This is a genomic window from Novosphingobium sp. JCM 18896 (assembly GCF_025938095.1).
In the GTDB taxonomy this organism is placed as follows: domain Bacteria; phylum Pseudomonadota; class Alphaproteobacteria; order Sphingomonadales; family Sphingomonadaceae; genus Novosphingobium.
Genome location: NZ_JAPCZF010000003.1, coordinates 57,672 through 504,168 on the forward strand (window position 1 = coordinate 57,672; position 446,497 = coordinate 504,168).

Here is a 446,497-nt window from a genome sequence, read left to right on the forward strand (position 1 = left end):
GCGCGCTGGCGGTCGCCACGGGCGCGATCGGCGGCGGCACGATCGCCGCCTTCGTGCTGACCGGCGGCCTCGTTGCCGGTGCCTTCGGTTCGCTGAGCGAGGTCTACGGCGATCTGCTGCGCGGCGCCGGTGCCGCCAGCCGCCTCAACGAGCTGCTCAACGAGAAGCCGACGATCGCACCGCCGGCCAAGCCGACGATCCTGCCCGAACCGCGCGGCCAGCTCGCCTTCGAGCGCGTCACCTTTCGCTATCCCTCGCGTCCCGAATTCGCGGCGCTGGTCGATTTCAGCCTCGCGGTCGAGCCGGGCGAGACCGTGGCGATCGTCGGTCCCTCGGGTGCGGGCAAGTCGACGATCTTCCAGCTGGCCGAGCGCTTCTACGATCCGCACCAGGGCACGGTGAAGCTCGACGGCGTGCCGCTGGTCTCGGCCGATCCCGCCGAGGTGCGCCGGCGCATGGCGCTGGTGCCGCAGGAAGGCGTGCTCTTCGCCGCCTCGGCGCGCGACAACCTGCGCTACGGCAAGTGGGACGCCAGCGACGAGGCGATCTGGGATGCCGCACGCGCGGCCAATGCCGAGACCTTCCTGCGCGAATTGCCCGAAGGCCTCGACACCTTCCTGGGTGAGGACGGCGCACGCCTCTCGGGCGGTCAGCGCCAGCGCATCGCCATTGCCCGCGCGCTGCTGCGCGACGCGCCGATCCTGCTGCTCGACGAGGCCACCTCGGCGCTCGACGCCGAGAGCGAGCGGCTGGTCCAGGACGCGCTCGACCGGCTGATGGCCAGCCGCACCACCCTGGTGATCGCGCATCGCCTGTCGACCGTGCGCCAGGCCGACCGCATCGTCGTCATGGACAAGGGCCGGATCGTCGAGCAGGGCACGCACGAGGAACTGAGCGGTGCGGGCGGGCTTTATGCCCGGTTGGCCTCGCTGCAATTCGACGAACGACAGTTTTCGTCCGTCGAATGACCTCCTTGCCTTGGGCAAGGCAGTCTAGGTAGCCTGGCTTCCGCACCTTACCGGGAGTCCCCATGCCCTTGATCCGCCGCGCCGTCCTGGCCGTTACCGCCGTTTCCACCCTGGCGCTCTCCGCGCCGCTCTTTGCCGAGACGCCCGCGAAGCCCGCCGCGGCCCAGCCTGCCAAGGAGGACTGGGGCAAGTTCGGCGTCCAGACCCAGTGGATCGACCCCGCCGCCAAGCCCGGCGACGACTTCAACCGCTACGTCAACGGCAAGTGGGACGACGTCACCGCGATGCCCGCCGACAAGACGCGGATCGGCGCCTTCATCACCCTGCGCGACCTGTCCGAGGACCGGCTGCACGCGATCCTCAACCAGCTGACCGCGAGCAAGCCCGCGCGGGGCACGGCCGAAGCGCGCGTCGCCGATGCCTACAAGGCCTTCATGGACACGGCCGCGATCAACAAGGCGGGGCTCGCGCCGGCGCGGCCGATGCTCGATCGCATCGCTGCGGCCAAGACCACCGACGATCTGATGACGCTGTTCGCGACGCCGGGGGTTCAATCGCCGATCGGCGCGGGTGTCGATGCCGACGAGAAGCAGAGCGACATCTACGCGCTCTACCTCGGCCAGAGCGGCCTGGGCCTGCCCGACCGTGACTATTACCTGGCCGACACCCCCAAGTTCCGCGACATTCGCGCCAAGTACCTCGATTTCCTGACCCTGATGCTCGGCAAGGCCGGCTATGCCAACGCGCGCGTGGCCGCGCAGTCGGTGTTCGATCTCGAGACCGCGATGGCGCGTGAGAACTGGGATCGCGCGCTCCAGCGCAACCGCGACCTGACCTACAACAAGCTGACCGTGGCCGAGCTCGACGCGATGGCGCCGGGCCTCGTGCGCAAGTTCCTGACTGATGCCGGCGCGGGCGCGGCGACCGAGGTGATCGTGCCGCAGATGCCGCCGACGGCCGCGGAACTGGCCACGGCCAAGATCTCGCCCGAGGATCAGAAGACCAAGCTCGGCGGCGGCGTGCCGGCGACGCTCAAGCTGATCACCGCGACGCCGATCGATACTTGGAAGGCCTATCTGACCGCGCACTTCCTCAGCGACCACGCGGCCTATCTGCCCAAGGACATCGACGACGCGCAGTTCGCCTTCTTCGGCACCGTGCTCGGCGGCCAGCCCGTGCAGCGCGCGCGCTGGCGCCGCGGCATCAGCGCGGTCGAAGGCCAGATCGGCGAACTGCTCGGCAAGGTCTACGCCGAGCGCTATTTCCCGCCCGCGAACAAGGCGGCGATGGACGATCTCGTCGCCAACCTGCGCAAGGCGATGGCGCTCAACCTCGCCGATCTCAAGTGGATGGGCCCCGAGACGCGCAAGGAGGCCGAGGCCAAGCTCGACGCCTTCACCCCGAAGATCGGCGCGCCGGCCAGCTACAAGACCTACGACGGCCTGGTGATCGACGCGACCAAGCCGCTGGCCAACCGCCTCGCCGCGGCGAAGTGGGACACCGATTTCCGCATGGCGCGGCTCGGCAAGCCGGTCGATCGCGCCGAGTGGTTCATGTTCCCGCAGACGGTGAACGCCTATTACAACCCGACCTTCAACGAGATCGTCTTCCCCGCGGCGATCCTGCAGCCGCCGTTCTTCGCGCTCTCGGCCGACCCGGCGGTCAACTATGGCGGCATCGGCGCGGTTATCGGCCACGAGATGGGCCACGGCTTCGACGACCAGGGCGCCAAGTCCGACGGCACCGGCAACCTGCGTGACTGGTGGACGCCGCAGGACAAGGCCGCCTTCGAGGCGCTGACGAGCAAGCTGGTCGGCCAGTACAACGCCTTCTGCCCGTTCGACGGGACCAAGCCCGGCAGCGAGAAGGCCTGCATCAACGGCCAGCTGACTCTCGGCGAGAACATCGGCGATCTCGGCGGGCTCAGCCTCGCCTATCGCGCCTACAAGCTCTCGCTGAACGGCAAGGAAGCGCCGGTGATCGATGGCTTCACCGGCGACCAGCGCTTCTTCCTCGGCTGGGCACAGGTCTGGCGCGGCAAGACGCGCGAACAGCAGGCGCGCCAGTTCCTCGTCACCGATCCGCACTCGCCCGGCGAGTACCGGATCAACGGCATCGTCCGCAATTTCGACGAATGGTACAAGGCGTTCGACGTCAAGCCGGGCGAGAAGCTCTATCTCCCGCCCGAGCAGCGCGTGCGCATCTGGTAAAGGTCTCGGCGCCGTCCCAGGCATGCCTCGGGACGGCGCTACATTAACGCAATGAAACTTGACTTGGTCGCGCGGTCCTTCATCACCGCACGCGCATGGACCTGACCCTCACCGCGATCCTCCTCGGCATTGTCGAGGGCCTCACCGAATTCATCCCCGTCTCCTCGACCGGGCATCTCATTCTCGCTTCCGAGATCTTCGGATACGATGCGGACACCTGGAAGGTGTTCAACGTCGTCATCCAGCTCGGCGCCATCCTGGCGGTGCTCGTGCAGTACTGGCGGACCTTCTGGGCGGTGGGCACGGGCCTGCTGCGCTGGCAGCCGATGAGCGTCGCCTTCGTGCGCAACCTGCTCGTCGCCTTCATCCCCTCGGCCGTGCTCGGGCTCGCGCTCAAGGACTACATCGACGTGCTGCTCGGCAGTCCGGTCGTGGTCGGCTGGGCGCTGATCCTGGGCGGCATCGCGATCCTCGGCATCGAGCGCTGGGCCAAGCCCGGTGGTCCGACCGGCGTCGCGCAATTGCCCGTGGGCCAGGCGCTAGGCGTCGGCCTGCTCCAGTGCATTTCTATGATCCCCGGCGTCAGCCGTTCGGGCGCGACGATCATGGGCGCGCTGGCCATGGGCATCGAGCGCCGCACCGCCGCCGAATTCAGCTTCTTCCTGGCCGTGCCGACGATGATGGGCGCGACCACGCTCGAGCTGTGGGACAATCGCCATGCGCTGGCCGGCGGGCTCGGCCCGGTCGGCTGGAACGAGATCGCGATCGGCTTCGTCGTCTCGTTCGTGGTCGCGCTGGTGGTGATCAAGGCCTTCGTTGCCTTCGTCAGCCGCTCGGGCTTCTCGCCATTCGCCTGGTACCGCATCGCGGCGGGCATTCTCGCGGTGGTCCTGCTCAGCCGATAAGGAGAGGGTTCATGGGCAAGCTCAAGAAGAAGAAATACCTCGAGCTGCTCGAACCCCTGCAGGAAGAACTGGTTGCCATGGCGCGCTGGGCCGAGGCGACCGGTGCGCGCGTGGTCGTGCTGTTCGAAGGTCGCGACACCGCGGGCAAGGGCGGGGCGATCAACGCCATCGCCAGCCATCTCAACTCGCGCCAGTGCAGGGTCGTCGCGCTGAGCAAGCCCAGCGATGCCGAGAAGGGGCAGTGGTATTTCCAGCGCTATATCGCGCACCTGCCCACCGCGGGCGAGATCGTGCTGTTCGACCGTTCCTGGTACAACCGCGCGGGGGTCGAGAAGGTCATGGGCTTCGCCACGGTGGAGCAGGTCGAGGGCTTCCTCGATCAGGCCCCCAAGTTCGAGAAGCTGCTCGTCCAGGACGGCGTGCTGCTGTTCAAGTATTGGCTGACCTGCGACCAGGCCGAGCAGGAGGAGCGCCTGCGCGAGCGCGCCGAGGATCCGCTCAAGCGCTGGAAGCTCTCGCCGATCGACCTCGTCGCGCGCGAGAAATACGACGATTACACCAAGGCGCGCGAGGCGATGCTGAAGGCGACGCACACCAAGCAGGCGCCGTGGACCTTGGTCGATTTCAACGACCAGCATCATGGCCGGCTGACCGTGATCCGCGATTTTCTCGATCGCCTGCCCGACAAGAAGGTCGACGCGCCCGACGTCGAATTCAAGCCGCTCGGCGGCAAGCCGGGCGAGGAGCGCTTCGACAAGCTCGAGCCGATCAAGCCCTATCCGATCGATTGATCGCTCGGGCGCACAGGGGCCTCTCGTCAGCCCGATGGGTCGCAGTTATGGTACCGGAGAGGCCGATTTCCCAGGGAGAGAGATATGCGCAAATTCACCGCCGAGCAGCTGCACGCGGCTTTCGAGCTCCAGCAGATGCTCTACGATTTCGCCTATGAGCTCGACCACGGTTCGGAGAAGGTCGGCCGTTACTATGCCGAGGATGGTGCCTTCCGCACGGGCGGCATCAACGTTGAGGGACGCACGGCGATCCAGGGCTTCTACGACACGCGCAACGAGAACGTGAAGAAGTACCAGAAGGACGGCCAGCGCACGGGCCGTCACATCTTCACCAATGTCCGCGTGGTGTTCGACGAGGCCGATGCCGACAAGGCGACGCTGTTCTTCACCAACATGAATTTCGCGGGTGAAGGCCCGGCGCCGGTTCAAGGCCTCGGCAGCCCCTCGGCGATTGCCGACGGCCTGATGGAGTGCCGCCGCCAGGCCGACGGCCACTGGCTGTTCACCCTGTTCGCGCCCAAGCAGGCGCTGATCGGCGAGGACGACTTCATGAAGCTGATGCTGGCGCTCAACGCCAAGAAGTAGGCGTCAGGCCGGGGCCCGATAGCCGAGGCTGCGCGAGATCGTCGCAGCCTCGTCGCGGACCAGCCGCTTGAGCTCGTCGAGCCGGTCCTGCAGCCGCAGGCTCGGCGCGGCGACGATCAGCGCGCCGAGCACGCCGCCCGCGGCGTCGCGGATCGCCGCGGCGGTGCCGGTGACGCCTTCGGAGGCCTGGTCGATCGTCTGCGCGACGCCGGCCCCGCGCGCGGTGGCGATCGCGTCGACGAGCGCGCGCTTGCCGGTCAGGGTCTCGGCGGTGAAGGCCTCGGGCTTCACGCGATCGAGATAGCGGCGCAGGGCGTCCTCGGATCCCGCGGCGAGCAGCGCGCGGCCGCCGGCGGTCGAGTAGAGCGGGCGACGATCACCGACGGGCACGATGAAGCGCACGGTCTTCTGGCTCTCGATCACGTCGACATAGGTCAAGGTCTCGCCGTCCTCGTCGCCGACGCCGAACAGCACGGTCTCGCCGCAGCGCTCGGCCAGCCGGCGCATGCCTTCGCGCACGAGGTCCGAACTCTGCAGCCGGCGCCGCGCTTCGAGCAGCGCGCTCGACAGGCCGAAGGCGCCGGGGCCGAGCTGCCAGGCGCCCTCTGCGGCCATGACGAAGCCCTCTTCGGCCAGCCCGCGCAGCAGCGCCGCGAGGCTCGACTTGGGCGCGCCGAGGGTGCGCGCGAGATCGGCCAGGCTCATCGGCCCTGGGCTCGTGCAGAGCGCCTCAAGAATGCGGATGACGCGCGTCACCGACTGCGGCGACTGCGACCCGCGCTCATCGGTCGGCGTGCGTGTTCCCGGCGTGACCCCCATCGCGTCGGTAGAGCGGAGCGGGGCGGGGAATGCAAGCGCGCGGCTTGCTCTCAGGCGAAAGCGGGCAGCACGTCCTGTGCGAAGTCCCTGGCGTAGTGCAGGAAGCGTTCGGGCGGCAGGCCGGCGGGCATGGCCATCATGAAGTGCTCGAGCGGCATCCGCGCCTGCATCTTCTTGAACATGGCGATCGCCGCTTCGGGCGTCAGGATCTGCAGATCGCCGCTGGCCTTGTATTCCTCAAGCGTCTTGACCTTCATGCCGTGCATGCCCAGCGCCTGGTCCTCGGCGTTCCATTCGCTGTAGCTGTTGTTGACGTGAAGGAAGTGCGGCGCGAGTTCGGCCATCGCCGCCTCGGGATCGCGCGCGACGACGACGGTCAGGCCGGTGACGCGGATTCGCGCCGAAGCCGGGTCCTTGCCCTGTTCGCGCAGCTTCTCGACGTACATGTCGCAGACGTCGGGGCTGCCGACATAGCCCTGGGCATAGCGCGCGACGCGTTCGAGCGCCTTTTCCGCGAAGCCGCCCAGGTAGAGCGGGATGCCGCCGCGCGACACGGGCGGACGCACTTGCGCACCCTCGATCTGGAAATGCTTGCCGGCGAAGTCGACGGTCTCGCCGGCCCACAGCCGGGTGACGATCTCGAGGAATTCGTCGAAGCGGGCGCCGCGCTTGGTGAAGTCCACGCCCATCGCGTCGGTCTCGCGCTTGCGGTAGCCGATGGCGAGGCCGAGATCGAGCCGGCCGTTCGAGAGGATGTCCACCAGCGCCGCATCCTCGGCGAAGCGGACCGGGTTGTAGAGCGGCGCGAGCGCAATGCCGGTGCCGATCCGCATGGTCTTGGTGCGCGCGGCCACCGCAGCGAGCGCGACCAGCGGCGAAGGCAGATAGCCGTCCTCGGCCAGGTGATGCTCGGGCAGCCAGGCGCCCTGAAAGCCGAGCGCTTCGGTCTCGGCGATGACGTCGAGCGTCTCGGCGTAAAGCTGCTCCCACGGACGGCGCCATTGCGGCGGATTCCGGAAATCGTAGAGATAGCCGAAGGTCAGTTTGGACATGGACGCTCTCCCGCCTGCTGAACAGGTGTTCTACAGGCGCGGTATGGGAAGAGCGGTGGGCTTGTCAAATCCTCCCCGACACGGGGAGGATGAGCTTACGAAGCGTCCATCGAATAGCCGGCGGCGCGGACCGTGCGGATCGGGTCGGCCTCGCCGTCGCGGTTGATCGCCTTGCGCAGGCGGCGGATGTGGACGTCGACCGTACGCTCGTCGATGTCAGAATCCATGCCCCAGACGCCGTCGAGGATCTGCTGGCGCGAGAGCACGCGGTTCGGGCGCTCCATGAAGTAGCGCAGCAGCTTGAACTCGGTGGGGCCCAGGTGCAGCGCCTCGCCCTTGCGGCGCACGCGGTGCGAGGCGAAGTCGAGCTCGAGGTCGCCGAACACCAGCACGTCGCCGGCCAGCGAGGGGCGGCTGCGGCGCAGCAGCGCCTCGACACGGGCCATCAGCTCGCGCGGGCTGAACGGCTTGGTGACGTAGTCGTCGGCGCCGGTCTTGAAACCGCGGATGCGGTCCTCTTCCTCGCCACGCGCGGTGAGCATCAGGATCGGCACGCGGGCGGTGGCCTTGTCCTTGCGGAGCTGGCGGCAGACCTCGATGCCGGGGACCTGCTCGATCATCCAGTCGAGGATGATCGCGTCGGGCGCCTGTTCGCGCACCATCAGCAGGGCTTCCTCGCCGTCGCCGGTCGAGCGGACCTCGTAGCCTTCGGCGCCGAGGTTCCAGGTGAGCAGTTCGCAGAGCGCGAGATCGTCTTCGACGACCAGGATCGACGGCTTCATTTACATCACCCCGCTCGTGTCGCGCGGACCATCCTTCTCGGAGAAGTACTGGCCGGTCGCGGCGAAATAGACCATCTCGGCGACGTTGGTAGCGTGGTCGCCGATGCGCTCGAGATTGCGCGCCACGAACAGCAGCTGCGCGGCGCTGGAGATCGTTGCCGGGTTCTCCATCATGTGCGTGACGAGGTTGCGGAACAGGCTGTTGTAGAAATTGTCCAGCTTCTCGTCGCGGTTGATCACCTCGATCGCCAGCAGGCTGTCGCGCGCGCCATAGGCGTTGAGCACGTCGCGGACCATGCCCTGCGCGATCTCGGCCATGGCGGGGACCAGGGTCAGCGGACCGATCTTGGCGCGGCCTTCCATGTGGCCGACGCGCTTGGCGATGTTCTTGGCATAGTCGCCGATGCGCTCGATCACGCCCGAGATCTTGAGCGCGGCAATGACGTCGCGCAGGTCGTCGGCCATCGGTGCGCGCAACGCGATGACGCGGACGGCGAGCCGATCGACCTCGGCCTCGAGCGCGTCGATCCGCGCGTCGGCGGCGACGATCTGCTTGGCCTTGTCCTCGTCGTGCCGGGCGAGCGCGTCGACCGCGTCGCGGATCGCGACTTCGGCGAGGCCGCCCATTTCGGCGATGAGGCCGCGGAGCTGGCTGATCTCGCTGTCGAATGCCTTGACGGTATGTTCTGCCATTGTGCTTTCCCCGTCAGCCGTAGCGGCCGGTGATGTAGTCCTTGGTGCGCTCCTCGCGCGGATTGGTGAAGATCGCGTCGGTATCGCCGTATTCGACCATCGAACCCAGGTGGAAGAAGGCCGTGCGCTGCGAGACGCGCGCAGCCTGCTGCATCGAGTGGGTGACGATGACGATCGCGTAACGCTCCTTGAGCTCGTCGATCAGTTCCTCGATGCGCGCCGTGGCGATCGGGTCGAGCGCCGAGCAGGGCTCGTCCATCAGGATCACTTCGGGGCTGACCGCGATGGCGCGGGCGATGCACAGGCGCTGCTGCTGGCCGCCCGACAGCGCGGTGCCGGCGTCGTTCAGGCGGTCCTTGACCTCGTCCCACAGGCCGGCGCGGCGCAGCGCCTTCTCGATGATCTCGTCCATCTCGCTCTTGCCCGCGGCCAGGCCGTGGATCCGCGCGCCGTAGGCGACGTTCTCGTAGATCGATTTGGGGAAGGGGTTGGGCTTCTGGAACACCATGCCGACGCGGGCGCGCAACTGAACCACGTCCATGCGGCCGTCGTAGATGTCCTCGCCGTCGAGCTTGATCGCGCCTTCGACGCGGCACGAGGCGATCGTGTCGTTCATGCGGTTGAGCGTGCGCAGGAAGGTCGACTTGCCGCAGCCCGACGGGCCGATGAAAGCGGTGACGATGCCTTCGTTGATGTCGATCGACACGTTGTCGATCGCCTTCTTGGCGCCGTAGAAGACGTCGACGTTGCGCGCGGAGATTTTCGGGGTCGTTTCCATGTCTACCAGCGGGTCTCGAACTTGTTGCGCAGATAAATGGCGAGGCCATTCATCGCCAAGAGGAAGATCAGCAGCACGATGATAGCTGCCGAGGTGTTCTGGACGAAACCGGGGTCGATTTCGTCAGACCACAGAAAGATTTGCATCGGCAGCACGCTCGACGGATCGGTGATCCCGCCCGGCGGGGTCGAGACGAAGGCGCGCATGCCGATCATCAGCAGCGGCGCGGTTTCGCCCAGGGCGCGGGCCATGCCGATGATCGTACCGGTGAGGATGCCGGGCAGGGCCAGGGGCAGGACGTGGTGGAACACGGTCTGCACCGGGCTGGCGCCGACGGCGAGCGCGGCGTCGCGGATCGAGGGCGGCACCGCCTTGATCGCGTTGCGGCCCGAGATGACGATGACCGGCATGGTCATCAGCGCCAGGGTCATGCCGCCGACCAGCGGCGACGAGCGCGGCAGATGCGCGAGGTTGATGAACACCGCGAGGCCGAGCAGGCCGAAGATGATCGAGGGCACGGCGGCGAGGTTGTTGATCGAGACCTCGACCCATTCGGTCCAGCGGTTCTTCGGTGCGAACTCTTCGAGGTAGATCGCGGCGAGCACGCCCATCGGGAACGACAGCGCCAGGGTCACCAGCATGGTCAGCAGCGAACCCTTGACCGCGCTCCACACGCCGGCCGTCGTCGCGTCGGTCGAATCCGATCCGAGGATGAAATCGATGCTGAGCCCGCCGAGCCCGTTCTTCGCCATGGTGAAGAGCAGGATCGCGAGGAACAGCAGCGAGACGATGATCGAGCCGAGCCCCAGCGCGCGGAAGCGGCGCTCGGCGGCGTGGCGCTTGGCCAGGCGGCGCTGCGCCGCGGCGGATTGCCAGTTGTCAGTCATAGGCTTCACGGAACCGCTTCACGACGCGCAGCGCGACGATGTTGAGGATGAGCGTGATGACGAACAGCACCAGGCCGAGCGCGAAGGCCGACAGCGTCTTGGGGCTGTTGAACTCCTGGTCGCCGGTCAGCAGCTGGACGATCTGGTAGGTCACCGTGGTCATCGAATCGAACGGATCGGCCGACAGCCGAGCCGAGGCGCCGGCGGCCATGACCACGATCATCGTCTCGCCGATCGCGCGGCTGACCGCTAGCATGACGCCGGCGACGATGCCGGGCAGGGCGGCGGGCAGCAGCACCTTCTTGATCGTCTCGCTCTCGGTCGCGCCCATCGCGAGGCTGCCGTCGCGCATCGCCTGCGGTACGGCGGCCATGGAGTCGTCGGCCATCGACGAGACGAAGGGGATGATCATCACGCCCATGACCAGGCCCGCGGCGAGCGCGCTCTCGGTCGAGGGATTGTCCTTGCCCAGCATCTCGGCGAAGTCGCGGACCATCGGCGCCACGGTCAGCGCGGCGAAGTAGCCGTAGACCACGGTGGGAATGCCGGCGAGGATCTCGAGGATCGGCTTGAGCACCTTGCGCGCCGTCGGCGTCGCATATTGCGTCAGGTAGATCGCGCTCATCAGGCCGAGCGGGATGGCAACGATCATGGCGATGATCGCGCCGATGTAGATCGTGCCCCAGAACAGCGGCACCGCGCCGAAGTCCGCGCCGTCGGCGGCATCCTTGGGCGCCCAGTGCAGGCCGGTGAGGAAGTCGATCGGCGAGATCTGGCTGAAGAACAGGCCGGTCTCGTAGAGCAGCGAGACGACGATGCCGATCGTCGTCAGGATCGCGACAAGCGAGGCCAGCAGCAGCAGGAACATCACCGTGCGCTCGGTCCGCGTGCGCGCCGGGAAGCCCGCGCGAACGCGGGTGAAGGCATAGGCGCCGCCGGCGAAGGCGAGCACCAGCGCGAGCAGGCCGCCGATCATCGCATAGCGGAACTGGAGATCGCGCAGCGGCTCGGCGAATTCGGTGGCCAGCGGATTGAACGCCGACGCGTTGGGATCGCGCGCCAGGTTCCAGGCCTCGGACAGCACGGCGGCGCGGTCCATGTCGATCGTCGGCAGCTTGGCCGCGATCGGCTGGGCCAGGATCGCCGATTCGACGAGGCCGGGCATGATCGCCTGCCAGACCAGCCAGGCGATCAGCGCCGGGACGATCAGCCACAGCGCGACGTACCAGCCGTGATAGCCGGGCATCGAATGCAGCGAGCCGCGACCGGTGTAGAGCAACCGGGCCTTGGACCGCGCGGCGAACCAGCCGACGAGGCCCAAGGCGAGGATCGCCGCGAGGACGATGTTCGAGGTCATGGTAAGGGGCTATCCGGCCTTTACTTGAGGCTCGCCGGGTCCAGCAGGGTCATCTTGGCCGCGATGTCGGCGCTCTTGGCGCGGACGTCTTCGGGAGCGATGACCATGCCCTTGGCTTTCAGGTAGCCGTCGGGACCCCAGGACTTGGCCCATTCCGCGACATAGGCGGCGAGGCGGCCCTGGGTGGCGTTGAGGTGCTGCTTCTTGACGTAGATGAACAGCGGACGCGCACCGGGGTAGGTGAAGTCCGAGATCGTCGCATAGGTCGGCTCGATGCCCGACATGGTCACGCCCTTGAGCTTATCCATGTTCTCTTCGAGGAACGAGAAGCCGAACACGCCGATGGCCTTCGGGTTCTGCGCGATCTTCTGGACGATCAGGTTGTCGTTCTCGCCCGAGTCGACATAGGCGCCGTCGTCGCGGATCTCGGTGCAGACCTTCTTGTGCTGGTCGGCGTTCGACTCCTTGAGCGCCTTCATCGCCGGATCGCTTTCGCAGCCCTTGGTCAGGATCAGCTCGGCCAGCGCGTCGCGCGTGCCCGAGGTCGAGGGCGGGCCGTAGACCAGGATCGGGATCGCCGGCAGCGCGGGATTGACCTCGCTCCACAGCTTCGCGGTGTTGGGCTTGCCGAACGGGTTGGCGGCGAGCGCCTTGTAGACGTCGACCGGGGTCAGCGCCATGCCGGGGCCGCCCTTGGCCTCGCCGAAGGCGATGCCGTCGAGGCCGACCTGGATCTCGACGATCTCGGTCACGCCGTTCTTCTTGCAGTCCTCGAACTCGGACTTCTTGATCCGGCGCGAGGCGTTCTCGATGTCGGGGTGGCTGGCGCCGACGCCGGCGCAGAACAGCTTCATGCCCGCGCCCGTACCGGTCGATTCGATCACCGGCGACTTGCCGCCGGCGCTGGCCTTCTCGGCGACGGCCGTGGCGAAGGGATAGACGGTCGAGGAGCCGACGGCGCGGACGAAGTCGCGCGATCCCGCGGATCCGCCACCCGAACTGCCGCAAGCGGCGAGTGCGATCGTGGAAACGGCAGCGATGGCGAGATTACGGATGATACCCATGGAAAGACCCCTTAGCCTCCGGTTATGGGGCGCTCCTATTGGCCTATGATGACAGTTCCATGACAAAACGGTGACGCGTCGAGGACCCTGCAAATAAGGCATTCGGACCGCTTTGGGACAGCTTAGCGGGGCGGGGGCGCAAAGGAAGCCCCGGCGCGGCCGTTCTTGGCGGCAGAGCGGCGTTCGGGAGGTGTCGCAGCCAGCTTCGAATCAGAAATCGATCTGCGCGCGCATGCCGAAGGCGTCGACCGAATAGTTCGGATTGCCCGCGGCGGTCACCGGAGCATCGCGCAGCCACATGTGGCCATAGTTGGCGACGAATCGGACATAGTCGATCGGCACCCAGATCAGCGAGACGCCTGCGGTCTTCTGCACGCCGCCGTTGATCCCAGCGTCGGCGAGGTCCAGCCAGTCGTAGCGGACGTTGAGCTGGAGGGCGCCCATGCCGCCCTTGCCGACGGGACGGCGCGGCTTGATCCGATCGTAGACGCCGGCCTTGTAGCCGGTCTCGTCGTCGGTCAGCAGATAGCCGACTTCGGCATAGGCGCCGCGGAAAGTGGGATCGGCCAGGCCCGGACGCAGCACCGTCACCTGATAGCCCTCGCCGGTGGCATGCAGGCGGCCGGCGATATAGGCGAGCTCGGCGCCGAACAGGCGCTCGCCGCTGGCGGTGAAGGCGCCGCTGTCGACCAGGCGGACGTCGGTCGTGCGCAGGAACGGCCGCGCGCGATAGCGGACGCCGTTGGCGGTGCGGTTGAGGTCGTGGAAATGCGCCGACAGGCCGAGGTGGAGGGTGCCGTTGCCCAGCTTGGGCATGGCCACGACGCGGCCGTCGAGGCTCCAGTTGCGATCGGTGTCGACGGCCAGCGCGGGCAGGTCGTCGGAGAAAATCCCGCCCTGGATCAGCAGCTTCTCGCTCGAATAGGTCGCGCTGAGACCGAGCCGGCGCTCGAAGCCGAAGGCCGTGGCGAAGCTCGCGCGCTCGAGCATCGAGGTGAAGTTGTCCGAGGTCATCTCCTCGAGCCCCCAGAACGGCTTCTGGTGCCCGAGCGCGAGGGTGATGTCCTTGTTCGCCTTGTAGGTCAGGTAGACGTCGGTGAGCGTGACGTCCGAATTGCCGAGGTCGGCCTCGACGCGATAGCCGAAGCCACCGGGCATCGTGCCTTCGAAGCCGAAGTAGAGCCGGCGCATCCGCGTCGCGACGCCGAGGTGTTCGGGGCCCGCGCTGATTCCGGCGGGCGCATCGATGTAGCCGGCGTCGAGCTGCATGCGGCCGCGCGGCTTGAAGCTCCAGCCGCCATCGGCCGACAGCTCGGGCGCGCCCTTCCAGGCGACCTTGATCGGCGGTGCCTTGGCGGCGGCGGTCGTGGCTGCCGTCGCCGCAGTGGTTGCGCTCGCGGCGGCCTGGGTGGCGGCGTCGGCCTTGGCATTGGCCGTGTTGAGCTGGCTCTCGAGCTGGTCGATCCGTTCGGCCATGCGCTGCATCTGCGCGCGCATCGTCGCCAGTTCCTGCTGCACCGCCGCGGTGTCGGCGGTCTGCGCCTGCGAGGGCAGGGCCCAGCCGAGCGCGACGGCGATCGCCGGGATCGAGACGGATCGGGCTTTGCTCATGATGAATCCCCAAGGCAGGCGAGGGCCAGTCGCTGCGCCAAGCCAGCCTTTAGGTCATCTTCGTAGAAACAATAAGAAACAATTCGCCGTCTGCCGTGCGTCGAGCACGTCTCGACCGGGTATCTCGTGTCTTTTCAGCGACATGACGCGGCGGAAAATGTGACTTTAATGCGTCTGAATGGTGACGGTAGTCCGATCAGGCCTTGCGCAAGGGCAGCATGATCGAGGCCGTCGTGCCCTCGCCGAGCCGCGTGGTGATGTCGAAGCGGCCGCGGTGGCGTTCGACGATGTGCTTGACGATCGACAGGCCCAAGCCCGTGCCGCCGGCCGCGCGGCTGCGGCTGGTGTCGGCGCGGTAGAAGCGCTCGGTCAGGCGCGGCAGGTGCTCGGGGGCGATGCCTTCGCCCTCGTCGCGGACCGTGACCGAGAGCCAGCCGGTATGCGTCGCTTCGAGCGTGACATGGACCGGACCGCCGGGCTTGCCGTACTTGAGCGCGTTGTCGATCAGGTTGCGGACGACCTGCGCCATCTGCCCACGATCACCGGCGATGATCGCCGACTCGCAATTGGCGCCGACCGAGACGTTGGTGCCTTCGCGGAACTCGCCCGCGACCTCGCGCGCGAGCACGGCGATGTCGACCTCGTCCGACGGGACCTCGTGCTTGACCGCCTCGATCCGCGACAGCGACATCAGGTCCTCGACCAGGTGCTGCATGCGCAGCGCCTCGTGCCGGATGATCTCGAGGAAGCGCTCGCGCGTGGCGGGATCGTTGCCGGCCTTGGGCGTGAGCAGGGTTTCGACATAGCCGATGATCGCGGCGAGCGGCGTGCGCAGCTCGTGGCTGGCATTGGCGACGAAATCGGCATGGGCGCGGGCGGTGCTGGCCTGGACCGAGAGGTCGTAGAGCGTGACGAGTCGCTCGCCGGGACCCACGACCTGGCAATCGACTTCCCAGACCGAGCCGCCGACCGAGAGCCCGTCGATCCGCGCCGAGCCGCCGGCATCGTCGAGAATGACCGAGACCGCCTCGGGATTGCGGATGGCGATGCGCACGTCCTGGCTGACGATGTGACTGCCGAGCAGCGCCTTGGCCGCGGCGTTGGCGAAGACCACTTGCCCGCGCGCGACCGCGAGCGCGGGGGTCTGGATGTGTTCGAGCAGGTGGACGCCATCGAGTGCCATGTGACGGTTCTAGGGACTTATTGTGACAACGGGAAGTTGTCGAACATGCGCCACAGTCGCGAGCGGTCGGCCAGGATCGCGCGCGCGGCGTTGTGCCCCGGCGCGCCGGTCACGCCGCCGCCCGGATGCGCGCCCGAGCCGCAGAGGTAGAGCCCCTTGATCGGCCCACGATAGTCGCCGTGGCCGAGCACGGGGCGTGCCGACCACAACTGGTCGAGGCTCATGCGGCCGTGAAAGATGTCGCCGCCGATCAGGCCGAACTTGCGTTCGAGATCGAGCGGCGAGTGGATCTGCCGCGCGATCACGCTCGCGCGGAAATTGGGCGCGTGCCGCGTGACCGTGTCGATGATGCGATCGGCCGCGGCCTCGCGTTCGTCGTCCCAGGATCTGCCGCTGCCATCAGGATTGGGGGGCAGTTCGGGGGCGAACTGCTGGCAGAACAGGCTGGCGACGTGCGCACCGGGCGGGGCCAGGCTGTCGTCGAGCGTTGAGGGGATCAGCATCTCGACGATCGGTTCGCGCGACCAGCCGTGCGCGCGGGCATCGTCCCAGGCCGCGTCCATATAGTCGAGCCCCGGGGCGATGACGATCCCGGCGGTGTGGTGATCGGCCAGAACCTTGCCCGGAAGCACGCTGAAATCGGGTAGTTCGGACAACGCGACGTTCATGCGGAATGTGCCCGAGCCGGTCTTGAAGCCGGCCATGCGCCGGCGGAAATCGGCGTCGAGATCGGCGGGGTCGATCATCCGGCGATAGAGCAGCGCAGGGCCGACATTGGCCGCGACGCGCGGGCTCATGATTTCCTCGCCGCTCTCGAGCTGCAGGCCCGCGACCTTGCCGCCGTCGACGAGCACGCGCGCCACCGGTGCCTCGACACTGATCTCGACCCCGACGTCGCGGCAGGCCGCGGCCATGGCTTGGGTGATCGCCCCCATGCCGCCGACCGCATGGCCCCAGGCGCCCTTCTTGCCGTTCACCTCGCCGAAGACGTGGTGGAGCAGGACATAGGCCGAGCCCGGCGTCGAGACCCCGGCCCAGTTGCCGACCACGGCGTCGAAGGCGAAGGCCGACTTGATGCGGTCGTCCTCGAACCAGAAGTCGAGGAATTCGCGCGCCGACTTGGTGAAGATCGCCAGCAGGTCGCGCTGTGCAGCGAGGTCGAGCTTGCCGAGCGGCCAGCCCTGCCGCGCCGCCGCAACCAGTTCGCCGAGGCCGCCGCCGGCGTTCGGCGGAATCTCCAGCGCCAGCCCGCGCAGCACGTCGGCGACCTTTTCGAGCGCCGCGTCGTAGGCCGGATAGGCCTCGGCATCGCGCGGTGAGAAGCGCGCGAATTCGGCGCGGGTGCGATCCATGCCGCCGCCGAGCTTCAGGTAGTCGTTGTCGAAAGGCAGGAAGTTCGACAGCCGCCGCTCGACGATCCGCAGGCCGCGTTCGTGCAGCTTCATGTCGGCGATGACCTTGGGCTGGAGCAGGCTGACCGTGTAGCTCGCGGTCGAATTGCGGAATCCGGGCGCGAATTCCTCGGTCACCGCGGCGCCGCCCACCACATGCCGACGTTCGAGCACGCGCACGCGCAGCCCCGCGCGGGCGAGGTAGAAGGCGCAGACGAGGCCGTTGTGTCCGCCGCCCAGGATCAGAGCATCATAGTGCTTGCTCACGCGTTGCCTCCGTGGCGACTACCTTGGCCGACCCTTGCCGTGCCATGCTGCGTGTGCGAAACAACACGCATGGGGGGCTTGCCGGGACGGTTACCAGTGCAGCGCTTACGGCAGGGGATTCAAGAGTGAGTTTCACCGCGGACCGGCTTCTTCTCTTCGGCGCTACCGGCGATCTGTCGAAGCGCATGTTGTTGCCCTCGCTCTGCGCGCTCGCCGCGGACGATCTGCTACCGCCGAGTCTGGAGATCATCGGCACCGCGCGTTCCGATCTCGACGACCAGGCCTTCCGCCAGTTCGCGCGCGAAGCGCTCGAAAAGTTCCTGCCGGCCGAACGCCGCGGCAGCGTGGGCGCCTTCCTCAACCGCCTGCACTACCAGCCGCTCGATGCGACCCAGGAGGACGGCTTTGCCGCCCTGGCCGACAAGGTCGGCAAGCCCGAGCAGGGGCTCGCGATCTTCCTGTCGACCGCGCCGAGCCTGTTCGAGCCGACGATCCACGGGCTGCAGAAGGCGGGACTGACCGGCGACACCGTGCGCATGTGCCTGGAAAAGCCGCTCGGCACCGATCTCGAAACCAGCCGGCACATCAACGATGCCGTCGCCAGCGCCTTTCCCGAGGACCGCATCTTCCGCATCGACCACTATCTGGGCAAGGAAACCGTCCAGAACCTGCTGGCGCTGCGCTTCGCCAACATCCTGTTCGAGCCGCTGTGGAACGCGGCGCATATCGATCACGTCCAGATCACCGTCGCCGAGACCGTCGGCCTCGAAGGGCGCGTCTCGTTCTACGACGATGCCGGTGCGCTGCGCGACATGGTGCAGAACCACATGCTGCAGCTGCTGTCGCTGGTGGCGATGGAGCCGCCGTCGAGCTTCGATGCCACGGCCGTGCGCGACGAGAAGGTGAAAGTGCTGCGCAGCCTGCGCCGCGTCGGGCCCGACGAGACCGTGACCGGCCAGTACCGCGCCGGCGCCATTACCGGCCAGGCCGTGCCCGGCTACGACGACGAACTCGGCAAGGATTCGGACACCGAGACCTTCGTCGCGATCAAGTCGCACATCGACAACTGGCGCTGGAAGGGCGTGCCCTTCTACCTGCGCACGGGCAAGCGACTGCCCGAGCGCGTGACCGAGATCGTCGTTCAGTTCCGTCCCGTGCCGCATTCGATCTTCGCCGGATCCAATGGCAAGAAGGGCGGCGCCAAGGCCGAACCCAACCGGCTGGTCATCGGCATCCAGCCCGAAGAGAACATCACCTTGTCGCTGATGGCCAAGGTGCCCGGGCTCGATCGCGGCGGGATCCGCCTGCGGCCGGTGCCGCTCAACATCGCCATGCAGAACGCCTTCGCCGGCAAGGAACGTCGCATCGCTTACGAGCGGCTGCTGCTCGACCTGATCGAGGGCGATCAGACCTTGTTCGTCCGCCGTGACGAGGTGGAAGCGCAGTGGGACTGGGTCGATGCGATCCGCGCGTCCTGGGAAGACCAGGGCGCGACCCCGAAGAACTATACGGCGGGCTCCTGGGGGCCATCCGCAGCGATCGCCCTCGCCGAGCGCGACGGCGTCACATGGCACGAGTAGCCAAAAGAAGCGTTGTGGGCAGAGGGTGTGCCAGGGGATGGCAAGGTCAGGAGGTACGGCCATGAGCAATCTCAACCCTGAGGTCGCCCGCGTCACCGAAAGAATCGCTGCGAAGTCGCGCGACAGCCGCGCGCGGTATCTCGATCTCATGGCGCGCGAGGGCGACAAGCACGGCAGCCGCGATTTCCTGTCCTGCTCGAACCTCGCGCACGGCTTTGCCGCGGCGCTGGAAGACAAGGATTCGATCGCGACCGGTCGCGGACCGAACATCGGCATCGTCACCGCCTATAACGACATGCTCTCGGCGCATCAGCCCTATGGCCGCTATCCCGAGCAGATGAAGCTCTATGCGCGCGAGGTCGGCGCCACGGCGCAGGTCGCGGGCGGCGTGCCGGCGATGTGCGACGGCGTGACCCAGGGCTTCGACGGCATGGAGCTGTCGCTGTTCAGCCGCGACACGATCGCCATGTCGACCGCCGTCGCCATGAGCCACGCGATGTTCGACGGCATGGCGCTGCTGGGCATCTGCGACAAGATCGTTCCCGGCCTGATGATCGGCGCGCTGCGCTTCGGCCATCTGCCCGCGGTGTTCATTCCCTCCGGGCCGATGCCATCGGGCATTTCGAACAAGGAGAAGCAGAAGACCCGCCAGCTCTATGCCGAAGGCAAGGTCGGCCGAGCCGAGCTGCTCGCCAGCGAGAGCGCCAGCTACCATTCGCCGGGCACCTGCACCTTCTACGGCACGGCCAATTCGAACCAGATGATGATGGAGCTGATGGGGCTCCACATGCCGGGCGCGGCCTTCGTGCCGCCGAACACGCCGCTGCGGCAGGCGCTGACCCGCGCCGCGGTCCACCGGCTGGCGCAGATCGGCCGCAACGGACCCGATCCGCGGCCGATGGCGCAGGTCGTCGACGAGAAGGCGATCGTCAACGCCTGCGTCGGTCTGCTGGCGACGGGCGGCTCGACCAACCATGCGATCCACCTGCCCGCAATGGCGCGCGCCGCCGGGATTCAGCTCGACTGGGAGGATCTCGACGAATTGTCCGCCGTCGTGCCGCTGATCGCGCATGTCTATCCCAACGGCGCCGCCGACGTGAACCACTTCCACGCCGCGGGCGGCATCGGCTACGTGATCGGCGAATTGCTCGGCGCCGGGCTGGCGCACGCCGACGTGCTGACCGTGGCCGAGGGCGGCATGGGCGACTATGCGCGCGAGCCCTGGCTTGAGAGCGAGGCGCTGGCCTGGCGCGATACGCCCAAGACGAGCGGCGATGCCTCGATCCTGCGCCCCGTGTCCGATCCGTTCCTCGCCGATGGTGGCATGCGCCTGGTCCAGGGCAATCTCGGCCGCGGCACCTTCAAGACCAGCGCGGTCGATCCGGCGCGTTGGACGATCGAGGCGCCGGTGCGCGTGTTCGACACGCAGGAGGGTGTGACCGAGGCCTTCAAGGCGGGCGAGCTTGATCGCGACGTAATCGTCGTCGTGCGTTTCCAGGGGCCGCGCGCCAACGGCATGCCCGAACTGCACAAGCTGACCCCGCCGCTCGGCGTGCTCCAGGATCGTGGCCACAAGGTCGCGCTGGTCACCGACGGGCGCATGTCGGGTGCTTCGGGCAAGGTGCCCGCGGCGATCCACATCACGCCCGAGGCGCTGAACGGCGGCGCCCTGGCATTGCTTCAGGACGGTGATCTCGTACGGCTGAGCGCCGAGGACGGCACGCTCGAAGTGTTGAGCGATCTCTCGGGGCGTACGCCCGCGCAGTGCCACGAGGCCACGGCCGGGATGGGGCGTGAGCTCTTCGCCGTATTCCGCCACATGGCCGGCGGGGCGGAGCAGGGCGGATCGGCGATGCTGGAGCTGGCCGGCCTGTGAGCCCTGCTGTGAAGCCTGACGTGACGCGTATTGTCGTCGGCGACATCGGCGGGACCAACGCCCGTTTCGCGCTGGCAGAGATCGCGCAGGGCCGGATCGTCTCGCTTGGCGAGCCGGTGATCCTGCCGACGAAAGACCATGCGGGGCTGCCCAGCGCCTGGCACGCCTATGGCGAGCAACTCGGTGAGCCCCTGCCGCGGCTCGCGTCGTTGGCGATCGCCGGGCCGGTGACCGGCGGTCCGGTCGATTTCAAGAATTCGGACTGGGTGGTCTACCCGGATACGCTCGAACAGGACCTCGGTCTCGATCACGTCCTGCTGCTCAATGATTTCGGTGCGATGGCCCATGCCGTGCACGCGCTGGGGGCCGAGCATTTCGTCCACGTCTGCGGCCCCGACGTGTCGCTGCCCGATCACGGCGCGATCTCGGTGCTCGGGCCGGGGACGGGGCTCGGCGTCGCCGTGCTCCAGCGCACCGCCGCCGGGCCGATCGTGCTCGAGACCGAAGGCTCGCACATCCATTTCGCGCCGCTCGACGAGACCGAGCAGCGGGTCAGCGCGGTGCTGAGCGCCAAATACGGCCGTACCTCGGTCGAGCGTGTGGTTTCGGGGCCCGGCCTCGGCGACGTGGTCCGCGCGCTGTCGCCGGGAGAGAGCCGCAACGACGCGGCGCTATGGGAAGCCGCCATCGGCCGCGAGGAAGCGGTGCTGATCGAAGCGCTCGACCTGTTCCTCGCCAGCTATGGTGCGGCCACCGGCGATCTCTCGCTCGCGCACGGCGCCATGGGCGTCGCGCTGACCGGCGGGCTGACCAACCGCCTGCTGCATCTGATTCCCGAGAGCGGCTTCCACGCGCGGTTTTGCGACAAGGCGCGGTACCGCGCGCGCATGGAAACCGTACCGATCAAACTCGTCACCCATCCGCAGCCGGGCCTGTTCGGCGCCGCGGCCGCCTTTGCCAGGGAGCACGCATCCGCATGAGCCGCATCGAAACCATCATGCTCACGGCCCCGGTCATCCCGGTTCTGGTGATCGAGGACGTCGCCCATGCCCTGCCGATCGCCCAGGCGCTGGTCGCGGGCGGGCTGCCGGTTCTCGAAGTCACCCTGCGCACCCCCGCCGCGCTCGACGCGATCCGCGAGATGAAGCAGGTCCCCGGCGCGATCGTCGGCGCGGGCACCGTGCTCAACCCCGCGCAGCTCGACGCCGCGCTCGAAGCGGGTAGCGAATTCATCGTCTCGCCGGGGCTGACCGAGCCGCTGGGCCGCGCGGCGATCGCGGCGGACGTGCCGTTCCTGCCGGGCACGGTCAATTCGGGCGATATCATGCGCGGGCTCGATCTCGGCCTCAATCGCTTCAAGTTCTTCCCAGCCGCGGCCTCGGGCGGCATTCCGACCCTGTCGGCGCTCGCCAGCGTGTTCGGCGAGGTGCGCTTCTGCCCGACCGGCGGGATCAGCTTCGCCACTGCGCGCGAATGGCTCGCGCTCGACGCGGTGCTCTGCGTCGGCGGATCGTGGGTCGTCCCCAAGGGCGCGCCCGACGTCGCCGCGATCGAGACTGCCGCACGCGCAGCGAGCGGGCTTCGTTCGACCGGGATGGGGGCATGAGCGCGGTGGCTCCCGGCGTCGCCGATCTCGACCGCCGCCTGCAGGAACTGCACGCGCGCACGGCGGAGACGCCGCTGTTCAATCCGGTGTTCCAGCTCGGGCTCGAGCTGTCGCGCCAGCTCGAAAGCGGCGAGCTCTCGCTCGATGCGGTCGAGGCGCTGGTCGCCGAGCTCGAATGCGAGGGCCTGCGCGCCCGCGCCGCGCGGCTGCATCGGCTGGTCTCGCCGCTGGAGCCCGCGGCCAACGAGCAGCGGCTGCGCGACCTGGCGGGCGAGGAGGACTTCGCCGCCTTCGCCGCGCGCTGGCAGCGCCCGCTCGCGCATGTTGTGTTCACCGCGCACCCGACGTTCCTGCTGACCAAGGCGCAGACCGAGGCGGTCGCGCAGTCGGCCTCTTCGGGCGAGATCAGCGAGCAGACCACCTGCGTCGCGCCGCACGATCGCGACCACATCACGCTCGATACCGAGCACGAGGCGGCAATGGCCGCCATGGCGCGGGCGCAGGACGCGCGCGACCGCATCGCCGGCCTGCTGTTCGACGTCGCCGCCGCGCGCTGGCCCAAGCGCTGGCGCTCGTTCCAGCCGATGCCCGTGCGGCTCGCGAGCTGGGTCGGCTACGACATGGACGGCCGCACCGACATCGGCTGGGCCACCTCGGTGCGCTATCGCCTGATCGAGAAGGCGCTGCGCCTGTCGCGCTATGCCGCGGCCCTGCGCGATGCCGCGCCGACGATCGCCGACCGGCTGGCACGCGCCGGCGCACATACCGACAAGATGGTCGAGATCTTCGGCGAGGATCTGACCGATCCCGCCGCGGTCTCGGCGGCCGCCAACCAGTTGACCGAGGATCACGCCGACCGCCTCGTCAGCCTTGCGCCGGTGATCGCCGAGCTCGAGGACGAGGCGCGCACCGCAGATGCCGACATCGCGCGCGTGCTGCTCGTCGTCGCCGCCTCGATGCGTGCCGACGGGCTCGGCATGGGCTGGATCCACTTCCGCGTGAACAGCTCGCAGCTGCAGAACGCGATCCGCCGCCGCATCGACCCCGACGGCAAGCTCGACCTCGCGAGCCAGGCGGCGCTGGTCAAGATGCGCGAGATGCTGGCTTCCGCGAAGCCGCTGCGTTCGAACTTCGCGGCGCTGGCGATCGAGAACTCGACCGCCGTGCGCCAGTTCCTGGCGATGGCGCAGATCCTCGCGCATGTGGATGCCGACGCGCCGATCCGCATGCTCGTCGCCGAGTGCGAGCAGCCGACGACGGTGCTCGCCGCGCTCTACTTCGCGCGGCTGTTCGGCATCGAGGACAAGGTCGACGTCTCGCCTTTGTTCGAGACCGAGAGCGCGCTCGAACACGGCGGGCGCTTCCTCGACGCGGTGCTAGAGGAAGAGGCCTACCGCGAATATGCGCGCAAGCGCGGCCGGGTCTCGATCCAGACGGGCTTTTCCGATGCCGGCCGCTTCGTCGGCCAGATCCCGGCAGCGCTGGCGATCGAGCGGCTGCAGGGCCGCCTGGCCGAAGCCATGGCGGCGAACGGGCTGACCGACGTCTCGGCGCTGGTGTTCAACACCCACGGCGAATCGATGGGCCGCGGCGCGCATCCCTCGGGCATCGAGGATCGCCTGGCCTGGCCGATGTCGCCCTGGGCGCGCCGGCGCTTCCTGCGCGCGGGGATCAAGCTCGAACCCGAAGTCTCGTTCCAGGGCGGCGACGGCTACCTGTTCTTCGGCTCGCCCGAGCTGGCCTTCGCGACGCTCACGCGCTTCGCCGAGCAACCGCTGTGGGAGGCCGACGTCAATGCGCCGACCGATCCGTTCTATCGTCGCACCGACCTCAGCCTCGACTTCTACCGCGCGGTGCGCCGCGTGCAGCAGGAGCATCTGGCCAGCGCGACCTATTCGCGTGCGCTGACCGCCTTCGGGCTGGGCATGCTCAACGACACCGGCAGTCGCAAGTCGCGCCGCCAGTCGGACCTTGCCGCCGACCGGACCATGAGCCTGCGCCAGATCCGCGCGATCCCGCACAACGCGATCCTCCAGCAGCTCGGCTATCCGGTCAACGTCATCGCCGGCATCGGCACGGCCGCCGAGGGCAACCGCGAGGAGATCGCCACCCTGCTGCGCGACAGCGCGCGCGGGCGCCAGCTGGTGCGACTGGTGCGCGCCTCCAACGCGCTGGCCTCGATCAAGACCGTCGCCGCCTATGGCGAGCTGTTCAACTCGGCCTATTGGGCCAGCCGGCCCTATCGCGGCAACGAGCAGCACATCGCCGATGCCTGCCTGACCTTGGGCGAGTATCTGACCAAGGACGACCGCGCCGGCGTGTTCCGTCGCTTCGCCTCGCGCCTGCGTGTGGATTCGCTGAAGCTCCACCGCCTGCTCGCGCTGGTGCCCGACGAAGCGCCGCTGGCCGATCGCGAGCACGCGCGGCGCAACCTCGGCGTGCTCCAGTCGATCCGCATCGCGCTGTTCCAGCACATGTTCCTGCGCGCGGTGATGGTGCCGCCGTTCAGCCGCGCCAACGACATCAGTCGCGAGGACGTGATCGAGATGGTCTTCACCCTGCGCATCGACGAGGCGCTGGGCCAGCTGCGCCGGGCCTTCCCGATCTCGTTCCCCAAGATCGGTGACTTCGACGTGGCCCAGCCCAGCGACTATCCCGACGAGGGCGCGACGTCCTATGCCGCGATCCACCGCGACTTCATCGACCCGCTCGCGCGGTCGCAGGAGCTGGCCCTGCGGATCACCACCGCGATCGCCGATGCCTTCGGCGCGCACGGTTAGCGGCTGTTAACGCAAGGCGTGCCATAGGGGTTTGCACAAAGCTTTGAGAGATACGCGATGCCGAGCCTGTTGAACGGACGAGTCCTGTTGGGAGCCGCATTCGTCGGCCTGGCCGCGGTGGCCGGGACGATGATGGTCGCCAACCAGGACAAGACGCCGGCCGCGCCCGTGCAGAAGGCTCCCGCAGCGCAAGTCGCGGCGGCTCCGGCCCCCGCCGCTGCAACGCCCACTCCCGCCGCCAGTGCGAGCCCGGCGGCCGACGACGGTTTCACGATCAAGCGCATCCTGCCGATCGAGGGTGCGATCAAGTACGGCGATTGGCACTGGGACGACAAGGACGTGCCGGCGGGCCCGATCGTCATCACGGTCGACCTCGACGCGCGCGTACTGTCGATCTTCAAGGGCGGCTACGAGATCGGCGCTTCGGCCGTGCTGCTCGGTACCCAGGACAAGCCCACCCCGCTCGGTGTCTTCCCGATCATGCAGAAGAAGGCGCACCACACCTCGAACCTCTACGATGCCGAGATGCCCTATATGCAGCGGCTAACCAACGACGGCGTCGCGCTGCACGCGAGCAACGTCCGCTGGGGCTATGCCAGCCACGGCTGCATCTCGATGCCGCTCGAATTCGCCAAGAAGGTGTTCGAGCAGACCAAGGTCGGCGACAAGGTCTACATCACCCGCGGCAAGCAGGTGGGCATGGGCGATTCACTGACGAGCTGAGGGTTCATCCTCCCCGGAACGGGGGGGGGGGGGACCGCACCGCGAAGCGGTGTGGTGGAGGGGGCTATCCGCCCACGACACGTTGCGTGAGGAGGAGAACCCCCTCCGTCAGCGCTCCGCGCTGCCACCTCCCCGTACCGGGGAGGATGGGTTTCGCCGCGCCGGCGCTTTCATGAAGGTCCATACCCCGCGCGCCGGCCGGACGACGAGACCGCCGATCGACGCGGTCTGACCTGCGAGCAGGCTATCGAACAGTCGCGCCACCGCGCCGCCGCGCGGTTCCTCGCCGTCGATCTGCAGCACGATCCGCGCCAGCACGCGCAGCGCGATCGCGCGCGGCGCCTGGGGGCGGTAGGTCACGCCGAGCCCTTCGGTCGAGACGCATTCGCTCCATTCGCGCCGCGCCGCCCATTCGAGCGCGGCGTCGGCATCGGCGAGATGGCCGGCGCTTGTCGCCACGGCGCTGACGTCGAGCCAGTCGGCCTGCTGCAGTGCCTTGCGCAACCGCGCGCGATCGAAGCGATCGTCGGCATTGCTCGGATCCTGCGCGGCGTCGATGCCGGCCGCGGCGACGAGCGCTTCGAGCTCCGCCTTGCGCCAGCCCAGCAGCGGCCGGAGCAGGGGGAGGGCGCTGCCCGGCACCTGACCGCGCGCGCGGGTGCCGGCAAGCCCGGCGACGCCACTCGCGCGGTTGAGCCGCAGCAGCAGTGTTTCGGCCTGGTCGTCGGCGTGATGCGCGGTCAACAGCGCGTCGAGGCCCTGTACTCCGGCCCATTCGGCCAGCGCCGCATAACGCGCCGCGCGGGCTTCGGACTGGACGTTGCCCTCTGCCACCGTGACCGCGAGTACCGCATGCGGCACGCCGAGCTCGGCACAGAGACGGGCCACCGCGGCGGCTTCGGCAGCACTTTCCGCGCGCAGGCCGTGATCGACCGTTGCAGCCGCGATAGCGCCGGGCAGGGCTGCCTTGGCGAGCAGCAGCAGCGCCAGACTGTCGGGGCCGCCCGATACCGCAATGCCGAGCTTGCCCGGCTCACGGCGCAGCGCGCCCAGGTCCTCGGCGAAACGGCTGATCAGCGCCGGATCGAGATCGGCCACCTTACTTGGTGCACTTCACCCCGTTGCGCGTGGCGTCGTACTGGCTCTTGAGCCGGCCGGCCGCCTCGGTCGCATAGGTTTCGGCGAACTCGGCGAGCGCGATGCAGGCGCGGCTCGTGTCCTTGAGCTGGCGCATGGAGTCGGCAAGCAGCAGCAGGCTGTCGGCGGCGCGCGCACCGGTCTTGTCGGACTGGAAGTTCTGCAGGAACCAGGTTGCGGCGTCGCGCGGCTTGCCGTCGTCGAGATAGGCGCGGCCGAGCAAGTTGCGCGCATAGCTGATCTTCGAATGGCGCGGATAGCGGTCGACGTACATCTTCAGCTGCTGCTGCGCCTCGGGATAGAACTTCGCTTCCCATAGGCGGAAGCCATAGGAGTATTCGTCGTCGCCGGCGTCGTTGGTAGCCGGCTTCTGGATCGCGCGCACGGCGGCGACGCGCTGGGCCGAGGCCGGGCCGGTGGCCGCGGGCGTCGTTGCCGCCGGGCGCGTCGCGGCGGGGGCCGGCGTCACTGCGGCCGCGGGCTTCGGCGTGGGAGTCACCGCTACCGCCGGGGTAGGGGTGGGCGTCACGATCGCCGTCGCCGGCACCGTCGTCGGGTCGGTGGCCGCCGCGGTGGCATCGGTCGGCGCCGGACCCAGGCGGGCTTCGATCAGCGAGACGCGGTTCGACGTCTGCTCGACCTGCGCGGTCAGCCGCTGGAGCTGTGCCTCGAGCGTTTCCATGCGCGTCAGCAGGTCGGTGACGGGCGTGCTGGTGGGGGCGTTGGGCGTTGCGGTCGTGGTCTGGCCCGAGCCGATCTCGGGCGTGAAGAACTTGCCGTCGCCGCCGGGGAACACCTGCCGCTGCAGCGCGCGGATTTCGGCTTCCATCTTGCGGATGCGCGCTTCGGCCATGGTGTCCTGCGCGAAGGCCGGCGAGACGAAGGCGACCTGCATCGAACCGAACAGCACCACTGCCAGGGCGGACATAGTCGCCGCCTTCACCGGGCGGACCCGCCCGAGCCATGTCGTCATTATCGCACCTGTTCCCGTATCCTCAGACCATCGTCATGGCCTGCCTGCGACCGACCTAACCTGGCATTAACCAAGCGGTCGCAACCTTGCTTGCCGCAGCCACGCGGCGGTGTCGAGCCTTGCCTATTGCGAAACTGGGGAAGCTTCGGCCGCCGGCGCGGCGGGGGCAGGCTCCGGCGCGACCGGCGGCAAGGTCAGCGGCGGCCGCGTCGCACGCGGCGACGGTTGCGGAGCGGGCGTCGCCCGTGCGGCCGGCGCGGTGCTAGGGCGCGCTGCCGGCGCGGTGGGCACATTGCGCTGGGTCGTGGCCGGTGCCGGTGCAGCCCGCGCGGGTGCGGCCTGTACCGGTGTAGTCTGCGCGGGAGCGGTCACGGCCTGGGCGGGCGCCGCCGGGGCTGCTGCCGGAGGCGCGACCGGGGCAGGGGCCGGCAGTCCGCGCGCGAGCAGGGCTGCGGCCGAAACGGGCACGGTGGTGACCACGCGCTTGTCCGCCAGCGGCGCGACGGGCTGCCCGCCGATCGTCACGGCCAGGGCATCGGGCCAGCCGGTGCGCAGCTTGGGCTCGGCCGCATCGGTGGGGATGGTGAAGCTCTCGCCCTGGGCCATCTGCTTCTCGAACAGCTTCTTGCCGCTGGCATCGGTGATCTTCACCCAGACGCCGGCTTCCTTGGCCGTGATCGTGACCGGGCTCTGCGCCGTCGGGCCGGCGGGGGCGGCCGGAGCCGCGGCGACGGCCTTCTTGGCGGCGGGCGGCGGCGTTTCCTTGAGCAGGTCGGGCAGCGAGACCGCGGGGAAGATGTAGCTGCCCCAGAACACGACCACTGCAGCGACCACCGCGAGTGCGGCGGCGCCGGCGACCCAGGCGAGGCGCACGCTGGGCACGCGGGCAGGATCGCCGGGCTCGAAGGTGGGCTTGGGTGCGACCTCGACCTCGTCGACCATGTCGAGTTCGACGCGCACCGCCTGCGCGATCTCACGCTCGTCGAGGCCGACCGCGCGGGCATAGGCACGCGAGAAGCCGACGGCATAGGTGCTCGAGGCAAGATCGGCGAAGCGCTCTTCCTCGATCGCGGCAAGATGGCGCTCGGCGATCTTCGTGCGCGCGGCGATATCGGCGCGGCTCAGTCGCTGTTTCTCACGCGCCAGGCGCAGCCGTGCGCCCACGCTCATGGGGAAATCGAAGGGTACCTGCGGCGTATGTAGATCCTGTTCGGCCATCCCGGTCCCGATCGGAGTTCGAAGCTTGCGCCCGTAAGACCCGCAGAGAAACGCGCTCCCGTCCGTCAAGTCAAGCCCGCGCCCTTGCGCTCGCTGCGATTGTGACACAAGCCTGTGGACCGCGCGCCCACGCCAGGCGGAAGCCTCGGCGCGATCAGTCGCAGGTGATGCCGTGCTTGCAGGTCCAGTCCTCGAGCGCCGCACGCAGGCTCGGCGGAGGCGTGGCCAGCCAGCCGTCCATCGCCGCCTTGATCGCGCCGAGATCGATCTTGCGCACGAGCTCCTTGATCGGCCCGATCGCCGCCGGGGTGATCGACAGCCGCCGGATGCCGACGCCGAGCAGCGCCAGCGCCTCGAGCTGGCGGCCGCCCATCTCGCCGCAGACGGTGAGATCGACCGCATGGCCCTCGAGCGAACCGATCGTGCGGCGGATGAAGCGCAGGATCGACGGGCTCAGCCAGTCGTAGCGCTCGGCCAGCTTGGGGTTCGAGCGATCGGCGGCGAAGAGGAACTGGGTAAGGTCGTTGGTGCCGATCGACAGGAACGACAGCTTGGGCGCGAGCACGTCGAGCTGTTCGGCGAGCGCCGGCACCTCGAGCATCGCGCCATAGCGGATCGCCTCGGGCAACTGCTTCTTGCGCGCCTTGAGGAACGAGAGCTGGCCCTCGAACACGGTCTTGGCCGCGTCGAATTCCCAGGGCTCGGAGATCATCGGGAACATGACGTTGAGCGTCCGTCCGGCCGCGGCCTCGAGCAATGCGCGCGCCTGGGCCTTGAGCAGGCCCTCGCGTTCGAGCGCGACGCGGATCGCGCGCCAGCCCATCGCCGGGTTCTCCTCGCCCTCGCCGTCGTCGTGGCGCAGGTAGGGCAGGACCTTGTCGCCGCCGATGTCGACCGTGCGGAACACCACCGGCCGGTCGCCCGCGGCCTCGAGCACTTCGCGGTAGAGCCGCGTCTGCCGCTCGCGCGCGGGCAGGGTGGCCGAGACGAGGAACTGGAACTCGGTGCGGAACAGGCCGATGCCGTCGGCGCCGGTCAGCGTCAGGTTCGGCATGTCGTCGCGCAGGCCGGCGTTCATCATCAGGGTGATGCGCTGGCCGTCCTTGCTGACCGGCTCGACGTCGCGCAGCAGGGCATAGGCGGCCTGGCGCTCGCGGCTCTTGGCGAAGCGTGCCTCGAAGGCCTCGGTCAGCGCCTGTGCCGGGCGCACCGTGCAGGTGCCCTGGTCGCCGTCGAGCAGCAGCGCGTCGCCCTCGCGCACCTGGCCGCGCAGCCCGCGGATGCGGCCGAGCACGGGAATGCCCATCGCGCGCGCGACGATGACGACGTGCGCGGTCAGCGAGCCTTCCTCGAGGATCACGCCCTTGAGCCGGCGGCGGTCGTATTCGAGCAGTTCGGCCGGGCCGAGGTTGCGCGCGATCAGGATCGCGTCGTTGCGCAGCCCCTTGCTCGCCGCCGTGCCGAGCTGGCCCGAGACGATGCGCAGCAGCCGGTTCGACAGGTCTTCCAGATCGTGCATGCGATCGGCCAGCAGCGGATCGTCGATCTGGCGCATGCGCATGCGCGTGCGCTGCTGCACGCGCTCGATCGCCGCCTCGGCGGTGAGGCCGGAATCGATCGCCTCGTTGATCCGGCGCGCCCAGCCTTCGTCGTAGGCGAACATCTTGTAGGTCTCGAGCACTTCCTCGTGCTCGCCGCCGACGCCGAATTCGGCCTGGGCGGCCATGCGGTCGATCTGCTCGCGCATCTTGTCGAAGGCGTGGAACACGCGCTGGCGCTCGGCCTCGGTGTCCTCGGCGACGACGTGCTCGATGGTGATGCGCGGCTGGTGGTAGACCGCGCAGCCAGAGGCCAGGCCCTTGACCAGAGTCAGGCCGCGCAGCAGCTCGGAGCCGGTCTGGGCGCCGGCGCTGGCATAGTCGTCCTCGTCGACGAGCTCGGCATTGGCGATGAGCTCGGACAGCACCATCGCCACGGTCTGCAGCGCCTCGATCTCGACCTCTTCGTAGCGGCGCGGCTCGACGTGCTGGACCGAGAGCACGCCGACGCAGCGCTCCTTGCGCACGATCGGCACGCCGGCGAACGAGTGGAAGCGGTCCTCGCCCGTTTCGGGGCGGTACATGAAGTCGGGGTGCGCGGCCGCCTCGGCGAGGTTCAGCGTCTCGACGTTGTCGGCGATCGTGCCGACCAGGCCTTCGCCGATCGCCATGCGCGTGACGTGCACGGCCTCTTGCGCCAGGCCGCGCGTGGCGAACAGCTCGAGCATCCCCTCGCGCAACAGATAGATCGAGCAGACCTCGCTATCGAGGCCCTCGCCGATCACCTCGACGACGGTGTTGAGCTTCGCTTGGGCGTGGCTGCGCGAGGCCATGACCTCGTGCAGGCGGTTGAGGATCGTTCTGGCGGCGGCGACGGCTGCGCTGGTCATGCGCCTCGACTAGCCCAAAGCCACGGCTTTGGAAACGCGGCACGGGACCGCGCAGCCATCATCGTGCAAAAAGTCCGTCAGATGTGCGAGAGTTCTTCCTTGATGCGGAGCTTGCGCTTCTTCAGCGACTGAATGACCGTATCGTCCGGTAGGGGGCGGCTCAATTCTGCCTGGATCTGCCGTTCCAGTCCCGCATGCTTGTGCTGCAGGGCGCTGAGATGCGATGCGTCCATTGGGTTGGGTCCTCCTATTGGGGCCCACCATCCGAGAAGCGACTCGTTCCCGAAGGGTGCGGCGCGATTGTCAGGGAACCATATTCGGCCTATCTTGCGAAGGTGGTAAATGTGACATTTCGGCGAAACGCGGCGAGTCTGCGTTAAGCGGGGATGTGGTCTTTTTCGCCGGCGGAACCGCTAGGGTCCCGGGCGGTGCTTTGGAGAATGCCCGCGTGAACGACGAAGAGCTGCGCAAGCGGCTGGAGGCGCTGAGGATCGAGCATCGCGATCTCGACGCGGCCATCGATGCCCTGGCGAGCGCCAATGCGATCGATCAGCTCCAGATCGCCCGACTCAAGAAGCGCAAGCTCCGGCTCAAGGACCAGATCGCGATCGTCGAGGACTATCTTATCCCCGACATCATCGCCTGAATCTTCACCATTTCGGACCCAATTACCCCTCGTCTCGTCGCCGTCCGCGACGAGCCGTGCAGTACCGTTGTTCCACTTTTGCACAGTCCCAATTTGAATCGCCGATCGCGATAAATCCCGGTTGCGACACGGACTCGCGCGGGCCTATTCCGGCGTGACCATGACAGAACCGGTGACCATCAATCCGCGCATCATCGATGCCCTCTACAGCGAAGCGCTGGTGCTGTCGGACGAGGTGCGCGCCGCCTTCATGCTCTCGGGCCGGATCGAGAACGCCGGCCGCGAGGAAGACCTCGCGCGGATCGCGCTGTCCTGCGAGGCTTTGCGCACGACCACGCGGATGATGCACGCCATCGCCTGGCTGCTCAACCACCGCGCCTATTTCATGGGCGAACTCAGCGAATTCCAGCTGCGCCGCCACGGCCGCCTCTCGCCCGACGCCGCCGGCGGCGAGCCCGAGCGGCTGGCGCTGCTCGATCCCGAGATCCGCGTGCTGATCGGCGCGACCGAGCGCTTCTATGCGCGGCTGATGCGGCTCGACAACGGCTGGCGCGATCACGACGCCCAGGCCCCGAGCGCGATCGCCGCGCTACGCGAGCGGATCCGGGCGGCGAGCCGTTAGGCCATCCTCCCCGGGAACGGGGAGGGGGACCGCCCGCGCAGCGGGTGGTGGAGGGGGCTCTCCTTCCGAAGCTGCGTTTCGTCGAGAACCCCCTCCGTCACGCGCTCCGCGCGCGCCACCTCCCCGTCACCGGGGAGGATAAAGCCCTCACACCTTCGCCAGCGCTTCCTGCCACAGCTCCAGCCTTGCCGCCTGCGCGCCCTCGTCCAGCGCCGGCTCGAACCGCCGCACCGTGCCGCGCATCGCCGCGGCCGCCTCGTCGAGCGAGCCGAACAGTCCCGCGCCCAGCCCCGCGAGCATGGCCGCGCCCAGCGCCGTGGTCTCGACGAAGTCGGGTCGCTCGACCGGCAGTGCGAGCATGTCGGCGAGGTCCTGCGCGATCCAGTCGTTGGCGCTCATGCCGCCGTCGATGCGCAGCGCGGTCCAGCGCGCGCCGTCCCGGGCGAAGGCCTCGGCCAGGTCGTGCGTCTGCAGCGCCATCGCCTCGAGCGCGGCGCGCACGACGTGGGCCTTGGTCGTGGCGAAGCTCGCGCCGGTGATCGCCCCGCGCGCCTCGGGCCGCCAGTGCGGCGCGCCCAATCCCGAGAGCGCGGGGACGATGACCAGCCCGCCGCTGTCGGGCACCGATCGCGCGAGCGCCTCGGTCTCCTGCGCGCTGGCGATCAGCCCCAGCGCATCGCGCAGCCACTGGATCAGCGACCCCGCGACGAAGACCGAGCCTTCGAGCGCATAGGTCCGCTGCCCTGCGACCTGGCACAGCACGGTCCCGAGCAGGCGATTGGCGGAACGCGGCACCGCGCTGCCCATATTGGCGAGCACGAAAGCGCCGGTGCCGTAGGTCGCCTTGGTTTCGCCCGGCGCCAGGCAGGCCTGGCCCAGAGTCGCCGACTGCTGATCGCCAACCATTCCGGTGAGTGGGATTTCATCACCGAACCATTCCGCCAGGGTCGTGCCGATCGCGCCGCAATTGTCGACCACTTCGGGCAGCGCCGCCAGCGGCACGCCGAACAGGTCGCAGAGCCCGGCGTCCCAGGTGCTGCCGTTTTTTGCAAGGGCCAGCGGCAGCAGGCTCGTGCGGCTGGCATTGGTCGCGTCGCTGACGTGCGCGCCGCCGGTCAACTTGAAGGCCAGCCAGGATTCGACCGTGCCCAGCGCCAGCCGCCCGGCCTCGGCGGCGGCGCGGACTTCGGGCACCTGGTCGATCAGCCAGCGCATCTTGGTCGCCGAGAAATAGGGATCGAGCAGCAGCCCGGTCGCCGCCTGGACCGTGGCCTCGTGCCCGGCCTCGCGTAGCGCCGCGCAGGTCTCGGCGGTGCGCCGATCCTGCCAGACCAGCGCGCGCGCCAGCGGCGCGCCGCTCGCGCGGTCCCAGGCGACCACGGTCTCGCGCTGGTTGGTGATGCCGAGGCAGGCGACGCGGCCGCCCCCTTGCTCGGAAATCCGGCCGAGCACCTCGCGCGCGCAGGCGAGCGTCGCGTCCCAGATCTCGCCGGCGTCGTGCTCGACCCAGCCGGGCTGCGGATAGAACTGCGTCAGCGCCCGCTGCACGAGCGCACACTGCCGGCCCGTGCGGTCGAACACCATGGCGCGGGTCGAGGTGGTGCCGGCGTCGAGCACGAGGATCAGGTCGTCGGTCTTGGTCATGAGGCCTGCTCCCGTTTCGTTGTCGCGGAGCGTTTCAGCATCCCTTGCGGTGTTAGGCCAGGCTTTCTCGCGACCAGAGGCGGAGGTGTTTGATTTACGCCAGTAGAGTGGCCCCGATTGCCGGTGATCCTCTTCGCCCCATCCCGCTTGTGCCCTACCCTTCTCACCCGTCATCCCCGCGAAGGCGGGGATCCATCGCCGGCGTTTCCTCGATCGCTGCCGTGGTGTTGGCCGCCAACTCGGGAGATGGATCCCCGCCTTCGCGGGGATGACGGGAATGGGAGGGTTGCGGGAGTTCGGTGCGGCAGAATGTAAATGGCATCGAGTAACTTCAAAATTTAACCCATATGGACAAATTTCATTTGAAATGTAGGAATGTTCTTATCATGTTCCCTGCGAGTCTGGGAGCATTAACATGCCAATTGGCCCTATTGCCGAGAACAAATCCGCAAATCGTCTTGCGTTCGATCACTACCTGCGAACGGGGCAACGATTGACCACCGCTCAGTGGCTTGAGCGCGTCGAGCGCAAGTTCAATCCCTATCACGACGAACTGGGGCGGTTCACCTCTGCTCCGGGCGTGACGGTAAGTTGGGGTGCAAGTGCTGCTGCACGCCACAGTCAGTCCTCAGAACGCTCACGGGCGGGCCGGCGTCCCATGCAGGCAGGGCCTCGGCTGCCTGCCTCGGGCAGTCCCAGCCATCAGAACGGTTCGACGCCCAGTGCGCCGGGGCGTGTCGATGCCGGGTTCGGAAGTGAGTTCGTTCGTGATCGTACGTCTCAGGCTGGCAATGCCGACACCTACTTCGAATTGAACAAGCGGCAGGCGGGTCTCAATCGCTTGCGTGAGGCGGCGGGGGCGAACCCGAGTGCGGCAGTTCGGGCCGATCTGGACGATTTTCAGGCCCGATTGGATGCCAATCGGGTATTGTTGAATCATAGGTCCAAGGTTGCCGACAAAGAGATCGTCAAGGCTTTCCGCAAGGTCAATCCGGTAATCGACGTGGGGGCCGCAACCGTCAATGTTATACAGGGCGATGCCGACCTTGATGACGCAATATCGTTAGCAAGTAACGTTCCGATTCTCGGGGCGGGCAAGTTTGTTGCCGGTGCGGTCGTAGGTGGGGTGGTGAGAGGGGCGCGGATTGCCAAGCCATTCGCCACCTCCAAAGTCACCAAGGATACCGTCCTGAAGGTTGTCGATGGGGTCGTGCAGCGGGGTGGGGCCCACCGGCATGTTAGAGGTGTAGCCGGATACGAATCGCATCATATCCCAGGAGATGCAGTGACCTCCTTGTCGCGTGGAGATGGTCCTACAATCGCCATGACCAAGGAAGATCACCGTAAAATTCTGACATCCTTGAAAACCAAGGAGGCAGATCAATTCCGTGCGGCGCAGAGAGATTTAATTGCGAAGGGTGATTTTAGAGCGGCCATGCAGATGGATATTGATCTCGTGCGAAAGGAGTTTGGCTCAAGATACGATGACGGAATTGAACAAATGCTTCAATATAGTCGAGAAAGGGGGTTGATAAAATGATATTTAAAATTTCCCCTCTGCTGGGGGTAAACGATATAAAATTCGGAATGTCGATAGATGAGGTTAGGGCGCGGTTGGCGGCCGAATTTCATACGTTCAATCGTAATTTGGGGATTGGTGGTAAGGAGGATTTTCTTCCGACCGACAGCTATCAAGATCTGGGTTTTTTCTGCCATTTCACCTCGGGAGGATTTTTGGAGGCAATGGACTTTTTCCCTCCCTCTCGACCAATGCTGGAAGGGGTGGAACTGATTGGCATGCCCGTGGAGGAAGGGACTTTGCTTCTAAAACGTTTGGATCCGGCGGTGGCGATCGACAGTGACGGAGTAACCTCTGATCGTCTTAGCCTTGGCTTCCGTGAAGATATGGAAGCAGACGAAGACGATCCCCGCGTCGGCAGCTTCTTTGTGGGACGCTTGGGGTACTATTAGCCGTCCCCAAGGTTCCACCCACCCTCGACAACCCCAGCCCATCGCCCCATATCGCACCCCATGGAATTCCCCGCCAAACCCTGGCCCGTCGGCACGGCCGAGGAACTCGAGCCGCTGGTGCGCCGCGTGCTCGCCGCCAATCCTTCGGCCTTCACCTTCACCGGCACGCAGAGCTACGTCGTCGGTAGCGGCAGCGAGGTCGCGGTGATCGATCCGGGGCCGCTCGAGGACGATCACCTCGCGGCGCTGCTCGCGGCGATCGGCACGGCCCGGCTGGTCGCGATCGTCTGCACGCATACCCACAAGGACCATTCGCCCGCCGCCGCGCCCTTGAAGGCGCTGACCGGGGCGCCGATCGTCGGCTGCGCGCCGCTGGTGCTCTCGGACGACGGCCCGCGCTCCGACGCGAGCTTCGATCCCGACTATGCGCCCGACCGCGTGCTGGCCGATGGCGAAAGCATTTCGGGCGAGGGCTGGACCCTGACCGCGGTGGCGACGCCGGGGCATACCTCGAACCACCTGTGCTTCGCGCTCGAGGAGAGCGGGGCGCTGTTCACCGGCGATCACGTCATGGGCTGGTCGACCTCGGTGGTCTCGCCCCCCGACGGCGACATGACCGCCTATATGGCGAGCCTCGCCAAGCTCCACGACCGCGCCGACAGCGTCTATTACCCGGCGCACGGCCCGGCGGTGACCAAGCCGCGCCAGCTCGTGCGCGGGATGATCGGCCATCGCCGCCAGCGCGAGAACCAGATCGTCCGCCAGATCGAGGGCGGCACGCACAAGATCGCCGAAATGGTGCCGGCGATGTACAAGGGCGTCGACCCGCGGCTCTGGCCCGCGGCCGAGCGTTCGGTGCTCGCCCATCTGATCGACCTGGAACGCCGCGGGCGAGTCGTCCGTTCTGACCAGACATGGACGATCGCCGCCTGAACCCGCCCGACACTTCCCGACCGCAGCCTGCGCGCCCACCTGCTCGGGCCGCGGCGCTGCCCTGGCTGCTCTTCGTCGTCGCACTGGCCCTCGCGGTGTGGCTGGCCTGGGGCGCCTATGGCCCCCGGCCCGCGGGCGATCCGCTGGCGACGACCTTGACCGCTTTCGAGAAGCAGAACCGGCTGACCGTGTTCTCGGCGCAGCTCTCGCCCGTGGTGTCGAACGACGACGAGCAGGTGTTCGGCCTGATCAAGTCGCGCCAGGTCGCGGTAATCCCGACGCGGGTCGACTATACGATCGACCTCTCGGCGATGAACCGCGATCGGCTGACCTGGAATCCGCAAGCGAAGCGCATGGACGTGCGGTTGCCGGGCTTGCAGATCGGCCGGCCCAACCTCGACGAGGGCCGCGCGCAATATCTGCGCGAGGGCGTGTGGATCACCCAGGGCGCGCAGGCGCGGCTGACCAAGGCCAACACCCAACTCGCCGAGCGCCAGGCCGCGGCCGAGGCGGCGAACCCCGTGCTGATGGGCCTCGCCCGCGCCGCCGCCAAGGAGGCGGTGCGGCAGAACCTGGCGATCCCGCTCCAGGTCGCGGGCTTCGGCGCGGTGACGGTCGAAGTGCGCTTCGACGGCGAGCCCGCGCCGGGCTGAAAGCCCTCCCAGTAAGCCCTTCCTCGCCGGCCCGGTCTGCGGTAATATCCGCGGCACATTTGGGGTTGGGGGACTTCATCATGGCAACGCTCGCGCCGGTAACGGCGGTCGATCAATCGTTCTGGCAGAAGATGATGATCGGCATCGCCGCGTTCATCGTCTTCGGTTTCGTGCAGTTCGCCTTGCGCGGCTTCGTTCAGCCCGCGCTGGCGCCGATCCACGTCCACCTGCACGGGCTGGTCATGCTGTGCTGGCTGGCGCTGTCGGTGACCCAGGCCACCTTGATCCAGCGCGACAACCTGGCGCTGCACCGGCGGCTCGGCTGGATCGGCGTGCTGCTGGCCGCGGCGGTGGTCGTCACCGGGTCCTATGCCGGACTCCATGCGATCACGGCCGGGCGCCAGCCGCCGTTCTTCTCGCCGCCCTACTTCCTCGCGCTGACCCAGATCGGCCTGGCCTTCTTCGCGGCGCTGATCGCCTTCGCGGTGGCGCGGCGGCGGCAGACCGAATGGCATCGCCGGCTGATGCTGGGCGCGCTGATCATGATCATGGAGCCGGCGCTGGGGCGGATCCTGCCGATGCCTTTCATCATGCCCTGGGGCGAATGGCTGGTGCTGGCGGTGCAGCTCGGCGTCTTCGCGATCGTCGTGCGCCACGATCGCAAGGTGCTCGGCCACGTCCATCAGGCAACCCTGGCGGCGATGCTGGCGGTGACCTTGTCGCACGTCGTGGTCGAGACGGTGGCGCGGATCCCGGCCTGGATCGCGCTGGCCGAGGGGATGGTCACCGTCTGACTCGTTTGCTCATTGGGGCGATTTTCTCCTTGGGAACTGGCGGCGCAGTCCCTATCTGCGCGGCAAAGATCCGAGGGATGAAAAGCTTCCGATGACCGTGCAAAACGTCAATCTGACCGGCCTGGACCTGCGCGCCGAAATCGATCGCCTGCGCGTGGAGCGCAAGGCCGTGATCCTCGCGCACTATTACCAGAAGCCCGAGATCCAGGACCTGGCGGACTTCGTCGGGGATTCGCTCGAGCTCAGCCGCAAGGCGGCGGCGACCGATGCCGAGGTGATCGCCTTCTGCGGCGTCAAGTTCATGGCCGATACCGCCAAGATCCTGAGCCCCGAGAAGATCGTTGTCCTGCCCGATCTCGACGCCGGCTGCTCCCTCGAGGATTCGTGCCCGCCCGAAAAGTTCAAGGCCTTCCGCGAGGCGCATCCCGATCACATCGCGCTGACCTACATCAACTGCTCGACCGAGGTGAAGGCGCTCAGCGATATCATCGTCACCTCGTCGAGCGCCGAGACGATCCTCTCGCAGATCCCGTCCGAGCAGAAGATCATCTTCGGCCCCGACCGGCACCTCGGCGGTTACCTCAGCCGCAAGTTCAACCGCGAAATGCTGCTGTGGCCGGGCGTCTGCATCGTCCATGAGGCTTTCAGCGAGCGCGAACTGCTCAAGCTCAAGGGCGAGCATCCCGAAGCGCCGATCGCCGCGCATCCCGAGTGCCCGCCGCACATCATCGACCATGCCGACTATGTCGGCTCGACCAGCGGCATCCTGCAATATGCCAAGACGATGGAAGGCGACACGCTGATCGTCGCGACCGAGCCGCACATCATCCATCAGATGGAAAAGGCGCTGCCGGGCAAGACCTTCATCGGCGCGCCGGGTGCCGACGGCAACTGCAACTGCAACATCTGCCCCTACATGGCGCTCAACACCATGGAGAAGCTCTACCTCGCGCTGCGCGATCTCCAGCCGCGGATCGAGATCGAGGAAGGCCTGCGCCTCGCCGCGAAGAAGAGCCTCGACGCCATGCTCGAGATGGCCAGCGGCACCCTGGGCAAGGGCGATCTCGGCGCGCGGAGCTGACATTGTTGTGAATTTGCCACAGTCTATGTTGTGGTGGCGTCAGTTAATGAGAGTCGATTGCATTAGCATCGACTGAAGGCTAGGCGGCGCTCCTGATTTCCAGGGGTTGCCTGCCATGCTTCGTTCGTCGTTCCTCGTCTCTTCCGCGCTGCTCGCGATCGTCGCTTCGCCGGCCTTCGCCGAGGATGCGCCCGACGAGACCATCATCGTCACCGCCGCGCGCACCGCGCTGCCGCTCAACGCGCTGCCGCTGACCGTCGACGTGATCGGCCGCGACGTGCTCGACCAGCAGATGACGATCGGCGGTTCGGTGACCGACGCGGTCGCGACCCTGACGCCCTCGTTCTCGCCGACGCGGCAGAAGCTTTCGGGTGCGGGCGAGACCCTGCGCGGGCGTTCGCCGCTCTATGCGATCAACGGCATCCCGCAGTCGACCCCGCTGCGCGACGGCAGCCGCGACGGCTTCACCATCGACGGCTTCTTCATCGACCGCGTCGAGCTGATCTTCGGCTCGAACGCGCTGCAGGGCATCGGCGGCACCGGCGGCATCGTCAACCAGGTGACCGTCGGCGCGCCGCAGGAAGAGGGCCTGTCGGGCCGCACCCTGCTCCAGGCGACCGCCGACAACGGCTTCACCGGCGACGGCATCGGCTACAAGGCCGGCGGCCTGCTGCAGTACAAGGCGGGTGCCTTCGACATGACCGTGGGCGCGGTCTACGAGAAGCGCGGTGTGTTCTACGACGGCCAGGATCGTCGCGTCGGGCTCAACCTGACGCAGGGCGAGACGCAGGATTCGAAGACGACGAACGTCTTCGCGCGCCTCGGCTACCAGGTCACGCCGAGCGGCCGCCTCGACCTGATCGCCAGCCGCTTCGAGATGAAGGTCGACGGCGATTTCGTGCCGCTGGCGGGCAATCGCACGACCGGCGTCCCGACCAGCGCCGTCGCGGGCACGCCGCCGGGCAAGCCGGCCGCCAATCGCACCGAAAGCGTCTCGCTGACCTATACCGACAGCGACGTCGCTGGCGGCAACCTGATGGCGCAGGTGTTCTTCAACCGCAGCCGCGATACCTTCGGCGGTGAGGTCGTCACTCAGGCGACCTTCCAGGATCCGGCGATCGCGCCGATCGGCACGCTGTTCGACCAGTCGCAGAACCGCTCGCGCAAGCTCGGCGCCAAGTTCAGCTACGAGCGTACCTTCCTCGACGCGCTGACCACGACGATCGGCTTCGACGCGCTGTTCGACAAGACCGAGCAGGCGCTGATCGCCACGGGCCGCGTCTGGGTGCCGCCCAGCGATTTCCGCAGCCTCGCGCCGTTCGGCCAGGCCAACCTCAAGCTGTTCGACGGCAAGCTGCGCCTCGCCGGCGGCGTGCGCTGGGAGAACGTCGAGATCAAGATCGACGATTTCCGCACCCTGGCTTCGACGACGGCGGTCGGCACCAATCCGGCGACCTTCGGTGGCGTGGCCGTCTCGGGCGGCAAGCCCAAGTTCAGCGATGCGCTGATCAACGGCGGCGTCATCATCGAGCCCTGGGCCGGTATCCGCGCCTATGCCTCCTATGCCGAGGGCTTCACCGTGCCGGACATCGGCCGCATTACCCGCGCGATCAACACGACCGGCATCGACATCGACAACTACCTCGACATCGAGCCGATCGTTTCGAACAACCGCGAGATCGGCGTCGAAGTGAAGCGCGGGCCGCTCGACGCTTCGGCTACCTATTTCTGGTCGTCGAGCGACAAGGGACAGCTGCTGATCCAGGGCACCGACCGCAACTTCGACGTCCAGCGCCAGCGGGTCGAGATCGAGGGCATCGAGATCAACCTGCGCACCGAGACCCCGATCGACGGCCTCAAGCTCGGCGTCGGCTATGCCCACATCAAGGGCCGCTTCGACAGCGACGCCACCCGCAACGCGCCCGACGGGATCGTCGATACCGATCTCGACGGCGTGAACATCTCGCCCGACCGCGTGAATCTCTCGGCGACCTTCAACAAGGGGCCGATCTCGGCGGTGCTGCAGTCGCAGTTCTACCTGTCGCGCACCTTCAACGCCGATGCCGGCAAGCCGCGCCCCGATCAGCGCAACAACTTCGGCGGCTACAACGTCACCGACGCGTCGATCCGCTACCAGACCGAAGGTCTCGGCGGGCTGACCTTGAGCGTGCAGAACCTGTTCGACAAATTCTACATCGACTATTCGAGCGATACGCGCCTGCCGACCGACAACCTCGCCTTCTTCGCGGGCCGCGGCCGGACCTTCACGCTGTCGTGGGACTACAGGTTCTAAGGGGGCTTTCCTGAAGACTCTCGACCTCCTCCATCGCTGGATCGGCGGGCTGCTCGGGCTGGTGCTCGCGCTGCTCGGCCTGTCGGGCGCGATCCTCGTGCACGAGGACGCCTGGATCATGCTGCCGCACGCCGGCGATGCGCGGATCGCCGATACGGCGCAGATCGCGACGACGGTCGAGCGGCTCATGGCCGATCCGGCGGCGCGTCCGCGCAGCATCAATTTCGCGAGCGACGAGTTCGGCCTGCACCGGCTGTCGTTCAAGGGCGATGCCGGCGCCTATGTCGACCAGGCGGGCAATCTGGTCACGCGCTGGTCGAGCCAGTGGGAGCGGCCCGAGCTGTGGCTGTTCGATTTCCACCACCACCTCTTCGCCGGCGACACCGGCGAGATCGTGGTCGGCCTGGCCGGGCTCGCCGGCGTGTTCTTCGCGATCAGCGGTGTGTTCCTGTGGTGGCGCACGCGCAAGACCTTCGAATTCCGCCTCTGGCCCAAGCGCATGAGCCGGCCGGCGATCGTGCGCCAGCATCGCGATCTCGGCATCCTGGTCGCGCCGCTGGTCCTGCTCGTGACCTATACCGGCGCATCGATGGTGTTCCGCCCGGTCTCGGCGCTGGCGCTCGGTCCTTCGGCTCCGGCCATGATCGCGAAAGCGGGGAAGGCGCCGAAGGTCGACAAGACCAAGCTGGCGGATAACCCCGACTGGCGGGCGATCATCCGGGCGGCGCACGCGCGGTTCCCGGACGCCCAGTTGCGCACGCTCGGCCTGCCGCGCCAGGGCAACGGCCTGATCACCCTGCGCATGAAGCAGCCCGACGAATGGCTGCCCAATGGCCGCACCATGCTCTACTTCGCCGCCGACACCGGCAAGCTTGTCGAAGCGCGCGACGCGCTGGCGCAGCCGGCCGTAGTGCGCGGCTACTACACCTTCTATCCGCTTCACGCGGCGAAGATCGGCGGGCTGTTCTATCGCCTGGTGATGACCGCCGTCGGCCTGGCGCTGGTGGTGCTCGGCAGCCTTGCGGTTTGGAGCTTCTGGTTCCGCCGCGGAACCGTGGGCCCGCGGATTTCCTAACTCTCGGCGATCGCCCGCAAGGTTGTGGTGATCAGTTCGCGCTTCTTGGGATCACGCGTGACCTCGAGCATGGCGCTGAGGCTGCCGCGCGCGGCATCGACGTTCTGGAGCTGCAGCTGGAGCCTTGCGAGTTCCCACCAGGCATCGCCGTTGTCGGGCGCGAACAGGGTCATGCGTTCGTAGAGCGCCATCGCCCGCAGCGGATCGCCGCCGCGCTCGGCGCGCGTCGCCTGGTTGAGCAGCAGGCGCACCAGGGTGGCGCGGTTCGACATCGGCGCGACGTGCTGCGGGCCCGGCTTGCCGTCGGGGCCGAGCGCGCCTTCGAGCATCGCCGCGAGACGGTCGGCGGGGACGGGCTCGCCGTCGTGGAACGGGTCGATCAGATAGGGCGTCTCGTCGCCGAGGCGCACGAGGACGTGGCCGGGGGTGTTGGTGACGAAGGCGGGCCAGCCCATGCGGCGCGCAGCAGCGACGTAGAGCAGCGCGAGGCTGACGGGCAGGCCGCGCTTGCGATCGAGCACGCGGATCAGATCGGCGTTGAGCGGCGCGTCGTAGCTGTCGGAATCGCCGGTAAAGCCGAACTCGTCGTGGAACACCTGGGCCAGCGCCTCGCCCTGTTCGGCCGGCGTATCGGCGGCGGTGAAAGCGGAGAGGCGATCGCCGATGTCGTCGAGCATCGCGTAGTAGGGTTCGAGCGCGATCCCGTCGTGATCGAGTTCGCTGAGAAGCAGGGCGGCATTGTCGAGTTCGATCTCTTCGTCGTCGAGCAGGCCGAGCGTGGCAATTTCGGATTCCATGGCCGATATATGGCCCTGCCGGGCGCGCTGCGCCAGTCCGGCTCGATTTCGCACAGTTTGATGCTGCAATAAAATTGTAACATTGAACGGATTGGGGCAACGGCGCGTTCAAGGGACTCGAAGTCCGCACGGGAAAACCGCATCCGCCAGATTGCCGCCTTGCCCTATCGCACCGAAGGATCCGCGCTCGACGCGTCGGTGCGGATTCTGCTGATCACCTCTCGCGGCACGGGGCGGTGGGTGATTCCCAAGGGCAACGTGCCCACGGGCGTCGCGCCGCATGCGGCGGCGGCGCTCGAGGCCGAGGAAGAGGCGGGCATCGCCGGATCGGTCTGCCCGATCCCGCTCGGCTCCTATCGCTATCGCAAGCGGCGCAACAACGGCGCCTCGCTGATGGTCGATGTCGACGTGTTTCCGCTCGCGGTGACCGACGAACTCGATCGTTGGAAGGAACAGGGCCAGCGCGAACGCCGCTGGTTCACATTGCCCGAGGCGGCGGAGGCGGTCGACGAGACCGACCTGCGCGATCTCATGCGCTCCTTCGCGTCATCGGAATTCAAGGCAGCGGCCAGGCGCACGGGCGTGTTCCACCTCGTCGCGCAAAAATCCAAGGTGAGTAACATGTTCGCGTGGTTCCAGCGGCTTCTGCCGAAAACCGGCAATTTTTTCGATATGTTCGAGGCGCACGGGGTGACGATCGTCGCCGCCGCCGATGCTCTGGCACGACTGTTCCAGGGCGGCGGCGCGCGCGCCGATCACATCCGCGAAATCCACGAGCGCGAGCATGACGCGGACAACATCATCCGCGAAGTGCTGCAGACCGTGCGCAAGACCTTCCTCACGCCGTTCGACCGCGGCGCGATCACCAGCCTGATCGGGGCGATGGACGACGCCGTCGACGAGATGAACGCGGCCGCCGGCGCCGTGTCGCTCTACGACTTCGCCGATTTCAGCGAAGAGATGCGCGACATGACCGCGATCATCGTCGATGCCGCGCGCGTCACCGCCGAGGCGCTGCCGCTGCTGCGCGACGTCGCGCGCAACGGCCCGCGACTGCACGAGCTGACCGAGCGCCTCGTGCGCATGGAAGGCCATGCCGACGAGATCCACGACGCCGGCCTGAAGAAGGCCTTCGCCCAGTGCGGCGAGAACGAGACCTTGAAGTTCATCGTCGTGCGCGAGATCTACAAGCATCTCGAGCGCATCGTCGACGCGCTCGAGGACGTCGCCAACGAGATCGACGGCATCGTGATCGATCACGCATGACGCACGAGTTGGCGTTCCCGCTGCTCGTCGGGCTGATCCTCGTCGCGCTGGCGTTCGATTTCCTCAACGGCCTCCACGACGCGGCGAACTCGATCGCGACCGTCGTTGCGACCAAGCTGCTGAGCCCGGTCAAGGCGGTGATCTTCGCTGCCGTGTTCAACTTCGCCGCCTATTTCCTGTCGATCATCTTTCCGGCGCTGCACAAGGTGGCCGAGACGATCGGCTCGGGGCTGATCGAGCAGCACCTGGTCACGCCCGGCGTGGTGTTCGGCGCGCTGATCGGGGCGATGTTCTGGAACGTCGTCACCTGGCTCAAGGGCATCCCCTCGTCGTCGAGCCATGCGCTGATCGGCGGGCTGATCGGTGCGGGCACGGCCCATGCCGGTATCGAGGGCATCCAGTGGTCGGGCCTCAACAAGACCCTGCTCGCGATCGTGCTGTCGCCGGTGCTCGGCATGATCCTGTCGATGTTCATCATGCTGCTGACCTCGTGGATTTTCCGCAATTCGACCTCGCGCGCGGCCGAAAGCTCGTTCCGCTTCCTCCACCTGTTCTCCTCGGCCGCCTATTCGCTGAGCCACGGGCTCAACGACGCGCAGAAGACGATGGGCATCATCACCGTGCTGCTCTACTCGACCGGCTACCTCTCGGGTAAGTTCGAGGTGCCGCACTGGGTGGCGATCTCGTGTTACGTCGCGATCGCGCTGGGCACGATGTCGGGCGGCTGGAAGATCATCGAGACGATGGGCAGCCGCATCACCAAGCTGTCGCAGCACCAGGGCTTCGCCGCTTCGACCGGCGGCTCGATCATGGTCTTCTCGGCCTCGCTGCTGGGCATTCCGGTCTCGACCACGCACACGATCACGGGCTGCGTGATCGGCGCGGGCACCGCCAAGCGCGCCTCGGCGATCCGCTGGGGTGTGGCGCAGAGCGTGGTGGTCGCCTGGGTCATCACGATCCCGGCTTCGGCTGCGGTGGGTGCGGCGTTCTACCTGCTGACGCGGGTGTTCTGATCCTCCCCGGTACGGGGAGGTGGCAGCCCGTAGGGCTGACGGAGGGGGTTATCCGGCAAGCACAGCCTTAGCCGAGAGCCCCCTCCACCACGCCGCTTCGCGTCGCGGTCCCCCTCCCCGTGCCGGGGAGGATTACCTCAAAACACCGCCTTCGCGGTCGGTTCCTGCATCATCGCCTTGCGCACCAGCGGCACCGGCGGGCCGCCGTAGCTGAGGAACTGGTCGTGGAACGCCTTCCACGACGAACGCCCGCCGTGCTTGGCGGTCCAGTCGGCGCGCAGCTTGCGAATCATCAGCTTGCCCAGGGTGTAGTTCAGATAGGCCGGGTCGTAGGTCCCGCGCGCTGCCTGCTGCTCGGCCGTGCCCGCGCCCTGGTAGCATTCCTTGCGGAACATCTCGTCCGATTGCGCCTGGGTCATCGTGCCGCTGTGCAGCCCGATCGCCGAGAGATAGCGGCAGTTGCGCAGCAGTGCGTTCGAGATCTGGCCGACGCGCGTGCCCGCCGCGCCGCCGTCGAGTCCGGCCTCGACCATCATCTCCTCGCTGTAATGCGCCCAGCCTTCGGCGAAGGCGTAGCCGACGAACAGGCGGCCGACCTGCGAGGGCGTGCGGTTCGAGTGGAGGAACTGGAGGAAGTGCCCGGGCATGACCTCGTGGACCGAAGTGAACAGCAGGTCTTTCTCGCCGGGGATGTATTCCAGCTGCTTTTCCTTCGACCAGGCCGGATCGGGCGGCGAGATGTAGTAGATCGAGGGAATGCCCTTCTCGAGCGGTCCGGCGGGATCGATGTAGGCGCTGTTCTGGCGGTTGTAGGGCGGCGATTCGCGCACCAGCGCCTGCTCGGTGCCGGGGATCGTCACGAGGTCGTGCTGGCGGACGAACTTGGTCAGGTCGGGGATCTGCCGCGTCGCCGCCGCCACCGGGCCTTCCTGGGGCTTGTCGGCGTTGAGCTTGTCGAAGCAGGCGATGATCGTCGCGCCGGGTGCGAACTGGCCGCAGGCGGTCTTGAGCGCATCCTGGTTGCGCTTGAGATCGGCGCGGCCGACGCGGGTGAGTTCGGCCAGCGGCACGTCGACACCCTCGGTCGCCTTGACCATCCGGGCGAAGCGCGCGGCGCCGAGCGCGAAGCTGCCTTCGGGCGCGGCGGGCTGGGCCTTGAGCCAGTCGGCCAGGTCCTTCATCGCCTGACCCGCGGCTTCCGACGTCTCGCGGAACCTCGCCTGCAGCGCGGGATCGGCAACGTCGGCGAAGGCCGCGCGGGCATCACCGCGATAGTAGTCGGCGAATCCGCCGAAGCCGGCGACGCCGTACTTGATGAAGCTGGCCGGCAGCGGCTTGTTGAGGTTCGCGCGGATGGCCCGCGCACCCGCGGGGATCGTTTCGAAGAAGGCGATCATCGCCTTCATCCGCGTCGGCTTGTCGGCATAGTCGCGGCTGACGTAGACGTTGGGATCGAGCCCGCCGCCGACGTAGAAGGCCGGATTGCTGTGCGGCTGGTCGGCATCGACCAGCCAGAACAGCTTGCCCTCGAAGACCTGCACCAGATAGTCGCGCTCGAAGGCTTCGGCGCCGGTCAGGCCGCTATAGGCCTTCGCGCCGGCGATCGCCCGGCGGTAGAAGTCGGCGCTGGCCTTGAGCCCGGCCTCGCTCCAGTCGGGCATCTTGCCGTCGTACTGATGCGCGCCCTGGTAGACCGCATCGGCGGGTGAGATCGCCATCCAGTCGGCGATGGTCTTCTCGACATAGGCCTTCCAGGCGAGCGAGGGCTGGGGCGTCGTCTTCGTCTGCGTGGCGGGCGTGGCCGCGAAAGCGGGGCCGGCCAGGCCCGTGGCCAGCGCCAGTCCTGCGAGGCCCGAAAGCAAGGTGCGATTCATCGTGAGATCCTTCCCGGGGAGGCGGTTTCCTGCTTACATCTGTGTCATTCCGCCCCGAAGGTCCAGCCCTCGGTCCGCGCGATTCCCGGCGTAAGTCCTTCGGGCGCCCAGAGTTCCGCGCGGGTGCCGTGGCGGCGCAGCCAGGCGGCGGTGATCAGCGCGTCGCTCTTGTGATCGTCGATCCCGCCTTCGCCGGGAACGGGCCGGCTATCGAGCGCGGCGAGCGCCTGGTTCAGTTCCGCGAAGGTGCGGATCTTCGATCGCCCGGCGCTCCGGCCCGCGGCCATCGCCGCGATCGTCGTGTAGATTTCGACGAGGACCGAGCCGCTCGCGGGCAGCGGATCGATCGGCCAGACGGGCAGGTCGCCCTGCAGCCGGTGCAGCAGTCGCATGCCCGACAGGCTGGACTTGCCGACCTGTGCGGCGCCGACGAGGTTGAAATTGCTGTAGGGCTTGCAGCCCATCGCCTGCTGCGCGAGCTCGGCTACGCGGAAGCGGCCTCTGCCGCCCCCGAACAAGTCGCCCTCGCGCCCGCCGTGGCGACGGAAATGACGGGCGATCTCGGGATGATCGACGAAGCTGGATACGGACAGATGCAGATCGTCGGCGCAAGTGCTGTCGATCAGCGCCCATAGCGCGCGGGCATCGGCGGGGCTCTCCGACCAACCGGGAAAGAAGGCGTCGCGATCGGCGAAGGCGAGCGAGATGCCGAGATCCATCCCGACGAGCGTGTCGGCAGGCATATCCTCGGTCAGCCAGGCCAGCACTTCGGGCCGCGACCAGCGATGGCCGGGGCGTACCAATTCGGGTGCAGCGTTGCCCGCGGCACAGATCGCCAGGGCTATCCCCTTGTGCCTCTCTCCGGCGGCACCCGACCAATCGATAGCCGCGAAGTGGCGGAAGCGCGCCGTCACTCCCCGCGCCGCTTGGCGCGCAGCTTGTCCCAATAGGCCATGCGCTCGATCACCTGGCGCTCGAAGCCGCGCTCGACCGGTTGGTAGAAGGCCTGCGGCGCCATCTCTTCGGGCCAGTAGTTCGCGCCCGAGAAGCCCTCTTCGGCATCGTGGTCGTAGGCATAGTCCTTGCCGTAGCCGATCTGCTTCATCAGCTTGGTCGGCGCGTTGAGGATGTTCTGCGGCGGCATCAGCGAGCCGGTTTCCTTGGCGCTGCGCCAGGCGGCCTTCTGCGCGACATAGGCTGCGTTCGATTTGGGCGCGGTCGCCAGATAGAGGCAGGCCTGCGCGATCGCGACCTCGCCCTCGGGCGATCCCAGGAACTCGTAGGCCTGCTTGGCAGCGAGGCATTGGACGAGCGCTTCGGGATCGGCGAGGCCGACGTCCTCGCTGGCGAAGCGCACCAGACGGCGCAGCACGTAGAGCGGTTCCTCGCCCGCGGTCAGCATCCGCGCCAGGTAATAGAGCGCGGCCTGCGGGTCCGATCCGCGCAAGCTCTTGTGCAGCGCGGAGATCAGGTTGTAGTGCCCCTCGCGGTCCTTGTCGTAGACCGCGACGCGGCGCTGGAGGAAGGCGCCGAGCCCCGCCGGATCGAGCGGTTCCGTGATCTTCGCGGCGTAGAGCGTCTCGGCCTGGTTGAGCAGGAAGCGTCCGTCGCCATCGGCCGACTGGATCAGCGCCTCACGCGCCTCGGGGGTGATCGGCAGCGGGCCTTCGAGTGCCTCGGCCTTGTCGAGCAGGCGGCCGAGGGCATCGGCGTCGAGCCGGCGCAGGATCAGCACCTGCGCGCGGCTGAGCAGAGCCGCGTTGAGTTCGAAGCTCGGGTTCTCGGTCGTCGCGCCGACCAGGGTCACCGTGCCCTTCTCGACGAAGGGCAGGAACCCGTCCTGCTGCGCGCGATTGAACCGGTGGATCTCGTCGACGAACAGCAAGGTGCGCTGGCCGGCCCTGGCGGCAACCTCGGCTTCGGCGAAGGCCTTCTTGAGATCGGCGACACCGGAAAAGACCGCGCTGATCGCGACGAAGCGCATACCCACCGAATCGGCGAGCAGCCGCGCGGTGGAGGTCTTGCCCGTGCCCGGCGGTCCCCAGAGGATCATCGACGACAGGCGGCCCGCCGCTACCATCCGCCCGATCGCGCCCTCGGGGCCGGTGATATGCTCCTGCCCGACCACTTCGGACAGGTCGCGCGGGCGCAGCCGATCGGCCAGCGGGGCGTCGGGAGCAGGTTCGTCGGTGCGGGGCTGGGCGGGCATGTCGCCCGCGAAGAGATCGGCCATGGGCCTATCTAGGAACAATCGCGCGGCTTTGCACCGCTCCTGTGATATGCTGCACTCCTGTGTCAAATCGTTGCTGCGTGTACGGCGCGATTGACGAAGCCGACATCCGGGAAGAGAGCCGGAGCGGCGTGGGAGAGGAAGCGAAGCGATTGGCCAGGCTGCAACCTAGGCGGCTGTCAGCATATGCGGCGCTGCTCCTGCTTGTCGTCGGCGTGATCCAGCTCGTGGGCAGCCTGCTGTTCTACCAGGCGATCGACAAGCAGACCCTGCGCGAGGACCACGCCCGCCGTATCGCCGAACTGCTGGTGGTCAGCGACCGCGTCTATCTGCGCGACGGGACCCTGGCCGCGGCGATCATGACCTCGCGGCACTTGCGGATCGCCGTGGCGGCGCGGCCGACCGTGCCGCATTCGCAGGAATCGCTGGTGCCGATCGCCCAGCAGATCGTCGCCTGGGAGCCAGGGCTCGCCAAGCGCCCGCTGCACCTGTCGCTGCTGCGCGAGCGCGGCGGCCGGCAGCATCTGGTCGGCTCGATGCAGGTGGCCGACGGCGCCTGGCTCAACTTCCAGTCGCACGACATCTCGACGATGTGGCCGATCGCATTGAGCGCCATGGTCATGACCCTGCTGACTTTTGCCGCCTGTCTCGGCGTCGGCCTGATTGCGATCCGCCTGCTGACCCAGCCGCTGCGGCGCATGTCCGAAGCGGCCGAGGCGATCGGCCAGGGGCGGCGCGTGACCATTCGCGAGAACGGCCCCGCCGACCTGCGCGATCTCGCCCATGCGATGAACGAGATGCAGGATCGTATCGCCAAGCTCATGGAGGATCAGGCCAAGTCGTTCGAGGCGATCAGCCACGACCTGCGCACGCCGCTGGCGCGACAGAAGGTCGCAGCCGGGCTGATCGCGGACGCCGAGATCCGCGAGATCGTCGAGGACAGCGCCGACGAGATGGAAGCGCTGCTCCAGTCACTCCAGCAGTTCCTGCGCGCGCAACACCTGACGGCGCAGCCCGAACTGGTCGATCTGGGCGCGGCGGTGCGCGATCTGGTCGCGCCCTATGGCGACAAGGTGCGGCTCACCGTGCCGAACCATGCGCAACTGCGCACCTATCGCGAGCCGCTGTTGCTGGCGCTGCGCGCGCTGATCGAGAACGCCAGCCGCTTTGCCGATCAGGCCGAGGTGGTGGTCGATCGCGACGGTCGCGACTGGATCATCGCGATCAGCGACGACGGCCCCGGCATTCCGCCCGATCATTTCGAGGACGTGCTGGCGCCGTTCTTCCGGCTCGATGACGCGCGCCGGCGGACCACCGCGGGCTTCGGCCTGGGCATTCCCACGGCGCACCTGCTGCTGCGCCGTTTCGGCGGAGAGCTGTCGTTCCTGTCGGGCGCCTCGGGCGGCCTCACCGTCTGCGTGAAAGTGCCGCGCGCCGACTAGGTGGTTTGCCTCAGAGGCCCGCGCGTGTATCTGCGCGGCCATGATCGCCCGCGAACTGCTCGGCACCGCACAGGTGCCCGATGGCGAAGAGCTGCAGCTCTTCCGTCACGACAAGGACTTCATGATCACGCTCAAGCGCTCGGACCTGATGTCCACGCGCATGAGCGGTTCGGAAAAGGCGCTGGCGACGATGACGGTCGAGCGGCTGGGCGGGCGCAAGTCGCCGCACCTGCTGATCGGCGGCTATGGCATGGGCTTCACCCTGCGCGCCGCGCTCGAAGTGCTCGATGCCGGCGCGCGCGCCACAGTGGCCGAGATCGTGCCCGAGATCATCGAATGGGCGCGCGGGCCGATGGCCGAACTGACCGCGGGCTGCCTCGACGATCCGCGCGTGACCTTGCTGCAGGCTGACGTCGCGCTGATCATCGACGGCGGCGATGAGGATTACGATGCGATCCTGCTCGACGTCGACAACGGCCCCGAAGGCATCACGCGCGAGGCCAACGACCGGATCTATTCCAAGCGCGGGCTCAAGGTCGCGCGGCAGGCGCTGACGCCGGGCGGCATCCTCGCGGTATGGTCCTCGCACGCCGATCCCAAATTCGCGCGGCGACTGGCCGACTCCGGCTTCGAGGTGACCGAACGGGCGGTGCGCGCGCGCGACAACGGCAAGGGCGCCAAGCACGTCATCTGGTTCGCCAAGAAGGTCTAGCTCTAGGGTTCAGCTCTCGCGTTCTGCGAGCCATTCGACCAGCGCGGCCAGGCAGTCGCGCCCGAGCAGGCGACTGCGCTCGGGGCTCCAGCCCTGGGCCGGATCGGGCAGGTCTTCGTTGTCCTTGAACGGCATTTCCAGGGTCATCGCCACGGCGCCGAAGCGGTGGGCGAGCTGGTTGGTCGACATCGCCAGGTTGGCTTTGCCCGGCGCGGTCACCGGATAGCCGCGCTTCATCTGGAAGTCGGGCGTGCGCCGCGTCAGGATCTCGCGGTAGCGATGATAGCCGGCGAGCTGGTCGTCCTTGATCGACGGGATGCCTTCGAAGCCCGCGAGGAACACCGCGGCGATCGCCTCGTCGCCGTGGACATCCATCGAGAAATCGACGCCGCTTTCGTCCATCGCCGTCAGCAGCGCGACGACCTCGGGCGAACGCTCGGCCGTGGGATTGTCCCACTCGCGGTTGAGGTTCACACCCACGGCATTGGTGCGCAGGTGGCCGCGGCGCGAGCCGTCGGGATTGGCATTGGGTACGACGTGGAGCCGGCACTTGTTGCGCAGCACGCGGCCGAACGGATCGGCGGGATCGGTCAGCGCCTCGAGCGCGCCTTCCATCCACCATTCGGCCATCGATTCGCCCGGATGCTGGCGTGCGTAGAGCCAGACCTGTGTCGGGCCTTCGCCCATCTCGAGGCAGTCGATCGGCTGGCCGTCGAGGCTGTAGCCGAGGCAGCGATAGTCGACGCCCTCGCTCGCCGCCGCGGCGGCGACGAGATCGTGGTGCCGTTCCATCGAATAGGGGGCGAAATAGGCGAACCAGCAGACGTCGCTTTCGGGCGTATGGCGGATCGTCAGCGTGCCGCCGTCGAGCCGTTCGTCCCAGCTCGTCTCGGCGCGGCCCCAGTATTGGCGATCTTCGGACACTGCGGCGCGATAGCCGGGCCAGCCCATCGGATAGGCGGCCTCGGCCAGGCCCGAGAGGCGTAGCTGCAGCTCGCGTCCCTTGCCGCCGGTCACGCGGAAGTGGAACCACTGGAAGAAATCCGAATCGCGGTCGCGCCGGATGTTCAGCACGGCCTTGGTGCCGGCTATCTGCAGGACCTCGATGTTGCCGGAATCGAACGCGCTGCTGATCTGGATGTCGGTCATTTCACCTGGATAGTTTCGCCCGAGCGCCCGGGGAAGCCCTTGAACAGCGCTTCGCTCATCTTCGCGGCGCCGAGCTGGCTGCCCGCGAGCGGCGACTTGGCGGTGACGGTGAAGGCCGCGCGGCCTTCCCACAGCGACTGACCGCTCGCGCGATCCTTGATCGTCACCGCGAGTTCGGTCTCGACCGCATCAGCGGGCGGGCCCGACAGGTCGAAGCCGATGCCCAGGCCGACGCCCGAACCGTAGCTGCCGGCCGATCCGCCGACGCCGACCGATACCGGGCCGCGGTTGCGCTCGGGGCGGTAGGTCTGGCGCTGCAGTTTCACGAGCGCGATCTGGCTGCCGCTGCCGGCCGCCTGTTCGCCATAGCCGAGCAGGGTGAGCTGGCGCCCGACCGCGGCGGCATAGGTGCGCCATTCGAGACTGTCGGCGACCATGCCCGGCGCGGGTTCGACCGCGATCGTGCCGCGCGTCAGGCCGGCCGGATTGGGCGCGACGAAGCGCGTCACTTCGACGGGGCCGACCGGCGCGACGCAGCCCGACAGGGCGAGCGTCACGAGGGCGGCGAGGCTGAGCGGCTTGATCATCACGACGTCAGATGTGCGGCCTGCGGCGCGCGAGCGCAAGAGCGTGCTCATCCGCCCAGTTTCGGCGAATCGCTGGCGCGCGGGAAGCCGTCGAACAGCGCTTCGGCGAGGCGGGCGGCGATCGCCTGCTCGCCCCATTTGTCGTCGCCCTCGCGGGTGGCGACTTCGGCGCGGCCTTCCCACAGGACGGTATTGGTTGCGCGGTCGCGGATGCGCGCTTCGAGCTTGGTCGAGACCAGCGGCGGCAGCGGCTTCGACAGGTCGACGTTGACCGCGAGGCCATAGGCCGTGCCGCGGTTGCCGACCGAGACCGCCGCCTCGCCGCTGACCGGGCTGCGCTTGGCCTCGGCAGGCTGGAGCACGGTGCGCGTGACGGTGAGTTCGGCGAGCTGGCCACCGGCCTGGCCTGCGCTCTGGCCTGTCTGGGTGGTGTCGTAACCCGCATGGACCAGCTGATCGACCACGGCGGCCTCATAGGCGGCGCGGTTGCCTTGCGGCACATAGTCCTGCCCCTGGGTGCCCGAGGCGACCGCAATCGCGCCATGGCCCAGCGCCTGGGCGGCATCGCCCTCGGCGACGAAGCGTGCGACCTGGACCCGGCCTTCGTCGCTGCGGCGGCTTTCGAGCGAGCGCGGAGTGGGGCGGGCGCTGTCCCAGCCGGGGCGATCCCAGCGAGACTGGCCCCAGCCCGGTCCGTCCCAGCCGCCGGGGCGCGCCATGGCTGTCGCCGGGGCGGCGGCAGCGGCCAGGACGGTGAGGAGGACGAATATCGATCGATCGCGCATAGAGGCTCCAACAAGCGACGTTGCCTTCCCCGTCGTCTGCGCTAGGACCGGCTCGCTTGCCAGCGCATGAACGCGCCGAAAAGCACGTCCGGGGCCGGGCTTCCGCTTGACTTCGAGCGATTCGCCCCCTAACGGCCCGGCTTCGATTTTCGGGCGGCACGCGCCCTTGGAAGAGATAGTCATGAAGATTCGCAACAGCCTCAAGTCGCTCAAGGACCGCCACCGGGACAACCGCGTGATCCGCCGTCGTGGCCGGACCTATGTGATCAACAAGACCAACCGCCGCTTCAAGGCGCGTCAGGGCTGATCCATCGATGCTGATGGCCGTCGGCCCCTTGGCCGGCGACCTCGCATAGCTCCAGCCCGCTTCCCCATTGCGCGAAGCCGGTATCGGACGCGGGATGGGGAAGCGGGCTGGTGCCGCTTCCGGACCGGGAACGCGACTCATGAGCCTATCGAGCGGACCGATCGAGGCCGTCGTCTTCGACGTCGGCAAGGTGCTGTTCCAGTGGGACCTGCGCTGCCTGTTCGAGAAGCTGATCGACGATCGGGCCGAGCTCGACTGGTTCCTCGCCAACGTCGTCACGGTCGAGTGGCACTTCGAGCATGACGCGGGCCGTCTGCTTGCCGACATGGCCGCCGAGCGCACCGCGCTGTTCCCCGACCACGGCGAACTCATCCAGGCCTATACCACCCGCTTCAACGAGAGCATTCCCGGCCCCGTGCCCGGCAGCCTCGAACTGGTCGAGGCGCTCGATGTGGCCGGCGTGCCGCTCTACGCGATCACCAATTTCGGCGATGAGTTCTGGCAGGTCTTCCGGCCGACCCAGCCGGTGTTCGACCGCTTCCGCGACGTCGTCGTCTCGGGTGTCGAGAAGCTGGTGAAGCCCGATCCGGCGATCTACGCGCTTGCCGCCAAGCGCTTCGGCCATGCGCCCGAGGCCATGCTGTTCATCGACGACAATCGCGACAACATCGAGAGCGCGCGCGCCTGCGGCTGGCAGGCGCACCATTTCCACGACGCCGAGACGCTCGCCGCCGACTTGCGTGCGCGCGGCCTGATCGCCTGATACGAAAAGGCCCCCGCGAGGCGGGGGCCTTACCAGAGCCGGGGGCTCGGGACGGGGAGGGGGAAGGGCCGTCCCGGCTTGGGGGGATCAGCTCTGGCCGTTACAGCGCGACAGATCCTCGCTCGACAGCTCGCCCGCGGGCGAGGTGAAGCGGGCGATCGGGCCGAAAGTCTTGGCGACGCGCTGGCACACCAAAATCGGCCGCGAGCCGTCGGCCGGTGCGGCGCAGCTCGCGCCCGCGCATTTCCACAGGACACCACCGACGATCGCCTGACGCGGCGCTTCGAGCGGATTGGTCAGCGCCACGACGTTGCTGCCGCCGCGTGCCGCCGCCTGGGCCGGTCCGTGGCTCGCCAGCGTGGCGACGAGCGCCAGCTTCGCCGCGACGAGGCCGGTCGCGGCCAGTGCCTTCAATTTCGTGCGCATCGGAGGTTCCCTAAACCAGTTGCGATTCGCAACCTATGATATTAGGTTTTAAGTTGCAACTAGAAATGTATTTTGCGCGGCGCATCTCGCGCGAAATCGGGTAAGGGTCTGTCTGAATGACGAAATTGCGCGAACCGTTGGAAGTCGGCGCCTGCGGGCTGCCCCTGGCTCTCGAAGTGATGGGGGAGCGCTGGTCGTTCATGATCCTGCGCGCCGCCTTCAATGGCGTCTGCCATTTCGAGGAATTCCTCGGCGTGCTGGGCATCGCCCGCAACATCCTGTCGAACCGCCTGGTCAAGCTGGTCGAGCACGAGATCATGCGCCGCGAGCCGTGCCCCGAGGATCGCCGCAAGGTCGAATACAAGCTGACCGAGAAGGGCGTGGACCTGCTGCCGGCCATGCTCGCGCTGCGCCAGTGGGGTGAGAAGCACGGGCTCGGCGTGCCGTCGAACCCGGTGCTCGTCGACAAGCGCGATCACCAGCCGATCGGCCAGATCACCATTCGCGGTCACGACGATCGCGTGCTCGGCTGGCACGAGCTCCAGTGGCAGGATCGCTCCGAACTCGGCGCGGAAGCGGCCTGCGCCGGCCCGGCCCTGAGCGAACTGCCGGGCTGGCGCCGCGACTAGGCGGGCTGGGCCATGGCCATGCCGGTCCTGACGCGGCGGCGCGTGACCACGCGCATCAGGGTATACTGGATCAGGAACAGCACGACCTTGCTCGCCAGCGAATAGGTCGACATGACCGCGGCCCAGGTCAGCGTCGGCAGTTGCAGCGCGAGCACGATGTTGAGCACGGCCGAGAAGAACATCAGTCCGGCCCAGACATAGCCGAACAGCTTCACCAGATCGGCCGAATGCTGCTGGACGATCTCGGGCAGGTAGCGGGTCATCCAGCCGGGCTTGAGCATGACCACGCCGACGATCACGTAGACCAGGCTCGGCTTGATCATCAGGAAGCGCGCATCGTGGGTGAACAGGCCGAGCGTGCCGAAGCCCAGGACCATGAACAGCCCCATCCACTGCATCGTATCGACCGGACGCTTGCGAAGGAACTGCCAAGCGATCTGGCCCACGCCGAAGGCCATGCCGAGCACGATCGCCAGGGTCACGCTGTGCGTGATCGCCAGCAAGGCCGCAAAGACCAGGGTCGCGGCGAAATCGGCGATGAGGAACGAGGCGGCAGAAAGCAGCGACTTCACGGAAGATCCTTTCGGGTGGCGCGGTCGAACAGGTCCGCGAGTTCGGTGGCATAGGCGGCCAGGTCGAGCCTGGGATCGCGCGCGAGAGCGGGGGTGACGCCGTTGATCGCCTGGATCACGGTCGTGACCATGACCGGCACCGCAAATGCGCGGAATTCTCCGGTCTTCTGGCCCCATTCCAGCACGCGGCTGAGGCCTTCGCTGCGCCCGAGTGTCACGTTCGGGTCGAAGCGCGGGGCGCCGTCGGGCTTCGGGCCGGCGTGAGTGATGTTCATCATGGCGAGGACGTTGCTCGGGCTCGTCGCGATGTAGTCGACGCTGGCAATCAGGAAGGTGCGCAGCGCTTCGGTCGCGGAGGTGCAGCGCATTACCTTGGGGCGTACCCAGGCCTCGCCGGCATCGAAAACGTGCGCGGCCACTTCGGCGATCAGATCGTCCTTGCCCGCGAAATAGTACGAGATGACGCCCGCGCTGATGCCCGCGCGCTTGGCGATCCGCGCCAGCGAAGCCTGCGCGAAGCCGAGTTCGGCGATCGTCGCGACGGCCTGATCGATGATCTGCGCACGCCGGGCCGTCTCGATGAAGCTGCGGGCGGGTTGATCGCTAGAATCAATTTTTGATTGCATGATCAAATTTTAGATCAGCAGATCAAATCTGCAAGCGAAAATGTTCGGGTGGGCCGATTGGCTTCTTGGGGACAACCTTAAACTACGAGTGGAGCGTCCAGGCGTCCCTCGTCACCCCGGACTTGATCCGGGGTCTCGCTGCCTGCGGCAAGCGATGTGCTGGCCTCCATAGCGGGACCCCGGATCAAGTCCGGGGTGACGGAAGCGTTCAGGCTTGAGCGGAAAATGGCGGTTGAATTCGTCGAGTGTCGACCCGCTGGACTCTATCGAGACTGCCTCAGGGCTCGAGTCGATCGAGCCACCAGGTGACCATCGCCCGCGTCTCGTCGTGGCCGCCGGCGATTCCCAGCGCGCCTTCGATGCCCACCGTGCTGCCGATCGCTGCGATCGCCTGGGTGACCGCGCGCGGCGAGAACACCTCCTCGCGATGCGGCGAGGCCTCGATCTGCGCGCCGACCTGATCGAGCCCGACCTGGCGGATGTGCTCGCCGAACCGGATCGTCTCGGCACGGATCGCGGCGTTGTGGTTCGCCATGGCCATGAATTCCATGTTGAGTCGCGCGTCGTGCGGGTTCGAGCAGACGTTCCAGAAGGCGTGCAGCGGCCGCGGATCCTGGAAGGCGGTTTCGATCTGCTCCTGCACACGGGCGATGTGGCGCTGGTAGGTCGCCATCAGCAGGTCGTCCATCGTCTGGAAATAGTAGTAGACGAGCTGATGCTTGAGGCCGGCGCGCTCGGCCACGCTGCGCGCGGTGAGCGCGGCATAGCCGTCCTCGCGCATCACCGCTTCGACCCCGTCCATCAGCGCCGCGCGCGAGGTGGAGTTCTCCAGTCCCATCCTGCGCGTTGCCGCCATCTCGTCTCGTTCTCCTGCCTGTCCGATCGGTGTGCCGCGATCGTGCCTAGACGCGTCTGATTGACATGGCCAGCCCCGGCGCTAAGAACTTGGTCAGCAAGGCGCGCCAAAGCGCCGGGAGAAGGATTCGCGAATGCAGGCCCTGGACGCGCTCGATCTGCCCTGGCTCGACTATACCAATCCGGCCCTGGCCGCAGATCCCTATCCCCATTTCGCTGATGCCCGCGCGCGGCATCCGTTCCTCGCGCGCACCGACATGGGCGTGGTCATCACCGAATATCAGGCGATGCGTGACCTGTTCGGGCGCGGGGAACTGCGCGCGCCCTATGCCGACGTCGTCAAGGTGCTGGGGCAGGAGAACACGCCCTGGGGCGATTTCACCGAGCGCCAGATGATCGCGCTGCCGGCGGAGACGCACCGCTTCCTGCGCGACACCTTCGCCGCCAAGTTCACCCCGCGCAACGCCAACGAGCTGCGCCCGCTGATGCGCGCCAATATCACCAAGCTGCTCGACCTCTGGGCGCCGAAGGAGGCCATCGATTTCGAGGAGTTCGCTGCGAACTTCCCGATCTCGGTGATGTTCGCGCTGGTCGGCGCACCGCAGGACGACATCGCCCAGCTGCGCGACGACCTCGAGGTGATCGGCCTCGCGCATAGCTACCAGGATGACCTGTTCCCGCGGATCCAGGCGGGGATGGTGCGGCTCGAAGCCTATGTCGAGAAGATCATTGCCGAGCGCCGCGCCCATCCGCACGCGCAACAGGAGGATCTGCTCGACCTGCTGATCAATACCAGCGACGACGGCAACGTCACGCATCAGCAACTGGCCGACCTGATCGTGTTCTTCTTCCTCGCCGGCTACGATACGTCGAAGAACGTGCTGACCTATCTGATGTACACCCTGCTCGACTATCCCGAGATCTACGAACGCTGCGGCGAGGATCACGACTATTGCCGCAAGGTGATCGAGGAAGGGTTGCGCTATTTCAATCCGAGCACGGTCGCGCGCTTCGTCGACCAGGAATTCGCCTATCGCGACGTGGTCTTCCCCAAGGACCAGATGCTGTTCTTCCCGCTCAGCGTCTCGGGCCGCGATCCCGGCTCCTACGACGAGCCCGACCGCTTCGATCCCGATCGCCCGATCGACCCGAAGAAGCGCCAGATCGCCTTCGCGCTCGGCAAGCACATGTGCCTCGGCCAATACATCGCCCGCGCGCAGCTCCAGGAAGCGCTCCACCAGATCGCCCAGCGGATGAAGCATCCCCAGCTCGCCGGCGCGGTCGGCCATCGTCCGTTCTACGGCGCCTGGGGGCTCAAGGGCCTGCCGATCACCTTCGAGGAGGGCAAGGCCAAGGTGTTCGAGAACGCCTGAGGGGCGGGGCGGCGGACGGACGCCGCGGCGGCACATTACGACATCGTAATTCGCCGCCGTTCGGCGGTACACCTCCCGTCAAGGTTGCTTGTGCTCGATCCGCGCCGGGCCTAACGCGAGGCCTGCCGCTGCGGGTGCCCACGGGGCTCGCGACTTTCGAGGCGAGGTCTTCTGTTCGAGTCATTCCGCGCCGGGGCGGCACTTTCGGATCGTCAGCGCAGGCCCAGGCGCGTGCGCCCGATGGGCGTGCTGCTCGCGCTCGCGGTCGAGGCGCTGCTCGTGCTCGTGGTGCTGTCGATCGGCTCGGCGATCTCGGGGCCGCAGGGCAAGCAGGAGGGGCTCGTTTCGGTCCGCTTCCGCGCCGCCCCCGAGCAGAAGCAGGCGCAGACCCCCGAGGAAGAGCAGCAACCGCGCAAGGAAACGATCCAGCGGCCGGCCGAGCAGGCGAGCCAGACGCCCGAGCGCGAGCAGCCCAGGCCGGTCCAGCCACAGTCGCGCCCGCAGTCGCCCGCGCCGGCGCTGATCCCGCTCTCGCCGTCGCAGATGACCGCTTCGGATATCAGCCGCGCACCGAGCCCGCCTTCGGCCCCGGCGCGCTCGCGGATGGGCCCCGTCGATACCAGCCCGCCCGCGGCCGACACGCCGCGCGTCTCGGGCTCGGGCCCCAACGGCGAGCCGCTCTATGCCGCGGCCTGGTATCGCGAGCCCTATCCCGACGAATTGAACGGCTACCTGTCGACCGCGACCGGTCCCGGCTGGGGCCTGATCGCCTGCCGCACCGCGCCCGACTACCGCGTCGAGGACTGCATCAAGGTCGACGAATATCCCAACGGCTCGAACATCGCCCGCGCCGTACTAGCCGCCGCCTGGCAATTCCGCGTGCGCCCGCCGCGCGTCGGCGGGCAGTACCGCATCGGCGAATGGGTGCGCATCCGCATCGACTACCAGATGCGGCAGAAGTGACGAAGGGGCGGTGCGGAAGACAATTTCGCACCTGCAGCATAATCGCTTGGCAAGCCTCCTTCGTTGCGGCATCGTCCGTGACATCAGGGAGTCGCAATGCAGTCAGGCAGCCGCGCGCAGTACGATGAGATGCTCGATCCGGGCGGGGCCGTGAGGCCCGCCTACGAGGGGTTTCGCAACTGGTATGATGCGCAGGACGCCACCTGGCTCAAGCGGCAGGACAGCGAGGCCGAGCGCTTCTTCCGCCGCACCGGCATCACCTTCAACGTCTATGGCGACGACGCGGCCGAAGAGCGGCTGATCCCCTTCGACATGATCCCGCGGATCATCACCGCGAACGAATGGCGCAAGCTGTCGCGCGGGATCGAGCAGCGGGTGCGCGCGCTCAACGCCTTCCTCCACGATCTCTACCACCGCCAGGAGATCGTCCGGTCGGGCCGCCTGCCCGAACGCCTGCTGCGTAACAACGACGCCTTCCTGCCGCAGATGGCGGGTTTCACCCCGCCGGGCGACGTCTACACCCACGTCGTCGGCATCGATCTGGTCCGCACCGGGCCCGACGAATTCATGGTGCTCGAGGACAATGCCCGCACGCCCTCGGGTGTGTCCTACATGCTCGAGAACCGCGAGACGATGATGGCCATGTTCCCCGAGCTGTTCAGCCGGGTGGCGGTGCGTCCGGTCTCCGACTATCCGCGCCGGCTCGCGCGCAGCCTCGCCGCCTGCGCGCCGAGCTGCGCGAGCCAGCGGCCGGTGGTCGCGGTGCTGACGCCGGGCATCTACAATTCGGCCTATTTCGAACACGCCTTCCTGGCCGACCAGATGGGTGCCGAACTGGTCGAGGGAAGCGACCTGCGCGTGGTCGACGGGCGCATCGCCATGCGCACGACCACCGGCTACCGCCCGGTCGACGTGATCTATCGCCGCGTCGACGACGAATATCTCGATCCGCTGAGCTTCAACAAGGACTCGGCGCTCGGCGTCGCCGGGATCATGGACGTTTACCGCGCGGGCAAGGTCACCATCGCCAATGCGCCGGGCACGGGCATCGCCGACGACAAGGCGATCTACTCGTTCATGCCCGAGATCGTCGAGTTCTACACGGGCGAGAAGCCGATCCTCAACAACGTGCCGACCTGGCGCTGCAGCGAGCCCGATGCGCTGGCCTATGTGCTCGACAACCTGCACGAGCTGGTGGTCAAGGAGGTCCACGGTTCGGGCGGCTATGGCATGCTGATCGGTCCGACCTCGTCGAAGGGTGAGATCGCCCGTTTCGCCAAGAAGCTGCGCGCACGGCCCGAGAACTACATCGCCCAGCCGACCCTGTCGCTGTCGACCGTGCCGATCTTTACCAAGGCCGGGCTGGCGCCGCGCCACGTCGATCTGCGGCCTTTCGTGCTGGTCTCGCCGGGCGGGATCGACATCACACCGGGGGGGCTGACCCGCGTCGCGCTCAAGAAGGGATCGCTGGTGGTCAACTCGTCGCAGGGTGGCGGGACCAAGGATAGCTGGGTGCTGGAAGACTGATGCTGGGACGGAGCGCAAACGGCATCTACTGGATGACCCGCTATCTCGAGCGGGCCGAGAACACCGCGCGCCTGCTCGAGGTGGGCTTCCGCATGGCGCTGACCCGCGGGCCGCAGGCGGCGAGCGAGGAATGGCGCTCGGTGCTCGTCACGATCGGCCAGGACAAGGCCTATCGCGAACGGTTCGACGACTACACCGGTGCCCAGGTGTTCAACTTCATCCTGCGCGGGCCTGACAATCCCGCCTCGGTCCTGTGCATGCTCGACAATGCGCGCAGCAACGCGCGCACGGTCCGCACCGGCCTTACGCGCGAGGCCTGGGAAGCGACCAACGAGGCCTGGATGCAGTTGCGCGACCTGCTCGCGCGGCCCGTGCGCGAGGGCAACCTGGGCGAGGTGATCTCGGCCATCCGCGGCCAGACCACGCAGGTGCGCGGTGCGATGGACGGCACGATGCTGCGCAACGAGGTGTTCAACTTCGCGCGGCTCGGCACCTTCATCGAACGCGCCGACAACACCGCGCGCATCCTCGACGTCAAATACTACGTGCTGCTGCCCTCGCTCTCCTGGGTGGGCTCGAGCCTCGACAACGCGCAGTGGGAGACGGTGCTGCGCTCGGTCGCGGGCGACCGCGCCTATCGCTGGCTCAACGCCGGCCGGCTCGATCCGCGCGGCATCGCCCAGTTCCTGATCCTCGACGGCCGCTTTCCGCGCAGCCTGGCCTTCGCCTACGAGAAGCTGGCGAGCAACATGGCCGGCCTCGCGCGCCAGTACGGCGGCGAGACCCAGGCGCATGCGCTGCTCCAGGCCGCGCGCGCCAAGCTGCAGCAGGCGACGATCGACCGCGTGATCGAGCGCGGCCTGCACGAGTTCATCACCGAATTCATCGCCGATACCGGCCGCATCAACCAGGCGATCGCCGCCGAATACCGTTTCATAGAGTAGAACCCGGCCCATGCGTCTCTCGATCAGCCACACCACCCGCTACGGCTTCTCGCAGCCCGTGGCTCACGGCTTGCAGCGGCTGCGGCTGACGCCCAAGTCTTCGCACGGGCAGAGCGTGATCGACTGGACGATGGACTTCGACGGGGTCCGGCTCGAAGCCGAATACGACGATCACCATCGCAACCGCACCGCGCTGGTCTCGGTCGAGCCGGGCGCGACAGCGGTCACCGTCGTCTGCAACGGCGTGGTCGACACCGCCGACAACGCGGGCATCGTCGGCGAGCATGTCGGCTACCTGCCGCTCTGGCACTTCCTCGGCCAGACCGAGCTGACCAAGCCCGGTGCGAAGCTGCGCGCGCTGGTTGCCGGGCTCGATGCCGATCCGGCGCAGCCGCTCGAACGGCTGCACGCGCTGAGCCGGGCGGTCCACGATGCCGTGGCCTATACGATCGGTGTGACCCAGGTCGACACCACCGCCGAAGAGGCGCTCGGCGCGGCGCAGGGCGTGTGCCAGGACCATACCCACATCTTCCTCGGCGCGGCGCGGTTGCTGGGCCTGCCGGCGCGCTATGTCAGCGGCTACCTGATGATGAACGATCGGATCGACCAGGAGGCCGGGCACGCCTGGGCCGAGGTCCACGTCCCTGGGCTCGGCTGGGTCGGCTTCGACGTGTCGAACGCGATCAGCCCCGACGAGCGCTATGTCCGTTTGGCCACCGGCTGTGACTATCGCGATGCCGCGCCGATCACCGGAATCAGCGTCGGCGCCGGGCAAACCGCGCTCGAAGTGCGCTTGGCCGTTGCGCAGCAGCTGATGCAGCAGTAGCGAAACCGTTCAGGGGACGTCCGAGGGGAATCGCGCGAATGACCTATTGCTGCGGTATGATGCTCGAACGCGGGCTCGTCCTGATGAGCGACACCCGCACCAATTCGGGCGTCGACAACATCTCGACCTTCCGCAAGATGCACCATTGGTCGATCCCCGGCGAACGCGTCGTCGCGATCATGACCGCGGGCAATCTCGCCACGACCCAGGCGGTGATCTCCAAGCTGGAAGAGCGCAACAAGGCTCCGGCCGAGCGGCACAACACCGTGCTCGAGGCGCCGACCATGTTCCAGGTCGCCTCGATCGTCGGCAAGCTGCTGCGCGAGACGATCCAGGAGCGCGATGCCGACAACGGCATGACCGGCTCGGGCCAGTTCACCGCCTCGATCATCGTCGCCGGCCAGATCAAGGGCATGGAGCCGCGGATCTTCCTGATCTACCCCGAAGGCAATTTCATCGAGGCGCAGCCCGACACACCGTTCTTCCAGATCGGCGAGACCAAGTACGGCCGCCCGATCATCCTGCGCGGCTACGAGCCGGACATGACCTTCGAGGACGCTGTCAAGCTGATGATGGTCAGCTTCGATTCGACGATAAAGGCAAACCTCTCGGTGGGCCTGCCGCTCGACCTGCTGGTGATCGAGAAGGACAATTTCGTGCCGCTGCACGAACGCCGCATCGAACTGGGCGATCCCTATTTCCGCGCGATCTCCTCGACCTGGGGCGAGGCGCTGCGCCGCGCCTTCGTGTCGCTGCCCAACTACAGCTTCGATCCGCCGCCCGAAGGCGAATAGGCGGGGCGGTTTCGCTTCCAACCGCGAGCCCTCCTGATCCTCCCCTGCAAGGGGAGGGGGACCGCCCGCGGAGCGGGTGGTGGAGGGGTATCCCCCTCTCCGAGACGGTTACACCCCTCCGTCATTGGCTTCGCCAATGCCACCTCCCCTTGTAGGGGAGGATGAAGGCACCGCGATCCGGTCCGGGACGATTCTAATTCGCGCCCAACACCTGCTTCTCGACCGCGTCGGAAGCCAGCACCTCGCCGATCACGCCGAGATCGACACCGGCATGGGCCGCGACCGCGCGCACGGTGGCGACGTCCTTGGCCATCAGCGCGCCGATGCGCGGCGCCACCGCCGCGACCGAGCCACCGCTGGCGACCACGGCCAGGCCACGGCTGGCACCGCTTCCGTGTTGGAGCGCGGCGAGGATCGCGGGTTCGTCGATGCCCAGCGCGCCGGCCAGGCGCACGGCCTCGACCGCGAGCCCGACCTGCGAGACGAACAGCGCATTGTTGACCAGCTTGACCTTCTGCCCGTTGCCGAGCGCGCCGACGAACAGGATCGGATCGGCATAGCTGGCGAGTGCCGGCTGCGCCGCGGCGAGCACGGCCTCGTCGCCGCCGACCCACAAGGTCAGCCGCCCCGCGGCGATGTCGTGCGGCCCGCCCGACAGCGCGGCGTCGAGGACCTGCACGCCGCGTTCGGCTGCGGCCACGCCGAGGAGCTGCGCGGTCGCGGGATCGGAGGTGGTGTGCTGGACCAGCACCGCGCCCGGCTTCATCGCCGCGATCGCGCCATCGGGGCCCAGGCAGACCTCGCGAACCTGCGCGTCGTTGAGCACCACGCAGAACACGAGGTCGGCATCGCGCACGGTCTCGGCGATGCTGGCGTGAGCGCTCAGGCCCGCGGCGGCGGCGTCCTCACGGGCTTCCGCCTGGCGCACGAGCACCGCGGCATCGTGGCCGGCCTCGCGGAGCCGGTCGAGGATCGGGCGGCCCATCCGGCCCGCACCTATCAGTCCGATCTTCATCAGACCGCGTCGATCGTGGCGAGATCGGCCAGGCGGCCGACGAAGGTCTGCTCGCCAGTATGTGTCAGCTGCATCCAGGGGCAGAGCCAGACCTTCATGCCCGCCTCGCGGACGCGCCGGCAGAAGGCATAGTCCTCGGAGACGTGCATCGCGCTGTATTGGCGGAATGCGCTCCCTTCGCTTTCGAGATAGGACACCAGTTCGTCGGCCGTGGCCTGCGGGAACAGCGCGCGATGCGCGCGCATCTCGGCGAGCAGGTTGTCGTGCTTGGTGTCGATCTCGGTTTCGAAGAAGGCGTGGATCTCGTCGGAGGCGTCGACGCTGATGCCGATCCTTTCGGGACGATAGCGCTTGAGCGGCCAGGCCTGGCGATAGCGCTCGAAGGTCGCGCGACGGATCATCATGAAGCCGGTACCGGCCTGGCTGACCTCGACCGGCCGGTCGAGCGCGAAAGGCGCGTCCTGGGCCGGGCTCACCGCCACCGGGCTGGCATAGTGGGCGAGCCTGGCGGGATCGCCATCGGCGAGCCCGCGCTTGGCGGCTTCGCGCAGGTTCTCCCAGGCGATCGTCTTGATCGGATAGGGCGCGGCGATCACGTCGAACGCCGCGCCGCCGGCACCCGTCTGCAGCGCGAGCAGGCGGATGACGTCGTTCGGATCGAAGCCGATGTCGGCATCGATGAACATCAGCACGTCGTCGCCCGAGCGCAGGAACTCGTCGGCGGTGACGTTGCGTGCCTTGGTGATCAGCGCCTCGTGGCAGGCGAAGTAGAAGCGCAGCTCGACGCCGATCTGCGTGCACAGCGCCGTCAACTGCGCGAGCGACAGCGTGAAGGCCGAACAGCAGTGCCCCGAATACATCGGCGTGCCGATGAACAGGCGCAGCCCTCTCAGGCGTTCGAGATCGACGGTGGCGGTCACTTCGGGCACTCCGCGGGTGGCGGGTGCCGCCCTCTCGATCATCCTATCGCCTTGCGATCCCTAGGCAAGTTGGCTCCAGTTTGGAGCGTCCGCCTTCGCCGATTGATCCCCGCCGCAGTCCGGCCATTCCGACGGCGCCCTGGATGCGGCGCCGGGCGCTTTCGCGCTTTCGCTGCGCGCTAGCTTGCGGCACATCCGATCCAACGAGTCTCACAAACGAGACCAGAGGAAGCCGGAAGGACTACGCCATGCAGGCGCTCGCCGATCTCGATCTCTATCACCTGCGCTGGGAGGAGCCTGCCTTCGCGGCCGAGCCGCTGCCCGAATTCGCCAAGGCGCGCGCCAAGCACCCGTGGATCGCCAAGTGCGATGCCGGTTACGTGATCTTCGAATACCAGGCGATCCGCGACCTGCTCGTCCAGGACGACAAGCTGCGGCCCTCGTTCGATGGCGTGGTCGAGGTGATGGGCGCGCAGGGCAGTCCCTGGGGGCGCTTCACCGAAGAGCAGATGATCGCCATGCCCGAGAAGGAGCACACGCTGATGCGCGGCACCTTCGCGGCCAAGTTCACGCCGCGCTATGCCAACCAGCTGCGCCCGCTGATGCGCGAGACGATGGAGCGCCTGCTCAAGGAATGGGTGCCCAAGGGCGAGATCGATTTCGAGGAGTTCGCCTCGTACTATCCGGTCGCGGTCACCACCCAGATGATCGGCGCGCCGCAGTCGGCGATTCCCGGTCTGCGCGCGTCGATGGAAGCCGTGGGCCTCGGCATGAGCATGGACCCGAAGATGCTGCCCCGGCTCGACGCGGCCGTGCTCCATCTGACCGAGTTCAGCGAGGAACTGGTCGCGCAGCGCCGCGCCAATCCCAAGCCTGCGGATGCGCCCGCGGATCTGCTCGACATGCTGATCGAGGCCAGCGACGAGGGTGGCATCTCGGCGCGTCAGCTGGTGGACCTGCTGATCTTCCTGTTCGTTGCCGGCTACGACACGTCGAAGAACGTGTTCACCTACATGATGGCGCTGATGACCGAATATCCCGAGGTCTACGAACGCTGCGCCGAGGATCACGAATATTGCCGCAAGGTGGTCGAGGAAGCGCTGCGGGTGTTCAATCCCAGCTCGACCTTCCGCTTCAGCAAGCAGGACTTCGTCTATCGCAACGTGCTGATCCCGGCGGACACGATGATCTTCTTCACGCTCAACGTCTCGGGCCGCGATCCGACCGCGTTCGAGCGGCCCGATGCCTTCGATCCCGAGCGGACGATCGACCCGACGCGGCGCCAGCTCGCTTTCGGCATGGGCCGGCACATGTGCCTGGGCCAGTATATCGCGCGTGCCCAGCTGCAGGAGGGCATCCACCTCGTCGCGCAGCACATGCGCGCGCCCAAGCTCGCGGGCGCGCCCGGCTGGCGGCCGTTCCCCGGGGTCTGGGGCATGAAGGGCCTGCCCATCGCGTTCACGCCCGCATGAGCTGGCTCGACAAGGTCCGCGCGATCGGTCCGGCGATCGACCAGGCCGCGGCCGAGGCCTCGCTGGCGACCGAGCTTTCGGCCGAAGTGGTGCGGACGATCGACGATCTCGGCGTCTTCGCGCTGATGGCGCCGCGCGACGTCGGCGGTGGCGAGGCGACGCCGGCAGAGCTCATCGACGTGATTTCCGAGCTGTCCTACTGGGACGGCTCGGCGGGCTGGTATGCCCATGCGGTGATGACCGGCGGCTCGGTCGCCGGCGCCTTCCTCGGCGACAGGGCGGTCGAGGCGATCTTCCCGAATGGCCGCTTCGTCCACGCCGCCGGCCAGGCCGCGCCGACGGGCAAGGCCGTGCGCGAGGGCGATCACTATCGCATCTCGGGCCGCTACTCGTTCGGCTCGGGCAGTCCGCACGCGCAGTTCATCGTCGGCGGCTACGTGCTGCACGAGGACGGCCTCGATGGACTTAGGCCGGTGATGTCGGACCATGGCGGCCCGGTCATGCTGATCGGTCTGGCCCCGCGCGAGACCGTGAAGTTCCTCGGCAACTGGGACGTGATCGGCCTGCGCGGCACCGGCTCCTACGATTTCGAGGTGACCGAGCAACTGCTCCACGAGGACTTCTTCCACAACACCGCGGCGCCCGTGCACCGCCGTGGCGGCGCGCTCTATCGCATGGGCTTCATGGCGTTGCCCTGCATCTCGCACGGCGCCTTCGCGATCGGCGCGACGCGGCGCGTGCTCGACGAGTGGCTGGCCTTCGCCAAAGGCAAGCCGCGCGGCAGTGGCAAGCCGATGAGCGAGAGCGAGGCCTTCCAGCGCGATTTCGCCACGGCGACCGCCGATCTTCGTGCGGCCGAAGCGTGGTTTCGTGGAACCTTCGACCGTCTCTACGACGACGCCGTCGATGGCCGGGAGATTGCGGCGGCAACGCGGCTCGAGGGGCGGCTGTCAACCAGCCACGCTTTCGTGGTCGCATCGCGGGTGGCGCAGACCGCTTTTGCGTCCTGCACGACCCATTCGGTGCGCAACGGCAGCCGCCTCCAGCGGGCGGTGCGCGACATCCAGGCCGGCAACGCCCATTTCCTCACCGCCGAACAGTCGCTGATCGATGCGGGCAGGGTGCTGGCGGACGCCGAGGGTGCGGTCCTGGTATTCTGACCGGAACGGAAAAGGCCGGGGTCTGGCCCCGACCTTCGTCATGCGGTGTTACCAGCCGCGATAGCCGTTGTTGTAGCCATAGCCATAGCCATAACCGTAGCGGTCACGATCGCGGCGCCAGTCACGATGGTCGCGCGAGGCCTCGCGGCGGGCCTGCGAAATTTCGCGGCGGCATTCGCGACGCTCGCGCTCGTATTCGCGACGGCTGTCGGCGCGACGCAGTTCGCGCTGGCATTCGCGCACCTCGCGGCGAACCTCGTTGCTGCCGCCGCGATAGCCGTAGCCATAGGGCTGGGCCGAAGCCGCCGTGGCGGCGAGCGGCGAAAGAAGCGCGGCCATCGCGGCGCCAAGAATGAGCTTACGCATTTGAGTCCTCCACATCTGTGCGGTCGTTGAGGACTTTATCGTCCGACTCGCCTGAACGGCTGCGGAGCCATTCGTTCATCCAATTGCAAAGAAAGATGAACGGAGCGCTTTGCGCGACGAGGCGTCAGCGCTTGCGGTAAATCACCGAAAGATTGTTCGCCGGCATCTCGATCACGGCCTCGAACGCGAGCCCGGCGGCTTCGGCAAGCGCGGTCACGTCGTCGAGCTCGCGCAGGCCCCAGCGCGGATCGCGGTGCTTGAGATCGGCGTCGAAGGCGGCGTTGCTCGGCGCGAGCGGATGGCCGGCGCGGCGATAGGGGCCGTAGAGATAGAGCGGCTGGCCTGCGCTCAGCAGCCGCCCAGCGCCGCGCATCAACCCCTCGGTCGCTTCCCAAGGGCTGATGTGGATCATGTTGATGCAGAGCACCGCGTCGGCGCGCGCGATCGGCCAGGCCTCGGCCGCGGCATCGAGATCCAGCGGCGACAGGACGTTCATCAGGCCGTTCGCCTCGGTCCAGGCGGCGATCGAGGCGCGCGCGTCGGGCGTGGGGTCGCTCGGCTGCCAGCGCAGGAAGGGGAAGGCGCGCGCGAAATGGATGACGTGCTCGCCGGTGCCGCTGGCCACTTCGAGCGCGATCCCCGTCTCGGGCAGGAGCGGGCGCAGCACGTCGAGAATCGGGTCGCGGTTGCGCTGGGTGGCGGGGGCGGAGCGGCGGGCGTCTTGGTCCATGGCGGGCTCCATAGGGCATTTTCACCGATGTCAGGGGTGAATCATCGCTTCGGCGTTGGCATGTCCATTGAAATCGCGGCCTCGGACTGCGACATGAACCCCATTATTCCTCATTCCGGGAGAACGGCGATGGCCGATGATGTCGACACCAAGGAAATGGCACAGAACGCCAGGAAGTACTGGTCTGCCGAGGGTTATACCGAAGGCGGCGTGATCCGCGAGGTGGACTATGCCACCCAGTCGGGCGGGCTCTTCCCCGAATTCGCTGGCATCAAGATCGTCGACTGCGACACCCACATCACCGAGGCGCCCGATCTCTTCACCAGCCGCGCCCCCGCCGCGCTGAAGGACAAGGTGCCTTACGTGAAGCTCGACGGCGACGGCGTTGAGCGCTGGTACGTCGGTGACCGCAACTTCGGTTCGATGGGCGGCAACGTCATCCGCGCCGACAAGAACAAGCTGCTTGGACGTCTGGCCTTCCCCAAGCTCGAGCAGGCGCACCCCGGCGGCCACCTCGTCAAGGATCGCCTCCAGGCGATGGACGACATGGGCATCTATGCCCAGATCGCGTTCCAGAACTCTGGCGTGACCCAGGCCGGCTCGCTGATGAGCCTCGGCGATCTCGAACTCGCGAAGACGATCGTCCAGCTCTACAACGACGCCTCGCGCGATTTCCAGGAAGAGAGCGGCCAGCGCATCTTCAACATGATCCATCTGCCCTTCTGGAATAAGAAGGAAATGGAAGCCGAGCTGCGTCGCTGCATCGACATGGGCCTCAAGGGCCTGGTCCTGCCCGACACCCCCGAGCGCGTCGGCGTGCCCAGCTTCAGCCACGACTACTGGGACGGCGTGCTCGAAATGTGCGAGTCGACCGGTACCTCGCTGAACTTCCACCTGAACTCGGCGGTCGATCCCAACACGCTGACCTGGGAAGGCTTCCAGTTCGAGCAGACGCTGTCGGTCGTCGCGACGATGTTCTCGATCGGCAATGCCGCCACGCTCGGCAACTGGATGGTCTCGGGCCGTCTCGACCAGTACCCCAAGCTCAAGATCGGCCTGATCGAGAGCGGCATGGGCTGGGTGCCCTTCGCGGTCGAAGCGCTCGAGCACCAGTTCAACGAAATGCTGCCGCGCTTCTCGAAGACCTTGCAGCGCCGTCCGTGGGAATACTTCCGCGACCAGTTCATGTGCTCGTTCTGGTTCGAGAAGGTCGGTCCCAAGCTCCTGCTCGAGACCATCGGCGTCGACAACGTCATGTTCGAAACCGACTTCCCGCACCCGACCTCGCTCTATCCGGGCGTGCAGGAGCACCTGCGCGACGTCTTCTCGGGCTACGACAAGGCGACCGCGAAGAAGGTGCTGCAGGACAACCCGGTGCGGTTCTACAACCTGCCGTTCTGATCGCCGAAGCCCCCGTCCAGGCGGGGGCGCGGCATCGCGAACACGAAAGGCCCTCTCCCGGTTCGGGGGAGGGTTTTCGTATCAGCGGCAGAAGCTGCTGCCGCTCAGTTCGACGTGGAAGTGGTTGGCGTGGGCCGCGTTGTAGCCGGGGCCCAGGGTCGTGCCGAAGCGCTTGCAGGCGCTGGCGTGGACCGTGCGCAGGAATCGGCGTTCGTCCGCCGATCCGCCGTTCCAGTCGTCGAGCACGGAAACCCGGCGGCCGTCGGCCAGGATGAAGGCGGCGACGTCGATCGCCTCGGCGCGGGCGTGGGCCGAGCGCTTGCCCGATCCCGCGACGTTGCGGCAGTTGTAGGAACCCATCGTCTCGATCCGCACGAGCGCGGAGCCGAGGATCTGCCGCGCCGCGCGGTCGGCGCCGAAGCGCGCCCAGGCGGCGAAGGTGTTGGCCAGCGGGCAGGCGACCGGACCGAGGTTCGACAGCGCGAACATGGCGCTGTCGCCCTGCAGGCTGGAAAGCCGCACGGTGTTCACGGTCGAGCAGCCGGCACCGAAATACTGATCGGGCAGCGGGGTGAAGTTGGCCCGGGTCATGCCCAGCTCCGACAGGCACTGGCGCGCGTCGGGGCGCGGCGTGAAGCTCTGCGTCGATTGCCGAACCGCCTGCCGCTTGGGCGCTGAAGCCTGCGGAATGTCCATGCAGCCGCCGAGGGCTGCGAGGAGCGGGAGAAGGAAGAGAATTCGCCGCATGACGCAGGTCAATTTCCGCCAACGTGGTTAATAAGATATTGACGTTGCGGTGAACCGTTGGCCCTGCGCGGGGTGCTGGGGACTTCGGCAGAAACCTTGGGTGCGTGACTTGACTTGCGCCCCCGTGCCTCTAAACGCGGCGCCGGGCCACGCGGTCCCAACGCCGCGCGTGCTCTCTGTGAGGAGAGTCTTAAATGACTGACGTAACGTACCCGGCGCGCAAGCCTGCGCGTCCGTTCTTTTCTTCCGGTCCCTGCGCCAAGCCGCCCGGATACGCCCCCGAAAAACTCGCCACCGAATCGCTGGGCCGCTCGCACCGCGCCAAGATCGGCAAGTCGCGCCTTCAGTACAGCATCGACCTGATGCGCGAAGTGCTGCAGCTGCCCGAGACGCACCGCATCGGCATCGTGCCCGGCTCGGACACCGGCGCCTTCGAGATGGCGATGTGGACGATGCTGGGCGCGCGCGGCGTGACCACGCTGGCCTGGGAAAGCTTCGGTGAAGGTTGGGTCACCGATGCCGCCAAGCAGCTCAAGCTCGATCCGACGGTGATCCGCGCCGACTATGGCCAGGTCCCCGATCTGAGCCAGGTCGACTTCACCACCGACGTCCTGTTCACCTGGAACGGCACGACCTCGGGCGCGCGCGTGCCGAACGCCGACTGGATCCCCGCCGACCGCGAAGGCCTGACCTTTGCCGACGCCACCTCGGCGGTCTTCGCCTACGACATCGACTGGTCGAAGATCGACGTCGCCACCTTCTCCTGGCAGAAGGTCCTGGGCGGCGAGGGCGGCCACGGCGTGCTGATCCTCGGCCCCCGTGCGGTCGAGCGTCTCGAAACCTACACCCCCGCCTGGCCGCTGCCGAAGGTGTTCCGCCTCGTGTCCAAGGGCAAGCTCGCCGAGGGCGTGTTCAAGGGCGAGACGATCAACACCCCGTCGATGCTCGCGGTCGAAGACGCGATCTTCGCGCTCGAATGGGCCAAGGGCCTCGGCGGTCTCGCCGGGCTGCAGGCGCGCTCGAACGCCAATGCCGCCGCGCTCGACAAGATCGTTGCCGAGCGTTCGTGGCTCGGCCATCTCGCCGAGGACGAAGCGACGCGCTCGAAGACTTCGGTCTGCCTCACCGTCGAAGGCGCCGATGCCGACTTCATCAAGCAGTTCGCCGGACTGCTCGAGAAGGAAGGCGCGGCCTATGACGTCGCCGGCTATCGCGACGCCCCCGCGGGCCTGCGCATCTGGTGCGGCGCCACGGTCGACACGGCCGACATCGAGGCGCTCGGCCCCTGGCTCGACTGGGCCTACGCCACGCTGAAGTCCGCCTAACTTATTCCGTCACCCCGGCCTTGAGCCGGGGTCCCACTGTCCTTTTGCCCGCAATGAAGCGGGACCCCGGATCAAGTCCGGGGTGACGACGTAGTGATTGGAATTTCAAAATGACCAAGCCCAAAGTCCTCATTTCCGACAAGATGGACCCCAATGCCGCCGCGATCTTCCGCATGCGCGGCTGCGAGGTCGACGAGATCACCGGCAAGACCCCCGAAGAGCTGAAGGCGATCATCGGCCAGTACGATGGCCTGGCGATCCGCAGCTCGACCAAGGCGACGCAGGAAATCATCGACGCCGCGACCAACCTCAAGGTCATCGGCCGCGCCGGCATCGGCGTCGACAACGTCGACATCCCGGCGGCCTCGGCCAAGGGCATCGTCGTGATGAACACGCCCTTCGGCAACTCGATCACCACCGCCGAGCACGCGATCGCGCTGATGTTCGCGCTGGCCCGCCAGCTGCCCGAGGCCGACCTGTCGACCCAGGCCGGCAAGTGGGAGAAGAACCGCTTCATGGGCGTCGAGATGACCGGCAAGACGCTGGGTCTGATCGGTGCGGGCAACATCGGCTCGATCGTTGCCGACCGCGCGCTGGGCCTGCGCATGAAGGTCGTCGCCTTCGACCCGTTCCTGTCGCCCGAGCGCGCGGTGGACATGGGCGTCGAGAAGGTCGAGCTCGACCAGCTGCTCGAGCGTGCGGACTTCATCACCTTGCACACGCCGCTGACCGACCAGACGCGCAACATCCTGTCGAAGGAAAACCTCGCCAAGACCAAGAAGGGCGTGCGCATCGTCAACTGCGCGCGTGGTGGTCTGATCGACGAGGACGCGCTGAAGGCCGCGCTCGATTCGGGCCACGTCGCCGGCGCTGCGCTCGACGTGTTCGTCACCGAGCCCGCCAAGGAGCACCCGCTGTTCGGCACGCCCAACTTCGTGGCGACGCCGCACCTCGGCGCCTCGACCAACGAGGCCCAGGTCAACGTCGCGCTGCAGGTGGCCGAGCAGATGGCCGACTACCTGGTCAACGGCGGCGTCACCAACGCGCTCAACATGCCGAGCCTGAGCGCCGAGGAAGCTCCGAAGCTCAAGCCCTACATGGCCCTGGCCGAGAAGCTGGGTTCGCTGGTCGGTCAGCTGACCACGGGTTCGATCCCGCGCATCTCGATCCACACCGAGGGTGCCGCGACCGAGCTCAACATCAAGCCGATCACCGCGGCCGTGCTCGCCGGCTTCCTGCGCGTCCAGTCGGACAGCGTGAACATGGTCAACGCGCCGTTCCTCGCCAAGGAGCGCGGCATGGAAGTGCGCGAGATCAAGACCGAGCGCGAGGGTGACTACCACACGCTGATCCGCGTCTCGGTGAAGACCGAGGCGGGCGAGCGTTCGGTCGCCGGCACGCTGTTCAGCAACAGCGAACCGCGCCTGGTCGAACTGTTCGGCATCAAGGTCGAGGCCGAGCTGGCCGGTTCGATGATGTACATCGTCAACGAGGACGCGCCGGGCTTCATCGGCCGCGTCGGTACCCTGCTGGGCGAGAACGCGATCAACATCGGCACGTTCAACCTCGGTCGCCGCGAAGCCGGCGGCGAGGCGGTGCTGCTGCTGTCGGTCGACAGCCCCGTGTCGCAGGACGTGCTCGACAAGGCTTGCTCGCTGCCGGGCGTCAAGCGCGTCAAGGCGCTGTCGTTCTGATTGGTATGTCGTCCCGGCTTTCGCCGGGGCGACGTTCCCGCTAAGGCGCGCGCACGATGGAAGACACCGACCGCGATCTGCTGCCCGAGGGGCTCGAGGACCGGCTGCCGCGCAGTGCCGCGGTGGCAGCACGCGCGACGCGCGCCGCGATCGACGTGCTCGAGAGCCATGGCTACGATCGCGTGCAGCCGCCTTCGATCGAATTCGAGAAATCGCTGGCGAGCCGCATGGAAGGCGTGCAGCCGCGCCGCATGTTCCGCTTCGTCGATCCGGCGAGCCTGCGCACCCTGGCGCTGCGGTCGGACATCACCCCGCAGGTCGGCCGCATCGCCGCGACCAGCCTGGCCGGCGCCGCGCGGCCGCTGCGGCTGTGCTATGCGGGGCAGGTCGTCACGATCAAGGGCGATGGGCTCGATCCCACGCGCGAGCGCCTGCAGCTCGGCGCCGAGCTGATCGGCAGCGACTCGGTCGCCGCCGCGGCCGAGCAGGTCGCCATCGCGATCGAGACCCTGGCGGCCGCGGGCGCGCGCGGCGTGTCGGTCGACTTCACCTTGCCCGATCTCGTCGACACCCTGGCCGAGAAGGCACTGCCGCTGCCGGCGGACCGGATCGAGGCAGTTCGCCGCGAGCTCGATGCCAAGGATGCCGGTGGCTTGGTTGCTGCCGGGGGCGAGGCCTATCTGCCGCTGCTGACCGCGATCGGTCCGTTCGACACCGCGATCGAGCGCCTCGCGGCGATCGATGCCGGCGGTGCCCTCGCCAGCCGCATCGCGGGCCTGCGCGAGATCGCCGCGCGCGTCTCGGGCCTCGCGCGGGTCACGCTCGATCCCTCCGAGCGTCACGGTTTCGAATACCAGTCGTGGTTCGGCTTCACGATCTATGCCGAGGGCGTCTCGGGCGTGCTCGGCCGTGGCGGCACCTATCGCATCCTGACCAAGCACGCGGGGCAGGACGAAGCCGCGACCGGTTTCTCGCTCTATCCCGATCCGCTGATTGACGCGCTCGCTGCGATCGAGCCGCCGCGCGACACGCTGTTCCTGCCGCTCGGCCACGACGTCGCGGCGGCGGCTCGCCTGCGGGCGATCGGCTGGCGCACCGTCGCGGCGCTGGGCGAGGGCGACGATGCCCGCGCGCTCGGCTGCACGCATCGCCTCAGCGGTAGCGAGGCCATCGCGCTCTAGGCGCGCCCATTTTCCGATCCCGCTGCTTTACCTCCCGCGTCGCATCGGCTACATCGATCTGAGAACATTGTTCTCAGACGAGCTTTGGGAGAGGCTTGATGCAAACCACGATGACCCGCGCTGAAGCGGGCGACGCCGACGTGATGGTGCGATCGTTCTGCGAGGCTTTCGCCGACGATCCCGGTCTGGCCTGGATCTGGCCCGACCGCGCGGATCGGATTTCGCGCCTGCCCTATTTCTTCGAACCGATCGTCGGCGGCACCTTGCTGCAGGGCGTGGCGCTGCGCTCGGAGGCCAGCGACGCGGTCTCGCTCTGGCGTCTGCCCGGGCGCATCCATCCCGAGCCGCACGAGATGGCGCCCTGGCACACCGCCATGGCGCGTGCCTTCAGCGCGGGTGGCGAACGCTCGCAGCTGATGGGGGCGACCTTAAAGGCGCACCAGCCGGTCGATTTCGACTGGTGGTATCTGCAATTCATCGGCGTGCGCCCTGCGGCGCAGGGTACGGGACTGGGCGGAGCGATCGTGCGCGGCGGGCTCGCGCTCGCCGAGGCGGCGGGCATGCCCGTCTACGTCGAGGTGATGAACCCCGACAATCTCGGCTACTACCGGCATGTCGGCTTCCAGGTGATCGACGAGTTCGACATCCCCGACGACGGACCGCATGTCTGGGGCATGCTCTGGGGGCAGCCATGACCGGGCGCGCGGAGATCGTCGCTGCGATCGAAGCCTATTGCCGCGCGCAGTCCGAGCAGGACGCCGCGGCCTGGGCCGGGCTCTATGCCGAGGACGTGGTCTACGAGGACCCCGTCGGCATCCGCCAGGTGCAGGGCAAGGACCAGGTCGTCGGGCCGATCTGGAACGACATCGTCCGCAACCAGGTGCGGATCTGGCTGACCGACACGGTGATCGTCTGCGGCAGCGAGGCCCTGGCGATCATGGCCTGCGAGATGGGCCCGCCCGAGCGGCGCCAGCGCCTCGCGCCGATCGTCGACCAGTTCCGCTTCGATGCCGCGGGCCGGATCGTCTCGGTGCGCGGGTTCTACAACCTGCCCGAGCGGCCGGGCGCGGTCAGCGGGCAAACACCCGCTTGAGCCAGGCGTCGACCACGGGCGTCGCGGCATAGGCGGGATCGCCGAGCCGGCGGTTGATCTCCATGTGGCCGCGAAGGCCGGTACCGGGGAAGGCCTGAACCTCGACCTCGGTCCCGGCCGTGCGCAGCGCCGTGGCGAGGCCTTGCGTCTGCCTCGTACCGTCGTCGCGTTCGACATGCAGCAGCAGGAAACGCGGCGCATTGGGCGTTCCGGCGTGGAGCGTCGGCGAGAGCCGGCGCTGGCGCTCGGCCTCGGTGCCGAAGGCCTGCTGATAGGTGGCCTGCATGAACCGGCCGGCCTCGGCCATTTGTGCGGGGACGTCGTAGGCGGCGCCGTCGATCGGGATCACGCCCGCAAGGTCGGCGAAGGAAAGGCCGGCGGCGCGCAGATAGCGCTCGTCGGTGCCGACCAGCGCGACCAGGTGCGCGCCCGCGCTGTGGCCCATCAGCACGACGCGGCGGCGATCGATGCCGAGCGCGGCGGCCTGGTCTAGCACGGCCTTCAGCGCTTGGGCGACGTCCTGCGCCTGCTGCTCGACCGTGGCCTCGGGGACGAGGCGATAGTCGATCGAGGCGAAGGCATAGCCGGCTTCGGGATAGTGCGTCGCCTTGGCGCGGCCGGTGGCGTTGTCCTTGCTGCCGCGCTGCCAGCCGCCGCCGTGGACGAAGAGCACCAGCGGCGCCGGCCCGGTAACGCCCTTCGCGCGCCACAGGTCGAGCTTCTGCTGCGGATCGCTGCCATAGGTGAGCGTGCGATCGGCCGGGACGGCGACCCCGGCGCTGGCCGCCTCGCCGCGCAGGAGTCGGTCGCGCAGGCGCTGCGCGTCGGCCGGGACGGAACTCGCCACCAGCGCCAGAAGGGCTACGGTCAGGGTCTTGTTCATGCGTTCACTCCCGCTTGCGCGCCCAATTGCACACAGGCTGCCCTAACCGGCGATGAACTGTCCGGCCTGGTGCCGGCTTTGGACCTTGACGCTGCGAACTGTCACAAGTAGGCCGCGCCCCGCATTGGGGCCAGAAGGCCCGCCTGTCCCATCCCGGCGTCGAGTCCTGTCGAAGGGCGCTTGCGGATTTTCCTGGCAGGGTGGAGGACTCTATCCATGGCTAACGTAACCGTGATCGGCGCCCAGTGGGGCGACGAGGGCAAAGGCAAGATCGTCGACTGGCTGGCCAGCCGCGCCGACGCCGTCGTCCGTTTCCAGGGCGGCCACAACGCCGGCCACACGCTCGTCGTCGGCGAGCAGGTCTACAAGCTGAGCCTGCTGCCCTCGGGCATCGTGCGCGGCACGCTGTCGATCATCGGCAACGGTGTGGTGCTCGATCCCTGGCACCTCAAGAGCGAGATCGCCAAGCTCGAAGGCCAGGGCGTCAAGATCACCCGCGAGAACTTCGCGATCGCCGACAACTGCCCGCTGATCCTGCCGATCCACGGCGAGCTCGACGTGATGCGCGAGAACGCCGCCGGCGCCGGCAAGATCGGCACGACCGGCCGCGGCATCGGCCCTGCCTATGAGGACAAGGTCGGCCGCCGCGCGATCCGCGTCTGCGACCTCGCCCACCTCGACGCGCTCGACGCGCAGCTCGATCGCCTCTGCGCGCACCACGACGCGCTGCGCGCCGGCTTCGGCCAGCCGCCGGTCGATCGCCAGGCGCTGCTCGACGCGCTGCGCGAGATCGCGCCGTCGGTGCTGCAATATGCCGAGCCGGTCTGGAGCCGCCTCAACACCGTGCGCAAGGCCGGCGCGCGCATCCTGTTCGAGGGCGCGCAGGGCGTGCTGCTCGACGTCGATCACGGCACCTATCCCTTCGTCACCAGCTCGAACACGGTCAGCGGCACCGCCGCCTCGGGCTCGGGCCTCGGCCCGTCGTCGACCGGCTTCGTGCTCGGTATCGTCAAGGCCTATACCACGCGCGTCGGCTCGGGCCCGTTCCCGACCGAGCTCGAGGACGAGACCGGCCAGCGCCTCGGCGAGCGCGGCCACGAGTTCGGCACGGTCACCGGTCGCAAGCGCCGCTGCGGCTGGTTCGACGCGGTGCTGGTGCGCCAGTCCTGCGCGATCTCGGGCGTGACCGGCATCGCCCTGACCAAGCTCGACGTGCTCGACGGCTTCGAGACGGTGAAGATCTGCACCGGCTATCGCCTCAACGGCAAGGTGCTCGACTACTTCCCGAGCCATGCGGCCGATCAGGCCAACGTCGAGCCGATCTACGAGGAAATGGAAGGCTGGCAGGGCACCACCGCCGGCGCCCGTTCCTGGGCCGATCTGCCCGCGCAGGCGATCAAGTACATCCAACGCGTGCAGGAACTGATCCAGACCCCGGTCGCGCTGGTTTCGACCAGCCCCGAGCGCGAGGACACGATCCTCGTGCGCGATCCCTTCGTGGATTGATGCGATGAAGGCGCTCCGCCTCGCTGCGATCGGTTTCAGCTTGCTGACCGGCGCGGCGGGGGCGGAGGTGCCGCTGCAACTGCCGACGATCGAGCAGGTCGTCGTGCGCAAGGCCGCGCGGGTGATCGAGCTCTATGCCGGCGGCCGGCTCGTCCACACGATCGAGGGCATCCAGCTCGGCGACGCGCCCTCGGGCCACAAGCGCTTCCAGGGCGACGAGCGCACCCCCGAGGGTCGCTATACGATCGACTACGGCAACCGGAACAGCAGCTACTACCTGTCGCTGCACATCTCCTACCCGAACGCGGCCGACGTCGCTTATGCCAGAGCCAGAGGCCGCAGCCCCGGCGGGCTCATCTTCATCCACGGCCAGCCCAACGACTGGGCGGGAGGGGGAAACGGCGCCCGCGTGCCCGGCGACTGGACCGACGGCTGCATCGCGGTCAGCGACGACGAGATCGAAGTGCTGTGGAGCGCGGTGCCCGATGGCACCGTGATCGACATCCTACCCTGACGCACAAAGTGACAAAGGTGACGAAAGTGACAGCGGCCTGAGCGAAAAACTGTCACTTTATGCGGGCCGTTGCGGCCAGCCGGCACATCCTGCCGAAAGCGCGCAGGGTAGGAAAGCGGCGTTTCCGCCAGACCCCCGTCAGAAATCGACCGCGATGCCGTTCCTGACCCAGTCGCCATAGCGGGTAGGCGCGAGACCGTCGGGATCGTCCCCGGTCTTCGGCTTCTCGGGCACGGGGGCGGGCTCGTTGGTCCAGTTCGCGGGCTTCACGAAGCCTTCGGGGCGTTTGGTCGCTCGCTCGGTCATGCGCCCCATGTGGGACGACTGGCCCCGCGATGCAATCTGCATTAGGGGCCAGCGATGGATATTCCCGGATTACCGGCGCGCGCCGCCGCGCTCCGTCTGCTCGATGCCGTCCTGCGCCGCGGCGAGACGCTCGATCAGGCGACGCACAACGCCCTGCAGAACGTGCGGGCCGATGCCGATCGCGCGCTGGCCCGTGCGATTACGGCCGAGACGCTGCGCTGGCTGACCGATATCGATGCGCTGATCGACAGCGCCACCCAGCAGGTCCTGCCCGAAGATGCCAAGCCGCGCGCCGTGCTGCGGTTGATGCTGGCGCAGTGGCTGCGGCTGGATACGCCGCCGCACGCGATCATCGCGACGGCGCTGCCCCTGCTGTCGGGCGGCCCGAAGCGGCTGGCGCACGGCGTGTTCTCGACCTTGAACAAGCGCGGTGTGCGCCTGCCCGACGCGCCGACCTTGCCGGCGCGCGTGGTCGAGCGCTGGCGCGCGCGGGCACCGGCGATCGCCGCTGCCTTGGGCGAGCCGCCGCCGCTCGACCTGACTTTGCGCGATCCTGCCGAGACCGAACAATGGGCCGAGCGTCTCGGCGGCGTGTCGCTGATGCCCGGCCATCTGCGCCTGCCGCGCGGCGAGGCGATCGAGAACCTCGACGGTTTCGCGGATGGTGCCTGGTGGGTGCAGGATCTCGCGGCCGGACTGCCTGCGCGCGTGCTCGGTGCCGGCGAGGGACGCCGCGCGCTCGATCTGTGCGCCGCACCGGGCGGGAAGACGCTCCAGCTTGCGGCGGCGGGCTGGCAGGTCACTGCGCTCGACATCAGCGCCAAGCGGCTCGAACGGCTGCGCCAGAATCTCGATCGCACGGGTCTGACCGCGGAGATCGTCGCCGCCGATGCGCTCAAGTGGGAGCCAGAGGCGAAGTTCGACGCCGTGCTGCTCGACGCGCCGTGCACCGCGACGGGCACCTGCCGCCGCCATCCCGACGTGCTCCACCGCATCGGTCCGCGTCAGATCGCCGAGATGGCCGAACTCCAGGCCGCGCTGCTTGCACGCGCCGCCGGCTGGCTCGATCCCGGCGGGCGGCTGGTCTATGCGGTCTGTTCGCTCGAACGCGAGGAAGGCGAAGAACGCGCCGCCGAGGTCACGCTGACACGAGACCCGATCGAGCTGCCCGGTTTCGCCAGCACGCCCGAAGGCTGGCTGCGCACCGATCCCGGCATGGCCGCCAATGGTTTGGCTGGCGGGGGCATGGATGGCTTCTTCGTGGGAGCTTGGCGCGCCTGATCGCCGCCCGCCATAGTCGGCCCGCACAAGACGGGAGATGCGGATGGCGAACGAACTCGATGGCAAGGTGGCGATCGTCACCGGCGGTGCGCAGGGCATCGGCCGCGGCGCGGTCGAGGTCTTCGCCGAGGAGGGCGCGCGCGTCGTCATCGCCGATCTCGATAGCGAGGCGGGCGAAGCCCTGGCGCGATCGATCGGCCAAGCCGCGCGCTTCCTGCGCACCGACGTCTCGCGCAAGGATCAGCTCGCGGCGCTGATCGATTTCGCGATCACCGAATTCGGCGACCTCGACGTGCTGTTCAACAATGCGGGCATGCCCGGCGCGTTTCACCAGCGCCTGCTCGATGACGGCTTCGACGATTTCGACGCGGTGATGAACACCAATCTCGCCAGCGTCATGCACGCGACGCGCTTCGCCGGGCTGCACATGCGGACCAAGGGCCGGGGCTCGATCATCAACACCAGCTCGATCGCGGCGCTCGAACCGAGCTATGCGATCCCGACCTATCGCGCCTCGAAGGCGGGGATCAACGTGTTCACCCGCTGCGCCGCGGTTGACCTCGGCGAATACGGCATCCGCGTCAACGCGATCGCCCCGGGCGGCATCCCGACGCGGATGAATTCGCTGCCGATCCCCGGGCTCAGCGACGAGGAGATGAAAGGCCTGATCGCGGCGATCGAACCCGCGCGCCTCGTGACCCAGCCGCTCAAGCACACCGGCGATCCGCGCGACATCGGCAACATGGCGATGTTCCTCGCCAGCGACCGCGCCGCGCACATCACCGGCCAGATCATCGCGGTAGACGGCGGCGTCACCGCGGGTGAGACGCTCAAGCAGAACGAACTGTTCGGCCAGGTCCGCGACGATTACCTGCGTTCGATCGGCAAGGGGTAGTCGGATCCTCCCTATTTGTGGCTGCGCCAGAAACGGGGAGGATCCTACACTCAGTCCGCCTTGAACTTGTCCGAGGGCGTCAGCTTGAGGTTCATCGTCGCGAGGCCGCGGATGATGAAGCTCGGCTCGTAGGACAGGTCGGCCACGCCGTTGGGGTGCTTGTCGAGATCGAGTTCGATCTTCGAGGTGTATTCGAGCAGCTTCTCGTAGATCACGCGGACCTCGACGCGGGCGAGCGGCGCGCCCGCGCAGACGTGCTTGCCGCGGCCGAAGCCGACGTGCTCGATCACCTTCTTGCGGCCGACGACGAGCTCGTTCGGGTTCTCCCAGCGCGCGGGATCGCGGTTGGCGGCCGACAGCGCGACGAGGATGCGCGTCCCGGCCGGGATCTCGACGTCACCGATCTTGGTGTCCTTGCGCGCGAGGCGGGCGGTCTGCTTGGTCGAGCCCTCGATCCGCAGCACTTCCTCGAGGAAGGCCGGGATCAGCTTGGGATCGGCGCGCAGCCGGTCCTGGAGCTCGGGCTGCTCGACCAGATACTTCATCGAATTGCCGAGCAGCTTTGCCGAGGTGTCCTGGCCCGCGCCGAACATGAACATGCCGAGCTGGACGATGTCGTAGACCTCGGGCGTGGTGCCGTCGTTGTACTTGGCGTGGGTCAGCTCGCTGAGGATGTCCTCGCGCGGGTTCGCCTTGCGATCGGCGACATAGCCGAAGAAGTACTTGCCCATGACCGCGAAGGGATGCTCCTCGCCCTCCATCGGATTGCCGCCGTCGAGGCTGCCCGGAGGCGGCGCCTTGGCGATCGCGTCCATGAAGATCTGCCGATCTTCGACCGGCACGCCGAGCAGGTCGGCGACGACCACCGTGACGAAGGGCGTGGCGATCTCACCGATCAGCTCGACCTTGCCATTGCCCACGGCCTTGCGAACCATCGCGTCCGAATAGTCCTCGATGAAGGCCTCGCTGGCCTTCAGACGCGAGGGGACGAACAGCGTGTTGATCAGCGCGCGCAGCTTGGTGTGGCGATCGTCGTCCATGTTGACGACCTGATCCCAGCCGGGGAACGCTTGGCGGTGCTCTTCGATCTGGGCGTTGATGTCGGCGCCGTGCGGCACGAAGGGCAGCGGCGCGCCGGCGCCCTGCAGCGCGATGATCGCCGAGAAGGCATCGTGGTTGCGCAGCACCTCGAGCGCTTCCTCGAAGCCGGTGACGATGTAGTAGTCCTTGCCCGGCGGCTGGTAGACCGGCCCATACTCGCGCAGCGCGTTGAAGAAGGCATAGGGATCCTTGAGGATCTCGTAGTCGGTGAAATAGTCGCGTTCGACCAAGGCCTGCATTTTCTCGGCTCCCAGGGTTTGTCCGCATTTCCGCGAAATGGCTTGCCTCGGACAGGCTCCTGCTGCTTCGAGAGCGGCATGAGCGAGCGAAACGATCCGAATCTCGATTTGTGCGCTACAGTGGCGCATAATCGTAAAGCCCCCCGCGGGTCAACCGCCAAGGATGCGCGCGCGGTGCGATCGGGCGCCGCCTTGCGCGATGCGCTGCTGCACCTGCTCGAGCGTAAGTCGTTCGATCAGATCACCGTGCGCGACATCTGCGCGGAAGCGGGTGTCCACTACGCCACCTTCTTCCGCCACCATCCGGGCAAGGAAGCGCTGCTCGATCATATCGCGGCCGAACAGATCGCCACCTCGGTCGAACTGACCTTGCCGATCAAGGACGCCGGCGACGACCGCGGTTCGCTCGCCGCCTTGTGCGCCTACGTCGCCGAGCATCGCCAGCTCTGGGCGATTCTGCTTAACGGCGGCGCGGGTACGACGATGCGCGGCGAATGGCTGCGGCACGCGCGGATGGTTTCGGAAACGCGGGATTCGGTGACGACCTGGCTGCCCAAGGAACTGGGCACGATCTGCTCGACCAGCCTGATCGTCGAGACGATCGCCTGGTGGCTGACGCAGCCGCGCGACGCCTATTCGGCCGAGCAGGTGGCGGACATCCTGCATCGCCTGATCTCGGCCTCGACTTTCGCGAAGGGCTGAAGCCGTTCGGGTATTCCATCGCGGTTCGCGCTCCGCCTGCCGACGTTAACCAATTCCGTTTAGGTCTCGGAAGGTAGGTCGGGCGCCCTTCTTCCCGTGCACAGGGGACATGCACAGGGGGATGAAGGAGCAATGGAATGCACTACAGCCCGAACATCATAGCGGCAGGCACGGAAGTTCCCGTCGGCGATCTGTTGGCGCTGATCGGTCTGCCGCCGTGCGACACCGTACGCTGGACCGCGCGCCGCAAGGCGGAAATCGTCGCTGCGGTCCAGCGTGAGCTGGTGACGGCCGAGGACGCCTGCAACTGGTACGGCCTCAGCGCCGAAGAACTCGACGAATGGTGCCGCGCCACGGAGCGCGACGGTATTGCCGGCCTGCGCGTTACCTGCTCGCAGCAGGCGCGTCGCACGGCTTCGCGGCAGGCGGTTCACGCCCATTCGTAAACGCGTGCCGGCCGCTTCGGCGGCCGGCGGTGCCGCCCTGCGCCGACATCGTCGCGCTCAGCCCAGCCCGCCTCGCGCCGGCATCTCGGGCTGCCCCTAGACCCGGCGGAGGTCCCCATGCTTGTCCAAGACGCCGCGGCGGTTCGCCGCCCGGCCCGGATATTCGTCCTCGAGGACGACATGCTCAACGCGCTGTTCATCGAGGACACGCTGCAGTTCGCCGGCCACGAGGTGGTCGGCCCGGCCAAAACGATCGCGCAGGCGCTGGCGATCCTCGATCATCGCGAGATCGACGCGGCGATCCTCGATCTCCAGATCGACGAGCATGTCTCGTTCGACGTCGGCCGCAAGCTCGACGAACTGCAGATCCCCTGGGCGATCACCACCGCCCACGCGCCGAGCTTCATCGTGCCGCAGTTCTCGCACGTCGACGTGCTGATGAAGCCGTTCCCGGTCTCCGCCCTGCTGGCCCTGACCGCGCGCCTGCTGGCCCGCGCCGAGGCGACGGGGCCCCGCTTCGCGAGGAAGCCCCGTCTCGGCCAGCCTTAGGCGCGATCAGGCCTTGACCCGATTGGCGAAGCTCTTGCGCAGCTTGAGCAGCTTCGGCGGGATCACGGCCAGGCAGTAGGGATTGCGCTGGCCTTCACCTTCCCAATACTCCTGATGATAGTCCTCGGCCGGATACCACTCGGCCGGCCCCTCGATCGTCGTCACGACCTTGCCGTCATGATCGGCATTGGCGCGCGCGATCGCCGCCTCGGCCTCGGCGCGCTGGGCGTCGTCGAGCGGGAAGATCGCCGAGCGATACTGCGTGCCGACGTCGTTGCCCTGGCGGTTGAGCTGCGTCGGATCGTGCGTGCCGAGGAACACGTCGAGGATCTCGGCATAGGAGATCGTCGCGGGATCGTAGTGGACCTTGATCGCCTCGGCATGGCCGGTCGAGCCGCTGCACACCGCCTTGTAGGTGGGGTTGGGGACGGTGCCGCCGATATAGCCGCTCTCGACCGCGCTGACCCCGATCACGTCGCGGAATACCGCTTCGGTGCACCAGAAGCACCCGCCCGCCACGATTGCCGTTTCCGTACCGTTCATCTGTCTGCCTTCATCTGTCGCTACCGCGGCAAGATAGGGAGGGCCGGGCGGCTTGTCATGGGCCGACCGCACCCTAGAATAGGCTTCGTCGCCCGACGTCAGGGCGCGGCCAAGGGAGTGAGTTCAATGCGTCGATATCTGCTCGCACTGGCTGCCACCCTGGGTTTCGCCGTCACCACCCTGCCTGCCGACGCCGCCGTCGCCGACGATACCGAGAATTGCGCGGCCTGCGAGGCGGTGCTCGATCTCGCGCTGGCCAATCCGCGCCGCGAGGGCGACCGCGCGCGCGACACCTGGCGCCACCCGCAGGAGACGCTGTCGTTCTTCCGTGTGCGCCCGGGCATGACCGTGGTCGACTACATGCCCTCGGGCGGCTGGTGGACGCGCGTGCTCGTGCCCTATCTGGGCGAGACCGGCCGCTATATCGGGCTCAACCCCGACGTCACCAATGCCAGCGAGGGCTGGAAGAGCTACGCCAACATCGCTGGGACCCTGCCCCAGAAGGCCGCGGGCTGGACCGGCGTCCCCGCCGCACGCATCGGCGCCTACAACACCGACGGCCTGCCGCCTGCGCTCAACGGCACGGTCGACCGCGTGCTGATCTTCCGCGAACTGCATAACCTCAAGAGCGAGGGCTGGCTGGCACGCGAGCTCGGCACGGCGCGCGCACTGCTCAAGCCCGACGGCCTGCTCGGCATCGAGCAGCACCGCGCCAAGGCCGACGCGCCCGACGCCTATGTCGACGGGAGCAAGGGCTACCTGCGCGAGAAGGACGTGATCGCCCTGATCGAGGCGCAGGGTTTCCAGCTCGTCGGCAAGAGCGAGATCAACGCCAACCCGCGCGATCCCGCCAATCACGAGGCCGGCGTCTGGACCTTGCCGCCCAATTACCGGCTCGGCGAAAAAGACCGTGACCGCTACGCCGCGATCGGCGAAAGCGACCGCATGACCCTCCTGTTCCGCAAGCGCCCCTGATCCCGCCATGACCGAAGTCACCGTTGCCGCGCTCCAGCTCGCGCTGGGTTCCACCGACGAAGCCGAAAACATCGCCGCAGTCTCCGCGCTGGTCGAGCAGGCGGCGGGTCGCGGCGCGCAGATCGTGCTGCCGCCCGAGCTGTTCTCGGGCCCCTATTTCTGCAAGGTCGAGGAGGAGGAGCTTTTCGCGCTGGCGCGGCCGACCGCCGAGCACCCCTCGGTGATCGCGATGCAGGCGCTCGCCCGCAAGCTCAAGATCGCCATCCCGACGAGCTTCTTCGAGCGTGACGGGCATCACTACTACAACACCCTCGCTATGATCGACGCCGAGGGCGAAATCCTGGGCACCTACCGCAAGAGCCACATTCCCGACGGCCCCGGCTACGAGGAAAAGTACTACTTCCGCCCGGGCAACGACGGCTTCAAGATCTGGAACGTTGCAGGCACGCGCATCGGCGTCGGCATCTGCTGGGACCAGTGGTACCCCGAGGCCGCGCGGGTGATGGCGCTGATGGGCGCCGAACTGCTGTTCTATCCCACGGCGATCGGCTCCGAGCCCTATGACGCCGATCTCGACACCAGCCGCATGTGGCGCCGGGCGATGCTCGGCCATGCCGTGTCGAACTGCATGCCGGTGATCGCCTCGAACCGCATCGGCATGGAAGACGGCCAGCGCTTCTACGGCCACAGCTTCATCACCGACGAATGGGGCGATTTCACCGCCGAGTTCGGCGCCGCGGAAACCGGCGTGCTGACCGCGACGATCGATCTGGCTCGTGCCGCCAAGCACCGCGCCGGCATGGGCTTCTTCCGCGACCGACGGCCCGAGCTCTACACGCGCATCAGCCAGGACGTCTGAGCCGGGTGAAGCAGCGGTACCTGATCGCGCTCGGCTCCAATCGCCGCCACCATCGGCATGGCGATCCGCGCGGCGTGCTGCGTGCGGCCTTCGCGGCGCTCGATCGCAAGGGGCTCAAGCTCAAGGCCTCGTCGCCGATCATGGCCTCGGCACCGCTCGGCCCGTCGCGCCGCCGTTATGCCAATGCCGCCGCCCTGGTGAAGACCGATCTCGCGCCCGACGCCCTGCTCGATCGGCTCAAGACGATCGAGCGCCGCTTCGGCCGGCGTCGCGGCGGGCAGGCCTGGTCGACGCGCGTGCTCGATCTCGACATCGTGCTGTGGAGTGGCGGCGCCTGGGCCTCGCCCGGCCTGACCGTGCCGCACGTATCGCTGCGCGAGCGCCGTTTCGTGCTGGCGCCGGCGGTGACGATCGCCCCCACCTGGCGCGATCCGCTGACCGGACTGACCTTGCGCCATCTGCTGGCGCGGCTCGATCGTCGGCGCCCGCGCTAACGCTGGATCGCGTAGGTCAGCGTGCCGCGCGGGTGCAGCGAGCGGTTGACGAAGGCCACCGTGCCGTCTGGTGTCTCGCTGCGCACGACGATGCGTAGCGCCGGCGCGCCGGCCTGGGCCGCGAGCCTTTCGCAGGCCTCGGACGGCATGGGCACGGCGCTGATCGACCGGGTTATGCGCGCGATCCGCGTCTCGAACAGGTCTTCGAGCAGCGGGATCACCGGGCCGACGTGGCGCTTGAGCAGGCGGCCGATCAGCGCATAGTCGGGCCGGATGAAATACTCGTTCCAGCAGGTCGCGCGCCCGTCCTCGACATTGACGCGGTAGCCTTTGACGCAGAGCCATTCCTCGTCGCCGGGCAAGCCGAGTTCGTGGGCCAGCGGCGGTGCGATCCGCGCCATGTCCATCGTCGCGATGTCGAGGCGGGTGCCGATCGTATAGTCGAAGAAATCCGCGCCGATGTCGCGCGCGAGCACTTCGGGCGCGCGCACCAAGGGGGAGGCGACGATCGGCCGGCTGCCGGGCCGCGAGGTGATCAGCCCGTCATTGCGTAGTTGGCGCAGCGCTTCGCGGATCGTGTGGCGGCTGACTTCGAAGCGCTCGCACAGCGCCTCCTCGGTCGGCAGCCGCGTGCCGACCGGATAGATCTCGCGCAGGATCGCGGTGCGCAGGGTCGAGGCGACCTGCAGGTAGAGTGGCAGCCCCGCTTCGTTCTCGCTGGCCTCGAGCGCCTCTTCGTCGCCGGCTTGCGTCATGCCTCTCCCTCGGCCGTGAGGCGCAGCCCGGCCAGATCGCCTCGTTTGCGCCACTCCTCCAGCACCTCGAAGAAGGCCAGCGGTCCGCGGCCATAGCCGGCGCCGCGGCGCGCGGCATCGACGTTCATCCGGCCTTCGCCGTTGTAGTAGCCCGGCGTGCAGCTTTCGAGGAAGTCGCGGTTGATCGTCGACAGTTCGACGATCGTGTCGACCCAGGCCTGTTCGGCTTCGGCCGTCGCCTCGATCCGCGCGGCGCCGCGGTCTCTGGCCGAGTCCATGATGTAGGCCATGTGCCGCGACAACTCGTCGAGCGAGTGGGTGAAGTTGACCGTGTGTGCCGACTGGTCGCGGTTGAATATGAACAGGTTGGGAAAGCCGTTGACGTGCATGCCGTGGAGGGTGGCGAAGCCGCGCGCCCATTTCTCCGACAGCCGCTCGCCGCCCACGCCGAGCACGTCGTAGCCCGAGCGGCGGGTATAGGCCGTGCCGATCTCGAAGCCGGTGGCGAGGACCAGGCAGTCGAGCGGATAGTGTTCGCCCGCGACCACCACGCCGGTCTCGGTGATGGCCTCGACACCGCGGCCGCCGGTGTCGATCAGCGAGACGTTGGGCCGGTTGAAGGCGGGCAGGTACTCGTCGTGGAAGCAGGGGCGCTTGCAGAACTGGCGGTACCAGGGCTTGAGCGTTTCGGCCGTGTCGCGGTCCTCGACCGAGAGGTCGACGCGCGCGCGGATCGCCTCCATCTTGACGAAGTCGGCCTCCTCGACCGCTTCGGGCGAGAGCGTGCCGTTTGTCCCCAAGGTGTTGACCCGCAGGAACTTGCTCATGACCTGGGTCCAGCCGTCCTGGATCAGGTCCTCGTCGACCTGCGCGGCCGAGGTGAGGGCGGTGAAGTTCTCCATCCGCCGCTTCTGCCAGCCCGGTTCCTGCCTGTGCCACCAGTCGGCATCGGTCGCATAGTCGTTGCGCACGTCGATCGCCGAGGGCGTGCGCTGGAACACGAACAGGCGCATGGCGCCCTGGGCGAGATGCGGGATGCACTGGACCGCGGTCGCCCCCGTGCCGATCACGCCGACCCGCTTGTCCGCCAGGCGATCGAGCCCGCCCTCTGGCCCGCCGCCGGTATAGTCGTAGTCCCAGCGCGCGGTGTGGAAGATCCGGCCTTCGAACTTCTCGATACCGGGAATGCCCGGCAGCCGCGGCTTGTGCGCGGGGCCGTTGGCCATGACCACGAACTTCGCGCGCATCCGGTCGCCGCGGTTGGTCGAGACGATCCAGCGCAGCGCCTCCTCGTCCCAGCGCAATTCGGTCACCTCGGTGTGCAGGCAGGCCTTGCGGTAGAGGTCGAAGCGCTCGGCGACGCGGTGCGAATAGTCGAGGATTTCGGGCGCGGGCGTATATTTGCGCCGCGGCATGAAGCCCATCTCTTCGAGCAGCGGCAGGTAGATGTAGCTCTCGACGTCGCAGGCCGCGCCCGGATAGCGGTTCCAGTACCAGGTGCCGCCGAAATTGCCGCCCTTCTCGATCACGCGGACGTCGCGAAAGCCCGCCTGGTACAAGCGCGCGCCCGCGAGCAGGCCGCCGAAACCGCCGCCGATCAGGATCACCTCGGTATGGTCGAACAGCGGTTCGCGCGGTGTCGGCGCGGTATAGGGATCGTCGAGGAAGGCGGCGAACTGGCCGGCCATCTCGACATATTGGTCGTTGCCGTCGGCGCGCAGGCGCTTGTCGCGTTCCTCGCGGTATTTCTCGCGCAGCGCGTCCGTATCGAGGGTGGTGTCTGGTAGCGTCGAGGCGGTCATGTGCGGAGCCCTGCACGCTTTGTGCGCAAATGCAACTGAGTCCGTACAATAGTTCTGCATTGGTCATTTTGTATGGACAATATGCCGAAGTCGGCTCACACGGAGGTCCGAAAAGCGGCGCGGTGACGCCGGCGATTTTACAGGGTGGAGGATCCGATCATGCGTAAACTGGCTCTCGTATTGGCTCTGGCTTGCTCGAGCCACGCGACGATCGCGGCGGCCCAGGCGGGTGGTGAGGCCGACAATTCGGGCGAGATCGTCGTGACCGCGCAGAAGCGCGAGGAACGCCTGCTCGAAGTGCCGATCTCGATCTCGGTGATGTCGGGCGAGGACATGGTGCAGAACGGCATCAACTCGACCGTCAACCTGTCGCAGGCGGCGCCCGGCATCGTCACGGTCAACAACGGCTTCGGCTTCCTGCCCGTCGTGCGCGGCATCCAGTCGACCGGAACCTCGCCGGGCGACGAGACCAACGTCGCGATCTATCTCGACGACATTTCCATCGGCACGCCGATCGCCGGCTTCTTCGATCTTGCCGACATCGAGCGGATCGAAGTGCTCAAGGGGCCGCAGGGCACGCTCTACGGCCGCAACGCCACGGGCGGCGCGATCAAGATCGTCACCAAGAAGCCTTCGTTCGAGACCTCGGGCTCGGTCGCGGCGGACTATGGCTTCCACTACAACGAGCTCAAGGTGACGGGCTTCGTCACCGGCGGGATCACCGACCAGCTCGCCGGCTCGCTCAGCGGTTCGTACCGGACCAGCGACGGCTTCATCAAGGGCACGGGCCCCAATGTCGGCCGCGATTTCGGCGGGGCCGACAACTACGTGCTGCGCGGCAAGCTGCTGTGGCAGCCGTCGCAGAGCTTCTCGGCCGTGCTCTCGGGCGACGTCTGGCGTCAGCAGAACAATTCGGTGTTCATCAGCCACATAAAGGACGGCATCAATCCCTACCCGAACATTCCGGGTACCGTGCCGAACCGGCCCTACGAGAACGCCGGCTCGACCGATCCGCTCGCGCGGCTGCGCGGCTTCGGCGGCAGCCTCGACATGAACTGGGACAGCGCCAGCGGGATCTCGGTCCGCTCGCTGACCGCCTATCGCCACGTCGCGGTGAACTCGCAGTCGGATACCGACCGCACGAGCATCGGCACGGGCAATGCCGTCTCGGGTTCGAACCAGATCTCGCAGTACCAGAAGAGCTTCAGCGAGGAACTGACCGTATCGAGCCCGGCGGAGGGCATGTTCACCTGGCTGGTCGGCGGCTACTACTACAACTCGAAGGCCGGCAACCCCTATTTCCGCACCTATTCTGGCGATGCCGTGCGCGGCGGCACGATCGCCGCCAACTTCACCAACCGGATGAAGAGCGAGGTCTTCGCGGGCTTCGGCGAAGTGACCTTGAACCTCGCCGAGAAGCTGCACGTCACCGGCGGCGTGCGCTACAATTCGGAGAAGAAGACCTTCCACTGGCAGAATCTGGTCAACCTCGCCGCGGCGCAGGTCGATCGCGAGCGGACCTGGAACAGCGCGACGTGGCGCGGGGTCGTGCGCTATGACCTGGGCGAGGACGCCAACGTCTATTTCTCGGCGAGCACGGGCTTCAAGAGCGGCGTCTACAACGCCTATTCGTCGCTGGGCATCCCGGTGAACCCCGAGAAGATCACCGCTTTCGAGGCGGGCGCCAAGGCGCGGCTGGCCGGCATCAATTTCGCGCTGGCCGCCTATGCCTACAAGTACAAGGACATCCAGGTCAGCTCCTACACCCAGGTCGGCAACCCGCCGACCTTGCAGCTGACCCTGAGCAACGCCGCGCGCGCCAAGATGCGCGGTCTCGAATTCACCGCCGACGGCAAGCTCGGCGGCGGCTTCTCCTTCGCGGCCGGCCTGAGCTGGGAGCCGAAGGCCGAATACGAGGCCTTCACCGCCGCGCAGGTCACCGTGCCGCTGACCGCGGCCGAACTCGCCGTCGCCGCGCCGGGCATCATCCAGAAGACCGTCGTGCCGTTCGACGCCTCGGGCAGCCGCACCGTGCGCACCCCCGAGGTCACGGGCAACCTGCGGCTGAGCTACGAGGCCGATCTCTGGGGCGGCGAGTTCAACGGCTCGGTCAACACCGCCTATACCAGCGCATTCTACTGGCAGCCGGGCAATCTCTCGCGCGAGGATCCCTACGCGATCGTCAATTTCCGTCTGTCCTGGACCAAGAACCGGGTGACCTATTCGGTCTTCGGCAACAACGTGACCGACGCCGGCTACCGCACCGATTACGTGCCCAACGCGCGCGGCGACAGCGTCAAGTTCGTTCAGCGTGAGGAGTTCGGGGTGGGCGTCAGCTACGCCTTCTGAACCGATCCGCGGCTGAAGAGCCTCTGGAACGCCGCGTGAGCGGTCGGCCCCGGTCCTGCGTGACCGGGGCCTTTCCATGTCCGCCGCATCCGCTTGAAAAGCCCGGAAACTGCCGGTTTCTCGGACGATCTCGCCGGCGCGAAAGGCGCGCCTATCGCACTGCTGAATGAAAGTTGCGTGACATTTTTATCACTAGAAACAACTCACTTCTTTGTAAGCAAAATCTGTATGGCAGATGAACATCGAGTTGGTTAGCATTTGGACCATGGGATCGGGACGAGCGAGGCCGTGCGCCTCATCGGCCGGGAACGGCGATTCGTCCCATTTGAAGGAGTCCATATTTGATGTCCCCACTCGGCAAGGCTCGCTTCCGGGCAGCCACCTGCGCGTCTCTGATCGCGCTCGTCACCTCGACCACCGCCATGGCTCAAGACGTTCCGGCATCGGATGATGCTGCGGAAGCGGAAGCCATCGTCGTCACCGGTTCGCGCATCGCGCGCCCCGATCTGGAATCGACCGTTCCGGTCGCGATCCTCAGCAACGACGCCATCCTCAAGCAGGGCAACAACAACCTCGGCGACACGCTGAACGACCTGCCGCAGCTGCGCTCCTCGTTCAGCCAGCAGAACCCGGGCCTCGGCGTCGGCATCGCCGGCCTCAACCTGCTCGACCTTCGCGGCCTCGGCACCCAGCGCACCCTGGTGCTGGTCAACGGCCGTCGCCACGTCGCCGCCGACGTCCTGAACAACGGCGTCTCGGTCGACGTCAACACCATCCCTTCGGACCTGATCGAGCGCGTCGACATCGTCACCGGCGGTAACTCGGCCATCTACGGTTCGGACGCCATCGCGGGCGTCGTCAACTTCATCCTCAAGAAGGACTACGACGGCCTCCAGCTGACCGGCAAGGCGGGCATCTCGACCCCCGGTGCCTACGGCGCCAACCAGCAGCTCTCGGCCATCGCGGGCAAGAACTTCGCCGACGGCCGTGGTAACGTCACCCTGGCGTTCGAATATTCGAACCAGGAGCGCGTCTACACCTCGGACATCCCGTTCCTGAAGCGCGTCGACGGTCTGATCGTCAATGACATCGACCCCGCCGGCACGCCCAACGGCAGCGACGGCAACCCCGACCGCATCTTCGTCAACGACATCCGCCAGGCGAACATCAACCGCTTCGGCCTCGTGCCGATCACCCAGCGCGCCGGTTCGGCCGCTTGCGGTACCGGTGTCAACGGCGTGCCGTTCAACTGCACCTACATCTTCCAGCCCGACGGCACGCTCGTCGCCCAGACCGGCACGCGCTATGGCTCGGGCGTCATCGGCGGCATCGTCGGTGGTAATGGCCAGACCGGTCGCGAAGACCAGCTGATCTCGGTCCTGCCGAAGCAGCAGCGCTACAACGCCAACCTGCTCGCGCACTACGAGTTCACGCCGGCGTTCGACGTGTTCTTCGAAGGCAAGTACTCGCAGATCAAGACCGTCGGCGGCAACGCCGGTCCGGCTTCGATCCAGGGCCAGTTCACGCAGTTCGACTATCGTGAGCGCGTCCGTCTCGACAACCCGTTCCTCAGCGCTTCGGCTCGTCAGACGATCGCCGCCGCCCTGCTGGCCTCGGGTTGTAACCCGAGCCTGAGCGCAGCCTGCACCACGACCACGGATTCGGTCCGCAACTCGCAGGGTCCGCTCACCGCGGCGCAGATCGCGCAGATCAACGCCGGCACCTATCGCTTTGCGATCTCGCGCAACCTCGCCGACCTCGGCAACCGCGACGAGTTCTTCAACCGCAAGACCTATCGTGCGGTCCTCGGTGCGCGTGGTTCGTTCTGGGATACGTGGCGCTACGAAGTGTCGGCCAACTACGGCCGCACCGAAGAGCACACCGAAGCCAAGGGCTACCTCGATCGCCAGCGCTTCGGCCTCGCCATGGACGCCGGCCGCAACCCGGTGACCGGCGCGATCCAGTGCCGTTCGCAGTTCGATCCGGCATCGGCCGTGGCCTACACGACCTCGCCGACTTCGGCTGCTTCGGCCTTCAACCAGGCACGCCTGGCCGCCGATATCGCGGCCTGCGTTCCCTACAACCCGTTCGGTGCGGCCAACAACGCCGCTTCGGCCGCTTACTTCATGCGCGACTACGTCAACGACTCGTTCGCCGAGCAGCTGGTGTTCTCGGCCTTCGTTTCGGGTGACCTCGGTCAGAACCTGAAGCTGTGGGGCGGCCCGGTCCGCTTCGCTCTGGGCGTCGAGCACCGCGAGGAAGACACCGGCTACGCCCAGGACGACTTTGCCGCTTCGGGCAATTCGACCGCGGTCGCCTTCGGCGAAATCCAGATCCCGATCTTCGAGGATCGTCCGTTCTTCCACGAACTGACGCTTTCGGGCGCTGCGCGCGTCGCGAAGTATCAGGGGGCGGTCGGCACGGTCTGGGCCTGGAACGGTGGCGTCGATTGGGCTCCGATCAGCGACATCCGCTTCCGCGCCAACTACAGCCGCTCGGTGCGTGCGCCGAACCCGGCCGAAACCTTCGGCGAGCTGATCCCGAACTTCGCTCCGGGCTTCACCGATCCGTGCACCACGGCCAACATCGGTGCCGGCACGCAGTTCCGCGGCGCCAACTGCGCCACGGCCCTGGGTGGCAACCTGAGCAACATCGCCAGCCTCGGCGCCTACTCGCTGCCGATCCTCAGCGGTGTTAACCCGAACCTGAAGGCGGAAAAGTCGAACTCGCTGACGCTGGGCGCGGTCTTCCGTCCCCGCTTCATCCCGGGTCTGACGGTTGCGGTCGACTACTACTCGATCAAGGTCGACGGCGTCATCGTGTCGCTGACCGCGCAGCAGATCGCTAACAGCTGCTACGACCAGCCGACCCTCGACAACGCGTTCTGCGGTCTGTTCCAGCGCTTCGCTGGCCCGGGCGCAGGTCCGCAGAGCGAAGTCGCCGGCCAGATTCTGGGTAACACCCTGATCAGCGCGCCGTTCAACTTCGCCAAGCGCGTCCGTCGCGGCATCGACACCCAGATCAACTACAGCACCGATCTGGGCGGCGACTGGAAGATGAGCGCGAGCGCGATCTACACGCACAACTTCCAGAACAGCAACTACGAGAACCCCGCGATCCCGGACTTCGAGAACCGTCGTCTGAGCGAGCTGGGCGATCCGAAGGACGAGTTCCGCGTCAATGCGGACGTGACCTTCCGTCGGTTCACGCTGGGCTACCAGCTTCAGTACATCAGCCCGATGTACGTGAACAACTTCGAGAACTACAACCCGCTCCAGGGTCGTCCGCCTCAGGACGCCGACTATTCGGCGATCCCGATGTACCCGGCCGTCTGGTACCACGACGTTCGCTTCGAGTATAAGCTGGACCGCGACAACCGCGGCAACCAGTTCAGCTTCTTCGGCGGCGTGGACAACCTGTTCAACGAGATCCCGCCGCTCGGTCAGACCGCGACCGGCGAGCGCATCGCCTCCGGCGGTGACGGCGGTAACATCTACTCGATCCGCGGACGTCAGTTCTACGTGGGCTTCAAGGCCAACTTCTGACACCGGCGATCGGCCAAATCCATAATACCATATCGGGGGGCGGGACGTTGTTCCGCCCCCTTTTATTTGTGCTAGCCTGATGCCCATGACCTCGCCCAATCCGATCGATCGCGCCATGGCCCTGGCGTCTCAGGGCTCGGTGATCCCGGCCTATCGCCTGCTCGAGCAGGCCATGGCCCAGGGCGACGGCCTCGCCGCCGCGACCCTGGCCGAATGGCGCATGGCGGGGCAACTCGTTCGCCGCGACATCGGTCTTGCGCGCGATCTGTTCGGCCGGGCGGCCGAACGCGGCCTGCGCGAGGCGCTGCCGATGCACATCGCGCTGCTGGCCAGCGGTGCCGGCGGGAAAGGGCGCGACTGGGGCAGGGCGCTGGACCTTCTCGCGCAGTCGGCGTCGTCCGATCCCCACGCGGCACGGCAGACGGCGCTGCTCGACAGGCTGGGGCTGACCGCGGCGGGCGATCCCGCGAGCCTACCGGCGCTCGAGCCGCTCAACGACCTTCCTTTCGTCGCGCGCGTGCCCGGCTTCCTCGACGCCGAGGAATGCCGCTACCTTTCCGAACTCGCGCAACCTTATCTGCAGCCCTCGGTGGTGGTCGATCCGGTCAGCCAGCGCTTCGTCACCGACCCCGTGCGCATCGCCCGATCGGCGGGCTTCCCCTTCGTGCTCGAGAACCCGTTTCTCCACGCGCTCAACCGCCGCATCGCCGCGCTGACGCAGACGCGCTACGAACAGGGCGAGCCGCTGCAGGTGCTGAGCTATCGCGCGGGCGAGCAGTACAAGCTGCACAGCGACGTGCTGCCCGGGCCCGTGAACCAGCGCATCCTCACGGTTCTCGTCACCCTGACCGACGATTTCACCGGCGGCGAGACCGCATTTCCCGATCTCGGCATTCGCTGGCGCGGCGCGGTGGGCGAGGCGCTGGTCTTCGCCAATGTCGATGCGCGCGCGAACCCCGTGCCCACCGCGCGCCATGCGGGAAATCCGGTGGGCAGCGGCACCAAGACCATCCTCTCGAAGTGGATCCGCCAGGCGCCGCTCGACATTTCGGGGCCGCCGGGGCGACCGCTCTAGGGCGCTGGCGAGGCGCCGCGCTTTTTGCCAGACTGGCCGCATAACAGGTCGGGAGAGGGCATTTGCGCGCGGCGGTCTATCACGGGGGCGAGCGGGGCATCGCGATCGAGCAGATAGCCGATCCGCATGCGGAGCCGGGCGAATTGCTGATCGAGGTCGGCTTCTGCGGGGTCTGCGGCAGCGACGTGGCCATGACCTCGGGCAGCCCGTTCGACTATCCGGCGGGGCGCTGCTTCGGCCACGAATATTCGGGCACGGTGGTCGAGATCGGCGCCGGCGTCTCGGGCTGGCGGCTCGGCGATCGCGTTGCCTGTCGGCCCAAGACCGCCTGCGGCGCCTGCGATCTCTGCCGCGAGGGGCACCTGCTGCTCTGCCCGGGCGGCGCCCATCTGAGCAAGGGCTTCGCGCAGTTCGTTGCGGTGCCGGTCGAGGCCGCGGTGCGCCTGCCGCAGAGCCTCAGCCTCGCCGACGGCGCGCTGGTCGAGCCGATGGCCTGCGGGCTACGCGCCTTCCGCGCCGCGGCGATGCGCGCGGGCGATCGCGTGCTCGTGCTGGGCGCGGGTTCGCTGGCCTTGTCGAGCATATGGTGGGCGCGCCGGCTCGGCGCTGCCAAGGTGGTCGTCGCGGCGCGATCGGATCATCGCCGCGACATCTGTCACGATTTCGGCGCCGACGCCTTCGTCAGCCTGAGCGACGACGATCCGCAAGCGATCGCGGCCGCGCTCGGCGGGGCGCCTCACGTCGTGGCCGAATGCGTGGGCAAGGAAGGGATGATCGCCAAGGCGGTCGAACAGGTTCGGCCCGGCGGCACGATCCTGTCGCTCGGCATGTGCATGGCGCCCGAACCGATCCTGCCGATCGGCCTCACGTTCAAGGAGGCGCGACTGATCTTCCCGCTCGGCTATTCGGAGGCCGAGTTCGAGCAGACTGCGCGCGCCTTCGACGAGGCCGGCTTCAAGCCCGAGCAGATGGTCAGCGACGTGTTCCCGCTCGCCGCGATCGGCGACGTCATCGCGCGGCTGCGCGCCGGCGCGGCCTTGCGCAAGGTCCACATCGACCCGAGGATCGCGGCATGACCTTCGACCCCAGCGCCGCCTTTCCGCTGCCCGTGACGATCGAGGAGATCGACCTCGCCTGGCTGACCCGCGCCTTGCGCACCCGCGCGCCCGAAGCGGGGCTGCGCGGCTTCGAGATCGTCGATATCGATCACGGCACCTGCACCAAGATCCGCATCGCGCTCGACCTCGACGACGCGGCGCGTGCGGCGGGGATTGCCGAGCGCGTGATCCTCAAGGGCGGGTTCGAGCCGCACAGCCGGCAGATGCACTACATGCACGGCTTCGAAGTCCGCGCCTATGCCGACGTGCTGCCCGTGCTCGAGCTGCCGTCTCCGGCCGCCTATTTCGCCGGTTTCGACGAGGCCCGGCAGCAGGGCATCGTCATCCTCGAGGACCTGACCTTGCGCGCGGTCGAATTCTGTCATCCGCTCGTGCCGAACAGCGTCGAGCAGGTGTCGCGCCGACTGGTCGAGCTCGCCCGCTTTCACGCCAAGACCTGGGGCAGCCCCGAACTCGATCCCGGTGGCCAATGGGGTTTCCTCGACGTCTGCATTCCCGAAACCGGCGGGCACATGCGCCAGTTCCTCGATCCGGCGGTGTGGCAGGGCTTCGTCGACTTGCCGCGCGGGCGGGCGGCCTCGGTCCATTTTCACGATCCGCGCTGGATGGCGGCGGCGCTCGACAAGCTGCACCGGCTGGCGAACCGGCGGCCGCACGCGCTGCTCCACGGCGATACCCATCTCGGCAATCTCTATCGCGAGGCCGACGGCACGCCGGGCTTCTTCGATTCGCTGCCGCACCGCTGGCCCGGCATCCAGGAGGTCGCCTATCATGTCGCCGGCGCGCTCGATCCCGTCGAGCGGCGGCAGTCCGAGCGGCACCTGGTCGCGCTCTATCTGGACGAACTGGCCGCGCAGGGCGTTACCCCGCCGAGGCTCGAGGAGGCGATGCACGACTACGCGGCCTTCCTCGCCTTCGGCTTCTGCATCTTCCTGGTGAACGCATCCGAGTTCCAGCCCGAGGCGATCAACACCGCCTATACCGCGCGGTTCAGCGCGGCGATGATCGACAACGACACGATCGGCGTGCTCGCGGCGCTCGACTGAGGGATCGCGCCACCGATGTGGATCAATAAAATGCACTAGTGCTGTTGCGTTTATTCGATCGTGAGCTAGACCTCCGCCCACAAGAACGTGGGAGGGAACGTCATGACCGGAAGGGTGCGGATTTCGATCATCGCGGGCGCGCTGGCAGGCGCGGCTTCGATGGGTACGGCAGCCTGGGGGCAGGATCGCGTTCCGGCCGTTCACGAAGACCCGGCCAGCGCCGACGCTTCGGAAATCATCGTCACCGCGCAGCGCCGGTCCGAACGCCTACGCGACGTGCCGATCTCGATCACCGCGCTCACTGCCGATACGCTGGTCCAGTCGGGCATCAACAACACGCTCGACATCGCGCGGGTGACGCCGGGCGTGCAACTGCCGCTCTATGGCGGCTTCCTCCAGCCCTCGATCCGCGGCATCTCCTCGGCCAGCGCGGGGCTGGGCGACAGCTCGAACGTCGCGATCTACGTCGACGGGGTCTACCAGCCCTCGCAGTCGGGCCAACTCGTCGACCTGCCCGACATCCAGCAGGTCGAGGTGCTCAAGGGGCCGCAGGGCACGCTCTACGGCCAGAACGCCGCGGGCGGCGCGATCATCCTCACCTCGGTCGCGCCCAGCTTCGATCTCACCGGCCGGTTCAGCGCGTCCTACGGCAATTACGACCACTGGCAGGTGCGCGGCTATATCAGCGGGCCCTTGGTCGAAGACCGCATCGCCATCTCGGTCGCGGGCAGCTTCGAGGATCGCAACGGCTTCCGCCGCAACGTCGCGACCGGCGGGCGCGATTCCGGCCTGCAGTCCGAACTGATCCGCGCGCGCCTGCTGTTCCAGGCGTCGGACCGGGTCTCGTTCACGCTCGGCGGCTACTATTCGCGGCGCTCGGACGGCGGCCAATATGCGGGCCAGCCGGTCGGCCCGGGCACCCCGCTCGGCTATGCGCTGGCCGGCCTCGTCGGGCTCAACGTGCCGCGCGCCAACGACCCGCAATCCTACGCGCTGAACGTCGATCCGCTGACCCTGATCCGCTCCTACGGTTTCAACCTGCTCGGCAAGTTCGATACCGATTTCGGCACGTTCAACACGGTCACGGCCTATGGCAACGTCAAGGTCCGCGACGTCGCCGATGCCGACTACACCGCGGTCAATCTCGGTGACGTCGACCTCAACATCTTCAACGACCACTTCATCCAGGAGCTCAATTTCACCTCGGCCAAGTGGGGCCGCGCGACCTTGTCGGCCGGGCTGTTCTACATGGCGCTCAAGGAGAGCTACGCGCCGAACACGTTCAACGGCTATTTCACGGGCCTGACCGATCCGGTCACGGCCTTTCCGACCACGCCCAGTCCGCTGTTTCGGATCAACCAGTACGCCTACAACCGCAAGCGCTCCTACGCCGCCTACGCCGAGCTCGGTTACGAGCTGACCGATCGATTGAACGTCTCGATCGCCGGGCGCTATTCCTACGAAACGCAGCAGACCGCGGACAATTATTCCCAGCTCACCGGCGCCCAGGGCCCGACCCTGACCGCCGATCCGCGCGGCAAGATCTCGTTCGAGCGCTTCACCCCGCGCGCGACGATCCGCTATGCGATCGACGACAGCTCGAACGTCTATGCGACCTACTCGCAGGGTTTCAAGAGCGGCTACGTCAACTCGGGCGACAATCCCGCGGCGAATCCGCCGCTCGAACCCGTCCAGCCCGAGAAGGTCTTCGCCTACGAGGTCGGCTACAAGGGCCGCCTGGCGCCGGGGATCAGCCTGAACCTCTCGGCCTTCTGGTACGATTACAAGGACCTGCAGGTCTACGTCTACTCGCCGCCGAACCAGTTCTATCGCAACGCCGCGGCGGCGCGGATCAAGGGTATCGACGGCGACATCACGATCCAGGCGGCGCCGGGGCTGACGCTCACCGCCGGCGCCTCCTATGTCGACGGCAAGTACCGCAGCTTCCCCGATGCCGTGGTCTATCGCCCGAACGCCTTCGGCTTCGGTTATGACACGGTGGGTCTCGATGCCAGCGGCCGGCGCATGCAGCGCGCGCCCAAGTTCACCGCCAACGCCGCGATCTCCTATGAGACGACCTGGCAGGCGGGCACTTTCGGGCTCTACCTGGCGGGCAACTACAATTCGGGGCTCAACTACGACGTCGCCGCCAACGTCCGGCAGTCGGCCTATGCCCTGCTCGACGGCCAGCTCTCGTTCTCGCCCGCGGGGATCGAGGGGTTGCGGCTGGTGGTCTGGGGCAAGAACCTGACCAACAAGGACTATCTGGCGAGCTTCCTTGGCAGCCAGTTCGTGCTCGGCGGCTCCTATGCCGAGCCACGGACTTACGGGGTGAGGGCGGAATTCAAGTTCTGATCGGCGGGCTCAATAGAGGTTGTTCTTGTAGTCGCTATCGAGCCCCTTCTGCATCAGTCCCGGGATCGACATGACCAGGCCGCCGAGCCGCGCGGCGAGGCCCTTGTCCTTGTTGAGCTTGACGTGGGCGGTGAACATCCGGGCCGGATCGATGCCTTCGGCCTTGGCGGCGAGCGGCCATAGCGCTGCGCGCTCCAAGGCGGGGCTGGGCCGGAGCTCCAGGTCCGGCCTATCGACGCGGATCGCGAGCAGCGGCGCCTTGTCGCGCACCGTGAAGCGCTCGCGCGCCGCGGCATCGCTCGTGAGATCGGCTGCGCCGCGCAGGATGACGACCTGGGTGGAGCCGGGAATCAGCAGCGCGCCGGCCATCTGCGGCTGGGCGATGAGGTTGCGGAAGCTGTCGGTGCGGCGATTGCCGGGGCGATCGGCGAACCACAGCGCTGGCCCGTCCATCCGCGTCATGCAGCCGGCGGGATCACCCTTGGGGCTGAGATCGGCATGGCCGCTGTCGTCGATCGTCGCCAGAGCGAGGAAGCGCCCGGCATCGACGAAATCGGCAGAGTCCGCCGGCGGCTCCAGCCTGCCCGCCGACCAGAAGTCCGATCGGATCAGCGCCTTCGCGCAGTGGCCGTAGCATTCCCGGACCTCGACCAGCGCCGTGTCGGCCTCGATTGCGGCGACCCTGCCGTTGATCCGCAGGGTCTCGCCGATGCCGGGCGCGAGGAACAGCGAGGCGAAGGGGGCGCCGGGCTGCAACAGCGCCGGATCGTCCACGAAGGCCAGTGGCAGGCGTAATGTCTGCCGGTCACCCGTGGCGAAGCCGGGTCCGCCGCCGGCCAGGGTGATCGCGATCGTCGCGGCATTCCCGCCGGTGACGAAGGCTAGCGGCGAGGCGGCCAGCCAGCCGAGCGCCAGGTCGTCGAGGTGGTCGATGACCTTGAGGTCGACCGCGGCCGGGCGCTTGCCGACTACGGCTTCGAGCTTCTCGACGCTGTCGATCCGATCGTCCATGCGCTTCTCCATCCGCTGCGCGGGGGAAGGCTGAGACTATCGGATCGACGCTTCGCAGCAAGCCGCTGTGGCGATCGATTGAGGCGGCCGATTCAGGCGGCCTTGGCATATTCCTCGGCCTCGGCGGCGATGAGGATGTCGGCGAGCATCCAGTAGGCCTCGCCCCAGGCGGCGAGCACTTCGTCGGTCGCGACTTCGGCGCCGAGCACCTCGCGGATCGCCGGAAGCAGCGCTTCGGCGACCAGCGGATAGTGCTCGGCCTTGACGCCGGTCTCGACGTGGCGCGCGACCATGCGCTGCACCGCGCTGCCCAGATTGGCGAGCTTGTCGATGTTCTTGGCATAGGCGAGGATAGCGCCGGCCAGCCGCTTCGGCTGCTCGCCGCTTTCCTGCGCGGCCTGGTCAAACATGTCCTTCACCGCCGCATTCTCGAACAGCCGCGCATACATGGCGGTGGTGATCTCGAGGCCGTGCTTCTCGATGGCAGGGGCAGTGGCCTTGACGATTTCGCGGGCCTGGGCGGAAGCGGTGCGCATGTGAGGTCTCCTAAATTCGGTAGATAAAATACTGGTATTTGTTTTGCTTGATTCTGGCAAGTGCCTTTCGCACATGGGGGATTGCATGCAGCTCACCCAGCACACCGACTATGGCCTGCGCCTGCTGATCGTCCTGACCCGCATGGGCGGCGGGCCGATCGCGCTGCCCGAGTTCTCTGCCGAGCAGCGCCTGTCGTACCACCATGTCGCCAAGGTCGCGCAGGCGCTCGTGCGCGAGGGCTTCATCAAGAGCCGGCGCGGGCGCAGCGGCGGGGTCGAGCTGGCGAGGGCGCCCGAGGAGATCAGCGTCGGCGAGGTCGTGCGCGTGCTCGAACGCGGCATGCAGCTTGCCGATTGCGCCAACTGCGCGCTCATGGGGGACTGCAACACCAGCCCGCTCCTGGCCGAGGCGCTGGCCGCCTTCCTCGCCGTGCTCGACCGCACGACGCTGGCCGAGGCTGCTCGCCGGCGCTTGCCGGTCCTCTCCGCTTAGGGAACCAAGTCCGCGCTGGCGCGCTTCGCAGCCATAACTGCGCCCACAATGGGAGAGCGCCATGACTACCCTGCTTGCTTTCCTCGGCCGCCTGATGATCGCGCTGCTGTTCCTCGTTTCGGGAGCGAACAAGCTGATGGACATCTCCGGCACCGATACGATGATCCGTTCGGCCGGCCTGCCCGGTGGCCTGGCCCTGCTCGTCGGCCTGTTCGAGGTCGCCGCCGGTCTCGCGCTGGTGTTCGGCGTAGCGACCCGCCTGACCGCGGTGATCCTGGCCGGCTTCTGCCTGGCCGCGGCCTTCTTCTTCCATAACAATTTCACCGATCCGATGCAGGCGGCGATGCTGCTCAAGAATGTCGCGATCGCCGGCGGCCTTCTCGCGCTCACCGCGCTCGATAACGTGCGCTGGTCTTACGATGCGATGCGCGCCAAGCGCCGCGCCGAGATTGCCGAGCTGCGCGCCGAGGCCAAGGCGCACGACGCCGAGGTCCGCGCGGCCCGTGCCGAGGGCGAGGCTGCCGCGGTGGGCCGGACCGCGCCGGTTGAGACGGTCCACGGCGATACCGTGGTGACCGACGGCGGCACTCTGGTGCGCAAGCGCCGCTGGCTCTGACAGTCGCCGCTTGACCTCTCCCGGGGTCGGCTGAACTATGGTTCAGCATAAGAATCGGGAGAGATCATGAGCGAGGAACTGAAGCGGCGGATCGGCAATCTGCCGCGCGAGGAATGGACCGACGCCGCGCGCGAGGTCTTCGCCTTCTGGGGCGAGCCCGATGCCTGGGAGAACGGCTCGAAGACCAACATGTCGATGGTCCTCGCCAATCATCCGCCGCTCGCCAACGCCTATCACACCTTCGGCAAGCACTTGCTGCTCGCCTCGACGATCGCGGTGCGTCCGCGCGAGCTGATCGTGCTGCGCGCGGCCTGGCGGCAGAAGTGCCAGTACGAATGGCATTATCACGTCGGCTATGGCCTCAAGGCCGGGCTGACGATGGAAGAGATCGCCGCGGTGCGCGACGGCTGGCAGTCGCCCGTGTGGGACGGCAAGGACGAGGATCGCGCCGTGCTGCGCGCGGTCGACGAACTGATCGACACCTCGCGCATGTCCGACGAAACCTATGCCGCGCTCTCCGCCCATTTCGGCAAGGAGCAGCTGATGGATTTCGTCTTCACCGTCGGCAACTACGTCATGCTCGGCTGGGCGATCGCGACCTTCGGCGTTCCCGTGGAGGACGGCGTCGATCCGATCGGTTTCGACCTCAAAACCCGCTCGGGCGCGGCGCCCGGCGAGAAGAGCCGGCCGCTGGAAACGAACTGACCGCCATGACGCTCGAAGACCTGCTCGCGCGCGAGGCGATCCGCGACACGATGGCCAAGTACACCACGGCGGGCGACCGGCTGAAGGTGGACGACTATGCCGCCTGCTTCACCGAAGACGGCGTGATGGAGGCCGAGCACGCCGATCCCGGCTTCGCCTTCCGCTACGAAGGGCGCGAGGCGATCCGGGCCTGGCAGGCGCGCTGGCTCGAGCGCACTCTCGCGGGCGAGAAGGTCCATGACGCCACGTTTGCGCGGCATCACCTCTCGACCTCGAAGATCGACCTGACCGGGCCGGACAGTGCCAAGGCGCGCACCTATTGGGTCGCCTGGACCGACATCGGCCCCGACCACGCCGGCTACTACCTCGACACGTTCCGCAAGGTCGGCGACACCTGGCTGATCGCGCATCGCCTGGTCCGCGAGGACTGGCGCTCGCCCGACAGCCTGTTCGGCACGGCCGTCAGCAAGTCGCGGGGCTGAGGCGATGGACCTGCACCTCGCGGGCAAGCGCGCGCTCGTTACCGGCAGCTCGTCGGGCATCGGCGCGGCGATCGCGCGCGAACTGGCGCGCGAGGGTTGCGACGTCGTCGTCCATGGCCGCGACCGCGCACGGGCCGAGGCCGTCACGCGCGAATGCGAGGAACTGGGCGCTCGCGCCGCGGTGGCGCTCGGCGCGATCACCGACGATGCCGAGGCTGATCGTGTCGCCGACGAGGCCCTCGCGGCTTTCGGCGGGATCGACATTCTGGTGAACTCGGCCGGCGGCACGGTGCGCGGCGACAATCCGGCCTGGACCGACGTCTCTTCGGATGACTGGCAGCGCAGCTTCAGCCTCAACGTGATCTCGGTGATCCGGCTCGCCCAGCGGCTGACCCCGGGCATGGCCGAGCGCGGCTGGGGGCGGATCGTCAACATCTCGTCGGTCGGCGGCACGCAGCTTTCGGGGCGCCTGCTCGACTATGGCGCGGCCAAGGCGGCGCTCGATCACCTGACCGCCAACCTGTCGCGCGCGGTGGCGGGGCAGGGCATAACGGTCAACGCGATCGTCCCGGGCACGGTGCTGACCCCGCAGGCCGAGCGCTGGATCAACACGGTCGCCGAGCAGAACGGCTGGCCCGACGATTTCGCCGAGCGCGAGCGGATCTATACGCGCGACTTCAGCGAACAGCCAGTGCCGCGCCTCGGCCGGCCAGAGGAGATCGCCGCAGCGGTGGCTTTCCTCGCCAGCCCCCGTTCGGACTTCACCACCGGAGCGTTGCTGCGTATCGACGGCGGCAACACCAAGGCGCGATGAGGAGAAGAAGGCGATGGCCCGTGAACCGCTCGACTGGGATCTCGGCACGGGCAACCTGCGTGTCGAGCGCGAGGGGCCGCTGGTCTGGCTGACGATCGACCGCCCGCAGGCGCGCAACGCCTTCACCCCGGCGATGTATTTCGGGATCAAGAAGGCCGTGCGCCGGGTCAATGCCGACAAGCAGGTCCGCGCGCTGATCATCACCGGCAGCGGCGACGTCTTCGCACCCGGCGGCGATCTCGGCGGACGCAGCGAGCCCGGCGATGCCCCGGTTCCCGAGGGACTGGCGCAGGAAACGCTGCCGTTCGTCACGATCCGCGAGAGCCAGGCGCCGGTGATCGCCGCGGTCAACGGCATCTGCCAGGCGGGCGGCCTGCTGATCGCGATGATGGCCGACGTCGCCGTGGTCAGCGAGCGCGCGACCTTCCGCGTGCCCGAACTGCTGCGCGGCATCATCGACGCGACCTATGCCTCGGTCCTGCCCGCCCACGTCGGCATGGCCCAGGCGCGCGACCTGCTGCTCACCGCGCGCAAGATCGACGCGGCCGAGGCCTATCGTATCGGCCTGGTCTCGCGGCTCTGCGCGCACGAAGACCTCGAGGCCGAGGCGCGCAAGGCGGCGATCGAAGTGCTCCAGACCGCGCCCGAGGCGCGCGCGCACGTCAAGCGCATGCTCAACCAGCAGTATCCGGCGATCGATTACGAGACGATGTTCGTCTCTTTGATGAGCCCGACCAGCGAAGCGCGCGAGGGCATGCGATCCTTCATGGAAAAGCGGCCGCCGAACTGGATCCCCGAAGACCTGCCGGGCTGAGCCTCACGCGTCCTTGGGGTGGACGAGCGCACCCAGCGGATCGTCGCCCAGAGATTCGCGGATCGCGGGCAGCAGCCAGTCGCGGAAGGCGCGGATCTTGGCGAGATTGCGCGTGTGCTCGGGATAGACCAGCCACATCGTCCGCGCCTCGACCGCATAGTGATCGAACGGCGCGACCAGGCGGCCCGCGGCGATCGCGTCGGGGAACATCGGCGGGAAGATCATCGCCACGCCATGCCCGGCGATCGCGGCCTGGCCGTCGAGCACCTGCGAATCGAAGCGCAGCCCGGGATCGTGCGCGCCGTCGTAGCCGTCGCTGAGCGAGGCGAACCAGGTGTCCCACCACTCGTCGTTGGGCGAGAGCCGCGTGACCCTGCGCAGGTCGGCGGGGGTGGTCAGCGGATGGCGAGCGAGGAATTCGGGGCTGGCCATCGGCGTGATGATCTGGCGCAGGAGGAAATGGCTGACCACGCCGGGGCCGGGATCGATCACGCCGCGGATCGCGACGTCGATCTCGCCGGCGGCGAGGTCGACCACGTCGTCGGAAACGTGCAGGCGCACGGCCAGGCCCGGCCGGGTCAGGTTGAACGCGCCGATCCGTTCGGCCAGCCAGTTGGTCGCGAACGTGCGCGAGCAGGTGATCGAGAGCACGGCTTCGTTCTCGGCCTTCACCGCCGAGAAGGCCTCGCCGAGCAGGGCGAAGGCCTCGCTCACGCGCGGGGCGATGCGCTTGCCCAGGCTGGTCAGCGCGACGCCGCGGCCCTTGCGGGTGAACAGCTGCGCACCGATCCGCTCCTCGAGCAGCTTGATCTGGTAGGACACCCCGGCCTGGGTCAGCGCCAGTTCCTCGGCGGCGCGGCTGTAGTTCTCGTGCCGCGCGGCGGCTTCGAAGACACGGATGGCGGCGAGCGGCGGGAGCGACATGCCGATATCATAAGCTGAGCTTGTCTATTGCGTCCATGCTTTTGTTGGAGTTCGCGAGGCCTCTGGGCCACATGCGGGGTACACGAAGGGAAGGGACACTCCATGTTGAAGATCGCTCTTTCGGCTGCCCTCCTCGCAGCCGTTTTGCCCGCTCCGGTTCTCGCGCAGGACAACCTGCCCGACGTCCGCGTCTATTACGGCGACCTCGATCTGGCCGATCCGGCCGCGGTCCGCACTTTCGACCGCCGCCTGGCCAATGCCGTCGAGGCGGCCTGCCCCAGCGATGCCGGCCTGCGCGAAGTGACGCGCCTGCGCGAGATCGCCGCCTGCCGCACGGCCAAGCAGGCCTCGGTCGCGACCTTGCGCCAGTCGGCGCTCGCCGCCGCGAATGGCGAAAAGAACGTCCTGGCTTCGGCGCGCTGACCCTCGCGCCGGCCGCCGTCAGCCGGGCCGCGCCGGGAAGCGACATACAAGCCCGGCTGATGGCGGAATGCCTTTTCTTGACAGCTATGCTATTGGCCGCATTCCGCGGGAAGCGCGCCGCAATCGCTGCGCGCTAGGTCACGATCCGCTAAGGAGGTTCGTATGACCTATGCTTTCAAGACCATGCCGTCGCCCGTCGGCGAGCTGACCCTGATCGCGAGCGGGCAGGGGCTCGCCGCGATCCTGTGGGAGAACGATGATCCCGATCGTGTTCGGCTCGGTCCGCGGATCGAGGATCGCGAGCATCCGGTGCTCGTCGAGGCGGCGCGGCAACTCGGCCAATATTTCGCGGGCGAGCGCTGGGCCTTCGACCTGCCGCTCGACTTTCACGGCACCGATTTCCAGAAGCGCGTCTGGGAGCAGCTGCTGGCGATCCCCTTTGGCGAGACGCGCTCTTATGGCGAGATCGCGCGCGCGCTCGGCCAGCCGACCGCGAGCCGCGCGGTCGGGGCGGCCAATGGCAAGAACCCGATCTCGATCGTCGCGCCGTGCCACCGCGTGATCGGCACCAACGGCGCGCTCACCGGCTTTGCCGGCGGGCTCGAGGCCAAGCAGCGGCTGCTCGCGCTCGAAGGGCTTGAACTGGCGCTCTAGGCGTCGAGTGCGGCGACATGCGCCGCGCTCGATTCCGCCAGGGCCTCGAGGTCGTAACCGCCTTCGAGCAGCGAGATCACGCGGCCCTGGGCGTGGCGTCCAGCCAGCGCGACGAGTTCGCGCGTGATCCAGCCATAGTCCTCGGCTTCGAGCATCATCTGCGCGAGCGGATCGCGGCGGTGCGCGTCGAAGCCGGCCGAGACGATGACGAGTTCGGGCGCGAACTGATCGAGCGCGGGCAGCAGGACGCGCTCCCAGGCGCGGCGGAATTCGGCGCCGCCCGCGCCCGGTGGCAGCGGCGCGTTGGCGACGTTGCCCGCGGCGCCCTGCTCGTCCGATCGGCCGGTGCCCGGATAGGCTGGGCTCTGGTGGCTCGAGGCGAAGAACAGGTCGGGATCCTGCCAGAACTCCTCCTGCGTGCCGTTGCCGTGGTGGACGTCGAAATCGGCGACCGCGATCCGGCGCAGGCCCCAGCGGTCGCGCGCGTGATGCGCGGCGACGGCGACGTTGTTGAACAGGCAGAAGCCCATCGCCGTCGCAGGCCGCGCATGGTGCCCCGGCGGGCGCACCGCGGCGAAGGCGGCGCTGGCCTGGCCCTGCATGACCAGATCGACCGCCAGGGTGGCGCCGCCGGCGGCGCGCAGCGCGGCTTCGATCGAGCCCGGCGACAGGATCGTGTCGGGATCGAGCGCGCGCAGTTCGCCGGGCGGAACCTCGGTCGCCAGCAGTCGCTGCACGTAGCCGGCATCGTGGACGCGGGCGATCTGCTCCGCGCTCGCGCGCGGGGCTTCGATCCGCACCAGGCCGGGAAAGCGTTCGGGTGCCAGCGCGGCCTGGACCGCGCGCAACCGGTCGGGCCGTTCGGGGTGGCCCTCGCCGGTGTCGTGATCGAGGCAGGCCTCGTGGGTGATCAGCGCGACGGCCATGCCGCGACTATGGCCCAGCCCGCGGGCCGGGTCGACGCCGAATCAGCCGGCGTTCTCGACCAATTCGGGCGTGCCGTGCTCGGCTTCCCAGGCGGCGATGTCGTCGTAACAGGTCTCGACCACGCGCGAGTAGGTCTCACGGAAGGTCTCGCGCTGTTCGGCGTGGTCGAAGGCGAAAGGCCGGTCGCGGCGCACGGCTTCGAGCACGATCGGCGCGACGCTTTCGGGTGAGTAGAAGCGCGGCGCGGCGTCTTGGAACGACTCTTCTGGCACCTGCAGCCCCTCGCTCTTGGGGCCGCCGAAGCGCTGCGGGCGATAGAGCGAGTTCTGGTCGCCCAGCGCCGAGGCGACGCCGCCCGGGCAATAGGTGGTGACGCCGATGCGGTGCTGCCGCAGTTCGAGCGACAGGTTCATCATCAGCCCGATGATCCCCATCTTCGCCGCCGAATAGACGCTGTGGACGGGCACCGATCCCGGCGTCAGCCCCGCGGTCGAGGAGGTCGCGACCAGGTGGCCGCCCCCCGCCGCGATCATGCCCGGCAGGAAGGCGCGGGCAGTGTTGAGCACGCCCATCAGGTTGACCTGGATGATCCAGTCGGCGTCCTCGTCGCGGATCTCGGCGAGCCGGTCGAAATTGGTCGCGCCGGCATTGGCGAAGACCAGCTGGATCGGCCCGAACGCCGCCTCGGCCTCCTCGCGCAGCGCGTGGATCGCGGCGCGCTCGCAGACGTCGCAGGGCACGGCGATCGCGCGGCCGCCGGCGGCGACGATCTCGGCGGCGGTGCGGCGCGCGTTGTCGATCATGATGTCGCCGATCGCCACGGGCACGCCGCGGCGCGCGAGCTCCTTGGCCAGGCCCATGCCGATGCCCGTGCCGCCGCCGGTGATCACCGCGGCCTTGCCGGTGATGTCGGTCATGGTTTTTCTCCTAATCCTCCCCGGAACGGGGAGGGGGACCATGCGAAGCATGGTGGAGGGGGCTCTCGGCCAGCCACGCGCTTGCCGGCCTGCCCCCTCCACCACGCCGCTGCGCGTCGCGGTCCCCCTCCCCGTGCCGGGGAGGATCTTCGTTCAGATTCCGAAGCGCAGCTTGATCGAGCGGTAGCGGTCCTGCAATTGCCCCACGCGCTCTGCGGGCGTGACCATGGCGGTATCCTTCGGCAGCGCGTCGAGCAGGTCGGCGCGCTTGACCAGCCGGGTGCGGAAGGTCGCGGGGTTCTGGCTCATCAGGTTGCGATAGCCGAGGTTGCCCTCGCCAAAGCTCTGGGTGTCGAGCCAGTTGTGCACGCCGGGGTCGTCGTGGGCGATGACGAAGCGGACGACATTGTCCGAGTCCACCTTGGTCCGCGCCGGCGAGAACGAGGTCGAGCGGTAGAGATAGTCCATCGATTCGACGAAGACCGCGTTCATCCCGAACAGCCAGAAGCCGTCGTGCATGTCCATCTCGACCACCAGCGCCTCGTCGGGCGCGAGCCGCCAGATCATGTTCGCGGCCATGCGCCCGCGCTTGGCGTCGGACGCGTCGTTGGCGCTCTTGTCGGCGGGGAAGACGTTGGGCTGGTTCGGATCGCAGACCCCGCCCGAGGTCGCCCACGAATGCTCGGGCCAGTCGCGCATCACCCCGGTGACGAAATCGCCGGCCCATTGGAATGCCTCGACCATCCGCTCGGGGCTGGGCATCGGCCGCGGTGCGTCCATGCCGATCCGCTCGATCGATAGGGTGGTCGGCGTCTCGAACCACTTGTCGAAGGCCTCGCGGATGAACAGCTTGCGGCTGCCCGGCGTGGTCGGCAGCCAGTTCTTCTCGCGTTCGGGGCCGCCGATGTAGAGTTCGAAGAAGCCGTCGGGGTCGGCTTCGATCTGGTGGCCGAAGATGTTGCTTTCGGGCACGTCGCCGAAGGGCTCGTGCAGCGGTGCGAAATCGGTGCCGGGGATCTTCGCGGGCTTGGGCCCCTGGACGGTCAGGTTGAACCAGCGCGCGGTGCCCTTGCGGCCGGTGATGCGGTAGGCGTGATCGCCCGATATCCAGGCCTGGCGATAGGTGAAGTCCGAAACGTCGCCGCCGAGCTTCATATAGGGATGGGTGAAGTAGTGGATCTGCGGAAAGGCCGGGTCGGCGGTCTCGAGCGCCAGCGGGAAGGCTTGCCCCAGGTTCTGCGTGAGGAAGCGGAAGGCGTCGGCGCGCAGCAGCGGCTCGGCGGGATTGGCCTGCTTGAACGCCTTGTCGCCGGCGGCCTTGAGCTGCTCACAGAACTGGTGCCAGGCTTGGCGCAGCGGTTCGTCTACGGGTGAGTCGCCAAAGGCCATGTCAGGCTCCCAATCTGGTGAGGATCTCCGAGAGGTTCTCGGCGGCGCGCCGGGTCGCTGCGCGGTTACCCTCGGCGTCGATGCGCGGGCCAACCAGCTCCAGGTCGAAGACGCCGGTATAGCCCGCGGCGAGAATGTCGCCAAGCAGCCGTTCGAGCGGGATCGCACCGTCGCCGATAACCGCGCGGCATGGCGTCGAGCGGTCGCCGAGCACGTAGTCGCTGACCTGGACGAGCCCGACCAGCGGCATGATCCGGCGGAACAGCGGCTTGAGCCCGGCCTCCATCCAGCAGGCGTGGAGTTCGAGGCAGATACCCACACCGGCGATCTCGGCGAGGGTGGCGGCGTCGGCCAGGGTATGGGCGATGTGCAGGTCGGCGTTCAGCGAATTGGCGTTCTCGACCAACAGCTGCACGCCCGCGGCGTCGGCCGCGGCCTGGCACGGCGCGACCAGCTCGGCGAAGCGCGCCGCCGCCGCTTCCCAGTCGAGCGCGCCGCGCGCGCCGGTGAGCATGTAGATCGAGCGCGCGTCGAGCTGCCCGGCGATCTCGATCGCGCGCAGCAGGCCGGCGGTGGCCTGGCCGCGGTCGTCGTCGAGATTAGGCACGGTGGCGAAGGGGTGGTTGACGCATTCGACCGCGACGCCGCCTTTGGCCAGCGCGGCCTTGGCCTTGTCGAGGTCGCCGGGCTGCATCAGCACCGGCGTGACCAGGGTGGTGTGCTGGACGCCGATGTCGCGGCAGTGGTCGATGAAGGCCGAGGTGCTCTCGCGGACGAAGGCGACCTGGTGGAGGTTTACGCGCGGGTGCATCAGAATCCTCCCCGGTACGGGGAGGGGGACCGCCAGCGGAGCTGGTGGTGGAGGGGGCTCTCGTCCCCAGGCAACGCCGCGTCAGGGGGGCAACCCCCTCCGTCAGCCCTGCGGGCTGCCACCTCCCCGTACCGGGGAGGATGAGAAAGCCCCTCCATCACCGCGTCTCGATCTCCACGCCGAACCGCTCGCGGAACGGGCGGAACTCTTCGTTCAACGCGTCGATGTCGAGCCCGGCGTCGATCAGCGACTGGGTCGAATATTCGAACTTGCCGTGGCGATCGCCCTTGTTGTTCGCCAGATAGTCCCGCATCGCCGTCTCGGCCTGCGGGGTCAGCTCGCGGCCGGCGAAGACGTAGTAGCCGCGGATCGTGCCGATCGGATCGGCGACGAAGTCCTTGTAGCGGACGTGGTGGATCCGCGGATCGTGGATCAGCGCGTTCGCCATCGTGTTCTGGTTGCTCATCCGCGTGCGCAACAGGTGCTGCTGTACCTCGGCGACCATGTCGATCTTGCCGACGATGCCCTCCATGATGTCACGCATCATCGCCGCGCTCGAGGCGACGACCTGCACGGGGTCGCGGTGCAGCCAGACCAAGGTCGCGTCGGGATAGGTCTCGAAGAATTCCTTGAGGCGGTGGCCGTGGAAGCCCTTGAGCACCCAGTGCTTCTTCGGCCGCTTATATTGCAGCGCCTGGAGCATCATCTTGTGCAGCCGGTTCTGCGCGGCGCTGTCGGTGGGCAGGCCCATCGACAGGTTCTGCATCGGTACGCGCCACCAGGCCGTGGGGGTCATCACGCGGAAATCGAAGGCCCAGGTGCGCTCGTCCTCGGGCAGACCGTCGCCGAGCATGTCGTTGTAGGGGTGGCAGTGCAGCCACTTCCACATCTTGGCGTTGATCTCTTCCCACTCGGCATCGGCGAGCGCGATGCGCGGATCGACGCCCGCGACCGTGCCCGGCGGGGGCGAGGGGTGCATGACCTCCCAGAAGCGCAAGGCGCGGGCATCGGGATCGACCGACATCAGCGCATGCATCAGAGTGGTGCCCGAGCGCGGTTCGCCCGTGGCGAACATCGGCCGTTCGATCACCTCCTGGGCCAACGGCCAGCGCTTGCGGTCCTCGAAGAAGCGCAGGCGATCGGTCAGCAGCCAGTCGATGTTGTCCGCCGCCGCCTGGCGGCCGGCCGCGTCCATCGGGATCGTGTTGATGTGCGCGACGGCCAGGCCCAGCCGCTCCTCGAAGCTGGGATCGCCCCAGTCGCCGAGCCCGGTCTCGGCCTTGGCGCGTTGGATCAGGGCTTGCGGATCGAGCGGTTCGCTCACGCCGTTTCCCCGCAGAGCCGCAGGATCTCGTCCTCGGTCTCGCGGACCTTGGCGGCCGAGGCGCCGGCGAATTTCAGCCCGGCCATGCCGCCGTAGTCCATGACCTTGAACACGCGCATGCCGGCGTCGCAGAAGCCCTTGAACTTGCGCGCGACTTCCTGCGGCGTGCCGACCGGGATCAGATCGGTGATCGCCTTGGTATCGACCTCGCTGCAGAACTGGATGATCCGCTCGCGCGTCAGGATGCCGGGGTTGATGTCCTGATAGCCGCGCCAGGTCGGTCCCATCGGGTGGTTGTGGCCGAAGCGCTTGAGCTCGTCGGCGGTCAGCATCAGCAGGATCGACTTGACCAGCGGCTGCTGCAGCATCTCGGCGACTTCCTCCTCGCTGCCGAGCAGGCACATGATGATGTTGGCGGGGACGATCGCCGCGGGATCGCGGCCTGCGCGTTCGGCCGACTGGCGCAGCCGGCCGAGCTTGTCGGCATAGTCCTCGGGCCGCCAGGCGCCCGACGGCCACCAGCCGTCGACATAGCGGCCGGCGATTTCGAGCATGCGCGGCCCCGAGCAGCCGGCCCAGATCCGCGGCGGCTTGCCGTCGTAGAGATCGGTGTCCATCCGCGCGTGTTCGAGCTTGAAGAACTGACCCTCGAAATCGACCGTGCCCTCGCTCTCCCACAGCAGCTTGATGACGTGCAGCGCTTCCTCGAAGCGGCTGACCGGCTTGGCGAAGTCGAAGCCGTAGGGGACCGTGTTCTCGGTCTCGCCCGAGCCGATGCCGAGGATGAAGCGGCCCTTGGACAGGTGATCGACGGTCAGTGCCGCCTGGGCGATCATCGCCGGGTGGCGGCGGACCGTGTCGATCACGCTAGTCGCGATCGGCACGTTCTTGCTCATCACCGCGGCGGCACCGGCGACGACCATCGCGTCGAGATGCCGGTGCGGCGAGGGCGAGGTCGTGGCGAGATCGGTGAATTCGGGCGTCCAGATCGTGTCGGGCCAGAAGCTGACCATGTGATCGGGCAGCCAGATCGAATGATAGCGCCCCGAATCGTACTGCTCGATCATGTCGACGCCAAGCGGCAGGGTCGTGCGCAGGAAGGCTGCGGGCTGGACTTTCATCGGCTCTCTCCCCGGGCGTCGCTATCGGCGCGCGCGTTGTCTGGCCTGGATTAGTCGGTTAGAGGCGAGGGGAGATAAATTCCCATTTGGGGATATGGCCTCGGGAGAAGGCATGGACGCGCATCTTGCGGAGCTGATCCCGCCGCTGATCGAGGGTATCGTCGAGGACCCGCTGTGGTCGGCCTTCCTGGCGCGGCTGCGGCAGCGGCTTTGTGCCGACTACGTCTCGATCGTGTTCCGGCCGCTGCCCGACGGTTCGCCGCGCGACCGACTGATCCACCTCTATGCCGGCCAGGCCTGGCCCGACGAAGTGAACCGGGTGTTCCGCGAGAGCCTCGGCGGCAACGATCCGATGCCCTATCACGACCTCGTCGCCGACCGGGTCTATGCGCTCAACGAACTGCTGCGCTTCGGCGATCCCGAGCACGACCGCTACCGCCTGCAACTGCTCGCGCCGGGCGGGATGCGCTTCATGCGGATGATGCGGATCGAGGAATCGGGCGGCGTCAGCGCCTGGCTCACCGCGGCGCGCGCGACCCACGAGTTCACCGAGGCCGACGATGCGCTGATCGCGGCGCTGGTGCCGTTCTGGCGCGCGGCGCTGACCAGCTACGTCGCGCTCGAACGCGAAAGGGTCACCGCCTCGGTCGCCGAGGAGGCGATCCGCCGGCTCAATTTCGGCTGGCTGACGCTCGACGCGGCGGGGCGCGTGCTCGACGGCGACGCCCATGCCACGGCGATGCTCGCGGCCTCGGACATGCTGCGCAAGGGCCGCGACGGGCGGCTGGTCGCGCGCGATCCCGCCATCGCACGCGAGATCGGCGAGGCGGTGCAGGCGCTGGCGCGCGATCCGCAGGCGCGGCCGCGCGCGGTGGTGCTCAGCCGCGATCCCTGGCTCGACATGCTGCTCGTGCCCTCGAGCATCCGCACGGGCAACACGCGGCCCGCGCCGACCGTGGTCGCCTATGTCCACGCCGACGACTGGTCCTCGGCCGACCGCTGCGACCAACTCGGCGAACTGTTCGACCTGATCCCCAGCGAGGCGCGGCTGGCCCTGGCGCTGAGCCGTGGCATGTCGATCGCCGAGGCCGCGGGCGAGCTGGGCCTGACCGTGGAATCGGCGCGGACCTATTCGAAGCGGATCTACGCCAAGACCGGCGCACGCGGACAGGCGGACCTGGTGCGGTTCATCCACCGGAGCGTGCTGGCGATTGCGTAAGTTCATCCTCCCCGGAACGGGGAGGGGGACCGCCAGCGAAGCTGGTGGTGGAGGGGGCTGTCGGCAAAAGCCGCGCTTGGCGGAGAACCCCCTCCGTCACGCGCTTCGCGCGCGCCACCTCCCCGTGCCGGGGAGGATTGATTGCGCTCACCCCTGCGCGTTCGCCTCGGTCGCGGCCTTGCGCTGGGCGGCGGCGCGCTTCTGCCAGCCGTTGCCGTCGTCGAGCGTGCCGAACATCCAGTCGTAGAGCAGGGTGATCGTCGCGAAGTTGCCGCCGGTGAACTTGGCGTGGTGGTTGTGATGCATCCGCGACAGGTAGTTCATGTACTTGAACGGGAAGCGATCGCTGGTCCACAGCGTGTGGTTGTGCAGGTTGATCTGCGAGAAGGCGGTCCAGGTGACGACGAAGGTCACGACGTGGAACGGCCCCATCAGCAGCGACAGCACGAAGATCGAGGCGACGAACAGCCCCAGGCCCATCGCCACTTCGAGCGGGTGGATATAGCTCGAATCCTGGCGGCAGGGGTTGTGCTGGCGGTGGTGCACCGCGTGGACCCACATCAGCGGCCCGCCCAGGAAGCTGCTATCGTGGAACAGGAAGCGGTGCATCAGGTAGTAGAAGAAGTCGTAGAAGAACAGGATCACGACGATGTCGCCGAGCATCTGCCACCACGGCTGCGACTGCAAGGTCAGGGTGAAAGGCACGATCACCGCGAAGATCGGCAGGATGAAGATCGCGCCCCACTTGCGGTTCCACGCCTGGTTCTCGGCGTAGCTCGGCCGCTCCATCTTCTTGGCGAGCGTGTCCTTGTTCAGCTTGTTCGCCGCCTTCAAGGTCGGCACCAGCTGCGTGATCAGCTTGCCCGCGAGCGTGGTGAAGATCAGTCCGCCGATCGCATAGAGCGTGGCCAGCCACTGATAGTTTTCGGCAAGCGAGGACAGCGCGGAATTCATTCGGCAGGATCTTTCGTCAGGACGTCGCGTAGGACGGGCAGCGGTATTCCTTCAGATTATGTACTATGCAAGCGATTTGAGAACAGCGTTCTACTTTATCGCGGACACGTTGCACAAAGGCCATAGCGGCGGCGCGTTAACCAATCGCGAACTGCCCGCCCGCGCCGACAAGGACGCAAGCGGGCAGAGCAATTCAGTACGTCAGCGTCGGATCGGGCGGTCGATGATCGCCTGGTGGCCTTCGGGCAGCACCACGCCGACCTGCTTGGCATAGGCGTCCCAGGCCGCGACCAGCGCCGCCTTGCGCGCGGGCTCGGCGGCCGAAAGGTCCTTGGTCTCGCCAGGATCGGCGGCGACGTCGAACAGGTGCCACTGGCCGTCGCCGTTATCGACGATCTTCCAGTCGCCCTGGCGCAGGCCGCGGCCACCGAACAGTTCGTCGCCGATCGCGTCGCTCGCCGTGTAGACCTGCGTCGCCTTGCCCTGGAGCCAGCCGGCCCAGGACTTGCCGCGGATCGGCGTGACTGCCCGCCCGGCGAACTGCGCGCCGGGCCGGGCGACATGCGCGAGGTCGAGGAAGGTCGGCACGACGTCGGCGACGTTGGTATAGGTGGTGCCCACGCCCTGGCGCACGCCGGGGCCCGAGAGGAACGAGACCGCGCGCGTGCCGCCCTCGGTCGAATAGGCCTTCACCTGCCACGACGGCGCGGTCGCGGCCAAGGCCCAGCCTGGGCCGATCGCCTCGTAGGAGGTCGCCGCGCCGATGTTCTCGACGCGGTTGTCGGCCTTGGCATAGACTTGGTTGAGCATGCCCATCGACTTCTCGTAGAGGTTCGAGCCCTCGGCACCGTTGTCGGCGAGGAACAGGATCACGGTATTGTCGTACTCGCCCGTGTCCTTGAGCGTCTGGACCACGCGGCCGATCGCCGAGTCCATGCGATCGACCATCGCCGCATAGACTTCCATGCGCCGCGTCTCGCGCAGCTTCTGCTCGGGTGTGAGCGTGTCCCAGCGCGCCGCCAGATCGGGTTCGTGCGCCGCGGTCTTCGCATCGAGCAGGCCAAGTTCGACCTGGCGCTTGAGCCGGGCTTCGCGCAGCGCGTCCCAGCCGGCGTCGTAGCGGCCCTTGTACTTGGCGATCGTCTCGGGCGGGGCCTGCAGCGGGAAGTGCGGCGCGGTGAAGGCCAGATAGGCGAAGAACGGCTTGCGGCCATCGGCGCCGGACTTGGCCGTCCTGAGCTGGTCGACCAGCCGGTCGGCGAAGACGTCGGACGAATAGAAGCCCTGCGGCAGGGTCGTGATCTGCTGGCCGTTCACCGTATAGGTCGCGCCATAGACGTTGCGGTTCGGCGCGACGTTGAGGCCGAAGTGGTTGTGCCCGCCTTGGAGCATCGCGAAGCTGGTCTGGAAGCCGCGCGCGTGCGGGTCCTGCTCGGGCGTCACGCCGAGGTGCCACTTGCCCGAAAGATGTGTGCGATAGCCGCCGGCGGACAGGATTTCGGCCAGGGTGGCGGTGTTGGCCTTTAGGTAGCCTTCGTGGTTGGGCTTGCCCTGCTGGTTGGGGGTGATCATCTCGGCCATGTTGCCGAGGCCGGCCTCGTGGTGATCGAGCCCGGTCAGCAGCGAGGAACGCGTCGGCGAGCAGGTCGGCGCAGTGTGGAAGTTGGTTAGCTTGAGGCCGCGCGCGGCGATCGCGTCGAGGTTCGGCGTGGCGATCTCGCCGCCGAAGGCGCCGATGTCCGAGAAGCCGAGATCGTCGGCGACGATGATCAGGAAGTTCGGGCGTTGCGGTGCAGGGGCGGCATCGCGCGCCATGGCGGGCACGGCGGTGAGCGCGACCAGTGCGGTCGTGAGGCGAAGGAATTTGCGTTTCATGGCAGTCTCCCAGGTTTGTCCTGTGGGTCGGAAGGGGGCGAAAAGGTGGCCGGACCGCCGAAGCGGCCCGGCCCGAGGAGATCAGTCTGCCGACGGCAGCCCGACCGGGAGGTGCCTCACCATTTCGCGCGCAGGGTGGCGCCGAAGGTCCGCGGCTCACCAGTGGTTCCGGTGATCAGCCCGAAGGTCCCCGGTGCACGCGCGACGTAATAGTTCTTGTTGGTCAGGTTCCGCGCCCAGAAGGCGAAGTCGTATTTGCCGTCCGCGGTGCGTAGTCCGATGCGGCCGTTGAGCAGGCCATAGGCGGGCACCACGCCGTACTGGCTGAGGGTCGCGGTCGAGTTGAACGACGAGCGGTGCATGTAGTCCGCGTGGACATAGCCTTCGAAGCCCTCGGTCACCGGCTGCGAGGCGTCGAGACCCAGCGAGTAGGCGAACTTGGAGACGCCGGGCAGGTGCTGGCCCGACAGGTCCTGGATACCGCCCTGGTTGTTCTTGTCCGGGGCTTGCGGCGAGTTCGCGAAGGACACGAACTTGGCGTCGGTATAGGCGCCCGAGGCGGTGAAGCGCAGCCAGTCGGTCGGCGCATAGGCGAGGTCGGCCTCGACGCCCTTCGACCGCACCTTGGGGATGTTGTCGATGTACTGGGTGAAGACCGTGCCGGTGATCAGCTCCGAGACGGTGGTCTGGTAGTCGCGAATCTCGGTGAGGAAGGCCGCGAGGTTGAAGGTCACGCGGTTGTCGAGGAACTGCGACTTGAGACCGATCTCGAACGAATCGACCTTCTCTGGATCGACCACCGGCCGGCTCGCGCCGCCCGCGGTGACGTTGAGCCCGCCCGACTTGCTGCCGTGCGAATAGGAGCCGTAGAGCAGGACGTCGGGCGTGATCTTGTAGCCCAGCGTGATCAGGCCCGAGAGCGCATCGGACTTGGTCTTGGCCGAGAAGGTCAGGTTGCCGAGCTGGTAGGCGGCGCTGTCGCGGATCGCCTGGAGCGCGGCGGCCTGGGCCGCGGGCAGGGTCGAGAGATTGAGCCCGCTGGTGGGGACCTGGAAGCGGGTGAAAGAGCCTTCCTTGTCCTCGTGGGTGAAGCGCAGGCCCGCGGTCAGCGTCAGCGCGTCGGTGATGTGCCAGTCGGCCTGGCCGAAGGCGGCATAGGACTTGGTGCGCGGGTCCGAATAGCTGTCGGCCTCGAAGCCGGTCAGCGCCTGCGACACCGCGGCGATCGTCGCGGCGGGCGTGGTTCCCGGCAGGTTCCAGGCGGCGAAGTCCTTGCCGTAGCCGGTGCGGCCATAGCCGCGGATAATCTGGTAGAGGTAGAACAGGCCGACCTGGTAATCGACCGTGTTGCGGCCGTTCGAGGCGAGGCGCAGTTCCTGGGTGAACTGGCGCTGGAAGTTCTGCTGCTGCGCCAGGGTGTTGATCGCCAGCGAAGTCGCGTCGATGTCGTTGGCCGGGTACCAGTCCCACCAGCGATAGGCGGTGATCGAGGTCAGGGTCGCCTTGCCGAAGTCCCAGTTGAGCTCGCCCGAGACGCCATAGCTCTCCATGTTCGCCTGATAGGGTGAGTCCGCATCGCCGACGCGCGAGAAGGCGTTGGTCGTCGGCAAGGTGTAGTTCAGCCGCGCGGCGCGGTCGAAGATGTTGTTGGTGATCGGCGCGCCGTTGGCGAAGGTCGTGAAATAGCCGTCGATCAGGGTCAGGTTCGAATGCAGGGTCTGCTTCGAATAGTCGCCGATCAGGCGGATGCTTAGGTCGCTGTTGGGCTTGATCAGCAACTGACCGCGCGCGCTGAAGTTGTCGTAGTCCTGTGCCTTGGTCAGGTTGGCGCGGTTGAGCAGGAAGCCGCCGCGGTGGGTGTCGGCCAGGCTGATGCGGAAGGCCACCTTGTCATCGACGATCGGCGCCGAGGCCGAGAGGCGGATCTGGTGGTAGTCGTAGTTGCCGAGCGAGCCCTCGACGGTCAGGTCGGGATCGAAGCTGGGCAGCCGCGTCGTGATGTTGAGCGCGCCGGCCGTGGTGTTCTTGCCGAACAGCGTGCCCTGCGGGCCGCGCAGCACTTCGATCTGCTGGAGGTCGACCAGGTCGAACTGCGACTGGCCGGGGCGCGCGAAATAGACGCCGTCGACATAGAAGCCGACGCCATATTCGAGGCCGTCGACCGCGATCGCCGAATTGGCGCCGAGGCCGCGGATGTTGATGTTGGAATTGCGCGGGTTGGTCGATGTCACCTGCAGGCTCGGCACGAGCTGCTGGATCTGGTTGACCGTGAAGTTGCCCGTGCGGTCGAGCGTGCCGGCATCGACCACGCTGATCGCGACGGGGACATCCTGCGACTTCTCCTCGCGGCGGCGCGCGGTGACGAGGATCGGCTCGCCATAGGCGGCATCGTCGGCGGCGGCATCGGCCGTGGCGGCAGCATCCGCGGTAGCCGCATCGGCGGCGATGGCGGGCGCGGAAGCGAACAGCGTCAGTGCGGTTGCGCTCGAAGCGAGCAGGATCGCGCCACGGCGGGCGCGCAAGCGAACAGAATTCATGAGATTTTCCCTGAGACTTCCCGTGCGGGCAAGCGCCGCCGCTCCGCGGCCGGCCTTGCGCGCATGGGATCGCGGGCCGCTGTCGGGCCACGCCTTGAAAGATGAGATGTCGCCTGCCGTTGGCCGGCCGGGCGAGGTGCCGTCAGGTCCGCCGGTGGGCGGTCCCGGTCAACGGCAGGTGTCGTTCGATGTGCGCATCGTTTTCTCCTGGCGGTAGGGAGATCACGATGCCTGGCGTGGTCGCCTTGGCACCGTGCGCTTTAGCCGTTGGTGACGCGGAGCAAGCTGCATCTCGTCAAAAGCCGCGGATCCTTCGCTGCCGGGGCAGCCGGTGGATCGACCGTGCAATCATTACTAAATTAGTTGAGTATTGCTGCAACGTAGCTTTGCTGCGCCCGACGCAAGCCTGACTTTAGCGCGCGGCCTCGGGCTGGCGGACCAGGCGAAGGTAGGGTTTCTGTGCGGTCCAGCCTTGCGGGAACAGGGCTTCGGCGGTCGCATCGTCGACCGAGGGGACGATGATCACGTCGTCGCCCTGCCGCCAGTCGGCCGGGGTGGCCACCTTGTGGCTGTCGGTCAGCTGCAGGCTGTCGATCGTCCGCAGGATCTCGGCGAAATTGCGCCCGGTCGAGGCCGGATAGGTCAGGGTCAGGCGCAGCTTCTTGGCCGGATCGATGACCAGCACGGTGCGCACCGTCGTCGTGTCCGAGGCCTTGGGGTGGATCAGGTCGAGCAGGTCGGAGACCTTGCGATCGTGATCGGCGATCAGCGGGAAGTTGAGCGCCGTGCCTTGCGTCTCCTCGATGTCGCGGGCCCAGCCTTCGTGGCTGTCGACCGGATCGACCGAGAGCCCGAGCACCTTGACGCGGCGCTTGTCGAACTCGGGCTTGAGCCGCGCGACCGTGCCGAGTTCGGTGGTGCAGACCGGGGTATAGTCCTTGGGGTGCGAGAACAGCACGACCCAGCTGTCGCCCGCCCAGTCGTGGAACTGGAGCGGGCCTTCGGTGGAGTCCTGGACGAAGTCGGGCACGGTGTCGCCGAGCTTGAGAGACATGGTCCTATCTCCTCAGCGGCTCGGGCGCTCGCCCGCGGCGACGACGCGCACGAGCTGGCGCTGCTGGTCGCCGTAGTCGGCGACGCCCTTGTGCTGGGTCGCGCGGTTGTCCCAGATCGCCAGCGAGCCGGGGCGCCACTTGAACCGCACCTGGTTCTCGGGGCGCGAGAACTGCTGTTTCAGATGGGCCAGCAGTTCGCGGCCTTCGTCCGCGGGCAGCCCGACCAATTCCTCGGTGAAGCCCTCGTTGACGTAGAGCACCTTCTTGCCGTTGTGCGGGTGGGTGATCACCACCGGATGCTGCACGCCGCTGTACTGGTGGAGGTAGTCGTCGAGCTCGCTCTTGTCGTCGATCAGCTTGTAGGCCTTCGAATTCGGCCGGTGGATCGCGGTCAGGCCGTCGATCTTCTCCTTCACTTCGGGCGACAGCGCCTCGTAGGCGGAGATCCCGCTCGACCAGACCGTGTCGCCGCCGAGTTCGGGGGCGATCACGCTGCGCAGGACCGAGACGAGGTAGGGCTGCTCGAGATAGGTCGCGTCGGCGTGCCAGGGCGTGCCGTAATAGGCGTTCGCGTAAGGCCCGGTGTCCATCGGCCGGATGTCCTCGTCCTTGATGCCGCTGCGCTTGGCGATCGAGTCCGCGACCGGCGGGCCGAACACGCGGCCGATCGCCGCCTGCTGGGCATTGTCGATGCCGGTGTCGCGGAAGAACAGGACCTGGTGCTCCCACAGCAGGCGGCGCAGCAGGTCGGACACTTCGGGCGTGATCGGCGCGGTCAGGTCGAGTCCGCGGACCTCGGCGCCGAGGTTGGCCTCGACACGGACGACTTCGACGGCGGCGAGGTCCTGCTGGCGGGGCACGGCGATGGTGGTGACGGCGTTCATGGCAATTCTCCTGGGGAGGGGATGGGATCAGGCGTGGGCGGCGCGGCGATCGAGCTCGCGGCGGACTTCGGCGTGGGCGGCCTCGTCGAGATCGAAGCCGCGTAGCAGGGCGGCGGAAACGAGGTGGGCGAGCGCGGGGCCGATCGCGAAGACCAGCAGCAGCGCCTGCAGCGCGGCCGGCGTGTTCTGCGCGGCGGCCGGGTCGAAGCCGGCGGCGCCGACCAGCGGCAGGGCGACGCCGACGGCCAGGGCCATGCCCGCCTTCAGCGAGATGCTGAAGGCCGAGTAGAACAGCGCGGTGCGGTCCTCGCCGGTCTCGAGGCGGTGATGATCGGCGATGTCGGCGACCATGGCGCGGAGCATGAGGTTGCCCGAGCCTTGCGCCAGGCCCTGGGCCAGGGTCAGCGCGATCAGCAGGCCGATGCTGCCCGGCGCCAGCAGCAGCAGCGCGAAATTGATCACCACCTGGATGAGCTCGCCGGCGATCGCGGTGTGGTGCTTTCCGAAGCGCTTGGCGATCGTCATCCAGATCGGCCCGGCAGCGATGCCGAAGATGAACTGCGCGAGCATCAGCGCCGCGCCGAGCTTGGGCAGGCCCATGTAGAAGGTGACCACGAAGATGAAGAGCGCGCCGCGCACGCCCTGGCCGAAAGTGACGGCCATGTCGGAGAGGATCACGCGCAGCAGCAGCTTCTCGCGCAGGATCACCCGCAAGGTCGCGACCAGGCCGGGGCCTTTCTGGCGCGGTGCGGTGGTGGTGACCGGAGCGTCGGCAAAGGCGCGCAGGGTGAACCAGGCCGCGGGCACCAGCGTCGCCAGGATCACCGCGCCCATGCCCGCCATGCGCAGGCGATCGTCTCCGGGCCGGACCTGGTCGATCAGCGCGGGCAGCAGCATGACCAGCAGCAGCGCGACCGAGGTCGACACGGTGATGAAGGTCTGGATCCGCGTACGCTCGTGATAGTCGTGCGAGATCTCGCCCGACCAGGCGAAATAGGGGATCTGGATCATCGCCCAGCCCAGGTAGAAGGCGAAAAGCGCGACGCCGAGATAGAGCGGCGAAACCCCCGCGGGCGGAAAGAACAGGGCTGCGGTCGACAGGCCGTAGATCGCGGCGCCGCCGGCGATCCACGGACGGCGGCGGCCGAAGCGGCTGCGCGTGCGGTCGCTGAGCGCGCCGTCGAAGGGATCGGCGAAGGCGCCCCACAGGCGTTCGGCCAGGAAGATCGCGCCGAGTGCGGCCAGCGAGATGCCGAATTCCTTGGCGTAGAAGGCGGGGAGGAAATTGGTGATGGGCACCTGCGCGGCGGCGACGGGCGCGGCGAGCGTGGAGAAGGCGGCGAGCCGCGCGGTCGGCAGGCCCTTGGCGCTAGGCGCGCGGGGCGGGGCCGGAGAGAAAGTCGGGGCGAAGCTCGTGGCCATGGGGGTATCCGAAGCTCTGGGGAGGGAGTGGGCCGGCGACGAGCGCGCCGCCGGCCCGGGCGGCGGTGTCAGGCAGCCTCGGTGGCCGCCGCCTTTTCCTTCTTCGTGGTGCGGCTGGTGCGGCCGTCGATGCTCACGGGCACGTCGCCGTTGACCGTCGCGCGGCGCAGCGTCCGGCGCTGGAGCGCGAAGTCGGCGACCGCGCGGTGCTGGGTGGCGCGGTTGTCCCAGAACGCCACGTCACCGGGTTCCCAGCGCCAGCGCACGACGTTCTCGGGCTTGGTGATGTGCTCCTGCAGCACGTCGTAGAGCTTCGCGGAATCGGCCTTGTTCAGCCCGACGAAGTTACGCACGAAATGGCCGAGCAGCAGGTTGCGCTGGCCCGAGACGGGATGGACGCGAACCACCGGATGCTCGGTCTCGTAGACCGTCGAGGCGAAGACCGCCTTTTGGAACTGCGCGCGCTGGCGCTGGGCTTCCTCGGGATCCGAAGTGTCGCGCTTGAGGCCGAACTGCGCGGCATAGTCGTAGTCGTTGGTGTGCACCGCCCAGAGGTTGTTGGCGAGCTGGCGCAGCGGCTCGGGCAGGCCTTCGTAGGCGGTCTCGGTGTTCGCCCAGACGGTGTCGCCGCCGGCTTCGGGCGTGGTGATCGCGCGCAGGATCGAGCCCTTGGGATAGGCGTCGACGAAGGTCACGTCGGTGTGCCAGCTGGAGGCGGCGTAGCCTTCCTTGCTGTCGAGCTCGAGCAGGTAGCGCGAACCGTCTGCCACCGGCACCGTCGGGTGGGCGACGGGATCGCCGAACAGCCCGGCGAAGGCCTCGTGCTCGGCATCGTCGAGATGGTGCTGGCCGCGGAAGAAGATGACCTTGTGGCGGACGAGTGCGGCCTCGATCGCCTGGACGGTCTGGGCGTCGAGATCGCCCGAGAGCTGGACGCCGCGGATCTCGGCGCCGATGCGGCCGGTCACGGGGCGGATGTCGAGCGGCGAGGCGGGGTCCTTGGCATTGGGATAACGGTCGATTGCGGTGGCCATGATCGGCTCCTTTTGAAGATTACGGGGGCAAGGTTGGGGGCAAGGGGGATCGATCGCCGGTGCGCAGGGCATCGACGTCGGACGCGCCGGGCGCGCGCGGCAGAATCGTGGGGGCGCAGGACGGCACGCGTCCGCCCGCGGGGACTGGTCAGGGTAAGGGTGGGCCTACCGTCAGTCGGCGCCAGGATTGGCCTGCAAGGCCGGCCTGCGCCCCGTCAGAGGAGGGTCAGTGGTTGGTCGAACACATGCGCATCGCATCACCTCATCGTTGAGGGGAACACGAAGCCTGGCGCTGTCGCCTGAGCATCGCGCGCTTTAGCCGTTGGTGACGCGGAGCAAGCTGCTTCCCGATCAAAAGCCGCGGGTCAGGATCCGTTCGAAGCGCGGCGAGCCTGACCAGCCCATTGCCGTGCGGATTAATGTCTACTTATTCGGTTGAATCATCGAAAGTCAAGGCAAAGCTTTGCTATGGCGACGGATAGGGCGGGTTTCGCGACGGATCGGCGAACCGTCTGCGCATGTCCATGTGCGATCGTCCGGCAACCGATCTCGCCTCGGCGAGTTTAGCGCTGCGGGTGCAGACAGCGACAAATTGCGACTGGACGCGGGAACATGCCAAAGCCATCCAAAGCGCTGTGAAGCGTATTGTACATATCCTGCTCGCGACCGCGGTCTTGTCGGGCTGCAGCGTGGGGCCGAACTATCGGCCCAAGAGCGCGACCGAGCTCGGCGTCCCCGATGCCTGGTCGGTCACCGCGGCGCCCACGCCCGAGGACCTGACGCGCTGGTGGCGCAATTTCGACGATCCCGTGCTCGGCCAGCTCGTCGATCAGGCGGCTGCGGCCAATCTCGATCTGGCCCAGGCCGTGGCGCGGCTGCGCCAGGCGCGCGAGCAGCTCGTGGTCAGCCAGTCCTCGCTGTTTCCCTCGATCTCGGGCTCGGGCGGCTTCAGTCGCAGCGAGGCGATCCGTGGCGGCGGTTCGACCCTGACCCTCCCTGACGGCACGGTGACGACCGCGGGTGGCGGCGGGCGCAGCAATTTCTCGCTGGGGCTCGATGCGAGCTACCAGGTCGACCTGTTCGGCGGCGTGCGCCGCGGCGTCGAAGCGAGCCGCGCGCAGTACGAGGCCGCGGGCTTCGACTATGCGACGACCCTGCTGACGGTCGAAAGCGAGGTGGCGCGCAACTACGTGCTGGCGCGCGCCTATCAGGCGCAGCTCGCGAACGCGCGCGCCAACCTCGCGATCCAGGACGACAATCTCGAGATCGCCGGCTTCCGCGTCCAGGCCGGGCTGGTCTCCTCGGTCGATCAGGAACAGGCGCGCGCCAGCCGGGCGCAGACCGCCGCGAACATCCCGCAGATCGAGCAGCAGTACAACGCCGCGGTCTCGCGCATCGGTGTGTTGACCGGTCAGGCACCCGGTGCGCTCAAACCGCTGCTCGCCGCGGTCAAGCCGATCCCCGGCGGACCGGCCACGGTGGGCGCGGGCATTCCCGCCAATGTCCTGCGCCAGCGCCCCGACGTGCGCGCGGCCGAGCGCAACCTCGCCGCGGCGACCGCACAGATTGGTGTGGCCAAGGCGCAGCTGTTCCCGGCACTCAACATCAGCGGCAGCCTCGATGCCAATGCCGGCAATATCGGCAGCCTGTTCGACACGATCACCGGCGGGCTCTTCGCCGGGATCAGCCAGGCGATCTTCAACGGCGGGCGGCTCAACGCGCAGGTGCGTTCGAGCCGCGCCGCCGCCGACGCCGCCTTCGCCGGTTACAAGCAGTCGGTGCTGACCGCGCTCGAGGACGTCGAGAACGCGGTCGTCGCGCTGCAGGCCGCGCAGGAGCGCGAGCGCCAGTTCGCCATCGCCTATGACGCGGCGAACAATTCGGCGCTGCTGGCGCGCAGCCAGTACCGCTCGGGCCTGACCGACTTCACCACGCTCAACACGCAGGAAGCCGCGCTGATCTCGGCGCGCAACGGGCTGGTCCAGGCGCGCTCCGACAAGGCGACCGCGCTGATCGCGCTCTACGCCGCGCTCGGCGGCGGCTGGAATCCGGCGGTGACGCCCACAGTGGATACGACGCCGGCAGCACCGGCAGGGACGAATTGACCATGGCAGATGAAAACCTCGACGAGTTCCTCGGCGTGAAGCCGCAACCGGCCTGGTATCGCTATGCCAAGTGGGGCGGGATCGCGCTTGCCGTACTGATCCTGGTCTTCGTTCTCACGCGGGTGTTCGGCGGTTCGAGCGAGCCGCAGTATACGACCGTAGAGGTCGAGCGCGGCCACCTCGTCACCACCGTCTCGGCCACGGGCAAGCTCGCGCCGACCAACCAGGTCACGGTCGGCTCGCAGCTCTCGGGCCTCGTGGTCAAGGTCTTGGTCGACGTCAACGACCGCGTCGTCGCCGGCCAGGCGCTGGCCGAGATCGATCCCGAGCAGATCGACGACCAGATCCGCCAGGGCCAGGCCCAGGTCGCCGCGCAGCAGGCGCAGGTCGGTCAGGCGCGCGCCACGGTGGCCGAGGCCCAGGCCCAGCTCGCGCGGCTCGAGGAAGTCCATCGCCTGTCGAACGGCAAGGTGCCGTCGCAGACCGAACTCCAGACCGGCCGCGCCAATGCCCAGCGCGCGGTCGCCGCGCTCAGGGTCGCGCAGGCCAACGTCACCGCGGCTCAGGCAACCTTGTCGCAGAGCCAGACCCAGCGCGCGCGCGCGATCATCCGCTCGCCCGTCGCCGGCGTGGTGCTCGCGCGCCAGGTCGATCCGGGCCAGACCGTCGCCGCCTCGTTCAACACGCCGACCCTGTTCGTCATTGCCGAGGACCTGTCGGCGATGAAGCTCGAGGTCGCGATCGACGAGGCCGACGTCGGCGCGGTTAAGCAGGGCCAGCGCGCGACCTTCACCGTCGACGCCTTCCCCGGCAAGTCCTTCCCCGCGCAGATCACGCGCGTCGAGATCGGCTCGAACCTCAGCGCGCAGGCGGCGAGTTCCTCGTCGACCAGCACGACGACTTCGACCACTGGGCAGGTCGTGTCCTATGCCGCCGATCTCTCGGTCGGCAACGCCGACCAGCAATTGCGCCCTGGCATGACCGCGACCGCCGACATCGTCACCGCCGACAAGCAGAACGTGCTGCTCGTGCCCAATGCCGCGTTGCGCTTCACCCCGCAGGCCGCGGCCGCCAGCGGCTCGGACCAGGGTGGCATCGCCAAGCAGCTCTCGATGGGCCCGCCGCGGCGCAACCGGGCCGAGCGCTCGGTCACGCTGAGCCGCGGCGCGACGCAGACGGTCTACGTCAAGGGCGAGGACGGCAAGCCGAGCCCCGTGCAGATCGTCACCGGCGACAGCGACGGTTCGCAGACCGAGGTGATCTCGGGCGGGCTCAAGCCGGGCATGGCGGTCATCACCGGGCAGTTGGCCGGCGCCGGCGACAACCAGAGCAAGGGATCCGGCCAGCGCCGGCGCCAGAGCGGCGGAGGCGGCGGTGGTGGCCAGTGATCCTGACCCGCTGATCCGGCTGCGCGGCGTCACCAAGGTCTACGGCGAAGGCGCCACGGCCTTCCAGGCCTTGAAGGGCGTCGATCTCGACATCCAGCGCGGCGATTTCGTCGCGGTCATGGGCCCCTCGGGTTCGGGCAAGTCGACGACGATGAACATCCTCGGCTGTCTCGACGTGCCCAGCGGCGGCACCTTCCTGTTCAAGGGGCGCCCGGTCGAAGCGCTCGACCGCGACCAGCGCGCACTGCTGCGGCGCAAGTATCTCGGCTTCGTGTTCCAGGGCTTCAACCTGTTGGCGCGGACCTCGGCGCTCGAGAATGTCGAGCTGCCCTTGGTCTATCGCGGCGACGACAAGACCGCCCGGCGCGAGGCGGCGCTGGCGGCGCTCGACAAGGTCGGGCTCAAGGACTGGTGGGACCATACCCCGGCCGAACTCTCGGGCGGCCAGCAGCAGCGCGTCGCGATCGCGCGCGCGATCGTCACCAATCCCGACGTCCTCCTGGCCGACGAGCCCACGGGCAACCTCGACAGCGAGCGCTCGGTCGAGATCATGCAATTGCTCACCAGCCTCAACCGCGATGCCGGGATCACCGTGCTGATGGTCACCCACGAGCCCGACATGGCCGCCTTCGCGCACACCATCGTCCATTTCAAGGACGGCCTGGTCGACCGCATCGAGGCGGGCCAGGGAGCGGGGGCACCGGCATGAGAGCGGCATTCCAGATCCTCCCCTGCAAGGGGAGGGGGACCGCCGTCCTGAGCTTGTCGAAGGGCGGTGGTGGAGGGGTGTCCCCGCTGGCGGTTACACCCCTCCGTCAGCGCTACGCGCTGCCACCTCCCCTTACAGGGGAGGATCTTTCGTCATGCTAGGCACGATCTTCCTCCTCGCGCTGCGTTCGATCCGGCGGCACATGCTGCGCTCGTTCCTGACGATCCTCGGCATCGTCATCGGCGTCGGCGCGGTCGTGGCGATGACGACCTTGGGCAAGGCGACCACCGCGGCGGTGCAGCAGCAGATCGCCGCGCTGGGCACCAACGTCCTGCAGATCCGCCCGGGCCAGGGCTTCGGCCGCGGCGGCGGCGGACCGCGGCCGCCCGATTTCGATCCGGCCGACGTGACCGCGATTGCTCAGCAGATCGCCGGTGTTACCGCGGTCGCGCCGCAGGCGCAGTCGACCGCGACGGCGATCTACGAAGGCGCCAACTGGTCGACGACGATCAACGGCACGACCTCGGACTACTTCAAGGTCCAGCCCTGGCCGCTGGCCTCTGGCCGCCAGTTCACCCCGGCCGAGGAAGCCGCGGGCAAGGCGGTCTGCATCATCGGCAATACGGTGCGCTCGAACCTGTTCCGCGGCGGGCAGGCGGTGGGGCTGCGCTTCCGCATCGGCAACGTCTCCTGCGACGTCATCGGCGTGCTCTCGACGCGCGGGCAGGCGGGCTTCGGCGGCGATCAGGACGACGTCGTGATCATGCCGATCAATGCGGTCCAGCGCCGCTTCACCGGCAGCACCGACGTGCGGCTGATGCTCGTCGGCGTCGACCAGGCCTATTCGACGAGCCAGGTCCAGGCCTCGATCACCGACCTGCTGCGCGAACGTCGGCGGATCACCGACGGGCGCGAGGACAATTTCAACATCTTCGACACCAAGCAGATCTCCGACACGCTGACCGGCACGACCACCTTGCTGACCGGCATCGTCACCGCGGTGGCGGCGATCAGCCTCGTCGTCGGCGGCATCGGCATCATGAACATCATGCTGGTTTCGGTGACCGAGCGCACGCGCGAGATTGGCATACGCCTGGCGATCGGCGCCGTGGCCAACGAGGTGCTGCTGCAGTTCCTCGTGGAATCGATCGTGCTCTCGTGCCTCGGCGGGGTGATCGGGCTGCTGCTCGCCCAGGTCGTGATCGCCGTGGCGACGCCGCTGATGCAGGTGCCCTGGACCTTCGACGTCCAGATCAACGTCGTCGCCTTCATCATCTCGGGCCTGATCGGCGTGGTCTTCGGCTATTTCCCTGCACGCCGGGCCGCCTCGCTCAACCCGATCGACGCATTGCGACACGAGTAACTTTAATCCAACCAAGCGATTGACTTGGCGCTCCCCGCCGCACTAGCCCACGCGGCGGGAGAACGAATCTATGTGGCATGTCCTGACGTCTGACCAGGAACTCTTGCGCGATACGACCGCGCGATTCCTGGGCGATCACGTACCTCTGAGCCGGCAGCGCAAGGACCTGCGCCGCGATCCGGCGGGCTTCGATCCGAGCTACTGGCGCTCGGGCGCCGAGCTCGGTTGGACCATGCTGCTGGTCGGCGAGGAAGACGGCGGCGGCAGCGTCTCGGGCCGCGGCGCGGTCGATCTCGCGCTGATCGCCTACGAGTTCGGCCGCAATGCCGCACCGGGACCGCTGGTCGACTGCAACGTGGTGGCATCGGCGCTGACCGGGCATGCCGGCGATCTCCAGAAGGGTGTGCTCGGCGAAGTGCTGACCGGCGGCGCGATCGCCGCGAGCGTGCTCGGCCACGCGCCCTGGCAGAACCCGGGCGAGGCGGCGATCACGATCCGCAAGCAGGGCGACGACCTGATCATCGACGGCACCCTGCGTCCGGTCGAATCGGCCAAGCAGGCCGGCTACTTCCTCGTCACCGGCCGCAGCGAGAGCGGCATGACCCAGGTGCTCGTCCCCGCCGACGCGGCGGGGCTCTCGGTCACGGGTCTGCGCGGCATCGACGTGACGCGGCGCTTCGGCGCGGTGAGCTTCGACGGCGTGCGTGCTCCCGCGAGCGCGCTCGTCGGCGAATATGGCCAGGCCGGCGCGCAGGTTTCGCGCCAGATCGAAAACGCCGCGGTCATGCTGACCGCCGAGGCCGTCGGCGCGATGGACATGGCCTTCGCCATGACGCTCGACTGGGCCTTCGACCGCTATACCTTCGGCCGCGCGCTGGCCTCGTACCAGGCGCTCAAGCATCGCTTCGCCGACATGAAGTCCTGGCTCGAGGCGAGCCACGCGATCGCCGACGCTGCGGCCGAGGCGGTCGCCGACCAGAGCCCGCTCGCGGCCGAGAAGGCCAGCGCGGCCAAGTCCTACATCGGCGAGCAGGGCCCCGAACTCGCGCAGGACTGCGTCCAGCTCCACGGCGGCATCGGCGTGACCTACGAGCACGACCTGCACTTCTTCCTGCGCCGCGTCTCGCTCAACCGCCTGCTCTACGGCACCCCGGCCGAACACCGCCGGCTGCTCGCCAAAATCCAGATCGAGAAGGAGGCCGCGGCATGAGCGAGCAGATCGAAAGCGTCGAGACCTTCCGCCTGCGCGCGCGCGAGTGGATCAAGGCCAATCTCGGCCCGATCCAGCCCTTCGACCTGACCCAGGACTGCGCCGACGACGAGGAAGAGCTCGTCGCCGTGGCCCGCGACCGCGCGCTCCAGCGCAAGCTCTATGATGGCGGTTTCGCCGGCCTCTGCTTCCCCAAGGAACTGGGCGGCCAGGGCCTGACCCCCGAGCACAACCGCGCCTTCAACGAGGAACTGGCCGGGCACGAGTATCCCTCGCGCTTCACCGTGCCCACCTTCACGCCTTGCGCGGCGGTGATCATGGAATTCGGCACGCCCGAGCAGAAGCTCGCGCATATCCCGGCGATCCTCAAGGGCGAGGAATTCTGGGCGCAGATGCTGTCCGAGCCCGGCGGCGGTTCGGACGTCGCCGGCGCGACGACCTCGGCCGTGCGCGACCCCGCGACGGGCGACTGGATCCTCAACGGCGCCAAGGTCTGGACCTCGCGCGCCTGGTGGCACGACTGGGGCATCGTCCTCGCGCGCACCAACTGGAACGTGCCCAAGCACCAGGGCCTCACCGTGTTCCTCATGCCGCTGCAGCAGGCGGGGGTCGAGATCCGCCGGATCGAGCGCCTCAACGGCGAGACCGAGGCCTGCGAGGAGTTCATGACCGACGTCCGCATCCCCGACAGCGATCGCGTCGGCGAGATCGACGGCGGCTGGACCGTCGGCCAGCGCTGGATGTTCCACGAGCGCATGGGCCACAACTCGCCCTATGTGACGCAGCCCGTGGGCCTGTCGCACGGCCGCACCGAAGCCACCCCCGTGGCGATCGCGCGCCAGGCCGGGCGGATCGACGATCCGGCGGCGCAGGAGCTGATCGGCGAATCGCGCGCGCTCGGCCTCGTCGCCAGCGAGTTGCAGCGCCGGCTCGCCTCGGGCGCGGCGGCGGGCAAGGGCAATACCGACATGTCCTCGGTCGCGCGGCTGTTCCGCGGCATGGCCAACGTCCGTCAGCGCACGATCGCCTTCGATCTGGCCGGCGCCGGCGCGGCCGGCTGGACCGAGGAGGAGAGCGACGGCGTCGGCGTGCAGGGCATGGAGTTCCTGATGCGTCAGGTCTCGTGCATCGGCGGCGGCACCACCGAGATCTCGCGCAACGTCATCGCCGAGCGCGTGCTCGGCATGCCGCGTGAGGCTTCGGGCGACAAGGGCGTGGCCTTCCGCGACGTCCCGCGCGGACCCAAGCGGAGCTAATTCGCCAGCGCGCGCACCCCGGCGAGGACCAGGGCCGCGCGCAGGCGGAGAGTGCGCGGCAGGTCGAGGTCGTCGACCAGCGCCCACTTGCCGATCGCGCCCATGGCGATCGACGAGATCGTTTCGGCGATCTCGATCGCGCCGGTGCTGCGCGGCAGTTCGCCGGCTTCCTGGGCGTGGGCGATGACCACCGAGAAGGCGCGGGTCATGCCGCCCGCGGCCGAATCGCGCGCGATCGCCTCGGGTGCCTGGTCGCGGATCTGCAGCATCCGCCGCACCGCCGCCTTGGGCGAGCGCGCGACGGTCTCGCCGAGTTGCTGGAGGATGTCGTCGAGCACGCGGTCGACTGGCTGGCCGCTCATCAGCGAGCGCAGCGACAGCTCGTGGATCTGCTCGGCCGTGGTCCAGGCCAGCTCGCGGAGGATGTCCTCCTTCTTGGGGAAGTAGTAGTAGACGCTGGCGCGCGAGATGCCCGCGCGCTCGGCGATCTCGTCGACCGTGGTCGCCTCGAAGCCTTCGTCGAAGCCGCGCTCGGTCCAGAGGCGCAGCGCGGCGCCGACGATCTTCTTGCGCGTCGCGCGCGAACGCTCCTGCGAGAGCTTGGCGGAAGGAAGGGCGCGCGAGGCAGGCATCCCCGCGCTCTACGTCAGATTGTGCCCGACCGCGAGCGCCAGCGTGTGCAATTGCTCGACGTCGTAGGTGTCGACCGGGCGGAACGGCTCGCTCTGGTTGAAGGAATATTTGGAGTGGCGCGTGACCTCGGGCGGCCGCGCCGCGATGATCCGCGCGACGCGATCGACCTCGGCGTCGAGCTGGTCGTCGGGCACCACGCGGATGCCCGCGCCGAGCGCGACGAGATCGGCGACGGGGACGAGATCGGCGGTCCAGGTCAGGTAGCGCATCGCCTGTTCGGACATCATCCGCCGCAGCATGCCCGCGCCGCCGACCGCGCCGACCTTGATCTCGAACTGGCCGAAGCGCGCCTTTTCCGAAGCGATCGCGAAGTCGGCGAGGCAGGCGTAGAGAAAGCCCGCGCCCACCGCGATCCCGCGGACCTTGGCGATCACCGACACCTTGCATTCGTGCATGACGCGGAACACCTCGCGGCCGAGCTGCATGCCGTAGTGCGGGATCGCCGGCGGCAGGGTGGACGCGGGCGGCCGCGCGTCCTTCACGTCCATGCCTGCCGAGAAGAACTTCTCGCTGGTACTTTCGAGCACGACGACGCGCGTCTCCCAGTCCTCGCTGGCCTCGACGAAGGCGGCCTTGACCGCGCGCATCATGTCGTAGTCGATCGCATTGGCCGGCGGGCGGTTCAGCGCGATGGTGCGGATGCCCGCGGCATCGCGCGTCGATTGGACGATCATATTCTCTCCTCGGAAGCACCGATCTCGCAACGACCGTTGCGGAAGATCACCGCGCCGCGCTCGGCGGCCTCGCATTCGAACGAAATCACCGACCCGTCGCGCCAGCTGCGCGTGACCAGGGTCTCGCCGGGGAAGAACGGCGCGGCGAAGCGCACGTCGAAGCTCTTGATCCGCGCGGGATCGTCGTCGCACCAGTCGGCCATGATCGCGCGCGCGGCGAAGCCGTAGGTGCACAGGCCATGGAGCAGCGGCTGCTCGAAGCCGACCGCCTTGGCCACGGCCGGATCGATGTGCAGCGGGTTCGCGTCCTTGATCGCATAGCGATAGAGCGCGGCCTGGTTGGCGGGCACGGCCTGGCGGCTTTCCTTGTCGGGCGCGCGCTGCGGTATCGCATGGACCGGGAAGGGATCCTGGTTTGGCCCGCCGAAGCCGCCGTCGCCGCGGCAGTAGAGCGTGAGCACGACCGTGGCATAGGGCGCGCCGCCGGCCGCGTCCGCGATCGTGTGCTCGACATAGACCACGGCGCCTTTCTCGGCCCCCTTGTCCGCGACGCCGAGCACGCGGCTGGTGCTGCTGACCCTGCCTGCAGGCGGCAGCGGGCGGTGCACGACCAGGCGCTGCTCGCTGTGCACGACCTTGCGGAAGTCGATCTCGGCGCGGCCGAACAGATCGCCCGAGCCGTCGAGCAGGGTCGTCGCGAAGGTCGGCAGGACGCGCAGGTCCTTCTCGTAGACGAGGCGCAGCGCGTCCTCGCCGAGCCGGTCGAGCCCGGCGCCGACGCCGAGCGCATAGATGATCGCGTCCTGCTCGGTATAAGACAGTTCTGCCGGGCCCGAGGTGAGCTCGAGGATTTCGGGATAGCGCATCGGCTCAGTTCCAGATGCCGATGACGCGCGCGAGGTTCTCGCCCATCACCCCGCGCGTCGCGGCCTCGCCGAGCACGGGCTCGATCTTCTGCGCATAGGTCGCCGGATGGGCCAGGCCCTCGGGATGCGGATAGTCCGAGCCGAGTATGATGTGATCGGTCGGCAGCACCGCGGCGAGCATCGACACGTCCTCCTCGGGGAAGGGGGTGACGTAGAGGTGCTCTTTCAGGATCGCGCTGGGCAGGTCGTGCAGCTTGGGCGCGAGCTTCGAGCCGCGCGCCGACTGGTAGGACTTGTCCATCTGCTTGAACAGGTCGGCCACCCAGAACGAGCCGCCCTCGACCGCCATGACGTTGACCCGCGGGAAGCGCGTGAACAGGCCGTGGAAGGTCAGCGCCGCCATCGTGTCCATCATCGGCCGCGCGCCCGTGCCGAGGTAGGACTGCATCGGCGTGATCTCGGTATAGGTCGGGTCTTCCTTCTCGCCCCAGTGGACCGAGACGAGCTGGTGGTACTGGCTGAACGACGAATGGAACGCGACGGGCACGCGCGCCTCGTCGAGACGCGCCCAGAAGCGATCGAAATGCTCGGAAGCGGGCGAGCGGCCGAACACCGGCCCCGTGCGCAGGTGCACCGCGCGCGCGCCGAGCTTGAGTACGCGGTCGAGCTCCTTCACCGCCTCGTCGACGTCGAGCAGCGACATCAGCGGCACCGAGAACAGCCGGTTGTCGGTGGCATAGCCCCAGTCGTCCTCGAGCCAGCGGTTGAAGGCGTGGAGGTTGGCATAGGTCGCGCCGACGTTGCTCGCGAGCTGCTGCTCGATCATCACCGCGAGGCTGGGATAGAGCATCGCCGCGTCGATCCCTTCGCGGTCCATGAATTCGAGCCGCTTGGTCACGTCGATCGAATCGGGCAGCTCCTCGGCGCGCATGCGGTTCTTCACGTTGAACTCGGCCATGCCCATGTCGGCATTGGGATCGCGGAACATCTCGAGGATCGACTCGGGCGGGGCGATGAAGTCCTGCGGGTGCACCGCGTTCGAACGCAGCCGCTCGCCGCCGACCATCACGTAGTTGCGGCCGTTCTCGGCCTTCTCGACGTGGATGGCCCACTGGGCATAGGCGGGGTCGATGTGGCGGGTGAAGCTGTCGTAGCTCTCGTAATAGTGGTTGTCGCCGTCGAAGACCCGGTAGCGGGTATTGGCTTCGGTCATGCTCGTGTCCTTCGCTGTGGGCGCGGGAATTCCTCCCCCTCGATGGGGGAGGGATACGAAGGCTTGGCGGCGCAGCCGCCTAGCCGGAGTTGGGTAGGGGGGCGGGTGCGGGTGCGGGTGCGGGTGCGGGGATGCGCGGCGCGGGCCGGCGCGCTCACCCCCATCCAGCTACGACTAGGCCGCTTCGCGACCAAGTCTCCGCATCCTTCCCCCATCGAGGGGGAAGAAGTGCGGTGCTTTTTGTGAAAGATCGGGCTCATGCGGGGGCCTGGGAAACAAGCGTCAGGCCCGAGCGGCGGACCTTGCCGGCGTCGTTGCGGATCGGCTCGTCGGTGAATTCGATGCGGCGCGGCAGCTTGTAGCGGGTCAGGCGCGTGGCGAGGTGGGCGAGCAGGCCGTCGCGATCGAGGCTGCCGTTCTCGACGTGGACGCGCGCGCAGACCACTTCGCCAAGGTCGTCGTCGGGCTGGCCGAAGACCACGGCGTCGCCGACCGCGGGATGGCTCTGGATCGCTGCCTCGACCTCGGCCGGGAAGACGTTGTTGCCGCCGCTGTTGATCATGTCGATGCGGCGGTCGGCGAGGGTGAGGAAGCCGTCGGCGTCGAGCGCGCCGAGATCGCCGAAGCTCTCCCACTCGCCGTGGAGCCGCTGGCTGACCTCGGAGATCACGACGAAGCGGCGCGGATCGACGCGGTTGCGCATGAAGATCTCGCCGACCGTGCCCGGCGGCACCGGCTGGCCGGCCGCGTCGAACACCGCGATCTCGCCGTTGCCCGCTGCGCGGCCGACCGAGCCCGGATGGTCGAGCCATTCGCGGCCCGAGATGATCGTCGTCGAGACGCCTTCGCTGCCGCCGAAGATCTCCCAGACCGCATCGGGCCCGACGAGATCGATCCAGGCCTGCTTGAGCCAGGCCGGGCAGGCCGCGGCCGAATGCCAGACGCGGCGCAGCGAGGCCAGCACCGCGCGGTCGGCGGGGCTCTGGGCCGCCTTGAGCAGGCGGTTCATCATCGTCGGCACGAACAGCGCCCAATGCGGCCGATGCCGCGCGATCAGCGCGATCGCCTGGCCTGCGTCGAACTTGCGCATCATCACGACGTGCACGCCGCGCGTCAGCCCGCCGATCAGGTGGTTCATCGGCCCCGAGTGGTAGGTCGGGCCGGGGACGAACAGCGCCGGTCCCTCGGTCCAGCCCCAATGGTCTTCGGCGGGATCGACGGTGGAGGGCTCGGTATCGACGATGACCTTGGGCAGGCCGGTGCTGCCGCCGCTGGCCTGGGCGCGGCAGCGCGCGGCGGTCAGGCTGGGCGCCTGCCACAGCGGCTCACCGGCGAGGTCCTGGCCGGCGCGCAGCACGATCCGGGCGCCGGCGGCGCGCATGATGTGGTCGAGCTCGATCTCGGGCACGGTCTGCGAGAGCGGCAGCGGCGTCGCGCCGAGCCGCCAGGCGCCGAGGAAGCAGGCCACCTGCTCGGGCGAATTGGCCATGGGCAGCACGACCATGTCGCCCGGCCGCGCGCCCAGCGCATGGAGCCGGCTCGCGGCGCGGCGCGAGGCTTGGGCGAGCGCGCGGTAGGACCAGGTCTCGTCCTCGACCGTCAGCGCCGGATCGTCGCCGCGCTGCGCGGCGAGCGCGTCGATGCGATCGGCGATGTGCTGTCTCTCTCCCATCGGCGGTCCCTTGCTGCGTGACTCGTTATTTTTAGATGATGTATAAATTTATGCGAGTCCAGCACAACGTTATTGCGTAAATATCGCGCTTGACCCGCCGGGATAAATTTAGATGTTGTAGGTATAAGGCGATGGGAAGGGGATGGCGGTATGAGCGAGTTGGGAAAGGTCGGGGCCTGGCTGCTCGCCGACGTGTTCTCCGCCGCCGACAACGCGCGGATCGCGCGCAAGCTCGAATCCTGGGGCTATCGGACCCTGTGGATTCCCGAGGCCTTCGGCTGCAATCCGATGGTCCAGGCAGCCTGGATCCTCAGCCAGACCGAACGCCTGACGCTCGCCACGGGCATCGCCAACATCTATGCGCGCGATCCGCTGGCGACGGTCAATGCGCTGCACGGGCTCAACGAGATGTCGGGCGGGCGCTTCCTGCTCGGCCTCGGCGTCAGCCACGCACCGCTGGTCGAGGGCATGCGCGGCCAGGCCTACAAGGCGTCGCTCGCGGCGATGCGCGATTATCTCGAGCGGATGCAGGCCACGCAATACGCCGGCGTCGCGCCGCCTGCGCGGCCGCGGACCGTGCTCGGCGCGCTCGGGCCGAAGATGCTCGAACTCTCGGCCTCGCACGCCGACGGCGCGCATCCCTACAACGTCACGCCCGAGCACACGGCGCGGGCGCGCGAAATCCTGGGGCCGGGCAAGCTGCTGCTGCCCGAGCAGATCGTGCTGCGCCAGACCGATCCCGCCCAGGCCCGCGCCACCGCGCGCGGCTTCCTGGCGGGCTATCTGCGCTTCCCCAACTACACGCAGAACTTCCTGCGCCTGGGTTTCACCGAGGACGATCTCGCCGGTGGCGGCTCGGACCGGCTGGTCGACAGCATCGTCTGCTGGGGCGACGAGGCGCAGTTCCGCGCGCGCATCCAGGCCCATCTCGACGCCGGCGCCGATCAGGTCGCGATCCAGATCCTGCCGCGGCAGGGGCGCGTGCTCGCCGCCGAAGACCTCGCGCTGTTCAAGACCCTCGCCCCCGCAACCCGGAGCTGACCCGATGGCCACCGATCCCGCCGCCACGCTCGACTTCGTCAAGAGCCGCATCGACATCCTCGACTGCGTCAACCGCTATACGCGCGGCATGGACCGCCTCGACCGCGACTCCGCGCTCTCGGCCTTCCATGCCGATGCCCAGCTCGAATACGGCGTCTTCGTCGGCTCGCCGGCCGAGTTCTTCGACTATTTCGCCGAGCTCCACCGGCATCACCACAAGTCGACCAATCACAACATCTGCAACCACGTCTGCGAGCTCGATGGCGACACCGCCCATACCGAGACCTATTTCGCCGTCGCCAACATCGGCGCCTCGGGCGATTTCGCGCTGGCCGGCGGTCGCTATGTCGACCGCTTCGAGCGCCGCGACGGCCGCTGGGCCATCGCCACGCGCGTCTGCGTCGGCGAATGGGACGCGACCCCGGGTGGCAACCCGATGGCCGAGACGATGATCGCCAAGTTCCGCGAGATCGTGCCGATCGCGCGGGATTCGTCGGACGTCTCCTACCAGCGCCCGCTGGCGATCCCGGCCGAGCGGCTGGGCATGCGGATGACCGTGTGACCGCGCGGCTTGCGCTGCCAGTGCCGGCGCTCTAGAGCGCGCGCAGATCGTGCCGGTGCCCCGCGAGGGGCTTAATCGGGAACGGGGTGCGGGCGGTCATCGCCCAAAACCCAGGCTGTCCCTGCAACTGTAAGCGGATAGCGCGATGCACTGGCTTCCCGGTCTTTCGGGAGGCGGCCACTGGACCCAAGCGGTCCGGGAAGGTCCGTGCATCGCGTGACGACCCGCGAGCCAGGAGACCTGCCGGCGCACCGGTCGCTCTTGCCGCGGTCCAGGGACTGGCCATGGCACGGTATTTCTCCGTCTGAGCGGCGCACCCAGGGCCGGTGCGCGCGGACGGGCCGCGTGCGCGGTCCGCGACGAGGAGAATGCGCATGAGCAAGGTGCCGACCACAGTCATCACGGGTTTCCTCGGCGCGGGGAAGACCACCTTGATCCGCCACCTGCTGCAGAACGCCAAGGGCAAGCGGCTGGCGCTGGTGATCAACGAGTTCGGCGACGTCGGCGTCGACGGCGAGCTGGTCAAGGGCTGCAACGACGAGGCCTGTCCCGAGGACGACATCGTCGAGCTGGCCAACGGCTGCATCTGCTGCACCGTCGCCGACGATTTCCTGCCGACCATGCAGAAGCTGCTCGACCGCGAGAACCCGCCCGAGCACATCATCATCGAGACTTCGGGGCTCGCGCTGCCCAAGCCCTTGGTCAAGGCCTTCCAGTGGCCCGACATCCGCACCCGCGCGACGGTCGACGGCGTGGTCGCGCTGATCGACGCCGATGCCGTGGCCGCGGGCCGCTTCGCCACCGACGAGGCGGCGCTGGCAGCGGCGCGCGCGGCCGATCCCTCGCTCGATCATGACAGCCCGCTCGAGGAGCTGTTCGAGGAGCAGCTCGCCTGCGCCGACATGGTCGTGCTCAACAAGACCGACCTCGTCGATGCGGAAACCCTGGCCGCAGTGCGCCAGCAGGTCGCGGCCGAGACACGGCCCGGCGTCGGCATCGTCGATGCCAACCACGGTGCGGTCGACATCGCCGCGCTGCTGGGCATCACCGCCGCGGCCGAGGACGATCTCGACAGCCGGAAGTCGCACATGGACGGCGCCGAGGAGCACGACCACGACGACTTCGACAGCTTCGTCCTGAGCGGCGGCGAAGTCGCCGAGGTCGAGGCGCTGGTGAGCAAGCTCGGCGAGGTCATCGCCGCGCACGACGTGCTGCGGATCAAGGGCATGGTCGCGGTCGCGGGCAAGCCGAGCCGGCTGGTGATCCAGGCGGTCGGCCCGCGCATCCAGCACTTCTTCGACCGTGCCTGGAAGCCCGGCGAGGACCGCAAGACCGGACTGGTGGTGATCGGCCAGAAGGGGCTCGACCAGGCCGCGATCGAGGCGGGGTTGAAGGCGGTGGTGGGCTGAGGCTCATGACTGCCGTCGGGCTCCCATCCTCCCCGGCACGGGGAGGGGGACCACGCGAAGCGTGGTGGAGGGGGCTCTCCACCCTACGCAGCGTCGCTTGGGGACGAGAACCCCCTCCACCACTCGCTGCGCGAGCGGTCCCCCTCCCCGTGCCGGGGAGGATTTGATGCACCTGCTCTCGGCCACCACCGGCACGGTCTCGAACGGCGACGAGGCGATCGATCTCGACCAGTCGCCCGGCGACATCGTGATCCTCACCGTCGCCGACAGCGAACTCGCCTGCTTTGCCGGTGCCGCCGCGCTGCTGCCAGACGATGCGCCGAGCGTGCGGCTGGCCAACCTGCTCCAGCTCAAGCATCCCTATTCGGTCGACCTCTACGTCGAGAAGGTGATCGCCAAGGCCAGGTTCGTCTGCGTGATCCTGCTCGGCGGCAAGTCCTACTGGCCCTATGGCATCGACGAGATCGCGCTGGTCGCGCGCGAGAAGGGCATCCATTTCGCCGCGATTGCCGACGGGCGCGAGGCCGATCCCGCGCTCGACCGCGCCTCGACCCTGCCCGCCGAGGTGCGCGAGAAGCTGCGCGAATACTTGCGGCAGGGCGGCGTGCCCAATGCCCTGTCGTTCCTGCGCCAGGCCGCGCGGCTGATCGGCCGCGACGCGGGCACGCCCGACGATCCGGTGCCGATCGCCGACGCCGGGCTCTACCTCGCCGGGGTCGAGCGGCCGGGGCTTGCCGAACTGCGCGCGCGCTGGGTGGAGGGGCGGCCGCTGGCGCTGTTCGTGTTCTACCGCGCGCTGGTGGTCGCGGGCACGCTCGGTGCGGCCGATGCGGTGATCGCTGCGCTCGAGGCGCGCGGCTTCAACGTCGCCGCGGTGCATGTGCGTGCGCTGCGCGAGCCTTTCGCGGTGGATATGCTGGGCGGGCTGATCGCGGCGATCTCGCCCGACGTCGTGGTCAACGCCACGAGCTTCGCCGCCTCGTCCTCGAGCGAGCCGCGCGTTCCCGGCGTGCTCGAACGCGCCGACTGCCCGATCCTTCAGACCGCCTTCGCCGGGATCGAGGAAGGCGAGTGGCAGGGCGCGGCGCGCGGCCTCGGTCCGCGCGACCTGGCGATGAACGTTGCGCTGCCCGAGGTCGACGGCCGGCTGTTCACCCGCGCGATCGCCTTCAAGGCGGCCGAACGCTTCGACGCGCGCACCGAATGCGGCGTGATCGTGCCGCAGGTGGCGCAGGACCGCGTCGGCTTCGTCGCCGACCTCGCCTGGAACTGGGCGCGGCTGAAGCGGACCCCGGCGGGCGAGCGGCGCATCGCGCTGGTGCTCGCCAACTATCCCAACCGTGACGGGCGGATCGGCAACGGCGTCGGCCTCGACACTCCCGCGAGCGCGGCGGCGATCCTGCGGGCCTTGCGCGAGGAGGGCTACGACACCGCGGATGCGCCCGAGGACGGCACGGGCCTGATGGCGGTGATGACCGGCGGGGTGACCAATGATCTGTCGTCTTTGGATCGAAACCCTACCCAAAACCTCAACCTCAACCCAACAAACCTAGCCCGTCACCCCGGGCTTGCCCCGGGGTCCCGCTTTTCGTCGAGCGCGGCGCCGGAACCTAGCGGGACCCCGGATCAAGTCCGGGGTGACGAACTTGGGGGAGTTGGCCTGTCGCTAGAGGCGTACAGGGAGGCCTTCGCCGCGATCCCCGAGGCTGCCCGCACGGCCATGACCGAACGCTGGGGTGAACCCGAGGCGGACCCCTTCGTCCGCGACGGCGCGTTCCGCCTGGCGGTCCACCGTTTCGGCAAGACCGTCGTCGCGGTTCAGCCCGCACGCGGTTACAACATCGATCCCAAGGAAAGCTACCACGATCCGGCGCTGCCGCCGCCGCACGCCTATCTCGCCTTCCACGTCTGGCTCGAGCGCGCGTTCGGCGCCCTGGCGCTGGTCCACGTCGGCAAGCACGGCAATCTCGAATGGCTGCCGGGCAAGGCCGTGTCCTTGTCGCGCGACTGCTTTCCCGAGATCTGCGGGGGGCCGCTGCCGCAGCTCTATCCGTTCATCGTCAACGATCCGGGCGAGGGTACCCAGGCCAAGCGTCGCATCGGCGCGGTGATCGTCGACCATCTGACCCCGCCGCTGACCCGCGCCGAAAGCTACGGCCCGCTCAAGCAGCTCGAGGCGCTGGTCGACGAATATTACCTCGCTGCCGGCATGGACCCGCGCCGGCTCGACCGGCTGCGCCGCGACATCCTCGATCTCGCGCGCGGGCAGGGGCTCGACCAGGACGCGGGCGCCGTCGGCGACGACGAGGATGCGCTCGCGGCGATCGACAACTACCTCTGCGAACTCAAGGAAATGCAGATCCGCGACGGGCTGCACGTCTTCACCCAGTCGCCCGAAGACCGGCTGCGGCGCGACCTGCTCGTCGCATTGGCGCGCACGCCGCGTGGCTACGACCGGCCGGGGCAGGCCTCGCTGCTGCGCGCGCTGGCCGACGATCTCGGGCTCGGCTTCGATCCGCTCGACTGCAAGCTCGGCGCGAAGTGGGAAGGCCCGCGGCCCGAGCTTCTGGCCGCGCTGTCGGACGATCCCTGGCGCACGGCGGGTGATACGATCGAACGACTCGAACTGCTGGCAGCGGCCCTCGTCGAAGGCGGCGAAGGAGTGGGCGAGACGAGCACGGCCGTCCTCGCCGAGGTCGCCGAAAACCTCGCCCCGCGCATCGACGCCTGCGGCCCGGCCGAGCGCGCGGCGCTGCTGGCGGGGCTCGACGGTCGCTTCGTCGCGCCCGGGGCTTCGGGAGCGCCGACGCGGGGGCGGCCCGACGTGCTGCCGACGGGGCGCAATTTCTATTCGGTCGATACCCGCGCCGTGCCCACGGCGGTCGCCTGGGAGCTCGGGCGCAAGTCGGCCGACCTGCTGGTCCAGGACTATCTTCAGCGCGAGGGCGAATATCCGCAGGCGGTCGCGCTTTCGGCCTGGGGCACGGCCAACATGCGCACCGGCGGCGACGACATTGCCCAGGCCCTGGCGCTGATGGGGGTCAAGCCGCGCTGGGAATGGACCTCGGGCCGCGTCGTCGGCTTCGAGGTGATCCCGCTGGTCGAGCTCGGCCGCCCGCGGGTCGACGTGACCCTGCGCGTCTCGGGCTTCTTCCGCGACGCCTTTCCCGAGCAGATCGACCTGATCGACAGCGCCGCGCGCGCGGTCATGGCGCTCGACGAGGACGCGGCCGACAATCCCGCCGCCGCGCGCCACCGGGCCGAGCTGGCGGAAGGTCTCGACGAGCGCCGGGCCGGCGCGCGCGTGTTCGGCTCGAAGCCCGGCGCCTATGGTGCGGGGCTCCAGGCGATGATCGACGAACGCCTGTGGCACGACCGCGCCGACCTGGCCGAGGTCTATCTCGACTGGGGCAGCTATGCCTATGGCGCGGGTGTCGAGGGCGCCTCCGAGCGCGACCTGTTTGCCGCGCGGCTGAGCCAGGCGCAGGCGGTGATCCAGAACCAGGACAACCGCGAGCACGACCTGCTCGACAGCGACGACTACTACCAGTTCGAGGGCGGGATTGCCGCGGCGATCGAGCACCTGTCGGGCCGCAAGCCGCAATCGTACCACAACGACCACTCGCGCCCCGAGAAGCCGGTGATCCGCAGCCTCGAGGACGAGATCGGCCGCGTCGTCCGCGCGCGCGTGACCAATCCCAAGTGGATCGCCGGCGTCATGCGCCACGGCTACAAGGGTGCCTTCGAGATCGCCGCTTCGGTCGACTACCTGTTCGCCTTCGCCGCGACGACCCACGCGGTGCGCGACCACCACTTCGACGCCGTCCACGCCGCCTTCATCGAGGACGAGGCCGTGCGTGACTTCATGGCCGAGGCGAACCCGGCGGCGCTGCGCGAGACCGCGGCGCGGCTGGCCGAGGCGCTGGTCCGCGGCCTGTGGCGACCGCGATCAAACAGCGCGGCGGTGCTGCTGGCCGAGATCGCCGGCGCCGCAGCGCGGCTTTAGGCGACCGCGCTGCGCCGATCGACTTCGCGGACCTTGCGCTCGATCACCGCGGCGATCGCTTCGGGAGTCCAGCTTGCGGGATCGAGCGTGCGCTGGACCGACATGCCATAGACCAGGGCGATCAGTTCGGTCGCCAGTTCGCGCACGTTGTCCCTGCGGCCGGTGCGCGCGACGATGACCTCGCCGATCAGCGCGAGGGTCTTCTCGATCCACAACTGCTGTTCGGCCGCGAAGCGCGGGCTGCGTGCGGCCTTGTCCCAGAAGGCGACGTAGACGCGCCAGCGCTCGAGCGTGGCCTCGTCGCTACCGCAGAGCGCTTCGAGCGCGCCGGCGAGATCGGCGGGATCGCGCGCCAGCACTGCGGCGATCGGCGCCTGGCCCTGCAGCGCGAGGATCCGGTAGACTGCGAGCAGCAGGGTGTCCTTGTCGGCGAAATAGTGGGTGATCACGCGGATGCTCGCGCCCATGGCCTTGGCGATGCGATTGAGCGTCGTCGCTTCGAGGCCCACGCGCGCGATGAGTTCCATCGCCACTTCGGCGATCTGCTGGCGCCGCTGCTCGTGATCTACGATGCGCATGTCCGCTGCGTCTCCCGCGCGCGGCCTACCGTGCGGCGCGCGCAAATGTAAATCTGGTTACATGTAATCGGCGGGCTAAGCCTGGTCGCACAAGACCTTGGAGAGGTGAATCCCATGACCCGCGCGACCGAACTCGACCTGCCCTTCCTCGACATCGGCCAGGACTGGTTCGCCGCCGATCCCTATCCGCATTTCGCCGCGGCGCGCGAACGGCACCCCTGGCTGGCGACCTCGCCGTTCGGCTACCTGATCAACGACTACAAGGCGATCCGCGAGTTCTTCCATAGCGAGGACCAGTACGCGCCGCCCTATGGCGGGCTGCTCGACGTGATGCAGGCGCACGGCACGGCCTGGGGGCGCTTCCAGACCAACCACATGCTGGCGATCACCGGCGAGCGGCACCAGCGGCTGCGCGCGATCCTGGCGCCCTCGTTCACCCCGCGCCAGGCGAACAAGAACCGCGACGTGATGCGCGAGGTGATCTCCGACCTGCTCGACGCATGGGTACCCCCCGTCGGTCAGGCCGGAGGGTTCGATTTCGAGGAATTCGCCTCCTATTTCCCGATCACCGTCATGTGCCGCCTGATCGGCCAGTCGCCCGAGGCTATCCAGCCGATCCGCTCGTCGCTCGAAACCCTGGGGCTCAGCGTCTGCATGGACCCGGCCTTCCTGCCGCAGCTCGAGGAAGCGACCCTCGTGCTCGAGCAGTTCGTCGGCCAGTTCGTCGCCGATCGCCGCGCGGGCAAGCGGCTGTCCGAAAGCGAGGATCTGCTCGACCTGCTGCTGAGGAACCAGCAGGAGGGCGGTCTCGACGATGCCGAGCTCGAGAACATCCTGATCTTCCTGTTCGTCGCGGGCTACGACACCTCGAAGAACATCCTGACGATCATGATGTCGCTGCTCGCCGATCGGCCCGAGATGTTCGCGCGCTGCGGCGAATCCATCGACTATTGCCGCAAGGTGATCCGCGAGACCTTCCGCCACATGAGCACGGCGCCGGCGCTGCGCATGCTCGGCCGCGACTGGGAATACCGCGGCGTCGTGCTGCCCAAGGACAGCATGATCTGGTTCCCGCTCAACGTGATCGGCCGCGATCCGCGCGTGGCCGAGGATGCCGAGACCTTCGATCCCGACCGCGTCCACGCCAATCCGCCGATTCCCTTCGGGCTCGGCGCGCACATTTGCCTCGGCCAGTACATTGCCAAGGCCCAGCTGGAGGAAGGCCTGCACCTGATCGCCCAGCGCATCACCAACCTGCGCTCGACCGGTCCGGCCGGCTGGCGGCCCTATCCGGGCACGTGGGGAATCAAGGGCCTGCCGATCACTTTTGATACGGCGGAAGCGAAAGTCGACGAAGCGGTGCATTAACCAAAGATCGCCTTTTGTGGGATGTGTTCAATAGTGAACAAATCCCCATGGCGTGGGGCTTCCCCGCCGGTCCGCGGGCATCCTCGGGAGTCCACGCGGTGGGGCGGACGGCGATTCGTTAACCATATTCGTGTCTATGGGATGACGATGTTGCGCCCCCGCGCGGCCTTCAGATGGACACCCCTGACGTGCAGCACTCCGACAGCTTCCTCGACCGTTGGTTCGTCCGCATGCCGATCGCGCAGCGGCTGAATTTCCAGGTTATCGCGGCCATCGTCCTCAGCGGATGCCTGATCGCGGCGATCACGATCGGTGCGGGCCTGAGCTGGCGCATGGGGCAGGAGGACAATCGCGTCGCCGACCAGGCGCTCAAGATCGCGCTGCTCGAGAAGGACTTCACCTCGCTCGAACGCGACGCCTTCCGCTATGCACTGCTGCGCACGCCCGAGGCGCAGGAAAGCTATCGCGGCAACGCCACCGATTTCGGCACCTCGCTCAAGGATACCCAGGCGGTCCTGGGCGCGTCCGAGCAGGATCTCGTGCGTCAGGTCGAAGAAGGCGCGGCCGACTACGTCAAGACCGTCGATCGCGTGATGGCGGCCGGGCCGGCCGACGCCGAGGGCGCCGCGGCGATCGTCGCCGCGGGCGACGTCGTCGATGCCAAGATCGAGGAAATCCGCAAGCCGGTCATCGCGCACGCCGCGGTCATCGCCAAGCAGCAGGAGCAGCTCTCCATGCTGAGCATGGCGATCACGATCGCCATCGCCGCGCTTGCCGGCATGGCCTCCTTCGTGCTGGCGCGCGTCATCAAGCGCACGATCGGCAGCGAACTCGGCGTCATGGCCGAGGCCATCTCGCGGATCTCGCGCCAGGATTTCAACGTCGAGGTCCAGCATTCGAGCCGCGAGGACGAACTCGGCAAGCTCGCCCGCGCGGCCGAGCAGTTGCGCGAGACCAGCCGTTCGAAGGTCCAGTCCGACAAGGACATGACGCGCATGGTCGAAGTGGTCGGCGAATCGCTGCGCAAGCTGGCGGCGGGCGACCTGACCGTGAACCTGCCCGATCTCGGCCCCGGCTATGAGGCCGTGCGTTCGGACTTCAATGCGGCGATCACGCGCCTGCACGATACGATGATCTCGGTCGCCGAGGCGGCGAACAACATTCGCGGCGGCTCGGGCGAGATCAGCCAGGCGTCTGCCGATCTGGCGCAGCGCACCGAACATCATGCATCCGAACTGGCGAGCGCCGCCGAATCCGTGGACGCGCTGACGACCGCGGTCGGCAGCACCGCAGCGAATGCCCAGATGGCACACCAGGGTACCTGCGAAGCGGTGACCGTGGCCAGCGAGGGTACCGACATCGTTCGCCAGGCCGTGGCCGCCATGTCGAACATCGAGGAATCGACCGCGCAGATCGGCCAGATCATCGCAGTGATCGATTCGATCGCCTTCCAGACCAACCTGCTGGCGCTCAACGCCGGCGTCGAGGCCGCGCGTGCCGGCCAGGCGGGCAGCGGCTTCGCCGTCGTCGCCAGCGAAGTGCGCGCGCTCGCACAGCGTTCGGCCGATGCCGCCACCGACATCCGCTCGCTGATCGAGAGCAGCACCCAGCAGGTCGGCACCGGCGTCGAGATGGTGCGCCGCGCGGGCACCGCGCTCGAACGCATCAGCGGCAGCGTCGAAAGCGTCACGGGCACGGTCATGGACATTTCGCAGGCCGCCAGCGAGCAGTCGACCCGTCTGCGCGAGACCAACAGCATCATGTCGGCCATGGACCGCGTGACGCAGCAGAACGCGGCGATGGTCGAACAGAGCCACGCCGCCGCGCGCAATCTCGATCACGCGGCGAACAACCTGACCGAACTGGTCGGCCGTTTCGCGCTGGCCAAGGCCGCCTGATCGCACCGTTTCGGTTGCGACGAGCGGGGGAACTTGAGCACGGTTTAATGAGTTGTTCCGTCATCCCCGACGGAGTAGCGCGATGCAGGTTGTGACCCCGGCCGACAGAGAAGCGGCTCTAGCCCTGCGCGAGGCCTTGGCCGACATTTCCGGCTTCTGGTATCGTCTCGATGACGACGGGCCGCTGTGCCAGGCGATCGCGCGGCATCGCGTCCAGACCGAACAGCGGCTGCTGCGTCAGGCCTTCCCCGAAGCGCAGGCCGTTCCTCTCCTGCCCGATCCGGCAAAGCCGTCCGAGCCGCCGATTGCCCGGCTGCTGCTCCCGGCCATCGTCAAGACGGCGCCGATCTCCGGCATCAACTGCGGCTGACGGGCACTTCCGTGCGCTTGACCAATGTCGATTTCCGTATGCCCTCGATCCGGCTGTCGGGGACGGTCGACTATGCGATGTACGAGACCTTCCGGCAGCAGCTCGACAGCTGCGCGCAGGACGGCCTGGTGACGATCGAGCTATCGACGCTCGGTGGCGATCCCGAGGTTGCGCGGATGATGGGCGAGGACGTGCGCTTCCACAGCGAGATCGCTCCGCAGCGGCGGATCGTCTTCCTCGGCAAGGCGGCGATCTATTCGGCGGGGACGACCTTCATGTCGTTCTTCGCGCGCGAGAACCGCTATCTGACCCGCGGCACGCGGCTGATGATCCACGAGCGGAAGCTGACCAGGACGCTGCAGATCGAAGGGCCGCTGACCACCTGCATCGCCTCGGTCGAAGCGACGCTCAACGAGATCCAGGCATCGATCGAGATCCAGAACGAGGGGTTCCGGAACCTGATCTACGGATCGAGCGTCACCATGGACGACGTGCTGCGCCGCGCGCCCTCGAACTGGTATATCGAGGCGAACGAGGCGCAGCGGCTCGGGCTGATCGAGGCCGTGCTCTAGCGACTGGACAGGTTCGTTAGGTCAGCGTTGCCGAACTTCGTCACCCCGGACTTGATCCGGGGTCCCGCTGTTGGTCCCGACGCATCCTTTGCCGCAAGAAGTGGGACCCCGGATCAAGTCCGGGGTGACGGAAGAAGATGGCTCGGTCGATCAGCCGAACAGTTTGCCCGCCACCTGGGCGACGATGCTGCCCTGGTGGCTCGCGCCGGCGAGATCGATCTCGCTCGGCTGGCGCGAACCGTCGCCGCCGGCCACCGTCGTCGCGCCATAGGGCGCACCGCCGACGATCTCGTCGATGCTCATCTGGCCCTGGTGGCTGTAGGGCAAGCCGACGATCGTCATGCCGAAGTGCAGCAGGTTGGTGATGATCGAGAACAGCGTGGTTTCCTGCCCGCCGTGCTGGGTCGCGGTCGAGGTGAAGGCCGCTCCGACCTTGCCGTTGAGCGCGCCGCGCGCCCAGAGCCCGCCGGCCTGGTCGAGGAAGGCCGCCATCTGCGAGGGCATGCGCCCGAACCGCGTCGGCGCGCCGATGACGATCGCGTCGTAGTTCTCGAGTTCGGCGATCGTCGCGACCGGCGCCTCCTGGTCGAGCTTGAAGCCGGACTTCTGCGCAACCTCGATCGGCGCGGTCTCGGGCACGCGCTTGACCGTGACCTCGGCGCCTTCCTGGCGGGCCCCTTCGGCGACGGCATTGGCCAGGGCTTCGACGTGGCCATAGGTCGAATAGTAGAGGACGAGAATCTTGCTCATGCGTGCTCCTCAGGCTGCGATCGCAGCGGTCTTCGCGGGTCGGGCATTGGCGATGGTCCATTGCAGCGCAGCGTCGGCCACGCTTTCCCAGCCCTCGTCAATGCAGGTCCAGTGGGAACGGCCGGGGAAGATGTGCAGTTCCGTCTTCGCCGGCGCGCGCTTCTGCTTGGCGTAGATCGCCTCGGTCATGCTGGCGTCGGCGATCAGGTCGAGCTCGCCGCCGATCAGTAGCAGCGGCGCGCGGTTCGGATTGTCCCATTGGATCGACATCGCGCCGATCACGCCGTTCCAGTAGACCCGGCCCGGCGTCGGCACGATGTAGCGATCGTAGAGCGCATCGGCCTGGTCCTTCGGCGCGGTCTGGGCGAAGCGCGTCTGGAAGAACTGGCGCGACATCACCTTGGACTTTCGCCACGACAGCGGGTCGACGAAGACCGGCAGGGCCGAACGGATCGCATGCGGATGCAGCGGCACGCCCGGTGTCGGCGCGGGATCGATCGCGACGCCGGCAACTCCCAATCCGCGGTCGAGCAGGTGCTGGACGATGACCCCGCCCAGCGAGTGGCCGATCAGGATCGGCTCCTCGGGCAGGGCTTCGATGATCCGCTGATAGTGATCGACGATCTGCCGCTGCGACAGCCGCGCGAGTTCGGGCGCGGGCGCCTGGCGCAGCTCTTCGGGCGAACGATCGTCATAGGGCCAGTCGGGCGCGATCACCGTATGGCCGGCGGCCTCGTAGCGTGCCTTGAAGCCTTCCCAGCTTCGCGAGTTCAGCCAGGCACCGTGAATCAGGACGATGGTCTTCGACATCGTAAACTCCTTCGATACGGGGCGAGGCGGGTCAACTGCGGATGAAGGCCAGCAGGTCGGCGTTCACGACGTCGGGATGCGTGGTGCACATGCCGTGCGGCAGGCCGCGATAGGTCTTGAGCGTGCCGTTCTTCAGCAGCTCGGCCGAAAGCGGGGCGGAATCGGCGTAAGGCACGATCTGGTCATCATCGCCGTGCATCACCAGGACGGGAACGTCGATCGCCTTGAGATCCTCGGTGAAGTCGGTCTCGGAGAAGGCCTTGATGCAGTCGTAATGCGCCTTGGCGCCGCCCATCATGCCCTGGCGCCACCAGTTCTGGATCACGCCCTGATCGACCTTCGCGCCGGGGCGGTTGTAGCCGTAGAACGGCCCCGAGGGGACCTCGAGGAAGAACTGCGCGCGGTTGTCGACCAGCGCCTTGCGGAAGCTGTCGAACACCTCGATCGGCAGGCCACCGGGGTTTTTGTCCGAACGCAGCATCACCGGCGGCACCGCGCCGATCAGCACGGCCTTGGCGACGCGGCCGGGCTTGGCGCGTGCGACATAGTGCGCGACTTCGCCGCCGCCGGTCGAATGACCGATGTGGATCGCGCCCTTGAGATCGAGCTCGTCGGCCAGCGCGATGACGTCGGCGGCGTAGGTATCCATCTCGTTGCCCGTCCAGGTCTGGCTCGACCGGCCGTGACCGCGGCGATCGTGGGCGATCACGCGATAGCCCTCGGCCAGGAAGAACATCATCTGGTTGTCCCAGTCGTCGGCCGAGAGCGGCCAGCCGTGGTGGAACACGATCGGCGTCGCATCCTTCGGACCCCAGTCCTTGTAGAAGATCTCGGTGCCGTCTGCGGTCTCGATGAAAGGCATGGTCGTTGCTCCTGGCATGAAAGGACGGGGGAAACGGACACGCCGATGGAGCCATCTGAGGCCGCATCGGCGGCGATCATGGCAGCGAGGCAGGTCAGCGAAACCGAGCCCGAAACCATTAATCGGTTACGTCAATCACTCTAAGCGACTTCATCGGTTTTGCGATCGAAGGGTCGGCGGGTATCCCGCGAATCCTCTGTTCAAAACGTATCACAGGAGGGGATCATGACGAAGTCATCATCATCGCTGCTCGCACTTCTCGCCGCCATGACGGCACCCGCGCTCTTGTCGGCTCCGGCCGGTGCACAAGAAGCGTCGGCAGCGGCGCCCCAAACGGCACCGATGACCAATCGCGACTGGTGGCCCCAGAGCCTCGATCTCTCGGCGTTGCGCCAGCACGAGGCCCATTCGAACCCCTATGGCGACCAGTTCGACTATGCGAAGGAGTTCGCCTCGCTCGATCTCGACGCGGTCAAGGCCGACATCCGCAAGGTGCTCACGACCTCGCAGCCCTGGTGGCCGGCCGACTATGGCCACTATGGCCCCTTCTTCATCCGCATGGCCTGGCACTCGGCGGGTACCTATCGCGCCGGTGACGGCCGCGGCGGTTCGGACGGCGGCGAGCAGCGCTTCGAGCCGCTCAACTCCTGGCCCGACAACGCCAGCCTCGACAAGGCGCGCCGGCTCGTCTGGCCGATCAAGCAGAAGTACGGCCGCAAGCTGTCGTGGGGTGACCTGATGGTGCTCTCGGGCAACGTCGCGCTCGAGGACATGGGCTTCAAGACCGTCGGCTTCGCCGGTGGCCGCGTCGACGCCTGGCAGCCTGATCTCGTCTTCTGGGGCCCCGAGCGCAAGTTCATGGCCGACCAGCGCCGCGACGCGAAGGGCAACCTGCGCGGGCCGCTGGCCGCGACGCAGATGGGTCTGATCTACGTCAATCCCGAAGGTCCCAACGCCAACCACGATCCGCTTTCGGCCGCCGCCGACATACGCCGCGCCTTCGGCAACATGGCGATGAACGACGAGGAAACCCTGGCGCTGATCGCGGGCGGCCACACCTTCGGCAAGGCGCACGGCGCGCACAAGCCCGACGACTGCGTCGGTGCCGATCCCTCGGCCTCGAGCATCGAGAGCCAGGGCCTCGGCTGGGCCAACAAGTGCGGCAAGGGCAATGCCGAGGATTCGGTGACCAGCGGCCTCGAGGGCGCCTGGACCTCGAGCCCCGCGCAGTTCACCCATCAGTACCTCGACAACCTGTTCCGCTTCGAATGGGTCAAGACCAAGGCCCCCTCGGGCGCGACGCAGTGGATCCCGACCGATCCCAATGCCGCGAACCTCGTCCCCGACGCGCATATCGAGGGCAAGCGCCACGCGCCGATCATGTTCACCACCGACATCGCGATCCGCGAGGATCCGGGCTTCCGCAAGATCGCCGAGCGGTTCCACAAGAACCCGGAGGAGTTCTCGGCCGCTTTCGCGCGTGCCTGGTTCAAGCTGACCCACCGCGACATGGGCCCGCAGGCCCGCTACCTCGGCAAGGACGTCCCGACGCAGACCTTCGCCTGGCAGGATGCCCTGCCCAAGGCCGACTATGCGACGATCAACGACGCCGACGTGGCGCAGCTCAAGGGCAAGATCCTGGCCTCGGGCCTGACCGGCCCCGAACTGGTGCGTGCCGCCTGGGCCTCGGCCTCGACCTTCCGCGGTACCGACATGCGCGGCGGCGCCAACGGCGGTCGCCTGCGGCTCGACCCGCAACGCAACTGGGCGGTCAACGACAAGGCCGAACTCGCGCGCGTGCTCGCCAAGTACACGGCGATCCAGCGTGACTTCAACAAGGCGGCCAAGGACGGCCAGCGCGTGTCGATCGCCGACCTCGTCGTGCTCGGCGGCGGCGCGGCGATCGAGCAGGCGGCGAGCAAGGCCGGCTATGCGGTCTCGGTGCCGTTCACCCCGGGCCGCGTCGATGCGACCCAGGCGCAGACCGACGTCGCCTCGTTCGCTTTCCTCGAGCCCAAGTCCGACGGCTTCCGCAACTACCACGCCGCCGATGCCACCTTGGCGCCGGCTGCGGCGCTGGTCGACAAGGCCGATGCGCTCGACCTCACCGTGCCCGAGATGACCGTGCTGGTCGGCGGCATGCGCGTGCTCGGCGCCAATACCGGCGGATCGTCGAACGGCGTCTTCACCAAGCGGCCGGGCCAGCTCAGCAACGACTTCTTCGTCAACCTGCTCGACATGAAGACGGTCTGGGCCAAGTCGGCGAGCGATCAGGGGCTCTACGAGGGCCGCGATCGCGCCAGCGGCAAGCTCGAATGGACGGCGACCCCGGTCGACCTGATCTTCGGCTCGAACTCCGAACTGCGCGCCGTGGCGGAGGTCTACGGTTCGGACGATGCCGGGCAGATGTTCGCCAACGACTTCGTCGCCGCCTGGACCAAGGTGATGAACGCCGACCGCTACTGATCAGGCCGGCTTAGGAAAGACCCCGCGATGGCTCCGGTCGTCGCGGGGTTTTCTATTGCCCGCGGCGCGCCCATTCCTTGTTGATGCCGAGCGCGGCGAGGGTGCAGGCGGCACCCGACAGCAGATAGGCGCCGACCGACCAGAGGCCGAACTGGCTGGCGAGGAACAGCGCGACCAGCGGCGCGAAGCCCGCGCCGAGCAGCCAGGCCGAATTGGCGACGATCGCCGCGCCGGTATAGCGGTACTCGCTGGGGAAGCTGGCGTTCACCGCGCCCGAGGACTGGCCGAAGGCGAGCCCGAGCAGCGCGAAACCGGCGATCATGTAGACGATCTCGCCCAGGCTGCCCGCGCCGAGCAATTGCGGTGCGAAGCCGCTGTAGGCGCCGATCAGCACGGCCGAGACGCCGAGTACCGCGCGCCGGCCGACCCGGTCGGCGATCAGCCCCGAAGCGAGCATGGCCAGCACGCCGACCACCGCGCCGACGATCTCGATCACCAGGAAGGTGACCGGCGTCTCGCGGCCGTAGAGCGTTACCCAGGATAGCGGGAAGACCGTGACCAGATGGAACAGCGCGAAGCTGGCCAGCGGCGCGAAGGCGCCCAGCGCGATCGTGCGCCACTGGCGGAACAGGGTGGCGAAAGCGGGCGAGGGCTGCAGTTCGCGGCTTTCGAACAGTTCCTGGAACTCGGGCGTGGCGACCAGCCGTAGCCGCGCGAACAGCGCGACGACGTTGATCGCGAAAGCGACGAAGAACGGATAGCGCCAGCCCCACGACAGGAAATCCTCGGTCGAGAGCGTGGCCATGAAGAAGGCGAACAGCGCCGCGGCGACCATCAGGCCCAGCGGCGCGCCGAGCTGCGGGATCATCGCGTACCAGCCGCGGCGGTCTTCCGGGGCATTGAGCGAGAGCAACGAGGGCAGGCCGTCCCAGGCGCCGCCGAGCGCGACGCCCTGGCCGACGCGGAGGATCGCCAGCAGCCAGATCGCGGTCGCGCCGATCTGCGCATAGGCGGGCAGGAAGGCGATCGCCATGGTCGAGCCGCCGAGCAGGAACAGTGCGATCGTCAGCTTGACCCCGCGACCGTGCGCGCGGTCGATCGCCATGAAAACCAGGGTGCCGATCGGCCGTGCGACGAAGGCCAGTGCGAACAGCGCGAACGAATAGAGCGTGCCGGTGATCGCATCGACGAAAGGAAAGATCAGCGAGGGAAAGACCAGAACGGATGCGATTGCGTAAACGAAGAAGTCGAAGAACTCGCTGGTTCGGCCGATGATCACGCCGATGGCGATTTCACCCGGAGCGATACGGCGATCGCGCGCGTTAAGGACCTGGGCGTCGCGTTCCAGCGACGTCGAATTCGACGCGGCGATCGGTGCAGTCATAAGCTTTCGCTCCGGCGGCCTGGCGCGACGGTATTGCATTCGAACGCGCATTGCACCAGAAAAGCTCCGCGGCGGGAGGACAAATCTCAAACGTCGGCGTCCCGGCGCCGGAGCAGGCGAGGTCCATGCGCAGAGACGAGCCGGTATCGAATGTGCGGCGCATCCTTGCGCTCATGCCGCTGCTCCTGCTGGCGGCCTGCAACCGCGCGGTGCTCGATCCCGCCGGCGACGTCGCCGTCCAGCAGCGCGACATCATCTACATCTCGACCGCGCTGATGCTGCTGATCATCGTGCCGGTCATGGCGCTGATCGTGGTCTTCGCCTGGCACTACCGCGCGAAGAACCAGGAAGCGACCTATGACCCCGATTTCGACCATTCGACCTCGCTCGAACTCGTGATCTGGTCGGCGCCGCTGCTGATCATCATTTGCCTGGGCGCGTTGACCTGGTGGTCGACCCACCTGCTCGATCCGTTCCGCCCGCTGAACCGCATCGCTGCGGGCAAGCCGATCGATCCCGCGGTCAAGCCGCTGACCGTCCAGGTCGTCTCGCTCGACTGGAAATGGCTGTTCATCTACCCCGAACAGGGCGTGGCCACGGTCAACGAACTGGCGCTGCCGGTCGACCGGCCGGTCCGGTTCGACCTGACTTCGACCAACATGATGAACACCTTCTACGCGCCCAGCCTGGCGGGGATGATCTATACCATGCCCGGCATGCGCTCGACCCTGCACGCCGTGCTCAACCGGCCCGGCGACTACGAGGGCATGTCCGCCAACTATTCGGGCGAGGGCTTCTCCGACATGCGCTTCAAGCTCAAGGGGCTGGACCAGGCCGGGTTCGACGCCTGGGTGGCGCGGGTCAAGTCGGGGCCCAGGCTCGATACCCCGGGCTTCCTCGCGCTCGCCGAGCCCAGCGAGAAGGTGCCGGCGATGTATTACTCGTCGGTTGAGGCGAACCTGTTCGACCGGATCTACAACCGCTGCGTGAAGCCGGGCACGCCCTGCATGAGCGCGGTCATGCGGCATGATGGCGAGGGCGGTGGGCACGGCGCTCCGCCACCAGGGCAGAAGCCCGAGGGCGCGCTGTTCAAGGACGGCGCGGAGAAGGGCACGGGCCCGAACGTGACCGCGCCGCGCGCGCCCGATGGCCGCGCGCCGGGCTCGCCCAAGACCGACAAGATCTCGTTCAACCTGCTTGCTGCCGCCCGGAGCCCCGCATGACCGGAGAGACCGTCACCAGCGCGATATTCGGCCGGCTGACCTGGGAATCGTTCCCGATCCACGAACCGATCCTGCTGGTGACTTTCGCGGTCGTCGTGCTGCTCGGGCTCGGCATTGTCGGAGCCGTCACCAAGTACCGGCTGTGGGGCTGGCTCTGGCGCGAATGGCTGACCAGCGTCGATCACAAGAAGATCGGCATCATGTACATCGTCCTGGGCATCATCATGCTGCTGCGCGGCTTCGCCGATGCGCTGATGATGCGCGCGCAGCAGGCCATGGCCTTCGGTGCGAGCCAGGGCTACCTGCCCGCGCACCACTACGACCAGGTCTTCACCGCGCACGGCACGATCATGATCTTCTTCGTGGCGATCCCGCTGGTCGTGGGGCTGATCAACTTCGTGATGCCGCTGCAGATCGGCGCGCGCGACGTGGCCTTTCCCTTCCTTAACAACCTGTCGTTCTGGCTGACCGTGGCCGGTGCGCTGCTGGTCATGGTCTCGCTGTTCGTCGGCGAGTTCTCGCGCGGGGGCTGGCTCAACTACGTGCCCGTCACCAATCTGCAGAACAGCCCCGACACCGGGCCCGACTATTACCTGTGGGCGCTGCAGATAGCCGGCGTCGGCACGACGCTCTCGGCGATCAACATGGTGACGACGATCATCAAGATGCGCGCGCCGGGCATGACAATGATGAAGATGCCGGTGTTCTGCTGGACCGCGCTGTGCAGCAACGTGCTGGCGATCGCGATCTTCCCCGTGCTGACCGGCGCCTTCGCGCTGCTGATGCTCGATCGCTACGTGGGGACCAACTTCTTCACCAACGATCTCGGTGGCAACCCGATGATGTACTGGAACCTCGTGTGGATCTGGGGGCATCCCGAGGTCTACGTGCTGGTTCTGCCCGTCTTCGGCATCTATTCGGAGATCACCTCGACCTTCACCGGCAAGCGCCTGTTCGGCTATTCGTCGATGGTCTACGCGACCGTGGTCATCACGATCCTGTCCTACCTCGTCTGGCTCCACCACTTCTTCACGATGGGCTCGGGCGCCAGCGTCAACTCGTTCTTCGGCATCGCGACGATGGTCATCTCGATCCCGACGGGGGCGAAGATCTTCAACTGGCTGTTCACGATGTACCGCGGCCGCATCCGCTACGAGCTGCCGATGATGTGGGTGATCGCCTTCATGCTGACCTTCGTGGTCGGCGGCATGACCGGGGTGCTGCTGGCCGTGCCGCCCGCCGACTTCGTGCTGCACAACTCGCTGTTCCTGGTGGCGCACTTCCACAACGTGATCATCGGCGGCGTGGTCTTCGGGCTCTTCGCCGGGCTCGACTACTGGTTCCCCAAGGCCTTCGGCTTCAAGCTCGACCGCTTCTGGGGGCGCATCCATTTCTGGGGCTGGGTGATCGGCTACTGGGTCGCCTGGACGCCGATCTACGTGGTCGGCCTGATGGGCACGACGCGCCGCGTGCGCCACTTCGACGATCCTTCCTTACAGATCTGGTTCGTGCTCGCCGCGATCGGCGCGCTGATCATACTCGTCGGCATCGCCGCCTTCGTCATCCAGATCGCCGTCAGCATCATGCGCCGCGACCAGTTGCGCGACACCACCGGCGATCCCTGGCACGGCCGTACGCTCGAATGGTCGACCGCCTCGCCGCCGCCCGCCTACAACTTCGCCTTCACCCCACAGGTCCACGCGCTCGACGCCTGGTACGACATGAAGGACCGCGGCGCGCAGCGGCCGGTGACCGGCTTCGCGCCGATCCACATGCCGCGCAATACCGGCGCTGGCGTGATCCTCTCGGCCATGGCCATGGTGCTCGGCTTCGCGATGATCTGGTACATCTGGTGGCTCGCCGCGGTGTCGGCCGTGGCGCTGCTGGTCTACGGCGTCGCGCATACGTTCAACTACAACCGTGACTACTACATCCCGGCGGATGAAGTGGCGGAGGAAGAGGACGCGCGCAGCCGGCTGCTCGCGGCGGGGGCGTGACCATGGCCGAAACGCAGCCACCGGCACCCGCCTTCTACGTCCTCGATCCCCACGAGCATCACCACGAGCCCGGCTCGGGCACCTTGCTGGGCTTCTGGATCTACCTGATGAGCGACGCGCTGATTTTCGCGACGCTCTTTGCCACCTACGGCGTGCTCAGCACGAGCTATGCCGGCGGACCGTCTCCGCGCGAGATATTCGAGCTGCCGCTGGTCGCGCTCAACACCGCGATCCTGCTGGTCTCGTCGATCACCTACGGCTTCGCGATGATCGCGATGCAGGAGGGCCGGCTCGGCGGGACCAGGCTGTGGCTGGCGGTGACGGGCCTGCTCGGCATGGCCTTCGTCGGGGTTGAGCTCTACGAGTTCGGCAACCTGATCGCCGAGGGGGCAACGCCGCAACGCAGCGCCTTCCTCTCGGCCTTCTTCACCTTGGTTTCCACGCACGGGCTGCACGTCTCCTTCGGCATCCTGTGGATCGGGGTCATGCTGGTGCAACTGGGCCAGCGCGGGCTCCATGCCGAGAACCAGCGGCGGCTGCTGTGCCTGTCGATGTTCTGGCACTTTCTCGACGTCGTCTGGATCGGCGTCTTCACCTTCGTCTATCTGCTGGGAGTCCTGCGATGAGCGAGACAGCGCACGGGCACGCCGAAGTCCCGCACGGCTCGCGCCGCGGCTACCTGATCGGCTTCCTGCTGTCGGTGGTGCTGACCGCCGTGCCGTTCTGGCTGGTGATGACGGGCGTGATCGGCGACGCCGCGACCGTCGCGGCGATCATCATCGCGCTCGCGGTCGTGCAGATCCTGGTCCACACGGTCTGCTTCCTCCACGTCAACTCGCAGTCCGAAGGCGGCTGGACCCTGCTCGCCTATGCCTTCGCGGCGGTGATCGTGCTGATCGTGATCGCGGGCTCGCTGTGGATCATGTACCATCTCAACACCAACATGATGCCGATGACGAGCATGGACGGGCCCTCCTGAAAAAGCGCTGGTTCCTGGCGCTGGCTCTGCTCGGCGCCGTCCTGTTCGCGGCGCTGGGGATCTGGCAGGTCGAGCGCCGCGCCTGGAAGCACGATCTGATCGCGCGCGTCGAGGCGCGGATCCATGCGCCGCCTGTCGCCTTTTCAGATATATCGAAATGGCGGGGCCTGACGCCCGACGCCTACGAATACCGCAAGGTCCGGCTGCGCGGCGTGTTCCGCCACGATCGCGAGGCGCTGGTCCAGGCGCTGACCGAGCGCGGCGCGGGCTTCTGGGTGCTGACGCCGCTGCGCACCGATGCGGGCACGGTGCTGATCAACCGCGGCTTCGTTCCTGGTGAGCGGCGTGCCGCCGAGACTCGCCGCGAGGGGCAGGTCGCCGGAGAGGTCGCGGTGACGGGCCTGATGCGCGCGAGCGAACCCGGCGGTGGCTTCCTGCGCGCCAACGACCCCGCAGCCGATCGCTGGTATTCGCGCGACGTCGCGGCGATCGCCCGGGCTCGCGGGCTCGGGCCGGTCGCATCGTTTTTCGTCGATGCCGATGCCGCAGCGAACCCGGGCGGCTATCCGCTGGGCGGGCTCACCGTCGTGCGCTTTGCCGACAACCACCTGGTCTATGCGCTGACCTGGTTCGCGCTGGCGGGGCTATGCCTCTGGGCGGGCCTTACCGCGCTGCGGCCCGCACAGCGCGAGAGTAACGTCCAGGAAAACTAACCCCGCCCCGCTCGTGCTGAGCTTGTCGAAGCACCGGCCACAACGGTCGCGCAAGCACCCTTCGACAAGCTCAGGGTGAGCGGGACTTGTTTATGACCCGTTGCTTTCGGGCCTCACTCCTCGAGTAGGCTGCGCAGCATCCAGGCGGTCTTCTCGTGAACGTCGAGCCGCTGGGTCAGCAGGTCGGCGGTCGGCTGGTCGTTGGCTTCGTCGACCAGGTCGAACAGCCCGCGCGCGGTGCGTGCCGTCGCTTCCTGCGCGGCGACCAGGTGCTCGACCATCTCGAGCGCCTTGGGCTGGCCGCGGACCTCCTTGATCGAGGCGAGTTCGGCGAATTCGCCATAGGTGCCGGGCGCGGGGAAGCCGAGCGCGCGGATGCGTTCGGCGATCAGGTCGAGCGCGTTCCACTGCTCGGTATACTGCCCCATGAACATCAGGTGCAGCGTGTTGAACATCGGCCCGGTGACGTTCCAGTGGAAGTTGTGCGTCATCAGGTAGAGCGTGTAGCTGTCGGCCAGCAGCTTCGAGAGGCCGCCGGCGATATCCGCGCGCTGCTGCTCGGTCATGCCGATGTTGATCGCTCGACTCTTTCCCATGGCTTGGCTCCGCTTGTTCGTGATCCGCACTATAGTCGGCTGGCGCGCGGACGCGCTCATACCCTGGTATAGTAGAGCGGCGGGGCCCGCCGTCCAGAGGCGTCGAGACGTGCCGTGGGGATCAGGCGGCGACGCCGCCTTCGACCATCAGGGTCGAGCCGCTCATGAACATGGCCAGGTCGGAGACCGCGAAGAGGATCACGCGCGCGACGTCGTCGGCGACGCCGAGCCGGCCGACGGGACTGCCGCCGATGCCGGGGATCGGGATCTTCTTGAGCGCTTCCGCATCGAGGCTGGCGAGGTGCATGGTCTTCTCGGTCAGGCAGACGCCCGGCGCGATCCCGAGCACGCGGATCGCCTTGGGCCCGAACTCGAGCGCCATCGTCTTGGTCAGGCCGACGACGCCGTGCTTGGAGCCGGTGTAGGCGGCCTGGCCCGGCGCAATGCCGCGCAGGCCGGCGAGCGAGGCGACGTTGACGATCACCCCAGGCATGTCGGCCGCGATCATGCGTCGCGCTGCTTCGCGCGCGCCGACGAAGGTTCCGCGCAGGTTGATCGCCTGGACCGTGTCGAACTCCTCGTCGGTCAGGTCGAGCAGCGGCTTGTGCGAAGGGATGCCGGCGTTGTTGACCCAGATGTCGATGCCGCCGAATTCGGCGACGGCGAGGTCTGCCGCGGCTGTGATCGACATGGGGTCGCTCGCGTCCATCCGCACCGACAGGACGCGGGGGCCATAGGCGGCGCTCAGTTCGGCGGCGGTCGCCGCGGCCGCTTCGGCGTCGATGTCGCCGATCAGCACGGTCGCACCGGCTTCGGCAAGACGGCGGGCCGTGGCCTTGCCCAGACCCCAGGCCGCACCGGTGACGACGGCGCGGCGTCCTGCGAGCGAGACGAGCTCGGCGATCGAGCGGGCGGAGACGTCGGCAACGGCATTGGGCATGGTTTCAGGCCTCGGTGTTGGAATTTATGCGATAGTGTGTCGCATATATAGGATTTCCAGTCAACGCGACGTGTCGGGGTCCGTGCGTCGGACCCGCCGCCGATCGGACCGCGCTAGGCAAATCTTTACGGTTCCTTAGCTTGTTAACCATAATTCGCAGGACTGCATTTGCCTTTGCCAGCGGCCTCGCCGGTGGCTTCGGAGTGGCCGATGAGCGTTGCGAACTGGAATCCTGCCAAACTGACGCTGGTCGTGGATCTCGACGACACGCTGATCCGCACGGATTCGCTGTTCGAGGCTTTCTGGTCGGCCTGCACCGCCAAGTGGTACACGCCCTTGGCCGCGCTCGCCGCGCTGCCGCGCGGACCGCTCGCGCTCAAGCAGAAGTTGCACGCCATCGCTGGCCTCGACGCCGCGAGGCTGCCCTACAACGACGAGGTGCTCGAACTCGTGTGCGACTGGCGCGCGCGCGGGGGCCGGGTCGCACTCGTCACCGCCTCGCTCCAGGCCACGGCCGACGCAGTTGCGGCGCATCTCGGCCTGTTCGACGAGGCGCACGGATCGGGCGATGGCATCAATCTCAAGGGCCAGAACAAGGCGCGGTTCCTGCAGCAGCGGTTCGGCGCCGGCGGCTATAGCTACATCGGCGATGCGCCGGCGGACCTGCCGGTCTGGGAGCATTCGGCCGGCGCGGTGACGGTCAATCCCAGTGCGGCCTTCCGCGCAAGGGTCGACGCGCTGGGCAAGGACACCACCCACCTCGACGCGGCGCCGACCAGCGCGCGCGACTATCTGCGCGTGCTGCGGCCGCACCAGTGGCTCAAGAATGCGCTGATCCTCCTGCCGATGCTGGCCGCGCATCAGCTGACCGCGGCAACCTTGTGGCAGTCGCTGCTCGCCGTCGTCGCGTTCAGCCTGGTCGCTTCGTGCACCTATGTGCTCAACGACCTGCTCGATCTCGCCGCCGACCGCGCGCATCCGCGCAAGTGCCGGCGGCCTTTCGCCTCGGGGGCGGTCAAGGTCAGCCATGGGACCTGGATGGCGCCGCCGCTCGGTCTCGCGGGCGGGGCCGTCGCGCTGCTATCGGGCCCCGGGCTCTTCGCCATGCTGCTCGGTTATTTCGCGCTGACCACGGCCTATTCGCTGTGGCTCAAGCGCATGGTCGTGATCGACATCTGCATGCTCGCGGTGCTCTACACCATGCGCATCCTCGCGGGTTCGGTCGCCACGGGGCTGCCGGCCTCGGTCTGGCTGCTCGCTTTCTCGACCTTCTTCTTCTTCTCGCTCGCGAGCGTGAAGCGCCAGGCGGAGCTGGTCGACGGTATCGCCTCGGGCACCGTCCGCGCGCATGGCCGCGGCTATCACGTCGACGACCTCGCGATCATCGGCAACATGGCGGTCTCGTCGGGCATGGTTTCGGTGCTGGTGCTCGCGCTCTATGCCAATTCGGACCCGGTGCGGCAGCTCTACTCGCTGCCCGAAGTGCTCTGGGGCGTCTGCCTGGTCCTGCTGTTCTGGAACAGCCGCATCGCCATCCTGACCCATCGCGGCCAGATGCACGACGATCCGCTGGTCTTCGCCGCGCGCGATCCGGTCAGCTATGGCTGCGTCGCGGCGGTCGGCCTGCTCGCGCTCGCGGGTACCTTGCTGTGAGCCCAGCGACGCTGGTGCTGCGCTACGTTGCCTTCGCGGTGATCGCGACGGCGGGCAATCTCGCGACCCAGCGTGTGGTCCTCGGCTTCGACCACGGACACCTGACCTACTATCCCGCCTTGCTCGCCGGCACGGCGGTGGGGCTCGTTATCAAGTACCTGCTCGACAAGCGCTGGATCTTTGCCGACCCGTCGCGCGGGCTGGCCGCGCACGGCCGCAAGTTCACGCTCTATACCCTGATGGGCGTGATCACGACCGCGATCTTCTGGGGTGCGGAGACCCTGTTCTGGCTCGTCTGGCAGACCCAGGCTGCGCGCGAAGCCGGGGCGATCGTGGGGCTTTCGATCGGCTACTTCGCCAAGTATCACCTCGATCGCCGTCACGTCTTCACCGGCGGCGCAGGGGCAGGGCAAGCGACATGATGATCTCGGGCTGGGGGCGCTATCCGCGACAGGATTGCGTCGTCCATAGTCCCCGATCCGAAGCCGATCTGCGCGGGCTGGTCGAAAGGGGGCCGGCGATCGCGCGCGGCAATGGCCGCGGCTATGGCGACTGCGCGCAGCAGCCGGCCAACACCGTGTCGATGCTCAAGCTCAACCGCATGCTCGCCTTCGATGCCGATACGGGGCTGCTCGTGGTCGAGGCCGGGGTTCTGCTCGCCGAGGTGATCGACGCCTTCCTGCCGCGCGGCTGGTTCCCGCCGGTGACGCCGGGCACCAAGTTCGTCACGCTGGGCGGCATGGTCGCGGCCGACGTCCACGGCAAGAACCACCACCGCGACGGCTCTTTCGGCCGCTTCGTCGCCTGGCTCGACCTGCTCGACGGCACGGGGGAAGTGCGGCGCTGCAGCGCGCAGAGCGATCCCGAGCTGTTCGCCGCCACGATCGGCGGCATGGGGCTGACCGGCGTCATCCTGCGCGTGGCTTTTCACCTGCAGCGGGTCGAGAGCGGCTGGATCCGCCAGACCACCTTGCCCGCACCCGATCTCGACACGGCGATGCGGCTGTTCGAGGACCACGCCGATGTGCCCTATTCGGTGGCCTGGATCGACTGCCTGGCCGGCGGTCGCAGCCTTGGCCGTTCGGCGATCATGCTCGGCGAGCACGCGGTCGCCGCGGACCTGCCCGAAGCCTTGCGCATGGCGCCGTTCCGCACGCCGCGCCGCAAGTTGCGCAACGTCCCGTTCGACGCGCCGGCGGGTCTGCTCAACGGCTTGACGGTCAGGGCGTTCAACGCCGTCTACTATCGCCGTCAGGTGATGAAGCGCGGGCTGCAACTGGTCGATTGGGACAGCTATTTCTATCCGCTCGACGCGCTCGGCCAGTGGAACCGGATCTATGGCGGCCGCGGCCTGCTGCAGTTCCAGTGCGCGCTGCCGCTCGCTTCCGCCCGCGCCGGGCTGGCCGAACTGCTGGCGGCGATCTCCGCCAGCGGGCAGGGCTCGTTCCTCGCCGTGCTCAAGCGGCTCGGCGGCCTGCCCGGCGGCACGTTCTCGTTCCCGCTCGACGGCTATACGCTCGCGCTCGACTTTCCCGTCTCGGCGAAGGTGCTGGCGCTGATGGAACGGCTCGACGCGATCGTGCTCGCGCACGGCGGCCGGTTCTATCTGGCCAAGGACAGCCGGATGAGCGCAGCCACCTTGCGCGCCAGCGATAGGCGCGTCCCCCAATTCCTCGCCTTGCGCCAGGCCGAAGGCGCCGCCGCCTTCGCCTCGAGCCAATCCGAAAGACTGGAACTATGACCGCAGATCCTGTGCTCGTCCTCGGTGGCAAGTCCGACATCGGCCTCGCCCTTGCGCACCGCTTCGCTGCGGCCGGCCATCCGATCCAGCTTGCGGCGCGCGACGCGGCAGCGCTGGCTGCGGACAAGGCCGACATCGAACTGCGCCACGGCGTTACGGTGACTCTGCACGAGCTCGACATTCTCGCCACGGAGAGCTTCGCGGCTTTCCTCGATAGCTTGCCGGCGCTGCCGGGCACGGCGGTCTGCGTCGTCGGTCTGCTCGGCGATCAGGCGAAGTCCGAGGCCGATGCCGAAGCCGCGACGCTGACCTTCCGCAGCAATTTCGAAGGACCGGCGCTGCTGACCGGCCTGATCGCCAACCGCTTCGAGCAGCGTGGCAGCGGCACCTTGGTGGGCATCAGCTCGGTCGCGGGCGAACGCGGCCGCGCGAGCAATTACGTCTACGGCTCGGCCAAGGCCGGCTACACGGCTTTCCTCTCGGGCCTGCGCAATCGCCTGGCGAAGAAGGGCGTCCAGGTCCTGACCGTGCTGCCGGGCTTCGTCGCCACGCGCATGACCGCGGGCATGGACCTGCCGGCCAAGCTCACCGCACAGCCGGCCGAAGTCGCGGGCGCCGTGTTCAAGGCCGTCGGCGCGGGGCGCAACGTGCTCTACGTCAAGCCGGTGTGGTGGGCGATCATGACGATCATCCGCGCGATCCCCGAGCGAATCTTCAAGGGCATGAGCATTTGACCCCAGCGTCGCCATCTGGATTGGCGACGAGCAGGCCCGTGCTGATCGCCGTGCTGGCGGTCTCGGCTCTGCTCGCGCTGGTCTCGGCGGTGCTGTTCCAGGTGCCCGGATTGCTTGGGCGCGACAAGGTCCTGACCGATTTCGATGCCTTCCACATCGCCGGGACCATGGCGGCGCAAGGTCGGGCCGAAGCGACCTATCGCGCGACCGACATGCTCGCCGCGCAGCAGGCGATCACCGGGGGGCAACTGCTGTTTCCCTGGACCTATCCGCCGCCCTACATGCTGTTCGTCGCCGGGCTGGCGCAGCTGCCGATCGGCCTCGCCTATCTGCTGTTCGTGAGTGCCAGCCTGCTGTTCTACCTCACGGTCCTGCGACGGATTGCCGGCGATCATCTGCCCGGCACCTTGATCGCGGTGCTGCCGGCGGTGCTGCTGACCGTCCGCACCGGGCAGAATGGATTTCTCACTGCGGGGCTCATCGGTGCTTTCCTGCTGGCCTTCCCGGCACGACGCGCGGGGGCCGGGCTGCCGCTGGGGCTGATGTGCATCAAGCCGCATCTCGCCGCGGGGATCGGCCTGCTCGCGTTGTTCGGTCGGCGTTGGAACGCCATGGCCGTGGCGGCGGGTGTGGTCGCCGCCGCTGCCTCGACTGCGACGCTCGCCTTCGGGCCCGGCGTCTGGCCGGCCTTCCTCGGCGGCGTGCGCGAGGCCGGGGATTTCCTCGCGGCCGGATACTATCAGCTGTTCCGCATGACCTCGGTCTATGCCTGCGCCCGCAGCCTCGGGGCCTCGGCCTCGCTGGCGATGGTGCTGCACGGGCTGGCCGCGCTGGTCGCGATCGGCCTGTTCCTGCGGCTCTGGCACCGCGGCGACGAGCCGCGGATCCTCGCGGCGGCGGCCTGCGCGGTTTCGCTGTTCGTCAGCCCCTACAACTACGACTACGACCTCACGATCCTCGGCCTCGCGATCGGTTTCGTGCTGCCTGCGATCGTCATGCGCGCGCGCGCCGGCGAACTGGCCCTGCTGCTGCTGCTCGCGTGGTTCGTCACCGGCTACGGCTTTGCCATGGCCAGCCTGGGTGAGGGCGGGGCCGGCGGGCCGCAGCCCGCCGAATGGCCGTCGCTGACGGCCCCCGCGCTCGCGCTGCTGATCGCAGCCGCAGCAGCGATCCTCAGGCGTCCTGCCCCTCCCGCGACCTAGGCGTCGCGACCCATCAGCGGATCGCTGACGCCGTGGGCGCCGCGTTCGAGCCGGCCGGCGGCGCGGATCTCGACCGTCGCGAGCGTGACGGTGAAGTCGTACCAGTCCTGGCTCTTGTCCGTCGGCCAGACCGCTTCGGCCTTGCCCTCGGCGGGCAGCGCGGTCTGGAAGCTCTCGACGTGGCCATAGGCATCCTTGCCCAAGGTCGCGCGGCTCTCGGCTTTGGCGGGATTGTTCAGCGCGACCGACAGTGCCGGGCGGCGCGGGTGCTGGCGGATCGTCACCGCGGGCACCGTCGTACCTTCGGCCAGGGTGCCTGACATGTGCCGGACAAAGCCGTTGGGGCCGAGCACCCAGAGGTCGAACTCGCCGTTGGCGCCCAGGTCCCAGCTGTCGTCGATCCGCTTGCGCGCCTCGACCGTGTAGCGCCGCGGGATGCGGTCGAGGTGTTTGCGGTCGTAGACCTGGAACACCGCGCCGACGCTGCCCTCATTGACGAAGGTCAGGCGCACGCCGTCGGGCGCGGCGGCGAGATCGACCGCAAGCTTGTAGGGCAGCGCGCGCGAGCGGCGCACGCCGGTTTCCTGGTAGAGGTCCTGCGGCCGGCGCGGCGGGAGCACCTTGTCGCGCTTCTGGTGCACGGCGATCGTCTTGGGCGAATTGCTGACGTCGGGCAGTTCGGGGAACCCGGCATCGGCCGGCGCGGCGAAGTCGAAGCACGAGGTCAGGTCGCTGCAGACCGCGCGGTGCCAGGGGCTGATCGCCGGTACCGTCACGCCGAAGCGCTTCTCGAGGAACTGGCCGACCGAGGTGTGATCGGCGACCTCGCTGTTGACCCAGCCGCCCTTCGACCACGGCGAGACCACGTAGAGCGGCACGCGCGGGCCGAGGCCCCAGGGGCGCGTGGTGCCGCTGATAGTGTCGTCGCGCGAGGTATAGGCGTCCTTGTGATCGTCGAAATAGTGGCCCTTGAGGTCGAAGGTCGCCTTGCCCGCCATCGAGCCATCGGCGTTGTACGAAGGCGGCGCGGGCGGCGGAAGGTGATCGAACAGGCCGTCGTTCTCGTCGAAGGTCTGGAAGAACACGGTGCCGGCCCAGACCTCGGGATTGGCGGTCAGCGCGTCGAGCACCTTGGCGGTGAATTCGGCGCCTTCGAGCGGCGACGAGGTCGAAGGGTGCTCGGACCAGGGCATCGGCGGCAGGACCCAGGACACCTGAGGCAGGGTGCCGTTCTTCACGTCCTGTTCGAGCCGTTCGAGCGAGAAGTGGCTCATGCCCTTCTTGTAGAGCGGGCTGTCGGGCTTCGCCTCGCGGAAGCCCTTGAAGGCCAGGCCACCGTGCATCGCGCCGGTCCAGTTGTCGTTGGGATCTTGGTAGATCTTCCAGTCGACCCCCGCGGCATCGAGCACTTCGGGGATCGTCGCCCATTCGAGGTCATTGCCGGCATAGGTATAGCCGGGCTCGGGCAGCGCGCCCTTGATCCAGCAACGCAGGTTGTTCGGTTCGGACTTGTCGTCGCGGCAGTTAATACCCTGGGCGCGCATCGCCGGATCGAAATTGCCGCCCGACCAGAAGACGATGCGGTTGGGATCGGTGCCCGTGGTGATCGAGCAGTGATAGGCGTCGCAGATCGTGAAGCTCTCGGCCAGGGCGAACTGGAAGGGCACGTCCTCGCGCTTGTAGTAGCCCATCGAATAGTCGGTCTTGTACTTGGGCCAGAGGCCGAACTTGCCCTGGTTCCACGCGGCCTGGGCGTCGGCGAAGGAGTGCGGCGTGCCGGGCACCTTGATCGCGTTGGTCTTGGCCGTGTCGAGGTGGAACGGCGGCAGTTCGCGCGCGCCGTTGCTCTGCCACCAGACGTCCTTGCCCGAGGCGAGCGGGATGGGGTGGCGGTCGCCGAAGCCGCGAACGCCGCGCATCGTGCCGAAGTAGTGATCGAACGAGCGGTTCTCCTGCATCAGGATTACGACGTGGCGCACGTCCTTGATCGTGCCGGTCCGGCGGTTGGCGGGGATCGCCAGGGCGCGGCCGATCGCGGCGGGCAGGGCCCCTGCGACGGCAGCGGTCTTGAGGAAGTCACGGCGCGTGTTGGACATCGTAGGTCTCCCGTTATGTGCGGATTTCAGGGGGTCTTGCGCCGCAGTCGCGCGGCGATGTGGTCGAGCAGCAGCACCACGATCAGGATCCCGACGAGGATCGTGCCGACGTGGGCATATTCGTACATGTCGATCCGGCCCTTGAGCTCCTGACCGATCCCGCCCGCGCCGACGAGGCCGACGACGGTGGCCATGCGGACGTTGCGGTCGAGGATGTAGAAGGTCGAGGAAACGAACGGCGCGCGCACCGCCGGCCACAGCGCGAAGCGGAAGGTCGCGAGCCGGCTGGCGCCGCTCGCCAACAGCGCGCGGACGGGCGCCTGGTCGGCGTCCTCGATCGCATCGGCATAGAACCGGCCGAGGAAGCCCGCGGCGTGGAGGCCCAGCGCGAGGATGCCGGCGGGCGGGCCGAAGCCGAAGGCGGTGACGAGGAACAGCGCGCTCAGCAGTTCGGGCACGGCGCGCAGGCCGGCTGATAGGGCGCGCGCGGCTTGGCGGATCGCGGGGCTGCGCACCAATGGGGTCGATCCGGCGAGCCCCAGCGGCAGGCCGAGCAGCGCCGCGAGCAGGGTGCCCCAGATCGCGATCTCGATCGTCTCGAGCAGCTTGCCCGCGACCTGCAGGACATAGCCGAAAGGCTGGACCAGCCAGACCTTGCGCTGATGCACGGTCGCGGGTTCGAGCCGGTCGGGATCGAGTTCGCGCCTGGTCTCGTCGGTGGTCTGCAGATAGGCGAATGGCGGCAGATGGGCGGGATCGAAGCCGGGTATTTCGGCCACGTCCTGGCGGTCGGAAAGCTGCAGCGGCCACATCTGCGCGGCCATGCCGGCCAGCGCGCGACCGGCGCCGGCCTGGGTGAACAGCCGCGGCACGTCGACGCGCAGCGCGCTGATCGCGAGCAGGCCGAGCAGCGCCGCGAGCACGGCGATCCGTCGCAGGCTCCAGCTGCGCGGGAAGGCGGCGGTGGTGCTCATGCGGCCTCTACCCGGTGCGAGCGGCGATAGAGCTCGGGACTGCCGTCGAAGGCGAGGCGCCCTTCGTCGATCACCAGAATGCGATCGGCGAAAGCGCAGGCGAGCTCGGGCTGGTGCAGCGCACAGACCACCGTCGCGCCGAGACGCGTGCGGTGCGCGGCCAGCACGCTCAGCACCTGGCGCGCGGTGTCGGGATCGACGCTCGCCACGGGCTCGTCGGCCAGGACCAGCGCGGGTTCGAGCATCAGCGCCCGCGCCACGCCGACGCGCTGCTGCTGGCCGCCCGAGGGTCGTGAGACGGGCGCGCCGAGAAAGGCGGGATCGAGCCCGAGTTCGAGATGCAACGCGACCGCGCGCTCGCGCGCCCAGGCCGGATAGAGCCCGCTCAGCGCGCGCCACAGCGGCATCGACGCGGCGGCTCCGGCGACGATGTTTTCCGCCACGCTCGCCTCACCGACGAGCGCGCCGTCTTGGTGCACTTGGCCGATCCGCTTGCGCAGCGCGCGCGGCATGGAGGGTGTCAGCGGTGTGCCGTCGATGCTGGCAGAGCCGTGGGTCGGCGCGGCGATGCCACCGAGCAGTCGCAGCAGGCTGGACTTGCCCGCACCCGAGCGGCCGAGCACGGCACAGAACTGGCCCGCCGGGATCGTCAGGCTCAGCCCCGAGACTGGCATCGTCCCGTCGCGATAGATCAGCGATACCTGGTCGAGTGCGATCTGCATCAGCCCGCGCTCACTGTTGCGCTGCGCGTTCGAGCAGCGCGGCCTTGAGCGCCGGCGTTACGCGCGCGATGCGCCGGGCCATGCTGTCGAACGGCGCGTCGGAGAAGTGGGTGGCGTAGCCTTCGATCGCGCCGCCGCCGTAGCCAGTAATGCGGCCCTGCGTGATCGCCGCGTCCTGCGCCAGTCGGGAAAAGCCCTCGCGCAATATCTCGCGCCGGGCTGCTGGCAGGCGGGTGGAGACGATGAAAGGCGGATAAGGCATGGCCTCGCTACGTGCGAGCACGCGCAGCTTCTCTGCGCCGGGCACACCCGCGCGCAGGGCGCGGTCGTAGGAATCGAGCGAAAGCGCGGCGGCGTCGACCTGGCCCTGGAGCAGGGCGTTGAGGCTGTTGGGATGGCTGCCGGTCAGCCGAACCGCGGAAAGATCGCGCGCGGGATCGAGCCGGGCCTCCATCAGCATCGCTACGGGCATGAGGAACGACGAGGTCGAATTGATGTCGCCGAAGGCCACGCGCTTGCCCGCGAGGTCGGCAAGGCCGCGCAACGGCGCGTCACTGCGCACGAAGAAGGCGGCGTAGTAGCGCGGCTGGCCGTTCTTGATGCCGACCGCCAGGAGCTGTGCACAGCCGCGGTCGCGCGCCTGCAGATAGGTCGCGGGCCCGACGAAGGCCAGGTCGGCCACGCCGTTGCAGATGCCTTCGACGGCAGCACCGTAGGATTGCGTGATGGTCAACTCGAACCTCATGCCGGTGGAGCGGGACAGGGTGTCAAACAGCGGGCGGTAGTCGGCGAGCGTGCCGGACGCGGTTCCGCCATCGGCCGGGATCAGCACGACCCGGATGGGCGTCTCCGCGTCCGAGGCCTCGCCCCGTCCGCAAGCCCCCGTTGCCAGGGCGAGCAGGAGAAGGGCTGCGACCACGAGGAACGCGACGATCGTCCCCTGATGTTTTCGGCTTCCCGTCATATCGAGTCCGCGGGCGCCTACGCGGCGGCTGTGACATGACTGTGAAGCCGAAGAAGCACCCGGCCCACCCCGATCCGGGCAGGCCGGGTCAGGGGTGGTTAAAACGAGGTGTTGTACGAAACGTAGAAGGCGCGCGGCTTGCCCTCGAAGGGATAGCCATAGAAGTACTGCGGGCTGTTCAGCGCGATCTCGCCGCGCAGGAAGCGCGAGTCATAGCGACGGTTGCCGAAGCCGTAGCGCTCGGCATAGACCTTGTCGAAGACATTGGCGACGCGCAGCTGGAACTTGTGCTGCTTGTCCTCGCCCAGCCACAGGCCGATCGAGGCGTTCATCACGAAGTAGTTGCCGAAGTTGACGCGCAGCGAATTGTTGAGGCCGCCGGTCGAATATTCGGGGCCCTGGTAGCGCGGGAACAGCGTGACGTGGAAGGTCTTGTCGGGGCTGTTCCAGGCGAGCTGGCCGCCGATCATGTATTCGGGCGTCTCGTTGATCTGCAGCAGCGAACCGCGCAGACGCGCCTTCTGCTTGGTGAAGTTGACGTTGGCCGAGAGCGTCTCGCCCAGCCGCAGGTTGACGTCGGCGGTCAGGCCGCGGATCTCGGTGACCGCGGTGTTGTTGAAATAGGTGTTCACCGTCAGGCCCGAGGTGGTCTGGATGCGGTTGGTGATGTCGGTTTTGAACCAGCCGAGCTCGGCATCGAAGTAGACCCCGCCGAAGTCCTTGGCGAAGCCGGCGCCGAAGTTGAAGGTCTTGGTCGTCTCGGTCTTGAGATCGGGGTTGCCGACGATCGTTGCTTCCTGGCGGAACAGCTCGTTGGTCTTGGGCAGGCTGTACGAGGTGCCGCCGTTGCCGCGCAGGTAGAAATCACCCAGGCCCTGGCGGAAGCCGAACTTCCAGATCGTCTTGCTGCCGAAGCTGTCCGAGAAGTCGGTGCGCACGGCCAGCGAGAGCTTGGTGTCGGGGCTGAACGGCAGCACCGGGCGGAAATCGGCATAGAGCCCGGTCACGGTCTGGCGTTCGTCGTTGATCGGGAAGACCGGGTCGGAATCGTCCTTGTAGGACACCACCTGGACGCCCGCGACGACCTCGATCGCGTTGGGAATGTTGATCGTGTTGCGGAAGTTGAGCCCCATTTCCTGGAAGCCGCTGTTCTTCGAAGCGGCGCCGAAGCCCTGATTGGGCTTGGGGATCGAGCGGCCGGTCGAGAAGCCGAAGGGCACGATGCGCGTGGGCGTGGCGGGATCGGGGCAGCCCGCGCGGATCGCGCAGATCTCGGGCAGGGTCTCGGTGTTGTTGAGCAGCGGGTTCGACCAGTAGCCGGCGAGCTCGGTGAACAGCTTGTCCGACCAGCGGCGCTCGAAGGCGAAGTCGACGATCGGATAGCGCACCCGGTTGGGCGAGTAGGTCTCGGTGTCGGGGAAGGCGTCGAAGAACTCGATCTGCGTATACTGCGCGTTGAGTCGGAACTGGGTCTTCTCGTCGGGCTGGAACAGGTACTTCACGCCCACGTTGCTGCGGTTGAGCGGGTACTTCTGGATGCCGCCCGAAGCCGCGACGTTGTCGATGAAGTCCTCGGGCCGGAAGATGCGCGGGCCGTCGGTCTGGATCGAGCCGCCGTAGACCATGAAGCTGTGGCGCTTTTCCGGGTCGATCGCGAAGCGGGCGTTGCCCCAGATCTCGCGCGTATTGAACTCGCCGTACTGCGCGCCGAGCTCGACGCGGTTGGTGCCGTCGGGACGCTTGGTGACGAGGCTGATTACGCCGATGCCGCCGTTCGAGCCGAAGAACAGGCTGTTGCCGCCGCGGAACACTTCGGCGCGCTCGATCATGTGCGGGTCGATCGTGGTCGTGCCCCAGATCTCCTCGAGCGCGGGGCCGCGGTCGTAGAGCGGCACGCCGTCGAGCACGACCAGCGTGTCGCGGTCGCCGCCGCCGTCGAGGCGGATCGTGTATTCGCCTTCGTCGGGCGAATAGCCGACGTTGGCGCCCTTGATCAGGAACTGGGCGATCTCGGCGAAGTTGGTCGCGCCGGTCGCCTCGATCGCCGCGCGATCGACGATCTGGACGTTGTTGCCGAAGGTGATCGCCTCTGCCGCCTGCTGCGTGGCCTTCTCGCGCAGGCCGGTCACGACGATGTTCTCGCGATCCTGGTCGTCTGCCGCGTCGGCCGCAGCCTCGGCTTCGCCCGCCGCAGCGTGGGCGGCCGCCGGCAGGAAGCTGGTGGAAAGCAACAGCGCAAGCGCCGTCAAACGCAGGTTTGGCGTCTTCATGGTCTCTAGTCCCCGTTCCGTTGTTCAGCGACGGGCGCCCGATCCAAGGGTGCTCGTCCGCCGCTGTCGGAGTGCGACCTAGGCAGCGATTATGACGACTGAATGAAATTCACTCATTTTTGAGTTTCATGTTGCTAACCTTGCCGCACCCTGATTTTCACGATCCTGACACAATGCTATGCTGCATGGCCGGGCTGAGGGCGCGGGTGCCGGACGGGAAAGGTCATCGGAAAAAAGTGTCGATCGATAGCCAGGGTCTGCCGCCCGAATCGCCCACGGGCCACCGCCCGGTGGAGAACGCGCTCGCGAGAATCCGCACGTCTCTGCCGCAAATGTCGAAAATCGCGACGCGAGTCGCCGAATATGTCCTGGCCCATCCACAGGACGTGGTCGGCATGTCGATCACCGAGCTGGCCGACGCCGTCGATGCCAGCGAAGGCAGCGTGATCAACTTCTGCCGGGGAATCGGGCTCAGCGGTTTCCAGCAATTGAAATTGAGCCTGGCTCAGGAAATCGTCCAGCCGGTTCAGTTCATTCACGAAGACCTCGACCGCGACGACACGACCGGCACGGTCTGTCGCAAGGTGTTCCACTCGGGCATCCAGGCGCTCAGCGACACATTGTCGGTGCTCGATCCGGCCGCGCTGGCCCAGGCGGTCGAGACGATTCGCGCGGCGAAGCGCGTGGAGATCTACGGGATCGGCTCGTCGGCGCCGATCGCCGAGGACACGCATTATCGCATGCTGCGCATCGGCCTCGACGCGCGCGTGGTGATCGACAGCCACGTCCAGGCGATCTCGGCCTCGCGCTGCACCTCGGACGTCGCCGTGCTGACGATCTCGCACTCGGGCGCGACCAACGAGACGGTCGCCTCGACCAGGCTCGCGCGTGAGGCCGGGGCGAAGACGATCGTCATCACCAATTTCGGCCGCTCGCCGATCCAGGCCTATGCCGACACGGTGTTGTTCACGATGGCGCGCGAGACGCGCTTCCGTACCGAGGCCATGGCCAGCCGCATCGCCCAGCTCTGCGTGATCGACGCGCTGATCGCCGCGCTGGCCCTGGCCGACTACGACCGCTCGACCGACGCGCTGCGGCAGACTTTCGACGTGCTCTCGATCAAGCGCTTCTAGACCGTCGCCGACGTGCCGATGCGTGCGCAGGCGTCCTTGAGCTCCTGCGCCACGGCCATGACGCGCTCGCCCGAAGTGGCGCCGGAAAAGCCCATCAGCGACAGGACGAAGGCGACGCGGTCCTGCCGGTCGAACACGGGCGAGGACATCGAGGTCATCCAGTAGGCGCCTTGCGGATCGAGCGCGGTTTCGATCTCGAGCGGACGCTGCGCCGGATCGCGGACGTAGAGCCAATCTATGCCGCATTCGAGCCCGGCTTCGGGGAAGCGCTGGACGACGAACTGGAAGCGGTTCTCCCGCGCGAAGGCCATGCCCTCGCGCGTGCGTTTCTGCTCTTCGAGGCTCGGCCGCGGGTCGAGCGATTCGAACCAGGCGCTGACCTGGCGTTCGGTCGACCAGGCGAGGAATATGGAACCGAACGGCGGACGCAGCGGCCAGCGAGTCTCGCGGTTGGCCAGGCGGTTGACGTGCGAGATTGAGATCGCACGCTCGCGCAGGACCACGTCGCCGCCGTCGCGGAAGATCGCGGCGCAGACCGCGTCGTGGCGATGAGCGAGGACCTTCATCTCGGGCAGCGCGAGGTCGAGCGCGGTCGTGCCGAGGCTCGCCGCGCGGGCAAGCGCCGCCGCGGCGGGCCCCAGGACATAGAGCTTGTCGCGCGTGCGGTAGAGATAGCCGGCCTCGACCAGTTCGTTGACCAGGCCGTGACAGGTCGCCCGGTTCATCTTCAGCGCGGCGATCAGGTCGGTCAGCGAGAAGGCCTTGCCGGCGTTGCTGGCGAGGAGATCGAGCAGGGCGACGACACGCTGCGTGCCGGGGGACGGTCTGGCCATTAGTTTGCATATACAAATTTCAGTTTGCAATTGCGAACTAATTCGGTGGCTCTATTCTCCGCGGCAACGACCAAACCGGGAGATGCGGAAATGCTGGGCTCTTTGCCGATCGAGGCCGACCTGATGTTCGACAGGCCGCCGCCGGCGCCGTTCGACTGGGTGCGCGAGGGTACGTCCTACTGGCTGTTCGAGGAGAACGGCGCTTTCGGCATCCCGCGCAACGGCGTCGAGGCCGAGCCGCACAATTGGGACAGCCGCCGCTTCCAGGCGAACTTCGCCTTTCCCGACGGCCGCGTGCTGCGAAGCGTGGGGGTCGGCGCGGCCGTGCCGACCGTGGATGCCGCGGGCCAGCCGACGATCATGGGCGCGGGCCCGCTGACCTATCGCTGCATCGAGCCGTTCAAACGCTGGCTGGTCCAGTTCGACGGCATGGTCGTCGACACCCACGTCGCGCACCAGATCGGCCAGACCGTCGACGAGGAAAGGCTGGTCCCGCTCAAGTACGAGTTCGAGCTCGACATGGTCGTGCCGCCCAACGAGCAGGACATCTCGCCCGAGAAGTTCTTCACCTGGGGCAAGGGCAAGCAGCGCGATGCCGCCTCGGTCGGGCTCGGCTGGCGCTTCGAGCAGATGCTGCGCGGCGAGGGCGTTGTCGAGGTCGACGGCGTCAAGCGCACGGCGCGGGTCAATGGCAGCCGCATCAAGCGCCGCAGCGTGCGCACCGACGGCCTGTTCCTGCGCGGCCACGCCTGGCAGGCGGTGGTCTTCCCCGACGGCCGCGCCGCCGGCTACGAGGCGCGGCCCGTGCATGACGACGGCAACGAACCGTGGAACGAGGGCTTCGTCTACCAGGACGGCAGGATGTACCCGGCCAAGGCCACGAAAGTGCCCTGGCTCACGCATCTGCGCGAGAGCGGCGACGACGTCTCGTTCGAGCTCGAATCCGAACTCGGCACGACGCGCATCGAGGGTTTGACCGAAATGACGGTCTTCCAGGTCGCGCGCGGGCATCTCTGGGGCCTGGCGCTGAGTCAGAGCGGTGCGCGCTACACCTGGGATGGCGCGGTCGCATACGGCATGGTCGAGCGCTCCTCGACCTCGGTCGTCGGGCGTGATGGCTGAGGGGATGCCGGAGCAGATGGGACAGGACGTTTCGCCCGAGCAGATCGTCGCGCGCGCCATCGCGGCCGCGGGCACCGACGACTTCGGCGCCGACGGCTGGCAGGAGGGGCTGGCGCGCTCGCTCGCGGGTTTCGCGCGCGTACCGATGACCCCCGAGGCGCTGGCCACCCAGCATGGCAAGCTGGTCCACGATCTCGTCATGCGGCTGAAGATCGAGCAATGGTTCAAGGATCATCCCGAGACCGCCGACGAGCAGCTCGACGGCCAGGTCTTCGTCGTCGGCCTGCCGCGCACGGGGACGACCGCCATGGTCGGCATGATGGCGCTCGACGAGCGCTTCCGCTTCCTGCGCGCCTGGGAGGGTGCGAGCCCGATCCCGCCGCCCGTGGCGGGCGAGGAGGATGCCGACCCGCGCGTGATCGCGGCGCGCGGCGCGGTCGACTATACGATGGCGCACATGCACATCCGCGACGTCGACGGACCCGAGGAGGACCTGGCGATCCTCGCGGGCTTCGACATGAAGTCCTATCACGGCGTTCTGCCGATGCCCGACGACTACGTCGACTGGTGGCTGAATGCGGACTTCACCTCGTTCTACGCCTTGCACGAACGCCTGCTCAAGCTGCTGCAATCGCGGCGCAAGCCCGGCCTCTGGCTGCTCAAGTCGCCGCCGCACCTGTTCCGCCTCAAGGAGATCGCGACGCGCTATCCCAAGGCCAGGTTCGTCATGACGCACCGCGATCCGCGCAAGGTGATCGCTTCGGTTGCGAGCCTGCACTCGGCGCTGCACGAGGAACGCTGCCTGCCCGGTTCGATCGACCGCAAGGCGGTGGGGCCGCGCCATCTGGCGATCTGGGCCGAGGGCATGCGCCGCGCCCTGGCCGCGCGCGCCGAGATCGGCGAGCACCGCTTCGTCGACGTGCGCAACGACGAGGTGGTCCAGCGCCCGATCGAGACCTTCGAGCGGATCTACGACCATCTCGGCATGGATATGAACCCGGCGCTGCGCGCGCGGCTCGACGACTACAACAGCCGCAACGCGCCGGGCAATTTCGGCGCGCACCGCTATACGGCCGAGGAATATGGCCTGACCGACGCGGCGATCCGCGCCGAGTTCCGGGACTATGTCGAGCGTTTCGCGCTCTGATCCGCAGCCATCCGCCCGACGAAGGGTGAGATGATCAGCCGGTCGATAAAATCGGCCATCTCTTCGGCCGAATAGGCCTCGCCCTGGTCGAGCCACCAGGCGAGCGCGTCGATCGCCGATCCCGCGGCGCAGACGGTGCCGAGATCGACCGGCACCGAGGTCGGCTTGCCGTCGCCGTGCCGGCTCCACTCGCGCGCCTGACGCACGAATTCGGCGCGCACGCGGTAGCCGGCACCGCCGGTCAGCAGCGTGTGCCAGAGCGCGCGGCGCTCGAGCACGTAGCCGCAGAGCGAGCGCAGACCGGCGGCGCTGTCGGTGCGCTCGAAGGCGGGTACGGTCATGGCGAGCAGTTCGCGGATGAGTTCGCCCGCGACCTCGTCGAGCACTTCGACGGGCTGGGCATAGTGCCGGAAGAAGGTGGCGTAGCCGACCCCGGCGCGGACGGTCAGCTCGAGGATCTGGATCTCGTCGAAGGGCTTCTCCGCGAGCAGGTCGAGCATGGCCGCGCAGAGCGCTTCGCGCGTCTTGCGCTTGCGGGTGTCGCCCGAAAGACGAATTGCGCTAGGCATTTCTCAATGATCCATGATATATCATGGATCATAAGCTAGCACGGTATGGTCACGCGGACAAACGCCGACCGACCCCGAAACAGAGGAATGCCGAATGACCGCAGTGGCGCAGGAATGCCCGGTTCACCAGGGGCGCGACGATCGCAAATCGGCGAAGATCGCCGAGGCCAATCTCGCGCCGCAGCACGGCGCGCGCCCGGTCGGCTCCTTCGGCCTGTCGCGCGATCTGCTGCGCTCGTCCAAGGTGCGCCAGGCTGGCCCGGCGGGGTCGCCGACCGACGATGCCGAGATCAAGAATCCCGGCGAGGTCTCGTTCTTCTTCCTCGACGGTGAGGAGCACCGCAAGCGCCGTGCCGCGGTCGCCGGGCTGTTCGCGCCCAAGACGATCGTCACGCGCCACCAGGCGGTGATGACGAGCACGATGGATGATATCGTCGCCAAGCTGCGCGCGCGCGGCTCGGCGCCGCTCGACGAACTGTCCTGGCACATGGCCGTGGTCGTCGCCGCCGACATCATCGGCCTGACCGACAGCGATAGTACCGAGAACCTGGCCAACCGCGTCAAGGCCGTGCTCGATTCGTCGCTGAGCAAGAGCCGCGGCCCGCTCGGCAAGGTGGTCTTCATGATCCAGATGCTGACGCGCGTCGGCCGCTTCTGGAAGCAGGACATGGTCCCCGCGATCGCCGCGCGGCAGTTGGAGCCCAAGGACGACGTGATCTCCTACATGGTGAAGGAGAACTATTCGAAGAAGGGCATGATCATGGAGGCGCTGTCCTATGGCGGCGCCGGCATGATGACCACGCGCGAATTCATCGTCATGTGCGCCTGGCACCTGTTCGAGAAGCCCGCGCTGCGCGAGCGCTTCCTCGGTGGCGAGGAGGCCGACCAGTTCGCCATCTTGGAGGAGATCCTGCGGCTCGAGCCGGTGGCTTCGCTGCTCCACCGCCGTGCGGCCGAGGACATCGAGACCAAGGACGGCGCCATGGTGAAGAAGGGCGAGGTCGTCGCCGTGTCGATCCGCGACGCCAACACCGACGAGGCGATCACCGGCCCATGCCCCTTCGAGCTCGATCCCGATCGCGCCAAGCGGATGAAGGTCGTCGGCCCTTACATGAGTTTCAGCGACGGCCCGCACCGCTGCCCCGGCGCGCAGGTCGCGCTGCACGAGACGCGGATTTTCCTCGATCGCTTGTTCCGCCTGCCGGGCATCCGCATGGAGCGCGAGCCGGAGATCCTGTGGAGCCCGCAGATCCAAGGCTACGAACTGCGCGGCTGCGTCGTCGCCTGCGATCCCGCCTGAGACCAGCCATGGTTGCGATCACATTCATCGCCGCGGACGGCGCGGAGCGGACGATCGACGCGTCGGAAGACCTGTCGCTGATGGAGAACGCCGTCGGCAACGGTATCGAGGCGATCGAGGCCGTGTGCAGCGGCAATGCCTATTGCGGCACCTGCCGCGTCTATATCGATCCGGCCTGGCGCGGCGTGCTGGGCGAGGCGGGCGAGATCGAGCTACCGATGATCGAGGCCGCGGGCGACGAGACGCCGGGCGTGCGCCTGTCCTGCCAGATCACGGTGACGCCCGAACTCGATGGCCTGGTGGTACGCACCCCCGTCAGCCAGAGCTGAGAATCGTCGGGCCAGGAGCGGGGCGGCGCGACTTTCCTTGACTTTCGGCGGGCCAGTGCCTAGCTCGCCGGTTTCCCGCAGATTCTTGCCAGTGGAGTGCCCATGGCGCGCGTTACCGTCGAAGATTGCGTCGACAAGGTTCCCAACCGTTTCGATCTCGTCCTGCTTGCCGCGCAGCGTGCGCGTGAAATCTCGGGCGGCGCCGAGCTGACCATCGATCGCGACCGCGACAAGAACCCGGTCGTCGCCCTGCGCGAGATCGCCGACGAGACCGTGCGCCCGACGCACCTGCACGAGACGCTGGTCGGCTCGCTCCAGCGCGTCCTGCCCGACGACGACGACGAGGTCGATGAGATCGGCTCGCTCAGCCAGTCGGCCGAAGCGCTGCGCATCACCGCCGCGGCACCGGTGCGCAACACCTCGATCGGCGGCGACTACGACGGCTGAAGCTGGCGTCTTGCGCTGATATGAAAAAGGGCTCCGGGAAACCGGAGCCCTTTTTCATTCGGGCTCGGTCGGCGGATATTCGCGGCGGGTGTGCATCACGTTGAGGATTTCCACCGCATCGGCATCTGCATCAACGCGATAGACGATGATGTAGTTAGGATGGACTACAGCCTCTCGCGTGCTCTCACTTCGGCCCGAGCGGTACATGAACGGATGTTCGCTCAAGCGTTCCGCGCAAGCCTCGATTCGTTCCAAGAGGCCGTAGGCGGCGTTTGCATCACGCTCGCTAATATAGGCGAAGATAGAGCGAACATCCTGGCGTGCCTCGGGCCGCCAGATCAGTCTCACGTTTGGCCCGACTTTTCAGCAATCAAGGTCCGCAATTCCGCCATGACCTGATCATGCGGAATGCCCGGGCGAGTATCTGCCAGTGATTTCTCAACCTTGGCGCGAAACCACCGGTCGTAAGAGGCGGCCTGTTCCTCGGTCTCAAATTCTGAGACGATGGGCGAGAGCTTGGTCATGGCCTCAGAATACTCGCATCCGGGGCGCGAGCCAATACACGCGCCCCGGAATGCATCGGTTTCGGCTCAAACCAGAACTCAAACCCCCTGCGGCGAGGCGTCGCCCGCGTAGCGCTTGCCGGCCTTGGGCACGGCCGAGCCGCGCACCGGCGCGTTCTTGGTCGGGCCCTTGGACGTCTCGGGACGATCGATCCGGCCGTTGTCCATCAGCTCCTTGATCTCGTCGCCGGTCAGGGTCTCGAATTCGAGCAGGGCGTTGGCGAGCAGGTGCAGCTTGTCCTCGTTGGTCTTGAGGATTTCGGTCGCGCGGTGGTGCGCGCCATCGACCAGGGTGCGGATCTCGCTGTCGATCAGCTTGTTGGTCTCGTCCGAGGCGAACAGCCGGTGCGAGCCGCCCATGCCGAGGTAGCCTTCCTGCTGGTCCTCGTACTGCAACGGGCCGAGCTTGTCCGACATGCCCCACTTGGTGACCATGTTGCGCGCAAGACCGGTGGCGTACTGGATGTCCGACGAGGCACCCGACGAGACCTTGTCGTAGCCGAAGATGATTTCTTCGGCTACGCGGCCGCCCATCGAGACCGAGAGGTTCGCGTGCATCTTGTCGCGGTGGTACGAATAGGAATCGCGCTCGGGCAGGCGCATGACCATGCCGAGGGCGCGGCCGCGCGGGATGATCGTCGCCTTGTGGATCGGGTCCGAAGCCGGCTCGTTGACCGAGACGATCGCATGGCCCGCCTCGTGATAGGCGGTCATCTTCTTCTCTTCCTCGGTCATGACCATCGAACGGCGCTCGGCGCCCATCATGACCTTGTCCTTGGCGTCCTCGAACTCCTGCATCGCGACGAGGCGCTTGTTGCGGCGCGCGGCGAGCAGGGCGGCCTCGTTGACCAGGTTGGCGAGGTCGGCACCCGAGAAGCCCGGGGTGCCGCGCGCGATGACGCGCGGATTGACGTCGGGCGCCAGCGGCACCTTCTTCATGTGCACGGCGAGGATCTTCTCGCGGCCCTCGATGTCGGGCACCGGCACGACGACCTGGCGGTCGAAGCGGCCCGGGCGCAGTAGCGCGGGGTCGAGCACGTCGGGGCGGTTGGTCGCCGCGATGATGATGATGCCCTCGTTGGCTTCGAAGCCGTCCATCTCGACGAGGAGCTGGTTCAGGGTCTGCTCGCGCTCGTCGTTCGAATTGCCGAGGCCGTGGCCGCGGTGGCGGCCGACCGCGTCGATTTCGTCGATGAAGACGATGCAGGGCGCGTTCTTCTTGGCCTGGTCGAACATGTCGCGGACACGCGAAGCACCGACGCCGACGAACATCTCGACGAAGTCCGAGCCCGAGATGGTGAAGAACGGCACGCCGGCTTCACCCGCGATGGCGCGGGCGAGCAGCGTCTTGCCGGTACCGGGCGAGCCGACCAGCAGCGCACCCTTGGGGATCTGGCCGCCGAGCTTCGAGAAGCGCTGCGGATCGCGCAGGAATTCGACGATTTCCTCGAGCTCTTCGCGCGCCTCGTCGATGCCGGCGACATCGTTGAAGGTCACGCGGCCCTGGCGCTCGGTCAGCATCTTGGCCTTCGACTTGCCGAAGCCCATCGCGCCCGATCCGCCGCCCTTCTGGACCTGGCGCAGCGCGAAGAACGCGACGCCGAGGATCAGCATGAAGGGCAGGGCCTGGACGAGAATGTAGAGCAGCAGGTTCGGCTCTTCGGGCTGCTTGCCCGCGTACTTGACCTGGTTGTCCTGCAGCAGGGTGGGCAGGGTGGTGTCGTTGGGGATCGGGATCGTGCTGAAGCTGTCGCCGTTCTTGTACTTGCCGACGATGCGGTCCTCACCGATCTGGACTTCGGAGACCGTGCCTTCCGCGACCTTGGTGCGGAAATCGGAATAGCGGATCGAAGTGCCGACGTCGGTGCGGGCGCCGAACATCGAAACCACCATCAGGAGGGCGAGGAAGATGCCGCCCCATACGAGCAGGCTCTTGATCCAGGGGTTACCGTTGGGCTGGTCGTCGTTCATGATGCGCGTGAGATCCCTTTCGTGTCCCAATGTAGGCCACAAGGGCTGAATGGCAAGTTAGCGCGGGGCGATCAGTGTTATCGTCCGGGCGAATGATCGGGGTGTCGCACGACAGCCGAGCTGGGTGCCGCTATCCTTGCGCAAAAAGGGAGAGCTTCGATGCCGGTATCGACCGAGGACTACGTTGCCATCGCCGATCATCTCGCGCGCTATTGCTGGCACGTCGACGAGGGCAACGAGGAGGGCTGGATCGCGCTCTGGGCCGAGGATGCGGTCTTCGCCGGCGTGACGCCCGAACCCGTGACCGGCCGCGAGGCGCTGCGCCGGATCGTGCGGATGGGCCAGGCCAGCGGCCCCGGCAAGACGCGGCACATCGCCGCCAACCTGATGTGCGACTATCAGGAGGGCCGCGACCGCGTGCTCGCCAGCTACTACAACTACGTCACCAACTGGGCCGACGGCGCGAAGATGACGGTCCTGGCCACGTCGAAGGCGCAACTCGTGCGCAGCGGCGAGGGCTGGCTGATCCAGCGGCAGGATTCGGCAATGCTGGTGGCGTGAGCCGCGGTCGGCAGAAGGGCGGCCTTCTCGGACCGCCCTTCGCTTTCGTCAGGCCTTGAGCAGTTCGTAGTCCCCGGCGTCGTCGACGCGGGCCTTCCAGCCCGGGTAGACGACGATCGTGGTGAAGGTTTCCTCGATGATCGCCGGGCTCGCGACTTCGGTGCCGGGCGCGAGGTCCTTGCCGAGGTAGATCGGCGTCTCGGCGAAGCCCTGGCCGAGATTCGCGCGGCGCGTCTTCGCGGCCTGGGGCATCGCGCCATTGGGGGTGAAGCCACCCTTGGCCTGCGGCGAAGGCGTCGCCACCTGCGCGACGAGGCGCACACCGGAGATCTCGGGCACCTCGTGCTCGCGGATGTGGTTGTATTCGGCCATGTGGCGCTGGTTGAACAGCTCGATCGCATGGGCGCCGAAGCCCGCGTCGACGAACGACAGGTCGTGGAGCTTGCCGTCGGCCTTGTAGTCGAAGGTCAGCGAGAAGTTCTGCCCCGGATAGCGCATGTTGAGCTGGTACTGGATCGTCAGGTCGGCCGGGTTGAAGCCCGCGTCGCTGAAGTAGCGGTCGGCGCGCTTGGCGACATCGGTCCACAGCGCCTTGACCTTGTCTAGATCGAGCTCGGTGGCCTTGGCGATGTACGAGCGTTCCTCGTCGATCGTCGGATTGGCGACGAGCGTGCCGAGCGCCGAGAAGGTCGGCGAGGCCTTGGGGACGAGCACCTTGTTGATGCCCAGGTCCTCGGCCTGGATCGCGGCGAAGGCCGGGCCGTTGCCGCCATAGGCGAGCATGACCAGGTCCTTGGGGTCGATGCCCTTGCCCGCGGTGGTGCGGCGCACGCCCTGGCTCATGTTGGCATTGACCACGCGCCAGGCGTCGAAGGCCGCGTCTTCAGCGCCATAGCCCATCTCGTCGCCGAGCTTGGCGAAGGCCTCTTCGACGCCGTCGCGCTTGAGGCGGAACGAGCCGCCGGCGAAGCCCTCGTCGGTCGAGAGGATACCGAGCATGACCAGGGCGTCGGTGACCGTGGGGCTGGTGCCGCCGCGGCCGTAGCAGATCGGGCCGGGCTCCGAGCCGGCCGACTTCGGGCCGACCTGGAGCGCGCCGTTGTTGACGTTGACGATCGAGCCGCCGCCGGCGCCGAGCGTCTCCACCTTCACCATCGGCACGCCGATCAGGTAGCGGTGGTGCATGTTCCAGCCGGCTTCGGCCGGGGCCTGGCCGTCGACCACGACCGACATGTCATAGGACGTGCCGCCCATGTCGACGCAGAGCAGGTTCTTGTGGCCCTTGGCGACGCCTGCGTGGGCCGAGCCGATGACGCCGCCCGCGGGGCCCGAGGCGAGCACGCGGATCGGCGCGCCGTCGATGTATTCCTTGGTCATCACGCCGCCCGAGGCCTGCATGACCATAAGCTGGTTCTTGTAACCGCCTTCGGCGAGGCGCGTGACCAGCCGCTCGAGATAGGCGGTGACGCGCGGACCGCAGTAGGCGTTGACGATCGTCGTCGAGGTGCGATCGTATTCGGGCGCGCGGGGCAGGACCTCGTGGCTCGCCGAGATATAGGCGTTCTGGATTTCCTGGGTGACGATCTCCTTGGCGCGCTTCTCGTGCTCGGGATTGACGAAGGAGAACAGGAACGAGATCGCCACGGCCTCAACGCCCTGGAGGCGCAGCTTGCGGCACTGCTCGCGCAGTGCGTCCTCGTCGAGCGCCTGGTGGATCGAGCCGTCGTGCAGAATGCGCTCGGGCACGGTCAGGCGGCGGCGGCGCGGGGTGATCTGCTTGGGCGGCGCCAGGCGGACGTCCCAGATGTCTTCCTTGAATCCGCGGCGGTATTCGATCTCGTCGCGGAAGCCCTCGGTGGTGATCAGGCCCGTCAGCGCGCCGTTCATCTCGATCAGAGTGTTGTCGGCGACGGTCGTGCCGTGGACGATCGCCTCGCACTGGCCGAGGAAGTCGCGCAGCGACAGGCCTTCCTTCTCGGCCAGCTTGCCGAGGCCCTCGAGCACGCCGACCGACCGGTCTTCCGGGGTCGACAGGTTCTTGTGGAGGATGACCTCCGTGCCTTTCAAGAGCGCGAAATCGGTGAAGGTGCCGCCGATGTCGATGCCAACGCGATAGCTCATTGTAATCCCTTACCCCTGATCCTCCCCGGAACGGGGAGGGGGACCGCGCTGTGCAACAGCGTGGTGGAGGGGGCTTTCCGCGATATGCGGCGCCCGCCTGCCAACCCCCTCCACCATCCTGCGGATGGTCCCCCTCCCCGTGCCGGGGAGGATGATTGTTACTCGGCCGCCTGCGGCAGCAGGTCGCCCACGCCCATCTCGCGGCGCAGCGCCTCGGTGGCATCCCAGTCGACCGCGAGCGTGTACTCGGCCAGCGAACCGGTCAGCACCACGCCGTACTTGGCGCGCGCGGCTTCGAGGCTGACGTATTCGTCGAGCACGTCTTCCTTGACCTGCTCGGGATCGCGCAGCAGCGCGTGGCCGAAGCCGGCGCCGCCGCCGTGCTGGTAGGCGATGACCGCGCCGGTCGGCAGCAGGTCCTGTGCCGTGTGCTCGATCTTGCGCTCGTTCTCCGAACCGACCTCGAAGTGGTTCGAATAGGGGATCGCGTCGTCGCCGCCGCACATGCCGCGCAGCGGGTGGTCGGCCGAGACCATCCAGGCCATGGCCGAGGTCGGCTTGAGCACCTGCTTGACGTTGAGCGAGCCCGGCGAACCGCGCCACTGGCCGGCACCGCCACCGTCGGTGGTCATCTCGCGGCTGATGTTGAGAATCGGGAAGCGGCTTTCGGCGTCCTCGGCCTCGGACAGGATCAGGCTGCCGAGCGCGTTGGGGCACGAGCCCCAGCCGTCGATGCCCTGCACCGCCGAAACGTCCATCGAGCGGCAGTCGACGCCCTGGTCCATCCACATCATGCCCGCGTCGTCGAAGCCGATGACCGCGTTGGGCATGCCGATCTTGTAGAGCTGCGGCTGCGAGCGTTCGGGCGCGACGTTGCTGAGCGCGATGCAGACCGCCTCGGTGATTTCGCAGGCCGGGTGGAACGAGCCGAGCGCGGCCGGCTTGTTGGCCGGCGGTTGAGCGATGCAGCCCTCGGGGATGACGATCTCGACCGCGTCGAAGAAGCCCTCGTTCTTGACGATCGTCGGGTCCATCGCCGCGACGACCTGGGTCATCACGTAGGAGCGGCTGTTGGCGAAGGTGTTCCACACGCCGACGAGGTCCTGGCGGTCGTCGGTGCCGGTCAGGTCGACGGTCAGCTGGTCACCCGCGATCGTGCAGGTGACGTGGACCTTGATGTCCTTGGTGCCGGCGGTGTCGTGGTCGATCAGCACGGTCGCCTCGTAGGATCCGTCGGCCCACTTGGTCACTTCCTCGCGCACGCGCTTTTCGGTGTGCTCGATCGAGTGGTTGATCGCCGCCTTGATCGTGTCCGAGCCCCACTTGCCGATCAGCTCCTGCAGCATGCGGTTGGCATACTGGACGCCGCCGATCATCGCCGCGAGATCGCCCGCGAAAGTGGCGAAGCGGTTGTTGCGCGTGACCATGTCGAACACGTCGCGGCGCAGCTCGCCGCGGTGGACCAGCTTGAGGCAGGGCAGGACCAGGCCTTCGGTGAAGATGTCCTTGGCGTCGAGCGAGAAGCCGCCGGGGTCCTTGCCGCCGGTGTCGCCCTGGTGCGCCTGCAGGGTCTGGATGCAGATCAGCTCGCCCTTGTCGTCGTAGACCGGGCCGTAGACGCAGTAGTCGGGCAGGTGGCCGCCGCCGTGATCGGGATCGTTGGCGACGAAGATGTCGCCCGGGCCCCAGTCGTAGCGGTCCTGGTTCATCAGGCCCCAGCGCGTCTCCATCTGATTGACGAAGGTCAGGTGCGGGGTGCCGACCGCGCCCATGGCCAGGCGGCCGTGCGCGTCGACGATCGCGGCGTTGCGCTCGTTCGACTGGTTGATGATCGGCGACGAGGCAGCGCGGCCGAGGAAGGTCGCGGACTCGAAGCAGACGGTCTCGAAAGCGCCGCGGATGATGTCGGCGGTGACCTGGTCGATCGTCACCGTCGTCGGCAGCGGGTCGCGCTTGGCGGCAAGCTTGCGGTTGAGCTCGTAGGACATGGCGTGTGATCCTCTCTCCCGGGCGTTTCACGCCACGGATATACCCGCCGCATAAGCTAGCACGCGGTGGGCCTTCTCGACAGAGCGCGCGGCCGGGCAGGCAGATTGTGAAAGGGGCGGCGTATTCCCTTGCGCGGTCCCCTGATCTAGGCAGGCGGCGCGATCGAACCAACACAAGAGGGCCCCGGTGACGCCAGTCCATCCCGTCTATGCCGCCATGGGCACGACGATCTTCGAGCAGATGTCGGGCCTGTCGCGCGAACTGGGGGCGATCAACCTGGGGCAGGGCTTTCCCGACGAGCCTGGCTCGCCCGATCTGATCGCGGCGGCGGCGCGAGCGCTGACCGAGAAATCGAACCAGTACCCGCCGAGCCCCGGCCTGCCCGAACTGCGCGACGCCGTGGCCGGGTTCTATGCGCGTCGGCAGGGACTGAACCTGCGCCGCGAAGAGGTGATCGTGACTTCGGGGGCGACCGAGGCTCTGGCGGCGGCCTTGCTGGCGCTGGTGCGACCGGGCGACCAGGTCGTGCTATTCCAGCCGGCCTACGATGCCTATGCGCCGCTGGTCGAAAGGGCGGGCGGGGAGCCTGTCTCGGTGGCCTTGTCCCCGCCCGCCTGGGCCTATGATGCGGGCAAGCTTGAGGAGACATTAACGGCGCGAACGCGTCTGCTGATCCTCAACGATCCGCTGAATCCCGCGGGATCCGTGGCCAGCGAGGCCGAACTCGCGGCGATCGCCGAAGTCTGCCTGCGGCGCGATCTGTGCGCGATCTGCGACGAGGTGTGGGAGGATGTCCGCTTCGACGGTGTCGGGCACCGCTCGCTGCTCGACTTTCCGGGCATGGCGGAGCGCGTGGTCAAGATCGGCTCGGCGGGCAAGATCTTCGGGCTCACCGGCTGGAAGATCGGGTGGATGTGCGCGCGCGGAGAGCTGGCGACGGCGCTGGGACGTGCGCACCAGTTCCTGACCTTCACCTCGCCGCCGGCGCTGCAATGGGCCGTGGCCGAAGGACTGGCGAAGCCCGATGCGTGGTTTGCCGAACAGAACGGCGGCTGGGCGGCCTCGCGCGAGCGGCTGGCCGCGGGCCTGGCCGAGGCGGGCTATGTCGTGCTGCCCAATGCCGCGACCTGGTTCCTCTGCGTCGACCTGCCGGCTTCGGGCGTGACGCTCGACGACCGGACTTTCAGCGCGCGCGCGGTGCGCGAGGCCGGTGTCGCCTCGATCCCGGTTTCCGCGCTGTTCGATGGCGTCGACGATCTCGGCGGGCCGCGCCATGTCGTGCGGTTCTGCTTCACCAAGCCCGATGCCGTGCTCGACGAAGCGGTGGCGCGACTGGCGGCCTTTCGTCGCAAAGTCATCGAAGAACGGGTTTAGATGCTGGCATGCGGGCAAGATTTACAATAACTTCCGTGGCGGAATTCCCGTCAGAGGAGGTCGCACGAAAGACATGAGGGAGACTGCCTACGGGGCGTGTGCCGATGCGGAGGCGCTTTGTGATCCGACGCCGTCTAGGCTTACCATAGCCATGGCTTGGGTCGCAGCACGACAGGCCCGAAATCGCGTTCTCGATTCGTCGCTTTTTGCCGACCCCGCTTGGGACATGCTGTTGGATCTCTATATCTGTCATGCCCAGAACAGGCCGGAGACGATCAGCGACGCCTGTGTCGCTTCGGGCGTTCCGCCGACGACGGCGCTGCGTTGGATCAGCATTCTAGAAAGCCGAAACCTGGTCGAGCGCTCGCGTGATCCGAAGGATCGGCGGCGCACTTTCCTGCACCTTACGCCCGAAGGATTGCGGAAGATGGAGGATGCGCTGGATGCCGCCTCTGACAGCGATGCGCGCCTGGGATTGGGCCGACTGCGAGCGGTGAGATAGCACGATGCCATTCTACGACTACAACTGCCTGTCCTGCGACCACCGGTTCGAGGTGCTGCAGAAGCTCAGCGATCCGGCGCCGGCGCGATGCCCTGCCTGCGGTCACGAACGCGTGGAAAAGGCGGTGTCGGCCCCGGCAATCCAGTCGTCTGGTGGCGGTGGCCACGTCCACGGCCCCAACTGCCGGCACTAGCCGGTCAGGCGTTGAGCCCGCCGTTGACGCTGATGATCTGGCCGGTGATCTTCGCCGCACCGGGGCCGCACAGAAATACGGTCATCGGCGCGATGTCGGCCGCGGTCGGCAGGCCCAGGCCGGCGCGCTTGGCGGCGGTCTCCATCCGCTCCGATCCCATCAACGCCGCGGTGCGGCTTTCCAGGACGTAGCTCGGCGCGATCGCGTGGACCCGGATGCCGTCGCGCGCGGCTTCGACCGCGAGGTTGCGGACGAAGCCGATCTCGGCCGCACGTGCGGCGCCGACGATCGTCTGGCGCGGCGCGGCGAACTTGCCGGCGTCGGAGATGAAACCGACCAGGGTGCCGCCGCGCTCGGCCAGATGCGGATAGGCGGCGTGGGCCAGGCGCTGGAACCAGGCGGCCGAGAGGTCGTAGAAGGCGGCGTAGTGTTCGGGTGTGGTGTCCTTGAATAGGCCGGTGAGCCGGCCCTCGCGCGGCCCGGTCGAGACGCAGTCGATCACCGCGTCGATCCGCCCGAACTTCGCCGCCGCCGCGGCGACGATGGTCTGTGCGGCATCGGGCTGGGCAACGTCGCCAACAACGAAATCCGCCGGGGCGCCCAATCGCGCGACCAGTTCGCTCAGTTTCGCGGCGTCGCGTCCCTGAACGATGACGCGCCAGCCCTGGGCCGCGGCTTCGCGCGCCACTTCGGCGCCGACCGAACCGGTGCCGCCGGCCACGAGCATGACCGGCGCGAGCTCACTCGCCGCCATCGTCGATCTGTCCGCGCATGTCATCGGGGGCAAGGTCGGAGAAGCGCGTGATCCGTGCCTCGAAGCGCATGCGCACGCGGCCGGTCGAACCGTGGCGCTGCTTGGCCACGATCAGTTCGGCGAGGCCGGTGACCTGTTCCATCTTGGCGCGCCATTCCTCCCACTTCGCGTGGACGTCGGGCGGATCGGTTTCGAGCGGATACTTGGGCTCGGTCGCGTTGACGTAATAGTCCTCGCGGAACACGAACCAGACCATGTCCGCGTCCTGCTCGATCGAGCCCGATTCACGCAGGTCCGACAGCATCGGCCGCTTGTCCTCGCGCTGCTCGACCGCACGGCTTAGCTGAGACAGCGCGATCACCGGGCAGGACAGTTCCTTGGCCAGGGTCTTGAGGCCGCGGCTGATCTCCGAGATCTCGTTGACGCGGTTGTCGTTGGCGCGGCCGGTGCCCTGGAGCAGCTGCAGGTAGTCGACCACGATCAGGCCGATGTTGTGCCGGCGCTTGAGGCGGCGTGCGCGGGCGCGCAGGCCGGCGATGGTCAAGGCCGGGGTGTCGTCGATGAACAGCGGCAGTTCGGCCAGGCGCTGGCTGGCGTAGGACAGCTGCTGGAAGTCCTCGCGGCTGATCTTGCCCATGCGCAGCGCTTCGGAGCTGATGCCCGACTGCTCGGCGAGGATACGCGTGGCGAGCTGGTCGGCGCTCATTTCGAGGCTGAAGAAGGCCGTCGCGGCGCCGATCGACTGTTCGTCGGGAATGCCGTCGGCGCGGTCGCGGCGCATGCGGTCGGCGGCGTTGAAGGCGATGTTGGTGGCGAGCGAGGTCTTGCCCATGCCCGGACGCCCGGCGAGGATGATCAAGTCGGAATCGTGCAGGCCGCCGATCTTCTGGTTGACCGAGGTCAGACCCGTGGTCTTGCCCGAGACGTGACCGCCCGAATTGAGCGCCTTCTCGATGCCGGCGATGGCGACGCGCGTGGCCTGGGCGAAGCCCTTGGCCTCGTTCGAGGTGCCGGCGCCTTCGGCGACCTTGTAGAGCGAAGCTTCGGCGCGCTCGATCTGGTCCATCGGCGCGACCGATTCGGACGTGTCCATCGCGCCTTCGACGAGGCCGCGGCCGACCGAGACGAGCTCGCGCAGCAGGGCGAGGTCATAGATCTGCTCGGCCAGTTCGCGCGGGGCGAGCAGGCCCTGGCCGTCGGCGGTGAGCCGCGCGAGGTAGGACAGGCCGCCGAGCTCCTTGAGGCCCTCGTCCGATTCGAAATAGGGGCGCAGGGTCACCGGCGTGACCACGGCGGCGCGGTCCATCAGCTGGGTGACGCGCTCGAAGATGCGCGCATGCGCGGGCTCGAAGAAATGCGCCGGGCTGATCTGCACCGGCAGCTCTTCCATCACGCGGTTGTCGATCAGCACCGCGCCGAGAAAGGCGGCCTCGGCCTCGACGTTCGCGGGCAGGGTGCGGATAGCCGCATCGGGTTCGCGGGTGAGGGCGGCCAGGTCGGTCATAAGCCGCCGTCAATGCGCTCTTGCTGACTCGCGGGCAAGCATTGTTGCGACAGGTTTTCATCCACAGCCTGTTGATGATACGCGCGGACTTGCCGCGCCGTGTTGCATTTGCGAATGCTGCGGACGGAATGACGCGCATCACGCACATCGAACTCGACGAGGCCACGATCCTGTGGCGCAACGCCGATATCGAGCAGGAGCGGCGGATCGCGATCTTCGACCTCAAGGAAGAGAACGTTTTCCGCCCCTTGCGCGCGCATGCTGCGGGGCAGGAGGGGCCTTACCACCTGCGCCTCTCGGTCAACGATGGCCGGCTGGTGCTCGAGATTTCGAACGAGCAGGGGCTGCCGGTCGAGACGCTGGTGCTCGGCCTCGGGCGCTTCCGCCGCCCGATCCGCGAATATTTCGCGATCTGCGATTCCTATTACCAGGCGATCCGCAAGGCGACCGCGACCGAGATCGAGACGATCGACATGGCCCGCCGCGGCATCCACAACGAGGCGGCCGAGATGCTGCTCGAACGGCTCGAGGGGAAGGTGGAAACCGACTTCGCCACGGCCCGACGCCTCTTTACCCTGATCTGCGTGCTGCATATCAGGGGCTAGGGATCGAATACGGGACGTTTGAATGGCCAGGAAGGCGAGCAGCCGCACCCAGTTGCGTGTGCTGGGCGCGCTCATACTCATAGCGCTGGTGGGCGGGATCTACGGCTGGTGGCACCTGCATCACTGGCGGCCCGAGCGTTCGATCTATCGCGTCCAGGGCGTCGAGATCGGCGTCGACGACGGTGACGTCGATTGGCGCGCGATCAAGGCGATCGGCGCGGACTTCGTCTATATCGACGCCAGCGCCAGCGCTTTCGCGCGCGACCCGGCCTTCACCCGCAACCTCGCCGGCGCGCGCGGTGCCAAGCTCCAGGTCGGCGCGCTCCACCGCTACGATCCCTGCCAGCCGGCCGATCGCCAGGCGGCGAACTTCGTCACGGTCGTGCCGCGCGACCCGACGATGCTGCCGCCCGCGGTCGAGCTCGACCGGCTGGCCGACGACTGCCCGGTCAAGGTCAGCGATGCTGCGATCCAGAGCGAGCTGACCACTTTCCTCAACCAGGTCGAGACGCACACCGGCAAGCCCTCGCTGCTCAAGCTTACCGAGCGGTTCGAGGCACGCTATCATGTGGCCAACACGATCGATCGCAACGTCTGGCTGGTGCGCAACCGCTTCCAGCCCGACTATGCCGGAAGGCCGTGGACCCTGTGGACCGCGAACGACGCGTTCTCCAACGAAGCCAGCGGGGCCGATTTGCGATGGGTGGTGCTGCAACCGTGAGTGTGATGCCTGACCAGGACGCGCTGATCGCCGCCGCCCGCGAGGCCGCGACGCGGGCCTATGCGCCCTATTCGGAATTCCACGTCGGCGCGGCTTTGGCCTTCGCCGACGGTTCGGTGGTCACCGGCAGCAATGTCGAGAACGCCAGCTACGGCCTCGCGCTCTGCGCCGAGACCGTGGCCGTGGCCTCGGCGATGAACGCGGGCACGCGCGGCGGGCTGGTCGCGGTGGCGGTGATCGGCGGCAAGGCCGGCGGTCCCCCGGCGACGGTCACGCCCTGCGGCCGCTGCCGCCAGGTGCTCAACGAACTCGCCCAACTCGGCGGCACCGATCCGGTGATCTGGTGCGCGGGCGGGGCGGAGGTGCTCGAGCTGCGCCTGTCGGACCTGCTGCCGCACGCCTTCGGCCCGGCCAACCTCGCCTAGAGGCAACTCGGCCCGTGCGCGGGACATTGTCTGCGCGCTGATTTCTGCCCATCCTGACCTCGACGATGGACATGCGCGTGCGGCCGATTAAAAGGTCTCATACGTATCAATATAACCGAGAGGACGGATCGTGACGGACATCAGCGGCAAGGCGGCAGTGGTCACCGGTGGCGGCAGCGGCATCGGCATGGGGCTGGCCAAGGAACTGGCCCGGCAGGGCGCCTCGGTGGTCGTGGCCGACATCATCCTGACCAATGCCGAGACCGTCGCCGAGGCGATCAAGGCGGCCGGCGGCAAGGCCGTGGCGATCGAGTGCGACGTCACCGACCGCGATTCGGTCCGCCGTCTCAAGGACCAGGCTGTCGCCGCCTTCGGGCCGATCCAGCTGGTCTTCGCCAATGCCGGCGCGACCTCGTTCGATCCGCTGGTCGACATGTCCGACGACGACGTCGAGTGGATCGTCGACGTCAACCTGATGGGGGTGATGCGCACGACCCGCGCCTTCCTGCCCGACATGATCGCGGTGGGCGGCGGGCACATCTGCGCGACGGCGTCGATGGCGGGGCTGCTGCCCGGCTGGATCCCGACGCACGCGCCCTATTCGGCGGCCAAGGCCGGGATCATCGGCCTGATGATGAACCTGTCGCTCGAACTGAAGGAGCACGGCATCCACACGACCTCCTACTGTCCGGGCGGCGTCGCCACGGGGATGAAGGTCAACAATGCCAGGTACCGCCCCGCGAAGTTCGGCGGGCCGGGCGAGGGCGACGTCCACGTCAGCAAGGAATCGGGCGACGTCGCCGCCAGCCAGGCCTTCTACACGCCCGAGGCCGTGGCGCCGATGGTGCTCGACGCGGTCAGGCACAACCGTGCCTTCGCCTTCGATCATCCCGAGCAGCGCATCCATTTCCGCAACACCTATTCGGGCGTGGTCGAGGCCTGTTACGACGCCACCCAGGCCTGGGAAGACGCGCACGGCACGCCCGAGGCCAATCCGCACGGCGCGATGCTGCTCAATCCGACGGGCGCATAAGGCGTAGGCGGGGCGAGCCCTTTTGCGAACGGGTCGCAGTCCCTATAGAGGGGGCATGTTCAATGACCTCTCCTCGCCTGCCGCCTTCTTGGCCACCCGCCGTTCGGGCAAGCCGCGCGACATGATCGCGCCCGGGCCCGCCGCGGCGCAGTTGCACCGCATCCTCGCCGCCGCGACGCGCGTGCCCGATCACGGCAAGCTCGCGCCCTGGCGCTTCGTGGTGATAACCCCCGACAAGCGCGACGCCTTCGCCGCGCTGCTCCAGCGTGCGCTGCGCGATGACAAGCCCGAGCCCAGCGAGCGCGAGATCGCCGCGGCCGAGGATTTCGCGCGGACCGCGCCCGTGCTCGTGGTCGCGGTCTCGGCGCCCGATCGGGCTGCGAAAATCCCGCTCTGGGAGCAGGAACTCTCGGCCGGCGCGGCGTGCATGAACCTGCTCAATGCTGCCCATGCCGAGGGCTTCGTCGGCGGCTGGCTGACCGAATGGCCGGCCTTTTCCGATAGGGTGCGCACGGCTTTCGCGCCGAGCGATCGACCCGAGGCGAAGATCGCGGGCTTCATCTTCCTCGGCACGCCGAGCCGCGAGCTGCAGGAGCGCCCGCGGCCGGACTATGCCGACGTGGTCTCGGAGTGGCAGGGGTGAAGCAGGTTTCCTTCCCCCTCGATGGGGGAAGGATGCGAAGACTTGGCAGCTTGCTGCCTAGTCGTAGCTGGATGGGGGTGATTATGCCGGCGGGCGCTGCGCTTGCCGGAGAGTCCACCCCTACCCAACTCCGACTAGGCCGCTTCGCGACCAAGTCTCCGTATCCCTCCCCCATCGAGGGGGAGGAAGCGATAGCTCAATCCCCGTCGAGCAGGTTGCCGAGGCCGCCGAGGATCGAACCCTCGCCGCGGTTCTGGCCGCCGCTCGAGCCGGCGGCGGCGAGCATGCGGCCGGCCAGGCGCGCGAAGGGCAGCGACTGGATCCAGACCTTGCCCGGACCGCGCAGCCGCGCGAAGAACAGGCCTTCGCCGCCGAACAGCATCGAACGCACGCCGCCCGCGCCGATCACGTCGAAGTCGACCGAGGGTGTGAAGGCGGCGATGCAGCCGGTGTCGACGTGAAGCTCCTCGCCCGGAGCCAGTTCGCGCTCGACGATCGTGCCGCCCATCTGGACGAAGACCCAGCCGTCGCCTTCGAGCTTCTGCATGATGAAGCCTTCGCCGCCGAACAGGCCGGTCAGGATCTTGCGCTGGAAGTGGATGCCGATCGACACGCCCTTGGCCGCGGCGAGGAACGAGTCCTTCTGGCAGATCAGGGTGCCGCCGTAGTCGGACAGCTTGATCGGCAGGATCGCGCCGGGGACCGGGGCCGAGAAGGCGACGCGCGCCTTGCCCTGGCCCTGGTGCGTGAAGACCGTGGTGAACAGGCTCTCGCCGGTGACCAAGCGCTTGCCCGCGCCGAGCAGCTTGCCCATGAAGCCGCCGCCCTGATCGCCGCTGCCGTCGCCGAACACCGTGGTCATGGCGACGCTGGCATCCTTCCACACCATTGCGCCGGCTTCGGCCACGGCGCTCTCGCCGGGATCGAGCTCGATCTCGAGGAACTGGAGCTCCTGGCCCTTGATCTCGAAATCGATGTCGTCCGAAACGTTGGCGTTGCGGCTGTGGTGGGACCAGGGGCTCGACGACATGGAGTGCTCCTCAGCAGGGAAATGTGCGGAGCCGTGTATCGAGGAATGCGGTGACGGGAAAGCGACAGGTCAGGCGGTTGTCGCATCCTGACGCACCCGCGTCGGCGAGGCGGCGAACCAGCGCTGGCAGCTGCGCGTCATGACCGACTGCTCGGCGAAACCCAACCTTTCGGAAATGCGCAGGAAATCGAGCCGCGTCTGGCGCAGGTAGTAGAGCATCATGTCGCGCCGGACCTCGTCCTTGATCTTCTGGAAGGCGGTGCCCTCGGCGCGCAGCTTGCGGTGCAGGGTGCGCGGATGGAGGTGCAAAGCCGCCGCGATCGACTCGTTGGTGCACAGGCCCGTGCCGAGGTGCTGCATCACCAGCCCGCGAACCTCGGCGTGGAGCGGCGGGCGCTGGTGCGGGAAGGCGCTGTCGATGAAGGCGGCGACGCGGGCGAAGGCCTCGGCATCGGGCTCGACCACCGGCGCAGCGAGATCGGCGGCGGAGAAGCGCACCCCGTCCTCGTTCTGGCCGAAGCGAACCTCGCAGCCGAAGTGGCGGCGATAGGCGCGCAGCGGCAGCAAGGGCTGGTGGCGGAAGTGGACGCGGCGCACGCGGGCATGGCCACCGGTGATCTCGAGCGCGGCGAGATGGCCGATGAGGATGATCTGCTCGACGAGCTGGGTCTTCACCGGCACGCCTTCGAGCAGGATGTCGTGGGCCGAGAACAGCCCGCCATCGGCCAGCCGCGTCACCCGGATCCGCGCGGCGAGGCTGTGCGCATAGGCGTGTTCGCTGACATAGGTCAGCGCCTCGCCGAAGGTGCGCGAGTTCTTCATCGCCAGCCCCAGCGGGCCGAACATGCCGCCGCCGCCCTGCCGGTGTGCCAGCCGCAGGCCGAGGTCGGGACAGCGCAGTTCGCTCGCAGCCAGTTCGAGCAGGTGGATCGCCTGGCGATAGGTCGCTTCGGTGGCGTCGATCGTCGCGATGCCGGCGCGTCGCAGCAGGTCCTGCGGATCCCCGCCGAGCTCTTCGACGAGCTCAGGGAAGTGCCGCAGCATCTGCGCATGGACGGTGTCGAAGATCTCGGTCACGGCTTGGCTATCCTCGTCACGAGCCCGAGCCTATTTGTCCAAATCGGTCAAGCGTTGCCTGCATGGCTGCGCGTAAGCTCCCGCGACGTCGCGGTCCGGAGTCGGAGCCGACGCTTGGGAGAGAACACAGATGGACGCCACCGGCGACGAACTGCGCGCGCTGCTCGATCGGGACCGCATCCGCCAATGCATCGAGCGCCTGGCGCGCGGCGAGGACCGTCGCGACGGCGCGATGATCAAGGCCTCGTACTGGCCCGACTCGGTCACCGACTACGGCGTGTTCCAGGGCGATTTCGACGCCTATTACGCCTGGGTCATCCCCGGCGCCGACGCGATCACCAATACCCAGCACGTCCTCGGCCAGACCTATACCGAGCTCGACGGGGACAGCGCCAAGGCGGAGACCCACGTCGTCTCCTACCACCGCGTCAACATGGGCCCAGGGGAAAACGGTGGGGAGCGCGACACCGTGATCGGTGGCCGGTATCTCGACGTCTTCACGCGTCGTGACGGCGAATGGCGGATCGCCAGCCGGACCATGCTCTATGACTGGTACCAGGATTGGGGCCAGTCGATCGACTGGTCGCAGGGCGTCATGGGCATGCCGTTCAGCCAGGAGTGGTTCTCGGGCCGCGCCAACGGCGATCGCAGCGTCGATTTCTTCGCGGGGCGTGCCTGATGGGCGCGCTGACGGGCAAGGTCGCGGTCGTCACCGGCGCCAGCCGCGGCATCGGCAAGGGCATCGCCCTGGTGCTCGCCGAGCAGGGCGCGACGGTCTACGTCACCGGCCGCACGGTGACCCCGGGCGAATACTACCTGCCGGGCACCGTGGGTGAGACCGCGGCGCAGTGCAGCGAGCGCGGCGCGGCCGAGGGCGGCAGCGGCATCGCGGTCGCCTGCGACCATGGCGACGATGCGCAGGTCGCGGCGCTGTTCGCGCGGGTGAAGGAAGAGCAGGGCCGGCTCGACCTGCTGGTCAACAACGCCTTCCAGCTGTCGGACGACCTGATCGTCAAGCAGCCGTTCTGGGAAAAGCCGCTGTCGAACCTCGAGATGTGGCAGGTCGGGGTGAAGTCCAGCTTCGTCGCCGCCTGGCACGCCGCGCAGATCATGGTGCCGCAGAAGTCGGGGCTGATCGTCGCGATCGGCGGCTATGCCGCGGTGTCCTATACCTTCGGCGTGGTCTTCGGCACGGCCAAGTCGGCGGTCGACCGTATGGCGCGCGACATGGCGATCGAACTTGAGCCGTACGATGTGGCTTCGGTCTCGCTGTGGCAGGGGCTGACCTTCACCGAGAAGGCGCACTACAACCTCAATGCCAATCCCGACATGAAGGGCAGCACCGTCACCAATCCCGACATCGGTTCCTCGGTCGAGCATCCGGGCCGGGTGATTGCGGCGATGCTCGCCGACGACAAGATCATGCGCCTTTCGGGCGGCACATTCATCACCGCTGAGGCGGCGCAGCTCTATGGCGTGACCGATACCGACGGCCGCACGATCCCCTCGCTGCGCGCCGAGCGCGGCTCGCCGATCTGGCAACCGATCCGTGCGCATGGATATGGCAATGGACGCTAGGCTCGCCGCCCTGCTCGACAAGCAGGACATTCTCGACGCGCTCTCGCGCTTCAGCCGCGGCATGGACCGGCTCGATCGCGAGCTCTATCTCTCGGCCTATCACGAGGACGCGGAGATGGCCGCGGGGCCTTTCGTCGGGCTCGCGTCCGAATGCGCCGACTGGGCCTTCCCGATGCACGAGGAGGGCCAGATCCTCACGCATCACGCGCTGCTCAACACGACGATCGATCTCGACGGCGACACCGCGCATACCGAGACCTACTATCTGTTCGTCGCGCGCAACAAGGACGAGAGCCTGGTCCAGGCCGGGGGGCGCTACATCAACCGGTTCGAGCGGCGGGCCAAGGACGGGCAGGGTGGCGCCTGGAAGATCGCGCTGCAGACCAACGTGATCGAATGGGCGGGGCTGCTGCCCGCGATTCCGATCCCTTTCGCCGACGTGCCCGATCTCTACGGCAACGGCGCACCGGCGCGCGACAGGAGCGATCCCTCGTATCGACGTCCGCTGACCAACCTGCGCACGCGGAACATTCCCTAGCTTCGAGCTTCGCACTCCCGCGAGAATCTTTTGTTCCGAACCACGGCGTGGTTCGGAACCGATCTGCGCGTCATGCGTTTTGCAGCCTGATCGAGCGCCCCAGGATGGCGCCGCAGGATACAAAGAGCGTGATGATGTTCCCCCATGCCAGATCGCTTGCACCAGCGTCTTTGAACCCCAGAATCTTTGAGGCCTCCGCCCTCGTTGAAGGGGGAGGCCTCGGGATCGGGTCACCACCGGTTTGCGGGGGGTGGGTACGGGAGGGCCAGTGGTGATACTGGCAAAACGTCACCCTTGGACTTTGGTTCCCCCTGATTTGAAAAATATTTTGCGAGGCTAGGAACAGACGCTGTGTTAGGACGTCAAGGGATTTGAGCGAGGATGGTAAAGGCGCCCGAGAACAGCTCCAGAAGACCGGTGCACTTTGACTATACCTTTCTAAACCCGTGTATTCTTGTTGAGGTATTCCATGTCGATGGCTGACCAGATTGCGGTCCAACTTCCCTATCTGCGCCGCTATGCACGCGCGCTGACCGGATCACAGACTTCGGGCGACACCTATGTGCGCGCCACGCTCGAGGCGGCGCTTGCGGACAAGGGCCTGCTCGACCAGATCGGCGAAAGCCGCGTTTCGCTTTACGCGGCGTTCAACCGGATTTGGTCCACGGGTCATGTCGAGGCCGCCATGGCCGAGGCTGACGCCGGCGCGCACGAGCAGGTCGCGCAGACCCGCCTCGCCCATGTCACCCCCGAACACCGTCAGGCGCTGCTGCTGACGACGCTTGAGGACTTCACCTCGGAAGAGGCCGCGATCATCCTCGATACCTCGGTCGACAATGTCGACGCCATGGTCGTCCAGGCGATCAACGAGATCGAGAGCGAGACCGCGACCGACGTGCTGATCATCGAGGACGAGCCGCTGATCTCGATGCAGCTCGAGAACCTCGTCACCGACCTCGGCCACCGTGTCATCGGCACGGCGGCCACGCGCACTCAGGCGCTCGAGATTTTCTCCGAGCATCCGGCGGGCCTCGTCCTCGCCGACATCCAACTGGCCGACGGTAGCTCGGGCATCGACGCGGTCGAGGACCTGCTCAAGTTCGGTGATCTGCCGGTGATCTTCATCACCGCCTATCCCGAAAAGCTGCTGACCGGCGAGCGGCCCGAGCCGACCTATCTGGTCACGAAGCCGTTCCAGGAATCGACCGTGCGCACCGCGATCAGCCAGGCGCTGTTCTTCGGCACCAGCCGCCCGCTGGGCTGACCGCGGATAGGTCACCACTGGTTTCGCTTCACACCCTCCCCTCACCGGGAGGGTGTTTTGCTTTGGGCGATTAGATCGTTTGCAAATGCACGTCTTTGCGCTTCGTCGATCCTCCCCTGAAAGGGGAGGGGGACCGCCCGCGCAGCGGGTGGTGGAGGGGTGTCACCCTCTCGATAGCGGGATACCCCTCCGTCATCGGCTGTGCCGATGCCACCTCCCCTTGCAGGGGAGGATCAAACATCTCTGCAAGCGATAGCGAGGCTGAACCCGCCCCTCAGCGTGTCGAACGCAGCGCGAAGCTCGTCAGCTTGCGCACGGGCACCTGCAGCGTGCATTCGACGCCTTCGGGATCGAAGCGCAGGTCGACCTTCGAACCCAGTTCGTGCGCGACGATCTTCTCGAGCAGATCTCGGCCGAAGCCGCGCTTGCGCGGGGCGACCACGGGCGGACCGCCGGCCTCGCGCCAGTGCAGCTCGGCGACGTCGGGGGCGATCAGGCGCCACTCGATGTAGACGCGCCCCTGGGTGGTGCTAAGCGCGCCGTACTTGGCGGCATTGGTCGCCAGTTCGTGGATCGCCAGGCCCAGCGACATGGCGTCGTTGGGCGCGAGGTTGATCGCCGGTCCCGCCATGTCGATATGGCCGTCCTTCTCGCCCATGTAGGGCGCGAGTTCGCTGCGGACGATCTCGGCAACGGGCGCGTCGGTCCAGTCGCTCTGCGACAACAGATCGTGCGTGGCCGACAAGGCGCGGATGCGGCCGGTCAGGCTCTCGGCGAAATCGTCGAGATCGACCGATCGCCGGCGCGTGAGCGCGACGATCGACAGCACGTTCGCCAGGGTGTTCTTGACCCGGTGGTTGAGCTCGCGCGTCAGCGAGTTGCGGATCGCCGACTGGTCGCTGAACCATTCGAGCACGATCCGGTCCTCGGCCGATCGCTTGGTGATCAGGCGGGCGATGAACATGACCAGCACGCCCAGCACCGCGCCGAAGACCAGGGTCGCGCGCGACAGCGCCGACAGCGTCCGCGCGCGCTTGAAGCTGACGCTGACGATCCAGGGGCGGTTGGCGATCACGATCCGCCGGTCGAGCGACACGTCGTTGTCGCCCTCGATCATGCGGGCCGCGAGCAGCCGGTCCGGCTGACGCTGACCGTCGTAGATGGCGATCTCGACGCCGCGATCGCGCACCAGTTCGACGGCAGAGCCGAGGAATTCGCTCGCGCGGAACGGGCTGTAGACGAAGCCGCGGACGTGGCGCTCGCTGCCTTGCCCGGCGAAGACCGGCATGTAGATCAGAAAGCCCTTGGCGTCGGTCGTGTCGCGGTCTTGAACGAGATGAACGAGACCGGAGGCTACCGGCTGGCCCAGGGCGGCCGCGAGATCCATGGCTTCGCGCCGGACGGGTTCCGAATACATGTCGAAACCGATTGCCGTACGATTCGAAGCGCTTCTGGGTTCGATGTAGACGATCGGTACGTAGACCTTGCGGCCGGGCTCGATCCCCGGTTTGATGCGATAGGCCGGGTCCACGACGTCCTGGACCGCTTTCTCGAACCGGGCGAAATCGTCGGCCGGGGTCCAGCGGGCCCAGGCAATCCCCCGCGAACCGTGATAGTCGTTGTCGCCGTAGAGCCCTTTGGCGATATCCGCGAAGGCCTCCGGAGAAACGCGTTCGTTGGCGGTGAACAGTGCCGCGCCCGCGCGCAGGATGGCGATGTTTTCCGAGGCCCGCCGCTGCAGGCCCGAAGCGAGCTCGGTGACGTTGCGATCGAGCTCGATCTGCCGGCGATCGGCCTCGGCGCGCTCGATCGCCATGACGCTGAGCAGCGTGCCCGCGGCAACGAGCACGAACAGGAGCAGCGGCCAGCCGCGCGGGTAGCGGTGAAACCACGCCTGTTTTTCGACACGGGCGAGCAGCGCTTTATCCATGACGCCTCAAATAAAACTCGGGGAAGACCGTCACGGACCTGCGCAAGTGCCCCCCTTCGACAACCTGCCAAGCATTCGTCGGCAATGGAACTATGTCCAGTCTTGAAAGTTCCACTTCCGACAGTCGTTATGAGCGGTGTGCTTGACGCTCCGGCGGATTGGAAGGAAATAGGACCTTGCAAGATGGAGTTCGTTTTGAGTCAGCCACAGGGAATGGATGACCGGAAGCGTAACCAGGGGCGCTCGGGAACGGCTGGCGATCGCGCCGAGCCGGGCCGTGCCGAACCGGGGTGGGCCGATGGCCTGAGGCAGCTCTACAACTCCGTCGTGCACGAACCCCTGCCCGACAGCTTTGACGACCTGCTCAAGAAGCTCGACCGGGCGAAGAATGAGCGTGACTGAGGGCTCGGTCGCTCACGATGACGAGGTCTTCAAGCGCGATCTGCTGACGGTCCTGCCGCACCTGCGCGCTTTCGCGCGCGGTCTCTGCGGCCGTCCCGACTTCGCCGACGATCTCGTCCAGGAAACCGCGATCAAGGCCTGGACCGCGCGCGAGCGGTTCACGCCCGGCACCAACATGCGTGCCTGGACCTTCGCGATCCTGCGCAATCATTTCCTCAGCGAGCTGCGCCGCAATCGCCACCAGGCCGACTACGATCCCGATTCGGCCGAGAGGCTGCTCGTGATGGAGGCCGACCAGGAAGCGCCACTGCATCTGTCCGACATGGAAGTGGCGCTGATGAAGCTTTCGCCCGAGCGGCGTGAGGCGCTGTTGCTCGTCGGTGCCGGCGGTTTTACCTATGAGGAAGCGGCCAAGATCAGCGACTGCGCGGTCGGCACGATGAAGAGCCGCGTTGCGCGCGCGCGCGACCAACTCGCGCGTTTGCTCGATCCCGAACGCGACACGATCACCGTCGAACACGAAAAGGCTTGAGGCCAAACGAAAACGGCCCGCCGAATGGGCGGGCCGTGGTCTCGTCGAGCCTGTCTGGAATCAGTCGGCCTTTTCGAGCTTGAACGCCGACTGATCGACCTCCGATGGATAGCGCCAGACGCTGCCACGTTCGAAGTTTTCCGAGGCGAAGCGCCAGTTCAGCAGCTTGTCGAGCACCGCCTTCACATAGGCCGGGCGCTTGTTCTGGCTGTCGAGGTAATAGGCGTGTTCCCAGACGTCGATCGTCAGCAACGGAATGCCGCTGTCGTCGCTGAACGGCGAATGCGCGTCGTGGGTCGAGACGATCTCGAGCTTGTCGCCCTTGAGCACCAGCCAGGCCCAACCCGATCCGAAGTGGCCCACGGCCTCGGCCTCGAGCTTTTCCTTGAACGCGTCGAGCGATCCGAAATCGCGGTCGATCGCCTTGGCGAGCGCGTCGCTCGGCGCGGTCGTGTCGGGGGTCAGGCTGTGCCAGTAGAACCCGTGGTTCCAGACCTGCGATGCGTTGTTGAACAGCTTGGCGTCGTCCTTCGCCGCCTTGACCACGTCGTTGAGGTCGGCGTCGGCCAGCTTGGTGCCGGCGATCGCGTCGTTGGTCTTGTCGACATAGGTCTTGTGGTGCGCGCCGTGGTGCAGGTCGAGCGTTCGCTTCGAGACGTGCGGTTCGAGGGCGGTGTCGGGGTAGGGCAGGGGGATGAGCGAAATGGTCATGACGGTTTCCTACTTGAGCATACCCTTTCAGAAACCTCGCCTCCCCGCCTGGTTTCTTCGCGCCAGTCCGGATGTGCAAAAAAGATGACGGGCCAGAAGGCCCGCCATCTCACTCAATATGGGGTGTCGACGGCTTAGCGAACAGAGCCGCGACGGAACAAATTGATGATCGCCAGCAGGACCACGGCGCCGAGGAACGAGGCGAGCAGCGACATGAAGTCGAAGGTGCCGCTGGTGATCGGCGCGCCGCCGATCAGCGGGGTGATCAGCACGCCCGCGATGAGCGCGCCGACGATGCCGACGACGATGTTGAGCAGAATACCCTGCTGGGCATCGGTGCGCATGACGATGCTGGCGAGCCAGCCGATGACGCCACCGACGACGAGTACGAGAATGAGAGTCATGGCACGCAAACTCCTGTCTTTATCGTGTAGACGCTAACGGCGGAGTGCGGCATTTGTTCCCGTATCGGGGTGTTTCGCGGTGCGCGGAATGGCGGCAAAACCAGCGTCGTGTGCGGCCTGCGATCGTGAGCCAAGTCATTGTCCCGCTTTGAAACAGTGCCCGGCAAGGGGCGAGACAGACGCCCTCGATCGTTGTAAGACGGTCGAGTCCGCCGCCTGCGACCACGGGTGGCTGATCTCGAAAAACACGACTGTCTGCCCCCGCTCCGGCGGGGGCTTTTTTATGCGCTGCGTTTAGGCGCTTGGTCTTCGCGCCTAAGCCGCGCTGCGATAGTCGTCCTGGAAGGTGGTCAGCAGCCGCGGCACGCGCAGCGCGGGCATCGCCTTGCCGTAGAGATAACCTTGGCCATAGGTACAGTTCCGCGCGAGCAGATGGCGTTCCTGTTCGCGGGTCTCGATGCCTTCGGCGACGATCTCGATGTCGAGGCTGTGGCCGAGGTTGATCACCGTGTTGATGATCGCCTGGTTCTGCGGATCGCGCTGGAAGTCGCTGAGGAACGAGCGGTCGATCTTCACGATGTCGACCGGGAACTGCTTGAGGTGCGACAGCGAGGCATAGCCCGTGCCGAAATCGTCGAGCGCGACGCGGATGCCGGCATCGTGGAGCTGGCGCAGCGCTTTCTCGACATATTCGGCGCCGCGGCCGAGGAATACCGTCTCGGTCACTTCGACCTGCAGGCAGTCGTGTGGAAGCGATAGGCCGGCAAGGCTGGTCAGCAGGCGTTCGGCGAAATTGTCCTGACGAAGGTCGGCGGCGGTGACGTTGATGGCGACGTGACCGAACGGCAGCCCGCGATCGAGCCAGCGGCGCATGTCGAGCAGGACCTGGGCCAGCATGCGTTCGGTGATCTCGTGTGCGAGTTCGAGGTCCTCGAAGGCGGCGGCGATCGTGCCCGGCATCTGCACGCCCTGGGTGGGGTGACGGCAGCGCAGCAGCGCCTCGAAGCCCGCCACACGCCCGGTGCTGAGTTCGACCTTGGGCTGGTAGTAGGGCACGATGAAACCGCGGCTCAGCGCGTGCCGCGCCAGCGAGAGCTGGCGGCTGCGCTTTTCGACCGCCGATTTCATGCTCGGGCGGAACACGGCGATCTGGCCCTTGCCGCGCGCCTTGGCCTCGTAGAGCGCGATGTCGGCGTGTTTGAACAGTTCCTCGGCGCCGTCGCCATGGCGTGGCGCGAGCGAGGCGCCGATCGAGACGCGGCATTCGTGCGGCCGGCCCTGGTAGAGCCAGGGTTCGCGCAGGCTGTCGAAGATGCGCTCGGCGAGTGCCACCGCGCCGGGTTCGGTGCGGACATTGCGCGCGATCACGGCGAATTCGTCGCCAGCCAGGCGGGCGACGACGTCGCCCTGGCGTACCGCGCGGCCGATGCGTTCGGCTACGGTCTCGAGCAGCCGGTCGCCGGCATCGTGGCCGAGCGTGTCGTTGACCGTCTTGAAGTTGTCGATGTCGAGCGCAAACAGCGCGAAACCTTCCTGTCCGGCCTGGCGGACGTGGCGGTCGAGATGCGTCTGGAACTGCGCGCGGTTGGGCAGTTTGGTCAGATCGTCGTGCGAGGCCTTCCAGCGGACCTTGTCCTCGATCTGGCGCTTTTCCGAGATGTCGCGCGAGATCACCATGTAGCGGAACGGCCAGTTGTGGTCGTCCGGCAGGCGCGAGACGATCGAATCGTACCAGCGGTGATCGCCCGAGGCATTGGAGAAGCACAGCGTGAAGCGCCCGCTGCCGTCGCTTCGCGCCGCGGCCAGGGCGGCGTCGCGATCGGCGCGGGTGGCGTCGTCGAGCAGATGGCCATAGGGCTTGCCGATGATCTGCGAGGCGTCGTCGAGGCCATAGGCGCGCAGGATCGCTTCATTGGCGAAGAGCACCGTATAGTCCTCGTCGAGCAGCGAGATGCAATCGGGGTTCGCCGAAGCCACCAGCCGGCTGAACTGCTCGCTGTTGCGCAGCTCGATTTCCTGCTGACGCCGCGCGATGTCGCTGCGGTAGAGTACGATCGCGCAGGCGAGCAGCAGGGTCGAGGTGACCATGACGTTGCCCATCACCTGCAGCGCCATGCCCGCTTCGCGCCCGTAGAAGCCGTGGCGCTCGCCGAGGATGCGCAGCACGGCCACGGTCAGCGGGATGAAGATGATCAGCGGCAGGGTGATGCGGAACATCGCCCCCGAGGGGCCGCGATCGCGCAGCACGAGCATGAGGCCGATGTCGCGCGACAGCGCCATGACCGCGAAGCCGATCGCCTGCAGGCCGATCGCCGTCGGCTTGGCCATCGGCAGATAGGTGCCGAAGCGATTGAAATAGAACAGGCTGAAGGTGTGCCCGACGATCACGAAGGAAGCACCGAGCATGACCCACATCGCCAGGAGCTGCGCCGCCTGGCGCGTGCGACGTCCGCGCGCCTGAAGCAGGCTGAGCGCGAGCCCACCGAACATCAGCGCGACGGCGGTGTTCGGAGCCATGCGGCTCGGGCGCGGGACGATGTCGCTGTCGAGCAGGTCGGCGAATATCATGCGATCGACGGGGATTCCGCCCAGCGCCAGGTCCGCGATCTTCGCGACGGCGATGGCGACCACCAGCAGCGCTGCACTCAGGGCCCAGGATCTCCGGCCGCGCGCGGTGAAGGCGATCGCGGCGCCGCCCAGTATCAGGGCGATCGCGGTTGCCGGATTGAGCGTGGCATATTCGATCAGCCGGACGCGCAGGAAGTCGCTGGCGAAGACCCAGCCCGACATGCCGAGCAGGCCCATGGTGATCGCCGTGGCCGCGCAGGCGTAGATCGCCGCTTGCGCGCACCCGATGTCCCGCAGGCGGGCAGTCAGGGACTGGCGTCGTTCCATGCTGCGCGATTTCCTCATACCTGCCCTGGCAGGCGTGCACTTTTGAACTCTTCCTGTTCTTCGGCCGTTTTGGTTGAGATTTCGCTAAGCTTGTTTTTCGCGGTAAATGCCGGCTTTGGCCGGAAGGGAAGAGGCACTTGACCGGCCATTCCCCACGCTTGACCACTTCGGCCGCGCCCCGCACGACTAGGAAAATCGGGCGGAGGACCGGCGCATGTTCCTGAGGAACCATTATCAGAACGCCTACATCACGCATGACCTCGAGGCGGCGATGACGCTCGTCACCGACCGCTGGGGCGTGAAAGATTGGATCCGTTTTGAACCAGACATGGTCCTCAAGACGCCCGAGGGCGACAAGGAAGCCAGCGTACGCGTGGCGCTGGGCTGGTGCGACGATGTGCAGATCGAACTGATCGAACCGGTCAAGGGCTGGACCGATCCCTATGCCTGCGTGCTCGGCGCGGACAAGAGCGATCCGACGCCGCGGTTCCATCACGTCGCGGTGCGTCGCGACGACGAGGCGCAGATGCGTCGGGAGATCGCCGATCTCGGCTTGCCCGTGGTGTTTGAGGGCTCGGTGCCCGGGCTCGTCTTCATCTATCTCGATGCGCGCGAGTCCACGGGTCACTTCTTCGAATATGTCTGGGCCGATGCCGAGGGCTGGCAGGGTCAGGGCTGGCCGGCGGGCAAGCCGGTCAAGCCCTAGCGGGGGTCACCAGACCGGGCGACCCTCGGGCCAGCCGACGAACTGCCAGGCCTCGGGGCTCTTCCAGGTGAACTCGACATAGTGGCCGAGCGACTTGCGGCCATCGAGATAGACGAAGATCAGCGGCGGGATCTCGGCTTCGCTGGTCAGCGGCCCCTCGAAGGCCAGCGGCAGGCCCAGCGCGGCAATCTCCTGGCGCATCTCGGCCTCGTCGTCGCGGCGCAGCGAGATGTGGTGGAAGCGCGGCACGCAGTCGGTCTTGTCGGCCGGCAGCATGGCCAGATAGTCGTCGACATAGCCCGACACCGGCTGGATGATCTCGATGTTGAGCCCACCCGCCCAATAGGAGGCGACGCGGTTCGCCATCGGCTGGTGGCCCTTGGGCGTCTTGATCGTCAGCACCGGATCGATCCGCTGGAACGGCTCCATATCGTACTGGTTGCCGATGATCTCGATCGCCTTGTCGAGATCGTGCGTGACGTAGGCATTCTGCATGTGCCCGCGCAGGAACATCATCGTCTCTCTCCCTTTACTTTCCGCGCCAGTCTTCGGCGATCGGGCCGAAGGCGTCTGCGATCTTTTCCTCGGACCAGCCGTAATCCTCGAGCTCGTAACCGTAGGAGCCGAGCTTGTGGCGCGGGTTGTCCAGGTCCCACTGGCGCATCGCCGCTTCGCCTTCCTTGGTCCAGGGCAGGCCATGTGCGGCATAGACCTCGCGCGCGACAGAGATGCCGTCGGCGACGCAGGTCTTGTAGTCGGCCTCGATCAGCCGGACCTCGGAGCCCTTGGCCTGCCTCTGTTCGAGATAGCGCTTGGCCTCGTACGCCCAGATGTCGACCGTGTATTGGCCGACGAATTTGGGATCTAGCGGATCGAAGGTGTTCTGCAGGATCTCGGTGCCCATGCGCATCGACGAGCCCATCGTCTTGTAGATGTCGCGCCGCGAGATGACGAAGGTCGCGCGCGGGAAGACCTCTAGCACTTCGAGGAATTCGCCCGTGTTGCAGGGGTTCTTGAGCAGCCACGGCCCCTTCTTGCCGCCCTGTTGCCACTGCAGGTATTTGAGCATCTGCTTGAGATAGGCCTGCGACGGCACGCGGCTGCGCGAGCGCAGCCAGTCGAGGTAGGAATAGTCGGGCGCGGTGATGAACTGGCCGATGTTGTCGAAATTGGCGATCGGGATGAAGCTCGATTCCTCGGCCTCGTCGGCGGCGAACTCGTGCATCTTCTGGTAGGTGTCGCCGGTGTTGGTCACCGCGTTCATCATCCGCGCGGCCCATTCGCGGCGCGGCGCGGGATTGCCGCGTTCCTCGCCGGGGAAAGGCGCCGGGTTCCACATCGCCCAGGCCGGGGTCGCCTGCAAAGCCGGATCGGCCGAGAGGAAACGCTGGAGCTTGGTCGTGCCCGAGCGCGGCAGGCCGAGCACGACGATCGGATCGTCGACGTCCTCGTCGAGGATCTCGGGGTACTTCTCGACATCGGCTTCCCAGCGCAGCCGGTTGACCAGGAAGCGCAGCGAATTGGCGTGCATGATCTGCACGCCGCTCAGCGAGATGGCGATGTTGTGCGGGATCGCGAGGACGCGGTGCAGTCCCTCGAAGAAGCTCTCGTCGCGGAATGCCTTCGCGCCGGTGCCGGCCTCGGCGAAGGCCTGGTCGAGCAAGGGCTCGAAGGTGAAGGCCTGCTTGGCCTGGCTCAGTTCGTCCATGTCTCCCATCCCCTCAGAAATCGTGGAACCGGCGGCGGTAGACCGAGACCAGCCGTGCCTCCATCTGCGCCTGCCGCTCGGCCGGGCTGATCCGCGGCATGTCGGGTGAGATATGCTGGTCGAGTTCGGCCAGCGGCACGACCTTGACCCTGGGTTCGGGCTGCGGGCTCTTGGTCTCGAAGAAGCGGAAGCCGACGAGGTGGGTGGTGCGGCCCGAACAGTCGAACCAGTTGGGCAGGCCCGGGTCCTGCCATGTCGCGATGAAGCGCACCTTGCCGTCGGCCTCGTAGTGGACCTGGGCGAGGTTGTAGTTGAGCAGCCGCGCCCACCAGTCGCCGGGCTCCCACTGGAGCTGGGTCAGCTCGACGTTCCAGTATTCGCAGTCGGGCTTGTCGACCTCGATGATCACCGCCTCGTCGGGCTGGCAGCGGAACGCGCCCGAGAAGTAGTCGGTGCCAGCGAAGGCGCCGGGCACGACAAAGCGCGCGATCTTGTCGGGCGGCGAGGCCAGGTGACCCTTGACCCCCGCCTCGCAGAAATCGGCGTGGACCCTCAGCAGGTCGACCAGCCGCTTGAACCGCTCCTCCGAACTGTCGCGCGTCAGCAAGGGCGCCGGGAAGACCTGGTTTTCGCAGGTCAGCATCAGATTGGCGGGCTGCTCGCTGAACCAGTCGGCATAGTACTGGCGGATGTGCATTTCGCAGCGACCCTCGGGCAGCTCGAGCCAGACCTGGTCGGCACCGAGCTGCGTAGGCCGCTTGTGGCTGAGCACGACGTCGATGTCCTTGCCCGCGGCGAATTGCGGGGTGTCGACGTTGTTGGCGTTGCCGATCATCTTCCAGCCGCCGACGAAGTCGCACGAGTGGCTGTTGTAGGTGCTGATCTGGAACACCGCGCAGGAGCCGCGATTGCCGCGCAGGCGATAGGTGTGGGCGCCGTGCAGGATCGCCGAATGATAGTTGCAATCGGTCGACTGGAGCTGGAACTGAATGCGGTTGGTGCCGCCCATCTTGGTCAGGGTCGGGTTGCCGTAATCGCCCTCGACATGCGCGGCGTGGCCGAAGCTCATGTTGCGCAGCAGGTGGCGCAGCGCCTCGTAGGTGTTGATCTCGCGGTCTTCCTCGGGCCAACCCAGGATCTGCTTCTTCAGCGAATAGCGCATCGATTCGACGAGCTTGTCGAGTTCGCCATAGGCATAGGCCAGCGCCCCTTCGTCCGAGGAAAAGTCTGCCGCCGCGCGCTCGGCACTGTCGGCGACGGGCACGAAATTGTCCTGCGACATGCCACTCGAATTGTCGGTCATCGGTCTTGCCTCAGTGCTTGTCGTCGAGGGGATAGGTGCGCGCCGCACCCGTCTTGGGCAGGGTCAGCCCAGTGCCGACCACGGCGCCGCCGTCGGCCACGAGCGCATGGCCGTTGACGTAGGACGAGGCCGGCGAGACGAGGAATTCGAGCACCGAGGCCATCTCGTCGGGATCCGCCCAGCGCTGCAGCGGCACCTGGCGCTTGAGCGAGTGATAGTGCGGCGGCAGGTCGGCCTCGGCGACGCCTTGCTGCCCTTCCATGCCCGCGATCGCGGTCTTGGTCGGTCCGGGGCACAGCGCGTTGATGCGGATGCCTTCCCAGCCGATCTCGCGCGACAGCGACTGGACCAGCCCGATCAGCGCGTGCTTGGTCATCGAATAGGCCCAGTTCTCGGCTTCGCCGCCGACGCCCATGGTCGAGGAAGTGACGGCAATCGCGCCACCGCCGGCCTTGCGCAGCAGCGGCAGTACCGCGCGGATGCCGAGCACGGGGCCGACGAGGTTGACGCCGAGCACGCGCTGGAACTGCGCGAAGGGCAGGTCGTCGATCGAGCCGCCGCCGCCGATACCGGCGTTGAACACGGCCGCGTCGAGCCCGCCGAAACGCGCCTCGGCTTCGGTTGCCATGCGCCGGTTGTCGTCTTCGGACGCGACGTCGATCGCCAGTGGCGTGATGCCCGCGATGCCTTCGGCCCAGGCCAGCTTGCCGGCGTCGTGATCGGTCGCCAGCACGCGCCAGCCGGCTTTCGCCAGTCGCTCGCAGGTCGCCCGGCCGATGCCGCCGGCGGCGCCGGTGACGACTACGCTCTTGCCTTCGCTCATCGTGCTTCTCCCGTTATCGCGGACCGATCTGCCAGCCGCCGCTCGCGTCGATCACCTGGCCGGTGATCCAGGCGGCGCGGTCGCTGGCGAGCCAGGTGATGGCTTCGGCGATGTCGCTGGGTTCACCCATGCGGCCGAGCGCGGTGACCGAGGCGATCCAGTCGCGCGTCGCCTGGTCGGCTTCGAGATCGAGGCTCTCGCCCGAATATTCGCCGCGGGTCAGGCCCGGCGCGACCGCGTTGATGCGGATCCCCAGCGGGCCGAGTTCGGGCGCCAGGGTGCGCGTGAGTTGGTTGAGCCCGGCCTTCGAAGCACCGTAGACCGACAGCTTCTGCGTCGGCACCAAGGTGTAGTGCGAGGCGGTCGACGATACGATGACGATGTTGCCGCGGCTCGCCTCGAGATGCGGCAGCGCCTGCTTGAACAGGCGCGTGGTCGCGGCGAGGTTGGTCGCGAAGATCGTCTCGATCTCCTCGTCGCTGGTCTCGGCGAAGCTCTTCCACAACTGCGCGCCGGCATTGCTGACGAGCACGTCGAGTTTGCCGTGGCGGTCGATCACCGTCTGCAGCGCGCGGGCGCGGTCCTCGGCGCTGGTCAGGTCCATCTGGACGTAGCTGATGCTGCCCGGCGCCAGGGCGCTGACTGCCTGCAACGGTGCTTCGCGGCGCGCGGCGATGACGACCTTGGCGCCTTCCGCCGCGAACATCAGCGCCGTGCCTTTGCCGATCCCGGTGCCTGCGCCCGTGATCAGCGCGACCTTGCCTTCGAGCATGCCCATGGCCGACTCCTCTTCCTCTCGATGAATAATCTGTGGGAATTAGGGGTGGCGGTCAAGCGGCTGGCGCTTGACCGTCAGGGCGAGGCACTTGGCTCGCCGGGAAGCAGGTCCTGTGTATCGATCGAGAGCGGCGCGGTCAGTGCGCTCGCGCACATGTCGATCAGGTTCGCGGCAATCAGCGCGATCTCCGCCGGCGCGACCTTACCCTGGCCAAGTCGCTCCTCGGCGATCGCGAGCACCGAATGGATCATGTTGATCAGATAGCCGATGCGCAGTCGCCTCACGGCTTCGGGCAGGTAGCCGATCAGCCGCTCGATGTGAGCGTAGATCTCTACGCTGAACGGTGTGAGTTCGCGCGCGACCGCATAGTCCTGCCGGAACCGTTCATACTGCTGCATGAAGCGGATGTAGAAGTTTCCCTCGTCGCGCGGGCGCAGTTCCTCGACCAGCGGCATGATGAAGGCTTCGAGGTAGAAGCGCAGGTCGCGCTTGCCCGAGCGCGCCTCGAGCATGGCGCCGCGCCGCCGGTCGAGATCGGGCCAGCGGTACATCAGCACGGCGTGGACCAGCCCCTCGCGCGACCCGAAGTGATAGTGTGCGGCGGACATGTTGCGCTGGTTCGCGGCCTGGTTGACGTGCCGCAGGGCGACGGCCTCGATGCCGCGCTCGGCGAACAGCCGCTCGGCCGCGAGGATCAGCGCGGTTTCGCCACTGCCCGGATTTTCCGAAACCCGCCTTGCCTTGTCGGTCACGCCCTGCCTCACTTGATAATTCCTAAAGATTAGGACAGTCTTGCCGTCTTGCCAAGCCGCTCGACAGCAGCGGCCGGCGCGAAGGAGAGCATGCGATGAAGGTCGGGATCACCTGCGGTGGCATCGGTCCTTATGCCGATGGCAATTTCATCCGGTATTCGGCGCGCGCCGCCGAAGCCGCGGGCTTCGCACACTATTGGCTGCCCGAGCACGTCATCCAGTTCGCGGCCTATCCCGAAAGCACCTATCCCTACGCCGCCGGTTCGGGTCAGGAGATGCCCGAACAGAGCGACGATGCGCCGCTGCAATGGGACGACGATACCTATGCCATGGCCGACGTCCGATCGCCGCTGGTCGATCCGGTCATGGGCATGGCCTGGGCGGCGGCAGCGACCTCGACGATCGAGGTCGGCAGCAACATCCTCGTCCTGCCGCAGCGCAATCCCGTGTTCCTGGCCAAGGAACTGGCCTCGCTCGACAGCTTCTCCGGCGGCCGGGTGGTGCTCGGCGTCGGTGTTGGCTGGGCCAAGGAGGAGTTCGACGCGCTGGGTCTCGACTTTTCGACGCGCGGTAAGCGCACCGACGAGGCGATCGTCGCATTGCGGCGGCTGTGGCTCGACGAGACTTCGTCGTACCACGGCCATCATTTCGACTTCGCCGGCGCCTATTCGTTTCCCAAACCCTTGCGCACGGGCGGCGTGCCGATCCTGATCGGCGGCGAGAGCAGGCCGGCCATGCGCCGCGTGGCGCGACTGGCCGACGGTTGGTTGCCATATAATCTGCCGATCGATCAGGCGCCGCAGGTGATTGCCGAGCTCAAGGCGATGACGCGCGAGGCGGGGCGCGATCCCGAGGCGTTGCGGATCATCAAGATCGTCTACAGCAACGCATCGCTCGACGATCTCAAGCGCTATCGCGATGCCGGCGTCACCGAATTCAACCTGGCCTCGAGCGGCGAACTTCCGTTCGAAGAGGCGGGCGTTAAGGCCAAGTTCGCTGAATTTGCCGAGACGATCGTCGGCCCGATCGGGGAATTGTAAGGACTTGGCTTGATCAGGCCGAAACAGGGTTAGCAAAGCGGCAAGACTGTTTCGCAACCAGTCCGGTAAAGTTCACAACAAGGCATTTCGCGCAAACAGGAACGGTCAGCCGTCGTGTGAAGGGCACTGCGGCCGGCCCCAGTAGACCCGCGCCCCCGCTTTGCCAGCGGGGGCGCACCCGGGAGGGGCTCGGCCGTCGATCGTACTAGATGCGCTGGCGCTCCGCGGCGATGTTCTCGAGCGCCTTGCTGACGCGGCGATGTTCGCTGGCGAGCTTCGATTCCTGCTCTTCCGAAATCGGATCGGAAGCGCTCATGCCTTCGGATTCGGCCTCGAGCCGCTGGTCGAGATCCTTCTGCCATTGGCGAAGCAGTTCCTCGCGCGTGTCGAGATCGAGCGCGATGTCTTCGCGTAGCTCTTCGGGGCTCGAATAATGCCGGCGCGGATCGGGCGCCTTGTCCGCCACGGCGTCCTTGGTGACGGCCTGCGCTGGCGCATTTTCGGCGATGTCACTCATCGTGTTCTCCTGTTCTCACGGTCGCTCCGGACCGGTTCCGAAAGAACGCGGGGTGCGTCGGCGCGGTTCCCCGTGTCGAAGCCGTTCCGTGCAAAATTGCCCAGACGGGAACCATCGCGCCGTCAAAACAGTTAATGGGGTCAAGGACTAACAAGCGGAGGTTATCGCATGGCGGTGGAGATGAATGAGGCGGCTGAGCCGGCCGAGCGCGAATTCGCCCCCCTCAGCGACAGGGATTTCAAGCGCGCGCTCACCGAAGTCGCACCCCATCTTCGTGCCTTTGCTCGGGGACTTTGCGGTTGCCGCGATCGTGCGGACGACCTTGCCCAGGAGGCATTGCTGCGCGCCTGGGCTGCGCGCGACCGCTATCGCGCCGGGACGAATTTCAAGGCCTGGACCTTCACGATCCTGCGCAACCACTTCTACAGCGAGGCGCGTCGCGCTCGCTTCCATGGCGACTACGATGAAGGCGTCGCGGAACGCGTGCTGCGCGCACCGGCCTCGCAGGAGAGCGCGGTCGAACTCTCGGACGTTTTGCGCGCGCTGGCCGTGGTGCCCGACACCTATCGCGAGGCGCTGATCCTCGTTGCCATCGGCAGCCTGTCTTACGAAGAGATCGCCGATATCTGCGGAATTGCGCTGGGCACGGTGAAGAGCCGCATCTGCCGCGCGCGGGCCATGCTCAGCCATGTTCTCGCTTCGGGCAAGCTGCCGGACTTCCGTCACAACTTCGTTCTGTCGGGCGACGCGGTCAGTGCGTTCTTCGCGGAACTGGCGCGCATCGCCAATCCCGAAAACCTGCCCCAGAGCCTGGACGCCCGGGCAGCCTGAAGAAGCGCGAATGTTGCAAACGACGACCCGTGCAAGTGCCAATGTCCTCATCGTCGAGGACGAATTTCTCGTGGCGCTCCAACTCGAGGACATCCTCACCGATGCCGGCCACAAGGTGGTCGGCATCGTGCCGGATCAGGCCTCGGCGCACGCGCTCGACGAGCCGCCGCAAGTGGCGCTCGTCGATCTCAATCTGCGCGATGGCCCCTCAGGGCAGACGATCGCGCAGCAGCTGGCCGAGCGTTATGGCACGGTGATCGTCTATGTGACCGCCAATCCCGCGCAGATCGCCACGCCGGCGCCAACTGCGCTCGGCGTGGTTCAGAAGCCGTTCTCGCATCACGCGATCCTCGCGGCCGTGACCATGGCGATGAACGGCGAGGCCGAGCACGTACCGCCCGAGCTGAACCTGTGCTTCCGCACGGCGAAATGACCCCTTCCTTCTGACGGTGCCGCGATGAACGAGGCTGTCCTGACCGGGCTGCAATATTACGGCGCCGTCGCGGCGACGATCGCCGCCTTGCTGGTTTCGCTCGACCTCGGGCGGAAATGGACCGGCTATGCCATGGTCGTGTTCGTCACCTCTTCGCTCGCGCTGATCGCATGGGGCTTTCTCCAGCCCGACAGCGAAGGCATCGGCATGCAGAACGTGGTGCTACTGGTGATCAATGCGGTGGGCGTCTGGCGCTATCTGCTGTCGCCCCACCGCAAGGATGCCGCAGATGGTCCCCAGCAGGCCGCGCCCGCCGGCTGATCCGCTTTACTTGATCGACGCCTGGGGTTGGATAGCATAGCCCCGGTTCGGTGCTGGTGCTCTCCTATCGGACTTCGCAGCGGCCTGATGCTCTGCAAACGCTTCGTATTCGCCCCGCGCCACGTTCGCGGCCTCGGTACCGATCATCCAGAAACCGGCGATAGCGATCATCGCCAGCGCGGCCAGCATGATCGCCATGGTCGCCGAAGCGCGGTTTTCTCCAGCGCCGGGTGGCGAATTTCCCGTTTCATGGACGGCGGGGCGGCTGTGCTCTTCAGAGCGCGACATGGCGATCTCCTGGTCTGCCCGCGCTGCCCCGTGTGTTCACCAGCGAAAATGCCGTGGCTTTGTCGGCGTTCCCCGAGCGCGATCGGTCGAGCCCTGCGCTCGTTGGATTGCGTCCAGCGGCGCGCGCCATCGCTTCGTCCCGAATTTGTGCAGTGCAAGAAACCTTCGCGGGCGCAGGTCGTTCAAGGAGGAGCGGCGTGCGGGCGGACGCGCGCCTGCAACCGAGAAGGGTCAATCATGGAGAACGTGCTTCTGGGAAACGGTGGCGATCGGCCGGCTTGCGATCCTGCATCGGCGGTCGTTTCACTCGAACCCAGAACCCCCGGCTCGCACCCGTCGGCGCGGTCGATGCGCGTGGCGCTCGTTGGCAATTTCGCCCCGCGCAAGTGCGGGATCGCGACCTTCACCACCGACATCTTCGAACAGTTCGCCATTTTCCAGCCCGAGACGCAGCTCGACGTCTATGCGCTGCAGGACCCCGAAGACCCCGTGGTCCACGATCGTGCCCACGCCGAGATTCGGCGATCCGAGCCCGCGTCCTATGCCGAAGCCGCGCGCCGAATGAACGAGGACGGCGTCGATGCCGTCTGGCTCCAGCACGAATTCGGCATCTTCGGCGGTGATTGCGGCGAGCAGGTGCTCGGCCTCGTCGAGCGGATCGCGGCGCCGCTGATCGTCACCTTGCACACCGTGCTGTCGCATCCGTCGGCCAAGCAAGACGCGATCACTCGCCGGCTGGTAGCGCGCGCGAGCCACATCATGGTAATGTGCCAGACCGGGCGCCGTCTGCTGATCGAGCGCTACGAGGCGCAGGCAGATCGAGTGAGCGTGATCGAACACGGCGCGCCCGATCGGCCGCTGCGTCTGTCGCACTTCGACGACGGCGGAACAGTGCGCCGGCTGATGACCTTCGGTCTGCTTGGACCGGGCAAGGGATTGGAAACCGCGATCGAGGCTCTGCCGGCGATCGTCGCGCGGCATCCCGAGGTCGTCTATCGCATCGTTGGCGTCTCGCATCCGAACGAATTGCGCCGGCACGGCGAGGCCTATCGCCAGAGCCTCGAAGCCCTGGCCGAAAGCCTCGGCGTCGGCGGGCATATCGAGTGGGTCAACCGCTTCCTCGACACCGACGAACTCGTCGCGATGCTCGAGGACTGCGACATCTACATGACGCCCTATCTCAACCTCCAGCAGGCGACTTCGGGCACGCTCTCCTATGCCGTCGCGCTGGGGCGGGCGATTGTCTCCACCCCCTATATCCATGCGCGCGAGCTGCTGTCGGACACGGGTGGAATGCTTGTCGAGCCCAGCGATGCCGAGGCGATCGCCCAGGCCGTCACGCGGTTGCTCGATCATCAGGGTGAGCTCGAGGCCTTGCAACTGCGCACCTATCGGCGAGGCCGGCAGACGATCTGGCGGCATTTCGCGGCCAATGCCAAGGCCATGCTCGAAACCGCGGTGGCGCCGGGGAGGGCCCTGCCGGCGACGGTCGAGCGGATCGCGCCGGGGCTCGCCGCCTTCGATGCACTCTGCGACGGTACCGGCATGCTCCAGCATGGGCACTATGCCGTGCCCAACCGCCATCACGGCTATTGCCTCGACGACAACGTCCGTGCGCTGATGTTGGTCAACCGCGTGCCCTGGCGCAGCCCGGGCGAGGAACTGCGGCGGGCGAGCACCTTCGCATCGTTCCTGCAATATGCCTGGAACCCCGATGCAAAGCGCTTCCGCAACTTCATGAACTACGATCGCTCGTGGTGCGAGGACGTCGGTTCGGAAGACAGCAACGGTCGCGCGATCTGGGCACTGGGCGACACCGCGGCGCACTCGCGCATCGTCGGTCTGCGCAACTGGGCCGCACAGGGTTTCGCCAGCCACGCCGAAATCGCTTTCGAGTTCGAGGCGCCGCGTTCGATCGCGTTCGCCGCGCTGGGCGCTGCCGCGCTGCTCGAGGTCGATGCTGGCAACCGCGTCGCGCAGGCGATCGTCGGGCGCTGCGGCGACATGCTCGAAAAGCTGCTGTGCCGCACGCGCCGGCCCGACTGGACCTGGTTCGAGACGGTGATCGGCTACGACAACCCGCGCCTGTCGCAGGCGCTGATCGATTGCGGCCGGGTCAGCGGCCGGCCGGCCTGGATCGAAGCGGGGCTCGACAGCCTGCGCTGGGTCATGGCCAACCAGTGCGGCGCGGGGGGGCAGTTCCGCCCGGTCGGTTCGGAGAGCTTCGGCCGTGGCGGCGACATCCTGCCGTTCGATCAGCAACCGCTCGAAGCCTGGGCGGCGATCGACGCCTGTGCCGCGGCGCGGCGCTGCGATCCGGCCTCGACCCTGTGGCTCGAACACGGACGCCGCGCCTATCGCTGGTTCCTCGGCGAAAACGATCGCAACGTGCCGCTGGCCGATCTGCAGCTCGGCTCGTGCATGGACGGGGTGACTCCGCTCGGCGCGAACCAGAACGTCGGCGCGGAATCGCTGCTCGCGTTCCAACTGGCCTATTATGGTTTCGAGCAAATGCTGGGATGTGCCGGTCCCGACTGGAGGGAAGATGCGGCTCAGAGCCATCAAGGATGATGCAGAGGCCCTGCCCGAGCCCGGTTCGGGTAGTGGCCTGTTGAACCTGCACGAGCGCAAGCTGGTCGCGACGCCGTCGCGCGTGGTGATCCGGCCGTTCCATCTGGGCTGGCAGGCCTCGGGCCACAGCTCCTCGCGCGCGGGACGGCTGGTTTCGGACATCCTCGCGCTCAGCGACGAGGAGGTCCACGCCGAGTATCGCGCGATCCTGTCGGACTTTTCCGAGCGGCACTGGCAAACCGAACGCGTGTTCGACGAACGCGCGGCCGAGGTTTCGGCGACCTTGCGCCTGCCCAAGACGCTGTCGCTCGAGCGCAGCCGGCTGATCGGCGCCTATTTCTGCCACGAATATTCTTACCAGGCCGCGGCGCTGATGAACCCCAGCGTGGTCGTGCATCCCGATCAGTCGGGGCTGACCGGCGGGGCCGTGCGCTTCGTCATGTCGATGCGCGCGGTGGGGGAAGGGCACATCAGCTCGATCGCCTTCCGCGAAGGAATCGTCGAGCCTGACGGTGTGTTCGACCTCTGGCCGCAACCGAATGTCGCCACGGCGGTGTCGATGCTGCACGATCACGCGCCCGAGGTGGCGGACGACGTCCACGTCCGGCGTCATCCCGAATCGACGCTATCGGGTTCGGTGATCTTTCCCATCACCGAGCATCAGCGCGGCGGGCTGGAAGACCTGCGCCTGGTCCATTTTGACAATGGCGACGGCACTTTCGAATGGGTGGGCACCTATACCGCCTACAACGGCCGCGAGATCCGTTCCGAACTGATGACCACCCGCGATTTCCGCGATTTCCGCTTGCGCCCGATCGAGGGGCGGGCGGGGCGCAACAAAGGGCTGGCGCTGTTCCCCGAGAAGCTCGGCGGCTCCTATTACATGATCGGTCGTCAGGACGGGAAGAACCTCTACCTGCTGTCCTCGGATCGGATCGACCGCTGGGACGACGACGGGGTGCTGCTGCTTGAACCTAAGTTCCCCTGGGAATTCATTCAGATCGGCAATTGCGGCAGCCCGATCCTGACCGATCACGGCTGGCTGGTGCTGACCCACGGCGTCGGCGCGATGCGCAAGTATTCGATCGGTGCGATCCTGCTCGATCGCAACATTCCCTCGAAGGTGCTTGCGCGCAGCGAGAAGCCGATCCTTTCGCCCAAGGACAGCGACCGCGAGGGCTACGTGCCCAACGTGGTCTACACTTGCGGCGCGATGAAGGTCGGCGAGACGCTGTTCATGCCCTATGGCATCTCGGACAGCGCGATCGGCTTCGCCACGGTCGGGATCGAAGACCTGATCGCCTCGCTGGGGTAATCAGCGCGCCATCATCTGCAGCGGGATGCGGGCGCTGACCTGCAGGCCGTCCTCGTGCCAGTCCTGCCGGAGTGTGCCGCCGAGCTGGCGCGTGGTGCTGATCTCGATCAGCTGCGAACCGAAGCCCGGCGCGGGATCTGGCTTTACCGGCGGTCCGCCGCTCTCGTGCCAGGATAGTTCGACGCAGTCTTCCGCCGGGGTCGAGACGATCGTGATCCGGCCGGTTTCGGTGGCGAGCGCGCCGTATTTCGCGGCATTGGTCGCCAGCTCGTGGAAGAACAGCGCCAGCGGGGTGGTCGAGCGGTCGTCGATGCGCACGTCCTCGCCCTGCAGCGCGATGCGTTCGCCCGGGGCTGTCTGATAGGCGGCGAGCAGGCTTTCGAGCATGCCGAACAGGCTGTTGTGCGAAAGCGCCGAGCGCGATTGCTCGCTGTGCGGGCGGACGAAGTCGTGCGCGCGGCCCAGCGCCAGCACACGCTGCTGGAGATCGCCGCCGAGTTCGGTCAGCGCGGGGCTGCGGCGCAGTGACAAGGTGATGAGCCCGCCGATCACCGCGAAGATGTTCTTGATGCGGTGGCTGAGCTCGCGCGTCAGCAGCGCGTGTTGCTCGGCCGCGGCCTTGTGCTCGTGGATGTCGGTACAGGTGCCGAGCCAGCGATAGATCTCGCCGCGCTCGTCGCGCATCGGCATGCCGCGCACGAGCATCCAGTGATATTCGCCGTCGGCGCGGCGCAGGCGGTATTCGAGCTCGTAGGTGCCGCCGGTGCGCACCGCCTCGTGCCAGACCCGTTCGACCTCGGCCAGATCGTCGGCATGGAGGAACTGCATCCAGCCTTCGCCATAGCTCGCTTCGGCCGGCATGCCGGTATAGTCGCACCACAAGCGGTTGAAGTAGTCGGAGCGGCCGCTGGCTAGGCTCGACCAGACCATCTGCGGCATCACGTCTGCCATGACCCGGAACCGCTGTTCGAGGTCGTGCAGCGCGGTTTTCGAACGCGCGGCGTCGGCGCGGCTGCGCGTATCGAGCCGCCAGCGTTCGAGCAGGCCCATCACCGCATCGGCGAGGGTGCGCAGGCCTTGGATTTGCTCATGGGTCAGGTCGGTGCGCGCGCGCGTGTCGATGACGCAGAGCGTGCCCAGCGGCGCGCCTTCGAGCGATCGCAGCGGTTGGCTGGCATAGAGCCGGATACCTGGATCGCCGGTCACCAGCGGATTGTCGCGGAAGCGCGAATCGTCGCGCGCGTCGGGCACGATCATGCCGTCGTCGGCCAGCCGGCCGAGATCGCAGAAGGCCTGCTCGCGCGGCGTGCCCTCGACTTCGAGCCCGCTGCGCCCGACGAACCTTTGCCGATCTGCCTCGACCAGACTGACGAGACCGATCGGCGCGTCGCACAGCTTGGCCGCCAGCGAGGCCAGGCGATCGAGCTGTTCGCCGATGCCGGGGCGGTCGACCGGATAGGAACGCAGGATCGCCAGCCGCCGGGCTTCTGCGCCCAGGCTCGACCAGGCTTCGCTCACGTTCCTATCCCTCTGCGACCGCGTGTCAGACCAGGCCCGTGGCGTGCTGGCCCATCTCGCTCGACTTGACCTCCTGCCCGGTCAGCATCTTGAAGGTGCCGAACAGGCCGAGTTCGACGGTCCAGACCTCGGCGTCGTCGATCTCGAATCGCAGCATCTTGAGGTTGGGATCGTGGCGACCCTGCGGGAACCAGGCTTCGACCTCCTTCGACCAGTGCTTGTCGATCCGCGCCTGGTCGGTCTCCTCCACCAGATTGCCGGCGAGGCAGGCGAAGACGTCGTGGCCCTTGGCCGAGAACTGCGCCATGGCCCGGCCACCGGCGGCAATGCGGTTGTCCTTCGAGGTGAAGAACCAGATCGTGTGGATCGCTTCCTTGTCGAGCTGGGCGGTCATCGGTTCGGCGTGGCCGCCGTTGCCTTCGAGCCGCAGCATGATGAAGGGGCTCTTCTCAAACGCGTGCCAGAATTCCTCGCGCAGTTCCTTTTTCATCGGTCTCTCCTGCTCTTTGACGGACGCCTCGGGCGCTTGTGCAGGATCAACGCGGGGGCCGGGGGCTCGTTCCGGCAATTCGCCGTATTTCCGCGCCCATGTCTCAAGCTTCTGTCTCAGTCCGATCCAGCTTCCGAACCGGCGCGGCGCAGGTCGGTGACTAGCGCGGCATAGGCCTGGTCGGAGGCGTCGCGATCGGGCTGCCGCAGGATATAGGACGGGTGATAGGAGGCGATGCCAATTCCGTGAGCCAGCGGTAGGCCGTGTTCGCGCAATGCTCCGACCGCGCCGGCCTTGCCCGTCACGCCGCGGATCGCGCTGGCGCCGAGCATGACGGTCGCCTTGGGGCGCAGCAGACCGATTTCCTGGTCGAGCCACCACTTGCAGGCCTGGATCTCGCCGGCGGTCGGCGACTGGTGGATGCGCCGCTTGCCGCGCCGGACGAATTTGAAATGCTTGACCGCATTGGTCAGCCAGATGCGGCCGCGGTCGATCCCGGCCTCGTCCATCGCGCGCGCCAGAACCTCGCCGGCAGGGCCGACGAAGGGATGCCCGGCCTTGTCCTCCTCATCGCCCGGCTGCTCGCCGACCACCATGATCCTGGCGTCGGTCGGGCCTTCGCCGAACACGCATTGCGTCGCGTCCTGCCAAAGCGGGCAGCGGCGGCAGGCCTGAGCTTCCTCGCGCAGGCCGGAGAGCGTGCGCGCCCGCTCGGGCTCGGGGACGACCTGCGCGGTCATGCCCGCCTCGCGCGCCTGGGCGCCGGCGATGAGCGGGGCGATGAGCTCGGCCTCGGGCATGTTCTTCCAGTACTTGCGCGGCATTTCCTTAAGCATGGCGCCGACCTTGAGCCGTGCCGGATTGAAGATCGACGCATAGTAGGCCTTCCATACCTCTTCGAGCACGTCGCCGTCGGGCGCCTGCGAGCGATCAGCGCCGGGGCCTTCGTGCAGGATCTCGCCGTTCCAGTGCAGCGACACCTCGGGCGTCAGGATCGACCAGCGCATCGCCGCGAAGCGACGGACGAAGAAGCCGGCATTGGCGCGGACGATGTGGTGCTCGGGCTCGAACCAGGCGACGAACTCATCGTCGAGTTCGCGGAAGCGGACGAAGGCGTGCATCTTGTGCATGTCGCGCCGCACGGCCTTGGCCAGCATCTCGATCCGCCGGATCAGCGGATCGGCATGATCTTCGATCGACGCCGTGTGGTTCGCGAGGCGCAACAGTAGGCGATAGAGCAGCGCGAAGCGCTCGGGATCGCGATGCAGGATCGCCGATTGCGCCAGTTCGACGAAGGCCCGCGACACGCGCAGCTCGGTCTTCGGCGGTGGCGGCAGGGGCAGGGCATCGGCGAAAAGCTCGCCGCCGTGTTCGCCGACCTGCCAGATCACCATGTCGGGCGGAATGGCCGCCCCGGCAAGGCGGCGTGCGGCGTCGCGCCAGCCGTCGAAATCGTCCTCGGCCGCCAGCCGCACGGTCAGGAAACGCGCACGGCTGGCAGGGGCGGGTTTACTCTCGGGCGTCGAGCTATTCGCGGGCGTCACCGGGCATTTCGGCAGCAGCGCGTTCGAGCTCGCGCGGTTTGCGCTTCTCGAACACCTTGGCGATGCGATCCTCGGCCTCCTTGGTCAGGCCCTTGGCCGCGGCGGGGAACATCTCTTCCTCTTCCTCGTCGATGTGGTGGAGGTAGCGGTGGCGCATCTCCTTGAACTTCATGAGCCAGCCGCTCGAGCTCATGTCCATCTCGACCAGCTCGCCGAGCATGTCGTCGACCTCCTTGTGTTCGCTGACCGAATGGCGCGCGTCCTCGCGCAGGTCGGGGCAGCCGAGCATCGTCGCATAGAGCGATTCCTCCTCGGCCGCGGCGTGGGCCTGGAGTTCGCGGCGCAGCGTCTCGAACAGTTCCTTGCGCTCGTCGCTCGCGCCCTGGGTCTCGCCCAGGTCTTCGAGCAGCTTGCGCTGGCGATCGTGATCCTTCTTCAGGTCGGCAAAGATACGGGCTTCGGCCATGACACTTTTCTCCTGAGTTCGGGCTCTCTTGAGCTTCGCAGGGTCAACGGCTCAGGCGGCGAAAAGTTCTAGCTGCTCGGTGGGTGGGGCCAGACGCGCGCGCAGGTCGGCGCGGTCGATCAGCGCGGCGGGGCGCCAATCGGCCGTGGTGATGAAGGGGCGCAGCTTGGTCACCGAACGCGTCAGCCGGCCGAGATCGTCGAGCCGCAGCCGGCGGTGCCGCCGCGCCGCAAGGATCGTGTCGACCGCCTTGGTGCCGAGCCCGGGCACGCGCAGCAGCAGCTCGCGATCGGCGCGGTTGACGTCGACCGGGAAGCGGTCGCGGAACTTGAGCGCCCAGGCGAGCTTGGGATCGATGTCGAGCGGCAGCATGCCATCCTCGGTCGCGGCGCCGACCTCTTCGGCGCGGAAGCCGTAGAAGCGCATCAGCCAGTCGGACTGGTAGAGCCGATGCTCGCGCAGCAGCGGCGGGCGCTTGAGCGGCAGTACGGCGCTGGCATCGGGGATCGGCGAAAAGGCCGAGTAATAGACACGGCGCATGCCGAAGCTTTCGTAGAGGCCCGAGGCGCTGGAGATGATCTGGCTGTCGGTTGCGGCGTCGGCGCCGACGATCATCTGCGTCGACTGGCCCGCCGGCGCATAGCGCGGCGCGGCCTTGTAGCGCCGGCTGGCGTCGTGCGCGTCGACGATCGCCGATTTCATCCCCGCCATGGCGCTGCCGATGCGATCGGCCGACTTTTCCGGCGCGAGCCGCTTGAGCCCGGCCACGGTCGGCAGCTCGACGTTGATCGAAATGCGATCGGCGTGGCGCCCCGCCGCCTCGATCAGCGCGGGATCGGCATCGGGGATCGTCTTGAGATGGATATAGCCGTGGAACTGGTGATCCTCGCGCAGCCGCCGTGCCACTTCGACGATCTGCTCCATCGTGTAGTCGGACGAGCGGATGATCCCCGAAGAGAGGAACAGCCCCTCGATGTAGTTGCGGCGATAGAAGCCCAAGGTGAGCTGGACGACCTCGTCGACCGTGAAGCGCGCGCGGCGCACGTTCGAGCTCTTGCGGTTGATGCAGTAGTGGCAATCGAACACGCAGACATTGGTGAGCAGGATCTTGAGCAGCGAGATGCAGCGGCCGTCGGGCGCATAGGCGTGGCAGATGCCCATGCCCTCGGTCGAGCCGATGCCGCCGCCGCGAGAGTCGCGCTTAGCGGTGCCCGACGAGGCGCAGGAGGCGTCGTACTTGGCGGCGTCGGCGAGAACTTCCAGCTTCTGTTTCAACGACATATGCGGCATAAGTTCTTTATATGTTCCGTCTGGGATTTTGTCCAGCGTTCGACAACTCTTTTGCGGGCCATGCGTTGCAGGGTCATGCTGGACAGAGTTTCGCGCGCCTCGCTGACCTTCGTCGATGACAGCACGCCCGGGATCACGCGGCGGCTGCTCCGCGGCAAGTGGGCTTATTTCGATCCGAAAGGTCAGCGCATCAGGGATCCCGACGAAGTCGTGCGGCTCAACCGCGTGGCGCTGCCGCCGGCCTATCGCGACGCTTGGTTCGCGCCGCGCGCCGATGCGCATCTGCAGGCGGTCGGCTTCGATGCGCGCGGGCGCAAGCAGTATCGCTATCACCCCGACTACCGACAGGAGCGCGAGGCGCGAAAGTTCGAGCTCTGCGCGCCTTTCGGGCGTGCCCTGCCCAAGTTGCGCGAACGCGTTGCCGAGGATCTGGCCGGCCGCAAGCTGACGCGCGACCGCGCGGTCGCTTCGGTGGTCGCGCTGCTCGATACCGGCGCGATCCGGGTCGGCAACGAGTGCTACGTGCGCGAGAACAAGAGCTACGGCGCGACGACCCTGCGCAACCGCCATGCCAAGATCGAAGGACGGCTGCTGCGGCTGCGCTTCCGCGGCAAGTCGGGCAAGCAGCAGGAGATCGCCTGCAGCGACGCGGCGCTGATCCGCTGCGTGCGCAAGATGCAGGACCTACCCGGTCAGCACCTGTTCCAATATGTCGATCCCGACGACGGTAGCGTCGAGCCCGTCGATAGCGCCGAGGTCAACGACTACCTGCGCGAGACGATGGGCGAGGCCTTCACCGCGCGCAATTTTCGCACTTGGACCGCTTCGGCGCTGGCCTTCGGCATGCTCGTGGAGAATCCCGACGTGCCGCTCAAGGCCATGCTGGCGACGGTGTCCGAGCACTTGGGCAATACGCCGGCGATCGTGCGCAAGTCCTACATCCACCCCGCGGTCACGGCGGCGGCCAAGGGCGAGGCACCGATCGCCGAACTGCCCGAGCAATTGCCGCGCAAGACGCAATGGCTCAGCCGCGTGGAGCGCGGGCTAATCGATTTCCTGGAAACGCCGCGCGCGATCGCGGCGTTGGGGACGGGCTAGAGCCCCAGCTTCTCGATCACGCCGGCGACGTCGCTCGCGGTGTATGGCTTGGTCACCACCGGCACCTCGATCAGGTCCTTGGCGAGTTCGGGATATTCGTTGTAGCCGCTCGCGAAGATAAACGGCGTGCCCTGAGAGAGAAGCGTCGAGGCGATTTCCTCGCTGGTCTCGCTGCCCAGGTCGATGTCGAGCAGGGCGAAAGTAATCGGATGGTCGGCAATCAGCTTGAGAGCGCTGCGGACCGAACCGCAGACATGACAATCTTCATAGCCGAGGTCGCGCAGGATTTCCTCGGCCTCCATGGCGATGATCATATTGTCTTCGACGACGAGCGCCGTCCGCGGAACTTCTGCCATCTATCCGTACCCGATCCGACCTATATTTCTCATCTTAGACCACAAGAAAAGTTCGCGATGCGGCAGGAGGCGCGATTCGTGCGATCGGCGGTGGTTGCCCCGCTGGCGAATCGAGCACGACCCTTGCGTGCGACATTTTGCGGCGATCAGGATGCCCGCTGGCCGCGCTTGCTCCCGCATCGAAGCGACAGTGCGGCCTATGTGCACCATAGCACATAGTTCCGAGCTGTCTGTCCACTTGTGGTCATTTTCGTGGAACTTTTCTTCGCCTGCACCGTTCGCCCGAGATGGGGTTTTAGTTTGGCGTGAAGAGGTTAGGGGATGCTGGAGGGCAGCAATTTGCTGGGAGCGCTGCGACAGAAGGACCGCGCGCTGCTCAAACCGTTCGTTACCGAGGTCCAGCTTTCCGCAGGCGAATCGATCTACGAGCCCGGTGAGGTCGTGCGCCATGCCTACTTTCCGCGCGACGCGGCGCTGGCGGTGTTCCTCGTCACGATGGAAAACGGCGAAGTCGTCGAGACGACGATGGTCGGGCGCGAGGGCGCGCTCGGCGGCATCGTCAGCCAGGGGCGGGTGCCATGTTACGCGCGCTCCTGCGTGATGCACGAGGGCAGCTTCTTTCGCATCGCCTCGGCCGATCTCGAGAAGATCAAGGAGGAATCGCCACAGATCCGCCAACTCTTCGCGCGCTATGCTGATTGCATGATGGCGCAGGTGTTCCAGGCCGTGGCCTGTAACGCTACGCACACGATCGAGCAGCGCGCGGCGAAATGGCTGACCGCGGCGATGGAGCGAACCGGCGAGTCCGAGATCACGATGACGCAGGAGCAACTGGCCGCTATGATGGGCATCGGTCGCTCCTATGCCAGCCGCGTGGTCCAGCGGTTCAAGGCCGATGGCGTGATCCAGACCCGCCGTGGCGGTCTGAAGGTGCTTGAGCCCGAAGCCCTGCGCGCGCGCGCCTGCCAGTGCAACGAACTGGTCAAGCAGCACTTCGATACGGTGCTCGGCGGGGTGTACCCCGAGAGTTAGAGCCCGGGCACGGTCTCGCGGCGCAGGAAGCCGCGGTCGAGTTCGCGCAGGCTGGTCGCGCCGACCATCGCCATGGCCGTGCTGATCTCTTCCTTGAGGATATCGATCGCGCGGGCGGCGCCCGGCTGGCCGCCGGCGCCGGCGCCATAGAGCGTCGCGCGGCCGATCATCACCGCGTGGGCGCCTATCGCCATGGCCTTGAGCACGTCGCTGCCACGGCGGATGCCGCTGTCGAAGATCACCGTCATGCGATCGCCGACGGCATCGACGATTTCGGCCAGGACCTCGATCGAGGCCGGCGCCGCGTCGAAGGTGCGGCCGCCGTGGTTCGAGACGACCACGCCGTCGACGCCATGGTCGGCCGCGGCGATCACGTCCTCGCGGTTGAGCATGCCCTTGAGCAGCAGCTTGCCCGGGAAGCGGCGCTTGAGTTCGCGGACGTCGTCCCAGGTCACCGAGGGCGAATTGGTCACGCGGCCGGTCTTCGCCACTTCCGCCGGATAGTTGGCGAAGGTCGGCAGGCCGCCGTTCAGCACGTAGCGGCCGAGCACCGTCGTCATCCAGCCGGGCTTCTGCATGATCGACCAGGCGAGCAGTGGATTGGCCTTGATCGGGTTGGCCATGCCGTTGCGCTTGTTGAATTCACGGTTGGGCCAGATCGGCACGTCGACCGTTACGATCAGCGCCTCGGCACCGAGTTCTGCCGCGCGGTCGACCACCTGCCACGACAGGTCGCGGCGTTCCCACAGGTACATCTGCTGCCAGAAGCCGGTCCCGCCAGACGTGATCTGCGCGATCGTATCGACGCTGGTGGTCGAACTCGTGGCCAGGCTGAACGGCAGGCCCGCCGCCGCAGCCGCGCCGGCGATGGCGCTTTCCCCGTGATAGCAGGCCAGGTCGGCGATGCCGGTGGGGGCGATGATCAGCGGGCTGGGGCGGGTCTTCCCGAACAGCTCGATCGACATGTCGCGCTTGGTGACGTCGCGCAAGGTGCGCAGGTCGAACTTGATCGCGCGCAGCGCTTCGTTGTTGTGCCGGATCAGGATGTCATCCTCGCTGCCGCGCTCGATGAATTCCCAGATCGCCTTCGGGATCTTGCGCTTCGCCTGATCGCGCAGGTCCCAGATGTTGTAGGCCGGCTTCAAGTCATCATCCCCCGTTCGGCCGCGATCAGCCCTGGCCGTCCTGCCAGGTGCCGTCGATCTGCTCGATGCCGAGCGTCTCGATCGTATTGCGGATGCCGAGGATGTCGAGCGGCAGCTCGCCCGCGGCGATGCGCGCGCGGATCTTGACCTCGTTGGCGGCGCGCGCCTCGGCGCCGGCGACGGTCTGCGCCAGCAGCGCCAGCGGGATCACGACGACGCCGTCGGCGTCGGCGGCGACCACGTCACCGGGTTCGACCAGCACGCCATCGGCGACGACGGGCACGTTGACCGCGGCCGGGCCACGCTTCTCGGGCTGTTCGACCGAGACGTGGGTCGACCAGACGGGGAAGCCGAGCTCGCGGATCGCGTCGGTGTCGCGGCAGGCGCCGTGGACCACGGCGCCGGCGACGCCCTTCTTGACCGCGAAGCCGCAGGCGACGTCGCCCCACAGCGCGCCCTGGTGGCCGCCGCCGTTGGTGAAGACCAGCACGTCGCCCGCCTGCGCGGTGTCGAGCGCGATGTGGATCGCCAAGTTGTCGCCGGGGAAGTTCCAGGCGGTGATCGCCGGGCCGCAGAGCTTCTGGCCGGGGGCGATCGGATTCATATTCGGGCTCATCAGGCTCATGCGTCCGGCGACGAGGCCCAGCGCGCCGTGCAGGTCGGCCACGCCGAATTCGGCCGCACGCGCGAGCAGCGCCGGGTCGGGGCGCGGGATCTGGCGGTAGATGACGGACTTGGTGGGCTTCACGGGAGAATCTCCGGGTTCAGCAGGGTCGCGGGGCGTTCGCCGCGCTGGATCGTTTCGACGACTTGCGCGCAGTGCAGCGCCATGTGCTTCATGCTCGCCTCGGTGACGCCGGCGACATGCGGGCCGAGCACGACGTTGTCGAGCGCGAACAGCGGGTGGTCGGCGGGCGGCGGCTCGGCCTCGAACACGTCGATCCCGGCGCCGCCGATCGTGCCGGCCTTGAGCGCTTCAGCCAGGGCGGCTTCGTCGATGATGCCGCCGCGGCTGGTGTTCACGATCACCGCACCGGGCTTCATCTTATCGAACTGCGCGGCGCCGATCATGTTACGCGTACCGTCGGTCAGCGGCACGTGGATCGAGATCACGTCGGCCCAGCCGAGCAGGTCGTCGAGGCTCATCGGCGTGGCGCCGGCGGAGATCACGTCATCGTCCGACAGCATCGGATCGTAGACGCCGAGCTCGGCACCGAAGCCGGCGCCGCAGATCCTGGCGGTGAAGCGCGCGATGCGGCCGAAGCCGATCAGGCCGACCCGTGCCTCGGTCAGATCACCCAACCGCGTCTTCCAGCGCTCGTTCCAGCGATCCTCGCGCACAACCGCGTCCATCTCGCGCACGCGGCGCAGCACGGCCAGCATCAGCGTGACCGCGCCTTCGGCCACGGCGGTCGAATTGTTGCCGCCGGGGGTGTTGCAGACCTGGATGCCGCGCTCGCTGGCGAAGGGGATCGGGATGTTGTCGACCCCGGCACCGTGCTTCACGATCGCCTTGAGCCTGGGCATCGACGCGATCAGGCTTTCGGGCAGCTCCGTCGTGCGGATGACCATATAGCTCGCCTCGGCGACGCGCGGGTCGGCGCCGCCGTGAAGCGGTCCCTGCTCGGGCAGCACCACCTCGTGCGCGGCGCCGATCCGCTCGACGCCGGCGGCATGGATCGGATCGACGATGTAGACGATTTCGCGGGTCATGGTTCAGGCGAGTTCCACGTTCTCACGCAGCGTCTTGCCGAGGTATTCGGTCGGGTAGACGCCGCGCTTCTGCAGGATCGGCACGACCTCGTTGACGAAGTCGTCGATCGACACGGGCATGATGTTGGGGGTGACATTGAAGCCGTGGCAACCCGTCTCGCGCCAGATCGTCTCGAGCTGGTCGGCGACCTGTTCGGGCGAGCCGACGAGCTGCGGCATGCCGACGGCGAGGCCCCACTTGATCGCGACATCGCGCAGGGTCAGCGGCTTGTCGCCGACGATGTTCGAGAAGGCCTTCATCAGCCCCTGCGAGCCCTGGGTCTGCATCTCGACCAGCGGCTGGTCGAGCTCCATGCCCGAGAAGTCGACGCCCATCGTGCCCGAAAGCCGCGCGATCGCGCCTTCGAGCGGGATTCGCTCGACGATGTCGTTGAGCTTCTTCTTCGCCTCTTCCTCGGTGCCCGCGATCACCGGCTGAATGCCGAAGGTGACGCCGGGCGCCGGGGTGCGGCCGAGTTGGCCGGCGGTGGTGCGGAAGTCGTCCATGAACTTCTTCATGCCCGGGATGTTCGGCTGGATCGCGAAGACCACGTCGGCGTGCTTCATCGCGAAGGCCTGGCCGCGGCCCGAGGAGCCGGCCTGGAACAGCACCGGGCGACCCTGCGGGCTCGGCAGGGCAGGGGCGACGGTGTTGCAGTTGAAATACTGGCCCGCGTGCTCGATGCGCTTGACCTTACTCGGATCGGCGAAGATCCCGCTGGCCTTGTCGGCGATCACCGCGCCTTCGCCCACGCTGTCCCACAGCGCGTAGCAGATATCCATGTATTCCTCGGCGCGGTCGTAGCGCTCGTCGTGCGGCAGTTCCTTGAGGCCATAGGCGCGATGCTCGCCGCGCAGGTGGCCGGTGACGATGTTCCAGCCGACGCGGCCGCCGCTCATGTAGTCGAGCGTCGAGAGCTGGCGGACCACCGAATAGGGGTGGTGCGGCCCGGTCGAGACCGTGGCGGCGAGACCGAGGTGCGAGGTCGCGCCGGCGATCGCGCCGAGCAGGGTCACCGGGTCCATCGTCGGCCAGCAGACGCCATAGCGGATCGCGTCGTCCATGCGGTCCATGTAGCGGTCGAACACGCCGGGCGTGTCGGCGAAGAAGATCGCGTCGAACAGGCCGCGCTCGAGCGTCTTGGCCATGTCGATCCACAGGCTCATGTCGCCGAGTGCCTGGAGCCGGTTGTCCTCGGGCGCGGCCCAGGACAGGACCGTGTGGTTGATCGGGGAATTGATCTGGAAGCTGACCAGGTGAATGTATTTGCCCATCGCTTGTCCTCTCGCCCGGTAGGGTCGAACGTATCCGATCCATCTCCGGTTCTAGCCGAAGCTTGAAAGCTCTTCCACCGCCGGGCAACTCATAATAAGCGCCATATGCGACAAGAATCACTGGCGGTGCCTATAGGCCGTGCTGCGGCTGGGTGCATCCCTTTTGTGACAGGAGAGTAAAAAATGTATCCCATTCCGCCAAGCGTCGAGGCAGAGGTCTTTGCTGTGATCCCCGAGGCGCTGAGCTATGGGACCCGCAAGTCGGACTGGGCTTCGGTGCAGGTACACGGCAATGCGACGCCGACTTTCCTCGAAGGGCCGTGCTTCGATGCGGCAGGCGATCTCTGGGTCACCGACATTCCCTGGGGCCGCGTGTTCAAGATCGCGCAGGATGGTACGGTCTCGGTCGGCGCCGAATACGATGGCTATCCCAACGGTCTCAAGTTCCTGGCCGACGGCACCGCGCTGATCGCCGACCTCAAGAATGGCATCATGAAGTTCGATCCGGCCAAGGGTACGGTCGAGCCCTATCTGACGCGTCGGCTGCTCGAGCCGTTCCGCGGCTGCAACGATCTCTGCGTCGCGAAGAACGGCGACGTCTATTTCACCGACCAGGCGCAATCGAGCCTCGCCGACGCCTATGGCCGCGTCTATTGCCTGCGCGCCGCGACGGGCAAGCTCGACCTCGTGCTCGACAAGATCCCGAGTCCCAACGGTCTCGTGCTCAACAAGTCCGAGAACGCGCTCTACCTCGCGGTGACGCGCGCCAACCAGATCTGGAAGATCAACTTCAACGCCGATGGCTCGACGGGCAAGGTCGGCATCTTCATCCAGCTGTCGGGCGGCCACGGCCCCGACGGCATCACCATCGACGAGGACGACGGCCTCGCGGTCTGTCACGTCGGCATGGGCTCGGTCTGGCTGTTCGACGCCTATGGCGAGCCCACCTTGCGGATCAAGTCGCCCAAGGGGCGGATGACCACGAACCTCGCCTATGGCGGGCCCGGCAATCGCACGATCTATTTCACCGAGTCCGCGACGGGGACCGTGCTCAAGGCCGAAGTGCCGGTGGCCGGGCGCAAGCTGCTGTGAGCTGAATTCCCGCCCGGAGCGAGGAGCGGCCATTTGCAGCATGGTGAAGGGGCACGTCCGGTCGGGCGTGCCCTTTGTCGTTGCGCCTGGCGGCGTATGCTCCGTCCGCGGTTCTGCGGGAATGGGATACATAATTTATAATAGACATCACTGTTGATTATAAATTATGTCGCGCCCAACGAATCCATGGGAGCGATCATGACCTGCCTGACCACCAACGTCCCCGCCGCTGACACGCTCGACATTCCCGCACTCCGCGCGAAGTACGCGGTCGAGCGCGACAAGCGCATGCAGACCCGCGGGCAGGAGCAGTACGTCAAGGTTTCGGGCGAGATGCAGGATCTCTATGCGACCGATCCGCATCGCGAGATCGAGCCGCGCGAGCCGATGTTCGACGAACTCGACGTGCTGATCCTCGGCGGCGGTTTCTCGGGACTGCTCGCGGCCTATCACCTGACCCAGCAGGGCGTGACCAACTTCCGCAACATCGACCACGCCGGTGATTTCGGCGGCGTCTGGTACTGGAATCGCTATCCCGGCATCCAGTGCGACAATGACGCCTATTGCTACCTGCCGCTGCTCGAAGAGACCGGCTGGATGCCCTCGAAGAAGTTCTCCGACGGCGCCGAGATCTACGCCCACTGCAAACGCATCGCCGAGACCTTCGGCTTTGCCGAAAAGGGCGTGTTCCACACGCTGATCACCTCGCTGAAGTGGGACGATGCCATCGGTCGCTGGCGCGTCGGCACCAACCGCGGCGACGAATTCCGCCCGCGCTTCGTGGTCATGGCCTGCGGCGTGCTCAACATGCCCAAGCTGCCGGGCATCAAGGGCATCGACAGCTTCAAGGGCAAGATGTTCCACACCGCGCGCTGGGACTATGACTACACGGGCGGCCAGCACGGCGCGCCGGTGATGGACAAGCTCAAGGACAAGCGCGTCGCCATCCTCGGCACCGGCGCGACCGCGGTCCAGGCGGTGCCCTACCTCGCCAAGTACGCCAAGCAGCTCTACGTGATCCAGCGCACGCCCTCGAACATCGACGAGCGCTCGAACCCGCTGACCGATCCCGAATGGGCAGCGTCGCTGGAGCCCGGCTGGCAGCGCGCGCGCCAGGACAACTTCCACCGCGCCGCGATGGAGTTCTTCCAGCCCGGCGAGCCCGATCTGATCTGCGACATCTGGACCGAGATCGCGCGCAACATGCAGGCCGAGCTCGATGCCGAGGGCTATCCCGAACTCAGCCTCGAGGAGTTCATGGCCCGCCGCGAGGTGATGGACTACCGCGTGATGGAGCGCATGCGCCAGCGCGTGGAATCGATCGTCGAGGATAAGGAGACCGCCGAGGCGCTCAAGCCCTGGTTCCGCTTCCTCTGCAAGCGGCCGCTGTCGAACGACGAATATTACCCGGCCTTCAATCAGCCCAACGTCAAGCTGATCGACGTTTCGGCGACCCAGGGGCTCGAGGCGATGACCGAGAAGGGCTTCGTTCACGAGGGCGAGGAGATCGAGATCGACTGCATGATCTTCGCCTCGGGCTTCGAGGTGACCAGCGATCTCGAACGCCGCTGGGGTATTCCGGTGATCGCGGGTCAGGACAGCCAGTCGCTCTACGATCACTGGCGCGACGGTCCGGTGACCCTGCACGGCACGATGACCCACGGTTTCCCGAACCAGTTCTTCATGGGCTATATCCAGGGCGGTCTCAATTCGAGCGTGACCGAGATGATCGGCCGCCAGGGCGAGCATATCGCCCACATCGTCGCCACGGCGCTGGCACGCGGCGCCGATGTGGTCGAGACCACCAAAGAAGCGCAGGACGCCTATGTCGCGCGGTTCGAGGCGATGGAGCCCGACAATTCGGCCTTCACGCTCGAATGCACGCCGAGCTATTTCAACAACGAGGGCGAGACCAAGCCCAAGTGGGCGCTGTTCCGCCAGTGGGGCCTCGGCTGGCACGATTTCCAGGCCATGCTCAAGGACTGGCGCGACAAGGGCGATCTCGCAGGCCTGCGTGTTCGCGAGAGGGTCAGCGCCGACTGAAATCCGGAGGGCTCGCGCGATCCGTGCGGGCCCTCATTCTTTTTCAGAAAAAAGAATGATCATTCGTTCTTATTGTGATAGAGACTGCCCACGGCCTGTTTCGGATACACGCCCGGACGCTCCTCGGTTTCATCGCGGGGGGATCTGCGGTAGGACGGGTCGGCATCGATAAGCGGTACGCGGGGCGCTCAAGCCCGGCGGCCAGGCGGAAGTGGAGAAGATCGTGAACGAGCTGTCGAAGATCGAGCCCGAAAACATCAAGCCCGACGTCATGGATCGGGAAGACATGGTGACCTACCCGACCGAGGCCTTCCTTTCGAAGGAATATCTTGAGGCGGAGAAGAAGCTGCTCTGGCCGAAGATCTGGCAGATGGTCGAGCGCGAGACCGATCTTCCCAATCCCGGCGACTGGATGACCTACAACGTCGCCGAGGAATCGATCATCGTCCTGCGCAAGGACGACGGCAGCCTCAAGGCTTTCCACAACGTCTGTCCGCACCGCGGCCGCCAGCTCGTTTCGGTGCCCGACATGATCCCGAACCCGCACAGCATCCACAAGGATCACGTACACGACGTCCGCGGCAACAACCGCAAGAGCTTCGTCTGCGGCTTCCACGGCTGGACCTTCGATCTCGACGGCCAGAACACCTATATCCTCGATCCGCAGGACTGGGGCGAGGGCGGCCTGACCAAGGAGATGACCTGCCTGTCCGAGGTCAAGGTCGATACCTGGGGCGGCTTCATCTACATCAACATGGATCCCGAGGCGATGTCGCTGAAGGACTGGATGGGTCGTGCGGGCGAGATCCTCGACCATTTCGACCTTGCCGGGATGCGCTACAAGTGGCGCCAGTGGGCGATCTATCCGTGCAACTGGAAGACCGCGATCGAGGCCTTCCTCGAGCCCTACCACGTCGCCGGCACGCATACCCAGCTGCTCGCCTATGGGGACTATTACGCGCTGTCGAAGCAGTACGGGCTGCACTCGGTGTCGAGCTACGATACGCGCGACGCCAAGTTCAAGATGGCCGAAAGCGCCGGCACCACCCGCGCCGGCAAGGGCGACGATCCGCGCGTCTCGACCTACGAGCTGATCAAGGAAAACTACGAGACGGTGAACTACTCGGCCTCGACCGAGACGCTCGTCAACGCCGCCAGCCGCCTCAAGGACGAGCTGCCCGAAACCGCGACGGCGCAGGAATGCATCGCCCACTGGATCAAGTCGGCCAAGGCCGACGACGCCGCGCGCGGGGTGATCTGGCCCGAAGTCCCGCCCGAGATCAAGGCCGAGGGCGGGCTCGCCTGGGGGCTCTGGCCCAACCAGAACATCCTCCACGGCGAGACTTTCGCGCTCTGCTACCGCGTTCGCCCCTATGGCGACGATCCGAACCAGTGCGTGTTCGAGAGCTACGCGCTCGAGCGCTTCCCCGAGGGCGAGGAGCCCGAGACCGAGTGGACCTATGCCGAGGCCACGGGCGAGAACTGGGGCTCGGTCCTGGCGCAGGACTTCTCGAACATGGAGTTCGTCCAGAAGGGCATGAAGTCGAGCGGTTTCCGCGGCCCGCTGCCCAATCCGCACCAGGAGCAGAAGGTGATCAACCTTCACCGCAATCTGGCCGACTGGATGGAAGGTCGCGGCGCGGTGACGCTGGTTCACAAGAACTGAGCCGGAAGCGGCACGGACAGGCGCTGCGCGCAGCGCCTGTCCGTCGGCCCCCGCGGCGTCAAACGAATGTGCGCGCAGGCCGTGGGGGTGGCGGACTCGACTGCAGCCTATGGAGTCGAGCCCGCGCAGTGTAAGTAACGCCAAAATATCGAGAAAGTTCTAACGCGGCGCTCTCGGGAGCGCCGGATTCGAGCGTCATCGACGCTTTTCTGCGGGTTCAGGCCTGGTCTTTTCCGATGCCGCGTTCGAGGAAGCTGCGCGCGATCGCCGCGACCTCTTCGGCCGAGCTGTCCTCCGACCAGATGCTGTAGCGCAGGCCGAGGAACACGTTCATTCCCATGATCGCCCAGGCATGCGCCTCTTCGAGGCCGCTGCGGAAGGCGCCGCTTTCCTCGCCGCGCCTGAGGCGATCGAGAATGCGGGCCGCGGTGGATTCGTAGTGGTGCCGATAGCTGCCCGGATCGACGAATTCGGCCTCGTCGATAATCCGGTAGACCTCCTTGTGCTCGCGGGCGAAGCGCAGGAAGGCGGTCAGCGCGACCTCCTCGGTGTCGAACGGTGCCAGCGGCTGGCCGAGCGCCTGGCCGACGGTGGTGCGCACGCGATCGCTGAGATCGTTCACCAGCGCGCGGAACAGCTCATCCTTGCTGTCGAAGTAGGTGTAGAAAGTGCCCAGCGCAGTTCCCGCCCGGCCAGTGATGCCCGTGACCGAAGCCTCGTGGAAGCCCTTCTCGCCAAACTCGATCGCCGCCGCATCGAGCAATTTGCGTAAGGTGCGGCGCCCCCGTTCGGTGCGCGGCGTCTTGCCGGAAGCGCCGTCGGCGGGGGCAGGGACTGTGCTCATGAGGCGACAGCTAGCGATTTAACCGAAACGAAGCAAACCAATATTGAAAGTTGGTTCAACTCTCAATATGCTGATCGAAACTGGAAGCAAATCCGGGGAGGATAAATCGATGCGCATGTCGAGCTGGCTGAAGAGCAGCGCGTGTTCCGCTGGGGTGTTGACCGTGGTCGCGGGTGGGTTTGCGCCCGCCATGGCCCAAGCGCAGACGGAGGCGGCGGCGAGCGAAAGCGACGATGCGATCGTCGTGACCGCGCGGCGCCGCGAGGAACGCCTGGTCGATGTGCCGATCGCGGTTACCGCCTTCAGCGGCGAGGCGCTGGCGAAGAGCGGCGCGATCGACATCACCGACATCGGTCAGACCACGCCCAACACCACGATCGAGGTGTCGCGCGGCTCTAACTCCACGCTCAGCGCCTTCATCCGCGGCGTCGGTCAGCAGGATCCGGTATCGGGCTTCGAGCAGGGTGTCGGCCTCTATCTCGACGACGTCTATCTCAACCGCCCGCAGGCCGCGGTGCTCGACATCTACGACGTCGATCGCATCGAAGTGCTGCGCGGGCCGCAGGGCACGCTCTACGGCCGCAACACGATCGGCGGCGCGGTGAAGTACGTGACGCGGGCGCTGCCGCAGGACGTCTCGCTGCGGATCAAGGGCACTTACGGCACCTATGACCAGGCAGACCTGATCGTCACCGTCAGCGCCCCGATCAGCGACCTCATCCGCATCGGCGCCTCGGGCGCGCGGCTCTCGCGGGGCGGCTTCGGCAAGAACCTGACCAACGGCCTCGAGAACTACAACAAGGACGTCTGGGCGGCGCGCGGCACGCTCGAGATCGGCGGCTATGGCGAGCCCGTGCTGATCCGCATCTCGGGCGACTATACCAAGGACAAGAGCAATCCCCGCGGCGGCCACCGCCTGATCCCGTCGCTGCGCACCAATGCGCCGGTGCTGGCCAACGTGTTCGACACGCGCGGCGGCCTCAACGATCCCAAGCAGGACATTGAGGCCTACGGCCTGGCGATGAACGCCACCGCAGAGCTCAGCGACAGCCTGACGCTGCGATCGATAAGCGCCTGGCGCAAGGACGATTCTGCCACGCCGATCGACTTCGACGCGCTGCCCGCGGTCGACGTCGACGTGCCCGGCATCTATCGTAACGAGCAGTTCAGCCAGGAAGTGCAACTGCTCTACGAAAGCGACAAGCTGAAGGGCCTGCTCGGCTTCTACTATCTGACCGCGACGGCCGACACGCTGTTCGACGTGCGCATCTTCAACACCCTGGCCGGGCTCACCGCCTTCACAGAGGCCGACGTCGATACCGAGACCTATGCGGTGTTCGGCGATTTTACCTACGATTTCTCCGATCAGTTCAGCATCTCGCTGGGCGGCCGCTATACCTGGGACAAGCGCACCGCGCAGATCCTGCGCCAGAACTATCTCGGTGGCGGTTCGCCGGTGTTCGGCGGTGCGGGCACGGCCTTCGGCGCGCCGAGCACCAATTTCCGCGGCGAGCGCGAATTCAAGAAGTTCACGCCGCGCGCCTCGATCACCTTCCAGCCGACGCCGGATCACACGCTCTACGCAAGCTTCTCGCAGGGCTTCAAGGGCGGCGGCTTCGATCCGCGCGGGGTCGGCGCCAATGCGCCGGCCGCGATCCCGGGGCGCCCGACCAACGACGAGGTCGCGACCTTCCTCAGCTTCCGCCCCGAAAAGGTCGACAGCTACGAGGTCGGCTACAAGGGCAGCCTGGCCGACGGGGCGATCAACGTCGCGCTGGCCGGCTTCTATGCCGACTATACCGACGTCCAGATCCCCGGATCGGTGGCCTGTACCGTCAGCGGCCTGCCGAGCTTCTGCGGCGTCACCTCGAACGCTGGCAAGGCGAGGTTCCAGGGCATCGAATTCGAGGGGCGGGCCCGCCTCGGCGAGGATCTCGCCACGTCCGGCGACCGGCTGACCCTGGGCGCGACGCTCGGCTACGTCGACGCCAAGTTCAAGCGCTACATCACCAACATCACCGTGGCCGGGGTGGCGACGCCGACCGACGTCGCGCCCTTCCGCCGCGTCCAGAACACCCCGAAGTGGACCGCCAGCGGCACGCTCGGCTATTCGGCGCCGATTGGCGAGGGCGAACTCTCGCTGGGCACCACGGTCTCCTACCGCAGCAAGACCTACCAGTTCGAGATTCCCAACCCCTACATCGACCAGCCCGGCTTCACCTTGTGGGATGCCAGCATCGTCTACACCGCGCCCGAAAAGCGCTGGAGCCTGGGCGTGTTCGGCAAGAACCTGACGAACAAGCGCTACAAGACCTCGGGCTATACCTTCGTGGTCGCCGATCCGCGGACCGGCGCGATCACCAACGGCGCGAATGGCCTGCCGCTGTCGGCGCTGGGCACCGAAGGCACGCTGACCGCCTTCTACGGCAATCCGCGCCAGGTCTTCGTCACCGGCACGCTGAACTTCTGACGATGACCGCGCCGGCACCTTTCCACCCGCACCGCTATCGCAGCGCCTGCGGCCGGCTCGAGCTCTATGCCCGGGTCTACGAGGGCGAGGGGCCGGCGCTGCTGCTGATGCACGGCCTGACGCGCAACGGCGCCGACTTCGAGCCGCTGGCCGCGCATCTGGCGGGCCGCTACCGGCTGGTGGTGCCCGACCAGCGCGGGCGCGGGCTGTCGGCCTATGATCCCGATCCCGACAACTATCGGCCCGACGTCTATGCGGCCGACATGTTCGCGCTGCTCGACGATCTCGGCATCGCGCGCGCCGGGCTGATCGGCACGTCGATGGGCGGGCTCATGGCGATGATCATGGCGGCGACGCAGCCGGCGCGCGTGCCGGCGATGGTACTCAACGACGTCGGCCCGCGGATCGAGGCGGCCGGGCTCGCGCGAATCCAGGGCTATGTCGGGCCGACGGGCGATGCCGCCGACTGGGCCGAAGCCGCCGCGCGCTGCGCCGCGATCAACGGCGCGGCCTTTCCCGACTTTGTCGAGGCCGACTGGCTCGCCTTCGCGCGGCGCACCTGCGCGGCGACGCCCGAGGGCCGGCTCCGCCTCGCTTACGATCCGGCGATCGCCGCCAGCGTGAAGGGCGATAGCCCCGCGACCGTTCCGCCCGATCTCTGGCCTTTGTGGGACATGCTCGCGGCCTTGCCCGTGCTCGTCATCCGCGGCGCGCTGTCCGACCTGCTCTCGGCCGAGACCGTCGCCGAGATGGGCGATCGCCATGCCGGGCCTTTCGCGGCGGTGTCGGTCCCCGCGCGCGGCCATGCGCCGCTGCTCGACGAGCCCGCGGCGCTCGCAGCGATCGTGCCTTTCCTCGAAGCGCACGTCGGCTAGATGGCCGACGCCACGCCACCCGCAGGCCTGCCGGCGCGCCCGAACCTCGTTCTGGCGATGCTGTTGCTCGTCTACGTGTTCAACTTCGTCGATCGCCAGATCCTCGCGATCCTCGCCGGTTCGATCCAGCGCGATCTCCAGCTGTCCGACGGGCAGATGGGCCTGCTCGGCGGGCTCGCCTTCGCGCTGCTCTATTCGACGCTCGGCGTGCCCTTGGCCTGGCTCGCCGACCGCACGAGCCGGTCCTGGGTGATCACCGTTTCGCTCGCGCTGTGGAGCGGTTTCACCACGCTCTGCGGTTTCGCCCAGGGGTTCTGGCACATCTTCCTCGCGCGCCTCGGCGTCGGCATCGGCGAGGCCGGCGGGGTCGCACCGTCCTATGCGCTGATCGCCGACTATTTTCCCGCGCATCGCCGCGCCTTCGCACTGTCGGTCTATTCGCTGGGCATTCCGCTGGGATCGGCCGCGGGCGTGCTCGCGGGCGGCTACATCGCGGCGATGGTCGACTGGCGCGCGGCCTTCCTCGTCGTCGGCCTTGCGGGCATCCTCGTCGCGCCCCTGTTCAAGCTCACCGTCCGCGATGTGCCCAAGCCGGCGCAGGCGGACAGCGAGCCGGCGCCGCGTTTCCGCGTCATCGCCGGCGCACTCGCGCGCAAGCCGTCGTTCTGGCTGCTCTCGTTCGGCGCGGCGACGAGTTCGATGCTCGGCTACGGCATCGCCTTCTGGCTTCCCAGCCTGCTCCAGCGCAGCTTCGGCCTGAGCCTGGTCGAGGTGTCGCACTTCATCGGTGCGATGCTGCTGATCGGCGGTGTCGCCGGCATGCTGCTAGGCGGCTGGCTCGGCGATCGCCTGGGCAGCGGCGACCGCGCTTTCCTCGCCTATCTGCCCGCGCTGGCCTTCGTCATCGGCGTGCCGCTATTCGCTGCAGGCATCTACAGTTCCGACGCCAAGCTGGCCTTCGTCCTGTTCCTAGTGCCCCAGGCGATGGCCTATGTCTGGCTCGGCCCGGTACTGTCGGCGGTGCAAATGCTCGTGCCGCCGGCGCAGCGGTCGACGGCCTCGGCGCTGTTCCTGTTGATCAACAACCTGATCGGTCTCGGCGGCGGCATTTTCGCGCTGGGCGCGCTGTCCGATGCACTGACCCCGACCTATGGTCACGATGCGCTACGCTATTCGATGCTCTATTCGCTCGCGCTCTATCTGGTCTCGGCCGTGCTGATGACTCTGGCCGGTCCGCGCCTGCGCCGCGACTGCGCCTAGACGGGGCTAATACCCGCCGACCGCGCGAACCATCGGACGTGCCCCGCGTTGGACTCCGCATATTCATCGGAGACCCCAGGATGACGAAGTTCGGATACAAGCTGATGACGGAGGAGCACGGGCCCAAGGCGCTCGTGGCCAATGCGATCCTTGCGGAGCAGGCGGGGTTCGATTTCGTCTCGGCTTCCGACCACTTCCATCCCTGGCTCGAAGCCCAGGGGCATTCGCCCTTCGTCTGGTCTGTACTCGGCGCGATCGCGCATGCCACGGAGACGATCGGTATCACCACCGGCCTGACCTGCCCGATCATCCGCTATCATCCTGCGATCGTCGCGCAGGCTGCGGCAACGGTCGCGCTGCTCAGCGATAACCGTTTCACCCTGGCGGTGGGTGCCGGCGAGCGGCTGAACGAGCACGTTACCGGTGCGGTCTGGCCGCCCGTGCCCGAGCGGCATGCCATGCTGGGCGAGGCCGTCGATATCTTTCGCCAGCTCTGGCAAGGCGGGGTAAGCACCTATGCCGGTGCCTATTTCACGCTCGATCACGCCCAGCTCTACGATGCCCCCGAAAAGCCGATCCCGGTGGTGCTGGGCGTCAGCGGGCCGGAATCGGTCGAACTCGCGGTCGAGATCGCCGACGGCATCATGACCACTTCGCCCGTGGCGGAGCTTGTCGACGGCTTCCGCAAGAGCGGCAAGGAAGGCCCCGCCTATGCCGAGGTGGCGTTGGCCTATTCCGCGACCGAGGAGGAAGGCCGCCGGATCGCCCACGAACGCTTTCGCTTCTCGGCCTTCGACTGGTCGGTCAACAGCGAATTGCCGACCGTCGCGGGCTTCGAGGCCGCGACCAAGCATATCAGGCCCGAAGACCTCGCCGAGACGATCTCCGCGGGGCCCGACCCGGAAGTCCATCTCAAGGCGATCCGCAAATATCTCGATGCCGGCTTCGATCACATCGTCCTGACGGGCATCGGTGACGATCAGCAGGGCTTCACGCGCTTCTTCGCGGAGGAACTGCTGCCTGAACTGAAGCGCGGAGGTTGAACGCAACGCGCGCCTTGGAACCGCTGCCGCGCGCTCGCGTTCGCTCATCGCCAGGACGCAAAGGGACTGGAATGCCTCGCTTCTTTTTTCACGTGCACAATGGCGACGGTGAGACGCGCGATGACGAAGGTCTCGATCTGCCCGACCAAGCCAATGCCCGCGACGTAGCGATCGACAGCATCCGTTCGATCATCGCCGAAGAGGCACGGCAAGGCATGATCGACCTGCAGGGCCGCATCGACATTACCGAGGGCGAGGATGCGCTGCTGCAGGTCGCGTTCATCGAGGCTTTCGATCTGCGGCTGCCCGAGGGCGATGGCGCATGATCGACAGCCTGCTGCTCAAGCTGCGCAAGCGCGACGTCGTGTCCCCCGCGGAGGAACAGGCGCTGCGCGATATCATCAACGAGGTCGAGGACATCCCCGCGCGCAAGACGGTCGTCCGGCGCGGTGAGCCGCTCAACCGCTCGATCCTGCTGATCGAGGGTCTGATGTGCCGCCACAAGGATCTGCGCGACGGCGGGCGCCAGATCACCGCACTGCACGTTACCGGCGATTTCCTCGACCTTCACGGCTTCACGTTGAAGCAGCTCGATCATGACGTGATGGCGCTCTCGCCCTGCCGCGTCGCCTATGCCCGGCACGACCTGCTGACGCGGCTGACCGAGGTCCATCCGCATTTGACGCGGCTCTTGTGGTTCTCGACCAATCTCGACGCGGCGATGCACCGAGAATGGGAACTGTCATTGGGCCAACGTACGGGCGCTGCGCGCGCCGCGCACCTGTTCTGCGAGGTCTATACGCGACTGCAGATCGTCGGGCGGCTCGACGATCAGGCCTATGCGCTGCCGATGAACCAGAGCGAACTCGGCGAATGCCTGGGCCTGACCGTGGTGCACACCAATCGCGTGCTGCGCGAACTGCGCGAGCTCGGCTTCGTCCAGTTCAGCCGCGGGCGCGTGGTGATCGAAAATATCGAGGGGCTCAAGGCCTACGCCGAATTCGACCCGACCTATCTCTATCTCGACGCGGTACCGCGCTAGGCGGTCAGTAGGGGGCGGGCCCCGGCATCGACGCGCCCGAGCCGGAAATGCCGAAGCCCGGCGCCGGTCCGCCGCGCGGCATCGCTCCGGTTGCGCCATGCGGATCGGCTGGGCCAACCAATTCGCGCTCGCTCGGCTTGTCGACCGGCGCTATCGGCGGGCTGCTCTCGATCGCGAATTCGGGCGTGGCTTCGACCTTCAGGGGCACGCCATCGGAGGGCATGATCTCGGGCTCGAGATGCTTGTGTCCAGTCCTGGGCGCGGGTTTTGCCGGCTTGCGCACGACGGGTGCGGGTGCGGCAGGGGCCTCGCTGGCTTTCGCGAGGCGGACCTCGACCGAACCCGTCACGACCTTGACGGCCTGGGCCGGACGGTCGGCAGGCAGTGGCGCGCCGGGCCCGAGATCGGCCAGGTCGACGACGTGGACCAGCAGCGCGCCGATGACGCATGCCGCTGCGGCGGCACCGATCGCGCGCGGCAGCCACAGCTTCGTGCGCGCTCGGCGCGGTGCCGCTGGCGTTTCCGCTTGCGGTGAATCCAAAGGTTGTTGCTGCGGCAGCGCGGTGACGTTGCGCACGATCCGCGCCGCGAGATCGGCGGGAACTTCGGGAGGTGTCAGCTCGCCCAGGTTTCGAATCAGGTCGCCGTCGCGATCCGGCTCGTCCATCACGCAAGCAATTCCAGGTCGTCGCTGCGTACGCCGCGCGCTTCCAGCAGCTCGCGCAGGCTGCGCCTTGCCCTGAACAACAGCGATTCCATGGCCTTCAGATTGAGCTCCAGCACTTGTGCGGCCAGTATGTTGCTCAAACCTTCGAAATAGCAAAGCACAATCGCTGCACGGTGGCGTCCGGGCAATGAAGCGAGTGCATCCTCAACCGTGTCGTTGAGCCGCCGCATCGCCAGCGCGCGCTCGGGGCCGGGGGCGTCGTCTACCAGATCGGGCAGGGTATCGGTGGTGACCACGCGGAACTGGCGCAGCCGGTCGAGGCAGCGGTTGACCACGACGCGGTGCAGCCAGGCGGGCAGGCCACCGCCGTGCGCGCGCCATTGCGGCGCGGTCTGCCAGAGCTTGGCGAAGGCTTCCTGGACGATGTCCTCGGCCTCGGCGGTATGGCTCAGCATGCGGCGACCGACGCGATAGAGCTGCGGCGTGTAGCGTTCGACGATGATGGTGAAGGCTGCGACGTCGCCCTGCGCGACGCGGGCCATCAATGCCGTGTCGTCATCGGCCGCGCAGGCTTCGCGGGCGCGGTGGAGCGGCAGGGCCGGCTCGGCATAGAGACCGGCCGTTTCCGTCACTGGTTCGAATTCGTGGCGCTCTTCAAATGTCACACGGACCCCGATGCCGCGGGACGCTACGTGGCGTCCTCTGTCGTCGGGCCTTGCGCTAGGCCGTGGCTGCTGAACGGCAGATTTATGTTCACCTCTGCACGAGCGCCGCAAAATTTTTTGCTGGTGCAGCGAAGGGTGGGGCCGGTCGCCCCGTTAAGCGCCCCGTGAGTTTCGCAATGTCGCCTCGCCGGCGCGATCAACGCCGACCCCCTGTCTCCGGCGGTCGCGGCCTTGCGGAGCTCCGCTCCATTTCTCTTCGATCAGGACGCCCTTTGCCGATGCGCAGCTTCTCGACGACTTCCTGCCTCGCTGCGCTTGCCGCCGCTCTCGTGACCTCTCCCGCGCTGGCGGACACCTCGGTCAGCACCTCGACCACCACGCCGCTCAAGACCGCTAGCGCGGGTGACGTGACGGTCACGGCCGACGGCACGATCTCGGTCGCATCGGGCACTGCGGTGGCGGTGGACAGCAACAACAAGGTCAGCAACGCGGGCAACCTCAAGGTCGCGGGCGCCAACGGCGCCGCTGCGATCACTGCCGCGGCGGGTACGAGCACGACGATCACTAATTCGGGCACGATCGCCGTGACCGAGGACTTCGTTCCCGCCGATGCCGACAGCAACGGTATCGCCGATGGCCCGATCGCCTCGGCCAGCAACCGCTACGGCATCCGCACGCTGCCCGGTGGCACGGTCACGGGCAATGTCGTCAATTCGGGCTCGATCACGGTCGAAGGTCTGAACTCGGGCGGCATCGTGCTCGATTCGGCGCTGCAGGGCTCGCTGACCAGCAGCGGCACGGTGCGCGTGATCGGCGACAACAGCGTGGGCATCAAGACCGGTGCGGTCAGCGGCAACGTGCTGATCAGCGCAGGCACGATTACCGCGATCGGCGAGGGTGCGACCGCGCTCGCGGTCAATGGCGACGTCGGCGGCACGGTGACGATCCAGGGCACCGTCCAGCAGGCGGTCTCCTACACCAACGACAACAGCACCACGACCACGCTGGCACGCGGCGACCTGCGCGTCGGTGCGCCGGCGGCGGTGATCTCGGGCAATGTCGCGGGCGGCGTGATCGTCGGCGTACCGCCGACCACCTCGACCACCAACACCGACGTCGATGGTGACGGCATCGCCGACAGCTCGGAAGGCACTGGTTCGCTGATCTCCTACGGCAACGGTCCGGCATTGCTGATCGGCGGCGCCAGCCCGATCACGATCGCTCCGGTTACCGGCTATACCGGCGGCTATTCGCTGGTCATCGACGGTTCGGCGACGGGCAATGCCTATTTTACCTCGACCGACGCCTATGGCGTGGTGATCGGCGGCAAGGGCGGGACAGTGAACCTGCCCGGCGGCATCGCGGTCAACGGCACGATCGCCGCCAACACGGTCGATGCGACCGCGACGGCGCTGTTGATCAACGAGGGCGCCACCGTCGGCAAGCTCGTCAACAGTGGCGCGATCACCGCCGCGATCACCTCGCCCGGCGACGGCGCGGTCTATGGCGTGCGTGACCTGTCGGGCACGCTGACCACGATCGAGAACACCGGATCGATCTCGGTCGGCGGTACCAGCGAGGACGTCCGCCGCGCGATCGACCTGTCGGCCAACACCACGGGCGTGACGATCAGCCAGTCGATCAATTCCACCGATGCCGCGACGCGTGCTTCGGTCGAGAAGGACGGCACGGTCGACACCACGGTCTACACCCAGATCCGAGGCGACATCGTTACGGGTTCGGGCAACGACACGCTCTCGGCCAGCGACGGCCAGATCGTCGGCAACACCTATTTCAACGCCGGCGACGACAAGCTCGTCCTGTCCGATCGCGCGCTCTACTCGGGCAAGGTGTTCTTCGGCACCGGCGCGGCCTCTGCCGCACTGTCGGGCAAGTCGAGCTTCTACGGCACGATCGACTTCGGCGGCACGGCCGGCACCTTGACCCTGGCCGACAGCGCCAAGTTCCTCGGCACGATCGCCAATGGCAATGCGGCCGCGGTGACGGTCAACGGCGGCACCTTCGGCGCGAGCGCGGCCGACAAGTATTCGGTCGGCTCGCTGACGGTCAATTCGGGCGGTACTTTCGGCGTCTACATCGATGGCGCAAAGGGCACGAGCTCGCTCGTCACCGCGCAGACCGCGACCTTCGCCAGCGGCGCGAAGATTTCGGCGACGATCTCCTCGCTGGTCGGTGCCGAGGGCAGCTACACCGTGCTGACCGCGGGCACGCTCAACGGCACGGGCACCTTCGACAACACCAGCACGGCGCTGCCCTACATCTATGCGGGTTCGGTCGCGGCCCAAGGCAACGATCTGGTGCTGACCATCCGCCGCAAGGCGGCGAGCGAGCTCGGCCTGCGCCGCGCGGCCTCGCAGGGCTACGAGGCGATAGTCGAGGCTGCCGCCAGCGACACCAAGATGACCGCCGACGTGCTGGGCATCGACAGTGCCGAGGCATTGCAGACCCAGTTCGACCAGCTCCTGCCCGATCATGCCGGCGGCGTGTTCAACGCGGTCACGCGCGGTTCGCGTCTGGCCGCGGCGCACGTCATGGACGCGGATTCGATCCACGACATCTCCAACGTCGGCGGTTGGTTCGAGCCGGTCTACTGGCGCACGAGCAAGGACGCGACCGGCACGGCCGCCTACAAGGCCAGCGGCTGGGGCCTGACCACCGGTTTCGAACGCGACGTCGGCTTCGGCCGGGTCGGCGTGTCCTATGCCTGGCTCAAGGGTACGATCGACAACAATGGCGGCACCGGCAAGGTCGACAGCTCGCAGCACGAGGTCGCGCTGTTCTGGCGACTGGCCAAGGGCCCGTTCTACGCTTTCGCACGCGGATCGGCGGCGCGCGTCTCGCTGTCGAGCGAGCGCAGCTTCACCGGCGACAACAACGGCACCAGCTTCACCTACAGCAATTCCGCTGACTGGAAGGGCTGGCTCTATTCGGGCGCGGCCGGTGCTTCCTATGAATTCGACGTGGGCGAAAACCTGACGCTGCGCCCGCAAGGCACGCTCGACTACTACCGTCTCAGCGAGAACGGCTATACCGAGACCGGCGGCGGCACGGCGATGGATCTGACGGTCGAAGGCCGCAAGAGCACGGCGCTGACCGCGACGACCAGCATCACCGCCTCCTACCGCTTCGGCCGCCGCACGAAGGACGAGCGGCCGCTGACGATCGAGTTCGAGGGTGGCCGCCGCAACGCGGTTTCGGGTTCGCTCGGCACCACCTACGCCAGTTTCGAGGACGGCGATGTCTTCGCGATCACGCCCGACGGGCGCAAGTCGAGCTGGCTCGGCGAAGCGCGGCTGCTTGCGGGAGGCTGGGACTTCACCTGGAAGATCGCGGCGCGGGCCGAGAGGACCGAGGGCAACATGAGCTACGGCGGGCGCGCCTCGCTGAGCGTGGCCTTCTGATCGGGGGCCGGCGTGAGCGGATACGTTCTTCGCCGGCTCGAACCGCACTTCGCGGAAATTCTATCACGCTACGAGGCCGGCGAGCCGTTCGATACGATCGCCGCCGATCATGCCTGCGCCGGCAGCACGGTTCGCCGCCTGCTGCTCGGCCACGGCATCGAACTGCGGCCGACCAAGTGGCAGCTGAGGGCCCGCGCCTAAGCGGATCTCGTCCAATATTCCCGTCATTGCTATTGCGAATTCTTAGCAAATGGCTAGAGGGCTCGGCAGGGTTCGACAAAGGGAATAAAACATGAGGTCCATTCTGCTGGCGGGCGTCGCCTCGCTGTTCGTGTCGCAGGCCGCCTGGGCCGAAGAGGCCGCGGCTGACGAGACCGGCAATGCCGAAGACATCGTCGTCACGGGCTTCGCCGGTACCAAGACCGATACCGCGCTGATCGAGCTGCCCCAGCCGATCAAGGTCATCTCGGCCGAGACCTATCAGGCCCAGGGCGCGATCAGCATCAGCGACACGGTCAAGTACGCCGCCGGCGTCCTCGCCAGCCCCTATGGCCGCGACACCCGCGTCGACGGTTTCAACGTCCGCGGTCTCGACGCGCTCCAGTTCCGCGACGGCATGCGCGACATCTTCTCGTATTACGCCAGCGTCACTTCCGATCCCTACAACTTCTCGCGCGTCGAGATCGTCCGCGGCCCGGCCTCGGTGCTGTTCGGCCAAGGTTCGATCGGCGGCCTGGTCAACCTCGTGTCGAAGACCCCCGATTTCGAGACGCGCGGCGAATTCAGCGCGGTCTACGGCAGCTTCGATCGCAAGGAATTGCTAGGCGACGTCAACTATGCGCTGTCGGACACTCTGGCCGTGCGCTTCGTCGGCCGCGCGCGCGATGCTGATACCTATGTCGCCAACGTGCCCGACAATCGCGTGATGATCGCGCCGTCGATCCGCTGGAAGCCGACGCCCGACACCGACGTCGTGCTGACCGGGCTCTACCAGAAGGATCACACCGGCTCGACCTCGCAGTTCCTGCCGATCGTCGGTACCTTCAAGCCCAACCCCGGCCAGCCGCGCCAGCTCGACATGTACACCTTCGTCGGCAAGCCCGGCTGGGATCGCTACGAGGGCCACTCGGCGCAGGTCATGGGCAGCGTCACGCACAACTTCTCGGACAACGTGCGGTTGAGCCTCAAGGCGCGCTATATCGACACCAATCTCGAATACTTCACGCACTACGCGGACAGCTACACCAACCCGTCGGATCCTTTCGCGGTCTACGGTACCGACCGCCGCACGATCGGCCTCTACGCCGATGCCAGCGACGCGCGGATGAACGTATTCTCGACCGACAACAACCTGCAGTTCACCTTCAACACCGGTGCCAACATCGAGCACAAGCTGCTCGTCGGGGTCGACTACAGCTGGAACGAGGTCGGCAAGCGCTATGCCGGCGGGACCGAGATCATCGATCTCTACAACATCGATTACGCCGCGCTGAAGACCTACGATCCCACCGGTCCCTTCGCCGAGGAATCGCAGAAGCAACTCGGCATCTACGTGCAGGACCAGATCCGCTTCTACGATCGCGTCTCGCTCGTGCTCGGCGCGCGTCGCGACCACGTCACGGGTTCGTCGGGCCAGACCGACAATGCCACGACCTTCCGCGCGGGCATCATCGGCGACATCGGTGCGGGCTTCTCGCCGTTCTTCTCCTACACCGAGAGCTTCCTGCCGCTCGCCGGCCGGATCGCCAATGCCGACGGCACCTTCGGCGTGCCCTACAAGCCGCAGGAAGGCACCCAGTTCGAGGTCGGCGTGAAGTGGCAGCCTGAGCGCAACACGCTGGTCACGGTCACGGCCTTCCAGATCAAGGAACGCAACCGCGTCCTCTATCTGGCGAGCAATGCTACGACCCAGTCGGGCCGGCTGAAGACCAAGGGCATCGAGTTCGAGGCGAGCCACACCTTGCCGGGCAATTTCGAACTGCTGCTCAACTACGGCTACAGCGAGCTCAAGTCCGAGACCAACACCAGCCTCGATTACATGCCGCGGCACACGGCTTCGGCCTGGACCACCAAGACCTTCGGCCTGCCCGAAGAGGCGCGTCTGCGTCTGGGTGCGGGCGTGGTCTACAACAGCAACAGCAAGTCGACCGGTCCGCTCGATCCCTATGGGCTCAACCCGACGATTCCGGCGGGCACGCTCTATTCGGTGGTCACCCCCGCGCGGACCACGGTCGATGCGCTGGCCGAGATCACTTGGGGCGACTGGCGCTTCGCGGTCAACGCGACGAACCTGCTCAACAGCAAGAAGTTCGCCTCGTGCCTTGCGCGCGGCGACTGCTTCATGGCCGCCCCGCGCAACGTGATGGGGACGATCGGCTGGAGCTTCTGACTTAGACTTTAGTCTAACCTACCTGATAGGTGTTGTTAGACCTTTCTGACAGGTTTACAGCCCCTCCTCGCGGAGGGTGCTGTGACCGAGTCCAAGTTGCGCATTGATGTTTCGGCCGAATTTGTCGCTTTTGTCGGCCCCGGTGGGCTGAATCGCGAGGATTTGCCGAGCGACAGCCTGGTCGTCGGGTTCGCCGGGCTCGAGTGCGAGGCCGCGGCCGTGCTCCGGTTCGATCCGCATTCCGATGATGCGACCGAGATGACCGCCGAGATTGTCCTCGTCGTCCAGCGCGAGGCCTGCCGACGGCTGTTCGGCGGATTGCCGGCGAAGGCGGGCAACTGGTACCTGCCGAGCCGGCTGCGCGACATCGTGCGCTCGATCCTCGATTGCGAGGCCGCGCCGACCGCGCGCGCGATGCTCCAGGGCGCGCGCAGCGTCGACCTGCTGTGCCAGGCCTTCGCCGTGCTGGCCAAAGGCGAGCTCGTCCCGGTCGAGGGCGGGGGGCTGATGAACGAGCTCGACGCCGCGCGGATCGCCGCGGCGCGGCGGATGATCGACGAGAAGTGGCAGGAGAAGCTCACGCTCGAAGCGATCGCGCGCGCTTGCGGAATCAATCGCGACAAGCTCTCGCGCGGCTTCCGCACCGTCTACAACGCGACCGTGGCCGACATTCTGACGGAAAACCGCCTGAGCGGGGCGCGGCGGTTGCTGCTGACCAGTGACCTGCCGGTGGCGACGATCGGCTATCGCTGCGGATATCTCAACAACGCCAGCTTCACGCGGGCCTTCACCCGGCGCTACGGCCTCTCGCCGAGCCAGTTGCGGCACAAGGGGGAGATCGCTGCGTGAGCGAGCCGACGACCAACCAGGCCGCGACCGGCAAGACCACGCTCGTCGAGCGGGCGATGGCCGCGGTGCGCGACTATATCCGCGATAACGATCTCAAGGTCGGTGATGCGCTGCCCGGCGAGGGCAAGTTCGCCGCCGATCTCGAGGTCAGCCGCGCGGTCATGCGCGAGGCCTTCGGTGCGCTCGCGGCGCTGCGCCAGATCGACGTCGCCAACGGCCGGCGTGCGCGCGTCGCCGCGATCGACGGGTCGGTCATGGCCTCGTCGCTCGATCATGCGGTGGCGACCGCCCAGGTCTCGGTGGTCGACGTCTGGGACGTGCGCCGCACGCTCGAACTGCGTACCGTCGGCCTGGCCGCACAGAACCGCAGCGAGGCGCAGGCGCGCCAGATCCTGGCCGCGGCCGAAGCCATGACCGCTGCTGCCGGCGATCTTGCGCGGCTCAGCGAGGCCGACGTCCAGTTCCATCATGCGATCGCCGAGGCCAGCGGCAATCCGCTGTTCCACCAGATCGTGCGCTCGTTCAGCCGGCTGATGGACATGGCCGTGCCGCGCGCCTGGCAGACACGCCAGACCGAAGGTCAGCGGCAGGAAATGCTCGAACTCCACCGCGACGTCGCCCAGGCCATCGTCGATCGCGACGCGCCGCGCGCGATCGCGCTGATGGACCGGCACTTCGACACCTCGATCGGCGATCTGATGCGGCTGCGCGAGCCGAACTGAGCGGCCACGTTTCCTACCGCGCTGCGATCTGCGATACTGCCCGTGGCACGTCGTCGTGCTTGTTTGGAATTGTCGGCGGTGTTGGAAAAGTGTCACCCGAGCGGGGCTGGGCGGCGCATTGAATTAGCGTGATTTTATGCCGATGCGGCCAGGTGACAGGGTGACACATGTGTCACCCTGGTCGGGCATCCGACTCAGTCCACGAAGGCGCGTTCGATCACGAAGTCGCCGGGCTTGGCGTTCGAACCTTCGGTGAAGCCCAGGCCTTCGAGCTGGTGTTGCAATTCGCGGATCATCGCCATCGAGCCGCACATCATGACGCGGTCGGTTTCGGGATTGAGCTCTTTCGGTCCGACCAGCGGATGGCCGAACAGCGTGCCGTCCGCGATCAGCGCGCCGATGCGGCCCGTCGTGCGGAACGGCTCGCGGGTCACCGTCGGCAGGTAGTGGAACTGCAGCAGCGCCTGTTCGCCAACCAGCGGATCGCCGGCGAGCTGGCTCTCGAGCTCTTCGCGGAAGGCGAGGTCGCTGACCTGGCGTGTGCAGTGGACCAGCAGGACCTGGCTGAAGCGTTCGTAGACGTCGGGATCGCGCGCGAGGCTGAGGAACGGCGCGAGGCCGGTGCCGGTCGAGAGCAGGAACAGTCGCTTGCCGGGCAGCAGCGCGTCGGTGACGAGCGTGCCCACGGGCTTGCGGCCGAGGAACACCTGGTCGCCGGGCTGGATCTTCTGCAGCCGCGAGGTCAGCGGGCCGTCGGGCACCTTGATCGAGAGGAATTCGAGCTCTTCGGCATAGGCGGGACTCGCGATCGAATAGGCGCGCAGCAGCGGGCGTTCCTCACCCATCAGGCCGATCATGACGAATTCGCCCGAGCGGAAGCGGAACGAGGCCGGCCGCGAGATCGTGAAGCTGAACAGGTGCTCGTTCCAGTGGCGGACCGAGCGGACTTCTTCGACCGTCAGCGCGGCCGAAGGGGCGAGATTGGCCACGGCGGCCTTGCGGTCACTCATCATTTGGACTCCTTGTGGGTTTCGCAGCTCGGCTCGAACGGCGCGAGGCCGACCTCTGCCAGCCGTTCGGCCGCTGCGGTCAGCGCCTGTGCGGTCGGTGCCACGCTGTCTTCCTCGATCATCAGCGCCAGGGTTCCGCGCAGCGCGGCCTCATGCCTCAGCGCGGCATCGCGCCAGAGGCCCGCGAGCAGCGCTTCGTCCTCGACGATCTGGACGCAGGCCATCGGCGCCAGGTTCAGGCGTTCGCTTGCGCCACGGTGGAGCAGGGCCATTGCCGTGTGAAACGCGGGCAGGGCCGCGAGCGCACCGACCCCGGCGAAGCCGCGCGTCAGGGCTACGGGCTGGCAGGCTCCGCGCGACGTGGCGTGGGTCCAGCCGCGCATCGCCCAGAGCAGGAAACGGCCGCCATTGCCGAGGCTTTCCACCGGCCGGTCGACGAAATCGTACATGGACACTCTCCAGCGGACGGCACGCCCCGATCGGGCGGAGCTTCCTGTACGCTATTGAGAGTCATTTGCAATATAAGAAGTGTTGCTGGGGCGGATAGCCGCTCTTGTCGCGTTCCTCGTTAGCTGCTGGGCACGATCTTGAACACGTCGCCGCCGAGCGTGACGATGTAGAGTTCGCCGCTCTGGTCCTCGCCGAAGCTGGTGATCTGCGTGAGACTGCCGGCATTGGGGGTGAAGGCGGCGTTGCGGTTGGTGAAAGTCGTGCTCGGCGCGGTCGTGCCCTGGGTGAGCCCGGCGATCGGGACCGACCACACATTGTTGCTGATGAAGTCGCCGAAGATGTAGAGTCCCTGCAGCGCTTCGAGCGAACCGCGATAGACATAGCCGCCGATCAGCGAGGCCCCCTGCAGCGGACCGCTGCCGTGCGAATATTGCGTGACCGGCATGGTGATGCCCGCGGGACTGGCGCCGGGCGTCGCCTGGGTGCCCTCGAACAGCGGCCAGCCCAGATTGAGCCCTGCCTGGGTGGTCTGGACGCGGTCGATCTCCTCGATCGCGCCTTGGCCGACGTCGCCGATCCACAGGTCGCCGTTCGCGCGATCGAAGCTTGCGCGATAGGGATTGCGCAAGCCGTAGAGCCAGACCTCGGGCGCGCCGCCGCTGGTGGCATAGGGATTGGCCGGCGGAATGGCGTAGTCGCGGTTGGGATCGCTCGGGAAATCGTCCTTCGACACGTCGAGCCGCAGGATCTTGCCGAGCAGGGTCGACTTGTTCTGGGCATTGCCATCGGGATCGTTCGAGCCGCCGCCGTCGCCGGTGGCGACATAGAGCAGGCCGGCCTTGTCGAAGCCCAGCCAGCCGCCGTTGTGATTGCTGCGCGGGTGCGGGATCGTCAGCAGCAGGTCTGAACTCGCCGGATCGAGCACGTCCTTGCTGCCAGCGCTGGCGACGTAGCGGCGTAGCTGGATCGCGCCGTCGGTCCCCGTCAGATAGACGTAGGCCCGGCCGCTCGTGCCATAGTCGGGCGCGAGCGCGACCCCGAGCAGCCCGCGTTCGCCATCGGTCGAGACCTGGCCGGTGATGTCGAGGAACGGCGTTGCTGCGATCGCGCCGGTTGCCGGGTTGAGGATGCGGATCCGCCCGGCGCGCTCGACGACGAGAACGCGGCCGCTGCCGTCGGCTATGGGTGCCAGGTAGACCGGCGCGGCGAAACCGGTGCCGACGCGTCGGACCGCGAAGCCGCCGCTAACGCTGTCGGTGACGGTGATCGCCACCGTGCGCGTGGCGCTGTTCTGCCCGTCGGTGACCGAGAGGACGACGTCGTAGACGTTATCGCGGTTGGAATCGACCGGGGTCTCGAAATCGGGCGGCGTCCTGAACGAGAGCGCGCCCGAGGCGCTGATCAGGAAGAGGGCGGCATCGGCACCGCCGGTGATCGAATAGGTGAGCGGCGCACCGCTCGAGCTGGTGGCGACGGCGGTGTAGATCGTGCCCGAGGCATTCTCGACGACCGAGGCGGTGGTGGCCGAAGTGAAGCTGGGCGGGGTCGGGCCGGTTCCCGTTGCGGGATTGCCGCCCCCGCCATCGCTGCAGGAAGAGAGCGTCAGCGCCAGGGCGGATAGAATGGGGAGAAAACCATAGCGCTGCACGTGAGACGTCATGTCAGACCTCGCTCAGCACCCCCGCACAAAGTGTTGCAGGCCTAGCCCCGCTCCGCAAGCGCCGTCCGGCCCAGGTTTTGCGCCGAAGCCGAACGATCTCCGGTTTGGTTGCGGCGCCCGGTGGGGCAAAGTCGGCAAAGCGTCTCAGCCGATCGGCACAGTCGAACATGATCGACATGCGAGACCTATCTGATAGGAATATTGGGCTATCAGATAGGTTCGGCTCGCGGGTTCGCCCCCGACGAGCGGAGGGGAAAGACAAATGGCATCTTCGAATCGCTGCCGCGGTATCCTGGCAAAGGCTGGCGTCGCGCTGGCCGCGCTGTCTGCAGGCCATGCCTTCGCGCAGACGGCCGAGCCCGAGGGCGGCGCGGCCGAACCCGCTTACGGCGAGATCGTCGTCACCGCACAGAAGCGCGCCGAGCGCCTGCAGGACGTGCCCGCCTCGGTCTCGGTGCTCGCGACCGACGACCTTGCCCAGCAGGGCGTGGTCCGCTTTTCCGACTATGCCACGCGGGTCCCCGGCCTGTCGCTGACCTCGGGCCGCACGGGCAATGCCCAGGTGACCCTCCGCGGCATCACCACCGGCGCTGCGCAGCCGGGCTCGACTACGGGCTACTACGTCGATGAGGCGCCGGTCGGTTCGGTCAACGCCTATACCGGCGGCAGCTCGATCACCCCCGATCTCGACCCCTCGGATCTTGCGCAGATCGAAGTGCTCAAGGGGCCGCAGGGCACGCTCTACGGTGCGGGCGCGGTCGGCGGCCTGCTCAAGTTCGCGACCACGGGCGTCGACCTCGACGATTATGCGGCCCAGGTCTCGGGCGGGATCAGCACCGTCGCCAAGGGCGAAATGGGCTTCGCGCTGCGCGGCATGGCCAACCTGCCGATCGAGAAGGACGTGTTGGGCCTGCGCGTTTCGGGCTTCTTCCGCCGCGACGGCGGCTATGTCGACAACGTCAACGCGCGCACCGGCCGCAAGGACATCAACCGCGCGACGGTCCGCGGCGGCCGCGCGGTGCTGGCGGTCAAGCTGGCCGACAACGTCCGCCTCGATCTCTCGGCGATGGGTCAGGACACCAAGAGCAACGGCACCAACCTGACCGACGTCGATGCCGTCACGCTGAGGCCGATCACCGGTGATTTCCAGGCGAACCGCGTCGTCCGCGAAGAGGGCTTCGTGCGCCTGCGTCTCTACAACGCGACCCTGAAGGCCGAACTCGGCAAGATCGATCTCGTCTCGTCGACCACATACCAGCGGATCTACTTCAAGGAGATCACCGACAACACGCGCGGCTTCGGTGCCGCGCTGGGCCCGCTGCTCGGCCTCGGCAACAACCTCGGCGTGCGCGTCAACACGATCAAGCGCACCTCGCGCTGGTCCGAGGAGGCGCGCGCGAGCGCCAACGAACTGCTCGGCGGCGCGCTCGATCTTCAGGCGGGCTTCTACTGGACCAAGGAAGAGGACACCAACCGCATTCCGGGCATGGACGCCTTCCTCGTCAGCACCGGCGCGGCGGTGACCCTGCCGCGGCCGCTGGCGATTGCCTCGATCGATTCCTCCTACGAGGAATATTCGGTGTTCGGTAATGCGCGCCTGCATCTCGGCGAGAAGTTCGACGTGCTTGCCGGCCTGCGCTACAGCCACGACAAGCAGGATTACCTGCAGGACTATCAGGGCATCATCATCGGCCCGACGCGGCTGATCGTGCCGGGCAAGGCCAGCGACAACGTCACCACCTGGCTGGTCTCGCCGCGCTTCAAGGTCTCGGACGATCTGATGGTCTACGGCCGCGTCGCCACAGGCTATCGTCCGGGCGGCCCGAACCCGGCGCCACCGACGGGCAACATCCCGCTGACCTTCCAGCCCGACCGGCTGACCCAGTACGAAGTGGGCCTCAAGGCGCAGACCCCCGACCGCAGCCTCTCGTTCGAGGGCGCGCTGTTCTATACCGACTGGAACAACGTCCAGATCCAGACCAGCGGCGGCGGTTTCAACTACCTGGTCAACGGCGGCAAGGCGCGCAGCCAGGGCGGCGAGGCGACCTTGCGCTATCGCCCCGTCGAAGGCCTGTCGCTGGGCGCCAACGTCTCCTACATCGACGCCAAGCTGACCTCGGCCGCACCGGCGGCGGGCGGGCGCGACGGCGATCGGCTGCCCTATGTGCCGCACTGGTCGGGCTCGGCCTCGGCCGACTATACGGTGCCGCTCGCGGGCGATGCCAAGGCCAGCTTCGGCGCGACGCTCAACTTCGTGTCCGACCGGATCAGCGACTATGCGCTGCGCTTCCCCAAGCGCCTTGCCGGCTATGCCACGGTCGATCTGCGCGCGGGGGTGGAGACGGGCAACCTCTCGTTCTCGGTCTTCGCCAAGAACCTGACCGACAAGCGCGCAATCAATGTCGCTGCCCAGGCTGCCCTGGCGCCGAGCAACACGCCGGGTGCGGTCTACTATGCCTCGTTCATCCAGCCGCGGATGGTCGGCGCCGAGGGCACGGTCCGGTTCTGATGCACCAGCCGGCCATTCTCGAGCGCGTGCCCGTTGCGCCCGCCTTCATCGCCGCGCTGCGCGAGCGGTTCGGTGATCGCGTGCAGACGGGCGAGGCGATCTGTCGCCAGCACGGCACCAGCGAGGCGCATTTCGATCCGGTCCTGCCCGATGCCGTGGTGTTCGCGCGGAGCACCGAAGAGGTCGTCGCGCTTGTGCGCATGTGCGTCGCGGCGGGGGTGCCGGTCGTGCCCTTCGGCGCCGGCACCTCGATCGAGGGCAATGCCCTGCCGGTGCGCGGCGGCGTCAGCCTCGACCTCTCGCAGATGACCGAGATCGTCGCGGTCCATGCCGAGGACTTCGACTGCACGGTCCAGGCCGGCGTGCGGCGCGAGGAATTGAACGTCCACCTGCGCGATACGGGCCTGTTCTTCCCGATCGACCCCGGGGCCAACGCCACGCTCGGCGGCATGGCCGCGACGCGCGCCTCGGGCACCAATGCCGTACGCTATGGCACGATGCGCGAGGCCGTGCTGTCGCTGACCGTGGTCACGCCGCAGGGAGAGGTGATCCGTACTGCGCGCCGCGCGCGCAAGTCTGCCGCGGGCTACGATCTGACGCGGCTTTACGTCGGCTCGGAAGGCACGCTCGGCGTCATCACCGAAGTGACTCTGCGCCTCCATCCGATCCCCGAGACGATCTCCGCCGCGGTCTGCGGCTTCGAGACCTTGCAGGGCGCGGTCGATACCGTGGTCCAGTCGATCCAGCTCGGCGTGCCGCTGGCGCGGGTCGAAATCCTCGATGACGTGCAGATCCGTGCCTGCAACACGTGGTCGAAGCTCGATCTGCCAGAGGTCACGACCCTGTTCTTCGAATTCCACGGCTCGCCCGCGGGGGTCGCCGAGCAGGTCGAGACGGTGGGGCAACTTGCGGCGGCGAACGGCGGCGGCAATTTCCAGTGGGCCTCGACTCAGGAAGACCGTTCGAAGCTCTGGAAGGCGCGGCACGAGGCCTATTACGCCGCGGTCAACCTGCGCCCGGGCGCGATCGGCTGGGCGACCGACGTCTGCGTGCCGATCAGCCGGCTGCCCGAATGCATCACCGAGACCAAGGTCGATCTGGCCGCGGCGAGCGTGCCGGGCACGATCGTCGGCCATGTCGGCGACGGCAATTTCCATGTGATCTTCTCGATCGATCCGAATGCGCCCGAGGAACTGGCCGAGGTCGAGGCGCTCAACGCGCGGATCGTCGCGCGGGCGCTGGCGATGGATGGCACCTGTACCGGCGAGCACGGCGTCGGCCTGGGCAAGCAGGAATGGCTGGCCGAGGAACTGGGCGAGGGCACGGTCGAGGTCATGCGCCTGCTCAAGCGCGCGCTCGATCCGCAGGACCTGTTCAACCCGGGCAAGATCTTCGCGCTCTGAGATCGGCGGCGGGTGCCGATCGGGCATCGCCTTGCGCGCGTCGCTGATCTAGGACGGCCCCATGCCGCTCTCGCTCCTGCTCGCCGCCGCCGCGCTCGGCGTCACCGACAATCCCTGCCCGGTGCCGGTCGTCGTGCCGCCGCAGATGGCGGCCTGGCGCAGTGCCTTCTATTCGGGAAAGGGTGTGCAGACCCCGCCGCCCGCGGCCGAGCTCGCTGCCTATCGCGCGGCCTATGCCGAGGCGCGCAAGGGGGACTGGCCGGCGATCTGCCAGTATCGCGGCGACAACCTGCGTCTGCGCACGATGCCCCAGGCGGCGCGGGAGGTCGTGTTCATGGGCGATTCGATCACCGAGAACTGGGGTTATGCCGATCCCGCGTTCTACCGCACGGGGCGGATCAACCGCGGCATCAGCGGCCAGACCACGCAGCAGATGCTGCTGCGCTTTCCCTCGGACGTGATCGCGCTGCGCCCGCGCGTGGTCCACATCATGGCCGGGACCAACGACATTGCCGGCAACACCGGGCCGACCACGCTCGATGCGATCGAGGGCAACATTGCCGCGATGGTCGTCCTGGCCAAGGCCGCGGGCATCCGCGTCGTCCTCGCCGCGACGCCGCCCTCGGTCGTGTTCAACTGGACGCCGACCCTGCGCCCGGCCTCGACGATCGCCGCGCTCAATCTGCGGCTGCGCCAGCTCGCCGCGCGCGAACGCGTGACCTTCGTCGACTATGGCACGGTGCTGGCGACGCCGACCGGCGGCCTGCGCCCCGAATACACCTTCGACGGTACCCATCCCAATGCCGCCGGCTATGCCGCGATCGCGCCCTTGGCGACGCGGGCGCTGCAACAGCGCTAGGCAGCCGCACATCTCGCTATCGTTATTGCGAGTCGGTTGCGTTATCCTTGTCCGCGGCGCGATACTTGGCTAGCGTGGTGCCATGTCGCTACGAGCTCGGAAATGGATCAGGGTCGGCTTCGCCGGACCCGGCGCCTTCATCATCGCTCTGGTGATCATGGCGGGCATGGCGCTGTGGCTGCCGCAGGGCGCCGCACAGATCGACAATCTCGTGCTCCCGCTGATCCTGTTCCCGCTGATCTGGGCCGCGCTGTTCTTCCACGCCTGCCTTGACGGCAAGCTGGGCCGCGTCGCCGTGGTCGCACTCGGGCTCTGCGTGATCCATGCGGGTCTCGTCGCCAACAAGTTCATGTCGAAACCCGCCGTTCATCCCGCCGCAGCTCATGAGGCGAAGTCATGATCCATCTCCCCAAGGAAGAGACCAAGCTGATGGTCGCCGTCCACGGCTGGTCGGGCATCGTGCTGGGGCTGCTGCTCTATGCCGTGGTGCTGACCGGCATGGCGGCGGTCTTCGCCGAGGAGATCGGCGCCTGGTCGGCGGGCCACGTCGAGACGCGATCGGCTTTCGAGAAGCCGATCGACGCGCAGGTCCGCGCGCTGATTCCGCGCACCCCGGCCGAGTTCCGCGACGACGTCAACGCCTTCGAGATCGGCGATCACAACCTCGGCGTATTCTTCCATCGCCACGAGCTCAAGCCCAACGGCGAACCCGTCGATCGCGGCGTCTATTACCAGCTCGATGCGGCCGGGAACGTGCAGAAGGAACTGCGCGGCAAGGGTGAAGAGGTGTTCGGCCCGCGCAACGACGACGCGCTGAGTTCGTTCCTCGTCGATACCCATGTGCGGCTGCACCTGCCCAATCCCTGGGGGCTGTTGCTGACCGGCGTGCTCGGCCTGGCCATGCTCGTCGCGGCGATCTCGGGCCTGCTGATCCACCGCCACCTGTTCAAGGACATCTTCACCTTGCGGCGCAAGGCCAACCCGGTGCTGGTCGATCGCGACCGGCATTCGGTCGCGGGCACCTGGAGCCTGCCCTTCGCCTTCATCCTGGCCTTCACCGGCTCGTTCTTCTCGTTCTTCGGCACGGTCGGCGTGCCGATCGTCGCAATGGCGGCCTTCGGCGGCGATCAGGTGGCACTGAGCGAGGCCGTCTTCGGCAATCCCGGCAAGCCAGACCCGACGCCCAAGGCGATCGGCAATCTCGACCGCATCACCGCCGACGCGGCGAAGCGCGCGGGCGGCGCGCCGACCTTCATGACGATCGAGCATTTCGGCCGCGCCGATGCCGTGGTCACGACCTTCCACATGCCCAAGGCCGGCGACATTGAGCCGAGCACCCTGGTCTACAAGGGCGCCACGGGCGAGTTCGACCGGGCCAAGCCCTCGATCGGCACGCGGCCTTCGGCGGGCGGCACGCTCGCGGCGATCATGGGCCCGCTGCACTTCGGCAATTTCGCCGGGGTGCTTTCGAAGGCCGTCTGGTTCGGGCTGGGCTTCGCCATGTGCTACGTCACCCTCACCGGCCTGCGCCTCTGGCTGGTGCGTCGGCGCGAGGGTGCGCGGTCGCTCGACTGGCTCGAGCGCGCCACCACCGTGGTCGGCTTCGGCCTGCCCTTTGCGCTGCTCGTCTGCGCCGCCGCCTTCCTCGTGACCATGCCGCTCGGTACGGCGGTGTTCTGGACGCCGACGAGCTTCGTCGCGGCCTGCCTCGTCACGATCGCCGCGGCTTTCGTCCTGAGCAACGCAAGGCTTGATCGCGCCCTGCAGATCGGCATGGCCGTGTTGCTGGTGGCGCTGCCTTTCGTGCGCTTCGCCACGGGCGGCCCGGGCTGGGGACCGGCCCTGGCGACGGGCGAACTGGCGATCCCGGCGGTCGACCTCGCGCTGTGGTTCGGCGGCGGCTGGGCGCTGTGGAACCTGCTCGGCCAGCGCCACGAGGACCGCGGCGCCGACGACTTCGCGCTGCAGCCCGCCGAATGACCTGGCTGCTCTATCCCGCCGTCGCGATCTCGCTCGCGATCATCGCCCTGCTCTGGCACGGCGACCCCAAGCGGCGTCGCACGATCGGCCTGCGTGACAAGGCTGATGGCAGCGGCAAACGCCGTGCGCTGGCAGCCATCGCGCTGGTGCCGGGCCTGGTTCTCGCCGTGCTCGGCGATTCCGCGGCCTTCCTCGTCTGGTTCGGCGCCTGCGCGATCGCCGGCTGGCTGGTCGCGCAGGTCCGCGTCCGCGCCTAGCCCCGAGCGGGCAGAACCCGCGCGCGGCATTCGCCGAAGCCGATGGTCACGCGGCCGGGTGCCGAGGCGCTGGCCTTGAGCGTGATCTCGTCGCCGTCCTCGAGAAAGGTACGCGTCTCGCCGCCGGGCAGTGCGATCGCGCGCTTGCCGCCCTCGCTGAGCTCCATCAGGCTGCCGAAGCCCTCGCGCGTCGGCGCCGAGATCGTGCCCGTGCCGAGCAGATCGCCGGGCTGGAGGTTGCAGCCGTTCGAGGCGTGATGCGTGACGATCTGCTGGACCGTCCAATACATCGAGCTCGCCGGGCCGGTGGAGAGCCGCAGCGACTCGAGGCCCTGCTCGCGCATCTTCGCGGTGGTCAGCCAGACCTCGAGCGTCAGCGCCAGCGCGCCGTGTGCCTGGTCGTCGGCGTCGGCAAGGTAGGGCAGCGGCGCGGGATCGCCTTCGGGGCGCGCCGGCTGGGCCATGCGGAACGGTGCGAGCGCTTCGGGCGTGATCACCCAGGGAGAGATCGTCGACTGGAAGTTCTTGGCCAGGAACGGCCCGAGCGGCTGGTATTCCCAGGCCTGGAAGTCGCGCGCCGACCAGTCGTTGAGCAGGCAGAAGCCGGCGATGTGATCGGCCGCCTCGGCGATCGGGATCGGCTCGCCCAGCGCATTGCCCGCACCGATCCAGACGCCGAGCTCGAGCTCGTAGTCGAGCCGCGCGGTCGGACCCACAACGGGCACCTCGGCCTCGGGCGGCTTGCGCTGACCCTTGGGGCGTACCAGCGGCTCGCCCGAGGGGCGCACCGACGAGGCGCGGCCGTGATAGCCGATCGGCACGTATTTGTAGTTGGGCAGCAGCGGATTGTCGGGCCGGAACTGTCGGCCGATGTTGTTGGCGTGGTGGATCCCGACGTAGAAATCGGTGTAGTCGCCGATCCGCGCGGGCAGGTGCAACACGCAGTCGGCCGCCGGGTACAGCGCGTCGCTGAGGCTGCCGCGGAAGCTCGTGCGCGTCAGCAGGTCGCTGATCGTCTTGCGCAGTTCGCCGCGCGCCTTGACCGGCAGGGCCAGCAGGCGGTTGAGCGTGTCGTCGAGGCAGACGTCGACGACATGAGGCGGCAACAGCCCGCGTTCGGCGCAGATGGCGAGGTCGAGGATCTGATCGCCGATCGCGACGCCGATCCGCGGTGCCTCGCCCTCGGGCGCGAAGACGCCGTAGGGAAGGTTCTGCACGGGGAAATCGGCATGGCCGTTGGCGCTCTCAACCCAGGACTTGCGCCCGGCGTCGTGCGTTTCGTCAAGCATCGTCGTCTTCTTCCCCCTTGGATTCCACGGCGTGCAGCCATTCGGCGTGGCGCGGTGCTTTCTTGGTCTGGCTCCATTCGTCGAGCATGGGCTGCGCGACGCGCTGCAGCTCGGCATATTGGTCATCGGTGCCGATGTCGGCGGCCAGTTCGACGCGGTGCCCGTTGGGGTCGAAGAAATAGATCGACTTGAACACGCCGTGATAGGTCGGCCCCAGCACGTCGACGTCGTTCGCTTCGAGATGCGCCTTGGCGGCCAGCAGTTCGTCGAGACTGCCCACGCGAAATGCCAGGTGCTGGACCCAGGCCGGGGTGTTCTCGTCGCGGCCCATGTCGGGCTGGTTGGGCAGTTCGAAGAAGGCCAGGACGTTGCCGTTCCCCGCGTCGAGGAAGACGTGCATGTAAGGATCATAGGCCCCGGTCGAGGGAACGTGATCCTCGGCGAAGGCGGTGGTGTAGGTCATGCCCAGCATGCGCTGGTACCATTCCACCGTCTGCTTGGCGTCGCGGCAGCGATAGGCGGCATGGTGGATACCGCCCAGTTTGATGGGATGCCCGCTGGGATGCTCGCTCATTCGGCCGGCTCCACCGACAGGGTGCCACGGCGGATCTGGTCGAGTTCCATCGACTTGAACAGCGCGGTGAAGTTACCTTCGCCGAAGCCTTCGTCCTTCTTGCGCTGGATGAACTCGAAGAACACCGGGCCGATCTTGGGCTGGCCGAAGATCTGCAGCAGCAGGCGCGGATCGCCGGCATCGGTCGAACCGTCGAGCAGCAGGCCGCGCGACTGGAGCGCGTCAAGCGGCTCGCCGTGGCCTGGCAGACGCTCGGCCAGCAGTTCGTAATAGGTCGCGGGCGGGGCGGGGACGAAGTCGTTGCCCAGCGCGTTCAGCTTGTCCCAGCTGGCGTAGAGATCGTTCGAGGCGAGCGCGATGTGCTGGATGCCTTCGCCGTTGTAGGCGCGCAGGTATTCCTCGATCTGGCCCTTGCCGCTGGCGCCTTCCTCGTTGAGCGGGATGCGGATCTTGCCGTCGGGCGCGGTCATCGCGCGCGAGGTCAGGCCGGTATATTCGCCCTTGATGTCGAAATAGCGGATCTCGCTGAAGTTGAACACGCGCTCGTAGAACGAGGCCCAGTGGGCCATGCGGCCGCCGTAGACGTTGTGCGTCAGGTGATCGATGATCGTGAAGCCAGCGCCGACGGGATTGCGATCGACGCCGGCTTCGTAGACGAAGTCGATGTCGTAGATCGACAGGTTTTCGGCCCCGTTCTTCCCGTCATAACGGTCGATCAGGTAGATGATCGAGCCGCCGATTCCGCGGATCGCGGGCAGGCGCAGTTCCATGGGGCCGGTCTGCACCTCGACAGGCTCGGCGCCGCGCTCGATCGCGGCGGCATAGGCCTTGGCCGCATCCTTGACGCGCCAGCCCATGCCGCAGGCCGAAGGGCCGTGCTCGGCGGCGAAATAGGCGGCGGGGCTGCGCGGTTCGTAGTTGGCGATCAGGTTGATCCCGCCCTGGCGCCACAACTGGACATCCTTCGAGCGGTGCCGGGCGATCAGGGTGAAGCCCATCGCGGTGAATACGGGTTCGAGCAGGCCCTTCTCGGGGGCGGAGAACTCGACGAATTCGAATCCGTCGAGGCCGATGGGGTTTTCGAACAGGTCGGTCATGCGGGAGTCCTTGAAAGCTTGGCGCGGGCATAGGCTTGGGTGCCAAGGGTGAAGACGTGGTCCTCGGGCAGCACGGTCTCGGGTGTCAGATCGGGCTGGCCTTCGAGCCGGTGATAGAGGGGGGCGAAATCGGTTTCGATCGTCTGGCGCAGCAGGTCTTCGAAGCTGTCGATGACGAAGTAGGACTGCTGGTAGTCGTCGATGCGGTATTCGGTGCGCATCAGCCGTTCGAGGCCGAAGCCGATGCGGTTGGGCGAGGGATCGTCGAGCGCGAACTTGGACTCGCCGAACGACGAGACGATGCCGGCGCCGTAGAGCTTGAGGCCGCCTGCGCCGCGGATCAGGCCGAACTCCACGGTGTACCAGTAAAGCCGGGCCAGCCGGTCGATCGCGCCGAGCCCGTCGGCGCGCAGACCGCCTTCGCCATAGGCCTGCATGTAGTCGGCGAAGACCGGGTGCGACAGCAGCGGGACGTGGCCGAAGACGTCGTGGAAGACGTCGGGTTCCTCGAGATAGTCGAGCTGCTCGGGCTTGCGGATGAAGCGCCCGGCGACGAAGCGGCGGTTGGCCAGATGCTCGAAGAACACGCGATCGGGCACCAGTCCCGGCACTGCGACGACCTGCCAGCCGGTGGCCTTCATCAGCCGCTCGGACAGCGCTTCGAAATCGGGTATTCCGGGCTTGTCCATGCGGAGCATGTCGAGCCCGGCCATGAATTCGGGAACCACGCGATCGGGCAGCATCGCCGCCTGGCGCGCGAAGAGCCTGTCCCACATCGCATGTTCGGCAGGCGTATAGGCGGCCCAGTCCTGCGGGACAGTCCAGTCCTCCGCGGTGCCCGCGGGACGTGAGAGCTCGGCTTCGGCCATTCGCGTGAACTTCCCACAAATCCCGCGAGAAATCCGTTCAAAGTGTTGGTCTAACGCAGATGGGGCGATAAGGTTCGCAAAAATTCCGAGGATTTATGAATAATATCGTCAAACTTGATCCGCTCGATCGCAAGATCCTCGCGCAGCTTCAGCGCGACGCCGCGCTGAGCAATGCCGATCTCGCCGAAAAGGTCGGCAGCACCGGGCCGTCCTGCTGGCGCCGCATCCGGCAGATGGAGGATGCCGGCGTCCTCAAGGAGACCGTCCGCCTCGCCGATGCGCGGCTGCTGGGGCAGAGCGTCAACGTGCTCTGCGAAGTGCGCATGCGCGACTATTCGGCCGAATGCATTGATGCCTTCCACGACTTCGTCCAGCGCGAGGACCGGGTCATGGAATGCTATTCGACCTCGGGTGAATGGGACTACCTGATGCGCATCGTCGCGTCAGACGTCTCGGACTACGAGCACTTCCTCATGCGCGTGCTGCTCAAGCACCCTTCGGTCAGCGGTGCCTCGTCGCACTTCGCGCTCTCGATCGTGAAGTACAAGACCGCGCTGCCCGTCGCGCCCTGACTCCCGGCCACCTGGCGGCACAGCCATCCTGTCGGAGGGCAAAGGCAAAGGCCTGTGATCGACGGGCCACTTAACCTATTGCGGATCAATGGAAGATGACCCGCAGGGTGCCGGGCGCGAAGCTTTCGCATCGACCCAATACGGACAGATAAAAGGCAGCTGGGGGGAGGGGATCCGCACCTTCCTCGGAGTGCCTTATGCCGCGCCGCCGACGCCCTTCGAACTGCCCCAGCCGCCCGCCACCTGGAGCGGCATCCGCGATGCGCTGGTGCCTGGCGACTGTGCGCCGCATGCGATCACCCCGTTTCCCGGGCTCGATATCGCGCCGCTGGTCGGCCATGGCGGGATCGAGGGCCGCGACTATCTGACGCTCAACGTCTGGGCGCCGGAAGAGGCGGCTGGCCGGCCGGTCATGGTCTTCGTGCATGGCGGCGGCTTCGTCATCGGCAGCAAGGACGCGGCGGTCCACGACGGCAGTGCCTTTGCGCGTTCGGGCGTGGTCTGCGTGGCGATCAACTATCGCCTCGGCATCGACGGTTTCCTGCCGGTGCCCGGGGCGCCGACCAACCTGGGCCTGCGCGACATCCTGTTCGCGCTGCGCTGGGTGCAGGACAACATTGCCAACTTCGGCGGCGACCCGGCCAACGTCACGCTGTTCGGCGAATCCGCCGGGGCCATGGCCATCGCCGACCTGATCACCTCGCCGCTGGCCAAGGGCTTGTTCCAGCGCGCGATCGTCGAGAGCGGGCATGGATCGATGGTTCGCGAAATCCCGATCGCCCAACGTCTCGTCGCCAAGCTGGCGAAAGTGCTCAAGGTGCCCGCGACGGTCGAGGGCTTCCGCGGCGTTTCCGTGGCGGATGGCCTCTCGGCCATGGCCAAGATCGGACGGCGCTTCTCGCGGCTCGACCTGCGCGACGCGGCGGGGCACGAGCCGGTCTTCGGCATCAGCCGGTTCGTGCCGGTCATCGGCGACGACGTGCTGCCGGTGCACCCGCTGGCCGCGCTGCGCGCCGGAGCCGGCGCCGAGATAGACCTGCTGATCGGCACCAATTCCGAAGAGATGAACCTCTACTTCGTGCCCACCGGCGTGCGGGCCAAGCTGGGCCGGCTGTTGGCGGCCTGGGTCCTAGGCAAGTCGAACCCGCAGCCGCGTGCGGTGCTGCGTGCCTATGGCCTGGGTACCAAGGGCGCTTCGGTGGGCGAGGCCTTCACGCGTGCCATGACTGATCTCGTCTTCCGCTGGCCGGCCAGGCAATATGCCGCGGCCCACGCCGGGCGTTCCTGGGCCTATGAATTCGACTGGCATTCGCCCGCTTGCGGCGGCGAACTCGGCGCCTGTCATGGCATGGAGTTGCCCTTCGTGTTCAAGACCCTGCCAACGGTCACCGGCACCCAGGGACTGGCCGGTACCGCGCCGCCGCAGGAACTGGCCGATCGGGTGCACGCGCTATGGGTCGGTTTCGCGACCGACGGCGCCTTGCCATGGAAGCCGTTCAACGCGTGCGACCGGCTGGTCTATCAACTCGATAAGGGCGACGTCGTGCACGAGCCCGTCATGCCCGCAGCGCGGTTCCTACCGGAGTAGCCCCATCCCATTGGCCAAGCGCGCGGCAGTGCCGCGCTGAACGAACGCGCGCCGGGACGCGGCGGCCTGGACCTTCGGTCCGGCACGCCCCGGCGCGATCCCTGCGTGTTACGGGTCGCTCTCGGAACGCGTGGGGGGCGGGCCGGCGGCGTCCCCTGACGTCGCCGGCCCGCCGGGCGAGGAAGGCTTTTTCGTCCGCGAGCCGCCGCCACGCATGAAATCGCTGATTGCCAACCGTTTTACGGCTCGAACCAGGTAGATTTCCGAGGGTACCGTTCCGTAAGCATAAACCACATTCGCTTACTCGAATTCCTGAAAGTTCGGGCCAATGGGTCCGGCATTTGTGCGGGAATACGGTGAACAGCTCAGCAATCCTTAGGACCGAACTGGGCGACGCTGATCACGTCGCGCAATCGGTGCCGCCAGCGCGGATTTCCGCGCCACCGGCGGAGACGCGCGACGGTCGTGCCGAACTGCTGCGGCAGTCGGGTATCGCCCGCGCACTCGGATCGGCCTTCGTCAGCGACGTGCTCGCAGCGGCCTGGCGCCAGCTCGACCGCGCACCGCGGCTTGCGGCGCTGATCGGCAACTGGCCCGGCGATCCCGCGGCGGCGGCCATGGCCATGCGACTCAACGCCGGGCTTCACGCGCTGGCGCGGCGACAGGTCAGCGCCGATCTCGACGCACTCTATGCCGGCCGGCACGATGACTTCGACCACGCGATCGGCGCGGCGCTCGAAGCTGGCGAGGACACCATCCTCGAATGGATGGATCACCCGACGCAGACCAACGAAGTCGGCCGCTCGGCTTCGTTCATGGCCGCGCTGATGACGCTCGCGCACGATGCGGCCATGCCTTTCGAACTGCTCGAGTTCGGTGCCAGCGCCGGGCTCAACCTGATGCTCGATCGCTACGCCCACGACCTCGGCGGGGTAAGCGCGGGCAAGCTCGATTCGCCGGTGCAGGTCACTCCCGAATGGCGCGGCGCGCCGGTCGTGCAGGCGCCCGTGGTGATCGACCGCGTTCGCGGCGTCGATCTGCGTCCGTTGCGGCTCGAGGACCCCTTCACGCGTGAGCGGCTGCTGTCCTACATCTGGGCCGATCACCCGCAGCGCGCCGAACGCCTGTGCCACGCGATCGCGATCAACCGCGCCTGCCCGCCGCCGATCGACCGCGACAGCGCCGCGCCCTGGCTCGCGCGCCAGCTGGCCGAGCCGCAGCGCGAGGGCGTGTGCCGCGTGGTCATGCATTCGATGGTGCTGCAGTACCTGCCCGAGGCCGAGCGCCGTGCGGCGCTGACCACGATCATGGCCGCCGGCGCGCGCGCCACGCCCGAGCGTCCGCTGGCCTGGATCAGCCTCGAGTGGAATTCGGACCGTACCGAAGTCCAGCTTCGCCTGACCCACTGGACGGGCAGTCAAGAGGCGAGCGGCACCAGCCGCGTGCTCGCGATCTGCCATGCCTATGGCTCGTGGATCGACTGGCGGGGCTAACCGAGTTTACTGATAGCAGCCATACTCCAACCCCGCTCGGCCTGAGCTTGTCGAAGGCCCGGGCGCAGGGCCCGCGTCCACGCTGCGGCCTGTCCGCCCGCGCGCCAGTTGCGAGATTAGCGCCCAATCACCCACGGTCGGTCCCGCCGGCCTTTGGTCCGATAATCGCCACGGGTCGATGCCCAGTCGAGGCGGAACTGCGCTTCGCCGTCGTGGGCAGCGTCGCCGAGTAATATTCGGCGCGATCCCCGTCGGATAGTCTCTCACGGAGCGCGGCAGACGTCGCATGCTTCGAGGAGATGGCGATGACGGAACCGATCACCGGCGAACTGAACCTCGCCACCCGCTCCGGCCTGTCTGTCCCGGGCGTGCTGGTAAGCGGCACCGGCGCGGCGGACACGATCACGCCGGACAGCACTCCGCCCGGGCAGCCGCTGGTCGGGGCCGGACCCGACGTGATCCTGGCGCTCGGCGGCGATGATCTGCTCGACGGCGGGCTGGGAGCGGATTTCATGCTCGGCGGGGACGGCGACGACACCTACGTGGTCGACGATGTCGGCGATCTCGTGATGGAATTTCCGTTCGGCGGGTTGGACACCGTTCGCAGTTCGATCTCCTATTCGCTCGATGCAGCCCCGGACACGCGCCTCACGGTTGAAAATCTTGCGCTGACCGGCGCAGCGGCTATCAACGGTACGGGCAATGGCCTCGACAACCTGCTGACCGGCAACGCCGCGGCCAACGTGCTCGACGGCCGGGCCGGCAACGATCGCATCGACGGCGGCGCGGGCGCCGACACGATGATCGGCGGTCTCGGAGACGACACCTTCTACGTCGACAATATCGGCGATCGCGTCATCGAGCGCGCTGGCGAGGGCAACGACCGCATCTATTCCAGGGTCGAATACAACCTCACGGGCCAGGCCGTCGAAACCCTCGTGCTGGTCGGCCCCGCGAGCATCAACGGCTTCGGCAACGAATTGGACAACACGCTGATCGGCAATGCCGAGCACAACTACCTCGACGGCCTGGCCGGAGCCGACGTCATGCGCGGCGGAGGCGGCGACGACGCCTATACCGTCGACAATCTCGGCGATGTGGTCGATGAAACCAATGGAACCGGTATCGATGCCGGCGGCCACGATCAGATATTCACCTCGGTGTCGATCTCGCTAACGGGCGCGGCGCGCTTCGTTGAGGACGTCACGGTCTACCGCCCGGAGCCGGTCACCGTGATCGGCAACGATCTCAAGAACTTCTTCATGGGCGGGGCCGGCGATGATACGCTCGACGGGGGCGGCAATGACGATCGTATCTGGGCCAATTCGGGTAACGATCGCATCTATGGCGGCGCGGGCAACGACGATCTTGACGGCTACACGGGCGACGATCAGATTTTCGGCGGTGCGGGGCGCGACTACATCCGCGGCAGCGAGGGCCTCGATATCCTGACCGGCGGCGCCGACGCGGACACGTTCCGTTTCTTTGCCCTCAGCACGACCTATGGCGGTTTCGGCGACGATTCGACGCTCGCTACGATCAATACGATCACCGATTTCAACCGCGCCGAAGGTGATCGCATCGACATCGCGTCGTTCGGCTACGCCGGCAAGCTCGCCTGGCGTGGGGAAGTGACGACGCCGGATTTCAGCCTGGTTGAAGGGGCTGCCTTGGGCGGCGAGGACCTGGGGACTGGCTTCACCCAACTGTGGACCTTCCGCAGCGACGATACCACCTATCTGATCGGCGACATGAACGACAATCGCCGGCTCGATCTCACCGATGTCGTCGTCGCCCTTACGGGACCGACCGCGCCTGCGACTCTGGCCAAGACCGACTTCACCGGGGGCCCCTTCGCCGTCTGAACGGTGCGCAGCCGCAAGACAAAAAAGACCCGGCACGCAGCGGCGCGCCGGGTCTTCTTGCGTGGCCGGGGGGCGGCACGCGGGCGGAGGGAGCAGGGGGCTCCCTCCGTCCTTTTGCGTCAGAACGAGTAGCGCGCCGAGGCCGAGATCGTGCGGCCGTTGATCGCACGGGCGGTAACCACGCCCGTCGTCGGAATCGCCGCCTGGGTCACTTCGGCCAGGCCGAGCACGTTGAACACGTTGTTCGCGTTCAGCGACAGCTGGATACGCTCGGTCGGACGGACCTGCAGGAAGGCGTTGACCGTCGTATAGCCGGGCATCTTCAGCTGGTTGGTGTCCTGCGCGAAGCTGCCGGTGGTGCCGATGATGTTCGCGCCCAGGCTGAACAACTCGGTGTCGTACTGCGGGGTCAGCGCGAAGATGAAGTTCGCCTGGTGCCGCGGCACGTTGCCGATCACGGTCGGATCGGTGAGGTCGCTCGAGATCTCGGCATCGGTATAGGTCGCACCGGCGGTCAGCTTGAACGGACCCCAGGCATAGGAACCCTCGAACTCCGCACCCACGGCCTTGTAGCTGCGGACGATGTTCTGGACCTGGACCTGACCCTGCGCATTGCTGTTGATCTGCGAGTTGCGCTCGCCGGTCTTCGCCCAGAAGCCGGTCAGGTACAGCTCGAGATCGTTCTTGCGGAACTTCACGCCGGCCTCGGCCTGCTTGACCGGGTCGTACTTGCTCGCCGGATCGACGGGCTCGCCGGTCAGGTAGTTCATCGCCGGGGTGAACTGCAGGCGCTCGGCGGCGGCGCGGCCGCCGCGGCTATAGCGCGCGAAAGCCGAGAACTCAGGGGCGAAGCGGTAGTTCGCGCTCAGCGAGTAGGACACGTAGTCGTACTTGTAGTTCACCGGGCCGGGCTGCGTCAGCGGCAGCGTGCCGACGCGCGTCTCGGGGATCGAGATCACGCCGTCGCCGTTGATGTCGAAGCTCGTCGTGCCGACGCGGCCGCCGCCCAGTTCCGAACCGTAGAGCGTGCCCTTGACCCGGCCAAAGTCGTAGCGGACCGAGCCGCCGACGGCGAGCTTGCCGGTCTTGTAGTTGAACGAGGCGTAGGGCGCGTCGACCGTGTAGTTGAGGTCGTAGGAGCGGCGATAGCCGGTCGTGACGATCTGCGCGCTATAGGCGTAGTAGCCATCCTGCGTCTGCTTGCGGCCGAGTGCGTCGGTGATGTCGAGCAGCGAGCTCTTGCCGCCGCCGACGACGTCGGTCACCGCCGAGTTGAACAGCCAGTCGGCATCGATCTTCTGCGACGAATGATAGTAGCCGAAGGTCGTGGTCAGATCGCCGCTGCCGAGCTTCCACACCTTGCTTGCACGCAGGTCGTTGCTGACGTTGTCGAGGCTGTTGAGGTGGACGTCCATGAACAGCGAATAGGCCATCAGGCCGTTGCCGTTCAGCGTCGCCGGATTGGCGATGACCTGGCCCTTATTCGGACCCGAGGCGTAGGAGAGCTTCGCGAGCGATCCGCCGTAGGCCGCGAGCAGCGCGGTGGCTGGCGCGACCGAGAGCGGGAAGTTCTGCATGACCCGGCCGTGCACGTCCGAATAGCGGAACTTCTCGTTGATCGTCCAACCGCCGCCGAGCTCGAACTGCGCGTCGAGGCCGACAGTCTTGACGATCGGGTGCGAACCTTCGCGCATGTCGTCGCGGATCAGCTTGTTGTCGCCATCGAGCGTGGGCAGGGCCGAGATCGCGTTCGAGCCGATCACGTCCTTGCGGATGTCGAAGTTCGCGATCTGGCTGTAGGTCGGATCGGCGTTGGTGCCACCGACCAGCAGCGGCATCTGCAGGTAGGTTGGCGTACGATCGTCGAGGTACTTGCCGTAAAGGCGCACGTAGCCGCCGGCGAAGGTCTTGGTCAGGTTGACCTTGAACTGGCCGCCCTTGAGCGCGTCGTAGCCGAGCTCGCGCGGGCCTTCGCCCTGGCGATAGAAGCCGCCGACGTGGAAGCGCAGCGTGTCGGACAGTTTGCCGCCGTAGTCGAGGTCGATGCGCTTGGTGTCGTAGTCGAGCCCGGTCGAGACCTGGACGGCGCCGCCCTGTTCCTCACCCGTCTTCGAGATGAAGTTGATCACGCCGCCGGGCGAGTTCGACGAGAAGGTCGAGGCCGAGCCGCCGCGGATCGTCTGGACCTGCGCGAGGCTGAGGTCGGCGCGCATGAACACGTCCGAGCCGAAGAAGTTCATGTCGCCGAACTCGACGACGGGCATGCCGTCTTCCTGGAACTGCATGAACTTCGAGCCGGTCGCCGCCAGCGGCAGGCCGCGGATCGAGTAGGAGGCGTTGCCTTCGCCGCTGACCGCCTCGGCGCGGATGCCGGGGACGTTGCGCAGGATCTCGGCGATCGAGGGCATGCCGAGCTTCTGGATCTCGACGCCGTCGAACGAGGAGGCGGAGATCGCGCTGTCGAGCATGTCGCGGCCCTTGGCGACGCCCGTAGTGAAGGCCTGCTTGGCCGGCTGGGCCTCTGTGGTTTCGCGATCGGCCGGCTTGGCGTCCTGCGCGAAAGCCGGAAGCGGCGCGGCGCAGGCGGCCGCGAGGAGGAGGTACTTGATCTTCATGAATGATGCCCCGTGAAATGCCGATCTAGGGTCGGTCACGAGGCTGATAGCGAATTGCCTTTAAAATGGAGGTTTCGTGTTTCTATGTAATACTGCAGAATGCTGGAAATAAATGGGCAATACAATTGCCCATCGATGACGATCCTGTCGCGATAAGAAAAAGGGCCGACAAGCGAGAGTGCTTGCCGGCCCTTTTTCTTAGGGTTTGCGTCGATCCGATCAGAATTCCGACCAGTCGTCGTCGCTGAGCGCGAGGTTGCCCATGACCTGCGGCATCGGCGCGGCGGCGGCACGCGGGGCCGGCGCGGGAGCCGGGCGCGGGGCGACCGCGGTCGGCACCATGGCCGGGCGGCGTGCACCGGCGGCGTCGATCTGGAAGGTCGAGAAGGCGCGGAACAGCTCCTCGGCTTCCTTGGCGAGCAGTTCGGTCGCGGCCGTGGTCTCTTCGACCATCGCGGCGTTCTGCTGGGTCATCATGTCCATCGAGCTGATGGCCGAGTTGACTTCGCGCAGACCGCTCGACTGCTGCTCGGCCGCTTCGGCCATGGCCTCGATCGAGTCCGAGACGCTCGAGACGCGCTCGATGATGCGATCGAGCGAACCACCGGTCTCGTTGACCAGCTCCACGCCCGCGGTGACGTGACCGGCGGTCGAGGTGATCTTGGTCTTGACGTCGCTGGCGGCGTCGGCGGCGCGCTGTGCCAGGGCACGAACCTCGCTGGCGACCACCGCGAAGCCCTTGCCGGCGTCACCGGCGCGAGCCGCTTCGACGCCCGCGTTGAGCGCGAGGAGGTTGGTCTGGAAGGCGATGCCGTCGATCACGGTGATGATGTCGACGATTTCCGAGCTGGCCTTCTCGATGCCGTACATGGCCTCGATCGCCTTGCGGACGACGTCGCCGCCCTGTTCGGCTTCGGCACGGGCCTCGACCATCGCCTTGCTGGCGCTGGCCGCGATCGTCGCGCTTTCGCTGACCTTCTTGGTGATGTCGGCCATCGCCGCGCTCGACGACTGCAGCTTGGCAGCCTGCTGTTCCGAACGCTTCGACAGGTCGTTGGTGGCCTGGCGGATTTCCGACGAGGAGTTCGAGATCGAGTCGATCGTGCCGCGGACCGAACCCATGACGCCGCAGAGCTGTTCGAGCGCGGCGTTGAAGTCCTTGGCGACGCCCGCGAAGGCCGGCGGCAGGTCGTTCAGACGCGCACGCAGGTCCGACTGCGACAGGTCGTGCAGGCGGCGGCCGATCTCGCCCATGGCGAGTTCGCGATCGCGGTCGCCGGTTTCCTTGGCGATCGCGGCGTCGCGGAACACGAGCACTGCACGCGCCATGTCACCGAGTTCGTCGACGCGGTCCGTGTCGGGCACGGCAATGTCGTTACGACCGGCGGCCAGATCGGCCATGACCTGGGTCAGGCCGCTGATCGGACGGGCGATGAGCTTGGTCAGCTGCATGGCCAGGAAGATTGCGATACCGATCAGGGCGATGCCGCCGATCGTCAGCGTGATCAGGGCCACGGTGATCGCGGTCTGCTGGCGGGTCGAATTGGCTTCGATGGCGCTAACCTGGGCGTCACGGATCAGGCGCAGCGGCAGCACCGCTTCGCTGACCAGCACGGCCTTGCCGGCATGACGAACCTCTTCCGCGGCCTCGTCCTTGAAGCCCGCCTTGACGCGCGCGATGAGGCGATCGCCCCAATCCTTGCGCCACTTGAGCGTCTCGTCGCGCGACTTGAGCAACGCGGCCTTCAGTTCGGGCGCGACCAGGACCTTCTCGAGCTTGGCCGAGGCGGCGTCGTAGTCGTCGCGTCCTTCGTTGTAGGACTTGAGATAGGACGCGTCCCCGGTCACGAGGTAGCCGCGAAGCTGGCTGTTCTGGCGCAGCAACGCCGTTTCCAGCGTGAGCACGTCGGCATGGATGCCCTGGCTCTCGTTGTTGCGATCGGTCGAGCCAGAGATCATCAGGATGTTGGCCAGGAACACGATCATCACGATCGCGGCCATTGCGCAGATCGTGGCGAAGGAGAGACCAAGCTTCCGTGGGATCTTCGCGGACTTAAGCATCTTTCTTACTCTCGTTTAAGGACCCTGCGATCGAGCCCGGTTCGGCCGGGACGCTTGACGCGCCCCGGCCGTCGGTACTCAGCTTAGAAGTCGAACTGCACCGCGGCGGATATCGTGCGCCCGAGCAGAGTACGGGCGAGAACGAGGCCACCCGCCGGGATCGTGGCCTGAGAGACCTCGACGAATGCAGCTTTGTTGAACAGGTTGGAGGCGTTGAGCGACAGCTCGACACGTTCCATAGGCCGGACGCGGGCGAACGCGTTGACCAGGGTGTAACCAGGCAGCTTGAGCTGATTGGTGTCCTGGGCATAGTTGCTCGTCGTACCGACGGCGTTGAAGCCGAGGGTGAACAGATCGGTTTCGTACTGCGGCGTCACCGAGAAGATCACGCTCGAAGCATGGCGCGGCTTGTTGCCGACCAGCTGCGGGTTCGCCGGATCGCTTTCGATCTCCGCGTCGGTGAAGGTGGCGTTGGCCGCCAGGCTGAAGCCGCCCGTGCGATAGGTGCCCTCGATCTCGACGCCCTTGGCCTTGTAGCCACGCTCGATGCGATCCTGGCGCAGCGAACCGTCGGGGTTGGCTGTCAGCTGCTGGTTGCGCTCGCTGGTCTTCGCGTAGAAGGCCGTGGCGTTCAGCGTGATGTTGTCCTGACGGAACTTGGCACCGATTTCGGCCTGCTTGACCGTGTCGTAGCCGTCCGCCGGGCTGGCGAGGCCGCCGGTGGTCGAGTTGACCGCGATCGTGAAGGGGATGCGGTCGGCAGCGGCGCGGCCGCCGCGGCTGTAGCGTCCGAACACCGCGAACGATTCCGCGACGCGATAGTTCACGCCGACCGAATAGCTGAGGTAGTCGTACTTGTAGTTGAGCGGCGCCGGGCTGCCGACCGGCAGCACCGAGGTGGTCCGTTCGGCCAGCGAGATCACGCCGTCGCCGTTGACGTCGACCGCGGTGATGCCGACACGGCCACCGCCGAGGTCGGCACCGTAGAGCGAGCCCTTCACGCGGCCGATGTCGTAGCGAACGCTACCGCCCACGGCGATACGGCCGGTGTGGTAGTTGATCGAGCCGTAGGGCGCGTTGACGTCGTAGTTCACGTCGGTGCGACGGTTGCGAACCGTGTTGCCCGGGATGTTGTACTGCAGGACGCCGTCCTGCGTAACCGCAACGCCGGTCGCCGTGGTGATATTCAGCAGCGACGTTTGACCGCCGCCGCTAACATCGCTCACCAGCGTCTGCAGCGAGTTGAACGTGTCGATGTCCTGCGACGCCTTGTAGAAGCCCGCCGTCGTCGTCAGCTTGCCGCCACCGAGGTTCCATACGCGGCTGACGCGCAGGTCGTTGGTCATGTTGTCGTAGCTGTTGGCCTTCGAGCTGTTGAGCACCGAAAGGGCCAGCAGGCCGTTGCCGTTGAGCGTGGTCGGGTTGGTGATCGCCACGCCGCGGTTGGGGCCGCTGGCATAGCTGAGGCGCGCGCCGGGGCCACCGAACGACGGGAGCAGACCGGCAGCCGGTCCGACCACGATCGGAATGTTGTAGTTCACGCCGCCCGAGATGTCGGCGAAGCGGAAGCGCTCGGTCACCGTCCATTCGCCGACGTCGAACTGCGATTCGAGGCCGATCGACTTCACCACCGAGTGGATGCCGTCGTGCAGGGTGCCCTGGGTCCGATTGTTGTTCTGATCCAGCGTCTGGAAGCCGGCGATGTTCTGCGAGAACAGCGAATCCTTGCGGACGTCGATCGAACCGTAGTTCACGAAGTTCGGATCGGCGTTGGTGCCCGTCGCCTGGATCGGAACGGTCTGGTAGAACGGTACCTTGTCGTCGAGGTATTTCAGGTTCAGCCGGACGTAGCCGTTGTCGAATTCCTTGGTGATGTTGAACTTGAACTGGCCGCCCTTGTAGGCGTCGTAGCCAACGTCACGCGGACCTTCGCCCTTGCGATAGAAACCACCGAACTGGAAGCGGACCGTGTCGGTCAGGCGACCGCCGTAGGCCGCATCGACGCGGTATTCGCCGTAGTCGACGCCGGTCGACAGACGGATCGAGCCACCTTCGACTTCGCCCGTCTTGGTCATCAGGTTGATCACGCCGCCCGGCGAGTTCGAACCGAAGGTCGAAGCCGAACCACCGCGGATCGTCTCGATGCGCGCAAGGTTGAGGTCGGCGCGCAGCAGCGCGTCGGGCGCGAAGACCTGAAGGTCACCGAACTCGAGGACGGGCAGGCCGTCTTCCTGGAACTGGACGAACTTCGAACCCGTCGCAGCCAGCGGCAGGCCGCGGATGGTGTAGCTGGCATTGCCTTCGCCGGTCACGGCTTCGGCACGGATGCCCGGAATGTTGCGGAGGATTTCGGCGAGCGAGCGCGCGCCGATCTTCTGAATTTCTACGTTGTCGTACGCGCTGGCCGAAATGGCGCTGTCCAGCATGTCGCGCCCCTTTGCGACACCCGTGCTGAAATTCTGCGCGGCCGGCTTCTGTGCTTGGCTCGATTCGGCCTCCGATTGCGTATCCTTGTTAGCAGCGGCTTCATCGGCATAGGCCGACGCCGGAAACGCAAAAGCAGCAGCAAGAAGAAGGTACTTCAATTTCATATTGTTAAGCCCCGTTGATCCCCAAGACCAATGTTGGTCAACACGGCATTAGTCACGATGTCGTTAAGGCTGACGCTCGGCGCCGGTAGGTATAAATGCCGGGTAACCTTAAGGACGGTTAACCTCTCGCCATGGCCGCGTTGATCTGGCGAGGCGTCGGTTGAGGGCGACTGGCGGTCTTAGACTTTGGTCGTAGCCGCAGAAATCTAGGCTTTTTCTGCCGTCGGGCCGGTATCGGCCATTGGTCTGAAAGTCGGCTAATGCGAATCGATCGCGTTAAAATCTGCCTGAAATTGAGCGTTTGATACGCCCGTCCGGCCATGATTTGTGCGCCGGAGTCGATCACAACCGCCGGCTTGCGAGATTCCCGTCTCTCCCGATCGCGATCGGCGTCGCACAAGCCAAAAAGCCACACAGGCCGGGAAAATGACCTCGCTCGCACGCGAGTTGTTGCAAGTGATTATCACTTACTGCAATTGCGCCGCGTCGCGGACCCCACAGCGGCGTTCTTCAAATCATGGGAAAATCGGGATTATGTCCATCGTGCGTCGCAACCACGTCCGTCTCGCCACCGCGCTGCTGGCCTCGGCCGCTACGCTGGCGCCACTCGCCGCCCAGGCGCAGGATACGGGTGAGCAGTTCGAGGACATCATCGTCACCGCGCAACGGGTCAACGCCACCGAAGTCAGCCGCGGCGGCAGCCTCGGCGCGCTGGGCAACAAGTCGGCCGAGGACGTGCCTTTCGCGATCAAGAGCTACAACGCCGCGCTGATCCTCAACCAGCAGCCGCAGACGCTGGGTCAGGTGCTCGAGAACGATCCCTCGGTGCGCACGACCTTCGCCTTCGGCAATGCCGCCGAGCTGTTCGTCATCCGCGGCTTCACCCTGGCCGGCGACGACATCGGCTTCGACGGCCTCTACGGCATCACCCCGCGCCAGCTGATCGCGCCCGAACTCTATGAATCGGTGCAGGTGCTCAACGGCGCCAGCGCCTTCCTCAATGGCGCGGCGCCGGGCGGCTCGGGGCTGGGTGGCAGCGTCAACCTGATGCCCAAGCGCGCGAGCCAGGACGATCTGACCCGCGTCACCGCCAACTACACCTCGGACAAGCACTGGGGCGGCAGCTTCGACCTGTCGCGCCGCTTCGGCGCCAACGGCGAATGGGGCCTGCGGATCAACGGTGCCGGCCGCCAGGGCGACGTCGCGATCGACAACGAATATCGCAGTTCCTACACGATCGGCGGGGCACTGTCCTATGACAGCGGCCCGCTGCGCGTAGTGCTCGACCTTGCCTACCAGAAGGTCCGCGTCGAGGGGCTGCGCCCGAAGGTCGCGGTCAGCGGTTCGATCCCGGCCGTCCCGCGCGCCGAGACCAACTATGCCCAGCCCTGGACCTACACCGACCTGCGCGACGTGTTCGGCCAGCTGAAGCTCGAATACGACGTGGCCGACAATGCGATGCTCTATGCCTCGTTCGGCGCGCGCGACGGTTCGGAGAAGGGTATCTACGGCGGCGTCACCGTAACCAACGCGCTGACCGGCGCAGCGACGATCGGCGCGTCATACATCCCGCGAACCGACAACAACGAGGCGGCGCAGGCCGGCATCCGCGTCAACCTGGCGGCGGGCGGCATCACCCACGAGTTCAACGTCGGCGGATCGGCGATCTGGCAGGTCAACCGCAACGCCTACGAGTTCTATGTCTCGGGCGCGGCGCAGGTCTCGAACATCTATAACCCGGTCACCGTGCCGCTGCCCACGACCGTGTCCTTCGCCGGCGGCAACCTGACCGATCCCTTCCCGATCTCGCGCAACCGCCTGTGGAGCGCCTTCGCCTCGGACACGATCGGCGTGCTCGACGACAAGGTGCTGCTGACCGCGGGCCTGCGCCTGCAGACGATCGCGACCAAGGGCTATTCGTACTTCGGCGGCGCGCAGCAGAGCTCCTATGACGAGAGCGCGGTGACCCCGGTTGTCGGTCTGGTGATCAAGCCGGTCGCCGGCGTGTCGCTCTATGCGAACCGCATCGAGGCGCTGGTCGCGGGCGAGGTCGCGCCGAACACGGGCACCGGCACGGGCGGCGCGAACATCCCGGTCAGCAATGCCGGCGAAGCGCTGTCGCCCTACAAGTCGAAGCAGTACGAGGCGGGCATCAAGTACAATTCGCCGCGCTTCAACGCGAGCGTGGCGCTGTTCCAGACCGATCGCGTCACCGCCGGCCTCGCGCTCGATCCGAGCCGCCCGGGCTTCCTGCGCTATGGCCCGATCGGCACGCAGCGTCACAAGGGCGTAGAGGTCTCGGTCGACGGCGAGCCGGTCGAGGGCCTGCGCCTGATCGCCGGTGGTTCGTACATCGATGCCAAGCAGCGCGCGACCAACACGGATGCGGTCGGCGTGCCCGACCTGCTGCTCAACGCCAACGTCGAGTGGGACCTGCCCTTCGTACCGGGCTTCACCCTGACCGGCCGCGTGGTCTACACCGGCGAGCAGGCGGCGGACCTCGCCAACACGCTGACCCTGCCGTCGTGGACCCGCGTCGACCTCGGCGCGCGCTATGTCGCGGTCGTTGCCGACAAGCCGCTGACCCTGCGCTTCGGCGTCGATAACGTCGCCAACAAGCGCTACTGGGCCTCGGCCTTCCAGGTGTTCAGCGCCGACCTGCTGCAGGGCACGCCGCGGACCTTCCGCGCTTCGGCCTCGATCGACTTCTAAGCGACGGCCGGCCGGCCGGCTATTCCGAGGCGCTGATATCCTCGGAAACGTCGGCGGCCTGCCGGGCGGGGGCGACCAGGTGCCAGGCCGCGAGGATCGGCACGAGGATCGCCATGCCCAGGAACACGCTGATCACACGTTCGAGCCCCGGCTCGATCGCGACATTGGCATAGTCGTCGGGTACGAGCACCACGAGCACGGCCAGGGTGAACTGCAGTCCGAGATAGGCGTTGCGCGCGGAACCGTTCTCGATGTGGCGGCCGACGATGATGCCAAGGCAGGTGCCGGCGACGAGCACGGGCGTCGAACCGTGCGCGGCAAACAGGATCGCGGCGGCGAGCACGCCGCCGGCCAGGCAGCCGACCGCGCGCTGGCGCAGGCGCCGGCTTACCGGGCCGAGCCCCGACGAACCGATGCCCGCGACGGGGACGATCATCACCGCCATGATCGTGACGCCGGCCTGGGCCAGTTCGCGGATGGCGACGAAGTGGTAGATCAGCGGCAGCAGGCTCAGCGCGACCGCGGCCTGGGCGGCGTGGCGCGCGGCATCGGGGTGCCAGCCGACCGGCGGCGTCGAGGGAGTCAGCGAGGCGGGCCACCAGCGCCGCGCGGTCACGGTCGAGACCATCGAGACGATCACGCAGGCGACCGTGCCCGCGCCGACTTCGAGCACACGGGTGAGCGCCAGCGCCTTGATGTCGATCGTCGGATTTTCCATGCGGTCGAGCACGATCATCAGGAAGGTCAGGCCGAACAGCAGGAAGGCATAGGCGCGCCGCGCGGTCAGCATGCCGTAGAGCCCGATACCGCCGACCAGCGCGACCGCGAGCATGTTCTGCCAGACCGCACCCGAGGACAGCCGTTCGAACCAGATCGCCAGCGTCGCGCCGAGCAGGGTGCCGATCATCCGCAGCACGCCGCGCACGAAGGTCTCGGCGACCGGGCCTTTCATCAGCACGAAGGCGCTGAATGCGGCCCAGGCGATCATCTGCGCGCCGACGAGGTGGGCGATGACGATGGCCAGCAGCACCGAGGCGACGCATTCGAGCTCGTCGGCCATGCGCCGGCCGGGGGTAATCAGCACGCGTAGTTCGCGGTGGAGTTTCTCAGTCAGTGTCAGATCGGCGGGGTGCGGCGTCATCGCGCCGCTATGACTCCACTCGGCCGCGGGATCAAACCTCGAGCGGCGCCGTCGCCAGCCCCAGTTCGGGAATCGTGATCGAGCGGCGACCGGAAAAGTCGGTGCGCACGACGATCAGCCCGGCCTTCTCGTAGTGTTCGAGCAGGCGGCGCACGCGGCCCGGCGACTGGGTGCCGTAGATCCGTGCGATCTCATCATCGTCGGGGCAGGGCAGCCCGTCGCGCGCGGCACGGGCCATCAGCAGGAACGGGGCGAGCAGGTCGTCGGCCAGCGGCTTGGCGACGCGCAGGATCTCGGCCCATTCGGAGGCTTCGGGATTGAGGATGCCGGCCACGGCCATGGCGAAGCGGCGACGGAACTGGCTCATGTCGACGTGGCCCGCGGTCAGCCGCTGCATGCGGCAGCGCACCGAGAAGTCCTGGAACAGGGTCGCGGGCGACTGGAAGGTGCAGTTCTCCTCGGCGACCATCTCGGCGAGGATCGCGCTGACCGCGACGTCGATCTCGTAGCGCGAGGGGGTGAACAGCTGCGGCTGGACCACCTCCTCTTCCTCCTCGGGCACCAGCGGCACTGCGGCGATGCGCTCCATCAGTTCGTCGGCGTCGAACTCGGGCTCGGGCGGGGCCGGGCGGTGGATCGGCGTCTCGTCGAGATGCAGGTCCGAATGGAGCAGCGCGTGGATGTCGTCGGGCGAGGCCGAGGGCGGCGGGGTCAGCGGCTGCGAACCGCCGCGCGATCCGGTGCGCACCGAGCCGATGCGCACCGCCACGGGGCGGCGGCTGATCGCCGGGCCGAGGCCGAGGAACTGGCCGCGCGCGAGATCGCGGATCTGCTCGGCCTGCCGGCGTTCCATGCCGAGCAGGTCGGCCGCGCGCGCCATGTCGATGTCGAGGAAGGTGCGCCCCATCAGGAAGTTCGAGGCCTCGGCCGCGACGTTCTTGGCCAGCTTTGCCAGGCGCTGGGTGGCGACGATGCCGGCGAGCCCGCGCTTGCGGCCGCGGCACATCAGGTTGGTCATCGCCGCGAGCGACAGGCGGCGCGCCTCGTCGCTGACCTCGCCCGAGGCGACGGGGGCGAACATCTGCGCTTCGTCGACCACCACGAGTGCCGGATACCATTCCTCGCGCGGGGCATCGAACAGCGCCGAAAGGAAGATCGCCGCGGCGCGCATCTGCGCCTCGATCTCGAGCTCGTCGAGCGCGAGCACGACCGAGGCGCGATGCTTGCGAATGCGCTGCGCGAGCCGCGCGAGCTCTTCGGCCGAATAGGCGGCGCCGTCGACGACGATGTGGCCGAAAGGCTCGGCCAGGGTGACGAAGTCGCCTTCGGGATCGATCACGACCTGTTGGACGATGCTGGCGCTTTCCTCGAGCAGGCGGCGCAGCAGGTGCGATTTGCCCGAGCCAGAGTTACCCTGCACCAGCAGGCGCGTCGCCAGCAGTTCCTCTACGTCGATGGTGATCGGGGCGCCGTTGGGGTCGACGCCGATTTCAATCGGTGCGCTCACGTTGCGGGCATTAGATCGGCGGCCGGATTCGGACCAAGGGCGGGGAGGCGGCTTTTCCAGAGGTTTGGGGTGGGGCGAAGAGGGAAAAGCCGATGCTTCCAGTCTCACCGTCGCCCCTGCGTAGGCAGGAGCCCATCCGGGCTCTCGTTATCGAGCCGAGGGGGCGTGGTGAAGAGTTCAGTTGGGCCCTGCCTTCGCAGGGGCGACGAACGAAATGAGGTGGAATGTAAGAGCCTAAGCTTCCCCGATCGCCTGCGCGGCAGCCCGCCCGCTCGCCCAGGCCCATTGGAAGTTGTAGCCGCCGAGCCAGCCCGTCACGTCGACCGCCTCGCCGATCGCATAGAGCCCGGGCATCTTGCGTGCTTCCATCGTCCGCGACGACAGGTCGGCGGTCGAGATGCCTCCGGCGGTGACTTCGGCCTTGGCATAGCCTTCGGTACCGTTCGGCGAAAATTGCCAGTCGCGCAGCCGCGCTTCGGCCGCGCGCAGTGCCTTGTCTGTCAGCTGGCCGAGCTCGCCGGCCAGCGCCAGCCGCTCGCCCAGCGCGCCGGCGAGGCGATCGGGCAGGCCGCGCGAAAGGACCGTCGCGAACTGCATGCGCGGGTGCTCGCGCTTCTCGGCGAGCAGCCAGTCGATGCCGCGATCGGGCAGGAAGTTCACGCCGATTGCGGTGCGGTGCTGCCAGTAGGACGAGATCTGCAGCATCGCCGGACCCGAGAGCCCGCGGTGCGTGAACAGCGCCGCCTCGCGGAATTTGACCTTGTTCCAGCGAACCTCAACCTCGGTTGAGACTCCCGAAAGCTCGCGGAAAAGCGCCTCGTCTTCGCCCAGGGTGAAGGGCACCAGCGCCGGGCGCGGCTGGACCACCGACAGGCCGAACTGGCGCGCGATGTCGTAGGCGAAACCGGTCGCACCCATCTTGGGGATCGACGGCCCGCCGGTGGCGAGCACGAGCGCGGGGGCCTCGTGGACCTGCCCGTCGATCGTCACGCGGAACCGGCCGTCGGCATGGTCGATCGCGCTGGCCGGATGGCCGAGCCGCAGGGTCACGCCGCCGGCCTGGCATTCCTCGAGCAGCAGGTCGACGATCTGCCGCGCCGAACCGTCGCAGAACAGCTGACCCAGGGTCTTCTCGTGCCAGGCGATCCCATAGCGATCGACCAGGTCGATGAAGTCCTGCGGGCGATAGCGGCCGAGCGCCGACTTGGCGAAGTGCGGATTGGCCGAGAGGTAGTTGTCCGCCTTGGCGTGGACGTTGGTGAAGTTGCAGCGCCCGCCGCCCGAGATCAGGATCTTCTTGCCCGGCGCCTCGGCATGATCGACCAGCAACACGCGCTTGCCGAGTTGGCCCGCGGTCGCCGCGCACATCATGCCGGCCGCGCCGGCGCCGAGCACGATCGCGTCGTAGGTGTCAGGCATTCGCGAGGATGGAGGCGCCGACCGCCTCGCCGACCTTGATCCCGTCGATCGCGGCCGAGAGGATGCCGCCGGCATAGCCCGCGCCTTCGCCCGCAGGGAACAGGCGCGCGACGTTGACGCTCTGGAAATCCTGGCCACGGGTGATGCGCAAGGGCGACGAAGTGCGCGTCTCGACGCCGGTCATGACCACGTCGGGATGATCGTAGTTGCGGATCTGGCGGCCGAACACGGGCAGGGCCTCGCGGATCGCCTCTACCGCGAACTCGGGCAGGCATTGCGCGAGGTCGGTCAGGGTGACGCCGGGCTTGTACGAGGGTGTGACCTCGCCGAGCTCGGTCGAGGCGCGGCCAGCGAGGAAATCGCCGACCTTCTGCCCCGGTGCGGCGTAGGACGAGCCGCCGACTTGGTAGGCCAGGCTTTCCCACTTGCGCTGGAATTCGATCCCGGCGAGTGGCCCGCCCGGATAGTCGCGCGCCGGGTCGATGCCGACGACGAGGCCCGAATTGGCGTTGAACTCGGCGCGCGAATATTGGCTCATGCCGTTGGTGACGACGCGGCCCTCTTCGGAGGTCGCGGCGACGACGCGCCCGCCCGGGCACATGCAGAACGAATAGACCGAGCGCCCGTTGGAGGCGTGGTGGACCAGGCTGTAGTCGGCCGCGCCGAGGTCGGGATGGCCGGCGCAGGTGCCGTAGCGCGCGCGATCGACCCAGCTCTGCGGATGCTCGATGCGCACGCCGATCGAGAAGGGCTTGGCTTCCATGTAGACGCCGCGCGCGTGCAGCATCTCGAAGGTCGGACGGGCCGAGTGGCCGATCGCCATGACGACGTGGTCGGTTTCTAGAAACGAGCCGTCGGCCAAGTGCAGGCCGCGCAGGCGCTTGCTGCCGTCGGGCTGCTCTTCGAGTTCGAGATCGTCGACGCGCGTCTGCCAGCGATATTCACCGCCGAGTTCCTCGATCGTCGCGCGCATGGACTCGACCATGGTGACGAGACGAAAGGTGCCGATGTGCGGGTGGGCTTCCCAGAGAATGTCGTCGGGCGCGCCGGCCTTGACGAATTCCTCGAGCACCTTGCGGCCGAGGAAACGCGGATCCTTGGTGCGGCAATAGAGCTTGCCGTCGGAGAAGGTGCCGGCGCCGCCTTCGCCGAACTGGACGTTGCTGTCGGGGTTGAACTCGCTGCGGCGCCAGAGGCCCCAGGTGTCCTTGGTGCGCTGACGCACGACCTTGCCGCGGTCGAGAATGATCGGCTTGAAGCCCATCTGCGCGAGGATCAGCCCGGCGAACAGCCCGCAGGGGCCGGCGCCGATGACCACGGGGCGCTTGCCGGACCAGCCCGAGGGGGCAGTCACCGGGAAGCGATAGGCCATGTCGGGCGTGGGCTTGACGTCCTTGTCGCCGGCGAAGCGTTCGAGCACTTCGGCTTCGTCGATAAGGTCCAGATCGACCGTATAGACCAGCAGTACCGCGTTCTTGCGGCGGGCGTCGTTGCCGCGCTTGAACACCGTAAAGCTCTTCAAAGCATCGGCGGCCACGCCCAGCCGTGCACAGACCGCTTCGGGTAGCGCCTCGGCCGGATGGTCGAGCGGCAACTTGAGGTCGGACAGGCGGATCATGTCAGCGCAGCTTGGCGATGCTCAGCCCGTCGGCCTTGGCGCGATCCTTGGTCGATTCCTCGCTGCGCTTGAGCGCCTTGGCGATGGCCTTGAGCGCCATGCCCTTCTTGGCGAGCGTGTGGAGCTTCTGGATCTCGTCGGCGGTCCAGGGCTGGCGGTGTCGTTCGAATCTTTCGGCCATGTCCGTCCCTTAGCGTCCGCGCTTCAACTTCACGAGCGCTTCGTCGAGCGCCGAGAGGAAGCGCGAGCGATCGGCCTTGGCGAAAGGCGCGGGGCCGCCGAGCTGTTCGCCGCCGGCGCGCAGGTCGGCCATGATCGCGCGTGTAGCGATGGCGCTGCCGATCGAGGCCGTGGTGAAGGGCTTGCCGTTGGGGGCAATCACCACGGCGCCGGCCTTGAGGCAGCGATCGGCGAGCAGGATGTCGGCGGTGATGCAGACCGCCCCTGCATCGGCGCGTTCCGCGATCCAGTCGTCCGCCGCGTCGAAGCCGTCGCTCACCACCATGCGGTCGATCAGCGCGTGCTGCGGCACGCGGATCGGGCTGTTGGAGACGATCGTCACCGGCACCTCGTGACGGAAGGCGACCTTGTAGATCTCCTCCTTCACCGGGCAGGCGTCGGCATCGACGAGGATGCGGAGTCCGCTCAACGCTGCTCCGAGCGCTGCTTCCAGGCGCCCTTCTTGTGATAGGGCTTGCCCGGGCGACCATCGGGGCCCTGGCGGTCGCGGTGATAGGGCTTGGGCTTGTGCGGCCCCGGATTGCCGGCGGGATTATACTGCGTACGCGGTCCGCCCTGATGCTCGCGGCGGTTGCGGCGGGCGTCCTCGCGCGGCGCGCCGTCGGCCGGGATGATCTCGACGCCGTCGTCCTCTTCGGCCGTGCGCTGGACCGCGTCGAGGAAGCGCGCGGCGACCGGGCTGGCGATCTCGAACAGCGTCTCGTTGGCGGCCAGGCGGATCGCGCCGATGTCGCTGCGGCTGACGTGGCCGCGGCGGCAGATCAGCGGCAGGATCCAGCGCGGATCGGCGTTCTGGCGGCGGCCGACGTTCATGCGGAACCAGGCGCTGCCCTCGAAGCCTTCGCGCGGACCGCGCGGCGGCGGCGCGTCGGTGGCGATCAGCTCCTCGGGCGCGGGCATCTTTGCGCGGTGCGCCTGGACCAGCGCGGCGGCGATCTCCTCAGGGCTGCGCTCGGCCATCAGCTTGGCGGCGAGCTCGCGGTCCTCGTCTTCGATCTCGACGGGCGCGAGCAGAGCGGAAAGCATGCGCTCGCTGTCGGCGGCGCGGATGTCGGCGGCCGAGGGGGCATTGACCCATTCGGCGGGAATGCGCGCACCGCGCAGCATGCCTTCGACGCGGCGGCGGCGCGGATAGGGCACGAGCAGGATCGCCGTACCCTTCTTGCCGGCGCGGCCGGTGCGGCCCGAGCGGTGCTGCAAGGTCTCGGCGTCGCGCGGGATCTCGACGTGGATGACAAGCGTCAGGCTGGGCAGGTCGATACCGCGCGCGGCGACGTCGGTGGCGACGCAGACGCGCGCGCGCTGGTCGCGCAGCGCCTGCAGCGCGTGGTTGCGCTCGTTCTGACTGTGCTCGCCCGACAGCGCGACCACGGCGAAGCCGCGTTCGGTCAGGCTCGAATGGAGGTGGCGGACGTTGTCGCGCGTGGCGCAGAACAGGATCGCGGTCTCGGCCTCGTGCAGGCGCAGCAGGTTGACCACGGCGCGTTCGATGTCGGCCGGGGCGATGGCGATCGCCTGGTAGGTGATGTCGCCGTGGCCGCGGTTCTCGCTGACGGTCGAGATGCGCAGGGCATCCCGCTGGTAGCGGCGCGCGAGCGCGACGATCGGCTGCGGCATCGTCGCCGAGAACAGCAGGGTACGGCGGGTCTCGGGGGTGCCGTCGAGCAGCTCCTCGAGGTCCTCGCGGAAGCCCATGTCGAGCATCTCGTCGGCCTCGTCGAGCACGACCGCGGCCAGCTCGCGCAGGTCGAGCGCGCCGCGCTCGAGATGGTCGCGGAGGCGGCCGGGGGTGCCGACGACGATCTGCGGGCCATAGGACAGCGCGCGGCGTTCGACCGAGGGGTTCATGCCGCCGACGCAGGTGGCGACGCGCACGCCCGCCGCCTGGTAGAGCCACGACAGCTCGCGGCTGACCTGCAGCGCCAGCTCGCGCGTCGGTGCGATGACCAGCGCCAGCGGGCTCTGCGCCATGCGCGGGCGGCCGGCTTCGTCGAGCAGTTGCGGCGCCATGGCGAGGCCGAACGCGACGGTCTTGCCCGAGCCGGTCTGTGCCGAGACGATCAGGTCGCGTCCCTCGGCTTCGGGTTCGAGTACGGCGGCCTGGACGGGGGTGGGGGCTTCATAGCCACGCGCTGCGAGCGCTTCGGACAGAAGCGCGGGAAGGTTCTGAAAGGTCATGTTCTCTGCTTGTAAGGGCGACGCCGCTTGGCCTGCGGTCGGGCCGCGGGTCCGCATATGACGCGCGCGATAGGCCCTTCGCAGTCGCAACACAACGAAAATGCGGCCTTCATACCAAGGTATGCGGCGCAATTCGGCTGGCTATGCCGAGCCAAACCGCTACCATCCCTGTCCAGACAACAAGGAGGAGCCCTGCATGTTCGTGAAGTTCACCAGCGTCGATCGCGTTGTGACGGCGGTGAATGCCTCGCAGGTCACCTTCATATCGTCGGTTACCGAGGGCACCCGCATCCGCTTCGGCGAGGGTCGCAGCGTGACCGTGGTCGAGCCGATGGAAGAGGTGATCGACCGGCTCAACCGGACGATGCAGTTCCCCGACGGGACGTTCAAGCTGGACAGCTAGATCCCGCCGCTGCGCACCAGCCCGATGAGCACCCCGGCGGCGATCAGCAGGAACACCGCGCCCACGCCCCATTCGAGCCGGGCGCGCAGCGCGGGACGCTGCATCGCCGCCGCGAGCTTGCTGCCTGCCGCGACGTAGACCGAGCCGATCAGGAAGTCGCAGGTGACAGCGATTGCCGCGAGCACGGCCAGCTGTGGCGCCACCGGCTGGCGCGGATCGACGAAGGGCGGCAGCAGCGCGAGCACGTAGACCAGCGACTTGGGATTGCTCAGCGCGATCGCCAGGCTGTCGCGCAGACTGGCCGATCGTGCGCGGCGCGGCGGCGCGGCTTCGACCGGCCCGCCTTTCCCCGCATCGCGGATCGCCTGCACGCCCAGCCACGCCAGATAGAGCGCGCCGACGACGGCGAGCGCGGTGAAGGCATGTCGCGAAGCGGTCGCGAGTGCGCCGAGGCCGAGCCCGGCCATGACGAACCAGCAGAGATTGCCGATCTGCAGTCCGGCCAGTGCGCCCATGCCCGCGCGTGGCCCGCGCCAGGCGGCCTGGGTCATGACGAACAGCATCTGCGGCCCGGGCACGAGGCTGGTCGCGCCGGTGACGAGCGTGAAGGCGGCGAGGCGGGCGGGATCGAGCATTGCGCCATGCCCTTAGGGCAAGCTGCCGCTGCGGACACCTAGTTTGGCACGCGGGGGCGCTTCGTGCTGACTATTGCGGTTGACCTCGGCCGCCGCCTCGCGGGATGCTTCGTGCCAGGCCGAAAAGGCGGAGACAGAGAGGGAAGCGCCGGTGAGCGAGCATCGCATCGAACTGACCGTCAACGGCCGCCGTCACGCGGCGACGGTCGAGGCGCGCACCAGCCTGGGTGAGTTCCTGCGCGAAGAGCTCGGCTATACCGGCACGCACCTGGCTTGTGAACACGGCGTCTGCGGCGCCTGCACGGTCATGCTGGAGGGGCTGGCAGTGCGTTCGTGCCTGATGCTCGCGGTCCAGGCCGACGGCGGCGAGGTGACCACGGTCGAGGGGCTGGCCGAGGCCGACGGCAGCCTCCATCCGGTCCAGCAGGCGCTGCGCGACAACTACGGGCTGCAGTGCGGCTTCTGCACCCCCGGCGTCGCGATCACGCTCGCGGCGCTCACTACGAGCGGGGCCAAGCCGGAGGTCGAGGACCTGGAGGCCGCGATGTCGGGGCATATCTGCCGTTGCACCGGCTATCAGGGCATCCGCCGCGCGATCCGCCAACTGACCGGAACCGCGCAGCCCGTCGGAGAGCACGCATGAACGCGAACGTCCCGTTCCGCCGCATGGTCGGCAAGCGTGCGCCGCGCAAGGAAGACGCGCGGCTGCTCACGGGGCGCGGGCAGTATACCGACGACGTGCGCATGCCCGGCATGCTCCACTGCGTCTTTGTCCGCTCGCCCGTGGCGCGCGGACGGATCGTTTCGTTCAACCTCGACGCCGCGCGCGATCTGCCCGGCGTCCACGCGATCTATACGCATGACGACCTTGGTCAGGTGCCGATCCAACTCATGACCTTCTTCTTCACACCGATCGCCGCACCGATCTCGCTGCTGGCGAACGGACGTGTCGCCTGCGTCGGCGATCCGGTGGCCCTGGTCATCGCCGAGAGCCGCGCGATTGCCGAGGACGCCGCCGCACTGGTCGAGCTCGAGATCGACGAGGAAACCCCGGTCGTCACGATCGCCGATGCCGCACGCGGTGCGCTGGTGCATCCGGGGACGGAGTCGAACTGCTCGCAGGAAATGGGCGCGGCCGAGATCCCCGAAGCGGTCCAGGCGATGCTCGACAAGGCCGCGCACCGCGTCACCAAGACGGTCCGCCACCAGCGCATCGCCCAGTCGCCGATGGAGGCGCGCGCCTGCGTCGCCTCGTTCGACGGGGCCGAGGAACTGACGATCCACATCTCGTGCCAGAGCCCGCACTTCGTCGCGCGCTATGTCTCGACCGTGCTCGGCGTGCCGCAGGAATCGATCCGCGTCGTCGCCAAGGACGTCGGCGGCGCCTTCGGGCTCAAGAACATGCCTTGGCGCGAGGAGATGGCGGTGATCGTCGCCGCCAAGCTGTTCCGCCGGCCGCTCAAGTGGATCGAGGATCGCTTCGAATCGCTGACCGCGTCGAGCCATGCGCGTGAGCAGGAGATCACCCTGACCGCGGGTTTCGATGCCGAGGGGCGCTTGCTGGCCGCGCACGGCGATTGCAGTATCAACAACGGCGCCTGGCCGATGGGCGAGGACTGCAACATCGCCGTGCACATGTTTATGTGGCCGGCCTACAAGCTGCCCGCCTATTCGTTCCACACGCGCGGCTGGTACACCAACACGATGGGGCTGGGGGGCTATCGCGGCCCCTGGGCGCTCGAATCCTTGATCCGCGAGACCCTGCTCGACGATGCCGCGCGGCAGATCGGCCTCGATCCGATCGAACTGCGCCGGCGCAACCTCGTGCGCTGCGAAGACCAGCCGATGACCACGGGCATGGATATCACGGTCACCGACATCACCCCCTACGAATGCCTCGAGAAGTTGCTGTCAGAGGTCGACGTCGCCGCATTCCGCAAGGAACAGGCCGCGGCGCGGAAGCAGGGGCGTTACCTTGGCCTCGGCGTGACGACCTATGTCGAGCCGACCGCGGTCGCGGGGATCATGACCCCGCTGACGGGCGAGACCGCGCAAGTGCGGATCGAGGCGACGGGCAAGGTCACGGCCATGCTCTCGACCCATTCGCAGGGCCACGGCATGGCGACGACGATGGCGCAGGTCATCGCCGACCGGCTGGGCGTGGCCTATGACGACGTCACCGTGTTCGACAGCGATTCCGCGATCGGCTCCTACAGCCCCAGCGCGGCGGGCAGCCGCCAGGGTGTGATTGCCGGTGGTGCCTCGTGGCGTGCGGCCGAACTGCTCGCCGACAAGGTCAAGCGCATCGCCGCGCATCTCTACAACGCCAGCGTCGAGACGATCACGATCGAGGACGGCATGATCCACATCGCCGGCGCCCCCGAGATGAGCCGGCCGCTGCGCGAGGTCGCCGAGATCGCGCATGGCGAGCCTTTCCGCCTGCCCGAAGGCATGGAGACCGGGCTCGAGGCGCAGTATCGCTATCAGCCGCCGCCGATGACCTTCACCAGCGCCGCGCACGCCTGCGTGGTCGAAGTCGACGCCGAGACGGGCTTCGTCGCGATCAAGCGCTGGGTGTCGAGCGAGGACTGCGGCACGATCATCAACCCGGGCATCGTCGAGGGCCAGATCGCCGGCGGGCTCGCCCAGGCGATCGGCCAGGTCCTGCTCGAGGAGATGCCCTACGACGATCGCGGCAATCCGCTGGCGGCGACGTTCAAGGACTATCTGATGCCGGCCTATACCGACATCCCCGACTTCGAATACCTCCACGCCAACACGCCCTCGCAGACGATCGGCGGCATGCGCGGCGTGGGTGAGGGCGGGGCGATCATCGGTCCGCCGACCCTGGTCAACGCCATCGCCGATGCGCTCGCGCCGTTCGGGCCGCTCGACGTCGCGCTGCCGCTGTCGCCGCCGCGAGTGCTCGAACACATCGAGCGCGCCGAGGCTGCGACGCGGATGGAGGAGGCGGTATGAGCGAAGCCGGGAGCACCGACGCTAAGGCGCTGATCCGCCACTGGATGGCGATCACCGCGATGGGACCGGCCGAGGCCTGGGACGAACGCGTTTCGCCCGACGTGGTCGTGCGGCTGCCCTATGCCCCGCCGGGCGTCGTGCCGGTAATGACCGGCTTCGACGAAGCGCGCGACACGCTCGGGCATCACTGGGGGACCAAGCGGAGCTTCGACTGGGTCGATGTCGAGATCCGCGCCACCGAGGAGCCCGGGCTCTTCGTGACCACCGCGCGGTCGCAGGTGGTGATGGCCAATGGCGATCCCTATGCCAACGACTACGTTATGCTGACTCGTGTGCGCGACGGCCAGGTGGTCGAGCACACCGAATGGTTCAACCCGCTGCCGATCGTGGAATTGCTGGCGGGGCGTTAGGACGCAGCCGGCTTCTCCCCCGCACGCGCCAGCACCAGCGCGGCGGCGACGAGGATCATGCCCGCAAGGTCCCAGGCCCCCAGCGTCTCGTTGAAGGCGAACCAGCCGGCGACGATCGAGACCGAGGGCTGGGTCAGCAGGGTCAAGCCGATGATCAGCGGCGGGAAGTGGCGCAGGGCGTAGACCAGCAGGCCCTGGCCGATGATCTGGCTGCCGAGCGCCAGGGCGAACAGCGGCCACCAGTTGTGCGGCATCACCGTCTCGCCCATCCAGAGCGCGGCGGCGAGCAGGAAGGGAGCGCCGGCGGCGCTCGACCAGAACAGCAGCGACCAGTTGCCGAACTGCGCGCGCTCGCTTTGCAGCAGCAGGATGTAGAAGGCGTAGAAGAACCCGGCGAGCAGGCAGAGCAGGTCGCCGACCAAGGTCTCGGTGCTGATCTCAAGGCTGCGGCCGAACAGGATCGCCGCACCCGCGCTGGCGGCGCCGAGCGCCAGCCATTCGCCGCGGTGCGGCGCGCGGCGCAGCGCGATCACGCCCCAGACCATCAGGATCAGGCTGCCCGAATTGCCGAACAGCGAGGCGTTGCCGAGCCGCGTGCCATGGATGCCGACGTGCCAGGCGGCGAGGTCGGCGGCGAAGAACAGCCCTGCGCCTGCGACCCCGAACCAGGTCCGGCGGCTGAAACCGACGAGCTTCTGCCGGTTGGCCATGGCGAGCAGGAGCAGCAAGGGAAGCGCCAGGGTCAGCCGCCAGAACCCCGTCGCGACCGGTCCGGCATCGGACAGCCGCACCGACCAGGGGCCGAGTGCGAGCGCGAAATTGCCGCCGAGCAGCGCCGCGAGATGCCGCCAGGTCCAGTCGTATCGCGGCGCGGCGGTGTTCTCGTTCATGGCCCGCGGCAAGCCGCTCCGGGCGCGCTATGTCAACCGTTAATCCTTTGAGATCATGGTGTGCCGCGGCTGGACGCACGCGGAATCGCGCGTGTGGCCTCGGCGCGTGCGCGATAGGAGACGATCGATGAAAACCCTATTCCGCCTCGGATTCGCGCCGCTCGCGGTGCTTCTCGCCGCCTTCCCGGCCGATGCCCAGCAGTCACCCGCCGCACCCTATACCGTCGTCGAGACCGGCAAGACCTACAAGCGGCTGCAGGACGCTGTGAACGCGATTGGCGGGCGCACCGGCACGATCCGCTTCATGACCGCGCGTTTCCAGGACTGCGCAGTCCAGGAAGCGGGTGACATCACCTATGTCGCGCAGGAGCCCGGCCAGTCGGTGATCGGCGGCGTCGCCTGCGAGGGCAAGGCGGCACTGGTCCTGCGCGGCCGCTCGGCGCGGATCGAGGGGCTGGTCTTCGCAGACATCCACGTCGGCGACATGAACGGCGCGGGTATCCGGCTCGAGCGCGGCAATCTCACGGTCAGCCAGACCTGGTTCCGCGACAGCCAGCAGGGCATCCTCTCGGCCGACGATCCGCGTTCGACGGTGACGATCGACAAGTCGACCTTTTCGGGTCTCGGCACTTGCGAGGGATCGGGCGGCTGTGCCCACGGGCTCTACATCGGCAACTACGGCGCGCTGACCGTCACGCGCAGCCGCTTCGAGGCGGGCCGCGGCGGCCACTACCTCAAGAGCCGCGCGCGGCAGGTCGCGGTGCTCAATTCGAGCTTCGACGACAGCCAGGGCCAGGGCACCAACTATATGATCGACCTGCCCGCAGGCGCGACCGGGCGGATCGCCGACAACCTGTTCGTCCAGGGCGAGAACAAGGAGAACTGGTCGGCCTTCATCGCCGTCGGCGCCGAGGCCCGCGAGCACAGTTCGAACGGCCTGACGGTCGAGCGCAACGACGCGCGCTTTGTACCCGGCGTGCAGCGCGAAAGCACCTTCGTTGCAGACTGGTCGGGAGACCAACTGGTGATCGGCGCGAACACCCTGGCGGCGGGGATCCTGCGCAACGACCACCGCTGACGCGCTCTTTCATTGCGCATTCAGTCTCTGCCGCCTACCTGGGGCCTATGCTCCGCAGCCTGCCTTCCCTGACGCTCGTCCGCCTTTGGGCGGCCTTGCTGTTGGCGACGATCGGGCTGCAGGCGCTCGACACCGCGCCGCCGTCGCTCGAGCGGCGCAGCGGTTCTGCCTTCTCGGCCAGCACTCAGGAAGTCGCGCTCTACGTGCAGCGTGGCGAAAGGGTGCAGCGGCAGGCCGTGGCCCCGCAGCCGCTGGTGCCGTTCTTCGAGCCGCTGGCAATCGTGGCGACACGCACCGCCGAATTGGCCGTACTGCCGGCACCGCGTCCCGATTCGACGGGACCGCCGGCCTTCGAATTCCGTTCCTGGAACGCTGCCCCGCGCGCACCGCCGCGCGCCTGATCTCTGCCGTCCTGCGCTTTTTGCGCAGGTTTCGCATGCAAGATCAGGATGTTACTCATGGAAGATATGCAGACCGATGCGGCGCGTGCCAAGCGCCGCACGCACATGGAAGCGGCGCTCGCCGACTATCCTAACCTCAGCGAAGAGCGCCTTGCCGCGCTGCTCGGCTGGTTCCGCAAGGAGGCGACCGCGCTCGACGTGGCGATGGTCGCCAGCAATCCGGCCATCGCCGAGCCCTACCGCCGCTTCCGCGCCGAACACATCGACCCGATCTCGGGCAAGGACTGGATCAAGGGCCTGCTGATCGCGGGTCTGGCCGGGCTTCTCGTTCTCGTGATCGTCTGGCGGGCTTTCTGACCGTCTGACGTGGACGGAGCCGGCCTGGACCCCCGGCTTCCGTCCCAACTCCTTCCCGGAATGGGGAAGGGGGCTGTCCCCTGGAGAGTGGCGAGTACCGATCCCCCTGGCGCACCCCTAGCGCCTTCTCGCCCTCCGGCGCCCTTCCGCGCCGCAGCCTCCGTTTCCCCATTCCGGGAGGGTTTTTTAGGTCAGCAGATGCCCCGTGCGGTCGCGCTTGGTATCGAGATAGCGCGCATTGTGCGGGTTGGCCGGCAACTGGTGCGGCACGCGCTCGGCCACGGTCACGCCCTCGGCTTCGAGCGCCCGGACCTTCTCGGGATTGTTGGTCATCAGCCGTATCGCATGGACGCCGAGCAGTTCGAGCATCCGCGCGGCGACCGGGAAGTCGCGCGCCTCGCTGGGAAGGCCGAGGCGGTTGTTGGCGTCGACGGTGTCAAAACCCTGGTCCTGCAGGCCATAGGCGCGCAGCTTGTTGATCAGGCCGATGCCGCGGCCTTCCTGGCGCATGTAGAGCAAGACGCCCCAGCCGCCGTTCCGGGCCTCGTCCGCCATGGCCGCGAGCGCGGCGTCGAGCTGCGGGCCGCAGTCGCACTTGAGGCTGCCGAGAATGTCTCCGGTCAGGCATTCGGAATGCAGTCGGACCAGCGGTGCGCGGTCGCCGTTCTGCTTGCCGATCACCAGCGCGACGTGTTCGCGTAGGTCGTCGGCCGAGCGGAAGGCGACGATCTCGGCATCTTCGGCCGCGGCGACGGGCAGGCGCGCGCGTGCCGCGATCGAGAGCCGCGCGGTGTCCTTCCATTCGGCGAGATCGGCCGCCGAAACCGCCTGGGCCTCGCCGGCGGGAGCCGGATCGACGAGAAAGGCGGGCAGCACGCCGGCCAGCCGCGCCAGTTCCATCGCCGCCTGTGCCGCCTCGGCGTGATCGAGGTGATCGGCGGCGAAAGGCCCTTTCATCGGATAGCGCAGGTCGAGCGCCGGATCGGCGACTGTGCGGGCGATCGGCAGGTCGAACGGCTCGGCCGCGCGGATCAGCACCGGCGCTTCGGGCGCCGCCGCCTCGCGCTGGTTGGCAAGCTTGAGCGTGACCGCGCGCGCCGAGGAAATCAGCATACGCGCCGCGGAAACATCGGCCCCGAAGCCGGTCTCGGCGGGCAACAGCGTGAAGGCGCCGTCCAGCGCGATCGGCCAGCCGTGGCGTAGCGCGTCGATCGCTAGCGCCACGCGCCGGGCGCCCGAAGGTTCGCCGGTGCTCAGAGATCGAACTCCGTGATCAGCGGCACGTGGTCCGAAGGCTGGTCCCAGCGGCGGGTTTCCTCGACGAAGCGGTGACCGGTCGACTGCTTGTCCAGGTCGGGCGAGGCCCACATGTGGTCGAGCCGGCGGCCGCGGTCCTTCTCCTGCCAGAAGGTGCGGTACGACCACCAGGTCCAGTTGCGCTCGGGCGCGGGAATGTGCTTGCGGCCGAGATCGACCCAGCCGTGCGCGTCGGCGAAGCGCTGCAAGGTCTCGATCTCGATCGCGGTGTGGCTGACCACCTTCATCAGCGCCTTGTGATCGTAGACGTCGCAGTCGAGCGGGGCGATGTTGAAATCGCCGACAATCAGGGTCGGGCGGTCGAGCTTGTCGGCCCAGCGGGTCATGCGCTCCAGGAAGTCGAGCTTCTGGCCGAACTTGGGATTGGCTTCGCGGTCGGGAATGTCGCCGCCCGCGGGGATGTAGACGTTCTCGAGGATCAAGCCCTTGCCTTCGCCGAGCAGTTCGACGCCGACGTGGCGGGCCTCGCCGTTGTCCTGCCAGTCGTGGCGGCTGAACTCGCGCAGTGGGATTTTGCTGACCGTGGCGACGCCGTGATAGCCCTTCTGGCCGTGGACCGCGCGATGGGTGTAGCCGGCCTTCTCGAACACCTCGTGCGGGAACAGGTGCTCGGCGCACTTGATCTCCTGCAGGCACAGGACGTCGGGCGCCTGCTCGGCGAGGAAGCGTTCGACCTGCGGCGCGCGCAGGCGGACGGAGTTGATGTTCCAGGTGGCGATCTTGACCATGCGATGGGCTTTAGGGAGCCCGATCCCGGATTTCCAGCCCACTGGCTGAAACTAGGCCGGCTGAAAGCGCGACGGGTTGCGTCGTTCTATGGGGCGGCATCGGGGGAGGCCGACAAAAGAAAACCCTCGTCCCGGGGGCAAGAGGGACGAGGGTTCCTTTGTGCGTTCGTCACGCTTGTCAGAGCGGCCTACCAGGAGGCGCGGGCAACAGGGGGGAAACCCGCCTCAAGCCGCGCTGACACCTGTATATTTAGGGCTTCCGTGCTTTCTGCCAAGTGAACGACTCCCGGAAATCTGTCGCAGTTTGTCGCACCGGGAGAACGAAGTGCGACGACGCGTTGTGGTTCATCGACGAGACGGGGAACGCGGATCGTTCCACTTGAAAGTGTTGTCCGACACCGGCTGGCCGTACTGATGGTTCGACAGGCGGATCGTGGTCCGCTTGTTCTGCGAATCGAGAGCGACCCAGTTGACCAATTCGAGACCGCCCGGTGCCGAAGCCTTGCGCATGAAGATCAGCGTGATGACGCCGTATTCGGGATGCGAACGGTCACGCACCTCGATCGAGATAACGCTGGGGTCGCCGGTCGGCTGGAGCGTGCCATAGCGCGCGACGTCGCGATTGGGATCGAGCAGCGCGCCGAGCGGGCTGTTGGTGATCGGCCAGCGCTGGACCTGGCGGACCTCGTAGTCGATCATGGTCAGCGCCTTGCCATCGGAGACGATGAGCAACGGCACGCCTTGCTGGTACTGGAAGCGGATGCGGCCGGGACGCTTGAGCGTCATCACGCCTGAGACGCGCTGGCCGTTGCGGTCGGTCTGGACGAAGTCTGCGCGCATCGTCGAGATGCCGCGCAGGGCCGCGACGGCCTGGTCGAGCTGATTCGGCTGTGCCTGGGCTTGCGCCGGCTGCGAAACGGGAACGACAGAAACGACGGCGCCGAAAACGACAGGCGCCGCCAAAGCGGCGGCGCAAGCGGTTTTCTTCAAGATATGGATCACACGGTTCATGCACTGCCCTCTATGGTCAGCGCCTTGAACTCGCGCTGAACCTTACTTGATCTTGGCTTCCTTGAACTCGACGTGCTTGCGCACGACGGGATCGTACTTGCGGAACGTCATCTTCTCGGTGGTGTTCCGCGGGTTCTTCTTGGTGACATAGAAGAAACCGGTGTCGGCGGTCGAGACCAGACGGATCTTGACGGTTGCGGGCTTCGCCATGGCGCGTTCCTAAACTTTCATCCAGCCGCACCCGGCGGCACAAAAACGATCAGAGCGGCGAAAGCTCGCCGCCCCGGAAGGCAGCGCCCTTGCGGCAAGGCGGGGCCAGAGTCAAGCGCCAGAGCCGCCTGCGGGCACGAAAAACTATGCGGCGCAGCGGTGCGTCGTGTCGAGATCGGGCGTCCACTCGGTCACGCCGCCGCCGCGCCGCTTGCTCGCATAGAGCGCCTCGTCGGCCAGGCTCAGCAGGCATTCGAGGTCTTCGGCCCCATGTTCGGCCACCACATAGCCCAGGCTGGTCGATATCTCGACGTTCTGGCGCTCGATCCGATAGGGGCGTGCGATGGCGCTGGCCAGGCGACGTGCGAACTGCGCGGCCTCGTCGGCGCTGCCGAGCCCGCGCTGGATGATCGCGAACTCGTCGCCGCCGAGGCGTGCAGCCGTGTCGCTGGCGCGGATCGTACCGGCGATTCGCTTGGCGACGGCGGCGAGCAGCGCATCGCCGGCCGAGTGGCCGAAGTTGTCGTTCACCGGCTTGAAGCCGTCGAGATCGAGGAAATGGACCGCGACGATGCCGGGATCGCTGGCGAAGGCCACGCGCTCGTCGAACCATTCGCGCAGCGCCAGGCGATTGGGCAGTGCCGTCAGGCCGTCCTGCCGGGCGAGCGTCGAGAAGGCCAGGCGGCGGCTTATGCTCTGTACCGCGCGCGCGTTGCGGCGATGCAGGTTGTGGATGCCGCCGATCAGGAAGGCGCTCGCGAGGAGTGCGGTCGCCCAGTAATAGACGTCGGGCTGCATCAGCGCGGCGTTGAGCGGGGGGATGATCGCGGCGAGCATGCTCGGCACGGCGATGCGCGGGCGCAGGGCGATGCAGGTGGCGACTCCGCCAGCATAACCGACCAGCATGGCCATCACCAGCATGTGCACGCCCGGATGCGACAGGCTCATCGCGTAATAGCCGAACATGCCGAGCACGCCGGCGAAGGCAAAATAGGCGATCGCGAAGCCGCGTTCGAGCAGGCGCGCGCGTTCGATGGAGAGATCTGGCGCTTGCGCTTCGCCTTTGAAACGGAAGACGAAGATCAGTCTCGCCACCGTGGTGATCGTGCCGATCGCGACCAGGATTGCCAGCAGCGGGTTCCGGGTTTCCCAAGCGATCAGGCTGCCGACGACGAGAAAGCTCGCCGACATGATGACGGCGGGCGCGGTCTCGGCGAAAAGACTGCGGATCAGCTCGACCTGGAGCGAGTCCTGTTGGTTTTGTTGCGGCATAGCGTCAATACGGCACCAAATACTGCGCCGGATGCGACCCCAACGCTGACTGGCGCGATTAAGTGAGCCGCCGTTTATAAAGGCTGAACGGGTGTACGGGTCAGACCCGGGCGGTCTCGGTCAGGCGACGTGCACCATCCACCAGGAAATCGGTGTCCTTCCCCGCCAGGAGAAGGTCGTATCCCTCGGCGAACATCTGCGCCGCGGTGCGTCCGGGAAGCAGGGTCGAGGCGAGCAGCTTGCCCGAAGCGCGGATGCGCGCGGCGGCGTGTTCGATCAGCCCTTGCAGTTCGGCATCGTCGAAGCGGTTGAGCTTGCCGATCGAGGCCGACAGGTCGCGCGGGCCGAGCAGCAGCATGTCGACCCCGTCGACCGCGCAGATCGCATCGACGTTCTCGACCGCGCGCGCGGATTCGATCTGGGCAACGAGCAGGCGACCCGTTTCGACCGCCGGCTCGTAGTAGCCGCCGTCGATGCCATAGCGTGCCGCGCGCAGGCCCGCGCCGGCGCCGCGGTGGCCGTGCGGCGGATAGCGGCAGGCGCGGACGAAGGCTTCGGCCTGTTCGGCGGTGTCGACGCCCGGATAGACGATCGCCTGCGCGCCATTGTCGAGCAGGCGCTGGGCATAGGCGAGTTCGCCGTGCGGCACGCGTACCATCGACAGGGTGCCGCTGCCCGCCAGGGCGCGGTCCTGCGCGACGAAGTCGGCGAGGCCGCCGCTGCCGTGTTCGTGGTCGATCATCACCATGTCGAGCCCAGCATGGCCGAGGATCTCGGCGACGTCAGGCGAGGGCAGCAGCACGACGAGGCCGAGTTGCTTGTTGCCGCTCAGGAGACGCTGCTTGAGGGAATCGCCGGTCATCGGAGGCCTTTCATTGCTGGCACCGCCTTGGCGCCTCGATCGGCCGCGATCAATCTCTCCTTGCGGGGCATGGTGGGCTTGGGGATAGTCGCACCATAACCGGGAGCGGACACATGAGCGATTTCGTGGCGGCGGAAGCCGGCATCCGTCAGTTGCACGAACGCTATACCGATGCGGTCTGGCGCCAGGACTTCGACGCTTTCGCCGAATGCTTCACCGAGGACGGCGAGTGGCGCATATCGGGCATGGTGCTCCAGGGACGCGCGCAGATACGTGAGACGATTGCGGCAATCCTGTCGCGCTTCAACCGCGTGCTGATCAGTTTTCGCACGCCGATCCTGCAGGTTGGCGAGGGCGTTGCCTCTGGCCGCACCTACATCGACGAGCGCTGCGCCTGGAAGAACGGCGATACCAACATTTCGATGGGGCTCTATTATGAGCATTTCGTCGAACAGGACGGCCGTTGGCTGTTCGACTGGCGGCTGTTCCAGATGCTCTACCGCGGCGATCCCGATCTGACGGGGACGTTCTACGACTTTCCCGACTACGGCCCGCCGCCGGGCATGCCTCCGCGCGACGCGCTGCCGGCGGACACCGCGACGGCGCGGTGGGGGCTCAAGGTCTAGACCGAGATCGCCCCGCGGTCGGGTGCGGCCTCGCGCTCGCGGGCATAGATCTCGGCGGTCGACAGCAGCAGGTCGAGATCCTCGCGGCTGATGTCGAAGTTCTCGTGCAGGTCTTCGAGCGCGCGGTCGATGTCCTCGGCATGGAAGCCGGCGGCGACGCGCACCGTGTCGCGATCGTCGGCGGGCAGCGCTGCTTGGTGCGGATAGGAATGGGCGCTGAGCCGGTGGAAGAACATCGCAAGCGAGACCAGCGCGATCGAATTGATCGCCACCGGCGCGAAAGCGAAGCCATAGCCGGCGGCGTGGATGCCGGGGCTGCCGATCACCGCGGTCAGCGCCGCCGCGCCGCCCGGCGGATGCAGGCAGCGCAGGACCGACATGACGAGGATCGCGCTACCCACCGCGAGGCCTGCGGCCAGCGCCGGGTCGGGGACGTGGCGGTAGACCGCGACGCCGACCAGTGCCGAAACGGTGTTGCCGCCGACGATCGGCCAGGGCTGGGCGAGCGGACTGGCGGGTACTGCGAAGGCGAGCACCGCCGAAGCGCCGATCGGCGCGACCAGCAGCGGCAGGTCGGCGACGGGAAGGGGGATCTGGGCGCAGAGGATCGAGGTCAGCAGGATGCCTATCAGCGCGCCGATGCAGGCCACCACGCGGTCGCGCCAGTTGGCGCCGGCGAGGAGCGGCCGAAAGATCTGCATGTACGAAGCCACCCGAGATTGCCCGAACTGATGCGCACCTAGGGAGCGGTTCGGGCGATCTCAAGCAAGCTTCTCTTTCAGGCTTCCTTCCAGACCACGGCCAGGTCCTCGCGGAAGGCGAAGCGGACGAGGTGACGGATCACCACGTCCTTGAGCTGGGTCAGCTGCGACCCGTCGGGCGACGTGAGTTCGAGGCGGAGGCGTTCGTCGTCGGCGCGCAGGTCGCAGTCGCCGATCGAGAAGCTGATCTTGCCTGCCGCCGGATCGAAGGTCACCGGCAGCTTGTGGGCGAAGTGCTTGCAGAGCTGCTGGAGATAGCGGCTCGCGCGCGGGGTGACGATTTCAGCGTGACTGTTGGTCATGGTCGATCCTCAGAGCTTGCCGATCTTCTGGGCGGCCTCGTCGATCGCGGCGGCGATCGCCTCGATCGTGGCTTCGTCGTTGGGGCCGCTGGTGAGCCGCATGCGCAGCGCCGTCTTGAGGTTGTGCATGGCGCGCATGACCTGAAGGCTGCGACCGCGGCGGCCTTCGCCGTCGTGCCCGCCGCGGCGGAACAGTGCATCGGCAGCGTCCTGGTTGGCGGCGAGGAAGGCCTGGCCTTCGTCGGTGATCGCATAAGACTTGCGTCCGCCTTCGGGCTCGACTCGGGCATAGCCCGAATCCTCGAGCCAGGAGAGCGTCGGATAGATCACGCCGGGGCTGGGCGTATAGGCGCCGCCGAAGCGGTCCTCGATCGTCTTGATCAGCTCGTAGCCGTGTGCCGGTGCCTGGGCGATCAGCGCCAGAACGAGCAGGCGCAGTTCGCCATAGTCGAACAGGCGTCCGCCGCGGCGTCCGCCCTCTCTGTCGCCAAGGCGGGTGTGGCCGCCGTGCCGGCCGAAGCCGCCACGCATTTCGCAGAAGGGGTGATCGTGGGTGAAGTGGCGGCCCATGCCGCGATGTCTGTGTTTCATCATGGGAAGAGATCTATATCGCGATATATCGAAAATCAAGATATATCGAGAATAATTCTTGATAGGTCGAAATCGTGGGGATTCAGTCGGCCGCTTCGTAGACCAGCAGCACGTTGCCGGGCAGCTTGGAGGCGTAGCCGTAGCCCGAGCTGACGATCAGGTTGCGTCCGTGGAAGATCGGTGCGGCCCCGCCGCCGATCGCGCCGCCTCTGGCCGCGACGGCGTTGACCGTCGGAAAATCGCGGACCGTGTCGATGTCGAGCAGGAGCTTGCCGTCCGCCGTGCCGTAGATCCGCAGGTGGCCGTCGTCGGCGCCGGCGGCGACGAGTTCGGGCGTGGCGGTGATCGCGCTGCCGAAGCCGGGATCGCAGCCGGCCCGGCCGGCGCAAGTGTCGGGTGCGAGCGCGCGCCAAGCGAAGCTGCCGTCGCCGAGGTCGAGTGCGTGGAGTCCGGGACTCGCAGGATGATCGTGCGGCTGTCCGTCGGCGCGATCGGTCACGGGCACGAACAGGCGTCCGTCGACCGCTGCCATGCCGAAATAGATTCCCGCGCCCACGCCGCCGCGGCCGACGCGCTGGCGCCAGACGAGTTTGCCGTCATCGGGATCGACAGCGAAGGCCCAGCCGGACTTCTGCCCGGCGATCACCAGTTCGCGCCCGTCGCGCGTGCGGGCGAGCACCGTGGCCGCGCCAAAGCCATAGTCTGGTCCTTGCGGATTCGGGCAGGCGTCGCTGGTCTTCGAGAAGCAGGCGACGTTCCACATGTCTCCGGCCAGCGCCTGATAGTGCCAGCGGATCCGGCCGGTCTTCAGGTCCATGGCGATGATCGCGTCGCTGAGCTCGGTGGCGGGGGCCGAATAGTTGTCGCTGCTCGCCACGGTGAGCTGGCCGCGCCTGGCATCGATCGCGGGGCTGTTCCACACGGCAGCACCCGCCGGCCCGAGCCGCTCGATGCCTTGGGCATTGGTCGCGCGCACGGTGGCGGCCGGCCCAAGCCAGGTGCGCCAGATCTGCTTTCCCGTCGCCGCGTCGAGCGCCAGGACCGAGCCGCGGAACGAACAGCAGGCGTAGTTCGGCGCGGCCGCCGCGGCCTCCTCGATCGACGAGACCGGGACGAACAGCGTGCCGTCGTGAAGCGTCGGCGCCGCGGTCAGCGTGGCCGATGGATGGCTGTCGGCCACGACCTTCCAGACCAGCGTTCCCGCCAGCAGGTCGATGGCATAGGCATTGCCCGAAACGTCACCGAAATAGAGACGTGGCCGGGCCTTGGTGTCACCGGCGCGCCAGGGGGCGACGACGATGCCGGTGCGCACTTCGGCGTCGGCTTCGAACCGCCAGCGCAGGCAGCCCGTCGCACGATCGAGCGCATAGACGCCGCCGTTGTGGCTGCCGACGAAGATCGCGCCGGCTGCGATGGCGGGCTGCGAGCGGGCGCGGTTGGCATCGGGGAAGCCGAAAGCCCATTTGAGCCGCAGGCTTCCGACGTTGCTGCGGGTGATCGCGGTGGCATTGGCCGGTACGGCGTGGCTGTTCGCGGCATCGAGACCCCAGCCCGAAAACGCGGGCGGTTCGTTCAGGTCAAAGCTTGCGTGGGTAGCGTCGCAGCGCCGGAGCGCCGCGTCGCTCGGCGGTACGAAAGCGCGTCCGGCAAGATACTCGGCGACCTGGATTCTTTGAGCATCGGAAAGCGCAGAGCCCTGTTCGCGCATCACGCCGTCGCTCAGCGCCCGACGGATCGTCGCGGGAGTCAGGTCTTGCAGCGCGCGGCGCTGCGGCGCGCGCTCGACCCCGGTGTCGTGACAGGCGGCGCAGGCCTGCTTGTAGATCGCGGCGCCGGCAGCAAAGCGGCTATCGGCCTCGGCGGAAAGGCCGGTCCAGTCGCGCGGGTGCTGTTCGGGAGGAGGTGCTGCCGCGTAGGTGCTGAGGGGCAGCATAAGGCACAGCGCTGCCGCGAGCAGCAGGATGATGCTTCGAAAGGATTGCGAAGCGGCGTCCCTCGAAGGCGCGCGCACGGCTCCATCGTATTCGATGCGTTCGGCCATGATCTGTTTCTCCCGCCCGGTAGCCTACCGGGCGGGATCGCCGCGTCAACCGATGCGAAAAGACCATCCGGGCGGTTTCAGGCCGGTTCGAGCGCGCGCTCGGGCTCCGAGCGGCGCGTTGCACTCTGCACGGCGGCGAGGAACTGATCGGTGGCGCGTTCCCACGAATAGCGCGCGCCGAACACGGCCGCCGAGGTGCGGTCGAGCCGCAGGGCCTTCTCGATCGCCAGGGTCAGGTCGTTCTCGACCGCGGCGATCGTGAAAGGCATGTCGTCGGCGACGCCGCGGCCGTTGTAGCCGAGGATGTCGAGCGGGCCGGCGACGGGCAGGGCAGCAACCGGCAGGCCCGAGGCAAGTGCCTCGATCACGACCATGCCGAAGGTGTCGGTCATGCTCGGGAAGACGAAGCAGTCGGCGCTGCGATAGGCGGCGGCCAGGTCTTCGCCCGACAGCGCGCCGAGGAAGACGACGTCGGGATAGCGGCTGCGCAGTTCCTCGAGCGAGGGGCCGTCGCCGACGACGACCTTGGTGCCCGCGACCTTGGCGTCGAGGAAGGCCTCGAGATTCTTCTCGGGCGCGACGCGGCCGACGTTGAGCATGATCGGTCGCGGCAGGTTGGCGAAGGCGGGGTGATGATCGCCGGTCGGGCGGAACAGCCAGTGGTCGATGCCGCGCGTCCAGGGGCGCGTCTGCTCGATGCCACGCCCGGCCAGTTCGGCGCCGAGGCGTTCGGTCGCGACCATTACCGCGCGGCTCGGCGCGTGGAAGCGCTGCATGATCGGCCAGAAGCGCTCGGCGCTGATGCCCGTGCGGACCGCCGCATATTCGGGGAAGCGCGTGTGGAAGGCGGTGGTGAAGGGCACGCCGCGTGCCAGGCACCAGCCGCGCGCCGACCAGCCGATCGGGCCTTCGGTCGAGATATGGACGACTTCGGGCTGGAAGGCGTCGAGCATCCGGCGCACGCCGAAGCGCGGCGCCATGGCCAGGCGGATCGACGAATAGCCGGGCATCGGCACGGTCAGGAAGCGCTGCGGCGTGATCAGCTCTACCTCGTGGCCGCGGCGGTCGAGCTCTACGACCGTGGCCGAGAGCGTGCGGACCACGCCGTTGACCTGCGGGTACCAGGCGTCGGTGGCGATCGCGAGTCTCATGCCGGAATCTCCATGTTCTGGCCGGCGCTTTCGGCGCCGGCGGCCGCGGTCTCGCGCGCCCAGTCGATGATCGTGATGTGGCCGGCGAAGTCTTCGGCCAGGGCCGTGCAGCTCTCGACCCAGTCGCCGTCGTTGTAATAGGTGATGCCGCCGATCTGGCGGATCTCGGCGCAGTGGATGTGGCCGCAGACGATGCCGTCGAGCCCGCGATGGATCGCCTCGTGCGCCACGGCTTCCTCATAGGAGCCGATGTACTGGACCGCGTTCTTGACGCGCTTCTTCATGTAGGACGACAGCGACCAGTAGGGCAGCTTCAGCCGCCGACGGATCGCGTTGACCCAGATGTTCGAGCGCAGCAGCAGCGAGTAGGCCTTGTCGCCGAGGAAGGCGAGCCACTTGGCGTAGAGCACGACGCCATCGAAGCTGTCGCCGTGGGTGACCAGCAGCTTGCGACCGTCGGCGGTCTCGTGGACCGCTTCGAGCGCGAGTTCGACCCCGCCGAAGGTCATGCCGGCATAGGAGCGCAGCATCTCGTCGTGATTGCCGGCGATGAACACCACGCGCGTGCCGCGGTGCGCCATCTTGAGTACGCGGCGTACGACCTCGCTGTGCGCGTCGGGCCAGTACCAGCCCTTGCGCAGCCGCCAGCCGTCGACGATGTCGCCCACGAGATAGAGCGTCTCGCACTCGATCGAGCGCAGGAAGTCCACCAGCATGGTCGCGTTGCAGCCGCGCGTGCCGAGATGGACGTCCGAAATCCACACCGTGCGGTGCTTGCGCTTGGGGCGGAACGAGCGGGGATCGGGGAAGTCGAGCCACTTGGGGATGTTCCCCGAAGTGCTGGTCTTGCGACCCTTGGTTTCGACCAGGCCGCCTTCATCAAATAGCATCGGATATCCTTTGCCAAATCTGGCTTGCGGATAGTCGCGGTAGGTTGCGTGCGAATGACAGGGCGGTTGCACTTCAATTACAGCCGCGGATGGACTGTGTCGCGAATGCGATCACCGGCAGTGCGGATAACCCGTTGCTTCGCAAATACTGCGCGATCGCTCTGTGGAGGGCGAGGCTACTGAGCTGCGGTCTATCTGGCCTGCGCGTGCGCTTTCTTGGGCGCGTCATCGAACCGTCATGTATGCGTCACATGACTTCGGCATGACCCGCGCGTGAATGGCAGGGGCGTGCGGATGCGTCACATTGATATCTTACTGACGAACGACATCGAGGGCGGCATTGCGCCCTTTCGCCACGGCGAGTTGGAAGCGGTGTTTCACCGCTGGACGAACCTTGGCGAACTGCCGCTGCTCGAAGGCGCGCTCTGGGCTTTCGTCGACTGGGTCCTGCCCGATATCTCGGGGCTGGAGCTGTGCCGGCGGCTGCGCTGCGATCCGCTGACCGCGCAAGCGCACATCACCATGATCCTCGACGAGGACGACCAGGAATCGCGCCGCCGCGCGCTGCGCACCGGTGCCGACGACTATATGGTGGGCCCAGTCGATCGCGCCGCGCTGCTTGACCGCGTGCTGTCCTTGCAGATGCGCGATCACGATGCCGGCGCGCTGCGCGCGGTGACGCTCGGCCATCTGACGATCGACCTCGCTGCCTTCCAGGCGCGCTGGCAGGGCAAGCCGATCCCGCTGATGCCCAACGAATTCCGTCTGCTGCGCTATTTCGTCGAGCATCCCGGGCGCGTGTTCACGCGTTCGCAGCTGATCGCTGCGCTCGGCAAGCAGGAGCCGCCGGTCGACGAGCGCACGGTCGACGTCTGGATCGGCCGCTTGCGGCGCGCCTTGCGGGCTGCCGGTGCGGGCAATCCGCTGCGCACGGTGCGCTCGCTGGGCTACGTCTTCGACTCGCTCTGAGCCCGCACAGGAGGTGGTGGATCGCGCGCGGGAAACGGCGCGCGACGACTTGTCCACAAGTCCCTAGACGATGGTCTGAACCCGCGGTCCGAGCCATGGACTCGGTGCGCGATCCGGCATAGTCCGGCCTCGTTACCGCAACGAAAATCGCGCTCGGGCCTGCCGGATTGATCTGGCAGGGGTGGCTCCTTGCGACCTTCGCAAAGCGCGGTGGCGTTCCCCCGGGGAGTTCCGCTTCCCCACCTTCACTCTGGCCGACGGTATTGCCCGTGATCGAAACCGAGCGTCTCATTCTCCGGCCCTACACGACCGAGGATTTCGCCGCGTATTGGGCGATGCTGTGCGAGCCGGTCGACCGCTTCCCGTCGCGCCAAACGCTGTCGCAGGAAGACGCCTGGCAGCGCATTCTCGCTGCGGCGGGGCATTGGGCGATGTTCGGCTATGGTCTGCTCGCCGTGGTGGACAAGGCGACCGGGGACTATGCTGGCGAGACGGGCCTCGTGAATATGCAGCGCGACATCGGTGAGCACTTGTCCAGATGCGACGAGGCCGGCTGGTACCTGACGGCGCAGGCCCGCGGTCGCGGCTTGGGGCTGGAAGCTGCGCAGGCCGTACACGGTTGGTATGCCGCCCGGTTCGCCGGCCGGCGAACCTACTGTATCGTCGACAGCGCAAACACACCGTCGCTGAACCTCGCGATCAAGCTGGGCTACGAAGCCCGTGATCTGCGGTCCTGCGGCAATCAGGAACTCGTGATCTTCGAGCGCAGCGGTGCCAAGGGTACGGCGCGCTTCTATCACGCGCCGAGCCAGTCGGCCGCACTGCACTGAACGGGTCCTCGGACGAATTCGGCTGCGAGCCGGGCGCTCACCAGATCTCGGCGAGCGTCTGGCTGACCGCGCGGGCCCGCCGCTTGCGCTCGACCGCGAGTTCGGCCTTGTAGAGCATGGCCAACTGGTGGTGGGCGATGGCCATGTCCTGGTTGGGCGTCTCGCGCGCCAGGCGTTCTTCCTGGGCGATGCGTCGTTCGAAAGTGCTCATCTGTGCTTCGAGCATGTGATCTGCTCCTCTTCCCGCACCGCTTTGTCGCCCGTCCGCAAGTCAATGTGATGACAGAAAGGGTGTAGGCTTAGCCCCTTGCGACCTGGCTGCTCTCGAATACGGCCAATTGTGCGGCGAAAGCGCGCTGATAGGCCGGGCGCGCCTCGCCGCGGGCGATGTAGTCGGTGAGGTTGCGATAGAGTTCGAGAAGGCCCGATCGTTCGAGACGACGCAGGACCGTGATCATGAGCAGGTCCGCGGCGCTGAAGCCGCCGTCGAGCCATTCGGCTTCGCCGAGGTGGGCCGAAAGCTCGCGGAGCCGAACATGGACGCGGTCGTCGAGCATGGTCTGGCGATCACGGTACCAGGGTTTGTCCTGCTCGAAGAGTTGCGCCATCGTGCACTCGACGATCGGCGGTTCCAGAGTGTTGAGTGCCGCGAACATCCAGCCGATAGCACGAGCCCTGGCGTCGGCGTCGTCGGGCAATAGGCCGGCATGGCGCTCGGCGATATGCAGCACGATCGCGCCCGATTCGAAGAGCGCGAGATTACCTTCTTCGTAAGTCGGAATCTGTCCGAAGGGATGCAGCGCCAGATGTGCGGGCTCTTTCATCGCCGCGAACGACAGTAGCCGCACCGCATACGGCAGCCCCACTTCCTCGAGCGCCCAGCGCACGCGCATGTCGCGCGCCAGGCCGCGGCCGCGATCGGGTGAGCTTTCGAATGCAGTGATGGTCACGGTCATCGGCGGGCTCCGGGCTTTCCGCTACAGGCATGTGGCAGGCCTGTGCATCGCGAGCGATAAGACATAGACTGGCTCAAACGATCAGGCACCGGCAAGGTGCCAAGGAGGATGCCATGGATATTCGTGCGCTCGAGGAAGGTCTGCCTTTCGGGGCTCGGGTCGGTGGTCTGACGGCCGGACAGTTGCAGGACGAGGACATCCGCGCCCGGCTCCAGCAATTGTTCGAGGATCGCGGCGTCATCGTTTTCGAGGATGTCGAGCCGACGGCGCAGATGCAGGTCGCGGTCAGCACCGTGTTCGGCCCGCTCAAGGACCACCCGGTCAACACCGTCGCACGCGCGGACCGCGACGATAGCGCGCTGACCGGCGTGATCGAGATCGCCACGGGCGATGAGAAATGCGTGGTCGAGATCGACGGCAAGCCGCTGATCACCTGGCAGCCCTGGCACTTCGATCATGCCTACAACGACGAGCTCAACCGCGCCGGGGTGCTGCGCTCGATCAAGATCGCGAAGGACGGCGGCAAGACGGGCTTCGCCGACGGCGCGCAAATCTGGCGCGACATGGACCCGGCGATCCGCGCCAAGGCCGAAACGCTGGAAGTGCTCTACAATCTCGACCTGCGTTACACGCACCAGAAGTTCGGCCTGCCCAAGACCTTCCGCGAATTGCGCCCGCACGACATCGACATGGAAGCGATGATCGCCTCTAAGCCGCGCTCGATTCACCCTGCGGTTTGGACGCGCGACAGCGGCGAGAAGGTGTTCCACATGACGCCCTATGGCTGCCAGGGCCTGGTCGGCGACGAGAGTCCGGCCGCCTTCGCGCTGCTTTCCGAGATCTGGGACGAGGCGATGCGCGTGATCAAGCCCTACTACCACCAGTGGCACGCGACCGACATGGTGATCTGGGACAACTGGCGCGTGCTGCACGAGGCCTGCGGCTGCAATCCGAACGAGGAGCGCATCGTCCACCGCACGACGATCAAAGGCGACTACGGCCTCGGCCGCTTCGAGACTACGCCCGAGCTCAGCGGCGCCGCCTGACCAAAAAGAAAGCCCGGCTCCTTGGGGAGCCGGGCTGAGTTGGTTGACGGGAGGAGGGATCGGTCCCCGTCAGGGTGACTGGTTGGAACCTGCTTAGAACTTGATCGCGGCCGACAGCGTGAATGTCGTGCCGACGTCGTAGGTGTTGAACTCGACGACGTTGGCGCCGGCCTGCTGATACTCGCGGTGACGCGTGTGCAGCAGGTTGCGGCCTTCCGCCTTCAGTTCGAACTCTTGGCCGAGGAAGGTGACACCTTCGCGAAGGACGAGGTCGAGATTGATGCCGGGCTTCTCGATCACGTCGGGCTGGCCGGTGAAACCGCGGCTGACCGTGCGCGGGCTGGCGTAGCTCAGCAGGATCGTCTGCTGCGAAAGGCGCTCGGTATTTTCGAGGCCGAACTGCAGGTTGACCAGGTGATCCGACTGACCCGTCAGCGGCGCATCGTCGCGGAAGTAGTCGGTCGCCTTGGTCGAAGCCGCAGCATAGACGGCTACGGTATCCGTGTCCTTCACCTGCAGGGTCGACTTCGAATAAGTGTAGTTGGCGACGATCACCGCACGGCGGCCCGTGAGCCAGCCACCGGCATTCGAAAGGTCGAAATACTTCTGCAGTTCGAACTCGGCGCCGTAGAGCTGGGCCTTGGGCGCGTTCGCGTAGCTCGTGACGGCATCGCCGGCGAGCGGGAAGACGAACGATTCGATCGGGTTCTTGATCTTCTTGTAGAAGCCCGAGATCGACAGGCGCTGCTCGGGTGCGAAGTACCACTCGACGCGGGCTTCGCCGTTGTAGAGCTGGCTGTCGATCAGCAGCGGGTTACCCAGGTACTGGCGGTTGCTCTCGGGATCGAAGAACGGTTGGTAGATCAGCTCGCGGAACTGCGGGCGGGCGATCGTCTTCGAGGCGCTGAGGCGGATCTGCAGATCGGGACGGACCTGGTAGGTCAAGGTCGCGGCCGGCAGCCAGTAGTCGTTGTTCAGCGGCGTCGGATTGACGAAGGTCGGCGGCGTCGTGAACACTTGGATGGCTTCGACCGACTGCTTGGCCTTCTCGAAGCGGACACCCGCGTCGAGGCTGAACTGCTCGTTGAACTCCCAGTTCACCTTGGCGTAGCCGGCGTAGTTGCGCAGCTTGCCACGGAACGACGGGGTCGAGGTGTCGGATTCGATCAGGTCGATGCCGCCGACCGGAGTCGCCAGCGGGTTGCCGTTCGAGTCCTTGGTGACGCCGTTGATCAGGCCGGGCGACAGCAGCAGGTCGGGCCGCAGCACTGCCGCCTGGGCCGGGAAATTGCTCGAGGCGCGGAACAGGAACTGGCGGCGCGAGCTGACGCGGTTGGTGTCGCTGAACAGACCGCCGACCGTGGCCTTGATCGCCGGCGTCAGTTCGTAGGTGACGTCGATACCGCCCGACCACAGATCTTCGTTGAGGTTCGAGAAGGCGACGCTGGCTTCGCCCTGGTTGCCGTTGAGGCGGTTGACGTAGAGCGCGCCGAAGGGATCGGCCGCAGCATTGGTGCGGACGTACTCGAACGAGAACTCGTAGGGTGCTTCGCGCTGCGAATTGGCGTAGCCCGCGCGGACATCGACCGAGAGGCCGTCCATGGGCTTGAACTCGCCGACCAACTGGGTGTCGATCAGCTGGCGCTCGTACCAGGCCGTGTCCTGCTTCATGCGATCGGTATTGGGGTTCTGCGCCGGATTGCGGCCGACGCCGAGGCGTGCCTGCTTGATCGTGTCGCGGATGTAGAGATTGGTCCAGCGGACCTTGTTCTCACCCCATTCGAGACCGAGGCCGAGCATGCCGTTCGCCACCACGCGGTTGTCGGTGGTGGTACGGGTGAAGTCCTTCTCGAGCTCGGACAGGTCAGCGTTGGCCGTCGGCGTCTGCTGCAGCGCCTGGCGGTTGCGCCACTTGTTGCTGAAGCCGGCTGCGGCGATCACGCCGAGGTCGACGCCACCGAGATCGAAGGTCTTGCCTGCCGAAAGCGAGATCGAATAGGCGGGCGGCAGATCGTGCACGCGCTGCAGAGTGGCGCGGCTGAAGCGCACCAGTTCGCTGCCGATCGAGCGGCCGAGTGCGCTGTCGCCGTTCACCAGGGCGCCACTATTGAAATAGGACTGGAGCGCTGGCGGCAGGTCGCGGCTGCCGTTGTCGAAACCGGTCCAGTCGGACTTGGCGCCGTAATAGCTGTAGCCGTTGCGGCCGGTGGTCTCGGTGTCGACGGTGCCGCCGACGCCGATGGTGATGAACGGATCGCGCGGGGTCGATTTGGTCGTGAGGTTGATCACGCCGCCGCCGAACTCGCCCGGATAGTTCACCGAATAGCTCTTCTGGACGAGCGACGAGGCGATCACGCCGCTGGGGAAGATGTCGAGCGGCACGACGCGGCGCAGCGGTTCGGGGCTGGGCAGCGGCGAGCCGTTGAGCAGCGCCAGCGAATAGCGATCGCCGAGACCGCGGACGTAGACGAGGCCGCTGCCGACGACGCTGAGGCCGGTGACGCGGCCGAGCGCGCCGGCGATGTTGCCTTCACCCGTGCGCGCGATTTCCGCGGTCGAGAGGACCGAGATGACCTGATCCGATGCCTTGGCGATGTTGCGTTCGCGGTTGCCGGTCACGACGATCTCGCCACCGGGGACCGAAACCTCGACCTCTTCCTCTTGCGGAGCGGCGGGAGCGGGCTCTGCCACGGTCTCGCCCGTCGGCGGCGTGGTGGCGGGCGGCGCAGCGTCCTGCGCATGGACGATGGATGGCGCTACGAGTGCAGAGGTGAGCAGCAGAGCACCGGCGAGCCGCGACGTCTTCGACATCGGAAATCCCCTAAAATCAGATGCAAGGACGGGGGCAGCCATGGCCGGCTGCCCCCGCATTCAGGTCAGGCAGCCGCCGTTCAGGTGGCGGGCAGCGAGGTGCACGACGTGTTCGTCGAGCCCAGGTTCGCTGCCGCGCTGTTGCAGGTCCAGCCCGCGTACCAGGTGTCCGAAGCGTTACGCACCGCACCGATCCAGGTGGTGGTGTCGAAGAAGCTCGACGTCGCCTTGGGATCGGTGGCGGTGACCGCCGTTTCGTTGGCGCCGTTGATGAACAGGCTCGAAAGCGTGCTCGTGAAGGCGTCGTTGTTGTTGTTCGCGCCGGTGCCGAAGGCCGTGCCGACCTGGGCGGCGGTGTACGAACCCGAGCCGAGGAACTTCGCGGCGTTACAGCTCAGCACGACCGAGCGGGCGGTGAGCGTCGCGGGCGTGGTGCCCGAGCCGTTCAGACGGACGCACTCGTTGTTGGGGCTGAAGATGATGCCGTTGATCAGCGTCGTGTCCGAGTTGCCGCGGAACAGGCCCGAAGCGAGGTCGTTGGCTTCGTTGTTGGTGCTCGTCTGGCGCTGGATCGCGGTGAAGTTGGCAACGGCCAGCTTGGTGCGCGGGGTATCGGTCTCGTTGCCGTTCGAGTCGATCTCGAACAGGGCGTCGCCGGCACCGTCACGCTGGACGAGCAGCGCGTACTGGACGTTCATCTGCGCACCGGTGTCGACGTCGAGGCTGTCGTCGTCGGCGCCGATCGAGACGTAGTACTTGAGGTTCGGGCTACCGCCGAACCACTCCGAACCGTCGTCCGAGCTGTTGTACGACTGGATGTGGTCGAGCACGGTGCCGGTGCCGACGCCTTCGCCGGTCAGCGACTGCAGTTCGACGTTCGAGCCGAGGATGAAGCCCGAGTAGCGGATTTGCACATAACTCATGCGGCCGGCGTTGTAGGCGTTCTCGGTGCCGCCGAAGCGTGCCGGATCGGCCGCGCCTTCGGTCTGGCGCTCGCAGGTGTTTGAAGCGACGCTACCGGTGGTGCAGTCGGTGGTCGGCGCGCGGCCCATCAACACGACGCCGCCCCACTGGCCCTGCGAGGTCTCGGTGACCTGGCCGGTGACGTTGTCCTTGCTGGTGAAGATGATCGGCGAGGTGGCCGTACCGACCGCGTTGATCTTGTTACCGCGGTTGACGGCGAGCCACGAGGCACCGGGGGCGCCGATCAGCGTCGCGCCGGCGTCGATCGTCAGCGTGACGTTGGTGTCGGCGGTCAGGTTGGCCGTGGGGCAACCCGCGGTCGAGGTGGCGACGGGCGCCGCGGTGGTCGGGGCGGTGAAGCCGCCGTCACAACCAACGTCGACGCGGCCGTTCATCTGGTAGACGAGGCCGGCAATCTTGGGGAGCTGCGAGCTGCGATCGACGACGCGCGGCAGCGTGCAGACACGGTAAGAACCGGTCGGGCCGGTGATGACACCGTCGTCCTTGAGCTGCGTCGTGGCCGTGATCGTCGGGCACGAGGAAGCCGCGACGACATTGCCGGCGCCCGGCGTGGGGGTCGGGCTCGGGCTGGGCGTCGGAGCGGGGTTGTTGATGATGACGTCGCCGCCGGTGCCGGGCGAAGCGATGTCGCTCGGTCCGCAACCAGCAAGCGCGACCGCGCTGCAGCCGACAAGCAACAGGCCATGGATATTCTTCACGGTAAATTCCCCCTCATGATCGAGTGGCGCGAGCCCTCTGGCCGCGGCGAATCGCCAATTAGAGGAGGTAAATGACAGTTTGTTTTCGGTATCGTGACAGTATCGGAATAGTTGTTCGTGACGTTTTTATGACAATTGTGTCTGCGTTTCTGGTGTTGTCTGCGATTCATATGGGGTGTGACGCAGAGATCGAAGGTCTGTTCGATCCCGTGGCAAGTCGAATCGGGACGATTGGTCGATGCATGTCGGCATTGCCGTTTTATGACACTAACGGCATTCTTCGGTTGGGGATTGTCGCGGGGGTTTGCGCCGACTCGCCTCGAATCGGCAGAAATCTGCGGATGCACACGTCGATTGCAGTTTTATGACAGTTGCGTCATTTTGTTTCCAGATCGCGACGAATGCGGTTTACTCGTGCCATTGCATTGATGGGGAGTTTGCCAATGTCTGCCACTCTGACGCTCGCAGGACTCCTGCTGGCCCAGTCCGCCTGGTTCGTCGCGCCGACCAATATCGAACGCACCGACGTCGCCTACGAAGCGATGAGCCACGGGCGCACCGATGCCGCGATCTCGCAGCTTCGCGACCATTCCGCCAACGATGCCGCCGCGCTGATCAACCTCGGCACCGCCTATGCCCGCAAGGGCATGCGCGCCGAAGCGATGGAGTGCTTCGAGGCCGCGATGGCCGCCGATCGCTACGAGCTCCAGCTGGCCGATGGCAGCTGGATGGATTCGCGCCGCGCCGCACGCATCGCCGCCGCCCGTCTCGACCGCACGAGCACGCTGGCTTCGCGCTGAGCCAAGTTGGAAGTCTCATCGAGGGCGCTTTCCGCAGCCCGCGGTGAGGCTTCGTCACATTGCCGTCATCTTATTGGCGCAACGGGCCCGCAGGAGGGCCCTGTGACACATCGATTCCCCAAGACCCAGCTTACGACGTTTTCGCGCCTGCGCGCGCTTTCGATCTTCTCCGCCCTGTCGTTCCTCACCGCTGCGCCCGCCTCGGCGCAGGCGGTTCATGCCGATCCCGCGGGTTCGGGGCCGATCGTCGCCGCGCTCGGCTGGCTTCAGGGCACCCTACTCGGCAACGTCGCCACCGCCGTCGCGGTCATGGCCGTCGCCGCGGTCGGCTTCATGATGCTGACCGGGCGGATGAACTGGCGCTTCGGGGCGACCGTCATCATCGGCTGTTTCATCCTGTTCGGCGCGGGTGCGATCGTCACGGGCATCCAGTCGGCCGCGGGCTGATGAGCGGCGAGATCGTGCCTCTTCCCGGAGGCCCTCTTCACGGGGGCGGCGCCAGCGGGCACAACGTGGCCGTGCCGCGCAGCGTCTATCTCGATGCCTATCTCGCCCCCTTGCGCCCCTGGCTCGAGCGCGAGAGCGTGACCGAGATCCTGGTCAACCGCCCCGGCGAGCTGTGGGTGGAAGATGCCGCGCATCCGGGCATGCAGCGGATCGAGCTGGCCGAAGTCGACGACGAACTGCTCAAGCGCCTGGCCGAACAGGTCGCGCGGATCAGCCACCAGGGCATCAACCGCGAGCATCCGCTGCTCGCCGCGACGCTTCCCGATGGCGGTCGTATCCAGATCGTCGGCCCGCCGGCGACGCGGCGTCACTGGGCCATGGCGATCCGTCGCCACCGCCTGCTCGAATTGCCGCTCGACGCCTATGATCGCGGCCCTATCGCGGTCGCGGCCGAGGCGCCCATGCCCGACGCGCAGGCCGAACCGATCGCCTTCCTGCGCGAGGCGATCCGCCGCCGCCGCACGATCCTGATCTCGGGCGGCACCTCGACCGGCAAGACCACCTTCCTCAACGCCATGCTCAGCGAGATCCCGGGCGAGGAGCGCGTCGTCCTCGTCGAGGACACGGCCGAACTCAAGCTGCCGGGCGCCAACGGCGTCGGCCTGATTGCGGTCAAGGGCGAACTCGGCGAGGCAAAGGTTTCGGCCAACGACCTGCTCCAGGCGGCGCTGCGCCTGCGGCCCGACCGCATCGTCCTCGGCGAGCTGCGCGGCACCGAGACGGTGAGCTTCCTGCGCGCGATCAACACCGGCCATCCCGGCTCGTTTTCGACCGTCCATGCGAACACGCCGCGCGGCGCGCTCGAGCAGATCGCGCTGATGTCGATGCAGACCGGGATCGGCCTGAGCCGCGCCGAGACGCTCGAATATGCGGCCTCGGTGATCGACGTCGTGGTCCAGCTAGACCGCCGCGAGGGCAAGCGCGGCATCGCCGCGATCGCGGAATCGGTGAGCCTGCTCTAGATTGCCATCAATCTATTGATATTGAATGGTTTTATGGAGTGCTTCGCGCAAGTTTACAAACTTCGCGAAACTCATGCGTGTGAAACATGGCGAAAGTTTTCGCGCGGCGTGTCCGCTGCGCGATTCCTGCTGATAGATCAGCCGCTTGCACGATGAGAAAGACCGGGGCTGAACTTCTCACCTGGTGTCGATGTAGGAAAGGCCGATGTTTCAGCCGGCCTCGAAGGCCAGCGTCACGGTGTAGCTGTAGAACGGCGCGGCGGCCCCGCTCGGCGCGGCCGCGCGGTGACGGACGAGGAGCAGGTAGCGGCCGGCATCGGGCGCGGTCACGCTGAACCGGCCCGCGCTGTCGGTCTTGACCTCGGTCACCTGCTTGCGGCCGTCGTAGAGCCCGGCCTCGCGGAACATTGTGACATCGGCGGCCGTCAGTGGCTTGCCGTCGAACAGGACCTCGAAGCGCGCGGGCGCGGCGGCGGCGGTCGCCGTGGGATCGGCCAGCGGATGGATCTCCAGCGCCTTGCCGCGCGGCGCCAGCGCGCCGATCCCGGTGGGCTTGCCGCGCAGGACATAGGCGTCGGCCAGGGTCGTGCTCTGCACGGCGACGGTCTCGGCCCCGGCGGGTGGCGCGCCGTCCTCGCCGACCATCTTCCAGGTCTCGCCGGCGCGGAACATCTTGCCCATGCGGCCGAGGCGCTGGCCCGACGACAGGCGATAGACGCCGTCGGCGGGCACCGCCGCCTCGACCAGGGTGCGGTCGGCGGTGAACAGCGGCGTGCCGAGTTTCGTGACCGAGCCGTCGGGGCCGGTGATTTCGAACGGCGCGTCCTTCATCGCGATCTCGGGGCGGAAGGCGTCCTCGGTGAACGAGGCCTCGATCGACACCTTGTCGTGCGTGCCGATCTCGAACATGCCGGGGGCGATATAGGGCATGTGCGCGAGCGCGGGCGCCGCCGCAGCGAGCAGCACGATCGAAGCGGTAACACGCAGAGCAGCCTTAATCACGATCGTCCCCCGAACCTTGCCGATCGCGGGTAAATACGCGAACGATTCTCAATAGCAAGTAATTCGGCGGTGTCGTCAGCCGACCAGTGCCGCCGGACGGAAGCTGTGATCGGCGCGGGCGCGGAAGTTGAGCAGCCGCGCGGGGGCATCGCCGGTGCGGAACGAATAGGTCACGCCCGCCGGAATGTAGATCGAGCCGCCAGCCGCGAGCGACTTGTCCTGCCAGTGCAGCGAGCCCTCGGCGACATAGAATATCTCGTCTTCGTCGTGCGCGTGCGGGGCGATCAGGGTCTGTGGGTTCAGCCGCATCTCCATGAGCTGCATGGTCTTCTCGTCGCCGGCTTCGTGAAACGAAAGCTGACCCTCGAGTTCGGTCGCGTCGATGTGATCGCGCATCCAGCCCATGGGAATGTCGCCGATCTTGCGCCAGGCGAGCTGATCGGGGTGGTGCACGCGGATCGTCATCATGGTTCTCCCTCTTGTCGCACTCGGGATGCCACGACAGAGCTTTGACTGTCTCGCGGCCATCGGCCAATGTTGGCGCTCAAACGGCCATTGTCGTCGCAAGGGGCCGCGGCGATCGGCAGAGGGAGCAGGCGGTGGCGCGGTACGACATCGATCCCGATCTCGAATGCGGGCTGGTGACCCTGGCCGATCCGGCTTCGCGCGGCTTTGCCGGCGGCCTGATCCAGGACGAGTTCGACATCGACAGTCCCTGGCACCACCACGACATGCACCAGCTGCAATATGCCTTCGAAGGCTCGATGGAGCTTGAGGACGGCGAGGGGCGGCACCTGCTGCCGCGCAGTCTGGCCGGATGGATTCCCGCGGGTACGCGCCATCGCAACAGCCTGCACCGGATCTCGTCGGTCTCGGTTCTGCTCGCGCCCGACTGCGTGCCGGAGCCGGGCGAAGGCGTCCGTATCCTGCGCGTCTCACCGCTGATGCGCGAGATGATCGCGGAGGCCGCGCGCTGGCCGCTCGGCGCCGCGCTCGATGCGACGGGCCAGGCCTTCTTCGCCGCCTTCGCGCGGCTCTGCGGCGAATGGATCGCCGACCGCGCGCCGCTGACCCTGCCGACCACACCCGACCCGGTGCTCGGTATCGCGCTCGCGGCGGTGCGCGCCGATCCCGCGGGGTGCCGGATGGACGATGCCGCGCGCGCGGCGGGCCTGTCCGAACGCTCGCTGCGCCGACGCTGCCAGGCACAGCTCGGCATGGGCTGGGACGAGTACCGCCGCCGCGCGCGCCTGCTCGTCTCGATCGAGGCGCTGACCGAGAGCGAGCGCTCGATCGCCCAGGTCGCCGCCGACGTCGGCTTCGAGAGCCAGAGCGCGTTCGCGCGCGCCTTTCGGCGGCTCACCGGGGAGGCGCCGCAGGCCTTTCGCGCTGCGGCGCGGCGACGGGGCTAGTCAGGCCGGCTTGGGCTCGCGTGGCCAGCGGTGGGTCGGCCGGGTTAGCATCGTGACGCCCGCGTCGAGATCGCAGACCTCCGCCAGTTTTTCGGGCAGCTTCGCCATCTCGGGCTTGGCGAAGGCGTCGATCGCGGCGTCGATGCTGGGGAACCAGGACTCGTCGATCGCTTCGAAGGGGAAATCGACCGGCGGGCCGTCGACCGTCACGTTGAGCGCCCAGCGCTGCGCGCCGAGTGCGGGAGCGAGGTCGGCGGCGAGCTGGCCGTATTCGTCCCTGAGGAAGCTCTCGTACTGCTCGCGCGAGACGCCTTCTTTGCGCTTGAGGAAGCGGAAAATCGCGGCCTCGCCGACCTTGCCGTCGACGAAGCGGGTTTCCTTGGCCCAGAAGCTGAATTCGGGCGTGTAACGGTCGAACACTCGCAGTTCGTCCTCGTCGATCAGCGCGCGCTGTTCCTTCGAGAAGCCCTTGCCGTAGAAGGTGTCGAGCACCGGTGCCTCGGCGACGCTGACGCCGTCGTGTTCGGTCGAGACGGGCAGGTCGGCCGCGCGCGGATCGTCGACGCGCGTGGTGTAGCGCATCCAGTCGATCGTGCCGTCCATCGCGGGGAACTGGCTGGCGAAGACCGCATGGCTCTTCCAGGTGCGCGGCCAGTCTTCCCAGGCGACGTTCTTGGCGCGCCGCGCCAGGTAGAGCATCTTGTAGGGCATCGGTTGTTCCTCTCGATTCAGGCGGGTCATTGCCCGCTTAAAGTCAGTCCAGATCGGCTTCGCTGAATACCGCGATGGGCTCGATCGCCTTGAGCATGAGCAGCGGGATCACGCGTTCGGTGCGGGTCTGGTAGACGCCGTAGAACGGATAGGAATCGACCATGAAGGCCCAGACCTTGTCGCGCTCGGCGCCTTCGGGCTCGCGCCAGGTGGCGCGGAAGGCCTGGGTGGCGATCTGGAAGTCGACCGTCTCGGCGGCCAGGATGTTGTGGTACCACTGCGGGCTGTCGTCGGCGCCGCCCTTCGAGGCGCAGATCACCACTTCGCCGCCGATGTCGCCGTAGGACAGGCCCTGGATCATCGTCTTGCCGGTCTTGCGGCCTTTGTACCGGATCAGGCAGTGGGTGCCGAACGGATGCCCGCCGGCGCCGGTCAGGTCCATGATGTGGCCCTGCCGCCCGCCCGAGCGCAGATAGAGCCGGCGGTGCTCCTTCACCCAGTCGAAGGTGCCCGCGGGGCGCGTGATTTCGGGTAGTGGTTCGCTCACTTGTGCCGTCTCCCTGCGATGCACGGCGATCGTGCCGCTAGCTCGCGTGCTTTCGTCTTCGGGAGGACTATGCAGCACGACGCTGCCGAGCGGGAACACCGCGCGGCAAAGCGGCTAGTCGCTGGCGGCAGTGGCTGGCGGGAAAGGCTCTAGCTGCCGGCTTCGCGGCACTTCATCTCGATCACGCGGCGCGCGAGCGTGCTGACCGTGCCGCCCTCGCGGCGAATCTCGGCGTCGATGCAGCGCTGGTCGGGCGTGCGATCGTCGGGCTTCTGCGCGCGCAGCCGGCGATCGAATTCGGCGATGTCGGCCTGTTCCTGTGCGGAGAGCTGGCCGATCTGCTTGGTGCCGGCGAGCACGGCCTGGTAATTGATCCGCGCTTGGGCGGTCCGATCCTGTGCGATCGCGGCGGTGCTCGACAGAAGAGCGCCCAGGATCATCGCGGCTTGCAGCGATCTGGTCATTGCGCCGTTCTAGCCCGTGGTCACGACGTTTGCGAGTTTCGTCGCGGGTTCGACTTCGAGCCAGTTGGCGAGCAGCCGCAGGTCCTTGTCCACGCCCTCGGTGTAGAGCGGCCGAACCGGGGCGCCGACCGTGAGCACGAGCTTGCCGTCGGCGAGGTCGAGCGAGCTGTGCGTCAGCGACTGGGCGATGCAGCCGCTGAATTTGCGGCAGAGGCGCGTGGCCAGGCCCCAGGTCACGGCTTCGCGCAGGTCGGCCGCCGAGGCCAGGCGCAGGTATTCGTCGGGAAAGGTCGTGCGGCCGGTGTTGGCGATCGCCGCCACAGCCAGGATCGCGCGCTCGCGGTCGCCGATGCCGATCCAGCGCTTGCGCAGCGCCCAGTCCATCGCCTGCTCCATGCGCAGGTTGGGCTCGATCCGCTGCGCGGCGAGTGCCAGCAGGGTCGCGGCGAGGCGCAGGCGCTCGTGGCCGGGCTCGGTCGTGGCGCAGACCTCGGCGGTCCAGCCCGCGACCATGGTTCCCGAGGACGGCGAGACGTCGAGCGTTTCGGCGAAGGCCGTGACCGCCGCGAGCATCGGGTCCTGCGCCTGGACCCCGGGGCTCATGCGGCGGAACAGCAGGCCTTCGCGCAGGCCCCAGGCCGAGAAGACCAGGCTGGCCGGCTTGATCTCGTTGGCCAGCACGCAGAGCAGTGCGGCCGCGTCGGGTAACGAGGCGAGACGCGAGGCCGAGATGCGCGGGACGTCGCCCTTGATCTTGGCGGCGGTGACCTCGCGGAAGATGCGGATCGCGGTCTCGGTATCGACCTCCCAACCGTGCGGGTCGTCGAGCGGCCAGTCGAGCTTGGCCATGGCGTAGCGTGCCAGCGCGCGCCACGAGCCGCCGACCAGATACATCGGCATGCCCGCGCCTTCCGACCAGTCTGCCGCCTTCAGCGCCTTGCGCACGCGTGCCGCGAATTTCTGCGCGCCGGTCGCGCGCAGGGCTTCGAGCCGCAGGGTGCCGAAAGGCATGGTGATGCCGTGGCGCGCGGTCTTGCCGTCGATCTCGGTCAATTCCAGGCTGCCACCGCCGAGATCGGCGACCACGCCCTTGGCGCCGGGGAAGGCGGCCATGACGCCGTGGGCGCTGGCCGTGGCCTCTTCCTCGCCCGAGAGCAGGCGCGGGCTGAGCCCCAGGGCCTCGACCGCGGCGAGGAATTCGGCGCCGTTGCTGGCATCGCGCGCGGCCGCGGTGGCGACGGTCTCGATATCGGTGATGCCCATCAGCCTGAGCAGCGCGGCATAGCGGCCGAGCGCGGCCAGCGCGGTCTTCATCGCCTTGTCCGAAAGCTCGCCGGTCTCGCCCATGGCCTTGCCCAGCTTGGCCGTGACCTTTTCGTTGAGCAGCACCGTCGGTGCGCGGGGCGGGCCGCCGTAGACGACGACGCGCACCGAGTTCGAGCCGATATCGATGATCGCGTGACGATCGTTCATGGAAGTGCCGGTGATGCGCTTTGACTCGAACATTGCGTCGGCCCCGTCACACGTTCCCCCGGCGCAAGGCAAGCTTGGGAACCTTGCGTCCACTGGTAAGTGCCGCGCCCCGGCCCGAAAGCGAGGGGTTGGTCATGAAGTAACGATGGAGGTTGAACGGGGTTTCGCCCTTTTCCATCCGGCTCCACGATCCGTCGGGGGCCAGCAGCCACGACTGTTCGGTATCGAGCAGGTTGGCGAGCATGACCTGGCTCAGCACTTGGTCGTGGACCGTGCGGTTGCGGATCGGCACGAGCAGTTCGACGCGCCGGTCGAGATTGCGGCTCATGCCGTCGGCCGAAGTGATGAACACCTGCGCGCGGCGATTGGGCAGTTCGGCGCCATTGGCGAAGGCCCAGATGCGGCTGTGCTCAAGGAAGCGGCCGATGATCGACTTGACCGTGATGTTCTCCGACAGGCCGAGGATGCCCGGACGCAGGCAGCAGATGCCGCGCACCACCAGAGTGATCTTCACCCCCGCCTGGCTGGCGTCGTAGAGCCGGTTGATCAGCTTCGAATCGGTCAGCGAATTGAGCTTGGCCCAGACCGCCGCGGGCTTGCCGGCCCCGGCATTGGCGATCTCGCGGTCGATGCAGTCGTAGAGCCTCTCGCGTAGGAAGATCGGCGAGATCGCCAGCATCTCAAGCTTCTGTGGTTCGACATAGCCGGTGATGAAGTTGAACAGCTTGCCCGCGTCGCGGCCGAACTTGGGATCGGCGGTGAAGAACGACAGGTCGGTGTAAACGCGTGCGGTGATCGGGTGGTAGTTGCCCGTACCGAAGTGGCAATAGGTGCGATAGGCGCCGCCCTCGCGCCGTACGACCATCGAGACCTTGGCGTGGGTCTTCCAGTCGACGAAGCCGTAGATCACCTGGACCCCGGCGCGTTCGAGCTGGCTGGCCCAGAACAGGTTCTGCTCCTCGTCGAACCGCGCCTTGAGCTCGACCACGGCGGTGACGGACTTGCCCGCCTCGGCCGCGGCGATCAGCGCGGCGATCACCGAGGACTGGTTGCCCGCGCGGTAGAGCGTCTGCTTGATCGCGACGACGTCGGGGTCCGAAGCCGCCTGGCGCAGGAAGTCGACCACCACCTCGAAGCTCTCGTAGGGGTGGTGGACGACGATGTCCTTCTCGCGGATCGAGGCGAAGCAGTCGCCGTCGTGCTCGAGCACGCGCTCGGGATAGCGGGGGGTATAGGGTTCGAACTTGAGCTCGGGGCGGTCCTCGTCGACGATCTTGGACAGGCCGCCGAAGCCGATCAGCCCGCCGGTCTTGATCACGATCGCCTTGTCGAGGCCGAGCTGGTTGCGCAGCAGCGCCTCGGCCGCGGGCTCGAACTCGCCCTGGAGCTGGAGCATGATGACCATGCCGCGCCGGCGCCGCTGGATCGCGGTGCGATAGTAGCGGACGAGGTCTTCGGCATCCTCCTCGATCTCGATGTCGCTGTCGCGCAGGATGCGGAACACGCCGTGGCCGAGCGCGCGGAAGCCGGGGAACAGCACCTCGGCGTTCTGGCAGATCAGGTCCTCGACCGAGATGTAGGTCGCCTCTTCACCGGGCAGCCGGATGAAGCGCGGCAGTGCCGAGGGAATCAGCACCATCTCCATCAGCTCTTCGCCGTCGGCGACGCGGTTGAGCGCGAAGAGGATGCCCATTCCCTGGTTGGCGACGAAGGGGAAGGGGTGCGCGGGGTCGATCGCCTGCGGCGTGATCACCGGCATGATGTGTTCGAGGAAATAGTCCTTGAGCCAGCGCGCGTGGCCGTGGCCGTGGTCGCGCGTCTTGCCGGTCTTGCTGTCACCGACGATGGTGATGCCGCATTCGGCGAGCTGGCCCTGGAGGATGTCCCAGGCAGCCTGCTGCTGCAGCTCGATCGCGATCACCGCCTCGCGGATCGCCGCGAGCTGCTGCGACGGGGTCAGGCCGTCGATCGAGGTTTCCTCGATCTGGCGGCGAATCTGGCCGGCGAGACCGGCGACGCGGACCATGAGGAATTCGTCGAGATTGCTGCCCGAGATCGATAGGAAGCGCAGCCGTTCGAGCACCGGATAGTCGGGATTGCCCGCCTCGGCGAGCACGCGCTGGTTGAACGACAGCCACGAGAGTTCGCGATTGAAGAAACGCGGCTCACCCACCGCCAGCGGGCTGCCACCCGCCTGAACCGCCTCCGTAGTCATCATGTCCCCGACAGCAAGCATCCGATCGGCTCCGCAATCCGCCGCGCATGTTACAGCGGCATGACAGTCTTGCGGCAAAGCTCCGCCGCAGGAAGAGCGGCGAGTGTAACCATGGTCAGCGCTCGATGCGATAGTCGATCGGCTTGAAACTGCCGCCGTTGCTCGCATAGGCGGAGCAGGCGGTCAGGCCGATGATCAAGTCCTCCTCGGCGCGAAAGGTCACGCTGTCGCCGGGCTTGCCCGGCGGGGGCAGGACTTCGATCCTGCCGTCGGCGGCGACCGGCACGTTCATGAAGCAGTTGAACGCCACCGGGATGCTGTCGGGCTCGATTCCCCAGGGCGCCAGCGCTTCGGCCAGGTTGCCGAAGCAGCCGCGGTGGACGGGCTTGTCGGGATAGAAGTGGCGGAAGGTATCCGCGCTGCAAGGCGTCAGCAGGAAATCGTGGCAGCCGACAGTATCGGCCTCGATCGTCAGCAACACGCGGCTGCGGTTCGACCAGAGGCGATTACCCGTGGTGAGCCGGATCGTCTCCTCATAGTCGAGCGTGCGACCGTTGCTGAGAACCTCGCGCACGTCGTGGCGACCGAAAGCCAGCAGGTCGGCCACCTGGCAGCCTTCGGGATCGATCACCACCAGTCTTTCGCCCTTGGCCAGTTCGAAGGCGACGCCCGAGCGCGGCGGGATGCGGCCCTCATCACTCACGCGTCTTCGCTCCGCGGATCGCGGAACGGACAGCGCCAGCCGTCCTCGACCGCCCGGCCGCTGTATTGCGCGGCCTCGCTGACCTCGCCGTGGCGTGCGAGCATCGGGTTGATCGAACCGGCAAGGTCGACGTCGCGATCGAGGATCGTCTCGCGGATGCGCTCGTAACGACCCTCGGCGCGCAATTGCTCGAACTGGTCGTGCAGGTTGAACACCAAGGTCGGCCGCGCGAAGCGCCGGGCCGGGCGGCTGGCGTTGGGGTGAAGGCCGACCACAAAGAAGGCCTCGCCGCCGAAGCTCAGCGAGAAATGCGGATCCTCGGGATCGTGGCTGACGCGTTCGTCATAGGGCTGCGCGAGCCAGGCGTCCTTGTCGGCCAGCGACTGCACGCGTTTCCACAGCGCTTCCTCGAAATCGTGTTCCGACAGGTTATCCGGACCGGCGAAGATAAAGGCGATCGAGCGGAACAGGCCGGGGTTCTTGCGATAGTCCTTGGCCCAGGCGAGCAGTTCGCGGTGAATCTTCACGTCGTCCCAGCCGCTGACGATCGACCAGCAGCCGACGGTCTTGAGCGTGCCGCGCGACAGCGCGGATTTCGCGCCCACGCAAGGAAAGGCGCTATCGCGGACGAAATGCTCGAAGGCATCCTTCAGGCGCTGGTCTTCCAGCTCGTCGACAAGCATGGGATCGGTATCTCCGGGAAATTCAGGGCATTATGCGGTGGCCTCTGTCGAATGACGGGCAGCATGAATGGTTCCCGAAAGCCGGGTGAGCCGTGGTGCCGGGCGTGCCGCTTGATCGATCGTCCAAGCCTGCCGGCACGGCGTTGACCTTCGCGCAGCTTTTGCCCCAAGGCCGAACGAAAGATTGGGGCAGGATATGCAGGACAGGCCTTCAGCGGAGCATGCCGCCTCCGTGCCACCGTTTGCCGACGGATTGGCCGTGCCGCGCCGTTATGCCGCGGTCGTCGCGGTGTCGCTGGGCACGATGATCGGCGTGATCGATACCGGCAGCCTCAACATCGCCTTGCCCACGCTCGCGCAGGAGTTGCAGGTCGCACCCTCGTCGGTGGTGACGCTCGTCACCGCCTACCAGCTCGTGCTGATCATGACCGTGCTGCCGCTCTCGGCGCTGGGTGATCGGCTCGGTCATCGCCGGCTCTACCAGTATGGCCAGGCGCTCTACCTCGCGGCGACCTTGCTCTGCTTCGTCGCGCACAGCCTCTCCGCGCTGGTCGCCATCCGCGTCGCCCAGGCGCTCGGCGCAGCCGCGACCGCAAGCGTCGCTTCGGCGATGATCCGGCAGATCTATCCGCAGGCGCGGCTGGGGCGCGGCATGGCGCTCAATACGATGCTGGCGACCCTGGCCTCGACGATCGCACCCAGCCTCGGCGGCCTGATCCTGTCACACGCGCGCTGGCCGTGGCTCTTCGCGATATGTCTGCCGATGGGGGCGATCTCGCTGCTGATCGGGGGCAGGGCGCTGCCCGATCCCGTGCGCCACGCGGGGCGCTACGACCTGCTGGCGGCGTTGCTCTGCGCCGCGACCTTCGGTCTCGCCGTGGTCGGGATGGAGACGGCGGTTCACGGCGTGCCGTTGCTGATAACCGCGGCACTGCTGATCGCGGCGATCGTCATCGGCACGGCTTTCGTCCGGCGCGAGGCGCGACAGGAACATCCGGTCTTTCCCGTCGATCTCCTGCGCGACCGGCAGATCGCGCTGTCCTCGCTGGCGGGGCTCATGGGATCGATCGCGACGATGATCGTGATGATCACCCTGCCGTTCCGGCTGCAGCAGGAATTTCACTACACGCCGACCGAAGCGGGGCTGGTCTATGCGGCCTGGCCGATGGCGCTGGTCCTGTTCGCGCCGGTATCGGGGATCCTGTCCGATCGCTTTCGGCCCGGGTTGCTGGGCGTGGTCGGCACGGTGCTGGGCGTGACGGGTATGGTCCTGCTGGCCCATCTGCCCGCGCATCCGCAGCACATCGACATCATGTGGCGGCTGGTGGTCATCTCCGCCGGATCGGGCACTTTCTTCGCGCCCAATGCCCGCCAGATCATCTTCGCCGCACCGATGGTGCGCGCGGCGGCGGCGGGCGGGCTGACGCAGACCACGCGCATGACCGGTCAGGTCGTCGGCGCGACGGTCACCGCCGGCCTGCTCGCGCTGGGCCTCGGCGCCGGCGCCACGCCGTCGCTGGTCGCGGCGGCGCTGTTCTCGATCAGCGGGTTGTGCTGTCTCGTGCTCCTGGGCTTGCGGCCCAGGTCCTAGCCCGCGTGGACAAATCCAGAGCGGCAGGAAACGCCGACTTTGCAGCCATCTGAAAGGCAATCACTTCATCCCAATACCCGTCATCCCCGCGAAGGCGGGGATCCATCGCCCGCTCTCGCATCGAACCGCGGTGCAGGATGAAAGCTCCGGAGATGGATCCCCGCTTTCGCGGGGATGACGGGGTGAGGGGGCGTGCTGGGATCTTCGACAAGCTCAGACCGAGCGGGTGTGGAGGTCTAAAGGCGCGAACTTTAGCGGTCGTAAGGCGCGATCGCTGACGGCATCGACAGCCGAAGTGTATCACATACTCTCCGTCGCCCCGGGCTTGACCCGGGGCCCCGCTGTTCTTCAGCGCGGCGGTGCGACAAAGCGGGACCCCGGGTCAAGCCCGGGGTGACGGGTGAGGAATGGTGGAGATTCCACCTTTCAGAGTAAAACCCGCCGTTCCGCTCCCCAGACCGGCCATCCTCTGGAACGCTGAATTTGTCCGCGCTGCCCAGTCAGCCTTCGCGCTCGAATACCGGCAGCTTGAACGGCCCGGCCGAATCTTCGGCCTCGATGAAGCTTAACGTCACCGGCATGTCGGCCGAGAGGTCCTGCCAGCCGAAGCCCTGGGGATTGCTCATGAACAGCGGGCCTTCCGCGAGCTCGACGAGGATCGTGTCGTAGGGCACCGGCATCAGGCCGCGGTAGTAGTCACGCTCGAAGGTCGTCCAGCTCACCACCTTGCCGCGGCCCGACATGCGATCCCAGGCGAAGCCTTTCTCACCGCAGTTCTCGCACTTCTGCACCACCGGCCAGTGGACGTGGTCGCAGCTTTCGCACTTCTGCAGCCGCAGTTCGCCCTTGCCGCAATAGTCCCAGAAGGTGTCGTGGTGGCGGCCGAGCGTGCGATCGGGTCTTTTCTCGGCGGCCATCAGCGGTCTCCCCGGACGAAAACGATGGGATGGGTCTGGTCGGTCTGCGCTAGGTTGGTCATCGAGACCTGCGCGCCGGGCACCTGGTAGCGCCCCGCCTCGCCGCGGAGCTGGCGCACGGCCTCGGCGACCTGGCTCCAGCCCTGCATGTAGGCTTGGCTGAGGTTGCCGCCCGAGGTGTTGGTCGGGATGCGGCCGCCCACGGTCATCTGCCCGTCGCGGCAGAAGGCGAGGCCGGTACCCGGCTCGGTGAAGCCAATGCCCTCGACCTGATTGATCAGGTGAAATGACGATGCGTCGTAGCCTTCGAAGTGCTGGACCTCGGCCAGGCTGACCCCGGCCATGGCCAGCGCCTGGGCGCTCGCTTCCTGCAATTGCGGGCGCAGCTGCTCGCGCACCATGACGTGCATCTTGTTCTTCTTGACCTTGGAATGGCCCCAGCCGGCGACGTCGACCGGCACATGCGCGAGGTCGCGCGCCATGTCGGCGCGGCGGACGATCAGGCAGACTGCGCCGTCGTTGACCACGCAGATGTCGAACAGGTGCAGCGGCCGCGTGATGTAGCGCGAGCCCATGTAGGCTTCGAGCGTCAGCTCCTTGCGCATCACCGCCTGCGGTTGCGCCATCGCGTGCTCGCGAACCTGGCGCGCGACGTGAAACAGATCTTCCTCGCCGACGCCGTACTTCCACTGGTAATGCCCGAAGATCAGCGCCCAGTGCGCCGCCTGCGACGACCAGCCCCAGGGGTGGTAATAGTAATAGGACGAAGGCGTGCGATCCTCGGTGTCGGGATCGGCGACGCCGCCGGTCGAATGCGTCATGCCGCCGAACAGCCGCCCCGCGCTGCGCGAGGCGACGGCGAAGAGCATGGCGATCGTATCGGCCTTGCCCTCGGCGATCGCGGCGCAGGCGACGGGCAGGGGGCCGGCCATGATGTTGCCGTTGGCCTGGGCGAAGCGCGCCTTGACCCCGAGCATCTTCGCGACCTCGTCGGCCGGCGGGCCGCCATAGGTGAACGAGGTGGTGATGCCGTCGATGTCCTCACGCCGCAGCCCGGAATCGGCCAGCGCGCGCTCGAAGGCGGTGGTGAGCAGCGTTTCCTCGGTGGGCGGGACCCAACCTTCGGGGCGCGCGCGCTCGGCCTGATAGTCCGCACCGTAGTCGGTCTCGCCGATGCCGACGATCGCGGTCTTGCGGCTCAGCGCAGGGTCCGACGGGGGCATGGTGATGGCGCCGTAGTCCGCCATGATCGATCTCTTCCTCTCCGGTTCGACGATGGCCTCGGCCTCGCCTTTGCGCGACCAGTGTGGGGCACGGAGAGAGGTGGCGCAATCGCTATTGTGACACTTCGTTCGCCTGATGGACGAAAAAGTGGGTCACGCCGGCGGAATTTCATCCTGATCGTTGGCCCAGTCGAGGCACCAGCGCACCGACTCCTGCGCGACGAGTGCGGCTTGCAGTTCGTCGCTGTCACCCTCGGCCTCGAGCATGGCGACGCGGCGGTCGACCGCATCTTCTTCAGCCAGGATGAGTTTCCGATAGTTGTCGAGCGTGATCTCGCGCGCCTGCAAGGCCTCGAAGGCTTCTTCGAGCCGGCCAAGCACGGCCTGGTCGTAGTCGGCCGGGGCGTCGTCTTCGGTTTCCGCGGGCTCTGCTTCTGCCGCTGGCTGTGTGGCGGGCTCTGCGAAGGGCTCGGGCGCCGGCGCGAAGTCCGCTGCGAGCGGGGTGAAAGTCTCGGGTTCCTGCTCGGGCTCCGGCTCGGGCTCGGGCTCGGGTTCGAATTGCGTGGCCGGAACGGCTTCGGGCATCGGTTCGGGCGGGGTGTCCCATTCGGTGTCGACGAAGGATTGCAACTGCCGTCGGCGGGTGGGCTCGGCCGGCACCACTTCGGTCGGGTTCGGCACGCCCTCGAGCGTCGGGCCCTTGGGCTTCCGTCGGCGCCAAGCCACCATGGCAAGGCCGATGATCAGGACCACGACGAGCGCGGCGATCGCGAGCTGGGGAAGCGTAAGGGTCATAGGCAAGGCTCGAACCTATCTGCGTACAGGATTGAACATACTGGGCCAGGATTAACCGATTTTAAAGCGCCGCTGGTCATAGTCGGTTTACCAAGCGAGGCGGGAACCGCCCATGGCCCTTGGTAGAAGGAAAAACATGAGGCAGGCAGCACAGGACGCGGCGGTTCACAGCCAGGCGTTCGTCGAAATGCGCGAGGCGCCGCGTTCGTCGCTGATGTTCCGCACGGCCAAGCTGCTGTGCGAGAGCGGCGAGTACGTCTGCGTGGTCCGCGACATCTCCGCGACCGGCGCACGCGTGCGCCTGTTCCACGCGCCGCCGCCCGACACCCACCTGTTTCTCGAACTCGCCAATGGCGACCGCTACGGGCTGGAGCGCATCTGGCACCGCGACGATCACATGGGCTTCCGCTTCTCGTGCACGATCGACGTCGACCACTTCATCGCCGAACCCAGCCTCTATCCGCGCCGCCCGATCCGGCTGAAGCTGCAGCGACCGGCCGACGTCGTCGCCGATGGCATCGCCAGCCCCGCGGTCCTGCTCGACATCTCGCAGCAGGGCGCGCGCATCGAGGCGGGCCGCAAGCTCGCGCTCGAACAGAAGGTGCGCATCGCGATCGAAGGGCAGCCGTCGCGGCTGGGCTGCGTCCGTTGGCGCAGCGGCTACACCCACGGCGTGGTGTTGCAGCAGACCTTCAAGCTCGACGAACTGGCCAATTTCGCGCTGGCGCTCCAGCCTTTCGGCGCGACCGATCCCAATGCGCCGGCGCCGGTGTCTCTGCGCTACGCCTGATGCGGCCGCGCGGCGGCTGCGGCGGGAATTTAAGGCTAGTTTAACTGTTGATCAATCTCCCTGCTGTAGGAGCGGCAGGGTTGTATTCCATCGACAGGGGCGTCGTTGATGTTTCATCGAGCAAAACGCTTGGCCACGCGGGTCTTTCGCGACCGGCGCGGCAGTGCGCTGCCGTTGATGGCGGCTGCTCTGCTTCCGACGATGCTGGCGATCGGCGGCGGCATCGACATGGCGCGCGCCTACATGGTCAAGAGCAAGCTGCAGGAAGCCGTCGACAGCGCGGCGCTGGCGGGTCGGCGCTCGATGACCAAGGAAGACATCGAAACGGCGAAGAACGACGTCAAGGCCTTCCTGAATTTCAATTTTCCCACGGGCACTTATCAGATCACACTTAGCGATCCGGTGATCACGAAGCCTGATGTCGGCACTGTCCGTGTCGCGGTCACGGCCACGGTGAGAACTACCATCATGTCGCTGGTCGGGATCAAGACGATACCGATTTCGGTGGTTGGTGAGGCCAAGCAGAACTTCGACAACGTCGACATCGTGCTCGTTCTCGACACGACCGGATCGATGGCAGGGACGAAGCTCGACGCTCTGAAGGATGCCGTTCGCGCGCTCTATAAGGAACTCGAACCCGCCCAGCAGGAACTCTCGAAACAGGGGCTGCGGATGCGGTTCGGCATCGTGCCCTATGCCGCGACGGTGAATGTCGGCAAGGTTCTCTTGGGCAAGAGCAGCACCTACATCCAGACTACCAACCTTTCCTATTACCATTGGCGCAAGGCCAACGGCAATTGGAGCTTTGGCCAGCGTACCTACAATCTGCAGACGTTCGTCGGTGGCGGGGCCCTGGGAAATATCAATGGAAACGGCGACAATCAAACCGCCACCTGGACGGGTTGTATCGAGGAACGCAAGACGGTCAATTCGATTACCGCGAACGATTCCCGATCGGGTCCGCCATCGGATGCGAACGATCTTAACATAGATCTCATTCCGGGTACCGATGTCGATACGAAATGGCGGCCCTATCTCTTCGATCCCACGGGCGGCGTTGCTCTTCCCAAGGGCAGTGTCGACAAGTATTGCCCGTCGGAGGTCATTCCTCTGAAGGAAATGACGTCGGATGATCTGGATAAAGAGCTCGGAAAGCTCGTGGCCCAGGGGTCGACCTACCACGATATCGGCATGATCTGGGGTACGCGGTTGATTTCTAATGGCGGTGTGTTCGGTTCAGGAAACCCGACCGAATACAAGCAGCGCAAGGTTCAGAAGTACATCATCTACATGACCGATGGTCAGATATCCGCGCCGCGCGATTTCTGCACCAGTCGGGGGTGCAGCAATGTTGGCGAGCATAGCGACGCCTACTCCGCCTGGGGCATCGAGGGCTATGATCAGCGTGTTGGCGCGACCAGCGATTCCGACAGCAACGACCGTCATACCAAGCGCTTCCTGATGGCGTGCAACGAAGCCAAGGCCCGTGAGGTGTCGATCTGGACTGTCGCCTTCGGCACGGGGAGCGTGGCTTCGCTGGATTCTTGCGCCAGCAATAAGGATCAGGCGCTGGTGGCGGACGATCCGGACGAGTTGGTCGAAAGCTTTTCAGCGATCGGTCGCAACATCGGTCCTTTGCGGATCTCGAAATAAGGAGCGTCGGCGCATGAATCTCGCGAAGAAACTCCTGCGAGACCAGGACGGCATTACAGCAGTCGAGTTCGCGATCGTGGCGCCGGTCATGCTGCTGCTCATCATGGGGGCCATCGAGATGGGCTTCATGATGTTTCAGCGGTCGCATCTGGACGGCGTTTTGCGCACCGCGGCGCGCATGGCCGTCACCGGCGACACGACGACCAATGGTCAGGACGGGGCGCTGATCGACGCTTATGTCAAGAAAGCCGTGCCTCTGGTCAAAGGCGGGAGCGTCGATATCACGAAGCAGTTCTACGACGCCTTCACCCAGGTGCGGAAACCGGAGAAGAAATACACGGATACCTCCACTCCGCCCTATTGCTTCGATGACGTCAACGGTAATCAGAAATGGGACACCGACCCTTCCAGGACGGGCCTTGGCGGCGCCGATGACATCATCAATTATAAAGTGACGCTGACCTACGACGCCTTGTTCCCGCTCGTCACGAACGTCGTGACCAAGAACAAGCAGGTCACACTGGTGTCGCAGATCACGCTGCGCAACGAACCGTTTGCCGGTGGCACGGACCAGCAGGTGAAGAAGTGCTGCGTGTCGGCCGCAGCGGGCAATCCGGTGACCTGCACATGAGGCGGCGTCCGAAGAAAATGGTCATGGGCACGTTCAAGCTCTTGCGCCGGCTACGATCCGATCGCGGCGGTGTAGCCTTGCTCGAATTCGCGCTATCGCTGCCGCTGTTGATCACGATCACCGTTTCGGGGCTCGAGATCGCTTGGTACGCCCTGTGCAACCAGCAGATAAACCAGTTGGCCTCGCAGGCGGCGGACAACGCCGCGAGGGTCAAGAACACGATCGACGAGACCGACATCAACGAGATCATGGCAGCGACCACGCTCAATGGCGCGCGGCTGGATTTCAACAATCGTGGCCGCGTGATCATTTCGTCGATCCAGCTCAACGACGCAAAAAACGGCCAGTGGATCCGGTGGCAGCGTTGCACGGGGAGCAAGAGCGTGGCTTCGGCTTATGGCGCCGAGGGCAAGGGCAAGACCGACTCCTCACTTACCGGCATCGGGAGTAGTACGCCTAAGATGACGGCTGCCGCAGGCGTCGCGATCATCCTGGCCGAAGTGCGGTTCGATTATAAGCCGCTCATAACCAGCAGGCTTTTCGGAACCACGACGATGAAGGCTGAGCAGGCCTACGTCGTGCGTCAGCGTACCGATCTCAGCCTCACGAACACCACGAATATCGCATCCGGCTCCAAGCTGACCTGCTGAGTTCTGTTGCGGTGCGATAGCGGGCGGCGGGTCCTCGTCTGAAACCGGCGAGGCGTTGCTGCGACCGGGCGCGAACGGCAATATGGGTTCGCGACAAACTGATACTTGACAGTACGGCTGGCGTTCCGGATTTGGTTGCACATGCGAACCACTCCCCGGCCGCCACGGCGCGATTCTGCGCTCATTCAGACAGTTGCCGCGGTTTTGCTGACCCTGGCCGTGTGCGCCTGCAGCAAAGGCGAGGGAAATTCGCGCGACAAGGGGCCGCCCGAAGTCGGTTTCCGCGTGATGCAGGCCACCTCGGTGCCGATCGTCACCGAACTTCCGGGCCGGATCACCGCCTTGCGCACGGCCGAAGTGCGCCCGCAGATTTCGGGGGTGATCCTCAAGCGGCTCTATGCCGAGGGCGCGCTGGTTCGCCAGGGGCAGCCGCTCTACCAGATCGACCCCAGTATCTATCGTGCCGCGGCGGCGCAGGCTTCGGCCAATCTCGCCAGCGCCCAGGCCCAGGCCGAGGCGGCGCGGGCCAAGGCCGATCGCTTCCGCCCGCTCGCGCGCGAGCAGGCGATCGCCCAGCAGGACTATACCGACGCGTTGGCCGCGTCGCGTGCCGCCAATGCCGCGGTCGCGCAGAACCGCGCCGCGCTGAACACCGCGCAGATCAACCTGCGCTTCGCGACTATCCCCGCGCCGCTTACCGGTCGCATCGGCCGTTCGCTGTTCACTGAGGGTGCGCTGGTGACCACCGGCCAGGCCGATCCGCTCGCGGTGATCTCGGTGCTCGATCCGATCTACGTCGACATCCAGCAGAGCTCGTCCGAACTGCTCCAGCTGCGCCGCCAGCTTGCCGCGGGCGGGGTCGCGCCGGTCACGGCCGAGGTCCGGCTCAAGCTCGACGACGGCAGCGACTACGAACTGCCGGGCACGGTCGAATTCTCCGAAGTCACCGCCGATCCCGGCACGGGCACGGTCACGCTGCGCGCGCGCTTCGCCAATCCGCAAGGGCTGCTGATGCCCGGCATGTTCGCGCGGGCGCGCTTCGCCCAGTCGCGCGTGACCGGCGCCTTTCTCGTCCCGCAGGCGGCGCTGACCCGCGATCCCAAGGGCAATGCCGAGGTCTATGTCGTCGGGCCCGACAACAAGGCGGTGATCCGCACGGTCACCGCCGTCCATACCCAGGGCAACGACTGGATCGTCACGCAGGGGCTCAAGGCGGGTGATCGCGTGATCATCCAGGGGCTGGGCAAGGTGCGGGCGAACCAGCCGGTCAAGCCGGTGCCCGAAACCGCATCGCAGGCGCCGCGGACGGGGGATCAAAAGTCGCCCGCTGCGGGCAAGGCGGGCTGATCCCCGCATGTCGCGGATATTCATCGACAGGCCGATCTTCGCCTGGGTCATCGCCATCATCACGATGCTGCTGGGGCTCATCACCCTGCGGTCTCTGCCGGTCGAGCAATATCCCGACATCGCGCCGCCGCAGGTCAACATCCGCGCCAACTATCCGGGCGCTTCGGCCGAGACGCTGGAGAACAGCGTCACCCAGGTCATCGAGCAGCAGCTGACCGGCATCGACGGCCTGCTCTATTTCAGCTCGCAGTCGTCCTCACGCGGGCGCGCCTCGATCAGCGCCACCTTCGAGAAGGGCACCGATCCCGACATCGCCCAGGTCCAGGTGCAGAACCGCGTGCAGCAGGCGCTGAGCCGCCTGCCGCAGCAGGTTCAGCAGCAAGGCGTCACCGTCACCAAGTCGAACCCCGACTTCCTGATGGTGATGGGCATCTACGACACCACTGACAAGTCCTCGAACCTCGACGTCGCGGACTTCATGGTCTCGAACCTCCAGGATTCGCTGGGCCGTATCGAGGGCGTGGGCGAGACCGACGTGTTCGGATCGCAATATGCGATGCGCATCTGGCTGGACCCGGCGAAGCTTGCCGGTTTCTCGCTGGTTCCCGGGGACGTCGTCAGTGCGGTCCAGGCGCAGAACACCGAGGTCGCCGCGGGCGAGATCGGCGCCGTGCCGAGCCCGCAGGGGCAGATGCTCAACGCCACGGTCACCGCGCAGTCGCGTCTGTCGAAGCCCGAAGAATTCGCCAAGATCGTGCTCAAGACTTTGCCCAGCGGCGCGATCGTGCAGCTCAAGGACGTCGCGCGGATCGAGCTCGGCGCCGAGAACTATGGCGTCATCGGCCGGATCAACGGCCACCCCGCGGCGGGCATGGCGATCAGCCTCTCGCCGGGCGCCGACGCGCTGCTCACGGCCGAGCGGGTGAAGGCGATGATTGCTGAGAGCTCGAAGAGCTTCCCCGCCGGCTACAAGGTCGCCTATCCGAACGATTCGACGATCTTCATCGAGAAGTCGGTCGAGGACGTCGTGGTGACTCTGGGCGAGGCGATCGTCCTCGTCGTCATCGTCATGTTCATCTTCCTGCAGTCGTGGCGCGCGACCCTGATCCCGGCGATCGCCGTGCCGGTCGTGCTGCTCGGCACGATCGCGGTGTTCGGCGTGGCCGATTTCAGCATCAACACCTTGACCCTGTTCGGCATGGTCCTGGCGATCGGCCTGCTCGTCGACGACGCGATCGTCGTGGTCGAGAACGTCGAGCGCCTAATGGCCGAGAACCCGGGCATGACTCCGCGCGAGGCGACGATCCAGTCGATGCAGGAGATCCAGGTCGCGCTCGTCGCGATCGCGCTCGTGCTGTCGGCCGTGTTCTTGCCCATGGCCTTCTTCGGTGGCTCGACGGGCGTCATCTACAAGCAGTTCTCGCTGACGATCGTCTCGGCCATGGTGCTCTCGGTGCTCGTGGCGCTGATCCTCAGTCCGGCGCTGACCGCGACCCTGCTCAAGCGCCACGAGGACGAGGATCACGAGGGCTTCGTCGGCCGCAATTCGATGCGCATGCGCGTGTGGTTCGATCGCCATTTCTCGCGGCTGGTCGAATGGCACCAGGCGCGCACGGTCCACGTCATCGATCGCAAGCGCCGCTATCTCGTGCTCTACGGCCTCGTCGTGGTGCTGCTCGCGGTGCTGTTCCTGCGCCTGCCGACGGGCTTCGTGCCCAACGAGGATCAGGGCGTCGCGGCGCTGCAGTACCAGCTTCCTCCCGGCGCCACGCTCGAGCGTACGAACGAGGCGGCGCGCCAGATCGAGGACTATTTCCAGAAGAACGAGGCCAAGAACATCTACTCGCTGCAGACCGTCGCCGGCGGCGGTGGCGGCGGTGGCGGCGGCCAGAGTTCGGGCCGTGGCTTCCTCGGTCTCAAGAACTGGGACGAGCGTCCGGGCAAGGAGAATTCGGCCGAGGCGATCACGCGGCGCGCCACGCGCGCGCTGTCTTCGCTGCGCGATGTGGAGTTCTATGCGGTCGTACCACCCTCGGTGCGCGGCCTCGGCCAGTCGACGGGCTTCACCGCCGAACTGCTCAATTCGAGCGGCATGAGCCGCGAGGCCTTCCGCCGCGTGCAGGAGGACATCGTGGCCGAAGCGCGCGGCAATAGCGCGCTGGCCAACGTGCGCCTGTCCTCGCTGCCCGATCAGCCGACGCTCAAGGTCGATGCCGATCCACAGAAGCTTTCGGTGCTCGGGCTCAGCCAGGCCGACGTCAACGCGACGATGTCGACGGCCTGGGGCGGGCGCTACGTCAACGACTTCAACGACCGCGGCCGCGTCAAGCGCGTCTTCGTCCAAGGTGACGCGCCGTACCGCTCGCATCCCGAGGACCTCGGCCTCTGGCAGGTGCGCGGGTCGAGCGGCCAGATGGTGCCGATCTCCGCAATCGCCGCGATCGGCTGGAGCAATGCGCCGATCAACCTCTCGCGCTTCAACGGCGTCTCGAACTACGAGCTCAACGGCCAGGCCGCGCCGGGCACCAGTTCGGGCGAGGCGATGAACGCGATCGCCGCGATCGTGGCCAAGTATCAGGGCGTGTCGATCGCCTGGGCCGGCGCTTCCTACGAAGAGCGCTTGTCCTCGGGCCAGGCGCCGTTCCTCTACGTGCTGTCGCTGCTGGTGGTGTTCCTCTGCCTCGCCGCGCTCTACGAATCCTGGTCGATCCCGGTCGCGGTGCTGCTGATCATCCCGCTCGGTCTGATCGGTGCGGTCTTCGCCGTGACCCTGCGCGGGCTCGAGAACGACATCTACCTGCAGATCGGCCTGCTGACGACGATGGGGCTCGCGGCGAAGAACGCGATCCTGATGATCGAGTTCGCCGAACAGGCCGAGCGCAAGGGCGCGCGGATCATCGACGCCGCGCTCGAGGCGGCCAAGACCCGCCTGCGGCCGATCCTGATGACGAGCTGCGCCTTCATCTTCGGCGTGCTGCCGCTGGCCATCGCCAATGGCGCGGGTGCCAACAGCCGCATCGCCATCGGTACGGCGGTGATCGGCGGCATGCTGACCGCGACCCTGCTCGCCGTGTTCTACATTCCGCTGTTCTTCGTTCTCGTCCGCCGCGGCGTGCGCGACGGCATGAAGAAGTTCCACGATCACTATCATCCGCTGACCGGTCCCACGCCCGAAGAGGAGCCGCTGGTATGAGGCGCGCGCTTCTCCTTCTGGCGGGCGTGTCCGCGCTCGCGGGCTGCTCGATGGCGCCCAAGTATGCGACGCCCGATCTGCCCGTGCCGCCGACCTGGCCTGCGGGGGACGCCTATCTGCGGCAGAGCGAGGCGGCGCTGCCCTCCTATTCCTACCGCGACGTCTTCCCCGATCCGCGGCTGCGCGCCGTGCTCGACCAGGCGCTGGCGAACAACCAGGATGTCGCCGCGGCGATCGCCAATATCGAGTCGGCGCGCGCGCAGTATCGCATCCAGCGCGCCGACCTGTTCCCGCAGATTTCGGCGACGGGATCCTATCGCGCGATCAAGGGCGCGAACGTCCAGGGTGGTACCGCGGTCGGCAACGGTGGCGCCGGGGTGCGCGAGACGATCACCGCCCAGGCCTCGATCACCAACTGGGAAATCGACATCTTCGGCCGCATCGCCTCGCTGACCGGCGCGGCGCGGCAGCGCTATCTCGCGAGCGAAGAAGCCGCGCGCGCGACGCGGCTGACCCTGGTGTCCGACGTCGCCGAGGCCTGGATCGCCTATGGTCTCGATCGCAGCCTGCTGCAGACCGCGCAGAAGACCGCCGAGGCCGCACGCGAGTCCGCGCGGCTGACCCAGCGCCGGCTCGACGGCGGCGTCGCGCCGCGCAGCGACCTGCGCCAGGCGCAGATCGTGCTCGAGACCGCGCAGGCCGATGTCGCCAACCAGACCACCTTGGTCGCGCAGGATCTCAACGCGCTGCAACTGCTCGTCGGCGCGCCGGTCGATGCGGCGAACCTGCCCGCGAGCGTCGAGGATGCCGGCAGCCAGCTGCGCGAGGTCCCCGCGGGTCTCGATTCGACGGTGCTGCTGCGTCGGCCCGACGTGATCCAGGCCGAGTATCAGCTCAAGGCCGCCAATGCCGAGATCGGCGCGGCGCGCGCGGCGATGTTCCCGCGGATCACTCTGACCGGGCTGCTCGGCTTCGCTTCGGACGCGCTGGGCAGCCTGTTCGACGGTGGCAACTTCAACTGGCAGGCCGGCGGCAACGCCAGCTATTCGATCTTCCGCGCGGGGGCTCTGCGCGCGGGTGTCGACCAGAGCGAGGCGCAGCGCGACGCGGCGCTCGCCGCCTATCGCAAGGCCGTGCAGGGGGCCTTCGCCGACGTCGCCGACACGCTCGCGCGGCGCGGCACGATCGACGAGCAGTTGCGGGCGGTGCGCGCCGGACGCGACGCCGCGGCGGACAACCAGCACCTGGCCGAACTGCGCTATCGCGGCGGGGTCCAGTCCTATCTCGAGGAACTGTCGGCGCGGCAGTCGCTCTATGGTGCCGAGCGCACCCTGGCCAACGTCCAGCGCGTCCGCGCGAGCAATCTCGTCGCGCTCTACCGCTCGCTCGGCGGCGATCCGCTGGCCGATGCGCCGAGCCCCGCCAGCGCGCCGCGCTAGCTTTCACACCCAAAATCCCAGCCGAGGAATGACCCGGCGGCCGCGGCCGTCGTTGCATTTTTGCATCAAAAGCTAGTGACTCTGAGAATCATTCGCAGTTCTGTTGACACTGCGAAAGACTCGCAATAGCAGGCCCCCACATTCATGAGGGGTACACCAAGATGATCAAGCCTTCCGCCGCCAAGCCGGCGTTCCTTGCCCTGTCCTGCGTCGGCGCCATCGCCACGGCATCGGTCGCGCACGCCCAGGAGCAGAAGCTCGGCGGCGTCACCGTCACCGACACGGCGATCGACGAGAACCCGGTCAAGGTCGAAAAGGCGGAATCGCCCAAGTACACGGCGCCGCTGCTCGACACCCCGCAGACGATCACCGTGATCTCGAAGGCTTCGATCCAGCAGCAGAACCTGCTGACCCTGCGCGACGTGCTGCAGACCGTTCCCGGCATCACCTTCGGCGCGGGCGAGGGCGGCTTCGGCTATGGCGACCGCATCATCCTGCGCGGCCAGGACGCCAAGAACGACGTCACCATCGACGGCGTGCGTTCGTCGGCCTTCCTCAACCGCAACGAGACCTACAACATCGAGCAGGTCGAGGTGACCAACGGCGCCAACTCGGTCTACAACGGCGGCGGTTCGGTTGCGGGCACGATCAACCTCGTGACCAAGCGCCCGCTGGCCGAGGACCAGAGCCTGATCAGCGCCGGCATCGGTACCGACAACTACTATCGCGGCACGGTCGACATCAACAAGCGCGTCAGCGACCTGATCGCCGTGCGCCTCAACGCCGTCTACCACAAGAACGACGTGCCCGGCCGCAAGGTCGAGAACTTCGAGCGCTGGGGCGTCGCCCCGGCGATCACGATCGGCATCGACAGCCCGACCAACCTGACGCTCCAGTACGAGCACCTCGATGACGAGGCGATGCCGCAGTACGGCCTGCGCTACTACGCGCACCTCGGCGGCTTCCTGCCCGAGTTCGACCGCGAGGGTTACTACGGCTTTGCCAACCTCGATCGCCAGAACTCGCTGACCAACGCCTTCCAGGCGATCTTCAGCCACGAACTGGGCGAGGGCGTGAAGATTCGCAGCCTGACGCGCTACGAGAACATTCGCCAGGATACGGTGACCAGCCAGCCGAACGGCACCTTCTGCCTCGCCAACGGTCTGCAGCCGTCGGCGATCCCGACGGTCATCGGCACGCCGATCCCGGCCGGTACCGCCTGTACGGCGGCGATCCAGACCGCGGCGACGGGTGCGGCGACGACGCTCAACATCCCGGCGGGCTACTACCTGCCCACCGGCGGCCGCGGCGTGAACCGTCTGATCGAGAACGACACCGCCTATACCCAGCTCGACCTCAGCGCCGAGTTCGACACCGGCGGTCTGCACCACTCGCTCGTGGTCGGCGCCTCGGCGCTGTGGGAAGGCTTCGAGCAGCGCCAGGGCAACATCAACCGCACCGCGCAGGGCTATGATCCCTATGCCGCGCCGTTCACCTCGACGACGACCAACGGCGTCACCACGATCGCCGCCAACCCGCTCTACAACGCGGGCGCCAGCCTCGGCTTCTATCTGCCGCTGGTGAACATCGGCGATCCGGCCGCGACGATCACCGGCCCCGCCGCGACGACGGGCCTGGCGCGCGTCTACGGCAGCAACAACTACGTCGGCCCGGTGAACTTTATCCTCGGCAGCCGTAACAAGGGCAACCGCCACGCCTACGCGGCCTATCTGTTCGACACGATCAAGTTCGGCCAGATGTTCGAGTTCAACGGCGGTATCCGTTACGAGAAGGCCGCGGGCGAGAACCGCACGCAGTCCTACTCGACCACCCCGGGTGCCACCCTGGGCAATCCGACCACGCAGACCGGGCCGTTCGTCAACAGCGACAGCCTGTTCTCCTATCGCGTGGGCCTCGTGTTCAAGCCGACCCCGGACATCAGCCTCTATGTCGCGCATGGTTCGTCGAAGAACCCGTCGCAGGCTTCGGTCGATGCCTCCTGCGCTGCCGACAGCTGCAACCTGCGCCCCGAGACGACCAAGAACTACGAGATCGGCGTCAAGGCGGACCTGTTCAACAAGGGCCTGCTGCTCACCGCCGCGCTGTTCCGCAACGATCGCGACTCGGTGCGCGTTGCTTCGGGCGATCCGTCGATCCCCGATCAGCAGCTCGACGGCCGCCAGCGCGTCCAGGGCGTCTCGCTCGGCGCTTCGGGCAACATCACCGAGAACTGGACCGTCTCGGCGAACTACATGTACCTCGATGCCAAGCTGCTCCAGGGTGGTTCGGACCGTTGCTTCGCCGATCCGCTGGCGACCGGCTGCTCGGCCACGATCATCCTGCCCGGCGCGCGCCTGACCAACGCACCCGAGCATTCGGGCAGCCTGTTCACCTCGTACCGTTTCCCGTTCGGTCTCGAGGTCGGCTACGGCCTGACCTATCAGGGTAGCTTCGTGCTCAACCAGCCGACGGTGACCGTGCCCAACACGATCATCTACAAGGTGCCGAGCTACACGATCCATCGCCTGATGCTGGGCTATACCGTCACCGACAACCTCAAGGCGCAGATCAACGTCCAGAACCTGACCAACGAGAAGTACGTGACGACCGTCCGCAACTCGGTTGCCGGCTCCTGGGCCACGCCGTCGCAGGACCGCTCGGCCGTGTTCAGCCTCAACTACTCGTTCTGATCGGTATGCCCCGGCATCTTCGGATGCCGGGGCGCCGGCTTTGATCGGCATCAAAGATCGTGCAATTGATTCGCATTACGATTTGCGATAGGGCGCGAACTTCTCAGGGACGGTGGGGCGATCATGCTTCGGTTGGCTGATACGGACGAGTTCCCGGTAACGGGCATGGCCAGCGCGAGCGACATCGCGGCCAGCGCTGCGCCGCAAGCGCCGTTCGTTCGCGGCGGCCGTTATGGCGAGGATCGCCGGTTCAGCCCCAAGACCGTGGCCGGTGTGATCGCCGCGCATGTCGGCGCCTTCGTCATCGGCATGTATCTGCAGCCGCACTTCCACAAGCCCACCGAGCATCGCCTGAAGATGGTCGAGATGCGGCTCGACAGCCCGCCCAAGCCGCCCGAGCAGCAGAAGGAACAGAAGGCCGAGACGGTCAAGCTGGAGGTCAAGCCCTACAGTCCGCCGCCGCCGATCCCGCTGGTCTCGTCGGTGACGATCGCGGTCGATCCCGCGCCGCAGCCGGTCGTGGTCGCGCCACCGGCGCCGCCCGCGCCGCCGGCTCCACCCGCGCCGCCGTCGCCGCCGAGCATGATCCAGGGCGGCAACATCGGCACGCAGATGATCTCGGCCAAGCCGCCGCGCTATCCGATGGATTCGCGCCGCAAGCACGAGCAGGGCACGGTCGTGCTCACCGTGACGCTCGGCGCCGACGGCAAGGTCGCCAGCGTGACCGTGTCGCGTTCGAGCGGCTTTGCCAGCCTCGACAATGCCGCGCGCGATGCCGTGCGTCAGTGGCGCTGGGCGCCAACGATCCGCGACGGCCAGCCGGTCATGGTTCGCGGCGTCGTCGAGATCCCCTTCGTCCTCCAGGGCTGAAAGCCGCTTCCGATGCTCATCGCCATTCCCGACGTCCTCGATGCAGAGGCCCTGGCGCGCGTGCGCGCGATCATCGACCAGGCCGACTGGATCGACGGTAATGCCACCTCGGGCTACCAGTCGGCGCTGGCCAAGCGGAACCACCAGCTGTCCGAGGACAATCCGGCGGCGCAGGAGGCGGGCGCGCTCGTGCTCGACGCGCTCGGCCGCAACCCGCTGTTCATCGCTGCGGCATTGCCGCTCAAGATCTATCCGCCGCTGTTCAACTCCTACGAGGGCGGCGAGACCTTCGGCGTGCACATCGACAGCGCCGTGCGCATCCGCCGCGGCACCGACTTCCGCGTGCGCACCGATCTGTCGGCGACCTTGTTCCTCGAGGATCCCGACAGCTACGACGGCGGCGAACTGACGATCGAGGGCCAGTTCGGCGCGCAGCAGGTCAAGCTGCCGGCCGGGCACATGATCCTCTATCCCTCGTCGAGCCTCCACCGCGTCGAACCTGTCACGCGCGGCCGGCGTGTGGGCAGCTTCTTCTGGATCCAGTCGATGATCCGCGACACCGAGGCGCGCCGCACCCTGTTCGAGATGGACTCGGCGATCCAGGCGATCGCACAGGACCGCGGCCAGGACGATCCGGCGATCATCCAGCTAACCGGTGTTTACCATAACCTGCTGCGTCGCTGGGCCGACAGCTGAGGCGTGGCGCCGCGCACGGGGCTATCCCGGGCGTACGGTAACCTTTCGCTAACCACGCTCGTTTACCGCTGGCTCCCGCGTTTCGGAATTTTTCCGATCGGGAGGCCAAGTCATGACCGTGTCGCTCAGCTCCGTCCTGTCGAGCTACGGCTACAACAGTACCAGCACCACCAAGACCGACGCGAGCGCGGCCGTGAGCGCGGCGATGGCGAAGCTCGCGAAAGCCGAGAGCACGACCACAACGACTCAGAGCACCTCGGGAACCCAGGTCACCATTTCCGCCGCCGCGCTGGCCGCCGCGACGGCCAAGGAAGACAACGAGAAGGACGCTTCGGTTCTGGCCAAGGAAGTGCGTGCCGCGCTCGACAGCCAGTACACCGCCGGCACGAAGAAGGGCGATGCCGATCTCACCGAACTGTCCGGCCGCGCGCTCGCGATCGTCGCGCTGAACAAGGATGGCACTTTCAGTGCTGCCGAGACCCGTGCCGCCAAGGAGGCGCTGCGCGAGGACACGCGGCAGAGCTTCGTCAGCGCCATGGGCAGCGGCGACGCCTACAGCATGATCGCGAACTACAGCAAACAGCTGGCCTCGCAGTACGATGCGATGAGCCCCGAGGAGCGCCAGGCGCGTGGCTGGAGCGAGGACTTCCGCAACACCAACGCCGACTTCGCGACCAATTTCGAGATGCCGTCGCTGTTCGACCAGATCTAGGTTTCGCCGCTCAGTCCAGCATTGTCCTCAGCGCGGCGGAGAGCAGCTCTTCCTCGCCTGCGATCATGTAGACGGCCAGCCCTTCGGCATCGGCCAGGGCGATGCCTTCGGTCGCACCGAGCACGGTCAGCGCCGTCGCCCAGGCGTCGGCCATCATGCAGCTTTCGTGCAGCACGGTCACCGAATGGACCGCGTTCGCTACGGGTCGCCCCGTACGCGGATCGAGCGTGTGCGCGTGACGCTCACCTCCCGCGTCGAGCCAGCGGCGATAGTCGCCCGAGGTGGCGACGGCTTGCTCGTGCAGCGCCATGCGCAGCGGCGCGAAGCGCGCCTGTGGCGGCCGCTCGATCTCGACCCACCAGGGCTGCCCTTCGGGCTTGAGCCCGTGGCCGCGCAGTTCGCCGCCGACCTCGAGCAGGAAATGGCGCAGGCCGCTGGCCAGCAGGTGCTCGGCGGCGAGATCGGCGCCGAAGCCTTTCGCGATGGCCGAGAGATCGAGCCGTGCCGATGCGGTCCGCCGGGCGCGCAGACCCGGTCCGTCGAAGTCGATGCCGCCGGCGACGGCCGCGGTGGTCGCAGCTTCGGCCGGCGCGTCGTCGGGAGCCGGAGCGGGGCCGAAACCCCAGAGATCGACCGCGGCGCCCAGCGCCGGATCGAAAGCGCCGCCGCTGCTTTCGGCGACCTGCAATGCGGCCTTGAGCACGCGCGCGAATTCGGGGGGCAGACTTTGCCAGGTGCCCGGTGCGGAGCGGTTGAATCGCGAGATGTCCGAGGCGGGCTCCCACTGGCTCATCTGCGCGACGACGCGGTCGAGCGCGGCCTGGACGGTCCTGGCCGTGTCAACCGGCGCCGAGACCGCGCTGAGCGACCAGCGCGTGCCCATCGTCTCGCCAGCGAACTGCGCGATCCGCCCCGCCGAGTCGCGCGCCGCGAAGGCGGCGGGCGAGAGCGTGGGCGGGATCAGGATGCGCGGTTCGCCGTCCGGCGAAACGGGGGGCACCGGAAGAGGGGTCAGCCGACCACCTCTACCGTCATGATGTAGCTGTCGCGGCGTTGCGGCGGCGTGATGGGTCGCCCGGCGAAACCACCGGGACCGCCAGGGCCACCCGCTCCGGCACCGGGACCACCAGGTCCGCCCTGGCCGCCGGGACCGGCACCTGGGCCACCCGGGGGCGGACCACCGGCACCACCGCCCGGTCCACCCTGACCACCACCCTGGCCGCCACCGGGACCTTCGCCGCCGGGCCGGCGCACCGGCGAGCTGACGCTCACCCAGTACATGCCTGCCTTGGGCCAGGTCAGCGTGACCTTGCCCTCTGCGTCGGTCTTGACGTCGATCTGCGTGAGGCCGTTGCTGTAGCGCGAACCGCCGGCGACCGCGGTCACGGGCAGGTCGGCCGCGGGCTTGCCGTCGAGCAGGAACTGGAAGGTCGCAGGCTCGTCGACGCCGAGATTGTTGGGATGGGTCACGGGAACCATTTCCAGGCCCTTGCCGGTCGGCTTGAACACCGTGTCGGTCGGCTCGCCAGCGGTGACGAAGGTCTCGATGCGCTGGTTGTTCGGCGCCTGCCAGACATCGGTGGCACCGGCGGGCACGGCCGTGGCCATGGTCTCTTCGGTGGTGCCGCGCGGCAGCATCTTGCGCTCGCCGTTCAGCATGTAGCTGCCCGAGATCTGGTTGGCCACGGCGGCGATCTTGTAGGTGCCGGGCTTGGTCAGGTGCAGGTCGAAGGTCGCGCGCAGCTTGCCGGTCGACGCGTTTTCGGCTGCGACGACCGTTCCGTCGGGCGCCGTCGTCACCGGCTTCCACGGCGGGGCGAAGGAATCGATGTAGAACAGGTTCTCCGAGATGGCGGCGTCGACCGTCATCCAGTTGTCGCCAGCGGTGAACATCGTGTCCGACGGCAGCAGCCACGGACGATGGGCCTGCGCGGCGGTTCCGGCGAACAGCATCGCCGTACTGACGAACAGTGCGGACTTACGGAATTTCATCATGGTCGCTCCCCCTTCGGATTTCAGCGGCGGACGGTCAGGCTGACGGCGCCCAGTTCGGCCGAACCGGCGGCGCGGCCCGAAGCCTGCGAGCCCGACCAGTTGAACGGCACGCGCACGACCTCGCGGCCGCCGTTTTCGCGCGCGGCCTCGATCACCAAGGTATAGGCGCCGTTGGCCAGGGTGCCGACGGGCAGGTTGACGCGCTGCGGCCCGGGGGCCTTGGTGGCGCCCGAGACGCCGTCGGCGGGCAGGGTCATCGAGCGGCCGGCGACGCGCCACCAGGCGCGCAGGTCGTTGACCCACTTGAGCCCGCCATTGTTGCGCTTGCCCTGATCGTACCAGACCGAGAGCGTGCGCGCGGGGGCGCCGGTCTTCTCGAGCCAGATCGCGACATAGGGCTTGTGATATTCGGCCACCGACAGCCGCGGCAGCGCGACCGAGAGGTCGATCGTGTCCGCCATGGCGGGCGTGGCGAGTGCGCTGGCGGCGCCCAGCGAGACGCCGGTCAGAACGATGCGATGGGTCAGCTGCATGAATTGGCTCCCTGTGAGAAGATCAGTGAATGAAAACGAGGGCGATGGCCGCGGGAATGACGAAGCCGCCCGCGACCAGTGGCCAGGTGCTCTTGCGGTTGTGCGCGTGGAGCCAGAGCAGGACGAGGCCGGTCAGCGCGAAGACCAGGCAGGCGAAGGCGAAGACGTCGATGAACCACGACCATTCGCCGCCCGAGTTGCGGCCCTTGTGGAGGTCGTTGAGGTAGGCGATCACGCCGCGGTCGCTGTCCTCGCTGGTCGCCTCGCCGGTCTCGCGGTCGAGCGAGACCCAGGCGTCGCCGCCGGGGCGTGCCAGCGGCAGATAGACCGTGTCGAACGACCATTCGGCCTCGCCGCTGGTGTCGACCTTGAACTCCTTCGCCACCCAGGCGGCGAGCTGCGGCGGCAGCACCTTCTTGCTGTCGGGCTTGTCGTCTGGTGCGATCAGTGGTTGCAGCGATGCCGGGACCTGCGCGGCGTGTTCGGTGACCGCCGCCTTGCCCTCGATGTCGGCGGCATGGTTCAGCGTGAAGCCGGTGACTGCGAACAGCACCAGGCCGATCAGGCTGAGCGCCGAGCTCATCCAGTGCCACATGATGATCTGCTTGAGCCAGAACGACTTGCGGCTCTTGGCGCGCGGTTTGGGGCTCGGCGTCGGGTTTGGCATCGGCGCCGTGAAATCCTGTAAAATGTGGGCTGAAGACGGCGAATCGCATATCGCGAACGATTCTCATTTACAATACATCACCGTGTATCAACGCTGATACAGCTCGCCTCGTCGCAAGCGCGAAACCGGCCCTGCGGGGCGACGTTTCCTGCCCGGGAGTGGGGACAGAAGAACCGACGAAAGGACGCTCTTATGTCTCGCTTGTTGATCGCCAGCGCCGTGGCCCTGGCCGCCGTCCTGCCCCTGGCTCCGGCCTCTGCGCAGTCCGGCTATTCCGACCCTTCGATCACCGTCACCGCGCCGCGGATGCGCACCGAGGGACGCAGCGCCAGCGGCGCGCCGATCCGCACGATCGAAACCGATTCCGTGGTCTATCATGGCGACCTCGACCTGCGCACGCGCGCGGGCCGTCGCGAGTTGAATCTGCGTGTCGAGGCTGCGGCCGACGAAGCCTGCGGTTTCCTCGAGCAGCACTACCCGATGAGTGACCCGCTCAACACGCCGCGCCAATGCCGCAACAGCGCGGTGAACATGGCCCAGGCGCAGGTCCGCGACAGCGTCGAACGCGCAGCGCTCTACGATGGCGTCTACGACGGCGAGTAATCTCGATCTTTCCCGAACCGATTGAAAAAAAGGGGAGGCTCCCTCGGGCCTCTCCCTTTTTTCTTGAAGCGATGTCACGAAAGCGGCTGGCTGATCGTCTGGTCCTGACAGACGATCGATCCGGGAGCCAGACCATGACGAAAATCGACAAGCCATCGCGCGATCTCGCCGCCGACGCCGAGCGGCTGCGCGCGCTGCACGTTCCGGGTACGCCCTTGCTTCTGGCCAATGCCTGGGATCCGACCGTGGCGCAGGCGGTTGAGGCGGCGGGCATGCCGGCCGTGGCGACAGCCAGCGCGGTGGTGGCGCCGGTCGCCGGCTACGAGGATCACGGCCACATGCCGCCTGACGTCGCCTTCGCCGCGATCGCCCGGATCGCCGCCGCCGTGTCCTGCCCGGTGACCGCCGATCTCGAAGACGGTTATGGCCTGCCTGCGCGCGAATTGGTCGAACGCCTGCTCGCGGCGGGCGCATGCGGGCTGAACCTCGAGGACAGCGACCATCGCGGCGGCGGTCTTGTCGATGCTGCTGTGCAGGCCGATCGCATCGCGGCGATCCGTCAGGCCGGCGAGGACCTCGGTGTACGCGTGGTGATCAACGCACGCGTCGACGTGCACATGCAGCAGGGCGAGGCGGCCGAAGGGCTCGAACGTGCGCGGCTCTATCGTGCGGCCGGCGCCGACTGCATCTATCCGATCTTCCTCGCCGATCCCGCGCTCGTGCGCGAGCATGTCGCGCTCGGTCCCGTGAACTTGCTGGCCCATCCGGGCGGCATGGCACTGGCCGAGATCGCCGAACTCGGCGTGGCACGGATCAGTGTGGGGCCGCTGCTCCACCGGGCGATGATCGCGCGCGTGCGGCAGGCGGCCGAGGCCATGGCGAACATGAACGACACAGGTCTCTGGCAATGATCGCGCGGTCTGCAAATCTCGATTGACGCAACGAAATGCCCCGCCAACATTGCGCGTGCAGGTCGCGCGATTCTTCGGCGCGGTATCGCCGGGCATAATAAGACCATGGGAGAAGATGCCGACAAAACGGCAACGTCATCCCGGTTGATCCCCGATCTAATCGTGCGGCCTGCTTCCCATCCCGCGATAGCCATATTCTGTCGGATATAGCGCCCTTTCGCGCACTGGCAGTTGCGAGACACTATAGCTCTTATCCCTTTGACAGCGTCGCTGCAGCCAGCCATCTAGGCCCCAATAAATGTTGTCGGTTCCCGCCTGCGGGAGGGGCCGACGGCGGACGGTGGAGGCAGACTATCTCATGGAAATGAAGGGCGAGCAGAGGATCGCGGCACCGCGCACCAAGGTGTGGGAAGCGCTCAACGATCCCAATGTCCTGCGGCAGTGCATCCCCGGCTGCCAGACGCTCGACAAGGTCGGTGACGATCGGCTCGAGGCCGTCGTCGAGATCAAGATCGGCCCGATCGGCGCGCGCTTCAAAGGCGCGGTGACCATCTCCGACGCCAAGCCGCCGGAGAGCTACAAGATCAGCGGCGAGGGCCAGGGCGGCACCGTCGGCAATGCCAAGGGCGGCGCCAAGGTCCACCTGACCGAGGTCGATGGCGGCACCCTGCTGGCCTATGAGGTCGAGGCGCAGGTCGGCGGCCGTCTGGCGCAGCTCGGCGGGCCGATCATCGACGCCACGGCCAAGCAGCTCGCAGGCAAGTTCTTCACCAAGTTCGGCGAAGTCGTCGAGGGGCCTGCCGCGGCTCCCGCTGCGACCGCGCCTGTGGCTTCCGCCGCTCCGGCCGCACCCGGTGCTGCGCCTGCTGCTGCACCGATCGCAGCGCCGCAGTACGTCGCCGTTCCGGCGCCGCTCCAGCCCGTCGGCACGCCGTGGATCTGGATCGTGGCGACCGCGCTGGCGCTGATCTCTGGCTTCCTGATCGGCCGCAGCGACGCGGGCGAGGTCTGGATGATCGTCGGCCTGCTCGCGCTGCTGGTCACCGGCGTCGCGGGCTTCCAGGCCGGCAAGCGCAGCGGAGGCCGCTGATGAAACCCGCACCCTTCGACTATGTCGCGCCCGGCACCGTGGCCGAGGCGCTCGACGTGCTGGCCGAGGCCGGCGGCGGTGCTACCCTGCTCGCCGGCGGGCAGACCTTGATGCCGCTTCTGGCGCTGCGCATGAGCCAGCCTTTCATCCTCGTCGACGTCAACCGGATCGAGGGGTTCCGCGGGATCAGCCATACGGCCGAGTCCACGCGCGTCGCCGCCGGCACGCGTCAGGCCGTGGCCCTGGCCGATGCCGAGATGAAGGGCGCGCAGCCGGTGTTCAACCTGGCGCTCAGCCATGTCGGTCACTACCAGACGCGCAATCGCGGCACGATCGGCGGTTCGGTCTCGCTGGGCGAGCCCGCGGCCGAAATGCCCGCGACCGCCGTGGCGCTGGGCGCCGAGATCGAGATCCATTCGCGCGATCGCGGCACGCGCCGGGTCAAGGCCGACGAGTTCTACCTCGGCCCCTACATGACCGTGCTCGAGCCCGACGAACTCGTCACCGCGATCCACTATCCGCGCTGGGGTGCCGACGCGGTCACCGTGTTCCGCGAAGTGGCGCAGCGACCGGGCGATTTCGCGCTGGTCGGGCTCGTCGGTCGGGTCGCGATCGAAGGTGGCAAGATCGCCCGCGCCGGGCTCGCCTGGTTCGGCATGGGGCCGACCCCGATCAAGGCCCGCCAGGCCGAGCAGGCGCTGATCGGTACGGCGCTGTCCGACATCGATCCGCGCGGCATCGCCGAACTGGCGATCGCCGATACCGATCCCTTCACCGATCACCACGCGACGGCGCATTATCGCCGCACGGTCGGCCGCCGCATCTTTGCGCGCACCTTGGGCGAAGCCCTCAATATCCAGCAGGCAGCAGCATGAGCGAGCACGCGATCGAGGTTACCATCAACGGCCGGCCGGTTTCGGGCCGTGTCGAGGCGCGCAAGACGCTCGGCGATTTCCTGCGCGTCGATGCGGGCTTTACCGGTACGCATCTCGGCTGTGAGCACGGCGTCTGCGGTGCCTGCACGGTGATCGTGGATGGCCTCGCCGTGCGTTCGTGCCTGATGCTCGCGGTCCAGGCCGACGGCGCCGAAGTCACGACGATCGAGGGGCTGGCCGCCGAGGACGGCACGTTCCACCCCGTTCAGCAGGCTATGCGCGACAACCACGCGCTCCAGTGCGGCTTCTGCACCCCGGGCGTGGTCTGCACGATGGCGGCGCTGACCGCCGACGACGCCAAGCCTAGCGAGGACCAACTGATCGCCGCGATGTCGGGCCACCTGTGCCGCTGCACTGGCTACCAGGGCATCCGCCGCGCGATCCGCCAGCTCACCGGCCAGCCGACCGGCGTCGCTGCCGATCATGGAGAGCACGCATGAACGCGCCGACCGGCCTTGGTACCGGTGCGCAACGCCTGATCGGCAAGCGCGTCACGCGTAAGGAAGACGGCCGCCTGCTGACCGGCAAGGGCACCTTCGTCGACGACGTAGCGGTGCCCGGCATGCTCCACACCGCGTTCTATCGCAGCCCGATCGCGCGCGGCAAGATCCTGTCGATCGACGTCGAGGAAGCGCGGAGCCTGCCCGGCGTGGTCGCGGTCTATACGGCCGAGGACCTGAAGAAGCGCCCGGTCGTGTTCCACACCTTCTACATGACGCCCGGCGAAGTGCCGATGGGGCCGCTCGCCGAAGGCGACGTGCGCTATGTCGGCGATCCGGTCGTCATGATCGTGGCCAAGGACCGCTACGTTGCCGAGGACGCGGCCGGTCTGGTCGTGGTCGAATACGACGAGGAAGATCCCGTTGTCACGATCGCCGACGCGCGCAAGGGCGCGGTTGTCCACCCGACCACCGAATCCAACGTCGCCCAGGTCATGGGCATCGAGGACGACGAGGATATCGAGGAGGAGCTCGCCAAGGGCGCGCACCTCGTCACCAGCACGGTGATCCACCAGCGCATCGCGCAGTCGCCGATGGAAACGCGGGGCGTCGTTTCCGATCCGCGCGGCGAGGAAGAGCTGGTCGTCCACATCACCTGCCAGAGCCCGCAGCTCGTGGCGCGGTGGCTGTCGCTGGCGCTCGGCCTGCCCGACATGTCGATCCGCGTGCTCGCCAAGGACGTCGGCGGCTCGTTCGGGCTCAAGAACCATCCCTGGCGCGAGGAAGTGGCGGCGATCGTCGCTTCTCTGCTGCTGTCGCGGCCGGTCAAGTGGACCGAGGATCGGCTCGAGGCGCTGACCGCCTGCAACCAGGCGCGCGAGCAGGAAATGACCACGCGCGTCGCCTTCGACAAGGACGGCAAGATCCTCGCCGCCCATGCCGACTATTCGAGCAACAACGGCTGCTACCCGCAGGGTGCCGACGCCAATGTCGCCGTGCACATGTTCATGTGGGTCGCCTATCGCGTGCCCGTGCCGGGCTTCATCACCCGCGCCTGGTACTCGAACACGCCGGGCCTCGCCGCCTATCGCGGGCCCTGGGCGATGGAATCGCTGGCGCGCGAGGCGCTGTTCGACAAGGCCGCGCGGCAGATGAAGATCGACCCGGTCGATCTGCGCCGCAAGAACCTGATCCGGCGCAGCGAACTGCCCTATTCGACGGCCGCGGGCATCCCGGTCGACGACATGAGCCCGGCCGAGTGCTTCGACAAGCTGCTCGAGACCTTCGACGTCGCCAAGTTCCGCCGCGAGCAAGCCGAAGCGCGCAAGCAGGGGCGCTATCTCGGCCTCGGCCTCTCGGCCTATGTCGAGCCGACCGGCTCGGCTGGCTCGATGGCGCCGATGACCGGCGAGCTCGCGCAGCTGCGCGTCGAGCCGACCGGCAAGGTCACGGCGATGATGTCGACCCACAGCCAGGGCCACGGCACCCAGACGACGATGGCCCAGGTCATCGCCGACCAGCTCGGCGTGCCTTACGAGGACGTCACCGTGTTCGAGGGCGACAGCTCGCGCGGCGGCTTCGCGCCGGGCGCGGCGGGCAGCCGCCAGGCGGTGCTCGGCGGCGGCGCCTCGATCAAGGCGTCGAAGCTGCTCAAGGAAAAGATCCAGGCGGTCGCCGCGCATCTCTACAACGCCAATCCCGAGAGCGTCTCGATCGAGAACGGCATGGTCAAGATCGCCGGCGCCGAGGAGATGACGCGCAGCCTCAAGGAGGTTGCCGAGATCGCCTATGGCGAGCCTATGCGCCTGCCGCAGGGCATGGAATCGGGGCTTGAGGCGCAGTACCGCTATCTGCCGCCGCCGATGACCCTGACCAGCGCCGCGCATGCCTGCGTGGTCGAGGTCGACGTCGACACGGGCTTCGTCAAGATCCTGCGCTGGCTGTGCAGCGAGGACTGCGGCATGGTGATCAACCCGGCGGTGGTCGAGGGGCAGGTCGCCGGCGGGCTTGCCCAGGCGATCGGCCAGGTCCTGCTCGAGGAAGTCCACTACGACGAGCGCGGCAATCCTACGGCGGCGACCTTCAAGGACTACATGCTGCCGGCGATCACCGACGTTCCGGACTTCGAGTACATCCATTCGAACATCCCGGCGAACAACGAAGGCGGCTTCCGCGGCGTGGGCGAGGGCGGCGCGATCGTCGGTCCGCCGACCTTGTTCAACGCCATTGCCGATGCACTCTCGCCCTTCGGTGAACTGCCCGTCTCGCTGCCGGTGACGCCGTCGAAGATCCTCGATTTCGTCGAGGGCCGCAGCGACGAGGCCGAGGCGACGCCGCCGCCCGTCGCCGGCACACCCGAGCCCGCGTTTGACGCCGAGGCGCCCGGTGCTTCCGCCGTGCTGTCCGGGGCGCTGCCTCTGAGCGTCGATGGCGAATGGCAGGTGACCATGCAGCCGCCGGTCGGGCCAAAGCAGGAAATGGTCGCGACCTTCCGCACCGAGGGCGGGGTGCTGACCGGACAGCTCGCGGCGCCCGAGGGCACGCAGGAGTTTTCCGGCACGGTCGAAGGCAACCGGCTTAAGTGGGAGATGAAGGTCACCCAGCCGATGCCGATCACGCTCAAGTACGACCTGACGATCGAGGGCGACACGCTTGCGGGCACGGCCAAGCTGGGCATGTTCGGCAAGGCCAAGGTTTCGGGCGAGCGCATCGGCGGTGCGGCCGCAGCACCTACTCCCGCTCCCGCGGCGGCACCGGCTCCCGTGGCCGAAGCGGCGACCGGCCCGGCGGCGATCGACGGCAACTGGGACGTGGTGATGAAGCCCCCGGTCGGCCCCGAGCAGACGATGGTCGCCACCTTCCACACCGATGGCGGCACCTTGACCGGCAAGCTCGACGCGCCTGAGGGCGCTCAGGAGTTCTCGGGAACGGTCGAGGGCAACCGGCTCAAATGGGAGATGAAGGTCACCCAGCCGATGCCGATCACGCTTAAATACGACCTGACGATCGAGGGCGATACGCTCTCGGGCACGGCCAAGCTCGGCATGTTCGGCAAGGCCAAGGTCCAGGGGACCCGGGCGGGCTGATTCAGAGTGCGGGTTCGGCCTCGGCCGAATCGCGCACCGCCTCGAAGGCGATCGGCAAGCCCTTGAGCCCCCAGACCCCGTAGAACGGCCGCCAGGTCGAAGCGCCCGTGCGGCGCGGGTTGCGGATGCGCTGGGCGATCTGGTGCAGCCCTTCCTCGATCTGCGCGCGGGCGATGAACTGGCCCAGGCATATGTGCACGCCCATGCCGAAGGTGATCGGCCGCTTCTTCGCCTGGTCGCGCTCGGGATCGAATGTCGCAGCGTGGTCGATCGCCGGATCGCGGCCCGAGATCGAGACGGGGAAGAACAGCATGGTCCCGGCGGGGATCAGCACGTCCTTGTAGGTGATGTCCTTGGTGACGATGCGCGGGATCGTCGAGGTGGTCAGGTAGCGGAAGTTCTCCTCGCTGACCTTCTTGCACCAGGCCAGGTCCTCGGCGCAGCGCTGGTACATTTCGGGCCGGTCGATCAGCGCGTCCATCATCAGGGTCAGCGCGTTCTTCGAGGTGTCGTAGCCGGCGACGAATAGGAAGATCAGCAGGTCGTAGAGCTCGCGCTCGGACAACTGGCCCTCGTCGAGCGTGGTGAGGAGCACTTCGAGCATGTCCTCGCCCGGCGCCAGCCGCGCCTTGCGCCGCTCGGCGACGATCTCCTGTGCGAAGGCGTCGAGCACTTCGGTCGCCTGGTTGAGCTGGGGCAGGAAGGCCTTGTCCATGCTCATCGACAGGCCCAGCGCCTCCATCGACGCGCGCAGCGACGCGATCGCGCCTGTCGGCGCGCCGATCAGGCTGCACATCACCGTGATCGGGAAGTAGGAAGCGAAGTCCTCGAAATCGAACTCGCCCTTGGGCACCCATTCGTCGAGCAGTTCGGCGATGACCTTGCGCATCAGTGGGCGGTGCTTGTTCGCCTGCTGCGGCGTGAAGGCGGGGGCGAGCACGGCGCGGATGCGCTTGTGCGCCTCGCCGGTCTGCGCGAGCAGGCTCTCGTGCTGGAAGCGGCCCCAGGGCGTACCCTCGGCCTCCATGATCCGCAGCACGTCCTGGTACGAACCGGTCAGGCTGTGATCGAGCCAGAGCAGGTCGCGCATCGCGTCGTACTGGTGGACGACGTGGCCGAACTCGCAGGCCGCGAGCCAGGGGTGGCTCTCGCGCGCCTTCTCGAGTTCGGGCCAGGGGTTCGCCGAGAAGGCGGGCGCCGCCATCGGCAGGTCGTGGAGCTTCAGGTCGGCCAGGGTCTGCACGGCATCCTCTCCCTTTGTTTTGCCAAACCCTTAGCATTTCTGCCGGGGCAAGGGGAGGGGAGAGGATGGAGAGGTGCGGCGTTTCGTGTCAGATTTGGTGGCAGGGTTGCGCTTGGCCACCCTCAGCCAAGCTTCGCTAGCCGCTGCCGCGGCAAGCTGCGCTATCCTTCTCCCGCCAGCGGGAGAAGGGGCGCTCTACCCTCTCCCGCTGGCGGGAGAGGCAGCGAGACTTGGTGAACGCAGTGAACCTAGTCGCAGCGGTGAGGGTGGCTACAGCCCCAGCTTGTCCTTCAGCGCCGCATGGTCGGGCTCGGGCCAGCCCCAGATCTTGCTCGTGCTCACCGAGAGGCAGCCGGTCTTGAAGGCGGTGAAGTCGAGATACCAGTCGAGGTCGTCGACCGAGATGCCGGTGATCTCCTGCCACAGCGCGATCGTCTCCTCGCGCGTGCCCATGCCGTCGAGGTGCGGCTTGTCGGCGGTCTTCTCGTGCGCGAAGGCCGACATCTGCAGCCACCAGGCGAGGTCGTGCAGCGCGCCGCCGAGCGAGGCCTGTTCCCAGTCCATCACCGCGACGACGTCGAAGTTGTCGTCGAACATCATGTTGCCGATGCGCGCGTCGCCCCAGACCAGGCCCTCGGGCTGGTTCTTCGGCCAACGCGCCTTGAGATGCTCGCGCGCGGCGTCGAGCACGGGCCAGCGCTTTTCCTGGCTGACCCATTCGACGAAGCGGTCGTACTTGTCCCATTCCTGATCGAGGCCAGTCAGGCCGCTCGTCTGGCCGGGCAGGCCGGCAAGGAACGGGACCTTGTCGAGCGGGGTTTTCTGCGTCAGCGCCAGGTTGCGCACGCCGCCTTCCCAGAAGCGGCGACGCTGCGCCGGCGTCGCCTCGGCGACCCAGCCGTTTTCGCGATAGGGCGGGAAGGTCACGGCGACGCGGCCGTGGAGCTTCTTCATCACGAAGAACGGCGCGCCGACCAGCGCGGGATCCGCTTCGAAACCGATCGTCTCGGCCACGGGGACGATCCGCTCCTCGTGGAGCACGCGCATGACCTGATACTGTTCCTCGAACAGGTCGTCGGGATAGACTTGGTTGGCGTCGGGCTTCACGCGGATGACGTAGCCTTCCTGATGCTCCTTGCCGCCCTGGCTCCAGCTCGCGTCGAACAGGATCGTCTCGTGGCTGCGCCCGGCGCCGCGCGGATAGTCCATGTTGGCGATCTTGAGGCCGGTCGCACCGGGCAGCTTGCTTTCCATCCAGGGCACGATCTGCTCGGCCATTTCGGACAGGTCACGAGTGCGCGGGGCGACGATCTGGTCGGACATCTGTTTCTCTCCTGGGGAATTTTTATACGCCTGAAATTGTTACGCCGATGCGGCGTCGAGCTGCGCGAGGTCTTCGGCGGTGAGCTTAAGCTCGACCGACTTGAGGATGTCGCCGAGCTGGCCGAGGCTGGTGGCGCTGACGATCGGTGCCGAGACCGACTTGCGCGTCAGCAGCCAGGCCAGCGAGACCTGCGCGAGCGTCGCGTCGTGGCGCGCGGCCACCGTATCGAGCACGTCGAGCAGCGCGAAGTTCCGCGGTGTCAGATAGCGCTGGACGGTGCCGCCCCGCGCGCGGCCTTCGGCGTCGTCCTTGGAACGGTACTTGCCCGTCAGGAAACCGCCGGCGAGCGAGAAGTAGGGGATCGTGCCGATGTTCTCGGCCAGGCAGAGGTCTTCGAGCGGGCCTTCGAACTCCTCGCGCGCGGCGAGGTTGTAGTGCTGTTCGAGCACGCCATAGCGCGCACGACCCGGGCCTTCGGCCGCCACGGCTTCGCGCAGTTGCTCGGCCGAATAGTTCGAGGCGGCGGCGTGGCCGACCTTGCCTGCGTCGATCAGCGCCTGGAAGGCTTCGAGCGTCTCGGCGATCGGCGTGTTCACGTCGGGCTGGTGCGCCATGTAGACGTCGATGTGGTCGGTCTGCAGGCGGCGCAGCGAGGCTTCGCAGGCGCGCGGCAGGTAGTCGCGGCTCAGGCCTTCCATGCCTTCGCCCATCGGCAGGCCGCCTTTGGTGATCAGCACGACCTTGTCGCGCACCCCGCGGTCTTTCAGCCATTCGCCGATCACGGTTTCGGACTCGCCGCCCTCGAAACCGGGCAGGTGGCGCATGTAGAAATCGGCGGTGTCGATCGCGTTGAACCCGGCCTCGAGGAAGGCGTCGAGGATCGCGAAACTCGTCTCGCGGTCCGCGGTCCAGCCGAACACGTTGCCGCCGAGCACGAGCGGCGCGATCGCCACGCCGGTGCCGCCCAGCTTGCGCATCTGCATCAGAATCTCCCGTTCTACTTTGCGCGCAGCCTTAGGCGAGCCGCGCCCCGATTCAAGCAAAGTCGCACGGCCTAGATGCAAAACGGGCCGGAAATGCTCCGGCCCGTGTGTAATGTTGCGGTTTGTGTCCGGGGCGGCGTCAGTACCGCGCGCGGATGCTCGCGAAGAAGCTGCGGCCCGGCTCGGGGAAGCCGTCGGTCAGCGTGTAGTTGCGGTCGAACAGGTTGCGGCCGCCGACACCGACGGTCAGGAAGTCGGTGACGTCCCAATCGACGCGCAGCGCGGCAGTGACGTAACCGCCGGTCTGGTAGTAGACCGGTGCCAGGCCGTTGGCCGAAGCCGGGGTGACCGTGGTGCGGCCCGAGGCGAATTCGAGCTGCGGCAGCACGTTGATCGTCGGCACCGGCCGGAACGAGACCCAGGCAAAGCCCTTGTGGCCGGGGACGTCGGTCAGTTCGAACGGACGGATCAGTCCGCCAGTGGGCGGGGTGCCGACGTCGAAGTCGCGCTTGATGTAGCTGTAGTTGACGCCGGCCTGGAACACCGAGGTCAACTGCGCGCTGAGCGACAGCTCGCCGCCGTAGTAGTCGGCACTGCCGTAGTTCTCGCGGCGATTGAGGTTGGCCGGCGTGCGCACCGAGACCAGCGCGTCGGTCAGGTGGCTGTAGAACAGCGCGCCTTCGACCCGGATCGGGCCGAACGAGCGGCTGCCGCCGAGCTCGACATTGGTCGCGCGCTCGGGCTTGAGGTTCGGATTGGCCTCGGCCGTGCCGAACTGGCTCGAGAAGCGCTCGAACAGCGTCGGGAAGCGCGCGCGCGACGAGACGCTGAGGTGCAGCGCGGTGCCGTCCTGCGCCCAGTCAAGCCGGCCCTGCGCGTTCCAGGCAGAGGCGTTGCGCAGCGCGAAGGAGTACAGGCGGCTGGCACCGGTCTGGCCGAGCGGCACGCCGAATTCCTCGGCGCGGTCGGTGTCGCGCCAGTCGAAGCTGCCGCCGACCGTCAGGCTCAGCGCATCGTTGAAGGCAAGGCGGTTCTCGATCGCCGCGCTCCAGGTGCGTTCGGCGCTGACCTGGACGGGTTCGGGCGTGGCACCCGCGACGCCGGGACGGCTGGTCTGGGTCTCGGTATGCTCGTCGTGGCGATAGTGGAAGGCCAGGGTCAGCGTGTCGCGCGGCGCGAGGTTGACCGCGAGCTCGGCCGAACCGCCATAGGCGGTGTCGTCATAAGGACTGTCGAACGAGCGCGGCAGGGTCTGGCTGTTCTGGTTGCGGTTGTCCCAAGAGCGCAGCAGGTTCTTGTAGGTGTTCCAGTAGGCGCGGGTCTTGAGTGTCGCCTGGTCGCTGAGCGCGGTGGTCGAGAGGAAATAGACGCCCTCGATGTTCCAGTAGGGCCATTCCCAATTGCGCAGTGAGACGCTGTTGGTGTCGGTGACGTGCAGCGGCGCGTTCTTCGCGCCTTCCTGGCGCGTGTAGCTGATCGCATATTCGTCGGTGGCGTTGGGGGTGAAGCCGGCCTTGACGTTGACGCGCCAGTCGCTGGTGCGGCTGAAGTCGCGCTCGCCGCCGTCCTCGTTGGCCGGGACCGTCGGGGTGAAGCCGCCGGCGAGCGTCCAGTGATCCTGGAAATTGCGCGAATAGGACGCCTGTGCGTACCACTGGTCCTGCTTGGTGCCGAGCAGCGCGAAGACGTTGTAGCCGGCATAGTCGGCATCGCGGTCGAGGTTCAGCGTGCCGCGGACCTCGGCTTCGATTTCCTTGGTCGGCTTGCGCGTGACGAGGTTGACCGCGCCGCCCATGCCGCCGGGGCCGTCGAGCACCGAGGCATAGCCCTTGGCGACCTGCAGTTCGGCGATGTCGGGGGTCAGGAAGCGGCCGAAGTCGAGGCGGTTGTCGGCGGGCAGGTAGACGCGGATGCCGTCGATCGACAGCGGCACCTGGAACCGGTCGAAGCCGCGCACGAACAGAAGGCGCTCGTTGCGCGAGCCGCCGCTGTTGCCCGCGGTGACGCCGGGGATCAGGTTCGCGGCATCGTCGAGCGTGTTGCGGTTGAAGGCATAGATCGCCTCGGCGGTCAGCGTCTCGCCGCCGATCGCGATGCCTTCCGGCTTTGCGCCGGTGACGACGATCTGGCCCAAGGTGAAAGTGCCGTTGCCGGTTTCCCCAGCCGGAAGAGCTTCCGCGGGTTGGGCCTCATCCTGGGCAAAGGCCTGGCTGGACAGGCCGAGCGCGAGCACGGATGCGAAAGTGGCGAGATGGCGCACGAAAACCCCCTGAATTCTGTATTGTGGTTAAGGCATTGTGGTTCTTGGCGCGGTCCTATATTTACGGAGATATAGCTATGCAAGGCGGGATGATGACACGCGGAATTATCGTGAAGGCTGTGGCAATCGTGTCGCCGCTGATGCTTTCGGTCGCGGTTCAGGCGCAAGATCACATGCACGATCATGCGCCCGCCGAACCGGCCAGGACTGCCGAACTCGAATGCCGCGCACAGACCCCGCCGACCGGCGAACTCGCGCCCTGGACCAGCCCGATTCCGTTCGAGGCCGGTAGCGTCGTCGATACCGCGCCAGGACTGGCGGTCGGCCAGGCGGCGAACGTGACGCTCAAGCCCACGCCGGAAGTGCGCTATGCGCTGCGACCCGAGAAGCCCGGCGGCTCGGTCAGCTTCGGTGGCCTGATCGCGCTGAACGTGGCCGAGGCGGGCACCTTCCGCGTCGCGCTGAGCTCGGGCGCCTGGATCGATCTCGTGCAGGACGGCAAGGCCGTGACCTCGACCTCGCACGGCCATGGCCCCGCCTGTAGCGGCGTGCGCAAGATGGTCGACTTTCCGCTGAAGCCCGGTCGCTACACCTTGCAACTCGGCGCCAATGGCGCGCCGCAGATGACCGTGCTGGTCGCGCGTCTGCCCTAGGTCATGCGTCTCGCGCTGTTGGCGCCCCTTGCCGGGCTGGCGCTGGCGGGAGCCAGCGCGCCGGCCTGGCACTGGTCCTCGCCGCGGGGCCTGGGTGCGCCGGAGGTGCCTGCTGACAACCCGATGACCTCGGCCAAGGTCGAACTCGGCCGGCGGCTGTTCTACGACGCCGATCTGTCGCTCGACGGCACGATGTCCTGCGCCACGTGCCACGAGCAGCACCGCGCCTTCGCCGAGGGCAACCGCACCCATCCGGGCGTCACCGGTGAGGCGGGGTGGCGCAACGTCCAGGCGCTCGCCAACGTCGCCTGGTTCACCCGACTGACCCACGCCGATCCCAGTCTGGCCTCGCTCGAAGGCCAGGTCGCGGTGCCGGTGTTCGGCACGCACCCGGTCGAGATGGGCATGACCGGACGCGAGGCCGAGCTGGCCGCGCGGCTCGGACGCGACGACTGCTATCGCGCGCAGTTCCGTGAGGCCTTTCCCGAGACCGAGGGGCGGATCGACGAGACCACGATCGCCAAGGCGCTCGCCAGTTTCGAGCGGACGCTCGTCTCCTTCGGCAGTCCGCACGACCACGGCCGGCTGCCGCACGCGGCGCGGGGCGGGCGAGCAATCTTCGCGCGCGATTGTACGGGCTGTCACGCGGGGCCGCTGTTCACCGACATGGCCTATCACCGCCTCGCGGAGAGCACCCCTGCCGATCCGGGGCTTGCCGAGAAGAGTGGCCGCGTCGAGGATCGGGGCAAGTTCCGCACGCCGTCGCTGCGCAACGTTGCGCTGACCGCGCCCTATTGGCACGATGGGTCGGTGCCGACGCTCGAAGCGGCCCTCGATCGCCACGAAGGCCGGCGCTACAGTCCGGAGGAGAAGGCATCCTTGCTCGCCTTTCTCGATGTGCTGACCGATCGCGAATTTGTCGAGCGCAAGGACCTGGCCTTGCCTATGACCGCCTGCGGCAAGCCGCTGTGACCGAAGGATTCGAGATGGCCGAAACGACGAAATCGATAGCGATCGTCCAGGGCGCGGCGGGTGAGGAGATCCAGCGCCTGCTCGCCGAATTCGTCGCGCGGCATCGCGGCGAGGCGCGGATCGTCGGTCTGATCGAGGCCAACGACGAAGCTGGCGGCCCCGACCGCCAATGCGGACCGGGCATGCTGCTGAGCTTGGCAGATGGCCGGCGCTATCCGATGTTCCAGGATCTTGGCGCCGGCTCGGACGCCTGCGCCTTCGATCCCGAGGGCGTGGTCAGCGCTGCCGATGCCGTAGCCGGGCAGATCGCGGCGGGCTGCGATCTCGTCGTGCTCAACAAGTTCGGCAAGTACGAGGCGGAGAACCGCTCGGGCCTCGTCTCGGCCTTCCAGGCGGCGATCGTTGCCGAAGTGCCCGTGCTGACCTCGGTCTCGCCGCGCCAGGCCGAGGCCTGGGACCGCTTCGCCGCGCCGTTCTACACCACCTTGACGCCCGAGGCGGAAGCGCTCGACGCCTGGTGGCAGGAGCAACGCGCCAAGGTCTAGCACCTGTCCTCCCCTTGCGGGGAGGACAGGCTCGGATCACTGCGTGACCGGGATCTCTTCCTTGGCCTCGACGCCGATGGCCTCGTGGATGAAGTCGCGGATCACCGGGTAGATGCTGCTCTGGAACTTCGAGCCCGAGAACACGCCATAATGGCCGACGCCGGGCTGGATGTAGTTCTTGCGCTTGTTCGCGGGGATGCCGCTGAACACGTCGTGCGCGGCCTCGGTCTGGCCCGGCGGGCAGAAGTTGTCGTTCTCGCCCTCGACGGTCAGCAGCGGCAGGTCCTTGACCTTGGCGAAATCGACCAGCTTGCCGCGGTATTCCATGATCCCCTTGGGGATGTGGTGCTCGAAGAACACCTTCTTGAGCGTGTCGAGATAGAAGCCTTCGGCCATGTCGAGCACGGCGAAATACTCGTCGTAGAAGTCGCGGAACTTCTGCAGCGCCACTTCGTCGCCCTTCATGGAGTTCTTGGGGAACTGGCCGTACTGGCGGATGTGCGGCTTGGGGTTGAGCGCGATGAAGCCGCTCAGCTGGTAGAAGCCCGGATAGACGCGGCGGCCCGAGCCCGGATAGCCCGGCGGCACCTTGTGGATGTTCAGCGTCTTGAACAGCTTGAACGGCACCTTCTCGGTCAGCTTGGTCAGCACGTTGGGGCTGACGCGCGTGTCGATCGGTCCGCCCATCAGGGTCAGCGTCGCCGGCTTGTGCTTGGCCTTGCGCGCCTCGAGCACCGCGGCGGCGACCATGGCCGGCGGCGCGGCCTGGCAGGTGGCGACGACATGGGTGTCGGGACCGAGCACCTCGAGGAAGGTCATCAGGTGTTCGACATAGCCGTCGAAGTCGAACTCGCCCTCGGACAGCGGGACCTGCTTCGCGTCCTTCCAGTCGGTGATGTAAGTGTCGAAATCGCGCGTGAAGCCGCGGATCGTGTCCTCGAGCAAGGTCGCGTGATGGCCCGAGAGCGCCGCGGCGATCAGCACCTTGGGCTTCTTGGTGCCGTCTTCCAGGTTGAAGCGCAGCAGGTCGGCGAAAGGCATGCTGTGGACGACTTCGGCCTCGACCACGACGTCCAGGTCGCCGACTTCCTCGAACACCTGATAGGCTTGCTTCGGATAGTCCTTGAGCGCGCGCGCCGGAAGTTCCCAGGCGGTTGCGAGCGCGCGCATGCCGATCGTGTCGCGCAGCGGATTGCGCTCGTCGCGGGCGAACTGCTGCCCCTTGTCGAGCAGCCAGGCCATCGGCCGCGTGCTGCGGCGCAGCGTCTCATAGGCAAGATAGATCAAACCACTAACCCCTAATCTGCCGGGCACTGCTCCCAGCAAGCTCCACCGGAAGGTAGCATTCCTTCCTTTCGGAGACCTGCGCTCAGGGCCAAGGTCATCTACTTACAGGATTGCTAATATATGCTGCACTGCAGCGCAAGCAAGCTAGTGAGCTACTGTGTCACATATTCGCCAGGGGCGCTGATTCCCGCGGGAAACTTCTTCGAGCCGAGCTGCTTGGGCGACGGGACGCGCTTGCCGCTGCGCTCGGCGACCCATTTGGCCCAGCCCTGCCACCACGATCCCTGCTCGCGCGTGGCGCTTTCCATCCAGGTATCGGCGTCCGGCGCGGTGCCCGCGCCGATGAAGTGGTGCGCCTTGGGATTGCTCGGCGGATTGACCAGCGCGGCGACGTGGCCGCCGTTGGACAGCGCGAAAGTGCTGTCGCCGCCGAGGAAGGTGCAGGCCTGGTAGCAGGCCTTCCACGGCGTCAGGTGATCGGTCACCGCGCCGACGATGAAGTTGTCGCACTTGATCTCGCCGAGATCGATCGGCGTGCCCATTGCCTCGAAGGCGCCGGGTTCGACCAGCAGGTTCTCCTCGAAGATGCGCAGGAAGTCGCTGTGCAGCTTGGCGGGGAGGTTGGTGTTGTCCTTGTTCCAGGCGAGGATATCGAAGGCTGAAGGCGTATCGCCCATCAGGTAGTTGTTGACCCAGTAGTTCCACACGAGGTCGTTGGGGCGCAGCCAGGTGAACACCTTGTGCAGGTCGCTGCCCGGCAGCACGCCCTTCATCTCGGTCTGCGCCTTGGCCATGGTCAGCGCCGCGGGGAAGCGGAAGGCGCCGATCGAGGCATCGACCTTCCAGTTGAGCATCGTCACGCAGAGCGCCAGCGTGTTGATCATGTCGCCGCGGCCCTTCTGCGCGAGATAGCCGGCGACGATCGACGAGAGGATGCCGCCTGCGCAGAACGAGATCAGGTTGATCTTCGGCGTGCCCGTGATCAGCGCCACGGTCTCGACCGCCTCGAGCGCCGATTCGATGTAGTCTTCGAGCCCCCAGTCGCGATGCTCGGGCTGCGGGTTGCGCCACGAGACGACGAAGTGGTTGAGCCCCTGGCTCACCGCATATTCGGCGAAGGAGCGGCCCGGGGCGAGGTCGGTGAAATAGAAGCGGCCGATCTGCGGCGGGATCAGCAGCACCGGGATCTCGTAGACCGTGTCGCCCTGCGGCGTGTACTGGATCAGCTCGAACATCTGGGTCTTGTGGACCACCTTGCCCGGCGTCACGCCGAGGTTCTTGCCGACCTGGAACTTCGAGGCGTCGACCTGCGAGGGCATGCCCTCGTTGTTGAGCCAGTCGTCGACGAAATTGCGGAAGCCCTTGGCGACGCTGTCGCCCTTGGTTTCGATCGCGCGCAGCGCCGCGGCAGGGTTGCCGATCAGCGTGTTGGTCGGCGCGAAGGCGCTGGTGACGATGTCGGCGGCGAGCTGCGCGCGCGCCTTGTCGTCATCGGCGAGATCGTCGGGGATCATGTTCTGGACCGCCTCGGTCATCGCCAGATAGGCCTGGCTCAGGCGGCGGTAGAACGGGTTCTTGGTCCAGGTCTCGTCCTGAAAGCGCCAGTCGCGTGCATCGGGTGCGATCTTCGACTGGCCGAGCGCGATGTCGACGAACTGCTGGTAGAGCGCCATGTTCTGCTGGAACAGCGCGAAGGGATTGGCCGCGCGCATATAGGTGGCGAAGGGGCCGTCCAATCCGAACAGCGACGAGGGCAGCCCCCAGGTCGAACCGCCGTCCTCGTTGCGCGTCTCGGTTTCGTTGCGCTGCGATGAATCGGCCATGCTCAATCCTTTCCCTCTGCTCGCGCGCGCCTGCTCGGCGGCGTCGCTCGGATGCTATCATGCTAGCAGAGCGGCGCCCATGGGGAAGCCCTTGTGAAAGCGTCGGTTCAATGACGATTGCTGCAGCAAAACCGACGTTTGTGCGCGGGCTTGGCAGCCGCCGCCGAGGTTTCGCGACGATGCTGCCGGAGGGCGATCCGGGCAGCTTATGTTGCACTGCACAAAATGCTTGACAGGCTGCGTAAAACGCTTATTGTGCACTGCAACATCGGCGTCGTCGTGATGGTTGTTCCGACCATCGCGGGCGGCGCCTTCGCTTCTCTATCGACGTTTCATCGATCAATCCGTTTCGAAAAGGACTGCCCAGATGACGACCCGTACCGCCAAGGCCAAGAAGGCCACCGTTCAGTCGATCAAGGCTGAGGTTCAGGACAAGGCCAAGGCTGCCTACGCCAAGGGCGCGGCCGTTGCCGGCGAACTCGGCACGATGACCAAGGCCAATGCCGCGGCGCTCGTCGTCTCGGGCAAGATCCTCGGTGCCGGCCTCAAGACGATCGGTGAAGACTCGGTCGCCGACGGCAAGCTGGCCGCCGACACCTTCATGGCCGACCTCAAGGCCTTCGCGGCGGTGAAGTCGCCCAAGGAATTCTTCGACCTGCAGTTCAAGGTCGCCAAGCGTAACCTCGACACCGCGGTCGCGCTCGGCGGCAAGAACGGCAAGGCCTTCGGCAAGCTGGCCAGCGACGTCGCTGCGCCGATCGCCGGCCAGGCCAAGGCCAACGTCGCCAAGCTGCGCGCCGTCGCCTAAGGCCTTTCAGGTTGCATTACCGAGGCCTCCTTTCCCGAGCGGGAGAGGGGGCCTCTTTGCATTTGAGGTCAGGCGGGCCAGTCGAGCCAGCGGCGTGCGGTTCCACCCAGCACCGCGGCACGTTCGGTCTGGGTGAGTTCGGGATTTCCAGCGATCGCGAACAGCAGCTCGGCCCAGGTCTCTCCAGTCTGGTTGGCCGATATGTCGCTGGCCCACATCACCCGGTCCGCGCCGAAGGCGTCGATCGCCGCGCGCAGGTAAGGCCGGGCCGCCAGGTTGGGATAGCCGGCGGCGTCGAAGCTGACCGGCGCGTGCGCCCATTTGAGCGCCACCTGCGGCCAGTCCGCGGCCTGCAGCACGCGGGAGAAGGCCTGTTCGTGCGGCTCCTCGGCGACCTGGCGCCAATGCGCCTCGCTGTCGGGTCGTCCCTCCATCTGCGCGATGATCGGCCAGAGCTGCCGACCGGGCGGCATGCCGCAGTGGCAAATGACGATGCGAATGTCGGGGAAGGCGCGGACCCCGCGCTCGAGCAATTGCGTCTGGCCGGCGAGGTGGACGAAGACCGGCAGGCCTGCGTCGCTGGCGAGGCCGAACATCGCATCATAGACGCCGCCGACGAAATCGGCGAGGTCGGCGCGGGTCATCCCCGGCGAAACACGCAGCGCGCGGACATGCGCGGCATCGCGCGCCAGGCGGATCACCGCGGGCAGTTCGGGATCGCGCGGATCGACCCGGACCAGGTAGGAAAAGCGACCCGGATAGGTCCAGGCCGCCAGTTCGGCCGTGGGCGAGGTCGTGCGCGTTGCGCCGTTGGCCAGGCGGTAGAACGGCTCGCCCGGCGTTCCCATCCAGTATTCGTCGATCAGCGCCGCGGCGATCCCCAAGGCGTCGAGCGCGGCGACCATCTCTGCGGCTCCGCCCGGTCCCAGGTGCACCTGGCTGTCGACGATATCCATCGGCACTCTCCCCTTTGCGTGTCGTTGGGAATATCGTGGCACGGTTCAGCACGCGTTTACATTGGTCAAAAATTGAACTAATTTTTCCCGCAAGCCAGATCGGAGAATTCATGTCGTCGTCTTCGCGTTTTCGCTTCCTCGCTCCCTTCGTCCTCGCCGGTCTTGCCGCGCCCTTGCTTGCCGCGCCGGCCGATCAGGTGCGCACGCGTGTCGATGGCTATCGCGAGCTCGGCGCCGCGTTCAAGGCGGTCAACGATGGCCTGCGCGGGCCTTCGCCGCAGACCGTGCTGATCCAGATGTCGGCGCGGCAGATCCGCAACGCCGCCACGCAGCAGTACAACTGGTATCCGGCCGGCAGCGGACCGCAGGCTGGGGTCAAGACCGCGGCCAAGCCCGAGATCTGGACCCAGGGCGCGCGCTTCCGTCAGCTGCAGGACGGCTTCGCCGCGCAGGCGACGGCTTTCCAGCGCGCGGCTGCTGGTGGTGACGCTGCGGCGATGCGTACGGCGGCGCGCAGTCTCGGTGGTGCTTGCAAGGCCTGCCACGACCAGTTCCGCGTCGAAAAACCATAAGACGACGAACAGAGGGAGAGAACATGACAGGCAGGATTATGATCGCCGCGATCGCGGCGTCGCTTCTCGGTGCCGCGGCGCCGGCCGTGGCGGAGGCTCCGGTTGCGGCGCCCGCGACGTCGTCGGGGTCGCTGATCGGCCCGGCGCTGCATGTCAGCGACGTGGCGCGCGCGCTCAAGTTCTACGTCGACGGGCTGGGTATGAAGGTGGGGCTCGAGATGGGGCCGCCGACGCGCCACGAGACGATCCTGACCTTCGGCGGCGATCCGCGTCAGCCGGGGATCATCCTGCTCTCGGACAAGACCGCGAAAACCCCGCCGGTGATTGCGCAGAGCAACGGCTACGATCGCACCGTGCTGCGCATCGACGATCTCGCCGCGACGGCCGGCCGGCTGCGCGCCGCAGGCTTCGCGCCCGGCGAGATCCGCGACGTCGCCATGGGCTATCGCATGATGATGGCGACCGACGCTGACGGCTATCGCTACGAATTGGTCCAATCGGCACCGCGCAAGCCAACCCCCTGACGCGCGGTCGCCGTCGAAAGGCTGCGACAATTTTCGTCTCGCATCGCGTTGACTAATTCAAAAGTTGAATTAGACTTTCGGCACGGCGACGTGATCCTCGATCGTGGTCGGCCGTGCGGGTGAACGTCGCAAAGCGACGGCCCACAGGAGAGCGATGCGATGAAGGGGCTAGCTTTAGCGGCCGCGGCGGCAGCCATTGTTTCGAGCGGCCTGGCGCTCGCGCAGCCGGTCGATCTGCCGATCCCGGCCGCGACCACCAGCGAGTTTCCGCCGGGCGTGACTCTCGGCAAGGCCGGTGGCGTCGCGGTCTATGCCGGGCCGGATGGGCGCACGCTCTATGGCATGGACATGCGCACCCTGCTGCGCGACGGCGCCGATCCCTCGCAGCATTGCCGAGAGGCCTGCGCACAGGTCTGGGAACCGCTGCTGGCGCCCGCCGGGGCCAAGCCAAACCTTATCTTCCCCATGGGCTTCGGTGAGCGCGGTCGCGCGCCGGTGCAGGGCGAATATGTCCAGAACGCCAAGGCGCCCGACTGGACGGTGATCGCCGGACCGCAGGGACCGCAGTGGGTCTACAAGGGCTGGCACTTGGTCTTCGTTCGCAAGGGCGAGGCGCCGGGCTCGGCCGCGCATGAAGGCGACGAGCGCATGGTGTGGAACACGCTCAAGCATGTGCCGCCTGCGCCCAAGCTGACCGCGCCGGTTAACGTGTCCGCGGCCTTCGTCGAGGGCGCCTATGCGCTGGTCGACAAGGAAGGACGCCTGCTCTTCACCGGCAGCTGCGCCGCTGCCTGTGCCGGATGGCAGCCGCTGGCGGCGGGGTTGGCCAGCCGCGGGGTCGGGGCCGATTGGACCGTGGATCGCGCCGCGGACCAGCCGCAATGGCTCTATCGCGGCAAGCCCGCCTACGTCGCCGAAGGGGCGGTTCAGGCCGATCTGCCTACCGGTGCCGTGGTGCTGCGGCCGTGACGACAGCGAACGAGGAGACAGCCATGGAAACCCCTGGACGCCTGCTGCGCATCGGTCTGTTCGGCTCGGCCTTGGCCGCAGTTTTTGCGCTCGGCGCGGTGGCGCCGACCTGGTTGCGCGCGCCCGCGGATGCCGCCGCGCCGCGGCCGCAACCCTTGCCCACGCCGCCGCCGGGCGGGGTCATGGGTTTCGTCGTCGACAGCTTCGTGCAGCCGGTGATCCAGGGCAAGGACGCCTGCCCGCAGGGTACCGCGCTCAAGCTGCGCGACGCCTATCTGGCGACCCTGCCGGCCGAGGAACGTGCGCAGCTCGAGCGCAAGGAGAACGAGGCGCAACTGACCCAGCGTTGGCACGCCTATGCCTTCGGCCCCGACAACACCAACGTCTGCTCGCAGCCCGACATGTTCGAGCGGCCGCTGCTGCGTACGGTGCAGAGCAAGAAGGCCTGGGGTCTCGATCTCGACGAGGGCAAGACCGACGACACCTGCGCACACGAGGCCTTCACCACGCCGACGGGCGAGCAGGGCATCGACAACCAGGAATACCGCGCGATGGGCTGCACGCTCGAATGGCGCGGGGTCGACGGCATCGCCGGCGACAACCAGACCGGCATGCGGCAGTTCATGTCCTCGGGCGAATGGACCCAGGTGATCCTGCTGCGCGGCGTCGACAGCCTGCAGAACGACGACGATGTCGAAGTGATCTATGCCAATACCCCCGACCGCCCCTTGGCCGACAGCAAGGGCCAGTTCCTGCGCGGCACCACTTTCACGATCAGCGACAAGGCGCCGCGCAACCGCAACGTCCTGCACGGGCGGATCAAGAACGGGGTGCTCACCACCGATCCCGCCGACATCGTCCTGACCCAGACCTGGGGACAGGGCGGCGCGCGTGACATCCGCGGCAACCGAACCAAGTGGCACTATGCCAAGGGCCGGCTGCGGCTCGCCTTCCAGCCCGACGGTTCGCTGCGCGGGGTCATGGGCGGCTATCGCCCGATCTTCGACGTGATCGTCAGCCCGGCGATCGGCGGCGCCGGATCGGCGATCGTCGCGGGTATCGACTGTGCGCAGAACCTGGCGACGCTGCGCCACTATGCCGACGGGCTCAAGAACCCGAAGACCGGCAAGTGCGAAGGCGTTTCCGCGGCCCAGGCGATCACCGCGATTCCGGCCTTCGTCAACGATGTTGCACCTGCGCGGACGGCTGCGAGATGATGATGAATTCCATGAAGCGAATGACCTGGGGTGCGGCGGCAGTGGCCTTGTCGGTGGTCGTGTCGGGTTGCGCGGCGAGCGATGCGCCGAAGACCGCCGTGGTCGAACAGGGGGAGCCGGCGCTTACGCGCGCCATGCCCGGCGCGCAGATCGTGGCGATGCGGCGGCTGACCGAGGCGCAGTATCGCAACATCATCGCCGATGTATTCGGACCCGACGTGGTCGTCGCCGGCCGCATCGAACCGATCGTGCGGCCCGTCCACGAGATGATCGCGAGCGGCGCGGCCGAAGCGTCGATCTCGCCCGCCGGGCTCGACCAGTTCGATGCCATGGCGCGCAACATCGCCGCGCAGGTCTTCGGCGAACAGCGCCGCGCGCAATTCGTGCCCTGCGTGCCCAGGGACGAGAAGCTCGCCGATCCTGCCTGCGCGGCCAAGGTGCTGACGCCGCTCGGCCGCTACCTGTTCCGCCGGCCGATGAGCCCGGCCGAGCAGGCCTTCTTCGTCAAGCTCGCGGGCGATGGCGCGGGACCCACAGGCTCGTTCCACAAGGGTCTCGAACTCGCGCTGGCCGCGATGCTGACCTCGCCGCGCTTCCTCTACGTGATCGAGAGCGCCGAGCCCGATCCGGCCAGGCCCGGTGAACTGCGGCTCGACGCCTGGTCCCGCGCGGCGCGGCTCTCGTTCCTGCTATGGAACACGACGCCGGGCGAGACGCTGCTGACCGCGGCCGAGAGCGGCAAGCTGACCGATCAGGCGCAGCTCAGGACCTTGGCGGAAGCCATGGTCGCCTCGCCGCGCTTCGAGCAGGGCGTGCGCGCCTTCTTCGCCGACATGCTGCTGTTCGAGAAGTTCGACGAGCTGTCGAAGGACCCGGTGATCTATCCCTATTTCAACCAGGACGTGGTCCAGGCGTTGCCCGAGCAGATGCTGCGTACGATCACCGATCACCTGGTCGCGCGCAATGGCGATTATCGCGACCTGTTCACCACCCAGCGCACCTTCATGACGCGTTCGCTCGGCGGGCTCTACCAGGTGCCGGTCGCTCGCTCGGCCGGCTGGGTGCCCTACGAATTCGCACCCGGCGACGATCGCGCCGGGCTGCTCGGGCAAGCCGGTTTCCTCGCGCTCTATTCGCATTCGGGCCGCTCTTCGCCGACCTTGCGCGGCCGTGCCGTGCGCGAGCTGCTGATGTGCGAGCCGGTGCCGAACCCGCCGGGCAACGTCAATTTCACCGCGGTGCAGGAGACGGGCAACAAGGCCAAGCCGACCGCGCGTATCCGTCTGCTCGCGCATGCCACCGATCCCTCGTGCTCGGGCTGCCACAAGATCACCGATCCGATCGGGCTCAGCCTCGAACGCTTCGACGGCCTCGGCATGGCGCGCAAGACCGAGAACGCCGCCTTGATCGACGCCAGCGGCGAGATGGACGGCAAGCCGTTCCAGGGCGCGATCGGTCTCGGCAAGACGATGGCCGCGAGCCCTTCGACGACCCAGTGCCTGTCGATGCGCGCGCTGTCCTATGCCACCGGCCGTTCGGGCGAGGACGTAGAGGAACTGGTCCCGGCGCTCGACCGGAAGTTCGCCGCGGGTGGCTATGGCATCCGGGCGCTGTTCACCCAGATCGCGACGATGCCCGAGGCCTATCGGGTGGTGACCAAGCCGCTGGCCGCGCCCGCCCACGTCTCGATGCTGACCCAGTAAGACAAGCCGGAAGGATCACCGTCATGGCATTCGATCTCAGCCGTCGCACCGCACTCAGGGGCATGATGAACGGCGCTGCCGTCGCCGTTGGCGTGCCGCTGCTAGATGCCTTCCTCGACGGCAACGGCACGGCCCTGGCCGCCACCGGCGCGCAGGTGCCGGTGCGCTTCGGTACCTGGTTCTGGGGGCTTGGGGTCAATCCCAGCCGCTGGTTCCCCGATACCGCAGGCGCCAATTACGAGCTCAAGCCCGAACTCGCGCCGATCAAGGACTATCAGGCGAAGATCAGCGTGCTCGGCAATTTCAACGTCATTCTCGATGGCGCGCCGAACCTGCCGCACGTCAGCGGCGGCCCGGCGATCCGCACCGGCCGCGCGCTGACCGCCGAGCGTGGCCTGCCCGGCGAGAGCTTCGACGTGACGATCGGCGACCAGATCGGCACGCGCACGCGCTTCCGTTCGCTCGACGCCTCGGCGATCGGCGATCCGCGCAATTCGCTGTCGGGCCGTGGCGGCGGCAATCTCAACCCGTCGGAGACCTCGGCCGCGGCGCTCTACACGCGCATCTTCGGCCCGGGCTTCAAGGATCCCAACAGCGCCACCTTCACCCCCGATCCGCAGGTCATGGCGCGGCGCTCGGTGCTGTCGGGCGTGACCGAGCAGCGCCAGGCGCTCGAAGCCGCGGTCGGCGCGGCCGACAAGCAGAAGCTCGACCAGTATTTCACCTCGCTGCGGCAGCTCGAGAAGCGTCTCGACGTCGAGCTGACCAAGCCCGAGCCGCTGCAAGCCTGTGTCGTGCCCGGCGCCAAGCCGCCCGAGATGAACGCGAGCGGCGACATCGAGGCGGTGATGAAGAACCACGAGATGATGGCCGACATGATGGTCATGGCGCTGGCCTGTGATCAGACACGCGTGTTCAACATGATGTTCAACAACGGCGCCTCGGCGCTGACGCGGATCGGCTCGACGATCACGCACCATCAGCTGACTCACGAGGAAGTGCTCGACAACCGCCTCGGCTATCAGCCCAACGCCACCTACTTCCTCACCAGGATCATGGACGCCTGGGTCTATTTCATCGCCGCGCTCGACAAGGTGCAGGAGGGCGACCGCACCCTGCTCGACAACACGCTGATCCTTGCGCACTCGGAAACCGAGTTCGCCAAGTTCCACACGATCGACAATATCCCGATGATGCTCGCCGGCCGTGCCGGTGGCCGCGTCAAGTCGGGTATCTACGTCGACGGTGCCGGCACCCCGGTCAGCCGCGTCGGCCTCACGCTCCAGCAGGTCATGGGCGTCTCGATCGACAAGTGGGGCTCCAAGTCCATGGAAACCAACAAGACCATCGGCGAACTGATCGCCTGAAAACAGGCTCCTGGCCGCTTCGCTTCCGCGACGATGCGCGATAGGATCGGTCTGCGGAGCGAATGAGGGAGTTGCTGTGAAAGTCTGGGATCTACCGACGCGTCTGTTCCACTGGTCCATCGTCCTGCTGGTCGGCTTCTCCTGGTGGAGCGCCGAGACCGGGCAGATGGACTGGCACTACAAGTCCGGTCTGACCGCGCTGATCCTGCTGGTGTTCCGCATCCTCTGGGGTTTCGTCGGCGGCAGCACCGCGCGCTTCGCCCAGTTCCTGAAATCGCCGATGGCCGCCGCCGCCTATCTGCGCCGGCCCAAGGACGCGCCGAAGCAGGGCGGCCACAATCCGCTCGGCGGCTATAGCGTGATCGCGATGCTGCTGGCCTTGATCGTCCAGGTCGGCACCGGACTTTTCGCGGTCGACATCGACGGCATCGAATCCGGGCCGCTCTCCTATCTCGTCGACTTCGATCAGGGGCGTGTCGCGGCAGAGGTGCACCACTTGGCCTTCACCGTCGTACAGATTCTCGTCGTGCTCCACCTCGTCGCGATCGCCTATTACCGGCTGCGTGGGCGCCGGCTGATCGTGCCGATGATTACCGGGCGCGACCGCCAGCTCACCTCCGGTGCAGAGGTGCTGACCGGCGGCGGCGCCTTGCGCGCCGTGATCGTCCTGGCGATCGCGCTCGGCCTGGGCTGGTGGGTCAGCCTCGGCGCGCCGCTAGGCGGGAGCTAGTCCCAGCCAGCGCGAGGCCGCCGGGATCCGGCTGAGGATCAGGCGTTCGGTCAGCAGGATCGCGATGAGCGACAGCGCGAGCATCGGCAGCAGCGTCGCGAGCGCCAGGACGATCGCGACGATCCCACGGATGCGCGCGGGCAGCGGCGGTAGCGGCGGCGCGCCGAGGCCACGCTCGGGCTTGCGCCGACGCCACAAGACGAAGCCGCTGACTGCCAGTGTCATCAGCATGAGCGCGGTCAGCACGCCGATCAGCTGGTTGACCCAGCCGAACAGCTGGCCTTCGTGCCAGGCCACGCCATAGCCGACCACGCGGTCGATCGCGTGCTTGTCGGCAAAGGTCTCGCGCGAGACTTCCTTGCCGGTCATCGTGTCGTAGGTCAGCGATACGCGTTGCGGGCGGTTCTGCGTGTCCGAGCGGACCGACCAGTTCGCGCTCGCCGCTGCGCCGAAGCGGCCGCTGGCGCCGGGCGGGCTCACGATCACCGGGAAGGGCAGGTGCTCACTTTCCGCGCGCACGACGATCTCGTTGAGCGTGACCGGCGCCATGCCGTGCATCGTGTGATCGTGCGTCATGCCCGGCATGGGCGGCATCGGCATGGGCATCGACTGGCCGGCGTCAGCAGCCATCATCGCCGCGTGGTCGTGGCCGGCATGCTCGTCGGCCGCAGCTTCGGCGGGCTGGCCACCGATCGTCCAGTCCTGCTTGCCTTTGACCCAGCCGAATTCGCCGCGCACGGTCTTGAACGCGCTGCCCCAGACCCCGGCCCAAGGCAGGCCGGTGACGAGCAGCACGAGTGCGAGGCCCGCCACCCAGAAGCCCGTCACCGCATGCAGGTCGCGCCAGAACGCGCGCTTGCCCGAGGCGAGTCGCGGCCAGACCACGCCGGCAAGTCCGGTTCCTTGCGGCCACCACAGGTAGAGCCCGGTCAGGATCATCACGATCGCCCAGCTTGCTGCCAGCTCGACGATCCAGCTTCCGCGCGGGCCGATCAGCAGTTCGCCATGGATGTCGTGGGCGATCTGCATGATCCGCGCGTCGGGATCGAGCACGCCGACGACCTTGCCCTGCGGCGAGACGAAGACGTCGCGCATGCCCCGGTCGCCGGCCAGCGAGACGTGGACCAGCGCAGCGTCGCCCAAGGTCTCGGGCAGGCGATAGGAATGGAACGTGGCGCCGGGCAGGGCGCGCGTGGCCGCTGCCACCTGGGCATCGGCGGCGACCAGCGCCGTGGTAGCAAAACCGCGATAGTCGCGTTCCTCCCAGCGCTCGACCTGCGGTTTGAACAGATAGACCGCGCCGGTCAGTGCCAGGATCAGCACCATCGGCACGACGAACAGCCCGGCGTAGAAATGCCAGCGCCAGATCGTGCGGTAGAGTCCCATGCGATCTTGTGACGTCCGGTCCATGGTTACAGCCTCCAGCCGGCTTCGACCAGGAAGGTCCGCTGCGGGTAGGGGTGGAACACCCATGCCCGGTCGTTGGTCAGGTTGTCCACGCCTGCCGACAGCCGAAGCTGATCGGTCAGCTTCCAGTTGACCCGCAGATCGAGCGCGAACAGCTCCGAGGTGAAGCCATAGGTGTCGCCGCGCTGCAGCCCGAACAGATCGGTGTTGGGGCGGCTGGCATAGCGCATGCCGAGCGAGGCCTCGACCGCCGGGGTCACGTCGTAGCGCAGGTTGGCATTGATCCTCCACTTGGGGATGCGCGGGAACTGCACGCCTTCGGCGGTGGGGTTCGATGCGTTCCTGATCGTCTTGGAATCGATGTAGGCGGCGTTGGCGTCGATCGCCATGCCCGGCAGCGGCCAGTCCTTGGTCTGGGCGATCAGCTCGAAACCGAATTGCCGGGTCAGGTCGATGTTCTTGTAGGTGGAGCTCGAAATCCCGTTCTGGTTGAAGCCGTAGAACTGGAAGATCGTGTTCTTCACCCGCTGCCAGAAGGCCGATCCCGTCAGCTTGATCGGGCCGAAGTCATGCGCGATCAGGAGGTTGGCGTCCTTGCTGCGCTCGGGCTTCAGGTTGATGTCGAAGCTGTTGGCATTGAACGTGCCGTCGCCGTTGAGGCTGCCCTGGAACAGTTCGCCGACGGTCGGATAGCGCGTCGCCATGGCCAGGCTGAGCTGGATCTGGGTCGCCGCATCGATCCGGTATTCGAACGAAAGGCTGGGATCGACCGAATCCGCCTGGCGCGCGGCATAGGTATTGCTCACCGGCGCGCTCGCGGTGTTCAGTCGGGTCAGCCCACCGTCATAGGCGCGCCAGTTGTCGTAGCGTGTGCCCAGGGTCACGGTCAGCGGATCGAACAGCAGCCGCGCCTCGGCCCAGGCCGAAAGCTGGCGCGACTTGCCGAAGGTGCGCGTCGAGAAAGCCTTGCCGGCGTCGCTCGTCCAGTTGGCCAGGGTGTAGCGCGTCTGATCGGTGCGATAGGCATTGCCGGTGAAGCCCAGCGCCAATTCGCGACGATCGGTCTTGTTCTCGATCGTCAGGTCGGCGGTCCACCAGCCCGTCGGCCCCTGCGAGGCCAGGGTGCCCGCGCCATTGCTGCGGCCCGTGACATAGCCGTTAGAGGTGAAGCCGTCCGAACGTGCGATCTGGTAGGTCGAGACCGCGAGCCTTGCGGTCGTGTCTTCTGCGATCGGAGCGCCCAGCTTCGCGCCGGCGAGGAACTCGTCGCGCAGGGTCTTGGAGAAGACGGCGCCCGAGGCCGTGTAGGTCTGGCTGCCGATCGTGACGCGGCCTTCGCAGACCGTGTTGCCGGCGGCATCGCGCAGATAGCAATCGGGCGCCGTCTGGCGATCCTCGTTGTGCCAATAGGCGAAGAGGAACTGCCCCGTCACGGTGCCGTCGTCGTAGCCGAGCTTGAGCTTGGCCTGTGCCTGGGTGATCCGCGCGGGCGATTGCGCGGCGAAGATCGGATTGGTCGGCGATCCAGGTACGGCCGGCGTCGCCTGCGCGGGCTGGCCGGGCAAGGTCGGCGGCAGGTTGGCCAGGCCGGTGCCGGCGTTGATGGCCTCGACCTGATTGGGATCGATCACCCCTCCGGTCACCGCCGTGCCGGCCGCACCGGTCGTCGGCACCAGGCCGTACCACATCATCGGCTGGCCCTCGTTGCGGAAGAAACGCCCGGTCACGCGCAGCGAAAACGGCCCGTCCTTCTGCTTCCAGCCGAGGCCGGCCTCGCCCGAATAGCCGTAGTAGTCGTCCTTGGTGCCGAACTGGCGATAGGGCTGGACGAAGCCCTGGACGGTCGCGAAGGCCTCGGTCCGTTCGGGATCGCGCGTCGTGATGTTGACGATCCCGCCCATCGAATTGCCGACATAGCGCGACGAATAGGGACCGTAGACGATGTCGAACTGCTCGACCTCGCCGGGTCCGACCACGCCCCACTTGGGTGCGAAGCCAAAGGAGTTGCCGAGGAAGTTCGAGACGACGAAACCGTCGACCATCACCAAGGTTCGCGCGCTCTGCGTCGAATGGGTGCCGCGGAAGCCGGGCACGCCGTTGCTGTCGCCCGAATAGCGTTTGCGCACGAAGAAGTTGGGCGCGTACTTCATCAGGTCTTCGGTGTTGAAGGCGTTGACCGCCGCGAGTTGTTCGGCGCCGAGACTGACGGCCAGCCCGCGCGGGGCGATTTCGATCGGCTTGTCGGTCTGGCCGACCACGAGGATCGAATCCTGCGGTGCTTCGGCCGCCTCTTCGGCGAATGCGGGTGCGGCGATGGTAAGCGCCATGGCGAGCGCGAACAGCGAAGTCTTCATGGGTATCTCGTCCTGAACCTTGGTCCGCGGCGCAGGCGCGCGCGGCTATTGTCTGTCGGCAGGCCCCAGCCGTGGTAGGGCCTGATCGTGGGTTCAGACGAGTGCGGGTGGTCCGCGCAGCGGCGGCCGGGCAAAACGGCGGCGCTGCAGCGGCAGGGCCTGCGCGGGGACGAAGCCCAGCGCGAGGATGAAGGCCAGCGCCAGCGCCAGCAGGAGCGGATCGGCGCCGTTCAGCGCGGGGAAGCCCAGCGCGGCATAGGGGCAGGTCTCGGAGGCCTTGGCCTGCGTTTCCTTGTCGCCGTGCGAGGCGGGGACGACGATCTGCTTGGTCACCGTGCTGCCGCTGGCGTCGGCGCAGATCTCGACGGTCAGGACCTTGCCATGCTGGCCGAGCATGTAGCCGGCCGGCACTGCGATCTTCATCGCCAGCGCGCAGACCACGATCATCGCCGCCAGAAGGCGGTGGCGATGGACGAGGGCGCGCAGGGCATGCATGGCGCCGCCCATAGTCGGCTTGTCGCACTGCGGCAATACCGGTAACCGGCAGCCGCAGCGAGAATGCCGGACAGAGCCAGGGGGGACCGTGAGCGCCGCGTCAATCGAAGTCCATCGCACTCGCCATCCGGCGCTGCTGCCGCTGCTGGTCGTGCTCGTGGTCGTTGCCGTCCTGGCTTCGCTGGGGCTCGGCGCCGTGCCGCTGGCCCCCGCGCGCATCGTCGCGGCGGCGATGGGCGAGGGCGATGCGATCACGCGGACAATCCTGTTCGAACTGCGCCTGCCGCGCGCACTGGTAGGCTTGATGGTCGGCGCCATGCTCGGGCTCGCGGGGGCCGTGCTGCAGGGCTATCTGCGCAATCCCCTGGCCGAGCCGTCGGTGCTCGGCGCCTCGAATTCGGCCGCACTCGGAGCGGTCGCGGCGATCTATTTCGGTTTTGCCGAATGGCATGCGGCGGCCTTGCCGGCGCTGGCGATCCTGACCGGGCTCGCCGCGCTGTTGCTGCTCTTCGCGCTCGCGGGGCGTTCGGAAAGCCCGCTGACCCTGATCCTCGCGGGCATCGCGGTCTCGACGCTCGCTGGCGCCGGGATCAGCCTGTCGCTCAATCTCTCGCCCAATCCCTTCGCGGCGATGGAGATCACCACCTGGCTGCTCGGCTCGATCGAGAACCGCTCGAGCCAGCATGTGCTGATCGCCTTGCCCTGCGTGGTCGCGGGTATCGCGCTGCTGCTGGTCGATGGTCGCGCGCTCGACGCGCTGGCGCTGGGCGAGGATGGCGCGCGTTCGCTGGGCTTCGATCTCGGCCGTGTGCGGCTGCGCGTCCTGCTCGGCGTCGCGATCGGCGTCGGCGGTGCGGTCGCGGTCTCGGGCTCGATCGGCTTCATCGGCCTGATCGTGCCGCATCTGGTCCGCCCGCTGACCGATCGCAGTCCTTCGTCGATCCTGATCCCCTCGATGCTCGGCGGCGCTGCGCTGCTGACCTTCGCCGACGTGCTGGTCCGGCTGATCCCTACCTCGAGCGAGCTCAAGCTCGGCGTCGTCACCGCCTTCCTCGGAGTGCCGGTCTTCCTTGTCCATCTTCTGCGGGAGCGGCGGCTATGGTGACGGTCAGCGTCGAAGGCCTGTCGGTCGCGCTCGGCCGGCGCGAGGTGGTCAGTGCGGTCAGCGCGCGGTTCCACGGCGGCGAACTCGTGGGCATCATCGGCCCGAACGGCGCGGGCAAGTCCACCCTCGTTCGCGCGATGCTCGGGCTCGTGCCGGCGCAGACGGGCAGCGTCTCGATCGACGGCGTCGCGGTCGGCCGGATGGCGGCGCGCGATCGCGCGCGGACGCTGGCCTATCTGCCCCAAGGTCAGACCTTGCACTGGCCGCTTGACGTCGAGCGGCTGGTCTCGCTGGGGCGGTTGCCGCATCTCGCGCCTTTGTCGCGGATCGGCGCCGACGACCGCGCCGCCGTGGCCGAGGCGATGGCGCGTGCCGATGTCGGCCATCTCGCGCACCGGATCGCGACGGAGCTGTCGGGCGGTGAGCGCGCGCGCGTCATGCTGGCGCGCGCACTGGCGGTCGGCGCGCAGGGTCTCGTGGTCGACGAGCCGCTGGCCGCGCTCGATCCCGGGCACCAGATCGACGTCATGGAACTGCTCGCGCGCGAGGCACACGCCGGCGCGCTGGTGGTGACCGTGCTCCACGACCTGACCATGGCCGCGCGCTATTGCGACCGGCTGATCCTGATGGACCAGGGCTGCGTCGTGGCCGAAGGCGCGCCGGCCGCGGTGCTGACCGCGGAAACTCTGCGAGGGGTCTACGGCATAAGCGCCAAGGTCGACCTTTCGGGCACGGCGCCGATGGTCGTGCCGCTGGAGCGCATTCGCTAAGTCAGCTCCGGCTTTACCAAGGAATGAACCGCGGTTATTGCAATATAGAATCTGCAAGGAACCGCTCGTGACCGATCTTCTCCACCTGCCCATCAGTGTCAGCGATCTCGTAGCCCAGGCGCTGTCGCGCGATCTCGACCGACTCGTCGCAATCGGCGAGCGTGGCGAGCGGCTGACCGCGCGCGGGTTGGCCGAGGACATCAGCCGGTTGCAGCAGGTGTTCGAAGCGCTCGAGCCCAAGCCGCGACGTGCGGCGATGCTTTCGCGCAACCGGCTCGAGATTCTGGCGGTCAACAGCGCTCTTGGCTTCGCCGGGGTGGTCGCGACCGCCTTGCACCCGATGGGTTCGGTCGAGGATTATCTCTACGTGCTCGAGGATGCCGAGGTCGACCTGCTGATCTACGATCCCGATCACTACGCACCGATCGTCGCGGCCCTGGTCGAGCGGGCGCCGCGGCTGGCCCATGTCTTCGCGCTCGGTGATGGGGAAGTCGCTAGCGGCGGCAGCCTAGCCGAGGCCGCGCGCGCCTATGCGCCCAAGCCGCTGACCGCGCCGGCCTTCGCGCCCGACGGCCTTCTGCGCATCGCCTATTCGGGCGGCACCACGGGCAAGCCCAAGGGCATCATGTGCTCGCACGGCGCCTCGGCCACTTCGGCGCTGATCCAGCTGACCTCGTGGGAATGGCCGAGCGAGATCCGCCACCTGATCTGCGCGCCGCTCAGCCATTCGGGCGCGGCCGTGCTGACCTCGATCCTCGTGCGCGGCGGGCACATGGTCGTCGCGCCGGGCTTCGAGCCGGTGGCGGTCATGCAGGCGATCCAGGAGCACCGGATCACCTCGATCCTGCTCGTGCCGACGATGGTGCTCGCGCTGATCGACCATCCGCGCTTCGGCGAGTTCGACCTTTCGAGCCTCGAGGTCGTGTTCTACGGCGCCTCGGCGTTTCCGGCGGCGCGCCTGAAGGACGCGATTGCGCGGATGGGGCCGATCTTCTTCCAGTTCTACGGCCAGGCCGAGGCGCCGATGTCGATCACCGTGCTGCGCCGCGACGAGCACCGCACCGACGACCCCGAGCGCATGGCGAGCTGCGGCCGGCCGACGCCGCTGGTGCGTGTCGCGCTGATGGACGACGCGATGAACGAGGTGGCCGACGGTACGCCCGGCGAGATCTGCGTGCGCGGCCCGCTGGTGAACCTCGGCTATCTCAACAAGCCCGAGGAAACCGCCCAGGCCTTCGCCGGTGGCTGGCTGCACACGGGCGACGTCGCGGTGCGCAATGCCGACGGCTACCTGCGCATCGTCGACCGCAAGAAGGACATGATCGTCACCGGCGGCTTCAACGTCTTCGCGCGCGAGGTCGAGGACGTGCTGGTCGAGCATCCGGCCGTGCGCCAGGCGGCGGTGATCGGCGTACCCGATCCCAAATGGGGCGAGGCGGTCAAGGCCGTGGTCGTGCTCGAGCCGGGCAGCGCGGTCGAGGCCGAGCTTCTCATTGCCGCGGTGCGCGAACGCAAGGGATCGGTCCAGGCGCCCAAGAGCGTCGACTTCGTCGAAGCGCTGCCGGTCACGCCGCTGGGCAAGCCCGACAAGAAGGCGTTGCGCGCGCGCTACGCCGTCGCTTGATCCTCAGCTGGCCTTTTCGAGGCTCAGCGAAGCGAACAGGTCGGGCGTGATCTGCGCCAGTCGTTCGAGCAACTGATCGAAGTGCCGATCGAGCCTTCGGGTTGCGGTCGGCGTCAGCGCCAGGAACGAGCGGCGGCGGTCGCTCTCGTCGGGGATCTTCTCGATCCAGCCTTGGTCGTGGAGCAGTTCGACATAGCGCAGCGCCGTGGTGGGCGGGGCGTGCGAACCAATGCAGGCGCCGGTGATGCTGGTCGAGAGGCCCTTCGCCTGGTGGACGTAAAGGTCGAGCAACATGTCCCAGGCCGGTTCCCCGAACAGCCGGGTGTCTTCGACTCCCGGGCGTTCCTGGCGGCTGCGATAAAGCCACTCGGCGATCAGTGTCCGTGGTCCCGTATCCTCGGCGTCGCGCCGGTCGACAAGGCGCGGGGATATCTCCATCTGGTCCATGAGTTTCATGCGCTACTCGCTCTGGAGAACAGCTAGGGGAAGTTTGCGCCCGACCGCCAGTCTACTCATGAACGCAGCAATTGGTTCCGAAAAGTTCCGAGTTTGCATCGGAAATGGAGTTATTGTCGGCAGGTTGTTGGTAAGAATAGATTAATTTTTATCTAGCGAAATTTCTGTAAATATCTGTTCTTTCAAAAGTTGTATGGTTAACTTTCTCTCGGGTGCCGCGAGCCTTCGCTAGGCAGCTTGTGCGGACGCTTGCGACCAGCGGTTCGTCGCATTCGGGCGCTCGGGCCTCGGCGGGGCATTAACCACGAGTTCAGCCGCCGGGTGTTCTCTTGCGATGTTGCGATCCGTTCGCGCGCGATGTGCGGTCGAAGGAGAGAGGGTCATGATCAGGATATTCCGGCACGCCGCATTCGTCGCCGCGCTCGCGCTGGGCGCCACGACCTTGGCAACCACGGCCGAAGCGCGCGACCGCTACCGCGATCGCGGCGACGATGCCGCTCTGGCGATCGGTGCGGGCATCATCGGCCTCGCGGTCGGTGCAGCGATCGCCTCGAACCGCGACCGCTACTACGATGGCGGCTATTATGGTCCGCGGCGCGGCTATGCGGCCTACGGCTATCCGCGCAGCTATTATCCGGCCTATCCGCGGGGGTACTACTACGATCGCGCGCTGCGTCGCTTCTATCGCAACGATCGCGGCTGGAACGGCGGTTGGGACAGAGGCTACGCGCGCCCGCGCTATCGCGGCTGGTGAGGCCGGTACTGGGGCGGGTACTGGGGCCGCTACTGGGGAGGGGCGCTCCGCCGCCTCTCGTCAGGCGCGCGCGAAGCCGCTAAGGCGCCCACCCTATGCAGACCGCCGACCTTCGCATCGCGCTCTATAGCGGCAACTACAACTACGTCCGCGACGGGGCGAACCAGGCGCTGAACCGCCTCGTCGGCTACCTGCTGCGCCAGGGCGCGGCGGTGCGCGTCTATTCGCCGACCACCGACACGCCGGCCTTCCCGCCGACCGGGGATCTGGTCGACGTGCCCGCGACGCCGATCCCCGGACGCGGGGAGTATCGCTTCTCGCTTGGCCTCTCGCCGCGGCTCAAGCGCGATCTCAAGGCTTTTGCGCCCAACGTCGTCCACGTCTCGTCGCCCGACGTCAGCGGCCATCGCATGGTCTCGTGGGCACGCTCGCGCAAGCTGCCGGTGCTGGCCTCGGTCCACACGCGGTTCGAGACCTACCTGCGCTACTACAACATGGCCTGGGGCGAACCGCTGGTCGAAGCGCTGCTGCGCCGCTTCTACCGTCGCTGTGATGCGCTCGTCGCGCCGTCCGAATCGATGGCGCAGTGCCTGCGCGACCAGCGCATGAACTACGACATCGGCATCTGGTCGCGCGGCGTCGATCGCGAGATCTTCGGTCCCGAGGCGCGTTCGCTCGAATGGCGCCGCTCGCTCGGCATCGCCGACGACGAGGTCGTGGTCGGATTCCTCGGTCGCCTGGTCATGGAGAAGGGCCTCGACGTCTTCTCCGACACGATCGACGAACTCAAGCGCCGCGACGTGCCGCACAAGGTCCTCGTCGTCGGCGAGGGGCCGGCGCGCGCCTGGTTCGAGGCGCGCCTGCCCGGCGCCTGCTTCGTCGGCTTCCAGGGCGGCGCCGATCTGGCGCGCGCGGTCGCCTCGATGGACATGCTGTTCAATCCCTCGGTCACCGAGACCTTTGGCAACGTCACACTCGAAGCCATGGCCTGTGGCCTGCCCGTGGTCGCGGCGATCGCGACGGGCAGCGAGAGCCTGGTCGACGACAACCGCTCGGGCCAGCTCATCCGTCCCGGCGCGGTTCACCAGTTCGCCGAGGCGCTCAAGGCCTATGCCGAGCAGCCCGAGCGCCGCGCGCACCACGGCGCCGCCGGCGAAGCGCGCAGCCGCGACTTCTCGTGGGACGCGATCAACCAGGAGGTCGCCGACACCTATCTGCGGTTGATCCGCCAGCGGACGAGTCACGGATAGGGAACGGCGCGCGGCGCTTTGACAGGCTCGACCGGGCAAGCTAGTCAGCCCGGGCACGGCTAGCCGGCTTAGCTCAGTTGGTAGAGCACCTGATTTGTAATCAGGGGGCCACGGGTTCGAATCCTGTAGCCGGCACCAGCCTTTGCGTTTAGTGCGTTGAAGAACGGTAGAAATTTTTCCTGCGGTTCCAGCGTTCCCACATAAATGCACCAACGCTGGTATCGCCTTACCTAGGCTCTGGGATGTCGAAGCACTCGATGATGGCGCGCTCTGCCAATGCCTCCATCGCGGCTAGCTCGTTCGAAAGCCTTTCACTCTGCGACAAGTCGTCCGGGCTGATAATCGAGGCAAGGTCGGCGTCGGCCTTAGCGTGAGCAATCGCCATGCGGCCCGAAATGTAAAGATGGTCGGCTGCTTCTAGGGCACTGCTGAGACCAGAGCGTTGTAGGTGTCGAACGGCTTCGATCGCCCGTACCGTCGACACCTTTTCCAGAGCGGAAGCGATCCACTCCCGACGCTTTTTGGCTGGTACCGCTAACTCCACGAGGCGATAAAATGTGAGGAACGCGTATGGCACGGATTCGAGCGACCGTCCTTCTCGCATTAGCGCCAGCGCGAGAGCGCCGCGTTCGCATGGGCTGGGCAGATTTTCCAAACGCAAGCTACCGGTGATGCTGTGATATAGGGGGCGGTCAAGGGGGCGAGGGTTCAGGTGGCTGCCGCCGCCGCCTGGGTCGATTGCGGTGATGCCACCGCGCTCAGACCACGAAAGCGCACTAAGGAAGCGCAGCAAGCGATTGCCGGCCTCCTTGTAGCTGAGCTCAGAAAAATAGAGGGCAACACCGGGGTAACGATCGGTGGTGGCCGGCAAAACCCAGATTTCGTCACCGCGGTAGATGACCATCTGCAGTTCGACGGGCCATGCGATCCTCGGGCTGACGTGAGTGAGGCCCCAGGAGCGCACGCGGCGCAGAGGGTCGGTGACTACCTCCGACCACGGCTTTGGTTTTACCATCCAGTGCATCGCAGCCCGTTCGTCGATTATCTGAACAGGCACCAGGAGCTATTTGCTGCCGGTGAACCATTCGAGCGTCGCGATAGCGAGAGCGATTGCCGCGACGACGGCTGCCACCGAAATCATCTTGAGGTAGAAGGCGAAGAGGATGAAAAAACCAATTACTCGAGCCACGCGCACAATCCCTTCTCCGCAGGGCGGATGACGATGTTCACAGGCGGGCCGGCCTAACATTACCGCAACCCTCAAAAAAGAAAACCCCCGCCGAAGCGGGGGCTGGAAGTTTGGTACGACCGCGAGCGGGAGGGGGCGGGTAGTTGCGGCCGGTTCATCCGATCGCCTTGAGCAGCATGCGGCTCCCGCGCGCCATCTTCGCCCGGAAGATCAAATCCGCGGCCGCAGTCGTGATCGGCGACCAGTCCGCTTCGGCGCGTGCGCGCTTTGCTTCGGGCGCGATCGACCGGCTGATCGGTGACCCAAGGCTTTCGATATAGGCACGGACCCGACCAGAGCACTCGCGCCCCAGCGTGCGGCCGTGCTCGAGGTGGGTGAGCAAGCGAGGATCGCCAGCTGCGCGCCGGCCGAACATGCTCGGGGGGATGTTGTGAAGCGCGCAGGCTTGTTTCGCTGCGATCAGGATGTTGAGGGAGTTGAAGGCAGGCGAGCGGTCCTCGCGGTGCCTGGGCAGCGTGATGCTGGTCATATGGGTTACTCTCGGTTTCGGCCTTCTACAGCCGCTTGTCGGCAGCGGGCCGACGCCGGGAGGGTGGAAGCCGGCCGAGAGACCGGTGGAGCGTTTTTACCCATTTCCCCCGCGTGATCGCGTTGCGAACAGTCTCATTCGCCGGGTACGAGACCCTGCAATCGCCACATGCCGTTGAACGACAATCGCACGCGAGCGAGCGGGACGATGTCGATCGCCAAGGTTGCCCTCAGCGGCAGGGCCAGCGCATGGGCGAGTGCTGCGCGCACGACCATCGGGTGGGTGATCGCGCAGACTGGGCGGTCGCCGGGCGCGATGCCGTCGAGCCAGGCGCCGACGCGCGCCTGGACCGCGGCCATCGTTTCGCCGCCCGGTGCGCCCGCGAGCGGATCGGCGAGCCAGGCCGCCAGTCGCTCGGGGCTTTCCGCGTGAATCTCGGCAAAGCTTCGGCCCAACCAAGCGCCATGATCCGCGTCATCGAGCGCGGGCGCGATCGTTGCCGTGACGCCGAGCGCTTGTGCCGTCTCGGCCGCGGCGCGCGCCGAACCGCGCAGGACTTCGGCGCGGAAGCGCGGTTCGAGGCGGTACTTTTCGGCATGCCTGCGTCCGCCCTCGTCGAGCCCCTCGTCGGGCGCGGCGAAGCCGCCCGTACGGCTGGATGGCGTGGCGGCGACGCAGAGCAGATCGAGGGTCGTGGCCAGGGGAATCTCCAAGTGGCGATTGACGGCGGGGTGCAGGGCGGCCTAGATCGCCGCAGCCTCATGGACGAAGAAGCCGGTTGAATTCCGGCACGGTCGCGCCACTGTAATCGATATCCAGCTGGATCGTCGAGAGTCAGACCTTCTCCATGGCCCATCAACTTTCGGGACGCGCAATCCCGTGAAGGAGAATGCCCATGGCCGCCAGTGCCGCTCTGCTCGACGATCCGTTCATTCCCGTCCGTGGACAGGCCGCGATCCCGCTCGACGAACTTCTGCCCTGGGCCGCGTTCGGCGTGCTGATCGCGATGATCTTCCTCTACTTCGTCAGCACCGAACAGGGCGCCTATGCGCTGTTCGACGGCATGTACGTCCACGAATTCGTGCACGACGGCCGGCACCTGCTCGGTTTCCCCTGCCACTGATCGCGCGTCATGACGGGAAAGCTGCTGTGGCGCGGGATGCTGGCGGGGATCATCGCCGCGCTGCTCGCGACGCTGTTCGCGCGCGCCTTCGCCGAGCCGCAGATCGACCTCGCGATCGCCTATGAGGCCGCCCACGCCGCGCATCACGCGGGAGCGGACGAGGTCGAACTGGTCAGCCGCGAGACGCAGAAGGGCTTCGGCCTGCTGGCCGCGCTCGGGCTCTATGGCGCGGCGGTCGGCGGGATCTTCGCGCTGACCTTCGCCTATGGCTATGGCCGGATCGCGCAGATCGGCCCGCGCAGCTTTGCGCTGGTCATGGCGGCATTGGCCTTCGTGCTGATCGTGGTCGTGCCCGGGATCAAGTATCCGCAGACGCCGCCCGCGGTCGGCCAGCACGAGACCGTCGGGCTGCGCACCGCGGCCTATTTCGCGATGATCGCGCTGTCGGTCTGCGCCGCGCTGATCGCGGGACGGCTGCGTGCGGCGCTCGTCGGCTCGCTGCGCGGCTTCGATGCGGGGCTTCTCGCCGTCGCCGGTTACGTCGCGGTGGTCGCGCTCGGGGCGCTGCTACTGCCGGCGATCGACGAGGTTCCCGTGGACTTTCCGGCGGGCCTTTTGTGGAATTTTCGCCTGGCTTCGCTCGGCAGTCAGCTTCTGTTGTGGATGACGATCGGTGTCTTGTTTGGCCGTTGGGCGGCGGCGACGCTCGAACAGGGACGGTAGGGTGAAAGGTATCGGCCAGTTTCTGTCCGATCTCGAACAGGTTTGCGCCGCGATTCACCGCAACCGAATTGACCGATCAACTGGCTCATCTATTCGCTGGACTTGCCGGGACAGCGACCCCCCGGCGCTAGTCCAACTCGGCCCCCGCTTCGGCGGGGGTATCTTTGGGGCAGCGAAATCTCATCATCGATCGACCCGCCGATATGCTTTTCGGCGGGGTGGCCAAGCCGTCCGTATGTGCATTTTTACCGTTACGGACCGGGGGCTTAGCGCCGAACGCCCCCTGCGCTTGGTTTCTAGCCCAAGCCCTCATTCGTTGCTATTCCGGAACCGTGAGACGGATGGTTTCCGAATCCGAGAGCTCGGGATGGGCGGGTCGCTTGTTCAACAAGCCGAACAAGGTTGGTCTCTTGAATCGGGCCGTGCTGTGGCACCTGCAGCTCTGCCTGCGCTTGCTCGACCGCCTCGGATATCACGCGACCGCGGCCAACGTTTCGGCCGCGATCGATGCCCTTACCGAGGAAGCCCTGTCGGTCGACGAGATCTCGCAGATGGATGTAGACCGTGAGGAACGCGTGCGGCTGATCCTGGACCTGTTCGCCAAGCACGAGAACATCACGCGGCCCGACGACGATGCAAACGATGCGGAGGAAGACCTTGATCGATAGCCAGGAAGCACTCGCTCGGCTGCTCGACGATGTGAAGCGCCATGCGCTGGACTGCGAGGATCGCACGACGGCCGCGGCGCAATTGCTGGAGGCGGCCGAAAGCCTGCTCGTCGCCGCGGGCGAGATCGGTGCGGAAGTCCTCGACGGCGATGGCGCGGCGAATGGCTATCTCGCGCCCGAGATGCAGCAGCGCGCCGCCCACCGCGTCTATGGCGCGCGCCGCGTGCGTGATGCGGTCTTCGCCGATGCGACGCTGTTCGGAGAGCCCGCCTGGGACATGCTGCTCGACCTGCTCGCGGCGCAGGGCAGCAAGAAGCGCATTTCGGTGACCAGCGCCTGTCTGGCCTCGAACGTGCCGCTGACCACGGCGCTGCGCTGGATCACGGTGCTCGAAGGCAAGGGCCTGGTCGAGCGCGAGGAAGATGAGATGGATGCGCGTCGGACCTTCCTCAAGCTGACGCGCAAGGCCCGCGGGCTGCTGCGCACCTATTTCGTCGAACTGGAGCGGCGCAAGCTGCTCTGAGGGGCAGGTTCAGAGCGGCAGCAGCTTCGTCAGCGGAATGACGACGGTTGCGATAAGGACCAGCGCGCTCAGCACGCCGATCGCCGCATTCTCGAGCCGCAGGCGCAGGTGCCGGCGCGCGCCCTGGCTCGGCCGTCGGCGCAGCACGAACTGTACCACGCCGGCCCAGACCGCGAAGACCAGTGTCGGCCAGTAAAGGGCCGTGCCGGATGCCAGCCAATAGGCGAAGGAAAGGCCTGCCACCAAGGCCAGAAGGCCGATGTTCACGAGGGCCACGGTCGATCGCGGATGGACGACGGGCAGGTCGGGGCGGGGATCGCCGGGGGTCACGAAAAGCACCACATTGGGCGGCCGACGATAACGCTGGCGATGCGCGCGGGCAATCGCCGGGCCCATGCTTTCCTGTGCCCAACGCCCAAGCGATGGCGCGCCCCGAGCGCGCTTCTGGGTGTGGCATGATAGCCACAAACACTGCGAGTTGTGGCCGTTCCACGACATGACCGCGCAACCTTGGCGGCGGCCGGGCTTTCTAGGGGGTGATGGCTCTGGCCATTATTTCTGAAGTATTTCCAAGGATTATCTCATGAATCTATACCGGTCCGCATCACTCGCCGCTCTCGTTGTCGCGGCGGCGGTAGCCAGCCCCGCCTGGGCGCAGGACGCGCGCGATACCCATTTCGACGGCCCCTACATCTCGGGCTTCGTCGGCCTCGCAGCGCAGGGCAACGACCGCGCCGATACCCTGGTCTTCGATACCAATCGCGACGGCAGCTTCGACAACACCGTTAACACCGCCGCGGGCGCCAATGCCTTCACCTCGTTCTGCGGCGGTGCTGCGGGTGGCGCGACGCCGGCTGCAGGCTGTGGCGGAGACCGTGACCGCATCGAGTACGGCGGCCGGATCGGCTACGACAAGCGTCTGGGCGGCGGCAACTTCGTCCTCGGCGGCCTGCTCGAGGTGTCGAAGAACAACTCGCGCGACTTCACCTCCGGCTATTCGTCGACCCCGGCGAGCTACACGGTCGGTCGCAAGCTCGACCACACGATCGCCGCGCGCCTGCGCGCCGGCTACACCCCGGGCGGCGGTGCGCTGTTCTATGCCACGGGCGGCGCGAGCTGGGCCAAGATCGACCACGCCTTCGCCACGACCAATACGGCCAACAGCTTCACCGAGGTGGACAATGGCAAGCGCGTCTGGGGCTGGCAGGCTGGCGGCGGCGCCGAGATCATGGTGACCAACAACGTCAGTCTCGGCCTCGAATATCTCTACAACCGTCATCGCGACAACAAGTACTACGTCGCCGTCGGCCAGGGCACGGCCCCCGCGACCAATCCGTTCCTGCTCAATGGCGGCGGCACCAACCTGCGCCCGTCGGATACTAACTTCGACTACCACTCGCTGCGCGCGTCGCTCAGCTTCCAGTTCTGATACAAGAAAGCCCCTCCCGCGAGGGAGGGGCAAGTTTTTCGGGGACGGAGGTTCGGCCGAGCAGACCGAGAGAAGGGGTGCTCCGTCCCGTATTCCTCCGTGGCGGAGAAAGGGGGCGCGAGCCTCAGTAGCCGCGATAGGGGCCATAATCGCTGTAGCCGCGGCGGTCGTAGTAGCGATCGTCGTAGCGGCGGCCGTCGCGGTCGTAGCGCCGGCCCTGGCGATCCCAGTAGTAGCCATCGCGATATTCGTAGCCGTTGCGGCGATAGTCGTAGTCGCGATCGCGGCGGTTGTTGCTGCTCGACGCGGCGATCGCGCCGATCGCCAGGCCGACGATGCCGGCGCCGATGGCGATCGCGGCGGTGTCGTTGCCGCGGCCGCGGTAATAGTCGCGGGCCATGGCCGGGCTGGCGGCGGTGAGCGCCGTGGCAGCGAGAACGGTGGCGAGCGTGGCCTTCTTGAACAGGTTCATCTCGAAAACTCCTGGCGGCGGTCCGTGGCACGATTGCCTGATGATCGCCGCTGTGAGTTCTCTTCTAGAGGAGCGTCGCTGAACAGGTGCGGGACGGCTCTGGCAGGTGTTGTTCAGGTTTGTCTGTAATTGTATGAACGTTTGCGCAGCGCAAAGGTGACGAAGGTGACAAAAGTGACAGGGCCTAAAAGGGGTAAGTGTCACCTTACGGGAAGGTGTCGCCTCGGGGATGGCGGCAGACCCTGAGGTCTGGGCCGACGACTGATGGCCAACGATGGAAAGAGTTCGTCAATTTGATCGAACGCGTCCGTGTAGGAAAGCGGTTTCGCACTGGTGGAGCGACGGAGACCGCCGCCTCGTGCAGGTCTGGCCCGATGTGGGCTATGGCGCGAGCATTTCCCCCTTCGCAATCTTGTCGGCGTCCGATCCTGGTGGCGGCTCGGGTATGGCCTTCATGTCGATGTAGTAGACCGGGGGCGGGGCCCAGCCTCCAGTGATGCAGCCTGCTTGTCCGCGACAGGAGCCGCGATCGAGCGCGGGGGCATGCATGCGGCCGTCGCGAACGGCTTGGCGAGAAGATGGTTGTTCCTCGCTCGTTGACGGTACGCACCAGCGCTCGCCGTGATCCGGCGCGCAGACGACAATCTCGTCGCTGGAAGAAGAGGTGTCACACCGTTTCTGCGGTCGCTGGGCGGCGTAAGCCCTACGGGCATTCTCGAGAATAACCGCCGTTTTCGCGTCGATGGAATTGGCGTCCTGGCAAAGAGCTGGACCTGCCGAATATGTGAGCATGACCGCGGCCGAGAGGGCTGCTGGGATGAGGCGTGTCACCTGGTCACCCGCCATACGTTCATCAAAGTCGGACTCGGCAGATAAACCGTCATCCATTCTTCCCTGCCAGAGCGTCGGCAATCTTGGCTTTGATATAACTGCCAATCGCAAAGCCCGGGGTGCTCTGGCCGAAGCCGAAAACACCCAGGATCGAGAAGATGAGGAAGACGGATACGTCGAGCGGAAGCGTCGGCCCGATCAGGACGATGGAGAGTATCCCTAGCAGAACGACGTAGAGAAATTTCCGTGCGATGAGAGCGGCGGACTTCAGCGAAAACATGGTCATGCGCAGGGCTCGGGTGAAGCCTGCATCGCGGCTCGCTTCGATCGCCAATCGCGCCGCACGGCAATCGCGGATGCAATCCACAGGCAACCGGCAGCCGCGAACCCGGCGATGGCGCCGCCCGCCGGCGGTCCCGCGAGAACACCGAAGATCGCACCGAGGATGAGCCCCGTGCCGAGGACGTAGAATGGCCGGAACGATGCCGCGAATGCGATGGGGAGAAAGTGTAGGCCAACCACCAATGCCATGGCGGGGAGCAGCAGGTCTGGTCGGTGAATGTTGATGACGATGTTGGACGCGATGAACAGTCCGATACCCTCGGCAATGCTGCTCCAGGTGATCGTGCGCTCCGCTCGTTCGGATGGTCTTATGCCGTCACCCGGCAGGCGAATGACCTGGTGAGCCGCGACGCCAATCGCTGCGAAAACGACGAACGGCACGGCTAGCGCAATGCCTGACGCATGCCATTGCCAGTACACTGTTAGCGCGGCGAAAACCGCGCCAAAGAAGCCCATTATAAAAGCGCCCCAAGCTCCCATGGCAGCCCTTTTCGCACGAAGTGGGTTGTTGCTTGCTGTCTGTATCATCGCCGGAAGGCGCGCGGCTGGGAGACCGTTCGCTATTGGATATATTCGAGCGCAGAATGGTCTGATCGGTGGATGATCAGGCCCAAGCGGAGATCAGGTCGGTGTGGATTTCTGAATGGAATACCCAGCGGCTTTAAGGGCGAGAAACGCCGCAAGCGCTTGATAGTGCGCTTCATGCCCGGCTTCAAAAAGGTGGCCGCGCTGATCCCCTGCCTTTTGGATTGCGTCGCGCATCAAGCGATAGACTTCGTCGGGAATACTTCCGTCCATCATCAACTGTTCAAGGGACTGAGCCATGGTGCCTCCATTCGCGACGCAAGGCATTTAGGTGGCGGAGGTCTACTAACAAGGCTCGCTTAAGCCCACGCCTCTCCCTTTTGTGCAGGACGATGCGCCATCCCAATGTCGAGCGCATGCGATGCCGGATGACGGTGCTCCCACCGCAACCTCACGCCGCAACCTCAGGCCGCGCCAGGCCCCAAAGAAAAAGGCGGCGCCGGGATGTCCGGTGCCGCCTTTTCTAACCTCAGGCCGCTTCCTTCTTGCGGCCGGCCTTCTTGCGCTCGTTGGGATCGAGGATCGCCTTGCGCAGACGGATGTTCTTCGGCGTGACCTCGACCATCTCGTCATCGTCGATGTAGGCGATCGCCTGCTCGAGCGTCATGACCTTGGGCGGGGTCAGGCGGATCGCGTCGTCCTTGCCGCTCGAACGGAAGTTCGTCAGCTGCTTGGACTTCATCGGGTTGACCTCGAGGTCCTCGACCTTGGCGTTCTCGCCGATGATCATGCCCTCGTAGAGCGCTTCGCCGACGCCGACGAAGAGGATGCCGCGCTCTTCGAGCGGGCCGAGCGCATAGGCGACGGCTTCACCGTTGCCGTTGGAGATCAGCACGCCGTTCTTGCGGCCCTCGATCTTGCCCTTGTGCGGGCCGTACTTCTCGAACAGGCGGTTCATGATGCCGGTGCCGCGCGTGTCCGAGAGGAACTCGCCGTGGTAGCCGATCAGGCCGCGCGACGGGGCCGAGAAGGTGATGCGGGTCTTGCCGCCACCCGAGGGACGCATGTCGGTCATCTCGGCCTTGCGCTGGTTCATCTTGTCGACGACCGTGCCCGAGTGCTCGTCGTCCACGTCGATGACGACGGTTTCGTAAGGCTCGGTCTTGCCGCCGGTCTCGTCGGTGCCGAACAGCACGCGCGGACGGCTGATGCCAAGCTCGAAGCCCTCGCGGCGCATCGTCTCGATCAGCACGCCGAGCTGAAGCTCGCCGCGGCCGGCGACTTCGAAGCTGTCCTTGTCGGCCGATTCGGTGACCTTGATCGCGACGTTCGATTCGGCTTCGCGCATCAGGCGGTCGCGGATCATGCGGCTGGTGACCTTGTCACCCTCGCGGCCGGCCATCGGGCTGTCGTTGACCGCGAAGCGCATCGACAGGGTCGGCGGATCGATCGGCTGCGCCTTGATCGGCTCGCTGACCGAGGTGTCGGCGATGGTGTTCGACACGGTCGCGACGGTGAGGCCCGCGAGGCTGATGATGTCGCCGGCCTTGGCTTCGTCGACCGGCACGCGGTCGAGCCCGCGGAAGGTCATGATCTTCGAGGCGCGACCGGTCTCGATCACCTTGCCGTCGGCGTCGAGCGCGTGGATCGGCTGGTTGATCTTGACCGTGCCCGACTGGACGCGGCCGGTCAGCACGCGGCCGAGGAAGTTGTCGCGATCGAGCAGGGTCACGAGGAAGCTGAACGGCGCCTCGGTGTCGAGCGCCGGCGGCGGCACGTGGTCGACGATCTTCTGGAACATCGGCTCGAGCGTGCCTTCGCGGCGCTGCGGATCGTCGCTGCAATAGCCGTTGCGGCCCGAGGCGTAGAGCACGGGGAAGTCGAGCTGTTCGTCGTTGGCTTCGAGCGTGACGAAGAGGTCGAACACCTCGTCGAGCACTTCCTGGATGCGCTCGTCGGGACGATCGACCTTGTTGACCACGACGATCGGCTTGAGGCCGAGCGCCAGCGCCTTGCCGGTGACGAACTTGGTCTGCGGCATCGCGCCTTCCGAGCTGTCGACGAGCAGGATCACGCCGTCGACCATCGAGAGGATGCGCTCCACCTCGCCGCCGAAGTCGGCGTGGCCCGGGGTGTCGACGATGTTGATGCGCGTGCCGTTCCACTCGATCGAGGTCGGCTTCGCGAGAATCGTGATGCCGCGCTCCTTCTCGAGGTCGTTCGAGTCCATCGCGCGCTCTTCGACGCGCTGGTTGTCGCGGAAGGTGCCGGACTGGCGGAAAAGCTGATCGACGAGGGTGGTCTTGCCGTGGTCGACGTGCGCGATGATCGCAATATTGCGCAGGGGAAGCGGGGCGGACATGCGGAGGTTTCCAGTTATGGGAGCTAAGGGCAAGCGCTGTTGCGCTGCAACACGGCGCGCCCCTATCCGAAATGCCCCTCCACGGCAAGCCGCCGATTGCTTGCGCACTTGTGTGCATCGGGTGACACCAATGTGCAAAAACCGTGTCAGGGATGCGCTCTACCTATCGAAAAATTAGGAATCTTATGATTAAAGTCGCGGCCAGGGAGCTCGTGTACGCGCAAGGCACAGTGCCGGCGCGGCTCCCGTGGAGAGAGGGCTCGCCTATGATGTCGTCTTCGGTTGGCTTCACCGCTTCCGCCCGCAGCGCCTTGTTCTCGACGGCGGCCGCATTAACCTTTGCCTTGCCCGGCGTGGCCTTCGCGCAGGATGCGCCGGCCGCCGACGAGGCGCAGCCCGCCAGCGACATGCCGTCGGACGACTATGGCAATGCCAACGAGATCGTCGTCACCGCGACCAAGCGCGAGCAGACCCTGCAGGAAGTGCCGGTGGCGGTCACCGTCGCCACGGCTGCGCAGATCGAGCGCGAATTCATTCGCGACCTCAAGGACCTCGGCTCGATCGTCCCCTCGCTGCGTGTCGGTGAGCGTCAGAGCTCGGCCAATACCAACTTCTTCATCCGCGGCTTCGGCAACGGCGCCAACAATGCGGGTATCGAGCCTTCGGTCGGCGTGTTCATCGACGGCGTCTATCGCTCGCGCACGGCTTCGCAGATTTCCGACCTGCCCGACATCGAGCGGATCGAGGTCCTGCGCGGGCCGCAGTCGACCTTGTTCGGCAAGAATGCCTCGGCCGGCGTGATCTCGATCTCCACCCAGAAGCCCAAGTTCGAATTCGGCGGCAACGTCGAGGCGTCCTACGGCAATTACAACGCGGTGGTGGTCAAGGGCGTGGTCACCGGGCCTCTCTCGGACACGATCGCGGCGAGCCTGTCGGGTGGCTACAACCGCCGCGACGGCTACAACAAGGATCTCAACACCGGCGCCAAGCTCGGCGATCGCGACCGCTGGTTCGCGCGTGGGCAACTGCTGTTCCAGCCGGACAGCCAGCTCTCGGTCCGCCTGATCGCCGACTACGGCAAGATCGACGAGGTCTGCTGCGGCGTGGTCAACGTTCGCCAGTCGGCCGCGACCAACGCGATCCGTGCGGTGGGCGGCAACGTCAACGCGCCGGCCGATCGCTTCTCGAACGAGGTCTACAACAACATCGTTCCGGTGAATCGGATCGAGAACTACGGCTTCTCGGGCCAGGTCGACTACGAGATGGGTCCGCTGACGCTGACCTCGATCACGGCCTATCGCAAGAGCGACTCGTTCAGCGACTACGACGCCGACTTCACCAGCGCCGACATCGTCCGCACCAATGCCTCGGACACGCGGATCAAGACCTTCACCCAGGAATTCCGCGCTTCGGCCTCGATCGCGGACAAGCTGACCGCGCTGTTCGGCGCCTATTACTTCAACGAGAAGATCGCCCAGGACGGCGCGATCCAGTGGGGCACCCAGGCGCGGCCCTATCTCGATCTGCTGGTGCGCGGCCAGTCGAACAACGCCCTGACGATCAGCGGGCTCGAAACGCTGTTCGGCACCCTGCAGGGCAATCCCGGGCTCTACACCAACCGCTTCTTCACGCCGGGCCAGGGCCTGGCCGAGAGCTACCGTCTGAAGAACGAGGCGATCTCGCTGTTCGCGCAGTTCGACGTCAAGCTCGGCGACCGGCTGACCCTGACCGGCGGCGTCAACTACACGCACGACAAGAAGAACTTCGCGACCAACGTGGTCTCGAACGACGTCTTCGCCGGACTCAACCTGCCGGCGCTGCGCACCGCGGCGACCAATGCGGGCATCGCGCAGACCGTCGGCGGCCTGCTCGGCGTGCCGGGCGGCCTGGCCTCGGCGGCGCAGATCGCGGCCTTCGCCCAGGCCAATCCGGCGGCGTTCAACACGATCTCGACCGGCGCCAATGCCCAGACCGCGGCGCTGCTCAACCTGCGCGCGCTGCAGTTCCTGCCGCCGTTCCTCAACCTGCCCAATTCGGTGGAAGACGGCCGCACGCGCGACAACAACGTCTCGTGGACCGCGCGCGCGTCCTATGACCTGACCGACACGATGAACATCTACGCCGGCGTCGCCACGGGCTTCAAGGCGAGCTCGGTCAACCTCTCGCGCGACAGCCGCCCGCCGCTCTCGGCGCAGGGCGCGATCCAGACCGCGGGCATCGGCGTGGTCAACCAGACCTACGGCAGCCGCTTCGCCAGCCCCGAGAAGGCGACCTCCTACGAGGCCGGCATCAAGGCCAACTGGGGCCTGGCCACCGCCAACCTCGCGGTGTTCAAGCAGTCGATCCGCGGCTTCCAGTCGAACATCTTCACCGGCACCGGCTTCTTCCTGGGCAATGCCGGCAAGCAGTCGGTCTTCGGCATCGAGTTCGAAGGCACGGTCAAGCCGGCCAAGGGCCTGACCCTGGGCCTGTCGATGACCTACCTCGATCCCAAGTACAACGACTTCAAGAACTCGGCCTTCGGCGACGCCACGGGGATCACCCCCGCCGACATCCCGCCGATCTCGTCGACCTTCACCGCCACCTACGACCACGAGTTCGGCAACGGCGATCACCTGATCCTCTACGGCGACTATCACTACGAAGCCGAGGTGCAGACGGTAGAGGGCCTGCCGGCCTTCATCGTCCGCGATCCGGTGACGGGCGTGGCCAACTACCAGCCGGGCCTCGACGCGGCGCGGCCGTTCAAGCGCGAGGTCAGCGATCTCAACGCCTCGATCACCTATGCCATGCAGAACGGGCTCGAGCTGTCGGTCTGGGGTCGCAACCTGCTCGACAACCGCTATCTCAACGTGATCTTCGATTCGGTCGCGCAGTCGGGTTCGGTCTCGGCCTATACCAACCAGCCGCGGACCTACGGTGTCGCGGCGCGCTTCCGCTGGTAGGCGGGGGCTTCCGATCGGAACGGGAAGGGGGCCTCGCGGCCCCCTTTTTCGTTGCGGTAAAGGCAGATGTGTGATGCCTTGAAGATCTATTCTTGGTTCGGAGGAAAGGGGACGACGCCATGGAATGGATGCTGATGCCGTATCGCAAGCTCTACCGTCTGATCGAGGGGCGCTCTTCGCGGCAGGAATTCTGGATGTTCGTGCTGCTCAACGTCATCGTCGCGGTGATCTTCATCGGCCTGTTCGCGACCCTGATCGGCGGCGCGGCCTTTGCCAGCAGCGGCGGCAATCTCAGCGATCTCGGCGCGGCTTTCGCCGGTGTCGGCTTCGTCACGATGATCGTCTTGCTGGTGCCGATGTACATCTGGGCGATCCTGACGGCGGTCGCCTCCTTCGCGGTGACGATCCGGCGGTTCCACGATCTCAACCTCTCGGGCTGGGTCTACCTGCCCTTCGCGATCTTGGGTGCGGTGCCGCTGATCAACTTCCTCGTCTGGATAGCGCTGATCGTGGTCATGTGCCTCAAGGGCACGAGCGGCCCGAACAAGTACGGCGAGGATCCGACCCAGCCGACCAGCGCGGCGGTTTTCGCTTAAAGCTCGCGCAACGCCTGTGCCGGTTTCGCCCGCAACAGCGGTAGCGAGCCGGCCAGCGCGAAGCCCAGGACCAGCACCAGGCCGGTGCCGAGCACGATCAGGACCCAGGTCCAGTCGGGCAGCCAGTCGAACTCGAACATCTGGGTGACGATCGCCCAGGCAACGCCGCTGCCCAGCACCAGCGCGACGAGCGACAGCGCGCCCGCCAGCAGGCCGTATTCGGCCATCTGCAGCAGCAGCAATTGCCGCCGGCTTGCGCCGAGCACGCGCAGGATCACGTTGTCGTAGGTCCGGCTGGCGCGCGCCGCGGCGATCGCGCCGAGCAGCACGGCCAGGCCCGCCAGCACCGCCACCGAAGCCGCGGCGAGGATCGCCGCCGACATCTGCGACAGCAGCGCGCGCGCTTCCTTGAGGATGCCGCCGGTCTCGATCACCGAGGTCGCGGGGAAGGCCTGGGCCAGCTTGCGCAGCAGCCCGGCCTTGCTGTCGCCGGCTGGCACGTCGATCGTCGCGGCGAGGTTGTGCGGCGCGTCGGCCAGGGTGTTGGGCGAGAAGACGAGCACGTAGTTGAAGCCCATGTTCTCCCAGTCGAGCCGGCGCAGCGAGGCCACCGTCGCAGTGCGCTCGACCCCCAGAACGGCGACGGTGATCCGATCGCCGAGCTTGAGCCCGACCGCCTTTGCCAGTTCCTCGTCGACCGAGACCAGCGGCGGGCCGGCATAGGCCTTGGGCCACCATTGGCCGGCGACCAGCGAATTGCCTTCGGGCACGTCCTGCGAATAGGTCAGCCCGCGCTCGCCGCGCAGCGCCCAGCCTTTTTCGGGGATCGTCTTGAGATCGGCGACGCGCGTCATTCGGCCTTCGGGGCCATAGGCGATGATCGCGCCGCGCAGCGCGGGCACCGTGCGAAGCGTCGCGCGCGGGAGCACCTCGTGCACCGCCTGCTCGAAGGCCCCGACCCGGTCCTTGGGCACGTCGAGCACGAAATAGTCGGGCGCGCGCTGGGGAATGCGCTTGGCGATGTTCGCTTCGAGGCTGGTCTGGATCGCCGCGAGCAGGACGAAGGCCGAGAGCCCGAAGCCGAGCGCGGTAACCAGCGCGCCGGTCTGCGCGCCCGGGCGGTGCAGGTTGGCGAGGCCGGCGCGCAGCAGCGGCCCGCGCGGTCGCGGCAGGCGCGCGGCGAGGCGGCGGATCGCCCAGCCGAGCCCGCCGAGCAGCGCCAGCACCCCGGCGGTGCCCGCGAGGAACAGCGCGGTGATCTTGATCTGCGCGGCGCTCGCCAGGGCCAGGGCGACGATCGCGGCGAGCCCTAGGCCGACGGGCAGCAGCACGGCCTTGCGCGGCAGGGCCAGCGGCGAAACGCGCGCGCGCATCAGCGCCATGGCGGGGAAGGTGCGTGCGCGGGCGAGCGGCGGCGCGGCGAAGATCAGCGCGACGAGCAGGCCATAGGCCGCGGCGCGCAGCAGCGCCCAAGGCGCGAAGACGAAGCCCGTGGTCACCGGCAACAGGGTGCCGAGCGCCTGGGCGAGCAGCGGTGTCACCAGCACGCCGACGGCGAGGCCGGCCATGCTGCCCGCGATCGCCGCGGCACCGATCTGTAGCACGTAGATCCGCGCGATGTCGCCGCTGGTCGCGCCGAGCACCTTGAAGGTGGCGATGCTCGCGCGGCGCGCCTCGAGATAGGACGAGACGCCGCCGCCGATGCCGATCCCGGCGATGGCCAGCGCGGCGAGACCGACGAGCACGAGGAATTCGCCCATCCGCGAGACGAAGCGCTCGGCCCCCGGCGCCGCGCGATCGCGCGTGCGGAAGTTGAAGCCGGCGTCGGGGAAGCGCTTCTGGAGATCCTCGACCGTCGCTTCGGGATCGCGGTCGCTGGGCAGGACCACGCGGACCTTGGTGCGGAACATGGCGCCGGGCGCGGTCAGCCCGGCCTGCTCGGGCACGGAATCGCGGACGATCGCGACCGTGCCGAGCGACAGGCCTTCGCTGAGCCGGTCGGGCTCGTCGTCGATCACACCCTCGACCGTCAGCCTCTGGCCGCCGATCGTGACGCGATCGCCGACCTTCACGCCGAGCCGCTCGGCCGCGCCCTCGGCGATCCAGGTGCCGTCGTCCGACGGCGCGCCGACCTCGCGGCCGTCCTTCAGGCGCAGCCTGCCGACCATGGGCCAGCGCTCGTCTACGGCCTTGAGCTCGACGGGTGCGAAGCTGTCGTTGGCGCTCGCCATCGCCTGCATGCGCGTGCCGGACGACACGCGGCCCAGCGCGGCCAGTGCCTGCCGTTCGCCGCGGTTCAGGCCGCGCTGCCAGACCTGGAGTTCGATGTCGCCGCCCAGGATCGCGCGGCCGCGCGTCGCCAGTTCGCGCTCGATCGAGCCGGTCAGGGTGCCGATCGCGGCGATCGCGCCGACGCCGAGGAACAGGCAGACGAGCAGCAGCCGCAGCCCGCGAAACCGCGCGTTGAGATCGCGCCGGGCGATACGCCAGGCGGTGGACCAGGGGAGGGGAGCTGCGCTCACGCGGCGGTATCGCTCGCGATTCTGCCGTCCCCGATCGTCACGACGCGCTCGCAATGGTCGGCCAGCGCGGTGTCGTGGGTGATGATGACCAAGGTCGCCTGGGTCTCGGCGCGGCGGGCGAAGAGCAGGTCGATGATGTCCGAACCCGTCGCGGCGTCGAGATTCCCCGTGGGCTCGTCGGCGAAGATCAGGGTGGGGCGCGGGGCGATGGCGCGGGCGATGGCGACGCGCTGCTGCTCGCCGCCCGAAAGCTGCGCCGGATAGTGCGTGAGCCGGTGGCCGAGCCCGACCGCGGTCAGTTCGGCCGCCGCGCGTTCCTGGGCATCGGGCATGCCGGCCAGTTCCATCGGCGTGGCGACGTTTTCGAGCGCGGTCATCGTCGGCAGCAGGTGGAAGGCCTGGAGCACGATGCCGATGCGGCCGCGCCGCGCGCGGGCCAGGCCGTCCTCGTCGAGCTTGCCGAAATCCTCGCCGGCGACCGTCAGGCTGCCCGAAGAGGCGCGTTCGAGCCCTGACAGCACGGCCATCAGCGAGCTCTTGCCCGAGCCCGAGGGGCCGAGCAGCGCCAGGGTCTGCCCTTGCGGGACGACGAGATCGAGCCCCTTGAGAATGGCGACCGCGCTCTCGCCGCTACCGAGAGTGAGGGTCAGGTTCTGCGCCGAAATGGCGGGCTGGGGGCTTGTCACGCGGGGGAGATGGCATAGCTATGCCGCGTCGGGCAAGGAGACATCTGTATGAAATTGTACGCGGGCCTGCTGATTACAAGCGCGCTCTTGCTGACGGGATGCGGCGGTGCAGAACCGGCGCCGACACCGTCGCCCAGCGAGGAGCAGAGCGTCGAAGCCCGCCCGGAAATCCCGGTGATGGGGCAGGAGGTGCGCGTGCTCGCGCTCGGCGACAGCCTGTTCGCCGGCTATGGCCTCGCTTCGGACCAGGCCTATCCGGTCAAGCTCGAAGCGGCGCTGCGCGCGCGGGGCGTCAACGCGCGGATCGCCAATGCCGGCGTATCGGGCAACACCTCGGCCGAGGGCCGCGCGCGGCTGGCCTTCACGCTCGACAACCAGGAGCGCGCGCCCGATCTCGTCATCATCAGCCTTGGCGGCAACGACATGCTGCGCGGCCTGCCGCCCGAGCAGACGCGCGAGAATCTCGACGCGATCCTGACCGAGCTCGACAGGCGCAAGATCAAGGCGGTGATCATGGGCCTGCTGGCCCCGCCGAACATGGGCCCCGAATATCGCGCCAAGTTCGATCCGATCTTCCCGTCGCTGGCCAAGAAGCACGGCGCGGTGCTGGTGCCGTTCTTCCTCCAGGCGGTGATCGGCCGGCCCGACCTGATCCAGCAGGACCACATCCACCCGACCGCGCAGGGCCTCGAGGCGATCGTCGCGGCGACGGTGGAACAGGTGGCGGGGGCCTTGCCCGAGACGGCGGCTAAGACAGCCGCTCCACCGCCCCCTCGCTGACGCGCCAGACCGCGGCCTCGGCTTCGATCGCGGCGAAGGGCGGCAGTTCGGTCCCGGTCAGCCAGATCTGTGCGCCGCCGGCGCGGAGCCGGTCGAACAGCGCCTCGCGTCGCAGCGGATCGAGATGGGCGGCGACCTCGTCGAGCAGCAGCAGGCGCGGCCGGGCGGTGTCATCCGATATATCGAGATCGAGCCCGGCATGGGCCAAGGTGATCGCGATCAGCATGGCCTTCTGCTCGCCGGTCGAGCAGTCGGCGGCGGGTTGTTCCTTGCCCGCCATGGTCACGGCGAGCTCGTCGCGATGCGGCCCCACCAGGGTCCGCTGCGCGGCGCGATCGCGCCGTCGGCCCTCGGCGAGCGCGCGCGTCAGGTCGTCGCGGTCGAGCGGCCCGCCGGGCACATAGGCCAGCGAAGGCCGCGCGAAAGGCGCTTCGGGCAGGGCGAGCAGCGCGGTCTGCAGCCGCTCGACCAGCCGTGCGCGGGCCTGGGCCACGGCCGCGCCGGCCTCGGCGACCTGCGCCTCGATCGCGTCGAGCCAAGCGGGATCGGGCTCCACGTCTCCTGACAGCAGGCGATTGCGTTCGCGCAGCGCCGCTTCGAGCCGCGCCGCCTGCTTGGCATGCGCGGGTTCGAGTGCGAGCACCAGCCGATCGAGAAAGCGCCGCCGCGCGCCCGCGCCCTCGGCGAAGAGCCGGTCCATCGCCGGGGTCAGCCAGCCGATGGACAGCCATTCGCCGAGCCGCACCGCCGGCGCCGAGGCCTGGTTGACCTGGACGACGCGGCGGCCGGGAGCCTCGGCGCTGGTGCCGGTGCCGAGCCGCACCGGGCCCGCCGGCGTCGCCAGCTCGGCGCTGATCGCGAAGCCGCCCGGACCGGCCTGTGCGGGCATGTCGGCGAGTTGCGCACGGCGCAGGCCGCGGCCGGGCGCGAACAACGAGATCGCTTCGAGCACGTTGGTCTTGCCCGCACCGTTTTCGCCCACGAGCAGGTTGAACTGATGCGTGCCCTCGATCCGCGTCTCGTGGTGGTTGCGGAAGTCGGACAGCAGGATGCGATCGAGCGCCATCGTGGCGATATGGGGTGCTAGACCGATTCCGTCTTGGCGAAGGGCGAGAACTCGGTGTCGGTGTCGAACACGTCGACCCCCTCGCGGTTCTTGAGCCAGCCGACGACGGCATAGGTCGCGGGGGTCAGGATCACTTCCCAGCCCACCTTCATCGCCCAATTGGTGACCATGACCATGACCACGTCGTGCGTTTCCCAGATGCCGAGGAAGGCGATCGGGTAGAACAGCGCCGAGTCCACGGCCTGGCCGAACACGGTCGAGCCGATCGTGCGGCTCCACAGGTGCTTGCCCTGGGTGAAGATCTTGAGCTTGGCCATGACGAAGGCGTTGACGAATTCGCCGGCCCAGAAGGCCACGACCGAGGCCGCGACGATGCGCCAGGTGGAGCCGAAGACCGAGACGTAGGTCGATTGGCAGATCGTGCCCGGATCGAGGCCCAATGCGGCGAAGACTGGGTCGCCGCTCGAGGCGCAGCCCCAGGTCGGCGAGGGCGGCATGGCGACGACGACATAGGACATGAAGGCCATGAAGATCAGCGCGACCGTGCCCGCCCAGACGCAGCGGCGCGCATTGGCATAGCCGTAGACCTCGGTCAGCACGTCGCCGAGCACGTAGGACACGGGGAAGAACAGGATGCCCGCGCCGAAGGTGAAGCCCCAGACGGTCGCCAGCTTCGCCGCGCCGATCAGGTTCGACAGCAGCAGGATCGCCACGAAGGCGGCCATGGCATATTCGAAGTAACGGAAGTGCCGGCGCGCGCCGGAACTGCCCTCGATGCGGGAAAGCGGCTGATCCATGGCGCTTGCCTATCCTGTCTTTTCGGGCGCGCAAAGCATCTGCGCGAAACTGCGCACATCTTCGAGGAACAGTTCGGGCACCTCGATCGCCGGATAGTGTCCGCCCTGCGCGATTTCGCTCCAGCGGACCAGGTTGTAGTGCCGCTCGGCCCAGGGGCGCGGGATCATCACCAGCTCGGCGGCGAAATGGGCCACGCCCGTCGGCACGGTGACGAAGCGTTCGGGCACGGGATCGTGCACGGCCTCGCGATAGAGCATCTGCGACGAGGCGGCCGTGCCGGTGAACCAGTAGAGCGCCGTGGTCGCGACGATCCAGTCGGGCGCGAGGCCGGGATTGCCGGGCAGGGCGAGGTCGGCCCAGTCGCGCAGCCGCTCGCCGAGCCAGGCGAGCAGGCCCGCGGGGCTGTCGTTCATCGCGTGGGCCACCGACAGCGGCGCCTGGGCGACGAGGTTGAAATGCGGCGCGCGCAGCAGGCCGGCATAGATGTCGGCGAGCGCCTGGTCGGCGGGCGAGAGCACCACGCCGGCCTCGACCGGCGGCGCGCTGCCGTTGACCGAGTTGAGGTGCAGGCCGATCACCCGCTCGGGCCATTCGCGCGCGATCTCGGTGCCTATGCCGCTGCCCCAGTTGCCGCCCTGGATCAGGAAGCGATCGTAGCCGAGCCGGGTCATCAGTTCGGCCATCTGCGCGGCGATGCGGCGTGGCGAGACGCCGGAGCGCGTGGTCGACCAGCCGTAGCCGGGCAGCGAGGGGGCGATCACATGGAAGGCCGGCGCGTCGTCCGCCGCGGGTTCGGCCAGCGGTTCGCAGAGATCGAGAAATTCGAGCACCGAACTCGGCCAGCCGTGGAGCAGCAGCAGCGGCACGGCATCGGGCCGCGACGACCGGCGGTGGATCGCGTGGATCGCGATCCCGTCGATCTCGGCGATCACTTGCGGCTGGGCGTTGAGCCGCGCCTCGACCGCGCGCCAGTCGAAGTGCTCGGCCCAATGGGCGCAGAGTGCGCGAACGAAGGCGAGTTCGGCGCCATAGCCGGGGGCGCCGCCGGTAGGGTCGTCGAGCCAGCGCGTTGCCGCCAGCCGCTGCTGCAGCTCGGCGAGCGCCGTCTCCTCGACCTGGACCGTGAACGCCCGCACCGCTTGCCCCCTCCGCTCGTTATGCCCCGCGGTGGACCCTATCGCGGTTTGCGCGCAAGGCGAAGGCCGCTATGAGATGCGGCAACGCGCCCGTAGCTCAACTGGATAGAGTCCCCGCCTTCTAAGCGGGTTGTTGCAGGTTCGAACCCTGCCGGGCGCGCCATTTCGGGCATTCGCGAAGGGACTGCGCCGCCCATGAATTTCGTCCAGTGGCTGAATTCGCTCGACGAGTTTCTCTACGAGCTGATGAGCTGGCTCGTGTTCTTCCCCGTCACGATGGTCAGGATCCTGCGCCATCCGCTGCAGACGATGGACTATGCCGAGGCGCAACTGGCCCTGCCGCAGGACGACCAGTACCGTGCCGCGGTCAGCCCGCCGGTGTTCCTGATCCTGACCCTGATGGTCTGCCAGGCGATCGAGCTGACCGTGTTCGGCGTCAATCCGGTGGTCGCGAGCCGGCATGGCCTGGCCGCGCTGGTCAACGACAACACCACCCTGCTGCTGCTGCGCCTGATGCTGTTCGGCATGTTTCCGCTGGTGCTGGCCACGCGCATGGTGCGCAAGAGCGCGCTCGACCTCGATCGCGAGACGCTCAAGGCACCGTTCTACGCGCAGTGCTATGCCGTGGCGCCCTTCGCGCTGATGCTGAGCCTGGGCGCGAGCATGACGCACCTGCCCGTCGCGGCGGCTGCCGCGATCGGCCTCGGGATCGTCGCCGCGGCCTTCCTGTTCTACGGGCTGCTGCAGGTGCGCTGGTTCGCGCTCAAGCTCGACCAGTCGCTTCCGGCGGCAATGTTGACGGCGTCGATCGGACTGATCGAATCGATCGTCTTCACCGTCATCATCGCCGCGCTGTTCGCCTTCTAGCGGCGGTCTCTCGCGCTACTTCTTGCGAGCCTTGCGCGCGGCATAGCGCGCGTCGCGGGCCGCCTTGAGTTCGGCCTCGGTCTTTTGCGGCTTGGCGGCGGAAGCGGCTGCCGCTTCGGCCTTGGCCTGCGCTTCGGCGCGGCGCGCCTCGGCCTTGGCCTCGCGCTCGGCCTTGGCCGCCTTGGCCTTCTCCAGCCGCTCGGCCTCGCGCGCCTGCTCCCTGGCGACGCGCTCCGCCTGCTCGGCCGGGTCGACCGCGGGCTTCGCCTTCAACTTCGCCAGTGCCTTGGCGCGCGCTTGGGTTGCGGCTGCCACTCTGTCCTGGAATCCAGGTTCTCTATATCCTGCCATCGCGCGGCCCTTTGACGATTTTTGCGGCGGTTGTGAAGGGTTGATCGATCGTTTGTGTCGGCGTCGGTCTCATCGGTGCCGTCTATGTGTTTCTACGAGGGACGGCGGAAGGGCGGTATCCACCATAGTTCCCCTAAGTGAATCCGCGGGAAACCACGCCAAGTGCGGATGGCGGCAACCGGGATTCATTTTTACATGAAGAAGGCCGTTTATCTGCTCGCGGGAGCCTCGCTGCTCCACGCCCTGCCGGCGCTCGCTCAGTCGGCGCCCACCCAGACCGCACCTGTCGTCACCGCCAAGCCTCAGGCCGAGAATGCCAACCAGGAGGTGTTCTCCACCGGCGTCGCCAAGGGCCGCGATCGCCTCGACAGCGCCACCTCGACCAGCGCGCTGCGCGGCAGCGAAGCCGAAAAGCTCGGACCGCGCCCGCTCGCGGACATCCTGCGCACGATGCCGGGCCTGCGCGTCGAATCGGGCATCGGCGAGGGCAATGCCAACTATACCGTGCGCGGCCTGCCGCTGGCGGCCGGCGGCTCAAAGTACATGCAGATTCAGGAAGACGGCCTGCCCGTCATCGAGTTCGGCGACTTCTTCAACTTCGGTGCCGACGTCTTCTCGCGCGCCGACTTCAACCTCGCGCAGATCGAGTCGATCCGCGGCGGTTCGGCCTCGACCTTCGCCTCGGATTCGCCGGGCGGCCTGATCAACCTGATCTCCAAGACCGGCGAGACGCAGGGCGGCTCGATCCAGTTCACCAAGGGCCTCGACTACGGCGAGAATCGCTTCGACGCCGACTACGGCGGCAAGCTGAGCGACAGCCTGCGCTTCCACGTCGGCGGATTCTACCGCTGGGGCGAAGGCCCACGGAACATCGGCTTCACCGGCTACAAGGGCGGCCAGATCCGCGCGAACATCACCAAGCAGTTCAGCAACGGCTACATTCGCGTCCACGCCAAGTATCTCGACGATCGCTCGCCGACCTTCGCGCCCTATTTCTTCAAGCTGACGGGCACCGACAGCAATCCGACGATCGCCAACCTGCCAGGCTTCGACATCCGCAAGGATTCGGTGCTCTCGCCCTATATCGGGCCGGTGGTCACGCTCGACGGCGAGAACAAGCTGCAGAAGTTCCCGCTCAAGTACGGCATGCATCCGGTGTCGAAATCGGTGGGCCTCGAGGCGCAGTTCGAAGTGGGCGGCTTCACCCTGACCGACCGCGCGCGCTATTCGGCGAACAAGGGTGATTTCCTCCGCGTGTTCCCGAACACGGCCGACACGGTCACCGCCTTCGCCGCCTCACAGGCCGGCGCCGGCGCGGTGGCGCGCTATGCCAGCGGGCCGAACGCGGGCCAACTCGTACCGACCAACGCCAACGGCAACGGCCTGCTCGCGCTGTTCTACATGGCCGAGACGCGCGCGCGCAGCCTCGACAACTTCACCAACGACTTCCGCGCGACGCGCGTCTGGCGTCTGGGCGAGGGTAACCTCACGGTCACCGCCGGCCTCTACAAGGCGATCCAGACGCTCAAGTCCGAATGGCTGCACTCGGCCTTCGACGCCGACGTCGCCGGCGATGCGCAGACGGCGATGGTCAACATCACCAGCGCCACCGGCGTGCCGCAGACGGTCGATGGCTACTATGCCTATGGCCGCGGCCGGACGAGCAAGTTCCGCCGCATCTTCGACGTGAAGTACAACATCACCGCGCCCTATGCCTCGGTGAACTATCACGTCGGCAAGGTCGCGATCGGCGGCAGCCTGCGCTACGACAGCGGTCGCGTACGCGGCCAGCTGTTCGGTGCCGACCTCGAAGGCGGGCGCGTCGGCCTGGTCACCCAGGACATGAACGGCGATGGCGTGATCACCGCGCCCGAGCGCAGCGTCGCCTACCTGCCGCTGACCCAGCCGGCGCCGGTGAACTACAACTACGGCTATCTCAGCTATTCGGCGGGCGTGAACTATCGCATCGCCGAACAGCTCTCGGCCTTCGCGCGCTACAGCCGCGGCGGTCGCGCCAATGCCGACAAGATCCTGTTCACGCCGATCGTCAGCACGACCGACGGCAGCGTCGCCGACAGCAAGGACAAGTACGACGAGGTCCGCCAGCTCGAAGGCGGCTTCAAGTTCCGCACCTCGAACGCGACCCTGAACGGCACGGCCTTCCTGGCCCATGCCGACGACCACAACGTGCTCAACGGCTCGGCCAACCGGACCTTCCGCTCCTATCGCGCCTATGGCCTGGAGCTCGAAGGCTCCTATCGCACCGGCCCGTTCAGCGTGACCGCGGGGGCAACCTATACCAAGGCCAAGATTACCGAGGACAAGCTCGACCCGACGCTGACCGGCAAGGAACCGCGCCACCAGCCGGCCTGGACCCTGCAGGCGACGCCGCAGTACGAGACCGAGCTTTTCACCGTCGGCGCCAACGTGGTGACGATCACCAGCTCCTATGCGCAGGACAGCAACCTGCTCAAGATGCCGGGCTTCACCGTGGTCAACGCCTTCGTCCAGTTCCGTCCGGTCGAGCGCGTCCAGCTGATGGTCAACGCCTACAACCTGTTCGACAAGATCGGCTTCTTCGAGATCTCGCAGAGCACCGTGCCCGCCAACGGCATCGGCTCGGGCCGCGCGATCAACGGGCGGACGGTGTCGGCCGCGCTGCGCTACGACTTCTGACCGAACGCGCGGGGCCGGCCGAGACATGGCCATCGGGCCGGCCCCGCGCGTGACGACGATGATCTAGGCCGTGGTGGCGACCGGCGTGACGTCGTCGATCCAGGCCAGGGCTGCATCCAGCGCCTGCTGGCGATGTTCGGGGCCGATGGCCACGCCTTCGGCGATGACGACCTGCGGATCGGTGATCCCCGCGAAGCCCAGCATGGCGCGCAGGTGGCTCTCGGCGTGCTCGTTCGCCTCGCCGGGGCTCGCCTTGCCATAATAGCCGCCGCGCGAGGCGGTGATGATGACGCGCTTGTCGCCGGCCAGGCCTTCGGGGCCGGTCGCGGTATAGCGGAAGGTGCGCCCCGCGATCAGCACATGATCGAACCAGGCCTTGAGCTGGCTGGGAATGCCGAAATTGTACATCGGTGCACCGATCACGAGCACGTCGGCCGAGAGGAATTCTTCGAGCACGGCCTCGCCCTCGGCGCTGCCGAAGCGGTCGAGCGTCAGGTGCGGCAGCGGATCGGCGGCGAGATCGCGATAGGTGACCTCGATCGCGGGATCGTGCTCCTTGAGCTGCGCGACCACGGCGGCGGAGAGCAGGCGGCTGGCCGAGGCTTCGGACTGGATCGAGGAATCGATATGGAGGAGTTTCATCGGGGCTATCCAAACTGGTGCAAAGACCCCAGCTAGCTATGGAGCGCCATCCGACGCGCCAAGAACGCATTTTTTTGGGACCTAGTCACACCGGTATGACCGCCACATGGATATGACCGCCACCGTCAGCACCCGCGGGCACCAGAAGTGCGGCAAGCTGGCCGAGCATCTCGCGCGGATCGGCGATCGCTGGACCCTGCCCGTGGTGGTGACCTTGGGCGAGGGTCCGCTGCGCTTCAACCAGCTGCGCCGCGGCGTCGCCGGCATCTCGCAGCAGATGCTGACGCGCACGCTCCGCGCGCTCGAACGCGACGGCATGGTCGAACGCACGGTCCACCCGACGGTGCCGCCGCAGGTGGTCTATGCGCTGACCGAACTCGGCACGTCGCTGGCGGACCAGGCCTTGCGGATCGGCACCTGGATCGAGGCGAACCTGGACAACATCGAAAGCGCGCGCGTGTCGTTCGACGCGCGGCAGGGGGATTGAGGCCTACCTAGCTTGGATCCTCCCCCGTCGGGGGAGGGGGACCGCCCGCGCAGCGGGTGGTGGAGGGGGCGCGGCGCGGGCGACGTTCTCGTCCAACTGCAGCCCCCTCCGTCAGCCCTGCGGGCTGCCACCTCCCCCGGAAGGGGAGGATCGTAGGTCGCCCTACGCCGCCACCATCACCGCCAGCAGATCGTCGAGCTCGGCGACGGCGAAGGCGGTGAACTCGTCGGCCACGCCGAAGGGCAGCAGGACCCTCCGTCCGTGGACCAGCGCGCCGCAGCTGTAGGTGACGTTGGGCACGTAGCCGCCGCGCTGCTCGGCGCTGGGGTAGACTACCGGCGCGCGGGTCCGTGCCAGCACGCGCGACGGATCGGCCTTGTCGAGCAGGCAGGCGCCGATGGCATAGCCGCGCACCAGGCCGACGCCGTGGGTGAAGACCAGCCAGCCCTCGGCGATCTCGATCGGCGAGCCGCAATTGCCGATCTGCACGAATTCCCAGGGATAGCGCGGCGCCATGATCGGCTTGCCGGTCTCCCAGGTGTAGAGATCGTCGGAGCGCAGCAGCCAGACGTTCTCGCCGTCTTGCCGGCCCAGCATCACGTATTGGCCGTCGATCCGGCGCGGGAACAGCGCCATGCCCTTGTAGCCGGTCATCGCCCCGGTCAGCGGCCGCATCTCGAAGGTCCTGAGGTCGATGCCGCGCAGCAGTTCCTGGCGGACCTTGCGGCCGTCGTAGGCGGTATAGGTGCCGATGACCTGCTCGCTGCCGTCGTCGTCGCGGAAACCGACCATGCGCAAGTCCTCGATCCCCTGGCGCTGCGAGGGCAGCACGGGGAAGACCACGGTTTCCGAGACGTCCTGGCTCTCGTCGCATTGCAGCCGCACCCAGCCTTCGCTGTCGCTCTCGATCCGCGGCGGGATACAGTGCGGGCTGGCCGGATCGATCGTGAGTGCGCGGTCGCCGTCCCAGGTGCCCGTGCGGAAGGTGACCGAGGAGACGTGGCCCTCGCCGATGCCGCGCAGCGAGAGCAGGAAGTGGGGCCCTCGTTTTTCGGCGTCGTCGATCGTGCCGTCGGTTCCCGGAATGCGCACGATGCTGGGATTGAACAGCGCGGCGGATTCGAAGGCATATTCCTGGCTCAGATAGGCGCCGAGCAGCAGGCTTTCGCGGTCGTCGAGCGCGGGCGTGTCGCCGAGCTCGTCGGTCAGGCATTCGACCTGGCGCGCGAAAGTCGCTTCGGCATTGCAATGGCGCTCGTGCATCGGCCCCTGCAGGAACGCGAGCATGCGCTCGCGCACCTCGGCGTCGAGCGAGCCGATGCGCTGCGCCACGCGCTGCAGGCGGGTTGGGCCGCCTGCAGCGAAAGCCTGGGGATAGGCGAAATGGAAAGGCCGGATGACGGTGCGGGACGGGTCGGGGTGTAGCTCGCAGTCCAGCTTGGTGAACACCTCCGCAGCATCCATGCCTCGTCTCTCCCAGCGCGATCGGTCAGACAGGCTCAACGCGCAGGGCGCGCTTTGGGTCCTCGGTCTGTCCCGCCGCCGGGGCGAGCAAGGTCAGGTCGCGCGGGCCTCGAGCATCAGCTCGGTCACGGCGACGTCGGCGGGCAGGTCGATCAGCCAGGGCAGCATGTCGGCCACCGAGGCGAACTGGCTGACCGCGTTGTAGCCGATCTTCCGCTTGGCGCGCTCCTCGCGGAAGCGGGCGAAGACTTCGGGCGACATGTTCATCGTCATGCCCTCTTCCATCATGCCCGCGGCGCGTAGCATCGACACGCGGATGCCGCGCTCGGCCACTTCCTCGCGCAGGGTCTTGGTGAAGCGCTCCAGCCCGGCCTTGCTCGTCTGGTAGAGCGCGAGCATCACCGCCGGCTCGGCGACCGTGCGCGTGCTGATGTTGATGATATGGCTGCCTTCGCCCATCTGCGCGAGCGCCGCGCGGGTGACGTGGATCGTTCCGGCGAGATTGGTGTCGAGCGCCTGGGCGATCTGTTCGTCGCTGCCTTCGTCGATCATGAAAGGCTCGTAGACCGCGGCATTGTTGATCAGCACGTCGATGCGCGGCTCGCGCTCGGCGATCGCGGCAAAGGCCGATCGCACGCTGCCGACGTCGCCGACGTCGCAGGACAAGGCAAAGGCGCCGCCACCGATCTCCTCGGCCACGGCCTCGACCTTGCCCAGCGACCGCCCGAGCAGCACCAGCCGGTGCCCCTCGCGTGCAAGCCGTCGCGCCATCGCTCGCCCGAGGCCCGAGCCCGCACCCGTAATCACCACCACCTTGCCCATCCGCACCTCCTGGATTCGTTTTTCGCGAAGATAGCTCCCACTATCGACAAACCAAGTCCACCGGTGGTTTTCGTTCCAGACATCGTGCTGGAACCACGGTGCCAAATGTCATAGACGTGGTGAAATAGGACTGCGGCGTATTGTTCGAAGACGTGCGGCGCCGGCTTGGGAAGAAGGCATCGGTAAAACGCCGGGCCAACGTGGGAGGATGTGATGAGGAACGCCGTCAAGCCCGGACTCCGTCTGGCAACCGCGATGCTGGCCGTGCTGTCGGTCCCCGCCTATGCGCAGGACAGCGACGACAGCCGCGGGGTCAACGAGATCATCGTCACCGCCCAGCGCAAGCAGCAGAGCGTGCTCGACGTGCCGCTGTCGATCCAGGCGACCAGCGCCGACCAGCTCGCCAATGCCGGTATCAAGCAGATGAGCGATCTCCAGCTGACCACCCCGGGTTTCGCCACGTCGAACGCCTCGGGCTACAACCAGATGTTCATCCGCGGCATCGGCAACTCGATCTTCGTCGGCGCCGATCCTTCGGTCGCGACCTTCATCGACGAAGTCCCGCGCGTGTTCGGCTCGATGGTCAACAACTTCGTCGACGTCGAGCGGGTCGAGGTGATCAAAGGGGCGCCGGGCGCGCTCTACGGCCGCAACGCCACGGGCGGCGCGGTCAACTCATCACCCGCCAGCCGAGCACCGAAGCCCCCGCGGCGACCTTCCGCGCCTCCTATGGCGAGAAGAACACCTTTCAGGCCTCGACCTACGTCAACCTGCCGCTGACCGACCAGCTCGCCGTGTCGATGACCTTCGAGCGGCGCAGCCACGACGGCTACATCGACAACATCACGCCCAATGCCGTCGCCTATACGCCGGCGATGTTCCCGGCCAATCCGGCGCTCGGCGGGGCTTCGGGCATCCTCGGCTTCAGCGCCACCGGCGCGCCGATCCTCGGCACCGCGGCGCAGTTCGCGGCGCAGCTCAACGCCGGCCTTTCGGCCAAGGACAGCTACGTCACCGAGGACTTCACCGCGATCGGCGGCAAGCTGCTGTTCCGCCCGAGCGACCGCTTCAAGATCACGATCGCCGGCGACTACAGCGAGAAGAACGACGACAACGGCAACGGCCTCTACAACCTGACGCCGGGCTATGCGATCGCCGTCGCCTCGAGCCTGTTCAACGCCAATGCCGGCGCCAATACCACGCCCGCCAGCCTCGCCGGGCTGATCGTCCAGCCGACCGAGAAGTTCACCACGGCGCAGCGCGGCGAGGGCTATGTCAAGCTCAAGGACTACGGCGTCTCGGGCACGGCCGTGCTGAGCCTCGACAACATCGACCTCACCTCGATCACCGCCTACCGCGAGAACCACTCGAAGTTCCTGACCGAACTGGGCTTCCTGCCGTTCAACTTCCTCGCGGCCAGCGTCAACATCGACAAGTCGACCTTCTACCAGGAGCTGCGCGCGGCCTCGACGGGCGCTGGGCCGCTGAGCTGGATCGTCGGCGGGTCCTATCTCCAGGCCAAGTTCGACGGCGGCCTCGCGACCACGATCTTCCGCGGCATCCCCTATCTCGCGAACCTGCCCTCGGGCTCGGGGCGCTATACGGTGACCAACTGGTCGGCCTATGCCCAGCTCGGCTACGACTTCACCGACAAGCTCAATCTCACGGTCTCGGGCCGCTACGTGAACGAGAAGAACGACGCGATCTCGTTCAACCCGATCGCCAACACCCAGGATCCCTTCGTGCTCAAGCAGGAGAAGTTCCTGCCCTCGGCCACGCTCAAATATAGCCTGGAGGGCGGCGGCAACGTCTATGCGCGCTGGGCGCGCGGCTTCAAGGCGGGCGGCATCGTGCCGGTGGTGCCGACCAGCTTCTTCCCCGATCCGATCAACCAGGGCGGCGCCTTCCGCGGCGAGACCGTCGATTCCTACGAACTGGGCCTGCGCACCCCGCTGTTCGATCGCAGCGTCCAGTTGACCGCCGCGTTGTTCTACAACGACTATCGCGACGTCCAGGTCGCCGCGCACGTTTCGCCCAGCTTCGCCTTCGCGCCGCTGGTCTCGATCTCGGTGGTCAACGCCGGTTCGGCGCGGACCTACGGCGCCGAGCTGGGCCTGACCGCGCGCGTGGCCGAGCCGCTGACCCTGACCGCCTCGGCCGGCTATCTCAACGCCAAGTACCGGACCTTCCGCCTGGCCGGCAATCCGGTGCTCGATCCCTTCGACCTGTCGGGCACGCGGATGATCAATTCGCCCGAATGGCAGTTCTCGTTCGGCGCCGACCTGCAGCAACCGGTCGGCGATCACTGGAAGATCGTCGGCAATGCGCTGGCCTCCTATACCGACGAGATCATCTGGCAGCAGTCGGGCCTGCCCGGCGTCCTGCCGGATTCCACGGGGCCGTCCTACTGGCTGGTCAACGCACGGCTGGGCCTGCGCACGGCCGACGACGCTTTCGAGCTCGCGGTCTATGCCAAGAACCTGTTTAACGCCGGCTATACGACCTTCGGCAATTCAAGCTCGAGCTACGGCAACATCCTCGCCTGGGGCGATCCGCGGATCGTCGGTGTGGAAGCGACGGTGAAGTTCTAAGCTCAAGATCCTCCCTGTTTTTGGCGAAGCCACAAACGGGGAGGGGGACCGCCAGACCCGCAGGGGCTGGTGGTGGAGGGGTAACTAGCGCAACCACCCCTCCACCACGCCATTTGTGCTACGCAAAAATGGGGAGGATCTTCAGTTCACATCACGGTCTCGTAGACCGTCCGCAGGCGCGTCAGCCGGGTCGACAGGATCCGCCAGCCCACGTCGAGCTTCACGTAGCGTTCGTGATAGTGCCCGAAGCCGAGCACGAAATGGGTGTCGCCGTTGAGCGGATGTTCCTTCGAGCGGTAGAGCCGGTCCTCCATCGCCCAAATGCCCGTGGCCTCGGTCGGCGAGACGATCTCGATGATCGGCGTGTGCCCGTGGTGGACCGAGACCTGATCGGCCGCCTGTTCGGCGACCCAGGCAATCATCGCGTCGCGCGGTTCTAGGGTCATGCCCATCTCGGGCACTTCGAGCCGCCCGTCGGGCGCCCATACCTCGTCGCGCCAGAAGGCCCAGTCCTTGTGGTCGTAACCGTAGAAGTAGCGCGCCTTGAGCTGTTCGATCTCGGCGATGGCGGTCAGATACTCGACCGGCGACATGTGGTCCGACCAGCTCATCAGAACACCCGCTTCATCTCGACGCGCAGCCGCGTCAGCCGGCTGGCCAGCAGACGCCAGCCTTGCGGCAGCCGGACATAGGTTTCGTGGTAGTGCCCCCAGCCGTGGAGCCAGGTCGATCCGTCGTAGAGCGGGTGCTCCTTGCTGCGGAACAGTCGGTCCTCCATCGCCCAGATCACCTTGGCCTCGTCATCCGAGACGAAGTCGATGACCGGCGTATGGCCGTGATGGACCGAGACTTGGTCGGCCGCCGCTTCGGAAGCGTATTTCAGCACCTCCTCGAACGGCGCGAAAGGCTCGGGCCGGAACTCGGGCACTTCGAGCCGCCCCTCGGGCGCCCAGACTTCGCGCCGCCACAGGTCCCAGTCCTTGTGGTCGAAGCCGTAGAAGTACTTGGCCTTGACCTGCTTGATCGCCTCGATCGCGAGCAGCCGTTCGATTTCGGTCATATGTCTTGTCTCTCCCGCGGGTATTGGGGATGGAAAGGCGGGAAAGGTCAAGCGCATGAGAATCGACAAGCTGGCGGTCTGGATCAACACGATCGGCTATCCCTCGGATGACCTCGTCGCTTTCGCGCGGCGGCTCGAGGGCTGGGGCTACGGCACGCTCTGGATCAACGACGGTATGGGTAGCGATCCGATGGTGCTGGCGGCGAAGATCCTCGCCAGGACCGAGCGGCTGCAGGTCGCGCTCGGCGTCGCCAACATCTATTCGCGCGACCCGACGATGATGCTCGGCGCGCAATATGGGCTCAACGAGCAGTGGGGCGGACGTTTTCTGCTGGGGCTCGGCGCCAGCCACCAGTTCATCGTCGAGGGCATGCGCGGGCACACGGCCTGGGGCAAGCCGGTGGCGACGATGCGCGCCTATCTCGAAGCCATGGCGGGCATGACTTATGCCGGGCCGCCGCCGGCCGAGACGCCGAAGACCGTGATCGCCGCGCTCGGGCCGAAGATGCTCGAACTCGCGCGCGATCATGCCGACGGCGCGCATCCCTTCGCCACCACGCCCGAACATACGGCCATGGCGCGCGGCATCCTGGGGCCGGGCAAGCTGCTGCTGGTCGAGCAGAAGATTCTGCTCGAGACCGATGCCGAGCAGGCGCGCACCGTGGGGCGCGGGCTGGTCGCCGGGCTCGCGGGGATTCCGAACTATCGCAACAGCCTGCTGCGCATGGGCTTTTCCGAGGACGAGCTCGGCCCGACGGTGTCGGATCGTGTCGCCGATGCGCTGGTCGCCTGGGGCGATGCCGTGGCGATCGGCCAGCGGATCGAGGCGCATTGGGATGCCGGCGCCGATCAGGTCGCGGTGCAGGTCATGCCGAAGGACGGCGGCCTGCTGACCGCGGCGGACGAGGTGGTGCTCGAACGGCTGGCGCCGCTGAACCGCGCGGCCTGAACAAAGCAAAACCGGCAGCCCCGAGGGGCTACCGGTCGAATGTCAGGATGCTGGATCCTGAAGCTTACTTGTTCGTCGGCGCGGCACCGCCGCTGGCACCGGCGATCGCGGCTTCGAGCTGCGACTTGGTCATGCCGATTGTCGGTCCCTTGGGGCCGCTGGCCAGCGAGCTCAGCGGCACGGTGGCCTTGCTCGAGCCCGTCGACAAGACGGCGTTCGAACCTTCGACGCTCTCGACCGTGGCAACGGCTTCGCCCGCCGTATCATAGACCGTGTCGCCAGCCTTGGCGGTAGCGGCGGCAGCGGCCGGGGCCTCTGCAGCCGGGGCCGGCGCCGCATCCTGCGCGGCGAAAGCCGGCGCGGTCATGCCGAGAGCCGAGGTGGCGACGAGGGCGGTGAGGATCTTCTTCATGATGAAATACTCCCAAGTGGTTGCGTGTGGAACTCGTGGTTCAGCAACGAACCTGAGGAGCTTCGGCTCCCTCGGGGAGTCTGAAATCGACCAAACGACCCGCCTGGAACGACGGGCCGACCGAAATGGAGCTAAATCTCGGGGAGGGTCTGGGCGGCGAAGCCCCACCCCTTGAAAGCACGCGAATCCGCCCTTTCGACGAGCCGTGCCGCATCGTCGATCGACCACTCGTGGGGGCTGGCGAGGTCTTTCAGCTCGTCCCAGGTGACGGGCACCGCGACGGGCGCGCCGGGTCGCGCCCGCGCCGAGTAGGGCATGACCGCGGTGCTCCCGCGCTGGTTGCGCAGGTAGTCGATGAAGATCTTGCCCTTGCGCTTGGCCTTGGACAGCGTCGCGACGAAACGGTCGGGTTCGGCCAGCGCCATGGCCTCGGCGAAGCGCTTGGAGAAATCCTTGTGCGCGTCCCAATCGTGCCCAGGTGTCAGCGGCACGACGACGTGCACGCCCTTGCCGCCCGAGACCATCGCGAAGCTGGTCAGGCCGAGGTCGCCCAGCCGGTCGCGCAGGTCGAAGGCTGCCTGGCGGACCTCGACCCAGTCGAGCCCTTCGTCGGGATCGAGGTCGAAGACCATGCGATCGGGCTTCTCGACCTGGGCGGCGTGAGCACCCCAGCCGTGGAACTCGATCGTGCCCATCTGCACGCAGGACAGCACGCCGGCGCCGTTCTCGACATGGAGATAGTCCTCGTGGCCGCCGTCCTTCTCGCGGATCGGTACGTGGTGGACGTCCTTTCCGAAGGTGCCGGAATCGTGCTTCTGGAAGAAGCACTTCTTCGCGCGACCCTGCGGGCAGCGGACGAGGCTGATCGGCCGGCCCGCCATGTGCGCGAGCATTAGCGGCGCGACCTGCGCGTAGTAGTCCGCCAGTTGCCCCTTGGTCTGCCCGCTCTCGGGAAAGATCACGCGGTCGCGGTTGCTGATCTTCACCGCCGGCTCGGGCGCTGGCGCGGGCCGGGCCTTCTCGGGCTTCACTGCCTTGGCCGGCTTGTCGCTGCGCAGCCCGAGGAACGAGCCATGGCGCACGCGGCCGTCCGCGGTCATCTCGGCGAAGGCGATCTCGGCGACGAGCTTGGGCGTGATCCACTGGCCGCCGCGTGCTTCGGCGCGGGGGACTTCCGCCGCGGGCGTGTCGCGCGCCAGTGGCTTCATCCTGGCGGCGAGATCGGCGAGCGTGTCGGCGTCGAAGCCCGTGCCGACCTTGCCCTTGTAGATCAGCGCTTTGCCCTCGTGCTGCGCGAGGTAGAGCGAGGCGAACGGCCGCGCCTTGGCGCTCGACCTGGTCCAGCCGATCACGACGAATTCCTGCCGCCGCGTGCACTTGACCTTGACCCAGGACTTGCTGCGCGTGCCGCGATAGGGCGCTTCGATGCGCTTCGAGATGATCCCTTCCATCCCCGCCTCGCACATCGCCGCGTAGAGCGTCTCGCCCGCGCCGACGACGTGGTCGGCCACTCGGATCGGCGGTTGGGCATCGGCGAGCAGCGCTTCGAGCCGTTCCTTGCGCTCGATCTGGGGTAGGGCCTTCAGGTCCTCGCCGTTCAGCGACAGCAGGTCGAAGGCGTGAAAATCGAGCGGGCTCTTCTGGCTACCGTGGCCGCGCTTCAACTCGGCCTGTAGCGCCGAGAAGCTCGGATTGCCGTCCTTGCCCGGCGCGGTGATCTCGCCGTCGATCAGCGCGGGCGGCAGGTCGAGCGCGGCGATGGCCGCGACCAGCGGGCCGAACTTGTCGGTCCAGTCGAGCCCCTTGCGCGTATAGACGCGCACGTCGGGGCCCGACACGGCGATCAGCGCGCGGTAGCCGTCGAACTTGATCTCGTGCAGCCAGTCGTTCCCCGCCGGCACTGCGTCGACCAAGGTCGCTAGCTGCGGCGCTGCGAACTTCGGCAGCTTGCCCGCGGCCGCTTTGCCTGCGGGCTTGGCCTTTCGCTGGTTGTGCGCTGCCGCCTTCTCCATCTCCGCCGCGAAGGCCTCACCCTTCTTGCCCTTGAGCGAATGGCTGGCCTGCTTGTCGGCGGTGATCTCGGCCATCGAGCGGCCGGTCAGCACGCTCGACAGCGCGCGCTCGACCAGATCGCCCGAGCCGCCGGCATGCTTGTCGTCGACCTTGCGGAGCAGCCAGTTCTCGCGCGTTTCCTTCCCGCGCGGCTTCATCCGCACGAGCAGCCATTCGCCCTTCATCCGCTCGCCGTGGAGCACGAAATGCAGGTGGCCGTCTTCGAAGTCCTTGGCGCTCTTGCCGGGGATCGGCTCCCAGGTGCCCTGGTCCCACAGCATCACCGTGCCGCCGCCGTACTCGCCCTTGGGGATCGTCCCCTCGAAAGTGCCATAGGACATCGGGTGATCCTCGGTCCGCACGGCCAGCCGTTTGTCGGCGGGATCGAGGCTCGGTCCCTTGGTCACGGCCCAGGACTTGAGCACGCCGTCGACCTCGAGCCGGAAATCCCAGTGCAGCCGCGTCGCCTCGTGCTTCTGAACGATGAAGCGGTTGCCCGCGGCACTCGGCGCGCGCTTGCCCTTGGGCTCGGCGGTCTTCTTGAAATCGCGCTTGGCGTTGTAGGTCGCCAGCGGATCCTTGCTGCGGCTGGCCATGTCAGGCCCGCTTGCGGGCAGGCGCCTTGGCGGCAGGCTTCTTCGTAGCGGCCGAGGTCTTCTTGGGCGCTGCCTTTTGGCCTGGAGCCTTCTTCTCGGCCGGTGCCGCCTTCTTGCCCTCGACCGAGGCCTTGAGCGCCGCCATCAGGTCGATGACGTTGGACTTGCCGCGGACCGCGCCGGGCTCGTCGGCCTCCTCGATCACGCGCTTGCCCTTGGACTTGGCCTTCTTGTCGATCAGCCGGTGCAGCGCATCGATATAGCGGTTGTGATACTCGCCGGCATCGAACTTGCCCGATTTCTTGTCGATCAGCGTGGTCGCCAGTTCGAGCAGGTCGGCGTCGGGCTTCTTGTCGTGGATGTCGCGGAAATAGTTCGCCGCCTTGTTCACCTCGTCGGCATAGCGCAAGGTTTCGAGCACCAGCCCGCGGCCGCAGGGCTTGAGGCTGACGAGGAATTCCTGACCCCTGATCGCCAGCTGGCCGAGCCCGACCTTGCGCGATTTGCGCAGCGCCTCGCGCAGCACGACATAGGCCTCCTCGGCCAGTTCGTCGGCCGGGACGACGTAATAGGGCTGGTCGAAATAGAGCACGTCGATCGCATCGGCATCGACGAACTGGACGAGATCGAGCGTCCGCTTGGACTCGAGCTTGACCGCCTCGATCTCCTCGTCCTCGAGCAGCACGAAGTTGCCCTTCGACACCTCGTAGCCCTTGATGATCTCGTCGCGGTCGACCGGGCCGACGCCGGGGACGACCTTCTCATACTTGATCGGCTTGCCCGAAGGCTCGTGGATCTGCCGGAACGAGATCGCCGCGCCCGATTTGGTGGCCTTGTAGACCTCCACCGGGATCGAGACGAGCGCGAGGCGGATCTGCCCCTTCCAATATGCGCGAGCGGCCATCTGGAACCTCCGGCCGAGTCAATCGGCGGAGCGGGGTTTGGTTCCAGATGCGCCGTCTTGACGCTCAATCGCGCGGCATGCGGTTCCAGGCGTCGAGCGCGGCGATCTTGTAGGCCTCGGCCAGGGTCGGATAGTTGAACGTGTTCTCGATGAAGTAGTCGACCGTGCCCTTGAGGTTGAGCACGGCCTGGCCGATGTGGATCAGCTCGGTCGCGCCTTCGCCGAGGATGTGGACGCCGAGCAGGCGCCGCGTCTTGATCGAGAAGATCATCTTCATCATGCCCTGGTCGAGGCCCATGATGTGGCCGCGGCTGGTCTCGCGCATGCGGGCGATGCCGCATTCGTAGTTGATCTTCTTGTCGCGCACTTCCTGCTCGCTCATGCCGACGGTGCTGATCTCGGGCACGGCGTAGATGCCGTAGGGGAAATAGGCGGGTGCCGGGGGCAGGGGCAGGCCGAAGGCGTGGCAGGCGGCGATGCGGCCCTGTTCCATCGAGGTGGAGGCGAGGCTGGGGAAGCCGATGACGTCGCCCGTCGCATAGACGTGCGGGACCTCGGTCTGGAAGGTGTCGGGATCGACCTTGAGCCGGCCGCGGCCATCGGTGCCGAGGCCGCAGGCGTCGAGCCCGAGGTGCTCGGTCGCGCCCATGCGGCCCGCGCAATAGAGCAGCATGTCGGTGCGCACGGTGCGGCCGTCGCCCGTCTTGGTGACGACCTTGCTGCCGACCTTCTCGACCGAGACCACCGGCGCGCCGAGGCGGAAGGTGACGCCGCGATCGCGCAACTGGTGGACGAATTCGTCGAGGATCTCGCGGTCGATGAAGTCGAGGAAGGTCTCGCGCGGCTCGATGATCGTCACCTGGACGTCGAGCGCCGAGAAGATCGTCGCATATTCGATGCCGATGACGCCGGCGCCGACCACGGTGATCGAGCGCGGCAGCCGCGGCATGTCGACCACTTCGTCGCTGTCGAGGATGCACTCGTCGTCGAAGTCGATGTTGTCGGGGCGGAACGGCACGGTGCCGACTGCGATCAGGATGCGCTCGCCCTCGACCAGCAGTTCGCTGCCGTCGGGCGAGGTGACGATCAGGCGATGTTCGTCCTGGAAGCGCGCGAAACCTTCCATGGTGTGGACGCCGTTGCGCAGGAACTGGTGTTCGAGGACGTCGACCTCATGCTCGAGCGTCTTGCCGAGGCGCATCGACAGGTCCTCGCTGCCGATCTCCTTCTTCACGCGGTACGAACGGCCGTAGAAGCCGCGTTCGCGCCAGCCCGAGAGATTGAGCGCGGTCTCGCGCAGGGTCTTCGAGGGGATCGTGCCCGTGTGCACCGAGACGCCGCCGACGCGCTTGCGGCCTTCGACCACGAGCACCGACTTGCCGAGCTTGGCCGCCTGGATCGCGGCGCGCCTGCCCGAGGGTCCGCTGCCGATGACGATGAAATCGTATTGAGCCACCTGCCGCCCCCCGCGCGCTGCCTCGTCGCCGCAGTCTACCGCAGGTCGGAACGTCTTGTAAGGAAAATGCTGCATTGCAAAATGCCCCTCATCGGTCCCGATGACGCGGGGCCATGCGCCAATAACGGCAAATTAAGCATCTTTTTCAGTCGGACTCGCGGAGGACGGCGCGAGGCGCTAGGGTTCGGACATGACCGGCGAGGCGATGCTCAAGCTCAAGATCCAGCTCTATTGCGGCGACGAGATCGCGATGGGGCCCGGCAAGGCCGACCTGCTCGATGCGATCGCGCAGCATGGTTCGATCTCGGCCGCGGGCCGGGCGATGGGCATGAGCTATCGCCGTGCCTGGCTGCTCGTCGATGCGATGAACCGCTGCTGGCAGGCGCCGCTGGTCGAGACTTCGCCGGGCATGGCGCACGGCGGCGGCGCGCGGGTCAGTCCCGCCGGACAGGCCGTGCTCGCGCACTATCGCGCGCTCCAGGCGCGGATCGACGGCGCCGCCGCCTGTCCCGATTTCGTGGCTCTGCAGGCGGCGATCCTGCCGACGCCGCGCGCCAGCCAGAAGTCGTGAAGGCGCGGGCGAGGGCTCGCCCGATCGACGATCGTCTTCGTCGCAGAGTAACCGCCAAGAATTACTAAGTGTGCTTAGGAAATAATCCCCGAAGATCTCGCGAATCGATTGGGGGTTTCTGCTTGACCTTTCGTTCGGATTCTGAGCAATTTGGAAACATAACAGCCGGTCGGTTCCTGCATCGCCAAAGCGGTGAGGGCCGGACCAGGTAACGGGATGGAGGCGATGAAGGGAATTTCGCCATATCAAGAGGTTGCGGCGCGGTTCGATGCGCGGGGTGCTGTGTTGCGCCCTGGCGGATGACGCGCCTTCGAAGGCGAATACACGGGTCGAAGACAATAATCGCGAAGGTTCGGGCTGCGGGTACTGTTACCCGGTAGCGTTTTTCTTTGCGTCTAGTGCGGTTTTGAGAACTGGCCCCCGTACGATCGCCGGGGGACAGGGGGAAGCGGTCGATCCGCACCGGCCGCTTCCCTACCAGCTTTGGCCTACCAGCTTTGGCCTGACAGCTTTGGGCAGCCGGCTTTGGCATGGCTCACAGGCCGGTGGGCTTGGTGTGTGGATGGCTTTGGGTCAGGTCGCCGCGAGCAGCGACCAGTCGTGCGGCGCATCGGGCTCGCGGTCGATGTCGCGCACCGCTTCCGCGGTCAGCAGCAAGGCTTTCTTCCGGTGAAGGCGTTCATCCTCGGGGCTTTCGGCGCCGAGTGCCAGCAGGACCTCTTCGCGTGCGCGATTGAGGCACAAGGTGAGTTCCGTCATGGCCGTTCTCCTCTCGCGTGCCATGGTGGGCGATCAGGCTAACACGACCTTCGAGTCCCACCGAATCGTTTCATCGCCCCCCAGAGCCCGGCCGTCGTGAAATGCATCACGGTCGTTTCGGTGGACGCGCCGGCGCGCGCGTGGCTTGCCGTTGGCGACTGCCATGCCTAGGAACGCGGGCAAGGGTGCAACGCTATGGCGGGAAGACGCATGAACACTGGTCGTAAGCTACTGATCGCCGCGCTGATGGGCGGCCTGCTCGCGTCGCTGGGCGCCTGCAACACGGTCAAGGGCGTGGGCCGCGACATCGAATCCGTCGGCGAGGCCGGCGCCCGCGCGCTCAAATAGGCGGCAGCAGGCAGATGGTCGACGCAATGCCCGCGCTTCCGCTCGAAGGCGGTTGTCGTTGCGGGCGGGTGCGTTTCCGGCTGACCGCGGCGCCGTGGATGGAAACGGTCTGTCACTGCCGCGGCTGCCAGCGGATGACCGCGAGCGCCTTCTCGACGACACTGATCATGCCCGAGGACGGTTTCGCGGTGATCGCGGGCGAGACGGTGGTCGGCGGCCTGCATGGCGACGAGGCCGACCATCATCATTGCGACTGGTGCAAGTCCTGGGTCTTCACCAGGCCGCGCGGTCCGATGGGCTTCGTCAACGTTCGCGCCACCCTGATCGACGACGCCGGCTGGTTTGCGCCCTGGGCCGAGACACAGACCGCCGAGAAACTACCCTGGGCCGCGACCGGCGCGGTGCGCAGCTTCGAACGCTTTCCGGCGATGGACGAGTACGAGGGGCTGATCGCCGCCTATCGCACCGAGCGCGGCATCGCTTGACCGCTCCGGCGAATCCGCCTAAGGGCGCCGGCTTCCGGGTCAGGATATCGTCCTGGCTCTGGACATAGAGCTGAACATTGCCGGCGCGTGCGAGGGGTGAGTACCTCGCGTCAGCCGTCAAAGTAACCCGGCGGTTCGACCGGGTGGAGGGTTTCGGTTCACACTGTAGACGGTCCGCTTTCGGGCGTGCCGTGCAGTCGTGATGCTTCACCTTCCATCGGCTTTCGAAACGTCATTTCCGGGCGGCAATTCCGTCGTTCGGGCAACACAGGTGAAGAGCACTTCATGCCCACTATCAACCAGCTGATCCGCAAGGGTCGCGTGCCGCAGAAGACCAAGTCGAAGGTCCCTGCGATGGAGCAGAACCCGCAGAAGCGCGGCGTCTGCACCCGCGTCTACACGACGACCCCGAAGAAGCCGAACTCGGCACTTCGCAAGGTGGCCAAGATCCGTCTGACCAACAGCCGCGAAGTCATTTCGTACATCCCGGGCGAAGGCCACAACCTGCAGGAGCACTCGGTCGTGCTGATCCGCGGCGGCCGTGTTCGCGACCTTCCCGGCGTGCGCTACCACGTCCTGCGCGGCGTGCTCGACACGCAGGGCGTCAAGGACCGCAAGCAGTCGCGCTCGAAGTACGGCGCCAAGCGTCCGAAGTAAGGGTTTCCACCCTTCGCTGGTTTTTTGACCTGGCGACCTGATCGCAGATCAGGTGTTCGGTCCGAAGTTTAAGGAATTCATCCGATGTCACGTCGTCGTCGTCCCGAGAAGCGGGAAATCCTGCCGGATCCCAAGTTCGGGGATCAGATCCTGTCGAAGTTCATGAACAACCTCATGCTCGACGGTAAGAAGTCGGTCGCGGAAAGCATCGTCTACGGTGCGCTCGAGACCATGGAAACCCGCGCCAAGGCCGATCCGGTTCAGCTGTTCCACAACGCGCTGGACAACGTGAAGCCGCAGATCGAAGTCCGCAGCCGCCGCGTCGGTGGTGCGACCTATCAGGTCCCGGTCGAGGTTCGCCCCGAGCGTGCCCAGGCTCTCGCCATCCGCTGGCTGATCACCGCCGCTCGCAACCGTTCGGAGACCACCATGTCGGCGCGTCTCTCGGCCGAGCTGCTCGACGCCGCCAACAACCGCGGCAACGCGGTCAAGAAGCGCGAAGACACCCACCGCATGGCCGACGCCAACCGCGCGTTCAGCCACTACCGCTGGTAACTTCGGTCCCTGCAAGTTTGGGCACAGTCTTCAAACTGCAACTTTCATAACCATATGGGCGGAGCCTCACCCAGGCTCCCCCAAATCTCCGAGGAACTCATCATGGCACGCGGCCATCCGCTCGAGAAATACCGCAACATCGGTATCATGGCGCACATCGACGCCGGCAAGACCACGACGACCGAGCGTATCCTGTACTACACCGGCAAGTCCTACAAGATCGGCGAAGTGCACGACGGCGCCGCGACCATGGACTGGATGGAGCAGGAGCAGGAGCGCGGCATCACGATCACGTCGGCCGCGACGACCTGCTTCTGGAAGGCCGACAGCGGCCAGGGCGATGAATATCGCATCAACATCATCGACACCCCGGGCCACGTCGACTTCACCATCGAAGTCGAGCGTTCGCTCCGCGTGCTCGACGGTGCCGTGGCGTGCTTCGACGGCGTTGCCGGCGTCGAGCCGCAGTCGGAAACCGTGTGGCGCCAGGCCGACAAGTACGGCGTGCCGCGCATGTGCTTCATCAACAAGCTCGACCGCACCGGTGCGAACTTCAAGTACTGCGTGCAGTCGATCATCGACCGCCTCGGTGCCAAGCCCGCCGTGCTCTACATTCCGATCGGCCTCGAAGCCGACCTGAAGGGTCTGGTCGACCTCGTGCACAACCGCGCGATCATCTGGAAGGATGAGAGCCTGGGCGCCGAGTTCACCTACGAAGAGATCCCGGCCGACCTCGCCGACGAGGCTGCGGTCTATCGTGCCGAGCTGATCGAACTCGCCGTCGAACAGGACGACGACGCGATGGAAGCCTATCTCGAAGGCAACGAGCCCGACGTGGCGACGCTCAAGAAGCTGATCCGCAAGGGTACGCTCGGCCACGCCTTCGTTCCGGTCGTCTGCGGCTCGGCGTTCAAGAACAAGGGCGTTCAGCCCCTGCTCGACGCCGTCGTCGACTTCCTGCCTTCGCCGCTCGACATCGAAGACGTCCAGGGCGTCAAGATGGACAGCGACGAGAAGGACAGCCGTCCGCCCGAAGACACCGCGCCGTTCTCGGCCCTGGCCTTCAAGGTCATGAACGATCCGTTCGTCGGCTCGCTCACCTTCATCCGCATCTACTCGGGTACCCTGTCGAAGGGCTCGTACCTGAACTCGGTGAAGGACAAGAAGGAAAAGGTCGGCCGCATCCTCGAGATGCACGCCAACGACCGTAAGGACATCGAAGAAGCCTACGCCGGCGACATCGTCGCGCTGGCCGGCATGAAGGAAACCACCACGGGCGACACGCTCTGCGCGGAAAAGGCGCCGATCGTGCTCGAGCGCATGGAATTCCCCGAGCCGGTCATCGAGCTGTCGGTGGAGCCCAAGACCAAGGCCGACCAGGAGAAGATGGGCGTCGCGCTCAACCGTCTCTCGGCCGAGGATCCCTCGTTCCGCGTCTCGACCGATCACGAATCGGGCCAGACGATCATCAAGGGCATGGGCGAACTTCACCTGGACATCATCGTCGACCGCATGCGTCGCGAGTTCAAGGTCGAAGCCAACGTCGGCGCGCCGCAGGTTGCCTATCGCGAGTACCTCGCGAAGCCGGTGGACATCGACTACACCCACAAGAAGCAGTCGGGTGGTACCGGCCAGTTCGGTCGCGTGAAGGTCAAGGTCACGCCGGGCGAGCGCGGTTCGGGCATCGTCTTCAAGGACGAGATCAAGGGCGGTAACATTCCGAAGGAATATATCCCCGCGATCGAAAAGGGCTTCCGCGAGACGGCTGCCTCGGGCTCGCTGGTCGGCTTCCCGATCATCGACTTCGAGATCAACCTCTACGACGGTGCCTACCACGACGTCGACTCGTCGGCCCTGGCCTTCGAAATCGCCGGTCGCGGTGCCATGCGTGAAGTCGCCCAGAAGGCCGGCATCAAGCTGCTCGAGCCGATCATGAAGGTCGAAGTCGTCACCCCCGAGGAATATCTCGGCGACGTCATCGGCGACATGAACAGCCGTCGTGGCCAGATCCAGGGCACCGACAGCCGCGGCAATGCCCAGGTCGTCGAGGCCATGGTGCCGCTGGCGAACATGTTCGGTTACGTGAACCAGCTCCGCTCGTTCACCCAGGGCCGAGCGAACTACTCGATGTTCTTCTCCCACTACGACGAGGTCCCGGCGAACGTCGCGGCCGAGGTCAAGGAGAAGCTTGCTTAACCAGCAAGATCAGATTAGGGGCGGCGCCTGTTTCAGCGGGTGCCGACTCCGTCCCGCAGATTCAATTCAAGCGAAAAGAAGGTTGGAACAATGGCCAAGGCAAAGTTTGAGCGGAACAAGCCGCACTGCAACATCGGCACCATCGGTCACGTTGACCACGGCAAGACCACGCTGACCGCAGCGATCACCAAGATCATGGCTGAAATCAACGGCGGTGAAGCCGTTGACTTCGCGAACATCGACAAGGCTCCGGAAGAGCGCGAGCGTGGTATCACGATCTCGACCGCTCACGTCGAGTACGAGACCGCTGCCCGTCACTACGCGCACGTCGACTGCCCGGGTCACGCTGACTACGTCAAGAACATGATCACCGGTGCCGCCCAGATGGACGGCGCGATCCTGGTCGTGAACGCCGCTGACGGCCCGATGCCGCAGACCCGCGAGCACATCCTGCTCGCTCGCCAGGTCGGCGTGCCGGCTCTGGTCGTCTACATGAACAAGGTCGACCAGGTCGACGACGCCGAGATCCTCGAGCTCGTCGAGCTCGAAATCCGCGAGCTGCTCAGCTCGTACGGCTTCGACGGCGACAACATCCCCGTGATCCCGGGTTCGGCTCTCGCCGCTCTCGAAGGCCGCGACGAGAACATCGGCAAGGAATCGATCGTTGCCCTGATGAACGCCGTCGACACCGCGATCCCGCAGCCGCCGCGTCCGACCGACAAGCCGTTCCTGATGCCCGTCGAAGACGTGTTCTCGATCTCGGGTCGTGGTACGGTCGTCACCGGCCGCGTCGAGACCGGCATCATCAAGGTTGGCGAGGAAGTCGAAGTCATCGGCATCCGCGACACGCAGAAGACCACCGTCACCGGCGTCGAAATGTTCCGCAAGCTGCTCGATCAGGGTGAAGCCGGCGACAACATCGGTGCTCTGGTTCGCGGTCTGAAGCGCGACGACGTCGAGCGCGGCCAGGTTCTGGCCAAGCCCGGCTCGGTCACGCCGCACACCGAGTTCTCGGCCGAGGTTTACGTCCTGTCGAAGGACGAGGGTGGCCGTCACACGCCGTTCTTCGCGAACTATCGTCCGCAGTTCTACTTCCGCACGACCGACGTCACCGGTGAGGTCATCCTCCCCGAGGGCACCGAGATGGTCATGCCGGGCGACAACATCGCGCTGTCGGTCAAGCTGATCGCGCCGATCGCCATGGACGAAGGTCTCCGCTTCGCTATCCGCGAAGGCGGCCGCACCGTCGGTTCGGGCGTCGTTGCCAAGATCACGAAGTAATCTTCGCGATCTGACGGGTTCGAAAGGCCCGGTCTTCCTTCGGGGAGGCCGGGCCTTTGCCCGTTCTGGAGGGCGTGATCTGGGCCCGATTCGGGATTCTCGTGGCGTCTCGTGGCATCCCGTCGCGGATCTCCCGAAATCCGCGGATTTTATGGGCCAAAAGCCCTTGCACGAATCCCCGAAGCCTAGTAGGGGCGCGCTTCGCAATTGATCGGGCGCGTGCGCCCAAGGCTCTTTCTCATCGGTAGTTGGACATGGAAGCTCAGAATATCCGCATTCGCCTCAAGGCATTCGATCACCGCGTGCTCGACCAGGCGACCGGCGAAATCGCGGACACCGCCCGCCGTACCGGCGCGCTGATCCGGGGCCCCATTCCTCTGCCGACGAAGATCGAGAAGTTCTGCGTCAACCGCGGCCCGCACATCGACAAGAAGTCGCGTGAGCAGTTCGAGGTTCGTACGTACAAGCGCCTGCTGGACATCGTTCAGCCCAACGCTGCCACCGTCGACGCGCTGATGAAGCTCGACCTGGCTGCCGGCGTGAACGTCGAGATCAAGCTCGCCTAAGCGAGCGGCTTAAGTTTTCGGTCGGGGCTTCTGCTTCCGACCACTTCCTTCCGGCTTCGACCGGTTAGGCAGGCCTCCCAAGCGGATGTGTCTGCCGGGACATAGGGATACCTCCGGTCTCGCCTTTCGGGGCATCTGGCCGGGCAAGCGTCCCCCGTCTCGTCATCCAGAGCCCAAGGGCAGCGGATGGCACTCAGCCCGGACGGGGCTCGCTTCACATTCAGGGCTGAACACGCCTGCGGGGATGGTCCTCGTAGGCCTCTGTAGGAGAATGGATCATGCGCACAGGCGTGATCGCCAAGAAGGTGGGGATGACCCGCCTTTTCCAGGAAGACGGACGGCACGTGCCGGTTACCGTTCTGGCGCTGGAAGATAATCAGGTTGTCCAGGTCCGCACGACGGAGCGTGACGGTTACGTTGCGGTCCAGCTCGGTGCCGGTGAGGCCAAGCAGAAGAACGTCGCCAAGCCGCAGCGCGAGCACTTCGCCAAGGCCCAGGTTTCGCTCAAGCAGCGTCTGGTCGAGTTCCGCGTCGCCGACGACGCCGTCCTCGAAGTCGGCGCGACGATCGCCGCCTCGCACTTCGTGCCGGGTCAGCTGGTCGACGTCGCCGGTCACACGCAGGGCAAGGGCTTCGCCGGTGCCATGAAGCGTTGGGGCTTCGGCGGTATGCGCGCCACCCACGGCGTCTCGATCAGCCACCGTGCCCACGGTTCGACGGGTAACCGCCAGGATCCGGGTCGCGTCTTCAAGAACAAGAAGATGGCCGGTCACATGGGTGACCGCGAGCGCACCCAGCAGAACCTCGAAGTCGTGCGCGTCGATGACGAGCGCGGCCTGATCTTCGTCAAGGGCTCGGTCCCTGGCTCGAAGAACACCTGGCTGACCGTGGTCGACTCGGTGAAGGTCGCCCGCCACGCCGAGGCTCCCTATCCCGCCGGCCTGAAGAGCGCCGCCAACAGCAACGATTCGGCCCCCGCCGACACGCCGGCCGAAGAGACCGTCGCTGTCGAGGCGACCGAAGGCCAGGAGGGCTAAGTCGTGAAGGTCAAGCTTTCCAACATCGACGGTTCGGCCGGCAAGGGCGACATCGAGCTTTCGGACGCCGTGTTCGGTCTCGAGCCGCGCGCCGACATCCTGCACCGCGTCGTCACCTGGCAGCTCGAGAATCGCCGCGGCATCGCCCGTGCGACCCGCGAGCGCTCGGAAGTCGCTCGCACGGGCAAGAAGTTCGGTCGTCAGAAGGGCGGCGGTACCGCTCGTCACGGCGATCGCGCTGCTCCCGTGTTCATCGGCGGTGGTAAGGCTCACGGTGCTCGTCGCCGCGAGTTCGACATCTCGCTGAACAAGAAGGTGCGTGCACTCGGTCTCAAGATGGCCCTCTCGGCCAAGGCCCAGTCGGGTCTGGTGATCGTCGACACGCTCGAGCTCAAGGACGCCAAGACCAAGGCGCTTTCGGCCCAGCTCGCCAAGGCGGGCTTCGGCAAGAAGGTTCTGGTCATCGACGGTGAGCAGGTCGACGCTGGCTTCGCCCGCGCCGCCGGCAACCTCATCGGCGTCAATGTGCTCCCGGCCGTGGGCGCCAACGTCTACGACATCCTGAAGCATGATACGCTGGTGCTGACGCGCGCCGCTGTCGAAAAGCTGGAGGCGCGTTTCAATGGCTAAGGATGCAATCGACACGCGTCACTACGACGTGATCGTGGCTCCGCACATCACCGAGAAGTCGACCCTGCTCAGCGAGCACAACGCGGTCGTCTTCAAGGTCGCCGAGAGCGCCACCAAGCCGCAGATCAAGGCTGCGGTCGAGGCTCTGTTCGACGTCAAGGTGGTGGGCGTGAACACGCTGACCCAGAAGGGCAAGACCAAGCGGTGGAAGGGCAAGCCCTATCGCCGTTCGGACGTGAAGAAGGCTGTCGTCACCCTGGCCGCTGGCCAGTCGATCGACGTCACCAGCGGAATCTGAGGCGCGGACCATGGCACTCAAGAACTACAACCCGACCAGCCCCGCGCGCCGCGGTCTGATCCTCGTCGACAAGTCGTCGCTTTGGAAGGGCAAGCCCCTCAAGGCGCTGACCGAAGGCAAGAACAAGACCGGTGGCCGCAACAACAAGGGTCACGTGACCTCGCGCGGCATCGCCGGCGGCCACAAGCAGAAGTACCGCTTCATCGACTTCAAGCGTCGTAAGTGGGACCAGCCGGCCACCGTCGAGCGTCTGGAATACGATCCCAACCGCACGGCCTTCATCGCGCTGATCAAGTACGAAGACGGCGAGCAGACCTACATCATCGCGCCCCAGCGTCTCGCCGTCGGCGACACGGTGGTCGCCGGTGAGAAGACCGACGTGAAGCCCGGCAACGCCATGCTTCTGTCGCAGATGCCGGTCGGCACCATCATCCACAACGTGGAGATGAAGCCGGGCAAGGGCGGCCAGATCGCCCGTTCGGCAGGCACCTATGTCCAGCTCGTCGGTCGTGACCGCGGCATGGTCATCGTTCGTCTGAACTCGGGCGAGCAGCGCTACCTGCGCGGCGATTGCATGGGCACGGTTGGCGCGGTCTCGAACCCCGACAACTCGAACCAGAACCTCGCCAAGGCGGGCCGCAATCGCTGGCTGGGCAAGCGTCCGCTGACCCGCGGTGTTGCGAAGAACCCGGTCGACCACCCGCACGGCGGTGGTGAAGGCCGGACCTCGGGCGGCCGTCATCCGGTCACGCCTTGGGGCAAGCCGACCAAGGGTGCGCGCACCCGCAACAACAAGCAGACGGACAAGATGATTATCCGTTCGCGTCACGCGAAGAAGAAGAGGTAACCGCCATGGCACGTTCCGTCTGGAAAGGCCCCTTCGTCGATCTGCACCTGCTCAAGAAGGCGGAAGCCGCGCAGGATGCCAGCCGCGCCGCCCCGATCAAGACCTGGTCGCGTCGCTCGACGATCCTGCCGCAGTTCGTTGGTCTGACGTTCACCGTCTACAACGGTCACAAGTTCATCCCGGTCTCGGTCAACGAGGACATGGTCGGCCACAAGCTCGGTGAATTCGCGCCCACGCGCACGTTCCCCGGCCACGCCGCCGACAAGAAGGGCAAGCGCTAATGGGCAAGGAAAAAGCTCCCCGTCGCGTCGGCGACAAGGAAGCCCTGTCGGTCGGCACGCAGATCCGCGGGTCGGCGCAGAAGCTGAACCTGGTCGCGGCGCTGATCCGTGGCCGCAAGGCCGAGGACGCACTCAACATCCTGTCCTTCTCGAAGAAGGCCATGGCGGTTGACGCGAAGAAGGTCCTCGCATCGGCGATCGCCAATGCCGAGAACAACCACAACCTGGACGTCGACGCCCTCGTGGTCGCCGAAGCCAGCGTGGGCAAGTCGATCACCATGAAGCGTTTCCACACGCGCGGCCGTGGCAAGTCCACGCGCATCCTGAAGCCGTTCAGCCGGCTGCGCATCGTGGTCCGCGAAGTCGAGGAGGCCTGATCCATGGGTCATAAGAGCAACCCCATCGGTCTGCGTCTCCAGATCAACCGGACCTGGGACAGCCGCTGGTACGCCGAAGGCAAGAGCTATGCGTCGATGCTTGAGGAAGACCTCAAGATGCGCAAGTTCATCATGACCTCGCTGCCGCAGGCCGCGATCTCCAAGGTCGTGATCGAGCGTCCCGCCAAGCTGTGCCGCGTGTCGATCTATGCCGCTCGTCCGGGCGTCATCATCGGCAAGAAGGGCGCCGACATCGAGAAGCTGCGCTCCGCGCTGGCCAAGCTGACCAGCAGCGAAGTGAAGCTGAACATCGTCGAGATCCGAAAGCCGGAAGTCGATGCCAAGCTCGTCGCTCAGGGCATCGCCGATCAGCTCGTTCGCCGCGTGGCTTTCCGCCGTGCGATGAAGCGCGCCGTGCAGTCGGCTCTGCGTCTCGGCGCCGAAGGCATCAAGATCACCTGCGGTGGCCGTCTCGGTGGCGCCGAAATCGCTCGCGTCGAGTGGTATCGCGAAGGTCGCGTGCCGCTTCACACGCTGCGCGCCAACATCGACTATGCCGAAGCCGAAGCGCTGACCGCCTATGGCATCATCGGCATCAAGTGCTGGATCTTCAAGGGTGAGATCCTGGGTCATGATCCCATGGCGCAGGACCGTCTGATGATGGAGGCCCAGACCTCCGGCGTGCGTCCGGCACGCGAAGACCGCAGGAACTAAGCCATGCTGCAACCTAAGAAAACCAAGTTCCGCAAGGCCTTCAAGGGCCGGATCAAGGGCGACGCCAAGGGCGGCACCGATCTGAACTTCGGTTCCTACGGCCTCAAGGCCCTGGAGCCCGAGCGGATCACCGCGCGCCAGATCGAAGCGGCCCGTCGTGCGATCACGCGCCACATCAAGCGCCAGGGTCGTCTCTGGATCCGCGTCTTCCCGGACGTGCCGGTTTCGAAGAAGCCCGCCGAAGTCCGCCAGGGTAAGGGCAAGGGTTCGATCGAATACTGGGCTGCTCGCGTTAAGCCGGGCCGCATCCTGTTCGAGCTCGACGGCGTTGCCGGTCCGCTGGCCGCCGAGGCCTTCAGCCGCGCTGCGATGAAGCTGCCGATCAAGACCAAGGTCGTTGCCCGTCTCGGCGACACCTCGCACCTGGGAGGCGAATGATGGCCGCCGCTAAGAACTCGAACAAGGTCGAAGACCTCCGCGCCAAGACCGACGATCAGCTTTCGGCTGACCTCGGCGATCTGAAGCGCGAGCAGTTCAACCTGCGTTTCCAGGCCGCCACGAACCAGCTGGAGCGCCCCGCGCGCATCAAGGAAGTTCGCCGCGACATCGCCCGCATCAA

The 446,497-nt window shown here is 67.1% G+C and carries 424 protein-coding genes, 2 tRNA genes and 2 riboswitches (2 of these 428 only partly in view); of the genes, 229 read left to right on the top strand and 197 right to left on the bottom strand.

The genetic code is table 11. The annotated features are described in order from the left end of the window. The 5 genes from OLX23_RS10650 to OLX23_RS10670 all read left to right on the top strand — a co-directional run. On the top strand, positions 1-968 hold the 3' portion of the coding sequence (locus OLX23_RS10650; RefSeq protein WP_413629818.1) for an ABC transporter transmembrane domain-containing protein. Its footprint begins 886 nt before the window's first position; 968 of the gene's 1,854 nt are visible here — the last part of the coding sequence; the start codon falls outside the window, past its left edge; it ends in the stop codon at positions 966-968. 62 nt (positions 969-1,030) lie between these two features. Next, positions 1,031-3,178, top strand: a complete 2,148-nt coding sequence (locus tag OLX23_RS10655; RefSeq protein ID WP_264444975.1) for a M13 family metallopeptidase — start codon at positions 1,031-1,033, stop codon at positions 3,176-3,178. Between the two features lie 95 nt (positions 3,179-3,273). Then, positions 3,274-4,083 (top strand): undecaprenyl-diphosphate phosphatase, encoded by an 810-nt coding sequence (locus tag OLX23_RS10660; protein WP_264444976.1) that lies wholly within the window; start codon positions 3,274-3,276, stop codon positions 4,081-4,083. A gap of 11 nt (positions 4,084-4,094) precedes the next feature. Next, positions 4,095-4,874 (top strand): polyphosphate kinase 2, encoded by a 780-nt coding sequence (gene ppk2, locus OLX23_RS10665; protein ID WP_264444977.1) that lies wholly within the window; start codon positions 4,095-4,097, stop codon positions 4,872-4,874. Between the two features lie 84 nt (positions 4,875-4,958). Then, entirely contained in the window at positions 4,959-5,459 is a 501-nt protein-coding gene (locus OLX23_RS10670; protein WP_264444978.1) for a nuclear transport factor 2 family protein, read from the top strand. Positions 5,460-5,462: 3 nt separating this feature from the next. On the opposite strand, the gene OLX23_RS10675 is transcribed toward OLX23_RS10670, so the two are convergent. The 11 genes from OLX23_RS10675 to OLX23_RS10725 form a co-directional block, all read right to left on the bottom strand. Further along, on the bottom strand, positions 5,463-6,215 hold the full coding sequence (locus OLX23_RS10675) for an IclR family transcriptional regulator (RefSeq protein ID WP_264444979.1): 753 nt from the start codon (positions 6,213-6,215) through the stop codon (positions 5,463-5,465). 113 nt (positions 6,216-6,328) lie between these two features. Continuing rightward, complete coding sequence (locus OLX23_RS10680) at positions 6,329-7,330, bottom strand: LLM class flavin-dependent oxidoreductase (RefSeq protein ID WP_264444980.1); 1,002 nt, start codon at positions 7,328-7,330, stop codon at positions 6,329-6,331. 95 nt (positions 7,331-7,425) lie between these two features. Continuing rightward, the gene (gene phoB / locus OLX23_RS10685) at positions 7,426-8,112 is read right to left on the bottom strand and encodes a phosphate regulon transcriptional regulator PhoB (protein WP_264444981.1); all 687 of its coding nucleotides are present in this window, start codon (positions 8,110-8,112) and stop codon (positions 7,426-7,428) included. Further along, a complete protein-coding gene (gene phoU, locus OLX23_RS10690; protein ID WP_264444982.1) occupies positions 8,113-8,805 on the bottom strand; it encodes a phosphate signaling complex protein PhoU in 693 nt (230 codons plus the stop codon). It lies immediately after the preceding gene. 13 nt (positions 8,806-8,818) lie between these two features. Then, a complete protein-coding gene (gene pstB, locus OLX23_RS10695) occupies positions 8,819-9,583 on the bottom strand; it encodes a phosphate ABC transporter ATP-binding protein PstB (protein WP_264444983.1) in 765 nt (254 codons plus the stop codon). Positions 9,584-9,585: 2 nt separating this feature from the next. Continuing rightward, positions 9,586-10,470, bottom strand: a complete 885-nt coding sequence (gene pstA, locus OLX23_RS10700; protein WP_264445675.1) for a phosphate ABC transporter permease PstA — start codon at positions 10,468-10,470, stop codon at positions 9,586-9,588. Continuing rightward, the gene (gene pstC / locus OLX23_RS10705; protein ID WP_264444984.1) at positions 10,463-11,827 is read right to left on the bottom strand and encodes a phosphate ABC transporter permease subunit PstC; all 1,365 of its coding nucleotides are present in this window, start codon (positions 11,825-11,827) and stop codon (positions 10,463-10,465) included. Before pstC ends, pstA begins: the two co-directional genes overlap by 8 nt. 20 nt (positions 11,828-11,847) lie before the next feature. Then, a complete protein-coding gene (locus tag OLX23_RS10710; protein WP_264444985.1) occupies positions 11,848-12,891 on the bottom strand; it encodes a substrate-binding domain-containing protein in 1,044 nt (347 codons plus the stop codon). 210 nt (positions 12,892-13,101) lie between these two features. Next, positions 13,102-14,502: an OprO/OprP family phosphate-selective porin gene (locus OLX23_RS10715; protein ID WP_264444986.1), complete on the bottom strand. Its 1,401-nt coding sequence runs from the start codon at positions 14,500-14,502 to the stop codon at positions 13,102-13,104. A 196-nt stretch (positions 14,503-14,698) separates the two neighbouring features. Continuing rightward, positions 14,699-15,685, bottom strand: coding sequence for a sensor histidine kinase (locus tag OLX23_RS10720; protein WP_264444987.1), 987 nt, complete (start codon positions 15,683-15,685; stop codon positions 14,699-14,701). A 17-nt stretch (positions 15,686-15,702) separates the two neighbouring features. Next, positions 15,703-17,343 (bottom strand): phytoene desaturase family protein, encoded by a 1,641-nt coding sequence (locus OLX23_RS10725; RefSeq protein ID WP_264444988.1) that lies wholly within the window; start codon positions 17,341-17,343, stop codon positions 15,703-15,705. Positions 17,344-17,468: 125 nt separating this feature from the next. On the opposite strand from OLX23_RS10725, the gene zwf reads away from it, so the two are divergent. From zwf to OLX23_RS10755, 6 genes are all read left to right on the top strand, one after another. Then, on the top strand, positions 17,469-18,923 hold the full coding sequence (gene zwf, locus OLX23_RS10730; RefSeq protein WP_264444989.1) for a glucose-6-phosphate dehydrogenase: 1,455 nt from the start codon (positions 17,469-17,471) through the stop codon (positions 18,921-18,923). A 61-nt stretch (positions 18,924-18,984) separates the two neighbouring features. Then, positions 18,985-20,799 carry a phosphogluconate dehydratase gene (gene edd / locus OLX23_RS10735; protein ID WP_264444990.1) on the top strand — a complete coding sequence of 605 codons (1,815 nt, stop codon included), beginning with the start codon at positions 18,985-18,987 and terminating at the stop codon, positions 20,797-20,799. Between the two features lie 20 nt (positions 20,800-20,819). Continuing rightward, positions 20,820-21,779 (top strand): glucokinase, encoded by a 960-nt coding sequence (locus OLX23_RS10740; RefSeq protein WP_264444991.1) that lies wholly within the window; start codon positions 20,820-20,822, stop codon positions 21,777-21,779. Continuing rightward, positions 21,776-22,405 (top strand): bifunctional 4-hydroxy-2-oxoglutarate aldolase/2-dehydro-3-deoxy-phosphogluconate aldolase, encoded by a 630-nt coding sequence (gene eda, locus OLX23_RS10745; protein WP_264444992.1) that lies wholly within the window; start codon positions 21,776-21,778, stop codon positions 22,403-22,405. Before OLX23_RS10740 ends, eda begins: the two co-directional genes overlap by 4 nt. Next, positions 22,402-25,185 carry a phosphoenolpyruvate carboxylase gene (locus tag OLX23_RS10750; protein WP_264444993.1) on the top strand — a complete coding sequence of 928 codons (2,784 nt, stop codon included), beginning with the start codon at positions 22,402-22,404 and terminating at the stop codon, positions 25,183-25,185. Before eda ends, OLX23_RS10750 begins: the two co-directional genes overlap by 4 nt. An 87-nt stretch (positions 25,186-25,272) precedes the next feature. After that, complete coding sequence (locus OLX23_RS10755) at positions 25,273-25,908, top strand: L,D-transpeptidase family protein (RefSeq protein ID WP_319641310.1); 636 nt, start codon at positions 25,273-25,275, stop codon at positions 25,906-25,908. A gap of 108 nt (positions 25,909-26,016) precedes the next feature. On the opposite strand, the gene tilS is transcribed toward OLX23_RS10755, so the two are convergent. The 5 genes from tilS to OLX23_RS10780 form a co-directional block, all read right to left on the bottom strand. After that, entirely contained in the window at positions 26,017-27,006 is a 990-nt protein-coding gene (gene tilS / locus OLX23_RS10760) for a tRNA lysidine(34) synthetase TilS (RefSeq protein ID WP_264444994.1), read from the bottom strand. A 1-nt stretch (position 27,007) separates the two neighbouring features. Beyond that, positions 27,008-27,973: a tetratricopeptide repeat protein gene (locus tag OLX23_RS10765; protein WP_264444995.1), complete on the bottom strand. Its 966-nt coding sequence runs from the start codon at positions 27,971-27,973 to the stop codon at positions 27,008-27,010. A gap of 168 nt (positions 27,974-28,141) precedes the next feature. Then, positions 28,142-29,188, bottom strand: coding sequence for a helix-turn-helix domain-containing protein (locus OLX23_RS10770; RefSeq protein WP_264444996.1), 1,047 nt, complete (start codon positions 29,186-29,188; stop codon positions 28,142-28,144). 202 nt (positions 29,189-29,390) lie between these two features. Beyond that, complete coding sequence (gene ptsP, locus OLX23_RS10775; RefSeq protein ID WP_264444997.1) at positions 29,391-31,664, bottom strand: phosphoenolpyruvate--protein phosphotransferase; 2,274 nt, start codon at positions 31,662-31,664, stop codon at positions 29,391-29,393. Between the two features lie 77 nt (positions 31,665-31,741). Beyond that, positions 31,742-31,897 (bottom strand): YdcH family protein, encoded by a 156-nt coding sequence (locus OLX23_RS10780; protein ID WP_264444998.1) that lies wholly within the window; start codon positions 31,895-31,897, stop codon positions 31,742-31,744. A 215-nt stretch (positions 31,898-32,112) separates the two neighbouring features. Here OLX23_RS10780 and OLX23_RS10785 point away from each other — a divergent pair, with 215 nt between their 5' ends. Next, positions 32,113-32,310: a YdcH family protein gene (locus OLX23_RS10785; protein WP_264444999.1), complete on the top strand. Its 198-nt coding sequence runs from the start codon at positions 32,113-32,115 to the stop codon at positions 32,308-32,310. Between the two features lie 160 nt (positions 32,311-32,470). Further along, positions 32,471-32,932: a DUF1465 family protein gene (locus OLX23_RS10790; protein WP_264445677.1), complete on the top strand. Its 462-nt coding sequence runs from the start codon at positions 32,471-32,473 to the stop codon at positions 32,930-32,932. A 147-nt stretch (positions 32,933-33,079) separates the two neighbouring features. Here OLX23_RS10790 and glpK read toward each other — a convergent pair whose 3' ends face one another. Further along, positions 33,080-34,576, bottom strand: coding sequence for a glycerol kinase GlpK (glpK, locus tag OLX23_RS10795; RefSeq protein WP_264445000.1), 1,497 nt, complete (start codon positions 34,574-34,576; stop codon positions 33,080-33,082). 415 nt (positions 34,577-34,991) lie between these two features. On the opposite strand from glpK, the gene OLX23_RS10800 reads away from it, so the two are divergent. From OLX23_RS10800 to OLX23_RS10835, 8 genes are all read left to right on the top strand, one after another. Further along, the gene (locus OLX23_RS10800) at positions 34,992-36,116 is read left to right on the top strand and encodes a hypothetical protein (RefSeq protein ID WP_264445001.1); all 1,125 of its coding nucleotides are present in this window, start codon (positions 34,992-34,994) and stop codon (positions 36,114-36,116) included. Further along, positions 36,113-36,547 carry a hypothetical protein gene (locus OLX23_RS10805; protein WP_264445002.1) on the top strand — a complete coding sequence of 145 codons (435 nt, stop codon included), beginning with the start codon at positions 36,113-36,115 and terminating at the stop codon, positions 36,545-36,547. Before OLX23_RS10800 ends, OLX23_RS10805 begins: the two co-directional genes overlap by 4 nt. A 60-nt stretch (positions 36,548-36,607) precedes the next feature. Continuing rightward, positions 36,608-37,480, top strand: coding sequence for an MBL fold metallo-hydrolase (locus tag OLX23_RS10810; RefSeq protein WP_264445003.1), 873 nt, complete (start codon positions 36,608-36,610; stop codon positions 37,478-37,480). Beyond that, complete coding sequence (locus OLX23_RS10815) at positions 37,462-38,133, top strand: DUF4230 domain-containing protein (RefSeq protein WP_264445004.1); 672 nt, start codon at positions 37,462-37,464, stop codon at positions 38,131-38,133. The genes OLX23_RS10810 and OLX23_RS10815 overlap by 19 nt, the downstream gene beginning before the upstream one ends. An 80-nt stretch (positions 38,134-38,213) precedes the next feature. Beyond that, positions 38,214-38,927 carry a hypothetical protein gene (locus OLX23_RS10820; protein WP_264445005.1) on the top strand — a complete coding sequence of 238 codons (714 nt, stop codon included), beginning with the start codon at positions 38,214-38,216 and terminating at the stop codon, positions 38,925-38,927. Between the two features lie 91 nt (positions 38,928-39,018). Beyond that, positions 39,019-40,008 carry a quinolinate synthase NadA gene (gene nadA / locus OLX23_RS10825; RefSeq protein WP_264445006.1) on the top strand — a complete coding sequence of 330 codons (990 nt, stop codon included), beginning with the start codon at positions 39,019-39,021 and terminating at the stop codon, positions 40,006-40,008. 115 nt (positions 40,009-40,123) lie between these two features. Further along, positions 40,124-42,301, top strand: coding sequence for a TonB-dependent receptor (locus tag OLX23_RS10830; protein WP_264445007.1), 2,178 nt, complete (start codon positions 40,124-40,126; stop codon positions 42,299-42,301). Between the two features lie 10 nt (positions 42,302-42,311). After that, positions 42,312-43,376 (top strand): PepSY-associated TM helix domain-containing protein, encoded by a 1,065-nt coding sequence (locus OLX23_RS10835; RefSeq protein WP_264445678.1) that lies wholly within the window; start codon positions 42,312-42,314, stop codon positions 43,374-43,376. Here the strand turns inward: OLX23_RS10835 and OLX23_RS10840 are convergent. After that, positions 43,373-44,173: a SirB1 family protein gene (locus tag OLX23_RS10840; RefSeq protein WP_264445008.1), complete on the bottom strand. Its 801-nt coding sequence runs from the start codon at positions 44,171-44,173 to the stop codon at positions 43,373-43,375. The two genes, OLX23_RS10835 and OLX23_RS10840, sit on opposite strands and share 4 nt — an antisense overlap. Before the next feature lie 159 nt (positions 44,174-44,332). Between OLX23_RS10840 and OLX23_RS10845 the strand changes: the two genes are divergently transcribed. Both OLX23_RS10845 and OLX23_RS10850 read left to right on the top strand, forming a co-directional pair. Beyond that, positions 44,333-45,439, top strand: coding sequence for a DUF47 family protein (locus OLX23_RS10845; RefSeq protein ID WP_264445009.1), 1,107 nt, complete (start codon positions 44,333-44,335; stop codon positions 45,437-45,439). Then, a complete protein-coding gene (locus tag OLX23_RS10850) occupies positions 45,436-46,452 on the top strand; it encodes an inorganic phosphate transporter (RefSeq protein WP_264445010.1) in 1,017 nt (338 codons plus the stop codon). The genes OLX23_RS10845 and OLX23_RS10850 overlap by 4 nt, the downstream gene beginning before the upstream one ends. 137 nt (positions 46,453-46,589) lie before the next feature. Here the strand turns inward: OLX23_RS10850 and OLX23_RS10855 are convergent, their stop codons facing one another. Genes OLX23_RS10855 through OLX23_RS10865 form a run of 3 tightly spaced genes read right to left on the bottom strand, consistent with a single transcriptional unit; the run spans position 46,590 to position 50,559 of the window. Next, positions 46,590-48,326 (bottom strand): DUF885 domain-containing protein, encoded by a 1,737-nt coding sequence (locus tag OLX23_RS10855; RefSeq protein ID WP_264445011.1) that lies wholly within the window; start codon positions 48,324-48,326, stop codon positions 46,590-46,592. Between the two features lie 44 nt (positions 48,327-48,370). Continuing rightward, a complete protein-coding gene (locus tag OLX23_RS10860; RefSeq protein ID WP_264445012.1) occupies positions 48,371-49,240 on the bottom strand; it encodes a hypothetical protein in 870 nt (289 codons plus the stop codon). Next, positions 49,237-50,559, bottom strand: coding sequence for a replication-associated recombination protein A (locus OLX23_RS10865; protein ID WP_264445013.1), 1,323 nt, complete (start codon positions 50,557-50,559; stop codon positions 49,237-49,239). The genes OLX23_RS10860 and OLX23_RS10865 overlap by 4 nt, the downstream gene beginning before the upstream one ends. A gap of 149 nt (positions 50,560-50,708) precedes the next feature. Here OLX23_RS10865 and OLX23_RS10870 point away from each other — a divergent pair, with 149 nt between their 5' ends. Then, positions 50,709-51,998: a sensor histidine kinase gene (locus OLX23_RS10870; RefSeq protein WP_264445014.1), complete on the top strand. Its 1,290-nt coding sequence runs from the start codon at positions 50,709-50,711 to the stop codon at positions 51,996-51,998. 40 nt (positions 51,999-52,038) lie between these two features. Then, the gene (locus OLX23_RS10875) at positions 52,039-52,710 is read left to right on the top strand and encodes a spermidine synthase (RefSeq protein WP_264445015.1); all 672 of its coding nucleotides are present in this window, start codon (positions 52,039-52,041) and stop codon (positions 52,708-52,710) included. Positions 52,711-52,719: 9 nt separating this feature from the next. On the opposite strand, the gene OLX23_RS10880 is transcribed toward OLX23_RS10875, so the two are convergent. Genes OLX23_RS10880 through OLX23_RS10890 form a run of 3 tightly spaced genes read right to left on the bottom strand, consistent with a single transcriptional unit; the run spans position 52,720 to position 55,231 of the window. Then, a complete protein-coding gene (locus tag OLX23_RS10880) occupies positions 52,720-53,859 on the bottom strand; it encodes a M14-type cytosolic carboxypeptidase (RefSeq protein ID WP_264445016.1) in 1,140 nt (379 codons plus the stop codon). Next, positions 53,856-54,497, bottom strand: coding sequence for a DUF4136 domain-containing protein (locus OLX23_RS10885; protein WP_319641311.1), 642 nt, complete (start codon positions 54,495-54,497; stop codon positions 53,856-53,858). Before OLX23_RS10885 ends, OLX23_RS10880 begins: the two co-directional genes overlap by 4 nt. Beyond that, a complete protein-coding gene (locus OLX23_RS10890) occupies positions 54,494-55,231 on the bottom strand; it encodes a hypothetical protein (RefSeq protein ID WP_264445017.1) in 738 nt (245 codons plus the stop codon). Before OLX23_RS10890 ends, OLX23_RS10885 begins: the two co-directional genes overlap by 4 nt. A gap of 181 nt (positions 55,232-55,412) precedes the next feature. On the opposite strand from OLX23_RS10890, the gene ykgO reads away from it, so the two are divergent. Both ykgO and OLX23_RS10900 read left to right on the top strand, forming a co-directional pair. Then, the gene (gene ykgO, locus OLX23_RS10895; protein ID WP_003046794.1) at positions 55,413-55,538 is read left to right on the top strand and encodes a type B 50S ribosomal protein L36; all 126 of its coding nucleotides are present in this window, start codon (positions 55,413-55,415) and stop codon (positions 55,536-55,538) included. A gap of 139 nt (positions 55,539-55,677) precedes the next feature. Further along, entirely contained in the window at positions 55,678-56,301 is a 624-nt protein-coding gene (locus OLX23_RS10900; protein WP_264445018.1) for an HAD family hydrolase, read from the top strand. Positions 56,302-56,388: 87 nt separating this feature from the next. Here the strand turns inward: OLX23_RS10900 and OLX23_RS10905 are convergent, their stop codons facing one another. Beyond that, positions 56,389-56,727 carry a CC_3452 family protein gene (locus tag OLX23_RS10905; protein ID WP_264445019.1) on the bottom strand — a complete coding sequence of 113 codons (339 nt, stop codon included), beginning with the start codon at positions 56,725-56,727 and terminating at the stop codon, positions 56,389-56,391. Between the two features lie 116 nt (positions 56,728-56,843). Between OLX23_RS10905 and OLX23_RS10910 the strand changes: the two genes are divergently transcribed. Further along, positions 56,844-57,356 carry a winged helix-turn-helix transcriptional regulator gene (locus OLX23_RS10910; RefSeq protein WP_264445020.1) on the top strand — a complete coding sequence of 171 codons (513 nt, stop codon included), beginning with the start codon at positions 56,844-56,846 and terminating at the stop codon, positions 57,354-57,356. Here the strand turns inward: OLX23_RS10910 and OLX23_RS10915 are convergent. From OLX23_RS10915 to OLX23_RS10925, 3 genes are all read right to left on the bottom strand, one after another. Next, positions 57,353-57,928 carry an inner membrane-spanning protein YciB gene (locus OLX23_RS10915; protein ID WP_264445021.1) on the bottom strand — a complete coding sequence of 192 codons (576 nt, stop codon included), beginning with the start codon at positions 57,926-57,928 and terminating at the stop codon, positions 57,353-57,355. The genes OLX23_RS10910 and OLX23_RS10915 overlap by 4 nt on opposite strands. Beyond that, a complete protein-coding gene (locus tag OLX23_RS10920; RefSeq protein WP_264445022.1) occupies positions 57,925-58,554 on the bottom strand; it encodes a TetR/AcrR family transcriptional regulator in 630 nt (209 codons plus the stop codon). The genes OLX23_RS10915 and OLX23_RS10920 overlap by 4 nt, the downstream gene beginning before the upstream one ends. Positions 58,555-58,831: 277 nt before the next feature. Further along, positions 58,832-59,410, bottom strand: a complete 579-nt coding sequence (locus OLX23_RS10925; protein WP_264445023.1) for a TetR/AcrR family transcriptional regulator — start codon at positions 59,408-59,410, stop codon at positions 58,832-58,834. A gap of 133 nt (positions 59,411-59,543) precedes the next feature. On the opposite strand from OLX23_RS10925, the gene OLX23_RS10930 reads away from it, so the two are divergent. From OLX23_RS10930 to OLX23_RS10955, 6 genes are all read left to right on the top strand, one after another. Beyond that, positions 59,544-60,782, top strand: coding sequence for a cytochrome P450 (locus OLX23_RS10930; RefSeq protein ID WP_264445024.1), 1,239 nt, complete (start codon positions 59,544-59,546; stop codon positions 60,780-60,782). 240 nt (positions 60,783-61,022) lie between these two features. Beyond that, positions 61,023-61,745 (top strand): hypothetical protein, encoded by a 723-nt coding sequence (locus tag OLX23_RS10935; protein WP_264445025.1) that lies wholly within the window; start codon positions 61,023-61,025, stop codon positions 61,743-61,745. 96 nt (positions 61,746-61,841) lie between these two features. Then, a complete protein-coding gene (locus OLX23_RS10940) occupies positions 61,842-63,272 on the top strand; it encodes a circularly permuted type 2 ATP-grasp protein (RefSeq protein WP_264445026.1) in 1,431 nt (476 codons plus the stop codon). Continuing rightward, on the top strand, positions 63,272-64,216 hold the full coding sequence (locus OLX23_RS10945) for an alpha-E domain-containing protein (protein ID WP_264445027.1): 945 nt from the start codon (positions 63,272-63,274) through the stop codon (positions 64,214-64,216). The genes OLX23_RS10940 and OLX23_RS10945 overlap by 1 nt, the downstream gene beginning before the upstream one ends. Positions 64,217-64,226: 10 nt before the next feature. Continuing rightward, entirely contained in the window at positions 64,227-65,042 is an 816-nt protein-coding gene (locus OLX23_RS10950) for a transglutaminase family protein (protein WP_264445028.1), read from the top strand. 38 nt (positions 65,043-65,080) lie between these two features. Beyond that, on the top strand, positions 65,081-65,836 hold the full coding sequence (locus OLX23_RS10955) for a proteasome-type protease (RefSeq protein WP_264445029.1): 756 nt from the start codon (positions 65,081-65,083) through the stop codon (positions 65,834-65,836). A 193-nt stretch (positions 65,837-66,029) separates the two neighbouring features. Here OLX23_RS10955 and OLX23_RS10960 read toward each other — a convergent pair whose 3' ends face one another. Beyond that, the gene (locus OLX23_RS10960; RefSeq protein WP_264445030.1) at positions 66,030-66,851 is read right to left on the bottom strand and encodes an NAD(P)-dependent oxidoreductase; all 822 of its coding nucleotides are present in this window, start codon (positions 66,849-66,851) and stop codon (positions 66,030-66,032) included. Continuing rightward, positions 66,851-67,813, bottom strand: coding sequence for a hypothetical protein (locus tag OLX23_RS10965; protein ID WP_264445031.1), 963 nt, complete (start codon positions 67,811-67,813; stop codon positions 66,851-66,853). Before OLX23_RS10965 ends, OLX23_RS10960 begins: the two co-directional genes overlap by 1 nt. A gap of 206 nt (positions 67,814-68,019) precedes the next feature. Between OLX23_RS10965 and OLX23_RS10970 the strand changes: the two genes are divergently transcribed. Beyond that, positions 68,020-69,243, top strand: coding sequence for a cytochrome P450 (locus tag OLX23_RS10970; protein WP_264445032.1), 1,224 nt, complete (start codon positions 68,020-68,022; stop codon positions 69,241-69,243). Then, the gene (locus OLX23_RS10975; RefSeq protein ID WP_264445033.1) at positions 69,240-70,403 is read left to right on the top strand and encodes an acyl-CoA dehydrogenase family protein; all 1,164 of its coding nucleotides are present in this window, start codon (positions 69,240-69,242) and stop codon (positions 70,401-70,403) included. The genes OLX23_RS10970 and OLX23_RS10975 overlap by 4 nt, the downstream gene beginning before the upstream one ends. A 48-nt stretch (positions 70,404-70,451) precedes the next feature. On the opposite strand, the gene OLX23_RS10980 is transcribed toward OLX23_RS10975, so the two are convergent. After that, positions 70,452-70,769 carry a hypothetical protein gene (locus OLX23_RS10980; protein WP_264445034.1) on the bottom strand — a complete coding sequence of 106 codons (318 nt, stop codon included), beginning with the start codon at positions 70,767-70,769 and terminating at the stop codon, positions 70,452-70,454. 124 nt (positions 70,770-70,893) lie between these two features. After that, positions 70,894-71,499 (bottom strand): class I SAM-dependent methyltransferase, encoded by a 606-nt coding sequence (locus OLX23_RS10985; protein ID WP_264445035.1) that lies wholly within the window; start codon positions 71,497-71,499, stop codon positions 70,894-70,896. A gap of 129 nt (positions 71,500-71,628) precedes the next feature. On the opposite strand from OLX23_RS10985, the gene OLX23_RS10990 reads away from it, so the two are divergent. Next, positions 71,629-72,900, top strand: a complete 1,272-nt coding sequence (locus OLX23_RS10990; protein WP_264445036.1) for an amidohydrolase family protein — start codon at positions 71,629-71,631, stop codon at positions 72,898-72,900. 81 nt (positions 72,901-72,981) lie between these two features. On the opposite strand, the gene OLX23_RS10995 is transcribed toward OLX23_RS10990, so the two are convergent. Then, positions 72,982-73,596: an extensin family protein gene (locus OLX23_RS10995; RefSeq protein ID WP_264445037.1), complete on the bottom strand. Its 615-nt coding sequence runs from the start codon at positions 73,594-73,596 to the stop codon at positions 72,982-72,984. Positions 73,597-73,841: 245 nt separating this feature from the next. On the opposite strand from OLX23_RS10995, the gene OLX23_RS11000 reads away from it, so the two are divergent. From OLX23_RS11000 to OLX23_RS11020, 5 genes are all read left to right on the top strand, one after another. Next, a complete protein-coding gene (locus OLX23_RS11000) occupies positions 73,842-74,972 on the top strand; it encodes a phosphoserine transaminase (protein ID WP_264445038.1) in 1,131 nt (376 codons plus the stop codon). A gap of 110 nt (positions 74,973-75,082) precedes the next feature. Beyond that, the gene (gene serA, locus OLX23_RS11005) at positions 75,083-76,666 is read left to right on the top strand and encodes a phosphoglycerate dehydrogenase (protein ID WP_264445039.1); all 1,584 of its coding nucleotides are present in this window, start codon (positions 75,083-75,085) and stop codon (positions 76,664-76,666) included. A gap of 56 nt (positions 76,667-76,722) precedes the next feature. Continuing rightward, positions 76,723-77,847 (top strand): ATP phosphoribosyltransferase regulatory subunit, encoded by a 1,125-nt coding sequence (locus tag OLX23_RS11010; protein WP_264445040.1) that lies wholly within the window; start codon positions 76,723-76,725, stop codon positions 77,845-77,847. Positions 77,848-77,945: 98 nt separating this feature from the next. Beyond that, positions 77,946-78,542 carry a GNAT family N-acetyltransferase gene (locus tag OLX23_RS11015; RefSeq protein ID WP_264445041.1) on the top strand — a complete coding sequence of 199 codons (597 nt, stop codon included), beginning with the start codon at positions 77,946-77,948 and terminating at the stop codon, positions 78,540-78,542. Continuing rightward, positions 78,539-78,940 (top strand): nuclear transport factor 2 family protein, encoded by a 402-nt coding sequence (locus tag OLX23_RS11020; RefSeq protein ID WP_264445042.1) that lies wholly within the window; start codon positions 78,539-78,541, stop codon positions 78,938-78,940. The genes OLX23_RS11015 and OLX23_RS11020 overlap by 4 nt, the downstream gene beginning before the upstream one ends. On the opposite strand, the gene OLX23_RS11025 is transcribed toward OLX23_RS11020, so the two are convergent. Continuing rightward, complete coding sequence (locus OLX23_RS11025; protein WP_264445043.1) at positions 78,918-79,823, bottom strand: alpha/beta hydrolase; 906 nt, start codon at positions 79,821-79,823, stop codon at positions 78,918-78,920. The two genes, OLX23_RS11020 and OLX23_RS11025, sit on opposite strands and share 23 nt — an antisense overlap. A gap of 216 nt (positions 79,824-80,039) precedes the next feature. Between OLX23_RS11025 and OLX23_RS11030 the strand changes: the two genes are divergently transcribed. Then, positions 80,040-81,329, top strand: coding sequence for an adenylosuccinate synthase (locus tag OLX23_RS11030; RefSeq protein WP_264445044.1), 1,290 nt, complete (start codon positions 80,040-80,042; stop codon positions 81,327-81,329). A 4-nt stretch (positions 81,330-81,333) separates the two neighbouring features. Beyond that, on the top strand, positions 81,334-81,843 hold the full coding sequence (locus OLX23_RS11035; protein WP_264445045.1) for a L,D-transpeptidase family protein: 510 nt from the start codon (positions 81,334-81,336) through the stop codon (positions 81,841-81,843). 138 nt (positions 81,844-81,981) lie between these two features. Here the strand turns inward: OLX23_RS11035 and OLX23_RS11040 are convergent, their stop codons facing one another. Beyond that, positions 81,982-82,149: a DUF1674 domain-containing protein gene (locus tag OLX23_RS11040; protein ID WP_264445046.1), complete on the bottom strand. Its 168-nt coding sequence runs from the start codon at positions 82,147-82,149 to the stop codon at positions 81,982-81,984. A 54-nt stretch (positions 82,150-82,203) separates the two neighbouring features. Between OLX23_RS11040 and OLX23_RS11045 the strand changes: the two genes are divergently transcribed. Then, positions 82,204-83,430, top strand: a complete 1,227-nt coding sequence (locus OLX23_RS11045; RefSeq protein ID WP_264445047.1) for an RsmB/NOP family class I SAM-dependent RNA methyltransferase — start codon at positions 82,204-82,206, stop codon at positions 83,428-83,430. Between the two features lie 43 nt (positions 83,431-83,473). Next, on the top strand, positions 83,474-84,325 hold the full coding sequence (locus OLX23_RS11050; RefSeq protein ID WP_264445048.1) for an SDR family NAD(P)-dependent oxidoreductase: 852 nt from the start codon (positions 83,474-83,476) through the stop codon (positions 84,323-84,325). A gap of 50 nt (positions 84,326-84,375) precedes the next feature. On the opposite strand, the gene OLX23_RS11055 is transcribed toward OLX23_RS11050, so the two are convergent. Beyond that, positions 84,376-85,665: a cytochrome P450 gene (locus OLX23_RS11055; RefSeq protein ID WP_264445049.1), complete on the bottom strand. Its 1,290-nt coding sequence runs from the start codon at positions 85,663-85,665 to the stop codon at positions 84,376-84,378. Between the two features lie 174 nt (positions 85,666-85,839). Here OLX23_RS11055 and OLX23_RS11060 point away from each other — a divergent pair, with 174 nt between their 5' ends. The 3 genes from OLX23_RS11060 (at position 85,840) to OLX23_RS11070 (ending at position 87,362) form a co-directional block, all read left to right on the top strand. Further along, positions 85,840-86,367: a TetR/AcrR family transcriptional regulator gene (locus OLX23_RS11060; RefSeq protein WP_264445050.1), complete on the top strand. Its 528-nt coding sequence runs from the start codon at positions 85,840-85,842 to the stop codon at positions 86,365-86,367. Between the two features lie 137 nt (positions 86,368-86,504). Continuing rightward, the gene (locus tag OLX23_RS11065; RefSeq protein WP_264445051.1) at positions 86,505-86,813 is read left to right on the top strand and encodes a DUF1153 domain-containing protein; all 309 of its coding nucleotides are present in this window, start codon (positions 86,505-86,507) and stop codon (positions 86,811-86,813) included. 117 nt (positions 86,814-86,930) lie between these two features. Continuing rightward, positions 86,931-87,362 (top strand): response regulator, encoded by a 432-nt coding sequence (locus OLX23_RS11070; protein ID WP_264445052.1) that lies wholly within the window; start codon positions 86,931-86,933, stop codon positions 87,360-87,362. A gap of 6 nt (positions 87,363-87,368) precedes the next feature. Here the strand turns inward: OLX23_RS11070 and msrA are convergent, their stop codons facing one another. Then, positions 87,369-87,905: a peptide-methionine (S)-S-oxide reductase MsrA gene (gene msrA / locus OLX23_RS11075; protein ID WP_264445053.1), complete on the bottom strand. Its 537-nt coding sequence runs from the start codon at positions 87,903-87,905 to the stop codon at positions 87,369-87,371. 126 nt (positions 87,906-88,031) lie between these two features. Here msrA and OLX23_RS11080 point away from each other — a divergent pair, with 126 nt between their 5' ends. From OLX23_RS11080 to folK, 3 genes are read left to right on the top strand one after another with little or no spacing between them, the layout of a single operon-like run. Beyond that, complete coding sequence (locus tag OLX23_RS11080; RefSeq protein WP_264445054.1) at positions 88,032-88,880, top strand: class I SAM-dependent methyltransferase; 849 nt, start codon at positions 88,032-88,034, stop codon at positions 88,878-88,880. Positions 88,881-88,887: 7 nt separating this feature from the next. Next, positions 88,888-89,739 (top strand): N-carbamoylputrescine amidase, encoded by an 852-nt coding sequence (gene aguB, locus OLX23_RS11085; RefSeq protein WP_264445055.1) that lies wholly within the window; start codon positions 88,888-88,890, stop codon positions 89,737-89,739. A gap of 5 nt (positions 89,740-89,744) precedes the next feature. Continuing rightward, on the top strand, positions 89,745-90,233 hold the full coding sequence (gene folK, locus OLX23_RS11090) for a 2-amino-4-hydroxy-6-hydroxymethyldihydropteridine diphosphokinase (RefSeq protein ID WP_264445056.1): 489 nt from the start codon (positions 89,745-89,747) through the stop codon (positions 90,231-90,233). Here the strand turns inward: folK and OLX23_RS11095 are convergent. Both OLX23_RS11095 and OLX23_RS11100 read right to left on the bottom strand, forming a co-directional pair. Beyond that, positions 90,230-90,988 (bottom strand): GntR family transcriptional regulator, encoded by a 759-nt coding sequence (locus OLX23_RS11095; RefSeq protein ID WP_264445057.1) that lies wholly within the window; start codon positions 90,986-90,988, stop codon positions 90,230-90,232. The two genes, folK and OLX23_RS11095, sit on opposite strands and share 4 nt — an antisense overlap. Beyond that, on the bottom strand, positions 90,985-92,790 hold the full coding sequence (locus tag OLX23_RS11100; protein WP_264445058.1) for a flavin-containing monooxygenase: 1,806 nt from the start codon (positions 92,788-92,790) through the stop codon (positions 90,985-90,987). The genes OLX23_RS11095 and OLX23_RS11100 overlap by 4 nt, the downstream gene beginning before the upstream one ends. Before the next feature lie 159 nt (positions 92,791-92,949). Between OLX23_RS11100 and OLX23_RS11105 the strand changes: the two genes are divergently transcribed. The 6 genes from OLX23_RS11105 to OLX23_RS11130 all read left to right on the top strand — a co-directional run bounded on the left by OLX23_RS11105 (position 92,950) and on the right by OLX23_RS11130 (position 104,278). Beyond that, positions 92,950-95,139: a TonB-dependent receptor gene (locus OLX23_RS11105; RefSeq protein ID WP_264445059.1), complete on the top strand. Its 2,190-nt coding sequence runs from the start codon at positions 92,950-92,952 to the stop codon at positions 95,137-95,139. 344 nt (positions 95,140-95,483) lie between these two features. Next, positions 95,484-98,684 (top strand): TonB-dependent receptor domain-containing protein, encoded by a 3,201-nt coding sequence (locus tag OLX23_RS11110; RefSeq protein ID WP_264445060.1) that lies wholly within the window; start codon positions 95,484-95,486, stop codon positions 98,682-98,684. Positions 98,685-98,769: 85 nt separating this feature from the next. Further along, positions 98,770-99,759 (top strand): 2OG-Fe(II) oxygenase, encoded by a 990-nt coding sequence (locus OLX23_RS11115; protein ID WP_264445061.1) that lies wholly within the window; start codon positions 98,770-98,772, stop codon positions 99,757-99,759. Between the two features lie 62 nt (positions 99,760-99,821). Then, positions 99,822-100,835: a zinc-dependent alcohol dehydrogenase gene (locus tag OLX23_RS11120; protein ID WP_264445062.1), complete on the top strand. Its 1,014-nt coding sequence runs from the start codon at positions 99,822-99,824 to the stop codon at positions 100,833-100,835. After that, on the top strand, positions 100,832-101,923 hold the full coding sequence (locus tag OLX23_RS11125) for an ecdysteroid 22-kinase family protein (protein ID WP_264445063.1): 1,092 nt from the start codon (positions 100,832-100,834) through the stop codon (positions 101,921-101,923). Before OLX23_RS11120 ends, OLX23_RS11125 begins: the two co-directional genes overlap by 4 nt. 102 nt (positions 101,924-102,025) lie before the next feature. Beyond that, positions 102,026-104,278, top strand: a complete 2,253-nt coding sequence (locus tag OLX23_RS11130) for a TonB-dependent receptor (protein ID WP_264445064.1) — start codon at positions 102,026-102,028, stop codon at positions 104,276-104,278. A gap of 9 nt (positions 104,279-104,287) precedes the next feature. Here the strand turns inward: OLX23_RS11130 and OLX23_RS11135 are convergent, their stop codons facing one another. Next, entirely contained in the window at positions 104,288-105,289 is a 1,002-nt protein-coding gene (locus tag OLX23_RS11135; RefSeq protein ID WP_264445065.1) for a pyridoxamine 5'-phosphate oxidase family protein, read from the bottom strand. A gap of 92 nt (positions 105,290-105,381) precedes the next feature. Further along, complete coding sequence (locus OLX23_RS11140; RefSeq protein WP_264445066.1) at positions 105,382-105,825, bottom strand: globin domain-containing protein; 444 nt, start codon at positions 105,823-105,825, stop codon at positions 105,382-105,384. Between the two features lie 85 nt (positions 105,826-105,910). On the opposite strand from OLX23_RS11140, the gene OLX23_RS11145 reads away from it, so the two are divergent. The 6 genes from OLX23_RS11145 (at position 105,911) to OLX23_RS11170 (ending at position 109,749) form a co-directional block, all read left to right on the top strand. Then, complete coding sequence (locus OLX23_RS11145) at positions 105,911-106,318, top strand: RrF2 family transcriptional regulator (protein ID WP_264445067.1); 408 nt, start codon at positions 105,911-105,913, stop codon at positions 106,316-106,318. Positions 106,319-106,379: 61 nt separating this feature from the next. Further along, positions 106,380-106,934 carry a DoxX family protein gene (locus OLX23_RS11150; protein ID WP_264445068.1) on the top strand — a complete coding sequence of 185 codons (555 nt, stop codon included), beginning with the start codon at positions 106,380-106,382 and terminating at the stop codon, positions 106,932-106,934. Between the two features lie 66 nt (positions 106,935-107,000). Beyond that, complete coding sequence (locus OLX23_RS11155; RefSeq protein ID WP_264445069.1) at positions 107,001-107,639, top strand: carboxymuconolactone decarboxylase family protein; 639 nt, start codon at positions 107,001-107,003, stop codon at positions 107,637-107,639. A 5-nt stretch (positions 107,640-107,644) separates the two neighbouring features. After that, complete coding sequence (locus OLX23_RS11160) at positions 107,645-108,121, top strand: nuclear transport factor 2 family protein (RefSeq protein WP_264445070.1); 477 nt, start codon at positions 107,645-107,647, stop codon at positions 108,119-108,121. Between the two features lie 4 nt (positions 108,122-108,125). Continuing rightward, complete coding sequence (locus OLX23_RS11165) at positions 108,126-108,935, top strand: SDR family NAD(P)-dependent oxidoreductase (RefSeq protein ID WP_264445071.1); 810 nt, start codon at positions 108,126-108,128, stop codon at positions 108,933-108,935. A gap of 13 nt (positions 108,936-108,948) precedes the next feature. Then, positions 108,949-109,749, top strand: coding sequence for an enoyl-CoA hydratase/isomerase family protein (locus tag OLX23_RS11170; RefSeq protein ID WP_264445072.1), 801 nt, complete (start codon positions 108,949-108,951; stop codon positions 109,747-109,749). A 3-nt stretch (positions 109,750-109,752) separates the two neighbouring features. Here OLX23_RS11170 and OLX23_RS11175 read toward each other — a convergent pair whose 3' ends face one another. After that, positions 109,753-110,673 (bottom strand): LysR substrate-binding domain-containing protein, encoded by a 921-nt coding sequence (locus OLX23_RS11175; protein ID WP_264445073.1) that lies wholly within the window; start codon positions 110,671-110,673, stop codon positions 109,753-109,755. Positions 110,674-110,775: 102 nt separating this feature from the next. On the opposite strand from OLX23_RS11175, the gene OLX23_RS11180 reads away from it, so the two are divergent. After that, positions 110,776-111,096, top strand: a complete 321-nt coding sequence (locus OLX23_RS11180; RefSeq protein ID WP_264445074.1) for a UrcA family protein — start codon at positions 110,776-110,778, stop codon at positions 111,094-111,096. A 162-nt stretch (positions 111,097-111,258) separates the two neighbouring features. Next, a complete protein-coding gene (locus OLX23_RS11185; protein ID WP_264445075.1) occupies positions 111,259-111,750 on the top strand; it encodes a methylated-DNA--[protein]-cysteine S-methyltransferase in 492 nt (163 codons plus the stop codon). Here OLX23_RS11185 and OLX23_RS11190 read toward each other — a convergent pair. The 6 genes from OLX23_RS11190 to OLX23_RS11215 all read right to left on the bottom strand — a co-directional run bounded on the left by OLX23_RS11190 (position 111,747) and on the right by OLX23_RS11215 (position 118,239). After that, on the bottom strand, positions 111,747-112,676 hold the full coding sequence (locus OLX23_RS11190) for a histone deacetylase family protein (RefSeq protein ID WP_264445076.1): 930 nt from the start codon (positions 112,674-112,676) through the stop codon (positions 111,747-111,749). The genes OLX23_RS11185 and OLX23_RS11190 overlap by 4 nt on opposite strands. A 42-nt stretch (positions 112,677-112,718) precedes the next feature. Beyond that, on the bottom strand, positions 112,719-113,594 hold the full coding sequence (locus OLX23_RS11195) for an SDR family oxidoreductase (RefSeq protein WP_264445077.1): 876 nt from the start codon (positions 113,592-113,594) through the stop codon (positions 112,719-112,721). Between the two features lie 153 nt (positions 113,595-113,747). Next, entirely contained in the window at positions 113,748-114,983 is a 1,236-nt protein-coding gene (locus OLX23_RS11200; RefSeq protein WP_264445078.1) for a DUF1214 domain-containing protein, read from the bottom strand. A gap of 1 nt (position 114,984) precedes the next feature. Next, the gene (locus OLX23_RS11205) at positions 114,985-115,794 is read right to left on the bottom strand and encodes a sugar phosphate isomerase/epimerase family protein (RefSeq protein WP_264445079.1); all 810 of its coding nucleotides are present in this window, start codon (positions 115,792-115,794) and stop codon (positions 114,985-114,987) included. Positions 115,795-115,951: 157 nt separating this feature from the next. Further along, entirely contained in the window at positions 115,952-117,118 is a 1,167-nt protein-coding gene (locus OLX23_RS11210; RefSeq protein WP_264445080.1) for a sulfotransferase family protein, read from the bottom strand. Further along, complete coding sequence (locus OLX23_RS11215; RefSeq protein ID WP_264445081.1) at positions 117,115-118,239, bottom strand: LLM class flavin-dependent oxidoreductase; 1,125 nt, start codon at positions 118,237-118,239, stop codon at positions 117,115-117,117. The genes OLX23_RS11210 and OLX23_RS11215 overlap by 4 nt, the downstream gene beginning before the upstream one ends. A gap of 112 nt (positions 118,240-118,351) precedes the next feature. Here OLX23_RS11215 and OLX23_RS11220 point away from each other — a divergent pair, with 112 nt between their 5' ends. Further along, the gene (locus OLX23_RS11220; RefSeq protein WP_264445082.1) at positions 118,352-119,458 is read left to right on the top strand and encodes a helix-turn-helix transcriptional regulator; all 1,107 of its coding nucleotides are present in this window, start codon (positions 118,352-118,354) and stop codon (positions 119,456-119,458) included. A 147-nt stretch (positions 119,459-119,605) separates the two neighbouring features. Here the strand turns inward: OLX23_RS11220 and OLX23_RS11225 are convergent, their stop codons facing one another. The 7 genes from OLX23_RS11225 to OLX23_RS11255 form a co-directional block, all read right to left on the bottom strand. Next, positions 119,606-120,412 carry a sterol desaturase family protein gene (locus OLX23_RS11225; protein WP_264445083.1) on the bottom strand — a complete coding sequence of 269 codons (807 nt, stop codon included), beginning with the start codon at positions 120,410-120,412 and terminating at the stop codon, positions 119,606-119,608. Between the two features lie 201 nt (positions 120,413-120,613). Continuing rightward, the gene (locus tag OLX23_RS11230; protein ID WP_264445084.1) at positions 120,614-122,287 is read right to left on the bottom strand and encodes an arylsulfatase; all 1,674 of its coding nucleotides are present in this window, start codon (positions 122,285-122,287) and stop codon (positions 120,614-120,616) included. Positions 122,288-122,403: 116 nt separating this feature from the next. Next, a complete protein-coding gene (locus OLX23_RS11235; RefSeq protein WP_264445085.1) occupies positions 122,404-124,824 on the bottom strand; it encodes a TonB-dependent receptor in 2,421 nt (806 codons plus the stop codon). 412 nt (positions 124,825-125,236) lie between these two features. Continuing rightward, positions 125,237-125,878, bottom strand: a complete 642-nt coding sequence (locus tag OLX23_RS11240; protein WP_264445086.1) for a peroxiredoxin — start codon at positions 125,876-125,878, stop codon at positions 125,237-125,239. Between the two features lie 12 nt (positions 125,879-125,890). Then, entirely contained in the window at positions 125,891-126,763 is an 873-nt protein-coding gene (locus tag OLX23_RS11245) for a TauD/TfdA dioxygenase family protein (protein ID WP_264445087.1), read from the bottom strand. 27 nt (positions 126,764-126,790) lie between these two features. After that, complete coding sequence (locus tag OLX23_RS11250) at positions 126,791-128,185, bottom strand: MFS transporter (protein WP_264445088.1); 1,395 nt, start codon at positions 128,183-128,185, stop codon at positions 126,791-126,793. 68 nt (positions 128,186-128,253) lie between these two features. After that, positions 128,254-129,219 carry a TauD/TfdA dioxygenase family protein gene (locus OLX23_RS11255; protein WP_264445089.1) on the bottom strand — a complete coding sequence of 322 codons (966 nt, stop codon included), beginning with the start codon at positions 129,217-129,219 and terminating at the stop codon, positions 128,254-128,256. Positions 129,220-129,854: 635 nt separating this feature from the next. On the opposite strand from OLX23_RS11255, the gene OLX23_RS11260 reads away from it, so the two are divergent. From OLX23_RS11260 to OLX23_RS11285, 6 genes are all read left to right on the top strand, one after another. Continuing rightward, positions 129,855-131,324: an efflux transporter outer membrane subunit gene (locus OLX23_RS11260; RefSeq protein WP_264445090.1), complete on the top strand. Its 1,470-nt coding sequence runs from the start codon at positions 129,855-129,857 to the stop codon at positions 131,322-131,324. A gap of 2 nt (positions 131,325-131,326) precedes the next feature. Next, a complete protein-coding gene (locus tag OLX23_RS11265; RefSeq protein ID WP_264445091.1) occupies positions 131,327-132,712 on the top strand; it encodes an efflux RND transporter periplasmic adaptor subunit in 1,386 nt (461 codons plus the stop codon). Beyond that, positions 132,702-133,421 carry an ABC transporter ATP-binding protein gene (locus tag OLX23_RS11270; RefSeq protein WP_264445092.1) on the top strand — a complete coding sequence of 240 codons (720 nt, stop codon included), beginning with the start codon at positions 132,702-132,704 and terminating at the stop codon, positions 133,419-133,421. The genes OLX23_RS11265 and OLX23_RS11270 overlap by 11 nt, the downstream gene beginning before the upstream one ends. A gap of 154 nt (positions 133,422-133,575) precedes the next feature. Next, on the top strand, positions 133,576-134,784 hold the full coding sequence (locus OLX23_RS11275) for an ABC transporter permease (protein WP_264445093.1): 1,209 nt from the start codon (positions 133,576-133,578) through the stop codon (positions 134,782-134,784). A 70-nt stretch (positions 134,785-134,854) separates the two neighbouring features. After that, positions 134,855-135,994 (top strand): acyl-CoA dehydrogenase family protein, encoded by a 1,140-nt coding sequence (locus OLX23_RS11280; protein WP_264445094.1) that lies wholly within the window; start codon positions 134,855-134,857, stop codon positions 135,992-135,994. Continuing rightward, positions 135,991-137,250 carry an acyl-CoA dehydrogenase family protein gene (locus tag OLX23_RS11285; protein ID WP_264445095.1) on the top strand — a complete coding sequence of 420 codons (1,260 nt, stop codon included), beginning with the start codon at positions 135,991-135,993 and terminating at the stop codon, positions 137,248-137,250. The genes OLX23_RS11280 and OLX23_RS11285 overlap by 4 nt, the downstream gene beginning before the upstream one ends. On the opposite strand, the gene OLX23_RS11290 is transcribed toward OLX23_RS11285, so the two are convergent. From OLX23_RS11290 to OLX23_RS11310, 5 genes are all read right to left on the bottom strand, one after another. Beyond that, positions 137,247-137,882: a TetR/AcrR family transcriptional regulator gene (locus OLX23_RS11290; protein WP_264445096.1), complete on the bottom strand. Its 636-nt coding sequence runs from the start codon at positions 137,880-137,882 to the stop codon at positions 137,247-137,249. The genes OLX23_RS11285 and OLX23_RS11290 overlap by 4 nt on opposite strands. A gap of 9 nt (positions 137,883-137,891) precedes the next feature. Then, positions 137,892-138,617, bottom strand: a complete 726-nt coding sequence (locus OLX23_RS11295) for an enoyl-CoA hydratase/isomerase family protein (protein ID WP_264445097.1) — start codon at positions 138,615-138,617, stop codon at positions 137,892-137,894. Continuing rightward, positions 138,614-139,483, bottom strand: coding sequence for a MaoC/PaaZ C-terminal domain-containing protein (locus tag OLX23_RS11300; RefSeq protein WP_264445098.1), 870 nt, complete (start codon positions 139,481-139,483; stop codon positions 138,614-138,616). The genes OLX23_RS11295 and OLX23_RS11300 overlap by 4 nt, the downstream gene beginning before the upstream one ends. Positions 139,484-139,487: 4 nt before the next feature. Then, on the bottom strand, positions 139,488-140,696 hold the full coding sequence (locus OLX23_RS11305; RefSeq protein ID WP_264445099.1) for an amidohydrolase family protein: 1,209 nt from the start codon (positions 140,694-140,696) through the stop codon (positions 139,488-139,490). Positions 140,697-140,952: 256 nt separating this feature from the next. Next, positions 140,953-142,368 carry a class I adenylate-forming enzyme family protein gene (locus OLX23_RS11310; RefSeq protein ID WP_264445100.1) on the bottom strand — a complete coding sequence of 472 codons (1,416 nt, stop codon included), beginning with the start codon at positions 142,366-142,368 and terminating at the stop codon, positions 140,953-140,955. A 150-nt stretch (positions 142,369-142,518) separates the two neighbouring features. On the opposite strand from OLX23_RS11310, the gene OLX23_RS11315 reads away from it, so the two are divergent. The 4 genes from OLX23_RS11315 to cobN all read left to right on the top strand — a co-directional run bounded on the left by OLX23_RS11315 (position 142,519) and on the right by cobN (position 149,386). Then, positions 142,519-143,409, top strand: a complete 891-nt coding sequence (locus OLX23_RS11315) for a TIGR03620 family F420-dependent LLM class oxidoreductase (RefSeq protein WP_264445101.1) — start codon at positions 142,519-142,521, stop codon at positions 143,407-143,409. 4 nt (positions 143,410-143,413) lie between these two features. Beyond that, positions 143,414-143,971 (top strand): nuclear transport factor 2 family protein, encoded by a 558-nt coding sequence (locus tag OLX23_RS11320; RefSeq protein WP_264445102.1) that lies wholly within the window; start codon positions 143,414-143,416, stop codon positions 143,969-143,971. A 36-nt stretch (positions 143,972-144,007) separates the two neighbouring features. Continuing rightward, positions 144,008-144,234, top strand: a riboswitch (cobalamin riboswitch). Between the two features lie 111 nt (positions 144,235-144,345). Then, positions 144,346-145,380, top strand: a complete 1,035-nt coding sequence (cobW, locus tag OLX23_RS11325) for a cobalamin biosynthesis protein CobW (protein ID WP_264445103.1) — start codon at positions 144,346-144,348, stop codon at positions 145,378-145,380. Positions 145,381-145,546: 166 nt separating this feature from the next. Further along, positions 145,547-149,386: a cobaltochelatase subunit CobN gene (gene cobN, locus OLX23_RS11330; RefSeq protein ID WP_264445104.1), complete on the top strand. Its 3,840-nt coding sequence runs from the start codon at positions 145,547-145,549 to the stop codon at positions 149,384-149,386. Here the strand turns inward: cobN and OLX23_RS11335 are convergent. Beyond that, entirely contained in the window at positions 149,383-149,964 is a 582-nt protein-coding gene (locus OLX23_RS11335) for a TetR/AcrR family transcriptional regulator (RefSeq protein WP_264445105.1), read from the bottom strand. The two genes, cobN and OLX23_RS11335, sit on opposite strands and share 4 nt — an antisense overlap. 114 nt (positions 149,965-150,078) lie before the next feature. On the opposite strand from OLX23_RS11335, the gene OLX23_RS11340 reads away from it, so the two are divergent. The 4 genes from OLX23_RS11340 (at position 150,079) to OLX23_RS11355 (ending at position 154,172) form a co-directional block, all read left to right on the top strand. Beyond that, positions 150,079-151,332, top strand: coding sequence for a cytochrome P450 (locus OLX23_RS11340; RefSeq protein WP_264445106.1), 1,254 nt, complete (start codon positions 150,079-150,081; stop codon positions 151,330-151,332). 173 nt (positions 151,333-151,505) lie between these two features. After that, positions 151,506-153,230: a methyl-accepting chemotaxis protein gene (locus OLX23_RS11345; protein WP_264445107.1), complete on the top strand. Its 1,725-nt coding sequence runs from the start codon at positions 151,506-151,508 to the stop codon at positions 153,228-153,230. Between the two features lie 82 nt (positions 153,231-153,312). Then, entirely contained in the window at positions 153,313-153,600 is a 288-nt protein-coding gene (locus OLX23_RS11350) for a hypothetical protein (RefSeq protein WP_264445108.1), read from the top strand. A gap of 38 nt (positions 153,601-153,638) precedes the next feature. Next, complete coding sequence (locus OLX23_RS11355) at positions 153,639-154,172, top strand: peptidase S14 (protein WP_264445680.1); 534 nt, start codon at positions 153,639-153,641, stop codon at positions 154,170-154,172. Positions 154,173-154,322: 150 nt separating this feature from the next. Here the strand turns inward: OLX23_RS11355 and wrbA are convergent, their stop codons facing one another. Genes wrbA through OLX23_RS11370 form a run of 3 tightly spaced genes read right to left on the bottom strand, consistent with a single transcriptional unit; the run spans position 154,323 to position 156,594 of the window. Further along, a complete protein-coding gene (gene wrbA / locus OLX23_RS11360) occupies positions 154,323-154,922 on the bottom strand; it encodes an NAD(P)H:quinone oxidoreductase (protein WP_264445109.1) in 600 nt (199 codons plus the stop codon). A gap of 9 nt (positions 154,923-154,931) precedes the next feature. Further along, positions 154,932-155,732, bottom strand: a complete 801-nt coding sequence (locus tag OLX23_RS11365; protein WP_264445110.1) for an alpha/beta hydrolase — start codon at positions 155,730-155,732, stop codon at positions 154,932-154,934. Positions 155,733-155,763: 31 nt separating this feature from the next. After that, complete coding sequence (locus OLX23_RS11370; RefSeq protein WP_264445111.1) at positions 155,764-156,594, bottom strand: alpha/beta fold hydrolase; 831 nt, start codon at positions 156,592-156,594, stop codon at positions 155,764-155,766. Between the two features lie 225 nt (positions 156,595-156,819). Here OLX23_RS11370 and katG point away from each other — a divergent pair, with 225 nt between their 5' ends. Continuing rightward, entirely contained in the window at positions 156,820-159,060 is a 2,241-nt protein-coding gene (katG, locus tag OLX23_RS11375; protein ID WP_319641313.1) for a catalase/peroxidase HPI, read from the top strand. Positions 159,061-159,112: 52 nt separating this feature from the next. Here the strand turns inward: katG and OLX23_RS11380 are convergent, their stop codons facing one another. Then, positions 159,113-160,444 carry an MFS transporter gene (locus OLX23_RS11380; protein WP_264445112.1) on the bottom strand — a complete coding sequence of 444 codons (1,332 nt, stop codon included), beginning with the start codon at positions 160,442-160,444 and terminating at the stop codon, positions 159,113-159,115. Between the two features lie 125 nt (positions 160,445-160,569). On the opposite strand from OLX23_RS11380, the gene cyoA reads away from it, so the two are divergent. The 5 genes from cyoA to OLX23_RS11405 are packed head-to-tail and all read left to right on the top strand — an operon-like array spanning position 160,570 to position 165,356. Next, positions 160,570-161,667, top strand: a complete 1,098-nt coding sequence (gene cyoA, locus OLX23_RS11385; RefSeq protein WP_413629825.1) for a ubiquinol oxidase subunit II — start codon at positions 160,570-160,572, stop codon at positions 161,665-161,667. Beyond that, positions 161,664-163,664: a cytochrome o ubiquinol oxidase subunit I gene (gene cyoB / locus OLX23_RS11390; RefSeq protein ID WP_264445113.1), complete on the top strand. Its 2,001-nt coding sequence runs from the start codon at positions 161,664-161,666 to the stop codon at positions 163,662-163,664. Before cyoA ends, cyoB begins: the two co-directional genes overlap by 4 nt. Positions 163,665-163,666: 2 nt before the next feature. Then, positions 163,667-164,290: a cytochrome o ubiquinol oxidase subunit III gene (gene cyoC, locus OLX23_RS11395; protein WP_264445114.1), complete on the top strand. Its 624-nt coding sequence runs from the start codon at positions 163,667-163,669 to the stop codon at positions 164,288-164,290. Further along, positions 164,287-164,643 (top strand): cytochrome o ubiquinol oxidase subunit IV, encoded by a 357-nt coding sequence (cyoD, locus tag OLX23_RS11400; protein ID WP_264445115.1) that lies wholly within the window; start codon positions 164,287-164,289, stop codon positions 164,641-164,643. The genes cyoC and cyoD overlap by 4 nt, the downstream gene beginning before the upstream one ends. Continuing rightward, entirely contained in the window at positions 164,640-165,356 is a 717-nt protein-coding gene (locus OLX23_RS11405) for an SURF1 family protein (RefSeq protein WP_264445683.1), read from the top strand. The genes cyoD and OLX23_RS11405 overlap by 4 nt, the downstream gene beginning before the upstream one ends. A gap of 113 nt (positions 165,357-165,469) precedes the next feature. Here OLX23_RS11405 and OLX23_RS11410 read toward each other — a convergent pair whose 3' ends face one another. After that, positions 165,470-165,952 (bottom strand): Dps family protein, encoded by a 483-nt coding sequence (locus OLX23_RS11410; protein WP_264445116.1) that lies wholly within the window; start codon positions 165,950-165,952, stop codon positions 165,470-165,472. A gap of 121 nt (positions 165,953-166,073) precedes the next feature. After that, on the bottom strand, positions 166,074-166,892 hold the full coding sequence (locus OLX23_RS11415; RefSeq protein ID WP_264445117.1) for an SDR family NAD(P)-dependent oxidoreductase: 819 nt from the start codon (positions 166,890-166,892) through the stop codon (positions 166,074-166,076). Between the two features lie 210 nt (positions 166,893-167,102). Here OLX23_RS11415 and OLX23_RS11420 point away from each other — a divergent pair, with 210 nt between their 5' ends. The 5 genes from OLX23_RS11420 to OLX23_RS11440 are packed head-to-tail and all read left to right on the top strand — an operon-like array spanning position 167,103 to position 172,222. Then, entirely contained in the window at positions 167,103-168,545 is a 1,443-nt protein-coding gene (locus tag OLX23_RS11420) for a UbiA family prenyltransferase (protein ID WP_264445118.1), read from the top strand. Further along, entirely contained in the window at positions 168,542-168,967 is a 426-nt protein-coding gene (locus tag OLX23_RS11425) for a GtrA family protein (protein WP_264445119.1), read from the top strand. The genes OLX23_RS11420 and OLX23_RS11425 overlap by 4 nt, the downstream gene beginning before the upstream one ends. Further along, positions 168,964-170,286, top strand: coding sequence for an FAD-binding oxidoreductase (locus OLX23_RS11430; RefSeq protein ID WP_264445120.1), 1,323 nt, complete (start codon positions 168,964-168,966; stop codon positions 170,284-170,286). The genes OLX23_RS11425 and OLX23_RS11430 overlap by 4 nt, the downstream gene beginning before the upstream one ends. Further along, a complete protein-coding gene (locus tag OLX23_RS11435; RefSeq protein ID WP_264445121.1) occupies positions 170,283-171,020 on the top strand; it encodes an SDR family oxidoreductase in 738 nt (245 codons plus the stop codon). Before OLX23_RS11430 ends, OLX23_RS11435 begins: the two co-directional genes overlap by 4 nt. Before the next feature lie 38 nt (positions 171,021-171,058). Continuing rightward, positions 171,059-172,222 (top strand): glycosyltransferase family 87 protein, encoded by a 1,164-nt coding sequence (locus OLX23_RS11440; protein WP_264445122.1) that lies wholly within the window; start codon positions 171,059-171,061, stop codon positions 172,220-172,222. On the opposite strand, the gene OLX23_RS11445 is transcribed toward OLX23_RS11440, so the two are convergent. From OLX23_RS11445 to OLX23_RS11465, 5 genes are all read right to left on the bottom strand, one after another. Then, positions 172,219-174,318 (bottom strand): phosphocholine-specific phospholipase C, encoded by a 2,100-nt coding sequence (locus tag OLX23_RS11445; RefSeq protein WP_264445123.1) that lies wholly within the window; start codon positions 174,316-174,318, stop codon positions 172,219-172,221. The two genes, OLX23_RS11440 and OLX23_RS11445, sit on opposite strands and share 4 nt — an antisense overlap. Positions 174,319-174,344: 26 nt before the next feature. Next, positions 174,345-175,292 (bottom strand): phosphonate ABC transporter, permease protein PhnE, encoded by a 948-nt coding sequence (phnE, locus tag OLX23_RS11450; RefSeq protein ID WP_264445124.1) that lies wholly within the window; start codon positions 175,290-175,292, stop codon positions 174,345-174,347. Beyond that, entirely contained in the window at positions 175,289-176,014 is a 726-nt protein-coding gene (locus OLX23_RS11455) for a phosphonate ABC transporter ATP-binding protein (protein WP_264445125.1), read from the bottom strand. Before OLX23_RS11455 ends, phnE begins: the two co-directional genes overlap by 4 nt. A gap of 10 nt (positions 176,015-176,024) precedes the next feature. Beyond that, complete coding sequence (locus OLX23_RS11460) at positions 176,025-176,978, bottom strand: phosphate/phosphite/phosphonate ABC transporter substrate-binding protein (RefSeq protein WP_264445126.1); 954 nt, start codon at positions 176,976-176,978, stop codon at positions 176,025-176,027. Positions 176,979-177,076: 98 nt separating this feature from the next. Next, positions 177,077-179,248, bottom strand: coding sequence for a TonB-dependent receptor plug domain-containing protein (locus OLX23_RS11465; RefSeq protein ID WP_264445127.1), 2,172 nt, complete (start codon positions 179,246-179,248; stop codon positions 177,077-177,079). A 236-nt stretch (positions 179,249-179,484) separates the two neighbouring features. Here OLX23_RS11465 and OLX23_RS11470 point away from each other — a divergent pair, with 236 nt between their 5' ends. Continuing rightward, positions 179,485-180,381, top strand: a complete 897-nt coding sequence (locus OLX23_RS11470; protein ID WP_264445128.1) for a MurR/RpiR family transcriptional regulator — start codon at positions 179,485-179,487, stop codon at positions 180,379-180,381. On the opposite strand, the gene OLX23_RS11475 is transcribed toward OLX23_RS11470, so the two are convergent. Beyond that, the gene (locus OLX23_RS11475; protein WP_264445129.1) at positions 180,378-181,214 is read right to left on the bottom strand and encodes a helix-turn-helix domain-containing protein; all 837 of its coding nucleotides are present in this window, start codon (positions 181,212-181,214) and stop codon (positions 180,378-180,380) included. The genes OLX23_RS11470 and OLX23_RS11475 overlap by 4 nt on opposite strands. A gap of 90 nt (positions 181,215-181,304) precedes the next feature. Here OLX23_RS11475 and OLX23_RS11480 point away from each other — a divergent pair, with 90 nt between their 5' ends. Together OLX23_RS11480 and OLX23_RS11485 are read left to right on the top strand one after the other, a co-directional pair. Then, on the top strand, positions 181,305-182,336 hold the full coding sequence (locus tag OLX23_RS11480) for a hypothetical protein (RefSeq protein ID WP_264445130.1): 1,032 nt from the start codon (positions 181,305-181,307) through the stop codon (positions 182,334-182,336). A gap of 16 nt (positions 182,337-182,352) precedes the next feature. Further along, positions 182,353-183,483 (top strand): sulfotransferase family protein, encoded by a 1,131-nt coding sequence (locus tag OLX23_RS11485; RefSeq protein ID WP_264445131.1) that lies wholly within the window; start codon positions 182,353-182,355, stop codon positions 183,481-183,483. Here the strand turns inward: OLX23_RS11485 and OLX23_RS11490 are convergent. After that, positions 183,459-184,052 (bottom strand): TetR/AcrR family transcriptional regulator, encoded by a 594-nt coding sequence (locus OLX23_RS11490; protein WP_264445132.1) that lies wholly within the window; start codon positions 184,050-184,052, stop codon positions 183,459-183,461. The two genes, OLX23_RS11485 and OLX23_RS11490, sit on opposite strands and share 25 nt — an antisense overlap. Before the next feature lie 94 nt (positions 184,053-184,146). On the opposite strand from OLX23_RS11490, the gene OLX23_RS11495 reads away from it, so the two are divergent. The 3 genes from OLX23_RS11495 (at position 184,147) to rpoZ (ending at position 186,128) form a co-directional block, all read left to right on the top strand. Continuing rightward, positions 184,147-185,352, top strand: a complete 1,206-nt coding sequence (locus OLX23_RS11495) for a cytochrome P450 (protein WP_264445133.1) — start codon at positions 184,147-184,149, stop codon at positions 185,350-185,352. Positions 185,353-185,360: 8 nt separating this feature from the next. Continuing rightward, positions 185,361-185,681: a 2Fe-2S iron-sulfur cluster-binding protein gene (locus OLX23_RS11500; RefSeq protein ID WP_264445134.1), complete on the top strand. Its 321-nt coding sequence runs from the start codon at positions 185,361-185,363 to the stop codon at positions 185,679-185,681. Positions 185,682-185,783: 102 nt separating this feature from the next. Next, on the top strand, positions 185,784-186,128 hold the full coding sequence (gene rpoZ, locus OLX23_RS11505) for a DNA-directed RNA polymerase subunit omega (RefSeq protein WP_264445135.1): 345 nt from the start codon (positions 185,784-185,786) through the stop codon (positions 186,126-186,128). 54 nt (positions 186,129-186,182) lie between these two features. Here the strand turns inward: rpoZ and OLX23_RS11510 are convergent, their stop codons facing one another. The 3 genes from OLX23_RS11510 to ftsH form a co-directional block, all read right to left on the bottom strand. Continuing rightward, entirely contained in the window at positions 186,183-186,476 is a 294-nt protein-coding gene (locus OLX23_RS11510; RefSeq protein WP_264445136.1) for a type II toxin-antitoxin system RelE/ParE family toxin, read from the bottom strand. Beyond that, positions 186,473-186,652 carry a stability determinant gene (locus OLX23_RS11515; RefSeq protein WP_264445137.1) on the bottom strand — a complete coding sequence of 60 codons (180 nt, stop codon included), beginning with the start codon at positions 186,650-186,652 and terminating at the stop codon, positions 186,473-186,475. Before OLX23_RS11515 ends, OLX23_RS11510 begins: the two co-directional genes overlap by 4 nt. A 78-nt stretch (positions 186,653-186,730) precedes the next feature. After that, positions 186,731-188,662, bottom strand: coding sequence for an ATP-dependent zinc metalloprotease FtsH (ftsH, locus tag OLX23_RS11520; protein ID WP_264445138.1), 1,932 nt, complete (start codon positions 188,660-188,662; stop codon positions 186,731-186,733). 159 nt (positions 188,663-188,821) lie between these two features. Here ftsH and OLX23_RS11525 point away from each other — a divergent pair, with 159 nt between their 5' ends. Then, a complete protein-coding gene (locus OLX23_RS11525) occupies positions 188,822-189,223 on the top strand; it encodes a nuclear transport factor 2 family protein (protein WP_264445139.1) in 402 nt (133 codons plus the stop codon). Between the two features lie 48 nt (positions 189,224-189,271). On the opposite strand, the gene OLX23_RS11530 is transcribed toward OLX23_RS11525, so the two are convergent. Continuing rightward, a complete protein-coding gene (locus OLX23_RS11530; protein ID WP_264445140.1) occupies positions 189,272-191,344 on the bottom strand; it encodes a hydantoinase/oxoprolinase family protein in 2,073 nt (690 codons plus the stop codon). Positions 191,345-191,502: 158 nt separating this feature from the next. Next, positions 191,503-193,332: a hydantoinase B/oxoprolinase family protein gene (locus tag OLX23_RS11535; protein ID WP_264445141.1), complete on the bottom strand. Its 1,830-nt coding sequence runs from the start codon at positions 193,330-193,332 to the stop codon at positions 191,503-191,505. A gap of 187 nt (positions 193,333-193,519) precedes the next feature. Between OLX23_RS11535 and OLX23_RS11540 the strand changes: the two genes are divergently transcribed. The 3 genes from OLX23_RS11540 (at position 193,520) to OLX23_RS11550 (ending at position 195,402) form a co-directional block, all read left to right on the top strand. Continuing rightward, positions 193,520-194,707 (top strand): aminotransferase, encoded by a 1,188-nt coding sequence (locus OLX23_RS11540; protein WP_264445142.1) that lies wholly within the window; start codon positions 193,520-193,522, stop codon positions 194,705-194,707. A gap of 151 nt (positions 194,708-194,858) precedes the next feature. Further along, positions 194,859-195,209: a winged helix DNA-binding protein gene (locus tag OLX23_RS11545; protein ID WP_264445143.1), complete on the top strand. Its 351-nt coding sequence runs from the start codon at positions 194,859-194,861 to the stop codon at positions 195,207-195,209. Between the two features lie 4 nt (positions 195,210-195,213). Then, the gene (locus OLX23_RS11550; RefSeq protein WP_264445144.1) at positions 195,214-195,402 is read left to right on the top strand and encodes an FmdB family zinc ribbon protein; all 189 of its coding nucleotides are present in this window, start codon (positions 195,214-195,216) and stop codon (positions 195,400-195,402) included. A 4-nt stretch (positions 195,403-195,406) separates the two neighbouring features. Here the strand turns inward: OLX23_RS11550 and OLX23_RS11555 are convergent, their stop codons facing one another. Both OLX23_RS11555 and OLX23_RS11560 read right to left on the bottom strand, forming a co-directional pair. Then, positions 195,407-196,156 carry an SDR family NAD(P)-dependent oxidoreductase gene (locus OLX23_RS11555; RefSeq protein ID WP_264445145.1) on the bottom strand — a complete coding sequence of 250 codons (750 nt, stop codon included), beginning with the start codon at positions 196,154-196,156 and terminating at the stop codon, positions 195,407-195,409. Beyond that, entirely contained in the window at positions 196,143-197,660 is a 1,518-nt protein-coding gene (locus OLX23_RS11560; RefSeq protein WP_264445146.1) for a replicative DNA helicase, read from the bottom strand. The genes OLX23_RS11555 and OLX23_RS11560 overlap by 14 nt, the downstream gene beginning before the upstream one ends. 128 nt (positions 197,661-197,788) lie before the next feature. Between OLX23_RS11560 and OLX23_RS11565 the strand changes: the two genes are divergently transcribed. The 5 genes from OLX23_RS11565 to OLX23_RS11585 all read left to right on the top strand — a co-directional run bounded on the left by OLX23_RS11565 (position 197,789) and on the right by OLX23_RS11585 (position 201,087). After that, the gene (locus OLX23_RS11565) at positions 197,789-198,265 is read left to right on the top strand and encodes a UPF0262 family protein (protein WP_264445147.1); all 477 of its coding nucleotides are present in this window, start codon (positions 197,789-197,791) and stop codon (positions 198,263-198,265) included. A 22-nt stretch (positions 198,266-198,287) separates the two neighbouring features. Further along, positions 198,288-198,986: a glycoside hydrolase family 25 protein gene (locus tag OLX23_RS11570; protein ID WP_264445148.1), complete on the top strand. Its 699-nt coding sequence runs from the start codon at positions 198,288-198,290 to the stop codon at positions 198,984-198,986. Positions 198,987-198,991: 5 nt separating this feature from the next. After that, on the top strand, positions 198,992-199,411 hold the full coding sequence (locus OLX23_RS11575; protein ID WP_413629831.1) for a cytidine deaminase: 420 nt from the start codon (positions 198,992-198,994) through the stop codon (positions 199,409-199,411). A 130-nt stretch (positions 199,412-199,541) separates the two neighbouring features. Beyond that, positions 199,542-200,444 carry an SDR family NAD(P)-dependent oxidoreductase gene (locus OLX23_RS11580; RefSeq protein ID WP_264445150.1) on the top strand — a complete coding sequence of 301 codons (903 nt, stop codon included), beginning with the start codon at positions 199,542-199,544 and terminating at the stop codon, positions 200,442-200,444. A 55-nt stretch (positions 200,445-200,499) separates the two neighbouring features. Continuing rightward, positions 200,500-201,087, top strand: a complete 588-nt coding sequence (locus tag OLX23_RS11585) for a nitroreductase (RefSeq protein ID WP_264445151.1) — start codon at positions 200,500-200,502, stop codon at positions 201,085-201,087. Positions 201,088-201,283: 196 nt separating this feature from the next. On the opposite strand, the gene OLX23_RS11590 is transcribed toward OLX23_RS11585, so the two are convergent. Next, positions 201,284-202,117: a TIGR00266 family protein gene (locus OLX23_RS11590; RefSeq protein WP_264445152.1), complete on the bottom strand. Its 834-nt coding sequence runs from the start codon at positions 202,115-202,117 to the stop codon at positions 201,284-201,286. Between the two features lie 69 nt (positions 202,118-202,186). Further along, a complete protein-coding gene (locus tag OLX23_RS11595) occupies positions 202,187-203,194 on the bottom strand; it encodes an AraC family transcriptional regulator ligand-binding domain-containing protein (RefSeq protein WP_264445153.1) in 1,008 nt (335 codons plus the stop codon). A gap of 130 nt (positions 203,195-203,324) precedes the next feature. Here OLX23_RS11595 and OLX23_RS11600 point away from each other — a divergent pair, with 130 nt between their 5' ends. The 4 genes from OLX23_RS11600 to OLX23_RS11615 all read left to right on the top strand — a co-directional run bounded on the left by OLX23_RS11600 (position 203,325) and on the right by OLX23_RS11615 (position 206,574). Continuing rightward, the gene (locus OLX23_RS11600) at positions 203,325-203,873 is read left to right on the top strand and encodes a nuclear transport factor 2 family protein (protein ID WP_264445154.1); all 549 of its coding nucleotides are present in this window, start codon (positions 203,325-203,327) and stop codon (positions 203,871-203,873) included. After that, positions 203,873-204,772, top strand: a complete 900-nt coding sequence (locus OLX23_RS11605; RefSeq protein WP_264445155.1) for an SDR family NAD(P)-dependent oxidoreductase — start codon at positions 203,873-203,875, stop codon at positions 204,770-204,772. Before OLX23_RS11600 ends, OLX23_RS11605 begins: the two co-directional genes overlap by 1 nt. Further along, on the top strand, positions 204,762-205,310 hold the full coding sequence (locus OLX23_RS11610; protein WP_264445156.1) for a nuclear transport factor 2 family protein: 549 nt from the start codon (positions 204,762-204,764) through the stop codon (positions 205,308-205,310). Before OLX23_RS11605 ends, OLX23_RS11610 begins: the two co-directional genes overlap by 11 nt. A gap of 469 nt (positions 205,311-205,779) precedes the next feature. Next, the gene (locus OLX23_RS11615) at positions 205,780-206,574 is read left to right on the top strand and encodes a response regulator (RefSeq protein WP_264445157.1); all 795 of its coding nucleotides are present in this window, start codon (positions 205,780-205,782) and stop codon (positions 206,572-206,574) included. 274 nt (positions 206,575-206,848) lie between these two features. Here OLX23_RS11615 and OLX23_RS11620 read toward each other — a convergent pair whose 3' ends face one another. Next, the gene (locus OLX23_RS11620) at positions 206,849-208,504 is read right to left on the bottom strand and encodes a CHASE domain-containing protein (RefSeq protein ID WP_264445158.1); all 1,656 of its coding nucleotides are present in this window, start codon (positions 208,502-208,504) and stop codon (positions 206,849-206,851) included. Positions 208,505-208,687: 183 nt separating this feature from the next. Here OLX23_RS11620 and OLX23_RS11625 point away from each other — a divergent pair, with 183 nt between their 5' ends. Beyond that, positions 208,688-208,906: a NepR family anti-sigma factor gene (locus OLX23_RS11625; protein WP_264445159.1), complete on the top strand. Its 219-nt coding sequence runs from the start codon at positions 208,688-208,690 to the stop codon at positions 208,904-208,906. Further along, the gene (locus OLX23_RS11630) at positions 208,893-209,438 is read left to right on the top strand and encodes a sigma-70 family RNA polymerase sigma factor (protein WP_264445160.1); all 546 of its coding nucleotides are present in this window, start codon (positions 208,893-208,895) and stop codon (positions 209,436-209,438) included. Before OLX23_RS11625 ends, OLX23_RS11630 begins: the two co-directional genes overlap by 14 nt. Before the next feature lie 60 nt (positions 209,439-209,498). Here the strand turns inward: OLX23_RS11630 and OLX23_RS11635 are convergent, their stop codons facing one another. From OLX23_RS11635 to OLX23_RS11645, 3 genes are all read right to left on the bottom strand, one after another. Beyond that, the gene (locus tag OLX23_RS11635; protein ID WP_264445161.1) at positions 209,499-210,149 is read right to left on the bottom strand and encodes a superoxide dismutase; all 651 of its coding nucleotides are present in this window, start codon (positions 210,147-210,149) and stop codon (positions 209,499-209,501) included. 134 nt (positions 210,150-210,283) lie between these two features. Next, positions 210,284-210,553, bottom strand: coding sequence for a GlsB/YeaQ/YmgE family stress response membrane protein (locus OLX23_RS11640; protein ID WP_264445162.1), 270 nt, complete (start codon positions 210,551-210,553; stop codon positions 210,284-210,286). A 315-nt stretch (positions 210,554-210,868) separates the two neighbouring features. Further along, positions 210,869-213,448: a putative bifunctional diguanylate cyclase/phosphodiesterase gene (locus OLX23_RS11645; RefSeq protein WP_264445163.1), complete on the bottom strand. Its 2,580-nt coding sequence runs from the start codon at positions 213,446-213,448 to the stop codon at positions 210,869-210,871. A 214-nt stretch (positions 213,449-213,662) separates the two neighbouring features. Between OLX23_RS11645 and OLX23_RS11650 the strand changes: the two genes are divergently transcribed. Beyond that, positions 213,663-214,154: a VOC family protein gene (locus tag OLX23_RS11650; protein WP_264445164.1), complete on the top strand. Its 492-nt coding sequence runs from the start codon at positions 213,663-213,665 to the stop codon at positions 214,152-214,154. Positions 214,155-214,160: 6 nt separating this feature from the next. On the opposite strand, the gene OLX23_RS11655 is transcribed toward OLX23_RS11650, so the two are convergent. The 6 genes from OLX23_RS11655 to OLX23_RS11680 all read right to left on the bottom strand — a co-directional run bounded on the left by OLX23_RS11655 (position 214,161) and on the right by OLX23_RS11680 (position 219,530). Continuing rightward, positions 214,161-214,670: a VOC family protein gene (locus OLX23_RS11655; protein ID WP_264445165.1), complete on the bottom strand. Its 510-nt coding sequence runs from the start codon at positions 214,668-214,670 to the stop codon at positions 214,161-214,163. Positions 214,671-214,683: 13 nt separating this feature from the next. Next, on the bottom strand, positions 214,684-215,862 hold the full coding sequence (locus tag OLX23_RS11660) for a sulfotransferase family protein (RefSeq protein ID WP_264445166.1): 1,179 nt from the start codon (positions 215,860-215,862) through the stop codon (positions 214,684-214,686). Between the two features lie 13 nt (positions 215,863-215,875). Next, positions 215,876-217,165, bottom strand: a complete 1,290-nt coding sequence (locus OLX23_RS11665) for a hypothetical protein (protein ID WP_264445167.1) — start codon at positions 217,163-217,165, stop codon at positions 215,876-215,878. Positions 217,166-217,175: 10 nt separating this feature from the next. After that, a complete protein-coding gene (locus tag OLX23_RS11670) occupies positions 217,176-217,988 on the bottom strand; it encodes an SDR family NAD(P)-dependent oxidoreductase (protein WP_264445168.1) in 813 nt (270 codons plus the stop codon). A gap of 13 nt (positions 217,989-218,001) precedes the next feature. Then, on the bottom strand, positions 218,002-218,766 hold the full coding sequence (locus OLX23_RS11675; RefSeq protein WP_264445169.1) for an SDR family NAD(P)-dependent oxidoreductase: 765 nt from the start codon (positions 218,764-218,766) through the stop codon (positions 218,002-218,004). Positions 218,767-218,840: 74 nt separating this feature from the next. Then, the gene (locus OLX23_RS11680) at positions 218,841-219,530 is read right to left on the bottom strand and encodes a TetR/AcrR family transcriptional regulator (RefSeq protein ID WP_264445170.1); all 690 of its coding nucleotides are present in this window, start codon (positions 219,528-219,530) and stop codon (positions 218,841-218,843) included. Positions 219,531-219,613: 83 nt separating this feature from the next. Here OLX23_RS11680 and OLX23_RS11685 point away from each other — a divergent pair, with 83 nt between their 5' ends. Beyond that, on the top strand, positions 219,614-220,558 hold the full coding sequence (locus OLX23_RS11685) for a TIGR03619 family F420-dependent LLM class oxidoreductase (protein WP_264445171.1): 945 nt from the start codon (positions 219,614-219,616) through the stop codon (positions 220,556-220,558). A gap of 205 nt (positions 220,559-220,763) precedes the next feature. On the opposite strand, the gene OLX23_RS11690 is transcribed toward OLX23_RS11685, so the two are convergent. After that, positions 220,764-221,075: a hypothetical protein gene (locus OLX23_RS11690; RefSeq protein WP_264445172.1), complete on the bottom strand. Its 312-nt coding sequence runs from the start codon at positions 221,073-221,075 to the stop codon at positions 220,764-220,766. Between the two features lie 180 nt (positions 221,076-221,255). Here OLX23_RS11690 and OLX23_RS11695 point away from each other — a divergent pair, with 180 nt between their 5' ends. The 3 genes from OLX23_RS11695 to OLX23_RS11705 are packed head-to-tail and all read left to right on the top strand — an operon-like array spanning position 221,256 to position 222,660. Further along, positions 221,256-221,906: a sigma-70 family RNA polymerase sigma factor gene (locus OLX23_RS11695; RefSeq protein ID WP_264445173.1), complete on the top strand. Its 651-nt coding sequence runs from the start codon at positions 221,256-221,258 to the stop codon at positions 221,904-221,906. A gap of 10 nt (positions 221,907-221,916) precedes the next feature. Next, positions 221,917-222,339 carry a response regulator gene (locus OLX23_RS11700; RefSeq protein WP_264445174.1) on the top strand — a complete coding sequence of 141 codons (423 nt, stop codon included), beginning with the start codon at positions 221,917-221,919 and terminating at the stop codon, positions 222,337-222,339. Between the two features lie 24 nt (positions 222,340-222,363). Continuing rightward, positions 222,364-222,660 carry a hypothetical protein gene (locus tag OLX23_RS11705; RefSeq protein WP_264445175.1) on the top strand — a complete coding sequence of 99 codons (297 nt, stop codon included), beginning with the start codon at positions 222,364-222,366 and terminating at the stop codon, positions 222,658-222,660. A 6-nt stretch (positions 222,661-222,666) separates the two neighbouring features. Here OLX23_RS11705 and OLX23_RS11710 read toward each other — a convergent pair whose 3' ends face one another. Further along, positions 222,667-222,948, bottom strand: a complete 282-nt coding sequence (locus tag OLX23_RS11710; protein WP_264445176.1) for a hypothetical protein — start codon at positions 222,946-222,948, stop codon at positions 222,667-222,669. 348 nt (positions 222,949-223,296) lie between these two features. Here OLX23_RS11710 and OLX23_RS11715 point away from each other — a divergent pair, with 348 nt between their 5' ends. Together OLX23_RS11715 and OLX23_RS11720 are read left to right on the top strand one after the other, a co-directional pair. Continuing rightward, positions 223,297-225,519 (top strand): glycosyltransferase family 4 protein, encoded by a 2,223-nt coding sequence (locus OLX23_RS11715; RefSeq protein ID WP_264445177.1) that lies wholly within the window; start codon positions 223,297-223,299, stop codon positions 225,517-225,519. Continuing rightward, a complete protein-coding gene (locus OLX23_RS11720; protein ID WP_264445178.1) occupies positions 225,494-226,834 on the top strand; it encodes a glycoside hydrolase family 130 protein in 1,341 nt (446 codons plus the stop codon). Before OLX23_RS11715 ends, OLX23_RS11720 begins: the two co-directional genes overlap by 26 nt. Here OLX23_RS11720 and OLX23_RS11725 read toward each other — a convergent pair whose 3' ends face one another. The 5 genes from OLX23_RS11725 to OLX23_RS11745 all read right to left on the bottom strand — a co-directional run bounded on the left by OLX23_RS11725 (position 226,835) and on the right by OLX23_RS11745 (position 232,142). Then, a complete protein-coding gene (locus OLX23_RS11725; protein WP_264445179.1) occupies positions 226,835-228,352 on the bottom strand; it encodes a PAS domain-containing protein in 1,518 nt (505 codons plus the stop codon). A 25-nt stretch (positions 228,353-228,377) separates the two neighbouring features. After that, positions 228,378-228,842, bottom strand: a complete 465-nt coding sequence (locus OLX23_RS11730; RefSeq protein ID WP_264445180.1) for a pyridoxamine 5'-phosphate oxidase family protein — start codon at positions 228,840-228,842, stop codon at positions 228,378-228,380. Positions 228,843-228,958: 116 nt separating this feature from the next. Beyond that, the gene (locus OLX23_RS11735; protein ID WP_264445684.1) at positions 228,959-230,323 is read right to left on the bottom strand and encodes a UdgX family uracil-DNA binding protein; all 1,365 of its coding nucleotides are present in this window, start codon (positions 230,321-230,323) and stop codon (positions 228,959-228,961) included. A 46-nt stretch (positions 230,324-230,369) separates the two neighbouring features. Continuing rightward, positions 230,370-230,852, bottom strand: coding sequence for a hemerythrin domain-containing protein (locus tag OLX23_RS11740; protein WP_264445181.1), 483 nt, complete (start codon positions 230,850-230,852; stop codon positions 230,370-230,372). Positions 230,853-230,903: 51 nt separating this feature from the next. After that, complete coding sequence (locus OLX23_RS11745) at positions 230,904-232,142, bottom strand: putative DNA modification/repair radical SAM protein (protein ID WP_264445182.1); 1,239 nt, start codon at positions 232,140-232,142, stop codon at positions 230,904-230,906. A gap of 75 nt (positions 232,143-232,217) precedes the next feature. On the opposite strand from OLX23_RS11745, the gene OLX23_RS11750 reads away from it, so the two are divergent. Further along, the gene (locus OLX23_RS11750; protein ID WP_264445183.1) at positions 232,218-233,240 is read left to right on the top strand and encodes a DNA topoisomerase IB; all 1,023 of its coding nucleotides are present in this window, start codon (positions 232,218-232,220) and stop codon (positions 233,238-233,240) included. On the opposite strand, the gene OLX23_RS11755 is transcribed toward OLX23_RS11750, so the two are convergent. Continuing rightward, a complete protein-coding gene (locus OLX23_RS11755; RefSeq protein ID WP_264445184.1) occupies positions 233,237-233,596 on the bottom strand; it encodes a response regulator in 360 nt (119 codons plus the stop codon). The genes OLX23_RS11750 and OLX23_RS11755 overlap by 4 nt on opposite strands. A 321-nt stretch (positions 233,597-233,917) precedes the next feature. Here OLX23_RS11755 and OLX23_RS11760 point away from each other — a divergent pair, with 321 nt between their 5' ends. Continuing rightward, positions 233,918-234,628, top strand: coding sequence for a Crp/Fnr family transcriptional regulator (locus OLX23_RS11760; RefSeq protein WP_264445185.1), 711 nt, complete (start codon positions 233,918-233,920; stop codon positions 234,626-234,628). On the opposite strand, the gene OLX23_RS11765 is transcribed toward OLX23_RS11760, so the two are convergent. From OLX23_RS11765 to OLX23_RS11780, 4 genes are read right to left on the bottom strand one after another with little or no spacing between them, the layout of a single operon-like run. Next, on the bottom strand, positions 234,625-235,773 hold the full coding sequence (locus OLX23_RS11765; RefSeq protein WP_264445186.1) for an alpha-hydroxy acid oxidase: 1,149 nt from the start codon (positions 235,771-235,773) through the stop codon (positions 234,625-234,627). The two genes, OLX23_RS11760 and OLX23_RS11765, sit on opposite strands and share 4 nt — an antisense overlap. 25 nt (positions 235,774-235,798) lie before the next feature. After that, a complete protein-coding gene (locus OLX23_RS11770) occupies positions 235,799-236,521 on the bottom strand; it encodes a 4-carboxy-4-hydroxy-2-oxoadipate aldolase/oxaloacetate decarboxylase (protein WP_264445187.1) in 723 nt (240 codons plus the stop codon). After that, on the bottom strand, positions 236,518-237,486 hold the full coding sequence (locus OLX23_RS11775; RefSeq protein ID WP_264445188.1) for a hydroxyacid dehydrogenase: 969 nt from the start codon (positions 237,484-237,486) through the stop codon (positions 236,518-236,520). Before OLX23_RS11775 ends, OLX23_RS11770 begins: the two co-directional genes overlap by 4 nt. A 3-nt stretch (positions 237,487-237,489) precedes the next feature. Then, positions 237,490-238,800: an LLM class flavin-dependent oxidoreductase gene (locus tag OLX23_RS11780; protein WP_264445189.1), complete on the bottom strand. Its 1,311-nt coding sequence runs from the start codon at positions 238,798-238,800 to the stop codon at positions 237,490-237,492. 183 nt (positions 238,801-238,983) lie between these two features. On the opposite strand from OLX23_RS11780, the gene OLX23_RS11785 reads away from it, so the two are divergent. The 3 genes from OLX23_RS11785 to OLX23_RS11795 all read left to right on the top strand — a co-directional run bounded on the left by OLX23_RS11785 (position 238,984) and on the right by OLX23_RS11795 (position 243,601). Continuing rightward, positions 238,984-239,892 (top strand): SMP-30/gluconolactonase/LRE family protein, encoded by a 909-nt coding sequence (locus tag OLX23_RS11785; RefSeq protein WP_264445190.1) that lies wholly within the window; start codon positions 238,984-238,986, stop codon positions 239,890-239,892. A 198-nt stretch (positions 239,893-240,090) separates the two neighbouring features. Further along, a complete protein-coding gene (locus OLX23_RS11790; RefSeq protein ID WP_264445191.1) occupies positions 240,091-241,935 on the top strand; it encodes a flavin-containing monooxygenase in 1,845 nt (614 codons plus the stop codon). Positions 241,936-242,167: 232 nt separating this feature from the next. Beyond that, the gene (locus OLX23_RS11795) at positions 242,168-243,601 is read left to right on the top strand and encodes an aromatic ring-hydroxylating oxygenase subunit alpha (protein WP_413629858.1); all 1,434 of its coding nucleotides are present in this window, start codon (positions 242,168-242,170) and stop codon (positions 243,599-243,601) included. A gap of 217 nt (positions 243,602-243,818) precedes the next feature. On the opposite strand, the gene OLX23_RS11800 is transcribed toward OLX23_RS11795, so the two are convergent. Continuing rightward, complete coding sequence (locus tag OLX23_RS11800; protein ID WP_264445193.1) at positions 243,819-244,445, bottom strand: TetR/AcrR family transcriptional regulator; 627 nt, start codon at positions 244,443-244,445, stop codon at positions 243,819-243,821. Positions 244,446-244,635: 190 nt separating this feature from the next. On the opposite strand from OLX23_RS11800, the gene OLX23_RS11805 reads away from it, so the two are divergent. The 6 genes from OLX23_RS11805 (at position 244,636) to OLX23_RS11830 (ending at position 251,135) form a co-directional block, all read left to right on the top strand. Then, positions 244,636-246,915 carry a TonB-dependent receptor gene (locus tag OLX23_RS11805; protein ID WP_264445194.1) on the top strand — a complete coding sequence of 760 codons (2,280 nt, stop codon included), beginning with the start codon at positions 244,636-244,638 and terminating at the stop codon, positions 246,913-246,915. A 2-nt stretch (positions 246,916-246,917) separates the two neighbouring features. Continuing rightward, a complete protein-coding gene (locus OLX23_RS11810) occupies positions 246,918-247,790 on the top strand; it encodes an alpha/beta fold hydrolase (RefSeq protein ID WP_264445195.1) in 873 nt (290 codons plus the stop codon). Continuing rightward, on the top strand, positions 247,791-249,050 hold the full coding sequence (locus OLX23_RS11815; RefSeq protein WP_264445196.1) for a spinster family MFS transporter: 1,260 nt from the start codon (positions 247,791-247,793) through the stop codon (positions 249,048-249,050). Positions 249,051-249,130: 80 nt separating this feature from the next. Then, the gene (locus OLX23_RS11820) at positions 249,131-250,093 is read left to right on the top strand and encodes a TIGR03557 family F420-dependent LLM class oxidoreductase (RefSeq protein ID WP_264445197.1); all 963 of its coding nucleotides are present in this window, start codon (positions 249,131-249,133) and stop codon (positions 250,091-250,093) included. Between the two features lie 71 nt (positions 250,094-250,164). Then, entirely contained in the window at positions 250,165-250,419 is a 255-nt protein-coding gene (locus OLX23_RS11825) for a DUF6894 family protein (RefSeq protein ID WP_264445198.1), read from the top strand. After that, entirely contained in the window at positions 250,416-251,135 is a 720-nt protein-coding gene (locus OLX23_RS11830; protein WP_264445199.1) for a Crp/Fnr family transcriptional regulator, read from the top strand. Before OLX23_RS11825 ends, OLX23_RS11830 begins: the two co-directional genes overlap by 4 nt. Before the next feature lie 4 nt (positions 251,136-251,139). Here OLX23_RS11830 and OLX23_RS11835 read toward each other — a convergent pair whose 3' ends face one another. Both OLX23_RS11835 and OLX23_RS11840 read right to left on the bottom strand, forming a co-directional pair. Beyond that, positions 251,140-251,805: a hypothetical protein gene (locus OLX23_RS11835; protein ID WP_264445200.1), complete on the bottom strand. Its 666-nt coding sequence runs from the start codon at positions 251,803-251,805 to the stop codon at positions 251,140-251,142. Further along, positions 251,802-252,434: an RNA polymerase sigma factor gene (locus OLX23_RS11840; RefSeq protein ID WP_264445201.1), complete on the bottom strand. Its 633-nt coding sequence runs from the start codon at positions 252,432-252,434 to the stop codon at positions 251,802-251,804. Before OLX23_RS11840 ends, OLX23_RS11835 begins: the two co-directional genes overlap by 4 nt. Positions 252,435-252,745: 311 nt before the next feature. Between OLX23_RS11840 and OLX23_RS11845 the strand changes: the two genes are divergently transcribed. The 5 genes from OLX23_RS11845 (at position 252,746) to OLX23_RS11865 (ending at position 259,849) form a co-directional block, all read left to right on the top strand. Next, positions 252,746-255,889 carry an autotransporter domain-containing protein gene (locus tag OLX23_RS11845; RefSeq protein ID WP_264445202.1) on the top strand — a complete coding sequence of 1,048 codons (3,144 nt, stop codon included), beginning with the start codon at positions 252,746-252,748 and terminating at the stop codon, positions 255,887-255,889. A 12-nt stretch (positions 255,890-255,901) separates the two neighbouring features. Then, entirely contained in the window at positions 255,902-256,090 is a 189-nt protein-coding gene (locus tag OLX23_RS11850) for a hypothetical protein (RefSeq protein WP_264445203.1), read from the top strand. Positions 256,091-256,181: 91 nt separating this feature from the next. After that, positions 256,182-258,278: a TonB-dependent siderophore receptor gene (locus OLX23_RS11855; protein ID WP_264445204.1), complete on the top strand. Its 2,097-nt coding sequence runs from the start codon at positions 256,182-256,184 to the stop codon at positions 258,276-258,278. Between the two features lie 81 nt (positions 258,279-258,359). Continuing rightward, positions 258,360-259,127: a helix-turn-helix transcriptional regulator gene (locus OLX23_RS11860; protein ID WP_264445205.1), complete on the top strand. Its 768-nt coding sequence runs from the start codon at positions 258,360-258,362 to the stop codon at positions 259,125-259,127. Then, the gene (locus OLX23_RS11865) at positions 259,124-259,849 is read left to right on the top strand and encodes a FadR/GntR family transcriptional regulator (protein WP_264445206.1); all 726 of its coding nucleotides are present in this window, start codon (positions 259,124-259,126) and stop codon (positions 259,847-259,849) included. The genes OLX23_RS11860 and OLX23_RS11865 overlap by 4 nt, the downstream gene beginning before the upstream one ends. Before the next feature lie 194 nt (positions 259,850-260,043). On the opposite strand, the gene OLX23_RS11870 is transcribed toward OLX23_RS11865, so the two are convergent. The 3 genes from OLX23_RS11870 to OLX23_RS11880 form a co-directional block, all read right to left on the bottom strand. Further along, positions 260,044-260,859, bottom strand: coding sequence for a ferredoxin--NADP reductase (locus tag OLX23_RS11870; RefSeq protein WP_264445685.1), 816 nt, complete (start codon positions 260,857-260,859; stop codon positions 260,044-260,046). Further along, positions 260,859-261,308 (bottom strand): hypothetical protein, encoded by a 450-nt coding sequence (locus OLX23_RS11875; RefSeq protein WP_264445207.1) that lies wholly within the window; start codon positions 261,306-261,308, stop codon positions 260,859-260,861. The genes OLX23_RS11870 and OLX23_RS11875 overlap by 1 nt, the downstream gene beginning before the upstream one ends. Before the next feature lie 119 nt (positions 261,309-261,427). Beyond that, positions 261,428-262,969, bottom strand: coding sequence for a PQQ-dependent sugar dehydrogenase (locus tag OLX23_RS11880; RefSeq protein ID WP_264445208.1), 1,542 nt, complete (start codon positions 262,967-262,969; stop codon positions 261,428-261,430). A gap of 262 nt (positions 262,970-263,231) precedes the next feature. Here OLX23_RS11880 and OLX23_RS11885 point away from each other — a divergent pair, with 262 nt between their 5' ends. The 6 genes from OLX23_RS11885 to OLX23_RS11910 all read left to right on the top strand — a co-directional run bounded on the left by OLX23_RS11885 (position 263,232) and on the right by OLX23_RS11910 (position 269,977). Next, positions 263,232-265,478: a TonB-dependent receptor gene (locus tag OLX23_RS11885; protein ID WP_264445209.1), complete on the top strand. Its 2,247-nt coding sequence runs from the start codon at positions 263,232-263,234 to the stop codon at positions 265,476-265,478. Further along, on the top strand, positions 265,478-266,881 hold the full coding sequence (locus OLX23_RS11890; RefSeq protein ID WP_264445210.1) for an FAD-binding oxidoreductase: 1,404 nt from the start codon (positions 265,478-265,480) through the stop codon (positions 266,879-266,881). Before OLX23_RS11885 ends, OLX23_RS11890 begins: the two co-directional genes overlap by 1 nt. A gap of 61 nt (positions 266,882-266,942) precedes the next feature. After that, entirely contained in the window at positions 266,943-267,740 is a 798-nt protein-coding gene (locus tag OLX23_RS11895; RefSeq protein WP_264445211.1) for a GDSL-type esterase/lipase family protein, read from the top strand. A gap of 82 nt (positions 267,741-267,822) precedes the next feature. Beyond that, positions 267,823-268,140 carry a hypothetical protein gene (locus OLX23_RS11900; protein WP_264445212.1) on the top strand — a complete coding sequence of 106 codons (318 nt, stop codon included), beginning with the start codon at positions 267,823-267,825 and terminating at the stop codon, positions 268,138-268,140. Next, positions 268,137-269,720 (top strand): PepSY-associated TM helix domain-containing protein, encoded by a 1,584-nt coding sequence (locus OLX23_RS11905; RefSeq protein WP_264445213.1) that lies wholly within the window; start codon positions 268,137-268,139, stop codon positions 269,718-269,720. Before OLX23_RS11900 ends, OLX23_RS11905 begins: the two co-directional genes overlap by 4 nt. After that, complete coding sequence (locus OLX23_RS11910) at positions 269,717-269,977, top strand: hypothetical protein (protein WP_264445214.1); 261 nt, start codon at positions 269,717-269,719, stop codon at positions 269,975-269,977. Before OLX23_RS11905 ends, OLX23_RS11910 begins: the two co-directional genes overlap by 4 nt. Here the strand turns inward: OLX23_RS11910 and fahA are convergent. Genes fahA through phhA form a run of 4 tightly spaced genes read right to left on the bottom strand, consistent with a single transcriptional unit; the run spans position 269,974 to position 273,806 of the window. After that, positions 269,974-271,266 carry a fumarylacetoacetase gene (fahA, locus tag OLX23_RS11915; RefSeq protein ID WP_264445215.1) on the bottom strand — a complete coding sequence of 431 codons (1,293 nt, stop codon included), beginning with the start codon at positions 271,264-271,266 and terminating at the stop codon, positions 269,974-269,976. The genes OLX23_RS11910 and fahA overlap by 4 nt on opposite strands. Beyond that, positions 271,259-271,840, bottom strand: a complete 582-nt coding sequence (locus tag OLX23_RS11920; RefSeq protein WP_264445216.1) for a VOC family protein — start codon at positions 271,838-271,840, stop codon at positions 271,259-271,261. The genes fahA and OLX23_RS11920 overlap by 8 nt, the downstream gene beginning before the upstream one ends. After that, positions 271,837-272,937, bottom strand: a complete 1,101-nt coding sequence (gene hppD / locus OLX23_RS11925; protein WP_264445217.1) for a 4-hydroxyphenylpyruvate dioxygenase — start codon at positions 272,935-272,937, stop codon at positions 271,837-271,839. Before hppD ends, OLX23_RS11920 begins: the two co-directional genes overlap by 4 nt. Continuing rightward, positions 272,934-273,806 (bottom strand): phenylalanine 4-monooxygenase, encoded by an 873-nt coding sequence (gene phhA, locus OLX23_RS11930; protein ID WP_264445218.1) that lies wholly within the window; start codon positions 273,804-273,806, stop codon positions 272,934-272,936. Before phhA ends, hppD begins: the two co-directional genes overlap by 4 nt. Before the next feature lie 95 nt (positions 273,807-273,901). On the opposite strand from phhA, the gene OLX23_RS11935 reads away from it, so the two are divergent. The 4 genes from OLX23_RS11935 to OLX23_RS11950 all read left to right on the top strand — a co-directional run bounded on the left by OLX23_RS11935 (position 273,902) and on the right by OLX23_RS11950 (position 279,324). Next, a complete protein-coding gene (locus OLX23_RS11935; protein WP_264445219.1) occupies positions 273,902-274,378 on the top strand; it encodes an Lrp/AsnC family transcriptional regulator in 477 nt (158 codons plus the stop codon). An 88-nt stretch (positions 274,379-274,466) separates the two neighbouring features. After that, entirely contained in the window at positions 274,467-275,966 is a 1,500-nt protein-coding gene (locus OLX23_RS11940) for a carboxylesterase/lipase family protein (protein WP_264445220.1), read from the top strand. A gap of 356 nt (positions 275,967-276,322) precedes the next feature. Further along, on the top strand, positions 276,323-277,459 hold the full coding sequence (locus OLX23_RS11945; protein ID WP_264445221.1) for a DUF2332 domain-containing protein: 1,137 nt from the start codon (positions 276,323-276,325) through the stop codon (positions 277,457-277,459). A gap of 305 nt (positions 277,460-277,764) precedes the next feature. Next, positions 277,765-279,324, top strand: a complete 1,560-nt coding sequence (locus tag OLX23_RS11950; RefSeq protein WP_264445222.1) for a calcium-binding protein — start codon at positions 277,765-277,767, stop codon at positions 279,322-279,324. Positions 279,325-279,443: 119 nt separating this feature from the next. Here the strand turns inward: OLX23_RS11950 and OLX23_RS11955 are convergent, their stop codons facing one another. The 3 genes from OLX23_RS11955 to OLX23_RS11965 form a co-directional block, all read right to left on the bottom strand. Next, positions 279,444-281,939 carry a TonB-dependent receptor domain-containing protein gene (locus OLX23_RS11955; RefSeq protein WP_264445223.1) on the bottom strand — a complete coding sequence of 832 codons (2,496 nt, stop codon included), beginning with the start codon at positions 281,937-281,939 and terminating at the stop codon, positions 279,444-279,446. A gap of 219 nt (positions 281,940-282,158) precedes the next feature. Then, entirely contained in the window at positions 282,159-283,940 is a 1,782-nt protein-coding gene (locus tag OLX23_RS11960) for a methyl-accepting chemotaxis protein (protein WP_264445224.1), read from the bottom strand. 143 nt (positions 283,941-284,083) lie between these two features. Continuing rightward, positions 284,084-286,426 carry a TonB-dependent receptor domain-containing protein gene (locus OLX23_RS11965; RefSeq protein ID WP_264445225.1) on the bottom strand — a complete coding sequence of 781 codons (2,343 nt, stop codon included), beginning with the start codon at positions 286,424-286,426 and terminating at the stop codon, positions 284,084-284,086. Between the two features lie 699 nt (positions 286,427-287,125). Between OLX23_RS11965 and OLX23_RS11970 the strand changes: the two genes are divergently transcribed. Further along, positions 287,126-289,303, top strand: a complete 2,178-nt coding sequence (locus OLX23_RS11970; protein ID WP_264445226.1) for a TonB-dependent receptor — start codon at positions 287,126-287,128, stop codon at positions 289,301-289,303. A gap of 19 nt (positions 289,304-289,322) precedes the next feature. On the opposite strand, the gene OLX23_RS11975 is transcribed toward OLX23_RS11970, so the two are convergent. From OLX23_RS11975 to OLX23_RS12005, 7 genes are all read right to left on the bottom strand, one after another. Continuing rightward, entirely contained in the window at positions 289,323-290,444 is a 1,122-nt protein-coding gene (locus OLX23_RS11975) for an FUSC family protein (protein WP_264445227.1), read from the bottom strand. 31 nt (positions 290,445-290,475) lie between these two features. Further along, positions 290,476-291,951: an ATP-binding protein gene (locus tag OLX23_RS11980; RefSeq protein WP_264445228.1), complete on the bottom strand. Its 1,476-nt coding sequence runs from the start codon at positions 291,949-291,951 to the stop codon at positions 290,476-290,478. A 234-nt stretch (positions 291,952-292,185) separates the two neighbouring features. Beyond that, positions 292,186-293,370, bottom strand: a complete 1,185-nt coding sequence (locus OLX23_RS11985) for an NAD(P)/FAD-dependent oxidoreductase (protein WP_264445229.1) — start codon at positions 293,368-293,370, stop codon at positions 292,186-292,188. Next, positions 293,363-294,988, bottom strand: coding sequence for an NAD(P)/FAD-dependent oxidoreductase (locus tag OLX23_RS11990; protein ID WP_264445230.1), 1,626 nt, complete (start codon positions 294,986-294,988; stop codon positions 293,363-293,365). Before OLX23_RS11990 ends, OLX23_RS11985 begins: the two co-directional genes overlap by 8 nt. Position 294,989: 1 nt before the next feature. Next, positions 294,990-295,169, bottom strand: a complete 180-nt coding sequence (locus OLX23_RS11995; RefSeq protein WP_264445231.1) for a hypothetical protein — start codon at positions 295,167-295,169, stop codon at positions 294,990-294,992. A 9-nt stretch (positions 295,170-295,178) separates the two neighbouring features. Continuing rightward, complete coding sequence (locus tag OLX23_RS12000; protein WP_264445232.1) at positions 295,179-295,637, bottom strand: YaiI/YqxD family protein; 459 nt, start codon at positions 295,635-295,637, stop codon at positions 295,179-295,181. Continuing rightward, a complete protein-coding gene (locus OLX23_RS12005; RefSeq protein ID WP_264445233.1) occupies positions 295,634-297,406 on the bottom strand; it encodes a DEAD/DEAH box helicase in 1,773 nt (590 codons plus the stop codon). The genes OLX23_RS12000 and OLX23_RS12005 overlap by 4 nt, the downstream gene beginning before the upstream one ends. Before the next feature lie 196 nt (positions 297,407-297,602). Here OLX23_RS12005 and OLX23_RS12010 point away from each other — a divergent pair, with 196 nt between their 5' ends. Next, a complete protein-coding gene (locus tag OLX23_RS12010) occupies positions 297,603-297,809 on the top strand; it encodes a hypothetical protein (RefSeq protein ID WP_264445234.1) in 207 nt (68 codons plus the stop codon). Here OLX23_RS12010 and OLX23_RS12015 read toward each other — a convergent pair. After that, positions 297,806-298,444, bottom strand: a complete 639-nt coding sequence (locus OLX23_RS12015) for a LysE family translocator (RefSeq protein ID WP_264445235.1) — start codon at positions 298,442-298,444, stop codon at positions 297,806-297,808. The two genes, OLX23_RS12010 and OLX23_RS12015, sit on opposite strands and share 4 nt — an antisense overlap. Before the next feature lie 151 nt (positions 298,445-298,595). Here OLX23_RS12015 and OLX23_RS12020 point away from each other — a divergent pair, with 151 nt between their 5' ends. The 3 genes from OLX23_RS12020 to OLX23_RS12030 are packed head-to-tail and all read left to right on the top strand — an operon-like array spanning position 298,596 to position 301,833. Then, complete coding sequence (locus OLX23_RS12020) at positions 298,596-299,087, top strand: (2Fe-2S)-binding protein (protein ID WP_264445236.1); 492 nt, start codon at positions 298,596-298,598, stop codon at positions 299,085-299,087. Further along, entirely contained in the window at positions 299,084-301,423 is a 2,340-nt protein-coding gene (locus OLX23_RS12025) for a xanthine dehydrogenase family protein molybdopterin-binding subunit (RefSeq protein ID WP_264445237.1), read from the top strand. The genes OLX23_RS12020 and OLX23_RS12025 overlap by 4 nt, the downstream gene beginning before the upstream one ends. Continuing rightward, positions 301,420-301,833, top strand: a complete 414-nt coding sequence (locus OLX23_RS12030; RefSeq protein WP_264445238.1) for a nuclear transport factor 2 family protein — start codon at positions 301,420-301,422, stop codon at positions 301,831-301,833. The genes OLX23_RS12025 and OLX23_RS12030 overlap by 4 nt, the downstream gene beginning before the upstream one ends. Here OLX23_RS12030 and OLX23_RS12035 read toward each other — a convergent pair. Beyond that, positions 301,830-302,723 carry a DMT family transporter gene (locus tag OLX23_RS12035; RefSeq protein WP_264445239.1) on the bottom strand — a complete coding sequence of 298 codons (894 nt, stop codon included), beginning with the start codon at positions 302,721-302,723 and terminating at the stop codon, positions 301,830-301,832. The genes OLX23_RS12030 and OLX23_RS12035 overlap by 4 nt on opposite strands. 127 nt (positions 302,724-302,850) lie before the next feature. Here OLX23_RS12035 and OLX23_RS12040 point away from each other — a divergent pair, with 127 nt between their 5' ends. The 3 genes from OLX23_RS12040 to OLX23_RS12050 are packed head-to-tail and all read left to right on the top strand — an operon-like array spanning position 302,851 to position 304,559. Then, positions 302,851-303,801, top strand: a complete 951-nt coding sequence (locus OLX23_RS12040; RefSeq protein WP_264445240.1) for a right-handed parallel beta-helix repeat-containing protein — start codon at positions 302,851-302,853, stop codon at positions 303,799-303,801. Positions 303,802-303,848: 47 nt separating this feature from the next. Further along, positions 303,849-304,202, top strand: a complete 354-nt coding sequence (locus OLX23_RS12045; protein ID WP_264445241.1) for a hypothetical protein — start codon at positions 303,849-303,851, stop codon at positions 304,200-304,202. A 57-nt stretch (positions 304,203-304,259) separates the two neighbouring features. Further along, complete coding sequence (locus OLX23_RS12050) at positions 304,260-304,559, top strand: hypothetical protein (RefSeq protein WP_264445242.1); 300 nt, start codon at positions 304,260-304,262, stop codon at positions 304,557-304,559. Between the two features lie 186 nt (positions 304,560-304,745). Here the strand turns inward: OLX23_RS12050 and ribA are convergent, their stop codons facing one another. The 6 genes from ribA to OLX23_RS12080 all read right to left on the bottom strand — a co-directional run bounded on the left by ribA (position 304,746) and on the right by OLX23_RS12080 (position 309,959). Then, positions 304,746-305,783 (bottom strand): GTP cyclohydrolase II, encoded by a 1,038-nt coding sequence (gene ribA / locus OLX23_RS12055; RefSeq protein ID WP_264445243.1) that lies wholly within the window; start codon positions 305,781-305,783, stop codon positions 304,746-304,748. A gap of 29 nt (positions 305,784-305,812) precedes the next feature. Beyond that, a complete protein-coding gene (locus OLX23_RS12060) occupies positions 305,813-306,604 on the bottom strand; it encodes an exodeoxyribonuclease III (RefSeq protein ID WP_264445244.1) in 792 nt (263 codons plus the stop codon). Between the two features lie 345 nt (positions 306,605-306,949). Next, positions 306,950-307,615, bottom strand: coding sequence for a LolA family protein (locus OLX23_RS12065; protein ID WP_264445245.1), 666 nt, complete (start codon positions 307,613-307,615; stop codon positions 306,950-306,952). Positions 307,616-307,657: 42 nt separating this feature from the next. Further along, on the bottom strand, positions 307,658-307,825 hold the full coding sequence (rpmG, locus tag OLX23_RS12070; RefSeq protein WP_086490179.1) for a 50S ribosomal protein L33: 168 nt from the start codon (positions 307,823-307,825) through the stop codon (positions 307,658-307,660). A 144-nt stretch (positions 307,826-307,969) separates the two neighbouring features. Next, complete coding sequence (locus OLX23_RS12075) at positions 307,970-309,097, bottom strand: GGDEF domain-containing protein (protein ID WP_264445246.1); 1,128 nt, start codon at positions 309,095-309,097, stop codon at positions 307,970-307,972. 100 nt (positions 309,098-309,197) lie between these two features. Continuing rightward, on the bottom strand, positions 309,198-309,959 hold the full coding sequence (locus OLX23_RS12080) for an HpcH/HpaI aldolase family protein (RefSeq protein ID WP_264445247.1): 762 nt from the start codon (positions 309,957-309,959) through the stop codon (positions 309,198-309,200). A gap of 113 nt (positions 309,960-310,072) precedes the next feature. On the opposite strand from OLX23_RS12080, the gene OLX23_RS12085 reads away from it, so the two are divergent. After that, on the top strand, positions 310,073-310,585 hold the full coding sequence (locus OLX23_RS12085) for a YybH family protein (RefSeq protein WP_264445248.1): 513 nt from the start codon (positions 310,073-310,075) through the stop codon (positions 310,583-310,585). Here the strand turns inward: OLX23_RS12085 and OLX23_RS12090 are convergent. From OLX23_RS12090 to OLX23_RS12115, 6 genes are all read right to left on the bottom strand, one after another. Continuing rightward, on the bottom strand, positions 310,582-311,286 hold the full coding sequence (locus OLX23_RS12090) for an HPP family protein (RefSeq protein WP_264445249.1): 705 nt from the start codon (positions 311,284-311,286) through the stop codon (positions 310,582-310,584). The genes OLX23_RS12085 and OLX23_RS12090 overlap by 4 nt on opposite strands. 77 nt (positions 311,287-311,363) lie before the next feature. Continuing rightward, entirely contained in the window at positions 311,364-311,648 is a 285-nt protein-coding gene (locus OLX23_RS12095) for a DUF2218 domain-containing protein (RefSeq protein ID WP_264445250.1), read from the bottom strand. 9 nt (positions 311,649-311,657) lie between these two features. After that, a complete protein-coding gene (locus tag OLX23_RS12100) occupies positions 311,658-312,242 on the bottom strand; it encodes a PadR family transcriptional regulator (RefSeq protein ID WP_264445251.1) in 585 nt (194 codons plus the stop codon). 79 nt (positions 312,243-312,321) lie between these two features. Then, complete coding sequence (locus OLX23_RS12105) at positions 312,322-314,280, bottom strand: PQQ-binding-like beta-propeller repeat protein (protein ID WP_264445252.1); 1,959 nt, start codon at positions 314,278-314,280, stop codon at positions 312,322-312,324. A 77-nt stretch (positions 314,281-314,357) separates the two neighbouring features. Further along, on the bottom strand, positions 314,358-315,431 hold the full coding sequence (locus OLX23_RS12110; RefSeq protein WP_264445253.1) for a glycosyltransferase family 4 protein: 1,074 nt from the start codon (positions 315,429-315,431) through the stop codon (positions 314,358-314,360). Further along, complete coding sequence (locus tag OLX23_RS12115) at positions 315,428-316,321, bottom strand: UDP-2,3-diacylglucosamine diphosphatase (RefSeq protein ID WP_264445254.1); 894 nt, start codon at positions 316,319-316,321, stop codon at positions 315,428-315,430. Before OLX23_RS12115 ends, OLX23_RS12110 begins: the two co-directional genes overlap by 4 nt. Positions 316,322-316,615: 294 nt before the next feature. On the opposite strand from OLX23_RS12115, the gene OLX23_RS12120 reads away from it, so the two are divergent. Together OLX23_RS12120 and OLX23_RS12125 are read left to right on the top strand one after the other, a co-directional pair. Continuing rightward, positions 316,616-317,290 carry a response regulator transcription factor gene (locus tag OLX23_RS12120; protein ID WP_264445255.1) on the top strand — a complete coding sequence of 225 codons (675 nt, stop codon included), beginning with the start codon at positions 316,616-316,618 and terminating at the stop codon, positions 317,288-317,290. A 269-nt stretch (positions 317,291-317,559) separates the two neighbouring features. Then, a complete protein-coding gene (locus OLX23_RS12125; protein WP_264445256.1) occupies positions 317,560-318,120 on the top strand; it encodes a GNAT family N-acetyltransferase in 561 nt (186 codons plus the stop codon). 37 nt (positions 318,121-318,157) lie between these two features. On the opposite strand, the gene OLX23_RS12130 is transcribed toward OLX23_RS12125, so the two are convergent. Both OLX23_RS12130 and OLX23_RS12135 read right to left on the bottom strand, forming a co-directional pair. Next, a complete protein-coding gene (locus OLX23_RS12130) occupies positions 318,158-318,346 on the bottom strand; it encodes a hypothetical protein (RefSeq protein WP_264445257.1) in 189 nt (62 codons plus the stop codon). 73 nt (positions 318,347-318,419) lie between these two features. Then, entirely contained in the window at positions 318,420-319,076 is a 657-nt protein-coding gene (locus OLX23_RS12135) for a glutathione S-transferase family protein (RefSeq protein WP_264445258.1), read from the bottom strand. A 113-nt stretch (positions 319,077-319,189) separates the two neighbouring features. Here OLX23_RS12135 and OLX23_RS12140 point away from each other — a divergent pair, with 113 nt between their 5' ends. Then, complete coding sequence (locus tag OLX23_RS12140; protein WP_264445259.1) at positions 319,190-320,122, top strand: TauD/TfdA dioxygenase family protein; 933 nt, start codon at positions 319,190-319,192, stop codon at positions 320,120-320,122. A 93-nt stretch (positions 320,123-320,215) separates the two neighbouring features. On the opposite strand, the gene OLX23_RS12145 is transcribed toward OLX23_RS12140, so the two are convergent. Both OLX23_RS12145 and OLX23_RS12150 read right to left on the bottom strand, forming a co-directional pair. Beyond that, the gene (locus tag OLX23_RS12145; protein WP_264445260.1) at positions 320,216-322,933 is read right to left on the bottom strand and encodes a TonB-dependent receptor domain-containing protein; all 2,718 of its coding nucleotides are present in this window, start codon (positions 322,931-322,933) and stop codon (positions 320,216-320,218) included. Between the two features lie 80 nt (positions 322,934-323,013). After that, complete coding sequence (locus OLX23_RS12150) at positions 323,014-324,615, bottom strand: hypothetical protein (protein ID WP_264445261.1); 1,602 nt, start codon at positions 324,613-324,615, stop codon at positions 323,014-323,016. Positions 324,616-325,058: 443 nt separating this feature from the next. On the opposite strand from OLX23_RS12150, the gene OLX23_RS12155 reads away from it, so the two are divergent. The 3 genes from OLX23_RS12155 (at position 325,059) to virB11 (ending at position 326,884) form a co-directional block, all read left to right on the top strand. Continuing rightward, entirely contained in the window at positions 325,059-325,415 is a 357-nt protein-coding gene (locus OLX23_RS12155; RefSeq protein WP_264445262.1) for a hypothetical protein, read from the top strand. Between the two features lie 147 nt (positions 325,416-325,562). Next, positions 325,563-325,862: a TrbC/VirB2 family protein gene (locus tag OLX23_RS12160; RefSeq protein WP_264445686.1), complete on the top strand. Its 300-nt coding sequence runs from the start codon at positions 325,563-325,565 to the stop codon at positions 325,860-325,862. Continuing rightward, positions 325,862-326,884 (top strand): P-type DNA transfer ATPase VirB11, encoded by a 1,023-nt coding sequence (gene virB11 / locus OLX23_RS12165; protein ID WP_264445263.1) that lies wholly within the window; start codon positions 325,862-325,864, stop codon positions 326,882-326,884. Before OLX23_RS12160 ends, virB11 begins: the two co-directional genes overlap by 1 nt. Positions 326,885-327,094: 210 nt before the next feature. On the opposite strand, the gene OLX23_RS12170 is transcribed toward virB11, so the two are convergent. Together OLX23_RS12170 and OLX23_RS12175 are read right to left on the bottom strand one after the other, a co-directional pair. Next, complete coding sequence (locus OLX23_RS12170) at positions 327,095-327,886, bottom strand: DUF4198 domain-containing protein (protein ID WP_264445264.1); 792 nt, start codon at positions 327,884-327,886, stop codon at positions 327,095-327,097. 75 nt (positions 327,887-327,961) lie between these two features. Next, on the bottom strand, positions 327,962-328,354 hold the full coding sequence (locus OLX23_RS12175) for a cupin domain-containing protein (protein ID WP_264445265.1): 393 nt from the start codon (positions 328,352-328,354) through the stop codon (positions 327,962-327,964). Between the two features lie 131 nt (positions 328,355-328,485). Here OLX23_RS12175 and OLX23_RS12180 point away from each other — a divergent pair, with 131 nt between their 5' ends. Further along, entirely contained in the window at positions 328,486-329,298 is an 813-nt protein-coding gene (locus OLX23_RS12180; RefSeq protein ID WP_264445266.1) for an AraC family transcriptional regulator, read from the top strand. On the opposite strand, the gene OLX23_RS12185 is transcribed toward OLX23_RS12180, so the two are convergent. The 7 genes from OLX23_RS12185 to gntA form a co-directional block, all read right to left on the bottom strand. After that, on the bottom strand, positions 329,299-330,009 hold the full coding sequence (locus OLX23_RS12185; RefSeq protein ID WP_264445267.1) for an EthD domain-containing protein: 711 nt from the start codon (positions 330,007-330,009) through the stop codon (positions 329,299-329,301). Positions 330,010-330,052: 43 nt separating this feature from the next. Then, positions 330,053-330,556, bottom strand: a complete 504-nt coding sequence (locus OLX23_RS12190; protein WP_264445268.1) for a nitroreductase family deazaflavin-dependent oxidoreductase — start codon at positions 330,554-330,556, stop codon at positions 330,053-330,055. A gap of 149 nt (positions 330,557-330,705) precedes the next feature. Continuing rightward, positions 330,706-331,020, bottom strand: a complete 315-nt coding sequence (locus OLX23_RS12195) for a hypothetical protein (protein WP_264445269.1) — start codon at positions 331,018-331,020, stop codon at positions 330,706-330,708. Between the two features lie 9 nt (positions 331,021-331,029). Next, the gene (locus OLX23_RS12200) at positions 331,030-332,526 is read right to left on the bottom strand and encodes a Ppx/GppA family phosphatase (protein ID WP_264445270.1); all 1,497 of its coding nucleotides are present in this window, start codon (positions 332,524-332,526) and stop codon (positions 331,030-331,032) included. A 13-nt stretch (positions 332,527-332,539) separates the two neighbouring features. Further along, complete coding sequence (locus OLX23_RS12205) at positions 332,540-334,711, bottom strand: RNA degradosome polyphosphate kinase (protein ID WP_264445271.1); 2,172 nt, start codon at positions 334,709-334,711, stop codon at positions 332,540-332,542. 112 nt (positions 334,712-334,823) lie between these two features. After that, positions 334,824-335,411, bottom strand: a complete 588-nt coding sequence (locus OLX23_RS12210; protein ID WP_264445272.1) for an urea carboxylase-associated family protein — start codon at positions 335,409-335,411, stop codon at positions 334,824-334,826. After that, positions 335,408-336,094 (bottom strand): guanitoxin biosynthesis heme-dependent pre-guanitoxin N-hydroxylase GntA, encoded by a 687-nt coding sequence (gene gntA / locus OLX23_RS12215; RefSeq protein WP_264445273.1) that lies wholly within the window; start codon positions 336,092-336,094, stop codon positions 335,408-335,410. The genes OLX23_RS12210 and gntA overlap by 4 nt, the downstream gene beginning before the upstream one ends. Before the next feature lie 232 nt (positions 336,095-336,326). Here gntA and OLX23_RS12220 point away from each other — a divergent pair, with 232 nt between their 5' ends. After that, entirely contained in the window at positions 336,327-337,685 is a 1,359-nt protein-coding gene (locus OLX23_RS12220; RefSeq protein WP_264445274.1) for an MFS transporter, read from the top strand. A 500-nt stretch (positions 337,686-338,185) separates the two neighbouring features. On the opposite strand, the gene OLX23_RS12225 is transcribed toward OLX23_RS12220, so the two are convergent. The 3 genes from OLX23_RS12225 to OLX23_RS12235 all read right to left on the bottom strand — a co-directional run bounded on the left by OLX23_RS12225 (position 338,186) and on the right by OLX23_RS12235 (position 340,620). Continuing rightward, on the bottom strand, positions 338,186-338,602 hold the full coding sequence (locus OLX23_RS12225; protein ID WP_264445275.1) for a Zn-ribbon domain-containing OB-fold protein: 417 nt from the start codon (positions 338,600-338,602) through the stop codon (positions 338,186-338,188). Continuing rightward, on the bottom strand, positions 338,602-339,849 hold the full coding sequence (locus OLX23_RS12230; RefSeq protein ID WP_264445276.1) for a thiolase family protein: 1,248 nt from the start codon (positions 339,847-339,849) through the stop codon (positions 338,602-338,604). Before OLX23_RS12230 ends, OLX23_RS12225 begins: the two co-directional genes overlap by 1 nt. 129 nt (positions 339,850-339,978) lie before the next feature. Continuing rightward, positions 339,979-340,620, bottom strand: coding sequence for a hypothetical protein (locus tag OLX23_RS12235; protein ID WP_264445277.1), 642 nt, complete (start codon positions 340,618-340,620; stop codon positions 339,979-339,981). Positions 340,621-340,756: 136 nt separating this feature from the next. Here OLX23_RS12235 and OLX23_RS12240 point away from each other — a divergent pair, with 136 nt between their 5' ends. The 11 genes from OLX23_RS12240 (at position 340,757) to OLX23_RS12290 (ending at position 355,291) form a co-directional block, all read left to right on the top strand. Continuing rightward, on the top strand, positions 340,757-341,410 hold the full coding sequence (locus tag OLX23_RS12240) for a PilZ domain-containing protein (RefSeq protein WP_264445278.1): 654 nt from the start codon (positions 340,757-340,759) through the stop codon (positions 341,408-341,410). A gap of 129 nt (positions 341,411-341,539) precedes the next feature. After that, positions 341,540-343,063, top strand: a complete 1,524-nt coding sequence (locus tag OLX23_RS12245) for a TadE/TadG family type IV pilus assembly protein (RefSeq protein WP_264445279.1) — start codon at positions 341,540-341,542, stop codon at positions 343,061-343,063. Between the two features lie 13 nt (positions 343,064-343,076). Then, entirely contained in the window at positions 343,077-343,694 is a 618-nt protein-coding gene (locus OLX23_RS12250; RefSeq protein ID WP_264445280.1) for a TadE/TadG family type IV pilus assembly protein, read from the top strand. Positions 343,695-343,717: 23 nt separating this feature from the next. Further along, positions 343,718-344,344: a TadE/TadG family type IV pilus assembly protein gene (locus OLX23_RS12255; protein ID WP_264445281.1), complete on the top strand. Its 627-nt coding sequence runs from the start codon at positions 343,718-343,720 to the stop codon at positions 344,342-344,344. A gap of 141 nt (positions 344,345-344,485) precedes the next feature. Further along, positions 344,486-345,691: an efflux RND transporter periplasmic adaptor subunit gene (locus OLX23_RS12260; protein WP_264445282.1), complete on the top strand. Its 1,206-nt coding sequence runs from the start codon at positions 344,486-344,488 to the stop codon at positions 345,689-345,691. A gap of 7 nt (positions 345,692-345,698) precedes the next feature. After that, positions 345,699-348,884, top strand: a complete 3,186-nt coding sequence (locus OLX23_RS12265; protein WP_264445283.1) for an efflux RND transporter permease subunit — start codon at positions 345,699-345,701, stop codon at positions 348,882-348,884. Further along, entirely contained in the window at positions 348,881-350,323 is a 1,443-nt protein-coding gene (locus OLX23_RS12270) for an efflux transporter outer membrane subunit (protein ID WP_264445284.1), read from the top strand. The genes OLX23_RS12265 and OLX23_RS12270 overlap by 4 nt, the downstream gene beginning before the upstream one ends. 161 nt (positions 350,324-350,484) lie before the next feature. Further along, complete coding sequence (locus tag OLX23_RS12275; protein WP_264445285.1) at positions 350,485-353,013, top strand: TonB-dependent receptor; 2,529 nt, start codon at positions 350,485-350,487, stop codon at positions 353,011-353,013. Between the two features lie 123 nt (positions 353,014-353,136). Continuing rightward, positions 353,137-353,883, top strand: coding sequence for an energy transducer TonB (locus tag OLX23_RS12280; protein WP_264445286.1), 747 nt, complete (start codon positions 353,137-353,139; stop codon positions 353,881-353,883). 12 nt (positions 353,884-353,895) lie between these two features. Next, positions 353,896-354,579 (top strand): Fe2+-dependent dioxygenase, encoded by a 684-nt coding sequence (locus tag OLX23_RS12285; protein ID WP_264445287.1) that lies wholly within the window; start codon positions 353,896-353,898, stop codon positions 354,577-354,579. A 112-nt stretch (positions 354,580-354,691) separates the two neighbouring features. Then, positions 354,692-355,291: a hypothetical protein gene (locus tag OLX23_RS12290; RefSeq protein WP_264445288.1), complete on the top strand. Its 600-nt coding sequence runs from the start codon at positions 354,692-354,694 to the stop codon at positions 355,289-355,291. A gap of 10 nt (positions 355,292-355,301) precedes the next feature. Here OLX23_RS12290 and OLX23_RS12295 read toward each other — a convergent pair whose 3' ends face one another. Genes OLX23_RS12295 through OLX23_RS12310 form a run of 4 tightly spaced genes read right to left on the bottom strand, consistent with a single transcriptional unit; the run spans position 355,302 to position 358,486 of the window. Beyond that, positions 355,302-356,291 (bottom strand): FAD:protein FMN transferase, encoded by a 990-nt coding sequence (locus OLX23_RS12295; RefSeq protein WP_264445289.1) that lies wholly within the window; start codon positions 356,289-356,291, stop codon positions 355,302-355,304. A gap of 11 nt (positions 356,292-356,302) precedes the next feature. Continuing rightward, positions 356,303-357,286, bottom strand: a complete 984-nt coding sequence (locus OLX23_RS12300; protein WP_264445290.1) for a DUF4198 domain-containing protein — start codon at positions 357,284-357,286, stop codon at positions 356,303-356,305. Positions 357,287-357,306: 20 nt separating this feature from the next. Next, complete coding sequence (locus OLX23_RS12305) at positions 357,307-357,819, bottom strand: DUF2271 domain-containing protein (protein WP_264445291.1); 513 nt, start codon at positions 357,817-357,819, stop codon at positions 357,307-357,309. 22 nt (positions 357,820-357,841) lie between these two features. Continuing rightward, positions 357,842-358,486, bottom strand: a complete 645-nt coding sequence (locus OLX23_RS12310) for a PepSY-associated TM helix domain-containing protein (protein WP_264445292.1) — start codon at positions 358,484-358,486, stop codon at positions 357,842-357,844. 192 nt (positions 358,487-358,678) lie between these two features. Here OLX23_RS12310 and OLX23_RS12315 point away from each other — a divergent pair, with 192 nt between their 5' ends. The 6 genes from OLX23_RS12315 (at position 358,679) to OLX23_RS12340 (ending at position 365,551) form a co-directional block, all read left to right on the top strand. Continuing rightward, positions 358,679-359,089 (top strand): UrcA family protein, encoded by a 411-nt coding sequence (locus tag OLX23_RS12315; RefSeq protein WP_264445293.1) that lies wholly within the window; start codon positions 358,679-358,681, stop codon positions 359,087-359,089. 134 nt (positions 359,090-359,223) lie between these two features. Next, a complete protein-coding gene (locus tag OLX23_RS12320; protein WP_264445294.1) occupies positions 359,224-360,000 on the top strand; it encodes an isocitrate lyase/PEP mutase family protein in 777 nt (258 codons plus the stop codon). A 358-nt stretch (positions 360,001-360,358) separates the two neighbouring features. Then, positions 360,359-361,090: a CoxG family protein gene (locus OLX23_RS12325; protein WP_264445295.1), complete on the top strand. Its 732-nt coding sequence runs from the start codon at positions 360,359-360,361 to the stop codon at positions 361,088-361,090. Beyond that, complete coding sequence (locus tag OLX23_RS12330; protein WP_264445296.1) at positions 361,090-361,965, top strand: FAD binding domain-containing protein; 876 nt, start codon at positions 361,090-361,092, stop codon at positions 361,963-361,965. Before OLX23_RS12325 ends, OLX23_RS12330 begins: the two co-directional genes overlap by 1 nt. Further along, positions 361,962-362,465 carry a (2Fe-2S)-binding protein gene (locus tag OLX23_RS12335; RefSeq protein ID WP_264445297.1) on the top strand — a complete coding sequence of 168 codons (504 nt, stop codon included), beginning with the start codon at positions 361,962-361,964 and terminating at the stop codon, positions 362,463-362,465. The genes OLX23_RS12330 and OLX23_RS12335 overlap by 4 nt, the downstream gene beginning before the upstream one ends. Then, positions 362,462-365,551: a xanthine dehydrogenase family protein molybdopterin-binding subunit gene (locus tag OLX23_RS12340; protein WP_264445298.1), complete on the top strand. Its 3,090-nt coding sequence runs from the start codon at positions 362,462-362,464 to the stop codon at positions 365,549-365,551. The genes OLX23_RS12335 and OLX23_RS12340 overlap by 4 nt, the downstream gene beginning before the upstream one ends. A 1-nt stretch (position 365,552) precedes the next feature. Here OLX23_RS12340 and OLX23_RS12345 read toward each other — a convergent pair whose 3' ends face one another. The 4 genes from OLX23_RS12345 to OLX23_RS12360 all read right to left on the bottom strand — a co-directional run bounded on the left by OLX23_RS12345 (position 365,553) and on the right by OLX23_RS12360 (position 371,361). Beyond that, complete coding sequence (locus OLX23_RS12345; protein ID WP_264445299.1) at positions 365,553-366,794, bottom strand: cytochrome P450; 1,242 nt, start codon at positions 366,792-366,794, stop codon at positions 365,553-365,555. Positions 366,795-367,064: 270 nt separating this feature from the next. Beyond that, a complete protein-coding gene (locus OLX23_RS12350) occupies positions 367,065-368,117 on the bottom strand; it encodes a phosphotransferase family protein (protein ID WP_264445300.1) in 1,053 nt (350 codons plus the stop codon). A gap of 39 nt (positions 368,118-368,156) precedes the next feature. After that, a complete protein-coding gene (locus OLX23_RS12355) occupies positions 368,157-369,101 on the bottom strand; it encodes an aldo/keto reductase (protein ID WP_264445301.1) in 945 nt (314 codons plus the stop codon). Positions 369,102-369,240: 139 nt separating this feature from the next. Next, positions 369,241-371,361 (bottom strand): TonB-dependent receptor plug domain-containing protein, encoded by a 2,121-nt coding sequence (locus OLX23_RS12360; RefSeq protein WP_264445302.1) that lies wholly within the window; start codon positions 371,359-371,361, stop codon positions 369,241-369,243. Positions 371,362-371,471: 110 nt separating this feature from the next. Here OLX23_RS12360 and OLX23_RS12365 point away from each other — a divergent pair, with 110 nt between their 5' ends. Genes OLX23_RS12365 through OLX23_RS12375 form a run of 3 tightly spaced genes read left to right on the top strand, consistent with a single transcriptional unit; the run spans position 371,472 to position 373,531 of the window. Beyond that, positions 371,472-372,014 (top strand): homogentisate 1,2-dioxygenase, encoded by a 543-nt coding sequence (locus OLX23_RS12365; protein ID WP_264445303.1) that lies wholly within the window; start codon positions 371,472-371,474, stop codon positions 372,012-372,014. Between the two features lie 18 nt (positions 372,015-372,032). Further along, positions 372,033-372,986 carry a cytochrome c peroxidase gene (locus tag OLX23_RS12370; RefSeq protein WP_319641314.1) on the top strand — a complete coding sequence of 318 codons (954 nt, stop codon included), beginning with the start codon at positions 372,033-372,035 and terminating at the stop codon, positions 372,984-372,986. 14 nt (positions 372,987-373,000) lie between these two features. Further along, positions 373,001-373,531, top strand: a complete 531-nt coding sequence (locus OLX23_RS12375; RefSeq protein WP_264445305.1) for a DUF2478 domain-containing protein — start codon at positions 373,001-373,003, stop codon at positions 373,529-373,531. Between the two features lie 36 nt (positions 373,532-373,567). Here the strand turns inward: OLX23_RS12375 and phaZ are convergent, their stop codons facing one another. Beyond that, entirely contained in the window at positions 373,568-374,818 is a 1,251-nt protein-coding gene (phaZ, locus tag OLX23_RS12380; RefSeq protein ID WP_264445306.1) for a polyhydroxyalkanoate depolymerase, read from the bottom strand. A 152-nt stretch (positions 374,819-374,970) separates the two neighbouring features. Further along, a complete protein-coding gene (locus tag OLX23_RS12385; RefSeq protein WP_264445307.1) occupies positions 374,971-376,641 on the bottom strand; it encodes a PHA/PHB synthase family protein in 1,671 nt (556 codons plus the stop codon). Between the two features lie 367 nt (positions 376,642-377,008). Here OLX23_RS12385 and OLX23_RS12390 point away from each other — a divergent pair, with 367 nt between their 5' ends. Continuing rightward, entirely contained in the window at positions 377,009-377,449 is a 441-nt protein-coding gene (locus OLX23_RS12390; protein WP_264445308.1) for a phasin family protein, read from the top strand. 68 nt (positions 377,450-377,517) lie between these two features. Here OLX23_RS12390 and OLX23_RS12395 read toward each other — a convergent pair whose 3' ends face one another. Continuing rightward, positions 377,518-378,405, bottom strand: coding sequence for an amidohydrolase family protein (locus OLX23_RS12395; RefSeq protein ID WP_264445309.1), 888 nt, complete (start codon positions 378,403-378,405; stop codon positions 377,518-377,520). A 110-nt stretch (positions 378,406-378,515) separates the two neighbouring features. On the opposite strand from OLX23_RS12395, the gene OLX23_RS12400 reads away from it, so the two are divergent. From OLX23_RS12400 to OLX23_RS12430, 7 genes are all read left to right on the top strand, one after another. Beyond that, entirely contained in the window at positions 378,516-378,977 is a 462-nt protein-coding gene (locus OLX23_RS12400) for a c-type cytochrome (protein ID WP_264445310.1), read from the top strand. A gap of 23 nt (positions 378,978-379,000) precedes the next feature. Further along, the gene (locus OLX23_RS12405; protein WP_264445311.1) at positions 379,001-379,501 is read left to right on the top strand and encodes a VOC family protein; all 501 of its coding nucleotides are present in this window, start codon (positions 379,001-379,003) and stop codon (positions 379,499-379,501) included. A gap of 159 nt (positions 379,502-379,660) precedes the next feature. Beyond that, positions 379,661-380,470, top strand: a complete 810-nt coding sequence (locus tag OLX23_RS12410; protein WP_264445312.1) for a hypothetical protein — start codon at positions 379,661-379,663, stop codon at positions 380,468-380,470. A gap of 23 nt (positions 380,471-380,493) precedes the next feature. Continuing rightward, positions 380,494-381,687 (top strand): hypothetical protein, encoded by a 1,194-nt coding sequence (locus OLX23_RS12415; RefSeq protein ID WP_264445313.1) that lies wholly within the window; start codon positions 380,494-380,496, stop codon positions 381,685-381,687. An 11-nt stretch (positions 381,688-381,698) separates the two neighbouring features. Then, positions 381,699-383,390, top strand: a complete 1,692-nt coding sequence (locus tag OLX23_RS12420) for a DUF1592 domain-containing protein (protein WP_264445314.1) — start codon at positions 381,699-381,701, stop codon at positions 383,388-383,390. Between the two features lie 23 nt (positions 383,391-383,413). Then, positions 383,414-384,757: a DUF1552 domain-containing protein gene (locus OLX23_RS12425; protein WP_264445315.1), complete on the top strand. Its 1,344-nt coding sequence runs from the start codon at positions 383,414-383,416 to the stop codon at positions 384,755-384,757. Between the two features lie 76 nt (positions 384,758-384,833). Continuing rightward, positions 384,834-385,487 (top strand): cytochrome b/b6 domain-containing protein, encoded by a 654-nt coding sequence (locus tag OLX23_RS12430; protein ID WP_264445316.1) that lies wholly within the window; start codon positions 384,834-384,836, stop codon positions 385,485-385,487. Here the strand turns inward: OLX23_RS12430 and OLX23_RS12435 are convergent. From OLX23_RS12435 to OLX23_RS12445, 3 genes are all read right to left on the bottom strand, one after another. Then, a complete protein-coding gene (locus OLX23_RS12435; RefSeq protein WP_264445317.1) occupies positions 385,473-386,897 on the bottom strand; it encodes a PepSY-associated TM helix domain-containing protein in 1,425 nt (474 codons plus the stop codon). The genes OLX23_RS12430 and OLX23_RS12435 overlap by 15 nt on opposite strands. Before the next feature lie 2 nt (positions 386,898-386,899). Then, positions 386,900-389,248 (bottom strand): TonB-dependent receptor, encoded by a 2,349-nt coding sequence (locus OLX23_RS12440; RefSeq protein ID WP_264445318.1) that lies wholly within the window; start codon positions 389,246-389,248, stop codon positions 386,900-386,902. A gap of 93 nt (positions 389,249-389,341) precedes the next feature. Further along, positions 389,342-389,743: a DUF2946 family protein gene (locus OLX23_RS12445; protein WP_264445319.1), complete on the bottom strand. Its 402-nt coding sequence runs from the start codon at positions 389,741-389,743 to the stop codon at positions 389,342-389,344. 88 nt (positions 389,744-389,831) lie between these two features. On the opposite strand from OLX23_RS12445, the gene OLX23_RS12450 reads away from it, so the two are divergent. The 3 genes from OLX23_RS12450 (at position 389,832) to OLX23_RS12460 (ending at position 393,242) form a co-directional block, all read left to right on the top strand. Then, complete coding sequence (locus tag OLX23_RS12450; protein WP_264445320.1) at positions 389,832-390,848, top strand: FecCD family ABC transporter permease; 1,017 nt, start codon at positions 389,832-389,834, stop codon at positions 390,846-390,848. Then, entirely contained in the window at positions 390,842-391,618 is a 777-nt protein-coding gene (locus tag OLX23_RS12455; protein WP_264445321.1) for an ABC transporter ATP-binding protein, read from the top strand. The genes OLX23_RS12450 and OLX23_RS12455 overlap by 7 nt, the downstream gene beginning before the upstream one ends. Positions 391,619-391,685: 67 nt before the next feature. Further along, positions 391,686-393,242, top strand: a complete 1,557-nt coding sequence (locus tag OLX23_RS12460; RefSeq protein WP_264445322.1) for an AMP-binding protein — start codon at positions 391,686-391,688, stop codon at positions 393,240-393,242. Positions 393,243-393,245: 3 nt separating this feature from the next. Here the strand turns inward: OLX23_RS12460 and OLX23_RS12465 are convergent, their stop codons facing one another. After that, entirely contained in the window at positions 393,246-393,698 is a 453-nt protein-coding gene (locus OLX23_RS12465) for a hypothetical protein (protein WP_264445323.1), read from the bottom strand. A gap of 382 nt (positions 393,699-394,080) precedes the next feature. Between OLX23_RS12465 and OLX23_RS12470 the strand changes: the two genes are divergently transcribed. The 3 genes from OLX23_RS12470 (at position 394,081) to OLX23_RS12480 (ending at position 395,840) form a co-directional block, all read left to right on the top strand. Further along, on the top strand, positions 394,081-394,452 hold the full coding sequence (locus tag OLX23_RS12470; RefSeq protein ID WP_264445324.1) for a hypothetical protein: 372 nt from the start codon (positions 394,081-394,083) through the stop codon (positions 394,450-394,452). Positions 394,453-394,547: 95 nt separating this feature from the next. Beyond that, positions 394,548-395,702 (top strand): glycosyltransferase family 4 protein, encoded by a 1,155-nt coding sequence (locus tag OLX23_RS12475; RefSeq protein WP_264445325.1) that lies wholly within the window; start codon positions 394,548-394,550, stop codon positions 395,700-395,702. Positions 395,703-395,764: 62 nt separating this feature from the next. After that, positions 395,765-395,840: transfer RNA gene (locus OLX23_RS12480), tRNA-Thr, on the top strand. 88 nt (positions 395,841-395,928) lie between these two features. Here OLX23_RS12480 and mauJ read toward each other — a convergent pair. The 4 genes from mauJ to OLX23_RS12500 form a co-directional block, all read right to left on the bottom strand. Beyond that, complete coding sequence (gene mauJ, locus OLX23_RS12485; protein WP_264445326.1) at positions 395,929-396,759, bottom strand: methylamine utilization protein MauJ; 831 nt, start codon at positions 396,757-396,759, stop codon at positions 395,929-395,931. A gap of 6 nt (positions 396,760-396,765) precedes the next feature. Further along, positions 396,766-396,891 (bottom strand): hypothetical protein, encoded by a 126-nt coding sequence (locus OLX23_RS12490; RefSeq protein WP_264445327.1) that lies wholly within the window; start codon positions 396,889-396,891, stop codon positions 396,766-396,768. Positions 396,892-397,045: 154 nt separating this feature from the next. After that, a complete protein-coding gene (locus tag OLX23_RS12495; RefSeq protein WP_264445328.1) occupies positions 397,046-397,420 on the bottom strand; it encodes a hypothetical protein in 375 nt (124 codons plus the stop codon). Positions 397,421-397,554: 134 nt separating this feature from the next. After that, a complete protein-coding gene (locus OLX23_RS12500) occupies positions 397,555-398,133 on the bottom strand; it encodes a histidine phosphatase family protein (RefSeq protein ID WP_264445329.1) in 579 nt (192 codons plus the stop codon). A 6-nt stretch (positions 398,134-398,139) separates the two neighbouring features. After that, a riboswitch (cobalamin riboswitch) is annotated at positions 398,140-398,285 on the top strand. A gap of 30 nt (positions 398,286-398,315) precedes the next feature. Between OLX23_RS12500 and OLX23_RS12505 the strand changes: the two genes are divergently transcribed. From OLX23_RS12505 to OLX23_RS12520, 4 genes are all read left to right on the top strand, one after another. Further along, positions 398,316-398,543 (top strand): CbtB-domain containing protein, encoded by a 228-nt coding sequence (locus OLX23_RS12505; protein ID WP_264445330.1) that lies wholly within the window; start codon positions 398,316-398,318, stop codon positions 398,541-398,543. Between the two features lie 9 nt (positions 398,544-398,552). After that, positions 398,553-399,266: a CbtA family protein gene (locus OLX23_RS12510; RefSeq protein ID WP_264445331.1), complete on the top strand. Its 714-nt coding sequence runs from the start codon at positions 398,553-398,555 to the stop codon at positions 399,264-399,266. A gap of 380 nt (positions 399,267-399,646) precedes the next feature. Next, positions 399,647-399,934 (top strand): hypothetical protein, encoded by a 288-nt coding sequence (locus OLX23_RS12515; protein WP_264445332.1) that lies wholly within the window; start codon positions 399,647-399,649, stop codon positions 399,932-399,934. Further along, on the top strand, positions 399,924-400,457 hold the full coding sequence (locus OLX23_RS12520; RefSeq protein ID WP_264445333.1) for a winged helix DNA-binding protein: 534 nt from the start codon (positions 399,924-399,926) through the stop codon (positions 400,455-400,457). Before OLX23_RS12515 ends, OLX23_RS12520 begins: the two co-directional genes overlap by 11 nt. Positions 400,458-400,466: 9 nt before the next feature. Here OLX23_RS12520 and OLX23_RS12525 read toward each other — a convergent pair whose 3' ends face one another. Continuing rightward, a complete protein-coding gene (locus OLX23_RS12525; RefSeq protein ID WP_264445334.1) occupies positions 400,467-400,853 on the bottom strand; it encodes a hypothetical protein in 387 nt (128 codons plus the stop codon). A gap of 187 nt (positions 400,854-401,040) precedes the next feature. Here OLX23_RS12525 and OLX23_RS12530 point away from each other — a divergent pair, with 187 nt between their 5' ends. Continuing rightward, complete coding sequence (locus tag OLX23_RS12530) at positions 401,041-401,886, top strand: outer membrane protein (protein WP_264445335.1); 846 nt, start codon at positions 401,041-401,043, stop codon at positions 401,884-401,886. A gap of 124 nt (positions 401,887-402,010) precedes the next feature. Here OLX23_RS12530 and OLX23_RS12535 read toward each other — a convergent pair whose 3' ends face one another. From OLX23_RS12535 to typA, 6 genes are all read right to left on the bottom strand, one after another. Then, on the bottom strand, positions 402,011-402,358 hold the full coding sequence (locus OLX23_RS12535; protein ID WP_264445336.1) for a hypothetical protein: 348 nt from the start codon (positions 402,356-402,358) through the stop codon (positions 402,011-402,013). Positions 402,359-402,739: 381 nt separating this feature from the next. Further along, a complete protein-coding gene (locus tag OLX23_RS12540; protein ID WP_264445337.1) occupies positions 402,740-403,246 on the bottom strand; it encodes a hypothetical protein in 507 nt (168 codons plus the stop codon). Continuing rightward, positions 403,239-403,475 (bottom strand): hypothetical protein, encoded by a 237-nt coding sequence (locus OLX23_RS12545; RefSeq protein WP_264445338.1) that lies wholly within the window; start codon positions 403,473-403,475, stop codon positions 403,239-403,241. The genes OLX23_RS12540 and OLX23_RS12545 overlap by 8 nt, the downstream gene beginning before the upstream one ends. Then, on the bottom strand, positions 403,472-403,987 hold the full coding sequence (locus tag OLX23_RS12550; protein ID WP_264445339.1) for a hypothetical protein: 516 nt from the start codon (positions 403,985-403,987) through the stop codon (positions 403,472-403,474). The genes OLX23_RS12545 and OLX23_RS12550 overlap by 4 nt, the downstream gene beginning before the upstream one ends. A 165-nt stretch (positions 403,988-404,152) precedes the next feature. Next, the gene (locus OLX23_RS12555; RefSeq protein ID WP_264445340.1) at positions 404,153-404,356 is read right to left on the bottom strand and encodes a hypothetical protein; all 204 of its coding nucleotides are present in this window, start codon (positions 404,354-404,356) and stop codon (positions 404,153-404,155) included. Between the two features lie 229 nt (positions 404,357-404,585). Continuing rightward, positions 404,586-406,418 (bottom strand): translational GTPase TypA, encoded by a 1,833-nt coding sequence (gene typA, locus OLX23_RS12560; RefSeq protein WP_264445341.1) that lies wholly within the window; start codon positions 406,416-406,418, stop codon positions 404,586-404,588. 266 nt (positions 406,419-406,684) lie between these two features. Here typA and OLX23_RS12565 point away from each other — a divergent pair, with 266 nt between their 5' ends. Continuing rightward, entirely contained in the window at positions 406,685-409,363 is a 2,679-nt protein-coding gene (locus tag OLX23_RS12565; RefSeq protein WP_264445342.1) for a TonB-dependent receptor, read from the top strand. A gap of 119 nt (positions 409,364-409,482) precedes the next feature. Continuing rightward, the gene (locus tag OLX23_RS12570) at positions 409,483-409,959 is read left to right on the top strand and encodes a DUF805 domain-containing protein (RefSeq protein ID WP_264445343.1); all 477 of its coding nucleotides are present in this window, start codon (positions 409,483-409,485) and stop codon (positions 409,957-409,959) included. On the opposite strand, the gene OLX23_RS12575 is transcribed toward OLX23_RS12570, so the two are convergent. Next, positions 409,956-412,481 carry an ABC transporter permease gene (locus OLX23_RS12575; RefSeq protein WP_264445344.1) on the bottom strand — a complete coding sequence of 842 codons (2,526 nt, stop codon included), beginning with the start codon at positions 412,479-412,481 and terminating at the stop codon, positions 409,956-409,958. The genes OLX23_RS12570 and OLX23_RS12575 overlap by 4 nt on opposite strands. Beyond that, positions 412,478-413,167 carry an ABC transporter ATP-binding protein gene (locus tag OLX23_RS12580; RefSeq protein ID WP_264445345.1) on the bottom strand — a complete coding sequence of 230 codons (690 nt, stop codon included), beginning with the start codon at positions 413,165-413,167 and terminating at the stop codon, positions 412,478-412,480. Before OLX23_RS12580 ends, OLX23_RS12575 begins: the two co-directional genes overlap by 4 nt. A 48-nt stretch (positions 413,168-413,215) precedes the next feature. Here OLX23_RS12580 and OLX23_RS12585 point away from each other — a divergent pair, with 48 nt between their 5' ends. Further along, complete coding sequence (locus tag OLX23_RS12585) at positions 413,216-413,947, top strand: arylesterase (RefSeq protein ID WP_264445346.1); 732 nt, start codon at positions 413,216-413,218, stop codon at positions 413,945-413,947. On the opposite strand, the gene recF is transcribed toward OLX23_RS12585, so the two are convergent. The 3 genes from recF to OLX23_RS12600 are packed head-to-tail and all read right to left on the bottom strand — an operon-like array spanning position 413,916 to position 416,947. Then, positions 413,916-415,013, bottom strand: coding sequence for a DNA replication/repair protein RecF (gene recF / locus OLX23_RS12590; protein WP_264445347.1), 1,098 nt, complete (start codon positions 415,011-415,013; stop codon positions 413,916-413,918). The two genes, OLX23_RS12585 and recF, sit on opposite strands and share 32 nt — an antisense overlap. Positions 415,014-415,030: 17 nt before the next feature. Continuing rightward, a complete protein-coding gene (locus OLX23_RS12595) occupies positions 415,031-415,810 on the bottom strand; it encodes a queuosine precursor transporter (RefSeq protein ID WP_264445348.1) in 780 nt (259 codons plus the stop codon). Between the two features lie 9 nt (positions 415,811-415,819). Continuing rightward, the gene (locus tag OLX23_RS12600) at positions 415,820-416,947 is read right to left on the bottom strand and encodes an epoxide hydrolase family protein (RefSeq protein WP_264445349.1); all 1,128 of its coding nucleotides are present in this window, start codon (positions 416,945-416,947) and stop codon (positions 415,820-415,822) included. A gap of 86 nt (positions 416,948-417,033) precedes the next feature. Between OLX23_RS12600 and OLX23_RS12605 the strand changes: the two genes are divergently transcribed. Both OLX23_RS12605 and OLX23_RS12610 read left to right on the top strand, forming a co-directional pair. Then, a tRNA-Arg gene (locus OLX23_RS12605) sits at positions 417,034-417,110 on the top strand. 32 nt (positions 417,111-417,142) lie between these two features. After that, the gene (locus OLX23_RS12610) at positions 417,143-417,814 is read left to right on the top strand and encodes a hypothetical protein (protein ID WP_264445350.1); all 672 of its coding nucleotides are present in this window, start codon (positions 417,143-417,145) and stop codon (positions 417,812-417,814) included. A 15-nt stretch (positions 417,815-417,829) separates the two neighbouring features. On the opposite strand, the gene OLX23_RS12615 is transcribed toward OLX23_RS12610, so the two are convergent. Beyond that, positions 417,830-418,165 (bottom strand): DUF6481 family protein, encoded by a 336-nt coding sequence (locus OLX23_RS12615; RefSeq protein ID WP_264445351.1) that lies wholly within the window; start codon positions 418,163-418,165, stop codon positions 417,830-417,832. A 195-nt stretch (positions 418,166-418,360) separates the two neighbouring features. On the opposite strand from OLX23_RS12615, the gene OLX23_RS12620 reads away from it, so the two are divergent. Then, on the top strand, positions 418,361-420,841 hold the full coding sequence (locus OLX23_RS12620; RefSeq protein WP_264445352.1) for a TonB-dependent receptor domain-containing protein: 2,481 nt from the start codon (positions 418,361-418,363) through the stop codon (positions 420,839-420,841). A 63-nt stretch (positions 420,842-420,904) separates the two neighbouring features. Here the strand turns inward: OLX23_RS12620 and OLX23_RS12625 are convergent, their stop codons facing one another. Then, complete coding sequence (locus tag OLX23_RS12625; RefSeq protein ID WP_264445353.1) at positions 420,905-421,483, bottom strand: FMN-dependent NADH-azoreductase; 579 nt, start codon at positions 421,481-421,483, stop codon at positions 420,905-420,907. A gap of 106 nt (positions 421,484-421,589) precedes the next feature. Here OLX23_RS12625 and OLX23_RS12630 point away from each other — a divergent pair, with 106 nt between their 5' ends. Continuing rightward, entirely contained in the window at positions 421,590-421,970 is a 381-nt protein-coding gene (locus OLX23_RS12630; RefSeq protein ID WP_264445354.1) for a winged helix-turn-helix transcriptional regulator, read from the top strand. Between the two features lie 162 nt (positions 421,971-422,132). On the opposite strand, the gene OLX23_RS12635 is transcribed toward OLX23_RS12630, so the two are convergent. After that, complete coding sequence (locus tag OLX23_RS12635; protein WP_264445355.1) at positions 422,133-423,434, bottom strand: glycoside hydrolase family 130 protein; 1,302 nt, start codon at positions 423,432-423,434, stop codon at positions 422,133-422,135. 93 nt (positions 423,435-423,527) lie between these two features. After that, positions 423,528-424,256, bottom strand: a complete 729-nt coding sequence (locus OLX23_RS12640) for an SDR family oxidoreductase (protein ID WP_264445356.1) — start codon at positions 424,254-424,256, stop codon at positions 423,528-423,530. Between the two features lie 213 nt (positions 424,257-424,469). Between OLX23_RS12640 and OLX23_RS12645 the strand changes: the two genes are divergently transcribed. Both OLX23_RS12645 and OLX23_RS12650 read left to right on the top strand, forming a co-directional pair. Continuing rightward, positions 424,470-425,036, top strand: coding sequence for a TonB-dependent receptor plug domain-containing protein (locus OLX23_RS12645; RefSeq protein ID WP_264445357.1), 567 nt, complete (start codon positions 424,470-424,472; stop codon positions 425,034-425,036). A gap of 20 nt (positions 425,037-425,056) precedes the next feature. Next, positions 425,057-426,847, top strand: coding sequence for a TonB-dependent receptor (locus tag OLX23_RS12650; protein ID WP_264445687.1), 1,791 nt, complete (start codon positions 425,057-425,059; stop codon positions 426,845-426,847). Positions 426,848-426,993: 146 nt separating this feature from the next. Here OLX23_RS12650 and OLX23_RS12655 read toward each other — a convergent pair whose 3' ends face one another. Both OLX23_RS12655 and OLX23_RS12660 read right to left on the bottom strand, forming a co-directional pair. Then, positions 426,994-427,458 (bottom strand): nuclear transport factor 2 family protein, encoded by a 465-nt coding sequence (locus tag OLX23_RS12655; RefSeq protein WP_264445358.1) that lies wholly within the window; start codon positions 427,456-427,458, stop codon positions 426,994-426,996. Next, positions 427,458-427,907: a nuclear transport factor 2 family protein gene (locus OLX23_RS12660; protein ID WP_264445359.1), complete on the bottom strand. Its 450-nt coding sequence runs from the start codon at positions 427,905-427,907 to the stop codon at positions 427,458-427,460. The genes OLX23_RS12655 and OLX23_RS12660 overlap by 1 nt, the downstream gene beginning before the upstream one ends. Before the next feature lie 55 nt (positions 427,908-427,962). Between OLX23_RS12660 and OLX23_RS12665 the strand changes: the two genes are divergently transcribed. After that, positions 427,963-428,856, top strand: a complete 894-nt coding sequence (locus OLX23_RS12665) for a TIGR03620 family F420-dependent LLM class oxidoreductase (RefSeq protein WP_264445360.1) — start codon at positions 427,963-427,965, stop codon at positions 428,854-428,856. A gap of 64 nt (positions 428,857-428,920) precedes the next feature. Here the strand turns inward: OLX23_RS12665 and OLX23_RS12670 are convergent, their stop codons facing one another. From OLX23_RS12670 to sthA, 4 genes are all read right to left on the bottom strand, one after another. Further along, entirely contained in the window at positions 428,921-429,268 is a 348-nt protein-coding gene (locus OLX23_RS12670; protein ID WP_264445361.1) for a hypothetical protein, read from the bottom strand. A gap of 131 nt (positions 429,269-429,399) precedes the next feature. Next, on the bottom strand, positions 429,400-431,916 hold the full coding sequence (gene ligD, locus OLX23_RS12675) for a DNA ligase D (RefSeq protein ID WP_264445362.1): 2,517 nt from the start codon (positions 431,914-431,916) through the stop codon (positions 429,400-429,402). A 1-nt stretch (position 431,917) separates the two neighbouring features. Further along, a complete protein-coding gene (locus OLX23_RS12680; RefSeq protein WP_264445363.1) occupies positions 431,918-432,820 on the bottom strand; it encodes a Ku protein in 903 nt (300 codons plus the stop codon). Positions 432,821-432,884: 64 nt separating this feature from the next. Further along, positions 432,885-434,276, bottom strand: a complete 1,392-nt coding sequence (sthA, locus tag OLX23_RS12685) for a Si-specific NAD(P)(+) transhydrogenase (protein ID WP_264445364.1) — start codon at positions 434,274-434,276, stop codon at positions 432,885-432,887. A gap of 190 nt (positions 434,277-434,466) precedes the next feature. On the opposite strand from sthA, the gene OLX23_RS12690 reads away from it, so the two are divergent. Beyond that, positions 434,467-434,847 (top strand): winged helix-turn-helix domain-containing protein, encoded by a 381-nt coding sequence (locus OLX23_RS12690; RefSeq protein WP_264445365.1) that lies wholly within the window; start codon positions 434,467-434,469, stop codon positions 434,845-434,847. A gap of 573 nt (positions 434,848-435,420) precedes the next feature. On the opposite strand, the gene OLX23_RS12695 is transcribed toward OLX23_RS12690, so the two are convergent. Then, complete coding sequence (locus OLX23_RS12695; RefSeq protein ID WP_264445366.1) at positions 435,421-435,606, bottom strand: hypothetical protein; 186 nt, start codon at positions 435,604-435,606, stop codon at positions 435,421-435,423. A 246-nt stretch (positions 435,607-435,852) separates the two neighbouring features. Here OLX23_RS12695 and OLX23_RS12700 point away from each other — a divergent pair, with 246 nt between their 5' ends. The 16 genes from OLX23_RS12700 to rpmC form a co-directional block, all read left to right on the top strand. Further along, complete coding sequence (locus tag OLX23_RS12700) at positions 435,853-435,954, top strand: entericidin A/B family lipoprotein (protein ID WP_413629859.1); 102 nt, start codon at positions 435,853-435,855, stop codon at positions 435,952-435,954. A 14-nt stretch (positions 435,955-435,968) separates the two neighbouring features. Next, positions 435,969-436,439 (top strand): GFA family protein, encoded by a 471-nt coding sequence (locus tag OLX23_RS12705; protein ID WP_264445368.1) that lies wholly within the window; start codon positions 435,969-435,971, stop codon positions 436,437-436,439. Positions 436,440-436,724: 285 nt separating this feature from the next. Next, complete coding sequence (rpsL, locus tag OLX23_RS12710) at positions 436,725-437,096, top strand: 30S ribosomal protein S12 (RefSeq protein ID WP_264445369.1); 372 nt, start codon at positions 436,725-436,727, stop codon at positions 437,094-437,096. A gap of 84 nt (positions 437,097-437,180) precedes the next feature. Beyond that, positions 437,181-437,651, top strand: coding sequence for a 30S ribosomal protein S7 (rpsG, locus tag OLX23_RS12715; protein WP_264445370.1), 471 nt, complete (start codon positions 437,181-437,183; stop codon positions 437,649-437,651). A 102-nt stretch (positions 437,652-437,753) separates the two neighbouring features. Next, a complete protein-coding gene (fusA, locus tag OLX23_RS12720; protein ID WP_264445371.1) occupies positions 437,754-439,847 on the top strand; it encodes an elongation factor G in 2,094 nt (697 codons plus the stop codon). Positions 439,848-439,937: 90 nt separating this feature from the next. Continuing rightward, on the top strand, positions 439,938-441,128 hold the full coding sequence (gene tuf, locus OLX23_RS12725; protein ID WP_264445372.1) for an elongation factor Tu: 1,191 nt from the start codon (positions 439,938-439,940) through the stop codon (positions 441,126-441,128). A 254-nt stretch (positions 441,129-441,382) separates the two neighbouring features. Further along, positions 441,383-441,694: a 30S ribosomal protein S10 gene (gene rpsJ / locus OLX23_RS12730; RefSeq protein ID WP_091146544.1), complete on the top strand. Its 312-nt coding sequence runs from the start codon at positions 441,383-441,385 to the stop codon at positions 441,692-441,694. Positions 441,695-441,972: 278 nt separating this feature from the next. Then, the gene (gene rplC / locus OLX23_RS12735) at positions 441,973-442,731 is read left to right on the top strand and encodes a 50S ribosomal protein L3 (RefSeq protein WP_264445373.1); all 759 of its coding nucleotides are present in this window, start codon (positions 441,973-441,975) and stop codon (positions 442,729-442,731) included. A 3-nt stretch (positions 442,732-442,734) separates the two neighbouring features. Next, the gene (gene rplD / locus OLX23_RS12740) at positions 442,735-443,361 is read left to right on the top strand and encodes a 50S ribosomal protein L4 (protein WP_264445374.1); all 627 of its coding nucleotides are present in this window, start codon (positions 442,735-442,737) and stop codon (positions 443,359-443,361) included. Further along, positions 443,354-443,659 carry a 50S ribosomal protein L23 gene (locus OLX23_RS12745; RefSeq protein ID WP_264445375.1) on the top strand — a complete coding sequence of 102 codons (306 nt, stop codon included), beginning with the start codon at positions 443,354-443,356 and terminating at the stop codon, positions 443,657-443,659. Before rplD ends, OLX23_RS12745 begins: the two co-directional genes overlap by 8 nt. A 10-nt stretch (positions 443,660-443,669) precedes the next feature. Then, entirely contained in the window at positions 443,670-444,506 is an 837-nt protein-coding gene (gene rplB, locus OLX23_RS12750) for a 50S ribosomal protein L2 (protein WP_264445376.1), read from the top strand. 5 nt (positions 444,507-444,511) lie between these two features. Next, a complete protein-coding gene (rpsS, locus tag OLX23_RS12755; RefSeq protein WP_264445377.1) occupies positions 444,512-444,787 on the top strand; it encodes a 30S ribosomal protein S19 in 276 nt (91 codons plus the stop codon). Then, positions 444,787-445,164 carry a 50S ribosomal protein L22 gene (rplV, locus tag OLX23_RS12760; RefSeq protein ID WP_264445378.1) on the top strand — a complete coding sequence of 126 codons (378 nt, stop codon included), beginning with the start codon at positions 444,787-444,789 and terminating at the stop codon, positions 445,162-445,164. The genes rpsS and rplV overlap by 1 nt, the downstream gene beginning before the upstream one ends. A gap of 3 nt (positions 445,165-445,167) precedes the next feature. Further along, positions 445,168-445,878 carry a 30S ribosomal protein S3 gene (gene rpsC / locus OLX23_RS12765; RefSeq protein WP_264445379.1) on the top strand — a complete coding sequence of 237 codons (711 nt, stop codon included), beginning with the start codon at positions 445,168-445,170 and terminating at the stop codon, positions 445,876-445,878. A 3-nt stretch (positions 445,879-445,881) separates the two neighbouring features. Further along, positions 445,882-446,316, top strand: a complete 435-nt coding sequence (gene rplP, locus OLX23_RS12770; RefSeq protein WP_147091447.1) for a 50S ribosomal protein L16 — start codon at positions 445,882-445,884, stop codon at positions 446,314-446,316. Beyond that, on the top strand, positions 446,313-446,497 hold the 5' portion of the coding sequence (rpmC, locus tag OLX23_RS12775; protein ID WP_413629842.1) for a 50S ribosomal protein L29. Its footprint extends 40 nt past the window's final position; the window shows 185 of its 225 coding nt (coding positions 1-185); it begins with the start codon at positions 446,313-446,315; its stop codon lies beyond the right edge, outside the window. Before rplP ends, rpmC begins: the two co-directional genes overlap by 4 nt.

What these genes read in the sequence shown, in the direction of transcription:
- OLX23_RS10710 (WP_264444985.1), bottom strand. Translation starts at nt 12,891, where the DNA reads ATGGGTATCATCCGTAATCTCGCCATCGCTGCCGTTTCCACGATCGCA.
- cyoB (WP_264445113.1), top strand. Translation starts at nt 161,664, where the DNA reads ATGACCGGAGAGACCGTCACCAGCGCGATATTCGGCCGGCTGACCTGG.
- OLX23_RS11050 (WP_264445048.1), top strand. Translation starts at nt 83,474, where the DNA reads ATGGCGAACGAACTCGATGGCAAGGTGGCGATCGTCACCGGCGGTGCG.
- OLX23_RS11670 (WP_264445168.1), bottom strand. Translation starts at nt 217,988, where the DNA reads ATGAGCGAAGGCAAGAGCGTAGTCGTCACCGGCGCCGCCGGCGGCATC.
- OLX23_RS11985 (WP_264445229.1), bottom strand. Translation starts at nt 293,370, where the DNA reads ATGCCTGACACCTACGACGCGATCGTGCTCGGCGCCGGCGCGGCCGGC.
- OLX23_RS11040 (WP_264445046.1), bottom strand. Translation starts at nt 82,149, where the DNA reads ATGACCGAGCGAGCGACCAAACGCCCCGAAGGCTTCGTGAAGCCCGCG.
- OLX23_RS11690 (WP_264445172.1), bottom strand. Translation starts at nt 221,075, where the DNA reads ATGAGTGACATCGCCGAAAATGCGCCAGCGCAGGCCGTCACCAAGGAC.
- OLX23_RS11150 (WP_264445068.1), top strand. Translation starts at nt 106,380, where the DNA reads ATGACTACCCTGCTTGCTTTCCTCGGCCGCCTGATGATCGCGCTGCTG.
- OLX23_RS11705 (WP_264445175.1), top strand. Translation starts at nt 222,364, where the DNA reads ATGAACGAGGCTGTCCTGACCGGGCTGCAATATTACGGCGCCGTCGCG.
- OLX23_RS10765 (WP_264444995.1), bottom strand. Translation starts at nt 27,973, where the DNA reads ATGTCCGCCCTGGCAGTGGTGCTGTTCGGTTCGATGCAGGTCGCCTTC.
- OLX23_RS11445 (WP_264445123.1), bottom strand. Translation starts at nt 174,318, where the DNA reads ATGTCCAACACGCGCCGTGACTTCCTCAAGACCGCTGCCGTCGCAGGG.
- OLX23_RS11780 (WP_264445189.1), bottom strand. Translation starts at nt 238,800, where the DNA reads ATGGGCAAATACATTCACCTGGTCAGCTTCCAGATCAATTCCCCGATC.
- OLX23_RS11755 (WP_264445184.1), bottom strand. Translation starts at nt 233,596, where the DNA reads ATGGCAGAAGTTCCGCGGACGGCGCTCGTCGTCGAAGACAATATGATC.
- virB11 (WP_264445263.1), top strand. Translation starts at nt 325,862, where the DNA reads ATGAGCGGCGAGATCGTGCCTCTTCCCGGAGGCCCTCTTCACGGGGGC.
- rpsG (WP_264445370.1), top strand. Translation starts at nt 437,181, where the DNA reads ATGTCACGTCGTCGTCGTCCCGAGAAGCGGGAAATCCTGCCGGATCCC.
- OLX23_RS11490 (WP_264445132.1), bottom strand. Translation starts at nt 184,052, where the DNA reads ATGCCTAGCGCAATTCGTCTTTCGGGCGACACCCGCAAGCGCAAGACG.
- OLX23_RS10995 (WP_264445037.1), bottom strand. Translation starts at nt 73,596, where the DNA reads ATGGACATTCCGCAGGCTTCAGCGCCCAAGCGGCAGGCGGTTCGGCAA.
- OLX23_RS12420 (WP_264445314.1), top strand. Translation starts at nt 381,699, where the DNA reads ATGAAGCGAATGACCTGGGGTGCGGCGGCAGTGGCCTTGTCGGTGGTC.
- OLX23_RS11305 (WP_264445099.1), bottom strand. Translation starts at nt 140,696, where the DNA reads ATGACCGAAGCCAATACCCGCTACCGGGTCTTCGACGGCGACAACCAC.
- OLX23_RS11565 (WP_264445147.1), top strand. Translation starts at nt 197,789, where the DNA reads ATGACGCGCATCACGCACATCGAACTCGACGAGGCCACGATCCTGTGG.
- pstC (WP_264444984.1), bottom strand. Translation starts at nt 11,827, where the DNA reads ATGACCTCGAACATCGTCCTCGCGGCGATCCTCGCCTTGGGCCTCGTC.
- OLX23_RS10955 (WP_264445029.1), top strand. Translation starts at nt 65,081, where the DNA reads ATGACCTATTGCTGCGGTATGATGCTCGAACGCGGGCTCGTCCTGATG.
- OLX23_RS10910 (WP_264445020.1), top strand. Translation starts at nt 56,844, where the DNA reads ATGACGAAATTGCGCGAACCGTTGGAAGTCGGCGCCTGCGGGCTGCCC.
- OLX23_RS11625 (WP_264445159.1), top strand. Translation starts at nt 208,688, where the DNA reads ATGGAGTTCGTTTTGAGTCAGCCACAGGGAATGGATGACCGGAAGCGT.
- OLX23_RS11895 (WP_264445211.1), top strand. Translation starts at nt 266,943, where the DNA reads ATGCCGCTCTCGCTCCTGCTCGCCGCCGCCGCGCTCGGCGTCACCGAC.
- OLX23_RS11320 (WP_264445102.1), top strand. Translation starts at nt 143,414, where the DNA reads ATGGCCACCGATCCCGCCGCCACGCTCGACTTCGTCAAGAGCCGCATC.
- OLX23_RS12495 (WP_264445328.1), bottom strand. Translation starts at nt 397,420, where the DNA reads ATGACCAGCATCACGCTGCCCAGGCACCGCGAGGACCGCTCGCCTGCC.
- OLX23_RS11230 (WP_264445084.1), bottom strand. Translation starts at nt 122,287, where the DNA reads ATGAAACGCAAATTCCTTCGCCTCACGACCGCACTGGTCGCGCTCACC.
- OLX23_RS11785 (WP_264445190.1), top strand. Translation starts at nt 238,984, where the DNA reads ATGTATCCCATTCCGCCAAGCGTCGAGGCAGAGGTCTTTGCTGTGATC.
- OLX23_RS10770 (WP_264444996.1), bottom strand. Translation starts at nt 29,188, where the DNA reads ATGAGCGTGGGCGCACGGCTGCGCCTGGCGCGTGAGAAACAGCGACTG.
- OLX23_RS12540 (WP_264445337.1), bottom strand. Translation starts at nt 403,246, where the DNA reads ATGGATGACGGTTTATCTGCCGAGTCCGACTTTGATGAACGTATGGCG.
- OLX23_RS11885 (WP_264445209.1), top strand. Translation starts at nt 263,232, where the DNA reads ATGGCATCTTCGAATCGCTGCCGCGGTATCCTGGCAAAGGCTGGCGTC.
- OLX23_RS12045 (WP_264445241.1), top strand. Translation starts at nt 303,849, where the DNA reads ATGCTCCGCAGCCTGCCTTCCCTGACGCTCGTCCGCCTTTGGGCGGCC.
- ligD (WP_264445362.1), bottom strand. Translation starts at nt 431,916, where the DNA reads ATGGCCAGCCGCAGCAAGGATCCGCTGGCGACCTACAACGCCAAGCGC.
- OLX23_RS12095 (WP_264445250.1), bottom strand. Translation starts at nt 311,648, where the DNA reads ATGACCAACAGTCACGCTGAAATCGTCACCCCGCGCGCGAGCCGCTAT.
- OLX23_RS10670 (WP_264444978.1), top strand. Translation starts at nt 4,959, where the DNA reads ATGCGCAAATTCACCGCCGAGCAGCTGCACGCGGCTTTCGAGCTCCAG.
- OLX23_RS11845 (WP_264445202.1), top strand. Translation starts at nt 252,746, where the DNA reads ATGCGCAGCTTCTCGACGACTTCCTGCCTCGCTGCGCTTGCCGCCGCT.
- OLX23_RS12350 (WP_264445300.1), bottom strand. Translation starts at nt 368,117, where the DNA reads ATGTCCGACCAGATCGTCGCCCCGCGCACTCGTGACCTGTCCGAAATG.
- OLX23_RS11015 (WP_264445041.1), top strand. Translation starts at nt 77,946, where the DNA reads ATGCAAACCACGATGACCCGCGCTGAAGCGGGCGACGCCGACGTGATG.
- OLX23_RS11750 (WP_264445183.1), top strand. Translation starts at nt 232,218, where the DNA reads ATGCTGGACAGAGTTTCGCGCGCCTCGCTGACCTTCGTCGATGACAGC.
- edd (WP_264444990.1), top strand. Translation starts at nt 18,985, where the DNA reads ATGAGCAATCTCAACCCTGAGGTCGCCCGCGTCACCGAAAGAATCGCT.
- katG (WP_319641313.1), top strand. Translation starts at nt 156,820, where the DNA reads ATGACGAAGTCATCATCATCGCTGCTCGCACTTCTCGCCGCCATGACG.
- OLX23_RS12545 (WP_264445338.1), bottom strand. Translation starts at nt 403,475, where the DNA reads ATGACCATGTTTTCGCTGAAGTCCGCCGCTCTCATCGCACGGAAATTT.
- OLX23_RS11500 (WP_264445134.1), top strand. Translation starts at nt 185,361, where the DNA reads ATGGTTGCGATCACATTCATCGCCGCGGACGGCGCGGAGCGGACGATC.
- OLX23_RS11485 (WP_264445131.1), top strand. Translation starts at nt 182,353, where the DNA reads ATGGGACAGGACGTTTCGCCCGAGCAGATCGTCGCGCGCGCCATCGCG.
- OLX23_RS12115 (WP_264445254.1), bottom strand. Translation starts at nt 316,321, where the DNA reads ATGCTATTTGATGAAGGCGGCCTGGTCGAAACCAAGGGTCGCAAGACC.
- OLX23_RS12505 (WP_264445330.1), top strand. Translation starts at nt 398,316, where the DNA reads ATGGCCGCCAGTGCCGCTCTGCTCGACGATCCGTTCATTCCCGTCCGT.
- OLX23_RS10940 (WP_264445026.1), top strand. Translation starts at nt 61,842, where the DNA reads ATGCAGTCAGGCAGCCGCGCGCAGTACGATGAGATGCTCGATCCGGGC.
- OLX23_RS11170 (WP_264445072.1), top strand. Translation starts at nt 108,949, where the DNA reads ATGGCCCGTGAACCGCTCGACTGGGATCTCGGCACGGGCAACCTGCGT.
- OLX23_RS10985 (WP_264445035.1), bottom strand. Translation starts at nt 71,499, where the DNA reads ATGGACCAAGACGCCCGCCGCTCCGCCCCCGCCACCCAGCGCAACCGC.
- OLX23_RS12200 (WP_264445270.1), bottom strand. Translation starts at nt 332,526, where the DNA reads ATGTTCGAGTCAAAGCGCATCACCGGCACTTCCATGAACGATCGTCAC.
- ftsH (WP_264445138.1), bottom strand. Translation starts at nt 188,662, where the DNA reads ATGAACGACGACCAGCCCAACGGTAACCCCTGGATCAAGAGCCTGCTC.
- fahA (WP_264445215.1), bottom strand. Translation starts at nt 271,266, where the DNA reads ATGCTTGACGAAACGCACGACGCCGGGCGCAAGTCCTGGGTTGAGAGC.
- rplV (WP_264445378.1), top strand. Translation starts at nt 444,787, where the DNA reads ATGGGCAAGGAAAAAGCTCCCCGTCGCGTCGGCGACAAGGAAGCCCTG.
- cyoC (WP_264445114.1), top strand. Translation starts at nt 163,667, where the DNA reads ATGGCCGAAACGCAGCCACCGGCACCCGCCTTCTACGTCCTCGATCCC.
- OLX23_RS10920 (WP_264445022.1), bottom strand. Translation starts at nt 58,554, where the DNA reads ATGCAATCAAAAATTGATTCTAGCGATCAACCCGCCCGCAGCTTCATC.
- OLX23_RS11675 (WP_264445169.1), bottom strand. Translation starts at nt 218,766, where the DNA reads ATGGGCATGCTCGAAGGCAAGGTCGCGCTGATCACGGGCGCAGGCACC.
- OLX23_RS10935 (WP_264445025.1), top strand. Translation starts at nt 61,023, where the DNA reads ATGGGCGTGCTGCTCGCGCTCGCGGTCGAGGCGCTGCTCGTGCTCGTG.
- OLX23_RS12065 (WP_264445245.1), bottom strand. Translation starts at nt 307,615, where the DNA reads ATGAACCGTGTGATCCATATCTTGAAGAAAACCGCTTGCGCCGCCGCT.
- OLX23_RS12525 (WP_264445334.1), bottom strand. Translation starts at nt 400,853, where the DNA reads ATGGGCCCGGCGATTGCCCGCGCGCATCGCCAGCGTTATCGTCGGCCG.
- ykgO (WP_003046794.1), top strand. Translation starts at nt 55,413, where the DNA reads ATGAAGATTCGCAACAGCCTCAAGTCGCTCAAGGACCGCCACCGGGAC.
- OLX23_RS11640 (WP_264445162.1), bottom strand. Translation starts at nt 210,553, where the DNA reads ATGACTCTCATTCTCGTACTCGTCGTCGGTGGCGTCATCGGCTGGCTC.
- OLX23_RS12445 (WP_264445319.1), bottom strand. Translation starts at nt 389,743, where the DNA reads ATGCATGCCCTGCGCGCCCTCGTCCATCGCCACCGCCTTCTGGCGGCG.
- OLX23_RS12670 (WP_264445361.1), bottom strand. Translation starts at nt 429,268, where the DNA reads ATGAAGAAGATCCTCACCGCCCTCGTCGCCACCTCGGCTCTCGGCATG.
- OLX23_RS12630 (WP_264445354.1), top strand. Translation starts at nt 421,590, where the DNA reads ATGGATATGACCGCCACCGTCAGCACCCGCGGGCACCAGAAGTGCGGC.
- OLX23_RS11590 (WP_264445152.1), bottom strand. Translation starts at nt 202,117, where the DNA reads ATGTCGTCGAGCCCCTGGTCCCACCACAGCCGCAACGCCAACGTTTCG.
- OLX23_RS11815 (WP_264445196.1), top strand. Translation starts at nt 247,791, where the DNA reads ATGGCCGACGCCACGCCACCCGCAGGCCTGCCGGCGCGCCCGAACCTC.
- OLX23_RS11740 (WP_264445181.1), bottom strand. Translation starts at nt 230,852, where the DNA reads ATGGCCGAAGCCCGTATCTTTGCCGACCTGAAGAAGGATCACGATCGC.
- OLX23_RS11745 (WP_264445182.1), bottom strand. Translation starts at nt 232,142, where the DNA reads ATGCCGCATATGTCGTTGAAACAGAAGCTGGAAGTTCTCGCCGACGCC.
- OLX23_RS11825 (WP_264445198.1), top strand. Translation starts at nt 250,165, where the DNA reads ATGCCTCGCTTCTTTTTTCACGTGCACAATGGCGACGGTGAGACGCGC.
- OLX23_RS12080 (WP_264445247.1), bottom strand. Translation starts at nt 309,959, where the DNA reads ATGACCGGCGATTCCCTCAAGCAGCGTCTCCTGAGCGGCAACAAGCAA.
- OLX23_RS12585 (WP_264445346.1), top strand. Translation starts at nt 413,216, where the DNA reads ATGAAATTGTACGCGGGCCTGCTGATTACAAGCGCGCTCTTGCTGACG.
- cobN (WP_264445104.1), top strand. Translation starts at nt 145,547, where the DNA reads ATGCACCTGCTCTCGGCCACCACCGGCACGGTCTCGAACGGCGACGAG.
- OLX23_RS10950 (WP_264445028.1), top strand. Translation starts at nt 64,227, where the DNA reads ATGCGTCTCTCGATCAGCCACACCACCCGCTACGGCTTCTCGCAGCCC.
- OLX23_RS12385 (WP_264445307.1), bottom strand. Translation starts at nt 376,641, where the DNA reads ATGGCCGATTCATCGCAGCGCAACGAAACCGAGACGCGCAACGAGGAC.
- OLX23_RS11295 (WP_264445097.1), bottom strand. Translation starts at nt 138,617, where the DNA reads ATGATCGTCCAATCGACGCGCGATGCCGCGGGCATCCGCACCATCGCG.
- rpoZ (WP_264445135.1), top strand. Translation starts at nt 185,784, where the DNA reads ATGGCGCGCGTTACCGTCGAAGATTGCGTCGACAAGGTTCCCAACCGT.
- OLX23_RS12255 (WP_264445281.1), top strand. Translation starts at nt 343,718, where the DNA reads ATGGGCACGTTCAAGCTCTTGCGCCGGCTACGATCCGATCGCGGCGGT.
- OLX23_RS12475 (WP_264445325.1), top strand. Translation starts at nt 394,548, where the DNA reads ATGCAGACCGCCGACCTTCGCATCGCGCTCTATAGCGGCAACTACAAC.
- OLX23_RS11000 (WP_264445038.1), top strand. Translation starts at nt 73,842, where the DNA reads ATGACTGACGTAACGTACCCGGCGCGCAAGCCTGCGCGTCCGTTCTTT.
- OLX23_RS11880 (WP_264445208.1), bottom strand. Translation starts at nt 262,969, where the DNA reads ATGACGTCTCACGTGCAGCGCTATGGTTTTCTCCCCATTCTATCCGCC.
- msrA (WP_264445053.1), bottom strand. Translation starts at nt 87,905, where the DNA reads ATGAACGGTACGGAAACGGCAATCGTGGCGGGCGGGTGCTTCTGGTGC.
- OLX23_RS10990 (WP_264445036.1), top strand. Translation starts at nt 71,629, where the DNA reads ATGGCCGATGATGTCGACACCAAGGAAATGGCACAGAACGCCAGGAAG.
- OLX23_RS11600 (WP_264445154.1), top strand. Translation starts at nt 203,325, where the DNA reads ATGGACGCCACCGGCGACGAACTGCGCGCGCTGCTCGATCGGGACCGC.
- OLX23_RS12355 (WP_264445301.1), bottom strand. Translation starts at nt 369,101, where the DNA reads ATGCAGATGCGCAAGCTGGGCGGCACCGGCGTGGCGATCGCGCCGCTC.
- OLX23_RS11460 (WP_264445126.1), bottom strand. Translation starts at nt 176,978, where the DNA reads ATGACGGGAAGCCGAAAACATCAGGGGACGATCGTCGCGTTCCTCGTG.
- OLX23_RS11975 (WP_264445227.1), bottom strand. Translation starts at nt 290,444, where the DNA reads ATGACGCCGCACCCCGCCGATCTGACACTGACTGAGAAACTCCACCGC.
- pstB (WP_264444983.1), bottom strand. Translation starts at nt 9,583, where the DNA reads ATGGAAACGACCCCGAAAATCTCCGCGCGCAACGTCGACGTCTTCTAC.
- OLX23_RS12185 (WP_264445267.1), bottom strand. Translation starts at nt 330,009, where the DNA reads ATGCCCTACAAGATGCTCTACCTGGCGCGGCGCGCCAAGAACGTCGCC.
- OLX23_RS11515 (WP_264445137.1), bottom strand. Translation starts at nt 186,652, where the DNA reads ATGACCAAGCTCTCGCCCATCGTCTCAGAATTTGAGACCGAGGAACAG.
- OLX23_RS11955 (WP_264445223.1), bottom strand. Translation starts at nt 281,939, where the DNA reads ATGAAGATCAAGTACCTCCTCCTCGCGGCCGCCTGCGCCGCGCCGCTT.
- OLX23_RS10965 (WP_264445031.1), bottom strand. Translation starts at nt 67,813, where the DNA reads ATGATCGAGAGGGCGGCACCCGCCACCCGCGGAGTGCCCGAAGTGACC.
- OLX23_RS11010 (WP_264445040.1), top strand. Translation starts at nt 76,723, where the DNA reads ATGGAAGACACCGACCGCGATCTGCTGCCCGAGGGGCTCGAGGACCGG.
- OLX23_RS12470 (WP_264445324.1), top strand. Translation starts at nt 394,081, where the DNA reads ATGATCAGGATATTCCGGCACGCCGCATTCGTCGCCGCGCTCGCGCTG.
- OLX23_RS11200 (WP_264445078.1), bottom strand. Translation starts at nt 114,983, where the DNA reads ATGGCCTTTGGCGACTCACCCGTAGACGAACCGCTGCGCCAAGCCTGG.
- OLX23_RS12405 (WP_264445311.1), top strand. Translation starts at nt 379,001, where the DNA reads ATGACAGGCAGGATTATGATCGCCGCGATCGCGGCGTCGCTTCTCGGT.
- OLX23_RS12625 (WP_264445353.1), bottom strand. Translation starts at nt 421,483, where the DNA reads ATGAAACTCCTCCATATCGATTCCTCGATCCAGTCCGAAGCCTCGGCC.
- OLX23_RS11805 (WP_264445194.1), top strand. Translation starts at nt 244,636, where the DNA reads ATGGCCCAAGCGCAGACGGAGGCGGCGGCGAGCGAAAGCGACGATGCG.
- OLX23_RS11870 (WP_264445685.1), bottom strand. Translation starts at nt 260,859, where the DNA reads ATGAGTGACCGCAAGGCCGCCGTGGCCAATCTCGCCCCTTCGGCCGCG.
- OLX23_RS11800 (WP_264445193.1), bottom strand. Translation starts at nt 244,445, where the DNA reads ATGAGCACAGTCCCTGCCCCCGCCGACGGCGCTTCCGGCAAGACGCCG.
- OLX23_RS10865 (WP_264445013.1), bottom strand. Translation starts at nt 50,559, where the DNA reads ATGGCCGATCTCTTCGCGGGCGACATGCCCGCCCAGCCCCGCACCGAC.
- OLX23_RS10980 (WP_264445034.1), bottom strand. Translation starts at nt 70,769, where the DNA reads ATGCGTAAGCTCATTCTTGGCGCCGCGATGGCCGCGCTTCTTTCGCCG.
- OLX23_RS12550 (WP_264445339.1), bottom strand. Translation starts at nt 403,987, where the DNA reads ATGGGCTTCTTTGGCGCGGTTTTCGCCGCGCTAACAGTGTACTGGCAA.
- OLX23_RS12400 (WP_264445310.1), top strand. Translation starts at nt 378,516, where the DNA reads ATGTCGTCGTCTTCGCGTTTTCGCTTCCTCGCTCCCTTCGTCCTCGCC.
- OLX23_RS11455 (WP_264445125.1), bottom strand. Translation starts at nt 176,014, where the DNA reads ATGCAGATCGCACTCGACCAGGTATCGCTGATCTATCGCGACGGGACG.
- OLX23_RS11910 (WP_264445214.1), top strand. Translation starts at nt 269,717, where the DNA reads ATGACCTGGCTGCTCTATCCCGCCGTCGCGATCTCGCTCGCGATCATC.
- OLX23_RS10975 (WP_264445033.1), top strand. Translation starts at nt 69,240, where the DNA reads ATGAGCTGGCTCGACAAGGTCCGCGCGATCGGTCCGGCGATCGACCAG.
- OLX23_RS12300 (WP_264445290.1), bottom strand. Translation starts at nt 357,286, where the DNA reads ATGATGAAATTCCGTAAGTCCGCACTGTTCGTCAGTACGGCGATGCTG.
- OLX23_RS12250 (WP_264445280.1), top strand. Translation starts at nt 343,077, where the DNA reads ATGAATCTCGCGAAGAAACTCCTGCGAGACCAGGACGGCATTACAGCA.
- hppD (WP_264445217.1), bottom strand. Translation starts at nt 272,937, where the DNA reads ATGACCGACCTGTTCGAAAACCCCATCGGCCTCGACGGATTCGAATTC.
- OLX23_RS12330 (WP_264445296.1), top strand. Translation starts at nt 361,090, where the DNA reads ATGAAACCCGCACCCTTCGACTATGTCGCGCCCGGCACCGTGGCCGAG.
- OLX23_RS12425 (WP_264445315.1), top strand. Translation starts at nt 383,414, where the DNA reads ATGGCATTCGATCTCAGCCGTCGCACCGCACTCAGGGGCATGATGAAC.
- OLX23_RS11055 (WP_264445049.1), bottom strand. Translation starts at nt 85,665, where the DNA reads ATGCAGGCCTTGGTCGAACGCGACTATTTCACCGACTACGAGATCCTC.
- OLX23_RS12205 (WP_264445271.1), bottom strand. Translation starts at nt 334,711, where the DNA reads ATGATGACTACGGAGGCGGTTCAGGCGGGTGGCAGCCCGCTGGCGGTG.
- ppk2 (WP_264444977.1), top strand. Translation starts at nt 4,095, where the DNA reads ATGGGCAAGCTCAAGAAGAAGAAATACCTCGAGCTGCTCGAACCCCTG.
- recF (WP_264445347.1), bottom strand. Translation starts at nt 415,013, where the DNA reads ATGGCGCTCGATCGCATCCTGCTGTCCGACTTCCGCAACCACCACGAG.
- OLX23_RS11185 (WP_264445075.1), top strand. Translation starts at nt 111,259, where the DNA reads ATGACCTATGCTTTCAAGACCATGCCGTCGCCCGTCGGCGAGCTGACC.
- OLX23_RS11155 (WP_264445069.1), top strand. Translation starts at nt 107,001, where the DNA reads ATGAGCGAGGAACTGAAGCGGCGGATCGGCAATCTGCCGCGCGAGGAA.
- OLX23_RS11730 (WP_264445180.1), bottom strand. Translation starts at nt 228,842, where the DNA reads ATGAAAAAGGAACTGCGCGAGGAATTCTGGCACGCGTTTGAGAAGAGC.
- OLX23_RS12335 (WP_264445297.1), top strand. Translation starts at nt 361,962, where the DNA reads ATGAGCGAGCACGCGATCGAGGTTACCATCAACGGCCGGCCGGTTTCG.
- OLX23_RS10720 (WP_264444987.1), bottom strand. Translation starts at nt 15,685, where the DNA reads ATGGCACTCGATGGCGTCCACCTGCTCGAACACATCCAGACCCCCGCG.
- rplB (WP_264445376.1), top strand. Translation starts at nt 443,670, where the DNA reads ATGGCACTCAAGAACTACAACCCGACCAGCCCCGCGCGCCGCGGTCTG.
- OLX23_RS12700 (WP_413629859.1), top strand. Translation starts at nt 435,853, where the DNA reads ATGGGCGGCCTGCTCGCGTCGCTGGGCGCCTGCAACACGGTCAAGGGC.
- gntA (WP_264445273.1), bottom strand. Translation starts at nt 336,094, where the DNA reads ATGCTTGTCGACGAGCTGGAAGACCAGCGCCTGAAGGATGCCTTCGAG.
- OLX23_RS11415 (WP_264445117.1), bottom strand. Translation starts at nt 166,892, where the DNA reads ATGCCCAATGCCGTTGCCGACGTCTCCGCCCGCTCGATCGCCGAGCTC.
- OLX23_RS11535 (WP_264445141.1), bottom strand. Translation starts at nt 193,332, where the DNA reads ATGTCCTACGAGCTCAACCGCAAGCTTGCCGCCAAGCGCGACCCGCTG.
- OLX23_RS11365 (WP_264445110.1), bottom strand. Translation starts at nt 155,732, where the DNA reads ATGTCGAAGACCATCGTCCTGATTCACGGTGCCTGGCTGAACTCGCGA.
- OLX23_RS12005 (WP_264445233.1), bottom strand. Translation starts at nt 297,406, where the DNA reads ATGACCTTTCAGAACCTTCCCGCGCTTCTGTCCGAAGCGCTCGCAGCG.
- OLX23_RS11310 (WP_264445100.1), bottom strand. Translation starts at nt 142,368, where the DNA reads ATGGGAGAGAGACAGCACATCGCCGATCGCATCGACGCGCTCGCCGCG.
- OLX23_RS12015 (WP_264445235.1), bottom strand. Translation starts at nt 298,444, where the DNA reads ATGCTCGATCCCGCCCGCCTCGCCGCCTTCACGCTCGTCACCGGCGCG.
- OLX23_RS12140 (WP_264445259.1), top strand. Translation starts at nt 319,190, where the DNA reads ATGGATATTCGTGCGCTCGAGGAAGGTCTGCCTTTCGGGGCTCGGGTC.
- OLX23_RS12635 (WP_264445355.1), bottom strand. Translation starts at nt 423,434, where the DNA reads ATGGATGCTGCGGAGGTGTTCACCAAGCTGGACTGCGAGCTACACCCC.
- OLX23_RS12275 (WP_264445285.1), top strand. Translation starts at nt 350,485, where the DNA reads ATGATCAAGCCTTCCGCCGCCAAGCCGGCGTTCCTTGCCCTGTCCTGC.
- OLX23_RS11195 (WP_264445077.1), bottom strand. Translation starts at nt 113,594, where the DNA reads ATGACCGACATCACCGGCAAGGCCGCGGTGATCACCGGCGGCGGCACG.
- OLX23_RS10780 (WP_264444998.1), bottom strand. Translation starts at nt 31,897, where the DNA reads ATGGACGCATCGCATCTCAGCGCCCTGCAGCACAAGCATGCGGGACTG.
- OLX23_RS12240 (WP_264445278.1), top strand. Translation starts at nt 340,757, where the DNA reads ATGAGGCAGGCAGCACAGGACGCGGCGGTTCACAGCCAGGCGTTCGTC.
- OLX23_RS11190 (WP_264445076.1), bottom strand. Translation starts at nt 112,676, where the DNA reads ATGGCCGTCGCGCTGATCACCCACGAGGCCTGCCTCGATCACGACACC.
- cyoA (WP_413629825.1), top strand. Translation starts at nt 160,570, where the DNA reads ATGCGCAGAGACGAGCCGGTATCGAATGTGCGGCGCATCCTTGCGCTC.
- OLX23_RS11810 (WP_264445195.1), top strand. Translation starts at nt 246,918, where the DNA reads ATGACCGCGCCGGCACCTTTCCACCCGCACCGCTATCGCAGCGCCTGC.
- OLX23_RS11890 (WP_264445210.1), top strand. Translation starts at nt 265,478, where the DNA reads ATGCACCAGCCGGCCATTCTCGAGCGCGTGCCCGTTGCGCCCGCCTTC.
- OLX23_RS11555 (WP_264445145.1), bottom strand. Translation starts at nt 196,156, where the DNA reads ATGGCGGCGAGTGAGCTCGCGCCGGTCATGCTCGTGGCCGGCGGCACC.
- OLX23_RS12645 (WP_264445357.1), top strand. Translation starts at nt 424,470, where the DNA reads ATGAGGAACGCCGTCAAGCCCGGACTCCGTCTGGCAACCGCGATGCTG.
- OLX23_RS10830 (WP_264445007.1), top strand. Translation starts at nt 40,124, where the DNA reads ATGCTTCGTTCGTCGTTCCTCGTCTCTTCCGCGCTGCTCGCGATCGTC.
- OLX23_RS12570 (WP_264445343.1), top strand. Translation starts at nt 409,483, where the DNA reads ATGGAATGGATGCTGATGCCGTATCGCAAGCTCTACCGTCTGATCGAG.
- OLX23_RS12340 (WP_264445298.1), top strand. Translation starts at nt 362,462, where the DNA reads ATGAACGCGCCGACCGGCCTTGGTACCGGTGCGCAACGCCTGATCGGC.
- OLX23_RS10905 (WP_264445019.1), bottom strand. Translation starts at nt 56,727, where the DNA reads ATGCGCACGAAATTGAAGGCACTGGCCGCGACCGGCCTCGTCGCGGCG.
- OLX23_RS12595 (WP_264445348.1), bottom strand. Translation starts at nt 415,810, where the DNA reads ATGGATCAGCCGCTTTCCCGCATCGAGGGCAGTTCCGGCGCGCGCCGG.
- OLX23_RS12195 (WP_264445269.1), bottom strand. Translation starts at nt 331,020, where the DNA reads ATGACCAGATCGCTGCAAGCCGCGATGATCCTGGGCGCTCTTCTGTCG.
- OLX23_RS10805 (WP_264445002.1), top strand. Translation starts at nt 36,113, where the DNA reads ATGATATTTAAAATTTCCCCTCTGCTGGGGGTAAACGATATAAAATTC.
- OLX23_RS10800 (WP_264445001.1), top strand. Translation starts at nt 34,992, where the DNA reads ATGCCAATTGGCCCTATTGCCGAGAACAAATCCGCAAATCGTCTTGCG.
- OLX23_RS10890 (WP_264445017.1), bottom strand. Translation starts at nt 55,231, where the DNA reads ATGCGCGATCGATCGATATTCGTCCTCCTCACCGTCCTGGCCGCTGCC.
- OLX23_RS11530 (WP_264445140.1), bottom strand. Translation starts at nt 191,344, where the DNA reads ATGAGCTATCGCGTTGGCATCGACATCGGCGGCACCTTCACCGATTTC.
- OLX23_RS11480 (WP_264445130.1), top strand. Translation starts at nt 181,305, where the DNA reads ATGCTGGGCTCTTTGCCGATCGAGGCCGACCTGATGTTCGACAGGCCG.
- cobW (WP_264445103.1), top strand. Translation starts at nt 144,346, where the DNA reads ATGAGCAAGGTGCCGACCACAGTCATCACGGGTTTCCTCGGCGCGGGG.
- OLX23_RS11105 (WP_264445059.1), top strand. Translation starts at nt 92,950, where the DNA reads ATGCGTAAACTGGCTCTCGTATTGGCTCTGGCTTGCTCGAGCCACGCG.
- OLX23_RS11045 (WP_264445047.1), top strand. Translation starts at nt 82,204, where the DNA reads ATGGATATTCCCGGATTACCGGCGCGCGCCGCCGCGCTCCGTCTGCTC.
- phnE (WP_264445124.1), bottom strand. Translation starts at nt 175,292, where the DNA reads ATGAGCACCACCGCCGCCTTCCCGCGCAGCTGGAGCCTGCGACGGATC.
- tuf (WP_264445372.1), top strand. Translation starts at nt 439,938, where the DNA reads ATGGCCAAGGCAAAGTTTGAGCGGAACAAGCCGCACTGCAACATCGGC.
- aguB (WP_264445055.1), top strand. Translation starts at nt 88,888, where the DNA reads ATGACCGAAGTCACCGTTGCCGCGCTCCAGCTCGCGCTGGGTTCCACC.
- OLX23_RS11300 (WP_264445098.1), bottom strand. Translation starts at nt 139,483, where the DNA reads ATGCGCTATCCCGAAATCCTCGAGCTCACCTCGGGCCCGGCAGAACTG.
- OLX23_RS11140 (WP_264445066.1), bottom strand. Translation starts at nt 105,825, where the DNA reads ATGCGCACCGCTTCCGCCCAGGCCCGCGAAATCGTCAAGGCCACTGCC.
- OLX23_RS11025 (WP_264445043.1), bottom strand. Translation starts at nt 79,823, where the DNA reads ATGAACAAGACCCTGACCGTAGCCCTTCTGGCGCTGGTGGCGAGTTCC.
- OLX23_RS12110 (WP_264445253.1), bottom strand. Translation starts at nt 315,431, where the DNA reads ATGAGACTCGCGATCGCCACCGACGCCTGGTACCCGCAGGTCAACGGC.
- OLX23_RS11630 (WP_264445160.1), top strand. Translation starts at nt 208,893, where the DNA reads ATGAGCGTGACTGAGGGCTCGGTCGCTCACGATGACGAGGTCTTCAAG.
- OLX23_RS11280 (WP_264445094.1), top strand. Translation starts at nt 134,855, where the DNA reads ATGTGGCATGTCCTGACGTCTGACCAGGAACTCTTGCGCGATACGACC.
- OLX23_RS11115 (WP_264445061.1), top strand. Translation starts at nt 98,770, where the DNA reads ATGACCTCGCCCAATCCGATCGATCGCGCCATGGCCCTGGCGTCTCAG.
- OLX23_RS12665 (WP_264445360.1), top strand. Translation starts at nt 427,963, where the DNA reads ATGAGAATCGACAAGCTGGCGGTCTGGATCAACACGATCGGCTATCCC.
- OLX23_RS11345 (WP_264445107.1), top strand. Translation starts at nt 151,506, where the DNA reads ATGGACACCCCTGACGTGCAGCACTCCGACAGCTTCCTCGACCGTTGG.
- OLX23_RS12290 (WP_264445288.1), top strand. Translation starts at nt 354,692, where the DNA reads ATGACCGTGTCGCTCAGCTCCGTCCTGTCGAGCTACGGCTACAACAGT.
- OLX23_RS12510 (WP_264445331.1), top strand. Translation starts at nt 398,553, where the DNA reads ATGACGGGAAAGCTGCTGTGGCGCGGGATGCTGGCGGGGATCATCGCC.
- OLX23_RS11355 (WP_264445680.1), top strand. Translation starts at nt 153,639, where the DNA reads ATGCCCTCGATCCGGCTGTCGGGGACGGTCGACTATGCGATGTACGAG.
- OLX23_RS11220 (WP_264445082.1), top strand. Translation starts at nt 118,352, where the DNA reads ATGGACGCGCATCTTGCGGAGCTGATCCCGCCGCTGATCGAGGGTATC.
- OLX23_RS10790 (WP_264445677.1), top strand. Translation starts at nt 32,471, where the DNA reads ATGACAGAACCGGTGACCATCAATCCGCGCATCATCGATGCCCTCTAC.
- OLX23_RS12535 (WP_264445336.1), bottom strand. Translation starts at nt 402,358, where the DNA reads ATGAACCTGTTCAAGAAGGCCACGCTCGCCACCGTTCTCGCTGCCACG.
- OLX23_RS12270 (WP_264445284.1), top strand. Translation starts at nt 348,881, where the DNA reads ATGAGGCGCGCGCTTCTCCTTCTGGCGGGCGTGTCCGCGCTCGCGGGC.
- phoB (WP_264444981.1), bottom strand. Translation starts at nt 8,112, where the DNA reads ATGAAGCCGTCGATCCTGGTCGTCGAAGACGATCTCGCGCTCTGCGAA.
- OLX23_RS10925 (WP_264445023.1), bottom strand. Translation starts at nt 59,410, where the DNA reads ATGGCGGCAACGCGCAGGATGGGACTGGAGAACTCCACCTCGCGCGCG.
- OLX23_RS10655 (WP_264444975.1), top strand. Translation starts at nt 1,031, where the DNA reads ATGCCCTTGATCCGCCGCGCCGTCCTGGCCGTTACCGCCGTTTCCACC.
- OLX23_RS11285 (WP_264445095.1), top strand. Translation starts at nt 135,991, where the DNA reads ATGAGCGAGCAGATCGAAAGCGTCGAGACCTTCCGCCTGCGCGCGCGC.
- OLX23_RS11620 (WP_264445158.1), bottom strand. Translation starts at nt 208,504, where the DNA reads ATGGATAAAGCGCTGCTCGCCCGTGTCGAAAAACAGGCGTGGTTTCAC.
- OLX23_RS12325 (WP_264445295.1), top strand. Translation starts at nt 360,359, where the DNA reads ATGGAAATGAAGGGCGAGCAGAGGATCGCGGCACCGCGCACCAAGGTG.
- OLX23_RS12145 (WP_264445260.1), bottom strand. Translation starts at nt 322,933, where the DNA reads ATGTCGAAGACGTCGCGGCTCGCCGGTGCTCTGCTGCTCACCTCTGCA.
- OLX23_RS12415 (WP_264445313.1), top strand. Translation starts at nt 380,494, where the DNA reads ATGGAAACCCCTGGACGCCTGCTGCGCATCGGTCTGTTCGGCTCGGCC.
- OLX23_RS12695 (WP_264445366.1), bottom strand. Translation starts at nt 435,606, where the DNA reads ATGACGGAACTCACCTTGTGCCTCAATCGCGCACGCGAAGAGGTCCTG.
- OLX23_RS11570 (WP_264445148.1), top strand. Translation starts at nt 198,288, where the DNA reads ATGGCCAGGAAGGCGAGCAGCCGCACCCAGTTGCGTGTGCTGGGCGCG.
- OLX23_RS11125 (WP_264445063.1), top strand. Translation starts at nt 100,832, where the DNA reads ATGACCTTCGACCCCAGCGCCGCCTTTCCGCTGCCCGTGACGATCGAG.
- OLX23_RS12280 (WP_264445286.1), top strand. Translation starts at nt 353,137, where the DNA reads ATGCTTCGGTTGGCTGATACGGACGAGTTCCCGGTAACGGGCATGGCC.
- OLX23_RS11235 (WP_264445085.1), bottom strand. Translation starts at nt 124,824, where the DNA reads ATGAATTCTGTTCGCTTGCGCGCCCGCCGTGGCGCGATCCTGCTCGCT.
- OLX23_RS11940 (WP_264445220.1), top strand. Translation starts at nt 274,467, where the DNA reads ATGGAAGATGACCCGCAGGGTGCCGGGCGCGAAGCTTTCGCATCGACC.
- OLX23_RS12025 (WP_264445237.1), top strand. Translation starts at nt 299,084, where the DNA reads ATGAACGCGAACGTCCCGTTCCGCCGCATGGTCGGCAAGCGTGCGCCG.
- cyoD (WP_264445115.1), top strand. Translation starts at nt 164,287, where the DNA reads ATGAGCGAGACAGCGCACGGGCACGCCGAAGTCCCGCACGGCTCGCGC.
- OLX23_RS11920 (WP_264445216.1), bottom strand. Translation starts at nt 271,840, where the DNA reads ATGAGCGAGCATCCCAGCGGGCATCCCATCAAACTGGGCGGTATCCAC.
- OLX23_RS10715 (WP_264444986.1), bottom strand. Translation starts at nt 14,502, where the DNA reads ATGAGCAAAGCCCGATCCGTCTCGATCCCGGCGATCGCCGTCGCGCTC.
- OLX23_RS12640 (WP_264445356.1), bottom strand. Translation starts at nt 424,256, where the DNA reads ATGGGCAAGGTGGTGGTGATTACGGGTGCGGGCTCGGGCCTCGGGCGA.
- OLX23_RS11960 (WP_264445224.1), bottom strand. Translation starts at nt 283,940, where the DNA reads ATGGCCGCGATCGTGATGATCGTGTTCCTGGCCAACATCCTGATGATC.
- OLX23_RS11275 (WP_264445093.1), top strand. Translation starts at nt 133,576, where the DNA reads ATGCTAGGCACGATCTTCCTCCTCGCGCTGCGTTCGATCCGGCGGCAC.
- OLX23_RS11700 (WP_264445174.1), top strand. Translation starts at nt 221,917, where the DNA reads ATGTTGCAAACGACGACCCGTGCAAGTGCCAATGTCCTCATCGTCGAG.
- rpsC (WP_264445379.1), top strand. Translation starts at nt 445,168, where the DNA reads ATGGGTCATAAGAGCAACCCCATCGGTCTGCGTCTCCAGATCAACCGG.
- OLX23_RS12085 (WP_264445248.1), top strand. Translation starts at nt 310,073, where the DNA reads ATGAGCGATTTCGTGGCGGCGGAAGCCGGCATCCGTCAGTTGCACGAA.
- OLX23_RS12235 (WP_264445277.1), bottom strand. Translation starts at nt 340,620, where the DNA reads ATGACCCTTACGCTTCCCCAGCTCGCGATCGCCGCGCTCGTCGTGGTC.
- OLX23_RS12060 (WP_264445244.1), bottom strand. Translation starts at nt 306,604, where the DNA reads ATGGTCAAGATCGCCACCTGGAACATCAACTCCGTCCGCCTGCGCGCG.
- OLX23_RS11990 (WP_264445230.1), bottom strand. Translation starts at nt 294,988, where the DNA reads ATGATCCGCCTGTCCGACCTCAAGTTGCCGCTCGACCATCCGGCCGAG.
- rplC (WP_264445373.1), top strand. Translation starts at nt 441,973, where the DNA reads ATGCGCACAGGCGTGATCGCCAAGAAGGTGGGGATGACCCGCCTTTTC.
- OLX23_RS11370 (WP_264445111.1), bottom strand. Translation starts at nt 156,594, where the DNA reads ATGCCTTTCATCGAGACCGCAGACGGCACCGAGATCTTCTACAAGGAC.
- OLX23_RS11665 (WP_264445167.1), bottom strand. Translation starts at nt 217,165, where the DNA reads ATGACCGACAATTCGAGTGGCATGTCGCAGGACAATTTCGTGCCCGTC.
- OLX23_RS11265 (WP_264445091.1), top strand. Translation starts at nt 131,327, where the DNA reads ATGGCAGATGAAAACCTCGACGAGTTCCTCGGCGTGAAGCCGCAACCG.
- OLX23_RS12395 (WP_264445309.1), bottom strand. Translation starts at nt 378,405, where the DNA reads ATGGATATCGTCGACAGCCAGGTGCACCTGGGACCGGGCGGAGCCGCA.
- serA (WP_264445039.1), top strand. Translation starts at nt 75,083, where the DNA reads ATGACCAAGCCCAAAGTCCTCATTTCCGACAAGATGGACCCCAATGCC.
- OLX23_RS11290 (WP_264445096.1), bottom strand. Translation starts at nt 137,882, where the DNA reads ATGCCTGCCTCGCGCGCCCTTCCTTCCGCCAAGCTCTCGCAGGAGCGT.
- OLX23_RS10960 (WP_264445030.1), bottom strand. Translation starts at nt 66,851, where the DNA reads ATGAAGATCGGACTGATAGGTGCGGGCCGGATGGGCCGCCCGATCCTC.
- OLX23_RS12310 (WP_264445292.1), bottom strand. Translation starts at nt 358,486, where the DNA reads ATGCCAAACCCGACGCCGAGCCCCAAACCGCGCGCCAAGAGCCGCAAG.
- OLX23_RS11900 (WP_264445212.1), top strand. Translation starts at nt 267,823, where the DNA reads ATGTCGCTACGAGCTCGGAAATGGATCAGGGTCGGCTTCGCCGGACCC.
- OLX23_RS11635 (WP_264445161.1), bottom strand. Translation starts at nt 210,149, where the DNA reads ATGACCATTTCGCTCATCCCCCTGCCCTACCCCGACACCGCCCTCGAA.
- OLX23_RS11080 (WP_264445054.1), top strand. Translation starts at nt 88,032, where the DNA reads ATGCGTCGATATCTGCTCGCACTGGCTGCCACCCTGGGTTTCGCCGTC.
- OLX23_RS11240 (WP_264445086.1), bottom strand. Translation starts at nt 125,878, where the DNA reads ATGTCTCTCAAGCTCGGCGACACCGTGCCCGACTTCGTCCAGGACTCC.
- OLX23_RS11560 (WP_264445146.1), bottom strand. Translation starts at nt 197,660, where the DNA reads ATGACCGACCTGGCCGCCCTCACCCGCGAACCCGATGCGGCTATCCGC.
- OLX23_RS11255 (WP_264445089.1), bottom strand. Translation starts at nt 129,219, where the DNA reads ATGGCCACCGCAATCGACCGTTATCCCAATGCCAAGGACCCCGCCTCG.
- rpsS (WP_264445377.1), top strand. Translation starts at nt 444,512, where the DNA reads ATGGCACGTTCCGTCTGGAAAGGCCCCTTCGTCGATCTGCACCTGCTC.
- OLX23_RS12320 (WP_264445294.1), top strand. Translation starts at nt 359,224, where the DNA reads ATGACGAAAATCGACAAGCCATCGCGCGATCTCGCCGCCGACGCCGAG.
- OLX23_RS11340 (WP_264445106.1), top strand. Translation starts at nt 150,079, where the DNA reads ATGACCCGCGCGACCGAACTCGACCTGCCCTTCCTCGACATCGGCCAG.
- OLX23_RS11585 (WP_264445151.1), top strand. Translation starts at nt 200,500, where the DNA reads ATGTTCAATGACCTCTCCTCGCCTGCCGCCTTCTTGGCCACCCGCCGT.
- OLX23_RS11970 (WP_264445226.1), top strand. Translation starts at nt 287,126, where the DNA reads ATGTCCATCGTGCGTCGCAACCACGTCCGTCTCGCCACCGCGCTGCTG.
- OLX23_RS10855 (WP_264445011.1), bottom strand. Translation starts at nt 48,326, where the DNA reads ATGAATCGCACCTTGCTTTCGGGCCTCGCAGGACTGGCGCTGGCCACG.
- OLX23_RS12620 (WP_264445352.1), top strand. Translation starts at nt 418,361, where the DNA reads ATGAAGAAGGCCGTTTATCTGCTCGCGGGAGCCTCGCTGCTCCACGCC.
- OLX23_RS10815 (WP_264445004.1), top strand. Translation starts at nt 37,462, where the DNA reads ATGGACGATCGCCGCCTGAACCCGCCCGACACTTCCCGACCGCAGCCT.
- OLX23_RS11225 (WP_264445083.1), bottom strand. Translation starts at nt 120,412, where the DNA reads ATGAATTCCGCGCTGTCCTCGCTTGCCGAAAACTATCAGTGGCTGGCC.
- OLX23_RS11335 (WP_264445105.1), bottom strand. Translation starts at nt 149,964, where the DNA reads ATGCGCATCGTAGATCACGAGCAGCGGCGCCAGCAGATCGCCGAAGTG.
- OLX23_RS10930 (WP_264445024.1), top strand. Translation starts at nt 59,544, where the DNA reads ATGCAGGCCCTGGACGCGCTCGATCTGCCCTGGCTCGACTATACCAAT.
- OLX23_RS11710 (WP_264445176.1), bottom strand. Translation starts at nt 222,948, where the DNA reads ATGTCGCGCTCTGAAGAGCACAGCCGCCCCGCCGTCCATGAAACGGGA.
- OLX23_RS11430 (WP_264445120.1), top strand. Translation starts at nt 168,964, where the DNA reads ATGATGATCTCGGGCTGGGGGCGCTATCCGCGACAGGATTGCGTCGTC.
- OLX23_RS11315 (WP_264445101.1), top strand. Translation starts at nt 142,519, where the DNA reads ATGAGCGAGTTGGGAAAGGTCGGGGCCTGGCTGCTCGCCGACGTGTTC.
- OLX23_RS11715 (WP_264445177.1), top strand. Translation starts at nt 223,297, where the DNA reads ATGCGCGTGGCGCTCGTTGGCAATTTCGCCCCGCGCAAGTGCGGGATC.
- OLX23_RS12615 (WP_264445351.1), bottom strand. Translation starts at nt 418,165, where the DNA reads ATGGCAGGATATAGAGAACCTGGATTCCAGGACAGAGTGGCAGCCGCA.
- OLX23_RS11145 (WP_264445067.1), top strand. Translation starts at nt 105,911, where the DNA reads ATGCAGCTCACCCAGCACACCGACTATGGCCTGCGCCTGCTGATCGTC.
- OLX23_RS11410 (WP_264445116.1), bottom strand. Translation starts at nt 165,952, where the DNA reads ATGGGAAAGAGTCGAGCGATCAACATCGGCATGACCGAGCAGCAGCGC.
- glpK (WP_264445000.1), bottom strand. Translation starts at nt 34,576, where the DNA reads ATGACCAAGACCGACGACCTGATCCTCGTGCTCGACGCCGGCACCACC.
- OLX23_RS10660 (WP_264444976.1), top strand. Translation starts at nt 3,274, where the DNA reads ATGGACCTGACCCTCACCGCGATCCTCCTCGGCATTGTCGAGGGCCTC.
- OLX23_RS12225 (WP_264445275.1), bottom strand. Translation starts at nt 338,602, where the DNA reads ATGGCCGCCGAGAAAAGACCCGATCGCACGCTCGGCCGCCACCACGAC.
- OLX23_RS11645 (WP_264445163.1), bottom strand. Translation starts at nt 213,448, where the DNA reads ATGGAACGACGCCAGTCCCTGACTGCCCGCCTGCGGGACATCGGGTGC.
- OLX23_RS12230 (WP_264445276.1), bottom strand. Translation starts at nt 339,849, where the DNA reads ATGGCGGACTACGGCGCCATCACCATGCCCCCGTCGGACCCTGCGCTG.
- OLX23_RS12035 (WP_264445239.1), bottom strand. Translation starts at nt 302,723, where the DNA reads ATGAACGAGAACACCGCCGCGCCGCGATACGACTGGACCTGGCGGCAT.
- rpsL (WP_264445369.1), top strand. Translation starts at nt 436,725, where the DNA reads ATGCCCACTATCAACCAGCTGATCCGCAAGGGTCGCGTGCCGCAGAAG.
- OLX23_RS12565 (WP_264445342.1), top strand. Translation starts at nt 406,685, where the DNA reads ATGATGTCGTCTTCGGTTGGCTTCACCGCTTCCGCCCGCAGCGCCTTG.
- OLX23_RS11215 (WP_264445081.1), bottom strand. Translation starts at nt 118,239, where the DNA reads ATGAAAGTCCAGCCCGCAGCCTTCCTGCGCACGACCCTGCCGCTTGGC.
- OLX23_RS10945 (WP_264445027.1), top strand. Translation starts at nt 63,272, where the DNA reads ATGCTGGGACGGAGCGCAAACGGCATCTACTGGATGACCCGCTATCTC.
- OLX23_RS12410 (WP_264445312.1), top strand. Translation starts at nt 379,661, where the DNA reads ATGAAGGGGCTAGCTTTAGCGGCCGCGGCGGCAGCCATTGTTTCGAGC.
- phhA (WP_264445218.1), bottom strand. Translation starts at nt 273,806, where the DNA reads ATGGCCGAAGCCGAGCTCTCACGTCCCGCGGGCACCGCGGAGGACTGG.
- OLX23_RS12390 (WP_264445308.1), top strand. Translation starts at nt 377,009, where the DNA reads ATGACGACCCGTACCGCCAAGGCCAAGAAGGCCACCGTTCAGTCGATC.
- OLX23_RS11650 (WP_264445164.1), top strand. Translation starts at nt 213,663, where the DNA reads ATGTTCCTGAGGAACCATTATCAGAACGCCTACATCACGCATGACCTC.
- OLX23_RS11695 (WP_264445173.1), top strand. Translation starts at nt 221,256, where the DNA reads ATGAATGAGGCGGCTGAGCCGGCCGAGCGCGAATTCGCCCCCCTCAGC.
- OLX23_RS11495 (WP_264445133.1), top strand. Translation starts at nt 184,147, where the DNA reads ATGACCGCAGTGGCGCAGGAATGCCCGGTTCACCAGGGGCGCGACGAT.
- OLX23_RS12265 (WP_264445283.1), top strand. Translation starts at nt 345,699, where the DNA reads ATGTCGCGGATATTCATCGACAGGCCGATCTTCGCCTGGGTCATCGCC.
- OLX23_RS11525 (WP_264445139.1), top strand. Translation starts at nt 188,822, where the DNA reads ATGCCGGTATCGACCGAGGACTACGTTGCCATCGCCGATCATCTCGCG.
- OLX23_RS12285 (WP_264445287.1), top strand. Translation starts at nt 353,896, where the DNA reads ATGCTCATCGCCATTCCCGACGTCCTCGATGCAGAGGCCCTGGCGCGC.
- OLX23_RS12050 (WP_264445242.1), top strand. Translation starts at nt 304,260, where the DNA reads ATGGAAGATATGCAGACCGATGCGGCGCGTGCCAAGCGCCGCACGCAC.
- OLX23_RS10820 (WP_264445005.1), top strand. Translation starts at nt 38,214, where the DNA reads ATGGCAACGCTCGCGCCGGTAACGGCGGTCGATCAATCGTTCTGGCAG.
- OLX23_RS12745 (WP_264445375.1), top strand. Translation starts at nt 443,354, where the DNA reads ATGGCTAAGGATGCAATCGACACGCGTCACTACGACGTGATCGTGGCT.
- OLX23_RS12260 (WP_264445282.1), top strand. Translation starts at nt 344,486, where the DNA reads ATGCGAACCACTCCCCGGCCGCCACGGCGCGATTCTGCGCTCATTCAG.
- OLX23_RS11245 (WP_264445087.1), bottom strand. Translation starts at nt 126,763, where the DNA reads ATGAACGCCGTCACCACCATCGCCGTGCCCCGCCAGCAGGACCTCGCC.
- OLX23_RS11610 (WP_264445156.1), top strand. Translation starts at nt 204,762, where the DNA reads ATGGACGCTAGGCTCGCCGCCCTGCTCGACAAGCAGGACATTCTCGAC.
- OLX23_RS12660 (WP_264445359.1), bottom strand. Translation starts at nt 427,907, where the DNA reads ATGACCGAAATCGAACGGCTGCTCGCGATCGAGGCGATCAAGCAGGTC.
- OLX23_RS10875 (WP_264445015.1), top strand. Translation starts at nt 52,039, where the DNA reads ATGATCGCCCGCGAACTGCTCGGCACCGCACAGGTGCCCGATGGCGAA.
- OLX23_RS11790 (WP_264445191.1), top strand. Translation starts at nt 240,091, where the DNA reads ATGACCTGCCTGACCACCAACGTCCCCGCCGCTGACACGCTCGACATT.
- OLX23_RS11905 (WP_264445213.1), top strand. Translation starts at nt 268,137, where the DNA reads ATGATCCATCTCCCCAAGGAAGAGACCAAGCTGATGGTCGCCGTCCAC.
- OLX23_RS11160 (WP_264445070.1), top strand. Translation starts at nt 107,645, where the DNA reads ATGACGCTCGAAGACCTGCTCGCGCGCGAGGCGATCCGCGACACGATG.
- OLX23_RS12440 (WP_264445318.1), bottom strand. Translation starts at nt 389,248, where the DNA reads ATGAAGACTTCGCTGTTCGCGCTCGCCATGGCGCTTACCATCGCCGCA.
- OLX23_RS10680 (WP_264444980.1), bottom strand. Translation starts at nt 7,330, where the DNA reads ATGTCCAAACTGACCTTCGGCTATCTCTACGATTTCCGGAATCCGCCG.
- OLX23_RS11380 (WP_264445112.1), bottom strand. Translation starts at nt 160,444, where the DNA reads ATGACTGCACCGATCGCCGCGTCGAATTCGACGTCGCTGGAACGCGAC.
- OLX23_RS12010 (WP_264445234.1), top strand. Translation starts at nt 297,603, where the DNA reads ATGTTCGTGAAGTTCACCAGCGTCGATCGCGTTGTGACGGCGGTGAAT.
- OLX23_RS11760 (WP_264445185.1), top strand. Translation starts at nt 233,918, where the DNA reads ATGCTGGAGGGCAGCAATTTGCTGGGAGCGCTGCGACAGAAGGACCGC.
- rpmG (WP_086490179.1), bottom strand. Translation starts at nt 307,825, where the DNA reads ATGGCGAAGCCCGCAACCGTCAAGATCCGTCTGGTCTCGACCGCCGAC.
- OLX23_RS10750 (WP_264444993.1), top strand. Translation starts at nt 22,402, where the DNA reads ATGAGCGCGGTGGCTCCCGGCGTCGCCGATCTCGACCGCCGCCTGCAG.
- OLX23_RS11095 (WP_264445057.1), bottom strand. Translation starts at nt 90,988, where the DNA reads ATGACGCAAGCCGGCGACGAAGAGGCGCTCGAGGCCAGCGAGAACGAA.
- OLX23_RS12030 (WP_264445238.1), top strand. Translation starts at nt 301,420, where the DNA reads ATGAGCGAAGCCGGGAGCACCGACGCTAAGGCGCTGATCCGCCACTGG.
- OLX23_RS10900 (WP_264445018.1), top strand. Translation starts at nt 55,678, where the DNA reads ATGAGCCTATCGAGCGGACCGATCGAGGCCGTCGTCTTCGACGTCGGC.
- OLX23_RS12555 (WP_264445340.1), bottom strand. Translation starts at nt 404,356, where the DNA reads ATGGCTCAGTCCCTTGAACAGTTGATGATGGACGGAAGTATTCCCGAC.
- OLX23_RS12705 (WP_264445368.1), top strand. Translation starts at nt 435,969, where the DNA reads ATGGTCGACGCAATGCCCGCGCTTCCGCTCGAAGGCGGTTGTCGTTGC.
- pstA (WP_264445675.1), bottom strand. Translation starts at nt 10,470, where the DNA reads ATGACTGACAACTGGCAATCCGCCGCGGCGCAGCGCCGCCTGGCCAAG.
- OLX23_RS11420 (WP_264445118.1), top strand. Translation starts at nt 167,103, where the DNA reads ATGAGCGTTGCGAACTGGAATCCTGCCAAACTGACGCTGGTCGTGGAT.
- OLX23_RS11545 (WP_264445143.1), top strand. Translation starts at nt 194,859, where the DNA reads ATGGCTTGGGTCGCAGCACGACAGGCCCGAAATCGCGTTCTCGATTCG.
- OLX23_RS11685 (WP_264445171.1), top strand. Translation starts at nt 219,614, where the DNA reads ATGAAGGTCGGGATCACCTGCGGTGGCATCGGTCCTTATGCCGATGGC.
- OLX23_RS10880 (WP_264445016.1), bottom strand. Translation starts at nt 53,859, where the DNA reads ATGACCGACATCCAGATCAGCAGCGCGTTCGATTCCGGCAACATCGAG.
- OLX23_RS11550 (WP_264445144.1), top strand. Translation starts at nt 195,214, where the DNA reads ATGCCATTCTACGACTACAACTGCCTGTCCTGCGACCACCGGTTCGAG.
- OLX23_RS11065 (WP_264445051.1), top strand. Translation starts at nt 86,505, where the DNA reads ATGCACTACAGCCCGAACATCATAGCGGCAGGCACGGAAGTTCCCGTC.
- OLX23_RS11020 (WP_264445042.1), top strand. Translation starts at nt 78,539, where the DNA reads ATGACCGGGCGCGCGGAGATCGTCGCTGCGATCGAAGCCTATTGCCGC.
- OLX23_RS11655 (WP_264445165.1), bottom strand. Translation starts at nt 214,670, where the DNA reads ATGATGTTCCTGCGCGGGCACATGCAGAATGCCTACGTCACGCACGAT.
- rplP (WP_147091447.1), top strand. Translation starts at nt 445,882, where the DNA reads ATGCTGCAACCTAAGAAAACCAAGTTCCGCAAGGCCTTCAAGGGCCGG.
- OLX23_RS11720 (WP_264445178.1), top strand. Translation starts at nt 225,494, where the DNA reads ATGCGGCTCAGAGCCATCAAGGATGATGCAGAGGCCCTGCCCGAGCCC.
- typA (WP_264445341.1), bottom strand. Translation starts at nt 406,418, where the DNA reads ATGTCCGCCCCGCTTCCCCTGCGCAATATTGCGATCATCGCGCACGTC.
- OLX23_RS11775 (WP_264445188.1), bottom strand. Translation starts at nt 237,486, where the DNA reads ATGACCCGCGAAATCGTCTACATCGTCGATCCGATCCATGCCGCCGGC.
- OLX23_RS11660 (WP_264445166.1), bottom strand. Translation starts at nt 215,862, where the DNA reads ATGGACGAACTGAGCCAGGCCAAGCAGGCCTTCACCTTCGAGCCCTTG.
- OLX23_RS12305 (WP_264445291.1), bottom strand. Translation starts at nt 357,819, where the DNA reads ATGCAGCTGACCCATCGCATCGTTCTGACCGGCGTCTCGCTGGGCGCC.
- OLX23_RS10850 (WP_264445010.1), top strand. Translation starts at nt 45,436, where the DNA reads ATGACGCACGAGTTGGCGTTCCCGCTGCTCGTCGGGCTGATCCTCGTC.
- OLX23_RS11250 (WP_264445088.1), bottom strand. Translation starts at nt 128,185, where the DNA reads ATGGCCACGAGCTTCGCCCCGACTTTCTCTCCGGCCCCGCCCCGCGCG.
- OLX23_RS11110 (WP_264445060.1), top strand. Translation starts at nt 95,484, where the DNA reads ATGTCCCCACTCGGCAAGGCTCGCTTCCGGGCAGCCACCTGCGCGTCT.
- OLX23_RS11855 (WP_264445204.1), top strand. Translation starts at nt 256,182, where the DNA reads ATGAGGTCCATTCTGCTGGCGGGCGTCGCCTCGCTGTTCGTGTCGCAG.
- OLX23_RS10810 (WP_264445003.1), top strand. Translation starts at nt 36,608, where the DNA reads ATGGAATTCCCCGCCAAACCCTGGCCCGTCGGCACGGCCGAGGAACTC.
- OLX23_RS11135 (WP_264445065.1), bottom strand. Translation starts at nt 105,289, where the DNA reads ATGGACGATCGGATCGACAGCGTCGAGAAGCTCGAAGCCGTAGTCGGC.
- OLX23_RS11820 (WP_264445197.1), top strand. Translation starts at nt 249,131, where the DNA reads ATGACGAAGTTCGGATACAAGCTGATGACGGAGGAGCACGGGCCCAAG.
- nadA (WP_264445006.1), top strand. Translation starts at nt 39,019, where the DNA reads ATGACCGTGCAAAACGTCAATCTGACCGGCCTGGACCTGCGCGCCGAA.
- OLX23_RS11605 (WP_264445155.1), top strand. Translation starts at nt 203,873, where the DNA reads ATGGGCGCGCTGACGGGCAAGGTCGCGGTCGTCACCGGCGCCAGCCGC.
- OLX23_RS11205 (WP_264445079.1), bottom strand. Translation starts at nt 115,794, where the DNA reads ATGCACCCGCGCGTAAACCTCCACCAGGTCGCCTTCGTCCGCGAGAGC.
- OLX23_RS11965 (WP_264445225.1), bottom strand. Translation starts at nt 286,426, where the DNA reads ATGCTGGACAGCGCCATTTCGGCCAGCGCGTACGACAACGTAGAAATT.
- wrbA (WP_264445109.1), bottom strand. Translation starts at nt 154,922, where the DNA reads ATGAGCAAGATTCTCGTCCTCTACTATTCGACCTATGGCCACGTCGAA.
- fusA (WP_264445371.1), top strand. Translation starts at nt 437,754, where the DNA reads ATGGCACGCGGCCATCCGCTCGAGAAATACCGCAACATCGGTATCATG.
- OLX23_RS10885 (WP_319641311.1), bottom strand. Translation starts at nt 54,497, where the DNA reads ATGAGCACGCTCTTGCGCTCGCGCGCCGCAGGCCGCACATCTGACGTC.
- OLX23_RS11575 (WP_413629831.1), top strand. Translation starts at nt 198,992, where the DNA reads ATGCCTGACCAGGACGCGCTGATCGCCGCCGCCCGCGAGGCCGCGACG.
- OLX23_RS12130 (WP_264445257.1), bottom strand. Translation starts at nt 318,346, where the DNA reads ATGCTCGAAGCACAGATGAGCACTTTCGAACGACGCATCGCCCAGGAA.
- OLX23_RS11995 (WP_264445231.1), bottom strand. Translation starts at nt 295,169, where the DNA reads ATGGCCGAAAGATTCGAACGACACCGCCAGCCCTGGACCGCCGACGAG.
- OLX23_RS11070 (WP_264445052.1), top strand. Translation starts at nt 86,931, where the DNA reads ATGCTTGTCCAAGACGCCGCGGCGGTTCGCCGCCCGGCCCGGATATTC.
- OLX23_RS12175 (WP_264445265.1), bottom strand. Translation starts at nt 328,354, where the DNA reads ATGATGACGATCCGCGTGCACCACCCCGATCAGCTCGCCTGGCGCAAG.
- OLX23_RS12040 (WP_264445240.1), top strand. Translation starts at nt 302,851, where the DNA reads ATGAAAACCCTATTCCGCCTCGGATTCGCGCCGCTCGCGGTGCTTCTC.
- OLX23_RS12690 (WP_264445365.1), top strand. Translation starts at nt 434,467, where the DNA reads ATGACCGGCGAGGCGATGCTCAAGCTCAAGATCCAGCTCTATTGCGGC.
- OLX23_RS12155 (WP_264445262.1), top strand. Translation starts at nt 325,059, where the DNA reads ATGTCTGCCACTCTGACGCTCGCAGGACTCCTGCTGGCCCAGTCCGCC.
- OLX23_RS12530 (WP_264445335.1), top strand. Translation starts at nt 401,041, where the DNA reads ATGAATCTATACCGGTCCGCATCACTCGCCGCTCTCGTTGTCGCGGCG.
- OLX23_RS11175 (WP_264445073.1), bottom strand. Translation starts at nt 110,673, where the DNA reads ATGTCGCTCCCGCCGCTCGCCGCCATCCGTGTCTTCGAAGCCGCCGCG.
- OLX23_RS12135 (WP_264445258.1), bottom strand. Translation starts at nt 319,076, where the DNA reads ATGACCGTGACCATCACTGCATTCGAAAGCTCACCCGATCGCGGCCGC.
- OLX23_RS12315 (WP_264445293.1), top strand. Translation starts at nt 358,679, where the DNA reads ATGTCTCGCTTGTTGATCGCCAGCGCCGTGGCCCTGGCCGCCGTCCTG.
- OLX23_RS11830 (WP_264445199.1), top strand. Translation starts at nt 250,416, where the DNA reads ATGATCGACAGCCTGCTGCTCAAGCTGCGCAAGCGCGACGTCGTGTCC.
- eda (WP_264444992.1), top strand. Translation starts at nt 21,776, where the DNA reads ATGAGCCGCATCGAAACCATCATGCTCACGGCCCCGGTCATCCCGGTT.
- OLX23_RS11035 (WP_264445045.1), top strand. Translation starts at nt 81,334, where the DNA reads ATGAAGGCGCTCCGCCTCGCTGCGATCGGTTTCAGCTTGCTGACCGGC.
- OLX23_RS10840 (WP_264445008.1), bottom strand. Translation starts at nt 44,173, where the DNA reads ATGGAATCCGAAATTGCCACGCTCGGCCTGCTCGACGACGAAGAGATC.
- OLX23_RS11130 (WP_264445064.1), top strand. Translation starts at nt 102,026, where the DNA reads ATGACCGGAAGGGTGCGGATTTCGATCATCGCGGGCGCGCTGGCAGGC.
- OLX23_RS12375 (WP_264445305.1), top strand. Translation starts at nt 373,001, where the DNA reads ATGGCCGAAACGACGAAATCGATAGCGATCGTCCAGGGCGCGGCGGGT.
- ptsP (WP_264444997.1), bottom strand. Translation starts at nt 31,664, where the DNA reads ATGACCAGCGCAGCCGTCGCCGCCGCCAGAACGATCCTCAACCGCCTG.
- OLX23_RS12650 (WP_264445687.1), top strand. Translation starts at nt 425,057, where the DNA reads ATGACCTTCGAGCGGCGCAGCCACGACGGCTACATCGACAACATCACG.
- OLX23_RS11350 (WP_264445108.1), top strand. Translation starts at nt 153,313, where the DNA reads ATGCAGGTTGTGACCCCGGCCGACAGAGAAGCGGCTCTAGCCCTGCGC.
- OLX23_RS11475 (WP_264445129.1), bottom strand. Translation starts at nt 181,214, where the DNA reads ATGGCCAGACCGTCCCCCGGCACGCAGCGTGTCGTCGCCCTGCTCGAT.
- OLX23_RS12075 (WP_264445246.1), bottom strand. Translation starts at nt 309,097, where the DNA reads ATGCCGCAACAAAACCAACAGGACTCGCTCCAGGTCGAGCTGATCCGC.
- phoU (WP_264444982.1), bottom strand. Translation starts at nt 8,805, where the DNA reads ATGGCAGAACATACCGTCAAGGCATTCGACAGCGAGATCAGCCAGCTC.
- OLX23_RS12100 (WP_264445251.1), bottom strand. Translation starts at nt 312,242, where the DNA reads ATGATGAAACACAGACATCGCGGCATGGGCCGCCACTTCACCCACGAT.
- OLX23_RS11165 (WP_264445071.1), top strand. Translation starts at nt 108,126, where the DNA reads ATGGACCTGCACCTCGCGGGCAAGCGCGCGCTCGTTACCGGCAGCTCG.
- OLX23_RS12455 (WP_264445321.1), top strand. Translation starts at nt 390,842, where the DNA reads ATGGTGACGGTCAGCGTCGAAGGCCTGTCGGTCGCGCTCGGCCGGCGC.
- rpsJ (WP_091146544.1), top strand. Translation starts at nt 441,383, where the DNA reads ATGGAAGCTCAGAATATCCGCATTCGCCTCAAGGCATTCGATCACCGC.
- OLX23_RS12655 (WP_264445358.1), bottom strand. Translation starts at nt 427,458, where the DNA reads ATGAGCTGGTCGGACCACATGTCGCCGGTCGAGTATCTGACCGCCATC.
- OLX23_RS11935 (WP_264445219.1), top strand. Translation starts at nt 273,902, where the DNA reads ATGAATAATATCGTCAAACTTGATCCGCTCGATCGCAAGATCCTCGCG.
- OLX23_RS11875 (WP_264445207.1), bottom strand. Translation starts at nt 261,308, where the DNA reads ATGTACGATTTCGTCGACCGGCCGGTGGAAAGCCTCGGCAATGGCGGC.
- OLX23_RS12680 (WP_264445363.1), bottom strand. Translation starts at nt 432,820, where the DNA reads ATGGCCGCTCGCGCATATTGGAAGGGGCAGATCCGCCTCGCGCTCGTC.
- OLX23_RS11100 (WP_264445058.1), bottom strand. Translation starts at nt 92,790, where the DNA reads ATGACCGCCTCGACGCTACCAGACACCACCCTCGATACGGACGCGCTG.
- OLX23_RS12090 (WP_264445249.1), bottom strand. Translation starts at nt 311,286, where the DNA reads ATGCAGATCTTTCGGCCGCTCCTCGCCGGCGCCAACTGGCGCGACCGC.
- OLX23_RS12435 (WP_264445317.1), bottom strand. Translation starts at nt 386,897, where the DNA reads ATGGACCGGACGTCACAAGATCGCATGGGACTCTACCGCACGATCTGG.
- OLX23_RS12465 (WP_264445323.1), bottom strand. Translation starts at nt 393,698, where the DNA reads ATGAAACTCATGGACCAGATGGAGATATCCCCGCGCCTTGTCGACCGG.
- OLX23_RS11465 (WP_264445127.1), bottom strand. Translation starts at nt 179,248, where the DNA reads ATGAAGACGCCAAACCTGCGTTTGACGGCGCTTGCGCTGTTGCTTTCC.
- OLX23_RS12105 (WP_264445252.1), bottom strand. Translation starts at nt 314,280, where the DNA reads ATGGCCGAACGCATCGAATACGATGGAGCCGTGCGCGCGCCTTCGAGG.
- OLX23_RS10970 (WP_264445032.1), top strand. Translation starts at nt 68,020, where the DNA reads ATGCAGGCGCTCGCCGATCTCGATCTCTATCACCTGCGCTGGGAGGAG.
- OLX23_RS12610 (WP_264445350.1), top strand. Translation starts at nt 417,143, where the DNA reads ATGAATTTCGTCCAGTGGCTGAATTCGCTCGACGAGTTTCTCTACGAG.
- OLX23_RS11615 (WP_264445157.1), top strand. Translation starts at nt 205,780, where the DNA reads ATGTCGATGGCTGACCAGATTGCGGTCCAACTTCCCTATCTGCGCCGC.
- OLX23_RS12120 (WP_264445255.1), top strand. Translation starts at nt 316,616, where the DNA reads ATGCGTCACATTGATATCTTACTGACGAACGACATCGAGGGCGGCATT.
- OLX23_RS11950 (WP_264445222.1), top strand. Translation starts at nt 277,765, where the DNA reads ATGACGGAACCGATCACCGGCGAACTGAACCTCGCCACCCGCTCCGGC.
- OLX23_RS11030 (WP_264445044.1), top strand. Translation starts at nt 80,040, where the DNA reads ATGGCTAACGTAACCGTGATCGGCGCCCAGTGGGGCGACGAGGGCAAA.
- OLX23_RS11180 (WP_264445074.1), top strand. Translation starts at nt 110,776, where the DNA reads ATGTTGAAGATCGCTCTTTCGGCTGCCCTCCTCGCAGCCGTTTTGCCC.
- OLX23_RS11435 (WP_264445121.1), top strand. Translation starts at nt 170,283, where the DNA reads ATGACCGCAGATCCTGTGCTCGTCCTCGGTGGCAAGTCCGACATCGGC.